This window comes from Paenibacillus sp. FSL F4-0087 (assembly GCF_038020215.1).
In the GTDB taxonomy this organism is placed as follows: Bacteria; Bacillota; Bacilli; order Paenibacillales; family Paenibacillaceae; genus Paenibacillus; species Paenibacillus taichungensis.
Genome location: NZ_JBBODJ010000001.1, coordinates 5017422 through 5478794, shown reverse-complemented (window position 1 = coordinate 5478794; position 461373 = coordinate 5017422). Strand labels below are relative to the sequence as shown.

Below are 461373 nucleotides of genomic sequence, written 5' to 3'. Positions count from 1 at the left end.
TGACCATCCGCCACAATTCCCCAGTGTTTACCTCTTGGAATAATAATGTTGTCTGATATAATTCCGATGTCCATGCCTTCTGCACCTGTACTGGTTTTCGCTTCTATGGCAGCAGTAGCACTTGGCCTTGAGATGGTGTCGATCAGGTTTCCCTGTATTACAAACAGATGGTTGCTTAAATCGTTGGGATTATATTGGGAGGGAAGGAAAGATACTGAAATAACAGACGTGATTTTGATATTCTTAAAGACATTGGAGGTTACAAAGGCACCTTCGAAACCGATAAGCCCAACACCAAATGCTGTTCCAATCAGGCTATTGCCATCTATGTGCAGATTTTTGGCTCCAGTCTCTCCTCCCTCATTGTTACAGGTAATCCCACCACCGACTGTAGGCATATGATTTACTTGTTGTCCGCCTGAAAAAGAAGCAAAATCCGAATCACTGGATAATACAGGCGTGTGTAGAAAGTTATCGATGATCGAAACATGCCATGTTCCCTTGACCAGGATGCCATCCCCAAGATAGCGATAACAGTCATTCTCACGAATCACCACAAAAACCAAATGACTCCGAACTGCAATCGGTTCCTCTCCCAAGTGATGAAGCTTATTGTTTCTTATGACGACATTTCGGGCGGGATTGTCTTGACTGCTGGAACCATTGACTCCAATCCCATCGGTAAATTTACTAATATCGTTATTTTGCAACAGTACATTGCTCGAATTCTCGATGTATAAACCTGTCTTGCTTTTACTCCAAGCTGCTTGAGTCGTACGAACCAAGGTCAAGCCACTTATCTCTACATGATTGCTTCCTTCGATTCTGATTCCCTGATCGGAGACCTCCAATATTGCGCCTGGCAACGCTTTGATGATAACAGACCTTCCACTAAACGTATAGAACCAGCCCGTCTTGACAACTTTATAGTGCCCTGGCGTAAATAATAAAACATCACCTTCTTGTGCTGAGTCAAAAAAAGCTTTAATCTGGGCTGTCTGATCGCTTCCATCTCCGGGAGCAAAACTCCTCACATTAATAAAACTGCCTGTCAGCGTGGATTGCACAGCGGCAATATTTCCCATGATCTGGCCAAACATTTCATTCATTTTGACGGCATTATATCCGTCGACACTGCTTAGAGCCTGCAAATTAGGATTGTAATCAGAGGTAAAATTAATGTAGTTGTTCATTTTAAATTCGCCTCCTCTTATGATCGTACAAAAAAGCCACAGTACAAATATACTGCGGCTCATTTGTGCAAAACTATTTCACAGATTCAAGCGTTATTCGGCGATAAATATCCATATACTCTTCAGCTGAGACGTTCCAGCTGTAGTCTCCGCTCATTGCATTTTTCACGATCTTTTTCCAGTGCTCGGGCTGACGGTAAAACTTCTCGGCGCGGCGAATGGTGTTCATCATGTCATGGGCGTTAAAACTGGTGAAAGAGAATCCATTCCCCTCACCGCTGAATTCATTGTATGCCTGCACCGTATCGTTCAGACCCCCTGTTTCCCGGACAAGTGGTACACTGCCATAACGGAGTGCAAGCAATTGGCTAATGCCACATGGCTCGAACCTCGATGGCATCAAGAACAGATCACTGCCGGCATAGAAGCGACGAGATAACCCATCATTGAAGGTAATCTGAGCAGACATTTTCAGCGGATAACGATTAGCTGCCTCACGGAACCAGTGCTCATAAGCCGGATCCCCGGTACCCAATACTGCGAATTGAATGTCGTCATAGTACAATAATTCATCCAGTACACGACATACCAAATCCAAACCTTTGGAATCCACTAGCCTTGTAACCATCACCATAAGTGGAGCATCCGGACGTACTGGCAATCCTAATTCCTTTTGCAGCTCGATCTTGTTCTCGATTTTCTTGGACAGGCTGGTTCTGTATTTAACCGCAATTTTATTGTCCGCTGCAGGGTTGTAACTCTTGGTATCAATACCGTTAACAATCCCACTGAAACGATCGCCCAAGGAACTGAGTAATCCATCCAGACCATAGCCATAGTAGGAGGTTTGTACTTCCTTGGCGTAGGTAGGGCTGACAGTTGTTACATGATCCGCAAAAACGACTCCTGCCTTCAGGAAATTGACATTGCCATAATATTCTGCCCCATCCACCGTGAAATACCGATCATCCAGCTCAAGCAGATCACTGAATAAATCATGTGGAAACACACCTTGATATAACAGGTTATGTATCGTAAAAACCGTTCTCATTTCACTGTAAAAAGGATCATGAGCATAGTGAGCTTCCAGTAGTAAAGGAATCATCCCGGCGTGCCAATCGTGACTGTGCAGCACATCCGGCTTAAACTCAATTTGCGGCAGCACCTCGAGAACAGCACGATTGAAGAAGGCAAAACGCTCCCCGTCATCCATATACCCATACACGCCATCCCGTCCAAAATAGTATTCATTGTCCACAAAGTAGACAGGAATCCCGTCATGGACAAGCATCTCTATTCCACAATACGGTCTGCGCCAACCAAGAGGAATATCTGTCGTAATGACAGGCTCCATTGCTTCTTTATACTCATCCGGAATGCCCTTATATTTGGGTAAAATGACACGAACATCTGCCCCACTCTTCTTTAATGCCTGTGGTAATGCGCCGATGACGTCAGCAAGGCCTCCTGTTTTGATAAATGGATGTACTTCAGCAGCAGCAAATAGAATATTCATGCCTTCGTCCTCCTTTTGGGTTTAACTGTAGTGCTTTCTGTGGTTTTACTGGTTCTAGTGGTACTGGCTTTTGCTCTAACGGATTGAACTTCAAGGGGCAATGCATCCGTTTTCCGACGTGTGTTCTTTTTTAAAATAACTACGCTTAGCGGTGGCAAAACAACTTCCAAACTATGTGGTTGCCCATGAAAAGGAATCTTTTCAGTAGTAAGCTGCATATCATTGATAATGCCTGATCCGCCGTAATCGGAATGATCACTGTTCAGAACTTCGGTATACATACCGGGACGCATGACACCAATCCGGTAACGCTCCCGCTTGACTGGCTGAAAGTTAATGAGCACAAGGAGTGTATCCGCAGGTTTTTTTCCTTTGCGCACATATGAAATGACACTTTGGTCCTGATCATCCGGAGTGATCCATTCATAACCGTCAAAGGAATGATCAAGCTCCCACAAAGCTTTTTCGCCCAAGTATAGCTCGGACAGATCCCGCTCAAACTTGTGGAGTTTACGGTGACTGTCGTAGTTCAGCAAAAACCAGTCCAGTTGATCTTCATCTTTCCATTCGATAAACTGGCCGAATTCTCCACCCATAAACAGCAGTTTTTTGCCTGGGAAAGTCATAAAGTACCCCATGAAGGCACGCATGCCGGCAAACTTCTGCTCGTATGTTCCTGGCATCTTGTCTAGGAGCGACTTTTTGCCATGAACGACCTCGTCATGAGACAGAGGAAGCACGTAATTTTCAGCAAAGGAGTATACGACCGGGAATGTCAGCAAATGATGTTTGGAAGGACGTTCGTGAAAATCGGATTCCATGTAATCAAGTGTATCGTTCATCCAACCCATGTTCCATTTGTAGTTGAAACCTAGCCCACCCTGATCTACTGGTGAAGTAACCATAGGCCATGCACTGGATTCTTCTGCCATCATCAGCGCATAGGGAAAGTACTTGAAGACTGTTTCATTCAACTGCTGCAAAAAAGCAACAGCTTCCTTGTTTTCCAGACCACCTTCGTTATTCGTTCGGTATTGTCCTGGCTGCTTTTCGAAATCCAACTTAAGCATACTGGTTACGGCGTCGACCCGAAGTCCGTCGAAATGGTACATCTCCATCCAGTACAACGCATTCGAGATCAAAAACGAACGAATTTCAGGTTTAGAGTAGTCAAAGCTAAGTGTGCCCCAACCTGGTCTCTCTGCTAACAATGGATCTGCATATTCATACAAGGGCGTTCCATCAAACAAACGCAAGCCATGAGCATCCTTGGCAAAATGCGCGGGGACCCAATCGAGCAATACGCCTATACCTGCCTGATGTAGCGTATCAATCAAATACATCAGATCTTTAGGATGCCCATAACGGCTGGTTGGCGCAAAGAATCCAGTGTTCTGATACCCCCACGAAAGGTCGTAAGGATGTTCACTCAGGGGCATCATCTCAACATGGGTATATTTCATCTCCAATAAATAAGGAACAAGCAATTCCGCAAGTTCACGATAACTGTAAAGAGTTCCGTCTTCTTTCCGTTTCCAGGTTCCAGCATGCATTTCATAAATATGTAGAGGTTTGTTATACACGCCTCGTTGTTTGCGTCTCCATGCGCCATCATTCCATTTGTAACCTTCAATGGAGCTGGTGACCGATGCCGTACGCGGACGAACTTCCGCCTGGAAAGCATAAGGGTCTGCTTTAAGCAATTCAGTACCATCTTCCGTTAATATACGGAATTTGTATAAAGTTCCTTCACTGATTTCCGGAATAAAACGACTCCAAAATCCAGAATCGGGTATCTTATATAAAGGTTCCTGTTCACCTTTCCAACCATTACGGTCTAAAGCCAGTCCAACTTCTGTGGCATTCGGAGCCCACACGGTAAAACGATATCCCTGACGATGATCTTCGATCGCAGGCTGTGCGCCCATTATTCGATAACTGTGATGAAGGTTTCCTTCATGAAACAAATAAATGTGCTCCGGTGAAATTTCCGGGTTTGTTAACGGTTGAATGGCCAAGAGATCACCTTCTTCTCCAGAAAATAGATATAACATTAACCATTACCCCATTCTAGCCAAGTTGAAAAGAAAAATGCGGTGTGTAAAAAAATGTTGTAATTTTTCAGGATTTTTACAGTATACATCGTTTCAATAGCTCCGCATTGCGTTTATGTATGTACTACACTGGACAAATATCTTGGGAGGGAAACGATTATGTTTAATAAAGATTGCATCGCTATGCTGTTGGCGGGAGGAGAAGGGAAGCGATTAGCCCCTTTAACCTCAAGTATCGCAAAACCCGCTGTACCGTTTGGCGGGCACTACCGGATTATCGATTTTCCTCTCAGCAACTGCGTAAACTCAGGCATCGACACCGTAGGTGTTCTGACGCAGTATCAAGCTGATTCATTACATGATCACATTGGTGGAGGAGAACCTTGGGGACATGGTACTTCAAGTGAGGCAGGAATTTCCTTACTTCCATCTTATCATACAGGAAATGACGAATACTTGGGAACCGCGGATGCTATTTATAAAAATATTGACTATATTGACCAACAAAACCCCGAAAATGTTCTAATTTTGTCGGGTGACCATATCTATCATATGAATTATCGTGAAATGCTGGAAGCTCATACCGCTAATGAAGCGGTAGCGACGATCTCCGTTATGGAAGTTCCATGGGAAGAAGCCCATCGCTTCGGCATTATGGCAGCGGATGAGAATCTGAGAGTTACCGAGTTTGCCGAGAAACCGGCCGAACCGAAAAGTAATCTGGCTTCCATGGGCATTTACATGTTCAAATGGGAATACCTGAAGCGCCACTTGCTCGAAGATGCCGCTAATCCGGAATCCAGCCATGACTTCGGTAAAGATGTGATTCCTCAAATGTTGAATGAGAACACCCCTCTCTTCGTATATAACTTCAATGGTTATTGGAAAGACGTGGGTACCGTGAAGAGTTTATGGGATGCGCACATGGATCTGCTTCATAACGATGAAGACTGGAGCCTGCAAAAAGAAGACTGGCCGATGTTTACTCGTGAGTGGAGAACTAAACCAAGTGCATACAAAGCACGTCAGACACGTGCTGAGCTCCTGCACTCCATGATCCATGAATCCTGCGCCATTGATGGCCGGGCTGAACGTTCTGTTATTTTCTGCGGAGCCGAAGTTGGTAAAGGTTCTGAGGTTAAAGACAGCGTGATCATGCCGAATGCACGGGTAGGCCGCGGTGTTCACATCGAACGCGCCATCATTGGTGAAGGTGCCATTATCAAAGATGGTGCCATTGTCAAAGGAACGGCGGATGAAATCGTGGTTGTCGGACCGAATGAGATTGTCTCCGCCAAACCGGCTGTGCGCACACAACCTGTACGCATGCTGAAAGATGTTTACGAAAAAAGCGGGCGTCTGCGCGCTGGTGAACTTTCTTCATAAGCATAAAGAAAAGGCGAGCCATAATATGGCTCGCCTTTTTGTTGCGTTTTTACTGCGTTAAATTCAAACGTTATTTCAAACCATACAATAAACGTTGCCTTAACTTTGCAATTTGGAATTACGTTTCTTTCTTATCGGTGTTTGTCTGCTGGGCCTGTGTCTCCTGCACTTCTTCAGAGTCACTGTTATGATTGGGAGCTTCACCTATCACAGCCTCTTCCTCAGGCAGTGCTGGCAAAGAAACGGTAACCGTGGTTCCCGACCCAAGCTCACTCTGAATCGTAATTGTACCTTCATGCAGTTCGACAAGTTCCTGCGTAATGGCAAGCCCTAGTCCTGTTCCCCCGTTTTGGTGATTTACTTGGAAGAAACGGTCACGTACTTTTATGAGGTGTTCTTCACTGATTCCGATACCAGTATCCTGAACAGCAGCTATGATCTGCCCCTTCTCTTCTTTAACCGAAAGGAAAATCCACGAATTTTCATGAGAAAATTTAATCGCATTGTCGACCAAATTAAGAAAGACTTGTTTTAGCCTATTGCCGTCACCAAATACGTTAAACGCACGCGACTCATCCGTATCCAGCTTGAGATGAACTTGCTTTTGCTCCGCTTTGGCCCAAACGTTTAACATCGTTTCCTGAACAATTTCTCGAATGCTGACCGAGCCTTTTACAAGCTTCATCTGATTTTGCTGCAATTTGGAGAAATCGAGCATTTCTTCAACAAGACCGATCAATCGCTCGGTTTCTTTGGAGATAATACTCATTCCAATTCTCGTCTCATCGGGATCGTACCCGCCTGAATCCAAGGTTTCGCTCCACCCTTTGATACTAGTCAGAGGTGTACGCAATTCATGCGAAATAGATGAAATAAAATCGTCTTTAATCTGGTTACTTCGTACAATCTCATGTGCCATGAAATTCAATGTAGATGCCAGTTCACCAAGCTCGTGCTTGTAATTCCCTTTAACTCTGACATCCAGACGTCCCCTGGCCATTTGAGCCGAAACGGCTGTAATATTATTGAGGGGTCGCACAATTGAATTCGCCATTCCGATACTGATAATTAAAACAATGACTAGTACAGCCACACCTACAGCAACGGCAAGCAGTCCCATAACCAGAAGTTTGGAATTAACCATATCCAGCGAGGTGAGATACCTCACAATATAAGTATTTTCGCCACCCAAATCTAGCTTGTGGGATACAGCCATGACTTGCTCACCCGTAAGGGGTTGTCTACCCACCCAACGGCCAATGCTTCCGTTCATGGCCTGTGATATATCACTCGTTTGAAGAACGGCATGCTCGGACTCAAAAGCAGTTGAACTAGCCAAGACTCGGCCATCCATATCAAGGATTTGCAGCTCAGTACTACCCAATTGTAAATTAGCGAGCAAATACGATAAATTATTAGCCTCATCCGTACGAGATAACGTTTCTTTAAAATCATTCGTCGAAGTAATCTGCTGATTAATCGTATTATAAATACTCTCGTAATAATACCTTTGTACTGCAATCAAAAATACGAATTCTACCAACAGCAGAGCCAGAAAAACTACAATGAAGTAATGTAGTACGATCTGCCGTGTAATGCCTTTTTTGATCATTGATCCCGGCCCTTCCATTTGTACCCGTGACCCCATACAGTCTGCAGGTATTCAGGTTCGGAAGGATTGTTCTCAATTTTCTGGCGCAAGCGGCGAATGTTTACGTCCACGATTTTGGGATCACCCATATACTCTTTGCCCCATACGTGATCCAGCAGTACATCTCGACTAAGCGGTGTGTTTTCTTTTTCTAGGAAAAATTGAATCAAAGAAAATTCGGTTGGTGTTAACTCAATTAATTCATTTTGTTTCTTAAATTGCTTGGAGATTAGATCCAGCGAGAACGGTCCTGATTGAAACGTTACCTTTGCAGCTGTCTCCCGGTGGACATTGACCCGGCGAAGCAAAGATTGTATACGGGCGATAAGCTCGGTTGGACTAAACGGCTTACTTACGTGATCGTCTGCTCCAACGGATAGCGCATATACCTTGTCCTGCTCCTGCACTTTGGCTGTAAGGAAAATAATACCCAGACGTTCATTCGTTTCACGAATACGACGACACACTTCAAACCCGTCAATTCCAGGAACCATAACATCCAGCAAAGCCAAGTCAATATCTGGTACGGATTGCAGAATGCGAAGCGCTTCATGTCCGTCTCCCGCTTCGAGCACTTCGAACCCGTTTCTCTTCAAATTAATAACAATAAAACTGCGGATGGATTCTTCATCCTCAAGAATAAGTACTTTACTCATTAAGTTCTTCCTTTCTGTTCAGATGCGACATATTGTCCAGTAATCCACCATCGTTATTCGCAGATTGCGCGCCACGATAAGCAATCACTCGATCATTCGATTTGGTAATTTCTTTCCACCCTTTACCTTTGTCCTGTTCCCATTGCGTAAGTGTGAAATATTTAATTTCACCCACCGTTTCATCCGTATCAATCATTTTGAAACGAATATATTTCCCCTTTTCCGATTTGGTATCTATAGTAACTTTTCCGTACCAATCCGTTTTCAGGTTAAGATGGAATGCATTGGCATCATCACGATACTGGAAGGATACAAAATCTTTGCCATCCTTACCATTCCATTGATAGAAAGTATAGAACCACATCCGAGCATCAAATACGTAATGTTCCCAGCCTCTGGGCGTTTCCTTCAATCCAAATTCAATAATACCATCATTATTAAAATCACCGCTTAAAATTTTGTCATCTCTATAGGTTTGGTCAGGGGAATTAAATGCGTACACTAATTTGTTGTCCTTTACATAAACAATCTGTGTAAAGGTACTTCGGTCATCCAATTCGGCATCCAATACGAAGCCGACTTTATCTTTGGCAATTTGACCACCAAGTGCACTATAAAATTCTTTTACTGTATAGTCCGTCTGTATACGGTCCACTTCCTTGAAGCTGCCATCATCATATTGATAAAGGGCAATGGAGGCAAATCCACTGGTATTGAGGGAAACGATAGCAAAATCATTTTTTTTGTCCCCGTTCAGATCCAAAGGATTCCCTTGTAAATCATCAATAATTAACTCATTATACGGTACTCCGCCCATCACCTGTTCAAGGGCCCCTCCTTTATAGGAATAGGCCATTAAAGCTTTCTGTGCTTCAAGGCTCACTCCCAGAACAATATCAGGATTGCCATCGTTCGTGATGTCCAGCAGTTTAAAGGATTGCAAGGTATTTCCCGGAACATCAAAAGTAAGTTTTTTCACCCAAGTATCACCCTGCTCTTCGAGAAGCATGCCATGAATCCGTACATTTTCGCTCGGAGTTTCGTAGAAAACAATGGCTTCTCGGGTTCCATCCCCATCCAAGTCTGCTACACGTATCATGCTTGTATTGTTCAAGTCTTTGGGCCGAATTAATTGGCTTTCAGGAGGTTGTTCTTTCTGTACAATTGTAAGAAGTCTCTCCTTGTCCATCGACATCATGGGTTGTTTCATTAAAAGCTTGGGATCACTCAGGACAGTGCATCCGCTAAGAACGGAGCCGAGTACAATCATAGCTGCTCCCCCCGCTAACAGGCGCCCCCACCGTGAATTAAGCAAATTCATCACTCTTTTCAATAGTTTAAATCATATTTTTTTCTTGCTGTGTCAACCGACGTCCACGTATATCAAAAGCAATCTTGCCTTCCGCAAGACCCCAGATGCGGGTCGCATGTTTCTCTGCCATCTCAATCGGCAATACTGCAATCACGGTAGCCCGTTCCTCTTCGCACAATTTGCGCAGCGTTTCCAGCACTGTATCTGCTGTATGAGGATCAAGTCCGATGACAGGCTCATCTGCCAAAACAACTTTGGCGCCATGCGCAAGCGCTCTGGCAATCGCGACACGCTGCTTCTCGCCACCACTGAGCTTCTCTGCCGTCTGGTGGGCTTTATCCAGCAATCCGAGCCCTTCCAGATAATCCATCGCACCCATATAATCATCGGAACGAACCATACCTGTTACCATTCTCCACAAAGGAGTTTGACCGGACCGACCGATCAATACATTTTTCAAAGCTGTACGTCTCGGATACAATTGCGGATTCTGTTCCAAGTATGCCCATTCCCGTTTAATTTTCCGTTTTCCGGACCAACCTTCTTTTATAATCTCGGCTCCGTCCACCGTAAATTGACCACTATCCCATTTTTCCATCATAGCAAGGCATTTAAGCAGCATACTTTTCCCACTGCCACTTGAACCCACTACTCCAATCATTTCTCCCTGTTGCATATCGAATCGTATATCCCGCAGAACCGGAACCCGGTCCGCTCCAACGGATTTGCTTAAACCCTCAACTCTGATCATCGCGATGTCTCCTCTTGTCCATGTTTTTCCCTACTACTAGTGTACTCGGAAATGGACATCAATTTCCATGCGAACACCAGCTTCTATTTTACCACAGATTCGAGCATAGGTTTACGACGAAATAATACACCTGCTGCACCAAAAAGAAGATACATGAATCCAAGCAAAATAAACATGCTTCCTGGTGAAATCCAGTTGATCACTTGGCCACCCAGATTCGGTCCAATGATGCTTCCAATTGTAAAATGAAATGAGGCCACCACGTTCGCTGCAGGCAGTAGCGCTTTTGGCAAAATATCGGCGGCATAGGCCAGGCCAAGCGAGAAAAATGAACCTACCAGACCTCCTGCTATGGTCAACAGCACAAGTGTCCACCAGAAATGTGTGCCCGCAACAGGAACCAGCATAAAGATGATACCTCCTGTAATACCAGCAAACATTAATGTTTGCTTACGTCCATAACGGTCACTCAATATGCCTAAAGGCAATTGCAGGAATAGACCACCTATTCCGACAAAAGGCAGTAATGACGATATCTGATTGGCATCCAAACCAATACGCAGGCCGTATACCGGAAAATTGCTGTTCATCCCGGCTTCCATGTACCCGTACAATAACGCAGGCAACAGCGCATACCATGCCCAGGCCAGACTTCGTCGGAAACGGCGTTCAGGCAGTTGTCCATGTTCGGCCTTTTCCGGCTTCGTATCGGGAAGCTTCATTAATACAAGGATAAGTACAGCAGCCATACATACGAATAATACCCAGAATGGAACGGCATCTCCAAACCCAAGTAGTTTGATTCCCAATGGGCCAATACTGAATCCTAAACCATAAGACATGCCGTATAAAGAGATGTAACGTCCGCGTTTTTCGGGTGCGGTCACCAGTAGCACCCATAATTGGGCAGAATAATGGAGTGCACTATCCCCGATTCCGACGACGAGACGCAATATGAACCAAATTTTGATATCCGGAAAATAAGGAAACAGAATGAGGGGAATCATGACAAATAACAGTCCGCCGATAATCAACTTTTTGAAACCAATAGCTCCCAGCAATCGTTCCGCCACCAAGGTCATGGCAAAAGAGCCAACGTACAGTGCGGCTGCATTCAAACCGTTTAAACCCGGTGAGACTCCCTTTTGCTCCAAAAAAATCGAGAGCACCGGTAATAAAAGGCCCTGACTGATCCCCGCCACAACAATAACGGTAATCAGAATGAGATAGTTAGATGTAGAATGTGATAATTTTGGGGTGGTTATAGATGACACAAAAATCATTCCTCCTGCAAGCATACAAAGAAAAATCGCCATCACTGACGACCTTTCAGATGTTATATCTATTCTATTGATCATGCATGGTTAAGCCAGGGGTTTTGCCCTGGACTTGAACATTATAGTGGACAACGCCCTGCAAAACAAGCCATAATAGTACTTAAGTCGCTGCGTACATTTAGATGTGACGGGAGGATTCTGCATCATATGGCTTATCATGTTAAAATCGATGTTTCACCGATATATGAAATGCTCAACAGCTTTTTGGTCTATGTAACGAAGAAGTGGATTCAACATCTGGATGTTGGCCCCGAATGGATCATTGAGGTGGAAGGCAAACTAAGTTCCAACGTTCGTGCAGCGCTCGCACCTGCTGCCACCTGGCCTTTTGATGACTTTGATGTATTATTTGCATGGGCGGCCTATCGGAACACTTCTAATGAGAATATTGATTTTCTGGATATGCTTGCTGGACTAACAGCCGAAGAGCTGTTCGCACGCGTATCTGTTCTGCTGCCCCATCTTACCATAGAAGAATCTACACGCATTCGGGATAGCTATGTACCACTTTTACGACTCTGGGATCAGCATTACTGCCAGAATATGAGTGAGGATTATCGTACCTGGCTTGAGGAAGACGCAGAAGAGAAACGCGTACTGCTTGATAAAATGGGCCCTGAACTCCTCATTGAATACGCTACTGCGGGTGTTCTGGTTGAACCGATGCCTGGACTGGATGAAGTTATCCTGTTTCCAACCGTCCACAATCGTCCTATTAATATGTACTGCTTCTATGAGGGCATGATGATCATGCAGTATCCTGTAGACGCACCCGAAGAGGATGAAGACCAACCACCAACCTGTCTGCTTCGTTTCACACATGCCCTGGCTGATCCGGAAAGACTCCGTCTGCTGCGTTACGTGTCAGGTGAACCGAAGTCTCTCTCTGAGATGTGTGAGGAGTTGGGTAAAGACGAGGATATGGTTAAAGATCAGGTTATGGCATTACGCATCGCCGGACTGCTACGAACCCATCTGCTCGGCAGTAATCGTAAAGAGAAATACAGTATTCGACCAGATGGCGTATCTGAATTGAATATGTTCCTGGAATCTTATATACGCATATAAAATATGAACAACTGTGCTGCTGGCTGCAAGGAGTGAATTGGATATGAAAATAATAAAACAACATATTTTGTTCGATCTAGATGATACACTCGTGTACTGCAATAAATATTTCAACCTGGTGCTTGGTGAATTCTTCGAGAACATGCAGGAGTGGTTTGACGGACACGCATTAACAGTTCAACAAATTAGGGAGAAACAGCTGGAGATTGATGTAACCGGGGTCAACAAACTGGGATTTGCAAGTCACCATTTCCCACAATCCCTTATTGATACCTACCGTTACTTCTCCCAGAAGTTCTCAAAACCCACCTCTCAACAAGAAGAGTCTTACCTCACCAAATTGGGGATGAGTGTATATGACCAAGAGGTTGAGCCTTATCCTCATATGGTCGAAACGCTGGAGAATCTTAAATCGGCTGGACATGCCCTCTACCTGTACACAGGTGGAGAAACCGTAATTCAGCAGCGGAAGATTGACCAGATGAAGCTTTCGGCTTATTTTGATGACCGGATCTACATTCGGCAACATAAGAACATTGAAGCGCTTGAAGGTATACTCTCTACTGGACCTTTTGAGCGTCGTGCAACGTGGATGATTGGAAACTCACTGCGTACAGACATCATGCCAGCAGTGACGGCCGGCATCCATAGCATATATATCAAACAGCCGAACGAATGGCAATACAACATGGTAGAGCTTCAACCTAATCCCGAGACATCGATGTATACCATCACGGCCCTGGAAGAGGTACCGAAGGTCATTCATGAAAATATACAACAGCAGCAACAAAAAAGGACCCTTGGATAAGGGTCCTTTTTTTTATTTTATTGTAATTGAATTTGACGCTGGCCCATCAGGCATCACATTCTTCTTACAGCCTTAACATCCAATTAACCTATGCATCCTGCTTTTCCGCAGATAGCTTGCCGGTTATCTTATCTTGCAAAATAATACGAGCCTTCACCGTACTTCCGTCTTTTCGTTTAAAAGCTAATACTTGAGTACTTCCCTTTTCAATCAACGCTTTTAACATCGTACTGGTGATTTTCTTACCGACGTACTCTTTCCATATGACAAACCCGCAGCCTTCTTTGAAACGTGTACAGCCATAGCCTTTCTTGCCTTCAATGATCTGACCGGTGCAACCCGGTGATGGACAAGATGCCAGCGTTTCTCGAACGCCCGATTGACTGGAAGTCGAAGATCGAGTTTGTGCTATCGCGTTCGCGACACTGCCAGTTCTGGATGAAGCTCCTGACGTTTGACGTGAAGTCTTCGAACCCGCACTGGTACTTGAGCCCGTACCTGATGTCTTGGCAGAAGTTGTCCTGGTGCTGGTTTTCTGGGTTTTGGCTCCCTTGCCTTTACCCCGCCCCCCACGTGTATCTTCCCCAAAAGCATCCGCTGGTGCCGGTGCCTGCACACGTACTTTATCAATAATGGACATCGTAAATTTTTTGACGTTCTCCATAAACTTGTCCTGGCCCGCTTCACCTTTGGAAATTTGGTACAATCTTCTTTCCCATTGGCCCGTCATTTCAGGCGAGGTTAACAGATCTACGCCTGCCTTACGGATCAACTCAATGGCTGTCCGGCCCTTCAACGTCAGTTGCATCTTTTTACCCTGCATCGTAATGTAACCCACGTTTTTGAGTCGTTCGATCGTTGCCGCACGTGTCGCAGGTGTCCCTAGTCCACTGTCTTTCATTGCATCACGTAACTCTTCATTCTCGATCTGTTTCCCTGCACTCTCCATTGCTTTTAGCAACGTTCCCTCAGTATAACTCTTGGGAGGCTGTGTCGCCTTCTCCTTGAATTCACTCTTGGTACATTGAACAGGCAATTCAGGTTGAACAGCAAATGCCTTGTCTGTCCATTCCTCTGCTTCCTCTTCTTCGTTGCTGTTTTTCTTTGTCTTTTTCTTGCCTGTCTGCTCCTGATCTGAAGACCCCAATACCACCTTCCACCCCAGTGACAGCAGTTCTTTCACAGATGTCTTGAACTGGTGTTTCTCAACGTCAGTGAGCACGGTATGCTGCTTATACTCTGCTGGCGGATAGAAATGAGATAAGAAACGCCTTACGATCAGATCATAGATATTCTGTTCATCCTTGGATAACGTACCCGGTCGTTTCAATGTAGGCAGAATCGCATGGTGATCCTCAACTCTGGACGGGTTACATACACCCTTGTTACCTTTATGAACAAGTTCAGGTTTCGCTCCTTGCGCCAGTTCACTATAGGGTCCATTTTTAAGCAGATTCAGCGTTTTGTGCATACCTTCAATATTCTGTTCTGTAACATAGTTTGAATTGGTCCGTGGATAAGAAATCACTTTATGTTTCTCGTAAAGCGCTTGAGCAATATCCAACGTTTTCTTCGCTCCATATCCATACTTCGCATTTGCTTCACGTTGCAAAAGGGTCAGATCATACAACCGGTATGGATACTCCTTGGTCTGTTTTGCTTCGTACTTGGTAATCTGTCCCGTTTTCCCCTTCACACTAGTCGCAATCGATTCAGCAATGGCGGGGTCGGTCAGCTTGTCCCCTTGACGTAATCCCCTGTACTCCACTCCTTCTTGACGAAACCATGCGGCTACTTCATAAAAAGTCTGGGACTGGAACGCTTCAATCTCGATTTCCCGATCATAGATCAAGGCCAGTACCGGAGTCTGCACCCTGCCTACAGAGAGCAAGGCATTATGTCTTGTAGTGAAAGCCCGGGACGCATTCATGCCAATCAGCCAATCCGCTTCACTACGAGCCCTGGCAGCATGGGTCAAATTCTCAAATTCCGAGGCATCTTTCAAACCGTCAAAACCACGTTTAATACTCTCAGCGGTCAGGTCCGATATCCACAGACGTTTGACAGGCTGACGCAGCTTCAACTGTTGTTGAATTAAGGCAAAAATATACTGTCCCTCTCGCCCTGCATCACAAGCATTAACAATGGCCGATGCCCTTTTCGCAAGTTCTCCGATCATTTTCAGTTGATCTTTCGTTCTGGGGTTGGGTACGATCTTAAACTGATCCGGAATGATCGGCAGGTCGCCGATATTCCAGCGCTTGTACTTTGAATCATAGGCATCCGGTTCAGCAAGTCCCAATAGATGACCAATCGCCCAGGTGATAATGTAATGTTCACCTTCCAAATAATTGCGATTGTTCTTGGCTCTTGGTTCTATGACGGCGGCAATGGTTCGGCCCATGTCGGGCTTTTCCGCAATAACCAGTGTCTTCATCCGTCCATCTCTCCTCCTTCACCGTCCAGATGACGGCAAAAAGGGGCCTTCCGCCCACGGAAGCCCCTTGCTTCTGAAACTTATTATATCAGATTTTGGTTGCGGGAGCATCCTCCCCATTAGATTTACCCTGCTGCCTGTTCATTCAAAGCCTGCTTCGCTCTACACTCTTTGCATACGCCCTGAAAATCAAGCCGATGGTCTGTAACGGCAAAGCCGTATTGACGCTCGATTTGTTGTTCAAGACGAAGCAAACCATCCTCCATAATCTCTTCTACAGTGCCACACTCTGTGCAAATCAAATGATGGTGGTGATGTGAACCATCCGTACTTCGCAGGTCGAAGCGCGCAGCACCGTCCCCAAAGTTAATCTTTTCTACGACCTGCAGGTCACTAAGCAGTTCAAGCGTACGATATACGGTAGCCAAGCCAATCTCCGGGAATTGTTCCTTGACCAGCAGAAATACTTCCTCTGCGCTAAAATGATCCTTCTCATGTTCAAGTAACACACGTACCGTAACTTCTCTTTGTTGTGTCAGCTTATAACCTTTTGCAACCAACTGTTTTTTAATGTCATCAATCTGTTCTGAAATGGATTTGTCCCGGTTACTTGCCATAAAGATTGCACCTCCGGATATTATAATTTCACAATTTGTGTAGTTTTCAAGTAAGTGTCATTATGCTTCTTATTTATAATCATTATAATGTAATAATAAATCTTTATGAGATAAAAAGCAATGCTATACCTCACAGTTGTCTAAAATAATTGTAGCTGAACGACTCATGTAATCATAAAAACAACAAAAAACTCCCGCTAATTGCGAGAGTTTTGTTGAATCAATTATATATTTTATTCAATAATTGCAAATCCATATCCATATGCGGCTCATTAACTCGTTATACGAGAACTGTAGCACCCATCAAGTATTTGTCCACTTCACGGGCAGCTTCACGGCCTTCATTAATTGCCCATACAACCAGACTTTGACCACGACGCATGTCACCTGCTGCAAATACTTTATCCACATTGGTATTGTATTTACCGTAACGTGCCTTAACGTTGGTACGACGGTCTGTTGCAAGACCAAGTTGTTCCACCAAAGTCTGTTCCGGTCCGTCAAAACCGATAGCAATCATGGCCATTTGAGCTGGGAAGACACGCTCTGTACCCGGAATCGGCTGATAGATTTTACGTCCTGTCTCATCTACAATACGCTCGATTTGAACGGTGTGAAGTTCTTTGAGATTCCCTTCATCATCACCCACAAATTTGGTCGTCATGATGGAGAATTCACGCGGATCGTCACCGAACAATGCTTTCGCTTCTTCCTGTGCATAATCGAGAGTATATACGTTCGGGAATTGCGGCCAAGGGTTATTAATACGATCCCTTTCCATAGGAGCCTGAGTATGTGTACCAAATTGTGTAATGCTCCGACAACCATGACGAAGTGATGTAGCTACACAGTCGGAACCTGTATCCCCGCCACCGATGACGATAACATCCTTGTCCTGTGCTGACAGGTAATTACCATCCTCCAGATTGGAGTCCAAGTAACTTTTGATGCTGCCATTCAGGAAATCCATGGCGTAATGTACGCCTTTCAAGTCACTGCCTTCAATGTTGAACTCACGTGGTTTGGTTGCACCGCCGCACAAAACAACCGCATCATAATCATCCACCAGTTGCTGCGCAGCAATATCTTTACCGATCTCCGTGTTAGTTACAAATTGAATGCCTTCTGCTTCCAACAAATCAACACGACGCTGAACGACGTTTTTGTCCAATTTCATCGTAGGAATACCATACATCAGCAGTCCGCCAACACGGTCGGAGCGCTCGTATACCGTCACCGAGTGACCTGCTTTGTTCAACTGAGCTGCCGTAGCCAGGCCTGCAGGACCTGAACCTACAACTGCTACACGTTTACCCGTACGTTTCTCTGGAGGCTGAGGAACCACCCATCCTTCTTCAAAACCCTTTTCAATAATCGCTTCTTCAATCGTTTTGATGGTTACAGGTTCACCGATAAGTCCCACTGTACATGATCCTTCACAAGGAGCAGGACAGACACGACCTGTAAACTCAGGGAAATTATTCGTTTTGTGCAGACGATCAAGTGCTTCTCTCCACAAACCACGATACACCAGATTATTCCATTCTGGAATCAGGTTATGCACAGGACAGCCCGATGTTCCGCCAGTCATATCTATACCTGTATGGCAATACGGGGTACCACAATCCATGCATCGTGCACCTTGTGTTCTGAGCTCTTCTTCAGCCATATGTTTATGAAACTCTTCCCAATCCTTAACCCGCTCCGCTGGTTGGCGGTCCGCAGGCAGCTGCCGTTTGTATTCCATAAATCCAGTAGGTGTAGACATCTTACGTTTTCCCCCATCCGTTCTTGTCTTAATCCCTTCATCTGCATGGTTCTATATGAAATGGATTACTCATGTTTGAGTTTTTGTATATTGTATCACAAAATCTTCTCGAAGATATTTCAATTATAGTAGCATTTTGCATGCTGAATATTAAATGGATTATCCGAATAATTATTTGTATTTTATACATCATATCGTCCAAGTCTACCCATGGTCAATACCCTTAAAATGGTTATTTCTGAGGTCTGACTATACCAAACCAGGCGTTTAATTAATGAAAAAACGACAGCAACGTTATTTAAATGTAAGGTAATTTATCATTGAAAACAACATTTTTTATTGTTTTAGGCTACCAAATCCGAACAATAACTGATTTTAGGGCTTTACAACGTTGAAACCCTACAATTTTTATACTTTTTTACTAAAGAGAGATTAGAGGCTATGTATTACAATCATTTTCTTCGTTAATTAAATGTTATATTCATGTCATCTTTATGTGATTTCGTATTTATTTCATTTTATTTTTAAAAGAAAAGACGCTGTTCACGAATATTTCGTAAATCAGCGCCCTTATATTTCGTTTATAGCGTAAGTTTGGGCTCTTTTACTTCATCTTATGTCCCTCTTACCGTTTTCGTTCGTAGAACTCAAACGTATACGCATAAACATTTTTTTCATCTTGCTCGCCTTCGATCTGTTCTGTTAGCTCCCACTCCGACCAATCCACTTCCGGGAAAAAGGTATCCCCTTCAAAATTCTCATGGATTTTGGTTACCACCAGACGATCTGCGAGCGGCAAAAACTCACGATAGACCTGAGAACCGCCAATGACGCAAAGCTCTTCACCTTTTGTAACTTCCAGACCCTCTTCAATCGTATGCACCACTTCAGCCTGATTCGCTTGATAGTTAAGATCTCTGGTTACAACAATATTCCGACGTTGCGGAAGCGGCTTGCCTCCAAAGGACTCCCATGTATTGCGTCCCATAATAATCGTTTTGTTTAACGTACGTTGCTTGAAAAAGGCCATATCTTTAGGCAAACGCCACGGAATGGAATTATTCAATCCAATGACGCCATTCTCGCCCATCGCCCATACAAGTTCAATGCTCAAGATTACACACTCCTTCAATCCGCATCTGTTTAGAGGTTGTTGAAAATCACGTTCTTATACAGCAATCGGGGCTTTAATTCCCGGATGATGCTGATAGTTCTCAAACTCAAAATCATCAATCGTATAATCAAAAATAGAATTCGGCTTGCGCTTGATAACCAACTTAGGCAGCGCGAATGGCTCACGCTCCAATTGAGTTTTTACTTGTTCCACATGGTTTGAGTAGATGTGTACATCCCCACCGGACCAAATAAACTCCCCTATTTCAAGATCACACTGCTGGGCAATCATATGTGTCAGCAGCGCATAGCTGGCAATGTTAAATGGCAGCCCGAGGAACGTATCTACAGAACGCATGGTAAGCATACACGATAGTTTACCCTCAGCCACGTAGAACTGAAACGCGAAATGACAAGGAGGCAATTTCATGTTGTTAATCTCCGCCACATTCCAGGCACTAACGAGGTGACGCCGCGAATCCGGATTATTTTTGATCGAATCAATAACGGCTGCAATCTGATCGATCTTCTCTCCGTTAGGTGCTTCCCAGGTACGCCATTGTGATCCATACACCGGACCTAGGTCGCCATTCTCATCTGCCCAATCGTCCCAGATCTTCACGCCGTTTTCCTTGAGATAAGATATATTCGTATCCCCGCTCAAAAACCACAACAACTCATGAATGACTGATTTCAGATGGATTCGTTTGGTGGTTACCAGCGGAAACCCTTCGGATAGGTCATATCGAAGTTGTCTGCCAAATACCGATTGTGTTCCAGTGCCAGTGCGATCTCCCTTATGCACGCCTGTATCCAGAATATCCTGTAATAAATCGAGATAGTTTTTCAAATTATATTCCCCCCGCACTTTTATTCATACTAAACTAAAGAATATTTACACTTACCACTCCGATGACAGAACAACCTTCTGATCGCTGTTATCCCCAGATTTTTTTGATTTCCTTTTTCAAAAGTATAAAATCCGGTGATAAAGGCGAAACGTATGCTTCCGATGCAGCTTTCCTTCAAAAAGCTTTTAGCTCCGCTTCTACAGATTTTTTCTGTTCTCTACGTTCTCGTGTAAAAGGTTAGTTTAACTAACTTAAATACTAAATATATAGACCGTGATTGGCTTGGAGCCACATCATAACTGATCATTACTACAGTGTACCACAATTGAGTTGTTGGATAAAATCAATTCACTAAAACTTTTGAGTGTGTAACTTTTCATCATATCATATACGCTCGTATGTTGAATTTCTCCGCTTTTGCTCAGAAAAAAGAGACGAACAACGCGTTAACGTCATTCGTCTCTTCTGATTTACGTATAATGCCGGACGAATCCGAAGCTTAGACGATATTAGCGGGAAATGATGTGGATCGGGTGACCCATAACCAGTTCCGCAGCTTCCATCACGATTTCGCCCAAAGTAGGGTGAGCGTGAATAGTCAGCGCCAAATCTTCCAGAGTAGCACCCATTTCAATTGCGAGACCAAGCTCAGCAATCAGGTTGGAAGCTTCCAGACCTACGATTTGGCAACCCAACACGAGGCCGCTTTCTTCGTCAGCAACGATTTTCACGAAGCCTTCAGCGTGGTTCAAAGATACAGCACGGCCATTACCCGCATATGGGAATTTGCCAGCTTTTACTTTGTAGCCTTTTTCTTTAGCTTCTTTCTCAGTGTAACCTACGCTGGAGCACTCAGGATCTGTGAACACAACTGCAGGCATACATTTGTAGTCAACTACAGATGGTTGTCCTGCGATCGCTTCAGCAGCCACTTTACCTTCATAAGAAGCTTTGTGGGCAAGTGCCAGACCGGATACGATATCACCGATTGCAAAGATGTGAGGAATGCTAGTACGGCCTTGGTGATCAACTTTAACGAATCCACGCTCGTCAACGTCTACGCCAATCAGGTCCAGACCAAGCTCTCCGTCTGTATTTGGACGACGTCCTACAGTAACCAGCAGGTAATCTGCAGTTACTTCTTTGGATTCACCATTTACGGAATATTTAACAGTTACATCTTTATCCGTTTGCTCAGCACTTTCAGCTTTTGCACCCGTTACGATTTCGATGCCTGTTTTCTTCATGTTTTTAGCTACGAGGCTAGTCATGTCTTTATCGAAACCTGGCAGTACAGTATCCAAACCTTCGATGATTGTTACTTTAGCACCGAATTTAGAGTACATTTGGCCAAGCTCAGCACCGATATAACCGCCACCGATAACGATCATGCTTTTTGGAACTTCAGGCAAGTTCAGAGCTTCTGTAGAAGACAGAATGCGTCCGCCAAACGGGAAAGGTTTCAACTCGATTGGACGGGAACCTGTTGCAATGATTGCATTTTTAAATTTGTAACGTGGTGACTCGTGATCGTTGAATACACGAGCTTCGTTTTCGTTGATGAACATGCACTCACCGTTGAAAACTTCAACTTTGTTGCCTTTGAGCAAACCAGCTACGCCGCCAGTCATTTTCTTAACAACGCCGTTTTTGAATTCTTGAGTTTTGCTGAAGTCCACTTTTACGTTCTCAGCAGAGATACCAAAAGCTTCGCCATGCAATGCAGACTCATATTGGTGTGCAGCCGAGATCAGGGCTTTGGATGGAATACATCCGCGGTTCAAACAAACGCCGCCCAGTTCGGATTTGTCTACGATCAATACGCTTTGGCCCAGTTGAGCAGCACGGATGGCAGCCACATAGCCACCAGGACCCGCACCAATTACTAATGTGTCGATATTGAGAGAAGCGTCGCCTACTACCATATCTTACACCTCCATAACAAGCAGCTCAGGGTTAGCGAGCAGCTGTTTAATGTAGTTCATAAAGTTTTGTGCTGTTGCGCCATCGATGATACGGTGGTCGAAGCTCAGGGAAAGAGCCATTACAGGTGCTGCAACTACTTCGCCATTTTTGATAACGGCTTTTTCGCTGATGCGTCCAGTTCCGAGAATTGCAACTTCTGGGAAGTTGATGATTGGAGTAAAGAACATACCGCCAGCAGAACCAATGTTACTGATGGAGATTGTGCTTCCTCTCATTTCGTTCGCGCTCAATTTGCCATCGCGACCACGAGCTGCCAGATCACGAATGGAATCAGCGATCATCCAGATGGATTTACGATCAGCATCTTTGATAACAGGAACGATCAAGCCGTTGTCTGTATCTGTAGCGATACCGATGTTGTAGTATTTTTTGTATACAATTTCATTAGCTTCTTCATCGATCATAGCGTTCAATGCTGGGAACTCACGGGAAGCTGCAACCAGAGCTTTAACGATGAATGGCAGATAAGTTACTTTTGTACCTTTTTTCTCAGCGATAGGTTTCATGCGAGTACGGAAAGCAACCAGTTCAGTTACGTCCACTTCGTCCATGATTGTAACGTGAGGTGCTGTGTAAGCTGATTTAACCATCGCATTGGAGATCGCTTTACGGATACCTTTGAATGGCACGCGCTCTTCTTCCACACGTTGATCAGCTGCAGCTGCTGCTGGTGCTGCGGATTTTTTCTCTTCTTGAGCCGGAGCTTCGGAAGATGCCACTGCGGAAGAACCGCCACCGTTTTTGAAGGATTCAACATCTTCTTTAGTAACTTTACCATTGTTGCCAGTACCGTTAACTTGAGCGATGTCTACGCCTTGTTCGCGAGCAAATTTACGCACGCTTGGTGTTGCCAGAACGTCTTTGGCAGGTACTGCCGGAACGCTGTTGTTTCCGCCTTCTTTAGCTGCATCCGAGCTGGAAGCTGCTGCTGAAGAACCGCTTGTGTCAGCTCCGCCTTGAGCTGCATCTTTTTCTTGATCGTCTGCAGGAGCGTCGTCTTGCTCAGGAAGCTCGCCTTCAGCATCGATGATTGCAACAACTTCGCCAACGTGGCAAACTTGGCCATCTTTTGCGAATACTTCTGTTACTGTGCCGTTAACCGGACAAGGTACTTCAACGACCGCTTTGTCATTCTGTACTTCCATGATGATGTCGTCGTCAGTTACTTTGTCACCGACTTTGATGTGCATCTTGATGATTTCGCCTTCGTGAAGGCCTTCGCCCAGTTCAGGGAATTTGTATTCAAATTTAGCCAACTGAAAAACCTCCTTGATTATGTCTCAATCCTGAAAACAACCCTTAACTCCAAGAAACAACCGTTACTGCTAGTGCAATAAACTGTTACTCAAGGGGCTAATGGCTGTTTACAGTGCAGCTTGCGCTGCGGTGTGGATCACCATACTGCGCCTTGCGGCATGTCAGATGATTAAATTAGAAATTTACGACTTTGTTAACCGCAGCAACGATACGTGCTGGGTTAGGAAGCCATGTATCTTCGATTTGTGCAAATGGATATACAGTATCCGGACCAGCTACACGCAGAACCGGTGCTTCCAAGTGCAGGATTGCTTTTTCATTGATTTGGGCAATGACTTCAGCTGCAACACCTGCGCTCTTTTGAGCTTCCTGTACAACAATTGCACGGTTTGTTTTCTTAATGGAAGCAACGATAGTATCGATGTCGATTGGGCTAACCGTACGAAGGTCGATAACTTCAACTTTGATTCCTTGTTTTTCGAGTTCTTCTGCTGCTTTCACAGAAGTGTGAACCATCATACCGTAAGTAACGATAGTTACATCAGAACCTTCACGAACAACGTTCGCTTTACCCAGCTCAACTGTGTAATCTTCTTCAGGTACTTCTGCACGGAATGCATGGTACAAGTTCAAGTGCTCCATGAAGAATACAGGGTCGTTATCGCGAATAGAAGCGATCATCAGACCTTTTGCATCGTAAGGGTTAGAAGGTACTACCACTTTAATACCCGGAGTTTGCGTAAGCAAACCTTCGAGGGAATCTGTGTGCAATTCTGCCGCTTTTACACCGCCACCGAATGGTGTACGGAATACGATTGGAGAATTATATTTACCGCCGGAGCGGAAACGCATACGAGCTGCTTGAACTACCATTTGGTCAAGGGCTTCGAAGATAAAACCAACGAATTGGATCTCGGCAACCGGACGGAAACCTTGAACACCCAAACCTACAGCCAGACCGCCAATAGCGGACTCAGCAAGTGGAGTATCAAATACACGCTCTTCGCCAAACTCTTTTTGCAGACCTTCCGTTACACGGAAAACGCCGCCTACATTACCTACGTCTTCACCGAAAAGCAGAACGTTAGGATCACGTTTCAACTCAACGCGAAGCGCATCACGGATTGCTTCTTTCATGTTCATTTGTGCCATTTGCTTCATTTCCTCCTTAAACATTGACAGTTCACATTTGAATTCATACATGTATACCGGGACACGGGAACCCATCCCGGATGTTTATGCTTTATCGGAAAAAACTTATTGGAAATCAGCTTTTTGCTCTTCCAAGTGCTTAGGCGTTTGTTCGAACATGCTGTCGATCAAGCCTGAAATCGTCATTTTCTCGGTTTTTTCCGCTTTTTTGATCTCTTCGTTCACTTTTGCTTTTGCTTCTTCTTTCACACGTGCTGTATCTTCTTCAGTCCAAAGACCTTTTTTCTCCAGATATTTAGCAAAACGTGCGATTGGATCTTTAGCATTCCATTCAGCCTCTTCTTCTTTTGTACGATATTTGGAAGCATCGTCAGAAAGGGAGTGAGGACGGAAACGGTAAGTTACTGCTTCGATCAGAGTTGCGCCTTCACCGTTACGACCACGTTCAGCAGCTTCCTGAACCGCTTTGATAACTGCGAAGATGTCCATACCATCAATTTTAACACCTTTGATACCTGCTGCTACCGCTTTGTGAGCGATGGACAGAGCTGCCGTTTGTTTGGCAAAAGGAGTTGTAATGGCATAACCATTGTTTTGTACGAAGAAAATAACAGGCAATTTGTAAACACCAGCGTAGTTCAGACCTTCGTAGAAGTCACCTTCTGAAGAACCACCATCACCTGTATACGTGATTACAACTTGTTTTTGTTTCTTCAATTTGTATCCCATAGCAATACCCATTGCGTGCAGGATTTGTGCACCAATGATGATTTGCGGCATCAATACATTAACGCCATCTGGGATTTGTCCACCATGTTGGTGTCCACGGGAGTACAGGAACGCTTGATAAAGAGGAAGTCCATGCCACACGAGTTGCGGAATGTCACGATAGCCAGGACATACAAAGTCTTCTTTTTCAATTGCAAATTCACTACCAACCATTGTAGCTTCTTGACCAGATACTGGAGCATAGAAACCAAGACGACCTTGACGGCCCAGGTTTACTGCACGGTCATCCCAAGTACGGGTAAATACCATGCGGTACATAATTTCTTTTAATTGATCGTCGGAAAGTTTAGGCATCATGTCTTTGTTAACGATTTCGCCATCAGGAGACAGCACGGACAGAGCTTCTACATCCTCCGTATATACTTCATAAGGAACCTTGCTCATTTTTTTCTTCACCTCAACAAAAAATTTGAATATCAAGTTCCGCTGTTATAATATTATTATACACCTGTTTCACTGCATACGTCAAAGATATCCGTATTTTTTTTATGTTTCCTTCCGGATTGTATGTATAACAGGGGCTTAATATTGGTATAACAGCATAATACATGTTTGCGTATTTGACCTATCCCCGCACAAGGTTAATCTTACCGTATTGCGCGGTCGAATGCAAAAATTAACCGAGAAAGGTGACGTTTTATGACGGATTCCCGCTATTTGAAACGCACGATTGTGAAGGAAGAGATTGAGAGCCGCTATCTGGGAGAGAAGCGCACACTACGAATTTATCTTCCCCCAGGCTATAACGAATTGTTATCCTACCCTGTCGTTTATTGTCAGGATGGTGAAGAATTCTTCAACTTTGGACGTATCGCCACCACTGCCAACCGCATCATTCTCGACGAGGGAGCCGAACCTTTCATTATAGTAGGAGTTCAGGTTGATGTGTCTGTAAGAACTCAGGAATACGCCCCTTTCGGCGATCGGTTCAAGGCGTATACCTCATGCTTCGCTGAAGAGATTATTCCCTATGTAGAAGAGAAATATCCTGTTCGCCGCTCTCCGCAGGAACGTATTCTTGCCGGCGACTCACTGGGTGGCAGCGTTTCGCTTCATCTTGCTCTACTCTATCCAGACCTGTTTACCCGTGTCATCAGTATGTCTGGAGCTTACTACTCCGCATCCCAGGAAATTTACGCTGCAGCTGAAGACTTGTCCTGGTTATCAATCTGGATGATTGTTGGTCTGCAGGAGACTGCCTTTGAGGCAGATACCGGCACGTATAATTTTGTTCAATTAAACCGGGATACACGGGATTTGCTTGAAAAACGAGGTGCACTCGTCTCCTATCAGGAGAAAGACGGGCATCACCAATGGGGATTCTGGCAGAACGAGCTGCCGGAAGCACTGCTTTATTTTCTTCAAGAAAATTAATTGAATTATTGAACAGGCGGCTGAAATGCCGCTTTTGTTTTACAATTTTATGATAACGCTTACACCAACACTCAAAAAAGAAGCAGGTTCTCTCCTGCTTGTCCGTTCCAGCTTCTTCTCTTGTATCAAACTTGTCATTTCAAGCAAATGTAAAAATTGTTATGTCAATGAATGTTCCTTTTCAATCCGATCCAGCAACACGTCACAACCTGCATCAACCAGCCTGTACACTTCTTCAAAATTCCCTGTATAATACGGGTCGGGTACTTCACGGAGCGTCTCGTCCGGCAGCAGATCCATCATCTTGATAATTTCCGCATCTTCACCACCTGTTACACTTCTTACGTTAGCTGCGTTGGAATCATCCATGCATATAATGTAATTAAAATGTGTGAAGTCCGCACTCGCAAATTGCCTTGCCGCCATATTGGCATAAGAAATTTGATATGAATCCAGCAATGATCGAGTCCCCTCATGAGGTGGTTTGCCAACATGCCAGTCTCCTGTACCTGCTGAGTCCACTGAAATCTGCTGATCAAGTCCTCTTTCACTCACTTTATGTCGGAGGACAGCCTCAGCCATTGGTGAGCGGCATATGTTACCCAAACATACAAACAAAACGTTAATCATGTTATTCCCCCTTACTCAAGGTGCGGTTAAGTGGCGTTGGTGCTATCTGAGGTTTCACACTCTCCGTCTGTACCAGAGAACGACGTGGCAGCTTCCATTTATAATGAACAGAACACATCCGGAAGAACACAACTGCAGCGAAACATATTAACAGTCCAACGTTCGTTGTGAACCATCCCATACCTATGGCAAAACCAGCTGTTATTGCCCACACCGCATAAATTTCATCGCGCAGTACCAATGGCTTCCTGCCTGCCAGTAGATCACGAATGATTCCTCCGCCTATACCGGTCATTACTGCGGCTACAATAACCGCACTAATGGGATGTCCCATATTGGCCGCGTACAATGCCCCTTGAATCGCAAATGCTGCAAGTCCAATCGCATCGAACAGCGCTTCTGTCCGCTTCCAGTGACCAATCCACTTAAGAGGTAGTACAAATGCAATCGCTACAGATATTAGGGCGAGCATAATCAGCATTCCCTGGCTCCATAACATCGTTACGGGTACACCAATGAGAACATTACGAATGACTCCGCCTCCAAATGCGGTTACGAGTCCCAGTACCAGTACGCCCAAAATATCATATTCCTCTTCCATCGCCACAAAAGCTCCGGACATTGCAAATGCAATGGTACCTATAATGCTGAATACTTCAAAAATGTGCAAGTCCAACCTGTTCAAACCTCACTTTTCAAGTCATCTCCATGTCGCTCTACCCATTGTATCCGCGCATGCCGAAATTGTGCAACCACATTTTGTGGATTATACTGGTTTTGTGAATGATTTTTGCATCATTCTAACACCTTAATTAGAAGTGAATTGTTTGTTTATTGATTAGGAAGGATGAAATAGAATGACTAAGAAACGAATTGTTATTTTCACAGGCGGAAACCTCTCTCCTCAATTTCTACAAGAAATCGGTAAGGATGACATCATTATCGCAGCCGATCGTGGGGCGTTATTCTTAATAGAAAACGGAATTCAGCCACATATCGCAGTAGGAGATTTCGATTCTATTACCGAGCAGGAACTGGAGCGTGTGCGAGATAACAGTGAACGGATAATCACCTGCGATCCTGTGCTTAAGGATTTGACGGATACCGAAATGGCATTTGAAACAGCACTCGATCTTGAGCCTACGGACATTCTTATGTTGGGCGCAACGGGCACACGCATGGATCATACGCTGGCTAACGTACATATTATGGTCCGTGCTATGCAGCATCATATTTCCTGTACTCTGCAGGATGAACACAATTATATGATGCTAACGACCTCCGAAGCTTTTGTGGAAGACCGTGGATATGAGTACATCTCCCTGCTCCCACTTACTAATGAAGTAACAGGTATTACACTGGAAGGTTTCATGTACCCGCTAGATCAAGCTACTATACGCATGGGACAGTCTTTGGGGATTAGCAACAAACTGCTTGGAAAGTCTGGCACCGTATCAATCGATAGTGGGTTATTACTCATTATTCAGAGCAAAGATTAACCTTCTGCCTATACTTATTACGTTTTTGTAACCAATGATTTAGATTAAAAATAAGCAAATAAAACAGCAAAGACCCTTGATATATCAAGGGTCTTTCTTATGTTTGTAGCATTTGAGGTTCGTCAATGATTAATTTTTTGACATTTTTAATGGTATTTTAATAAACAAACCCAAAACGTTGCGGCCCTAGGGAGGAGAAGGTTCCATCCAATTTCTAGGCTGTTACAAAGCTGTTATACTCGCTCTAGCAACTAAACGAAAACGAATTTTGGAGGTACTCACATGAAAACAAACATCTTTGTCCAAAAGGCCGTAACCGTCGGGTTGTGCGCTACACTAGGTTTTGGAGCTGTATTAATGACTAATGCACCTGTTGCACAGGCAGCAAGCGCTTCTGTATCCACAGGACAACAAATCGTGAACTATGGTAAAACCTTTACAGGAACTCCATATAAATTTGGTGCGTCAACTTCTACTACCAAAAATTTTGACTGCTCTTCATTTATGAAATACATCTTTAAAAAGTATGGTGTTGATTTGCCGCGTACATCCGTTAAGCAATCCAAAGAAGGCGTAGCTGTGTCCAAAGCAAATCTGCGAGTTGGAGATCTGGTCTTCTTCTCCAGCGGTAGTCGCTCCACAGGCTCCAATATTACTCACGTAGGCGTATATGCAGGCGACGGAAAAGTTCTGCACACGTACGGATCACCAGGTGTAACTCTCTCCGACTTGAACTCGGGGAACTGGAAGAAAACATATATTAAAGCTCGCCGCGTACTGTAGCTCATATTTTAGAAATAACGAAGCGAGTGGGGCCGGATCTAATGATCCGGTCCTTTTATATTTACCCAATGAAGTTCTCTGTACAAACAGGATTTATGTGGAAAACAGACTCTACAGTTCGTTGAGACGACCTCTTTTATTGGGTATGCAGCATATAACCCACTCCACGAACGGTATGAATTAATTTGACACTCCTCCCCTTATCCACCTTCACTCGTAAATGTTTGATATACACATCCACCACATTGGTATCCATTGCAAAATCATACCCCCATACTTCCCTTAAAATAATGCTCCGGGGACACGCCTCATTCACATGACGGGCCAAAAATTCCAGCAATTCGTATTCTTTCGGAGTCAATACCAGGTATTCGCCTGCACGACTTACACGGCGTGAACGCAGATTGACCTTGAGGTCATGAACTACAATGACTTCTTCATCTTCCTGTGAAACATGTGAGAATACACGTAAAAGATTCCGTATTCTGGCCATCATCACATTGCCGTGAATAGGTGCTTCCATCACATCATTAGCGCCGTAATCGAGCAATTCCACAATTAATTCAGGTGATATCTTGGGAGTTATTACAAGCAACGGAGATGTGACTCCTATGTGCACAAATGACTCTAGTCCATTTTTCAGGGCATCTTCATGACATCCTTCATTTATTAATATGATCATATTGAGTTTCGTGAGTGTTGGTTCAGAAAGACGGTTCAGATCTGTCCATTCCATTTGCTCGACCTGGTACCCTTCAGCACACAATATGCCTTGAATAAAAGAAACCAGATCGCCCCTGCCAACCAGTAATATGGATGTTTTCATTTTTTTCACCCGGCCTGTCTTATACGCTGCTACATTTGCTGGTTAAGACTACACTTAGTCTCCACATACATACTTGTGACCACTGTGCATCGCAGCATTGTTGTATGTTTATCATGCCGTAAAATGAAAAAGTCCATTCCCGGAAGGAACGGACTCGGAACAATCATTTGATTTTTTTCTAACCAAAGTACCGGTGAACCAGCGTACGCGCCTCTGCCGTGTCTTTTGTTCCATGAACTAGGACGCGACCATCCTGAAAAATGACCATCCTGTGCGCTCCCGTTGTAAATGAAACCAAAAACGGATTAGCCTCCACGTTGCCTTCATCCAGCTTGCCGAGACGATCAGCCGTATTCTGTAAATCCAGATTCATCCGCCGTGAAGGGCGAATCTGAACCGTATCCCTGCCACATAATACGTCTGTTTTCTCCAGATTTGAGGCAGAGAGGTACGGAAAGTTAGCCTTTACTCCGCAGGAAGGACAATCTTCTTTTCGGGCACCGTCGACGTTAATGGATATGTATTCATTTCTCCACACATCGAATGATAACAACTTGCGTCTCAATGCACCTGAATTACCACTGAGAAGCTTCATCGCTTCGGTAGTCTGATTAGCCGTAACCATCTGCACCGCCTGAGGGATAATGCCTGACGTATCACAGGTATCCCCACCTAACGGAACCTCACCCAACAAACAGTTTAAACAAGGCGTTTCTCCAGGCAGAAACGTGTAGGTAATTCCATAACTCCCCACACATCCCCCATAAATCCAGGGAATACGATACTTCTGTGACATATCATTTATTAATAGCCGGGTATCAAAATTATCTGTTGCATCCATGATCAAGTCTGCGTTTTGAACCAATTCCTCCAGTTCATCTACTCTGACGTCCATCACTTTGCCTACAACCTCAACAGTAGAATTAATGTCAGATAGACGATTCTTTGCTGCCATCGCTTTGGGCATTCGATGAATCGCGTCTTGCTCTATATATAATTGCTGTCGCTGTAGGTTGCTCCACTCCACATAGTCACGATCTGCAATGGTAATATGGCCAATTCCTGAACGTACCAGTGTTTCAGCAATGCCCGTACCAAGCGCGCCCGCTCCAACAATTAATACTTTACTGTTATTCAATCTATGCTGACCTTCCTTACCAATAGGTGCATACCGTTCCTGTCTGGAATAGCGGTCTCCCTGTTCAGAAGATTGTGTCTGATTAGTCATGTATGAACCATTCCTTCCGCCGGACTACTCGCTGCTGCATAGCGCTTAACGGGAATCATGCCTGCCTCATAAGCCAGTCTGCCTGCTTCAACCCCCATTCGCATTGCCTTCGCCATCTTCACGGGATCTCCGGATCCGGAGACAGCCGTATTTAACAATACACCGTCAGCTCCAAGCTCCATCGCATGAGCAGCATCTTTAGGTGCACGAAGTCCTGCATCCACAATAACAGGAACGACGGCTTGTTCAATAATAATCTCCAGGTTATAGGGATTAATAATCCCTCTCCCCGCCCCTATGGGTGAAGCTCCAGGCATAACAGCATGTACGCCGAGTAGCTGCAATCGCTTGGCCAGAATAACATCGTCCGAGATATAAGGCAGTACCGTAAAGCCCTTTTCAAGCAAGATTTCGCAAGCTTTATAGGTTTCAATTGGGTCAGGAAGCAAAGTGATTCCATCGCCGATAACTTCTACTTTTATCATATCACAAAGTCCTGACGCTCGAGCAAGTTCAGCGATTCGCACAGCTTCCTCTGCTGTTGAAGCACCGGCTGTATTGGGAAGCAGGGTATACCTTTTCAAATCCAGTGTGTCCAGAAAGTGCTGTTTGTTGCGATCTTCCAGATTCAATCGCCGAACTGCAAACGTTAAAACTTCCGTACCTGAGGCCTCAACCGCCTTGCCCTGCACCTCCAAGTCTGAAAATTTGCCTGTACCTAGCAGCAATCTAGATTCAAACGTATAATTTCCAATCCTCAACATAGCTCAACCGCCTCCCACAAAATGTACAATTTCAATTCGGTCTCCGTCTCTTAACGCTGTCGTTTCATGATATTCCCGCGTTAAAATTTGACGATTCAATTCAACCACGACGGTTTTCACTTGCAAATTAAATGAATGGAGCAATTTGTCTACACGATTCAAGCTATCTTCAATATACATGGTTTGTCCGTTGACAATGATGTTCACTGCAACATCTCCTTTCTGTTCAAACGTTCTGGACTAAGAGCTTGAATCCCAAGTTCTTCCGAGGTTTTGCCACAAATCAAGTCAGCCATGAGGCTGGCTGTAATTGCACTAAGCAATATTCCGTTACGATAATGTCCAAAAGCAGCGAATAAACCCGGAACACTTTCACAAGCCCCTACATACGGCAATCCATCCGGAGTCGAGGGACGAACACCAGCCCACGCTCGGATAAAATGCGCTTCCTTCATGCCAGGAACCCAATTTGTCGCAGCTGTAAGCAACTTCTGAATACCTTGGACCGAAACTTTCATGTCTGTTCTTCCTGGAAGGCTTGTTGCACCGAGCCATACTTCTCCATTGGCTTTGGGAACAATATATATATCCTCTGCATACACCGTTTTGTCAGGTCTGTAACCGACATGATGGGGTGAAAACTGCACCGCTGCAATCTCCCCTTTCACAGGCAAAACAGGCGATTTCAGACCCACTTGTCTCATCAATTCTTCACCATGTAACCCTGTAGCAATAATGACATTTCTCGATGTCATCGTTCCTATTGAAGTCTCAACCCCTTGCACACCGTTCATATCCGTATACAAACGGACATCCTGTACACCTTCCATCACCCTCGCACCCATGGCTTGAGCTGATCTGATATAAGCTTGTGTTAGATTGACGGGAAGAACCTCGCTCTCGGAAGGTCTGTAATATGCACCATACGTATCCCTGTTTAACCATGAAGCTTCCTGTTGGACAGCGACTCGATCCCACCAAATATGTTCTGTAGATAAGGTAGACGATCGATTATTTTTGTAACTGCTGACCTCACTGTATGAACGAAAAGGAGTAATAAAACCATGCTGTTGCAGCCCCATCTCCACTCCGCTAAGCGAACTGATTCGTTCCTTCTGCTCATGAAGCAAAGCTCTGCTCTTCTGTGCAAGCTTCGCCATTACAGCATGAGTGAATTCCTCACTGTCAGCAGCTAGCATCCCGGCAGCTGCACAGGAAGTTCCTCCAGCAATCCGCGCCCGCTCAACCAGAAGAACATCATGACCTCGGCTAGCAAGTTCACATGCAATGGCACAACCGATAACTCCTCCGCCTACAATAATGGTTTCTGCATGAAGCTTGCCTCGAACTTCCGCTCCAACTTTACTTCCCGATACTATTCCTGGATGATAGCCTGAACGATTCCTGCTTCGACTTCTTGCTTCCTCTCTCATGGTCTCATCTCCCTGGTTCAACATACCTCTCTGAATCCTCGATCGCCTGTCGCAATGAAGCCGCGGCCAGTTTCGGCTCATCGTTCGACCAAATCGTTGAAATCACAGCTGCTCCTCTGGCACCAGCAGTTCGAATGGCAGCAATTTTCTCAGGACTAATCCCGCCAATCGCGATCACCGGAATTGAAACATTGGAGCATACCTCAGCCAACGAACTAAGCCCTCTTGATTCGCAATTAGGTTTACTATTTGAAGCATAGACGTGCCCATAAAAAAGATAATCCGCTCCACGTTCTTCAGCAATTTTTGCTTCTTCCAGAGAATGAACCGATATGCCTACGCGGAGCCGATCGTCTCTCTTTAACTCATCCTTATCGTAACTGCGAATAACTGATTGACCCCAATGCACACCACCAAGCGACGTATGTTGGTACAGCTGATCTGAGCCATTTATAATGATTCGGCTAGATGGAACACCTTCTGTTTTTAGACTTTTCGCCCAATACATCTGTTGCTCAAGAGGAAGCTTTTTTTCCCGAATGTGGATATAATCGACCCACCGCCATATATCCTTAGCAATATTCAGAAAAGAGTCCATGTCTCCTGTATCTGGTGAAACCACATGCAGTTCGAATGATCTTGTAGTTACATGTTCGTGGAAGATTGCCGTCCCGTTCGCCCTCCTTTTGCATGATTTAAGCTAATACAAAACAAAAAAAGCCACTCCCGTAGGGAGTGGCCACGAATTTAGAATTCATGGATCAACTGAATGACTGTTCAATGCAATTACTTTATACATAACGCATAACAACTATAGAAATCATCCATAGTCGCAACGCTGTTACATAGAGTTGCATGATTTATCTTGCAGGCAATATCGCAAAGTCATCGATAAAGCTCTTTGTCATTAGTTGAAACGCGCCACTTCCCTACGCTGGTATGATCCAGATCAGGTACGAAGGGTCCGGAATCGCATTCTTCCATCTCAGCCGCATCGTGCGGCCCCCCTAGTGTTCATATGAAGCTGTAGCCTATGTTACCATAGACACCTTTTTTTGTCACCGTACATTTCCATTTATTACGTTATTGTTTTTCGGACCAAGCTTCAACATCCCACGTTTTGGTAACCCAACCTTCATAAAAATCAGGTTCATGGGATACGAGCAGTACGGTACCCTTGAATTCTTGCAAGGCACGTTTCAACTCTGCTTTAGCCGTTACATCCAAATGGTTTGTAGGCTCATCGAACAAAATCCAGTTACTTTCACGCATCAGAAGTTTACAGAGACGAACTTTGGCTTGTTCACCACCACTAAGCGCGTTAAGCGGGCGGGTGATATGCTCATTTTTCAATCCACAACGTGCGAGATGCCCCCGGACTTCATTCTGTGTCAGATGAGAAAATTCGTTCCACACATCTTCGATTGGAGTAATATTACCTGCACGTACTTCCTGTTCGAAATAGGCTGTTTCCAGATAATCACCCAAGAAAGTCTTACCGCTGATAGGTGGGATTTTCCCCAGAATAGTCTTGAGCAATGTGGATTTACCTACACCGTTACATCCAACAATGGCAATTTTCTCGCCACGCTCAATCGTCATCGTCATTTTAGGCAATAATGCATATGAATATCCAATTTCAAAATCAATACCCTCAAAGACGGTTTTACTACTCGCCCGGGCATCCTTGAATTTGAATGTGGGTTTAGCTGCTTCGTCTGGACGATCAATCCGTTCAATCTTGCCGAGCTGCTTCTCACGGCTCTTGGCACGACCGGAAGTAGAAGCGCGGGCTTTGTTCCGCTGAATGAAATCTTCCTGCTTCTTGATAAACTCCTGCTGTTTCTCATAAGCATCAATATGCTGCGCCTTATTCATGTCGGCCATTTCAAGGAATTTGTTATAGTTCGCTGCATAACGCGTCAACTTGGCAAATTCCAGATGATAAATAACATTAACGACCTCATTCATAAACTCCGTATCATGCGAAATCAGAATAAACGCATACGGGTAATCCTTCAGGTAACGCGTCAGCCATTCGATGTGTTCCACATCAAGATAGTTCGTCGGCTCATCTAGCAGAAGTGCAGTTGGTTTCTCCAGTAAGAGCTTGGCAAGCAATACCTTCGTACGTTGACCACCACTAAGCGCGGCCACGTCACGATCCAGCCCAATGGCGGACAAGCCCAGTCCATTTGCCATCTCTTCCACTTTCACATCAATCAGATAAAAATCACCTTGCTCCAATTGCTCCTGAATGTCACCCATTTCTTCCAGCAACAATTCGAGCTTGTCCGGATCGGCGTCTGCCATCTGATCCGTGATGGACATCATTTCCTTTTCCAACTCAAGCAAGGGCAGGAACGCATCCTTAAGCACATCACGAATCGTTTTTCCAGGCGTGAGCTTGGTATGCTGATCCAGATATCCATAACGAACTTTGGGGGTCCATTCAACCTTCCCTTCGTCCTTTAACAATTTCCCGGTAAGGATGTTCATCAGTGTGGACTTGCCTACACCATTTGCACCAACAAGGCCAACACGCTCTCCAGCAAGTAAACGAAAAGATACATTTTTAAATAACGTGCGGTCTCCAAAATTGTGACTCACGTTCTCTACTGACAATAAACTCATAAGATGAGGTTGCTCCTATCTATTGGACATTACTATCGTTCCGAAACCCTATTTTAGCACAGGTGTCGCCTTTTCTGAAAGTAATGTAAACATCTCACGCAACCTCGCTTTTATATTACAAACAAACTGCCTTTATTTTATGGAACAGTTATACTCAAAATAACCTTGCGCTGCCGCTTGTTTAGCATTTGTAAACACTTCTTCTGCTCTGTAGCCATTGTTACATGTGGAAGGATAGTAGTATTTAATTCCACTCACCGGATCCACTCCGCCAACGATCGCTGTTTTCTTCACCAGTCTGCCACCACCAATGGCATAATTGTTAATCTTTTGGTTACCTACAGGTATTCCCTGAATAAAAGCCATAAGCCCCGTGTCATTAATCGAATTGTACCAGTCTTCCTGAGAAATCAAAGGCATGGTAAAGGTATAGGAAACACCATTCCTTCTTGCAAACTCATTATGCCGGTTAATAACATCTGCCAAATCTTCCTGCACACTTGTCACGATACGACTTCGTCTGATCTGCTCAAACGTCTCGGCATTTTGAAGCAGAGGGATTTGTGTACTGGAGGCGAGTTCTTTCTGGAAACCTTCAACCCACATGCCCAAGCCTGCATCATAGGCATACACATACCCATCAAGTGTGAAGTTAATACTGTTACCATTTGAATCAGAATATGTATAGGGCTTTTTTGGACTCCAAACTTGCCGGATTGAATCTTCAAGATCACCAGTCATCTCATTTTCATTCGCCAAAATGTAGTAACCATCATAATCCAGCACGACCATTGCTGGAATGTAATTAAACATGGCCCGTATAGCAGCAGGATCATCCTGGATCCCCATATTTAGCGCCATTGTTTGGGTAAATGTAGTCAAGGCAAGCTCTTTATCCGCTTTTACAAATTTGGTCGAATCATACCCTGCTTCGTCATTTTGCTTCTCATTTTGATGCATCACGGCCCCTGCATCCAGTACAGCAGTCTGAAGTGCCATCTTATATCGATTGCTTAAATATTGAGCCTCCTGGGCATTGTCTGTATTGTGAGAAATAACCCAGAATATAGGTAAAAAGATAAGTACAAACACAATAGAAAGATCAGTAATCTTCATTAAGCACCATACCCCCATATGTGGTAAACACAGCTGCAGCTTGCGCAGACCCGTTTAACCACTCACGAATCAGCATGGCAGGTGTGCGATTGGTGTTTTTGACGGTTACTGTGAAGAAGTCCCCCATTGCCAGTGTATATCTGCGCCCAGGATCGTCTAAAGCCAGCACACCAGACGAAGGAAACAGCTTTGCTTTAATCTGGGCTGAATAATAGCCATCCTGCACGGTTTCATAAGTACCAGAAAATGTGCTCTGATCCATCGGATCTGAGTAATGAGGAACATATTTTTTGTGCAAATGTTCCATGGAAATCTCATAGGCATTCCCCGTTCGGGCCATCTGTTCTTCGAACTCTGCATACATGGCAGGGGAAATGTATCCCTTTGTTCTGACTGCATCAACAAAACGGGTAACCGTCTGAACAACGGTCATGCGTGCCATATCATCCTGTCGATCTGCAGTCTCTGCTGCCGGGTATACATAAAGCAAAATCGCTGCCAGCAAAACAGCAAGCAACTTGGATGCAGCATTAATCAAGGTGTACTGGCCTCCTTCCAAAATGCAATTTTCAGCAGTTCGCCAGTTTCACTTCTTATGAACTCAGGTCTATACGAAGCTGCAAGTTGCACAGGTATGGTTCCTCTTCTGTTTACAAGGGGATCAATGACATATGCAATCCCGTCCACCTGCACGCTGACCGTTGTCCCTGTCATTTGCCTCACAGTGTGTAACACTTCCGCACCGCTATAACGGATTGGCTCGCTTATACGTAGCGTGGTATTCAGCCGTCCTTCCATGTCTGTTGTCGTCTGCACCAAGTGATTCAAAGCGTCTGATAGAACCCGAACATTCTGCTGCCCGTACAGGCAGGCTGTCACAAATAGGACAACCGCCGTACAGAACAACATGAGCTGCTGTGTATTCTGGGACATGTTGAACCAACTCCTGTCAGGATTGCTGGAAAATAAGTCCTCTTACCACATTGGATTTGTCTTTTACGATAATTGCTTTGAATTTACCACTTGGATTGACATATTGATTGTCTTTTTCACTCATGGTCTGGTTGATAACACCCACTTTCTCGTCAGGTTTAATAACAGAACCATAATCTGCATTATTGAGATCCTGGGAGATGTTCAACTGATTACCGTACCATTGTCCTCCTTTATTTTTACCTGTAATAACTTGAATCCCGAACTGGTCTTTGTCCGCATATTTACGCAACGCGTTTGTAACTTGTGATCCGCTAATGGTAGTTCCGTCATACACCGTAAATGCAGCTTGGGACAGCTCGGTCTGGATATCTGCAAAATTGTTCTGTGCCGTTTTGGTCGCCTCCTGAGCCGAAATAAACAACAAAACTACAATTGTAATAAGGGCAATGGTCAGAAAGATGCCTGCTGCCACCTTTAAAGCGCTTGATGCATTGTTCATGATAAATCCTCCTATATCGTTTTTAATTTATTTCAGACTGTGACGTAATGGTCGTTACAGTTTCTGAATCTGTTCATAATACATGTTCATTTGCAGGAAACTCATACCTACCAGCGGAATGACCAGATAGAGGAAGATCAGGGCATACATTGGTGTAAACCCGATCATTCTTCCCCATGATGCTTTAACATCAATCATCTTGGTGTATTCCTGCTTCCTTTGTTCAAAATAAAATGCCATCATGCTTTCCAGATCATCAAATGCTTCTCGAATCGAAATTTTCCCAAGTGCAAGTTGCAGCTTATCAACCAGACGCTGAAATTCAGGCAGCCCTGCTTCTTCTTTCAATTGTTCAAGTGCATGCTCCGGGCCATGTTCAAAATGCAACAGACATTTTTGCAGTGGTCTTTTGAAAATAACAGCAAAGCGATTAAGCCATTCCAATATCTCCTCTACAGACATACGGTCCATCTCCCGCAAGATCGATATAACGGTCTGAAACTGATAGATCTCATGCCTCATGTCCATGCTTCTCATCTTGCGCTGGAACATCATGAGCCAGATCGGCATGTGATAACCCGCTATACCTATCATCATTGCAATAATTAACTCCCACCAGTGGAGATATTGCTTGTTGTAACCTTCCAGCTTCTGCAGGATGCGTGCAATAGTTTCAGTCTGTGCATCATGATCCAGTGGAACGGGATTCACGGACTGCAATGCGTTGGAGATCTCATCAAAAGTTGCTCCTCGCTTCATTTCGATGCGTTCGAGTACAGCTTGATCTAAGCTTGTCTTTTCTGTAGCCTGCTTCAACTCGGCCTCTCCCATCGCGCCAAACATCCGGTCATCTCTCACGGGATCATATAAGATATGATTTCGTTCAACCTGATGCAGCAACAAGACACAGCCAATGGTCAGGACAAAACAACTTGCAAATAACATCAGCCTTCGTATAGCCAGCCATTCATATTTCAGTTCCGAGCTACTTTCCCGCATCAGTCTTACGGTTTGACTATAATTGGTACTACCAGGTTTGGCCGCGAACAACATCGCCACCTTACGAACGAACGTCTGCTTGTATAGAAACTGATCCATTCTGGAGTGTTTGCGACCTGTCCGATAGCGGGTTTCATCATATTGCTGAAGTCTTTGCAAAAGCAGGTAGGAAAGTATGATAATGACGTAGATCGATATTTTGGTTACAAACCCGATTTTGCTGCGATAGAATTCATCCATAGTTGGAAAACTTCCTCTGGCCCAACGTTCAATTGGAGCTGTGAAAAGAACGGGAGCCAGAGCGATGAAATTCAACCCTTTTAACAAATAGTCCAATTTGTCCCGCCGCAAAATCTCCAAATGAATTTCCTGTGTCAGATTCCCCAGGCCTTTCAAGTAAATCGAACCCTGTGCTCTGTCTTTATCCCCGAACTCCATCACCATATATGAAATACCGGCGAAACCTTTAAGAAAGCGATTTGGCGCAATCTCGTAGTATCGTTCCAAAGCTTCGTTCGGATCTGGAGAAGTCAATGCTTCATAGATCAACAGCACTTGCTCGGCAGCCTCTCCTTTACCTGCTTCCGCCGCTTCATACAGTGCTTCCTCTACCATTCCATGCTGATGATACCGATGTCTCACGTCGGCAAACAGGTCCAGCATCTGTACCAACAGTCGTTTCTCCATACGATTCAGACACATATCCAGTACAAGGCTGTTTAGAACTACAGCACAGAGTACCGACAATATGACAAAGGCGATACCCGGTTGCATTAGGAAAAGGATTACACTGATACTCCCGTATCCTCCGAGGATCATTAAGACCACGCTCATCGTCATTCGTCTTAATGATGGTTCGTCGCCGACATGCCGGAATGAAATTCGTTTCTGTACTTGCAGAATATAGGAAGAGAGAAGCGGCACTTTCATGCCCCAGCGATAAGACTGTAACAGGAACGCTCCCCACCGCAGCGTACGATTTCCGTTTAGCTTAGCGATCCCGATAGATTTACCAGCATTGTCTCCTCCTCTGTGACGTAACAGGTTCAGTATAAGTAGCGTGATTATCAAGCCACCTGCACATATCCCCAGCACCAAGAGAAGAACAAACTTAACGGTCATAGGTATCACCCCAATGTTGCTTGATGAACTGTTCGAACCGCGCAGCGTCCTGCAGTGTCATCTGATCCCGCATATCCGTAATGCTTCCTATGGAGATTGGAGCTGTAGCGACGTAATTGCCATCCCTGTACTCGATCACATTGCGAAACGTAAATCCCGCTCGTTCCTCCACGCTATCCCCTTTATTCGCACGTGGCAGACACTCCGTAATTCGTTCGATATATCTTCGTCCCTCTGCGTCCTTTTTCATATGTACATCGAAATTAATGACACTTACTACCTGCTCCTCGGCAATATGTTCATGTTGGAACATACCTGTTTTGAGCAGTGAATTACGGAGGGAGAAAACCAGATCACGAAACGTTTTGGCATGATGGGTAAACAAGGTGAACAGACTGGCAACCTGGGACATCTGAATCATCCATGCGGCTACTTCGTCACTTGCCACCTCACCAAGAATATTTACAGTACCATCCGTCTTTTTCTGTAAGTCCAGTCCCTGTTGACCTGAGATGTGCTCCGTTTCCCGGAAACTTAGTATGTTACGCCGACTGTATATACGCCGAAGCTGTAGCTCGAAAGCCATCTCCTGTACACGCAGCGTATACGAAGCGTAAATATGCTTCACCATCGCCATAAGTAGAGTCGTCTTACCTGATCCCTGTGCTCCTGTTACAGCTGTGATTCGACTGCCTTTCATCAAATATTGCAGCAAGGTGATTGGCAGATCTGCGTTGTTACCAGTAATCAACTGTTCCAGTGAAGCATTGGGAATATCGAATTTCCGGACAAAGAATGCCCATGATTCGGCAAAGGGAGGACGTACAACAACGACACGTGATCCGTCCTTCATCTCGTTCACCTTGTATCCATTCGCCTCCGAAAGCTGTCCCGGATAGTTGTATTTATAAATATTTTGACATACCCTCTTTAGTTCACGGATACTGCCAAATGACAGGAAGGACAGGTGAATGGACTTACCTTTATAGAAAATCCAGACACTTTTCATACCACTAAGTGGTTCTTCGAGGGGAGCATCTTCAAGTCCATCCGCGAGCAGATCATTCCACGAAGCCGGCTGCCGTAGCCCCATATCCTGAAGGGCATCCAGCATGCCGCTCACACCACCACTAACGCCATCTATTCGTTGATCTCTTATTTCATCAACCACCGAGAAGCCTTTATAATGTTGGTAAATCCGTTGAACGATGATATCTGTTTTTTCTCTGAATCCAAGCTCTCTATACTCACACTCAAAAACATACCGGATGTCCTCCTCGGAGATATAGTAACTTCCTCCGTCGTCTGTACCCTCACTCAGCCTCAATCTGCCAAGATCATAAGTGTCAATCATGCGTGACAAGGCATCGACACCAAATTGCTGCCGGTATAGATAAAACACGATTTCGAATTGATCCTGGACCGTCAGTAACTCAGTGTCTCCGAAATAAATGACCTCATCGATATTTGACTTATTCAGTCCTATACTGCGAGTAAGCAGATCACCTATCAGATTTTTGACATACGTTTTGTCACTGATACTTCCTGATACACAACCTTTAAGCGCCTTGCGCATCTCGCCACGCTGATTGATTCTTCGGCGATATTCTTCTTCATGCAATCCTGCATCCGCAAGTTGACTATGACTAAGCTCATGAAGCGAGTTCTTTACTTTCTCCGTCAGCACTTCAATGGTGAAGGATTCACGCTCGGGAGCACGGTTATTTTTTTCACGATGAGAAGCTCTGTACTTGAACCAAACATACGCAAGGCATAACAGCAAAATTAAAATTAACCATAGGGTATTCCAGAGCATCAGAGGTCAGGCTCCCCTTTCCAGCCTCTTTAGTACGGTACGCATCCCTGCCCCGTCCATAATTAGGCGAGCAAGTTCAGCCATACTTGCGGCAAAGCTCCCTTTACGTATATCTTTATTGTTGCTTAGACCTTCCAATTGCAAATACGCGGCCGCATCACGACGATTGAAGGCATCCATAAATCCGGTGGTATACGGCAACACCGATATCGAGCCTTTGTATCGAAAACGCCGACGAATATTGGTAATGGTTGCGCGTGAATGTGGGTCATACTTATTCAGTACGACATGCAGCTTCTGATCACCCAGGCTTTCGGGTCTGATTTTTTCAAAAAAATACTCCAGATCCCTCATATTTTGATTCAGGTTCACCACAACATAGTCCGCTTGTTCCAGCAGAACCTGGTTACTGGTGCCTGCGCGGTCTGCATCCAGAAGAACCAGATCATAATATTCATTAGCTACGTGCAGCAGCCTTTTTAAAGTCTCCACATGCTCTTCTGTTGAACGTTCCAACCTATTAATTCTGCCAGTCAACAAATCCAAACGGTCTTTGAGGAGCGGCTTGGTATAATCCCTCAAATTATGCTTGTTCAAACTTCCGCTGATATGCAGCCGTTCCACAGCATCCCATCCCCCCTCCTCGAATGTAAATACAGATCCTGTGTCCTCTATTTCTTTAGGTGGGAGGGCAGCTTCCGTACTGCTCCCAACTGGACCTGTATTTACAAGCAAAATTCTTGTCCTATATTGAAGGGCCATCGCATAGGCGCCGATTAACGCGCTTGAGGTGCTGCCTGTTCCTGCAAAAGGACTCCAAAACGTAATGGTGCTCATGCTCTCATCCTTTCTGCTTCTTTAATGGCCCGGCGACTCTGGACATTTTCCCATCCGGTCAACTGTTCCACTAACCTGCATAGCGATTTTTTATAGTTCCGTGACAATGACCCCAGGCGAATACGGCGATGATGCTCGTTTTCCAGTTTCACTGCTGCAGTCAGTTCATCCCAAGGCAACATCAGCGATTCCCCTGTCCATACAAATGGACTACCTTCCAGATACGCCCACAAATATCGAGCTTCCAGTTTGCAATCAACGGCATTAATCAAAATGCGCTGAAATGGTAGTTCTGCGGGCAGGGACTGTTCTTCAAGCAAACGCTTGAGCCACCCTTTACCGCGTTCCAGATTGTAACGTTCATAGTCACTGACCCAGACACGAGTATCTGCCGTGAGCCATAGGTCACGTGATGCAAAGTGTGATGTTTCCATGTCGTAAAGGACGTAATCATAACTCTCTAATTTCTCGCCATTCGCTTCAAGATGACTCTCAACCGCTGTTGAAGTTACGAACTGACAAGCGATATCAAAACCTTCAAATTCTGTAATACGCAGAGATTGCTGACTTTCCCCAACGCCGTATCCATATTTCTGCTGTAATGTTCCATCAACAAGCAAGACACGTTTTCCGGACGACGCTAGTATTTTGCAAAGGTACAGCATCAGGTCATTCTTCTCGCATAACCCAGCAAAGATCCATGTTTGCATAGCTATCGAATCCCCTTTTAAGTTCTTTTATGCATTGTTACATGTATAAAAAATTATTTCCTCTCCGTCTTACTCCCCACCCGTCAGTAAACTTTTCTGCTCATCCGTACTTGAAGTTGATGCTGAAGAATCATTGCTGGCATTTCCAGTCGCTCCACCGCTACCTGAACCGTCATTCCAGATGACCCCATCAGTAGATGAAGAATTATTCGCTCCAGGGCGACTATTGTATGAAACGGACGACTGCGCAACGTCCTGCTCCACACCTTGGGATGGCGCTGAGATGGATGCGGCGAGTGAGCTTTCTAAAGAACTCCGTACCTGCCGTGCCAACTCCACCTCAGCACGCCGCACAAGATTAGGATCACTCTCCAGCAGTTTTAACACTTCATTATTGGCAGGGTATGTCGGGATTGCTGGTGTCTGGAACTGTGGTTCTACATAGGTTAGGGCATAGATTGAAGCTTTATGTAAATAGGCATCTACAATTGCACTTGAAAGGGACAGGATCTCCTCCTCCGTCATCGTAATCCATAGCGTAGCTGCATTTAATCTTTCAACTTTCTTTTTAGACAGGAGAATGTAGTCTTGACCCGTTGGAAACTGAATACGAATATCAATGATATCTCCCTTAGCAAGTGAAGACGGTAATAACACAACCTGTAGTTCACGATTTCTTAAATCGGGCGGTGCCGGGGTATCTTCATACACCATTTCAGTTGTAATGGCTGTTCCCTTTTTTAATTCTATTTTCGCCACTTGACCATCCATCTGCTTGGAGCTAGACCACAGATTCCTTGGTGCCTGTGCATCCGGAACGGCTATCAGTTTGATATCCTCGGGCAATATCGGCTCTCCTGCTTCAACATCCCGTATAGTTACCCATCCCTGTGCCCCCGAGTTCCATTGTTGCATCAATTCAGCTTCTTTTTGTTCGTAGGCTGATGAGTAACGGGCCTCCACTTCAGCCCTCGTATCACTCATAGTTTTGACATTGTAAATGACATATGCCCCAAACAATAAACCGATTGCTCCTGCTCCCGTCAATCCAGCGTAAATCAGTTGACGGCTTTGTTTTCTTAATTTAGACAAAAGAGGCTCTCCTTTCGCAATCTCTCCTAATCATGTACTCTTTTTCTTGCAAAGAATGAACGTTTCTTGGGAAGCTGCCCCATCATATGAGTCAGAATATGAGCAAAAACCTTATCCATCTGCGGTTCCCGATCAAAGGGATCGATATGTAAAGGCAGACCGTAGACACTGGAAGTATCCAACGTCTTGCGCATGCGCTGAACGGCATCAGCTGCTGCCAGTGGTAGGCAGTAGATCCATTTGTCTCTCGGGTATCGGTTGTGTGAACGGACAAAAGATCCAATCTCCGCTTGTCTCCATTCGGCACCGGAACCTATAACAATGGGTAAGTCAGCTCTGAGAAACTCTTCAAGCCGGTTCTGATCCTGACCACTGCCCAGATCCATCACAATGAACTGATAGCTGCCTCCTAATAAAGACAGGATGTCTGCACGTCCCGATTGTTTCCAGTAATGTACACCATCCACTGCAAACTGTCTGCCTGCTGGCACGGGTTTACCTGCATGCGCCACTTGTTGAATCCGTGCAAACGATTGGGAACGTGGTGACATCTCGATTATGGCCACTTTGAAGTTCTGCCGCTCCAGATAGTGACTGATGGCTATGGCCGTATGCGTAACCCCAACACCAGATGATGCCCCCGTCAAAGCGATTACTCTTGTCCCTCCGCTTATCGTCACCGTCGTTTCTGTACCAACAGACGCTATTCCCGGTCTGCGCAGCAGCTCCTTACGAACTTCATCAGCCGATTGAAAGCGTTCATTTGGATTCAGTCGCAACAATCTTCTCGCAACAGGAATATAGGTACGCGGAACATCGCTGCGAATGGAACTCTCTACTCCCTGAATCCATTCCGTATAAGTCCCACAAGTCATGAGATATAGCAGCAATGCTCCAAGCCCATAAAGGTCAGAACGCGCATCCGTCTGTCCTGAACCATATTGTTCTGGTGCAGCGAAGCCGGCCGTTCCCAATTTAACCGTATCATCGACTCTTTGTGCTTTATAACTCCGCGCTATACCAAAATCAATCAGTCTGACTTCATGTTCTGGTGTAATCATAATGTTGGATGGTTTCAAATCCCGGTAGATGACAGGTGGGTCCAGACTGTGCAAATAACTTAATACATCCAGTAGCTGAAGCACAAACTCAGTCATATGTTCAAGCGGAATCTTCCCACGACATTGCTTGAAATAGTCACCAAGTGTCAATCCCTCAATGTACTCCATCACAAGATAGGTATACCCGTGCTCATCAGGAACAAAAAAATCTACGATTTGCGGCAATCTGGGATGCCTCAGAGATGTAAGAAGAGCAGCTTCTGACTCCATACTGCCTTCGTATGGCATCGCCGTCACGCTTTCTTTGATCGCCCAGGTTTTGCCTGGCAACTTCAAATCCTCTGCTTCATATACATGGCTCATGCCACCTGAACCTAGAATGGACACAATACGATACCTTCCTCCCAGCAGGCTTCCACGCTCGAGCCTGGCCGGATGTCTCATATAGACTCCTCCTTGTGTGCATAACAAAAAAGGGAAAGCTTCACCGAAGCGGAACAGACCGGATATCCGGACTCTTCACTTCGGGATGCTTTCCCTCAACTTGTTATGGTTAATATTGGTATCATTATAGTATAGGCAATAAGGTATTGTAAAGCATAAAATTTAACGCCTTTAATATCTTAATACTTAATCATATATAGCGTGATTTCTTCACGGTTGTGAAACAACTGTTTGGAACGTTGAATCTGCATCCGGGAGCGCTCAAATGTATCGATGACTTCTTTAATCAACGCAAGCGGCTTCTTATGCAGCAACTTCACTGTCACAACTGCTGTTCCCCCTGATTGAAGGCTGTATAACAGATCCGATATAAGACGGCTCATCAGCTTTGGACTCCAGCTCATATCACATACGAGCAGATCGAATTCTCCTTCGCGGAAACGTACATCACCGGCATTTTTTTTCAAAAAGGTCAATTTGGGCGATTTCAGCAGGGTCGCATCCATCTTGGCCGGATCAACAGCAGTAACTTCAAGCCCTCGCTCTAGCAGGAAAGAGGTCCATCCACCTGGTGCAGCACCGATGTCCAAGGCTTTGTGGAAAGAAGTAAAGTCTATGCCAAATGTCTGCTCCGCTTCAAGCAATTTGAATTTGGCCCGAGAGATTTGGCCCTCTTCCTTCTGAAAACGAACTGCTCCGCCACTCCAGTCCGACAGATTTTGATCCGGTCTTGATACACCGGCATATAACGTATCATCCGAAACAAAGACAGATATAACATGATCCGCATCACGGACAACCCACTCACAACCAAGGTCATCCAGCTTCTCGGTCAAGAGCTGTTTCAATGAAGCAGCGTTCTCCTGCCAGAAGGCACTTTCCGTTTTTCGAACTTGTAATGCAACTTTAGTGCCCGTTAACTCTGTATGGTTCAACACAAATGAAATCAATTTTTCCATAGCTTGCGCTGATTCTTCCGTATTTTCCTGAAATTGAACAGGTTGAATATGACGTAAAAACGTCGGGCTTTCTTCCAAAAGCTTAATCGCTACCTCTTCTTCCGCAATTGGAAGACCGGCAAGCAGAATCTCACCTGGTACGAGTACCGTGCTCTTTACTGCCCCAAACGTACGGCGCAATTCCTCCTGAGCATAGGGCGCAAAGCCATGATTGGCTGTGCAGATAAAACGGGAGAAGTCTCCTTCACCCCAAGATGACTGTGTACTCAAAATGTGTTACCCTCCAGAACGTACGCGAATCCAGGGACGTCCATCTTCCCACTGGATATCAACCGGAACATCGTACGTATGCTTAATTGTATCTTGTGTTAAAACTTCATGTTTGGGCCCTGCCGCAGCAATACGTCCATCGCGGATCAAGGCCACATGTGTGAACAAAGGTACGATCTCTTCAACGTGATGAGTTACATAAACGACAGTGATATTACGCTTACGCAAAAGATCGATTTCGGCCAACATTTTCTCACGTTCATACAGATCTAGTCCGGCACAAGGCTCGTCCATAATCAACAATTTAGGATCTGCCATCAATGAACGAGCCAGCATTACTTTTTTGCGCTCCCCTTGAGAAAGGGTGCCGAGCGGATGATTAGCCAGTTTTGCAAACCCCATTTCATCAAGCAGGTTCAATGCTTTGGCCTTCACGTCATCCGGAATCGTTTGATAGAAACGCAAAAAAGCATAAGCTCCTGTTGCGACCACTTCCCACACCGGATCTCGTGGTGTCAGTTTCTCAATTAATGTCTGACTGATATAACCAATTTCTTTTCGAACTTCCCGCACGTCACATTGACCATACAGGTTGCCCAATACTTCAATGCGCCCCTGACTTGGAAACATATATCCATTCATCATTTCCAGCAGCGTTGTTTTACCTGAACCATTGCGCCCGAGAATCACCCAATGCTCGCCTTCTTTAACATGCAGATGGACGTCATCCAGAATCTGATTGTCTTCCCGTCTAAGAGAGACATGCTCCATCGAGATTACACTCATTTTAGCACCGCCTTTCGGATTTCCCCTAACAGATGCTCGACAGAGTTCATACGATAAACCATTCTGGGCACATCATGTTCTCCATCAAAAAGCATAACCGCAGGCACGCTCGAAATCTGAAACTGCTGTACAAGTTCCGGGATATCGTGAATATTCATCTCGGTCAAAATCCCTTCGGGCAGCAAATGTTCGGCGATCTCAAGCATTCGACGCGCTGCTGCGCAAGTTCCGCATAGCGGGGTATATATAAATACAGCCTGAGGCATGCCTTCCCACACACCACGCATTAACATTTTGGTCGTAATCGGCTTCATCAGCTTTCTTCTCCCGCAGCAACTCGCATCATAACCTCACCTGACATCGGACCATTATGGACGGTAACAGAGTCTGGTTTATTGCTGTACAACAATTCGTACATCTGACGTTTGCCATACATGCTGGACGTGTGCAAATAGATCTGACTTGGAAATAAACCTTCCCGGACGATCGAAGCAGCAACTTCACCGCCATTCGGCGAATCCGGACCCAATTCATAATCCAGGGATAGAATGTCCACGTCACCTTCTCTAAGCAGCATCAGGCACTCTTCTGCATTGGTAGCCAGAACAAACCCTTTCGGACATGCCCGGTAATCATCCAAAAAAACATGCATTACAATCGCTCCTCTCCCCATTTAAAGCCAGGAACGCATGAGCTCAATGTCTCCACGGTGTGTTCCATCTTCGCCTGATTCGGTCTCCAGCACAACTACCGCTTGCTGAAATTCAGGCGCACATAACAGTTCCTGCATCGCTTTTTTCCCTATATAACCCTGTCCAATCCGTGCATGTCTGTCCTTGCATGAACCGGAAGGATATTTCGAATCATTAAAATGAACAGCTGCAAGAGCATCCCAGTATCCCAGCAGTCTGCCTTTCTCCAGCATTGATGCCTCATTGCCTGTCGTCCACATGCCTGAAGCAAAAGCATGACATGTGTCAAAACAAAAAGCAATATGTTCAGGATACCGGCTTAGCTTACGAATCTGTATCAACTCTTCCATCGTGGTACCCATGGGACCATGATCTCCAGCCTGATTTTCAAGCAGAACCTTAGCCTGTCCATTCCAATCTGCTAAAGCGGTATCCAGACAGGATATGAGATTCTGATATCCTTCAAGTGGTTCATTGCTCTTGAGATGTCCAAAGTGAACTACAGTTCCTACTGAACCGCAGGCATCTGCAATATGCAGATCATTTTGTATCGAAGCGATGGTTGCATGAAAACCCGCCTCTCCTCGGGTTTTGCCCAAAGCCGGATTCGTGGGATAGGGTGAGTGGGCAATGGAAGATATCCCCTGCTTCTCACACCAGTCCCGACACTGTTCAGCATCTTTGAGGTCCAATTCTTTCAAGCCAAGGCTACGCGGGTTCTTCGGAAAATATTGAAATGCCGTAGCCCCCATCTCAGTTGCCCGCTTGGCTGCCTGTAGAAATCCACCTCTGGTGCTGACATGTGCCCCGATTCCGCTTTTAGGCCTCATGCTGGCAATCTGGACAGAAGAAAGCCTTCTTGCCCGTAATTTCCACGCGTGCTATCGTTCCCCCACAACGAGGGCAAGTTTCCCCTTCACGATCATACACTCGACACTGCTCGTCAAAACTTCCCGTCTTTGTATCTCCCTGCATCAACGGCATTTCCATATAACCGCCTTCCGAAGCAGCTTCCCGCAACACGGATTGCACAGAATGGTACAAACGTGCTGTGAGTTCAGGCGATGCAGCAATATTTTGCGTCTTGGAGCTTGGTCTCAGACCTGCTGCAAATGCAATCTCATCCGAATAACAATTTCCGATGCCTGCAATAATGTGTTGATTGACCAGTGTAGTTTTGAGTGTACCCCGACGTCCTTTCAATAGGGCAGCAAAACGTTCTGCATTCATGCGCCGATCAAGAGGTTCAGGTCCAAGATCAGACATAGCCTCTTCCGTCTCTTTGGAAGTAAGCAGATGCAGATATCCTAAACGGAGCCCAATAAAGAATAAAGTATATTCTCCAAATTGAATTTCCACTTGAGTGGAGCGATCAGGACGTTCAGCTTCCGTGCCCCAGAAAATCATTCCGCCCAGCATGAGATGTAGCACAAGCCGCTTACCATTAGCCAGATGAAAGATCAGATGTTTGGCCCGGCGCTCTACAAATATGATACGATTGCCTGTCAGTTCACGGGTGAACACATCAGGATCGGTATTAATCGACTTATCACGGTTAACCAACACACCTGTAATCGGCAAATCGAGTATTTTCTCGGACAGCAAGGTCCGGTAGTTTTCCATTTCCGGCAATTCCGGCATCGTACATCTACCCCTTCTTGGATGCTTGGCTTGTCGTCTGCGACAGCCACTCAATCAGTTTATGCAAATCTTCAAACACATGATCAGGACGAACCTTGGTCGCCTGGATGTGGCTATCCATATTGTCCCGTGTCGTTATTCCAGTCAGAACCAGTAGGGTCTCGCAGCCTGCAGCTGCTCCTGCGGCAATATCTGTACGCATATTGTCTCCGATTACAGCAACTTCATCAGACTTTAAGTTCAATCGGCTAATGGCAGACTTCATAATAATACTTGACGGTTTGCCAATGACAGTAGGATGAACTCCAGTTGCTGCTTCTATCGCTGCCCCAATCGTCCCCGCTCCGGGCGTAAGCCCATCATCAGAAGGTAGTTGCAAATCCGGATTGGTCATGACAGATTTAGAGCCGCCATTGATCCAGCGAAGCGCTTTAGTCAATTTATGATAGGAAAATTCACGATCAATTCCTTGTATAACGTATTCAGGTTCATCATCCGTTAGTGTAAGCCCTGCAGCTTCTATCGCTTGCAACAGCCCTTCTTCTCCGATACAAGCCACTTTCGCACCTGGAGACTCTTGGGCCACGTATTCCGCAGCCGCCACCGCAGAAGTACATACCTGTGATGCATCGGCAGGGATACCCATCCCGTTCAGATGATCTGCCACACCTTGCGGTGTACGCGAAGAATTATTAGTCACAAACAAATAAGGCATGCCTTGTTCATTTAATGTCTGAATAAGCTTATCGGCTCCTTCAATACGATGTCTGCCATGATAGAGCGTACCGTCCAGGTCGATCAGATAGGCCTTAATCATATACAGCACTTCCTTTCTTTATTCCATTAACATTTCATGTCATTAATCATTTGCCTCGAACTTCAATGCCACTCTATGTATACAGTACAAAAAAAATGGCTAGCTCGCATCTGCACGCAACACGTCGAACCGAATCGAACACGGACGTTTGGCCCCGCGCGTCTTCTGTACAAGCTTGTCATTTCCTGCGCTTTCCCGGAAAATAATTTGAATCATTTCCCTGCTCATATTGCCCATCCTACACGCTTTCCGGTCAGATTGCAAAAGGGACCTCGGGAGTAACTTCCCCTTAGTCCCGTGCAATTAACGGCTTGTTCTCCCGTCGTGTTTGGCTGTACTGTTTCGCGCATCCATCATTAGGATTCACTCTTACGGTGAACAACTGGAATAAGCTCGTGTTCAATCGCAAGTTTCGTATTCGGGAATATCGATTGCGCTTCCTCCAGTAGTGGCTGCAACTGATCCTCATCTTTGTAACGAGAGCTGAAATGGGTCATGATCAGCTGTCCTGCACCTGCCGCTCTCGCCGCCTCAGCCGCTTGCTTTGATGTACTATGATAGTACTCATGAGCCGTATCAGCTAAATCATGCAGAAACGTTGCTTCGTGTACAAGAACATCCGCATTTAGTGCAAGTGGCTGTACATTGTCACATGGGCGCGTATCGCCCAAGATGGTAATCACCATCCCTCGCTTGGGTGCACCCAACACATCTTCTGGACGAAGGAAGTCCCCATTGTCGAGGGTAATCGTTTCTCCCCGCTTCAAGCGACCAAATAGCGGCCCAGGCTTCAATCCATACTCAGCCAGTTTTGCAGGGTCCAGACTGCCTGGACGATCCTTTTCGGTAATCCGATACCCATAACTGTCGATACGATGTTCCAGCAACGCAGATTCCACAATGAAGCTCTCATCTTCGAAAAGCACTCCGCCTGTATGTTCTACAATGCTTAGATCATAGTTTAGACGTGATTGGCTCAGCTCCATGGTTGTCATGATCATTCGTTCAGTTCCTGGCGGACCATACACCGTTAGCGGTGTAGTACCACCCTGATATGCTCTGCTGGAGAGCAGACCTGGAAGTCCAAATACATGATCTCCATGTAAATGGGTGATAAATATTTTCTCCAATTTGCTTAATTTAAGCGGAGAACTTAAAATCTGATGCTGGGTTCCTTCCCCGCAGTCAAACAACCACAATGCTCTGCGCTCATCCAACATGCGCAGCCCTATGGAAGTTACATTCCGCTGAAGCGTAGGTACACCAGCGTTAGTTCCCAGGAAATATAGTTCCATCTGGATCGCACCTCTTTCTGCTGCCAGCAAAAAGCCTCCGACAATGCGGAGGGCTTTGCCTGACCTTTTACTTTTAAGCCTTATCCACGTTAAAATACTTCGCTTGCGGATGGCTGAATACCATCGCCGATACGGATGCTTCAGGTTCCATCATGAAACCTTCAGTCAACTCCACACCAATATCCTCAGGCTGTAATAACTTGAACAGTGGCCCTTGGTCTTCCAAATCGGGACAAGCCGGATATCCGAATGATACCCTGATTCCCTGATAGCGTGCTCCATGACGCTGCTTCATGGTCATCTGTGCTGGATCTGGGAATCCCCAGATATCTCTCATCATATGATGAACTCGCTCAGCTAATCCCTCTGCTACTTCAAGCGCTACGGATTGCAGAGCATGTGAGCGAAGATAATCACCTTGCTCCTTCCAAGCTGTCGATAACTCCCGTACACCGTGCCCAGCCGTTACGACCATGAAACCAACGTAATCCATTTGTCCGGATTCCACTGGCTTCAAGAAATCGGACAGGCAGAGGTATGGTTCAACTTTTTGACGAGGGAACGTGAATGTATGCAAGATATTACTTGTATTCTCCGGGTCATAGATGATAACGCTGTTACCGCTGGACTGAGCCGGGAAGAAACGATACATCGCATGCGCCTGAATAATCCCGTCACGAACAGCTTCCTGCATAATCTCATCCACTACCGCTTTCAGGTCAGTGGCTTTCTGATCACCCGAAGCAAGCAACTGCTCTACTGAGCCACGCAAACCAAGATGGTGACCTAGCAACATCTGCATGTTCACATACGGTAATATGTGTGATAGCGGATAGTTCCGCATCACATGTCGCTCCAGATCCGGTGGAACGAGAACCGGGTTGTCTATTGCGATATCCGAACGCTCTACCCGTGTAAGCTCGGGAAGTGAGGTAACGTTTTCTGCACCAGCTGCGTCCGCCTCTTTCTCAGCGTCCATCTCCAGCTGCATCACTTCGCGAGTGCTTGGGTTCATGAGCTTGTTAGCCAAATCCAGACCGTCCATCGCATCTTTTGCATATACAACCATGCCGTTATATTCCGGGCGTATACGATTCTTGGTGAATTTGCGTGTCAATGCTGCTCCACCAACCATAATAGGTACATCAATTCCTGCTGTACGTAAGTCCTGAGCGGTAAGAATCATCTGTTGTGCCGATTTTACCAACAGACCGGATAGACCGATCGCATCGACTTTCTCTTCTCTGTATGCCTCGATAATTCGCTCTGGTGGTACTTTTATACCCAAATTAATGATCCGGTAACCGTTATTGGAAAGGATGATCTCCACCAGGTTTTTGCCGATGTCATGCACATCGCCTTTGACCGTTGCTAGAATAATCTTTCCCTTAACTGACGTCTCATTCTTCTCCATGAACTGTTCCAAATAAGCTACCGAAGCCTTCATAACTTCCGCGCTCTGAAGCACTTCTGCTACGATCAGCTCATTATTGTTAAACAGCCGTCCTACTTCTTCCATGCCCCGCATCAACGGGCCATTGATTACTTCAAGGGCTGTATATTTGGCGAGTGCCTGCTCCAGATCGGGCAGCAAACCTTCTTTGCTTCCTTCAACAACATACGATGCGAGACGTTCTTCCAACGACAGGTTCGAAATCTTTTCTTTTTTCTCAACCTTTTTGTTACGGAACGCCGCAACGAAAGCAGCCAGTGTTTCGTCATTTGTATTATATAACAGCTCTTCTGAGAGTCTTCGCTCTTCTTCCGGGATGGATGCATAACGCTCCAGCTTCTCGGTGTTAACGATGGCATAATCGAGACCTGCTTTGGTACACTCATATAAAAATACAGAGTTCAGCACTTCACGCCCAGCTTCAGGCAATCCAAATGAAATGTTACTGATCCCCAGTATTGTATGACATTCAGGCATTGCTTCTTTAATGACACGAATACCTTCGATTGTTTCTTTGGCCGAACCGATATACTGTTCATCGCCCGTCCCTACTGGAAACACCAGGGTATCAAAAATCAGGTCTTCGGCTTTTAACCCGTATTTGTTCACCAGCAAATCGTAAGACCGCTTGGCTACCTCCAGCTTGTCCTCACGACTAATGGCCTGACCGCGTTCATCAATCGTTCCGACAACGACAGCACCGCCGTATTTATGCAAGAGCGGAGTGACCAGCTCGAACTTTTCCTCGCCGTCCTCAAGGTTAATGGAGTTAATTATCGCTTTACCCTGAGAGTATTGCAGTGCAAGGTCGATGACGGCTGCATCTGTCGTATCGATCATAAGTGGCACCTTTACTTTTTTGACAACAAGTTCAAGGAATTTTTCCATGTCTTCTGCTTCTTCACGGTCCGGGTCTTGAACACAAACGTCGACAACATGTGCCCCATTTTTCACCTGAGCCCGAGCAATTTCTGAAGCTTCTTCATATTTCCCTTCAACAATAAGACGCTTGAATTTCCGTGATCCAAGTACGTTCGTACGTTCCCCAACCATATAAGGGCGATTGTCCTGTTCAACGTAGACTGGATCTATTCCTGACAACGCTGGTGGATGTGTTCCGTTCATTTCTCTGGGAGGGTACTTGGCAAGTGTATCCCGCATTGCCCGAATATGTGCAGGTGTTGTTCCACAGCAGCCACCCGCGATGTTCAACCAGCCCTGTTCGGCAAAAGCACCGATCTTCTGAGCAAGCGAATCCGGCGATTCATGGTAATTACCGTTTTCATCCGGAAGACCTGCATTTGGATAACAACTTACCGCAACTGAAGCCATGCCGGAAAGAGAGCGAATATGGTCACGCATGAATTCCGGACCTGTAGCACAGTTTAGTCCCACTGAAATTGGGTTAAGGTGTTCTAAGGATATATAAAAAGACTCAATGTTCTGACCAGCGAGGGTTGTACCCATCGGTTCGATCGTTCCTGAGATCATCAGAGGAAGCTTGATACCACTTTGCTCGAATGCCTGTTGAATTCCAATGCTACCTGCTTTTACATTGAGCGTATCTTGTGAGGTTTCGAGCAGCAGCGCATCAACGCCTCCCTCAATTAAAGCAAGCGCTTGCTCAAAATAGCTGTCAATGAGCTCTTGAAAAGTAACTCCACCTGTTACTGACAGCGTTTTGGTTGTAGGTCCCATGGCACCTACCACATAACGTGGAGACTCCGGTGTCGAAAATCGATCCACGGCTGCTTTTGCAATTCTGGCTGCTTCGAGATTAATTTCACGTGCACGGTCCTGAATGTCATATTCAGCAAGTACAACAGATGTTGCACCAAACGTATTTGTTTCAATTAAGTCAGCACCGGCTTCCAGATATTCCTCATGAATACGCTGGATTAGCTCTGGACGTGTAAGTACAAGCATTTCATTACATCCATCCAGGTCTTCTCCGCCAAAATCTGCGCCTGTGAGATCAACTTGTTGAATCATGGTCCCCATTGCACCGTCGAGGATCAATATTCGTTGTTTTAATGCATCATGTAGGCTAAGCTTATCCAATATCGTCACCTCCGCAAAACGTTAAATCTTAGTTTAACAGAAACTAACTTAATGTGAAAGATCGGGTTTGATCAGTCCCCAGGCGGTTTTTATGAAGGTCGAAGGAATTTGTGAATCGACAAAAATAGCGGAATCCGATATAATAGCGATTAAACCAAGTGGAAAAGAGGGAAAGAACATGGCTGAAATTGTAATCCGAAATACGAACGAACGTATCACTGGAGACGAAAATGTTCGAAATTTCTTAAACAAATATGAAGTATTATTTGAAAAATGGGACGCTTCCAAATTAAACACGGATCTGCAAAACAACTTTGGACTCACCGATGAACAAAAAGAAGATGTACTAAAAACATATGACTATGAAATCAGAGACTTGGCTGCGCGTCGCGGGTACCAAATCTGGGATGTCATTACGCTGTCTGAACAAACACCAGATATTGAAGAGAAGCTTGCCAAATTCGAAGAGATTCATACTCATGCTGAAGATGAAATCCGAGCTATTGTAGCCGGCAAAGGAATCTTTGTCATCAAAGCTACAGATGATGTAGGTTACTTTAATGTAGAATTGTCTCCTGGAGACGTTATCTCAGTACCTGAGAACACCCCACACTTCTTCACTTTGATGGAAAACAAACAAATCATTGCCGTACGTCTGTTTATTGAAAAAGATGGCTGGATCGCAGATCCTTACCCGGATCCAACGTTTATCAAACAAGCATAATAAGCTAATTCTATTATTTGCTCAACAAACCCCTGTTCAATTCGAACAGGGGTTTCTGCATATTCAGATAGTATACAACATTAGATGTTCTATATAAAATAATGTGGATATTTTGCCTTCATCTTCTCTTGTTCAACAACAACTAGTCTGAGATGAGCTTCCATAACCTCAACAGCTCGCTCGGTTTCACGTTCCGTAATAAGTCGGTATATTTCTTTATGTTGTGAAATAATAACCTCTGCATCGGAATCTTCAGACAAACGTAATAAACGAAGCCGATTAAAGGGAATATTGAGCTGCTGTAGCATTTTCCAAGTTCTCATTTTTCCTGTGCCTTGAAACAATATTTGATGAAACTCTTCATCTAGTTCAAAAAGCCGATAGAAATTATTTTTCCCTATACATACTTCCTGCATGGCGATATTGGTTTCAAGTCTAAATCTGAACTCTTCGGGAAAAGAGGCACAAGCCAGAGTGACAATTTCCTTCTCCATCTTCTCTCTCATAAACCGGCCTTCTTCAACATGCTCCAGATTAATATGGGAGACAATGGTTCCACTCTGTGGAATGATATCCAGTAATTCTTCCTCGGCAAGCTTCATGAAAGCTTCACGTACTGGTGTTCTGCTTACTTGCAATTCATCCGCAATTTCCTTCTCGGAAATCTTGGTACCAGGCTCAAGTTCAAGGTGCAGAATTCGTTCCTTTATCAGATTGTATGAATAAGCCCGGGTCGAACCTCTAATCTTTTGATTAAGTGACATGCCTTAACCTCTTCCTCTCAGCCATATTCATCCATCTTAGCACAATTTGCCGTTCCACTAAAATTCCCTAAATGAAACGGCAATGGGCAAATTTCAGTTCAGAACTATTGTTGCTTGTTTTCTTTGTACTTCTTATATGTGTCATTGGAAAGCTGCATATACTGAGGCAAGCCTTGGCTCTCCAGCTCTTTTACAAATGCATCAAACTCAGAAAGTTTACGTTCTCCCAAAATGAATTTAAGCGTATTTTGATCAGAGAAATCTTTAAGCGGTGTGCTAAGCAGTGTCACCTGTTCACGATCGATATCCGAGTAAGGAATTGGAGGCTCCGCAGGAACCACTTCTTTGACATCTTTCATGTCTTGCTGGAATTTCAATTCTTCCTCACTAAACATGGAGTGCAACAAATCCGTCGTTCCTCCATAGGCAAACACACCACCGGAGAATCCATAATCGATGCGCAAGTCCTTTGTGCCTTTTGGATTCAATCCGTTATAGTTCACATCTTCGGCCAACTTACGAACGCCATCCTGTTTGGTGAAGGTTTCGCCTTCTACACCCCATTTGGCAAATTCTTGACCTTCATCACTATAGTATAACCAGTCAATAAATTGCATGGTTGCTTTGAAATTCTCGTTGTCTTTAATTTTCCCGGAAATCATGACACCGTTTTCAAGTCTGGAGCCGGACATCAATTGACCTTTAGGGCCACCAGGAACTGTAATTTTGGCGATGGAGAAATTTCCTTCTCCCAACGTTTTATTCATGTCATTACGATGAAGCACTACCGTTTGCGAGTTACCATTAATAATAAAGGATTTTCCAGAAACAAACTTTTGAATAGCCTGGTCATCGTCCTGGGTGAAGCTTTCTTTATCCAGCAGCCCCTCCGATACAAGCTTGTTAAAGTAAGTTAACATTTCCTTGTATTCCGGCGTAGTCGAAGTATATACAAATTCATCCTGATCTTCTTTATACGTTAAACCATTGCCAAATCCCCATCCAGCTTTCGTTCCAAAACTGGTAGCAGCAATATTCAATGTACTGTTAAATTGGAAACGATCTGAGAACGGAACGGAATCTGGATAGATTTCTTTTAGCTTTTTGGCTGCATCATACAATTCATCCCATGTCTTTGGAATGGCAATGTTATTTTTCTCAAAAATATCTGTTCTCACAATAAGGGTATAGTCCGGCCAAACCTCTTCATGTAAACCTGGGAGTACATAATATTTCCCATCCTCTTGTCGAAGACCCTCAAGTTCATCCTGAAGTCCCCATTTCTCAACCTTATCTTTGAAATTTGGCATCAAATCAACATAATCACTCACTGGCAAAATTGCACCAGAGGATACAAAAGCAGATTCTTCACCCGGATAGGTTTTCGGAATAACCAGTGGGGCATCTCCAGAGCTGATCAGAAGGGATCTTTTCTGGGAATAGTCACTCATCGGAACGATGGTAGGCTCCAGCGTGACTCCGGTTTTTTCCGTGATTTTTTGGAACAGGAGCCAATCCTTTTTATACGGGTATGCTGGCTGGTCACTGTACAGAATAGATAGATTAAATGGTTCAGCTGCTTTGAAGGTCTCCCCTACACCATAGGACTCCATGGCTCCCTTGGATTCTGGTTCGACTTTGTCTCCACCAGCTCCGCTGCTACATGCTGCCAGAACGACACTCATCATTGTTGCCAATACCATCTTGCCTACCAGCTTACGTGGTCTCTGTTTCATTCAATTCTCCCCCTGCATGTGATTTAGATTGGCCTTACAATCAAGATGTTGAACTATATTGGGCTAGGATTACTGTTTTACTGTTTAACAGATCCCAACATGATACCGGTTACAAAGTATCTTTGAACAAATGGATAAATCGTTAAAATAGGCAAAATGGTGAGTACCATCGTGACCGATTTGATGTTTGCAGAAATTTGAGTCAGATTATCCGCTGAAGCACCAGCCGAAGCACCGCCTGTTGCACCTGCAATCATGTTGCGCAAGTAGATCGTAACGGGAAACAGTTCCTTTTTGTCGAGATACAGGAAGGCAGGAAACCAGGAATTCCAATGTCCCACAGCGTAAAACAGAACCATCGTTGCCATGACCGCTTTACTCAGCGGTAGAATGATCCGCAACAAAATGCCATACGTATTCAAACCGTCAATAGCTGCCGCTTCCTCAAGCTCTTCAGGCATGTTTTCGAAAAATGATTTCATAATTAACATGTTATAAATGCTGATTGCCCCAGGCACAACCAATGCCCACATCGTGTTATTGAAGCCCAGAGAGTTAATCAGGACATAGTTAGGAATCAAGCCGCCACTGAAAAACATCGTGAATACGGCGAACATCGTCAAAAATTTTCGTCCCATTAATCTTTTCTTGGATAAGGCATAAGCGAAAATGGTCGTCATGAACATGGAAATTAATGTACCTACAACGGTATATATAATTGTGTTTTTGTAGTTGGTCCAGAACATGCTATCACGAGAGATGGTCTTGTAGGTTTCCACATTAAATCCTCTTGGGATAATGCTTACCTTGCCTGAATTGATATAAGCCTCGCTGCTGAAAGACTGGGCCACGACATTCAGAAACGGATAGAGCGTGATGAATACCACAAGCAGCAAAAAGATGGCATTGAAAACTTTAAATACTTTGTATGATTTTGATTCCAGCATATTGCTCCTCCTTTACCACAAGCTTCGTTGTGTCAGTCTGCGTGAAATGGCATTAACCGAGAATACCAGGATCAGTCCAATAATGGATTCGAACAAACCAATGGCGGTAGCATAGCTAAAATTGCTGGACTGCAAACCTACCCGGTACAGATAAGTAGAAATCACGTCAGATGTCTCGTAGATCAGCGGATTGTAAAGGAGCAAGATTTTCTCAAATCCAACCGCAAGGAAATTACCCATGTTCAAAATCAGCAATGTAACGATCGTTGGCAAAATGCCTGGTATGGTTATATGGAGGGTTTGCTTCCAACGGTTCGCACCATCGATCCGCGCAGCCTCATACAAAGAATCATCAATTGTTGTTAATGCAGCCAAATATAGAATGGCTCCCCACCCCATACCTTGCCAAACCTCAGAGGTGATATAGATTGTTCTGAACCATTCCGCACGTTGCATGAAAGGAATGCTGTCTCCAGTAAAGAATGATACCATTCCGTTAATAGAGCCATTAACTGCCGTTAATTGCAGAATCATTCCGGCAACGATAACGATGGACAAGAAGTGCGGAAGATACGATGCGGTCTGCACAAACTTTTTGAAACGTTTGCTTTTCACCTCATTCAGCAGCAATGCAAAAATGATCGGAACTGGGAAGGTGAAAAGTAACGCAAGTCCACCGAGCATAAGTGTGTTCCCAAATACTTTCCAAAAGGTTGGGTCTTGAATGAACATCTGAAAATACCTGAATCCAACCCACGTCTCTCCAAAAATACTGCCTCCCGGTACAAATCGTCTAAATGCGATTACGTTACCGAGCATGGGCCCATATTTGAAAATAATAAGATAGATAATTGGAAGAATTAACAGTGAGTACAGCTGCCAATCTTTGCGAAGCAGAGCTGTAATAGTTCTCAACCTGCTTTCTTTACGTAAAGATGTCATCGTTAGCGTGGTTTTAGCGGTTTCCGACTCCATATGTTATTTCACTCCGATCCTTAGCTTAATAAAATAAAAGCGTTTTCGATCAATGCTTATCATCTCTTCTTTTTGTAGAAGACAAGTAATCAGATGCACTTCACCCCCACCTGCAGAATAAACCAAACCAATGTAAGCGATATCAATTTTGAAAATCATTAGAGGGTCAAGATGCTTCCCCTCATTTTCGTACTAACCACTTCATGTTGCCTTTCCAGAACTAGATAGTTTACTTCGATTATGTAAAGCGCTTACAAAAGATGTGAAAATTATAGCGAATAACTCCCGTTTCCACTTCATTCAAGTAAGTCAACAGATATTCGCTGTATTCATTCGCATACTAGTCATACTAGTATGTTAGTTATATTCTAAATCAGTAGTTCTATAATTTCAATAACTTTTAGTAAAAAAAATTATATTTTGTTATTATGGTATAGTTCAAACTGTCCCAAAACAAAAAAACATTGTTAGGTTTTATGGATAAAATACATCTCACAAAACCTAACAATGTTTGAGTAGTGCACTAAAAATACGGTTTATGATGCACTTATTGAGAATTCAGCAATGATTCGTTCCAATTCGGATAAATGCTTGATTTGATGGTCAGGCACATACGATTCGGTGTTCTCTTTATTCTCGCGGTTAATCCAAACAGATTGAATACCTGCAGACAACGCTCCACGGATATCAGTTGTAAGCTTATCTCCAACCATCATACTTTCCTCAGGTTGAACTCCCAGCTTACTCAATGCGTGTTCGAAGATCGAAGGATCAGGTTTTCCTTTACCGAACGTACCCGAGATAATAATTTCATCGAAAAAAGGAGCCAATTCAGGAACGCCATCAAGTTTCTCTTGTTGTAAAGCAGGACAGCCGTTGGTTAAAAGCAAAAGCTTAAACTTCCCTTGCAGATGACTCAATGTTTCCATCGTTTCTTCATAGACATGGGGTCTTAATCTCCGCTCAGCCCCAAATTGTGAGGCAAGTCGTTCCGCCAGATCTTCACGATCAACACCCAATTTTAACAAGCCGCGACGCCATGACTCTTTACGATATGCGGGTGCAAGTTGCTCCAACTGGCGAAACTCCGGCTGATCGCCACCTGTGAAGTTAGCCCAAAGACCTTCAAACGGGTTAATCCCAATCATTTTGGTAAACGAAAAAGTTTCATAAGATTCATACAGATTACGTGCCTCATTACGAACAGCCTCTTCAAGGTCTTCGGGTTTAATACCCGTCTCTTGAGCTGCAATCAGGCAAGTCTCATGGAAGGCTTCTCGAACACTGCGCTCATCCCACAGTAAAGTATCATCTAGGTCGAACAAAATCGCTTTTAACGCCATTTCGGTCATCTTCCCCTTTATGCAATAATTACTTTTTCTCGTATGTTTCCACGGTGATCTGATGTGCTTTGGCGAATTTCAGAAGACGTTCAGTGATTGCATCGGTATCATAACGATTAAGTAGTTTGGTAAATACCCATCTCTTACCTCGTGCATTATGCTCAATTACAACCGTACCTGGCTCAATTCTGAATTTCACGATATCATCGACTCCAATTGAACGCTCGCGGTTCCCTTTTGTCGTCAAAATCCGATTACTTCCTATTTTGACATAAGGGCGACGGAGCATGAAGATGACTGCCAAAAATACGTACAGCAACATGGTCACCCAGTCCCAAGTGGTCATCGGAGCTTTGACAAGAAATGTACTCATAAAGAGGTACAGGAATGCTAGTCCGATCAGAAAAATAGGAAACAGAAGGCTGCGTCCTTTAAATACGTCCTCACCTGGTGTACCGGAAATCGGTTTACCGCTTTTTTTGCGTTGCTGATTCAACTGCTTAGAATTTTTCCGAACCGTTCTCTCGAACGAACGCGACATGAGAATCCCCCTTAGATGTTCTTTGTATCGGCTTACATAACTGCAAACCAACATTTCCCCCTATAATTTGCAACCTCTAGATAACAGGAAGAAACCTAAATATCATATTGATATCATTAGGTTTCCTTAATGTTTGAGTTTGCCTTGGTGGCCCTGATCGTTCTCATCATCTACAATTTCAATCGAATCCAGTTGCTGTCTGAAATTGCTTCGAATGTTATTCAAATAGATTTCTCTAAGCTTGGCACGCTCTGCAAGCTCTTCCTCTGTCAATCCAGTGGATTTTTGCTTACGGGCCAATTCATTAATACGTGCTACCAGACTATCTATATCCAAGCTTGTCCCCTCCAAAAATACAAAGTCTTATTAACTTTGACATGATAAGGGCAGCTTGTCAAGCTGACATGCATTAGTGCGTGTGGATATGCAGTCTTATTCTGTGATTTGAGGCAGTATTAAGACTTGCCCCACTTGTATTGAAGTTGACTGAAGTTGATTCACTTTCTTAATTGCTTCTATATATACACGTGTATCCATTGTTTCAGGTTTGTGATCTAATGATATACTCCATAGTGTATCTCCTTGTGAAACTGCCATCTTCCCTCCAGGCAATAAATCGTTCTCATTGCCAGCGAACACAGTGAGTACTGTACTGCATCCAACCAGTATAATTAAGCTTACGATTATTAATTTCAAGACCCAAGTTGGGACATTACCTTTTACAAAAACCTTCTTAAAATTCCTTATGTTAGTTTCAACCACTTCTGAACGCACCGGTTCGTAAATGCTTTGATAAGTAGAATATCTCATTAAATATCGACCTCCAAACGTTTGTTCCTATCCGTTGAAATCAATATAACACGAACACTTGTTTTGCACAATAACTTTTTAGAACAATTGTTCGCTTTTTTTTGTTGCATCCTACATTCCAATATCTTTCTTCTATTGAAAAGGGAACTGTCATTTGCAGTATTTGATTAGACCAAAAGAAAATTTTCATCTTAATTCGCAAAAAAACATTGATTTTATGGCATTTTATTTAGAACTTATGTTTGTACGAACGGAGGTTCTATGTTATAATTTTCCCAAACGTTACTAAAATGGGGTTGATACGGTATGTCGAAGATATCCAGCAGGCAACAGGCTATTCTGGAGTTTATACGCAATGAAGTCCGGTTGAAGGGGTATCCTCCTTCCGTACGCGAAATTGGTGAAGCCGTTGGATTGGCTTCCAGCTCTACAGTACATGGACATCTGGATCGTTTGGAGAAGAAAGGTCTGATTAGACGTGACCCAACCAAACCAAGAGCCATTGAACTTCTCAGCCAGGAAGAGTCAGAGCATTCACATCAGTTTGCTCACAGCGTTGCTCGCATTCCTGTCGTGGGTAAAGTTACTGCAGGGGTTCCGATCACAGCAACAGAAAATATCGAAGATTACTTCCCTCTTCCCACGCATTATGTAGGCGAACAGAAAGTATTCATGCTTTCTGTCGTAGGAGACAGTATGGTAGAAGCAGGCATTGTTAACGGAGACTATGTTATCGTACGTCAGCAGCAAACTGCAGATAACGGCGATATCGTAGTAGCCATGACTGAAGACGATGAAGCAACGGTAAAAACGTTCTACAAAGAGAAAGATCATATTCGTCTTCAACCGGAAAATTCGACTTTTGAACCGTTGCGTTTGAAACACGTTAGCATCCTGGGCAAAGTCATCGGCCTTTTCCGTGATATTCATTAATATGTATTCTAGTTTTACAGAAGTCTCACAATAAGATACTTAAAGAGGTTGTCCCGTTCAACGGGACAACCTCTTTTTTTCTTATACAATATATATTGTTCTACGTTAGTCGATTATTCGCTGCGTTTAAGAATGCTTTTATGATGAGAGAACACTTCAAAACTCTGTTGACCATGGTAAGAACCCATTCCACTTTCCCCTACGCCGCCAAACGGGAGATAATGTGATGTCATATGAGACAAGGTATCATTAATACAACCACCACCAAAAGAAACTTGATTCAGAACCTGATTCTGCAGATCCTCATCCTGAGTGAAGAGATATAATGCCAGTGGTTTTGGACGACGAACAATCTCATCTAGCATGGGATCGAGGTCGGTATACTTAAATACAGGAAGAATTGGACCAAAGATCTCTTCTTGCATCACTGGGGATTTCCAATCCAATTCCCCGAGAACTGTTGGTTCAATGAGCAGCTGATCACGCTCAGAACGCCCACCGATTATTGCCTTGCCATCTTGGAGCAAAACGGATAAACGATCAAAGTTACGTGCATTGACAATGTGCGGAAAATCAGCATTTTTCATCACGTCATCTCCAAATTTATCCTGAATTTCTGCAGCGATCAATTCAAGTAATTTGTCATGTACGTGCTCGTGTACAAGCAAATAATCCGGAGCAACACAGGTTTGCCCAGCATTCAGGAATTTACCGCGGACAATGCGCTGAGCCGCCAGCTTCAAATCCGCATCCTGATGAACAATGACCGGACTTTTACCGCCTAGTTCTAACGTAACTGGAGTCAAATGCTCAGCAGCTGCCTTCATAACAATACGACCAACACCTGTACTGCCTGTAAAGAAAATATAATCAAACTTTTCTTTCAACAATGCCGTACTCGTCTCAACTTCCCCTTCCATAACTGCCATGTACTCACTAGGAAATATCTCATGGATCAAATCATAAGTTAGACGTGACACGGCTGGGGTTAATTCTGACGGTTTTATAATGGCACAGTTACCCGCAGCAATGGCTCCAATTAGAGGGCCGAAAGCCAGCTGGAACGGATAGTTCCATGGTGCAATAATAAGAGCAACTCCATAAGGTTCAGGATAAATGAAGCTTGTGCCATCGGGTATAGCAGAATTTGTAGGTACAGGTTTTGGTGTAGCCCATTCCTTCAAATGTTCCAATGCAAAATCCAGTTCACCTAACACGATCCGAATCTCAGAGCCATAAGCCTCTGTTTCAGATTTATTTAGATCCGCACGAAGTGCGTCAAGAATACGTTGCTGATACTTCTCAATTCCCTGTCTCAATTGCTGAAGAGCACGAATTCGGTACTCAATAGACTTCGTTTGTCCTGTATAAAAAAATGTCCGCTGTGCGGCAACCAGTTGCTTCTCTTGTTCCATATTAACATCTCCAATTAATTGTTCAAAATTTAATTTTTAAAAACATAAATGAATTATAACGCAATTATATGAAACTATCAACATATAGATACTGTAAATACAGAGCAAACAATTTAAACATACTCTCGCTTCAACGATATGATCATATCTTAATTAACCATTCTATTTCTTATTGACTACATAAAAAGCCTCAACACTAATATGCCAAAACTTATGCTACGAATGCCAGCTTCCTCTTTACATTCTTATTCCCGTCCCCGTTTTAGTCAAACATAATGTATCCTTCCTTCCAAATGATGGGCACGTGTTCTGTCTATATTTTCTCTCACTGAATTTTTTCTTCATTATATATACTTTGAGGGAGGATCCACACTGACATCTCTTTATTAGAATAGGATTGACAAAAAAGGAGGTCATTGTTATAATCGCCCTCATATCTTAAGGAAGGATGATTCAGATGATTCGTCGTCTAAAAAAACTAAAGAATGTGGCTACCGCATCACGCTTCTAAGTTACTCAGAAATAAAACTTAGAAGCGAGGAAACTAAAATGAATATAAACCAATTTAATCACTGGTCTGAAATTAAGTATTTAAAGGATATTGTAACCAATCCATTAATCGAAGTCGGCGATTACTCTTATTACTCCGGTTATTATGATAACAATTCATCTTTTGAAGACGGATGTGTGAGATATTTATGGGGAGATGACAAATCCAGGAGCTTATTCAACCCCATTGAGGAATTTGGATGGCAAATAGATCGATTGATTATTGGTAATTATGTATGTATCGCAGCCGGTGTCGTTATTCTTATGGGAGGAAATAACAATCATCATGCGGAGTGGATCACTGTTTATCCGTTCGCTGATCAAATTAGCCATTCCTTCTCACCCAAGGGAGATACCATTATAGAAAGCGATGCATGGATCGGCATGAATGCAATGATTATGCCTGGTGTTACCATTGGTGAAGGTGCGATTGTTGCAGCAGGCTCAGTTGTAACAAAAGATGTCGCCCCTTACACGATAGTTGGTGGCAATCCTGCAAAAGAAGTTAGGAAGCGTTTCTCAGAAGAAGAAATCATGAAGTTAAAAGAAATGCGCTGGTTTGATTGGAAAAGAGAATCAATTGAAGCAGTCACTCACTTACTTTCTAGTTCTTCAATTAACGAGTTATATGAGCACTACTTATCAGAAATTAAGGACTGAGTTCCTATAGATATAAAGCTAGGTAGAATATTATTCTACCTAGCTTTTTTATATCTCCCGCCAAAAAAAAGAAAAACCCCTCAGCGCTAAAGCGCCAAGGGATTCAGCTATTAGTACAAAGTAATATATTGATCGCGTTCCCATTGGTGGACTTGTGTACGATACATGTCCCACTCAATTTCTTTCAGCTCGTAGAAGTGAGCCAGGGCGTGGTCGCCGAGAGCATCACAGATAACTTCGCTGCGGATCAATTCGTTCAATGCTTCTTTCAGGTCAGCCGGCAAGCTTGGAATGCCTTCTTCCACACGCTCTTCTTCTGACATGATGTAGATGTTACGGTCAATCGGAGCAGGTAAGGAAAGCTCACGTTTGATTCCGTCCAGACCTGCTTTCAATAAAACAGCCAAAGCCAAGTATGGGTTAGCAGCCGGATCCGGATTACGAACCTCAACACGTGTACTCAGACCACGGGAAGCTGGAATACGGATCATTGGGCTACGGTTACTGGCGGACCATGCTACATAACAAGGGGCTTCATAACCTGGTACAAGACGTTTGTATGAGTTCACAGTTGGGTTCGTAATTGCTGCAAACGCACGCGCATGCTTCAAAGTTCCAGCCATGAAGTGACGTGCAGTTTTGCTCAGACCCAGCTCGTCAGACTCGTCTACAAATGCGTTCACTTTGCCTTGGAACAAGGATTGGTTACAGTGCATACCAGAACCGTTCATACCAAACAGCGGTTTCGGCATAAAGGTAGCATGTAGACCATGCTGACGTGCAATCGTTTTAACAACGAGTTTGAACGTTTGAATCTGGTCTGCTGCTTTTAGAGCATCAGCATATTTAAAGTCGATCTCATGCTGACCTGGAGCTACCTCATGGTGGGAAGCTTCGATCTCAAAGCCCATTTCTTCAAGTGTGATAACGATGTCACGACGACAGTTTTCACCAAGATCGGTAGGCGCAAGGTCGAAATATCCACCTTGGTCATTCAGTTCGTTAGTCGGGTTTCCTTTTTCGTCTGTTTTGAACAAGAAGAACTCTGGTTCAGGACCAACGTTGAAGGAAGTGAATCCCATTTCTTCGGCTTCTTTCAGGTTTCGTTTCAAGATGCCACGCGGATCTCCTGGAAACGGATTACCATCCGGAAGATATACGTCGCAAATCAGTCGAGCAACACGGTTCTCGGCTACCCAAGGGAAAATGAGCCAAGAATCAAGATCAGGATAGAGGTACATATCAGATTCTTCGATACGCACGTAACCTTCAATGGAAGAACCATCAAACATCATTTTATTGTCCAGAGCCTTGGTTAGTTGGCTCACAGGAATTTCAACGTTTTTGATTGATCCAAGCAGATCGGTAAATTGCAAACGAATGAATCGTACATTTTCTTCTTTTGAGATGCGTAGTATGTCTTCTTTAGTAAAACTCACGATACCCTCTCCCTTTCTTCTCTGCGTATTTGGCTTGCCTGTTATATTTGTACATTAGAATATTGCACGGGTCAAGGAGTCCTCCTACCCAAAAGCAGGATTTCCCCTGACCTACGAGGTTATACGAACTTATTTTTTATTAAAGAATCGGGAAAGCTCTCCCTGGATGAGAGATACTTGTCCAGGTCTCTTACCTGACACCAGTTGTTGTTTAAGCAGACGATGCAGTTGGGAGTCCGACAGCTCTCTGCGTTTTACTTCCGTATCGGCTGTAATAACCGTTGCTTCTTCTGACTCTTTGGATACAGGATTCATCACTTGTTTAATGCCCGCGATGTTAACTCCTTTTTCAATCAGAGCCTTGATTTCCAGCAATCGTTCTACGTCATTAAAAGAGAACAAACGCTGATTACCTGACGTTCTCGCAGGAACAATCAAACTGTGCTGCTCATAATAACGAATCTGACGCGCGGACAGATCCGTAAGTTTCATTACAATACCTATCGGAAATAAGGCCATATTTCTGCGAATTTCGTCACCCATCATTCATCAACCTTCCAGTCATCTATTCTTCACTCTATTGTACATTTAGTTATTACTAAGTGTCAATGATGTGTTAGATAAACTCACAATAATTTACGTTCTTTCATCGTTTGTAATGCCATCAAAACGCCATATTTAACATGAGAGTATGTTAAACCACCCTGCATATAGCCAATATAAGGCTCACGGATAGGCGCATCTGCAGATAATTCAAGGCTTCCACCCTGTATAAACGTACCTGCCGCCATGATGACAGGATGCTCGTAACCCGGCATATCCCACGGTTCAGGAACAACATGGCTATCTACCGCAGCAGCCCGCTGTATTCCTTGTACAAAGGCAATTAAATGTTCGGCCGAACTGAATTGAACAGCCTGAATCAGATCTGTACGTATCTCGTTCCATGCCGGTTTGGTTACAAATCCAGATGCAGCAAACATCGCCGCAGCGAATGTGCTGCCTTTAATGGCCTGTCCCACAATTGTCGGAGCCATGTAAAGTCCTTGGTAGATGCCACGAGTTGTCCCCAACATCGCGCCAACTTCACCGCCAATTCCAGGAGCAGTCAAACGATAGGCAGCCAATTGTACGTACTTTTCCTTCCCGCATATGTATCCACCGGTTTCAGCCAGACCTCCACCGGGATTTTTAATCAGTGAACCTGCCATCAGATCTACCCCGATTTCAGTTGGTTCACGTTCCTCCGTGAATTCACCATAACAGTTATCCACAAATACGATGACATCTTCCTTGATCGCCTTTACACGTGCAACCATATCAGCGATTTCTTCAATACAGAAGGAAGATCTCCAATCATATCCTCTGGAGCGTTGAATACCAATGACTTTTGTCGCTGCATTGATACTTTTCTCTACTGCCGTCCAATCTACTCCTCCATCTTCTAACAAAGCCGTCTCTTGATAGCCAATGCCGAAATCCCGTAACGATCCTGTCCCATCACCAGGCTTGCCAATGACTTTATGCAATGTGTCATAGGGCTTACCCGTAATGTACAATAACTCGTCACCTGGACGGAGCACACCGAACAAAGCTGTAGCAATCGTATGTGTACCAGACGCAAAATGGGGACGCACCAGTGCCGCCTCTGCACCAAACACATCGGCATATACTTCATCAAGCACCTCACGCCCCCGATCGTTATACGCGTAACCCGTTGAACCCGCAAAGTGAAAATCGCTGACTTTTCTACGTTGAAAAGCATTGATTACTTTCCATTGGTTATGATCGGTGATCCGGTCAATCTGTTGCAATTGCCCCGCAATCTGACTTTCAACTTGTCGTTGAAGTTCAATAATCTCTGAATCAAAGCTTGCCATCTTACTTCATTCCCCTTCATAGCACGTATCTGACGTCAAACATCAATTATCGTGTCAACTTATCATACAAATATGTCATCGATGTTACAGTTGTATGAAATCTTCAAGTAAATAACCGAATTTCTCATATTCGCCTTTTTGCAGTTCCACTTCATAAATTACATCATTATCTTCAAATGTGGTCTCAACAACATCACCAATTTTGTAAAGTACAGATGTAAGATCCCCACGCTCAGCCGGAATACGGAAGCGTTTCGTGTCACCAGTCAGTTCAGCCTGGATAAGCTCCCGAATTTTCTGCAAGTCATCGGCATCCAGAGCGCTCACTTTGATATGCTCTTTATCCAAAGGGAGCATTTCAAGTTGCTCCGGTGTACAAGCATCCTTTTTGTTATACAATACCAATTGAGGCTTGTCCCCTGAACCCAGTTGCTGCAAAATGGTGTGTACCGTTTTCATCTGATCTTCACGCATTGCAGACGATGCATCGACCACATGTAATATAAGGTCCGCTTCATTCACTTCCTCCAGCGTTGCACGGAAAGCCGCAATCAGATCATGAGGAAGGTTCTGTATAAACCCAACCGTATCAGTGAGTACGATTTCTTTACCACTTGGCAGTTCCATCGTCCGAGAGGTTGGATCCAGTGTGGCAAACAGCTGGTCTTGAATATACACATCTGCCGCCGTTAATTGTTTAAGCAAGGTGGATTTACCCGCATTCGTATAACCTACAAGGGCTACCTGAACGATCCCTGTCTTTTTGCGACGCTCCCGGTGCAGCTTGCGATGACGTGTCACTTCTTCCAAATGACGCTTCAAGTCATCTATGCGGCCACGAATATGTCTACGATCCGTTTCCAGTTTACTTTCACCTGGACCCCGCGTTCCAATTCCTCCACCAAGTCTGGACAAATTCTTCCCGTGACCCGACAAACGTGGTAACAAATAGCTCAACTGAGCCAATTCAACCTGAATAATACCTTCTCTCGTGTTGGCGCGCTGCGCAAAGATATCCAAAATCAGCTGGGTACGATCAATAATTTTGAGATCCAACGCTTCTTCCAGGTTACGCACCTGAGCACCGGACAGCTCCTGGTCAAAAATAGCTGTTGTTGCTCCCATTTCCTCAGCCACTGCACGAAGTTCTTCCACTTTCCCCTTACCAATGAACCATTTGGTGTCCCGGGTTTTCAGGTTCTGTGACAATACACTCAGCACTTCCACGCCTGCCGTCTCCGCGAGTTTTACCAACTCCTCAAGGGAGTACTCCGGGTTAATACCTGAACGTTTGACCTCATCGGTAACCAGACTCACCAACACGGCGCGATCCTTCTTTACCATATCGGTATCATGTGTGCCATTTGTCATCGTGTATATTCACTCCTTCTATAACGTTTCCGCATATATTCTGTGCCACCATGGTTCCATGGCATGCTTTAAGCCGAACCGGTTAACCCGGCCGGCTGCTTTAAAAATTATATTATCGCTTACTTTTGATCAAACTTCAAATCCTCTGTGCGGATAGTCATCAGCTCCAGTTTTCCCGGATTCCCCTGGGTATACTGTTCCAATAGTCGAACTGCCTGATGGCGAATCGATCGTTCAATGGCATTTCGGACATATCGGGCGTTGCTAAACGCATGAAGAGACTCATTTTTTTCCTGAAGCAGATGCTGCTTTAGTTTGAGTATGGTCTGTGGCATGAGAATATAGTCACGTTCCTTGGCCATAATTTCGGAGATTTGAATCAATTGATCAATGCTATAGTCTGGAAATTCAACCTGGATCGGAAAACGGGAAGGTAATCCGGGATTCGTCTGTAGAAAAAAATCAATTTCTTCCGAGTAACCCGCCAAAATGAGGATAAATTGATTCTTATTATCTTCCATTGACTTTACAAGTGTATCGATCGCTTCCTTCCCAAAATCCTTCTCGCCCCCGCGAGCCAGACTGTACGCCTCGTCAATAAACAAAATTCCACCCAGTGCCTTCTTGACCAAGTCTCTGGTTTTCTGTGCCGTATGCCCAATATATTCTCCGACCAAGTCTGCACGTTCCACTTCAATCAAGTGACCCTTACTCAATACACCCATCTTCTGAAAAAGCTTCGCAACAATTCGTGCTACCGTTGTTTTTCCGGTTCCCGGATTGCCTTTGAAAATCATATGATACACGTGCGCCCCACTTATCAAACCAGCTTCGGTACGCATCTGGGCAATCTGTAAGAAAGCATAGATTTCAAATACTAAATCTTTGATATTTTCAAGTCCAACCAGTTGCTCTAACTCACCTTGAATTTCCTGAAAATGCGCATGTTTGGCTAAACCTTTTGCTGCTTGTATTGCTGTCTCTTCTTCTTTGACCAGCATCTGAGGTTCCTGGTTACGCAAAACAACATTAATTTGTCTGGATGGTCTGCCTCCCGGTTGCCCTCCTGCAGCCATGACCCGTCCGTTCATTCGCCATCACCTCTATTTTATCGGGCTGAACTCTCCTGATTATTAATGTATTCTATCAGGTGCTCTAATATTAGAAGTATGGCGAAGAATTATGGGACTTTTCCATGACTCAAATCTGAATATTTTTTCTGAACTCCCCATTTTCAAACAGGGTTTGTCTATGCTTCAGAGACAGTTGGAAATAGGGAAACACATGAGCATCAATAGCATGCAACAATTCCTTTGCTGTCCGGTTAGCCAGATCATAATCCCCAGTCGTAATGTGCTTACGAGAAAGAGCATCTTCAAGTTCATCCTCGTCCAGCAAAAATATTTCTCCATCCTTCAGGACAACGACATCCAGATACAGATCATCAAACCATGGAACACCCTGATCGGTTATGCCCTGGCTGCGGCATGTATCAATGTACCATTCAACAATCCGCTCCTGATCATCAAACATCGCCGTAACAACAAAATGCTCGCCTTTTGGATAATACTGCAACCAGGAATAACCTTTATCCGCAATGCAGAAGGTACTTCCTCCATAGGTTTTCCACAAAGGCTCTTTCAAATCTTGTATCGTATACAGCGTAATGTAACCCGTAAAAATTTTGGATTGAACGAACCGGCATGTAAATTGTCGGTTCGTAATCCGGCGCCAGTTCGCGCGGTCCCCGAATTTCCGTTTCATACGAACCCCTCTTTGCCGACCACAGGTCCGTGACCTGCTGATATTGGTGAACAGCGAATAACGTCCGCATTACCGATTCCACAAGCCCCTGAATCCGCTTTGCACAACGTATTACGAATAGTTACAGCTTACCATATTTAAGTTATACACTCAAAATCAAGCTTTGCCCCATCTATCGGAGAGCTTTGGTTCCACGCCGAACGCTACACAAACCAAAAAACCTGCTCCCCAACATCAGGGAGCAGGTTTTAGGCTGTAATTATTTAATGCGGCTTATTCTTGTTAACCGCCAGTTCCAGCTTGAGAATCAGTGGGTGTATCCGTTTCTCCAGTGTTACCGTTGTTTCCACTATCTGGCGGTGTGACCACTTCGCCTGGTGTCGTTACAGACCCATCATTGGAACCTTCCCCCGTACCTCCAGGTTCTGTTGTTCCCTGTCCCGGCGGTGTGTTTCCTTCTCCGGTCTGTCCGTTCCCTTGACCTGTCCCGCCATTGTTTCCATTTCCATTATTGCCGTTACCATTGTTACCATTGTTACCATTTTCATTTCCGTTGCCATTGTTACCTTCAGAACTTCCATTCCCCGACGAACCGTTGTCTGGATTTTCTGTTCCAGGCTGTTCTGTACCCGGCTCCGTCGTTCCTGGCTCCGTGCCCGTATCTGGCTGTTCCGGTTCCAATTCCTCCGCTTCAATCATAAGCGATATGGTATTGGAAGGATCCGTTTCCTGTCCGGAAGCCAGATCATATGCTGTTACATAATACTCATAAGTGAGACCAGGGAGCGCACTTAGATCCTGCGCACTGGTCGAACCAACTGCATCAATGAGGTGGGTGAACTGGCCCTCAGATGTTTCTTTTCTGTAAATCCGATACTGTGTCGAGGAATCCCCCGTTGAAGTCCAATTCAACGATACAGTTTGCGTAGATGGATCATAAGCTCCATTCAAACCACTCACTGAAAGCGTTGGTTGCTCTGGTTCTTTTTCCGGTGGAGGTGTCTGGGCACCTGCTGGAGCTTTGAAGTCCTTCACAGGAACTCCTTTCAACGCATCCCCCATAACTTTGGCAAAGAACGCCGCTGACAGCTTACTACTATTTTTGAGCATATGGTTTGCATCTGGATTGTCGTAACCCATCCATACTGCCGCAGTCCATTCTGGCGTGTATCCGACGAACCAAACATCACGGTTGGCACTGTTGCCGGAAATACCACTTTGAACGGTTCCCGTCTTACCAGCAACTGGTCGATCCAGACGTGCTGAACGACCTGTACCGTCATTCACGACATTTTGCAGCATCTTAGTCAGGGAATAAGCATTTTGCTCACTCATGACACGTGTTGTTTCCGATTTATCGTGTTTATAGGTCGTTTTCCCAGCGCTATCCTTAATTTCCTTAATGGAATACGCCTGCTGGTACTCACCCAGATTAGCGAATGCACTATAGGCTTGCGCCATTTCCAGCGTATTCGTACCCTTGCTAAGACCACCCAGCGCGATCGCCAGGTTTTTGTCTTCATCCGTAAGCTGGATACCTACGCTTTTGGCAAACTGAACACCTGTATTCACACCAATTTTGTTTAGGAGCCATACAGCCGGGATATTCTCCGATTTGGTAATGGCATCCGTCATGCTAATGGTAGAAGAATACCCATGCAAGTTACCCGGACAGTAATTGCCGAAGCATTGCTTTTCATTACTAAGAGCTGAGTTTGCATTGTAATTACCTGATTCAAGAGCCGGTGCATAAGTCACAATCGGTTTAAATGCCGATCCAGGTTGTCTGCGGCTCTGTGTTACCCGGCTATAGCCCTTTGTTTGATAATCCCGTCCGCCCATCAAGGCGACGAGACTGCCATTTTCATGGTTCATAATGACCATGGAGCCTTGAACTGGCTGATCGTCTTTACTTGACTCAAACAAACTATCATCCGAGAAAGCACTTTCCATGGCTGTTTGAGCCTGAGCATCCATCGTCGTGTAAATTTTGTACCCGCCGATATTCAGATCATCCTCCGTTTTACCAGTCACTTTTTCTGCTTCACGAAGAACATAGTCGATAAAGGCTTGATACTTTTGATCTTTCTCAGGCGGTGTATAGTCATAATCTACTGCTTTGGCTTCATCCATTTCCGCCTTGGTGATGTAACCTTGCTCATACATCAGCTGCAATACGACAGCACGACGTGCCTTGGAATCGTTGGGATTGCTCAGCGGGTTATAAGCTGAAGGCCCTTTAGGCATCGCTGCTAATGTGGCAATTTCCCATAATTCAAGATCATTTAAATTTTTCTTTCCAAAATAAAATTCAGACGCAGCCTTAATTCCATAACGCTGATGACCAAAGAAAATCCGGTTCAGATACATCGTCAGAATTTCGTCTTTTGAGTACTTACGCTCCAATGCCATCGCAATGGAAACCTCCGTTGCTTTCCGGAAGAATGTCTTGTCACGGGACAAGAACATATTTTTCGCAAGCTGCTGAGTCAGTGTACTACCACCCTCCACCATGGAGCGGGCCATGACGTCTTTAACTGCCGCCCGTCCGATGGACCAGATATCCACGCCCTGATGCTCGTAGAATCGTCTGTCCTCCGTAGCAACAAAAGCTTCCTTTACCAATTCCGGAATATCTTCTTCATTGACCGGCTCCAGCTTTTGAATGGACAACTCGCCCATTAACTGTCCGTTACGATCATATACTTTTGAAGTTTCATTGATTGTTGTTTTGTCCTTGTTGGCTTTGAGCAGATTTTCGCCACTCACCATAATAAATAAATATCCACCCAGTGCACAGAATATGGCGATTGCCATGGTGAAAAACAGTGTCCATCCAACGCGTTTACCCGTAATTTTTTTCTTTTTAGAGGTCTTTGGCTTCGCTTTTTTGGCTGACTTGTTATTACTGTTGCGATTGTTAGACCTCGACAACGGATCGTTTGGCATGTTACCTCCTGACTCCCTTTCAGTTGCATAATTTCTATTCGTCTGCTGGCTCAAACTCCTATAGAGCTTATTTTGCCCGGAATGAAAAGAACAACCCTTATTCAGGTTGCTCTGTTTCAATTCCTATACATGTAGACGAAATGGTTGATAAAAAGGTTTCGTAATTTTTTAAGCTTCGCCGCTATTATCTTGCTGCATCAGCGATACGCTGCGTTGCGGCGTGAACGTGGAGATGGCGTGCTTGTAGACCATTTGCTGGCGTCCGTCGCTGTCAATGACGATCGTAAAATTGTCAAATGCCTTGATCGTTCCGCGGATTTGAAAGCCATTAGTCAAATAGACTGTAGCTGGAATGTTTTCTTTCCGCAGTTGGTTCAAGAACGTATCTTGGATGTTGATGGACTTGTTCATTAGCCGTACCCCCATTGGTTCATTTGAATTCGTGTTATAAGTAATATTCAATATCGCTGAGTAGCTTTCGTGCTATTATATCATGAACGGATTCATATAATCCACAAAAACCCCTTGTCTGCTATTTTGCACCTATGCCTGAGCTTCGCTTGCAACTAGAAGACTTATCCATTATACACCGCTTGTCAGAATTGCAAAAGAGGGACAAATTCTACCTTTTCCCACGTTTCCCTTCTATTTTTCTGGATTTGTATACGGTTTCTCTTCTTCTTTGACTAACGTAATATTTTTCCGATTCTTCTTATCATTGATCAAGAGTTTCAGGTATGTATTGGTATTGATTAGAACAATAATTAACCAAATTAATGCGACAAGACCTCCAATGGCGAAACCAATTCCAATCAATCCTGAGAAAAAGAGATATAAACTTGCCACTCCGCTCGGTTCTGCATTCATAAAATCTTCCCCCTTCCACTTTAGCTTTGAATCAAAACAATTAGCCTGTCATGTGAATTCATTTTAATATTTATGTTATTTTTTTACAATCAATTTCTCTGCTTAAATCTGTATACACCACCGATTATTGCCTCTTTTAATGACGTCATTTCATATCAAAAAAGTAAAAACCTCTACCTTTTATTTCAAAAAGATAGAGGTTCTAAAGTCCTAATAGGTGACAAATCCCACCTTCTATATTCAGTCAAACTTACGTTTGATCATCTCACTTACATGGGCATAATTCCCTGCAAAATCTTCGGTATCCGTCATATCTACCCATTCAATATCTTTCATATGCCGGAACCAGGACAATTGCCGCTTGGCAAAACGACGCGTATCCCTTTTCAGCCACTCCACCGCAGCCTCCCAGCTTACTTCACCCTGAAGATAAGCCGCAATTTCCTTATAGCCGAGCCCCTGCATGGAAATATGTCCTCTCGCTACGCCTCGCTCCAGCAAAGACTTGACCTCATCTACCAAACCCTGCTCGATCATAAGATCAATTCGTTCTTCCACTCGGGCATACAGTTTCTGACGATCCATTGTCAAACCCACAATAAGTAGATCATATGGAGACTCTTTTGTCTGGGAAGCCAGCTGCTCGGATAACTTCTCACCTGTGAGGTGATAGATCTCCAGTGCACGAACAATTCGGCGTTGGTCATTCGGATGCAGTCGTTCTGCGCTAACCGGATCAATGACCCTCAGCTTATCATGTAACGCCTGCGGGCCATGTTGCTCTGCATAACGGAACTGTTCATCCCGGAACGCTTCATCTAAGCCGCTGTCCGAAAATTGAAAGCCGTAACATACCGATTCCACATACAGACCAGTACCACCAACAATAAAAGGCAACTTGTCACGCTCATGAATTTCCCCAATCAGACGTGTGCAGCTTTCCTGAAATTCCGCCACGGAATAGGGATATTCCGGTTCATGGATGTCGATGAGGTGATGGGGCACACCCTTCATTTCATCGCGAGTAATTTTGGCCGTTCCGATATCCATTTCGCGATATACTTGCATTGAATCCCCCGAAATTATCTCGCAATTGAACGCCTCTGCAAGCTCGATACTCATTCTTGTTTTGCCTACCGCTGTTGGTCCAACCAGCACAAGCAGCTTCGGTTTAACTTCCGCTTTCAACATTAATCACTCCGTACAGTGTTTTTGCATTGCCCCGGTCATGCACTTCAAAACCGAGTCTCGTAAACTCCGCGCTGCCGCGCTTCTCTTTCATAACTACCCGCTTGCGGGCAACTCTTTTCGCTTCAATAATACTCTGTTCATCCAGTGCACTTGGATTCGCATAATCTCGCAAAGGCTGAATGGCGCTTGAATCAAGCATTGGTTCACGGAACATCGGATCGAAATATACCGTGTCACAGCTTCGGTCTGGCAAGGAACGCAGCAAATCGAGATGATTTGCATGCCGCAGCTCAATGCGCCGGAAAGCTTCGTTTACCGCAGGCTTAATGCTCTCATATTGAGACATGCCTTCTACTAATAACGTATACAGTGGGAGGGAGCTTTCACAGGCGATGACACGACCACTTTTGCCTACAGCAACCGAGAATACCAGTGCATCGGTGCCCAATCCTGCTGTACAATCGATAACAGTATCCCCTTCAAGTATCGCCCCTGCGTCCAGCATCGGATCAGCTTCTCCATTTAACACACGTTTGGCCCGAACAAATCCCATACTGGGGTGAAACTCAAGCAGCGGTGAATCCGGACGAAACAAACGAACTTTACCCTGAAGCACAACTACAATTTCATCTATCCCATAATGTGCAGTCAGTGCAGGTAAAGACATTTTTTTGCGCGGTACATAGGTCCCTCCTGTTGTTTCCGCCAGGTTTCGTGCACGTTCCACAAGGTGGCCTGCTTCCTTTTCACCGGTTGTAATATACATAACTTCCTCCTAAGTAGCTACATGACCCGTTTGAACAATTTCTCCAGATCATAGGTTGAAAATGACACCACAATCGGTCTCCCGTGTGGACAAGTATATGGTTGACGGCAAGAACCTAGGCGCTGAATCAACACTTCCGCCTCCTGATCCGTCAATTTCTGATTGGCTTTAATGGAAGCTTTGCAAGAGCACATAATGGAGGCTGCTTCTCGCATTTTGGCAACATCAATACTACGTTCACTCAGCACCCATTCTGACATCTCTTCAATAATGTCTTTCTCATCCCCCTTAGGGAACCAGAACGGGTGAGAACGCACCCGGAAAGTCTGCCCACCGAAATGTTCCAAATAGACACCTGCCTGCTCGAACCAAGCCAGTCTTGTTTTGAGCTTTTCGGTCTCGGATGGTGTGAACTCCAATGTAATGGGCAACAACAACTCCTGCGAAGCCTGAGCCGGATTGCCAAACTGCTCGTAGTAATATTCATAATTCACCCGTTCATGGGCAGCATGCTGATCAATCAGATATAGACCATCTTGATTTTGTGCAATCAAGTACGTCCCGTGGTGCTGCCCAATCAGACTTAGCTCGGGAAACGCGGGCATGGAAACATCCGACTTAATGGCGGATGCCAGCCTTGCCGGGTCTGGTAAACTTGGAGCCTTCCAGTTCCGCTCTCCTTTTGCAGCCACTGCAGATGGATTATAAGATGAACGCCCTTCTCTAACCGGAGAATTCACCGAATTGGGACGATACGCAGAAGCCTGAGCCTGTGAAGTAGATAGCCCTTTATCTTCAGCTAAAGGTAAGGCATCTTGCGCAGCACGATCTGCGTTAGCACCGGTACCCCCACTCACAGCAGAAGCTTCATCGGTATTGGAGTTTTCATCAGGACTATAATTTTGCTTCAGGACATTTGATCCTAGGTCCCCACTCAACATCCCGAATGGGTCATAGGATGGGGGTATCTCGGGTGGGGCTTCAGGCAATGGCAGCGACTGACCCTCACCGTTTCCATCAGGAACTGATTGCACATTAGACGGAGCCACATCAGCCGGAGCATCCAGATCATCGTCCTCTGAAGTCGTTTTATCGAGGCCAGCATTTTTCCCTAGTGGACCCTGTTGCCCATACCCTGCAGATTCCGATTCGTCCTTTAAAGGACCTCTGGGGAACAGAAACTGTTCCTGAATAAAGGAACTGTTATCTCCACGTCTGATTTGCTGCTTGGTTACCTGAGGAATAAGCACTTCCTTCCGTAAGATTCCACGCAGTGTCGTTTCCACAAACTCGTACAGCTCCGCTTCCTTGCTAAAACGAACCTCCAACTTCGCCGGATGCACGTTCACATCGACCAGGGATGGATGCATTTCCAATTGCACCACGACAAGTGGGAATCGATTAATGGGCAGCAATGTATGATACGCCTTCAGAATAGCCTGATTGAGCCCGTAATTCCGAATAAAGCGTCCATTCACAATGGTTGACATGCCGCCACGATTGGCACGAGTCCATTCCGGCAAACTAATCAGCCCGCTCACACGATAGTCCAGACTCTCTCCCTGAATGGGGAGCATCGCTTTAGCGGCACTTGTACCGTAGATTGCTGCAACCACTTGCAGCAGATCCCCATTGCCCAGCGTCTGAAGCAGCGTATTTTCATTATGTCGCAGCGTGAACGAGATATTAGGATGAGACATCGCCATGCGATAGAGAACATCCGAGATATGTCCCAGCTCAGTCTGGATCGTTTTCATATATTTAAGTCTAGCCGGCGTATTGAAAAATAGTTCTTTTACCTCAAAGTCTGTGCCCTGGGGTGAGGTTTCATCCTCATGTGAGAGAAGTTTGCCGCCCTCAATCACGATTCGGCGTCCTCGCCCGTCATTTCCGCTGGCCGATAATACTTCCACTTTGGAGACAGCGGCAATACTCGCCAAGGCCTCTCCCCGGAATCCAAGACTTGTGATCTGGAACAGATCGCGGCCATGAGCTATTTTACTGGTTGCATGACGATAGAAGGCCTTTTCCATATCCTCCGGCTCGATACCGGAACCATTATCTTTGACCCGAATACGGAGCAGTCCCCCCTCTTCCACCGTAACATCAATTTTGGAGGCGCCTGCATCCACCGAGTTTTCGAGCAACTCTTTAACGACTGAAGCAGGCCGTTCGACCACCTCACCTGCCGCAATCTGGTTGGCAATATGTTCATCAAGCACATGAATTTTCGCCACAGGTTTTCCCCTCCCCTATACTCAGGATAATTGTTGTGCCTTTAATTTGAGATCATTCAGTATTTGCATCGCCTGAAGCGGCGTCATGTTCATTACATCAATATCCTTCATATTACGAATAAACTCACTGGCAGGCTTGTCAAGGGCAACAACCTCGGTTTTCGGAGTTACACTTGGCTCTTCATCCCCAAAGATGGACAGTTGAACCACATCCGCATGTTTGGAGACTGACTGCTGCTTGCCATTTAGTTTTTTGTCCTGTTGTTTCTGTACTGGAGCTTCAGTTGCAACAGCCAATTCAACAGTTTCCGCAGACTCACCTTCACGGATTAATGAGGAAGAATCTGTCGGCTGGAACTCCACGCGCTGATCATGGTCATCAAGTTGCTGCTTGTCCCTCCCGGCAAATTCACTTCCAACTGCAACCTGAGCCGCCGCATGTTCGAAACCGTGCAGCAAGCCATTCGCTCGTTCAATGATGCTGTCAGGCAGACCTGCAAGCCGCGCGCAATAGATTCCGTAGCTGCTGCTCGCAGCCCCGGCGATCAGTTTACGCAGGAAATTAACCTTGTCCCCGCTCTCCTGAACGGCCATGGAGTAATTCGCCAACTTGTCCAAACTCTCTTCCAAATGAGCAAGCTCATGGAAATGGGTTGATACCAGCGCTTTGCACCCAATGATATCGTGCACATATTCAATGACAGACTGGGCAATCGCCATCCCCTCACTAGTAGACGTCCCCCGGCCCAATTCATCAATAATAATCAGGCTGCGTGGTGTTGCTTTATCCGTCATGACCTGAATGTCGGCCATCTCCACCATAAACGTACTTTGTCCGCCGATGAGATCGTCTGCCGCACCAATCCGTGTGAAAATACGATCCATAATCGGTACTTCAGCTTGCCCGGCTGGCACGAAACAGCCGATCTGCGCCAGAATCGAAATCAGCGCTACCTGCCGCATATACGTACTTTTCCCTGCCATATTTGGGCCGGTAATCAGCAGAATGCGCGCCTCTTCCTTCTGCATTGCAGTATTGTTGGCAATGAAAGCTCCATCTCTCATCACTGCTTCAACTACCGGATGGCGCCCCTGTTCCACGACCAGATCGTAACCATCGGTCAATGTAGGACGTACGAAATTGCGCTCTGCACTGATAACGGCAAAGGATTGATACACATCAATTTCCGCCACCAGCTCAGCCAGCTTTTGCAGCCTGGCGATCTCCTGATTAAGCCGTTCCCGCAATTCCGCGAACAAGCCGTACTCAATATCAACCATCTTGTCCTGAGCTTCCAGAATCAGCGTCTCTTTTTCTTTCAGCTCCGGTGTAATATAACGCTCAGCATTGGCAAGGGTTTGTTTCCGCTCGTAACGGCCTTCTGGCAGAGAAGCCAGGTTCGACTTGGTAATTTCAATATAGTACCCAAACACTTTGTTGTAACCAATTTTCAGTGAGCGAATGCCGGTTGCTTCACGCTCTCTGGCTTCCAATTCAGCAATCCACTGCTTACCATTCACCGAGGCTTCCCGGAGCTCATCCAGCCGCTCGTGGTACCCTTCACGAATTAAGCCGCCATCACGCACGGACACCGGCGGCTCATCAACGATAGCCTGACCGATTGCATCTCGCAGATCACTACAATCATCCATAATGCCAGCAATGTGCTGAAGCGTCGTGGAAGGCGAACCTGCACAATACTGACGCAGTCCCGGAATTTTATCCAGTGACACCTTCAGTGCGTTCAGATCCCGGCCGTTGGCGTTACCGAAGGCAATTCGGCCCACTAAGCGTTCCAGATCATAGATGTCTTTGAGTTCTGCACGCAAATCTTCCCGCAATATAAACTGGTTATACAGCGTATCTACCGCTTCCAGACGTTCATTGATTTTGCCTTTTTGCAGCAAGGGTTTATCCACCCAACGACGCAGCATCCGGGCACCCATGGACGTCTCTGTGCGGTCTAATAGCCAGAGCAGCGAACCTTTTTTCGAACGTTCACGTACCGTTTCCACCAGTTCCAGGTTGCGCCGAGTAAAGGGGTCCAAAATCATAAAGTGATCCGGCTCATACGTTGAAACCTGTGTCAATTGGCCAAGTGAACGCTTCTGCGTCTCACTTAAATAGGAGAAAAGACGCGCTATACAAGCTTGACGTTCAGGCTCCAGACGTGCCCACACCGCTTCGCCGAATTGCTGACGCACCAAATCTTCCTTGCTCTTCGTCCATGGTGTGTATACCACAGGCCGACCAATTGGAGATGCCTGGGTAGCCACCGTATCCAGCAACGCAGCATCCCCCACCAGTTCCGAAGGTTCATAGATCCCGATCTCATCCTTGAGCCACTCTTGCGAGTATGGAACAGAAGTCACATAGAGCTCCCCTGTAGACAAGTCACAGGCAGCCAGTGCAAGTGTGTTCTGATTCCCTGTCAGGCAAACCATATAGTTGTTGGACTTGTCCCCCAAGGTCTTGCCTTCCATTACCGTTCCGGGTGTTATAACTCGTACAATTTCACGCCGCACCATGCCCTTGGTTACCGTTGGATCTTCCATCTGCTCGCAGATGGCTACTTTGTATCCTTTTTCAATCAAGCGCTGTATGTAATTGTCAGCCGAATGATAAGGCACACCGCACATCGGGATTTTATCTTCTCCCCCTCCTGCGCGTGCTGTTAATGTAATCTCTAGCTCACGGGAAGCATTGACCGCATCCTCAAAGAACATTTCATAGAAATCACCTAATCTAAAAAAAAGAAAAGCGTCCTGCGCTTCGGCCTTCACTTGCAAATATTGTTGAATCATTGGCGTATACTGAGCCATGAGTATCCTCCATCCGTTCCAATGTTATCAGGAAGAGAAGCTGCCCCGGAAGGAGCAATAAGGCGGTTAGGCACCTTAATCGTGCCACCGCCTCATGTTTCGGCATCTGCCGCTTCCCTCACAGGTTGCTGTTCCATTTCTTCCGTAACGATGATCAAAATCGACTTATTTCTCATTATACCAAAAAAGTGCCCACTCTTCATGAACCTGCTCGAATATTCCAGAGTTTACGTATATCCCGACTCTCGTCCCACGTCTTACCTTGTCTAAGCTGGCTAATTAATGGAGCAGCGTAACGCTCATAACGTTCATAACCGTCCATTTGCATCAGGTCATCCAACAGTGCCGGAATATGCACCTGCATCACCTCACGGTTGCCTTCATAAAAAGCAGTATGAATAACAGCCTTCGCCAATGGACGTTGATGCAATTGATGGTAACCTCTCGCGATAAGCCCAGCCAGAGCAACAACTCCTTTGGCAACGAGAGGAGATACCAGAAAACTGGGCAACGTGCGGTACTCGAATCCACCGTAAGACTTCAGTCGAAAATCACCCAATGCCCCATAACGTGGACGGCGGCCTGATCCTCGCGGATCCTGAAGAACGGCAAGCGGCAGCGCCAGATAATTGTCAAGCGCACGCAGCAGGTCCCCGTTTAATGTAACGCCACTGAAATGAACATGTCCGCCCAGTGGCAAGCCACGCTGGGGCATTCCCCCTGCCTGCCAGATCAGCGAGTGATCACTAATACTACGGGAAGCCGCCGCAAAGGCTCTCATCAGATGAGCCAACAACTCGCGCGGCTCAGAGCTGGGTGCAGGTCGTAGTTCGGCAACAGGATATATTCGTCGTCCATTAATCGTCACGGAATCACAGCCGGCTACACCTGTTCGTTCGAGAAATCTGGAGGCGGGCACAATTTTGGATTCTGGCATTTGCACAAGCAGGAACTCAGGGTCCATTCCAAGTATTGGGGCTGCATTAAGATGCCGCTCTTCATCCAGTTCGGACTGAAGCTGTTTCCAGCCTGCACGGTACATGGCAGAGAGATCCGTCATGCCCTTCCATGGCCTTGGGTCAATCGAGATGACAGCACAACCGCTCTTTCCTGACGCTTCCAGTCTTACAGCGCCGTGATCCAATCCAACCGTATACAATGCTTTGGTGGCAAGCCGTTCAATGCGTTTGAATAACGTTGATGCCGCTTCACGATCCAGCACACTTTCTTGCGCTCCCCCCATGCCACTGGTGTCCCTACGTTTGATGCGAATCGCTTGAAGACAGCATATCTCTACATCGTAACGTACACGTAGACCCAACTCCCGGTCACGTCTGCCCTGCGATGCCAGCACTTCAATCCCGGATCGTTTCAGGCGATCTGCCCGTTCACGAGGGAGCATGCGTTCATATCGGCGCACCGCCTCCTCGGCCTCATCTATCACATTCATTCTGTCCCACCTCCCGATACTCGCCCAAAATGAAAAAAAGAGGGCTTACGCCCTCTTCACTGCCGCTTGCGGCGCATATAATACCTTAAGTTTATGAATCCGGATCACTGAGCTTACAGCTCATCGTCAAGCAGGTCGGGATCGAGATCGTCATAATCTCCATCGCCACTGCCGTAGTCATAATCCTTGTCTTCGTAATCTCCACAGCCATCCGTGCACACTTTCACACATACTTTGGTCTCGGCGACCAGTTCAACAGCGAATTCCCGTTCTACCCGGATAATTACGCTGCCTCCACCTGCCGACACCGTGGCTTCCACACAGCTCGGTTCCTGCGTTGCATCCGCAGATACCTCTACAGTGGCGGCCCGGTGTTTCGGGTCCAGATAGGACAAAGGTACATGTTCTACATACGACACCGTTTCTTTGGCTACATCCGTCTGTGAATTTTTGTCATAGGAATACCAAATGTTGATATCGTAAGTACCAATAACTTCAATTCCGTCCCCCGCTGATACGGCTTCATATTGGTGGTTGATAATCCAAGCCCCCAAAATACTGGTCGGACCATGTGGCGGAGTCACGGTATGTGTTACGGTAGAGAACTTACGACCTTTGCCGCAGATCGCCTTCGTGATGATCTCTCTACATTGATGTTTATGACTCAATGACATCTTTAAACCTCCTCCATACAATCATTCTTTACAAGTGTATGCAGGGCATCCGTCTAGGGTGACAACTATTTTCTATTATTCATTTGTAGATTGGGACCGGTCCGATACTGGAGACGGTGCTTTGTCCTTCTTGGCTATTTTCAGATACAGCGCGAGTTCCCGGCACAGCTGGAGAATCGCGGAACGAATCTCGAATTCTTCCCTTGTATCCGGCAACTCCATTCGCTTGAATTCTTCTTGCACATCTGCGAGAAGTTTTTCTGTACGTCCGGTGTAAGATTCAGTGAGCACATCCTGACTGAGCTGGTCGAACAGCTCCGATACCATTTCCGCATGCGGCATCTTCTGATAGATCTGGGATACCAGATGCATCATATGCTGGATGGAATCCAATTGCGTTTTGCGCATATAAAAGTAAACACTCCATCCCTCGTTCGGGTGGATGACCTGATTTTCCAATGAACGTTTGGCCGCTTCAATGCCGCCTAGTACAGCCTTGTCGGCTTCAATGAGCTCTTTCCCTGCCCATACTTCGTTTGGATTGCGCAGCGTGGCTGCAAACTCCTGGAAGATAACCGAGAATAATTCATCAATTCTTTTGCGAATACGCAGCATCTGCGGGTCCGCAGCCGGCATATAGGCCAGATTGACAACCATCGCGGAACCGAGACCAATCAGCAGCAGCCCAATTTGGATCAAAACCACCTGTACGTCCATTTCGCCGCCGCTAAATACCCGGAACACCACGACAGAACCCGTCACAATGCCTTCCTTGAATCCGGCCCGAACGATAACCGGGAATGCAATCAGTATGTAAACCGCCAGCACCCAGTAATGGAAGCCAAGAAAGTGAAAAAGTACACTTGCAAATAAAAGCCCCACTACGGAAGCGAAAAATCTCGCAGATATGGTGCGAATACTTCTTTTTCGTGTCACATCAACGCCGAGTATGGCTAACAAGCCCGCCGATGTTGGTCCGGGCAAGCCGCACCAGTCCGCAATCAGCACGGCCATCAGCGCGGCTATTGCGGTTTTAATTACCCTAAAACCCATCTAACTCCCTCTCCTCTAAGCTGCAAAAATGGCAAAGCCAGCGAGCCATACCTATCCGGGTGAGCACTTGTCCACCAATGCCTGACAGCGTGTGTCGTCATATATCATATCCCTAGTATTACACATCCTGCCATAAACCATTTCTTATCTAATCAAAAGAATCATTCTGGAAGAACCGTATATCTATTTCGCTGCTACACTCATAAACGGCATCAACCGACATGCATATGCATGTCGGTCACAATAACGCGCCCCGGATGAGGGACGCTGGCAATTTGATTGATGCGACAAAAGCCTCTAGGCCCTCTTCTCCAATCGTCGCATTCATTCCGGACTGCGCGGAATATTCGTATTAGTATGGTACTTGATTTTACGGGTTCAGGCAACGTGACACCTCTTGTGAAATTGTATACATATCATGAGGCATTCTATTTTGCACACGCATGGTTCGCAAAATCACCTGCGTCCTGCCAGCAGCTTGCGTTCTACATATACAACGAGTTGGTACATCGCTGTAGCTACAGCCGCAATGATCAACAGGCTCGATAAAACAAGGGTAAAGTTGAACACTTGAAATCCATAGATGATCAGATAGCCCAATCCCTGCTTGGCGACCAGAAATTCACCCACGATCACACCGACCCAGGCCATGCCCACGTTTACTTTTAAGGTAGAGACAATGGCAGGAAAGGAAGCGGGTAATACCACTTTGCTGAAAATCTCGGAACGATCGCCACCAAACGTACGGATAACCTTAATATAGTTCTGATCTACTTCATTAAAACTGTTATACACGACGAGTGTAGTAATAATGACTGTAATGGATAACGTCGTCATGACAATAGCCGTAAATCCTGCACCAAACATGACGATAAAGATTGGACCCAGCGCTACTTTGGGCATGCTGTTGAACACAACCATATAGGGATCAAGCACTTTGGACAAAAAAGGAGACCACCAGATCAGAACCGCAAGCAGTGTTCCGACGAGTGTCCCCAGCAAAAAGCCGACTGCCGTTTCCCCAACGGTTACCCCAACATGCGCCCATAGTTCTCCACTGACGATGTCCTTCCAGATCTGATTGAAAATTTTGCTGGGATAACTGAACAAAAGCACATCAATCCAGCGCAGTCTTCCTGCCAGTTCCCACAGCAGAAACATAAACACCAGCATGGACAGCTGCACCGCCAGCACTTTATGTCGCCATCTGGCAACCTGCTGAATATGACTTTGGTGCAGCTGTCTCATCCAATCATCACGCATTTCCTGCTTCTGGTTCGTCTGATTCACCCGTTTTTCTCACCTCCTCCGGACTGATCCAGTTCACTCCATAACGCCTGAAACAGCTCATTGAACCCTGGCTGCTCCCTCGCGTGAAAAGGCTGTGCGTTCCGCAGATCTTCGGGAATGATAAACTCCTTCCGAATGCGACCCGGATTACGATCAAGCACAATGACGCGGTCACTGACGGCAATGGCTTCGGACAGATCATGGGTGACAAGCACCGAAGTTTTGCCGGATTTCTTCAATGTGTCTGAGACCAGATCCTCCAGCTGCAGCTTGGTTTGATAATCGAGTGCAGAAAAGGGTTCATCCAGCAACAGTATTCCCGGATCCGTAGCCAGTGTACGTACCAAAGCCACCCGTTGCCTCATCCCCCCGGATAGCTCTGAAGGATACTGGGCTTCGGTTCCAGCTAGACCCATACCTGCCAGCAGCTCACGTGTGCGCTCGCGACTCTCGTCATTGAGCCCACCTGTCAATTCAAGTCCGATCAGGACATTATCCAAAATGGTACGCCATGGAAACAGATAATCCTGTTGCAGCATATAGCCAATCTGGGCAGACGGACCTTCGATGCGTTTTCCTTTTACCTTGACCTCGCCTGCGGTTGGTGTGAGCAGCCCGGCGATGATCGACAGCAATGTCGTTTTACCACATCCGCTTGGGCCAACAAGACTAACGAATTCTCCCTGCTCGACCTGAAGATTCAAATTTTCAATAACCAGTGATGCTTCACGTTCGCTGACATAGACTTGCGAAATCCCTTCCAGTCTGATCACCGTTTCGGATTCAGGCATACATGCTCACGTCCTTTCCCGAATACCTGGTTACTTCGTTGTTGCTTGTTCTGCATAGGAATTATCGACAATCGTTGGAGAGTCCACACGTTGTTTCAGTTCTCCCGCTGCGCTCATGACGTCCAGCAAGTTATTCCATTCGTCCTCATCAATGATTGGATCGGTTGCATATGTGCCCTGTTCTTTGTAACGGTTCACACTGCTTACCAGAATGGCTGGATCGATATCTTTGAAATAAGGTTTGATGACTTCAGCGATCTCTTCAGCGGTATGGGAATCCACCCATGCTTGTGCTTTGTGCAAGCCGTTAGTGAACTTCTGAACGATGTCCTTGTTGTCGTTGATGTAACTTTGTTTAGTCATGAAGACCGTATAAGGCAGATGGCCACTTTCCGTTCCAAACGAGGCTACAACCTTGCCGCGACCCTCTTTCTCAAAGATGGAAGCCTGAGGTTCAAACAGTTGCACATAATCCCCCGTACCTGAAGCAAATGCAGAAGCGATGTTGGCAAAATCCACATTTTGAATTAATTCCAAATCATTCTGCGGATCAATGCCATGTTTTTTCAGTGTGAATTCACCTGCCATTTGAGGCATGCCGCCTTTTCTTTGTCCAAGGAATGTACTCTGTTTCAATTGATCCCAATTGAAGTCGCCTTCGGGATCGCGGGCAAACAGAAACGTTCCGTCCGTCTGTGTAAGCTGGGCAAAGTTAATGACCGGATCTTCTGCGCCTTGTTGATAGACATAAATAGACGTCTCAGCTCCGACCAACGCGATATCTACTGAGCCTGCAAGCAGTGCAGCCATCGTTTTGTCTCCACCAGCCGTCGTTTGAATGTCCACTTCAAGCCCCTGTTCCTCAAAAAAACCTTGGGCCACGGCCACATATTCAGGTGCGTAAAAAACAGAACGTGTGACCTCACCGATCGTAATTTTGGTTTCATCCTTATCTTTATTGCAGCTAGTGAGAGCCACGATGATAATGAGCAAAATGACGATGGCCCGGATGAACCAGGGCGTGTATTTCATGATATTTCCCTCCTTCACTGGTTTCAGCTGTTCTCTCTATTATTGATATGCTGATGCCCAGCAAAAGGTTAAGAACTTGCATGCAAAAGAAGAGCCGGGCAATGATGCCCCGCTCTTCAAAAATTGGATAATGATGTTATAGCTGTTTACAGCTTGTAAATCTCGGCATATTTCGCTTCCAGATAATCAGCCAAATAGTCCGGATTCAGCTCTTCACCCGTTACGGCCACAATCAGTTCAGAAGGTGTACGGCTTTTGCCGTAACGATAAATTTTGTCAGTCAACCATTCCTTAATGGGGATCAGGTTACCTTCAGCAATATGGGCATCGAACTCCGGCATTTCTTTGCGCAGTGTATGTAGAATCTGTGCAGCATACATATTGCCGAGCGAGTATGATGCAAAGTAACCAAAGTCACCACCCGACCAATGAACGTCCTGAAGCACACCCACACCATCATTTGGTGGCACAACGCCAAGATATTCCTTGTATTTTGCATTCCAGGTCTCCGGCAGGTCCTTGACTTCCAGACCTTCGTTAAACAGCAGTTTCTCAATTTCATAACGAATGATGATGTGCAGATTGTACGTCAGCTCATCAGCTTCAATCCGAATCAGAGAGCTTTCAACCCGGTTAATCGCCCGATAAAAGTCTTCCAGCTCAACCTCGTTTAATTGAGGGAAGTGCTGTTGCAAATCTTTATAATAACGCGTCCAGAATGGAAGACTGCGACCAATCATATTTTCCCAAAGACGCGACTGGGATTCGTGGATACCCATGGACGTTCCTTCCGCAAGAAGAGTACCAGCCAGGCTGTCGTCAATATTTTGCTCATACAGGGCGTGTCCGCCTTCGTGGAGTGAACTGAAGACTGCACTCGTCACATCATCCTGCAAATAATTCGTCGTGATCCGCACATCACCTGGATTCAGGCCCGTTGCGAACGGATGAACACTCTCATCAAGTCTTCCTGCTTCAAAGTCATAACCCATTTGTCCCAGAATAAACAGACTGAATTTCTCCTGTTGATCCTTGTCAAACAGCTGGTTCAGGAACTCCGTGTTCGGCTTGTTCGCCGAAGCATTAATCTTCTCTTGCAGCGGAACCAAACGGGCTTTAAGACGGGCAAATACCGCATCCACCTTTTCTACAGTCAGTTCCGGCTCATACATGTCCAGAAGGGTATCATAACGAGTATCTTTCACACCCCAGTAGTCAATGAACTCTTGTTTGAGCTTCACAATATCGGTGAGGTAGGGCGAAAAACCTGCAAAATCACTGTTATGCTTAGCATCTTCCCAAGCCGTCTCTGATTTGGCGGTAAGTACGGTATACGCTTGTACTTTTTCTGGTGGTACGGACTGACTGCGATTATATTCTTTCTGGCAATCTTCCACCTGACGACGGTCGATATCTTCCAGCTGTTCCAGTACGGCTGGATTTGTTAATGTATCCAGGTAGGATTTCATCTCGGCTGAGGTTTGCAGTTTGAATGCTTCGGTTGACAGCATTCCCAGTGTTTCCGAACGTGTCGGGACACCTTTTTTGGGCGCACCTGTGCGCAGATCCCAGTGAAGCAAACCAATGGCTTCATGATAACTCTTGATTTTGCGAGCGAGATTACGGAAGGATTCCAGCTGTTGCTGCGTGTGTTGTTCCATTGTTAACGTTCACCTCTTCAAAAAAATGTTGGTTTCCCTATTGATGATACTTTTTGCAATGCGTATAATCAACTTTTAACAGATGCAAATTGCATTATTCCTCCAATCCGAGGAATAATGCAATTTGCTGACCGTGGTATAATAAAAAACCAAAGGGCGTAGGACAAGCTGCATTTGATGCAAGTGGCCGTGCTCATCGTATTGGATAACAGGAGGCAATAGACATGAACAACATTCAAGAGATTCTGGCTTACAACAAATCATTTGTCGAGACTAAAGAATACGAAAAGTATACGGCAGGCAAGTTTCCAACCAAAAAGATGGTCATCATCACTTGTATGGACACTCGTCTGGTGGAAATGCTGCCCAAGGCCATGAACCTGAAGAACGGCGATGTGAAAATCATCAAAAACGCTGGCGCAATCATTTCTCAACCTTTCGGGTCTGTTATGCGTAGTGTTCTCGTCGCCATCTATGAGCTTGGTGCCGACGAAGTACTGGTTGTTGGACACACGGAATGCGGTATGGCTTCCCTACACGCAGAGACCATGATTGGACATATGGTTGAACGGGGTGTATCTGAGGAAGTCATGAGCACACTGGAGAACTCCGGCATACGTTTACAAAAGTGGCTACGCGGGTTTGACAGCGTTGAAGAAGGGGTAAAACATACTGTGGAAGTGATCAAGAAACATCCATTGCTTCCACCTACTGTACCCGTTCACGGCATGGTCATCGACTCCTACACAGGTGAACTTGATCTTGTCGCAGATGGGTATGGGCAATAGACATCTCTCTAAATGGTTTTGGGTGCGGACCTCAGGGTCCGCACTCTTTTTTTGTCTAAATTGAGGCAGTTGTTCTGTCAGGTTGTCAAACCATACAGTTTCAGTGTACACTTTTATGAAAGCGGTCAAAGAAAGCAATTTACATTGTTTTTGCTGGCCCAGCCCTAATATTAAGGAGACATGTGCATGAACATACTTTCCTACGGATTGCTCGGGCTTCTTACCCGCGAGGAGTCATCAGGTTATGATCTAATGCTGAAGATCCAGCCCCATTGGCAGGCTAAACACAGTCAGATCTATCCGCTCCTCTCCAAAATGGAAAACGATGAGCTTTTAGCCTCCCGCTGGGTGCAACAGTCTGACAAACCGGACAAAAAAATGTATGCAGTCACGGAAAAAGGTATTGAAAAACTGCTGGGATGGATGATCACTCCCGTTACCGCTCCGGTTACGCGTGACGAGTTCAATCTGCGTATTTTATGTGTCGGCATTGCGGAAGATGGAAGCATGAGACGCATTCTGAATGAGCGCAAAAACTGGTTTTTGGAACGCATCCGTTATTTCGAGGATTTGAAATCCCGTATACCTCAGGATAATTTGCGAGTAGGCAGTCGGGAATTCGGAAGTTACATTCTGGTACAAAAAGGGTTAATGAACGCGCAAACAGGCATCGAATGGTGTAACTGGGTAACCCAACTACTCGATGGTCAAGCGGCAATTCAGGACCCTTGTCCAAGTATTTCAGAAAATTAAACAAAATTTGAAACGTTCCTGTAAGTTGACCGTATTACTTGAGTAAGGCCCATTTTTGGGCGAATCAAACAAATTAATCGGGGGGTTACGATCTTTACAATGAAGAAAAAATTCGGAATTAAACATCTCATGATGGTTTTCATGGCCTTTACATTGTTGTTTGCAACAGTCGGAGTCGCGAATCCGGATTCTGCTGATGCTAGACGTGGTGGCGGTTTCAAATCAGGAACAAAAAGCTATACCAATACACCTAAGAAATCCGATTCCAACAGTAATGTGAGCAAATCTAATACGAATAACAACTCCAATGGAGCAGCTACAACGAACCGTGGCGGATTCTTCGGCGGTGGCGGTGGATTTATGAAAGGTATGATGCTGGGCGGTCTTGCTGGTATGATGTTCGGCGGATTGTTCGGTGGCATGGGCGCTCTGGGTAACATTCTTGGATTGCTCGTAAACGTAGCTGCAATCATGCTGATCGTGATGCTCGCGATGGCCCTGTTCAGAGCCATTACAAATCGCCGTAAACCAGCAGCAGATGGTCGTTATGACCGCCGTAATGATCGTGATGATGATGACCGTAACAGAAACGGACGGTACTAATCTCTATGGTTCTAAGCATGGATGAAATTGTAAACGCGATCTGTATTCACATGGCTGAACGCAAGGGTGTTCGCCCAACCGATGTCAATGTGGAACTGAGCTGGGAAGAAGATACGGGATATTCCGCAGAAGTCTGGATTCAAGGCCGCAGTCAGTATCTGGTCGAATCCAACATGATTGAAGCGATCCTGCGCTACCTGCACAGTGAATACGACATTCGGGCTTACCGTGAGAATGTAAGACTGGATCTGGATGAAGAGATCACAGCGATTGTGAATCAATAAATGAATAACTAATAAGCCATTTGCGGATGGAATATAAAAAGGACCGTCTCCATGATGTCATTGACATGATTGGAGACGGTCCTTTTTTTGTGTTCCTTGGGAAGATGAAACCTTTGTATCTACCTTCCCAAGATTCATACTGTAATCCTATGGCTACTTCAATTTCACCAGACTGTAGTTTTTCTTGCCTTTGCGGATAATGATGAATTTACCGCCGATTGCGTGCTCTGCAGAGACCGTGAACTCAAGCTCCGTCACTTTCTCACCATTCATGGAGATAGCCCCTTTGGTGACATCCTCACGCGCCTGACGTTTAGATGGCTCCAGGCCAAGATCCACGAGCCAGTCTACAATATTTTTTGCTTCACCATCGGTTTCGAAGGTCGGCATTTCTTTAAAGCCCTGCTCGATTTCCTCGGCTGTGAGGGAACGAATGTCTCCGCTGAAGAGTGCTGCGGTAATGCGTTTCGCCTGCTCCAACATATCGTCGCCGTGAACAAATTTCGTCATTTCTTCAGCGAGTGCCTTTTGTGCTTCACGCTTGTGCGGCTCCGTTTCTACCTTTTCAGCCAAAGCTTCAATCTCCTCTTTGCTGAGGAACGTGAAGTATTTCAGGTATTTGATGACATCACGGTCATCCGTGTTCGCCCAGAACTGGTAGAATTCGAATGGAGTCGTTTTATTCGCATCCAGCCAGATGGACCCTCCTGCGGATTTACCGAATTTCGTTCCGTCAGATTTAAGCATAAGTGGGATTGTCAGACCGTAAGCTTTTGCTTCTGGCCCTTCTTTTTTACGGATCAGGTCCAGACCACTTGTAATATTGCCCCATTGATCGGAACCGCCGATTTGCAGCTGTACATCCTCATGTTGGAACAGGTGCAGATAATCGAGCGATTGGAGAATCTGGTACGAAAACTCGGTAAATGAAATTCCGTCTTCCAGTCTGCTCGCAACTACATCTTTAGCCAGCATTGTGTTGAGGTTAAAGTTTTTACCGTAGTCACGCAAAAATTCAATCACATTGATTTTGTGTGTCCAGTCGTAGTTGTTGACCATACGCACCTGATTGTCACCATCCGTTACGAAAAGCTTTTTCATTTGTGCAGTCAGAGCGTCCACATTGGCCTGTACCTCTTCCAACGTTTGCAGGGAGCGTTCCGATTGACGACCACTTGGATCACCAATGGTTCCTGTTGCCCCACCAATTAGAATCACTGGACGGTGCCCAGCAAGTTGGAAACGTTTCAGCATCATGAACGGGATCAAATGTCCGATATGCATGCTGTCTCCTGTAGGGTCAACCCCGCAGTACAATGAAACCGACGTGGTCTCGGTCAGCTCACGCAGACCCTCCGCATCTGTCTGTTGATTAATGGCGTCGCGCCATTCCAGTTCATCAATAATATTCAAAACAAACAACCCCTTCTCTATGCATTGGTATTAGGCCATGATCTACGTTAATTCACAAGGAGCTAAGCCGGGCGAGGCTTTTTTGGACACAAAAAAATCGCCGCCTTGTCTTCAATAGACATAAGGGACGATTATCATAACCGTGGTACCACCCAACTTGCACAGACAACAACTCACACGCTGTCCATACCGCTTTCAGCAAAATATCGTTTGCCATTCCGCTTGGCATTACCCAAGTACTCCAGAGTGTAATTCGCAGCCCTTGTATGTATCAGGTTCCATCAACCCCTGACTTTCTGTAACAGGGACAAAGCCGCTACTGCGCTCTATCAACGTAATTCATGTATTCAATTTATAGCCAGTATAGCCGAACGTTAATATCATTGCAAGGCCAAGTATTTAATCTTTATATAGAGCAACAGATGAGTGCCTACGCCAAAGTTTATAAAGACATCATGTTCAACTTCCCGTGATAATATGCATATGCCTTTTCTGCAATCTGATCTTCATTGTTCCAAAATTGCTGATCCAGCGCATCAAGATGTTGCTCCTCCTCTATTGTTAGAAACTTAGGAATATCCCACAGTTCAGCAAGTCTTTCATCCTCTCCCAAATGCTTAATGCAGCCATATGCTGACTTTATGATGTCCATTACTTGAGTCGCACCAATCGTATGTAATGCCCGCAACGCATAAAGGTACGCCTCTTCGCCCCAGTTGCAGAAAAACTGAACAAAACCACCGTTAAAGACGTCCACCTCTAGCAGCCATAAAGCAGCAATTTCCTGTTCATTCGTTGTTAACGCAGCCCAGCCCTGAGCGGATTCATTCTTTTTCCCCACAAAGGTTAACGCATATTCATACCACACATCATTAATATCCTATTCACTCATGTCAATCACCTCTCTTTTCTTGGTTCCAGCCTCTCCAGATCTTGCCGTTTACCCGACTGATGCCAATACAAGTAAGGATCTCCAAGCTGTTGGAAAGCCTTCTCAACACTTTGGGTCAATTCTTGCATCACTGCGTTTGTGTAATTCAAATGTGTCTGTTTATTATCCACACCATATCGTTTCAGCAATTCCACATGCGCTGCCGTAAAAATGATATCCTCCAGCAGCCAGTAGATCACTTCTTCCGTCTGTTCCATTCTTTTTTCCAACATGACCATGCCACGCTCGTATATACGAACTATATATGCATCATTTTCACTCTCTACATATGGAACACCTTCCCCTTTAAAGCTCTCAAACAAGCGGTTAACATCGTTCTCTATCTGCTGCCTGCGGAAGGATGTCCGCTCAAGCAACTGAAAAAGAGTTCTTGCAATCTCTGGTTTGCTTAGTATGTTGGACATAAAATCTCCTTTTGACATGATAATGAAAAGGCTGCCAATGGCAGCCTCTTCATAACAAGTTTTCAATCAGGTCCCACAGAAAGTCCGGTAGGAGGTATCGCACTGCGTAGGCAGTTCCGCGTACTCAGCCTGTTCGGTAGAATGTTCAAACGGGTTGGAAAGAACAGCTAGAAGTTTCTCCATAACACTAAGATCTCCGTGATTCTCTGCTCGGTCCAGTGCTTCTTCCACCCGATGATTACGAGGAATCACCGCCGGGTTGTTAGACTTCATCAATTGCTGCGATTCTTCTTTCCCTTCTTGCTGTCTGCCTAATCTTGCCTGGCGACGCTCATTCCATTCTGCAAACTCTGAAGTGTCGAACAAGGGAGCTCCGTTGAGCGTATCAAAGGTTAGTGCGAGAAACGTATTCGTGTAATCTGCACTATGCTTCTCCATCAATTCAAGAAGATCTCTGATTAACACTTCATCCTCAGCCTCTTCATTAAACAAGCCCAGTTTGCTCCGCATTCCCGAGAGCCAGTGGTGATGATACAATTCGGAGAATTGTGCAATGGCATCCTGAGCAATTTGTACAGCCTGTTCTTCGTCCTCATGCAGCAGTGGCAGAAGCGTTTCGGCAAACCGAGCCAGATTCCAGCCGCCAATATACGGTTGATTTCCATATGCATACCGACCTTGCGTATCAATGGAGCTAAATACCGTCGCTGGATTGTAGGCATCCATAAACGCACACGGCCCATAATCGATGGTTTCACCACTGATGGCCATATTATCTGTATTCATTACGCCATGAATAAAACCAACCTGTTGCCACTTAGCGATAAGTGAAGCCTGTCGACGAATGACTTCCTGAAGTAACTGGAGATAGCGATTATCGGCTTCGGCAATATCGGGAAAATGCCGTTTCAGTGTATAGTCAGCCAATGCTCTGAGCTCATCAATCGATCCCCATCTGGCTGCGTATTGGAAGGTTGCTACACGTAAATGACTTGAAGCCACCCGAGTCAGGATTGCACCAGGTCGCTCTGTTTCGCGTGTAATGTTTTCTCCAGTAGATACAACCGCCAGACTTCGCGTTGTTGGAATACCCAGTGCATACATCGCTTCACTAATAATATATTCACGCAGCATTGGCCCAACAGCAGCACGTCCATCGCCTCCGCGAGAATATGGGGTTCTTCCCGAACCCTTCAGCTGGATATCCATTCGCTCGCCTTGTGGCGTGATCTGTTCTCCCAGCAGCAAAGCCCGTCCATCACCAAGCATGTTAAAATTGCCGAACTGATGACCTGCATAGGCCTGAGCCAGAGGCTCGGCACCTTCCGGAATCAGGTTACCTGCAAACACCTCCGCTCCTTCATCACTGTTGAGAGCCTCAACATTCAGCCCCAGGCTGGCCGCAAGCAATGTATTGAAGATGATCAATTTCGGTGTTTGAACAGGTGCCGCACCCTGATTTGTAAAAAAGGTCTGTGGCAAACGTCCATAACTATTGTCAAAGTGCCAGCCTTTTTTCAACGTTTCTTGTTGCATGGTGATCACAACTCCTTTTCTGTAACCAAGCGATATCAGGATATCTCTTCGTTTTATTTTAGCCTTGTGAACCAATGCTCATTTATGTAGTCGCATGGAAATTCAACGGGAAGAACATGTAGCATGTTCATGATGAAACTTTAGCATATTTATATCCCTTTTGCATTCATCCTGCTGTAACTTTAATACCCGAGGCACCGTTTAAGTTTCAAAGGGGGGATCAGATTGAGAAAATATATCTATGTGATTGGCTGTATGACACTTTTGTTCATGTGCCTTACCGGGTGTTCAGCGGACAACATACAATCAAAGGGAAATCAGGTTATCGTTCAACAACCGGTTGAGAACTCCAATCAATACACTCTGTATAGAAAAATTACCGATCCAGCACAGGTGCATGCCATTAGGAGCATCACCCGCTCCATTCGATCGAACCACATTATAGCGGATATGGTACGGCCTCCGGATTATAAATTCTTTTTTGAGAAAAAGAATACAACTTCCTCAGATAAAAGTGACATCTATAATCTCTGGATCAGTCCCCATCAGGATCAGGTTGAAATCATCATTGAAAGCAAGCCTACCTATGTTCAATTAACTAAGGAGAAATCTGCCAAGCTTTTCGAACTAATCACAGGTGAAAAGCTTCCGGGGTATGTTGAATAAAACCAAACCAGCCACTCGTACTCCACAGTTCAACCCAATATAAAAACCCAAGAGGTTTATTCGTAAGGGGGAGTCATTCCGATCATTCCACCTCAATGATTACCATCTTGGGTCTGTTCAATTTATTCAGATCGCATGCAAGTTAACAAGACAATCTTACGTATGTGCTTCTTGAGCCTGTACAGGCTGTACGGGCAGACTCTCCTTTTTAAATCCGAGGTTAAAGAAGATATTGAGCAGAATGGCGCATAGACTGCCTGTGATAATACCATCACCAACAATAATGCGGATACTTTGAGGCAGCTGGGCAAACAGATCAGGCACAGCCGTGACGCCAAGACCGAGTGAGACCGAACAAGCAACGATTAACAGATTGGATTGCTTGCTGAAATCCACATGTTGCAGCATTTTAATCCCAGATGAGACCACCATGCCGAACAGAACCACTGTTGCCCCGCCGAGTACCGCGCTGGGAATAATCGTTGCGAATGCCGCAACTTTGGGGATGAGTCCGAGAAAAACCAGAATACCTCCGGCTGCAACAACCACATTGGTCGTTTTCACTTTGGAGAGCTGAACCAAACCAACATTCTGGGCAAATGTGTTGTACGGAAAAGCATTGAAGATTCCACCAAGCACAAACGCTAGACCTTCTGCGCGATATCCTCGTGCCAGATCCTTTTCGTTGATTGGTTGATCACAAATTTTACTCAAAGCCATAAATACACCTGTTGATTCAATGATAACTACCGTACCTACAATGATCATTGTAATAATGGGGCCGATTTCGAAGGTTGGCCATCCAAAGTAAAAGGGCTGGGGCAAATGAAACCAGGAGGCCTCCTGAACAGAGCTGAAATTCACTTTTCCCATGAGGGCAGCGACGAGAGTACCCACAATAATACCGAGGAGAACTGCGAGGGATTTGACAAAGCCGCGAGCATATCGATTCAGCACCAGAATGAAGAGCAATACCCCGAATGAGAGAGCCAGATTGTCTAAGCTTCCGAAATTTTCGCTGTTTGCTCCGCCTGCCATGTTTTTGATACCTGTTGGAATCAACGCCAGACCAATAATGGTTACGACTGTTCCAATCACTACGGGAGGAAACAGTTTGACGATTTTACTAAAGAAGACAGCACATATAACGATGAATATTCCTGCTGCAATGATGGAACCGTAAATGGCTGGAATTCCATATTGTGATCCAATCGCAATCATCGGAGTCACAGCAACAAATGAGCTTCCAAGAACTGCTGGCAAGCCTATCCCCAAATACTTCCCTTTACGTGCTTGAAGCCATGTCGCGACACCACAGGTTAACAGGTCAATCGATACCAGGTACGCCAATTGTTCTGCAGTCAGGTTTAACGCCCTTCCCACAAGCAGCGGAACCAAAATGGCCCCGGCATACATCGCCAATACGTGCTGAATTCCCAGTGAAAAAATCCTCATTCTCTTGGTTTCTCTCATCCCTACCTGCCCCCTGTAATTTAGAATCACTTTACCGCTGCAAAAATCATGTTATGTTGATTCACATTATATAAACAATTGCTTCAAGTTCCATGATTCATGTTACGGAATTGTTACAAAACATAAATAGATTCAGTCTTTTTATGCGCATTATACAAAATTAACACATAACCCGATCTATTACATGTCAGTTAATATAACAACAAAGGTTGAATAACGTTGCACTCTTCATACTTCTTCGCTAAGGATAATTACACGTCACGATTTAGTAGTAAAGATTTCCTTTAGATCAATCTCTTGATCTCTGTTATGATGATTAACGGCAAATTTGAGAAATTCGGGAGGAACTTCCTAGATGAGACAAAATTTTAAAGGTATCACCCTATTTTACTTAAGCATGCTTTTAGTGTTACTAGCCTGTCCTTGGAATAAGGCCGCTGCTGCCGATTCCTACAAATCGTTGGACTTATACTATCCAACAGACATTGACGATCACTGGGCATACGATACCCTTGACAACTTCGTTAATGCTGATTTACTAAACGGGTATCCCCTAAGTACTGGCGAAGTGGCTCTCAAGCCCAATCATCCCATTACCCGTGCAGAATTTGTTTCTATTCTTGTACAGTCGGCAGGGCTACATAGCACTGCTCAAGGGAAAGCCTTTAATGATGTGAACGCAGGCAAATGGTATGCCGATGCGGTCCGGATCGCTAGTTCACTTGGCGTAGTTGGAGGCATATCCAGTACTGAATTTGGTCCAGATCTCCCTATCACCCGCGGAGATATTGCCGTTATGGTTGTACGGACTTTCTCCAGCTCCATCCAATCTGAAGGCTCTGCCAAAACCTTTAAGGATGTCCCCAACTATTACGCAGCCTCGGCCATTGCAAAAGCAAGCCAAACAGGGATCGTTTCGGGTATGACGACCACCACGTTTCAACCGTTTGCGAAAGCCACTCGCGCCCAATCGGTTGTCATGCTAGAGCGGGCTTTACGTTTGGAACAAACCCAGCTCCCTGATACAACTGAACTGATAACTCTGGCTTCCAACGCAACCGAACAGGAGATTACGGCGATGTCTGAACACAGCTACGATCAAGTTTCTGATATCTATGCTACATATTACACCGGTTATCAGCTCTCCTTTAATCTCACTTCACTTGATGATCTGACATCCGCTCTGGATGAGCAAACCCAGCTGGATATTGAATGGATCTCCAAACCTGTTTTCTCCATTGTGGAGCGCTCCAATCAATATGCCGTATTGGAAGCGAATGGCGGCAAAATTAAAACGAGCATCAATGCAGGTAAGGACCTAAACGAAGAAACCATTTCATTAGACGGGTTGTATAGGCTCAAGAAAATGGATGATAACACCTGGAAAATCTACGCGGTTTTACCTTATGAGGGATAACATCAGAAACACTGATATATAACAAAAAGCACTGAACCGGGTTCAGTGCTTTTTGTTATTTCAATAAACCATTAAACAGCTATTTCAGGCAAACAGTGATTCCAAGCCCCTCATCTTGAGGGGATCGGATAATCGACAACAATCACATTCTCCACCCACTCATTCAGGGAGGTTACAAATGCCTGATGAGCAGGATGTGGACCATAAGCACGCAGCGCTTCCTGATCTTCAAATGTCACTCTCAGGCCAAGTGTGAAGCCCTGAATATGATCGGTCTCCTCGGTTACATTAATGCCTGCGGTGAGATCCACAATTCCAGGAATCTGTTCCTGTAAGGCGAGTAATTGAGCTACCAATTCCTGCTGTTTGACCGTAGTAATTTTATCGTTCAATTTGAATACAACCAAGTGTTCATACATTACCTGCTCCTCCTCATTCCTGTAACAAGTTATTTAGCTTTTTAATACTCTGCGCTGAACATGATGCAGCAACTTTTGAAGCCAGAGCACATCACTCTGTATCGAGTGGTAGGCATGATCTCTCATCAAGAACAATGCATCTTTCAAATCCTCCTGAAGATCAATCTCCTGAGGTGTATGAGAATCAATGTATTCCAGCCTCTTATTCATTTTCTCAATAATATCCTCAATCAAGTAAGCAATCTTTTGATTATCCACCTTATCCAAATGGACCAACGCAGCGTATAAGGACTGTACGTTCGTAAACTTCTGGAACACCTTATATATGCTCTCTTCCAGGGACTGACGTCCTTTTTCGGTAATTCCATATGTCGTTTTGTCCGGTCGATTTTCAGTCTGGATTGTTTCTACCTTCTCGATAAGACCCTTCTTCAGCAACACTTCAAAATTATAATAAATGGTGCCCTCGGTAATCTTGGCATCCGTTTGATCCAGATGTTTACCAATTCGCTTCTTAATATCATAGGGATAATAATTCCCTTCACTTAGTGCACCGAGTATAAATATTTGAATCGACATTGTGACTGCCCCCATTCTGCTCTTCCAAGGGTACAGCTTCTTCCTGATCGCCTACCCTCATAACTTCTATTTTATATCATAACGGGCTGTTGTACAGGTTCTTGTACGGTATCAATTTGCTTGGCTTTTTTGAAATGATGAATAGCCGTATTGATAACAAAGGCTCCCAAGCCCACCAATGCCAGTCCAACCGCATATTCTACCGTCTTCCCTCCGCCGAAGAGAATATTATAATCCAGATGCGTTGAATAGAACATCGGTGTGATGTGACTCACGAATTTGAAATATCCTGGCATCATCTCCGGTGACATGGACGTCCCGTTTGCAATAGATTGGCTGAGTACAAATATCATATTGATCAGCATTCCGCCTTGACCGAGAAGCATGATAAAGATGCTGGTGAACTCAATTGACACAAACAGCTGTAAACTGTGTACCATCCACATTTTCAAGAATACTTCCACGCCATACCCCTGCACCATAAAATAAATGCCGATCCCTACGAGTGGAGCAAGGATGGAAACAAGCAGGTTTGTACCTCGCATGGCAAAGAATGCTCTCCATTTCCCCATCTGTCCTTGCAGTTGCTTCATTCCGCCAATGCTTTGCATCGCATAGATCATGGCTCCAACATAGAGCGCCATGGTGATGAACATCGGTGCCATCTGATTCTGCATGCCTGCTGGCTGCGGGTTGCTCAGAACAATGTCAGATGACACTTTGCCCATAGTGGATTCCACAATCTGTTTCGATTGCTCTGCAGGAACCTGCATACTGCTCAGCACACCCTCGAAGCTCTGTGCCTGAACCTGTGCACCCATCTGCGCGGTGATTTCAGCTGCAACATTTTTCATGGAGCTCGTGATTGTTGTTGGGTTCGATTCATTAATCAGGTACTGTAACTGAGCTTTACCATCCTGTTCAGACAGTTTCTCCGTAAAATCACCTGGTATACGTATGATCATATGAATATCCCGGTCTTCCAGCCCCGTCTTCGCCTGTTCTAATGATTCGTTGGTAACTACCTTAAATGGCAATTGTTCTTGCAACTTTTGTACAAATCCTGTACCGGACTGCTGGTCCTCGTTGACAATGGCAACCGTAAGATTCGTTACATTTTTGGGGATTGCGCTATACCCCGACATAAAAACGGTCAACATTACAATTTGATAAAAAACGATCATGAATATGCCTGCCTTGACTCCGCCGTGCTTCAGTATGTTCTTCACTCTCTACTCCACCTTGTTGTCTCAATTTAAACTACTTGAATTAAAGTACTCTTATTTGTTATATTTGTCAATGAGACCAACCAAGGAGGCGAAAAGAATGACGAAGAGCTCTATTATTTCTCTGTCAGAAATTACGAATTTCCAATCGAAAGAAGAAGAATTCAGTCCCTACCGTTGGTATCGCAGCATGTTGAATCAGGAACCCGTCATCTACAATGAAGAGACCGATTCCTGGCATGTATTCAGGTATGATCTTGTCAAAACCGTGCTTAATGATCACGAGCATTTCTCCAGTGTGAGAAAAAGATCAATTGTTAATGTGGGATATTCAAGCGAAGAAAAAGGTGCGGACAGCGAGCATCATATGCCGGACAAGCTGGATATTCACAATGTAGATCCGCCGGAACATCGCAAGCGGAGATCATTGCTGGCAAGTGCATTTACACCCAGAAGTCTCAAGCTCTGGGAACCAAGAATAGAGGCAGTGGCCGAAGAGCTGATCAGAGAATTTGAAGGTCAATCGGAAGTGGACATTGTTGAAGCTTATACGAGCATGTTTCCTGTCATTATCATGTCTGACCTGCTCGGCATCCCTTCCAAAGATCGTCATTTGTTCAAAGATTGGGTGGACACCATGTTTATGCCTACTACCGATGCCACTTTTGATCAAATTAACGAAATGAAAAAGATTGCCGGGGAGGAATACTTCAAGTACTTGTATCCCTTCGTTGTGTCCAAAAGATCCAATCTGGGAGAAGATATCATATCAGACCTGATCCAGGTTGAGCTCGATGGCGAGCACTTTACAGATGAAGAGATTGTGCGAACCACCATGTTTATTCTGGGCGCCGGCATAGAAACTACAAGCAACCTGCTGGCCAACTCGTTCTATGCCCTTCTATATGACCAACCGGAACTGTATGCCGAACTCAGGGATAACCTTGAGCTTGTCCCAGCCGCGGTAGAGGAAATGCTGAGATACAGGTTTCACATCAGCAAAATGGACCGTATGGTCAAAGAAGATAACGATCTGCTCGGAGTTAAACTGAAAAAGGGAGACGCTATCGTAGCGTGGATGAGTGCAGCCAATATGGATGAGAATATGTTCGAAGATCCGTTCACCTTGAATGTTCATCGTTCAAACAATAATAAACAGCTTGCGTTTGGTTTTGGTACTCACTTCTGTCTGGGGGCTCCTCTGGCCCGTCTAGAGGCCAAAATTGTACTGACCGCATTTCTAAAAACGTTCACCAGCATTGAACCTTTGCAAGGATTCAATCTGGAGGAAAACCTGATCCCTTCTGCGGCTGGACAATCTTTAACAAGTCTTCCGATGAAATTGTATAAGTAAATACATCTGACGTAAATTCATTTATAAATTGATAATCTTCACTATAAGTTCTATGGATACACTCAAAACAAAAAAGAGCAGATCCCATCTGCTCTTTCTCTCTACTCTTTTCTTTATAAATAACCTGTATCCTTCCATTCTACCGTTCGTTAATTCAACAAACCTGTCCCACTCATCATAAACGGCACCACTCGCTCGGCCAACTCAGCCGGGGATTCCTGCCTCTCCTCCAAATTCCAACGATACGCCACCCCATAGATAGACCAGCTCAGCATCGTTGCCAAATACGCCAATGTTTTGGGTGGCTCCGCACCATCTGTTTGACTCATGGCAAGCTCCAGAACAAGCTTCTCTAACTGAGCCTTAATGTTTTCCTCAAAGATTGGCGCTACGGATTCATATTTCTTGATACATTGGTTGCTTGAATCATGATAATTACATAACGAGATCACCAGTTGCTTTAGGGTCTCTTCTGTCATATGTGCCCCTACATTAATCTGTTTGAGCACATATTCTTGGAAAGCATAGGACAAAACGGATTCAAGCAGTTCATATTTGTCTGCAAAATGGGCATAAAATGTGGCCCGGTTAATCGTCGCCTTTTGCGTAATATCCTGAACCGTAATAGCTGAGAAATCCTTTTTATTCAAATGATAAAAAAACGCATCCTGAATTAATTGACGGGTTCGGATCACCCGTGGATCATTGGGATTTGGAGAAAACTCACCTGACATATACAAAGTACCCCTTTTAATCGATCTTGTAATCATACTTCTCAATGCTTCTATTATAGATAGCTACTGTTAGGTCAACAAGTAATCCAGGGTTAAACCGACATTATTATGGTGGCTTCGCTTAAGCAACACATTGGCTAAATCGTCGGTTGATGCAGCCTTTCTCCATTGATAATATTGCACTCGTACCCCGCTTGGAGGTGCACTATTATGGAGGTGTTTGACTTGAGTAGTCGTCAGCAGCAACAAGTTCAATTGACGGAAAATCTGTTTCAACCTTATACAATTCATCATTTAACATTGCAGTCTCGTATCGTTATGCCCGCTATGGGTCGGGCTTTCTCACCAGATGGTGTACCGGGCTCCGATGTAGCAGCTTATTATCGCAGACGTGCGGAAAATGGCGTCGGACTTATTATTACCGAAGGTGTAACTATTGACCATCCGGCGGCAACCAGCGAACCACGAGTGCCCCGTTTTCATGGCGAAGAAGCATTAAACGGCTGGGCAGAAGTCGTCAGACAAGTCCATGAAGCCGGGGGCAAGATTTTTCCACAGCTTTGGCATATGGGTATGGCTCGTCCAGCGGGATCACAGCCTTATCCGGAAGCTCCGTCCATTGGGCCGTCGGGTATTGATCTCGAGGGAAATCTGACGGGTGAACCGATGACAGACGAAGAAATCACCAACATCATTCAAGCTTTTGTTGACGCAGCAGTTCATGCCAAACGGCTTGGGTTTGACGGCATCGAACTTCAAGGAGCACATGGTTACCTGATTGACCAATTCTTCTGGGACAGAACAAATAAACGGACAGACCGCTATGGCGGCGATCTTATCAAGCGTACGCAATTCGCTACCGAACTTATTCAAGCGATTCGTGCTGCCGTGGGTCCTGATTACCCGATTGCCATTCGTTTGTCGCAGTGGAAAATGAGTGATTATTACGTCAAACCGCTGGACTCACCGGATAAGCTGGAGCTATTCCTGAATGTGCTGGTAGAGGCCGGCGTCGATATATTCCACTGCTCAACACGACGTTTCTGGGAGCCGGAATATGATGGTTCGGAACTTGGATTTGCCGGCTGGGTGAAAAAACTGACAGGCAAACCAACGATAGCCGTGGGCTCTGTCGGTCTGGATGATGAATTTACCAGTCTCTATACGGAAGGTAAAGGTGCAAGACACAAGGATTTGGATGATCTTCTTCATCGGTTGGAACAGGAGGAATTTGATCTAGTTGCCGTTGGACGCGCACTTCTCGCGGATCCGGCATGGGCTGTGAAGATCCGTGATGGCCGCGTGAATGAAATTCAGGCCTTTTCGCCAGAAGCGCTTGTTACGTTGCTATAAGATTAATTTAGGACCGAATTCATATGGTTATCCGTTGAATGAGCTATAATTGAACCAAAATACTCGTCATCCATTTAGTTAGGGACAGCGGGTATTTTGGTTTTTTTACATGTGTACACAAAACAGGCGAGCAATATCATCCAAGAAAGTCCCTTCTTTTCATATTATAATGACATTTAACTTACCAGAAAGAAGGTGCAGCAGGTGACTCGTGAAGTGCGAACCGTCGTGTTCGATACCGATCTACAACTCGAAGCCTATCAATTCGAAGGCATTATGCAGAAATTCCCCAATCATTTTCATGACTACTACGTCATTGGATTTATTGAGCAAGGCAATCGCCATCTTGTATGTAATAACGAAGAATATATGCTGAACACTGGAGACATGATTATTTTTAATCCGCATGATCCCCATGCCTGCGAACAGGTGGACGGCAGAACCCTGGATTATCGTTGCATCAACATTCAACCTGAGGTCATGCGCCAATATGTACAGGAAATTACTGGACAAGATTACTTGCCACGATTTACTTCCCCTGTATTCTATCAGAGCGAACATGTTACTTCCTTGTATGAGCTGCATCAGATGATTTTGGAAGAGCAAGCTGACTTTCACAAAGAAGAGCTGCTGCTCTTTCTGCTGGAACAGCTGATGAGAGAATATGCGGATGCCGAACCGCCTATTTCCACCCAGGACGTCACCATCGAGATTAGACGCGTATGCGAGTACATAGAGACTCATTATATGGAGAGCATTACGCTGAACCAGTTAGTCGAGTTAACAGGGCTGAGCAAATACCATCTGTTGCGTTTATTTACTCGTCAAAAAGGGATATCTCCCTACCGCTACCTAGAAACGATTCGCATCAATCAGGCCAAACGGCTATTGGAACAAGGCCAGCTCCCAATCGAGGTCGCCGCGCAGACAGGTTTCAGTGACCAGAGTCACTTTACGAATTTTTTCAAAAAGCTAATTGGCTTGACGCCCAAGCAATATAGACGCATCTTCAACCATGAAGTGGATTCAAAGCGTATAGCGGATGATCAGTCATGACAAGTCAGAACCAAATCTCCACTGGACATCTGCTGGCCTTACTTACGATCCTGATCTGGGGAACAACGTTTATCTCCACCAAGGTGCTGTTGATCGAATTCACCCCGGTGGAGATTCTGTTTTTCCGTTTCGTGATAGGCTATGTGGTGCTCTTCCTGATCTATCCGCGGTTGATGAGAATTACCTCAATTCGAGAAGAAATGCTGTTTATCGGTGCTGGATTATGCGGGGTTACGTTATATTTTCTCATTGAAAATATTGCACTAGTGTATACCTTCGCTTCCAATGTAGGTGTTATTGTTTCAATTGCCCCATTCTTTACCGCAGTCCTTGCACATTTCTACCTGGATGGAGAGAGATTGCACAAGCGGTTTATCGTGGGCTTCGTCATTGCCTTGTCTGGCATTATCCTGATTGGATTCAACGGCAGTTTCATCCTGCAACTGAATCCGCTGGGGGATCTGCTCGCTTTCGTGGCACCTGCTGTATGGGCGGTCTACTCTGTACTCATGCGCAAAATAGGTGAACTTCCCTATCACACTATCGGTGCTACACGCAAAGTATTCTTTTATGGACTATTATTCATGCTTCCGGCTTTGTTCCTATTCGAATTCCATTTCGATCTTGGGCGCTTCGCCAACATGACCAACCTCTCAAACCTTCTCTTTCTCGGGCTGGGTGCCTCTGCCTTATGTTTTGTAACCTGGAACCGGGCAGTGACTCTTCTGGGAGCCGTCAAAACAAGTGTGTACATTTATTTGGTGCCTGTCATTACTGTCGTCGCTTCTGCACTGATTCTACATGAGCGGATTACCTGGATAACGCTGCTCGGGGCTCTGTTAACGTTGGTCGGATCATTCATTTCAGAGAAAAAAGTACAAAGAAAAGACTACGGTAGTACGTTGCCGAAACTTCAATAGTGCAAGGTCCGTCTACCATAACTCAAAAAAGAGGCATTAATCCTGACGGATTAGTGCCTCTCTTCATTTTGCCAAGGACATTGCATCGATGCCTTTCTCTAATTCAACATGGATAGAAGTTTCTCCAACTCCTGCTTCTCCAGATGTCTCCATTGTCCACGTTCCAGTCCATCCAGCGTAACATTCATAATTCGGATGCGCTCCAGCTTGAGCACTCTGTAACCCAGGGCTTTGCACATTCTGCGAATTTGCAGATTAAGCCCTTGAGTCAAAATGATACGAAATACGTTCTCACTATGCTTATATACCTCACACGGCTTCGTCACCACATTCATAATCTCAACCCCCTGCGACATCGCTCGAACGAATTCGTCTGTCACTGGTTTGTCAACGGTCACTACGTATTCCTTGTCGTGATTATGCTCCGAACGCATCATCTTGTTCACAATATCTCCGTCATTGGTCAGAAAAATCAAACCCTCAGATGCCTTATCCAGCCTGCCAATCGCAAAGATACGCGAGGGATAATTCACATACTGAATGATGTTTCCCTCCACCTGTTCTGCTGCGGTGCAGACAATGCCGATGGGTTTATTCAGAGCAAGGTAAACAGGCTCGCGATCATTGAAAGGAATCTCCTGGCCATCAATGAGCACGATATCCTCGGGCTCCACGTCCGCACCTTTTTCACACACTTTACCATTAATCGTGATGCGCCCTGCTGCAATTAATCGGTTCGTTTCCCTGCGGGAGCAATATCCCGTTTCACTTATGTATTTGTTAATTCGCATGCTCCACCACTTCTCATCTGTAATATTGCCACTTGTTCATTAGCGAGCTTATGTTGTCAGTTCATCGGCTTCGTTCAATAGGGTAGTACCTTGTACTGATTTTCATCCCACATCATCTCACTTATAATGAAACGAAGCAAATGAATTGTTATACGGAGGTACATAGGAAACCCAAATTAAACTGAGAAAAGGAGTTAACCATGGACAAAAAGTGTATGAGAGTGCTTAAAAAGTTATATTTACACGCCAATGGTGATTATGACAGAGCACGAGAAGTAATGATCTATCAAACGGATACACTAACTGCAGCAGAACAGGAGCTACTGACTGCACAGGGCTGGGTGGCTAATGATCTCGAACTGATCCACCATGATGATATCCTTCAACAACTAATCGCTTTCCAGCAGCATGAACTTCTTTCCTGGTCGACGATTACTCAAGCATTTATTGCAGGTGTCGGGGGCAGTTATCCACGAGGCATATCTACGCTCGCAAGCTACCATATGATGATTCACTCGCAGATGCATGCTTATGAGGAAACTGAACAGTTCCTTGCTTGCCGAGTTTGCGGTTTCAGTCATAGCGATGAGGGCTGGGAGAATCTATCCAATATCCGTTACGCTCTTCACCAGGGTTATGATTACAGTGGGTCAAGCGTAGGTGCATACGCCGATCTAACAGAATTCATCAACTTACTTGAGAAGGAACCTATTAAACCGACTCCCGAGGATATCAACATATTCAATCAACTGCTTTATATGCTGGATCAGGCTGACGATGAAGAGTCTCCGGGAAAATTTGAGAAACGACTCACTGCGGAGAAATTGGTCAAAGGACACGCCGGAATTCGCAGAAGTATCCTTCAAGCGCTGTCCAGAGTAGGTGTGCTGCCTAATCAAGTTCTCTCCCTCAGTGCAGACCATTGGACCAACAACGAGCATATCCTGAACGGGGGATTGCTGCTTAACAATACCAAAGGCCGCTCTGATATGGAGATGCCTTGGGCGGGCTGGCAAGGTAAACTAGGCGTCGATTGGGACAAAGCACACAAGCTGTTTGGACACGCGATTCAATTCAAAGACTGAACAGTCCCCTGTCATATTTAATAATTATTGTTTGTATAAACAGCTTAATCCAGATAAAAAGGAGTTTCCCATGCACAAAGTTACCCAACTTTTAATTGACCCTGATCATCTGAACCAAAATACTGGTATATGGATTGGCGGAGAAATCGCATATGTTACAGATTGGCCGCTTAATCAGGAGAGTCAGCCCTTGTTGCATCTGTTCTCCATTGATTGCAATACACTTTTACAACAGCTGCATGTCCCTTCGTTGCCCCCTGGGAAGTATATTTCGGTCTTCTCCACCTATTCCGCTTCGGATTACTTTTTGGATCAGGTAACCTATACGGGGGATGAGCTGGAATGGAAGGAGAATATTCTCGCTGGATGTACATATGTATCCGTATCTTCAGAGCCACTAACTTCCGTATGTCCCATTCAATCCATTCCTTTATGCGGAGTAGGATTGACGGAAATAGAGATAGAGGAACAGGATTTCCCTGCCTTTTCATTTTTCTCTTCCATGCTACCAAACGGTGTGAACGGAATTAGCCATTTGTTAGAGGACTATCAATTCGTTTGTCAGATTTATTCCGGGGATTTCCCTGATCCCTATCAGGATATACTGGGACTTTCCGATGCAAACGGATATTTGTTATTACGAACTGGTTCTGCGTCTGCTCAGGCACCCTTGGAAGGAATTTTCTTTGTGCAGACTGCCTAGTGGGGACGATAGCTTAAGTTTATTCATAAGGATCTGATCATCAAAAAGTTTCCTGTCAATTACAGACAAGGAAACTTTTTTTGCTTCGACACGAAATCGTTTTAGGTTGAACATTGTGTGAGAAAGATCATTCATTCGCCAAAAGTTAACATTATTTTACAATAAAAAGCATGTACAATTGCATAATTATGGTATAAGTTATATACGAAAGAAACATTATTTACATAATATAAAATTTATATCCATCTCAGGGAGGGCAACACATGAGAAGAATTTTCGCTTTAAGCTGCGGATTTTATCTATTAATCGGCATAACCAGCGTTGTACTTGGTGCACTTCTACCCGTCTTATTGACACATTATGAGCGTGGTTATAGTGATGGCGGGTTTTTGTTGTTTTTGCAGTTCCTCGGTTTTCTTGTCGGGGTGCTCGTTGCTCCTTCCATGACTGCTCGCATCGGCAGAAAATCCATGTTAACCATCGCCCTGATCTGTATCGTTACTGCCTATGTTGTTCTCGGATTCTTGCCATCCTGGACAGTTGTTCTTCTTTTAACCATTATTGTCGGGTTTGGGTCTGGCATCATTGAACCCTCCGTTGGTGCGTTTACGATAGAATTTACGGAAAATCAGAAAGCAGTAGCAATGTCAAAGCTTGATGTGTATTTTGCCCTTGGAGCACTTCTCATTCCGGCAGTCGCTGCCTTATACATTTGGCTGGATCTTTGGCATCTTACGTTTTATACCGTTTCCGCGTTATCCCTTATTCTCATGCTGTTATGGGTGACCATGCCCACCTCCGCCGCTTCTTATCTGAAACAAGCTGGTGAAAATACCGTTGGACATGCAACGGGCAGATCCCAGTATTCCAGAAAACATCTGGGGCTGCTCACAATCTTCGTCGTCTTTTTCTTCGTTTACATGGGTCTGGAGTTAGGCCTAATGAACTTCTTGCCTTCCATTCTGGTCGAACGATTGCAGTTACAGGAATCTGTCGCTTCACTCAGCGTATCCATTCTATGGATTGCCATGATTATCGGTCGTCTTTTTTCCGGGAAAATTGCTGAAGCCGTCAACTACATGCCTTTCCTGATCTGGAGTACGGTAGGTACACTTCTGTTCGCCGTTGCCATGGTGTTCGTAACAGGCCAATGGGCAACATACCTGCTAATCTTCGGAACCGGATTGTTCATGTCAGGACTGTTCTGTATCGCACTGGTCTATGCCAACATTCTGATTCCCGGCATGACTGAGCGCACAACCAGCATCCTGATTGCCTCAGGCGGTATCGGTGGCGCCATCCTGCAGTATGTAACCGGATGGAGCATGAGTTCGTGGCCTGTAGTAAACACGATCTGGATTTTGGCCGGATTTTGTCTGATTCTACTCCTCACTCTCGTTCTCTCTCATCTCTGGAACGTAAGGAACAGCACCGTAAGTGGAACTCTCGCACATCAAAGTAAAGAGATTTAAACGTTGCTTCTTGAGAGGGGTGATGCCTGCGTAAACCAGAATTGTTGATCTTCGTTCAGGCTAGAACATTACATTTATGGAGGGAATCATATGCAAACCTTAACCAAAAACCGTTTCAGAACCGGACAAGGGATTAAGTTGATTGACGATGAAGGCGTTGAATATCTGGATGGCGTATCCGGTACATTCAATCTGTCACTGGGCTACAATCACCCGCATGTCGTGAGCAAAATTCAGGAACAAGTCGGCAATCTGACGCATATGTCTTCCTCCTTCACAGAACCGTATGTGGATGAAGTGCTCGATCATCTGATTGAATATGCTCCAAACGATATTAATGCGGGTTGGATGCGAGATATTACGGGCTCAACCGCCAATGAATGTGCCACCAAAATCGCACAGAAATACACTCAATCCACAGACATTATCAGCCTGTACCTATCCCATCATGGTCAGACCCAGTTTGCAACAGGGATTTCGGGAAATGCCTTCCGACGGAAACGGTTTCCAAATTCGGCTGTTCCCAACTCCGTTCATGTGCCTGCACCATACTGCTATCGTTGCCCATTCAAATCTTCAAGCGGAGACTGCGGATATCAATGCGTTGAAGCTATCTCCGATGCTATAGAATATGCGAGCTCCGGCTCAGTCGCCTGCATGATTATTGAACCGATTCTCGGCAATGGCGGCAATATCATTCCTCCTGCAGGTTATTTCAAGCGCCTGCGTAAACTGTGTGATGAGTACAATATCATTCTCATTGCCGACGAAGTACAGACGGGAATCGGACGCACCGGGTACATGTTCGCCAGCGAACTATTCGATATTCAACCTGACATGATTACCCTTGCCAAAGGTCTCGGCGGAATCGGTGTACCTGTTGCTGCGGTATTGATGCAGTCCCGATTGAATGTACTGGAAAAGCATGAACATTCCTTCACCTCTGGAAGCAATCTGATCTCCGTAACCGCTGCCAAATCTACCCTGGAGGTTGTATCCGAACCTGGATTCCTTGATGACGTGAAACGCAAAGGTGAAATCTTAGGCGGATTACTGCAAGATTTGGCCATGAAATATCCAAGCATCGGTGAAGCTCGCGGAGTCGGGCTGATGTGGGGATTGGAAATGGTGGGTGACAATAATGAACCGGATACGGATAAAACCAATGCCATTATCGACCGTGCCTTCACGGATGAGCATCTGATTTTAAGAGGATCACGTTACGGATTCGGGAACGTAGTAAAGGTCAGACCATCGCTTACCACAACAGAAGATGAGTTGGTTGAAATTGTAGAGCGACTCGATTCGGTGCTTGCAAGCGTCCATTAAAACATTTCAATGCCATTGCTCGAAGTGGTCGTTTCGGTTACGAATCGTTCTTCTGATCGCTGTTATCCCCGGATTTTATTTGATTTCCCTTTTCCGAGGGGAAAATCCGTTGATAGCATATGCTTCCGAAGCAGCTTTCTTCCAGAAAGCTTTTAGGCGAACGCTCCGCTTCTTCAGAATCGATTTCGTCCCCTTCACTACTTTCGTATCTTGTCAGAAACTGTTTTTAAAATGAATCGCTATAGTTACATTTCATATTATTATAAGGAGGTTTTAACATGTTAGCATTGGTATACAAATCGGCTTGGGATGTAGCGCTTGAGGAACGGCCTGTTCCGGAAATCGCGAGAGATAACCAGGTGTTGGTTCGAATCCGGGCAACGGGTGTATGCGGTACCGACCTCGGTATTGTCAGCGGTAAATATCATGCGGTTCCTTCCGTCATACTTGGTCACGAGTCTGCCGGGGAAGTCATTGCTGTGGGCACAGCTGTAACAACACTGCAACCGGGAGACCGGGTTGTCATCGATCCTACCTATTATTGCGGGCAATGCGACATGTGCAGAACAGGCAGACAAAATCACTGTACACATAAGTCGGTTACAGAGACCGGTGTGAGTGCTGATGGTACATTTACGGATTATTATGTAACAGAGGACCGCTTTTTGTATAAATTGAAGGACCATGTGAGCTATGAGGAAGCTACATTGACTGAACCGCTGAGCTGCATGCTTACAGGCATTAATCAGATCCAGCTGCTGCCGAATTTCAGAACAATTATCCTCGGCGCAGGGCCGATTGGTATTCTATACAGCTATGCCCTCGCTTCCAAAGGCGTCACTGGCTGTCTCGTCGATATCTCGGAAGAACGCTTGGCTATTGCAGGTTCGATTGCACCGGACCGTTGGGAGGTTCATTCATCCTTTGAAAATGCGATAGAATCACTGGCACCCACAACCAATCAGGTTGATATGATTGTGGATACGACAGGCGTCGTGGGTACACAAGTGCTTTCGCAACTCGCCAGCGGCGGTTATCTCATGCTGGTCGGTCTGAGAGATGGTAACACATCGTTCAATCCCAAGGAAGTTGTGGACCGCAGTCTAAAAATCATTGGCTCCATCGACTCCCTGGGAACTTTCGCAACAGCACACTACATGATAGAGCAACAGATTATCCCGGCGAAAAAAATTATCACCCACTCGTTCCCGTTGGAGGATTACGAAGAGGCATTCCGCACGCTTGGCTGCGATATTCAGGGGCGTACACTTCAAGCTTCTTCACATGCCATCAAAGTGGTGCTGCAATCCAGCGGTTCCAGTATCTAATGTAGCAAGTTAATCATGATTGAGATAAATTAGAGATAATTGCTTACAGAATCCTGGAGGAGGAATACAACATGGTAGCAAACAAGGAGTTTGACGGGCTGGGAGAGTCAAAGAATGACAGCATTCAGGCGGTCATTTTTGACATGGATGGCGTACTGATTGACAGCGAACCGATTTATTTCGAGATTGAACGCAGCTCTTTTGCCCATTTTGGCGCAAAAATGACGGAGGAAGAACATCACACCTATGTTGGAGTCACGCTGGAATCGATGTGGCGGCAAGTTTTGGACAAGCACCAGTTAACAGCTACCGTGGAAGAAGCCCTCGCATACCATCAACATAATGTGATGCAGACGATGCTGGCTCACCCGAAGCTGACAGCCATGCCTTCCGTAGAACGCTGGTTAAGCTGGCTGCATGAGCAGCACATTCCGATAGCCGTTGCTTCTTCATCTCCACGTGCACTGATCGATCTGATCATGGACAAGACCGGACTTGGAAAATACTTCGAGGTCCGAATGACAGGTGAGGAAGTCACGAATGGCAAACCGGCTCCGGATATATTCCTGACTACAGCCGAGATGATTGGAGCATCCCCATCGAACTGTCTTGTCATTGAGGATTCGCGCAATGGTGTTCAGGCCGCCAAAAGTGCAGGTATGCGCTGCATCGGATACCGCAATCCGGGATCAGGTGACCAGGACTTATCCAAAGCCGATTTTCAGATTTCCAGTTACGATGAGTTATGGACGCTGAAAGATACACTTCCGTTGGAAGGCCGATCGCCAAGCTTGTCGGAAATAAACTAACACGAAAAAAAACAACCCAAATGGCTTCAATTCCTTGGAATTGGAGCTATTTGGGTTTTGCTTGCTGCAAATTTAACGCGATAACACAAACTCGAATATCGTCTAGACCGAAATATCCAGACTTCCACCCAGATTGGGATGAGGAGCCGGAACCGACTTTAACATTTCTGTTAGTTGCTGACCTTGCTGCTCTGCCATGTCTTTCGACATGGACATGACTTGCAAGCTCGCCGACTGCGCTACTGAGACTTGACTCATAGCCATTGATAATGCTGCAATATCCATGTTCTGCACTCCTTTCGTTTTCTGGTCAATAGGCATACCTATTTTATATCGGTCAGATGGGAGGAAATATGTAATTCTCTCCTTCATGTTCAAAAGCTTAACATTCGCCCTCTTCCAATCCTTTCGAAGATGCTATAGCAAAACAAAACATCTATTAATACGTATATGTTAAAATCATGAAGGAGGGTTGCTTATGAACGGGAGAAAATTTGTTATTCTTTTTTCAGTCATTGCCGGAGTTTGTATCGGGTTATTTGGTGGATTTATCTATTGGGTCCTGTCAGGAGTCTAGAACATTTCTATGAAAAGAGTTCCTAACCTAAGTATTTCAATACCCCATCTGTTTCCTTGGCTCTCAGGGTGACTTTGGCTAATAACTGTTCCGGTTGCTGAAAATCCCCTTTGATCTCTTCCATCAATTCCTTTACCATCTCTTCCAGTTGCGCTAATGTTGTTTCTTTAGGTAAAATACGAGTTCTTGCGATCTCATGTTTACGAAAAGAATCATCATACGATGGAACTGTTTCCTGACCGAATGCACTAATTTCCAGCTCAACTTTTATTCCTTCCGACATTGGTTTCACCTCTTTACTCGTTTAAGACTGATTAGGACTCAATCAATCCATATTTCACAAAACTGTGGTACAAGCCATCTTCTTCAATAGTTCCAGTTATATCATCTGCAATGGCTTTGAGACCCGGCTTGGCATTACCCATCGCAATCCCTACAGCACAATACTCCAGCATCTCCGCATCATTCATGCCGTCCCCAATGGCGAGTGTATCTTCACGTGACATACCCAGATGCTCCAATAAATCTGCAATAGCAATGGCTTTATGAATGCCCGGAATCATCAGTTCACCGCTTCCTTCACCAAAGATAGGTACCGTGCACTGAATGACTTCGAATTTGCCTTCAAACTCCTGCTTGATTCGATCGAACGGAATCGTGGAGCTTTCCAGAAAACAAACTTTGTTTACGTCGTCCTTGTATAAATCGGCTTCACCATACGTCAGACCAGCAATAAACGGATGTGGCTTTTGTTCTTTTTTCGCTCTGGCATCGGGATCATTCTCTATATCACCATAGATGCGACGTTCCAGATGAGATTGAAGATTGGAGCTGGCGTACAAGGCCGAATTAGATTCGAGGTAGAAGTCAATCTGGTGTTCATTGAAAAATTCGACCATATGCCGTACATCTTCTGCCGTTACCCTTTTGTGATACAGCACATCTTGACCGAACTCAACATAGCCACCGCCGGCACCGATCAGACCGTCAAATCCTACTTCCCATATAGAATCGTAGATTTCCGCCTTGGATCGTCCTGTACATAAATAGAGCAGATGTCCATTTTCACGTGCCTGTTTGCACGCCTGTTGTGCGGACACCGGAATGTTGCCGTCATCATCTACCAATGTGCCATCAATATCTATAAAAACAATTTTTCGATTCGTTGTACTCATCTGCGTTTGCCCCCATCATGTATCTTGCCTGCGTTAAAGTATTCATTCTATTCCAGATACCTATTTCACTATACTTCCCCAGTCTAATTGTGAGGCTGAGTCAAAAAACATCTCCATAGGCTGATCCCTTTGCTTGCTCCCAAATTCGAGCCTGTATTAACACAAATTAGCATTTAAAATGGTCATTTACTTGCCAATTTGTCCATATGCACCGTCTGCCAATCATCGTTTTGCTCCATAACAACCACATATCCCTGACGTTTCCAGAAATCCACGGCTCCAGGCAAAAAGCGATGTGTATGCAAATACAACGTTGTGTAGTGCAGCTCCGCCACCACTTTCTCCAGTTCTCTTACGAGGAGTGAACCAATACCGTATCTGCGATATTTAGGATCCACATAACATTTCACAATTTCGGCGGCAGACTGTTCAGGATATCGTCCTTTCACAACTTCGATACGCCCATCATAAGGCAGGATGCCAATGGAACCCACAATCTCTTCTTCTTCGGTGACAGCAACCAGAAATACAGCATCGGCTGAATCCAGATAATGTTCTTTGAATTGCTCCAGATCTACAGGTAACTCCTCATGATCCAGCTTTGGAAATACTTCTTTGCGGACACGCATGGCAAAATCAATTGCATCATAGATTTGGTGCTCTTGAATAGCTATCACTTTCGGTACGGCCTGAAGCTGTGTCACAAAATCCACATTCCTTATCCTTAGATTCGAGCCCGTTTTCAGCTCCGTATACGAACCCAACTAACCGCAAGTTCGCTCTCTGCTTACAATTCTACCGATATAAGCTCTTCCTATCAATCTATCTAAACGACTAACCAAAATAGAAGAAAGCCCGCGCGATTTGATAGGGATCGCATACGATAAGGCGTGTCATCAATCAACTTCGAGGGGGAAGAACATATGTGGTTATCGCTTGGAATCTCTGCTGCAGCACTGCTGGCAATTGGGTTCATCTATCGTTATGTGGAAGATAAACTTGCAACCAAAAAGTTTCATCCCCACGCACCCAAGCAGCTGTTAATCAAGTTCAAGGAAGGTACGACAGCCGACGAGATGTACACTCTGCATAAAAAAGCAAAATGTAACGTAGCCGAAACGTATGAAGATCTGGGCTGGTATCGCATTGAATCAAGAAAGAAAATGCAGCGTATGTTAAAGCACTACAAGGACCATGTGCTCATCGAGCATGTTGAACCGAACTACTACCTTCAGGCATCGTTTACGCCAAATGACCCGTTTTTTCCTTACCAATACAACCTGCCAAAAATCAATGCTCCCGCTGCCTGGGACATTTCCCAGAGTAACAGCTCGGTCAAAATCGCGATCATTGACACTGGCGTGCAGTTAAACCACCCTGAGCTTGCTGGCAAGATCCTTCCCGGATACGATTACATTGATTATGATAATATTCCCGAAGATGGTAATGGGCACGGCACTCATGTAGCTGGAATTGCAGCTTCGATAACCAATAACGGAGTTGGCATTGCTGGTGTGGCACCGCTCGCTTCGATTGTCCCGCTACGTGTATTGGATAACAATGGACAAGGTACAACGGGTAACGTCGGAAACGGACTTGTTTACGCGGCCAACAACGGTATTCAAGTCGTTAACCTGAGTCTTGGTGGGCCAACGGGAGAAGCTTTTCTTCAGGCTGCCGTGCAGTATGCATGGGATCGGGGTGCTGTCATCATCGCGGCAGCAGGTAATGATAATACTTCGTATCCGATTGTACCTGCCTCTTATCCAAACGTCATTGCGGTAGCTTCAACCAATCCTTCCGACCTCAAATCCAATTTTTCAAACTATGGATCGTGGGTTGATATGGCTGCACCAGGTGATACGATTCTGTCCACATACCTGGGTGGCTCCTATGCCTATCTAAGCGGAACGTCCATGGCGGCTCCTCATGTAGCGGGAGTGGCTGCATTACTCGCTGCACGCGGGAAAACTAATGCGCAGATTCGTGATGCCCTATGCTTCGCATCCGATCCCGTATCCGGCTCTGGTGTGTACTGGACGTATGGGAGACTGAATGCCTATCAGAGTCTGCAAGTGCCATAACACAATTACATTCACTCGTAATGGCATGGATCATCGCCACTTCCATTTCTCACGAATAAAGAAATCAAAAAAACCATGGGACTTCTATCGAAGCTCCATGGTTTATTAATTTTATTTGGTTCTACACTTTTGCTGCCCATATTTCGATTTCAATTTTAATTTCGGGTAGACCCAACTCCGTAATATATCCAATTGTCATCGCAGGATAATCATGGCTGAATAATTGTCCCCACTCAGCGTATAAGAAATCCCAATCGATTTTCTCCGTCGCCCATACGTTAACTTTGATAATATGTTCAGCATCTAACTGCTCGGATTCGAGTACTGTTTTAATATTATTGAATGTATTCGTGACTTGCTCATTCAGACTGTCTGGAAAGTGTCCACTACGATCTGCTCCAATCTGACCCGACGTCACGAACAACTCTGCATTCCTCGGAATTCTTGTAATATGCGTATACTGTCCTACAGGAGCTGGCATATTAGCTGGATTTTTTCTAGTAATTTTGTCGGTTTTCATGTTGATTACCTCGTCATTCTTAAGATTTTTCTGCGATATTCCCTAGTTTTCTTCCTCATTTGGGCACACTTCTCCCTTGGAATAGATTCTAGAAAAAGACAGCAGTGGAGTATCCATATCCCGGAGATATAAACGCAAGTGATTTTTTCTTCATGATTGGATGCTCCTCCCTTCTTAAGTGACAAGATTCTCTTGATCTTTTCATTATATATGAAACAAATCATGAGTCAAATTCATCATTCATAAGCAAAGAGCAATCCTGTGTCAACGAGACTGCTCTTTGTGTATACGTAAGGGACTACACCTGGAGTTAAAAATATTGCGCCCCATTATTGGCAATAACCTCTTTGTACCAATGGAAACTTTTCTTTTTCACTCTGCGAAGTGTGCCGCTTCCGTCATTGTTCCGGTCTACATAAATGTAACCGTACCGTTTCTTCATCTCCCCAGTACCTGCGCTGACCAGATCAATCGGTCCCCAGCTCGTGTAACCCAGAAGCTCAACCCCATCCTGAATGGCTTCAGCCATCTCGGCAAAATGACGATTCAGATAATCAATACGGTAATCGTCTTCAACGGTGTCATTGTCGAGCAACACATCCGTTGCACCAAGTCCATTTTCCACAATAAACAATGGTTTGCCATAGCGGTCATACAGCTGGTTACAGGTAATTCGAAGACCTTTCGGATCAATCGTCCAGCCCCATTCGGAAGCTTGAAGATACGGATTCTTCACTGAGCCAAACACATTGCCTTCGGTCGAATCCTTCAAAATCTCCGGATCGGTACTTGTACAGCGGCTGGCGTAATAACTGAATCCGATATAGTCAACTGTATTCTGCATGAGAATATCTGCATCTTCCGGCTGCATATTAATCACGATCTCATGTTCTCTGAAGAAACGCTTCGTATACCCAGGATACGCTCCTTTGGACTGAACATCGATAAAGAAGAACGACTCCCGATCCTGCTCCATGGCTTTCCATACATCATCTGGATTGGAAGTGTACGGATAAACCATGCCTGCTGCCAGCATGCAACCAATCTGTGCACCTGGAATGATCTCGTGACAGGCTTTCACAGCCAAAGCACTAGCAACCAATTCATGATGCGCTGCCTGATAGAGAACCTGCTCTTTATTCTCACCTTCCTGAAGAACAATACCCGCTCCAATGTACGGAAGATGCAGCAGCATATTGATTTCATTAAACGTCATCCAATATTTGACCTTGTCCTTGTAACGATCGAACAATGTTTTTGCATAAGTCTCAAAGAAACCTATCATCTTACGGTTCTTCCATCCGCCATACGTTTCGACCAGTTGTACAGGGACATCAAAGTGACAGATTGTGACCACAGGCTCAATATTATATTTCAACAATTCGTCGAAGACATCATCGTAAAACTGCAATCCCGCCTCGTTCGGCTCAGCGTCATCGCCATTAGGGAAAATCCGCGCCCAGGCTACAGAGAGCCTCAAGCACTTGAATCCCATTTCCGCAAATAGTGCGATATCTTCTTTGTATCGATGATAAAAATCAATCGCTTCATGCGAAGGATAAAACTCTCCATCTTTGGGCTCATATGAATCGAGATTTCCCAAAGCAATAGGGAAGCGATTAGCCCCCGTGGGAATCAGGTCAACCGTAGTTAACCCTTTGCCACCTTCAAGATAGGCTCCCTCAAGCTGGTTCGCTGCCGTTGCTCCTCCCCAGAGAAATTTCTCCGGGAAGGCTGTTAATTTTTCATACATTCACGTCTACCTCCTATCCATAATGAACGTTCACTTAACCGAGCACTGTGAGCAATTTGTCTTTCTCTTTCACAGATGCATCCTTCGTACCTACTACATCCAGATAATTGGACGTGTTCGTAATAATAATCGGTGTAACTGTCTCATATCCGGCATCCTTGATCGCTTGCAGATCAAATTCCATGATCAGATCGCCCACATTAACGCGGTCGCCATCTTTTACATGAGCTGTGAAATGCTGACCTTTCAATTGCACGGTATCCTGTCCGATATGAATCAGCATCTCAACACCATCATCAGTGACAAGTCCAATGGCATGTTTGGTGCGATATACCGTTTGTACGACACCCGTGATTGGAGATACGACTCTGCCACTGGTTGGACGAATCGCAATCCCTTTACCCATATGCTCTCCTGCAAAGGTAACATCATTGATCTCTTTCAGTTCAACCACTTCACCAGCCATTGGGCTGAAAATTTCATATCTGTTGTTCGGGTTTGGGTCAAGTACAGGTGTTGGCGCTGGAACTGCATCTGCCTTGTCTTTGAAACCAACAACATACGTAAGGACAAAACCAAGGATGAATGCAACCGCTGTAGCTACAAGAGCCATGTAGAATCCGGAATCAACGCCTGTTTTTGAGTTGATGAAGGTCGGATAGCCGAATACGCCAAGTCCGCCAAACATGTACATTTTCGATCCGAATAACCCTAGAATTCCGCCTCCAATACCACCTGCGATACAGCTCATGATAAATGGCTTTTTCAGTGGAAGTGTCACACCATAGATGGCTGGCTCAGTTACACCAAAGATCCCCGAGATGAAAGCTGGAATACTTAATGATTTCAATTTGGCATTCTTGGTTTTTAACATAACAGCAAGTACCGCACCAATTTGGGCAAAGGAAGCAGCGAAAGACATTGCAACCACTGGGTCAGCTCCGGACGTACTCAGGTTAAGAAGCATAACTGGTACGAGTCCCCAGTGAAGACCAAACAATACAAACACTTGCCACAAACCACCAATGACCAAACCTGTAACGAGTGGGCTTAATTCATAGATGCCTGTTGCTCCTGCACCAATCAATTGACCTGCCCATGTGGATATTGGACCAATTACAAGGAATGTTGCAGGAACGATAACCAGCAGTGTGAAGAATGGAACCAGGAACGTACTAACCACTTTAGGAATAACATTTTTGAAGAATTTCTCTATTTTCACTGCAAAGAATGTAGCGATAATGATCGGAATAACCGATGATGAATAATTCATCAGGATTACAGGAATACCCAAGAACGTAATGTGAATTGGTGATTCAAATAATGTACCTGCGAACAACGTATACAGTGGATCACCCGCAGTCAAACCGGACAGCGTAGGATATACGAGTGTAGCTCCAATCGCCATACCGAGGAACGGTGAACCGCCAAATTTTTTGATGGCCGTATAACCAAGGAATACCGGGAAGAAGTAGAACAGACAATCGCCCGTTGCATTCAGCAGATGGTACGTACCTGATGTGTCCGCTATCCATCCGAAGGATAAAAACATGGCTGTAAAACCTTTGATCATCCCTGTTGCAGCCAGTAAGCCAAGCAGCGGCGTGAAGACACCAGAGATCATATCGATAAAACGACCGAACAAACTACCCTTGTTACCAGAACTATCCTGATCTTCAGGAACCTGTCCCTCAGCAGGCAGATTACCTGCCTTTACAACAGCTTTATATACATCCGGCACTTCATTGCCGATTACGACCTGATACTGTCCACCACTCTGCATGACGGTAATGACACCTGGCAGATTTTTAAGCTCTTCCGTTTTAGCAACGCTTTCATCTTTAAGTTTAAAGCGTAATCTCGTTACGCAATGGAATACACTGTTTACGTTTTTAGCTCCGCCTACACCAGACAAGATGTCTTTGGCCAGTTGATCGTAGTTCATAGTAATTCTCCCTCTCTAAGTAGACTCCCGATGCTTGTGAAACAAAGAAAACCTGAACTACTGAACATACACAACGCACCGGAAAATCCGGAAACAAGTCGTGATATTCAGCAATTCAGGTTTTGCCCTTAACGGTTGCAACCCTGTAAGGCTGTACACAGCGATATTCAGTTGTAGCATTAACAACTTCATCTTAAAGTAAGTTGCAACCCATCTTTACGGACCCAAAGTGGTCGGAAGTATCGGAATTGCCTGATTGAACAGTTACAATCCGATTGATGTATGCGCTTACTTTATGGATTCATAATATAATAACTTCTAACCTTTTGCAAGCGTTTTTTTAAGAATCTTTATTTTGTAATATCGTTACTCTGAAGTGGCATGCACTACGCGTTCAATATGAATGGTTAAATACATCATTTCTTCGTTAGTCAGTTGATACGTGTAGTTATTTTCAATGAATTTTCTAATCTTCTCCGAGCACTTGTGCGCTTCAGGGTACTTTTTCTGAATCATCTCAAATAACTCATCGTCGTTGTTGCTCTTATAATGCTTGCCTTTTACCAGCCGTTGGGCGAAAAACTTCAGATGAGTCACAAATCGATAATAATTCAACGAGTTCTCGTCAAAGTCCATTTTGAAATGATATTTGATGATCGTCAAAATCTCCTGCATGACCTGAGTCATGCTTCGGATGTTAGGCATCTCTTCGTTAAGTGCTGCATTTACAAAATGAAGTGCCATGAACCCCGCCTCATCTTCAGGCAAAAGTACACCAAACTGATCACAAATCATATTTAACGCTTCCAGCCCTACCTCATATTCGTCTTTGTAGAGCTGCTTGGTCTCCCACAGCAGTCCATTACGGATAGGCAGATTGTTACGATAACGTTCAATGGCAAAATGAATATGATCCGTCAGATGCAGATAGATGCTCTCGTTTAGCTTTTTCCCAAGCTTCAGCTTGGCATAGGCGATAATCTCTTCAGACACTTTCATGTATTCCAACGGTATGCTCGCGATTAATGCCTTGAAATTTTCCTGAATATTTTCATTCTGTAAAGTAAATATCTTATCAATATGCTGCTCCGACACCTCATCGCCGGCTCTCTTCTGAAAAGCAATTCCCCGGCCAATAACGATGACTTCGCGTTCGTCTTTAATCGCAACTACAGCATTATTGTTTAACACCTTCTCGATCTTCACTTTATCCACTCCAATATACAGAAAAAGGCAAACCGTGCCTTCCATGAGGTCACTGGCCTTGCCCATTTCACTTCAATGTTAACTATATTTGCGTTCATGGTATTACATTTTTCTACATTGTGCAACAAAAAAATCGATGATGTTTTATCCCTAACAAATCACTTCCTGAATGCATAAATGATACTGTATATTTGCTTTGTATTTTTTTCTGTTTGGAAGTAATCATTCTGTATCTATAAATCTTCCCAATATAAGCATTTCCTTAGCATGACGACTTATCCATGGAATTATACTTGTACCCAGAGCTCCAAATCCAGAATTTCAATACCTGTCTGTATCCAATCGGTATCAGAAAGCCTACTACTCGCCTGCCACTTCGACCATTAATAAACTGAGGTTTATAATTACATTCATGAGTGCATCCATATCATTGCAGACAAAAAGTGTTTGCACTTATTTACTATACTTTTGATTATATTCTTCTTAAAATCCTGTAGAATTCGGATCATAAATAAACAAAAAAGCCCTCCGTAGAGAAGGACTTAATGTGTCCGAATGATGAAAAATTGCATACAAAAAAATAATTATTTTTATTTCGTCACGCTTTTCGCGCGTTTTTGCAGACGTAAATATCATCCCATAACTCTCATCAATCAACGGCGTACCTTGCCAATCCTTATAAAGATATAAAATCTCGAATCCATTGGCACTCTATTTCTTCATTTTCGTGCAGTCATTTGATCATGATTTATTCTTTTTGCTTTCCTTCTCCAGCTCTGCTTCGATTCTTCGATTAATGATCTTCAACTGGTCCGAATTCAAGTGTTCGATATCCGTTAACTGTTTATCGATCTGGTACTCTTCCGCTTCGCCCTTGTGCATCAATCCTAGATGATGCTTAATGGATCGAATATCCTCGCGCATACTCATGGTCTGACGATAATTGTCTGCAACAAGTGCAAATATAATCGCGCCTGCCAGAATCGTACCATATGGCATCAGAAGACACAGAACAAATCCTACTATTAAAGCCAAAATCATATACATGCTTTTCCCCTCCACTTTAAATTACAGTTTGAATCGATCTTGGATTAGCTGTGCCACGTCTTTCGGGCTCTTGTCAGTGTTATTAATCCGAATATAATGCTCATGCGTAATTTCTCCAGGCTCGGAATTCAATCGATATTTCTCCATACTCGAAAGCAGATCCTGCTCTGACCATTCGACATTACGCTTCGTTGCTTTGTGCAGAAGCCGATGTGGACTCTTGTTACGCTCCAGTCGTTCCGTCGGTTCAGCCTCCAGTTCAACATAACATACCTCTGCACCTCTGGACTCAAACAACGCACTGACTTTGCGAATGTACTCCCAATCCTCTTTCATATCGAATGCCCACACAAATGTAAAAATCAAACCGGGCAGCTCACTCTTCGCTACTTCTTCAAAAATCTCCTGACGGAACAGATTAACAAGTCTCTTTCCTTGAGGTGTACCATAACTGAAATAAGGTGAAACCAGTTCAATCGTCATATGATTGTGAAACAATTTTAGATTGGTGATCTTCTCCAATTCCTGACCCACCGTCATTTTCCCCACAGCCTGTGGACCAAAAATAATGATGAACTTCATCCCATCACTCCTGACATCAGCGATATGTATACCATTACTTGAATTTTCTGGACATTAGTCCATAATAACGCCTATTGCACAAATAAAAAAGAGATTTCAAGCCATCCGCTGAATGTTCAGGGCTTGAAATCTCTTCTTCGGTTTTACTTTAAATCCATTGTTTCATAGTCTGCCCAACGTTAACGTCCGATCAGAACCCATCCCCACTTCATTCGTCGGAGTCCCATGGCAATAATCCATGAGAGCAAAATCGCCACTACATAAGACAGCATAATGCCAAGACTGAAGTGTGGGGCGAGTTCCACGGTGAGTTCTCTTCTCCAGAACAAGAGCACTAACGGATGTATTAAAAATACACCAAACGCCACCGTACCCAAAGAGTTCAGAATACGAGTTGTCCGATAAGATCCATTCTGTTTCCATGCACCCATCCGTTCACATAGGATCAACAAGAGTAAGCAGGCCGAGAGGGTAAACAGATTACGGAATAGAAATAGCAACGTATAGGTTAGCGCCGGAGTTGCGGCGAAAGCCGTTTTTATATAAGTATTACCGTAAATAAACACTGCTCCTCCGCTCAACAATGCAGCCATCAGCACATAACGGTACGAGAACAATTTCTTCAATGCCGCATCGAAGTTCAACCCAATCCAGGCACCGAATCCAATAACAATCAGGTAACTGGGCAGCAAACTTCCCATCCGTGAGAAATGAAACTGCAAATGTAGCGCGTAGAAAACAGCCTGCGCCGCAATAAAGAACAGCGGTAAATATCGATTAAATACACGATAACGTGTTAACGAAAGAAGCAGTGGAAAAACCACATAAAATTGCAAAATAATCAGAAAAAAATATAAATGCGTATGTGCAGTACCGGTTAACAATTGCCCCGAGAACTGCTTTACATGTGCCAGAGGCTCTTTGCCTGCTAGCCATTGTTTGACGATAAAATAAATGAGTGACCAGGCCAGATAAGGCACAAAAACATAAAATAATCGCTTTTTATAAAAAGCGGGCATCCAGCCCTGTTCCTTTATCTTGGAGCTGTAATTGTAGAACAACACCAATGAGGACAGAAACAAAAATGCAGGTACGGCGAATTGCAAAAAGCTGTTCCAAAAATAATAAAAGTTATGATCCAACGTGTGCTTGGGATAATGTGCAACTGCTGTTGAAGTCGCATGAATGGCGACCACTGCCATAATTGCAAAAGCACGATAGAGATCCAGATACTCAATACGCCGGGGCCGATTAACCGGTTGATTCATAATAAAACCTCACTTATGCCTGATAGGATGATAGTTTCCGGCCGCAATCCAGATTCTAACCTTTATTTTAATCAGCAGACGTGGGTATTACAATCATGATCTATATTATTTTTGTTAAATTACAACAATATTCAGCATCATTCGACATTAGCTAATTGCCTATCCAGAACCGCTCAACGATATTCCCGTCAGGCTCTACATAGTCTTGATCTTGGATACCCCCATTACGAAGAATAACTCTTCGGGATGCCTCATTATGCGCATCACATACGACTAATACTTTGGTAATTCCGAGATCTTTGGTAATTTCCAAGGAAAGCTTGAGGATCTCCGCACCGTATCCATTCTGTCGCTCACCTGGACGAACTCCATAACCAATATGCCCTCCGCTATGGAACAACTTCTCATTCAATTCATGTCGTATGTTTACGGCTCCAACAACTCGATCACTCTCCGTCACAAGCCAGTATGTACTGTCCCTGACCCAGCCTTCAGGGATATCGATGCCTTGTTCGCTACGTTCCAAAAAAGCTAACATCTCTTCAAAAGGATAGGGTTCTTTCGAAATGACCCACGGCACCATCGATTCTCCGCTTGCAACCCAGTCTTCATAAAATGCTACATACGCTTCTTTATATTGCGCTGAAGGTTTAACCAATCTAACTTTTTCTTTGCTCATTTTACGTACTTCCTCCTTACTCATAATTTCTCCATCCAAGTAAAAAAGAGAACCTGCGTGTGCAGATCCTCTACTCGGGTCCAGCTTTCGCTATTATATTAGTTCACGATCCTGCTTGCTTATTCCTCTAATGCACACTAGTTATACGGATTCCACCTGTTGTGCGTGCACTTCCTGATCTGCTTGAATTACCTTGTAAGTGAATTGATAGCTTCCTGATCCCAGAGCAATTCGTACATCTGATCCCTGCGTTTGAATTTCGTGAATGTCCGCTATTTGGTCCACCGCTTTTCCGTTCTCCAGAACTGTCTGTACATCTGCTCCAGGCAGAAGGACCGTGCCCGTCGTATTGGCAGGAATGGTCACACGAACCTCCATCTCGTTATTACCGCGGAGATACCAGTTGGATGTGACAGAACCGTACATGGTCTCGAAACTCGCTTCCACCCACTCCAGTCCTGGTCCTGGTTTGGGCTCGATGTGTACGATCCGGAACCCGGGCTGTTGCTCATCTGTGTTAATTCCGGCAACATAACGATATAACCACTCCCCTATGGCTCCATAAGCATAATGGTTGAATGAATTCATGTCTGCACTCCACAGACTGCCATCCTCCCTTATTCCGTCCCAATGCTCCCAAACCGTAGTTGCACCTTGTGTCACTTGATATAACCAGGATGGATAGTCTTCCTGAAAGAGTAGCGTATAGGCCAGATCATGATGTCCCGTATCACTCAATACCGGATTCAGATAAGGTGTTCCAACAAATCCGGTGGTCAAGTGGTTTCCAGCGTCCGCAACCAGTTTTCCCAACTGATCAATGGTACGTTTCCGAGCTGCTGAATCCAATAGGTCGAAATGCAAAGCAAGTACATGCGCGGTCTGAGTGGGAACTGCAAGTTTGCCCGCAGGTGTCACAAATTCATTTTGAAATGCAGCAACAATGTTGTCATGCAGATTATCATAATAAGTTACATCTTCCGCCTGCCCTAACACCTCAGCAGCCTTCCGTGTTAGAGAAACAGAATAGGCATAGAAAGCAGTTGCTACAAAATCCTTATCTGTAGCCCCAATATAGCTGTCCGGCTTGGAATCCAGCCCGAGCCAATCCCCGAAATGAAAGCCAGTATTCCACAAGTAAGGATTCTCTCCTTGAGCGTGAATGTAATTAATCCAGCGCTTCATGCTGTCATATTGCTCAGCCAACAGCCTGACATCCCCGTACATCTCGTAAATCGTCCATGGACAGATCACCGCGGCATCCCCCCAGGCAGCGGAAGAATGATTCGTATCCGCCCACCCGTCTGACGTCGAACTCCTCAAATCAGGAACGTAGAAAGGAATGCCTCCATCCTCTCCCTGATCCGCCTGCAGATCCCTCAGCCATTTGGTGAAAAAAGGCGCCGTGTTCATCAGGTATGAGGATGTTCGTATAAACATCTGCGCGTCTCCCGTCCAGCCCAGCCGCTCATCACGCTGCGGACAATCTGTCGGTACGTCAACGAAATTCCCTTTTTGCCCCCACAATATATTGTGATGAAGCTGATTCACGAGTGAACTGGAGCTTTTAAAATCACCGGTTCGCTCCATATTGGAATGCAGAACTACACCTGTGAAATCCTCAAGCCGAATCTCATCCGGGAATCCAATCAACTTCACATAACGGAATCCCTGAAATGTGAAACGTGGCTCGTACGTCTCTACTCCAGCGCCTTTTAGAGTATAGCGGATACACTGCGTTGCCCCACGCAGGTTGTCAGTGTAGAAATTACCCTGATGATCCAATATCTCGGCATGTAGCAACTCAACCGTATGCCCCGTTTCACCCTGAATGCTGAATCTCACCCAACCGACCATATTCTGTCCCATATCCAGCACACGCTCTCCCAGTGGAGTTGTAAGCAAAGCGATAGGTTTAATTTGCTCAATTGGCGTTACGGGAACGTTCTCTTGTGCAATAATAATCTCCTTCGAGTAATCCAGCACACGTACTGGCAACCATTGGACTGAGGATGAATCCTGCCATTCGGATTCCATACGTGCATCATACGTTTCGCCCATATAAATGTCCGAGCTTCGAATGGCGCTGGGGGAACTCTTCCAGTTTCGATCCGAAATAATATGTTCTTCTGAACCATCGGTATAATGAATATGAAGTTCCAGCAGCAAACCTGCGTTCGTACCGTATATCTTCTGCTTTTTCTCCCATCCCAAATGTCCTTTGTACCAGCCATCTCCCAGATAAGCACCGAGTATATTCTGTCCATTCTGAAGCTGATCGGTAACATCATAGACCTGATATTGCAACCGCTTACTATAACTGGTCCAGCCCGGGGTGAAGTATGCTTCGCCCACTCGCTGATTATTCAGATGAAGTTCGTACAATCCAAGTGCAGTCACATATATTCTGGCCGAAGCGACAGGCTTTTTCAGTTCAAACAAGGTACGCAGTCGTGGGCAAGACTCATCCTGCTTAGAGGAAGGATCGACTGTGATCCACTCCGCCTGCCAGGCATCTTCACTACTCATGAATCCCGTCTCAAAATACGCTATCTCCGACCAGTCCGATTCATCTCCTGCACGATCCCAGGCACGAATGCGATAATAGTAGCGGGTTCGTGCTTCGGGCACCCAGTGCTCCAGTTCAACATGAATGGATTGATCAGAGCTCTTTTTGCCGGAATCCCATTCAATTTGAGCCATATCTTCCGTCCGTGACAACTGAATTTGATAATCTGATTGTACACAATTTCTGAGATCGGAATGCAAATGCCAGCTTAATCTGGGTGACGTGATATCTAGTCCAATCGGATTTATTCTATACTCACAACGCAGATGACTTACAGTCAACATCAGAGAAACATCCCTTTCCATCGTGGTTTCCAAATCAAGGTTACGATATAATTATATCGATTCTATGATCGGAAATACCCGGCAATGAGGACAGTTTAACCCGGTAATCTGGTCATGCCAACCAAGGAGGCTATTCCGTGAATCCAACCGTACAACTGTTTAAGAGTGAATCCTTTTTCCAAAATAATCTGAAGCTGTTCGTGAACCGATGTTCCGAAGATTTTGTGGTTCCTTTTCACGCACACGAGTTTGTTGAGTATAGTTATGTGGCAGAAGGAAAGGGCTTTCATCACATTGGTGAAGATATTATTCCGGTACACAAAGGGATGTTATTTGTTATTCCGGTCGGCGTTCCTCATGTATTCCGCCCAGCTACCGCGAATGTATCAGAGCACCCACTCATTATTTATAACTGTCTGTTCAATTCCGAACTGATCCACACCTTGTCCATTATTATTCAGGAGCAGGAGATTCGAAACCATCTGACAGACCTGGAAAAGAATCGGGTTCCTTATGTATCCATCACAGATTACAGCCAGCGGATGGAAGAATTAATGGTAAAGCTGTATCGCGAATCTGCCGTTCCGGGAATTGGCTCTTCCACGATCCTGTATACACTTGTTAGCCAACTCGTCGTGACAACGTACAGACAGATTCATCAAGCTACCTGCAATGAGAAGGAAAATGGGACTGATATGGAACATATCCTTCATTACCTGGACCAACATGTTAACGAACGAATCCGTCTAAGCGAACTGGTGAATATTTCTGGTTGGAGCGAAAGACATCTTGGACGCATGTTCGTGACCCATACCGGGCGGACGTTTGGTGCTTATCTGCAACATTTGCGCATACAAAAAAGCTGTGAATTGCTGAAGAATTCACAACATAAAGTCAGTTTAATTGCTGAACTTGTAGGCTACCGTGATGTAGATTCATTTTACGCCGTCTTTAAACGAATTACGGGAGAAACCCCTCAAGGCTATCGCAGGAACTTCAGAGCAGAACCATTGAATTAAGTGTGTTCCTGTCTTCCGTTCCTTTCTTAAGGCTCATCTCTTTACAGGATCAAACTTAATCTCTTCATGTTCTCTTTCAAGCAGACGATCTACATAAGCCTTTGCACCTTTCCAAGAGGTCATCAACGGAAACTGATGTTGCTCCCGTTCATTTATATTCCATGGATGAGGGATACAGATGACTTTTTTTCCGTCATTCAGCGCGGGTATCAGGTTATGTGCCCCATCATCAATTAACAGATCGAAGTTAATCAAGTTCTTCCGTTTACATGTTATAAACTGTTCTGGAGATATATATGGCATATGCTTCTGGAGCCAATTCCACTTCTCTACAACCGTTTTGGGCTCAGCCGCTGTTAGGATCAGCAGGTCATAGGCTTGATGGAGCTTTTCCACCTCTTCTACTACATATTCATCGTAAATCTCCAGTTCCTCAAACAGCCCTGGCCGACCATAAAATACATCATGCGTACAATCCGGATGGCGCAGATGGGATGTATCCCAATGTATCATATCCTCATATCGCAGCGGATGGGTTGGGAAGTTGATGTTGTTATGATAGATGGCTCGCTTGACCAGATGACATATGGTATCATCCATATCTACAGCAATAATAGGTTTTTTCATCATTATCCCCTCCAATAGGATCACAGTATATCATCATCAATGTAACAGCGCTATCCTTTTTGAGCTCAAAATAAAAAGCGGCCCCTGCGCCGCAATAACTGCTGCGCAAGGACTGCCCCCGAAATCAACCCAAATCTTCGCCATTCGTAGCGATGACGTTCTGATACCAACCAAAGCTCTTTTTCTTATAGCGATTCAATGTGCCTTGTCCGTTGTCGTCCTGATCGACATAGATTACGCCATAACGCTTGGACATTTCCGAAGTGGACGCACTGATGATATCAATCGCACCCCAGTTGGTATAACCCATAAGGTCTACCCCATCCATGACTGCTTCTTTCATTTGTGTAATATGTTTTCTCAGATAATCGATCCGATAATCATCATTAATGGAACCGTCGTCCTCTACCGTATCCTTGGCACCAAGTCCGTTCTCCACGACAAATAACGGCAGTTGGTAACGGTCATACAGCTCTTTTAACGCCACACGAAGTCCGATCGGATCAAGCTGCCAGCCCCATTCTGTACGCTCCAGGTTCGGATTCTTGATCGTACTGTACAGGTTGCCGCCAGTTACTCCATATTCCTCCGGATTCACTGCGGATACCAGCGATGTGTAATAGCTGAACGAGATGAAATCAACCGTATGCTCTTTCATAATCGCTTCGTCTTCAGGTTCCATCGCAATGGAGATGCCATGCTCAGCCCAGTAACGAGCCATAAAGGTTGGATAACTGCCTCGCACTTGTACATCAGTATGAAGCAGGTTCAGTTGATTATCGATCTGAGCTTGCAGTACATCTTCCGGCTTCGACGTTGCTGGGTAGTGAATCATGCGCGCAAGCATACAGCCAATCTGGAAGTCCGGGTTAATCTGACGCGCCTTCTGCGTTACCAGACTGCTGGCAACAAACTGATGGTGAAGTGCTTGATAGGAAGCTTGCATCACGTTATCGACACGATCCTCAATGATGCCTCCACCCGTGAATGGCTCAATAATGGTTGTGTTGATCTCATTAAACGTCAACCAGTACTTCACCTTGTCTTTGTAGCGATTCATGACAGTCTCGGCGTATCTTACAAAATGTCCGATCACTTCCCGTCCTGCCCAGCCATTGTATTTCAATACCAATGACATTGGCATTTCATAGTGAGAGAGCGTCACGAGAGGTTCAATATTGTGCTTCCGCAATTCGTCGAATACTTCATCATAGAAACGTAATCCTTCTTCATTCGGCTCCGCATCATACCCGTTCGGGAAAATACGCGGCCAGTTGATGGAAAGACGGAATGTCTTAAAACCCAGCTCAGCGAATAACGCAATGTCCTCTTTGAAGCGGTGATAGAAATCAATACCGTAACGCTTCGGGTATCCCTTCGCGCTGTGGTGAGCCATCGCTTTCTCAACTGTTGCACTGGTCACGTGCATCAGTTCTCTAAGGTTGGTGTAATCCTTCTTCTCAAAATAAGGAACCATATCCGCAGTTGACCAGCCTTTGCCCCCTGCATCAAATCCACCTTCAGCCTGGTTGGCGGCAATTGCGCCGCCCCACAGAAAACCTTCTGGAAACCCTTGTCGATTGATCATGCGTATCTCTCCTCTTCTTATTGATGTCGTCTATTTCGTCTTAAGTTCGTCTTTAGAATTTAAATTTCAGCTTTCAATACTTCTTCACCTGTCGTAATTGCTCCCAATTTCACAGGCAGAACCTGCTTGTAATCTGCTGTATTCGTAACGACCATCGCCGTTGTAATGTCATATTCCTTGGCAATTTGATCAAGTTCAAACGTGAGTAGTTTGTCTCCAGCCTGTACACGTGCTCCCGTAGCGACATGGGCTTCAAAATACTGTCCGCGCAGTTTCACGGTGTTAATCCCCACATGGATCAGAAGCTCCATTCCGTTATCACTGCGGACCACGATCGCGTGTTTCGTTTTGAACACATTCATGATGGTACCTGTAACTGGTGACACCAGTTCACCCACCGTTGGAACAAATGCCACACCTTTACCCATCAATTCATCGCCAAACGTTGGATCATTAACTTCTTTGAGTGCGATCGCTTTACCCGTCATCGGTGCAAAGGCTACTGCATCACTTGTCGGTGTTGGAGCACCCATATCGTCCACGTTCACGGTTACAGCATTGCTGGACGGTGCTGCCGCTGGTGCCGCAGAAGCGCCTGGTGAGAATTGAGCCAACGCCTCGGCATCGCCCTCTTCTTCCTTGATCCCGAACACAGTAGACATAATTGCACCCACAACAAAGGCAAGAATCATACCGCCAAAGGAGTACCAGAAGGTTTGTCCGATCAGGGATGGCAGACCCGGAAGACCACCGTTACCTGCAAGCACATAAGCTTTGGCTCCAAAAGCAAGAGCGAATCCGCCACCCACGGCACTACCAATCATCGCAGCGGCAAACGGTTTTTTATATTTCATGTTCACGCCGTACATAGCTGGCTCGGTTACACCCATCAGAGCTGTAAAGCTGGTGGACAATGCAACGGTTTTGAGCTTTTTGTCTTTTGCACGGAAGAATACGCCCAACGTCGCTCCGGCCTGTCCCATATTGGAGATGAACGTCAGTGGCAAAAATTTATCGAAGCCTAATGTAGCAATATTGCTCAGGATGATCGGTACGAGCGCATAGTGCATACCTGTCATAATAATGAGCGCCATCGCGCCGCCCAGAACAATCCCTGCAATTAATCCGCCTTCGTTCAGCAGCCAGTTAATACCACCGGACAAGCCGCTACCTACAAATGTACCCAGTGGACCGATCGCAATCAGCGTTACCGGAACCATAACAAGCAAGGTAATCAGTGGCACAAGCAGCAACTTCAATGCTGCCGGAATAACGCGGTCAACCCATTTCTCAACATAAGACATCAGCCATATGGCAAGCAAAATCGGAATAACCGATGAGGCATAGCTGACAGCCGTTACCGGAATGCCAATAAACGCAACCGATTCACCGCTGGATAGCATTGCGCCCATATCGGGATACATCAGCGCAGTACTTAGCGCAATGGCAACAAACGGATTACTGCCGAATTTGCGAGCGGCACTAACCGCAATCAGCAATGGAAGGAAGTAGAATACGCCATCCCCAATGGCGGAAAGGATACGGTACGTGTCAGTACCTGCTGACATCCACTCCAGGGATACGAATAATGCAAGTAATCCTTTGAGCATACCCGCAGCTGTAATCGCTGGCAGCATTGGTGCGAAGACACCCGCAATCGTCTCAAAAATATTAAGAATTACATTTTTATTTTTTTCCGGTTTAGCTTGTTTATTTTCTGTACTTTGCTGTATTGCCGGATGTTCCTTCACCATAGCATCAAATACTTTGGACACGTCATTCCCGATAATCACCTGGAATTGATCTCCTGAGATATTTGTTCCCATGACTTTATCCAGTTTCTTAAGTGAGTTATTGTCCACTTTATCGTTATTTTTCAGATCAAATCTCAGTCGTGTGACGCAATGATACACCGAGTTGATATTGTTTGTTCCCCCAACGGCTTTGATGATTTCCTGTGCCGTTTCCTGATGTTTCATGATCATTTCCTCCTCATTTTTCCAATAAAAAATACCCGAACAAATAGCCACGTCTTCTACGTGTCATTCATTCGGGTATTGCCTGATTGAACAGTAACAAGCCCAATTGATATTTAGTTAGGTTCTGGTTCATGTGCTGATATTTCATTGGTCACGCTTCGGTTTCATTAACCGCTCCAGATGAAGGGTCAGATACAACTGTTCCGAATGCGTCATATCATACTGATAGTTCTTATGGATAAAAGTCTCAATCTTGCCGATACATTTAAAGGTTTCGGGATAGTTTTTCCGTACGACCTCGTATAAATACTCCTCCGCATCGTCATGTGACGAGTGAGTAATTACCCGTTGGCAGAAATACTTCAAATGAGTAATGAAACGGAAATAGTTGACGCTATCTTCATCCAATTCGACATTGAAGTGATATTTGATAATGTTCATGATCTCCTGAAGCAGCTGCATCAAATGAGTGACATCGTTCATGGAATCATTGACTTCCGCATTGATGAAATGCAGCGCTATGTTGCATATTTCATCCTTCGGAAACTCCACATCCAGTCTTTCCTTCAGCAGGGTGAGCGCTTCCCGGGCCACGTCGAACTCGGCCTTGTAGAAATGCTGCACTTCCCAGGAGAGCGGATTTCGTGTAATCATTCCCTTTTCCAGACGCTGGACAGCAAAATGAATGTGATCCGACAGTGAGACATAAATCCCGTCACTGATGGTTTTGTTCAATTGTGTACGTGCCAGTGTCACAATATCATCTGTCGCCTGCAGAATTTCAATCGGCACTTCCGTGACGATGGACTTGAACTTCTCATAGATCGATGCATCCTGAAGCCGGAATACTTTCTCAATCCGTTCTTCATCAATCTCATCGCCCGCCTTGAACTTAAACCCGATACCCCGGCCGAGGATCAGCAGTTCCTGATTTTTGTCATCCACGGTACTGACAATATTGTTATTAAATATCTGTTTAATAATCATGTTGGACCCACCTGTTTTTTTTGAGGATTAAAAAAGGGCAAAACCAAAATAGAAATAATAAAATCATTTCCATAGTGGTTTTGCCCGCATTACCGGTAACAAGCCTCGGATATAATCTATCATAACCTGAAAACGGTGTCAACCCAAAATGCTACCACTGTTATTTTACTTTGTCTTGCTTTCAACAAATATTTCCCTATAGTTCCACGAGTGAGGGTATGCTGTCTTAATATGTACATGTTGATACACAAACAAACTGGAGAAGTCTTCTACTCAAAATGGAATTTTTTTCTTTTCACGGTAACTCTCAGCCTTGAGCACAAATAGGAGCCCTTCTTCCGAAGGACTCACTGTTACTCATATCGCTAATCATTGCTGGAACGTCACATGAATCTGTACAATCTCCGAACGACTGCTAGTACGAATCGGAGGTCCCCAGAAGCCAAATCCCGAGGTGACGATCGAGTGCATGGACCCTTTTTGCAGATAACCCCAATCATTCTCGTAGATAGCCTTAGTAATAAACTGAGCGGGTGCGATCTGACCACGATGGGTGTGACCAGACACAACTAAATCTACATGGTTTTGCTCCGCAATATCCAAATCATAAGGCTGGTGATCCATCATGAGCACAGGTTTGCTTAAGTCGGTATCTTGCATCAATGTCGCTACTTCTGCCCGATCCTTCTCTGTTCGGTCTTTCCGTCCAATTAGCGTAATCTTATCGTCCAATGTAATTTTATCATCATACAGAACTTGCATATTACTCTTCTCCAGAGCAGCAATCAGATCCTCGATCGGACCATTATACTTGTCGTGATTGCCCAGTGAGGCGTAAACTCCATAAGGGGCCTGAATACCGCTGATAATATCCGCAATTCCACTCTTGAGGTACATATCCAGGTTGTCATCGATAATATCACCAGGATACAGTACCAAATCCGGCTTCAACGCGTTAATTTCTTCCACCATTCGTTTAGCGTGAGCAGGGCCGGACAGCAGGCCAAAGTGCATATCCGCAGCCATAACAATGTTAAGGCTGTCGACACCTTCCACTTTTTTATCAATCTGAATGCTGTATTGTCTTACGACTGGACTATAGGCGTTATAGATACCATAGCCCAACGTGGACAGCAACAGCACGAGAGTGACCACACCTGCCCATTTATGAGCGTAATGTCTTGGAATACGGGTTAGTCTAAGTAACCATAACGTTAGATGAACCACCGGCAGGATCAATAACAGCAGAGAAAAGATTGCAAGCCAGTATGAACCGATAACACTCAGGAAGGAAATACTTCCAAACAACCTTGCCAATATGAAAGAAATTGCAAGAAATACAAGCGCAACGATGTAAAACCAACGAAATCTCGCAGATACAACCGGCTTCATCCAGCTCCATCCGCTCCGTCCTATGTAAAACACTAATAAACCATACACAACCAAAAACAAGATGCCTGCAAGTACAAACATGCCTCTGTTAACCTCCACGTCAATAAGTTGATTGCTGAATTTTCTCTTAACCAAATTCCAGTCCATCTGAACAAGTATAACGTAGTTAAAGGGGTGAGGACATCTGTTTCCATTCCTCAGATGCGTACATTTTATTACAATTTGGAATACTTAAATTCCAATCATTATTTAGGCGATACGTCGACCCATAGCCTGTCATCTGAATAAAAAAAGCATTCCTGCGTCCGCTCATGACTGACTAACATCATGAACGAGCACAGGAATGCTGAATGATCTCGAATTACATATTACTCGTTAGTGTCCATCCATTGGAAGTGGAATGAACCTTCTTTGTCCACACGTTTGAATGTGTGAGCGCCAAAGTAGTCACGTTGCGCTTGCAACAGGTTCGCAGGCAAACGCTCAGTGCGGTAGCTGTCATAATAAGACAACGCGCTGGAGAATCCAGGAACCGGAATTCCTTGAGTTACCGCAGCTGCAACGACCTCACGCCATGCACCTTGGTAGGATTCAACAATGTTTTGGAAGTATGGGTCCAGAAGCAGGTTTTTCAGTTCTGCATCCTTATCATATGCTTCTTTGATGTTTTGCAGGAACTGCGAACGGATGATGCAGCCACCACGGAAGATCATAGCGATGTTGCCGTATTTCAGATCCCAGCCATACTCGTCTGAAGCTGCACGCATTTGGGCAAAGCCTTGTGCGTAGGATACGATTTTACTTGCAAACAGTGCTTTGCGAACATTTTCGATGAACGCTTTTTTGTCGCCAGAGAATGCTTCAGTTGCTGGTCCATTCAAGATTTTGCTTGCTGCCACACGTTCGTCTTTCATTGCAGACAGGAAGCGGGAGAATACGGATTCCGTAATCATGGACAATGGTACGCCGAGATCCAGTGCGCTTTGACTTGTCCATTTTCCTGTTCCTTTTTGTCCAGCTGCATCCAGAATGACATCAACCATTGGTTTGCCCGTTTCCGGATCATATTTGGAGAAGATGTCTGCCGTGATTTCAATCAGGTAGCTATCCAGCTCACCTTGGTTCCATTCAGAGAAAATTGCATGCAATTCTTCAACGGACACATTCAGCACGGATTTGAGCAAATGATATGCTTCTCCGATCAACTGCATATCCCCGTATTCGATACCATTGTGCACCATTTTCACATAGTGTCCGGCACCATCTGGTCCGATATATGTGCTGCAAGCATCGTCGCCTACTTTAGCGGAAATGGCTGTCAGAATGGGTTCAACAAGCTCATACGCACTTTCTTGTCCGCCTGGCATGATTGCCGGGCCTTTCAACGCCCCTTCTTCACCACCGGATACACCCGCACCAATGAAGCGGAAACCTTTGGCTTCCAGATCTTTGCTGCGGCGTTGGGTGTCAGGGAAGTATGCATTCCCTCCATCAATAATGATGTCGCCTTCGTCCAAGTGTGGCAGCAATTGTTCAATGGTAGCGTCCGTTGCTTTACCTGCTTGAACCATGATCAGGATTTTGCGTGGGGATTCCAGGGAAGCTACGAACTCTTCAATCGTGAATGCGCCTGTCAGGTTTTTGCCTTCGGCTTCTTTGAGAAGATCATTCGTTTTCTCCGGGGAACGGTTAAATACCGATACCGAGAATCCTTTGCTTTCAATATTAAGGGCAAGGTTTTTACCCATTACTGCAAGTCCGATGACACCGATCTGTTGTTTACTCATTATGTCCTCCCAATACTCTTTATATATAGTAGGTTAAAATTCGAGATCAACAATCTTTATTACTGAACTGTTTTTTTCCAGTCTGCTGCAAATTTGTCCATCCCTTGATCTGTCAGCGGGTGTTTGGAAATTTGTTCAATGACGGAGAATGGAACAGTAGCGATATGTGCTCCTGCCATTGCTACACGTGTAACGTGATCCGGATGTCTTACAGAAGCCGCAATAATCTGTGCATCCAGGTTATGTGTACGGAACAGCTCAGCAACTTTGGCAACCAATTGCACGCCATCTTCGGAGATGTCATCAAGACGTCCAAGGAACGGGGATACATATGTTGCACCGGCACGAGCAGCAAGCAGCGCCTGGTTCACTGTGAAGATCAACGTTACGTTGGTTTTCACACCTTTTTTAGTCAGGTAACGGCAAGCTTCCAGTCCTGCAAGTGTCATTGGCAGCTTGATTGTGATGTTTTTATCGTTGTTATTGATTTTGATCAGTTCGTCTGCTTGAGCTATCATCTCTTCAGCTGTGATTGCATCTGGTGTTACTTCTGCAGATACGGATTCAACTTCAGGTACCTCACGCAAAATTTCTTCAATGCGGTCTTCGAATTTCACGCCTTCTTTGGCTACCAGAGAAGGATTCGTTGTTACACCAGACAGGACTCCGATTTTGTATGCTTTTTTGATGTCTACCAAGTTTGCTGTATCGATGAAAAATTTCATATTCAATTACCTCCAAGGGATATGTTTTTTTGTTTTTTTATGTTACAGATTTGCATTAACAGCCAGAGGAACTTCAATATCATCTTCAGCCTGCTGATCGGCAGGTTGGTCAAACCACCAGTGGTGCCCTTCCGCAGCGAGCATCGCATCCGACTCTGCTGGTCCATAACTTCCAGCCGGATACAGATGAAGTGGGAGCAAATTCTCCTGGAATGCATCCAGAATAGGTTGTACCCAAGCCCAAGAAAGTTCTACTTCATCCCAATGGGCAAAGAACGTTGGATCACCATGCAATGCGTCATGAATCAAGTTCTCATAAGCCTCGGCCAGATCCTCACGATCTGGTGACAGATCGATATGAACAGGTTTGAACTCCCCTTTGTTTTGCGGGTCGCTCGCATTCAGCTGCAGCGTCATGCTCTGGTCAGGACTCATCTCAATCACAAGCAGGTTCGGTTTGGAACCGTTAACCACGTTAGCCTGTCCAGATGGTTCCTTGAATTCGATGACGATGCGAGTTGATTTTTCCTTCATTCGTTTACCGGTACGGATATAGAAAGGTACTCCGCGCCAGAAAAAGTCATCAATCTGCAATTTTGCAGCAATAAAAGTATCATTCATCGTATTCTCGGCAACACCCGGTTCAGCTGCATATCCGCTAACGGATTTGCCTTGAATGTTTCCTTCAGCATACTGTCCGCGAATGACACTTGCACCCACGTTTTGCTTTTGCAGTGGCTCGATCGATTCCATGATGTGTTTTTTCTTCAAACCGACTTTTTCCGTGGTGCTGTTATATGGAAGTTGGATCGCCATCATCATAAGCAATTGCAGCATATGATTCTGGAACATGTCACGCACGGCGCCTACATGATCATAATAGGATGCCCGTTCTTCCACACCAACAGTCTCATTAGCGGTGATCTGCACATTGGAGATATAACGGTTGTTCCACAATGCCTTCATGATCGGATTGCTTTGATGCAAGGTTTCAAGACGCTGCACCATCGGTTTGCCCAAATAGTGGTCAATCCGATAAATTTCTTCTTCCGTGAATGCTTCGCTTAACTTGCGATTCAAGTCACGAGCCGATTGTAGATCATGTCCAAATGGCTTTTCGATCACAAGGCGTTTCCAGCCTTCAGTTGATCCAAGTCCACTACCCTGAATGTTCTCTGCAATGGGTTCGAAGAATTCTGGGCCAACCGAAAGGTAGAACAGACGGTTGGATGGAATGCCAAGTTCAGCCTCTCTTTGTTCCACTAACTTTAACAGCTCTATATAATCTTCCTTATGGCTTATATTCAATACACTGTAACGGAAAGCCTGTACGAATGATTTTACAAGTTCAGGATCAGCAGGGCGTCTGGAAAATTCATTTAATGATTTTTCCACTTGTGCCTGAAAGAATTCATCAGACCATTCTCTGCGTCCCAAGCCAATCAGCGAGAAGGATGCCGGAAGTTTTTGCTCAATGTATAAATTATATAAGGCTGGATATATTTTTCTTTTGGCTAAATCGCCAGTCGCACCAAATAAAATAATGCTCGTTGGTTCCATCTCACTATTCTCCTTCCAAGTAACTCTGGTTTCTTTGCTGTAGTTACACTATAATACGTTTCATAGCCATACAAGTAATTAATATATTTCACAGGAGCTATAGACGATATCTATGACAACAAATTATGAACTATATAAGGTATTCTATTGGGCTGCCAAAACAGGCAGTTTGACCCAAGCCGCCAAAGCGCTATATATTACTCAACCAAGTGTCAGCCATGCCATCAAACAGTTGGAAGAAAGCTTTGGTCTCACGCTGTTTTACCGGAATTCCAAGGGAGTTGCGTTAACACAGGAAGGTGTAAGTTTGTATTCCTATATTGAACAATCCCAGATTTTGATCTCGCTGGCCGAGGAGAAAATGGCTGCATTGAAGAGTTTAGACAACGGAGAACTAAGGATTGGTGGCAGTGATTCGCTGTTCAAGCATTACATGCTGTCCTATCTGGAAGAATTTCATGTACTCTACCCCAACATCAAGCTGCATCTAAGTCATGGGACAACGCCGGAAGTTATCACGTTTTTGAAAGAAGGCAAAATTGATCTGGGTGTTGTGCGTATGCCTATCGTTGACCCACAACTTGAGGTCAGGGAAAGTATCCAGCTCAAAGACTGCTTTGTCGCGGGCGAACGTTATGCTCAACTTAAGGATAAAGTTATGACATTGGAAATGCTGCTGGAGCATCAGCTCATTCTTTTCTCCAGAAACAGCCGGGTTCGGATGGCAATTACGGAGCTGTTCAACAGCTATGGCTACACACTCAAACCTGAAATTGAGGTCGGCAGTGTGGATTTGTTAATCGAATTTGCACGGAGGGGGTTGGGCATATCGTATGTCACCCGTGAATTTATTTCCAAAGAGCTGGAAGAAGGCTCTCTCTTCGAAATTCAGCTGGATGTTGCTCTGCCCCCTTCACATGTGGGCATCATGACCAAGCGTAATATGCCAATTTCACTGGCAGCCAACCGGTTTATGGATCTCATTTTCAAGGCGGATTAAGATTCGTCGGTCTGCTGGTGTACAAAAAAAGTGCCTCGTCATCCCAAAAGGATGATGAAGCACTTTTTCTCATCTTAATTCAAGCTCTCTCAATCTGATCTCAATTCTCTCAGGAATCATAGCAAACAGTTGCTGCCAGGGCATGAATACACTCGGCTCAAGTACAAACTCCTCAAACTCCATAGAGGGAACAAACGCCTTGGTCTGCAGAAAACTCCGCACGCTGGCGTCAATTTCTTCATTGGTCTGGAAATAATCTTTGAACATCTCGTTTACGAGCAGACCATCACAACCCGCATTGGCGCCTGCTGCACTATACAAATCTGGCAACAGTTCAAACACCACAGGGATCGGAGAAAAAGCATGTTTGCCTGGCTGCGAGTATAAACACACATGGCGTCCAACCACATTAACTCGATCTTTCAGCAATCCCCGAAGTACTCTCCCATGGAAGCTGGCTTCACAGTCCACGACTTCACCGTCATGGCCCACATATATCCACACATGCTCCATTTCGTACAAATGCCCAATTTCATAATCCCACCAAATCGAAAATTCAATCACATATTGGACCGCCTCAACCGGAAAATGAATCTCCCGTTGAAATGACGGTGAAGGTCCTGATTGATTCAGAATGGAAACGCCTACAAAATCCGGGTAAAAGGGTTCATTTCGATCAAACATCAATACAGGTGCATAGCTCATCGCGGTTTCCAGCATTTCCTGCTCAGTCATGGTCATGGATCGTCCCTCCACATTCTTTGAGTGCTACTACTGTAACAAGCCAATGTTATGCCTATCTTAACAGAGAATCCGGAATGTGTTAATTGGAACAAAATTTAAGCCCGTAACCGGAAAATTTTCCGGTCACGGGCCTGAAATCGGTCATTTGATAGGAGAACGAAATAACGTTATCCCTTTGAATTTTTGGAAGATTTGGAAGCTTTGATCGCCTGATCGGAAACAGAATCCACACATCCAATCGGCGGTCCCAAAATCGCGTCATTTTTGATGGATGCCACTGCCGTCCTGTACGCCTCCTCATCAATACAGTATGCACGATGGGCAACTTCAGGCGGTGTTGCAGCCAGGAAGTCAGCCCCCAGCACAATGTCCGGTGTAGGTTGATCAAAAATCGTCAACAAGTGCACATCATCGGTCTCTGCCACAAACCAGTGAAACCATCCTTGAGGGAATATCGAAACCTGACCTGGCTTCAAGTGATAACTTATCCGCTCCCGCTTGAACGGATCGTAGACAGAGGTGGTAATTTCACCATTGATCAGAACGACCATCTCGGTCACATTTGTATGCCAGTGTGGCTGCACAATAATACCTTTGCTCATGTGTACATTGAAGAATCCATTTTTGATTGTAGGCAGCTGCGGTCCAAACAATTGGGTAATATAATTGCGCGAATCTCGCTGATAATTCAACACCGCTGTGGAATCGGCCGCCAGCTGAACATTCGGGGCTTGCAGAATCGGATTAGTCATACCGCTGTTTCCTCCTTATAGGCATACATCTCATTGTTGTACTGTATGCGCTAATTAGCGGAGATAATACCGAGGACACGGCTCCAATGTAATTTTTATCGAACCGTGTAACTTACATCCATTCATTAGGTGAAAATCATCCACTCTCAAGTAAAATACAAAAACACCCTTTTCCTGTTGAAAACAGGTCTGGGGCGTTAATTGTTTTATTTTATCTATAGGCTTGGCTTAAATTAAGCAAGACCTGGGTATCTTCCCCCTGCGGCAAATCCTTTGGGAGATATCCGTTCAATCTCAGCCCATTCATCATTGGTGAAAGAAACGTGCAAGGCACCAAGATTCTCATGAACTCTCTCCAAACTGCGAGTACCAGAAGATTTTCTCTTACTTTTATCTGTAAAACGGGCTCAAAGATAAAAGGCTGACTCCATGTAGGAATCAGCCTTTTATCCTTTTCGTATCCATTCTCAATCATTCTACGGTGCTTCAACAGTTGTTCCATAATACTCACAATCCGTCGATTGCTTCCGATATACCTTCGCCTTCGCCCCACATCCCGGACAACTCACCGAAACCTTCCATCGGGAATCAACAAAATGGTCATGGTGTCTATTATGTAATTTAGGAGATCCTCATCGTTGTTCCACAATACTCACAGTCCGAAGACAAATTCGGATAAACCTTTACCTTTGCCCCACACCCCGAACAATTCACAGATACAGGTTCTTGTGGTTCCTCGTATTCATGATTGTGGTACTCATCTTCATAATACCCTTCATCATCATATTCCTCTTCATTGTCATAATGGTAGTGATAATGATCAGCCTTGGGATGGAATTTAGGTCGACTACACATTTTAATTCCTGTAACAAGTACGATAACGCCAGGTATAAAAAGAATAATCGTACTAATAATAGCCATTTCGGTTCCCTGGGATATTAATAATATAGATAATAAGATGGTCAGAGATGAAAGTATAATGAATATAATTCCAAAAAATTTCTTCACAGCTTTTCCTCCTATGAATTTATGATTTGCTTGTCACGATCTGTTGATTCCGCTCTTTCAAACGGGACTTTAATCGGAATAGTTGTGAAGCAAGATGCTCGCTATTCACCAGTTCCCCTGCTTCGTAATGAGTTGAAAGCTCACTGTTTATCTTTTCAATATCCATCAAAATCTGGCGGTCATTATATTCAAGTGAATGTGGAGTGATCGGGTCACTATATTTTACAAGTTCTATTAATGTTTGAACGGTCTTCCTCTCTTCTTCCGCAGTCAGAACGGTATGGCGCTCCATCGTGTGAAGCAGCTGCTGCAACGCGTTCTCAATCAAATGTAGATTGACCAATTTCGTTTGCTCAACGGCTTCATTACGACGTGTACTTTTAATAAAGATCAAAATGATGCCACACAGAATGAGGGCGATAGCTAAAGTTACTGTATGTAACAAAACGAACCAGCGTAGACCATGATCTGCTAAACCTGTAAACAGAGAATATATCATTACACAAATCAGATACATCACCAACACGATGCCTAACGCTGTGTAACCAGGAACCAATTGTTTAAAGCGATCCATATGTAGCATGACATACCTAATATAAATCCAAATCGCCGTAATCGCGACATAAGTAGCCACAAGATTCATCCAGAAAGAAAACGATACAATGGCATGATTAAACACTGTAAAAGAAACGACTGAGGCTACAAGCATGCTGATCAGATAGATGGCATCCAAAATGAAAAGGTTGCTCCGTTTAATTATCACTATGCCTGCCCTCCATCTTGCAGATTGTTTCCGCAATCCAGACAGAACTTCTGACCGGGCTTCACTTCGTGTTGACATTGACTGCATTTCAAGGACAGACTGGAGCCGCAATTGCCGCAAAATTTAGTTTGGCCCGAATTGATATGATTGCACTTGGGACATGGGCTAGGCATCGGTTCGTGACACTGAACACATTCCAAAGCATTCTCCGCATTGTCTGCCCCGCAGGATGGGCATGCATGATATTTGTCACCACAATTAGGACAAAATTTGGTCCCTTTTTGCAAGGCATGTCCACAGTTGTTACAACCGGTCATTGCTGATTTTTCGGCAAGTGAATTGCCACATTTGCTGCAAAAAGAACTATGCTCCTGGTTCGGATGACTGCAATGTTTGCATATGCGTACAGCAGGTGTTTCCGTGGTAGCCATCACTTTGGACATCTGGGACATCTCGCTGCTGAATGATCCTCCCAGTCCAACACCCATCCCCATACCAAGCCCTGCACCCATTATATCCGATTGCATGCTTCCTTCATTTTTGGCTGCACCTTCAAGCGTATCGAATGAACGCTCCTGTTGATAGGTATACCCGATAATATCCATTTCAGCTTTGCGTGCCAACGCTTCTCTCAAACGAATGACCGAAGGGTCCTCTTCAGGCAGATTGACATTGTGGATATACAGGTTGATTAATTCAATACCAAATTCTTCGAAAGCAGATGCAATCGTATCAGCAAAATGTCGTGATATTTCTGCGATATAAGCATTGATTTCCAGTACACTTACTTTTCTATGTATTAGATAGGAAGACAGCATGGAGTTAATGTTCATAATAATTAGTCCGCGAAAGTAATTGACCATATTAGCCTGGTTAAATTCAGGCAGTGTTCCCACAAGTTTGACCAGAAATTTGCGAGAGTCTGCTATTTTTATTCCCATCTGTCCAAATGCTCTCACGGGAACGATAATATTATATTTTGGGTCCTGTACCTGAATTGGATTTGCTGTTCCCCATTTCACGTCTAGTGCGCTTACTTGGTTGACGTACCACACTTCTGCTGCAAAAGGTGATTTACCTCCGAACGGAAGGTTAACGAGCCGGTTTAAGATCGGGATATTCGCTGTACTTAGCGTATGTCTTCCTGGCCCGAACATATCAAGCGCTCTTCCATCCTTAAAGAGGATCGCCTGTTGGGATTGATTCACAATCAACTGGGTCCATGTTCCCAATTCATTCTCAGGATGTTTCCAAGCAAATACATCTGGTGAACCGTCATACTTGATTACGTCAATAATGGCCATTTCTCTTCCTCACTCCAGTAGTAGAATACTATAATTTCATTGAAACAATTGTACTAACAATCGATTTCTAACAATCTAAAGTTAAACTATTTTAAATCTTATTTATCTGCTAATCTTTCAACAAAAATGTTTTTTCATGTTTAGGCATTGCTATTTTACCATTTATAACCTCCTTTCGCACTAATTTAGTTCATATTTCATGAGATATTTTTCCTATAGATGAATGGTATAGACACTAAAAAACCTCCTGTATATCGACAATATACAGAGGTTCTTGTGATGGTGGAGTCCCTCTGGTTAATTCAGGAGATTATCCATATATGATGCGGGATTGGCCATGAACGCTTCGAATGTGGAGATCGTTCCAATCTCCTGATGTTCAATATCTGCGTAACCAATCATTTTTTTGCTTGGATTCCAGACGATTAGGATATGGGAGTACTGATCCACGTCAGAGGATATACGCAGCAGTTTCTTTCTGCCCATCTTCATTTCAACCGTATCGACCAGATGGAAGAATTCGATGTATCCCACGCCGGACGAATTGTCCGGCAAGTCGATTCTTCGCGGACCTTCCGTTAGAAAACGGATTAATGCATCAGGCAGCTTGTACGATTTGAGCACATGCAATTTATTGCTCAGATTGTGAAAGTCTTGAGGCTCATGAGCTTTCAAATACTCTGCCATTTCAGCATTCTTCTGACTGATCGCAATCGTATATGCCCGCTCCCCATCCTTCTCTTGAATAGTTACATCCGCTCCACGCTCTACCAGAAATTGAACCATCTTCATATTGTTGTTGCGAGCCGCTACCGTAAGCGGTGTAGCCTTGTATGGATACACCATATCGGACTCGTTGTAATTGATGTCCACGCCCTCGTCCAGCAAATACTGAACCATCTTCATATCGTGATTCGAAACGGCTTTTCGTAATGTTTTCCCACCATATTTTCGAATATCCAGTCCGAGGTCCTTCAGCACTGCGATGTTCTTTTTGTTACCGTAATAGGCTTCATCATACGCATTCGACTTCACCCTGCTCAAACCGTTCAATCTGGCACCCTTCTGATGCAAATATCGGATGATCTCTTCCCCGCCATATCTGACCGCCTTGAGGATTGCTGGATTATCCTTCACATTCAGGTTTACTCCGTTATCTACCAACAGCTTGACCACTGCCTGTTGATTGGTGATTAGAGCAATATCCAATGGCGTCAACGCTATGTATTTACTGAGCGTAATTTCTCTTTCGAGATCCATGCCCTGTTTAATAAATTCTTCTACACCAATAACATCTCCCTTGTAAATCGCTGTGGCGTGATCAGGCAACGTTTCAAACGTACCTTGATTTCCGATTTTGAACAAAAGGTGTTACCTCCCTCTGGTTAAATATCTCATGACTACTAGTCCTGTAATGCTCATTATTATTAGTATACCTGCTATCCTTTTCATTTGTACAAACCTCTACCAAAATCATGATTCCAGTCCTAAAGCCTTTCATACAAACCAACCCCGAAACATAAAGTTCCGGGGCCAATATCATCCTTTAAATTACACAATCAATCATGCGCTGAATTCTCTTCCCGGCCAACGCCGATATATGATCCTACGGTCGAAGCTAGTGCTCCACCTTCCACCAAAAGCGGGTTAAAGACACGTTCTGCCAAAAATCCTGCGAGACTATAGGATACAATAAAACCCAATTGGGATAGAATGCCGATGATTCCCCACACCCTGCCTTGTTTCTCTTTGGGTATGTTATTGCGAACCAATACATCTGCACTCATGTTGACAAAAGGCAGTGAGGCCAAAAACCTTATTTTAGGACAAATTTAGTCTGTTTTGACTTAGTCTCGTCTCACCCATACTGCCCGAACGTAAATGCTTCAGCGGCTGAGATGTGACTAAAACGCCAAAGCACACGGTTGCAAAAAATACAACGATGGCAAATATGAAGACAGGCGCAAACAATGTTATGCCCTAGTGCAACCATGTCATGGGAGGAGCTGCCCCCATGTATAGCAACATGACCAGAATGACTACAGCTGCGACTAGCCCATCGTTCAACGCATTCAATAACTGAATCAGTCTGTGGTCCAGTTCTTACTAATCCCTGAGTCTGAGATGAATGAATTGAGAACTTATTTATTCCTATGCTAAGATAATGATTCAAACCTTTTTCTAATGAATACTCAATTTATGGGGTAAGTCCCAAATAAGAAAGGACACTATGAATCCTTCATCCATACCATCCATGTTGCATCAAATCATCCCGCCGCTGGATCTGCGCAGTTGCTTAGTCAGTGTACGTGGCGAAATCATTTACGAGCACTACCGCAATCAAGAAGCAGCAACCCATATTGCCAAAATCAATTCCTGCACCAAAAGTGTGCTGTCCGCACTCATATGTATTGCGATAGATCACGGGTGGCTGCCCGAAGCTCCTACTCCAATCTCCACCTTTTTCCCGCAGTTGGTGTCAGACCCTGACTCCCGCAAACCGGAGATTACATTAGAGCAGTTATTAACGATGACGGCTGGATTCAACTGGGACGAATTCGGAGGACAGAATTCATTTCCTCGTATGACTCGTACGGATCACTGGGTGAACTTTGCGTTGGAGCAACGTTTAAGTCATGTGCCAGGTACATATATGGAATACAATTCGGGGGTATCACAAATATTGTCTGCCATCCTCATGCAAAGTACAGGAATGTCCGTAGCCGAGTTCGCGGAACGTTATCTATTTGGCCCTTTGGGAATACAACAGTATGAATGGGAAAGCGACCCACAGGGTGTACATACCGGAGGGTTCGGCTTAAAGATGTTGCCGGAGGATTTACTGAAATTCGGACAACTGTTTTTGCAACAAGGCATGTGGAACGGGCAGTCGCTGATTTCGAGTGATCTTGTTAGCCGCTCTACAAAACCTGCCATTTCGGTTACTCCACCCAATCATGGTAGTTACGCTTGGCATTGGTGGGTGGATGCTTATACCAACGAAACTTCAGAAGCTAAGGTTGCGGAACAGCCCACTTCCATACTCCACTATTATTACGCCCGTGGATTTGGTGGACAATTTGTATATATCGTCCCGTCCCTGGAACTCGTTGCCGTACTCACCAATGACAAAAGAAAGAAGGAAAAACCTCCGCTGGATGTGTTCCCCAAACGAATTGCACCCCAATTGGTGAAATTCTTATAGACCTTTTCTTTGAGTTGTGAATCAAACCAAATAACCCCATAGCTTACCCGGCATTCACCGGTAACTATAGGGTTATTCCATTACTTCGTACATCGATCCTCAGCCAAGTTCATCTCACCAAAGCCTCTTCCACAGCCATGGTTATGGGATACGGACCGGATTCTTTGTTGGAGAGGACAACAACTTGCAGGTTGTGATCTGGATATACGGAAGACATGAACGACACGCCAGGATCGAAACCCATCACATGATATTTAAATAACGCTTCCCCTCTCCGATTAATCCAGATCCCTTGCCCATAATAGGTTTCATCATCCTCATGGACATATGGCGTGATTAACTTTCCCGTCGTTTCTTCGCCCAACAGTTCATTACTGAATAACGCATTCCAGAAACGAATCATATCCGGCGCTGTTATATAAGCTCCACCATCAGCCCCACCCTTAACAGGAATGGAAAAAATGTTACTGGTCCAGGAGCCATCCTCCTGATCCATATATCCGATCGCAGTATTACGGGGAAGACGATCTGTCTCGAAGTAGCCCGAATCCGACATGCCGCACTTGTTAAAAATATTTTGCTCTACGTAGTCTGTAAACGACTGCCCCGTGTGCTCTTCAACAATGAGACCCAATACGATAAATGCCGCATTATTATAATGGAACCGTTCACCCGGGGCTGATTTCATGGGCTGATGCTGAAACATTGGCAGAAAATCATTCAACTGCCGCATCGAATAGACGGGTCGTTCCTTCCACAACTCAGCGAAATCCTCCATCACTTCTTCATCAAAATAGTCCGGGATGCCTGAAGTATGGGTTAACAGCTGATGAATTGTAACTCCTTGATCCCATAGAGGAAACTTAATGCTCAAGACATCTGCCAATCTGAAATCATACGATAATTTTCCTTGTTCAATCAATTGGCAAATACTCACTGCCGTAAAAATCTTGCATCCAGATGCAATGCCAAACCGTGTATGTGGCTGATTCAAACGTTCATCACTTCGATTGGCATATGCACGAGTCGTACTTAATAGGGTATGTCCGTTTTGTTTTATCAATACTACGCCCGAAAAATCAACGTTCTCCATCACTTCTGTTATTCTGCGTGTCAGATCCGTTATACGCTTCATCATCGTCCACCTAACTTTTTTCAATTCGATTTCCATGCTCAGATGCTGCTCAATCACGTTTTTGTTTCAATGTTAAGGAGTCCATTACCGCAAGCCTTGCAGATCAGCCGCTGAACTTCCAACCTCCGTCTTCCTATCACGGGAAGATCTCGTATTTATTAAATAGTATAACGTCGCGTAGATCGTAAGAATAAACGTGCCAAAGAACATACAGAAAGCCAGCGATGGACGACTTACACTTTCATGCATAAGTTCAACCAACGTCTCACGATTGGTTAACGCATCCCAGCTGTTCAAGCGATATACACGTCCAAGCAGAACACCGTAACTCCCCAGTGCACAACCCCCTAGCACAAAGATCCATGAAACCCATCGTCCCATTTTGTGATGGATCACTTCCTGAAGCTGATACATCGAAAGGAATCCTAGCAATAAACCCGTCCAAACGAACATCAAGACAACAATTAAGTCATACCAGTACTTGTAATCCAATCCATTGGCTCCGCCATAATAGCGGGAACTGCGTGCCGTCAGGTGAACAAGATCCGTTACAATGTAGGAAGAGTTCGGGAAGAACAATAACCAGAGCAGTCCGCTTGCAACGGCAAACCATGCTGCCCCTTTCCATTTAACATGGCTAAAACCATAAGCCATATAGGAGAATACAAAAGGAATCCAGCCCAGGAACAGGTTCCAGATAAGGAAGCGAAAATAGCGCTGATCCAGCCAATCCGCAGCCGCGTAATACAAACCCAGGGTCACCACTGTGACCACACTTAGAAAAATAAATACTTTAATATAATTCAGTTTTCTCAATGATATTTACCTCACTTGATCCTGAAATACATTCAGTTCCGAAAATATCGGATGATCTCTTCCTTGTTCTTTTCCACACGCAGATTTAGTCCGCGTTTATCCTTTAACCCATATTGCTGTAGTTCATGTCCCGGATCAAGCACCAACGGTTTCATTACTACATCTTCCAACAAGTTCATTGTCAGTTGATAGGTTTCACGCAGTTTATCCACCGGAATAATCGATTCATATCGCTTGATCAACTCAATCAGCCGTTCCGCATACACTAGACGCACCATACTGTCCGCACTCATCAGCTGTCTTGATGCGAATGCTGTGACTGCAGTAATAATCAGCGGATTTGCATGATATTTGGCAATTGACGTAAGCTCATCAACTGCGTCCCAGTTCATGATAGATAATCCAGCGGTTAACTGACCTATTCTTTCATCCATCCATGTCTGCTCCAGCTCTTGCGGCACATCCCATTGCTTATAGTCTGTATAAACACCACCACGATGCATCTGAATAGCGCTCCCATAATGTTTAACGAATATCCCTTTGGGAACACTCCAATCGGTTTCCATCCAACCACCACCATACCTGTCTCTATTTTCGCTTATAACCGGCACACAATACATAAATTTACTGTTGAAGACCATACTAGGATCATACCATTTCCCAAAGGAGAATCAAATTCACAATGAATCCAAATTCAATGCAGCCTCCAAACCGAATGCAACCTGCTAACAACGCAAATTCAGACTTCACATCCCACTTGAACCATGGCGGGCATGAAATGTTTGATATGCATGAAATTCTGTCAGGGGCCATCAACGTATTGGATCAATACATGATGTTTAGAACATTTGTACAAGACACTGAACTTCTCGGCATCCTTGATCGTCAATACAATTTCATGTTATCCCAATACAATCTGACTGCAGAATGTTTCTCCACTGGACACAAACCTCATCAGGAGACAGCAACTTACATGATCCCAAATATCGTTCCGCCTGTATATGGCCTCAAGCCGTCCGCACCGAAAAAGCCGAATCAATCCCTCACCGATGTCAAAGATGCTGGAATCAGCGGTCATATGCTGGGTTTGATCAAATCACACGCTTCTCTACTGGCCATGTCTGCGCCTGAAATTACAAACGGAGCCGTGCGGAGAGTCATCGCTTCCCAAGTGCAACACTTTATTGAGATGGCCTACGAAATTTTCATGTATCAAAATCAACACGCCTATTACCAAGTTCCGCAACTGAATGCAAATGATACCAAGCAGATGCTTCAGGCCTACGTCCCTGCAAATGGGGCCCCTCAGATGCCACAGAACAATAAACCACCTCTGCATTAATCTAAAATAAGCTTAATCAACAAAGAACAGCTTCTTCAACCCACTCAAGGTTGAAAGATGCTGTTCTTTGTTATTTCCAGAATCATCTCATGTTTGCAGCATATCTTGAATAACACATTTTATTTTCAAGGAATTCTACCTTGATTCGATTACCAAAAACTGGTTTAATCAGAATGTGGTCACAACTACTCATTATGTAACATGGGAGGTTTTTGAATGCGATTGAATCCAACGATTAAAATTGGTTTTCTAGCCATTACATTAAGCTTTACAACCATCTGTGCAACTCTTATAACATCTCAAACTACATTGGCTGCACCTGTCCCAGCTTCCAAAGCGGTATATCATCAATTTCAAATGTATTTAAAAAATGCAGTGAAATCCACGCCCAGTCTGGTTCAAGCACGTAAATATCTATTGAATCATATCGATGAAGTCGGCCCCTGGCAGGCCACCCTGATGACCCTTCAACTGGAGAATTTGCAAAAGATCAGACTGGCTGACTTGGATCAAAAAATGTATACGGAACCGTTTCAAAGCGTTCTCTATGAAGCCCATACCAACATAGGTTATGAACAAAAGCTTACATATAGCAGTCTGCTCAAAGTGATTAAAGAACCGGCGGTTCGCAAGCTCTTGCAGGAAGCCTCCGATCTGGGATTCAAACTGGAAACCAGTGAAGGTCTATACTATCCTATCATCAATTATGAGATGTACAAAAAGTTTCAGCCCTACGTGAAACCTGACATTGTTGCTTACATTGATATTATGGCTGCGGAATCCAACCAGCCCACAACTTCCGATGCGGCCTTTATCATAACCTGGGATGAACTCATCCAGCGTACTCTAGAGAAGGAAGCTTTTCTGAATAACTTTCCAAGCTCTAATCGTGCGTCAGCAGTCAAGAATTCACTGTACGTTGGTTACCTGTTTTATGGAAGTGATAACTCTCCTGCCTATGACTGGTACACGGAAGAAGAAATTCGTACTATCGATCCAGAAGTGAAAAAAGCATATGAAAAGGCTGTGGCAAATAGGGAGCGCAATACGAAGAGTGTACTTCTGGATACAGTGGAGAGGATAATGCATCTTCTCGATGAGAGTAACGACGAACTCACCCCAGAAATCAAAGAAATCACTGACCATGTTGAAAACCTATTTGCCAATGATTAATAAATATTAACCGGTCCAAAGTGGATGAATGTTAGTTTACAATAAAATTAGCTACAGTCTTAAAGCTAAAAAAGCGGCACTCCTCTTTACAGGGTGTGCCGCTTTAACATGCCTTGAGCCCTTCTTATATCATTTCAGAAAAGTATTATCTCGATACCGATGTAAGTTTGTCTGGATTCACAACGAGATAGAACCCCTCTATTCTTTCTCCAAGAGAGTCCAGTTCCAAACACAGAACTTCGGACAACTGTCCGTTTTCCAGTAACGCAAGGTGCTGCTCTCCGTTGATATATGTGGGCACCCACTCTCGTTCTCGCAATCGGGTAAGTACCCGGCGAGAGGTCAACAAAGCGAGTACACCTTTATGAACTCTCATCGTTCTCATGACCGTATGCACACGTCCACCGCCATCTGCCGTAAAAACGGGTTGTTCGGCAAGCAGCTCAAGCATCTCGGAGACATCATAATTTAGAAAAGCGGTTGTAAAACGAGCCAGCAATTGCTTTTTTGCAGCATAATTTGCAGAACTCTGTTCCATCGGCGGAAGTCTATCGGGAAGCTTGCGTCTGGCCCGACTAAAGATCTGACGGCAGTTGCTCTCTGATTTGCCCAACCAATCCGCTATTTCCGTATATTCATACTGGAAAGCCTCACGAAGTACAAAAACGGCACGCTCTATCGGGGAAAGCTGCTCCAGCATAACCAAATAAGCATAGGAGATCATCTCCTTCTGCTGCACGGTTTCTTCCGGAATGTTCCCCATTTCACCATAACTTATCGGCTCGGGAAGCCATTCTCCAACATAACTTTCCCTTTGATTACGGGCAGAGTTTAGCAGATTCAGACTCCGGTTTACGATTAGTTTAGCAATATAGGACTTGGCATTACGGATATCATCAAGAGACTTGCTCTGAAGCTCTGCAAAACAATCCTGCACAATATCTTCAGCCTCCACAACACTGCCAAGCATGCGGTAAGCAATGGAAAAGGCATAGGCCTTATAACGAATATACAATTCACCAACTTCCAGAGAAGACACTTCTGGCTCATTGGTGAGGGGATTGAATTTCATGAGAATGGCCTCCTCTGGCAGATGGTCGAATGTTTACTTAATTAAAGCAGCCTGGATACATCCCTGTTGTAATGGCAATCCGGTTCCAGCTATTAATCGTGTTGATCGCCATGATCAGATCCACAAGTTCAGCCTCACTGAAATGTTCTCTAACTTTTTCATACAATTCAAGTGGTACCCCTTGTTCGGAAATAAGTGTTACGGCCTCAGCCAGCTCCAGCATAACACGTTCTTTTTCCGTAAACAAAGGCATCTCGCGCCACACGCTCAGCAGCAAAATGTGATCGGCATAATCTCCAAGCTTCAACAGATCTTTGGCATGCATATCAAGACAGAACGCACAACCATTGATTTGGGATACACGGATTTTCAGCAGCTCATATAACGGTTTGTCTTCAAACTGACCTGAAATGTGCTGCTCCAATGCCATCATTGCTTTGAAAGCACCCTGGTTAGCCACTCTATAATTCACTCTTAAACTCATTGCATTCGCCTCCGTATTTTGGTCTACAACCTTAAGACAAATAAAGGCTCACATATGTGACACTTTTCTATAAAAAAAATTTTCAACATATTAGGGCAAAGAATATAGCTCGATCAATAATTAAGATAATTAATTTGCGTGGAGCTTGCCCGATATGAATATAGTTCACGTAAAGCGTTATGTATAAACAGAATTTTCCGTATTTATGTTAGCTGTTTGATGTATTGTTTGTGATTTTAAACAAATAATCCTTATACATATTGATACACGAAACAAAAGAGTAGTAACATACGGCTACAAAGTAAACTTTCCTGACATAAACAAATGAACGATTCATTATCCTAGCAAGGAGTGACTTCCATGATAACTTCCAATTCCAATCCTCAACTTACATTCGAACTGCCTCGCGGTTGTACGTTCTCCGCTGAAGACTGGCATGTATTATCTCAATATTGGTATCCGATTGCTCAGGCAAGCGAAGTGACAGATAAACCACTTGCCGCTCAATTGCTTGATGTCCGTTTGGTCCTGTATCGCAGCAACGATAAAGTTGTAGTCGCTAAGGATCTTTGTTTTCACCGTGGCGCTCCGCTCAGTAAAGGCTGGGTAGAAAATGGGGAAATCGTCTGTCCATATCATGGTTTCCGTTATAACTGTGAGGGTAAATGTACCGCCGTACCTGCACACCCCAGCTCCAAAATCTCCCCCAAACTGAAACTTATCGTATATCCTGCGGTTGAACGTTATGGCCTGATCTGGACTTCACTTGCGGGTACCGACGAGCAGATTCCTGCATTCCCGGGATGGGATGATCCAGATTATATTAATATCCTGCCCCCGAACTTTGATATCGCAGGTTCTGCTGGGCGTCAAATGGAAGGGTTTCTGGATGTATCCCATTTTGCCTACGTGCATACCGAGACGTTCGGGGACCGAAACAACACGGAAGTGCCCCAATACAAAGTAAAACGCGAAGGCAAAGAACTGCTTGCAGAATACTGGAGTTCTGTTAGCAACTATGGCAAAGGTCAAGATAATGTAGCACCCAAAGGTTTTCAGTGGCTGCGTGAATTCCGCGTATTTCCACCATTCGCCGCATCACTGACGGTTCACTTCCCGGAGAACGATAAGCTGAACATTCTGAACTGTGCCTCTCCCATCTCAGCACGTTTTACGCGGTTGTTCTGTCCGATTACCCGTAACTTTGACAAGGATGCTCCGATTGAAGATACCATTAAGTTTAACTTGCAAGTATTTGAGGAAGATCGGGAAATGGTGGAATCACAAAAGCCAGAGGATTTGCCACTGGATCTGCATGCAGAAGCGCATATTCCCGCAGACCGTACCTCTATCGCTTATCGTCAGTTATTGACAGAGCTTGGTTTGGGACGGAATTACACATCATAAAATAAATACAAATGAATACAAAAAGAAGCGTTCCTACGAACGCTTCTTTTGTATAGTTGCTACACTTTCACTCGTGACAATGTACTGGGTTTTACCCCATATAAATGCCTTATATCGGACACTTACCCTTGATTATTGGTGTTCACAGGAGGTTCTGTATAATACGGACAGCCTGGTTCGTGAATAATACGGGGATCAACCCATGTTCCCCAATATGGAAGGCGATTTACATACGGCTGTGCGTTAGGCTGACTATTTGGCTGCGGCATGTTTGTTGCCGGAGAAACTTGAGTAACACAGTCCACTGGCGGACCAACGATTACTTTTTTTTGAATTGGAGCAAGTGTTTCCTTCACCTTGTTCTCATCCAGACAATACGTATGGGCCAGAACACTCGCAGGTGTCAGTCGTAAAATATCCGAACCAAATATAGCTTCAGGAACCGGGGCATCGAAGATAGCCAGCAGATGGGTCTGATCTACCGTTGCAATTTCATAGTGCCACCAACCTTGCGGAACATTAGCTACTTGACCCGGAGTAATCGTAAAGTTCAGCAACTCATTAGTAAACGGGTTTATAAGGGAAACGACGGCGGAACCACTGATGCAATACACCAGCTCGGATGCATTCTGATGAATATGGGGTTCAACCACATTGCCTGTGCTAAGAAAAATGTCCAGTAAGGATACGTTACCCAAAGTGTTTAATTGATGAATGGAGAGAAAGTTAATATAGTTATTTACGTCTTTATGGAAGAAAGGATTCTGGTTCACGTCAAATGTAAATTGGGTGGTTGGTAAGGTATAGTCCATATAGGAAGTTGCCAAAATAAACGCCTGCCCTTCGCTCTCGGTTTAGGTGATAACCTATAACGCCAGCTTATGCTCTGGGCTTCTATGCGTGAGCCCATTTCTGCTGAAGGGTTATGATACAGCTACCAAATCTTATCCACCTTTACCCGTACCACGTTCTATTAAGCCCTCTGTGTCACTCCATTGCATCGCAGCATAGGCTAATATCATCAATCAAACACTGGAGGCATGCATCATGGCATACGGACCTGGTTCAGTTCCTATCCCGCCAACTGCGGGTTATCCTTACCCTTATTATCCACCGCCACCCTATCCATACCCCTACCCTTATCCATATCCCTATCCACCCATCGTGCCGTTTCCGCTGCCCTTTCCCATCGGACATATTGGAGGCCCAGGATGGCATGGCGGTTACCCGGGTGGTCCACACGGTCCATTCCCTGGAGGCGGCTATCCGGGCGGTCCACATGGCGGAGGACCCGGGGGCCCTGGTGGACCTGGCGGAGGTTTCCACGGCCATCGTTTCTTCCAATGGTAAAATAGCAATGCAGGAGCTGCTACCGGCAGCTCCTGTCTTTGTTCAACTTTCTTTTAAAACATCCAATGATGTCCTTCTTTCGAACAGCATCCTGCCTGCTCAATACTCAATCTCATTCATAATCTTCAGATTACGGTTGGACACTTCCAGCAAGTCAGTAAACGTCTCAGATACATAATAGACAAAGTCCGGATCATGCACATACATAATCACTTGCCCGTAGGTTCCTTTCTCTGTCGGATCAAAATCAAGCATCAAATACAGGGAGCCTCCCGCCATCGTTGCAAAAGGAATCCACGCTTTATGGAATAAGAAGGGCTTAATCTCCGGGTCCAGTTCGCTGATCTCTTCGTCAGAATAGTACTCGTCCAATTTCTCATCTACTTCACAGAAGTATTGTTTGGTTTCCCGAATTTCCTGCAATGACATCAGATAAAACGGATTACATTCCTCTGCCTCCGCATCACCCGGATACAAGATATGAAATGCATAACCACTGCCATCCTTCCGCTTATAGAAGGCACGAAAATCCTCCGGCAACCGGACGTCATACTCCGTTTCAAATGCATTTAGACTTTCCTCAGAGACACCCTCCCGATGCTGGTATTCCTCGTATAACTGCCGAATTTCATCATCATGGATTTTTTCGTTCAGGAGCTTATTCAACGCATCAAACAAATCATTCCATTTTGCATTAGCCTCAGGTGTCATACACCCCCCTCCCTTTTCAATTCTTTTCAACAACCCGTTCCCGCACATATTCCTGATATCCCCAGAACGCCTCTTCTTCCCCTCCGTCTTCGATCAGCACCATAACAGCGTAGGAAAACAGATCCAGCCAACGTTCCATCAACGCGACCTGTGCATCTGATATCAATCGATTACTACGCAACATTCCTTCAGGCTCGACGGCCCAAGCACGTCCAAGGTGGGTGATTCCCCACAGTGAAACCATAACTTCACGATCCAGGATAAATTGCTTTAGTTCAGGAGCTGCTTCTTCACGGTTCATATCAACCTCCACCTTACCCAATCTGTGATCTTCAATCACTGGTGTTCACCAACGTAAAGGTTCTTCTCCACGCCATAACACGTAGCGCTCAATTTCACGGAGGGTGCCTGTGCCTATGCCATACTCATCCATCTGATCAGAGTGCAGATCAAGAATATGCAGCATGCCCCCGAACGTACCCACTGCAAGCTTGGACTGGTCAGGAGAGCTCGCCAAGGAATAGATGGTGCTGCCTACAAAATGTCTCCACACTTCCTGCCCATCACCATTCACACAATATAAATATCCGTATGCGTCACCAAGCACCATGCCTGCACCCAACTCCACTGCAGCGTAAACACGGGCATTCTCATCCATTACAGGCCAATCTTCCTTACTCTCATTACCATCGATCGTTTCCAGCTGAACTTGTATTGTAGTACCGTTATAAAAGTGACAGGCATTAAACCATACCTCTGAGCTGTCTGCAGTGAATACCGCATAATGAGGATAGCTGGATTCAGGATAAAGGGAATACGTCTTATTTTGTTTGCGATCCAGAACCATATGGTTACTGACCTGGCTGCCGTAGGCAATCCAGCGACCGTCACGTGAGACTGCTGCATGGCCCATATCAATCTGTGTATCTTCCAACTCATATTCTTCGATCTCTGCCGGATCCGGGTGCAGCAGGGATACCTGATCTTGGTCTACCAGGTAGATTCCATAATTGGAGAAGATAAGAACGGATTTCCCATCATTGAATGGAATAAGTCCTTCAAGTGTGCGTTCCGGATGCTCACAGTCAGCAAGGGATTCAATGCGTGGCAAAGCCTTCTGAATACTGGATTGAATATCTTCCCAGCGATACACCGCAAGCTCGTGTCCTTCTAGTTGACGATCTGGTTGTCTGATGATACGAATACCTTCCGATCCGGCCAGCGCATAATCTACACCATCTGACGAACAACCTGCGAAGGTATACTGAGAGAATGGCAACCATCCGTTTGGATCAGCCGTATATACACAGCCATTCTCCGTGAAGGTGCCGGTTGTGAATACTATTGTTTCTGTGTTCAGATAACCTACCACCCGAACGGCCTGCATGGCAGATTGAAAATGTTCGTTCATTGGCCATGTTGCAGCAGGCAGTTCAAGCCGGAGCCGTTCCAAATCCCCTTGAAGATTGGCTTGCTTCACCATCTCCCACACCTTAGTGCTGATCTGCGTTCTGGCATCCTCCGCGAGCTCCGATTCATCCAGTTGTTCTCCTGCCATGCCTCTGCGTACAAATGCATTGACATCTTTTGCGTATCGTTTGCCTTCATTACGCCATGTTTCCGCAATTTCTTCGTTTATCCAACTCAATGATTATTCCTCCACTCCGCCTCTGTCCATAACTGTACAGTGATGTGCCAGCAAAAATTGATCCAGATCATGATCCGTTGCACCTTCCATCCCGTGCATTTCTTCATAGAAAAGCGCAATTTCCCTGCCGTTCGCATAATTAAAACGTAAATATCCACCCATGGAGACCCTAAAAAGCTTACATGTATACTCATTTTCCATCACTGCATCCCACTTGAATTTACTTTTACACAAATCGGCCAGTTTTTTCATGGAGCCTTCACGCTCAACGTTAACCAAGTGGTAGAACGTATGGTTTCGCAGCTCGTTCCACGGTTCAAAATACGCCGGGGTCAGCGGTTTGTCCTGATGGTAATATTCGCAATAGATCTGGTCCATTGTCTCTCCAAAGTCTGCTTCAGAGCATGTCCACAGAATAATATGCTCATCATGACGCGGGAGCCACAACAATCCCTTCACATCTGGATGAATCGCCAGGAAATCACCATCCACCGAACTGCCAATACTGATGCACTCCTGAAGCTGATCCTGAGTAACGGGTGTATCCTCCGTGTGCATCCAAAAATCATATTCAGCAAAAGGCTTCAGTACCTCCTGATCCGGCCGCTGCACATTCATCCAGCCCGTATACGTGCCTTCCCCGTATTGTTCCAGCCAGTGGCGATATGACGCAGGTAACGAGATGGAATGCCGTTCTTCAAAATGATCCAGTTCCTTAGCCGGTACGGGCTTCAACGCATGAGTTACTATATACATTCACGACATCTCCCTACGATCGTTTCGTTCAATTCACGATAGTTCATTCAATCGGTCAGCAATTCAACCAGGTAAAGGCTAAGCCAATTCTTCCTGCACAATTTCGGTTAGTACACCCTTGCGGTTGACAATGCTAATGGCAAATGCATCATAGCCGTCACGTTTCACCTGCTCAAAATCCATGCGCTCTCCCGTAATTAATTCGTAGGTTCCATCTTCATCTACATCTTCCCCGAACTCATCATCCCACGGCACGTTGTAAAAGGCAGATAGCTGTACTTCAAATATGTCTTCCCCTTCAACGTCCAGGTAGGGCCGTAACGGCCTGTTATTCAGGTCTTCCTCTGGATATGTCTCACACAACATCGCATCATAACCATGTTTGGCTGAATCGATGAGCAAGTAACGTTCCCCTGTTACGGTATGCTCTGCATATACAATGAGTGGTGTCGAATCATGCCAGGTTATCAGATCATCTTCGGTTAAGTCACCATAATAAAAGATATGGAACTTGTCATGTCCATCGCTCGTTTGCAACTTGCCTTTCCATTCGACTTCATGAATCTGAACATCCGAAATCTCCCGAACCAAACCTTCCAAATATGTAGGTCCTTTATGTACACCAAATAAATTCATCATCTCGCCTCCGCTTTATTCATTCGAATGGTTACGACTTTATGTTCTTCATCTACATCCAGCTTCACATCGATGTCTAACTTATCATGGAACAAAGCCGTAACGTTGATATAAGGATCACGAGCAGCTTCGCTGCCTCCATTACTAGAACGACTCATCCCCTGATGAATGATGGATTGGACCAGCTGTCCATCCCCTTTCCCAGTATTTTGATAAGTATAAATCACCTCTTTGTCCTTATTATAAAAATTCAACACCGTTGTAAAATCTTTGGCATTGGTATATTGCTTTTCGGATTTTACATATTCATTTTTTGTGGATTGATAGCTCACTTTACCCGCCAGATAGGGATTATCTTCACTGGGTCGAACATCAAACTCCTGATAAGCGATGTGAAAAAGGTATTGAATATGATTCATATCTACACGGTAATATAACTGCCTGTTGTCTTCCTCCTTGTCCATGGCAGCGAAACTGTTGATGAGCGGCCAGGCTTCATAGGATTTGCCATTCACGTCGACAGCAAGAGCATAATCAGAGAGTACCTTCTCTTTTTGAAACACACCATACGTCTGTAAAATGAAATAGGCTGGAATGAGTAATACGCCTATTATCACTGCAAATATCATAATCTTTAAACGGAATTTCATGATCATCCTCCTTTACGACTCGCGTTCTGCTGGTTTATCCAGTCTTATGCTGAAGTTTGGTCAATGTGCGGACAACCAGCTCCCTGTTCTTGGCGTTCTTAATATAAGCGGGAATGGAATGTGAAGCCGTTTTCACAGGTACATTTCCAGGTTTCACGCGCAAATCAGCCGAAATATATGAGATCAGATAGTTTAAATGCTCCCGATTAACAGCCCATACCACCTTACCTCTAACATAATCCAGAAAGTACAATTCCATATCAAACACAGGGTCGCGTCCATCCCGTAAATCGGGATAACACCCTTGAAATGCTGGCTTTTTATGTAATTCGACATGATTAATAGTCCCACAGTGCGGGCATTCGATATGTGACGATTTGTGAGTTATCTTTTTCTCATCCGTCACTTCAACATTGAACCAGCGCTCACACCGGAGGCAATTGTTCTTGGCATTGTACTGATATTCTGTCTCTTGAATTCCATGAGCATAACATTGCGAACATTTCCATGCTAGATGATCTTCTTCTAAGATAATAAAGGCGTGCCCGCTGCATTTTACATCTCACAACGACCTGCTCTCCCCGGCGAAGAACAGCGTAGAAGCTGTATTTATAAGCCCCTTCATCCTCGAAACGTTTCATTTTCAATCCCTGCCTTTCCCCTGCATGAAGATAATCGCTAAAAGCAATCACTCAGCATTTCCCAGTTGTTCTACCTAAAATTATATGTAAATCCAGTGATTAGCACAAGAAAACACAACGTAAAAAAGAGCACCTTATTCCAGATCATTATCTGAAAGGTACTCTTCTCCCCATTTAACTCAAGGAATCAAAGATCAAGTAAAAGCGATACTAGCAATCCCATCGAAGCGATAAAACCTACTACCGGCCCGCCTTCTTCGAACGCTTCCGGCATCATGGTGGAGCAGATCATTGCAATAATGCCTCCTCCGGCAAATGCCCCAATAGCCGCGGCCATCTCATCAGGAAGCTGCTCCAGGAACAGGTATCCTCCCAATGCTGCAAGTGCAGAGATGATCAGTACACCCAGCCACAAGAGAATAATCTTGGAGCGGGAGTATTTATTACGTTGAAGTCCAACCGTACTGGACAGACCCTCCGGAATATTACTCACAAAGATAGAAACAACCAACACCACACTGACACCGTTCCCGGCGAGTAGACTGGCCCCCAGCATGATTGATTCAGGAATAGCATCCATGACCGTCCCTGCAAAAATACCAAGTCCGCTCTGGCTGGAATCTCCCTTCCCGGCAATTTCCGAACGCTTGCGCCCTGCTCCCCCTTTACTGGAAATGAGCAAATCGAACAGCGTGTACACGACGGCCCCTGAGGTAAATCCAATGGCCGTCGGCACAATCCCCCCATCATTCAGAGCATCCCCAATTAATTCAAATGCAGCTGCACCAATCAGGGTCCCTGTACCAAAAGCCATGATCCAGCCAATAACTCGTTTCGGAATTTTCAGAAACAGCGCAGCAAGTGCTCCTATGACAACAGCTGAGGCGGAGATGCCGCCCCACATGAATGCAGTCCACATCCGGGATGACCCCTCTCATGTTCATATATGATCTATCACTCCATTAACCGGAGCATAGACAACAAAAACAGGGGACATGACCAGATTAATATAAAACCGCTAACTTTAAACCATCATTTTGCGTAGTGAAGATATATATCTTGAACGAATGACGAAGAAATAGAAGGTCTGTGCCAGCAGAAATGCACCAAACACGGTTAATACCGGAACAGTATAATTCGTAATACCGAATTCAGTCAGAAACGGCTTAACAACAACAAGCGTTTCAACAATTGAGATCAGGATTGGGAAGAAAAAGAGAACCGCGATCTGAATTGTGGATGATCGTTTCATCTCCTGAAAACTGAGACCCATTTTAGACAAGGAATGCACCATTTTCCCATCTGCCTCCAGATCCGTGTGCAGCCTGAAATAGAGAAAGCTGGCTGAGGAGATCGAGAAGATCAGTCCAATGAATATCCCCAAAAAGGTAAAGAGTGCCGTTGTCTGTCTGAATTCTTCGAAGTCAGCATATCGCGTCGTGAAAAAACCTGAAAAATCTTTATCATTAGAGTTATTTCTAATAATCTCATCCATGCCCTTCAGCCGATCACTTACCATCACTTCAGATGATTGCCGATCGGGCACCGATCCCCCCCATGAAGGGATATGATAAAGATATTTACCGGAAACAGCATCTTTGTCCAATTGTCCGGTAAGAGCTTTAAACTCTTCATCACTTACAATAACTAGGGCTGATGTATACAGAAGTCCATTGAATTCCGGTTCATTTTCAGTATATTTAATGTCGAGTGTAACAGGCCCTGAATTCATATCCAGCGTTAACTGATCGCCCTTGGCATAGGAACGAAATCTTTCTTCATGTCGAGGCTTCTCCACATTGCGTGAATCAATGAATATACTGGAATGAGCTGAGAGCGTATAGGTCGGTTTGTTCTGGATTGTGTTGAACTGGTTGAAATCACTTAGAGACATCACACTGATGCCGCTATCATCCGTACTTGTCCAAAAATATTCCAGATAAGCATTCTGATATTGAAGACCCGCAGCGTCAAGAACCTCATTGACGGGTGCCATGTTAGGTTCTTCCGATGCACTGTACACGTTATAACGAATCGGAAAATGATTGTCTCTAAATACTTGTCGATTCTGTTGATCCAGCGACAAAATGACCACTGCACTCATGGAAGCAATTGCAATAACCACCGTCACCATAAACAGCATGCGTGCGTTATCTTTTATTTTGTAACTCATCTCAGAAATCCATAGCAAGCGTGTACCATGCCACACCCGTTTGCGGTTACGTTTCAACAGACGAATACCCAGCACGGAAAGCTGCGAGTAAAAAAAATACGTACCTGCAATGCCTGTCACAGCAGCGATCAGAATACTCTCACTCGACAAACTACCGTAAAGCGCAAGGAATCCCGTAGCCAGAAACGCAAGCCCGAGAATAGAGAATATCCAAGATGCTTTAGGTTCCTTCTTGGGTTTGCTCGAACCCGTAAGCAGCTCCAAAGCTCGCTTATTCCCGATAAAGACCAATGTAAACAGGGAAATGCAAAAGAACAGTACTAAAAAAGCAATCACCGTAATCAACATGGCCTTCACAGGGAAATAAAAAGGCAGATCCTCCATACCGATAAATCGGGTGGTTAACATCAGGAACAGCTTGGATAATAACATGCCTCCACCTATTCCAGCCACAATGGACAGACATCCGATAAACATATTTTCCAGAATGACCAGCCTTCGAATCTGGCCCGGTTCCGCGCCCAAGATGGTTAGAATACCGAATTCCTTGTTCCGTGATTTCAGAAATGCACTAATGGAATACATAACAAAGAAGATCGCGAATACGTACACGATGACGGAGGCAACCTGCATTCCCGCTGCCGTAGTCTTGCCAATCGGCAATTTCTCAACAAACGGATGATAGATAAACATTGCATACGCGAAGAATATCATGACCATGAATGCACTACTTAGGAAAAAGGCGATGTACGCTCGCCCGTTTCGGCGAATGTTATTAAAGGCGAACTGAGGAAAGCTCATGCGAATTCCCTCCCCAGAAGGATAATGTATCAATAATCCGTTGAAAGAACGTCTGGCGGTTATCTCCACGATGCACTTCGGCTGCGAGCTTGCCATCCTTGATAAACACAATTCGATGGCAATAACTTGCGGCAAGTGGATCATGCGTGACCAGCATAATCGTTGTTTTCTCTTGCTGGTTGATCTGTTCAAGCGATTCCATTACCGCTTGAGATGAGGTGGAGTCCAATGCACCAGTCGGCTCATCGGCCAGTACAATGGATGGCATATTAATCATGGCCCTGGCAATGGCTGTACGCTGCCGCTGTCCACCCGAGATTTCATAAATGCGTTTATCCAGAATATGATCAATTCCAAGGTGAGTGGTAATCCGATTGAGTCTGCTCTCCATCTCCTTCAGCTTGACTTTGTCCAGCGTCAAGGGGAGTACTATATTTTCAGCAACGGTCAAGGTATCGAGCAGATTAAAATCCTGAAATACAAACCCGAGTTCCCTGCGTCGGAACATGGCAAGTTCTTTCTTTTTCATATCAAACGGATTCATGCCATTAATCAGCACCTTGCCTGAACTTGGTTCATCAATGGTCGAGACCATATTGAGCAACGTCGTTTTTCCACTTCCCGATGGTCCCATAATCCCTACAAATTCACCCTGCTTGATGGTCAGATGAATATCACTAAGGGCTTGAGTCTGCACTTTGCCCTGATACACTTTGTTTAGTGCCGAAACTTGTAACATTTCCATGGTGTTTCCCCTCCAACTAAACTATGCTTTCTTTTCATATCCTTATCCTAAACGACCTCCTACAACCCTGCTATCGATTTACCTTAAACTTTCCTTACACAGCGTTTAAGGTTATGTTCCCCCTTCTTCCTATTCCATAAAAAAAGCACTTCGCCCATAGGCAAAGCACTTCTATTTTCGATTCATCCAGCTGAATCGGACCAATGTTCCTTCATCCGGTTTGGAGAACAATTCAATCTGGTTACCCAAACGTGCACTGATCTCACGGACCAGATATAGTCCCATCCCTGTAGATTCATGATACTGTCTTCCCCGTTCTCCGGTGAAGTAAGGATTAAACACACGTTGAATATCTTCAGCCGATATGCCGATACCCTGATCCTGAATATCTAATACGATTCGTTCTTCCTTCATATAGGCAGTAATCATGACTTTTTTTCCTGATTTGCTATCTGAGTAATTGACGGCATTGGTCAAAATCTGGGTTAACATGAACCGCAGCCATTTGGAGTCACTATAAACTAGAAGTTCGTTGTCCATTTGGATAACCGGCGTAATTCCTCTGCGAATAAACAAACGTCGATTCTCAGCTACACTGCTTCGAACCACCTCGGGTAGAGACAAAAGCTCTACGCGAAAATCCCCTTCGAACTGTTCCAGACGTGAAGAATGAAGTACCATTTCCAACCCTTTGCGCATTTTATCCACCTCATCCTGTATACTGCCTGCAGTTTTATCATCATCCACATCTTCCAGGGTCAACTGAATAATGGACAAGGGTGTCTTCATCTGATGGACCCAACGATTCATGAATACAACCTGCTGCTCACTATGCATGCGCAATTGCCCCATCTCATGCTGACGGTTACGCTCCAGTTCATGCATCAATTCCTGTAAACAATTAGCCACAGGGGCATTACCAAGTGATTGGAAAGGCTCCTGTACCAGCCGTTGTGGCTGCTGGAGCACACGGTAATATGGATGAATCTGGAAATAACGTACGGTCAGATACACGAGCAATACCACTGTACTCAGAAACATGCCATAAAGTACAATCTTCATGGGGCGACCCTCACCTGAAAGCCAATATACACATGGGACAAGCAGCATCTGCAACAAATAAAATCCGATGAGGGGTAGCTGATCTCTTAAGAACAGTTTCATTGTCGGTCCTCTTGGACAGGTGACTCAAAATCAAGCAATCGGTAGCCCGCTCCGCGAACAGTTTCCAAAACCTCTTCAGCTCCCAGATCCTTCAGCTTGCGGCGAACACGAGTAATGTACACATTCAACGTATTATCATCAATAAAATGCTGATCTTCCCACATCAGTTCGAGCAAACGCTCACGGCCCACTACCCGGCCTGCCTTGGCCATCAGTGCCTCGACCAATACGGATTCCTTCTGTGTCAGCTCCACGGAACGACCATCGAACTCCAGTACATATCTTTCGGGGTACAGCAGCATAGAGCCATTTTTCACTTTCATTTCTGGTTGAACAGCTGCATACATCCCATATGCCCTACGCAGGTGACTACGAACTTTAGCAAGTACGACCTCATATTGAAAAGGCTTCGTAATATAATCATCCGCCCCATGCTCCAGCGCCATAACCTGATCCATGCCACTGTCACGAGCCGAAATAAATAGAATGGGACATATGGAATGCGAACGGATCTGTCTACACCAGTAGTAGCCATCAAATTGAGGCAGATTTACATCCATCAATACCAAATCCGGACCGAACTGCATGAATTCATCCAGAACATGACGGAAATCTGCCACAATCTGCACTTGAAAACCATTTCGGATCAGATATTCACCCAGCAATCCTGCGAGCTTCGCATCATCTTCAACCAGCAATATCGATTGCATCGTCAACCTTCTTTCCGTTCCCTGACATATCTTCTACATCTAGTTTACCATTCTAGTCAAAAACGGATTGGAAATAAAGGATCAGACCACCAAACGTCCACGTTTCTCTGCCAAGCCAATGGTCGCCTCCACTCCGGAATTAAATTCGAGAAAGTCCTGTTCTACCCCGTCACTGAAAATAACACCGTCCTCCGGCATCTGGGAGACAATCTGCAAAGGCTGTTTTGGATGAATCTGTCCAAACACGAGATTGGCTGCAGTCGTCCGGCTAGGGAAGGGTTCACGTACAGTAAAATACAGATAAGGCGCATCCCAGCCAAAGTGATTCATGTCGCTCATGCTCCCTTGTGCAGATGCTGTCGCGGCGATATGTGCTTCTGAATAACCTTTCCCTCTAGGGTTCGAGTTTGAATGAGAGCTTCTACTGTCTCTATCGGGGATGAACGCTTCACCCGATTGGATGTGCAGCCATGCTTCCGAGCCCACGACTCCAGCAGCACCTGCCAGCACACTTTTGAACCAGCCCGTCGATCCCATTCCCGTGGATACAATTACTCCGCTGGAGGATTGTTGTTCTACCGATGAACCCATGCGAACTTCATAACGAGCAGATACATGCGTCTTTCTACCAATGAACAGATCGTTGACGCCATAAAGATACTGCCCATCATTCAGCTCCACTTTGGCCAACGTCACTTCTTTCAGGGAGCGGCGTTTACGAATAACATCAGGAATTATGAAGCTCAGATCCTCTACCGTAAATGGCAGCAATACCCCGTCCCAACGCATGGGGTCAGGATTCACACCAATGAGCGGCTGCTCGGTTACATACTTGAGCGTATTGGCAACAAGTCCATCCTGTCCGATTACTACCACAATGTCCTGTGCTCCAAAAATAAAGTTGGGCACATGTTCCCGATCAATAGTCTGAACCCGGCCCAGTTGGCTGAGCTGCTGCTGGGCCTGCTTCACGGAATGATGATAACGTCTGTCCTCCTCCAGGTAATCACTGAAGTCTGCTCCCAGGCGTTCGATATAGAACTGGGCTTGTTGGACCGTGTTATAACGGACCACCAATTCTTCCAGCCTCGTTCTGCGTTTGACCAGAATCAACTTGTATTCGGTCATAGGTTCTCCTCCCGCAGTGTGTGCAGCTTCAGACTGGCTTGCCTTCCCAAGTCTCATCGTGCCCGACCTCCCTGCTGCTCTCTTGTCGGTGGATTCATCAATCCTTGCAGCAGATCAGGTGAAATGTTAAGCTGTCCAATTTTCCCGGCATTCTCAGCCAGCTCCTGGAATGCAAGGGCAATCAGTTTATCCGAGTTCATACCCATGTTAGCCATCGCCTGTAGCACGCTAGGTTCCACCTGTTGTAACGAGTTCATCACGGCAGCAATTTCATAGGCTTTGGCATCAGCTTCGGCATTCTGATTGGCAATCGTTAATTCTATAAGCTGTTGTTTCCGTTCCTCCATCGCCGTATTGAATTGAAGCTGTTCCTGTTCCATCTCATTCTGTTTCTGTTTCACTGAGCGCTCGGCATGTAATTGCGTTTCTCGAATCTGCTGTTTCTTCGTCTCAACGGCAATTTCCGTGTTTAGTTCGTTCTCCTTCACTTTCCGCTCCTGTTCAATGGATGCATTACGACGTACATACAGCGCTTCGTCGGCTTGGCGTAAAATCTCTTCCCGCGCTTGTGCTTCCAGTGCACGCATCGTCTCTTTATTAGGCAAAATAGCCAGAATGGATAAACTCATCAGTTCTACGCCCAATTTCTCCAGTTCCTCACTCTGCACCACTTCCCGTTTCATGCTGCTAGCCAGCCGTTCACTCGATTGAATGGCTTCCTTCAGGGGCATTTGCTCCAGATGTTTTTTGGTCAGAACTTTGGCGGTCGTAATTACACGTTGATCCAACTTGCCAGGATCGTCGGAGATATATCTGTTTTTGCGCAAATTGTACGTGTAGTTCAAGCTTTGGGTGATTTTCATATAATCAACGATACGATAACTCAGTTGACCCTGAACCGTAACTGTTTGATAATCGGCTGTTATTTCTTCGAACATAAAGGGCACATCCACCGAAGATACAGGCAGAACCACCACCGATGTCGTCGGCTCATAATAGTAGAAAGACAAACCTACACCTTGACGTTGCACCTGCCCATTCTTCACTTTCATTACGTACTCACTGGGTTGAAACTTCACGAATCGGAATCCAAACATCGCTCATTCCCCATTTCTTAATATTGTCGTTTTGATATTATCGAAATGATAACAAACAACTTCGATATTGTCAATATGACATTAACAACTTTTTTTTGCTTTTATATCAAAAAAAGACCTACCTTAGGCAGAAGCCTTAAAGCAGGTCGATTTTCTATAATTATAGTCAGTAATGACAACTCATTATGGGTTAAGTTATGCGAGGCGCTAGCCTATATTAGAAGTCATCACCTCGTTAAACAACGTTCATCATTTATTTGTTTTGTTCAGCGCTCTTCAAGATCAGATCAACAAACAAATCAATCTGGGCAGTAATGGCGATTGGATCATATCGATAGAATGTGTCAAAATCATTCTCGAAGAATCGGTGATTCTTCACCGCATCCAGCCCATTCCATACTTTGGACTGTTTGAATTCCTTCAGCGCTTCGCCTTTTTTCTCAGGATCGTACACCGTCATGAACATGTAATCAGTAGCATATTCAGGCAATACTTCGAGCGATAGCTGCACGGTCTGATTGTCTTTGCTCACTTTGCTAGGCATTTTCAGCTTCAAAGCATTGTATACAACTTGTCCGCCCCGGCCTGCGTTGTCGCCAAAGATCCATAGATCTCCTTTGTCCGTCAACTCGTATAATCCAGCGGTCGTATTTTCGTCCACGATGCCTTTCAGCTTCTCGCGTCCTGCTGCCGCCTTTTTCTCATAATCGGCAATGAACGCCTTCGCCTGATCAGGTTGACCAATCAAATCACCAAATAGCTCCACGGTCTTGTAGATATCTGTCGCTGTACCATATGGGATATGCACTGTTGGTGCGATTTTGGATAGTTCCTCGTAGTTATCATCATACATGACAACGATCAAGTCAGGCTGTAATTCCAGCGTCTTCTCCACGTTCACCGGATAACCCACATCTGTGGTGTCTTTCAGCTTGTCCTTAATGAACGGGTTATCAAAGGCACTTGGCTCTACACCAATTAAGTTACCGCCTACAGACAGAATCTCGCCCCCGTAGTAATCGGTCACGATGCGTTTCGGGTGTGCAGGAATGGTAACCGTCCCTTTATCCGTCTCATATTCACGTGTTTCACTTTCCGCTGATTCATTCTGAGCTGTATCGGTTCCAGTGGATTCCTGATTCTCAGTCGTCTGTCCTGAGCCGCTCCCCGTTTCATCCGTTGTCTTTTCTGCATTTCCGCAACCCGCAAGAACTAGCGTAAACACAATAAATAACGTGCAAATGGAAAGAATCGATTTGGATTTAAACATAAACATGATGCCCCCTATAATTCAACACTTTTATGATAATGGTAATCATTATCATTGGAATCATAGCAGAATTGATTACTAACTGTCTACCATTTTAATTGAAATCCATAAACATAGGGATCGAGTCAGAAAGACCCGATCCCTATATCATATAAACACTTAAAATTTATAAATCTGCTCCATCATTCTGGCTACAGCGACTGCACCCTGTGCACGATTAGCATGCAGTTTAGGCGCAAACGAGCCATCTGCCATTCCTTTAAGCAGGCCTTGCTCCTGCATCGCTGCAACAGCTTGTTTTGCATATTCAGCGATATCTGCGTTGTCATTAAATGTGGTGCTGTTGGTTGTTGTATCAACGGTTGTACTGGTGTTCTGCTTCATGACCTGTACCGCACGGTTTAACATTACCGCCATGTCCTCACGGGTAATACGTTCATTTGCTGCAAACGAACCGTCTGCTCGGCCTTGCACGATTCCCATCTCCAAACCAAGACGTACGGAATCTGAATACCACTGATCATTCTTCACATCCATTGGAGCTGAAGTGGATGTATCCGGCAAACGTGATTCGCCAATTCCCTTCATGATCATTTGCAGAAATTGTACACGTGTCAGTTCTGCTTGCGGACTGAATCGGGTATCTGTCATGCCTGAAATGATTCCTTTTCCATACAGATTCTGAATCTCTTTAATGGCCCAGGAGTAGGATTGCAAATCATTCAACGGCACCTGCACTTCAGTAATCACGAAACGGCCTGATTGAAGCGGCTTGAAAGCAAGACTTTGGGTCATTTCATCATATTGAGTAAAGGTTACCGGTTTCATTTCACCATTTGGCAAAAGGGATTGGATAGCCAGCACATTGTCTTCTGCATTTGAATTTTGCACATTAGACATCGCTATTTCAATGGATCTGTCAGTCCACTGTAACAGCTGTCCGTTTAACAAGAGATCCACGCTGACCACCACGTTGCGGTTACCGATGGCTTCCTGTTGCGCTTCAGACAGATTGGCTGTGGAGTCTTCGGTTAGAATGACATCCATTGTATCCCCATCTTCATTACGAGCATCCTTCAATAAATTTAACGGGATACGGACAGATGTCTGTTTCATGACGAGCTCCAGCGACTGTAATGCCTGAGTACGTGCCCATTCCTGAAGTTGATTTGCATTGAGCTGGAAGGTCACAGCCTTTGTATCCTTGGGAACATCTGCAATCAAGGTTAGCTTTTTGCTGCCTGCTCCCATTCCTTCAATCATTTGAGACAACTGTTTCATCTCAGGTTGAATCACATAGGTGCCCGCTCCGGTACTTGTCCCTTTGAATGTAATGGAACCACTTTCTCCTGGATTACCGGATTCGACAGGTGGCGTTACAGGAGGATTGCCGGAATTCTGGGATGATCCAGGCGTGGAAGGCTGTGCAGGTTGACCTGGCTGTGATGGCTGACCCGGGGTCAGCTCTTGCCGTACAAGCTGACTAACCGCCTCTTTCAATGCGTTATCCGCAGCACTGATTTCCTGTGCGCTGGCTTCTGCATCATCCATAAGCACATGAGCAAACGACAATGCCTGTGCAAACACATTCCAGCTTGCGGCCGTGTAATTACTTTGATGCAGCTTCGCAGCGGAATTCAATGTAGCCTCCAGGGCAGATTTGTCAGCCGGGAACATGCCATAAGCTTCAAAATCCATAAAGCCTACCCACTGAGAACCAGCGGTAATGGTCAGTTTAATATAACGTGCCTCCGTGCCTGCGGGCAGGATATGTCTTGGACTGGTGGATACAACCACATCACTTGTTGTATCCACGACTTTGACAAAGTTCTTGTTATCGTTGGATACTTCGATCTTGTATTTAATGCCTCCACTCCACATGGACATTTCCAGCTTACGGATCACAGCGGTCGCCCCCAGATCCACTTGCCACCAACTATCCACACTTTGGTCTGTTCCCCATGAAGTAGTGGGGTCACTGTCAATCGCTCCCCCAGGCGAGTTGTCTTTTCCACCACCAGTACCGGCACTGCTTGATGCGGTAGCTGTTTTACCTGTTGTTAATGCCTCCAGCAAAACAAGGTTGTTATGGGCTTTCTGAAGTATTGTCAGAGCCTCCTGCACTTCCGATTGTATGGCATCCTGCTTGTCTCTGACCGTGATTGCCGATAACAATGCCGCTTTCAGGTTTGCCCAGCTTCGCTGAGTATACGAAGATTCGGTCAGCTGCTGGATTTCACCGATAAACTGTGTCAGCTCCGTTTTGTCTACGTTGGACAACCCATGGATGGCTGCTTCCACTTGTTTTGCTGCTGTATTCACTTCGGTCTGGGTGGCTCTTGGATCTGTCATAACCTGTTCTGCACGAGTAAGAGCCTTGGTCAGAACAGCCCATGTTGCAGCAGACCAATCTGCTTGTTTATATGTTTTGGCTTCGGCAATGATTGCCTCGAGACCGTTCCGATTCGCCGCTATAACATCAAGCTGCTGCATAACCTCATGAAGAGCGGCAGTCGCAGCGTCCGTATCCTGTTGGGTTATACCACCAGATGTATAAGCCAATTTGTACGTATTCTCAGCTGCTGCAATGGCTGGAGCGAGTGTGGTCCAGCTTTCAGATGTAAAATCACTGGATTCCAGCGCCTTTGCACGTGTAATCGCTGCCGACAGCTCTTTCCGATCTGCGGGCAGATTGTCCAGGCCGCGTTTGTACACATCCAGCGATGGCAGGGCACGCCCTTCATACGAGTAACCGCCATTCGCCGGATATTCGTCATAATCGAACATGGCGTGATTCTCCCATGCGTCTCCCTCGGAAGCAATCCAGCCTACATTGGCCGCAATCCATGCAGGCTCCCAATAGAAGAACCCCGCTCCCTTCTGATTTGGAACTTGTGAGATCATGTCCATAATGCCTGCAATCGCATCATATTGTCCCTGCACAGTTGCCGGGAAGGTAGCACCTCCCACATTCAGCGTTTCCGGATTGCCAATAATATTGCCGTGAGCGTCCCCGTTTTTATACGAGAAAGGGTAGGACGTCTCAGCGATAATGACTTCTTTTCCATATTTCGCGGATACCTCATTCATCGTTTTGCGCACATCTGCGAATGTTCCGTGCCAGAATGGATAATAGGAAAGGCCGATAATATCGTACTCCAAATGACGTTTCTGCAATTCACCGAAGTACCAGTCAAATGTATCGGCTTTCCCCCCTTCAGCCAGGTGGATCATGATTTGAACCTGATCTCCGCCTTGGATACTTCGAACGCCATCCACTCCTCGCTGAAGTAAGGCAACGTTCTCATCAAAGTCGACATTACTCTTCAATCCATTTAACACGCCGCTATTGATTTCGTTACCGATCTGTACCATGTCGGGCATCGCGCCCACATCCTTCATCTCGCCTACCACTTCACGCGTGTAATCATATACAGCTGTCTTCAGTTCATCAAATGAAAGGTTTTCCCAGGCCTTCGGACGAAGCTGTTGACCGGGATGAGCCCATTCATCGGAATAATGGAAGTCGAGCAGGATCTTCATGCCTTTCTCTTTTACCCGCTGGGCCAGACGAATCACATCTTCTTTGTCGTTGTACCCATTGGATTTCTGTGGATCATTCCACAGTCGAAGCCGCACATAGTTCACGCCACGATCTTTGAGAATATCGAGCAGATCGCGTTCTGCTCCATTGCTGTCCAGATAATAACCTCCATTATCCTCAATGGCTGTTAACGTGGAAATATCCACCCCTCTGACAAAATCACTGCGATATCCTTCTACCGTAACGGTAGCTTCAGGTTGAATGGGAGCCCCATATACATCACCCGTAACGGTAAAGCTGCCTGCTGATGCATATTGTGAAGGGGCAACTTCCTCCCATGCCACCGGGACAAGGCCCGATTTCCCGTTCTGGTAATGTGCCGTGACTTTTGCTGGCAGAACAGGAGCAGTACGACTTACGGTAGACACGTTGACTGGATCATATTTCACGATGTCTGCCGGGTTCCGTACCTCTTCCTCTCCCCAGATTTGAAACTCGGAAATGCCAGGCCACCAGTCGGTACCAGCATAATAAGGAATCGTGACCTTCACATACTGAACCGCATCTGCCTGAAAATCCAGATTGACCTGTGATTCCGCTTTATCGTTGGCAGAGTGATCTGCCACAGATGTCCATGTATTTCCGTCCTCAGAAACTTCAACCAAAAACTTCACAACCTCGTTTTCATCCTTCCACTTTAGTTCCGCACCGGAAAGGTTGTATGAAGCCCCCAAGTTTACCGTCAGCCAATGCGGTTGATCTACTGAAGTAGGACTGTCCGCACTCCATTTTGTATTTCCATTGCCATCCACCGCTTTTTCTTTATAGCCCTCCCATTGTAGATCTTCTGAGCTGACCGTAACCGCCTTATTCAGCGCAACGTTTACTTTCGCCGCTGCCGCTGCGGGCCGAACTACCAGACCCAAATCACAGAACAACATCAGTAATACGAGACAGCCGCTTATGTATCTTTTGTGCACGCTTGATCTCCCCCTTATCATTTGTTTGGTCACCTTTGAACAATGAATGTTGTAAATCATTATCATTGTAAGCGCTTTACATCAAACGAGGACACGGTATTATGCCAAGGAAACAGCAGTTATTTTAACACATCGAATGGTAATTCCTTGCTCACTGTGGATCGATTCCCATTCCTAACAAAAAAAATCTGTCCCTCTGCCTGATTAGGCAGATTGGAACAGATTTTAGCCTTACTATATGCTTACTTGCTGAGCTTCAGCTCCAGTTGAACCTGAATGTCATTTTCAGTAGAAAGGACCACCGAATGTGGATTCTCCATACCAAAATCTTCAAAGGTAACCATCGTTGTGGCGGACAACAACACCTGATCATTTTCGTAAGCAGCTTTTACGTCAAACGTAACCTCTTTCTCAATCCCTTTTACCGTTAGGGTTCCGTTCATTTTAAAGTCTACGGTCTGCCCTGCCGGCCATTCCGTTGGTACACCTTCAAATGAGGTAGCCGTAAATGCAGCTTGTGGATGGGTGGAAACATCGAAGAAATCAGCTTCTTTCACATGTCCATCCCGCTGGCTATTGCCTGAATCAATGTCACTCATCTCGATCTGTCCATCCGCTTTCATCTGGGACGCATCGTCTACATTAAGAGTCAAGTTACCACTAACCTGCTCGTCCGCAAAATTGACCGTCTCCCGGGATGTCGTTACCGAAAAATATACTTTCGAACCTTCGCTGATGCTCCAGTCTCCATTCAATTGCTCTGCTCCCGCTGCAACGTTAGAAACGCTTGTACCGCTATCCGATCCGGCTTCCGTTGTGGAAGCTGCAGTGCTGGCAGGCAGCACCTGTTCAATCTCAACATTGTTGCCCAGGTAACTGTTCGCGAAATAGTACCCTCCGCCCCCAAGAATGACGATTGCTGCCGCTCCTGAGATCATCCATGTTTTTGTCTTCTTATTCATCTCTATTTCCTCCAATGGGTAACTGTATAAGTTGGTTATTTATCAGCATCTTACCAGCCCAATGTGTCAGGATGACGTCAAGAAATGATGTGCAACGCATTTTTTTCTGAAAATAATTGCCTCATTGGCATTGTGCTTCCGCTCATGTAAAATCAGTACACAAGCTTCTGAAGTGAAAGGAGACACCTTCTTGAAATCCATACTTATCGTCGAAGATGAACAAGCCATTGCCCGTGTGCTGGCTGCCTATCTTCGAAAAGCGGGATTCGACGTTCGTCATGCAGCGGATGGCCCCACCGCCCTAACTTTATTTGATTCGGATGTGCCTTCCTTGGTATTGCTGGATGTGATGCTGCCCGGAATGGACGGTTGGGATCTGCTACGAATCATCCGCCAAAAAAGTGCTTGTCCCGTCATCATGTTAACAGCACTGGATGATATTCAGGACCGTCTTAATGGGCTGAATGCCGGTGCTGACGATTATATGAGCAAACCCTTTGTGCCTGAGGAAGTGGTCGCCAGAGTCAATGCTGTGCTTCGCCGCAATCCACACTGGACAGCTGAAGGTGAAGGCAAACGTTATTTTGGTAATCTGGTCATTGATCTGGCTGCCAAACAGGTACTTTTGAACGGTGCCGAGGTTGCACTCACACCACGTGATTTGTCACTGCTCCTGTTTCTATCAGAATACCCCAACCGCACATTCACCCGGGACCATCTGATTGAACAGGTATGGGGCATGGATTATGACGGAAGTGACCGGGCTGTGGACCTGTCGATCAAACGGCTGCGTCAGGCGTTATCCCACTGGCTGCCTGAAACGGGAGAAATCCGGACTTTACGGGGAATGGGGTATCAATTTTGGATCGCCAACTAAAACGAAGTACAACCAAACGTAAAACATCCATTCTGTCCTACTGGACGCTTCGATATTTTCTAATCCTCTGCTTTGGTTTCACCATTATTGTTGCAGGGGCACTTTACTGGATCAGAACTACTTCCATTGAAAAAGGTCTCAAAACGGCCCAGCTGCTAGGGTTGGAAATTGCCGAAAAGGTAACGGGAGCGGAAAACAAACTGCATATTCCCCCGGATCTCGACAGGCTCGTAGACAAGCGAACCAAGCTTTTCAATACAGATAATTACTTTTGTATTATGGTGCTTGACAACAATAATCAATTGATCTACTCCAAACCAAAAATGACGCAGCAAGATGTATATAATCGGCTGTCTGATGACCTACGCGAACCAAGAAACAAAAAATTCGCCGGGGTGACGGTCAACGTCACAGATGACGATCAGACACTCGGTAAAGTGTGGGTCATGCAGTCCAAAAAGTCCATTGCATACAATCCGGAAACGATGCTTGTGGTAAGCATCCTGTTCGTGGCTTTAATTCTGTGTGGTTGGTTTACAATCTACCTCCTGTCCCGCAAGCTCTCCAGGCCTATTCGTCAAGTCGCCCATGCCGCAGAGCAGATTCGAAACGGAAACTATGAAGTCAATTTGGATCTGAACACACGAGAACGGGAGATGAATGAACTCGTTGAATCTTTTCGCGAGATGTCTATCCGTTTGCAGCAATTAGAGGAATGGCGTGCCCTGTCACTTGCTGGGGTAACCCATGAATTGAAAACACCGGTAACGTCCATTAAAGGACTCGTGATGGCTGTCCGGGACGATATTGTCAGTCCGGAGGAAGCGAAGGAATTCCTGGACATCGCACTCAAAGAATCGGAACGAATGGAGCGTATGGTCGCTGACCTGCTGGATTACAATGCGATGAGCGCTGGAAGTGTTGCTGTTCGTCGGGAACGCATAGATCTGAATTTGCTGGTGGGTGAAATTATGTATCAGTGGAAAATCGCTTATGAGGACAAGTCTCCCGAGATTGAATTGCACACACCTTCATGTACGCTTTATACCATCGGTGATGCCCTTCGCATTCAGCAGATTATTGTCAACCTGCTCAATAATGGACTGCAAGCAGCCGCTTCCGATCAAGCTGCCGTCTTTCATATCCGTTTGCGCGCTGAGGCGGACAACTTGTTTGTTGATGTGCAGGATAACGGTACGGGTATCACTAAAGAAGATCAACCCAAGATCTTCGAACGTTTCTACCGTGGTGAGATCAAAAAACGCCGTACCCGCGGGTTAGGTCTGGGACTAACCTATAGCCGCTTGCTTGCTCGAGCTCAGGAAGGGGATTTATCCCTGACCTCCAGCAGTCCTGAAGGCAGCCTTTTCACCTTAACTTTGCCACGATGGTCTGGTCCTGAAAAAACAGAGATAGAACCATCTTACCGCGCAACGGCTAACGCGTAGCAGGACACGATGTCTGCATCTTATAAACGGACTTTCTTCATCTGCCACAGAACCAAGAACAAACGCCCCATGTAAATTGCTGAAATATCGAATAGCCCGACATTCCTTCATAGGAACCGGGCTATTCATAATGTGACAGTGGTCGGTGATATTCATATACAAGCTAAGTGGTCAGTACTCGCGGCATATATTCTGCATACGCGTCATTAATGAATTGCTCATGTAATCGACTGCTGGCAATAATGGCTTTCCGCTTGGCTTTTAAAACAATCTGCTCCACATCCGCATAACTGCATCCTGTGAGGCGTTCACACATGAATTCTTCCAGTCGGCTCTCCTGCTCAAACTGCCCCATCAGCTTGTTAATATATAATCTACGGCTCGAGTCATCCGGCATCCCATAAGTCATTTTGGTATCAACTCGCCGCCATATCGCATGATCCAGCTGTGTCTCCAGATTTGTAGCGGCAACCAGAATGCTGTCTCCATCGAATTCATCAAGACACTGCAACAATGTATTGACGACACGAGCCATTTCTTTAACCTCATCATTACTTTCACGTGTACGACCTACGGCATCAAATTCATCTAGAAATAGCACACAGGGGTTAGCCCGTGCATATTGGAATAGTTTACGGACATTGCTTCCCGTCTCCCCAAGATGGCTATGAATAATGGCATCGAGTCTCACAAGAACCAGCGGAAGCTGAAGTCGGTGTGCAAGATGGAAAGCAGTTAGTGTTTTGCCTGTTCCCGGAGGACCAAACATCACCATTTTGTTCGGCATTGGCACATCATGTTCTGCAAACTGATCTTTCATGCCGAGAATGGTAATAAACTCCTCCACCACCCGTTCATTGTCTGCGGAGAATACAATATGTTTTGCCTTGCGCCCACACTCTTTCGGTGAATAAAAAGCGGCCATATCGATGCCTTTAGCTCGGGGTATCCGATTTATATGGTTGGTTTTGCTCATCGTTGATCGTTCTCCTTCTTCTATGTCTCAAGGGATCATCCAAATTAAATACTGTCGATTCAATCTCATTCATAAGTTAATGATCTTTTAATCGTAATTATTACTATTAAATCATAACATAATATGGCCTCTTTGCAAAGTTTATGTGACTTGTCCATCATTTTGCGTAAGGTCTCGTCCAATTTGTTGCAAGCGGCAGTAAAATTTGCTATTCTAAATGTGCATCGTTGTGTATAACGCAAAAAAGCCCTCTATTTACTGGAGAGAGCACAAAATTTTTCCAGATTTGCAAGCGGCAACTTGCCAATTCCGGATGTCATTTTTATACCAACGAATGTAATCCAATCAAAGTGAGGTTATCAATCATGGCAAAAGACGTATTATGTGAGGTTAATTCATGTCGTCACTGGGCTCAAGAAAACAAATGCAACGCATCTTCAATCTACATCGTGAGTCACAGTTCCAAAAAAGTAAGTGAATCCGCTGAAACGGATTGCAAAACATTTGAAGTAAAATAAAAATTCAAATTGTACAAGTTAAAGGAGCCCTCGCGGTTCCTTTTTCTTTTTCTATTGTAACAAGAATGATAATTATTATCAAGCTCTTTTCTACAAAATCTGAACTCCCTCTCTTCATGCACATTGGACTGCCTATTGACGTACACTACGAGAGCAGTCAAACTGCCCATGAACGAATAGATCATAGAGGTGAGTAACGATGCCCGTAAAAAGTGGCAAACAGTATATCGAACGGATCGATGCACAGACGGTCCCCTGCTGGTACAAAGGGGAGCTTGTTACTGGAAAACGTTCTGAACATTTTGCGTTTGCAGGTTTGATGGAAACACAAGCGAAGTTGTACGATCTTCAGTCTGATCCACATTTAATCGATACGATGACTTATGCATCTCCTGCTGACGGAAAACCAGTAGGGATGTCCTTTCTGCCTCCAACCAGTGTGGATGACTTGCGCAGACGCCGAGAAGCAATGAATATTTGGTCAGGGACTCACCATGGTTTTTTGGGACGATCACCCGATTATATGAACACAGCAATTATGGCCTTTTATACTGGGGCAGATATCCTTGAAGAAGTATCGCCACAATACGCCGAAAATCTGAGAAACTACTATGCCTACTGCCGGGATAATGATATCACCCTCTCCCATGCCTTTATCCAGCCCCATGCCAGTAAAATTTCGGGACAATTGGACGCGACCGAAGATGCCATTGCCGCCAAAGTGGTTGATCGCACTGAAGAAGGTCTGATCATTAATGGTGCATTCATGATGGCCACTCAGGCCGCCACGTCAGACGAAATCCTGGTTTATCCTTCCCCTTCACCGGCACCGTTCGACGAAGAAAATCCGTTTGCTTTTGCTTTTGCTGTACCAAATGACCTGCCTGGTATTAGTCTGATCTGCCGGGATACCTACGCCGCCGAGTCCAATTTCAACTATCCACTCAGTTCCAGATATGAAGAGATGGATAACATTGTAATCTTTGATCATGTGCTTGTTCCTCATGAACGGATATTCTTCGCCGGTAATGAGGAAATGTCTGGCCGACTCTTTAGCGGAAGCCATTTTCACATCCACGCAGGACATCAGGTCGTATGCCGGTATATCGCCAAAACGGAATTTGTTCTGGGCACCATTCAGTTACTCGCTGACACGCTCGACCAAGCTGCTGAAACGCATGTGATAGAGAAAACAGCCAGGGTGCTCGCCGGTCTTGAAACGTTAAAAGCACTGGCTCTGGCAGCAGAAGCCGGTGCTATGGAAGATGGACGGGGATTTATAATACCTGCCCCCAAACCGTTAATGGCAGCAAACCTTTTATTCCCCAAACTGTATCCAGAGATGATTGAAATTTTACAACTCTTAGGATCCAGCGGTGTAATTATGGTGCCACAGGAAGAAGAGTTCCACTCGAATATCGCACCTCACTTGGATACGTACCTTAGAGGAACCGATATGGTATCTCAGGAACGCACAGCGTTGTTTCGTCTGATCTGGGAGCTTGGAGCAGGATCATTCGGAGGCAGACAGACCCAGTTTGAACGGTTCTTTTTTGGCAACTCGATCACCGTCTCGAACCGGATGTATTCAGCAGTCTTTGCAGATCAATCGTATCGTCAACTCGTTCGTAATTTTATTGCCAAAACCGGCAAATAAATGAGGAATGACTGATTCCCTCGTTTAAACCAGATGGTCGTAGACCGTCATCAGTTCAGAGGCTGGTCTGCCTGCGTCGGTATCCCGAAGTGCAGACTGGTCTCCGTAACCGATGTGGAATACACCCAATACCTTTTCCTCACGAGTTAAACCCATCAAATTCATAAATACGGGATGCTGTTGATAATCATTGATCTTCCAGACGGCATTCAAACCTTGTTCCGCTGCCAGGATGCAAAAACGTTTGCTCCAGGCTTTTGCAGGCAATAAATTGTCCTCCCTGGCACTTGAAGGGGCGACAACAACCAGATGTGCCGGAATAGCTTCTGTATATTGATATGTAGCCCAGTCCCCGTAACGATCTGCCAAATGTGGTGGGTAACTCTGTCTGACCGCCTCCAGATACAGTTGACGTCCTTCATTCGCGAACAACATAAACCGCCAAGGCTCTGAACTTATCACATATAAAGATGGATCTGCTTCATCCAGCAACCGTCTTATAACCGACTGTGGTACAGGCAACGGGCTGAATTCACAAGTTCCTGTACGTTTCTTGCCGTTTACTGCATCTTGTCTCAAACCGGTAGACATGGATCATCCCTCCCTAATCTGCACGATATATCACAACATCCATTGTCTTGCTTACATCAACCAGTTTTTTTTGGGTTCAGTCTCACTTCTCCACCGATCGACCTCTTCATGAACTCTGGCTTTATCCCGAACCGTAAATTGGTCAGACTCCACCTTCTCTGTGCTCGGAATGCTGTCACGAATCAGTCGAATATAATCCATCGAACGGACAAGCGATTGACGTCCCGGGATATATCGAATCTTGCGCCCTTCAAGCAAACAATAGATTTCGATCATGCCTGGCAGCTTGCCAAATGCTTCCCAGCAGAACACACTCACCATATGCTGGAACGCCTCAACCACATTTGGATCATGGACAACCATATATTTTTGGATGAGCAGTGAATCCCAGCCCTCTGGCTGCCAGGCAGCCTGGAAGATCATGGACAGATGCATCGACAAGGTAGGAAGCTCCGTTCGCCATTGTTCAAATAGAATGGTCGGATGCTTCAGATCATCGTTCATCGCAATTGCAAGGGATAATTCATCCGTAATTTTGTTTTTTACATCCCAGTAATGAAGTACCGATTCAAATCCGGTTGCCTTTCTAGGCCACCACTTTTCGAGTAAATATTGTACAGGCACCTCTTTGCGCACTTCCAGGTCCATACTGTAAAAAGCATTAACTGCATGGCTGACTGCATATTGTACACGGTGTCTCCATTGCAGCGGTGAGCGCTGTTCAGCCTCCGGTTCCGGGCGGATGAACCGATGCGGGCTGCGCAACATCTCTTCCAATCTGTAATCTTCAAGCAGCCTTACCGGGGTGTCTGACATTCCCGGCTGAAGAGCCGCCTGAACATTATGTCTTAACATGAGTCCTTAGGACACCTGTAATCCGGCAGCAGCAAAACGTTTGCCAAAGTCACGGCACGTATCCTTCTCCTGCTCCATCGGACTGTATTCAATCTTCAGCATCTCTGGAGATACCTCCGCCCCACGTTCCACCAGCTTTGCTGCCGCAAGATCAACGGCTCCGCAGTACTGCTCGTAAGAAGTATCCCCGCTTCCGAACACTGCTGCCCGTTTGCCACTCAGATCTAGCTCATCCAGCTCTTCGTAAAAATCGAGGAATTCATCCGGCAGTTCACCGTCTCCCCACGTGTATACTCCAATGAGAAACCCGTCATAATCAAGTACATCAGCTGCATTGCAATCCGTTACGGACTTGAGATCCACTTCATGCCCACCTTGTTTAATTCCTTCGACGATCAGTTCCGCAATCTCTTCCGTATTTCCTGTCATACTTGCATAAGCCACTAACAATTTAGCCATCTATTTTTCCCTCACTTTTTATTGATCATGTCATACTGTTCCTGAAGAAGTAACATTTGAATTTATCAAAATCATATGTGATAATGATTATCATTGTCAAATTAAATTTTCAATCGGTTTCCATTTCAGTATATGGTGATGGACCAAATTCAACACCATATTAGGCACTGCACCCTTTCAGGCGCCTACCACAACTGGCGTACAGGCCCTTTTTTGTTGTACAATAGTATCCAAATGACTTTTGAAGGATGGATAAATCATTATGTACGTAGCAAAGAACTGGAAGGACTATGAAGTAATCGATACAGGAGGCGGCGAAAAGCTGGAGCGTTGGGGCGATGTGATTTTGCGTAGACCCGATCCACAGATCATTTGGCCCCTTGAAAAAGAAACCAATGAATGGCGCCAGGTTCACGGCCATTATCACCGCAGTTCTTCGGGCGGCGGCAGCTGGGATATGAAAAAACCGATCCCAGAACGCTGGACCATCGGATATGAGAACCTGAAATTTCATATTAAACCAACCAGCTTTAAGCATACCGGTCTGTTCCCTGAACAAGCGGCTAACTGGAGCTGGATGATGGATAAAATCGCAGGAGCAGGTCGTCCCATCTCTGTACTGAACCTGTTTGCATATACAGGCGGCGCAACAGTTGCTGCAGCTTATGCCGGAGCTTCAGTTGTTCACGTGGATGCGGCTAAAGGCATGGTACAGTGGGCCAAAGAAAATGTTCAATTATCCGGCCTCGCGGATCGTCCTGTTCGTTTCATTACAGATGATGTTTTCAAATTCGTACAGCGCGAACAACGTCGCGGCAATCGGTATGACGCGATTATTATGGACCCTCCTTCCTATGGCCGCGGCCCTAACGGAGAGACATGGAAGCTGGAAGAGAACCTCTATCCTTTCCTTAAATCCTGTATGGAAATTCTGTCCGATAACCCATTATTCATGCTGGTCAATTCCTACACAACCGGGATTTCGTCTACCGTTCTGCGCAACATGCTGACAATGACGATGTCTGCCCAATACGGCGGTCAAATTACAGCTGGTGAAATTGGTCTTCCAATTACCCGTAGTGGTCTGGATCTGCCATGCGGCATCTTAGGCCGCTGGGAGTCCTGATTATGTCCGAACATTCGCAAACAATGGGAGATATTCCGATTCTGTTTGAGGACAATCATCTGTTAGGCATCACGAAACCGGTCAATGTACCTACCCAGGAAGATGCATCAGGTGATCCGGATTTGCTTACACTGCTAAAACAGGATTTGAAAGAACGCTATAACAAACCTGGCAACGTCTATCTCGGATTAGTACATCGTCTTGACCGCCCCGTTGGTGGTGCCATGATTTTTGCCAAAACATCGAAGGCGGCTTCAAGATTATCCGAGACGGTTCGGGGACGTCATTTCCGCAAAATATATGCGGCTGTTGTACATGGCAAGCTGCCTGCACAGCAAGGAACGTTAAAACACACGCTGCTGAAAGATGCACGTACCAATACCGTTACCGTTGTGCCTAAAGGTACCGCCGGCGGTAAAGATGCTGTGTTGGATTACCGGGTCATCGGCGAAACCGACCGTTACAGTCTGGTCCACATCGAACTTCACACAGGCAGATCACATCAGATTCGGGTCCAAATGAAAGAGATTGGCTGCCCGCTGTTCGGAGATCAAAAGTACGGTGCAGGTGTGAATAAGCCTGGACAACAAATATCTCTCTGGTCTGCCATCGCTGCTTTTCCCCACCCGGTAACAAAGGAAGAAATTGTCCTGCAGTCCCTGCCTCCCCGTGAATTCCCATGGGCAGAGTGGCCGGCAGCTGTGTATGATAACGTATTTAAAGCAGAACATTAATTGATATTTAATATAATCATTCACAGGATCAGGTCAAATCTGACCGTAAACCGTGTCATCCAGATTCCTTATCTGAATGGCGCGGTTTTTTTACTCCAATGGAAAGGAAGACCTACTATGACACCTTTTACGAAACAGGTCGTCGCCATCATCGCAGCAATCCCGGAGGGAAAAGTCATGACGTATGGACAGATTGCTGCTCATGCAGGCAGCCCGAGAGCTGCCAGGCAGGTTGTACGCATTCTGCACTCCATGAGTCGGAAGGAGCGCCTTCCCTGGCACCGCGTCGTCAATGCCAAAGGTCTGATAGCCATTCCTGACGAGCATTCACGCCTCATGCAAGAAACGGAGCTCATTAGCGAAGGCGTTGAATTCCAGATGGATGGAAGCATCAACCTCAAACTCTTCGGTCATGATCCTGGTCCTACCTTCCTCCTTGATCTATCGACCGATCAAGAATAAAGTCAACACAAGGCATAAACAAAGAGAGTTCAAGCAGTGTGATCTGCCTGAACTCTCTTTTGTTTATATAAGACCTTTATTGAATAAATAATAACAGTAATCTAGCCTGATTTATGCTGTTGCATTCACTTTTTGTTGCTCAGTTGTTACAGGTTCTGTAGCCGGTTTTGTTTTACGGATAAAGAACGCCAGCAGCAAAGCAACTACAGTCATAGCAGTCGCTACAACAAACGCATAGTTTACGCCGTAGATTGTTGCATCTGCGGTAGCACGAAGCATTGCAGCCTTATCATCTGTAGCGATTTGGCCTGTAGCCAGAGTATCTGCCAGATGAGATTTCAGTTTACTACTCATAATCGTAACGAGAATGGCTGTACCAATTGCACCCGCAACCGTACGCAATGTGTTGGACATCGCTGTACCATGTGCATTCAGGCGCTGTGGAAGCTGATTCAGACCCGCTGTTTGAATTGGCATCATCAACATCGACATACCGAACATACGAGCTGTGTAGATAAACATCATGTAACTATAAGTAGTGTCAATCGACAGGCGGCTAAGCCCCCAAGTTGTAATAGCCGTAATTGCAAGGCCGGCAACAGACAACCAGCGTGCTCCGACTTTATCGAAGATGCGACCTGTGATTGGAGACATAATCCCCATCAAGATGGCGCCTGGCATCATCAGCAAACCAGATTCAATTGGTGAGAATCCACGAATATTTTGCAAGAAAATCGGAAGCAAAATCATACCTGCGAACATCGCCATTGTAACAAGCATGTTAATGATCGTTGTCAATGTATACATGTTGTATTTGAAAATACGGAACTCCAACAGCGGGTGATCGGTTGTCATCTGTCTAATTACGAACAGGATCAGGGATATGGCCCCTACGACCAGACAAGCAATTACAATTGCACTGCCCCATCCGTCTGTACCCGCATCACTGAAGCCGTACAACAAGCTACCAAAACCGAGTGTAGATAAAATAACACCTGGATAGTCCAATTTAGGTTTCGATTGACGTGTTACATTTTTGACAAACGCAATACCGATTGCAGTTGCAATAACGGAGAATGGCAAAATGATATAGAACAATAGTCTCCAGGAATAATGCTCAACCACATAGCCTGACAGTGTTGGTCCAATGGCTGGAGCGAGAATCATCGCGATCCCCATCGTACCCATGGCCTGACCACGTTTCTCAATCGGGAAGATCGTCAAGAATACAACTGTCATCAGAGGCATCAGAATTCCTGCACCGGCCGCTTGAATAACACGACCTACCATCAGAATACTAAAGTTCGGACTTAGACCGCAGACCAAGGTTCCTAATGTAAAGAGCGTCATAGCCGTAATGAAAATTTGACGTGTCGAAAATTTGGCGATCAGATACGCCGTAACCGGAATCAACACACCATTGACGAGCATATAACCCGTAGTCAGCCATTGGGCTTTATTCGCGCCGATGCCGAGGTCCTCCATAATTTTAGGAAGAGCTACGTTCATCAACGTTTGGTTCAGGAAGGCGACGAATGCACCGATTAACAATGCGGCCACAATCGGGCCTTTCTTAATATTGTCCATCGCTGAGGATGGCGCTGCTGCTGCAGTAGTACTCATTGGTTGTTCATCTCTCTTCCTTCTAACTTTTCAATCATTTGATTATGAATTCTTAGCAGGTGCTCAAGGTCTTCCTTCGGGATATCCAGAATAGGTGACACTCGCTCCATCCACAATTGGTGTGTTTCCTGCTGGGCCCGTTCCCCCTTGCCCGTAATCTGAAGCTTTACGGATCGACGGTCCGAGTCTGAACGGGTTCGAACAATGTACTCACCCTTGACCAGACGCTCCACCACAGCGCTCATGGAGCTGCTGCCCATATGACAGAGCTCAGCCACTTCATTGATACCGATCGAAGGGCGCTCTCTCAAAATGGATAACACCATAAATTGAATCGAAGTGAGCTCAATTTCCTTGTTTTCATTCCAGAATGCTCGGAAGAGCATTTGATTGACCTGCCTAAACGAATTAATAATGTAGAATACTTCATATGTGTCAGACATTAATTCACCCTTTTACTTATGGAATATAATATTTCGTACACGAAATATCAGGGGAACAATTACTTATTATAACAAAAATATTTACATAGTCAACTCTTTACATATAAATTTTTAGAGATTATTCTCAGGCATTCAAAGCAGGCAAAACTCTTTAAAATACACATCAATAAAAAATAACCATAGCCCTCCTGCATGTTCAGCAAGAGTTCCATGGTTACTATTATTTCTCCTGTCCATCGTCGTTAAGATGTGGACAAGGCATGCTCTTTTGTTTTTGGTGTCGTCATTTTGCCTAATAGATATACCAGCAACTGCTGGTTATGCATTGAAATATTGCTGAGAACGGAATTCATAAATTCATTGCGAATGGTAATTCCGCGCTCAGTCTCCATGCGTCCCTTATCAGATAGGGATACCCATACAATTCGTCGATCCTGATCATCCCGATCCCGGCGAATCAGTCCGTTTTTCTCCATACGATCCAACAACATCGTTACTGCTGCGGGTGTTGTAGCCAGAAAAGGAATCAGATCGGATGGTTTCATCTTCTCGTGATCCTCAAGAACCTCCAGTACGGCCAGCTGCGCCTCTGTTAACGAGGGTGCCAGCTCATGATCCATATGCAGCTTGTAGTCCTTGGTCAGCCTCGACCAGCACTTGGCAAAATCGGAATTATACATCTTGAATCGCTCCTCTCTGCAACCGGTTATCACTTCACCTGCTTAAGTTTTCGCCCTTCAAAGCCGCATTCCTGCTGCCTTTTTTCAATTTCCTAGCGATCGACCGTAATCGACGAAGGTTGTTAAACTTCGCATGGTGGTCCTCTTTTAATCCGCGTCTGAACAACAAAATAAGACTCTTCACATGACAGGTTTCCCTGCTCTGTAAAGAGTCTTTATTGAATCCTGATTAGGAGGAAGAAGCTGCCTGATTCTCTGTAAGATCCATGATAAGCTCCACAATTTCATCCTGTTTGTCCACATGCACAAGCAATTTACCAATATGTTTCCGTTCAGTAATAGGTACAGCTTCGGAAGAAATATGATGTGATTGACCTTCCTTGGTCATCACCGTTACATTTCGTTGTTCCCGACAATAGAACGCTCCAGCAATTCGGCTACCGTTCGGTTTCACCCGTTTGCCTTCCTTGAATTCAAATGTTGCCAGTCCCTTGCCGCCACGGCTCTGCAGAGCATAATCCAGCAGTAACGAGCGTTTGCCATAACCCAAGTCAGACAATATAGCAACCTCACCTTCATCGCCTTCCACCCACAGAACAGATACAACTTCATCCGTTTCTTTTAACTGAATACCACGTACGCCTCCAGATACACGCCCCATCGGATTTACTTCATCCTCACGGAAACGGATAGCCATGGCTTCTTTGGTGATCAGCATGATATCCTTGCCACCTGTACTTAGATGAACGGATAATACCTCATCATCTTTGCCGACTTTGCATGCGGCTACTGCGCCGGAACGCTTGGTGACGTATTCCTTCAGCTCGGTACGTTTAACCTGTCCTTTGCGGGTGACAAAGACCAGACTATGATCCGGCTCTTCGAAGGATTTAACAGCAAGCACACTTGAGATCCGATCGTCTTTTGCCAGCGGAATAACGTTGACGATCGCCGTCCCCGGGTCTTTCCACTTGAATTCCGGTACCTGATGCACAGGTAACAGGAAATACTGGCCTTTTTTCGTAAATACAAGCAAGTTCTCCAGCGTGTTAACTTCAAGGACCTGAGCGATATAATCGCCTTCCTTCACACCACTTGCGTTACGTTCCCCGCCAGATCGTGTGAATGACTGCATGCCTGTACGCTTGATGTATCCCTCTTTGGACAAAGTGACAAATACATCTTCCGCGTTCACCAGCACTTCCAGATTAACCTTGAGTTCTTCCACTTCGCCCTGAATAGCTGAGCGACGGTCAATTCCGTATTTCTCACGAATCTCCATCAGCTCTTTACGGATGACTCCGATCAGCTTGCGGTCACTATCCAGAATCGAGCGTAATTGCGCGATCTTCTTCATCAGTTCGCCGAGTTCCTTTTCCAGAGAAGTAATCTCCAGATTGGTCAATCGGTATAATTGCAAAGTCAGAATGGAATCCGCTTGACGCTCGGAGAAACCAAACATCCACATCAGGTTATTTTGAGCATCCTGACGGTTCTTCGAAGCTTTAATAGCCGCAATGACCTCATCAAGGATGTTAAGAGCTTTTACCAGACCTTCCAGGACATGTGCACGGTCTTCCGCCTTCTCCAGCTCAAAGCGGGTACGGAACGTCACAACTTCACGCTGATGGGCAATATAAGCCTCGAGGATTGATTTCAATCCCAATTGCTGAGGGGCTTTGTTTACAATCGCAACCATATTGAAGTTGTAAGTGACCTGCAAGTCGGTTTTCTTCAGCAAATAAGCCAAAATACCTTGTGCATCTGCTTCTTTTTTCAGCTCAACCACGATCCGCAGGCCTTCACGCCCACTTTCATCCCGTACTTCGGCAATTCCTTCAACCTTTTTCTCAAGCCGAATGTTCTCCATCGCTGTAACCAGACGGGATTTTACGACCTGATAAGGGATCTCGGTAATCACGATTTGCTGTTTGCCACCGCGCATATTCTCGATATCGGTTTTGGAGCGGAGATAAATCCGGCCTTTACCTGTACGGTAAGCATCCAGAATGCCGTCGCCGCCCATGATTAGCCCACCTGTCGGAAAATCCGGACCTTTCATAAACATCATGATCTCATCCAGTTCAATCGACGGCTTCTCCATCACAGCAATACAAGCATCAATGGTTTCACGCAAATTATGTGGAGGAATCTCCGTTGCAAAACCAGACGATATCCCACTTACACCATTGACCAGCAGGTTCGGATAACGAGATGGTAATACAACCGGTTCTTTGGCGGTATTATCAAAATTATCCTTAAACAGAACAGTCCGTTTCTCGATATCGCGAAGCATCTCCATTGCGATGGGCGACAAACGGGCCTCCGTATACCGCATGGCCGCTGCCGGGTCATCATCCTGTGACCCCCAGTTTCCATGACCGTCCACGAGCATATGCCCCATTTTCCATGGCTGTGCCATCCGTACCATACCATCATAGATGGAGGAATCCCCGTGAGGATGGTAATTACCCATAACATCCCCAACTGTTTTTGCGGACTTCCGATATGGTTTCTCCGGTGTATTACCTGAATCGTACATAGCGTAAAGAATACGCCGCTGCACCGGCTTCAATCCATCCCGTACATCGGGAATGGCCCGGTCCTGAATAATGTATTTGGAGTAGCGACCGAAACGGTCACCTACGACCTCTTCGAGAAAGGCCGGCATAAATTGTTCTGATAGACTCATTCCAAGCACCTTCTATTCTTCGTACTCTGTAAAGTCGACGTTCTCTACAATCCAGCGTTTGCGCGGATCAACCTTTTCACCCATGAGTGTAGATACACGACGTTCCGCTTTTGCTGCATCGACAATTTCTACTTTGAGCAATGCGCGTGTTTCAGGGTTCATCGTTGTCTCCCACAGTTGATCCGGGTTCATCTCGCCAAGTCCTTTATAACGTTGAAGCTCCACATTGTTTCCAAATTCTTTCATGTAATTCGCCAGCTCTTCATCAGTCCAGGCATAACGTACACTAGCCATTTTTCCTGATTTGCGTGTGAGTTTGTATAATGGCGGCTGAGCGATATATATTTTGCCTGCATCAATGAGCGGTTTCATATAGCGGTAGAAGAAAGTCAGCAACAATACCTGTATATGTGCGCCATCTGTGTCGGCATCTGTCATAATTATGATTTTGGAATAATTGCTGTCTTCAACTGCAAATTCGGTTCCAATACCTGCTCCAATGGCCGATGTAATGGCACGATATTCTTCATTTTTGAGGATATCAGCCAATTTCGCTTTTTCCGGATTGAGTGGTTTACCCTTAAGCGGGAGTATCGCCTGAATCTTGGAATCACGCCCCTGTTTGGCTGACCCCCCTGCGGAATCCCCTTCGACGATAAACAATTCATTCCGGGTAAAATCCTTGGATTGTGCCGGAGTCAGTTTGCCGTTCAGGTTGGAGCTTTCACTACGTTTTTTGCCGGTTCGCATCTCATCCCGAGCTTTTCGTGCAGCTTCTCTGGCTCTGGAAGCTTGAACCGCTTTGCGAATCAACGTTTGCGCAACCTGCGGGTTTTCTTCCAAAAACCGTTGGATATTCTCGGACACGACAGAATCTACTGCGCTACGCGCGGAAGCGCTACCGAGTTGATCCTTCGTTTGTCCTACGAATTCAACCTCCGACATTTTGACACTGATGACTGCCATCATACCTTCACGAAGATCATTACCTTCGAGGTTTTTATCTTTTTCCTTAATCATGCTGGTACGCCGTGCGTAGTCATTCATCACACGTGTATAAGCTGCTCTGAATCCGGTCTCATGTGTACCGCCGCCCCTAGTGGGAATCGAGTTCACGAACGACGCCAGCGTTTCAGTATAACCCGCGTTATACTGAATCGCTACTTCGACCTCAATGTCATCCTTCTCCGCATAGAAGTGAATGACATCATGCAGCACATCTTTATTTTCGTTAAGAAAAGCAACAAACTGGCTTGCTCCGCCTTCGTACATGTACTCATCCTGATTGCCTGACCGTTCGTCCTTGAGCACAATTCTCAGACCCGAATTCAGAAAAGCAATCTCCTGAAGACGTTCTGCCAGTGTATCATAATTAAATTGAATGCCGTTCTGGAACACCCGAATATCCGGTTTAAACGTAACTTTGGTTCCCGTTCGATTGGTATTGCCCAATACTTCGAGACCAGACACCGGTTCTCCGACATGCTCAACGCCTTTTTTGTCTTGCCAATACTCGAATCGTTGACGATGAATCTTGCCATCACGGAAAATCTCGACTTCAAGCCATTCGGACAATGCGTTTGTAACTGACGCACCTACACCGTGCAAACCGCCGGATTTTTTATATCCTGATCCACCGAACTTTCCGCCTGCGTGCAAAATCGTAAACACGACCTGGGGAGTAGGAATCCCTGTTTTATGTATACCTGTCGGAATTCCCCTTCCGTTATCCTGAACCGTAACAGAACCGTCCTTATGCAGCGTGATATCGATTTTGGAGCAGAATTTGGCGAGATGTTCGTCGACAGCGTTATCCACGATTTCCCATACCAAATGATGTAGACCCGAAGTACTGGTGCTGCCGATGTACATCCCCGGCCGTTTCCGTACCGCTACCAGTCCTTCAAGTACTTGAATGTCGTCCGCGTCGTAGCCTGAAGACCCTTGTCCTCCGCCTGTCGAACCTGCCGACATATCGATTTGCTCGACCATTCATGCTCCCCCTTCTTAACTTGCAACTAAAAAAATGCCTGAAATGCAAACAGATGTTTTCTTATCCTTGTCCATTTTAATTCAAGATATCCCGTTTCGTAAAGACAATGAATGACACAAAGAGTGAAGCAATGCCCCAAACACTAAGCACAATAAGGGAAAAACCTAAATTCATCCCTTCGATTGGTGGCAATCCGCCAGACAAATAATTCGGAAGTTCAAGGTTAACCATAAACAAATATTTGGCTGACTGCCAGGATGCAGCCATACTGGTGAGAATAGTTCCTGCTATGAGTGCTGCCATCATGATGACAATACTTGCTGCTGTACTTCGCACTAATACAGAGACCATGAAGGCAAGCATCGCCACAATGATACTGACAAACCAGATCAGCCCTGCCTGCATTAGCATATACAACCACTGGTCCACAGCATGGACTGCTGACATATCGACATCTGTACCCACAACCTTGAATCCGGTAAAGATCGGCATACCGAAACCTTTATATCCGAATACCGCTCCCGAGATGACATAACAGATAACGTACGCCGACACCACAATAATCGACACGAACATAATCAACGTGATGAGCTTACTCAGCAACACTTTCCAACGTTTGACGGGACGGGTCAGAAGCATTTTAATCGTACCTGTGGTGCGCTCACCAGATACCAGATCCGAAGCAATCGCCATAATGAGCAGTGGGATAAACAATCCAACGGCGTTATTCATGAATTCCCGCGTAAAAGTTACACCACCAGGCTCCTTCGGATTGATGTCATTCTCCAGATAGTATTGCATTTGCTGGATGTACACAGTCCTGTACTTTTTGTACTCTTCAGGTACCCGGTCACTGCCAAGCGAGTTCTGATTATCCGTAATGGCTTGTTGCAGTTCAAGCCGCCAGTCGCCGCCAAACTTGTCACGATTATTTTCCGCAGATTTCATCTGGGCATACGTAAACATCGGAACCAGGACCGCAAGTACGATAAAAATAATATAAAGACGTTTTTTCTTTACCATCTTGATCGTTTCGTTTCGGATCAGCGGCATGATGTTACTCAATGGATTCACCTTCTGTCATTTTTAAGAATAGCTGTTCCAGCGTAGGCTGAATCCGCTGCACTCCTTCAACCTGAATTCCGGCTTTCACCATTTGCTGGACTAGGGCCGGAATCCGATCTTCATGCATTTCAGCAACGACCGCATTCAGACCAAGCCCTGCAACAATGGTATCGTCCATAACATCAGCAGGCCGATCCACCAGCGAAATACCTGCATTCAACAGCATTTTTTTACCTTCCTCCAACGGAGTAACATGCCATATTGCCAATTTGGAATGGTCTTCAATCAGTTCATTGACGCCGCCAACTGCAAGCACTTGCCCGGCACTGATAATTGCCACCCTGTCACAAAGAAGCTGGATCTCGCTGAGCAAATGACTACTGACGAATACTGCCATGCCTTCGCTTGCAAGCTGTTTGATAAAGACACGAAGTTCCTTAATCCCTTTGGGATCAAGTCCGTTCGTTGGCTCATCCAGAATCAGCAGCCGTGGGCGACCAAGCAATGCCTGTGCAATGCCAAGTCGTTGACGCATCCCCAGAGAGTAGGTTCTTACTTTATCATGAATCCGCTGATCGAGGCGTACAATATCTACAACTTCCTGAATACGGTCATTATCCACCCCTGGTTGCATACGTGCAAAATGTTCAAGATTCTCCCATCCGGTCAAATACGTGTACACTTCCGGGTTTTCAACAATGGAACCCACATATTTCAGGGCCCGTTCAGGATCACGGTTGACATCATACCCACAAACTTGAATTTTACCTTCTGTCGGTTTAATCAGATCGACTAACATCCTAATGGTTGTTGTTTTCCCGGCACCATTAGGTCCCAGAAAACCAAAAATTTCGCCTGGTTTAACGTCAAAAGTAACATCCTTAATAATCCATTTGCGTCCAATCTTTTTCTTCAGATGCTGCACGGACAATACGGAATCAGTATGTTCTTGTGCCATTTATTTTCCGCTCCCTTCTGCTGGAGTCTCTGCCTGATATTCCTGTGCAATTCGAACCGCAATTTGCTCGTACCCTACTCCATTGGGATGGAAATGATCTGACGACAAATATTGTCCCAGATGATTTTCAAACAGATCAAATGTAGGCACAAGTGTCATTTTGTCCTCGTTGTTCAGAACCTTCATTGCAGCATCGTTCCATGCAGCTACAACCGCATTTCCTGGCTCTTTGAGTTCTTTTACATCCCCAAACGGATTGTATAACCCTATGTAGACAATCTGTGCATCAGGGTTAATTTCTTTCACTTTCTTCAAAATCTCCTGCAAACGCTTCGACGTCTCCGGTAATGCCGCAGCAAGTGTCTCTGCCGTTGGAGCGTCTTCTCCCTGTAGAACCTGTCCACCCTGGAACAGATCATTGGCTCCGATCGACAACAGAATAAAGTTGGACTGTTGTAAGACATAACGTACGCCCTGTTCATCTAGCTTGCTCAACAATGCGTCTGTTCTCAAACCATTCACACCCATATTGTTAAGCACTTGCACATCATATCCCTGATCTTTGAGCAAATTACCTGCCCGCCTTACAAAACCAAGTCCCTCATCATCCCCCGTACCTCTTGCCAGGGAATCACCGATTACAGCCATTCGAATTTTGCCATCTTTCACCACAGGTGTTGATTGCCCGCTATCCTTGGCAGGTGTCGTTGTCTGCTGTCCTGTGCCTAATTGGGCATCTCCCTCAGGAAAAATGACGTCTTTAATGGCGTATCCAAATCCAAATAACAGCAGTAATGTTGTCAATATAGATACAGTGCTAATGGTTCTCCAGATCCATGGCGCTGAATCAAGATTTCTTTTTTTCATTCATCACATCTCCGCTCATGTACACCTGGCTGGGTGCTTAAAATTTAAAATGATTTTACATTAAGATGACGCTTTTTCTAAATAACATAAATGTTCTGTCGTTAATTTGCAAATTTTGCCGCTGTATTAAGCAGAATTCAGTTTCAAATATGCTTTTACAAAAAAAAGCTATGTCACGCACAGCTTCGGGCTGTGATGACATAACCTTTTTTTGAACTAAAATCAAAATATTCTTCAATAAAATGAATTAGTTACCGATAAATTCTTGAGCCCAATATCCGTTGTAGAATCCAACACCAATTTTCGTAAAGTTTTTGCTTAGGATATTCGCACGGTGGCCTTCGCTATTCATCCAAGCTGTAACAACCTCTTGAGGTGTTTTTTGCCCTTTCGCGATATTCTCGCCAGCATAGCTGTAAGTTACTCCGAATTGTTTCATCATGTCAAACGGAGAACCATAGGTCGGTGATTGGTGATCAAAATAATTGTTGTTGCTCATATCTTTAACTTTGGCTACAGCCACTTTGTCCAAAAGAGCATCGGAAGCCAATGCGCCCAGGCCAGCTTTGGCACGTTCAGCGTTCACAAGTTTTACAACTTGAGCTGCAAAATCCGATTGTGTGCTCTCGCTACCACTGTTACCTGTATTACCTGTAGTCGTTCCAGTTCCAGTTCCAGTATTTGAAGGATCTTTGGCTGGAGTAGTTGCCGGTTTCTCTTCTTGAGTTGGCTTTGCAGGTGTTACCGGTTTTGCAGGTGTTGTTGGTTGAGCAGGTTTAGTTGTTTGATCAGGCTGTGTTGCAGGCTTCTCTACCGTTGTTTGCCCTTCGCCAGTGGATACAGTGTAACCATTATCTTTCAGCCACTGTTCAATGTACGCTTTTAAGCTATCCGTACTCGTAATTTTAAACGTTGTTGTTTTATATGATGCATCTGCAGCGGAAGCAGGGAGCATAACCCCTACGGCGAGTACGGCTGTCAGACTGCTGGTTACCACGGTTTTCATCCATTTCTTCTTCAAATTCATTCATCTCCTTAGGAATATTAGTTATGACAACTTTGTAATTAATACTCTAGGAGTATATCAAGTGAATAGTAGATTGTGAACCCATAAATTATGGAAAAGTAACTTTTTTGTCATTTTTACAAGCTGTTTCAAGTGGGTGTAGACGGTTTATAGTACATTGCACCCAATCCTGCAATCAGCTCTTAAAACGCTGGTATATCAACTAAAACTCTAACCATCAACCTTAAAATACGGCATAAAAAAATGGCATCCGGACAAAAAATCGCCGAATGCCACTTATCTTTTATTTATCATTCACCACACGAAAAACGTGAAGATCGCGATATAATAAAACTCTTTTTCTATAGAAGGACTTTACTGAAACGGTAGCCTCTCTTCTGGAAACCAATATGCTCGTAGAAAGAATAGGTTGTTGAAGTCACTTCACGGTTCGCTCCGGTGACAAACAATTGTTTCCCACCTTGCTGTCTGCCCCAATCCTCGGCACGAGCCATCAGACGACGGCCAATTCCGCCCCCACGATGTTCTTGCCCTACTATCAAGGACGTAATTTGTGCGGCAGGTTCTGGATAGGCATGACTTTGCACACATTGCAAGCCAATCACACCAATAATCTGTTCATCCACTTCGGCAACAAGCATGCATGCGTTTGGATTACTTTCCAAACATTCAATGCGCTCTTTCATGACATTGGCTGTTGTGGGATAGCTGACCTCTCGCATCAGTCCCGTTACCGCTTCAGCATCTCGCAGTTCACACTCTCGGATCATCAGTACAGGGGCCTCAACATTATTGGACATGATTTACCTCCACTTTCAGCATATTAGCGGCTTGTACCGCTGTTTTACGAGCTTCTTCCACATCTTGGCCGGCACTTAATGCTACGGCCATTCGGCGTCCCACTTTGGTCTCAGGTTTGCCAAATACACGAACCTGAGTACGAGGAAGCGCCAGTGCTTCTTCAATCCCGCCTACAGTAAAGTCAGATGTTTCATCATTAGCCTTCAGCGTTGCTGAAGCTCCGGGTGTCAATAAATGTACACCAGTGACCGGAAAACCAAGAATTGCACGCACATGCAGCGCAAACTCGGAACTATCTTGCGTTACCATAGTAACCATGCCTGTATCATGCGGACGTGGCGATACCTCGCTGAACACGACTCCATCTGATGTAAGGAATAATTCGACCCCGAACAGTCCATAACCACCGAGTTCATCCGTAACAGACTTGGCAATATGACAAGCTTGTTCCCATTGCTCCGGTGTCATCGCATGAGGCTGCCACGATTCGACATAATCCCCATCTTTCTGAATGTGACCAATCGGAGGACAAAATACAGTCCCTGAGACAGATCTAACAGTGAGCAGCGTAATTTCGCTGTCAAACTTCACAAAGCTTTCCACAATGACTCGTACGGATTTGCCACGTGCTCCCGAAAGAGCAATGTTCCAGCAATCCTCTACGTCATCCGATGTACGGCATACACTCTGCCCTTTACCGGAAGAACTCATTAATGGTTTGATGACACATGGTGTACCCAATTCACGAACAGCTTCCTGAAGTTGTTCCAAGTTGTCCGCAAAAAGATAGGCCGCTGTCGGAAGGTTCAATTGTTCTGCTGCCAGACGGCGGATGCCTTCGCGATCCATCGTTAAACGGGCAGCACGCGCCGTAGGAACGACACAAAATCCTTCTTCCTCAAGCTCGAGTAATGCTTCTGTTGCGATTGCTTCAATCTCAGGTACGATGTAATGAGGTTGTTCCTTTCGGACCAATTGTTTCAGAGCTTCGGCATTTAACATGTCGATGCAGTAAGACCGATGCGCTACCTGCATGGCAGGTGCGTTTTCGTAACGATCAACAGCGATCGTCTCTACTCCCAGTCGTTGGGCCTCAATAACGACCTCTTTTCCCAATTCTCCGCTGCCCAATAGCAGCATTTTTTTGGCTTGAGCCGAAAATGGAGCACCCCACATGTTCTTTCCAATCCTCCCAAAGAGAAATCTTCTATATCTATCTCTCTATTTTCGGGGTTTTGGTTAAAGAATGCAAGAGTGCTCCCTATTTTTCTTGTGAATTTTACAAGATTTTTTGTGTTTTTTCGATCAATTTTTACAAAAATCTGTATTGAGCTTCTATTAATCCATTATAAACTCCTTGTTTCTGGATAAGTTGCTCATGGTTTCCTTCTTCCTTGATTTCACCATGATCCAGCACGATAATGTTATCTGCATTTCGGATCGTCGAGAGACGGTGGGCAACCATAAAGGAAGTTCTTCCTTGCAGCAGCACTTTCAAAGCCTCCTGAATTTTGAGCTCCGTTTCGGTGTCGATGCTGGCAGTCGCTTCATCCAAAATCAAGATTCGAGGGTCAGCCAGCAAGGCACGGGCAAAGGATAACAATTGGCGTTGTCCCATGGATAATACATTCCCACGTTCTTCGACTTCCGTATCGTATCCACCCGGCAGCTTCATAATAAATTCATGGGCATTAACAGCCTTCGCAGCTTCTTCCACTTCTTCATTGGTTGCATCAAGCCGTCCAAAACGAATATTATCGCGAATGGTGCCAGAGAAGATAAACGTATCCTGCAACACAATACTGATCTGGCTGCGCAGACTTTCGACCGTTACATCTCTTACATCCTGACCATCAATGGTAAGACGTCCGCCTGAAATGTCATAGAATCGGCTGATCAGATTGATAATGGTACTTTTACCTGAACCCGTATGACCTACAAGCGCAATCGATTGTCCGGCAGCTGCAGCGAAACTGATTCCCTTCAGCGCCTGTCTGCCCTTCTCATATTCAAATACCACATTGTCGAATACAATATCTCCTTTAATAGAAGCAAGCGGCTTGGCTCCAGGTTTATCTGCAATACTTGGCTCCTCATCCATAAACTCGAAGATCCGTTCGGAGGAAGCCATGGCAACGAGCAATTGATTGTACATCTGTCCCAGACGGTTAATCGGGTCCCAGAAGTTGCCGACATAGTTGGCAAAAGCTACGAGCAATCCGATTGTCAGCTGCCCCTCTTGAATCAGATAAGCACCAAACCAGAAAAGGATTAACGTTCCGAAGCCGCCCGTAATTTCAATCAGAGGACCAAAGCCTTGGTTCATGGCCGATGCTCTATCCCATGATTTTTTGCTCGACAGATTCATGTTGTCAAAATACTTCATGTTTTCTTTTTCCTGCGTATAGGCCTGAGTCACACGAATCCCCTGAATGGATTCATTCAAATGGGAGTTGATGCGTGAGTTCTTCATGCGTACATCCTGCCAGGCACGGCGGATCAACACACGCAGTTTGGTCGAAATAATAAACATGAGTGGAACTGTAATAATGACCGCGAGGCCCAGTTTCCAGTTGATCAGCAGCAAAATGACGATAATACCGAGCAGCTGCACACAGTCAATCATGACATTGACCGCACCGTTGGTGAACAGGTCCTGCAGGGAGTTGATATCATTGGTGACACGCACCAATACCGAACCCGCAGGTCTTTTGTCAAAGAAGTTAAAGGACAACTTCTGGATATGTTTGAACAAATCCGAGCGAAGATCATAAATGACACGTTGCCCGATAATGTTCGTTAATTTGATTCGGTACGTATTAGCCGCCCATTGGATCAGGTATAACACAAGCACAGAACCAGCAATAATATAGAGCATCGTCAAGCTTGGCAACCCCGTTGCAGGTGCAATCGCTTTATCAATCGCCAAACTGATCAAAAATGGAACGGACAATTTCGTAATGGTACCCAAAATCATCATTAGGATAATGAGTGGCAAGAGTTGTCTTGCATAAGGTTTCATGTAAGAGAACAGACGTCCGAACTCACGCCAGTTAAACGGTTTTTCAATTATTTCGTCGTCCTGATATACAAAACGTTCATTCATTTTCTTGTCAGAGGTCTCTTTGACCTCGCGCCTATCGGCTACCGTTTCCGCACTCATGAATTCACCTGCTCCCCAGCCTCCCGCTTACCGCGGGCAATATAATCTGCGTATTGAATCTCATATACATCCCGGTAAGGCCCCGGCTCTTCAATGAGATCTTTATGTGTTCCACGTTGAACGACACGTCCTTCATCCAGTACCAAAATCTCATCTGCGTGACGCAGGGAAGAGATCCGATGCGCAATGATAAACGTCGTTCTTCCACGCATGACTTCCTGGAATCCGGATTGAATTTCATGTTCGGTCTCCATGTCGACTGCACTGGTTGCATCATCCAGAACGAGAATTTTCGGGTTTTTCAGGAGAGCTCTAGCAATTGCAATCCGCTGTTTTTGTCCTCCCGACAAGCCCATTCCCCGCTCCCCTACAACCGTATCGTATCCTTCAGGGAATTCCATGATGAACTCATGCGCTTTGGCCAGTTTGGCAGCACGGATAATTTCATCCATGGTTACATTTTTGAGTCCATATGAAATGTTGTTGCGAATGCTGGAAGAGAACAGGAACGTTTCCTGGAACACAGAAGCAATCTGACTCCGCAGGCTGCGAATTCCAATGTCCTTAATATTTTTGCCGTCCAGCTTGATAGTGCCCGAGTTCACGTTATATGCACGCATTAGGAGCTGAATAATAGTTGATTTACCCGAGCCTGTTCCTCCCAGGAAGCCAATGACGGAGCCTGGTGGCGCATCAAAGTTGATATCGGTCACTGCCGGCATTTTATTGCCGTAGGCAAAGGTAACGGATTCAAAGGTCACATGCCCTTTAACTTGATCAGCCTCTACAATGACCGGATCTTCTGTCTCTTGTACATCTACCGGCGTATTCAAAAGTTCCAACACCCGTTCACCCGATGCTTTGGATTGCGTATAGTTATTGATATGGAAACCAAGGTTCCACATTGGACCGATTATGTACCAGATCAAACTGAAAAAGGCAACGAGTTGACCGAGTGTTAACGATTTCTGAATAACCATGTTCCCACCAATGAGGAGCAGAAGAACTACGCTGACCGAAGCGAGAATCTCCATGATCGGAAAATATTGACTCCATAATGTTGCTGCATGAATCTGGTTCGTTTTGTAACGCTCATTACGAACGGAAAACTTCTCCACTTCGTGAGGTTCACGTGCAAATGACTTTACAGTACGCACACCTGTAATATTCTCCTGTACTGCTGTCGTCAGAGAGCTGAGTGCCAGCCGCATTTCTTGGAATGCAGGGTGAATTCGGGATTCGAATCTCAGCGCAACGAAGGCAAGCAGAGGAATACATATGAGCGTTAGCAAGGTAAGCTTCCAACTCATGGTCATCATCATGATTGCGCCGAATACGACCATCAGAACCATGTTGAGAATTTGAGCGAAGCCAAATCCGATAAAGTTACGGATCGCTTCGAGATCTCCCGTGAGGCGGGACATCAAATCTCCCGTTTTGGCCGTGTCGTAATACCGGAAGGATAAAAATTGAAGCTTTTCGTAACAAGCGTTACGAAGTCGGTACGCCAGGAAGTTCCCGAGACGCCCTCCAAAAAGACCGTGTAAAAACTGCATTCCCGCTTTCAGAATAACGACACCTAATACCGTTAAAGCAAGTTTGGGAACGTCTTCAAAATTGCGCGGAGTGATGACGTCATCAATCAGTATCCTTAGCAGGTTCGGATACACCAGTCCAAGCGCGGTCGCTATGGCGAGGCATAAGATCGATAAAAATAAATACGTGCGCTTCTCCCAGAAAAAAATCTGCAATTGCCTGAGAACATCCATGTCTCTCCTCCTCTTATATCGTTCAAAAACAGTATGAACATTTATGAAGTTTATCACCGTCCCCCATTCGCGGCAAAGCGAATAAGCGACCATATTCAGGCTACTTTCACCTTAATGCGTCATTAAGGAAGGTAGATACCCTCCTATCAATCAAATGTTTGAATATTCTCTTCCTTTCAGGTTGTTCGTACCAAAAAAGGCTCCCTGTATGCCTTTAGAGGCAGGGGCCTTTTTTGGTACAACGACAACATTTCAAAATATCACTGTATAACTCATTCCGCTTTCCAACCGTTTACATACAGACATGGATTTGAATACCTTTTATTCACGTTCAATCTGCCCCAGTTGTACAGACAGACTCTCCCATTCTTCGGCAGGAATTCCACTGGTCATTGTCTCATGTAGGGCACCAACGGCCTCCTCAAGTCTCTCTTCCAATTGACGGAATTGATGCTGCAAAGACTGACTAAGCTGGTTGTCATAGAACTGGACCAGCTTATTCTCCGCAGCAGGCAGAACATCGATCACCATCTGCTTAATAACGGGGTCAAGTGTCTCCTGCAGCCGCTGTCGTCCATCTCCTTCGAAAAACTGTTTCGGATTTCGGAAATAACTCAGATACGCTTTCCAACCCGAAGGTTCTTCCAAACGCACCTCTTCCAAAACAGGTGTACTCCAGCGTTCGTTCAGCGGCAACGACAGATCCATGCCTCCGGACAATCGTTTCAGTTCATCTACACATTCGGTCACTTGCTTGTGCAGCCAGGACTGACCTGCCTGTTCGAGTCTGAGTGTAGTGGCAAGCAGTTCCTGCTCCAGTTCGATGGCAATCATGCGCAACAGTTCTCGACCACAGGCAGCAAAGGCTGCTTTCAGATTCCCGCGATCCTCACGAAGAACGGATGGATGGAACGCTTCTGCCATGAACAGCCCAAAACGATAACCCAGGCGCTGCCGCACATGGAACAACAGTTCAGCCGTTTCCTGGGCCAGTTCTGCCTTCATGGACCGTTCCGCGAGCAAATGTACCCTCTGAAGGGACTGTTCCTGGATTGAGCCCAGCTCATCCCGACGTCGCTGTAGAACCTCTTCCCCCTGGGTCGCATCCTCGGCACGTGTCTTCAGTCGTTTGATCACCCGTGCGATCTCTTCAGAAGCCCCACCAACCGCAAGGTCCGCAAGCTCACTTCCTGCAAACCGGTTAAATTCTTCCTCGAACCGAATGAAGCCGGATTGCTCCAGCAATGTCGCATCGTTGCCTGTCTTGCCTTCCATTGCCTGCATGCTGGATACAGGAAATAAGCGTGGTGCCCGAATGCCATTACTGCGCAGCTGAGTACTCACATGGTCAAGAACCTGCTCCAACTCCTCTTCAGAGGAAGACAAATCACTCGCATTAACCACAAAGAACATCTGATCCATCGCTGAGCTGTCTTTCACGCGTCCCAATTGATTCAGGAACTGTCGGTCTCCCTGAGAGAAGGCATGATTGTAATACGTTACGAAAATGAGTGCATCCGCATTCTTCATATAATTGAAAGTGACACCCGTATGACGGGCATTCACGGAGTCAGCCCCAGGCGTATCGACAAGGACTATACCTTGTTCTGTTACATCACAACTGTAGTACAGGTCAATACTGTCGACAAAGCAAGACTTCTTCTCATTAGCGACAAAGTTACGATATCCGTTCAGATCCACCAGCACATCCTGGCCGAGTTGAGCTGCGGTATCCTCCCAGCCTGCTGCGGCTGCCTGCAAAAAGCTGTAATGCGGACGCCCTGCCGGATGCACATCCTGTGGTGAAAGGGCTTTGACCCGTTTTTGCCAGTCTGCCCCAGGCTCACCCAGTCCAAGCAAACGGAAGGAATACGCAAGATCCTCCTGGAAGGCGTCCGGGGTCTTCATCCGGACCCGGGCAGTTCCATGCTCCGCGCCACCGGACGGAGCCATGATGCGGTTAATTGCCGCTGTCGTTGGATGCGGCGAGACCGGTAACACAGCTTCGCCCAGCAACGCGTTGGCGAAGGAGGACTTGCCGGCGCTGAACGCTCCGAACAGCGCCAGCGTAAACGTGCCGCCCGCAAGCGAAGCCGCGCGTGCACGCAGATCCCGTACCGCCGACCCCATGGCGGGGTACGGCTCTACCAGCGCAGCGGCGGCTTCCAGCCGTGCCGCAGCTGCATCCAGGCGCCGGCGGCGCTGTGCGCCAGCCGCCGGCGGCCCAGGCACCGCCGTTTTGCGCGGTGGCGGTGCCCCTGGAGTCTGTGGCTGCGCAGCCACAGACTCTGCCGTGCCCGTGTAAGGGCCGGGTGCTTCACCCGGCTCGTGCGCGGGCACGGGCGGGCCCTGCACCTCCGGCAACAGCCCGGAGGTGAGGGGGCCCGCCGGAGGCAGCAGGCTGCGCAGCCCTGCTGCCTCGGCGTCGGCGGCGCGCTGTAGCGCCGTGTAGCGCGCCGCCGACGCGGATTGCGCCAGCAGCGCGGTGCGGCTGGCGTCCAGCGCCTGGAGAGCGGCTTCGCCCTGCGCGCCCAGCGCTTCAAGCAAGCGGTCGGCCAGCATCATGGCCGCCCTGCGGTAACGGGCCTCAATCTCGCCCCGTATATCCTTGCTGAATTGAAGCACATACTCGGGAGATACCTCTGCACTGGCGCTTCGTTTCATCTCCAGCAGTGCTTCATCTACCGCAGGCAGCTCCGCGTTCAGCGCCTGCTCCCACTCAGCACCCCACAGCTGATGTGCTTCACCCAACTGTCTAAGCATGGTACGAATATGCACCTCAACTTGTCCTGATGCCTGATCTTGCAAGAGTCTCACAAGCTCAGCAGCCCGACGCTGCTTCTCCTGCTCGGTCTTGCCACCAGAGAACAATAAGCCTACCCGGAAACCGGGTTTACGGCTCTCCAAATAAGCCGCCGCAGAGGTACGAATATCGGCCGGTGTCAGGTTCGCATTCGCCAGAAGGGGCTCCAGCTCTGCCCGAAACTTCTCCCGTTCACGTGATGGTTTGGAACGTAGTTCTGCTTCCTTTTGATCCAGGAGACCCAGTTCCCGTTCCAAGCGTTCAATACCTTCCTTGCCCCCAACTTCCTCCAAGAGCGCTGCCTCTTCCCCTTCGCGTTCCTCTGCCTGTCTTGTCAGATGCTGCTCGGTCACATGGCTCGCAGAGCTTGCAAGGCTATGCTTGATTAACCCTTCCTTCTCCTTCATCATATGTTCAATCAGTTGAGGAAGCTGCTTCCACTGGCTGTAACGATGCTCCTTGTCCCGAAGCGAAGTAAACAGCAGTCCATCATACCGAACTTCCCAGGCTGCAAAAATAGCTTCTACACCTTCAACATATTGGTCAAACGATAGCTCCCGGTCCCGATGTTTATCAATCTGGTTCACGATAAGAAACAACGGTTTGCCCCAATCGGATAGACTTTTGGCAAAAGAAAGGTTGCTTTCCGATTGCACATGGTTATAATCCATCACATAGAACACCACATCAGCAAGATGAAGTGCTGAATGTGTTGCTAGGCTGTGCCCCTGATCGGTCGAATCCACACCTGGCGTATCAAGTAATACCGCATCATTTTTCAGTAGGGGAATGTCATCCCATACTTCAATGGAGGTGTATGCCCCACCATTCTTGCAATACTCTTCCAATTGTTCTGGCGAAACCTCAAGAACTCCCGCTGAATTGTCAGCGCTTACGTTCGATGACGTATAAATAAGTGCTCTTGGCTCACCATTACGGATGGATACTACATTCGCACTTGTAGGTACAGGACTCGAAGGCAACACCCGCTTGCCACATAAACTATTAATCAGACTCGATTTACCTGCCGAGAAGTGTCCACAAAACGCAATCGTTAACTGTTTCATTTCCGCCTTACTGATCAAATCCGTTAAAGCCTGTACAGCTGTATGGTCCCCTGTCTGCTCCATCGCTTCTCGCAGTGGAAGCAGAGGTTTGGCCATCTCTACTGGGTAATCTGTTCTGGACATGACTGGCCTTCCCCCTGGCTCCTCTAATTTGACATCTGGTCCGATGTCTTTATCTTATAATTCATTTATTTTACCATTATCAAGTTTGAAATTGAACGGTTTGAATGCAAGATGACTGACATCGAAAATTACACATCGCAATTCTCCACATAAAAAAATAAAACCGATCCTGTCGGTTTTATCTGTGAAACGATTGTATTCCATAAGAAGCATGCTGCGTCCATGCCCAATTGGATCAACTTCAAAAGGATAACCCAGTGACATAGAAGCAGCATATCTTATTATTCCAAACCTCTTAAGAAACAGCATTCTCCATCGAAGGCAGCAAAATTTCAAATACTTGGCCATGCTGCAAAATCGTAATGTCACGACCTTTGTCTCTCATGACAACCACTTCTGGTTTCGTGGACATACGCTCGAGATAATGTTCAGGCACATCGCCAGAATGGCTTACAGTGATACCTTCTACTTCTTTTTCTTCGTTTTCAGCCATTTCCTGTTCAACGATTTGTTCAAAAATATCGGAGAAGGCCTCAAAATTGTCAGTGTACACGGAAATGCATTTCATGATTACTCATCCTCTTCTACTCATTAATTTATTTTTCGTTTTGGGGTTGTGACACGTTCCTTATCTTTCCTGATTTGGGACGTTTTCATACGCTTTTTACCTTCTCTGCATATGTCCAGTAATGGACAGACATGACATTGAGGGTTTTGTGCCTTGCAATGGTAGCGTCCAAAAAATATGAACCGATGATGAGTTAAAGTCCACTCATCCCGGGGTACGCGCTTCATCAGTTTTTTCTCGACTTCAAGTACGGAGTCATCCCAACCTGCCAGTGCCAGCCTTTTGGATACACGTTCAACATGCGTATCCACCGCAATTGCCGGGACTCCAAATGCATTGGATACAACGACATTTGCAGTTTTCCGCCCGACACCAGGTAGCGTCACAAGCTGATCATGTTCCTGCGGTACATCACCGCCATACTGCTCTATTAAAATTCGGCACATGTTCTGAATATGCTTGGCCTTGTTTCGGTACAAACCGATACGCCGGATATCCTGTTCCAGTTCTTCGAGAGGAACAGACAGATAATCCGCAGGACTGGTGTACTTTTTGAACAAGTCTGCGGTTACCTTGTTTACCGTTTCGTCGGTGCACTGGGCAGACAATAGGACGGCTACAGTCAATTCAAACGCATTGCTGTGATTTAATTCGCAATGTGCATCAGGAAACATCGCTTCCATTGTTTCGAGTATATGTCTTACAGTGGCTGCATTCATGAAGAGCTACCTCCCACAAAATGACTCCACACGGTGGAGCCTTACTTCGAAGCTTTTTTCGAGTACTTTGCGGGGACCCCAAAAATCTTGCAAAAAAAACGTCTTGATACGGGAAAGATCCCGCATCAAGACGGTCATTCTTTTGATCCTCGAAAAGAAACGATTACTGTTTTTGAATCTCCAGTACAACGTTGTTCAGGAGATACAATACAATATTATCATTATCTTTGAGAGATTGCACGCTTAAAGTGTTGTCACCCTGGTGAACAAATGCGCCTGTACCCAGTGCAAAACGATAATTTGTGTCAGATGTGGACTCGCGTTTAACCAAAATTTGGTTGCCTACTCCATCATAAGACCAGAACTGTTTGCTCATGACTGTCAACACTCTAAAACGGGTAGAATTATCCGTATCTTTCGTCATTTCAACACGATCACCTACAGTAAGACTGCCAAGTGTGGTTAACGTAGATCCCGATTTAACCACTTTTACAGAACCACTAACAGGAACCGTCTCACTTTGACCATTGAACAGTTTCAGTGTAACTGACGAAGCGTCAACAGATGTAACCTCCGCTAGCGTACGTTTAACGACTTGAACGGCTTTAGGCGTAGTTCCCTCAAATGTAACGTTAATCAGGTTTCCGGCTGTCAATTGAGAGACCGTAATGGTCTGACCACTTTCTCCTGTCAGAACCGCTTGATCGACATAGAACTGACTTGTCAGCGAATCCGATTTCACACGAACACGACCATTCGTCTCTACAGAAACTACTTCAAATTGAGCCACGGTGTTCAAAGCCACTTTCTGTACATAGTCCTGATTCGAACCCAGCGTAACTGTGACACTATCACCGATCTTCAGGTCACTCAGACTTGCTCCAGATTTGTTGTAAATCTCTATTGTTGGAACCGTAGAGTACGGCACCGTGATCGTCTGGTTTCCAGACAACAAACTGATTTTTCTACCCGCAGTATCAATACTGCTGATTGTGCCTTCGTATTTATAGATCACTTTAACGGATAACGCACGAGTTCCCACATACGTCAGATCCAATTTGCGACCATCATTCAACAAAGACTCCAATCCAGCAAGTGTAGGCTTCGATGTGTTGTAGTCCAGCTTCGTTTTGTCATCCAGCGTGAACACAAACGGTTTTTTATTGCCGTCCAGAACCGTCAAAACTTTTGTTTTACTGTTGTAGGATACAACGGAAACTCCGTTCATTGGCTCCATCTGACGTCCGATCACTTGAATGCGCGTCACACGGTCTTCAGAGTTTAGCGTAAGTTCAACCTGATCTCCATTAGTTGCGTCTGTAATCAGATCATTCAGCGTAGCATCCTGGATTCCGCTAATAACTACTTCCGGTTTTTCTGCAAGCAGCTTCGCTTCCAGCGATCCACCTTCACGTTTAAACGTCAGTGTCGATTGGTTTCCACCGATCTCCACCAGTGTACCGCGTAAAGACTGCTCTACACCTTGCGACAATTCAATTGTTTGCAGGATGCTGTCTTTCACCGTATACTTCACTGCACTTCCCGCTTTGAGCTCAGCCAAGGAAAGGATTCGGTCTTGATATCGAATGATCAGATTATCGTTATACGTGTATTGCTCTGTAGTTCCGGTTGCATTGGTAAGCTTAATCGTTTTGGCAGAAGTCGTGACTTCAGCAACGACACCACTATCATTTTTGTTGACAATACCGGACTTCACACGAATAACAACAGTCTTTTTGTCAGCCGAGAACGTCTCACGTTGTACTTCAATGGTGCTGTCTGCTGTAATATCAGACAGTTTGATTGCATTCCCGTTTTGATCGATAAATGCTGTTGCCTCATCATAGCCGTATGTTTCATAATTCTCGCCTACAAACAAGCCAATTTTATTACCTGACAATGAACGAGCAAATGTACCTTCAATGCTTTCTACCTGCGGTGTAGCATCGACCACTTCTACATATGAGGCTGTACCCGTAGTACCTACAATCTGAACTTTTGTATACAGCTTCACATCCGCAGACGATGCACGGGATTCACTGTCTTTTGTAAAGTAAGGCGTACTGCTGTTCACTGCGAAGTTAACAGCTTTTCCGTCCACAACCAGTGTGATCTGCCCATCTTTTAATCCAGTTACATAACCCGTGAATGTGTTCGCATACTTCGTATCCGTTAAGGTTTCGCCGCGACTAAAGAATGTAGCGAGTTGGGCACGAGTTACAGAACCGGTTGGATTAAATTTGTTGCCATCTACACCTTTGGCCAGATCCAAACTTACAGCCAGATTGATATACCCTTTGCCACTTTCGGAAATGCTATCATTATCAGCGAATCCGGTAGATTGATTGTTTTGGGCCTTCGCTTCAGCATCTTTGTTCAACGAACGGATCAGCAATTTTGTAATCCATTCACGTGATGCCTGTTTCTGCCCCCAGGATGTTTTGGACACATCCACTGTAGATTCTTCAGTTTTATCAATCAGTCCCAGTTGAAGCGCCAAAGCGACATATGGCTTGAAATAGTTTCCCACTTCCATATTTGTCGGTAATGCCGTAGCCGTGCTGTCGTTCAACTGGTCCTCCTTGTTCATAAAACGGATCGCCATCGTCACAGCTTCCTGCTGCGTTACCGCGTCTCCCGGACGGAACAGGCCGTTGTTACCGAGAAGAATGCCTTGATAGGCCAGTTTGTACACATGTTTCTCGGCCCAATATCCGACCTTGATATCACTGAACAAACCGGTTGGTGCAGCTGTATTGCTTACAGTTGCAGTCTGACCTTGCCCCGTATCTGTTGATTCTGCTGCCATGGCAGCTCCGCCGGCGCTAAGGGCCATCATGCCTGCAAGCACGGCTGAAACTACTTTTTTAGAGTGTGATGGATTGTTATATTTAAAAGTCACCTGTGATTCCCCTCTCTCATGTAAAACGGCCGATATTCCGCAGATTCACGGTAAAACAACATGCTGTACAACCTATTCGGATCGTGTCATTGGATGCTCAAGATCCACATGGCCCATCAAACTCTCGGATTGCTGGCCATCTACCAGCAAATCAAGTGATTTAACTTCATCAAATTGGAAAAACGTTTGCTTCAAAGCATCAATGGCAAACACTTCGCCACCTGCACCAAGACGTGCTGTATCCGGCATGTGAATATCCAGGGTAAGCGCACCGTCTTTGAACTGAACAGATTTCAATTCAATTTCTTTAGCCCAAAGCGGAACAAGCTTGTCGTCCTTGCTTTGTTGCAGCGCTGCAAATGCAGCCTTGTACTTGGCTTCATCAGAAGCATAAGAAATATCTGCGGATGCTTTGTGCAATTCCAACTCTTCCAGATCTGTGTAGTACACTTCAATGGTCTTCTTCTCATTACTTTCGGAACTTCCAGGTTTCTCTGAAGTAGTTCCACCCGATGGAGTCGTTGTACCCTCCGTATTAGTGCCTTCAGTGGTATCCGGTGTCGTTGTCGTTGTATCCTCCGGATCCACAGTTACAGGTTCAGTAATATCCGTCTCATTCTGATCCTCAGGCGCATTATTCTCTGTTCCCGCACCTTGAGTCTGATTTGGAGCTGGAGCAGCTGTTGGCTTGCTTCCACATCCAGCAGCAACTGTCATAACCGTTACCAGCAGCGCTGCAATCCATAATTTTTTGTTCATTCTAACTCCGCCTCCTGATCATAAGGGTTGAACCCTTATTTAATTCCCAGATACTCCTTGATCCCTGCAACAATCCCTTTGGCTACACTGTTCTGGAAACTTTCAGTGAACAATGCGGCTTCATCGCTCTTGTTGCTCAGGAAACCGGCTTCCAGCAAAACGGCCGGCATCGTTGTTTCACGGGTTACGTGGAGACTTGCCGTTTTTACTCCGCGGTCCTTCAGGCCAGATGATTGCAAGAGATACTTGTGCATCACCGTAGCCAATGCCTTGCTATTCGAACGGGTGTAATACGTTTCCACACCGTTTGCCGCTGCAGACCCGCTGTTCGCATGAATGGAAATAAAGATATCCGCCTTCAATTTTTCTGCGATCTTTACTCGTTCACTCAAAGCCAAAAATGTATCATCGCTGCGCGTCAGCACAACGTCAATGTTAGATTCTTTTTTCAGCAATGCTTCCACTTTCAGAGCCATTGCCAGATTGAAGTCTTTTTCCTTCTTGCCGGTTACACCGATGGCTCCCGGGTCCTGATTACCATGTCCAGCGTCTACAACAACAACTTTTTTGCCGTTGTTTCCAACAGGTGGTTGCGGTGTTGTAGTGCCTTCTTTGTTCAGATCAATCATAACCAGACCGGAGTCACTTTGCACGTCATAACCTTTGGCATTGCTCAGATCAATGACAAAACGAAGAGTAGAAGGACTATTGCTGTACAAGGAATAACGAATCTTCGACACATCCGGATATCCACTCACTACAAGCTGTCCATTCTGGTTGCTATCCAAAGCTTGTCCTTCACTAAAAGAGTCAGCGAATGCGGTATTTGGCAAGTCTATAACGATTCGATCCGGTCCTGTCATCGTGAAGACGTTCGGCTTCGTATTTCCGCTTGTTGCAATCAAAAAGCGGTTGTCACTGAAGCTGATGCCGTTCACCAGTACAAGACCTTCCTGATCCGATCCTCCACCATCATTACCAGAGTTCGGAGGAGTGGTTGTCCCGTTTCCGGAACCTGAATTCTGGGTAACTAATGTTACCGTCTTCGTTGTATTGTTCCAACCCACCTTAAGACCCATTTGCTCACCAATGAACCTTAAAGGCACAAGTGTGGTTCCATTTTTCACGAGTGGCGGGGCATCCAGGTTCACGTTACTGCCGTTCACCGTTGCCGTCTTCTGTCCAACAATCATCTGCATGGCAGTGTTGTCTTTGCTAATAGTCACGGTGCTTGTTGCCTGTTTCCAGTCCACACCATATCCCAGGCTCTCCGAAATAACCCGAATCGGAACCATCACACTGCTATTGATGATTTCCGCTTTGGCATCCGAAGGCTGCACAATTTCTTTCCCATCTAGGATAATGTGCGTATCTGCTGCTGCATGACTATAGCCCGGGAAAACGAGCCCAAAGACAAATAACAGTACCAAAAAACCGAACTTCTTCATCCTTCACCCCTACCATTCTCATATTTTTTTGCCGCATGTTGTGAACCTTCAGCTCCGACTGACCACTGAGGCATTACCAGACACCTATTAGACGCCTCGTACTCTCAAAAGTTGCGAATATATTCCAACATAACAGAAAAAAAACGTTGTCAAATCAAGCTTTTTCTACATTTTATTGTCTGAATTTTTCCTTAATTATCAATTATGCATCTCGAAACAACGGACTACCCTGACCTTCATATTTGCGCACAACCCACATTAAAGACCCAAATATTCTACAATTCCGTCTACGATGGCCTGTGCACATTTGTTCTGATAATCTTCAGTCAGCATCATTGCTTCATCAGCTGGATTACTTAGAAATCCAAGTTCAATCAGAACTGCGGGCATCGTTGTTTCACGGGTTACATGCAGACTTGCCGTTTTGACTCCCCGATCCTTAAATCCTGTAATCTGCAACACATGCTTGTGTAAAATGTCGGCCAAATCCTTGCTATCTTTACGACTGTACAACGTTTCAATTCCATTAGGAACAGGAGTTGTAAACTTGTTTCCATGGATCGACACAAAAATATCCGCCTGATTCAGTTGGGCGATATCTACACGCTGCTGCAGGGATAATTCGGTATCATCCTGCCTTGTAATCACCGTCTGAATCTCCGTATGTTGTTGCAGAAGTGCCTGAACTTTGAGTCCCACAGCCAAATTAAAGTCCTTCTCATAGGCGCCTGTCACACTGACGGCCCCCGACTGTCGTCCACCATGTCCTGGATCAATAATGACAACCTTTTTGCCATCATTGGTTGGAACAGCAGGCTGACTTGTTGGTTCTCCATTACTCGCCGCAAGGTCAACAAGCAACACGCTGTTCTCGCCCAGTGACCATTTGGCAGTCGCCACCTGACTCAGATCAAGGACCACACGCACCGTTGAAGGTGTTTGGCTGAACATTGCATATCGCACCTTGGATACCAGCGATGAATCCGTAACCAGAAGAGTTCCGCTACCATCCGGATTGGAAGCCTGTCCCTGGATGAACTCCTTAGCAAATGTGGTGCCGGGCAGATCGACGATGATACGATCAGGTCCACTGAGACTGGAAACCTTTGGTGTGATTTTCCCGTTCGTCGCCAAGATCAAACGATCCCCGCCGAAGCTAATACTTTGAAGCTCTGACAGACCTTTTGGTACAGGAGCTTCCACCGGGTCATTTTCACCTTCCATACCTGCTACAGGAGGAATACTTAATAGGCTTACTGTCTTGGTTCCATTGTCCCATCCCACCTGAAGACCCATGCCTTCACCGACAAAACGTAACGGAACCAGTGTAGTCCCCTGTTTAATTAGAGGCGGAGAATCGAGATTCACCCGATTTCCATTCACGGTGGCCGCATCTTCGCCTGCCGTCATCTGGATACTGCTGTTACCTTTGAGAATACGAACAGTCTGAGTGGCTTTCTCCCATTTCACCTGATAACCGAGGTTTTCAGAGACGATCCGAATGGGCACCATCACGGTTTTGCCAGTATTCTCGGCTGGAGCTCCCGACTGCTGGTTAATGGTCACACCGTCCAGCACAATCGAGGGAGACGAATCGGCATTTGCCATGACAGGAAATAAACACAGGAACAGAAAAACAAAGACTGTTGCCGACCATTTCTTCATACATCAACCACCATTCTGTTTGTCTTTTGAACCTTCGACCTGATTCGCTGTGATGCAACACTCGACTCTATCTACCCTTCCATAATCTACTAATCAGTTTATCAGATATTGTCACGTCATCCGGTTACAACGTTGTCATATTTAGTCGGAATATCCTATAACTCGAAAACATAATTGCATCATTGCCAAATGCAAAAAAACCTCCAATTCGATCCAAGGAACGGTGAAGTTCCCTGCACAATTGGAGGTTTGAAATACAAATTACAGATGAAAGATTAGACTGAGGCCGTTTGTCCAAACAGCTTTGCCGCATGACGCTGTTCATATGCAGCGATTTCATCATCATGTTGAAGAGTCAAACCGATATCGTCCAGCCCTTGCAACAAGAATTGACGACGATGCTCATCCAGATCAAAATCAATATGCAGTCCGTATGCATCTGTAATCGTTTTGTTTTCCAGATTCACATTCATCTCATAGCCTTCATGTGTCGCTGTACGCTGGAACAGATCCTCAACCTGCTCTTCCGACAGTTTAATCGGCAAGATCCCGTTCTTGAAACAGTTATTATAGAAGATATCCGCATAGGATGGTGCAATTACACAACGGAATCCGTAGTCCATAATTGCCCATGGTGCGTGCTCACGAGAAGATCCGCAACCAAAGTTTGCGCGTGAGATCAGAATGGATGCCCCTTCGTAGCGTGGTTTATTCATTTCAAAAGAAGGATTGTTGTTACCCTCTTCGTCAAAACGCCATTCGTAGAACAAAAATTGTCCAAATCCGGTCCGTTCGATCCGTTTTAAAAATTGTTTCGGAATGATTGCATCTGTATCTACATTGACCCGGTCTACCGGTGCAACGATGCCTTGCAGTGTTTTGAATTCTTCCATATCATTCGTTCTCCCTTCAATCCGTTCGTTGTTAGATAGCTGCTTCCGTTTTGAAATTCCAGTCACGTACGTCTACGAAGTGTCCCTTAACTGCTGCTGCTGCAGCCATTGCAGGAGATACGAGGTGAGTACGTCCTCCGCGTCCCTGACGTCCTTCAAAGTTACGGTTGGAAGTCGATGCACAACGTTGTCCTGGTTTCAATACATCCGGGTTCATTGCCAGACACATACTGCATCCAGCATCACGCCATTCAAATCCAGCCTCTGTGAAGACTTTATCCAGACCTTCTTTTTCCGCCTGAATTTTAACACGTCCCGAGCCTGGTACAACGATCGCTGTAACATTACTGGATACGGTGTGACCCTTGGCTACCTGTGCAGCAGCACGCAAATCTTCAATCCGTCCATTCGTGCATGAACCGATAAATACATAATCAACCGGAATTTCGGAGATTGGTGTTCCAGGTTCTAAGCCCATATATTCAAGCGCTTTTTCAGCGGCTTTACGTTCGTTTTCAGTTGGCAGTTCAGCCGGAACAGGAACTTTCGAAGAAATGTCGGTTCCCATACCTGGGCTAGTACCCCAAGTCACTTGCGGAATCAAGGATTCTACATCGATTTCAACCACATGGTCGAATTCAGCACCTTCGTCGGTTACAAGCTCTTTCCAGGCAGCAACCGCTTCATCGAATTGACCATCGGCAGGTACGTATTCACGTCCACGCAGATATTCAAATGTTGTTTCATCTGGAGCAATCATGCCCGCTCTTGCTCCACCTTCAATGGACATGTTGCAGACGGTCATGCGCTCTTCCATGCTCAGTTCACGGATCGATTCACCTGTATATTCAATAACATATCCAGTAGCAAAATCTGTACCGTATTTGGCGATGACTGCGAGAATCATATCCTTCGCCGTTACACCAGGGTTACGTTTGCCGACAAAACGAACTTCCATCGTTTTGGCTTTGGCTTGCTGCAAACATTGGGTTGCCATAACATGTTCTACTTCACTCGTTCCGATCCCGAATGCGAGTGCGCCAAATGCACCATGTGTGGACGTGTGGCTGTCACCACATACAATCGTTTTACCTGGATGAGTCAGGCCGAGCTCAGGACCCATAACGTGTACAACACCTTGATCAATGGTATCCAGGTCATACAGTTTTACGCCGAAGTCACGGCAGTTTTGTGAAAGTGTGTCGATTTGTTGTTTGGAGATTGGATCCGTAATGTTAAAACGATCTTTCGTTGGAACGTTGTGATCCATTGTTGCGAACGTCAACTCAGGGCGACGAACTTTACGACCACTCAGGCGCAGACCTTCAAACGCCTGTGGGGATGTTACTTCATGCACCAGATGCAGATCGATATACAAAATGCTTGGTTTGCCTTCTTCCTGATGAATCACGTGATTTTCCCAAATTTTCTCAAACATCGTTTTTTTACTCATCATTTTCACCTCATCATAAGTTCGGTCCTTGGAAGAGCCTCAGTAGTTCCTTTAAAAGTGAAGCTCTTGAATGACATAAATATATCACCCTGTCCTTCATTGTTCCAAGATATAATATCTATAGATGTAATAGGTTTAACCTATAATGAGGGAAAAGCAAATAAACCACTGCTCTATCCAGAGGTATCAATTGATAACAATTATCATTATCATATAAGTCTTATACTACGTTCCAGCTTCTTCGCTGTCAATGCTTTTTATGTTAAACAGAAAAACAGCCCTGATATCAGGGCTGCGATGACTAATTCTCACCAGCGCTAGACGTTCCGTCCACACACAGTACAAACGACATATGAATAACCGAATGAAATAAATGAGACAACGGATCTGCAGATTGAGGTCTTGAAAAAAAGTACGATCGCTACCTCCCGTATTCCCCACATCTATCCATTCATTGCATTCCTGCCTCTGCTGGAAGTGAATTACTTCTTATCCCCACTGCTTTAATAACGAAATTGTAGGCTTTGGCAGAATCTATGCCGTTTAAAGTATAGCTGTAACTTGTTTGACCGCTGACCGCCGGCACATACACGCTCCAATTCGTGCTTACTTTATCATTCTTCTCGTAAATCCGGTAACCTCGCACCGGCTCAGAGCTAGAAGCTGGCGCTTTCCACGAAAGAACTGCACGGTTCGCTGACTGTCTTACTGCGCTTGGATTTTCGACTATTCCGGGTTTGACGTCAGTCCGTTTAATACTGTAAGCATCATAGACGGCAAGAGGTTTATCTTTAACTGCTGTGTAGGATGTAACTTTCAGCACGTCTCTTGTAATGGAGACATCCATGAACATTTTCTTGTTGGGCTGATCGTTTTTTGCTGCAAAAAACGTGTCTGCACCTGGATTAAGAGCATAGAATTTTGAAGCGGCCGAGTTGCCCATTAGATACACGGTTCCTTTGGGATTCAGCACATTTCCATGCTCATCGGTAATGACATTTTTAATCAGAACGTTATTAAGCATTTGAAAAGATCTCATATACATATGGTCATGTCCCTCAAACACCATATCCACACCCAGCTCATCAAATACAGGAATCAGATATTTTCGGTAAAATTCTACCCGTTCGCTTTCTGCCGAAGCATTATCTCCTGAAGAATAATCTCCCTTATGCATAGAGACGAACTTCCACTTCTTGTCGGTCTTTGCCACCTGATTCCGCATCCATTCCAATTGCTTCGTGAACTGAATATCCGCTTTGTACGGCTTGACCTCCCCTTCGTACTGGGAATTGATTTGCATAAACAGGGCATCGCTGTATTCGAAAGCATATTAGCGTACCCTGCCGACATGTATAACGATAGAATACTAACATTCCGGTTAGTGAGATTACCTCATATACTCATTCGCCATTATGGATACCTTTTGAAAAATACCCATAATCGAGTAGGTGGGGGCGTCAAGCCCCTACCTCTCACAATTCTTGGGTTTATTTATGTAAAGCCCACTAGACTTATCTAATGGGCTTTCTCTGTGGATTCGCAAATAATAGTGATTTATAGAATTTGACCGCCCACCATCGTCCAGAGAACCTGAAATTCATCATCCAATAGGACCAGGTCGGCATCGAAACCAGAGGAAATTTCCCCCTTTTGTTGAAATCCAAGAATATTGGCCGGCGTAGTTGAAGCCATCTGTACGGCATCTATCAAGGGTATTCCGGTTTCGACAGTATAACGTAAGGCTTCATTCATGGTAACTGTACTGGAGGCCAGTGTTCCATCCTCTAGTCTTGCAATGCCACCCGAAACCGTGACATGATGGCCTCCAAATAGATAATTCCCATCGCCCATACCCATTGCTTGTAAAGCATCTGTGATCAAGACCATTCCTTCCGGTCCTTTCAGGTTATGAATCAGTCGAATAATAGCAGGATGCAGATGGACATTATCCACAATAGCTTGAAGACTTACATGTTTCTCTTCAAAAGCAGCCACGATTAGACCCGGATCTCGATGATGGATCGGCCGCATGCCATTAAAACAATGCGTCACATGACTCGCACCTGATGCAAAGGCTTGTTTGGCTTCCTCATATGTGGCATCCGAATGAGCGATCGCTATAACTACTCCCTGTTCTTTCAAAAAGGAAATCAAGTCCATTCCTCCCGGCAGCTCGGGAGCAATAGTAACCATCTTAATGAGTGACCCTGCTTCCTGGAAAATGATCTTCATTTCTTCTATGTTGGGATGCCGCAAATACTTTTCATTCTGCATTCCTTTTCGCTTCGGGTTCAGATACGGTCCCTCTAAGTGAATCCCTGCGATCTTTGCTCCCACTTCTTGTCCTATTACACGCTTGACACTACGAATCATTTCCAGAAGATCCTCCATCGTAGAACTAACAGATGTAGCCAGAAATGAGGTACACCCCGTTAAAGCACATTGGCGTGAAACTTCTTGAATACTCTCTTCAGTACCGTCCATCATATCAAAGCCGTTGGCACCGTGGATATGAACATCTATCATCCCAGGTACTAGCAAATGTCCTCTCCCATCAATCCGTTCATACTCTCCTTCTAGCGTAGGAAGATCACCTGTGTCTACCCTCATGATTTTCCCTTCAGAAATCCACACATTGGCTGATGGAACGATACGATTGCGAAGTGCCATTTGTACATTATGCAAAATATAATCCATAAAAATCCTCCTCTACCCGATGGTTATCAGTCTTGCTTTCGAACCTCTTCATTTTCTTCCTGACACTCAATAACAGTGATGTTCTTCTGATCCAGAACTTCTCTGATCTCACTCGGGAGTTCCAGATTTGTGACTAAAATATCAACGAAATCAAAGTCCAGCCGATGAATAGATTTGCCGTTAAATTTTGTGTGATCAGCTACTACGATAACCTGATCAGATCTTCTGGCCATTTCTTTCTTTACCCGGGCATCTTCTTCATATGGATAATAAAGTCCATCAGACCGGATCGCCGATGCTCCAATGAAGGCTTTATCAGCACGAATTTCACTTAGTTTATCGATAATTGAAGAACCATATAAAAAGCGGTGCTTTACATTCAAGTAACCACCGAGAATATAGATTTGAAGATCCTCTCGATTGGACAAGATCCCTACGTTATCAATCGAGTGCGTGACCACCGTACAATTTTTTGCGCTAATTTGTTCTGCTACAAATTGCACCGTGGTTGATACGTCTAAAATCACAGTCTCATGGTCTTGGATAAGTTTTGCCCCAAACTTCCCTATTTTTTTCTTACTCTCGGATTCATCAATCAAACGATCCTGATAAGACAGCATTTCTTTCTGTAACTCAGGTAACGATAGCCCCCCATGAGTTCGAATCACAACGCCTTCTTGTACTAATCTAACAATATCCCTTCGTGCAGTATCCCTTGATACTTCAAACAGCGTACATATATCTGTAACACTCATCGATTGGTGTTGTTTCAAGTATTCGAGTATTTTTAACAATCTTTCCTCTTGATACACAGTACATGCACCTCCTTTTAAGTAATTATAAGCATTATTTTTAATTTTATCAAGTTATTATAAGTAAATATTAAGTAAGTGCAAGTATTTATTCCTGACTTTTCAATAAAAAAGACGTTATCCAGATGAATTTACATCCGTTAACGTCTTCATAAGTTAAGATTTACTGCTAAGAAAAAATTAATGAAAGGATTTCGGAGCCATTTGCTAAACAAATTGACTTACACCAATCAGATACTTGTCATCAAAAAGCGCTCTAGGAAAGAAAATGGCTATCAGATTAGTACGCCATTTAGATGCAGCCGTGTTCTTTTTTAGCATGGAATGATCAGCATTAGGCAAAAAGGCTACCGATAATAGATTTGATTGAATATTCTGCCGATAAACAAGCTCTGTATTATTAACATCTACATTTAAGTTGTATCTGTCCAATTCGATCTTGAGTCCAATCGATTCCCAATAGGTTTTTTTAATGCTCGTTGCAGAATTGGACTTCACGCTTTTCACTCCCTTGGGACAGTTCTTTTTGTTATAGTTTTGCCTGTGTTGCATTAACTCTTTGTAAGCAGTTTAAGCGTTTCAGTTAAACTAATCATTTCTTATTTGTAGTGATATAATAATGGCATAACGAAAGGAATGACGTGTGGATATGGAATTCAGACAACTTCAATATACGCTGCAGATTGCAGCAGAACGGAATTTCTCCCGGGCAGCTGAGAAGCTGCACATTGCTCAGCCTTCTTTAAGTCAGCAGCTATCCAAACTTGAAAAGGAACTGGGCGTACTGTTATTTCAGCGTAATACCAGCACCGTGGAACTGACCCATGCAGGGGTGACTTTTGTAGAGCAGGCTCAGAAAATAATTGATGCAGTCGAGCTGCTAAGACAGGAAATGTCGGACATCTCCCAGCTGCGCAAAGGTAAAGTCGTTGTAGGCAGCATGCCAATCACTGGCTCCCACCTGCTTCCGCATGTGCTTCCCGCATTTCAGCAGGCCTATCCCGAGATTGAAGTAACCTTGCTGGAAGACTCCGGGCTGACGCTTGAAAAGTTGACGGCTAGTGGCAAGGCTGACTTAAGCCTGCTCTCGCTCCCATTGCAGGAGCCAAGCCTATCTTATGTAACGATTGGTGAAGAGCGAATTGACTTGGCGGTTCCCCCAAATCACCCTCTAGCACGCAGAGGAGATCCGGAGCATCCAGTTCCAGTACGGATGGAAGAGCTTCGAGATGAACCCTTTGTTGTGCTGAAGAAAGGACAAGGCTTCCGCAAACTTACATTTGATCTGTGTGAGGAAGCTGGGTTTGACCCCAATGTGGTATTTGAGAGTACAAATATTGAGACGGTGCAGTCACTAGTGGCTACAGGTATGGGGATTACACTGGTTCCGCGCTTTATTGCCCGTGCGCCCCGCAGTGAATTTGTTCCTGTTTACGTACCGCTAGCTGAGCCAACGCCCAGTCGTACCCTTGTAGTTGCATACCGCCAAGGACGGGTTCTCTCCAAAGCCGCGGAGGCATTCATTCATACGTTTCAACAAACCGTAGCCGAGCTCTCTCAAGGAGAATAATTGGACGGTCAGCGAAATAGCACGCCATACATGGCAACAAAATAAACAAAGGCTTGACCCATAAGGGCCAAGCCTTTGTTCTATACTCGTCTCCCGCATCCGCAGGATAAAGTTCTTACATGGTATTAGCAGTACATCATCGTTACAGTACAATGTTGCTAAATCATCATTGAATTGTTAACGTAAAAACGTACATATGGGAATTTCAAGTTTGGCGGTTTATTTTCGCAAATTACGTTCACTTGTCAGCCTGTTCTGTTGATTCACAAGGCGGCCTTCGTCCTGAACAGATTGTTCAGGTGGTGATAGCCCTCCTGCCCCATTCTCTAAGAATGGCCTCAAGTGATCTACCCTAGTGTTTTCCTGTTCCAGTCTCCTGAGCGTATCTTTCACATGGTTGTCCATTGATTGATCATCCTCCTTGGTGACGGGATAGTTATCATTACCCGCCTCCCGGATGAATAAACACTTTATTGGAAAATTACAGATTTTTATTTGCTGCCAAAATAAATGCCAGGTCTACGGTCTTCGAATACCGGAATACGGCCACGTACCTCATCCACAAGTGAAGGACGGATAATTCCGGTCACGATCTCTTCTCCTTCTCCACCTTCAGCCACAATTTCACCCCAAGGATCAATAATGAGGGAATGCCCGAAAAATTCGGTGTCTCCGCTTTTCCCTACGCGATTGCAGGCAATAACGTACATCTGATTCTCAATGGCCCTTGCTGTAAGCAGTGTGCGCCAATGATGCAAGCGCGGGTTCGGCCATTCAGCGGGGACAATTAATGCTTTGGCTCCGTTCAAGGCAAGTGTTCGAGCAAGCTCAGGGAAACGGATATCGTAACAGATTGAAGCTCCAGCGGTGAGGCCGTTCTCCAATTCGAATATTTCCGGTTCTGCACCAGGCTGCAAATACTTCTCTTCATCCATCAGGCGGAACAAATGCAATTTATCGTAACGTGTCACCTGATTTCCTTCACTATTATAGGCGTACATTGTATTGAAGATTTGGCCATCACGTTTCTCCGCAATGGAACCGCCAACGATGGAGATTCGATGTTTTTGGGCAAAAGTCGCGAGCCACTCTCTTGATTTCTGGCCCTCCGGGTCAGCAAGCTCATGAATTTGTTCCAAAGCATATCCCGTATTCCACATCTCGGGCAGCACAGCCAATCCCAAGTCGGGAACCTGTTCTACCGCTCTTTCGAGCAAAGACTGCATATGTTTATGGTTGGCCTCAGGGTCTCCGATCTGAATATCGCCCTGAATCAGGGCTACACGCATTTCCCCTTGTTGTTGTTCTGTCATAACCAGCACTCCTCTGAACCGTAATACCTGTAATCATAGCTTGATCATTCAAACATCTGCAACCTGTTTTCGTTCTGAACTCCTACATAATAACTCGGGCAACAAAGTTAACAAACGGTTGCTCGTCAGTGCATCGCCCAAATTCCATGTTGTTTCTTCCACTTCGTACACCTGCCCCTTCTGCACGGCTGTAAGTGCTCGCCAGTTTGGACTCTGCATCAACTTCTCTGTGGCCTGCATTGAAATAACGTCTTCAGGAAGCAAGACAAATATATGGTCACCGGCATACTGACGAATCGCTTCAGACGAAATTTCCTTATACGCTCTGCCCGCGACAAGCGCCTCCTTCACTTTCGTAACGGGTCTGAATCCCATCGGATGATACAAGAGTGAGGCCAGACCAATATTGCCCATGACAAATAATCGGGCACCCCGATGATAGGTGAATACGGACACCGTTTCCCCCGGTTCAATTGAAGCATGAATCTTCATCCACATCTTTTCCATACGTTGCTGATAGGAGGAGAGCCATTTTTCAGCTTCTGATTGCTTGCCAAACCAGCTTCCCACCCTACAAATTCGATCTTCCAGCGTTGCATGAGAGTTATATGCCAGTGTGGGTGCTATTCGGGAAAATTGTTCATATTGTTGTTCGTTAGTGCTATCGAAAATGATCAGGTCTGGTCTCATCCGGACTGCCTCTTCCACATTAACCGGGGCAACCGCATCATAGGCCTGATCTCCTAATAAACCAATGCCCAGCACTTGCAAATCTCCACCGGAATCACCATAAAACATAATTCGCTTGGGCTGTGACGGAATATTCACATCATGACCCAACCAATCCTGAACCAGTGTTTGTTGCTGAATAGATCGGTCATATTGACGAGGCGATAATCCGGTCATTTGACGAAAACGCCTGCTGAAATAATACTCATCCTTAAAACCCACCCGGGTTGCTATATCCCGAAGCGGTTCATCGGATTTGCGCAACCAATCCTTAGCATGTTTAATTCGTACATGGTTCACATAATTAAGCGGCCTGTGGCCTGTTAATTGTCTGAACAAGTTTGTATATTGCACGGGTCGGATATCTGCAAGACGGGCCAGTTTCGTTACTGTGATTTCTTCAGCGTAATGATCTTCTACATATTGAATTGTACTGTGTAGTCTGGATTCCATGCTCTGCTCTGTTTTTGGTGAAGTGTACCGGGTGATGATCATCTCCATCCATCTCTGAAACTGTGCATTCAAATGGCTATATTCGGCATCTGTTTGATAATCCCGAATGGCATACAATTGCTCCAACAGCCCACTTAACGGGGCATAAGGATAGCCATTCAATTGATTTCTATGTTCGAATACAGGGCGCGTATACTGTTCCGGATCTCCCGTCAACACATGAATAACATCAAATGATATCACCATATATTTCAATTTTAATCGGTTTCCATGTTCAATCTGGTACCCTTCACCCGGAGAAAGCGGGTAAACACATCCGGTGGTAAAAGGAAACTGTTCATATCCTATATATAAGCGACCTTCCCCTTCTTCGCAGATCAAAAATGTATGTTTATCACATGCCACTTCCAGCATCACCTGTTCTGGTTGTTCAATTCGTTGTTCCAGATGATCCAGCCGAAACATGAATGCTGAAAAATACAACCCTCTGGCATCGGCATTCAAAGCCTGCATGGTGGTTCACCTCGTTTTTTAAAATGAGAATGATTATCATTCTATCTGTATGAACTGATTATAAGCGAGCTTTTGTCATTAATCCAGATCTGGCTGTACTCAGCACAAAAAAGAGCATTCAACGAAATGTTGAAGGCTCTTTTTTAGTCGGCATTTTCGTTCTTAATCCAATACAATATTATGATGTATCTATCTATAAACGACTATTGAATCATCTGTTTCGGCAACTCTTTCAAAAGCCATTCTCTTGAAGTTGCGTCACTTGAAGCCTTGACCAGATCAAAGCGATATACTTTTCCTTCTTTTACAGCGGGCAGGTTCTTCCAAATCGGGCTATCCAGCAATTCTTTGGTGGACTGCTTCGCATCATCCGTTACTGGATCCAGTATAAATACGCGATCACCCGCTATTTCAGGCAGCTTTTCAGTAGAAATCTCAGCAAAGCCCATTCCTTCATCTAACACTTTCTGAATTTCCGCGGTTGGCTTCATCCCATCGGCTCCATATAATAACTGTGGCAATCCTGCTCCGGCCATTACAAACAGTCGATTACCAGGATACATGGTGAATACCGAAGCCGTTTCCCCTTCTTTCAGTCCATTCTCATGAAGCTGCTTCCACATCTCTTCCGTTGCTTGTTGATGTGCCGTGATCCAAGCTTCCGCTTCCGGCTTTTTGTTCAAAAGATCGCCAAGAATACGCATGCGGTCGTCCAATGACGCAAATGAATCAAAGGTAACCGTTGGCGCAACCTTCGAGATTTGATCATATTGTGCCTCATCGCTATTCGAGAAAATGATCAGATCAGGATTCAAGGTAAGCGCCTTTTCAACACTCAACGGGAAACCCACATCTTCCGCTTGGGCGACCTGATCATCATATACTGTTCCCTCCTGACGAAGAATACCTACAGGTACAACGCCCAGCGCTAGCAAGTCCCCTGTAACTTCACCATGATAAATTACACGCTTCGGCGTAACCGGAACCTCTACATCATGGCCTGTCCAGTCCTTGAACATCCGGGTTTCACCCTCACTGTTATCTGCGGATGCCGTCTGTTCCTGATTGGACTGATCTTCGTTTGTCTGTGTTTCATTGACCGTTTTGGAATCATCCGTTCCGGCAGACGGAGTTGAAGTCTGATTTCCACAAGCCAGCAGAAGAATGGATAACCATGTAACCGTCAATAATACTGCCGTATTTCGTATACCCTTTTTCATTTCTATTTCTCCCCCTAATAAGTGCTTCGTTCCTATTCACCAATGATATTGATTATCATTATCGAATATTATCATAAAACAGGATTTCCCCTAATCTCAATGGACAAAACAAAATATCTCATTTCAGTTTTGTACAAAAACTTAAATATTGGCTCCTCCCAAGTATTCATGAAGTGTTTTCCCCCTATACAGCTCGGGATTGACGTGATAAATTAATGAATACTATATTGCCATCTTTAATAACCGGAGTGATGTATAGCATGACTAATCAACCTCAATCATCGGGTCGTTCAGCCTTTACCATACCTACATCCGATGTAATGACACAGCTTCCTACACAATTTTTTGCTTCCCTAGTTCAAAATGTAAACCGAGAAATTGCAAGTGGTCACGACGTCATTAACTTGGGTCAGGGGAACCCGGATACACCTACACCACCCCACATTGTCAAAACATTGCAGGAGTCGGCTGAGAACCCGCTCTATCACAAATATTCGCCTTTTAGCGGGCATGCTTTCCTGAAGGAAGCCGTTGCGAAACGTTACAAGGAAGATTACAACGTGGACCTGGACCCCGAAACGGAAGTTGCGATTTTATTTGGCGGAAAAACGGGCTTGGTCCAGTTACCTCAGGTATTGCTCAATCCCGGCGACGTATGTCTTGTACCTGATCCAGGTTATCCGGATTATTGGTCTGGTGTGGCTCTGGCGAAAGCGCACATGTCTTTTATGCCACTGCTGGAGTCCAATGCATTCCTGCCTGATTATGAAGCAATCTCTACTGAGGATCGAGAAAAGGCCAAGCTGATGTTCCTGAACTATCCTAACAATCCAACCTCAGCAACTGCCCCTCTTTCCTTCTATGAAGATACGGTAGAGTTTGCCATTCAAAATAAAATCGTCGTAGCCAGTGACTTCGCCTATGGTGCAATTGGATTCGATGGACATCGTCCAGTGAGCTTTTTGCAGGCACCAGGTGCCAAAGAGGTGGGCATTGAGTTCTACACATTATCCAAAACATACAATATGGCGGGTTGGCGCGTCGGATTTGCTCTAGGTAATGCGGAGATCATCTCCAAAATCAATCTGCTGCAGGATCATATCTACGTGAGCCTCTTCGGAGGCATCCAGGCCGCTGCTGCGGCAGCACTGACATCTTCCCAGGAATGTGTGACTTCACTGGTTGCACGTTATGAATCACGTCGCGACGCTTTCTATGATGCACTCTCATCCATCGGCTGGCAGGCTCCTAAACCGGGAGGTTCCTTCTTTAGCTGGTTGCCTGTACCTGCAGGCTTTACTTCTGCTTCCTTTGCTGACGTATTACTGCGTGAAGCTAAGGTGGCCGTAGCACCGGGTATTGGTTTCGGTTCACATGGTGAGGGCTATGTGCGCGCAGGACTGCTAAGTGATGAAGATCGATTAAGGGAAGCAGCGGAGCGGATTGGCAAGTTGAATTTATTCAAGTAATTTACAGGTGCATAACCCCTTTGCATCTGCCAAGTTTCCATGGTATGTTATAAGGAAATATTGAACGAAACGTGATGACGGGACCAGTACGAGAGGATCAGCCGCGCCCAGAGAGTAAATTCCATCGGGCTGCAAGAATTTACCGCGGCTTCTCTCCGAAACCTACCCCTGAGCGGCCTGTGATGCACAGGACAGTGCCTTCTGTTACAGGGCATGAAGCCGGATGATCCAATCATCAATAAAGGTGGTACCGCGGAAGTAACGAACTTTCGTCCTTTTTAATTAAAAGGGCGGGAGTTTTTTTTGTACCCAACGGTCTGCTCCAGGGTCAATCATTAATATTGTTTAAGGAAGTGAAATTATGACCTCACGTATTGTAGTTAAGATCGGAAGCAGTTCGCTTACTACGGAAGAAGGCGGGCTAGATCGGAGTGCCATTACTTTTTTTGCTGGAGAAATTGCTGCCTTGGCCGAACAGGGCCACGAGGTTCTTCTGGTCACTTCGGGAGCGGTAGCTGCCGGATTCCGGGAGATTGGTTACCCCCAGCGTCCCAAGCAATTGCATGAAAAACAAGCTGCAGCGGCTGTTGGGCAAGCTTTGCTGATGCAGGCATATCAACAGGCTTTTGCAGCGCACCGCGTTACTACAGCACAAATTCTACTCACCCGTACCGACTTTCACAGCCGGAAACGTATGGGCAATGCAGGCATGACGGTAGAAGAACTGCTCAAACAGCGCGTCATTCCGATCTTTAATGAGAATGATACCGTATCTGTCGATGAATTGAAGTTCGGAGATAACGATCTCCTGTCTGCTCTGGTAGCGAATCTGGTCAAGGCACAGCATTTGGTCATTCTTACAGATACCAACGGTCTGTACACGGCTGATCCTCGAAAAGATCCATCTGCGTTTCGTTATGACCGTATCCCCGAAATTACGGCAGAAATTTACGCCTATGCTGGCGGTTCTGGATCATCCGTAGGTACCGGCGGCATGCGATCCAAGGTAGATGCAGCCAAAGTGGCAACGCGTGGAGGCGTACCTGTCTTTGTAGGAAGTGTGAAGGAACCTGGAGATATGCAAAGAGCGGTTGATGGCACCGGAAAAGGAACGTATTTCGAAACTCGCCTTGCCGCTCTCTCTCGCAAAAAACAATGGCTTGGCTTCATGTCTACTCCGCTCGGTACCGTCGTTGTGGATAATGGTGCCGAAGAAGCACTGGTTCATGGTGGTCATAGTCTCCTGCCTGTAGGTGTCAAACGTGTGCTGGGTACCTTCCATGCCGGAGATGTTGTAGAGGTGCTGGGTATGGATGACACTTTGCTCGGTCGTGGTATCGTCAATTATGATGATGACCAGCTACGGCTCATCGCAGGACTGCCAAGTGGCGAAGTGATGAAGCAGTTGAACAGCATCCATCGACTTGAGGTTATCCATCGAGACGAGTGGATTACGTTAAAATAGAACACCTATAATCCTACCGAGTTTACTACTCAGGATCATATGATACAGCTATTAAATATTCTTTTGTTTCCACTTTATATATGGGAGGAATTTATGATGAGTGAAGTCAGGGAAAAAGCGAGCAAGGCCCAAGCCGTGGTTCCGCAGCTGAATCGACTGAGCACAGAACAAAAAAATAACGCCCTGCTGGTCATGGCGGACGCATTAATTGCCCAAGCGGATTCCATTATTGCAGCAAACGCTGACGATCTGGAACGTGGCAGACATCAAGGTACGCCAGAATCGATGCTGGATCGCCTCGCTTTGAATAAGGAGCGTATCGCCGGTATTGCTGAAGGACTGCGTCAGATCGTGGAGTTGCAGGACCCTGTGGGCGAAGTGCTGGAGACTTTCACTCGTCCGAACGGATTGCATGTTGAAAAATTGAGAGTGCCCATCGGTCTAATCGGCATCATTTACGAGGCACGTCCAAATGTTACAGTAGATGCTGCCGGACTTTGCCTCAAAACAGGTAACGCTGTACTGCTACGAGGCGGCTCCTCGGCCCTCTCCTCCAATCGCAAAATTGTGGAGGTACTCCATCAGGCACTGGCAACAACAGATATGCCAGCTGATGCATTGCAGCTTGTTGAGGATGCAGACCGTTCCTCCGTGGACGAAATGCTCAAGTTAAATGGACTGCTCGATGTCATCATCCCACGCGGCGGTGCTTCACTGATCCGCAATGTGGTCGCCAATGCAACAGTGCCTGTGATCGAAACCGGTGCAGGTATCTGTCATACTTATGTGGATGAATCTGCTGATCCAGTCATGGCAGCGGAGATTGCCGTTAATGCCAAGGCACAGCGTCCATCCGTATGCAACTCCATGGAAACCTTGTTGCTGCACGCTGTATACGCGGAGGAGCATCTGCCGGCTCTGGCTGAACAACTCCGTGAGGCGAATGTCCTGTTGAAGGGTTGTGACACGGTCCGCCGTCTCGTTCCCTCTGCCCTTTCTGTGACGGAAGAAGATTATGCTACAGAGTACAATGATTATATTTTAAATATTCGTGTAGTTCAGAACCTGGATGAAGCGATGGAGCATATCGCCCGTTATGGCACAAAGCATTCAGAGTGTATCGTCACCAAGGATACCAGCAATGCAGAACGTTTTTTACATGATGTCGATGCGGCTGCTGTATACCATAATGCTTCTACTCGTTTCACAGACGGATTTGAATTCGGTTATGGAGCCGAAATTGGGATCAGTACCCAGAAGCTGCATGCTCGTGGACCTATGGGTCTGCCTGCATTAACGTCAACCAAATACCGTATCACTGGAAATGGACAAATCCGGCAATAATATCGCAGCTACAGTTATATAGGAGGAACGATAAATATGAGTCAAGAACAACAGACGTTATTACAACAGAAGATTACATTTCACGGAGCAGGTGCGATGGCTGAAGCCATCGTGCGCGGATTAATTTCCCGCCTTGTCGTTCGTCCTCAGGATATTACGATGCTGAACCGAAGCAACCAGAAACGTCAGGAGGAGCTCAGCACCCGTTATGCCGTACATACCGGAACTGCTGCACAATCGCTGGATCATCTCGCTGCTTCTCCGGTTATTGTACTCTGCATGAAGCCAAAGGATGCTGCCGCAGCGCTGCGTGAACTTGGGCCGCTCCTGTCGCCGGATCAATTAATCGTTTCGGTTATTGCCGGATTATCGATCCGTACGATGCAATCCCTACTGGGACGTAAACAACCGATCGCCCGCACCATGCCGAATACGTCCAGTACAATCGGGCTCGGCGCAACCGGACTTGCCTTTTCCGAAGAGATTACGGATGAACAGCGCAGTACAGTCATGACGATGTTCGAAGCTGTTGGAATCGTGACCATCGTGCCTGAAGATAAACTCGAAGTGCTCACAGGTATTTCCGGAAGTGGTCCGGCTTATGTATACTATTTGATGGAGGCCATGATTGCCGCAGGTATTCGTGGCGGACTATCCAGCCAACAATCCCGCGATCTGACTGTTCAGACCGTGCTGGGTGCTTCACGCATGGTACAACAGACTGGCTTAGAGCCAATGAAACTCCGTAGTGATGTGACCTCCCCGGGAGGTGCAACTCAGGCAGCACTAAAAACGCTGGATGAGGGAGATTTCTTTGAAAATGTAATCGCAGCCGTCAACCGCTGTGCAGAGCGCTCACGGGAGATGGGAGCTGCTTTGGAAGGAGATTTAAAATGAATAATATGTGCACAGCCACATATCGTCTGCATGATGATCGTGCAGACTTCCGCAAGAAAGCTGAGTCCATTGCTGTCGGCATGACCGTTGGCAGTTGGACTGAATTGCCTCAGGCCAAGCGTGAGGCGATGCAGAAACATCTGGGTGAGGTCATCAGCGTTGAGGTGCATGAAGCTGAGGACATGGCCCCAGGTGAGCGTTACGCTGATATTACCATCGGTTATCCGGATGTAAATTTCAGCCGTGACATTCCTGCCCTACTCGTGACGGTCTTTGGCAAAATTTCAATGGACGGACGCATCAAACTGACACGGCTTGGATTCTCGGACGGGTTCCTCAGCGCATTCCCCGGTCCCAAGTTTGGACTGAATGGTGTTCGTGATCTGTTAGGTGTACATGATCGTCCGTTGTTAATGAGTATCTTTAAATCAGTCATTGGACTGGATGCTGAAGAACTGAGGGAACAGTTTATTCGCCAAGCTCTTGGTGGAGTAGACTTGATCAAAGATGATGAAATTCTGTTTGAGAACAAACTGACTCCGATTGAGAAAAGAGTCGAGGTCTGCATGAAAGCTGCGGAACAGGTACGCAAGGAGACGGGTAAGAAACTTCTTTATGCCGCAAATTTAACTGGACCTACCTCACGCCTGAAACAACAGGCTGAACGCGCGATAGGGGCAGGAGCAAATGCGCTGTTGTTCAATGTCTTGTCTTACGGATATGACGTGCTGCACGAACTAAGCAGTGATCCGGACATCAACGTACCAATCATGGCTCACCCTGCGCTTGCAGGTGCACTGTATTCTTCACCACACTATGGAATCTCAGCTTCCGTCCTGCTGGGGCAGCTGATGCGACTTGCCGGAGCGGATCTGGTGCTCTTCCCTTCCCCTTACGGATCGGTGACGATGCCGAAGGAAGAGAATATGGCCATTACAGAACAATTGCTTTCACCTGAGCTTCCGGTCAGAACCAGCATGCCTGTGCCTTCGGCTGGTATACATCCAGGGCTTGTACCGCTTATTCTGCGTGACTTCGGCACTGATGTCATCGTTAATGCCGGCGGAGGTATCCATGGACATCCCATGGGCACTGAGGCAGGCGGACGGGCATTCTTGCAGGCTATCGAGGCAGCCCAACGTTCCATTCCACTGGCAGAATATGCAGTCGAACATCCCGAGCTGAAAAGTGCACTGGATCTGTGGGGTGGCGAACGATGAGAAGTGATAAAAAAACAGTTATTTTCTGTGATTTTGATGGCACGATCACCCTTTCGGACAATATCGTAGCGATTATGAAACATTTTAAACCCGAAGGTATTGAAGCGATTATGAAAGACACGATTGAACAGCGAATTTCGCTCCGCGAAGGTGTGGGAGCGATGTTCGCTCTGTTGACTTCTTCGCAGAAAGATGAGATTGTGGAATTTGTCCTTGGACAGGCCGGCATCCGAGAAGGTTTCAGCGAATTTCTTGCATATGTTAGGGACGAGGGCATTGAATTCAATGTCACCAGTGGCGGAATGGACTTTTTTATTGAGCCTTTGCTCGCTCCATTCGATATTCCACAGGATCACGTTTATTGCAACGGGGCAGATTTCACAGATGAATTCATACGTATTGAATGGCCTAATCCATGTCAGCCTCCTTGTGAGAATGGCTGCGGCATGTGTAAAACGACGGTTATTCGTACATTCCCGGAAGAACAATATAATCGTATCCTCATTGGAGACAGTCTAACGGATTTTGAAGGTGCCAAAATCGCTGATCTTGTCTACTCCCGTTCTATTCTGACGGATAAGTGTATAGAGCTGGGTGTGGACCATGTCCCATTCACAACCTTCTACGATATTATGGAAGATATGAAACAGAAGCAAACACAAGGAGTGCTGTAAAAATGGGTTTTGAAAAGATTACATTGGAACATAAACGCCAGGTCCTCGAAGAGCTGGCTGATATCAAAGCGCTGTTTGCCAGCCGTAACTGGTTCCCTGGTACAAGTGGCAACCTCTCGATGCGTGTGGGCGACTTCGACCCGGAGCAATTCTACTTTGCAGTTACTGCATCAGGCAAAGACAAATCTCTCCGTACACCGGAAGACTTTCTGTTTGTGGACAAGCATGGTAAAGCCATTGAGACCACAACCCTGAAACCGAGCGCTGAAACGTTAATTCACTGCGAAATCTATCGTTTAACCGGCTGCGGCGCGGTGTTCCACGTGCATACCGTATTTAACAACCTGATCAGTGAATTCTTTGGAGCAGACGGGCACGTACCGATTCAAGGCATCGAATTGATCAAGGCTTTCAACATCTGGGAAGAAAATGCGGAGATTCGTGTACCGGTTCTACCTAACTTTGCAGATATTCCATCTATCGCTGAATTGGTGCCAGGTGTACTTGATGCCAACGTACCGGGAATTTTACTGCGTAACCACGGTATTTATGCCTGGGGCAAAGATGCTTTTGAAGCCAAACGTCATTTGGAAGCGTTCGAGTTCCTATTTGAAGTGATGTACCGTCAGCTTCTGTTAAAGGGTGCTACGAAATAGCAATCATTTATTCGAAATCAAAGCTGCACAACCAAAACACGCCAAGGCTGATATACATAGGCCTTGGCGTGTTTTTTATGTTTGGGGAATTTCTTGTTTTCTATGATTTCTTTGTTCCCATTCAGAAAAAATCTGTAAAGTTCTACAATCGATCATCCCGATCCTTGAATAAAAAGAGACTGTCTGCTCCCTCATCATTTCGATGAGCCGCACTAGGGATACCCGTCCCCCTCTGCTTGCCAAACAACAGCTTCAGACCGCCAAAAATGAGCAGCAAGGACACAATGACGGTGTTCACATACGAACGAATCTCGTACGTCATAAATGCATCCGGGAACATCTCATTCAGCTGTGGAATGACCAAACGGATAAACAGATAGTACAATCCCAACGCAGCAATTCCGAATCCAATCAGGCGCTGGTGACGAGCCCAATCCTTGAAAATGGGTTGATCTGTCAACGGTTCGCGGCCATACCGGCTTGAACACTGAAGTCCGTCAAAGAAGCTGTAGAACCAGATCAACGGAATCATGAACAGGAACACCGATAAATGAAGCAGGTCCAGAACGTAGATACTGCCGAGAAACAGGAACATGAGTTGCATGCCTCTTTTTTGCAGTCCAAGATACAGATGGCCCGCACCCGGGAAGGCTGACAACAGGGTTGCCAGCACTTTGCTTCTCCGTCCAGAAGCCCTGCCCATCTCCAGCTCCTCGAACAACGTACGATCCTGCAATACCTCACCAGCCTGCTTGCGATGCACGTGCTGGACGGCATCAAACATGCAGTATACCCAAATGACAGGCAGAATGAGCAAGAACATCAGAAATACGGATTCATTCGTAATGGAAGCTACAAAAACCATCATGGCAAATGAACCGAAGAACGCGATCAGGAATGATAAACCGCGATGTAACAGTCCGAGATGAAGATGTCCCAGACCTGGAACAAAAGAAAGCAAAATCGTAAAAAATCGTTCGCTTTCACTGCCTTTTTGATACATGGGTTGACCGTAAGCCCCTTCGGGGCCACCATACTCACTACCCTGATGCTGATGTATTCCCTCCATGTCCATCTCCATCTGTCCCAGATGACCTTCCTGACCAGTGTATGCTCCCTGATATGCCGCCCCCTGATGCGGTCCACTGTAATGTGCGCCATATCCATGGTATCGGGCATCATTAGGCGATGGGGCACGCAGCAGAACGATAATCATATCCAGCATGCTGACACACCAGAAGAATATGGTCCCCAAAGCCCCAAGAATCATTAATTCCCGCTCACTCACCAGAATTGCCAGCATAAACGAACCAACAGCTGTCCCAAAAAAGAGTAATGGATAGATTACAGCTCTGGCAGGTCGACCCCAATAGAGAAAACCCAAACCCGGAATCAGGTTTAATAAGAATGCAAGTAATTTGTTACGATCTGATTGCACAGTCTTCATCCTTTCTTTTCAGGCAATGCGAATAAATTTAATTTATGGTCCAGGCTTGAAGTGATCCAGCCATGAAGTAGCTGCCTCCGTCCATTTTTCCGTAAATGAACCTCTGTGATCACCATCCTGGAACTTATGATAAGGCGCAACCTTGTCAAATAGCCCTGAGGAGAGGAAGATTAACGTCAGACAAGCCGCTACAGCATAATGAAACACTTTGTGATCCAGCCAGAGACGTCTTCGTCCGGAACGCGATTTGCGCTTTGGCTTGGAGGATTGCATTTCCGTAATTTGATTCATGACTGAATCGGCGAAGCCTACCGGGTCCTTCAGTTGTGGCAGCTCCCGATGAATGCCGAGTGCTTCGAGATAGTTGTCCATTGCTGCCGGAACGTCCATAAGCACCTGTTCCATCATACTTGCCTGGTTTGCAGTCATTCGGCCTTCAATATAATCAGTCCATTCCTGGACGGTATACATTCTTTTATTTCTCACGCCACTCATCCTCCTTCCAATGATTTCGAATCCACTGCCGGGCACGATACAGACGGGACTCCACGGTTTTCACTGCCACCTGTGCATCACGGGCAATCTGCTCATAATTTTTTTCGCTTAAGTAATACGCAGTTATAATGTCCCTGTGCTGGGCAGGCAGCTGATTGATACGCTCGCGCAACTTCTCCTGACGCTCTTCACGTACAAGGCGGGCAAGAACATCTTCTTCACGACCGGGCATGTTTATTATTTTTTCTTCTCCGCCCAGATCCTCAGCGCTTCGTCTGCCCAGCTTGCGTTTGGCATCAATTGCTTTGTGAAAGGCAATTCGGGTTAACCACGTTTTGAAACCTTCGGATCGGTAATCGGGGAGAGATTTAACCATCTGAATGAACGCCTCCTGCGCTGCATCCTGTGCATCCTGATCGTTCCGCAATACGGAGTAGGCCACATGGTATACATGCTGGCTGTACTTTTCGATCAACAAGCGCATCTGGGATGTATCGCCTTGACGGATTTGTTCGATTAAGCGCGCTTCATCAATAACTCTCCCCTCCTCTCCACTACAATAGACGACAACTTGTTTGTTGACCCCTGCGTATTCATTCATTTTTTTATAAAAAGGTTTTACATTGCCTGAAAAGTCAGTCCTACCGGGAACTTAATGCATCTTACTTAACATCTCTATAATCTAAAAAAAACAGGCACAGAATAAATTCTGGCCTGTTTTTGATTTATTCTGAATGAAGTTGTTGCCTAATCTAACATTGGTGTTAACGTCCTCCGTTACGAAACCGCTGCGTATATGCCTTGGCGTCCTGCACATTCTTCACGCGGTTACGACTCCATTCAAGCAGGATTCGATCTATATAGCGGAAATGCACTTTACCAGCAAACACCGCTTCCTTCAATGCCATGAGAATCAGTTCCTCCTGATAGCGATCCTGATCCAACCAGCTGGATATAGTCTCGCATTCCATCGGGGAAAGCGGGCGGCCAAATTCTTTTTCAAAAATAGAGAACATATTTCGTTCTTCCTCTTCTTTTTGAACACTGTTCGAATCCGGGCGCAATGCATTACTGTCCAGCTGCTGCTTACGAGCAACGGCCATATCCTCTGCTGTACAACCTGCAAGCTTGGCATATAATCCATGAAGATCATACCGTTCATATTGAATGTCACGCTCTTCATCCCGATGCTCGTCAATGTGAATGTACCCGTCTCTCATAAGACGTTGTAGCATTCTGGCGATGCCTTCAGGAGCAAGACCCATACGGGTTGCAAGCTCTTCAAGCGTTGGGAACTCATTGAATTCGACTTGCCGGAATCCAAACAATTGAATCAGCAGAAGCACCTCTGCATCACTTAACCCCAGCTGATGATAATAGCGCAATAAAGCATATGGGAGCTGCGCTGTCCCTGATGCCATACCGTAAGCTGCTCCATTCAACCAGGCTTTGGAGCCGGTTTCTTCCATGGACTCGCGGTTAAGCATTAAGGGTACAGACGATAGAGCATACGTGGGAATGCAATTGTTTCACGTACGTGATCCAATCCACAGATCCATGCTACCGTCCGCTCCAATCCCAGACCGAAGCCGGAGTGAGGAACCGATCCGTATTTACGTAAGTCCAGATACCACTGATATGCCTCTTCCGACAATTGATGCTCATCAAAGCGCTGCTGCATCAGTTCCGGATCATCAATACGCTGGGAACCGCCAATGATCTCTCCGTATCCTTCGGGTGCGATCATATCTGCACAGAGGACCACTTCAGGACGATTTGGATCAGGTTTCATGTAGAATGCCTTGATTCCAGCCGGATAATGGGTAATAAAGACCGGTGTTTCGTATTTCTCGGCAATCGCCGTTTCGTGTGGAGCACCAAAGTCTTCTCCCCAAGGAATATCGAAGCCTTGTCCATTCAGGAATTCAATCGCTTCATCATACGTAATCCGCGGGAATGGAGCTACAATTTTTTCAAGCTTGGATACATCACGTCCAATGGACTCCAGTTCAGCACGGCAGTTTTTCAGAACCGTTTGAACTACGTGTGCAATAAACTTCTCTTGCACTCGCAGGCTTTCCTCATGATCCACAAAAGCCATTTCCGGCTCAATCATCCAGAACTCGATCAGGTGACGACGTGTTTTGGATTTTTCGGCACGGAACGTAGGACCGAAGGAGTACACTTTGCCCAGCGCCATTGCTGCAGCTTCCATATACAACTGTCCACTTTGTGTCAGATAGGCATCTTCATCAAAGTATTTGATGTGGAACAAGTTCGTCGTTCCTTCAGCAGATGAAGGTGTAAGAATCGGAGGATCAACCTGTGTGAATCCGTTACCATCAAAGAACTGCTGAACAGCGCGGATGATCTCCGCACGAATAAGCATAATCGCACGTTGTTTTGTCGAACGCAGCCACAGATGGCGATGATCCATCAGGAAGTCTACCCCATGCTCTTTTGGAGTAATTGGATAGTTTTCAGTCAGATGGATAATTTCCACACCAGTAACCGTCATCTCATAACCGGATGCACTACGTGGTTCTTCACGGATAATTCCTGTTACATACAATGAACTTTCTTGAGTCAAGCTCTTTGCAGCATTCCAGATATCTTCGCTGACTTCACTCTTAACCACTACCCCTTGAATATATCCGGTTCCATCACGCAGTTGCAAAAATTGAATTTTGCCGCTGGAACGTTTGTTGTTAATCCAGGCGCCGATCTTAACAGTCTCGCCCACATGCTCACTCACATTACGAATTACACAATCCGTACTCATGCACATATCTCTCCTTGGAATCCTGAATTTGAAAATGCAGCGGGCAGGCATATGCCTGTCCCCTGCACTTCCTTGTCATGCTATATTCACTTTACAATTAGATTACAGAGAATTCAATACGATTCGGTGTGTATCTCTTGCAATCACCAATTCTTCGTTCGTAGGAACTACGAGAACGTCTACTTTGGAATTCGCTGTTGTGATGCGACGTGGTTCTCCAGAGCGAATTGCATTCAGCGCTTCATCCAGCTCAACACCCAGATACGTGAGTTGCTCACATACTTTTTGGCGAAGAACAACGGAGTTTTCACCTACACCAGCCGTAAATACGATCACGTCTACACCGTTCATTGCTGCTGCATAAGAACCGATGTATTTGCGCAAACGATATTCGTACATCTCAAATGCAAGCGTGGAGTTAGCATCGCCAGCCTCCATACCTTCCGTGATTTCACGCATGTCGCTACTAATACCGGAGATTGCAAGAAGTCCACTATGCTTATTCAACATGGAGTTTACTTCGCTCACGCTCAGTTCTTCCTTGTTCATAACATAAGGTACAATGGCCGGATCCAGGTCACCACTACGTGTTCCCATCATTAATCCTTCGAGTGGAGTCATACCCATGGACGTGTCCACTGATACGCCGCCTTGTACAGCCGTTACGCTACCACCATTACCAACATGGCATGTGATGATCTTCAGATCTTCCAATGGACGATCCAGATATTCAGCTGCTGCCTTGCTTACGTAATCATGGGAAGTACCATGTGCTCCATAACGACGCACTTTATACTTTTTGTAAAGCACACGTGGAATGGCATACAGATATGCTTTTTCAGGCATCGTTTGATGGAAAGCCGTATCAAAGACCATTACCTGTGGTACCCCTGGCATATTGGATTCAGCCGCACGAATCCCCATCATTGCTGCAGGGTTATGCAGTGGAGCCAGATCGAACAGACGGCGGATTTCTGCTTTGGAAGCATCATCAACCAATGCTGATTCCTTAAATGCTTCACCACCGTGAACCACACGATGTCCAACAGCCTGAATTTCATCAACGGAACCAAGCACACCGTTTTCTTTGTCTGTCAGGATGTCAATAACTTTACGAATCGCTGTAGTATGTTCTAGAATTTCGCTAACTTCCGTAACATCCTCGCGGCCGGTTGGTTTATGAGTCAGAATGGAAGAATCCATCCCGATCCGCTCTACCAGACCTTTTGCCAATACGGATTCATCCGTCATGTTATACAATTGATATTTGAGCGAGGAACTCCCCGCATTAATTACGAGTACTTTCACAGCCGGTCACCATCCTTGTCGTACTTGAAGAATCCTTCGCCTGTTTTGACACCCAGGTGTCCTGCACGTACCATTTTCTTCAGGACTGTGGAAGGACGATATTTCAATTCACCGAATTCACGGAACATTCTTTCGAGTGCAGCTTCTACAGAATCCAATCCGAAACGGTCTGCCATCTCAAGCGGTCCGTGCTGGAAATTGTATCCGATACGCATAGCGTCATCAATATCTTCAGCGGAAGCGACACCTTCCTGCAGTACATGCAGCGCTTCGTTGATCAAAAGACAGATCAATCTGGACGTAACAAATCCAGGTGATTCATAGATCATAACGCCTTTTTTGTCCGCTACTTCTTCTACAAAACGTCTAGTTTCTGCAAAAGTGGAATCGGATGTTTTCAGACCACGAATAATTTCTACAAGATCAACCCGGGAAACCGGGTGAATAAAGTGCATACCAATAACACGCTCTGGGTATTTGGTTGAGCTTGCAAGCTCAGTCAAACTCAGCGTGGATGTATTACTTGCAAGAATTACGTTGCTTGGGCAAACTTGGTCAAGTTGACTGAATACCGCTTTTTTCGCTTCCAGATCTTCAGAAATAGTCTCAATGACCATATCGCAAGTTCCGAGTTCAGCCAGATGAGCAACTTTGGTAATACGGGAGAGAATCAATTTCTTCTCAGCCTTCGTAATAGCCCATTTCTCCAGTTGTTTATCGAGGTTAGTCTCAATCATGTTATATGCATGATCCAGCTTCTCCGTTGTGTGTTCCACCAGAAGCACATCAAGTCCTTTGGCTGCAAGCATCTGGGAAATACCTTGCCCCATCGTGCCGCCGCCGACAACTCCTATCTTTTTGAAAAACATGGTTCTGCTCCATCCTTTCGGTTCTCTATTTCTCTATTGTACCCTGTTCGCCGAAAATTACAAATTTCGACCCAACATATAATAATATCTTAGCACGACTGAAATGTAAAAAAAAATAACCGACATAAATAAATTATGCCGGTAGAAGGGCGCTGTCACGAAATTGACAACGAAATTGATCGCCAGACAATACTTCTTCCCTGAGCAACGTATCGAGGGAATTGTCGAAAATTGTCCGCTGTTCTTCAAGCAATCGTTTGGTCTGTTCCATCAGGTCTTGCAGGATCAATTTGTTCTCCCGCATGAGCTCTTCCGTTGTGACCATATCCATGTTAACAATACCCAACGTTGTGAGCCCGGAAGCCATCATCGTCTGTACCACATTCGTTGCTTGTTCAAAGTCATTGCGTGATCCAGTACTGCGTCCACCATAATACATTTCCTCCGCTGCTGCACCTCCGAGGGCAATCATGATTTGCTCTTCAAGGAAGCGCTTCGTGTACAGAAATTGCTCTTGTTGCGGGTTATGACGTACATATCCCAGGGCCTGTCCACGAGGGCTGAGTGCAACCTGACTCACACTGCCAGGACGAACCAGTTCAGCCATGATGGCATGTCCCAATTCATGAATAGCCACTCTTTTCTTCTCTTCTACGCTGGATTCGCGGTCTGTCTTCTCACCCATCATTACTTTATCAATCGCAAGGGACAGATGACGCTGTTCAATGTTGGGTAGCCCGTCCCTCATAGCGTAAATTGCAGCTTCATTCATCACGCTTTCCAGCTGTGCTCCAGAGAAACCATAGGATTCTTCTGCTGTCTTCTCAAGACTTACCCCTTCCAAAAGAGGTTTATTGACTGCATGCAGCTCCAGTATGTGTTTTCTGCCTTTCTTATCCGGCAAGTCTACCTGTATATGACGGTCAAAGCGTCCTGGACGTGTCAACGCGCTGTCCAGCATCTCTTTTCGGTTCGTAGCGGCGATCACAAGGATGCGCGGTGTGTCGGAAGAGTATATGCCATCCATCTCCGTCAACAGCTGATTCAGCGTCTGATCATATTCACGCTGTTGTCCGCCTTCCCGTTTTCCACCGATCACATCAATTTCATCGATAAATATAATGGCATTTTCCTTATTTTCTTTAGCAGCACGTGTTCTTGCATCACGGAATAAATCCCGTATTCTGCCTGCACCTACACCAACATACATCTCAACAAACTCACTGCCTGAAGCAGCAACAAAAACAGAATCGGTATAATGAGCAGCAGCTTTGGCCATCAAGGTTTTACCTGTTCCTGGAGGGCCAGTAAGCAGGATACCTTTCAAAGGACGAATACCAAACTTCTGAATTTCTTCATGTCGAATGAGAAAATCAAGCGCTTCCCGCAGTTCCTGCTTGGCACTCTCTTGACCCCCGATTTCTTCAAAAGTCAGCTTGGATGGTCCTTTTTTCTTGCGTTTACGTTCCTGACCTGCGCCCACCGTAATTCCGCCACGCATTTGCATCATAAGCAGCAGAGCACCCACAAGCATTGCAGCGATCAGAATGGGAATCATGTTTACACCGATAAAAGCAAGAAAGATAATTAATACGGGTACAAATCCAATGGCAATTTCTTTCGTCCATTTAGGCATTAGGCCACACTCCTATCTGACCGGGCACACGCGGCAGAATGATAAACTTGCTGGCATCTCCATCTCTGAGACTGACATATACATTATTGTCATCCATGGCTGTATTTACCTTGATCCCATTTGTAGCCATTTTAGACAAGGTCGGTGTAATCTCGGTGTATTGCTTGTTTTCCATCGCTTGAGCTACGGTAAACATCGCGCTTCCCCACCAGCTCTCCAGCGCTTCGTTGGAATGATCCACGACATCCAACTTCAACGAACGAGTGCCAATCAAGGTCTGTCCTTCTTTGTGAATATATTGTACCAACCTGCCCAGATCAACATCCGGCTGCAGATCGAGTTTCAACTGTACATCATTGCGGTTAATAGTTAATTGAACATCATTAACTCCATCGTACTGGGTAACCATCTTTTCAATTGGGCTTTGCACAGCCACATGACGATACACAAACCAACCTCCAAACAACACAACGGCTGAAATGACGGCAGTCAGAGCAATAGGCAATACTTTTATTTTCAAGTGAGTTACCCCTCCTAAATTTTGGCCCATCCTATAACTTGTAGGCAAGAATATAAATATGTGTACGTAATGTCCTGTGATGTGCCTAACAGGATTTATTTGTGTATGATGTATCCTTGAATACATATTTGAGTATATCACATCGTATATACAATATCTAAGGCGAAAATATGAATAAATTATTAATTTTAACTATTCAAATCCAAAATGATCAACAAAGTACGCCAAAGAACCGGACCAGTCGGGTTTCCGTCTGCCGGTTCTTTAATGTATTCTCTTCAGACGTTAGTACGTCTGCTAATTCTAGCTGTTCGGTATCGTATAGACCAGGTCCACCTGTTCCCCGTTGCTGAAGCGGTAAAACCGATAATAGTTGTGCGTATCATCGTTGTAATACACTTGCCATACATAGATTCCATTCACAACGCCTGGCATGATTCGTTTGATCTCCCCGCCCGGAACTTCAGAGCTGAACCGATTTCGAATCTGAGCCTCATTCATGCCGTTCTTTAACAGTTCCCCGTGTACCGCATTCGTTCCCGTCACCGGTTTGTTATTCTCATCAAACTTCACCCACACCATGACATCCTGGTTATCCTTATTTTTGCCGATCAGGGTCCAGTATATGTTGTCTCCGCCGTCTTTCTGTCCCCAAACATACTTACGCAGCTCTTCGTGGGACGTAATCCCCAGCTGTTCCTGGGCCGCCTGTATGGCCAACGCCTCTTCCTTGCGCTGATCCTGGGTAACATAGACATAATAACGCTGAAGTCCAAACAGAATCAGAACCAGGAGCAGCAGCGAAATCCATATCCACTTCTTTTTTTTCTTCAAAAGCCGAACTTCCTTTCCCTATGACGATGCTGTCCTTGTAATTATCGGGCAAGCAAACTGTCAAATGCCAGCTGAGACTCACGCAGAATGCGCTCTTCATCCATCGTAAGACATTCGCCATGTTTAACCACTTGTTTACCATCCACCCACACATGCTCCACATCTTTGGCCGATGCCGAGTAGACTGTATGGGAAATCAGATCCGTATGCGGATAGAAATGGGCTTGTTCGATGTTCAACGCGAAGAAGTCAGCCTTCATGCCAACTTGCAGAGCGCCTGTATTATTCAGGAATATGGATTTGGCACCATATGAAGTTCCAAGCAGAAGCGCTTCCCCTGCCGGCACTGCAGTAGGGTCACCAGATACACCTTTATGAATCAACGCAGCCAATCTCATCTCTTCGAACATATCCAGGTTATTGTTACTTGCTGGTCCGTCTGTTCCCAGGGACACAGTCACGCCTGCTTTCAACAGATCAGGTACTCGTGCAACACCCGAAGCCAATTTCAGGTTACTACCTGGATTGTGGGAAACTGCTACATCATGCTTTGCGAGAATCTCGATCTCTTCATCATTCAGATGTACCGCATGTGCAACCAGTGATGGACGGGAGAAAAATCCTAGTTTCTCCAGATGTGCAACCGGACGAAGTCCGTAATCAGCCACGTTCTGTTCCACTTCACGAAGCGTTTCAGACATATGCGTATGCAAAGGCAGATTCAGGTCATGAGCAACCTGTACCAGCTTCTCTATGTAATCCGGAGGGCAAGTGTAAGGGGCATGTGGAGAGATTACAGTTGTAATTCTTCCGTCTGCTTGTCCATTCCATTGACGGGCAAATGCTGCGGACTCTTCGAGCTTGCGCAGTTGTTCTTCTTCTGAGCAAAGTCCGATTACCCCACGTGCCAGAGCAGCCCGAACGCCGGATTGTTCCACCACTTTCGCCACCTGATCCATATGATCATACATATCCAGGAAAGCTGTTGTTCCGCCTTTCAACATTTCAAGAACAGATAGTGATGTGCCCCAATATACGTCTTCAGACGTCATTTTGGCTTCCATTGGCCACATTTTCTCCTGCAACCATACTTGTAACGCCAGATCGTCTCCATGGCCTCTCAGAAGCGACATGGCCGCGTGACCATGCGTATTGATCAGACCCGGCAAGAAGAACAGTCCTTTCCCGTCCACCTTTGTCAGACTTTCGTCTCCTTCCGGCAATGTCTCACCAATATGCACAATCTTGTCATTCTCAACAACCATAAAACCTTGAACCACTTTCCAATTCGTACCCTCACACACGGCAAATTTGCCGTTGTGAATTACCCATCTATTTGTCGTCATCTTCCTCGTCGTCCTTTCCATTCTCCAAGTAATAAGCCAGACTAAGCAAATCCGTCGTAAAATCGGCATGATGAATACGAATATGCGGCGGAGTCTTCAGAATCGTTGGTGCAAAATTCAGAATCGCTTCAATTCCTGACTCAATCAGTTGATCTGCAACATTTTGGGCTTCCGTATCGGGAACCGTGATAATACCTATACGAATGTTGTCTTTTTTGACCGAATCCGTTAATTCATTCATTGGTTGCACCGTCAAACTATTGATTTGACTCCCAATCTTCGGACCGTAGGCATCAAATACAGCGACGATCTTCATGTTGTCTTTGAGATAGGCATTGTAATTAGACAAGGCATGTCCCAAATTACCTGCTCCGACAAGAGCTACATTGATCTGCTGGTCTATTTTTAAAATATGGCGGATTTTCTCAATGAGATATGAAACGTCATACCCGATCCCTTTACGACCAAAGTCACCGAAGTAAGCCAGGTCTTTACGAATCTGGGCAGGATTCAAATCCAGCCTCAGTCCCAGTTCTTGTGAAGAGACCGTATTGACTTCGCGCTGATGCAGTTCATTCAAATAACGCAAGTAAACAGGCAATCTACGCACCACGGCTTCCGAAATTTTATCTGATTTCATTCATTGCTCCCCCTTACAAAGGCCACGATAGATAGATGAAAAAGCTGAGCACCCTGTCTAAAACGAGCAAAAAGATTACTGAGTTAAACAGGATGCTCGTTGTTATATAATGGATAATTGCTTTTATTGCTTTTATTCCTTTAATTGCTTTACTCGCATATCCACGAAACAAAAATCATATTACTTAATTTTACCGCCAACCACTGGCGTCTTGCAATAATGGAAGCTACAGAGCGTATCTGTTATTGTTGCTCTTCGGTCGGTCTCTCGAGCCATTCCGAAATACGAGGAACCATCTGCTCGGTGAGCATGTGCTCCATTTTAGGACCAGGTAATGAATATAAAAAGTACTTGCCATAATACGCTTCAATAACGCGTGTATCGTATACAATTACAATGCCTCTGTCTTTGCCTGTACGAACCAGTCTGCCAAATCCCTGTTTGAAACGGATGACGGCTTGTGGCACGGACAGCTTCATAAACGGGTTTTTCTTCTGCTGCTGCAAAAGCTCGCTCTTCGCTTCGACTAATGGATGATTCGGTGGCTGGAACGGCAGTCTGACAATCGCGAGACAAGTCAGAGCCTCTCCTGGAATGTCCACCCCTTCCCAGAAGCTGCTTGTGCCAAGAAGCACCGTTGCTTTCGCATCTTGGAAGCGGCGTGTAAGCTTGGAACGGCTGCCACTGTCCACCCCTTGCCCAAGCAAAGAGATATCATTGCCTGACAAGGCCTCCTTAAGTGGGTCATAGACCTGGCGCAGCATGCGATAGGAGGTGAACAACACCATCATACGTCCACGAGTGGCAATAGCCGTTTCCGCGAGGGAGTGCACGAGCATATCCACAAAGTGGGCATCGCCTACACTGCCCTTCACGCTTGGGAAATCACGCGGAATGACGAGCAGCGCCTGTTCTCGATAATTGAACGGTGACGGCAACATGGACGTTAACAAACGGTTATTCTCGGCAGCTTCCTGCAAACCCAGCTGTTCGATCATGAATTGAAATGACTTGTCAACGGAGAGCGTAGCCGATGTAAGCACAACGCTTTTCTTTTTATCAAAGAACATATCCTTCAATTGTGCACTGACATCGACAGGAACAGCATAGAGCTGAAGTGATTTACTGCGGAACTGGCCGCTGGCCTCCATCCAGTACACGGTGTTGGCATCATCCATCCGCATGAAGAAACGCAGATTATCCTTAATCGTTGCCAAGTCCTTGAGCAGACCTGAGATATCCGTAATCAGACTATCGGACTGATAATCATCCTGATCTTCTTTCACTTCAAGCAGCAGCTTGTCACCTTTACGAATCAAATCACCTAGAGTGACATAGATTTGGTTTTCAGCATCCTGCAATTCCTGCCATTTAGCTGGTTTTTGTGAAGGCTTCAGTCTAAGAGAGAATTGTCCTGTCTCGCCTGGAGAAGCATCGCTGCGTTCAGGCAGCAGGCCAAACAATGTATCACTTAGTCGATCCCACATCTCTTTGACTTCGACCGCAAGCGGGAACATCTGATCAATCATGGAGCCCCACTGTACCGAATTTTCGTGACCCGATAATTGAGAACGAAGCATCGGCAGTTGGCCATTACGGCTATCTTTAAACAGTCGGGTCAGAGTATGAACCAACGTGAAATATTTCATATGAAGACCCAGATGCTTACCTGCTACGTCCTCCAAATGATGTGCTTCATCGATGACGAGACTTTCGTAGGCCGGCAGTAGCTGATGTGCTGCTTTGACATCCGTAAATAATTTCGAGTGATTGGTAATGACGATATCAGACAGCCCGGCTTCATGTTTGGCCCGGTGATAGAAACATTTGCGGAACCAAGGACAGGAACGTCCAAGACAAGACTCAGACTCACTCTGTACTGTCTCCCAGAAGTCTCCTCCGCGCCCGCTTAGATTAAGCTCCTCGTCGTCTCCAGTCTCCGTCTGAGTAAGCCAGACAATCATCTGAGCCGCTGTAAAATAATCCTCTTTCGGTGTAGCGAATTCACGTTTATTGATTTTGTGCTCAAACTTACGCAGACACAGATAGTGCCCACGTCCTTTGAACACTGCTGCCTTGAACGGGAACGGAACTACCTGGGTCAGCATAGGAATATCCCGCTCTCTCAATTGCTCCTGCAGGTTGATGGTATGTGTGCTGACCATGACTTTCTGTTCCTGTTTCACACTTTCATAGATGGCAGGCAGCAAATACCCAAGTGATTTACCTGTACCTGTTCCAGCTTCAATCAAGAGATGTTTCTCTTCATCCAAAGCTTGTCGTACACTGCTGAACATCTGAGTTTGCGCCTCACGCTCCTCATAATGGTCCAGCGTCTCCTTCAGGTTATCTCTAACCTGATCCATGAACTGCTCAAAACTTACGCCTTCCAGCGGATTACCTTCTCGCTCATCGCGTGGTGAGCCTATATCGGTCCAGTCACTCACGTTCAGGGCGAGCTGGCGGTAATACGTATGACCATCCAGATCCTGAATCGGCTCTGCTTCCTTCTCAGTACGCATTCCATCAAAGAACCAACCCAAGTCACTGTCTTCCGGCGCAAACAGGTCACTGAGGCGCTGAATCGTGATCAGAGGCAGTGCACGCAGCTCATCGAGGCACTTCAGTAATACAAAAGCTGTTGCGAGAGCATCACTGTCTGCCTGATGAGGGCGGTCATGCTGAAATCCGAATTCCGAAGACACATAACCGAGTTGATAAGACCCCAGTGACGGAAAAGTGATCTTCAGGAAATCAATCGTATCCAGAATCCGTCCGGTAAATGGCAGATAACCGCATCGATCGAGTGCATTTTGAAGAAAATGAAAATCAAAAGCAACGTTGTGTCCAACAAGAACAACATCGTCAAGCAGCGGAACCATCTCCATCATCATCTCTTCCAATGAGGGAGCATTCGCCACATCTTCATCAGTAATACCGGTTAACCCCGTAATAAACGGAGGAATCGGTACACCTGGGTTCACATAAGAACTATATATTTGAGTTATGCTGTAGTCATGATCTATGATGGCAAGTCCGGCCTGTATTATCTCACCGTCGGACTGCGTGCCGGTTGTTTCGAAATCCAATACGGCAAATTTCATTGCAATGTACGGTCCCTTCCATTCCAGTCTATGTTACAGCATAGCAAAAAAAAGGGCATTTGAAAATTAACTGACAAAAAAGCGGTGTCCCCGCCGCTATGCCAGAGGAGGGAACACCGTCTTTATGCCGCCGAATTGGCCTTAATTTAAGGCAGTCAGCTGATTTGCATATTGCAGTTTTCCGCTGTTTAATCGACATGCTTCCATGTTATACAGCGGTTCGGTCAACGATGGGTCATACTGAAGCGCCTGCGCAAATAATGAACATGCACCTTCAGGATTCGCGAGCTTGGCCTCGATACAGCCCAGGACGTTACATACTAGCCCCTTCAATCTCGGCGAACCGTTCAGATGCATGATCCGCTGCAAGTGTATTCCGGCTTCCTCGGTTTGTTCCAGGTTGAGATAAGCAAGAGCCAGGTAAAAACGAGTCAATGCACTTTCCGGATAGTCGGTCACAACCCTAGAAAATTGCATAATCGCCTGCGGGTACATTTGCAGTTTGAAATATCCCTGACCGCGACTGAAACACTCCAGATGCAGTTCTGGCAGTGCGGTAACAGCTTCCTGTTCAGGTTCGAGGGAAGCAGGCTTATCCAGTTCCCTTTCCCTCACCTGGCTCATTTTTTCTTCAAACATCAGCCACTCATCAATCATCCCGTCACTCATCCGCTTCAGCAAATTCCACTTTTGCAGCAATTCTTGTTTGCTTAGGCCTTCAGCAGAAGGGTAGCGCTTGATAATTTCATCTAACATGTCGTTCATTTCTGCGAAAACATGCTGGAACATCGATGCATCCCCACCCTTGAAAAAATGGATTAGTGCAGTGACCTGTACTCATTTTTTGTAGAATGGGTCGATTTCATTCCCCTTACCAGTCGATTACATAATCGTCGCATGAACTTCGTGCTTCATCGTTTGCACAGGTTTATTCTGTCCATCCACAAATACAACGGTAGGCTTGTGATTATTTGCCTCTTCTTGAGACATCATTGCATATGAAATGATTATCACGGTATCCCCAGGCTGTACCAGACGAGCTGCTGCTCCGTTCAAGCAGATCACTCCACTTCCACGCGGACCTGGAATGACATAGGTTTCCAGACGTGCACCATTGTTATTATTCACAATTTGCACTTTCTCATTTTCCATTAGATCGGAAGTTTCCATTAGATCTTCATCTATGGTAATGCTACCCACATAGTTCAGGTTTGCTTCCGTAACGGTTGCCCGGTGAATTTTGGATTTCATTAGTGTTCTAAACATGGGACAGTACCTCCGATTTTTGCAGCCTTATATTGTCAATCAATCTTGTTTTGCCGAATTTTACTGCAAGTGCGATCAACAGATCGTCACGACCATGAACTTTTTCCTGATCAGCAAGTGGCTCCAGGCTTGGAAAAGCCTGAATTTCAGCATAATCAATCACAGCCATTGGTGAACGTTCAATGTTCTGACGCAATATACTGCGGATATCCGCTGCTGTCATCGCCGTCCCTGCATCTACAGCTTCCTGTGCCTCTCGTAGTGCCTTGGACAGTACAAGAGCTTCCTGACGCTGTTCTGAGCTGAGGTACACGTTGCGCGAACTAAGCGCCAAGCCATCACTCTCACGAACGATAGGACAAGGCACAATCTCAACTGCCATGTTCAAATCGTTAACCATCTGCTGGATCACAGCTACCTGCTGTGCGTCCTTCATGCCAAAAAATGCACGCTGTGGTTGTACAATGTTAAAAAGCTTCGACACGACTGTAGTCACTCCGTCAAAATGCCCTGGACGTGATGCACCGCATAAGCGATCCGTTAGACGAGAAACCGATACAGTCGTTTGTGTAGGCTGTGGATACATCTCTTCAACAGAGGGAATAAATACGATATCTACCCCTTTTGCTCGTGCAGTTTCCACATCTCTGGCTTCGTCCCTTGGGTAACTGTCAAAGTCTTCATTCGGACCAAATTGAATTGGATTTACAAATATGCTCAAAACCACGATATCACTCTGTTCTTTAGCCGCTTGCATCAAACTTGCATGGCCTTCATGAAGAAATCCCATCGTAGGCACGAGTCCTACAATGGACTCTCTGGACTGAATCGACTGACGTTTCAAGCTCAGTTCTTGTCTTAATTCTGCGATTGTCCGTATCACTTTCATGCGTTTGTCTCCACCTTTTCTTTACGATGTCCGTATAGTTGATCCAGAACGCCGTCAGCGGCGGTAAATACATGTTCTTCTGCCGGGAATGAGCGATCCTTGACTTCTTTCACATAGGACTCAATGCTATTGCGAATCAATGTACCTACGTCTCCATACGATTTAACAAAGCGTTTTGGCGTGTATGGGGAAGCATACTGAACCACATCATGGAATACCAGTACCTGACCATCACACCCTCTACCTGCGCCAATACCAATTGTGGGAATAGAAAGTTCTTCCGAGATCGCTCTTGCCACTTCTTCCGTAACCAGTTCGAGTACAATGCCGAAGGCTCCCGCAGCTTCAAGCGCCTTGGCTTCGTCCATCAGCCGTTTGGCATCAGCAGCATCCTTGCCCTGAATACGATAACCGCCAATTTGATTCACGGATTGTGGGGTAAGCCCGATATGTCCAAGTACAGGTACACCGGCTTGCACAACCGCTTTTACCGTATCTGCAATTTCGAGACCGCCCTCCATCTTGACCGCTTGTGCATGACCTTCCTGCATCAGGCGACGAACCCCTTTGAGCGTCTCGTCCAAGCTGCCATGATACGTCATGAAGGGCATATCAGCCACGATAAACGTATTTCCCGCTCCACGTACTACAGAGCGTGTATGGTACACCATATCGTCGATCGTAACAGGCAAGGTCGAGTTAAAACCCAATACCACGTTTCCCAGTGAATCACCAACCAGAATGAGATCGATACCCGCTTCCTCGGCCAATTGGGCTGTCGGATAATCGTAAGCTGTAATCATGCTAAGCGGCACGCCGTCCTGCTTATATTTTTTCATTTTCACAATATTCAATGCATGTTTGTTTGCCATTTTCGTCATGGCTCCTCTCATCTTTTCAATTTAAACGCAACAAAAAAACCTTTTAGTTTCCACTAAAAAGTCCCGAAAAGTCAAAAAAGAGTCACTTGCGATCGTCCCTTCTGTCTCGGTCCTCTTCGGCTCAGAGCAGAATCCAACAACTCACTTTACTACTATTCCTGCCTTGTCACTGTAACATTTTAAAAGCAGAACAAAGCATACTATTGCCGGAGTGCAATTCGGTCTGCATTAGCCGATATCGCCTCACGAACACAGTATACCAAAGTTCTGCCCAAAGTTCACGTCTTATGTTCATTTTAACGGTGTAAATTCGACAAATTGTTTAATTTATCAATGAAACTTCACCGGAGTATACCGATACACGCTCACCGTTTTTCTTCTCCAAAATCAATGCACCAGAAGGATCAAGCCCTATGGCTGTACCTTCGATGATACCCTGCGGATTAGCCACCTTAATTTCACGGTTCATGGATACGGACAAAGCTTCCCAGAGCGAAGAGATCACACCGAACCCTTCCTTTTGATACAAAAAATACAAACGCTCCAACTCCGAGAGAATGGCCGCTGCAAGTTTGGTTCGGTCTATCGTTTGTCCGGTCTCCATCTTAAGTGAAGTAGCAATTGATATCAGATCCTCGGGATAATCCTTGGGATCGAAGTTCACATCTACGCCTATGCCTGCGATACAGTACCGTAATTCGTGGTCTTCAACGGTTGATTCAAGCAGAATCCCGCATACCTTGCGACCATCAATTAAAAGATCATTAGGCCATTTGATACCGGCATCAGCGCCTGTATACGATCTAATCGCACGACACACCGCCACACCCGTTAATAATGTAAGCTGTGGTGTATTTTGCAGTGCAAGCTCCGGACGCATTAGAACACTCATCCAGATGCCTCTTCCCGGTGGTGAGAACCATTTACGTCCAAAGCGGCCTCGTCCACCCGTCTGTTCTTCTGCCAGCACCACTGTCCCTTCACCCTGCCCCTGTTCAGCCATGTGCTGAACATCACCTTGGGTGGACAATGTGGAATTCAGAATGATTGCCTTCCGACCAAACACTGTCGTTTCCAGTGCCAGTTGAAGCGCTGTGGCATCGATACTGTCCGGTTTCGTGACCAAGCGATACCCTTTGCGAGATACGGCTTCAAACTCATAACCCATGTCACGCAGTTTGTTTACGTGCTTCCACACGGCCGTTCGGCTAATGGAAAGGTTGCGACTGATCTCTTCACCAGACACAAACTCTCCTTCTGCATTTAGTAACATATGTAACAGTTCCTCATGCTTTGTCATCTGCAGCCACCCGCTTTACTTCGTTGGTCAGCATGTCATGCTGATTCGCTATATTTCCGATCGCAGTCTCTCTTAAGAGATGTTTCATCAGTTGTCCAAGCCATGGTCCACCCTTACGTCCAAGCAGCTGTAGGATGTTCTCACCTGTAATTTGCAAATCTTTCAGTTCGTGCACCTTCATGGATTGGCTCCATGCAGCGCCGTGGGATTGTATTACCACGATCTGCTCTTCGTGTAGGACCTCTTGATCTCGCCAACCTGATGGAAGCAGTGGTTGAATAATGAGCCAGTCCTCTACTGCCTGACGTCCGCAAGACAGCACAGTTACGATCCATTCTGATCGCAGTGTCTCTTCATCCTTTTGCTCCTGTATGACTTTCTGGATCAACTCTTCGACCTGCAGAACTCCATTAATGCGGGAACGATCTTCATTAGAAAACGTCCATTTTCGAAGCAAAGCATCTGCTTCATCCTTGGTATAATGGCCTGCAATCAGTATCATGGACCAGCGCAACAAAACGTTCTCTTCCATTAATTGTTCCATATTAGACATGAGGGCTTTATTAAATCGTTCCCTGTGGATTGGTGCCTTCACATGCTCCAGTGCCTGACTGCGAAACAGCAATTCCAGACCGCGCAGCGGATGGGGGCCTGCCATCATTTTCACCATTTCGGTACGTACTCTCTCCATGGCGATATGTTGGAGCAGATCCTTTTGATGAACAAGCCCTTTCCAGGTGTTGTAGGCAATTTTGAAATCAAATACCGAAGCAAAACGAACACAGCGAAGCATCCGCAGCGCATCTTCACCAAACCGTTCTGTCGCCGATCCTACACATCTGACCCGTCCATCCTGGATATCCGATTGTCCACCGAAAGGATCAACGATATTTCCGTCTTGATCCATAGCGAGAGCATTCATAGTAAAGTCACGCCGCTGCAAATCTTCTTTGACATCCTGCACAAATTGAACGGCAGCGGGTCTTCGATTATCCTTATATTCAGATTCAGTGCGGAACGTTGTAACTTCAAAGTAAAAACCTCCTGAACGTACAGTAACCGTTCCATGCTGGAGGCCCGTAGGAATGCAATCCGCAAACAGTTCCATGACTTGCTCAGGAGAAGCGGACGTGGTGATATCCATATCATCCACGCTACGTTCCAGCAGTTCATCACGCACACAACCACCGACCCAATAAGCTTCGTATCCTTTTTCATTTAATGTTCGCAGCACCTGTTCACTTTGTCTTGCCATTTCATGATCTACCTGTGTCCATTGAACCACTTACTCTCACCCCATAACTACGTGTTGCTTGGTGTGGCTTACACAGATATATTTCCAAGATGGAACAATCCTATCTGACAATCAGCCACAAACCGGCTTCAGATTCGGAACTTCACGTCCCAGCACCCGGTAGTATATTTGTTCATATTCATGCCGAATAGCATCGTTACAGAAATCATGGTGTGCCCGTTTCAGGCACGCTTCTCTAAAGTCCGCTGTCAAACGGTCGTCTGTCAACAAACGAATCGTGTTCTCCGCCATCGATTGCGTGTCACCGATTGGAGACAAAAATCCGGTCTTGCCGTGCAATACCAATTCAGGGATCCCCCCTGCTATTGAACCAATGGTAGGTACACCACAAGCCATGGCTTCGAGTGCCACCAGACCAAAGCTTTCCTTCTCCGACGGCAGCATAAGCACATCAGCCATTGAAATGACTTGAGCAATATCATCCTGCTTGCCTAGAAAATGGACCTTGTCATTCAGTCCAAGCTCATTAATCTTCCATTGAATCTTCGGCAAATCCGGTCCTTCTCCAACAAATAACAGTTTGGCTGGTACTTGCTCCTGTACTTGACGGAACACTTCCACCACATCCTGTGTTCTCTTCACTGGACGGAAGTTGGAAATATGCATCAGTATTTTTTCGTGAGGTGCTGCGAAGTCTCTACGCAGACTTGCTGCATCACGTGGATAATAAATTCTTTTATCAATAAAGTTATAGGTCAGATCGATTGGACGCCTAATATCCAGCAAATCAACCGTTTCACGAATTAAATCCTGGGATACGGCCGTAACCGCATCACTCTCGTTGATGGCAAGTCGAATCAGATCCTTCAGCGACTCATCCTGCGCCAGTACGGTAATATCTGTTCCGTGTAACGTTGTGACCACCTTTAAATCCTCACCAACCATTTGTTTTGCCAAGAAGGCACACACCGCATGGGGCACTGCATAATGTACATGCAGCAGATCCAGCTGCTGTGCTTTGGCTACTTGCGCCATTTTCGTGGCCAATGACAGGTCATACGGTGGATAACGGAAGACGTAATAATCGTTGACCTCAACTTCATGATAAAAAATATTTTTCTGAAATTTACCCAGTCTAAACGGGATACTATTGGCAATAAAGTGAACCTGGTGACCCTGTTCGGCAAGCAATTTGCCCAGCTCCGTTGCGACAACGCCAGACCCTCCGAGGGACGGATAACAGGTAATACCAATTTTTAGCTTTTGATCCATCCGGTGGACGCTCCTTTAATCTCCCGCGTGTGCAGGTTGATGTAATGCAACGGAAATGCAATTGATAAATGATTTATACGAGCAAGTTCGATCGTTTTATGACTTGGCTGCTTGGCCAAATTGATGAACTACATAAGGTGTAATGCTAGCGAACCCTTCTGCAAAAGGAATGAGGCTCCGCTGTCCGAGCAAAGAATCCCGGGCTTTCACACGTTCAATATATCCTTGAGTCAATGGAGTGGCAACTGAGCCTTCTCCCAATTCGAACTGGGAACGATAACTTAGCAATGAATTTTCCTTCTGCTCATAGTGTTCCGTAATATCCACAATCAAATCCGTTGGTCCGATATCGTTAATGAAGTAAAAATACAATTCTTTCACTTGAACTGCGGGCATGTCCGGCTTATAGTTTCTAAGCTTGGCATTAAAGACAGCCTCCTGCACCAGCTTGCTGCACATTACATGATCTGGGTGACGATCCTCCCAATATGGCGCAAACACGATTCGAGGGGCATGACGCCGTATCTCGGCAGTCACAGCTTCGATGTGTTCAGGAGTAATATACAGCCCCCGATCAGGCAAACCGAGATTGCTTCGACACGAAAGACCGAGGACGCGGGAGGCTTGCTCCGCTTCCTCGGCTCTGCGCTCTACCGTCCCGTTGGAAGACATCTCCGCTCGGGTCAGATCACACACGCCTACTTTCAGTCCAGCTGCAGTATGTTTGGCAATCGTCCCTGCCATCCCAATCTCTGCATCATCCGCGTGTGCACCAAATATGAGAATGTCCAAACTCATTGAGCATCACCCGAATTCAATCCACCCTCAGGCTTGTATTTATGTACAAGCTCTCTCCAGCCAAAATCACCGCGATCGAGCGCTTTGACGAGAATTTCTGCAGTTGCAATATTCGTAGCAAGCGGAATCCCCTGTACATCGCACAGACGCAGCAAAGCGTTAATATCTGGTTCATGAGGTTGTGCCATCAATGGATCACGCAGGAAAATAATCAAATCCATCTCATTTTGTGCAACCAAGGCTCCGATCTGTTGATCTCCGCCCAGTGGACCGGATTCAAACCGATGGATTTGTAGTGAGGTTCCTTCCATAATACGAAGACCTGTTGTACCTGTCGAGTATAATTGATGGTCTGTAAATACGTTTTCGTAGGCTGTCACGAAGTTAACCATCTCTTCTTTTTTGCGATCATGGGCAATAAATGCAATTTTCAACATGACAATCTCCTTTTAGTGTGTGTTCAAAAAGTCAGGTTTTCAGCAACAAGAAGGTTGGATGAAGCTAGGGACTGAGTAGCGGAGCTACACGTTTTCGGAGAAAACGGCTTCGGAAGCATGTGCTTGCGAACCTACGTGAGCAACGGAAGGCCTGGCTTCATTCAAGATTCGATGTCGTATACGCTTCTCGAGTGACCTCGTGATCAAAAGTTGACTTTTTGAACTACCTCTTTTAGTCGATAAAGTGATCAAATCCGTAGATAAGTCCTGTATATTCCATAACCTTCTGTACACCAATCTTAACACCAGGCATATAACCTGCACGCTCATAGGAATCATGACGGATTTTGAGGGATTGGCCAAAGTCTCCAAATACCACTTCCTGCTGGGCGAATACCCCCGGCAACCGGACACTATGAATTCGGAATCCATTATAATATCCACCACGCGATCCTTCGATCGTCTCTTCTTCATTCGGATTACCCTGACGAAGTTCCTCGCGGTTTGCTGCAATTAGCTCGGCTGTTTTGATTGCTGTACCCGAAGGAGCATCCAGCTTCTGATCCCCGTGATATTCGATGATCTCCACATTCGGCATATGTTTGGCAGCCTGTGCGGCAAATCTCATCATCAGAATAGCACCGATTGAGAAGTTCGGGGCAATCAACCCTCCAATGCCTTTGTCCTGACACTGCTTGTCCAGCTGTTCGATCTGTTCCGGCGTAAAGCCGGTAACACCCATAACAGGTCTGACCCCATGCCGGATCGCAATCTCTGTATGAGCAAAGGCATATTGAGGGACTGTAAAGTCCACCATAACCTGTGGTTTATTCTCTGCAAAAGCCATCTCAATATCATCGGTCAGAAGCACCCCACATTCGGGTAGACCGACAAGTGTTCCGGCGTCCGTGCCTACTCCGGAGCGGTTGACCGCTGCGGCGAGCTCCAGTTCAGGATCTTGAAGCACCAGTTTCACTACTTCACGGCCCATCCGGCCAGCTGCTCCGATTACGGCAACTCTTATTACTTCACTCATCTTGACTGCATCTCCTCACTATATTGGTTCGATTGGTTAAATCCATTCAAAAGATCTCCATCCCGCTTTGAAACGGCATCTTATTGAATGGATTTCATACGCTGCTTAATTTCCTGTAACAATAGATGCAGTTGATCATTCTGCGGGTCCAGCAACAATGCGTCACGAACGGAACGGGTTGCAAGGTCGAACTCATTCAGATCACTGTAAGCAAGAGCAAGCATGATATGCGCTTCCACATATAACGGGTCAAGTTTTACTGCCTGTTTCAGCAGATCGGCCGCCTGCACATATCGTTCATGCGTTCCGTTTCCGGCCTGTTCAAGCAGCACCTTTGCCTGAAGGCTTATCTGTTTGGCTTCCAGGGTCTGCAAATGCAAAACATACTCCTCTATCCCTTGTGACAGTTCAACAGCCTTACGGGCATATTCAAGCGCTGGAACAAGGTGTTGACTACGAGCATGTGTAATGGAACAACGATAATAGAGCTCCGCATGTTCCGGGTAAGCATTAATGGCAGATTCAAACCAACGAATCGCCTGCTCAAAATCATTTTGCAAAATACAGCGGTAAGCATGCTGCATATACTCTTCCGGTTTCATCATCCAAGCTGTCCCTCCCCCATTGAGGTGATGGTACAGCATATGTAATCTACGCCTAATCGGTGTTTTTTGGCGTCCACCGATTTGCATCGCGTGTGTTAAATTTATGCATGACTTTGTCGTGCGCCTCTGCCAGATCGATCCCGAGAGAGTTAGCAAAACAAATCGTGATAAATAAAATGTCCCCGAGCTCAAGCTCAATGGAATTGTCTGCTTCGGAAGATTTTTTCGGTTTTTCACCGAACTCGTGATTCACTTCCCTTGCAAGCTCTCCCACCTCTTCAGACATACGGGCGAGCATGGCCAGCGGGCTGAAGTATCCTTCTTTGAACTGGGAAATATACAGATCAACCTCACGCTGCATTTCTGCAATGCTTTTCTCCATGAGAACGGATTCTCCTTTTGAAATTGTGTCGTATTTGTTCCTAATATATCAGTTATTTAGATTCACTTCCACCATCATAAACGACAAATCATTTTTAAAGAATCAATAAACAGGTATACTAAGATGGGAATGATTGCTTTCTCATTCTAATTTGTAAAACGGAGAGGGAACTTATGAGCACTTCCAAAACCTGGGTTCAATTCAAATTGATTCTCCCCATCCTATTGGGTACGGCATTGTATGCCTTTGGACTTCTGTACTTCATCATCCCCAACCAGCTCATGGAAGGCGGCGTAACCGGGATTACGGTCCTGCTAAATTATGCATTCAACATCTCTCCTTCGCTTACAACCTTGGTCGTTAATATTCCACTCTTTCTAGTGGGGCTCAAGATTTTGGGCGGCAGACAGATGATTTATACAGGCGTGGGTATAGGAGCGCTTACGGTGTTCCTCTGGTTATTTGAAAAAATGATTGATCTTGGCTGGATTGAACCGCTGCATACCGAGAATGACCTTTTACTTGCGGCGCTTTACGCTGGGGTTACATTGGGAGCAGGCCTTGGAATCGTTTTCCGCTGGGGCGGAACGACAGGTGGTTCTGACATCATAGCCCGCATTCTTAATCGAAAATATGGCTGGAGTATGGGACGAGTACTATTAGGTATCGATTTCATCATTATTGGTATCTCCCTCGTCTACATTCCCAAAGAAAAAATACTGTATACCCTTGTGGCTGTATTTATCGCCTCTAAAGTAATCGACTTCATTCAGGAAGGGGCTTATTCGGCCCGCGCATTTATGATCATCAGTGATCATGCACCTGAGATTGCAAATTTGATTACCCGTGATATGGATCGCGGCGTAACGCTCATTCCAGCCATTGGTGCGTATTCGAAACAAGCCAAACATGTTGCTTACTGTGTCATCTCCAGGCAGGAATTCAGACGTTTGCAGACGATTGTGCGTTCGGTTGATCCTAGAGCATTTGTTATTATTAGCGATGTGCATGACGTACATGGAGAAGGGTTTAAGGAAAGCTGAACTTTATACTTGTACAAAAGAAAACCTCTATCTTCAAGAGAAGCGCCACCAGCTGGCCTTCCTTGTAGACAGAGGTCTTTGTCATATCATGATGACAGTAATGGCTCAACGACGAAACGGAAAAATGCCTTGCTGCTGTGCCCGATATTTACGGTAACCCGCATAACTTAGTGCTGCTATGATTATGGAAGTAATCAGCAATCCGGCCGCCCTGCGATTGGGCCCCTGAACAAACGGTACAAAGGCACTTTCGTCCTTTTCTCGACCAAACAACTGGTTCACCAACTCTTCACCATGGGCTACCATACTCTTTAATTGTGCGGTGTCAATCTGCTTGGCCGCAGTCAGACCTTTGGTATGAGACAACCAGGCATCCAGTTGGGCGATCTCGTAAGGTTCACGGCGGATCATCGCCGCAGGTCGAATCGTCTCGTAATGCTCCTCCAGCAAGGCGTAGCGGCTTGCTATTATCGTCGAACTTAACTGCTGGTCTGCCGCGGTTGACAGCGCATCAATATCATTTTTTACGATTTTATAATACTGGAGCCATAGGGGTTTGGCCGGGTTAGCGAGACTATCTGCCGCAAGTCGAAGTTTGGCAGAAGCCTGCTGCAAAGACGCATCATCACTTTTCACCCTGACCGCAGCTTCTTTTACTTCAACAATGGTCTCGGATAGGGCATGAATGCCTTCTACAGTAGTCTGACCCTCAAAGGATATATGCTCCAGACCTTTACTGATTCGCAAAATACTGCCTCTAACCTCTTCAATATCATTCTCCAAGGCATGTCGATACAGCAGGGCCGCTTCTTCATTTAATTGCTCAATTGAATTTTTGGCTGATACTTGCTGATCTGTATTTCCGTTCGCATCTGTACTTTCCGCTGATACGCTGTATGACAAGTTCGTCCAGAACAGTAGAGTCATGAACGACACCACCATAAATCCAGTTTTGATCCTGAACGTTCTCTTCATGGACATCCCTCCCACCATCAATGTATGGCAGGGAAGAGTTCCTTAGAACAAGCTTACATGATGAAATCAGGCCCGTTTGGCCTGTCTCAAGGCAAGCCACGCACAGAGAATGCTCACTAGCGTCAGTCCCACGGTGAAATTGCGTACACCATCCAGATGATCCATCAGCGATGCGGGCAGCCAAGGGAAGATGTCATAGGTATAATCCATTGTATCGTTTAGCAGTGTCCACAAGGCAGCAACCACCAAAGCACCCCAACGGAACCCAAAGAACCTCACATACAGCAATGCCTCGATAGCCATGGCGCTATGCGACGCAATCAACATCCAATCCTGCCAGTTCTGTGCGCCCCCCTGCATCCAGCCTGCAAAAATGATGGAGACTGCCCATACGCCGTATTTTACCGAAGTAACCACAGCAAGCGCCTGTATGACATGTCCAATCCGATTCAGAAGCCTCGATTTCGGCTTGTACAAAATCCACAATAAGGATAGTGTAAAAAACAGACTCGCTGTCGGACTGTCCGGCACAAACACAATTTGCCATAGTGGTTGCTGTGCCAGCGTATATTCCAATTGATCCCCGTACCATATGTATCCATATACTGTTCCTAATGCGTTACACCAAAAAAGAAGCCACAGGAAGTAACGGTTTGTTAGAAATTCCCGGCTCCAAAAGTACGATAAAGCCACATGCTCTGCCCCTTCCATTATGTGTATTCTGCGTTCCAAAAGATGATGTTGCGAAAAACGCCTCAAAAAAACCTGACCGCATAAACGATCAGGTTTCATTGCTTATTTCGATTTTACTGTTCTGCCTTCTGTTTCGCAAGCCATTCCGCCAAGTGATTGATGTCATCATCTGTCAAACCTTGGGCGATGGCTTGATCATACATTGCGGGCATTGAGTTATATCCTTCTTTGATAATGGTCAGAATTTCTTCCTGGCTGTGTTTGTCGCCCACACCCCGAAGCGAAGGCCCTCCTGCTCCCTTCATATCAGCCGCATGACATCCGATACATCCGGCCTTTTTGAAGGTTTCCATCGCAGGGTCATCCTTCTCAACAATCGCCACTTCTTCTTTTTGACCTGCCGCATTCGACGTAGGAAGACCCTGCGCGTGTTTCTCACGCGCTTCTTCTTCACGCTGAATATGTTCCGGCTTTTGGCCGCTTGCTTCCAACTCATGCGCGTAGTGTGTCCATGCAACATTGGTCAGGTAGAAAACGGCCATCACCGATAGAATCATAAGTGATGATGCAATCGGACGTTTGTAGAAACGCCGCTCCTTGCCTGTATCCAGAAAAGGGGCCAGTAACAAAGCACCGAAAGCAACTCCGCTGACTCCAAGTACCCCGAGCAGGACATAATCACCTGAGGCATATGGGTATTTCAAATACTGATACAGAAAAAGGAAGTACCAGTCCGGCATCGGGATAACCGATGCACTTGGATTGGCCGGATAGCCCAGTGGTGCAGGTTCCGAAATCGTTAATACCAGAATACCAACCAGTACAACGACACCAACCATCCATTCCTTCAGCAAGAAGTTAGGAATAAAAGCCTCTGATTTGCCGGGATACGCCGTGTAATCCGGTGGAGTTATAAACCCCGCTCCTTTACGGACGCGTGAGTCCCCGACGAAGATAATCTTTTCCTGGTCATCTGACTTGTGTCCGTGAGCCATGTCGATTCCTCCCTTCTCAGATTATAGTGGTCCCGAAATGCCCTGTCTGCGGATCATAATAAAGTGACCGACCAGAAGCACCAGAAGCACAGCCGGAAGGAAGAAGACGTGCAGGGCAAAGAATCGTGTTAACGTCTGCGCACCTACAATAGTTCCGCCTTGCAGGAATTCCTTAATGATCGGTCCCAGCCAAGGAACCGTATTCGCAATCTCCAGAGTAACCTTGGTTGCAAAGTAGGCTTTGTTATCCCAAGGCAACAGGTAACCGGTAAGCCCCAGACCCAGCATGACAAAAAAGATCAGCATGCCGACAACCCAGTTCATCTCGCGTGGTGCTTTGTAAGAGCCGGTAAAGAACACACGCATCGTATGTAAGAACATCATAACGATAACCAAGCTGGCTCCCCAATGGTGCATCCCGCGTACAATTTGGCCGAAGGCTACTTTAGTCTGCAAATACTCAACACTGGCGTAAGCATTAATAATATCAGGCACATAATACATGGTCAGGAACATCCCTGACAAAATTTGAATAACAGTGATAAAGAACGTCAATCCACCAAAGCAGTACACGAATGCGGAAAAGTGATGAGCCGGGTTTACGTGCTCTGGAACTTCATGATCCGCAACGTCCCTCCAAATTGGCGTGATATCGAGACGCTCGTCAATCCAGTCATAGACATTTTTAAACATCTGCGTTCACGCCTCCTATTTGACTCGGGTGTTCGGAATAATGTCGCCCAGATAAACCCAACCCTGATCTTCTTTAACCACATACTCATCAAGCGGCTTCGGGGCTACGGCAAGGTTCTTGCCTTCCTTGTTATAATGCGCGCCATGGCACGGACAATGATATTCGTCAGGATATTGCTTATCACTGTTCCAACCTACGGTACATCCCAAATGTTTACAAATGGGTGAAAGCGCATAGATTTTGCCCTGCTCATCTTTCCTGATCCAGGCGATTAACGAAGCATTGCTCAAATACCAACCGTCTTGCTGTTTCAATTCAAACGTAAATTCTTGAGGTTCATTCGTAATTTTGCTGATTTCCGCTACTTTGACAGAGGTGCCTTCTCCCTTGTGCTGCAAAATCGGGTCCACCGCAAAACGGACCATGGGGAGTATTGCACCGGCGGCCATGTAGGCTGTAGCTCCACCAAGCGTGTACGTCAAAAACTGCCTGCGTGACATTTCCATGCGGCTTGGCAATTTCATCGAAGCTTCGTGCTGGTCATGCTCACTGCTCATACTGTCTCCAACCCCCTTTTTCAGCCAACTCTCTCAATCGTTTTCATTATCAGAAATTCCACGACTTACTAGAACATACATAATCATATAGTAGCCCTAGAACACCGTCAAGAATTTGTCACACATTTTTAAGGTTCATTTGTAAGCGTTATTAAAAAAATGTTGGTAAATTGTCACATTTGTCACAGGTAGGTCACCTTTTCCATAACTCACGGATTTTTTCCCCGACAAAACGCGAAATCCCTTCTTCTCCAACCTCTTGAATTAAAGTAGAACGACTTAATACCAAATCTGCAGAGGTAATTTGGGTATGTTCCAACTCGCCATCAGATGACATTATAACCACATATTTGAAACCGGAGGATTTGAGCTGTTCGGATAAGGTATTTAATGCCATTGACATATCTGGACACGCATAATGGAATGCAGGGTAAGTCATGATACGTCCTTTAAAAGGAATCTCCACCAGATCCAAAAAATCTCTAAGTCGCTCCAACGCCTCAGTTGCTTCAACCGGGGACTGCTTGCCCGTCAGGGCTGTATATGGAATAAGGCATGTATCCAGATAGAGTTGCAGTTCCGCCCAGCTGTCTTGAGTCATCTCACTGAATTTCAATTCCCTAATTCCCCTCTCTATCCATTTTATTCCCATATTATATATGAGCGTATATTATAAATCCAGAGATTCATACTTTTTCCGCATAAGAATGATGAAGAATACAAAAAAGAAATGCGTGTTTCACGCATTTCCTGTCGTATATATTATTTTACATGCTCATCAGTTTATGGCCTTTAGTTCATCCGTCAGATTCCGGAAAGCTACTTCGTCTCCGGTAGCCAATGCCTTATCGATTTCCATATACAGCTTCTCGCTGCGCTGTTTACGAAGCGCGTCGTCCCACACCATCTCAGCAGCCAGCCCCAACATGACTTCATACGTAACTTTCATTTTATCCAATAGGATGCACCTCCAAAACGGATTTAAGAGCTCCTATATTCCTTTCCTTTGGCAACATAACCTAGTGTAGTTCTGGACATCCGCTCAAGATCTGCGTCAGTCAACTCACGTATCACTTTGGCTGGTGTGCCCAAAGCAAGGGTATAGGGCGGTATTTTAGTATTTTCAGTTACAACAGAACCGGCCCCGATCAGCGTATATTCACCAATTTCGGCTCCATTGAGAAGGATAGCGCCCATACCAATCAGCGAACCTGTTCCGATACGACATCCATGGATAATCGCAGAATGCCCTACCGATACATCGTCGTCCAAAATCAAAGGTTGATCTGTGTTGACGTGCCCAACAGCATTATCCTGTATATTACAGCGCCGTCCAATCACAATGGGTGCCAGATCGGCGCGCAGCACAGCATTGAACCAGATCGTAGATTCTTCACCCATTGTCAGATCACCTATAAGTTTGGCGCCTTCAGCCATATAGACCGAAGGGTGTAACTGGGGTTGCATACCTTTGTATGGAATTATCATTAGTATCACTCCTTAATTTGGGAGTGATTTTAGCAACTTGTCCTTCACTTGTCAAACATAACGGGACTAATATCCCCGGACAGCGAGCGACAGGATGACGCAAGCCGTGAACCCCATGCTGTCATTTGTACTGTTCGCCCATCTGCATGTTCTCCAATGCGAAGCATGCCTAGGTGCAGCATCATTTTGAGTATCCTGTTGTCATAAATCGTCTCGGCAGTGTCATAATAGAACGGCTGAATGTAGGGACCAATCTGGCGGAACAAAGACTCTGCTGTGGACCAGCCAGCTGCACATTCCCCTGTCCAGTACACTATGGAGGACAGATTGGGAATAGCACCTTTATAAAGTCTTAACCAAAACCGAAATAGCTGTATCATCTCGGCTGTTTTCTCCGCACCCAGCTTGTCTTCACCAGAAGGTGACAATTTCAGCGTGCCCTGCTCCTCACGGACCAGACGATGATGAAAAGCATAGTCGTAGATGAACGCAAATCGGTCGGGGTAGTCTTTGAACGAACGACCATAACCGAATCTCCATCCTGCCTTACCCACCAGCGCCTCACTCACATGCAAATGCTCCATGATCTGCTGTTGAGAACGACGATACATCATGCCTTCTGCGTTCAGTGCTATTTCATGCTGCTGGACAAATTGCAGAAACAGTTTCAGATCATCTGCGAGTAGATGGTATTCATCCCTGTAAACGGGCGGCTCGCTCGTCTGTGCAATGCCTGCTTTCAGGTGAGTGGATAACACATCACGAAATCTCATTTGCAAATCCTTAGGTACCTGATACAGGTATCTGGTCTGCTGAGTTGTGCCATTGAATAACCATCCACTCTTCGTGAAGCTTACGATAAGATCACGTGGACTGGCTCCAGCCTCGCTATCTTTTTTATCCATCGATTGACGAGCAATGGCGACAAGTTCCTCCATACCGAAGTATTGGCGGGTATCAAACAGCAAGTTGTTCAAAAACCGTAGATCTACCTGGTTTAGTTCCCTAACCTGCTGCTCAAAAAAAGGTCTGCTGCCCAATGTAGTGAGAATACTCTGGATGAGTTCATGTTTGGAATTGGGCTTACACTCGCACTGGTAATAGTCTGCTATTCGATTAAGCTGGCCGATATCGGCAAAAGTAAGCATATCCGCTAGATTCATGGGTCCATCGCCTCGCCCTTGACTACTTTTTGGCTGTTGATTCGGGGCCTGGAGTAGTTTGGTTTTGTAAACATCGTTGACGGAATTCCCATGATCTAAACCTCTTTTTTGCAAATCTTTTATGTTTTAACCATACTATGCCCGAAGTTGCCTGCTCAGAAGAAGAATGAGAGGTTCAAAATCATATAGAAATTGAACTAGAGAATATTTACACTTGCCACTCCAATGACAGAACAACCTTCTGATCGCTGTTATCCCCAATTTTTTTGGATTCCCTTTTTTCGAAGGGGAAAATCTGGGGACAAAGGCGCAGCGTATGCTTCCGACGCAGCTTTCTTTCAGAAAGCTTTTAGCTCCGCTTCCTCAGGTTAATTCTGTCCTCTCCGTTCTTGTGTAAATGTTTATTTCAATCTCTATAGAATGCCAGTTACACATTGCTATAACGCAAAAAAACAACCTGAGTTAATTACTCAGGTTGTTTTGCCAGATCTAATGAAAGGTGTCGTGTACAGTTATAAAGCAATGGACTCCAATCGTCACGTTCCTTCTCCAGGATCGTAAGCGATAGGTTTCCAATTCGTTCCGTATAGCGGTCTTTATACAAAGCTGATAGCAAACTGGCTAAAAAAGCGCCATGGGAGACAATCAGCACATTTTGGTCCTGATGAGCCTCCCATAAATCCTCCAGAAAGCCCAATGCACGTGTCTGAATATCAGCAATCTGTTCCTGTCCCAAATCAAGCGTCTCCCAGGAAGCGCCCCAGCGAGCCACACGCTCTTCGGATGTCAGACCTTCAATTTGACCAAAGGCACGCTCTTTCAAGCGTGCATCCGGCTCAAGCAAAGGAACATTCAATAGCCCGGAGATAATCTCTCCCGTCTCCTGAGCTCTGGACAGCCCGCTCGTAATGATATGGTCCCAGCGATACTCTTCGGTAAGCAAACGTCTACCCAGACGCTCAGCTTGCTCACGACCTTCCGCATTCAGAGGTATGTCTGTCTGTCCCTGAATACGCCCTGCTGCATTCCAGTCGGTTAGACCGTGACGAATAAGCCCAATGCGCATCTCATCCCTCATTTCTCTATACGGTGAACGAAAGCTTTACCTAAGCACGTGCACCTTGTTTGCGTTTGTTTGTTGAACGATGCATCCGCCCAAGAGAGAACAGAGCCATACCTATTGCAAGCAGCGACAACGCCATCCAGTACTGTGGATACGCTGGGCCCATGCTCACAACGAAGGGCTCAATAATACTCCCTCTATCTGCTCCCGTCATGTTGTACTTGTACAATCCGGAGGAAGAAGGCTCACTGCCCGCTACTCCTGTCTCCAAAATACCCGTAGAGACCACGCTGGTCTGCTCAGCTTCTGATACGTCCGGCTTAAACATCGCCATGTACAGAAAGCTGCATAAGAAAATTGCCAGGAACGCAGCAATCCACAAAGACATATGCTTGCGGATCACAGCAGAGAAACGATTAACCTTTGCCTCTTCCGGCAGTAGCCATGGAGACTCCGCATAGATCCGGTCCATAACATTACGGTTCACTTTCTCTGCTTGTTGTTCTGTCACTGGGACCGGTATGCTGTGCAGCAGAATTTGAGCTTCTTCCCAAACCTCAAATTGCTGCGAGCAATCTTCACAACCAGCGAGATGAGCATGAAATGCAATTCGCTGAGGATGAGCTTCCGGCAAGTCCCAGACCAGTGCAAACAGTTCCTGGGCTTCATTGCAATTCATCTGTTCTTCATCCCTTCATATGGCTCGTAGACCGGTTCGAAGAAATAAGGTTCCAATTGAGTTTTTACGCTTGACCTTGCTCTGAACAATAACGATTTTACAGAACTGACGCTCTGCCCAAGAATATTTGCAATCTCCTGGTAATCTAGTTGATCATACTCACGGAGTATAATGGCAGAACGCTGCTTCTCCGGTAAATTGTTAATTGCATCCCTAACCAGCATCACCCGCTCACTGCGCAATACAGCATGCTCTGGCGCATTCTCAGAAGGAGCAACAGGTACAATACCGCTCTCTTCAAGTGGAACACTCCCACTACGCTGTTTGCGAAGCTCACTCAGTACCGTATTTCTCGCAATGGTATATAACCAGGTTGAGAATGAGGCATCCACCTCTCGGAATGAGTGCAGACTGCGGAACGCCTTATAGAAAGTCTCAGAACAGAGATCTTCCGCAAGCAGCTCCATATTAGAACTTTTCAACATATGATATACGAAAGCCAGTATTTTACGCTGATAACGACTCATCAGCTCGGAATATAACTCCAGGTTACCTTCCTTGATCTCTCGAATCAACTGGGAATCCGTCATTTGAGTGCGACCCCTCCTCGCCCATCCATGTGCTTCTCCCCGTTCGACTCTATCCATGTATTACCGAACAGGCACAAAAAAGTTGCGGTTTTCACCGCATAAAACAGCGTTCAGCGCCAAAACAGGCCTTCCCGCCAAATTCCCCTATGTAATGGCAATTTCCCCAACGTTTCTACATTAACAGTATTTATTGTACAACGGTCTGCATCATCCTGGCAAATCCATGGCTTCCGTTGAAGCCCGACCAGTCATTATTATGCAGCCATTTTCTCGTCCATGACTTCAATTTGATCCCTTTTGTGAAGCCACTCATATATTGGACGAACGAAGGCCTCAAAAAGTTTGTGTGAATTAAGAAATAATTTTAAAATTTCAGCAGAATTTCGTCATAACATATTTTTAGCAATTGCACCATTAAACCTTATTTCCGATCATCGAGCAATAGACAAAATGCATTTCCAACTCACTTTATGCAAGGATTATATTTCCTTAATTTACGAATGTTATAATTAACTTAAACAATTTTACTCAAAGTGTTGACAAAATGAAAACGGATACATATAATAAAAGTACAGTATGGTTTCTCTCCACTCCTATCCAATAACTGTATTGCTCCACGTGAGCAATGGCCGCTTATGTAAGCGGTCTTTTTTTTGTCCTTTTTTAGAACATGTCCTGTAACAGCCGATTATCAACATAAAAAAGAGGGCTTTCGCCCCCTTCCAATAACCTAAACCCACACTTGATACCCCAGGGAATCCAGCAACGTTTTGGCACGTTCCATTTCTTCTTCTTGCCGGAACGACAAACGCATAATGCCCGGCACATCGACCCGGTTCTCAATAATCTCCATGTTGCTTAAGTTAATATCATTCGCCCCAAGCTCGGTGGCAATCTTGCCGATCATCCCCGGTGCATCCTGTACGTCCGTATATAGATCAAACAACGACGAGATCATGCCTTTCCGTCGTTCTGGCAGCACACTGCGGAACTCGCGTGCCTGACGAAACGCCTCCTCAATGCCCTCACCATTTTGTTGCTCCAGCATATCGGTGAAAGCCGTCATTTGGCCGTTCCAGTCCTTCAACAAGCCCAGCAGCACCTCACGGTTGCTCAGCAGAATATCTCTCCATACAATGGCATCACTGGAGGCAATCCGAGTAATATCACGGAAACCGCCTGCAGCCAGCATTTTATACAAAGGGTTCGACTCATTATATTCACGCACCTGGTTCACCAGCGCAACTGCAATAACATGTGGCAAATGACTGATCGCTCCAACTATGTCATCGTGCAGCAGCGGCTCTACACGAACAATCTGTGCACGTGTGTACGCAAGAAGATCAGATAATCTGTCATAAGCTTCCTCAGGTACTTGTTCTGAAGGGGTCAAGACATAGTATGCATTCTCAAATAATACAGACGAGGCTGCATCCACACCTGCACGCTCAGATCCGGCCATCGGATGACCGCCAATAAAGTATGCATCACTCATGCGGACATGCTCAGCACAAGCTGCGATGGATGCCTTTGTGCTTCCTACGTCCGTAATGATACATCCCTTTTTCAAGGGAAGCTTGGCCAATTGTCCAAAATAGGATTCGAGCAGCCCAACAGGTACGCACAAAAAAATAAAGTCGGCATCCTGTACCGCTTCCTCCAGAGAGAGCGTAGCATCATCCACTACACCACTCGCTATGTACTTGTCCTTCAGTTCAGGCAGGTGGGCATAGCCCATCACCGTTACACCAGGCTTGCCTTTGAAGCAAAGCGCCAGTGAACCGCCGATGAGCCCTACACCGATCATTGCAATTTTTAGTTTCATGGGTCCTCACTCTTTTCATCGCCAGATTTAAGGGCGTGCTACCGCCTTCTCAGCCAGCGTGTTCTTCAGTGCCGTGACAAACGCACGGTTCTGTTCTGATGTTCCGACGGACACACGAATGTATGTTGGATATACATGGAATCCAGGACGAACGATAATGCCTTGTTTCAAAAGCGACTGGAATGCCGTTGCAGATGGCATGTCCAGATCAACCATGATGAAGTTACCCTGCGAAGGGAAAAACGGCAGTTCTAACCGTGTGAATTCATTTTGTAAATACGCTCGTTCTACTGCATTACGCTCCGCACATTCTTGGACAAAAGCCTGATCCTCAAGTGCAGCTTTCGCCGCAGCCTGACCGAATCGTGAAGTATTAAACGGTTCACGCACACGGTTGATCAGATCGATTACTTCTGGGCGTGCAATACCGTATCCAATACGCAATGAAGCCAATCCATAGATTTTGGAGAATGTCCGCAAAATAACCAGGTTAGGATAACGCTCAATCATAGGAACACTTTGTGGATACGCCTCATCTGTTACAAATTCATAGTAAGCTTCATCCAGCACAACCATCACATGAGAAGGTACACGATCCATAAATGCCGTCAATTCCTGCTCAGAGATAATTGTACCGGTTGGATTATTGGGGTTACACACCCAGATTGCTTTCGTCTTATCATTGATTTGCGCCAGCATGGAAGTCAGGTCATGAGTTCCATCTTTGAGCGGTACTTCAATGCTGATAGCACCTTCGATGTCAGCGTTACTTTTGTATACAGAGAACGTCTGGTCAGCCATGATGTTCTCGTCTCCCGGGAGAAAGAATGCACGAGTGATCAACGCAATGATCTCATCCGATCCACAACCAAAGATTAGATTATCCCGTTCCACTCCCAGATGCTTCGCCAGCACTTCAGTCAGTTCCGTGGAACTTCCATCCGGATATATGCTTACATTGACTAGCTCTCTGGTGATTGCTTCAAGCGCAGCAGGAGAACTCCCATATGGATTTTCGTTGGAGGCCAGCTTGATCACTTGCTCCAAACCCAGTTCACGTTTCACTTCTTCAATCGGTTTGCCCGGTTTATATACAGGCAGATTGACAATCTGGGACTTCGGTTTCAACCCGACCGCCTCCTGTTATTGAAATAGTTATGGACATGCCTCAGCCTGTGCTAAGCATGCCCTGGGGATGTAACATCATTGAATCCCTATCCTTTTAATTGTGCCACAAAGTTGCGAATTTGCAACAGTCCCGCCTGACGCGTATCCGGATTTCCAAGAAGAGGTATAGCTTCTTCCACCTGACGAACGATAGCACTACCAACAACAACACCATCACAGATGCGGGAGAAACGAGTTACCTGCTCGTGACTGGAAATGCCGAAGCCAACAGCGACCGGAAGATCTGTCAGGCTCTTTACAGTTTCAATGAAGCTCTCTACTCCATCGAAAAAGGAAGCTCTCTCTCCCGTGACACCCAGAGAAGAGACACAATAGATGAAACCACGTGCTCCCGTAACAATACGCTCGATTCTCGCGTTGGACGTAGGGGCTACGAGCGGAACCAAATGCACACCTGCAGCATCCGCACGGCGTCGCATATCCTCCGCTTCCTCAATCGGAAGATCCGGGATGATCATGCCACTGATCTCATGTTTGATCAACTCGTCAAAAAATACATCCAGTCCTGTCTGTAACACCGGATTATAGTAGGTGAACAATACAAAAGGTAGTTTCACACCCGCAGCACGCGCTCTTGCTGCTGTCTCCATACAAGTCCGAATTGTGATCTGACTTTTCAATGCACGCTCGGAAGCACGCTGGATTACCGGTCCATCTGCGAGCGGATCAGAATAGGGAACACCGAGTTCCAAAATGTCCGCTCCAGCCTGTTCCAGTTCCTTAATGATCTCCACCGTGGTGTCCACATCTGGATCTCCAACCGTAAGAAATGGAATAAGTGCTGTCCGGTTCTGTTCTTTCAATTGTTGGAAGGTCTGGTCCATCAGGTTCATGCCAAGTCCCCTCCTGTGTATTTCATAATGGATTCAACGTCTTTGTCACCACGACCGGAAAGACAGATCACAACGATATCATCAGCGCTGAGTTCAGGCGCAAGCTTGACGACCTGCGCAACAGCATGGGCTGACTCCAAAGCGGGAATAATGCCTTCTGTTCGGCTTAGCAACTGCAAGGCATCCAATGCCTCCTGGTCCGTAATCGGAACATATTGGGCACGTTTAATATCTTTGAGATAAGAATGCTCAGGACCAACACCCGGATAATCAAGTCCCGCTGAAATGGAATGGGCTGGCTGAACCTGTCCATATTCATCTTGCAGCAGATAACTCATCGAACCCTGGAATACACCATGTGTCCCTTTGCTCATCGTAGCCGCATGGAACTCGGTGTCCACCCCTTTACCTGCGGCTTCAACTCCAACAAGCTTCACATCCTGATCGCCAATAAACGGATAGAACATACCGATTGCATTACTTCCGCCGCCTACAGCTGCAACAATCACATCCGGCAACCGTCCTTCAATCTCCTGAATCTGGCGCCGTGTCTCATCACCGATCACTCGCTGGAAGTTACGTACCATCATTGGGTACGGATGAGGACCGACTACGGATCCAAGCACGTAGAAGGTATCTTCCACATTACTAACCCAGTAGCGAAGCGCCTCATTACCCGCATCTTTCAATGTACGCGTGCCAGATGTCACCGGAATGACTTCTGCTCCAAGCAGCTTCATCCGAAATACGTTCAATTGTTGTCGCTGCGTATCTTCTTCACCCATAAACACTTTACATTCAAGCCCCAGCAATGCAGCAACTGTTGCCGTGGCAACGCCATGCTGTCCTGCACCTGTTTCGGCAATGACTTTCTTTTTCCCCATCCGTTTAGCCAGCAATCCCTGTCCAATAGCGTTATTGATCTTATGCGCTCCTGTATGGTTCAGGTCTTCACGTTTCAGATAAATTTTGGGTCCACCCAAGCGGCGGGACAATTGTTCTGCATGGTATAAAGGCGTTTCCCGACCAGAATACTCGCTTAACAGATAATTCAGTTCCTTGTTGAATTCCTCATCTTCGGAGAAGTGGCTATACGCTCCCTCCAGTTCGATCAGAGCGTTCATTAGTGTCTCAGGTACAAAGCGGCCTCCGAAGGGACCGAAACGCCCGTGTTGATCCGGCAATTGATGTGTCATGCCTGCTTCACCCTTTCTACAAATGCTGTTATTTTCGCAATATCCTTCACACCTTCGGACTCTACGCCGCTGGATACATCGACGCCGTCCGGTGCATATGTCTGTATCAGTTGTTGCACATTATCCGGCTGTAAACCTCCTGCCACGAACAACGCGATTCCATGTTTTCTTGCCCACTCGGCGTAGAATGGAATTCGTTCCCAGGCAAAGGTTTTACCGGAACCCCCTCCATAGAGCGGGTCAAACGTATCGAGCAATATGGCGTCCACCACATTTTTATATGGATCAAGTGCCAGTAAGGCGGTATCGTCAGCTAATGAACCTGTTTCATCTTTTGGAAAAGAGAAAGCCTTGAACACTTCGATACCGAAGCGCTGTTTCACCTGTTCACAAAATTCCGGCGATTCCTGTCCGTGCAGCTGAATAACATCCAGGCGTGAAATCTGCATGATGCTTTCCAGCTCTTCGAGCGTGGGATTCACGAAAACACCCGCCAGCTTCGGCCGATCGAACATCGTCCAGTCCAAGAGAACCGTTCTTAGCTCCGCACCCTGTTCAGGTGTAATACGGCGACGGGATGGGGCAAAAACAACACCAACGTAATCCACAGGCAAGTTTATCATCGATTTTAGCACTTCAACGTCCTGAAGTCCACATATTTTTACAGCCGCTGCCGGCTGGTTTCGCAGATCCACGTCTCTGCTGCTTGTGCCGTCATGATTGAATGCATTCATGCTTTTGGTCCCATCAGTTCATATACCGCAGCCTCAACATTGTCTTTGCGCATCAGATGCTCCCCAACAAGGATACCATGCACACCTGCCTCAATAAGAGATTCCAATGGCTGAGGACCGTCAATTCCACTTTCACTGATTAATGTTACACCCTCCGGAATCAAATTCATCAAATCCAATGTGGTGTTCAGACTCGTTTCGAACGTTTTCAGATTGCGGTTGTTGATGCCCACAAGTGTTGCCTGAGGAATATCAAGTACTTGCTCCAGTTCAGCACGATCATGGACTTCAATTAATGCATCAAGACCCAGACTTTTGGCAAATGTCAGATATTGACGCATTTGTTCGGGTGTCAGAATGCTCGCAATCAGCAAAACGGCATCCGCGCCAAGCAGCCTTGCCTCGGCAATCTGTCGTTCATCTATAATAAAATCCTTGCGCAGTAACGGTATGTTCACAGCTTCATGAATGGCCTGCAAGTATTCGCTATTTCCCTGGAAATAAGAAACGTCGGTCAATACGGATATACAATCTGCTCCAGCCCGTTCGTATGCGGAAGCAATTTCTACTGGATGGAAATCAGGACGAATCAGTCCTTTGGATGGAGAAGCTTTCTTCACTTCGGCAATGAGACCCAGCTTACGGTTACGTCTCTCTGATAAAGCACGTTCGAATCCACGAGTATTGGGTAATGCCTCTATCTTTTTCAGCGCATCGTCCATCTGAAATGTTTGTGCGAGAACTTCAACTTCTTTATGTTTGGTTGCTACGATTCGATCAAGATACATGACTGTACGCCTCCGTTGTATGAATTAACTGTTCCAGCTTCCCAGCAGCCTTGCCAGAGTCTACAGCTTCTTTCGCCATCAACACACCTTCTGCAATGGTATTCGCTAGACCGGATACATAGATGCACGCCCCGGCATTCAACAGAACGACATCACGGTATGCGCTCCGTTCTCCCTGGAAGATCCTTTTAATAATTTCGGCGTTCTGAGCCGCATCTCCTCCAAGAACCGATTCCAGCGGATGTAACGATAATCCCATATCACGTGGATCAATGTCATACGTATGCACTTCACCAGTACGCAGTTCGGATACTTGTGTAGGTGCAGAGATGCTGATTTCATCCAGTCCATCATGACTCGCTACGACCAAAGCTCTTTTCAGCCCTAGACGATTCAGCACTTCAGCGATCATCGGTGTCCGGCTGCGGTCGTATAAACCAAGCAATTGTCGATCCGCTCCCGCAGGATTGGTTAGAGGTCCGAGCATGTTAAAGATCGTACGCACACCCAGCTCTTTTCTTGGCGCAGCAGCATGTTTCATAGAAGGGTGGTACACCTGAGCAAAACAAAAACAGATTCCGATCTCATCGAGACATTGTCTCGCCTGCTCTCCGTCCAGATGAATATTCACGCCCAATGCTTCAAGTACATCCGCACTGCCCGCTTTACCTGAGGCAGAGCGATTACCATGCTTCGCCACCCGGACAGAAACTGCTGAAGCAATGATGGCCGATGCCGTTGAAATGTTGAACTTATGAATACCTGAACCACCTGTTCCACAGGTGTCCAGCAGTCCATTGCCGTCGGTTAGGATCCGTCCGCCCTGTCCACGCATGGCTTCGGCAAACCCCGTGATTTCATCCACCGTTTCCCCCTTCATCCGCAAGCCCATAAGCAAACCTCCGATTTGAGCCGGAGTGGCCTCACCTCTCATGATGGAGTACATTAAGTCGCGCGCTTCTGCCTGCTCCAGATGGCTTCCCTCCAAAATTTTGGCAAGGCCATTCTTCATCCCTTCCGCATGACTATCTTTAGTTACAAATCGCTCTGATTCTTCATTCATGACTGGGTTCATATTCATTTCCGGTCTCTCCTCTCTCAGTTTTGTGCAGCCGTGGCTGGGGTAACAAAATAATCGGCGTTGGCAAGTTTCAAGGTGTGATCCTTCTCTTTGGCAGGAAACATCGCTTCTGCTGTGCGAATCGCTTTCAGCAGCGCTTTGGCTTTATTTACTGTTTCTTCATATTCATTCTCAGGCACCGAATCCCATACGATTCCGGCTCCAGCCTGCACATAAGCTTTTCCTTTTTTGAAAATAATCGTTCGAATTGTAATACAGGAGTCCATGTTTCCTGAGAAACCAAGATAACCGATAGCACCTGCATAAGCACCCCGCGCTTCTTTTTCCAGTTCCGCGATAATCTCCATCGCACGCAGCTTCGGCGCACCGGATACCGTCCCCGCTGGCAAACATGAAAGAAATGCATCAAAGAAATCCTTGTCTTCTCTAAGCTCACCTGTAACGTTGGACACCATGTGCATGACGTGGGAATATCGTTCAATCTCCATGAACATGTCACATTTCACACTTCCGAAGTTAGACACACGTCCCAGATCATTACGCCCCAGATCGACAAGCATCAGATGTTCCGCACGTTCCTTCTCATCCTGCAACAGATCTGCCGCTAATGCACGATCTTCTGCTTCCGTAGCTCCTCTTGGACGAGTCCCAGCAATCGGCCGTGTCTCTACGCGGTTTCCATCCACTTTTACCAACGCTTCCGGTGAAGTCCCTACAATAATTTCATCGTCCATCTTCAGATAATACATGTAGGGTGATGGATTCAACGTCCGAAGCACGCGATATACATGCAGCGGAGAAACTTCGGTATCTATATGGAAACGTTGGGATAATACCACTTGAAAAATATCTCCTGCCCGAATGTACTCTTTGGCTTGCTCTACATTTCCGATAAACTGTTCCTTCGTGAGATTGGATCGAATATCCCCCAGTTCCACGTCTCCTGGAATGGAACGCGGATTCAGGTTTTCCCCTGGTCCTTGCTGCTGCAAGCGTTCAGCCGCCTGTTCCAGCTTCTCAGAAGTTAAAGCATAAGCTTGACGGATATCATCATCCGTTGCACCGTCTTTCACATGTACATTGCCCACAAGCAGCATCTGCTGCTTCACATGGTCAAACACAATAATCTGGTCACAGAACATGAAGCGAATATCATCCATTTTCAGATCATCCAGCGCGTGGGCCGGAAGCTTCTCATAATATTGCAACAGATCGTATCCAAAGAAACCAATGGCCCCGCCTGTAAATGGCGGTAGTTCATCATCTTTCGGACTGCGATACTTACGCAATAGCGCTTTGAGCTCTTCAATCGGCTTGCCTGGCAGTTCTCGAATCTGTCCCGCTTCTTCTACCACGATCCGCCCTTTTTTGGCCGAGATCATCAGGAACGGATCTGTACCGATGAAGGAATATCTCGCCCATTGAATTCCACCCTCCACACTTTCCAGCAAAAATGCCCGGTCGTTGTCAGCATAACGGCGGAAAATCCGAATCGGGGTCTCCATGTCTGCCAGAATCCGTTTGACTACCGGAATCAGATTATATTCATTCGACATTTTCAGTACTTGATTAACGTTTGGCGTTATCATCAGATCACGTCCTTTCAGATTTATATAAGTTCAACTAAAGAGGTTTACACTGAGCACTCCGATGACAGAACACCCTTCAGATTGCTGTTATCCCCAGATTTTTTGATTCCCCTTCTAAAGGGGAAATCCGGTGATAAAGGCGAACGCTCCGCTTCTTCAGGTTATTTCTGTCCTCTCCGTTTTTGTGTATAAAAGTTTAGTTGAATCTATAAGGGTAGAAGAAAAAGTAATATATACAACAAAAAAACCTCTACCATCAGGTAGAGGTTTGGTTATAAGCTGTTTCAACAGGTTGGTGCTTCATAAATAACAAGTCCCTATACATTCATCCTTACCGAATTATCACACAGGCTGTTGTATCGATGTAATATCAATCCATCAAATACAAGGAAATGTACCGGCATACACTAATTCTCACCCATAGCACTCATTCTTTCATGAAATGCAAGAGGATATCGGTCGTGTTATACCTAAACAAAACGATGTCGCTAGACACGTTTGCATTCCTTCATCCTGTTTCTAATAATTCCGTAGCTCGACGTACCGCGAATCAGTTGACCGGCTTCTGTTGCTCCGGTTACCACCCGCTGGACTCTGCTATATACTCCACTCATCTCAGCTGCTCTCAGCTCAATCTCTACTCTACTCAACTGGTTCTCACTATACATCATTCCGAATGATTTGACAACCACTCTAATCTTACGAATTGGAAGGTGCCGCCAAATCGGGACGCAGAGACTGTGCACCGTTAAGATACACATGGTTGATTTCATTCTGACCTTTTGCAGTGTTAACATGTACCATAAAACGGATGCACTGTGGCAAGGCGCCTGCAACCGGAACTTCTAATGCACACATCAAAGGTACAAGCTCCCAGCCATCCAACTGGCGAATTGCCTTTGCTGGGAAAGCTGCATCTAGATCTCCAGTCATCGTAATCCAGACACTGCAAATATCTTCGGGTTGGATCTCGTTACGATCCACGATTTCCTGCAAAAGTACAGCCGTTTCTTTCAAAATATGTTCTTCGTTATTATGCGTGACCGTAGTAGCCCCGCGAATTCCCCGAGTAACCATCGCTTTTAATCTCCCTTCTTGAGCAGTTCAATGACTTCGCGTACTGCCGTAACCGATACATCCTTTACAATTCTGGCAGCGCCGATCCGGTCAGGAATAATGAAGACCATATGGCCCTCACGGAACTTTTTGTCGTGCATCATTGCATCCATTAATGCATCTGTATCCAAATGTTTTGGCATCGTCACCGGAAGGCGCAATGAACGCAACATGCGAACTGTATCGTCATAGAGTCCTGCTGGAGCTCCCAACTTCTCGCCGAGCAATGCGGAGCCCGCCATACCAATCGAGATGGCTTCACCATGCAGAAATTCGCCGTAACCGGCAATCGCTTCAATAGCATGACCAATCGTATGACCCAGGTTTAACAATGCACGTTCTCCATTTTCACGTTCGTCACGTGACACAATCTCTGCTTTAATACCACAGCCTCGTTCCAAGCCATATCCCAGAGCCTCTGGATCAAGAGCAAGCAGCTCATCTGCATGTTCCTCACACCAGTATGCAAAAGCTTCATCCCGAATCAGTCCGTGCTTCAGCATCTCTGACAAACCAGCCGAGACATCGCGTGGCGGTAAGGTTTGAAGAGTATCCACATCATAGAGTACCAGCTCTGGCTGATGAAATGCACCGATCATATTTTTAGCCAGCGGATGATTGACAGCTACCTTGCCGCCAACACTGCTGTCATGCGCAAGGATCGTCGTAGGCACCTGTACAAACTTGATTCCACGCATATATGTAGCAGCAACAAAACCAGCCAGATCCCCTACTACACCCCCGCCTAGAGCAACAATCGCCGAACTGCGATCTAGTTTGCCTTCGATGGCGACAGTCATCATATCCTGATATACCGAAAGGGATTTCGATGTTTCACCCGATGGAACAATTGCGGAGACGACTGTAAAACCAGCCGTACTCAGCGTTTTTTCCAGATTGGACAAGTATTTGGGTGCCACATGTTCATCAGTAATAATGAGTAAGGGGCTTTTTTTGGTTAAGCCATATTGCTCAAAATATTGAGGTGCTTGAGCCAACAGGCCGCTGCCAATTAGGATTGGATAAGAGCGTTCCTCCAACTGCACCGTCAGCTGGCGCATCTTAGTAATTCTCCAGTTGATTATTGTAGTTAGCAAAGTTAGCGCGAATTTCCTCCATGGAGTCTCCGCCAAATTTCTCAAGGAAAGCTTTTGCAATTTCCCAGGCTACCACATGCTCCATTACGACGCTAGCTGCCGGAACAGCACATGCATCAGAACGCTCAACCTGGGCTGTAAATGCTTCTTTTGTATCGATATCCACACTTTGAAGCGGTTTGTACAACGTAGGAATAGGTTTCATAACCCCACGTACCACAACTGGCATACCGTTAGTCATTCCGCCCTCGAATCCGCCCAAACGGTTGGTAGCTCGGTGATAACCACGCTCTTCACTATGCACGATTTCATCATGCACCTGAGAACCACGAATCGTTCCAGCTTCGAACCCAATACCAATTTCCACACCCTTGAATGCGTTAATGGACATTACACCCTGAGCAATCCGTGCATCCAGTTTACGGTCATACTGCACGTGACTACCAAGCCCTACAGGTACACCTTCAACGATACATTCCACGATTCCACCGATGGAGTCGCCTTCCTGCTTGATCTGATCAATGTAGGCTTCCATCTTTTTCTCGGTTTCAGCATCGGTTACACGTACGGAAGAAGCTTCTGTCACTTCGATCAGTTCATCGATCGGCAGATCTTGATAAGGAGCTTCAATTTCTCCGATACGCAACACACGTCCAGCTACTTTGATTCCGAATTCAGCAAGGAATTGACGTGCAATAGCACCACATGCTACACGCACCGTTGTTTCACGGGCACTGGAACGCTCCAGTACATTACGCAAATCTTTCAGGTTATATTTGAGCCCACCATTCAAATCAGCATGTCCCGGACGTGGACGATGAACGCGACGTTTCTCTTCGTCACTGCCTTCAATCGGCTCAATATTCATAATATTCTGCCAGTGTTTCCAGTCATTATTTTGAACAACCAATGCTACAGGAGCACCTGTTGTATATCCGTGACGGATACCACCAACGAAATTGGCCTGATCCTTCTCAATTTGCATGCGACGTCCACGGCCATATCCTTTCTGGCGGCGGTGAAGCTGAAAATTCAGTTCTTCAAAGTCAATATTCAGATTGCTTGGCAATCCTTCAATAATTGCGGTTAATTGGGGTCCGTGCGTCTCCCCTGCGGTTAAATAGCGTAAACTCATAATACGTTCCCCCTTTAAACTGTTAAACTTCACATTGCTAAAATCCCATAATTTCTTTGCTTATTATAGTATAGCTGACCGGCTTTGACAAGAAAACTGGTCGTTTCTTGTCCTAAACTGGATTGGACTCGAATGGTGATTGATTGAGATGTCGACGACTGTGAGAAGTATCCATTCATTCATTATGCAAATAACCGCCTGGACACATATACATGTGCACGCCAGACGGTTATGAAATAATTAAAATTATTTTTTGCGATAAAAGAATGTTTCCGCTGTCTCCAGACCATACTGTCCCGGGGAAAAAATCTGTTCCGTACTGCCCACGAACAAAATACCACCTGGACGCAAACTTGTTGCAAACTTGTGATACAACAGGTTTTTGGCTTCTTCGGTAAAATAGATCATGACATTACGGCACACAATCAGATCATATCCTTCGTCAAAACGATCCAGTAACAGATTTTGCTTCATGAACTTAACTGAACTTTTCAGTTGTTCATCAATACGGTACACCAAGCCATCCTGCTTGAAGTATCGATTGGCTGTTTCCTTCGGAACATCTTTAAGCGAGCGTTCCATATAACGCCCTTCCTTGGCTTTAGCGAGAGCACCTTCATCCAAGTCACTTGCCGTAATGGAGCTTCCCTTAAGAATGCCCATCGTGTCCAGAATCATCGCTAGCGTGTACGGTTCTTCGCCTGTAGAACAAGCGGCACTCCACACTTTAACGCCACGCTTCGGACCTAGTAACTCAGGCAGGATTTCATCCCGCAGTACTTCCCAGCGATTAGGGTTACGCCAAAATTCCGAGACGTTAATGGTCATGCGATCCAGAAACTCATAAAACAAGGACTTGTCCTTTTGCATGGCATCAAAAAAGATAGAAAACGTATGAAATCCGTTTTTGTTACGAAGTGTGGTCAGCCGTCTTTTCATCTGGCCTTCCTTGTATTGAGCAAGATCAATGCCTGTGCTCTCTTTGATTTTCCGAATAAATCCGGCGTAATCCGGGTCTAGTAGTTGTTCCTGCTCCAGCATCGTATCACCCTTCTGGCTAAAAAATTACAACCAGGCTGCGATGCTCTTGTCGTACGTTACCAGCTCATCCGGAGTAAAGAAGTTTGCTGCTTCACGAGTGGCGCTTTCCGGTGAATCCGCCCCATGAATCAGATTATGCGGTGTGTGGCTGGCGAAATCTCCGCGAATTGTACCCGGAGCCGCTTCCTTCACATTGGTTTTCCCGATTACGATGCGCGCAAGTGCCACGATGTCGTCACCTTCCCAGACCATAGCAAATACAGGTCCAGATGTGATAAAACGAACCAGATCATCGAAGAACGGTTTCCCCTCATGTTCAGCATAATGGCGTTTGGCCTGATCTTCAGACATCTGTACCAGCTTGCCTGCCACCAACTTAAACCCTTTGTCTTCCAGACGGCTAACGATACGCCCTATCAATCCACGCTGCACACCATCCGGCTTCACCATCAAAAATGTACGATCCATAGGCTCACTCCTCACTCACGGTTCAAAGTTATTTCATTATGTAAACGCAATCCCTTTGATTGTAACATACATGTCCAAATCCTCCCAATGAGGAAAATCACATGAATGTTATTTTTGAGTAAGAGACAGCTACACGAGGAACTGCATTCATGAAAAGATGCCCGTCCATAGCAGTCTAATGTTCAAACATATTAATGCGTACGTTTGACCACAAAATGAGCGATATCACGCAAGTTTTTGGTGGTCTTGATGTTAGGTAGTTGATCCAGAGCATCGAGCGCTTTCTTCATATATCGGTCAGCCAGGGCTTCTGCTTTAGCAATTCCTTGACTTTGGCGAATCATGCCAATTGCATCGGATGCACTCGCCCGTCCCTCCTCGTGCTGAACGCGGGTTATCTCCTCCAGCAATGGTTCACGCAAATTAGGTTCCTGCAATGCATAAAGTACAGGCAGCGTGATATTTCCCTGCTTCATATCACTCCCTGGAGGCTTGCCCAATTGCTTCTCGGTACCAACCAGATCAAGTACATCATCTTGTATCTGGAACGCCATACCCACGTTGTAACCATAGGTGTACAGCAACGAAGATACATGTTCCGGCGCACGAGTAGCAAGCGCCCCCAGCTGGCAGCTGACAGCAATAAGAAGCGCCGTTTTGCGACGAATTCGTAAGAGATAGTTACGTACACTTTGTCCCGTATTGAAAAAGTCCCGAATTTGCTCCATTTCACCAATGGACATCTGCACCATCGCTTTGGCCAGAATACGGTGTATCGCCGGATCGGATAGGCCCGCAGTCATCTCAAGCGCCTTGCCGTAAATGTAATCTCCGGTGTACATGGCAATCCGATTATCCCATTTGGACTTCACCGTTGGTTTACCTCTTCGTGTCGCGGCATTATCAATAACATCATCGTGAACCAGTGAAGCCGAATGAATTAGTTCCAACGGAACCGCTACCAGCTTCAGACGTTCAATATCGTATGTACCAAATTTCCCACCGAGTAACACAAATACCGGACGCAAACGCTTACCCCCTGCCTTGAGCAGGTGAAGTGACGTTTCACTTAGCAGCTTCTGTTCTCCCTGAACACTGCGATACAACTCTTTTTCAATGTAGTCCATGTCTTTTTTTAACAACCCGAAAATATCCAATAGTTTCATTCGTTCACCCGTGTCAGCGTATTGTCAGTCCATAAATCCATGCTTACCTTCCCCTCCAGCAAGTCGGGCCTGCAGGCATAACGAAAAACCAGGGCTTGCCTTTCCTGCTTGTGTTCTTCTGAGACGTACTACTCTTCTTCGAATGTCAAGGCCGACATCCGGGAATTAAACTCTGCGACTTGTTCTGAAACATAAGTACAGAAGTTGCCGGAGCATGGGTCAAGGCTGTGGTTCCATCCAAAGGTCACCATCAGCGCTCACCAATACCCCGGGATTGGGGGACAACAAATTGCCCCTGCAATTCGGTCAGCAGATTCTAAATTGCAGGAAGCTAAGAAGTTATCCCCGTTCATCCGGTTCTCCCCATCTGGTAAACAGTTGATGCGGGATGCGCAGACTATCAAGCACTTTACCCACCAGAAATAGAATCAACTCGTCCATCGTTTGGGGTTTGTAATAAAAAGCAGGCATGGCTGGTATCATTCGGACACCAAGCCGTGAGAGCTTCAGCATGTTTTCCAGATGGATTGCATGCAGTGGCGTCTCACGTGGCACCAAAATCAGCGTTCTTCCCTCTTTCATCATGACATCTGCAGCCCGGGACATTAGATTGTCCGACGAACCTTGTGCAATGGATGAAAGAGTACCCATGGAGCACGGCATTATAATCATGCCTTCTGCCAAGAAAGAACCACTTGCGATGGAGGCACCAATATCACTAACGGGATGATAGATCAGGGAACCCGCACGGCCGCCGAATTTTTCTTCCAGCACACGGTCCCGATTCGTAACATCCCAGTCCATTTCTTCTTTTAATACACGCCACCCGGCATTGGAGATCACCAGATGCACGGTGTATTCAAGATCAAGCAGCGTTTCAATTAATCTGATGCCATATATACTTCCACTGGCCCCGGTAATTCCGACAACTAGTCGTTTATTGTCCGGCTGCTGCATCTTTATTTCACCGCCAGATCAATTAAAGTAAATGTAAATACAACCAGACTTAGCACACTGTTCATTGTAAAGAATGCGGTCTGCACGCGGCTCATGTCATTTGGCGATACAATATAGTGTTCATAGAAGAGGATACCATAAGTAATTAGCATTCCGGCACCATACCACCAGCTCAGATCAGTCAACAATAACAAAGCAAGAAAACCGATTGCGGTAATCACGTGGAAGAACTTTGCGATCTGCAATGATTTGTTAAGACCAAAACGGGAAGGTATGGAATGAAGACCCTCGCCCTGATCAAAATCCAGATCCTGACATGCATAGATGATATCGAACCCTGCAGTCCAGAACACAATCGTAACGTACAGTACAATCGCTGTCCAATCCATCGTACCCGTTACCGCTACCCAGCCCCCCAGTGGAGCCAGACCAATGGTCATACCGAGCACTATGTGGCACAACCAGGTGAAACGTTTGGTATATGAATACAATACCAGCATAAATACAGCTATCGGCAACAGCTGCATGGATAACACGTTAAGGTTGGATGAAGCCCAGAACAAGAGCACAAATGATACTATGATAAAAATAACGACCTCACCGTTTTTCAACAAACCGGCAGGAATTGCTCTCATTGCGGTACGTGGATTTTTCTTGTCTATGGCTTGGTCAATCATGCGGTTTAAGCCAAAAGCAGCACTTCTTGCACCAATCATAGCCAGTAATACCCACATTATCTGCATCCAGGTCGGGAATGTATCATTCACTACCATAGAACCGAGAATGGCCCCCATAAATGCAAAAGGTAACGCGAAAAGCGTATGTTCAATCTTAATCATTTCTAAAAAGATGCGAATTTTCCTAAACATGCTGATTCTCCTTGGTTCCAATATGCAATGCCGCAATACCTCCGGTCAGAGGATAGGCCTGCACTTGCTTTAATCCGGTTTCTGCAAAAATGTCGGCCAGTTCCTTCCTCCCTGGAAAAAGTGCCAGTGAGTCCGGCAGCCATTTATACTGCTCATAACGTTTGGCAAACAATTTGGCAATGTTCGGTAATAGTTGTTCGAAATAAAAATAATAAATAGCTTTAAATGGTTGCCATGTCGGCTTAGACAACTCCAGACAAACTACCATGCCTCCCGGTTTCACTACACGCTTCATCTCTGACAGAACCTGTCTGAGATCCGGTACATTGCGAAGTCCAAATCCAATGGTGACATAATCAAACGAATTGTCTTCAAAGGGAAGTGACATCGCATTGCCTTGAACCAGCGTGATCTGTTTCTGACGGTTTACAGCATCAACTTTGGTCTGCCCAACTTCCAGCATATTGCTGCTAAAATCAAGTCCATGCATGTGACCCGTTTCACTTGCTTGGGCCATGGCAAGTGTCCAGTCACACGTGCCGCAGCACAAATCGAGACCGGTATCGCCTTTGGACATATTCATTTTCTTCATGGTAAATTTACGCCAAGCTTTGTGCCTGCGGAAACTCAGAATATCATTCATGACGTCATATTTACCAGCTATACTCTGAAAAACAGAATGGACAAATTCTTCTTTAGGTTTGGTCTCTCCGCTCCCCATTCGTCTGTCTCCCCCTCAATCTTCCCTAACTGCCGCATGTGAAGGCTGCAAATACGTCAGGTAAGGCTCCAGGATTGCATTAATCTCATGCAGGCCCAGTTGATCTTCCTCGTCTTGCAGCAACAGTTGTATACGGTGTGTACACTCACGAAGCTTGTCCAGCAAAAACTCGCCGATCCGATACTTCAGCACCATACCGCTCCATGCTCTTGTATCCGGCTCGGGCTGACGCAGCATTTTTCGCTCATCGTCATTACCGTACTCGTAAATATGCCAGAAAGCATAACTGTGATAAAACCTCTGTTCGTCATTCAACCGACGCAGCTCTTCCATAATTGCCTCGCAGTAGCTGAATTCGGCCAACAGGTCGTTCCATAGCGATACTTCGTTATCACGGATCATGCCTGTAAAAGAAAGAAACAGCTGCATCTTCAGCTGTACTGTTTCACGCAAGTATTCTTCAGCCGAAACGAGAAGCTTTTTCATCCGTTCATACAGCGTCATCTTGCGTGCATTCACTTCGGATACAGCACCACTAAGTTTACCGATCATTTCAATTTTACCTGCATGGGCAAGTAACTGATAGAAACGACTACTGAAATAATCTCCGGCAAGCACGTTCAGCTGGCGTGAACGCATCTCCAGTTCTCTACGCTCTCCGGATATCGTATCGATTCGATCATGCGTATCCATGGCCAACTGAACGAGCGAGGTTGCGAGAGCGTATAGCTCATCATGCACCTTTTCGTCTGTGCGGCCCACAAATACCTGCAGCAGACGAGCCCGGCTATCCGGAAATGATGGGATTTCCGTATGTTGTCGAATCATGTCGTAATCCGTATATTTCTTTGCTAGTTGGGGTACGCGATATGAATTCATTCTCAGCCTCCGAGCCTTTACATTGTTAAACCATTTCTGCACTACAATCTTATATATTATAGCATATGTTTATCGGGCACGCACTGAATCATGCTATTCTATTACCCCTGACTTGACATTTCGAATTGCTTCTTCCAAAGTTCGGTCTCCATCATGTGAAACCAGTCCTTTAATTCGTCCGAGAGGATCGGACTATTCCAGTCTCGAAGCGTTTCGATTGCATACATTGGCCATTCCCCACGCCGAAAATCGGCAGCGAGCAACAAATGTCTTTTGTGAAGCCATTCATCTTCTGCCATAACACGCAGCATCACCTGTTCCACGTTATCCAGACTTCGAAATCCTAGATCTGCCACAGCAGCCATATTACCATAGATTTCGGTGTAACTTGTGCTGGTTCCGGTAACCTTTAGATCAAGTGTCAAAATGGATTGTTTCCACTCCACCCTGGCAATGGGTGTCGATAATTTCATGGTGCTCAGCACGTCCACCAGATTGTCTTCTGTTAGCTGGACGGGATGCTGCGCCGCAGAAACGGGTTGTACGTTTTCACCGCCCAAGGTACGCATATGTAAGGTTTGTATGGCAACAAGCAGAAGGACCGCCGCAACCGTTGCCAGCAGTGAAGCAGTCACGATCATCCGCGGTTTCATAAATGCCTCCCTGCCCTTACCTATTAGTGTAGTCTGTCCGGTAAAGGCTCATACCTCATTGTACAATGAAAAAAAGCAGGCTATGCCTGCAATTTTCATTATTCCGACTGAATCTGTCCATGCTTCGTAATCAGCGTGGCTTTTCCACGGATTTTAATGGCGGAAGTATGATTGGTAAACTGGGCAAACATGACTTCTCCCTTATCCAGCTTCTCCGTATGGTGGAAGCGGGTATCCTGACCTCGGGTTAAGCCGATCACCTGAACACCGTTCTCCTCCGCCTTAATTACGATATAATCACTGCCGGTTGGATGATCCATCACGCACATCCCCTCTCCTAGTTCAATAGCGTTAATGATGATAAATATTGTTTCATTTGTCAACCAGCCCTTATGTGGATGGAGCGCAATAATCTTTTACTCCCAGGTCATACTACAAGAGATCCTGCCACAGAAAGGAGAGTTTATATGAAGTACATTCCCGCAGCACTAACAGACGAGCATATTCACCAGTTAAAAGAAACCGAACAGCATATGTCCGCAGCAGCTGGAGAAGAGCTTATTCTGATTGCCTATGCACAGCAACCGGATGATCCGGAATCGCAAGATGGCAGGAAGAAAAATAATTAAAGGACAAAAGAAAAGGCCGTGAACAAGTCACGGTCTTTTTGTCGACATATGGAATATGTAGAAATCTTATTTAATTCCGTCTTTGAGCGCTTTACCTGGTTTGAATGCAGGAATTTTGCTCGCAGGAATTTCGATTTCTTCACCTGTTTGCGGGTTGCGTCCTTTACGTGCAGAGCGCTCGCGAACTTCGAAGTTCCCAAAACCAACCAATTGTACTTTGTCTCCGCTTTGAAGAGCCTCAGAGATTGCTTCAAATACGGCATCAACCGCTTTCGTTACATCCTTTTTGGACAATTCAGTAGCTTCGGACACGTGTGTAATCAAGTCTGATTTGTTCATTTGTTTTTTCACCTCCTGAATCAATGTCCTGAATGTTATACTGTGTTTCCGTTTTATAGCGAAATATACGTTCATACACAAAAAATCTACGTACATCTTGAGCGTGATGAACAGAAATCTCGGCCTGCGGTCAACAGTCATTTCTGGCAGAATGTCGCCTGAAACAAAGGTTGTTTCAGACGCCGAACAAATTTTATACTAATACAGACAGCACACAATTTCAAGTGCGGTTGCGGTTTAACACGTAAAATGTAACCGCCAGGGCAAGCACGAGCACCCCACCTTTTACAATATCATGCGTGAAATATTGAACATTCATCATAGTCAGACCGTTCACCAGAACACCAATCAGAACCGAACCGATGAATGTTCCGATCACGTTTGGTTTACCTGCACCAAATACGGAGAATCCGACAAACACAGCAGCCACGGATTCCATTAACAACGGTGATCCCGCATCGATTTGCCCTGAACCTACTTTGGATGCATAGATAATACCGCCGATTGCAGCAAACACTCCAGCAGCTACATAAGCGAGTGTACGCACCTTTTTCACCTTGATACCGGATAGGCGTGCCGCTTCTTCATTGCCCCCCGTAACGTACATCTGGCGCCCATACTTCGTATAGGTCAAAAAGATATGCACACCGATAACCGCAATGAGCAGCAGGATGACCGAAATCGGCATTCCCAGCCATTTTCCCTGCCCAAGCTGCAGAAATGTGGGGTCCATCTCTCCGGCAGCCTTGCTTCCGTCAGGAAACTGCATATGGTTATAGATCGTGTATCCTTGAGCATACGTTTTATGAATTCCACCGATAATGTACATCGTGGCAAGTGTAGCGAGCAGATCCGGGATACGCAGTTTCACAATGAGCAAGGAATTAAGCCAACCAATCACAGCCCCAATAATTAGTGGGACGATAATGACAACTGCCAGCGGCTGCTGATACCAAATCATCAATGAAGCAGTAACGACAGTAGTTAACGAGACGGTAGCCCCCACCGAGAGGTCAAATCCATCAACAATGAGAGATAAGGTAACACCAATCGCCACAAATGTCACGATAGAGATTGAACCCAAAATATCGGTCAAGTTACTATATGTGAAGAAATAAGGCAATTTAATACCGAAAAATGCTATAACACCAATAATAACGATAATTGCGCCATAACGGAACGCAAAATCCAATGATTTATCTTTCATGCTCCCACCTCTTGTCCACCGCTTGCATAGTATAGCAGCTGTTCTTGGTTAGTCTCGCCCCGTTTGAATTCCTTTACGATAGTTCCTTCACACATGACTGCAATTCGATCACCAATGCCCAATCCTTCATCCAGTTCACACGTGAAATAGATAACAGCTTTACCCGCCAAAGCCAGTTCGTTAATGATGCGAAAGATGTCACTTTTGGCGCCGATATCCACACCTTTTGTCGGCTCATCAAAGATAAAAACGTCTGCGTCCGCATTCAGCCATTTGCCAATGGCCACCTTTTGCTGATTGCCACCGCTTAAATACTTCACTTCCTGCCGCACTGACGATGTTTTGATACCGAGCTGCTGCACCAAAGATTCCGCATTCTCACGCTCTCGCTTTCGACTTACAAAGCCCAATTTACTAAGACGTCCAAGCAATGGCAGGCTCAAATTCCGTTCTACGTTTTCCTCAATTAAAATCCCCTGTTTCCGCCGTTCCTCAGGCACGGAGACAATGCCCTGAGCCGCAGCATCAGCTGGTTGGGAAAGACGAATTTCACGATTGTTAAGCCGAATCTCTCCACTCTCCAGCCGATCTGCACCAATCAACAAGCGGGAACATTCCGTTTTCCCCGCACCTACAAGCCCTACCACAGCAAGCACTTCGCCTCGACGAACAGACAGGTCCACGCCCTTGACCCGGACTCCACGCCGAAGTCCTCTTGCTTCCATCAGCACTTCACCTACCGGGGCTTCTGTCTTGGGGAACTCTTCCTCAAACGGTTTTCCGAGCATCTGCGTCACCAGATCATTGATGGTAAGCTCTTTTGCCTCACCCGTGAACACATGTTGTCCATCTCTCATAACGGTAACGCGGTCACAGTGACTTGTAACTTCAGGAATACGGTGCGTAATAAAAATACATGCCACTCCGCGTTCTTTCAATAAATGAACGATTCGAAAAAAAGCATCCGTTTCTTCCTGGCTCAGCGGTGCAGTTGGTTCATCAAAAATAATGACCTTGGCATCCTGAATCAGGATACGTGCGAGCAGAATCATCTGCTTCTCCGCGAGTGTCAGGTCGGCTACTTTTTTGTGAACCGATATAGCCGCTCCTAATTGCTGCAAAGCTTCAGCCGCACGCTGTTGCAGTTTCCGCGGGCTTTTCCACCAACCTCCACTCGGCGACGCCAATTGATCCAGCATAATGTTCTCGGCAGCTGTCAATTGGGGAACTAGCGCAGCATCCACTTCCTGGTACACACAGTGAATTCCACTCGCTTTAGCATCTCCTGGTGAATTCAGATGAATTGTTTGCCCACTTAATTGAATGGTGCCCTGATCCAGTTGATAGGCACCAGATAGAATTTTCATCAATGTGCTCTTGCCGGCACCATTCGCACCAAGCAGCGCATGAATTTCCCCGCCTTTCACGGAGAACTCCACGTCTTTCAGTGCAGGAATACCTGCAAACTGCTTGTAGATATGTTTCATTTGAAGCAGAATCGGTGCAGTACTCATGACGCCAACCTCCAATCGCTCCCTACGGGAGTATCACTTTTCTCATGTAGTTTTTTCATCATGGTTGGAAAAAGCGCGCCTTGTGGCGCGCCTCCGTTACGCTGTTTTATTTAGCAGTAACTCCGTATTCCGACATCCAATCCTTGATTCCCTGTGTACTTCCTCCCCAGCCCTCAACATACTCGGACAGCTCTGAAGTGGAGATTTGTTTGTCTGGCAGCGCATCACGCTGTACATAAACCGGGTTGAGAACCACTTGATCCTCTGTCTCATCCCCATTCAGCTTCTGGTACGCATAACGAACCTGAACACGTCCAATGTCTGTTGGATCAACCGCTGCGGAAGCTACCCAAGGATTTTTCGGATCCTGGATCATCTGCAAATCTTCATCACTCATGTCAATACCATATACCTTGATCTCATCACGTCCTGCTTGCTGAATGGCACGTGCTGCACCTTTAGCGAACTCATCCCAAGCAGTCCATACCGCCGTGATTTCACCTTTTGGATATTGTTTCAAAATCGCTTCCATTTTGGCTTGCGTATCCAGCGCTGGATTCTGTGCTGAACCAAACGTTGCAATCTCCTTAATGTCCGGGTTCTCTTTCAGGAACTTGCCATAAGCAATTTGACGACGTTCCATTGGTGCAAAACCGGCTACCCATACTTTCACGATATTGCCTTGTCCGTTAATATCTTTTTTCATTTGCTCCAGCGTAAGCTCAGCCATCTTCTGATCATCCTGGGACAACACTGTTGCTCCCGGAACGCTAATGTCTGCATCGAACACAACAACCGGAATGTTTTGTTCTACTGCCTTTTTCACGCCCGGCGTCAGCAAGGAATCCCCATGATCCGTTAGAATGGCATCGAATTTCTGGTTAATTGCGCTATCGAGCAACGATACCATTTTGGCTTTATCATTATCAGCGACAAACGTAGTCAGTTGTCCACCGAATTTTTCGATTTCTTCTTTAACCCCTTGCACATATTGCTGTGAGAACGTACCTGTGTTAAATTCCATAATCAGTGCAATTCGTTTTCCACTGAGTGGGCCTGTTACTGCTTCGGTTTGAGGCTTGTCCTCTGCTGCGCCGGAAGCTGTAGTTGAAGCAGGTTCTTTTTTAATTCCGCAAGCGGACAGCGCCAATGTAAATACAAGCAGCACACTCAACCATACCCATTTTGTGTTTTTCCCTCTCATCTCTTTCTCCCCCTGTTCACACTCTCTGTGATCTCGATCACAATAGTTGAATATTAATATAACGGCTAATCCCTAGTATGTAAATGGGTTTTAGTAATTTAAAGCTAAAACTCGCTAAGTTTTTATCCGAAACTAAAGTATCTTATCCAGTTCATCCAGAATCATGTAAATTAAACAAGAAAAAGACCGCGAGGGGTACCCCTACGGCCTTTTGGACTTACAGAATTATAGCGATTAATCCACCGGAACCTTCGTTAATAATACGTCCCAGCGTCTCTTGCAATTTATATCGTGCGTTGTCTGGCATCATCGCAATTTTACCCTGAATGCCTTCTCTCACGATGGAATGCAGTGAACGACCGAACATATCTGAATCCCATACCTTGATCGGATCGTTCTCGAAGTCCTGCATCAAGTATCTCACCAGTTCCTCACTCTGTTTTTCCGTTCCGATAATCGGTGCAAACTCCGATTCCACATCGACCCGGATCATGTGAATGGATGGTGCGGTTGCTTTCAGGCGGACGCCGAATTTGGTGCCTTGCCGGATGAGTTCTGGTTCATCCAGTGCCATCTCGGCGAGGGATGGAGCCGCGATGCCGTAGCCAGTCGTTTTGACCATCTCCAGCGCCTCAGCGAAGCGATCATACTCCCTCTTCGCATGGGAGAATTCCTGCATCAATTGCAGCAGATGATCTTTACCACGAATTTCAATACCAACAACTTCCACGAGGATCTGATCATATAGTTCATCCGGTGCATACAGATCGATTTCTGCCACACCTTGCCCCATGTTCATACCACTCAGACCGGCTCGGTCGATGAATTCGTATTCCATGAACTGAGCAACTACCCGATCCACGTCACGCAATCTGCGGATATCCTTAACCGTATCGCGAACGGAATTTTCATAGTTGCTGCGTAGCCAGTGATTTTCATTCAGCACCATTACCCAGCTCGGCAAATTCACATTCACTTCATGTACAGGGAACTCATACAGCACTTCGCGAAGTACACCTGTCACATCATCTTCGGTCATTGTAGCTGCACTGAGTGTCATAACCGGAATGTCATACTTGGCAGCAAGCTCACTTCGCAACTGCAGCGCTTCTTCACTGCGAGGGCGAGTGGAGTTGATCACCAGTACAAACGGTTTGCCTACTTCCTTCAGTTCGGCTATAACGCGTTCCTCTGATTCCACATAGGAACTCCGGGCAATCTCAGCGATTGTGCCATCTGTTGTGACCACCACACCCAATGTGGAATGCTCCTGAATGACTTTGCGTGTACCAATTTCGGCAGCTTCCTGGAAAGGAATCGGTTCTTCGAACCAAGGTGTGGAGATCATGCGTGGTCCATTCTCATCCTCGTATCCCTTGGCTCCTTCCACTGCGTAACCTACACAATCCACAAGGCGCACATTGACATCTAGTCCCTCGGCGACCTTGATTTGAACCGCGTTATTCGGTACGAATTTTGGCTCCGTAGTCATGATTGTTTTGCCAGCTGCGCTCTGTGGCAGTTCATCCACTGCCCTCCCGCGGTCTGCCTCATTTGTGATGTTTGGCAGTACAATCGTTTCCATGAAACGTTTGATAAATGTTGATTTACCTGTCCGGACTGCGCCGACAACCCCGAGATAGATATCCCCTCCGGTCCGCTCGGCAATGTCCTTAAAAATGTCCACTTTCTCCAATGAAATCCCCTCCCTAAATTACTCCGAAGGAAAAATGCTAAAGAGCATCCGCTTCGTTTTTTCAATCAGAAGACTGAAATCCCTGCAACGGTAGAGCCGCCTTTGTGAGTGCCCGGAAGTCGTCCGCCGCCGAACGTTGCATTCTGATGAAACCGGCGAAAGCGGCGTTAACTCGTACATGCAATTGGACTAGTATCATCTTATGTATCCGTATGCAGCATTATGACGCGTATTTTTTGTTTTTTTCTCAAGGTAGTTGCCTTAAGAAAATCGCCCCGCTCTCGGACTGCGCGTCTTTATTTCAATCTACTTTATGAGCGTGCCGAAGCTTTTATGCCGGTTCGTTGATTTGGTTTTCGTGGTACCGTTCAAGCCGTGCAGAAGGTATACTGTGAGGGTAAGGCATTTTTTAGCAGAGAAGAGCAGAGATAATGAGATGAGAAAGGTGAGATGAGCATGGCACAGATCAAAGTATATGGACTAGGTGAGCACCTGAATCCATTGAAAGCACAGCTTTCACAAGTTATACACTCCGTTATGGTGGATGTTGTGGGATTACCGGAGAACAAGAAGTTTCAACGTTACTTTCCCATGGAAACGGATGATTTTCTTTTTCCCTCTGATCGTTCAGCAGCATATACCATTATTGAAATTAGCATGTTCGAAGGCCGCACAGATCAAGTCAAGAAAGAACTCATTCAGCAATTATTCACACGAATGAATGAACAGTTGAAGTTATCACCTAATGATGTGGAGATCACCATATTTGAAACACCGCGTAGTCATTGGGGTATTCGGGGATTACCCGGCGATGAACTTGACTTGAGTTATAAAGTGGAGGTCTGAACAACGTAATCTGAATATAGTTTATGGTCCTTATGATGTGAACTATAAACCAACATACAAGAAAGAGATATTCCGTGATGCGGAATATCTCTTTTTTTACCTTAAGGATAATCATTGATTGCATGCATTCGAATCGAATTAACGTTCATTATTACTTTTTTGCAACCGGGGTATTATTCTGCCAGGTATAGGCGACCGATTTTACAGGGACAAAGTAAGAATGCTCCAGCAAGAATTCACGCATATCTTCCACTTTTGTTGGAGCATTATCTGACTTCTCTACAGCCTGCATAATGTCAAAAGCATAATCCACATAGACATTGCCCTCGTCATCCATCATGAAAGGCAGTTCCTGACCCGAATATACACTATTCAGTGTAACCGCTGGGGCACCTGCCTGTGCGGCTTGTTCCATATCTACAGCGTATAGATTCGGATACAATTCTTCCCCACTTGGCAGTTGATTGTTATGTACGGACTTGTACTGGTTGACCATTCGCTGAACATCATTTACTTTCTGTACGGTTTGAAGATCCATGACTTTGACTGTCGGGTTCACTTCTTCATCCTGAATGAGAAAGTAAGCGCTCCCACCACTTTCAAACGCAGTGCCGGGTATTTCATCCAGATACCCCTGCTGTTTCAGCTTGGACAGATCCACTCTAAATTTTTCATATTTCGGTGTTTCTATATCTGCATTGACCATGGGCAAAATCCCCTGATCCTGTTGGAATGCTTCTACCGCAGTTTGAATACGGCTTACGCTTTCCCTATAAGCTATTTTGGGATCAGGATTACTCTGGGATTGATACATACACCCCGTTGCTGTAAAAGCAAACAATAGGAACAAGAGTAGACAGGACATCTTCTGCAAATGACGCCTCTGCCCTCTTGGTTTCGCGACCTTCGCCATATTCTCGTTCATCCGTATCCTCCTTGAAATCGTTCCACTCAGGTATTCTTAGAACCAATCGTCCTCTTCCTGCTGTTGACGCTCCAATTGTTTACGAATCGCTGCCTTCAGCGGGTCCTCCGGAACATGAACCATCACCGATCCCCGCACCTTTGCCTGACATGACAACCGAGTACCTGCATCCAGCAGCGAACCTAGCTTACGCTTCTCCGCATCTGTTGGTGGATGAAGCGCTGCAAGATGTTCCGAATCTACTTTCACCTTACACATGAGACAGGCTGCCTTTCCATCGCATCGCGTTGCAATTTTCACCCCTGCACGACGTGCAGCATTTAGCAGTGTTACACCCGGCTTTAGCCGAATCGTTTTATTTTGCGGTAAAAATGTAATATTGTAATCCATCATTCTTCCTCCCAACCTATTGAGGCCATTCGAAGCCAACAAGCTCTTCCACTTCTGCTCTGAATCGGCTTGTCCATATATTTTGCTTCCCCAATAAAGTCATTAGAGGTTGATGTGATTCGGGCATCTGCTGGATCTGTCTTGCAATGGGTTCATAACGATCAGCACGGCCTCTCATTAGATTGAACAACAGTTCATGAGCAAGCGGCATTAAACGCAATGTGTAAGAACCCACTTTGGCTTCAGGTGCATACTTGGCCAATATATGCTCAATTTCAATGCGGTACCAACTTTTACGTGACCACACTTCGAAACCACCAACCAGTTCCAACGCACAAGTCCCTACCTGATAATGACTGAGCAGCGAGGCATAAGGTCCAGTTTTATCTACGACAGGCTCGTCCAGCACCATTCCAGGCGCAGATTTATGAAGCAACTTCGCGGCGGTGATGTCAGCGTAAACATCAATATCTCTGGGAGCCTGCTGTAATTCCACCTGTTGGAGCAACAACCCACAGCTTCCTCCAAGCAGCCACGTATAAGGCTCTGCATCCCAAGCTTTCGCCGTTTCCAGCAAAGCCGCTTGTAATTCTGGATAGCGCTCTATCCGATCCTCCGTTTCATGCGACCTCATCGGCTCACCTTCCCTTCATCCGTTTTCGTTGTGTCAGTTCTTATGATGTGTTTATGCGGATGTTATCTCTCAGGCGAGAAAGATCAGGTCAGAGAAGCTATTCCGCCGAAGAAGCCAATCAGCATAATGAGAAAAGCAATTAAAGAAAGAATCCCCCGTACAATACCTTTCGTTTTGGATCGAGCAAACGTAATCAGGAATACAGATAGTCCCATAATAAGGATTGCGACCAATGAAAGCCACATCTTGTCCATCGCGTTCATAATCCAGAGTTCTCCCCTTCAGTCCGTTATTCATCACTGACACTGTGACAATTGCAACTATTATAACACGAAACATTGCTCAGCTTTCCAAAAAAAAAGACAAAAAGCAAGCCGGCAGATGCCGACTCGTCTTTTTGTCTTGCCTGATCGCCTGCACGCAGGCGCGATCTATTATTTTTTTATCATCATTTTCATTAATGATTCCATACTGTTTGGGTTTAATCCGCTTTTTTTGACGGCACTCACGATATCCTGAACTGTATCCTCAGATACTGGCACTTTTGCCATGGCGGATACTTGCTTGATCAGTTGGCGCAATTGAGCTTCATTCTGCATGGTGGACGGTTTTACTGTACTCGCCAATTTCTTGACGGCACCTTCCGTAATCGATTTCCCTGTTTTTTTGTTGATCGCTTTCAGCGCTTCCTTGGAAATGTTGTTAGCCATTCGTCTCCCCTCCTCCGGCAATACTCATGTGTATAATATGAGTGCACCGCAAAAAAGGTGAAGAAGCTTCTCATTTCGGGAAAGCTGCCTACGCTACCATCAGGAATGCCACTGCTCCCATGTTTCAAGCGTCATGACTTCCATTTCGGTCTTGGGATCACGTCCCATCAAAGCTTCAACCGCATCCCGCGGCTGTCTCTCTTGAAAAAGAACGTGATAAAGCTGATCTGCAATCGGCATTTGCACACCGTATTTCTGAGAAATAAAGTGGGCGGCCTGCGTGGTCCGAATACCTTCCACAACCATGCCCATGGAATTCAAAACATCGTCCAGCTTCTGTCCTTTGCCCAGCAAGGAGCCAGCTCTCCAATTACGGCTGTGCTGACTGGTCGCAGTCACGACCAAATCGCCGATCCCTGCGAGTCCAGAAAACGTGAGCGGATTCGCTCCCATCTCCACACCGATGCGTGTGATTTCGGCAAGCCCGCGTGTTAACAACGCTGCTTTGGCATTGTCACCAAAGTTAAGCCCGTCTGACATACCAGCTCCTAGCGCGATAATATTTTTAAACGCTCCCGCCAGTTCTACACCGATCATATCTCGATTCGTGTACACACGGAAATAAGCATTCATAAATAAACCTTGAGCCGCCTCGGCAGAAGCTTTATCCAGTGATGCCACAACAACCGTCGTTGGGCAACGCTTAACCACTTCTTCCGCATGGCTTGGACCAGAAAGTACAACGACACGGCCTTCTTCACATTCGAGTTCTTCCGAAATGACCGTGGACATACGTTTCAGACTTTCTGTCTCAAAACCCTTGGTTGCATGAATGACTAACATTTCCGGTTTGTAATAGGCCTTAAGCTGATGTGCAACCGAACGCATCGCCGATGATGGAGCAACAATTAACACAGCAGAAGCCCCTTCAACTGCCGTCGCCATATCCGTGGTTGCCTGAATACGAGGTGACAGCTCTGCATCAGGAAGGAAGCGTTGGTTTGTATGTTTATTATTGATCTCTGCGGCCTGGTCTTCACCACGTGTCCACATGATCACATCCAGTTGATTGGCAGCCAATACACTGGCAAGTGCAGTACCCCAACTGCCAGCAACCAGAACAGCAACTTTTTTAGACAACGCGTTTTCCCCCTCCAGGGTTTTTCGATCCCAATTTATTTTCCTGTCCTTTGGCGAGCTTCGCAATATTGGTACGATGTCTCCAGAACGCAAACAGACAAATAATCAGACTTCCCCAGAAGATACTCATCGAATATCCGGGTAACACAAGGATGAAGAGCGGTGTCAAAGCTACAAAAATAAGGGAACCCAATGAAACATATCGTGTCAATACGATGGACAGGATCGCAAATACCCCGGCGCATAGCGCAGGAATAAGTGCAAGAGTCACGAGTACACCAATCGCTGTCGCAATTCCTTTTCCTCCACGGAAACGGAAGTACAGCGGCCAGTTATGTCCTGCAATGGCAGCTATACCACTAAGTGCAGGAATCCAATCGGAACCATTGCTGAACCAAACCCCAATCCAAACGGCCGCAATACCTTTGAGTACATCCAACAGCAGTACCAGAATTGCTGGTCCTTTACCCAATATCCGCAAAGTATTGGTAGCCCCTGCATTTCCGCTTCCGTGTTGACGGATATCGATCCCCCGTAGTGCTTTTGCAAGGAGGACACTAAAGCTGATTGAACCGAGCAGATAGCTCAGTACAATCGCTGCGATTTGTAAAATCACAAACTTCTCCCCTAACCTTCGTCGGACTTCCTCCGAGTAAATATGCGAATTGGCGTCCCTTCAAAATCAAACGCTGCACGAATTTTATTCTCCAGGTAACGTTCATAAGAAAAGTGCATCAATTCCGGATCGTTCACAAAAATAACCATGGTCGGAGGTTTAACTGCAACCTGAGTCACATAGTTGATTCTCATTCTGCGTCCTTTATCTGTTGGTGGCGGATTAATCGCCACTGCATCAGACACTACATCGTTAAGCAGATGCGTCTGAACACGCATCGAGTGCTGCTGGGCCACACGCTGCACCACAGGCAACAATTTTTGTAAGCGTTGTTTTGTCTTGGCTGACAAAAATACAACCGGAGCGTAAGTCATAAACAGGAAATGATCCCGAATTTTTTTCTCAAACTCATTCATTGTTTTATCAGACTTCTCTACAACGTCCCATTTGTTCACAACAAACATGGAGGCTTTGCCTGCTTCAAATGCATAACCTGCAATATGCTTGTCCTGCTCGATAATGCCTTCTTCACCATTAATTACAATCAGAACAACATCTGCACGCTCAATGGCACGCATCGCACGCATCACGCTGTATTTCTCCGTGGTCTCATAGACTTTACCACGTTTACGCATACCTGCTGTATCAATCAGCACATAGCGCTGACCGTCTTTTTCAAACGGTGTATCGATCGCATCCCGCGTCGTACCAGCAACATCACTGACAATAACACGTTCTTCGCCCAAAATGGCATTCACCAATGAAGATTTACCCACGTTAGGACGTCCGATCAGAGCTACACGAATGACATCGTCATCGTAAGTCTCTTCCTCAAGTTCAGGCAATTTCTCAACGATGGCATCCAGCAAATCACCTACACCTGTACCATGACTTCCCGATACTCCGATTGGATCACCAAATCCAAATCCATAAAACTCATAAATGAGCTCACTGCGCCCGATATTATCCACTTTGTTAACGGCTACAACGATAGGCTTACCTGAGCGGTACAACATCTCTGCGACTTCTTCATCAGATTGCGTAATCCCTGCTTTTGCATCACACATGAATACAATAACATCCGCTTCTTCAATGGCGAGCTCTGCCTGCATCCGGATTGATTTTAAAATGACGTCCTCGCCGTCGATTTCGATACCACCTGTATCGATAATGCTAAATGGTTTACCGTTCCATTCGCCGATTCCGTAGATACGGTCACGGGTAATGCCCGGCTTGTCTTCCACAATGGCCAATCTGTCGCCGATGATCCGATTAAAAATGGTGGATTTGCCCACATTCGGTCGCCCGACAATTGCCACAACGGGTCTTGCCATACATTCCACTCCTCCTGTCCATACTTACGATAATCATCATAGCAAAAAACGCCTGTCTTGGCTAACGTTTCATGCCGTTATACTCGCAATAAAAACAATCGGCGAACCCGCTGGGGCTCGCCGATCTTGCTTTTATTGTTCAGCAAAATATGCAGTATATAACTAAGAACCATGCATGTATAACTTATTTGAATTTGCTGAGTTTGTCACCGAAGCGCTCGCCGAGCGTGATGCTCAGACCTTGATTGCTCAAGGAAACGTTCGGGTTGTTGATTTCTTCACGTGGAGCATTGTTTCTTGCAGGTCTTTCTGATTTTGGCGCTTGAGCAGGAGCTTCTTCAGTTTCCTTGATGCTCAGGCTTACACGTTGCTCAGAAGGATTCATGTCCAAGATTTTAACTTGAACTTCTTGTCCTTCTTTCAACACTTCGTGCGGAGTGCCAATATGTTTGTGGGAGATTTGCGAGATATGCACAAGTCCCTCAACACCAGGAGCGATTTCAACAAAAGCACCGAAGTCAACCAGACGTTTTACAACACCTGTTACGATATCGCTAGAGTTGAATTTGTCGCCAGCTGTTTCCCAAGGACCTGGTTGAACAGCTTTCATGCTCAGGCTGATTTTACCTTTTTCAGGATCAACTTTCAGCACTTTTACGTTTACTTTATCGCCTTCAGACAGAACGTCCGATGGTTTGTCAACGTGTGTCCAAGCCAGCTCGGATACGTGAACCAATCCGTCTACTCCGCCAACATCAACGAAAGCACCGAATTGAGTCAAACGTTGTACCGTACCTTCGATAACTTGACCTTCTTGCAAACCAGCCATAACCGTAGCTTTGTTTGCTTCGAATTCTTGCTCAAGTACGTCTTTTTGGGAAAGGATCACTTTGTTATTCTCACGGTCGATCTCTTTCACTTTAACACGCAATGTGCGCCCTTTGTAATCGCTGAAATCTTCAACGAAATGGCGCTCTACCATGGAAGCCGGGATAAATCCGCGTACGCCCACGTCTGCTACCAGCCCGCCTTTAACAACGTCAGCTACAACAACTTCGAATACGTCTTGGTCTTCAAAATGCTTTTGCAATTGATCCCAAGCGTTTTCGCTGTCGATTGCACGTTTGGACAGAACGAGTTTTTCTTTCTCGTCGTCGATGCTAAGTACTTTAGCTTCAACTTCTTGTCCAACTTCAACTGCATCAGACGCGCTGTCTACGTGTAGGGAAGACAGTTCACGAATTGGAATTACACCGTCATATTTATATCCAATGCTCACATAGGCTTGGTTATCTTCCAATTTGACGATGGTTCCTTTTACGGTATCTCCTTTTTTCAAGGAAACGAATTGATCCAACTCATCTTGGGTTGCTTCTTGATTTTTCATTTCTTCCGACATGTCAAATACCCTCCTCAATTCAAAAACCCCATTATATTCAAACCTGCCTGTAGCAGAGTTCAAAACACTTTCAGAACTAAATGCATAGCTTAGCTTCCCACAAAAAAATGGAAACATGCACTCAGTTGTTCGACGTCACCTTACTCACTTGCTCGGTACGCCCGTTTGCACCATTTCATTAATTTTGGACATAATCTTCTCCGTCGCTCTTTCCAGCGCATCGCCGGAAGGATCTTCCTTGAACTCGTCCAAATTCACCGGTGCTCCATAAACAACTTTCATCTTACGAAAAACCTTGTAGTTACCGATAATAGCAGTAGGAATAACTGTAGCACCACTTCGGAGAGCGAAGCTCGCTGCCCCTTTTTTGCCGATGCCTCCATCATTGTGTCGGCTTCCCGAAGGGAAAATGCCAAGCACTTCACCACCACGCAAAATGTTGAGTGAGGTCTTGATGGATTCCTTGCTGACGCCTCCACGTTTAACAGGGAAAGCGCCTACGGCTTTGATAATTCGGCCAAAGACCGGAATATCAAACAATTCGCTTTTGGCCATGAAGCGCACCTGACGACGAATCTTGATACCAACCGTTGGAGGATCAAAGTTACTGATATGATTGGAACATAAAAGTACGCCGCCTTCTTTCGGGATGTTCTCCCGTCCAACTGCCTCCAGGCGGAAAAGAATGGTGTAAATGATCCGCAGTAATGTGCTGCAAAATGTGTAAATCATAGACCGATCTCTCCTCTGACCATTGTGCAATAAGACACGATTTTGTCAACCACTTCATGGATGCTCATCTCGGTTGTATCGAGCACTGTAGCGTCCTCAGCACAACGAAGCGGGGAAATCTCCCGACTTTCATCCAGTTTGTCACGGGTGGCAATGTCTCGCTCAAGTTGCTGCAACGTCAGTCCTTCTGAGGGGTCCAGTTCTTTGAAGCGGCGAAGTGCACGCTCTTCCACACTGGCAGTCATGAAGATTTTCACTTCCGCGTCGGGCAGTACTGTCGTTCCGATATCGCGTCCATCCATGACGACGCCCTTGCGCAAAGCCATTTGCCGCTGTGTATCCACCAATTGCGTACGCAGCCCCTCGATTTGCGCATATCGGGACACGATTCCCGTCACTTCACGGGAGCGGATTTCCGAGGTTACATCTTCCCCATTACAGAACACTTTCTGTCCGTCGGGATCCGGTTGTAAATCAATGACCAGCTTTTGGGTTTCCTGAAGCACCTCTGGCACATCTTCCGGTGAAATACCTTTTCGAAGCATATGCAAGGTTACCGCACGGTACATCGCGCCAGTATCGACGTATATATACGCGAGCGCCTCTGCAACCAATCGGGCCACCGTGCTTTTCCCGGCACCGGCAGGTCCGTCAATTGCGACGTTCATTTTCCCGTTCTCTGATGTGTTCTGGCTTGCCAACGGGGCATTCCTCCTCAAACGATAAGCCTCAATAAAAAAACAGGCATTGCCTGCATCGTCAAAATTATACCACACTATACACATGGATGCAAAAACAGACAAATCCTTAATGCTATTGTTCGTGTACCGTTTGCATCTGAATTGGTGTTCCTTCCAGACGATCAATGGAGGTCATATTCTTTTTCATATTAGGCACAAGAAGTAATAATTGATAAAACACAAGCAGAATAAGAAGAGCTGTAATCAGCTTCAGAGCCCTTCTTTCCATTCGCTTGGATAAAACATAATATAGGCGCTCGTATCTGCGGGATGCATGGCGATTGTTCACAAGCCGAACCTCCGTTTTTCCATTACAGTGCCCAGCATTGTCCATTGCTATACCAGACAATTATCCTCTTATTTCGATCGATAATCCAGTTGCCGTTCAAAACAAAACTTGATGATCTTCTGCCTTTCCGAATCCGTAATCTGCACAAACTTTAACATGCATAGCTGTCTGCCTGTTTCCAGTGTTTTGATACGTACCACTTCAGCTTCAAAATTAGCATGTTCAATTGCTGCATTCCGATAAGGAATAAGCAACCAGCATTTCAGCTTCTGCCCTTCCGCAATAGCAAAATTGGGTTCTCCATAAATGGACAATCCCCCGCCGCCAATATCTTCAGTCAAGCCCACTGCACGGGTCAAATCTTCACCCTGGATGGCCATTTCAAGGTTTGCATGAACACGCAGAAAACTGCGACGCTGGATTTTGGTAATGTCGTCCGGCAACGGCTTGCGAATTCGTACTAGCCGTACTACATCTTCCTCAAATCCGGTCACATACGTGTTGAAATAATGACGAACCCCGTCTTCCGTAATATAAGAAATGGACAATTCTTCACCAAAAAACAACCGTTTCAACCGGCTGCTTCCCTGCTGCATCGGAACTTCGATCAGAAAACTATTGTCATCCACATCAGCTATACGTGATTTATATTCTTTGCTTTCCTCTTTTTCATCTGCAGAGGCAATCTGGATGTATAAAACTTCATTTATTTTGGGAAACAAGCTGTTCACCGCCACCTTAGCTTTTTATCTTCGTAATCGTATGTACAAGGACTATTATACCATGACCTTTCTCATAGTGGACAACAAAAAACAGACCACTGCGTGGCCTGTTCAGTTATCTATTTGCAATTCAACTGCCTACCGGTTTATTGATGTTATGTGGTCTCATTCACCGGTTTGATTTCCTCAACGGCTTCTTCCATACCTGTATCAGCGTTGATGTAAATTTTATATTTTGCACCATTGATGCGTCCACCGAATTCGTAACACAGAACTTCTTTGCTGTAATCATTCTTAATGAGTGATTTACGAGCATAGCTCTCCTTGAATTCCGGATTCAGTTTTTTGCGGGCCTGTTCAACCGTGAGTGTGGCTTTTGGAATCTCCCGCTTTTTCTGATGTTCATATACAAAATCACTTGCCTGGAAGCCTGTAACATCCCCATTATCAAGGCCAACCCTAACAGACATTTTTTCAGGATAAATCAGTGTATCGCCTTGTTTGCGAACATAGGTCAGGTTACCGAGATTGCCAAACTCGTCATAATTGACTGCCTTCATATCTTTGTAACCCTTATTGGAAAGGAAATGATCTGCTTTGGCCATAGCTTCCTTACGTGTGACTTTCTTTGTTCCGATTGGACGAGTGTCACTGTAAGAGATGAGCAGACCGCCATTACGCGTGAAGTCCATACTCAATTTACTGTCTTTGGATTGATCAATCGTAGCTGTGTACGATTCCCAGTCTGTACCCTTACCATTCTCTTGTATTTGAATCTTGCCGTGTTCGGCATTGGAAAACTTTGCAGCTTTAGTTTGGATCTGCTCCTTGGTCATCGGTAAGCCATCCAGCTTTTTCACCGAACGTTTGGCATAAATGCTGGAGACTGAAGGACCCCAGTCAAGTTCAGGGTATTCCTGTACCTTTTTGTTGACTGTCCGGAATCCATCCACGATGGTGTTGTCCATCGTTTGCTCTTCGGTTGCCATAGCCGACTCGGCATCCATCCAGCGTAAACGGTCAGAAATGACTTTTTGCTGTACATCCTGCAGATTTTTAGTGATCTCGGATGAATTCGCATACAGCTTTTTCAAGTTGCCCATTTCTTTTTCACTTAAAGGTTCATTGGTCAGATCACGCATGGACGCCTGATAAGCAAAGTTAGAGATGCGGGAGAGAAACTCCTCCGTCTCACTGAATGGCAACATTGTAAGCGGCAATTGGTTAATCTCATTCTGCGCTTCACTGGTAAGTCGCCATACGTTCATCAGACCTTTACGATGCATCCCTTGGGACGTAGCATGAACTGCCAGTGTATTCCCAATCTCGGAGTGCAATTTGTCCATATGAAAAGATAAATCGTGAAAGGCACGTTGATATTGATTCTCTGCCTTGATCAGAATGGCATTTTTCTCCTGGTTCTCTTGGTAACCCCATACGAGAGCACCGATTAACAGAACTGCAAATATCGGAAACATAACTGAACTTAAACGTTTATACATCGGTAGAGTCTCCTTTCTTCTAAGCCACTACCTCTATTGTGGATCGAAGAAAGACCTCTTATGCATGCGATTTCCAGTCTGTCCAATGACGGGCTTATCACGCGTGGTCTCAAACGTTCTGTTTAATTCAATTGTACCCAGGTTGTGCCGCCATCTTCCTCAATTTCGAACTGATCGCGATTATCACACAAACACTGTTTAAAACCAGTCTCAATTCTTCCTCGTTCCTTCTTGCCTCGCAGCGTAAAACGTTCTCCACATTGCTTGCATCTGATTTTAATTTTGATTCTCATCACGCTTATCCCCGTTTCTATTTGTCTTTCCCCGGGAATTTTTATTTTATTGCAACAAAAAACACACCGGGGCATCAGGCGCAGGTTGCGCTCCATGTCCACCAGTGTGTCCGTATTTTTATAATTTAATCTCTTCCTCACGCTTCACAAAACGAAAAGGAGAACGATTGTTGGCCCTTGTAATCTTGCCCATCGCACCGTACCATAGACCCGCCATCAGTGGCGCAATGAACCATAACCAATGATTCACCATCGTATTCATAATGACATCGTAAAGCGCATGCCAGAAGAACGGTAAAACGAGTGAGAGCATAAGAAACCAACGTTTTTTCTTACCATCCGAGAACTTGGCCCGCCCCATGTAATAACCCATAATTACTGCAAACATGGCGTGACCCGATACAGGAAGCAATGCACGAATGAACATAGCTGAGACGGAAGCATTCCCCGCAAAGGCATACAACACATTCTCAACTGTAGCAAATCCGAGTGAAACAGCAACGGAGTATAGAATCCCATCATAAGGCTCGTCAAATTCGGTATGGTTATAAATAATATGGTATATCACAAACCATTTGACGAACTCTTCAACACCACCTGAAATCAGGATAGCTTCAACATAAGGATTATCTCCAAGCCAGATCATCATGCCACGCTGAATAATCATCACAGGCAATACCATCAGAATCCCCATGAGAAAGACTCGAAATACCATGTGAAGAGGTTCAGAGTCATAACGGTCTTTCAGATAAAAGTATGTTAACAAGGCGAGACCCGGAGCTACTGCTGCTGCTAAAACCGAAAACAAAAGCACCGAAATTCCCTCCTCTGACTAAAGACGCGATTACAACGAGAGCTTACTCCTGACGCTTGAAGTGGGTGCAAATAACCTCAACCGCTTGTTCAGGCATAACAACCTTTCCGTACTCTTCCATGACGGCAGGGGTAACGGAAGATCCTTCACCGAATTCAGCAAGCAAGGCAATCAATGCTGCATGTTTAGTGGAATCCAAGTCATCCGGTTCAAAATGCAAAAACCATTTGTCTTTATAGGAATAAAGTCTTCCAGCATCCGTTACGTGCTGATGCAACATATGTGCAGCCTCAACCAACACTTCAAAATCTTTGAATGCATAGACGATGGAATCGCTTTGCTCAAGTGTAACTTCCATCTCATATACTTCTTCAGGCAAATCATCCTCATTACCTGAACCATATTGTTGCGGATCATATTTCCCCCGGGTGACAATGACAACCATCCCTTGAGCGGGAAGTGCGAATACTTCGACAGCAAGTGGACCTGTAGCATCAAATCCAAGTTCGGAATAGGCCTGGTCCATCATTTCAGTGAACAGTTCATGAACTTTAGGTATTTCCTGCCACATATCTTCTTTTTGTATTCCGCGCTCGCTCAGATCGTCAAAGGTCAGGAAAATCCGTATCTTATCGTGACTTAATCGTTCTATTTTCATACAGGATCTCCCCTTTATAAGCAAGTCTTATAACAGATTATGAAGCACAAAACAATATGTGCTGAAAATAAATCTATGTAGTTATGTTATCATTTTATACCTGCAAATGCACGAAGTAAAATCGACAAAAAAAGAATCATTCCACATCAAAACAGGACTGTGGATGATTCTAATGGGAGGTTTGTGTTTATAAACCCGGTACTGTTGTGTTTGTTTGAGTTAAAATTTGCTCAACTTCTTGTTTAACATCCGGATTGGTGCGAATAAAATCTTTGAGCATGTTCATGTTCTCTTCTTTTTCTTGCGGAGTTATCGGATTTGCACTTTTTTTATGCGTGCTTTTGTGGGCATCTCCGCTCTGTTCGTTTGGCTTGGAGCTGAAACCGTCCATGCCCGGGAATGTCATCTCCATCATTTTGTGTTTGGCCTGATTCATCATGTTGCGGGATGAACCGGAAGACAGCATTGACATCTTACCTTTGGACAGCCAAGAACTGGCTGCTACGCCAATTACAACACCCCAGAAAAAGGATGACGCCTTCATTACACCAACCTCCTTTTAATGTTAAAATCACAACTAGTGTTTGCGGGAGTGCCTCATCTCATTCCGCATAAATACAGGAAAGCGAGTTGAAAGCATGATTAGACACACCATCGCCTTAATTATGATCGCTTGCATGCTGTTGTCAGCTTGTGGAACCAAAGTCGAAACAACACCTGAATCCACGAAGCCCACTGATGATTCGGTTACTTCAACGCAGGAGCAGCAGAATGAGCCAACTTCCACTGGCACAAGCGAAAAGCAAACCACGGATTCCCCGTCCTCAACGGACTCGGACTCGAATACGGATCAAGCATCACCAAGTAATGACGAAACATCTTTGACAGAAAAAGAAGGAACTGATAATGCTCCCGATTCACAAGTAGCCGAAGTTAATATTGAAAAAACGTATCACATGAACGCCAATTACTACATCAAACCCAACGATAAGACGAGCGAAAGCAAGGTTGTATTATTGACATTTGATGATGGGCCCAAAGAAGAAAAAATGATTAATGGATTAATCGACACATTGGATAAACATAGTGCGAAAGCAATATTTTTTGTTAACGGATACCGAGTGAAAAGTCATCCCGAGTTGCTCGAGATTATTCATAAACGTGGGCAAGTAATAGGAAATCATGCGTGGGATCATGAAGACCTGAAAAAAATGTCCACCACAGCAGCAGCCAAACAGGTAACCGATGTGCAAAAGATTGTGAAAGATACGATTGGCGTGGAACCTCAGTTTTTCCGCCCGCCGTTCGGTTCTGGAAATGATGCACTAAAGGCCACAGTCAAGAAAAACGGCATGTTATACATGACATGGTCCAATGGTTCACTGGATTGGGATAAGAGCACCAAAAACAAACCGGAGAAAGTTATCCAGAATGTACTGGATCAATTAAATCCCGGCAGTAATATTTTGATGCATGAGTTGCCATGGACGGTTGAAGCGTTGGATGAGTTGTTAACCAAACTTGAACAGAAAGGCTACACTTTTGTCGACCCTCGCTCCATCGAACTCGAAGCCCGCTGAGCTTCGATTATTTGCCCAGCATTCGGCTTAATATCATTAATTGATGAACCAAAACTCACACGAAGGAACTGAAAAGTTATAACAAACAGCCTTGGTCCTATGCGGATCAAGGCTGTTTGTTTGAGACCATTCGCAAAGTAATAATATGCATTTCTGCGGGACAACAAAGTCTGAACGGCAAATGATTGGTTCCGTATCCTTTGCTAACCAGCAATTTGCCTTCTTGCTCGGTGTCATTACCATCCTTTTTTAGAGAGAACCACCCACTAGATACGGAGCGGTATGCTTTGTTAAGAAAGACGGGGCCAAAGCCTGGAAATACTAATTGCCCACCGTGAGTGTGACCACTCAATATCAGATCAACAGGTCCATTCAAGTGAAGAGCCTCTAAGGGATCATGCACGATGGCAATCTTGCAATCTTTGGTGTCCAATTCTGCAAGCAGCGAATCGCCTCGCCGTGAACGATAATCAACTCCGACCAGGCAGAGTTTGCTTTTGCCTTTACGAAGGTAAGTGGTAGAATCCTGTAAGAGTTGAACACCCGTATCTCGGAATATACGTTCGAGATGCACAGTTCCTGCTCTTTTGTCATGGTTCCCATACACTGTAAAAACAGGGGCAATATAAGATAACAAGCTCATATTATGTCTGACGAGTGGCCATGAAATTCCTTTTTCCGCCACATCTCCCCCAATGATAACCCAGTCCACCTGATTGCGAAGATGTTCCAGATCATTCTTTTTCAGCTTGCGTTTATGGATATCAGATAAATACAGGATTTTGCTGCCATCAAAAGAAGAGGGCAAATTCGGAACTTCAACCTCTTCTGAAACGATGTGATGAAGATGCGCCTCACGCCACATATGAACCAGCAAAGCAATCCCGGCCAAAATAACGGCAACGAACCAGGCCAGTATTACCATGGCCATGGAAGGAAAGTATCCAATGAAGGCGCTCCTTTTATCCCCCACCAAACCAGACTGATTGTAAGCAAAACAAATATAAAAATGAGCGAATTAACAAATCGTTTACTGAGGCGCAAACGACGAGACGGATGAAGTTCAGTCCGCGTAGGAAGTGTGCCCGCTTCGGAAACGGATTCTTCTGATGGTTTTTCTGCTTTGTTGGCACGCGCTGGCGCCCGCCGGGGAAGTACCGGACTTTCCAGCGATGATGTATAAGACTTACGTTGTGATCTTGGTATGGAGACTGAGGTAATTGGTGTGAGTCCTCCCACCTCTGAGGCAGCAGCTGGTTCAACAACCAGATTAACTTGAGAAACTTCAGGACGCTCAGATGTCTCTGTCTTATCCGAGTGACGATGGCGCTGACTACCGTATGTCTTCATTCTACTTAATTGCTGATTCATGATTCCCTCCGAAAACGTATCGCTAATCCAGACACCAAATCAATAATAAAATGACATAATATAGGCGCCCATAATGTGCCGGATTGCATATAAATCCAACCCAATCCATAGCTCGAAACAAATACCCAACCAGTCGGAATCCAGTGCCGCAAATAGCGTATATGGATGACCGCAAATAAAATACTTGTCCAGTAAGGACCTATCGCATGTTGAATGGCTCCACGAAATAATAATTCCTCACAAACAGCAACGATAGCTGCTATGCATACAATGTGCCAGATTGGACGCTTGCGAAACAGCATCTCGTTAATTCCACCATCGTCCATGCTTTCTTGAGGAATAACATAAGAAAGAACCAAGTCCATAACAAGCATAATGCCAGCAAGACCAAGTCCCCACCATATAAACTGGTAACTGTCTGGCCACGCAAGCACATCAAAAAGATTTCTCTTCTGCAATAAAATCCATACAACCCCAATGATCAAAGTTAACCCTTGTGTAAAGTATAGATTGATCAGAAGCAAACGCTCGGTAAGCTGCTGTGGTTCAGCCTTCTGAATCTTGAACTTGGGAAACTTTAATTTTTTCATCGCCTATGTCTGTCCTCTTGACTTATATTTGATGGATAACAATTTCGTTGTCCAATCGGATAGTATACTAAATGATAGCCAAAAAACCAAATAGGTTCAAGGCCTGCCCCAAGTCCCGGTTTTTCAACAGAGTTTTATCCAATGAATTAGTTCATTAATGTGTTAAAATCCGATTCACAAAACAGCTTGTAATCGAGCTATATCAATCGATTAATGAGATCAATTTTTATCATCTGTACGCCTTCTCCCCCACTGAAGAAAATTACATTAGCAAATCGAATTAAAACATTTAAGCCTATTGACATGCTCATGTCAGCCATGATACATTATGAAAAAATTAGTCACGTTAAACACGATGATGGAAAAAAGACGTTGCTTTGTCTTACAGAGAGCCGATGGATGGTGTAAATCGGTGGCAGGCAGATGATCTTGAGCGCTCCTGAGTTATTGCATTGAAATTGGAGTAGGTGCAATCGGTTTAGACCCGTTATCCTCTTCGGTCTTCATTGACCGCTAAGACTGTCGTTGTGAAACGGCGGTGAATTAGGGTGGTACCACGACAACTCTCGTCCCTTATTGCGCAAGCAGTATGTGGATTGAGAGTTTTTTGATTTATTTTAGAGTATAGACGTGGGAATCGCCCTATTTGCTACACCCTCCCCCTCTACTGCGACACCGCGTTGTTGGAAGGAAGAGTTTCAATGGTTTTAAGGAATGCCTCTTTCGTGAGGCGAGACCTTGACGATATAGATACACATACCTAAGGAGGAAGAAACCATGTACAAAGTGTTAGTGTCGGACCCCATTAGTGATCTGGGTATCCAGCAACTGGTGGATGCAAATGATGTTGTAGTTGAGAAGAAAACAGGTCTTAGCGAAGATGAGCTTATTGCAATTATCGGCGATTATGATGCCCTTCTAGTTCGAAGTCAGACTCGTGTAACGGATCGTATTATGACGGCTGGTACAAACCTCAAAGTCATCGGACGTGCTGGCGTAGGTGTAGATAACATTGATTTGGAAGCTGCTACCCAACGCGGTATCATTGTTATTAACGCCCCTGACGGTAACACGATTACGACATGTGAGCATACATTTGCCATGATGATGGCACTGGCACGACATATTCCTCAGGCATATGCCAAAACCATTCAAGGTACTTGGGATCGTAAAACCTTCCTGGGTGTGGAGTTAAGAAATAAAACGCTGGGTGTGCTCGGTATGGGACGAATCGGTAGCGAAGTAGCTAAACGTGCAAAAGCATTCGGAATGGATATTCTGGCTTACGACCCGTTCCTCACTCAAGATCGCGCAGAGAAACTTCAGGTTAAGCTGGCTAGTGTAGATGACATCATTCGCAATGCCGACTTCATGACCGTTCACACACCATTAACACCTGAGACACGCCATATGATTTCCCGCCCTCAATTCGAAGTGATGAAAAAAGGGATGCGTATTATCAACTGTGCCCGTGGCGGAGTTGTTGATGAAATGGCACTTGTAGAAGCAATTGATGAAGGTATCGTTGCTGGTGCAGCATTCGACGTATTCGAGAGTGAACCACCAGCAGCTGACCATCCGTTCCTGAATCACCCTAGCATTATTGTGACGCCTCATCTTGGTGCATCGACAGTCGAAGCACAAGAAAATGTAGCGATCGACGTATCCGAGCAAGTCCTGCATATTCTGCGCAATGAACCGTTCAAAAACGCAGTTAACATGCCTGCTGTAGCTCCAACTGTAATGAACAAACTGCAGCCGTACTTTAAACTGGGTGAAACACTGGGCAGCTTTGCAGCTCAGATTACTCAAAATGCAGTTCAGGAAATCCGGATTGACTACGCTGGAGATCTGTCGGAAGTGGATACTTCGCCTTTGACTCGTTACATTGTAAAAGGTATTCTCGCAAGGCATTTAGGCGGTGAAGCCAATATTGTCAACTCCATGCATTTGGCTAAAGTGCGGGATCTCAATGTAGTGGTTAGCCAAACTTCGGCGACGAAAGGATTTACTAATCTGATTACCGTCACACTTGTGACGAATCAGGATGCTGAGGAGCGTCGTGTTGCGGGCACACTGCTTGCAGGTTATGGAGAGCGTATCGTGCGTCTGGACAAATTCCCAGTGGATATTGCTCCAGAAAGTCACCAAGTTCTGATTTCTCATAATGATAAACCGGGTATTATCGGACGTGTTGGAACTTTGCTTGGAGAGAACGAAGTTAACATCGCCTCCATGCAGGTCGGACGTAAAATCATCGGTGGGGCGGCTATCATGATTCTGACTGTAGATAAAGAAGTTCCAAAAGATGTACTTGTGCAACTTGCAGCTCTTCAGGAAATCAATACTGCCGTTGAAATCGTTCTGAATTAATTATTGTCGGACTATTCACTTATAAGATAAAAAAAGAGGCGAACCCTTATTGGGTTCGCCTCTTTTTATAAACTCAAACTTCTTTTTTTAAAGCGTAATTCATGCATTAACTTAATTGAATAATGTTTAATGTAGCTCCTGGTGGAGAGAGGACAGCGGTACCAACAAGACCAAATAGTTGGAACTGTATTGTAGATCCGGCAGTTACCGTCACAATAAAGTCAGACTGTAACTGACTCAGGGAAAGCAATGGTGAAACTACACTCGCTGGAATTGCTGCCCCGTTAAGTAATATACGGGATTGAATAGCAAGTGCGGCTGTCAGATTTATTTTGTAAGAGATATAGTAACGCCCTGCATTGGCAAGAGTGAAAGTATCATTCGCTCCATTGATGGTTATACCAGTGCCTATATTTTGGTTGTTTGGTAATGGTATTAGTGTTCCACCCAAAATGACAACGATGGTTCCATTTGTGTTTTCACCAAAAGCTGAATTAGATGTTACAGAGGTTCCTGTGGCTCCGGTTGCACCCGTCGCTCCTGTACCCCCGGTGGCCCCAGTTGCTCCTGTGACGCTCACTCCAGTAGCACCTGTTATTCCAGTCGATCCAGTAGCACCCGTAACGCCTGTAGCTCCGGTGCTTCCAGTTACACTGGCTCCTGTAGCTCCGGTAGCCCCTGTTCCCCCAGTAACTCCGGTGACTCCAGTAGCGCCCGTGCCTCCGGTTACACTAGCCCCGGTTGCTCCTGTTGCGCCAGTGACACCAATCCCTGTTGCACCCGTTAAGCCCGTGTCCCCGGTGGTTCCGGTTATCCCTGTCTCTCCGGTGACTCCTGTTATTCCGGTTGCTCCTGTCGATCCAGTGACACCGACTCCCGTGGCTCCGGTTACTCCTATAGCCCCAGTGGTTCCGGTTGTCCCTGTCTCTCCCGTAACTCCGTTTATTCCGGTTGCTCCTGTTGCACCAGTGACTCCGATTCCTGTTGCACCAGTTAAGCCTGTAACCCCGGTGGCCCCGGTTAATCCCGTCGCTCCAGTGACTCCTGTTATTCCGGTTGCTCCTGTCGATCCAGTGACACCGACTCCTGTCGCTCCGGTTATTCCTGTAGCCCCAGTGGTTCCGGTTACCCCTGTCTCTCCTGTTATTCCGTTTCCTCCTGTTGCGCCAGTGATTCCGATTCCTGTTGCACCCGTTAAACCTGTAACCCCGGTGGCCCCGGTTAATCCCGTTGCTCCGGTGACTCCCGTTACACTAACACCGGTAGCACCCGTTACTCCCGCAGCCCCTGTATTGCCGGTAACCCCAGTCGCTCCGGTTACTCCCGTATCTCCCGTGACTCCAGTACTTCCCGTTACACTGACACCTGTGGCTCCAGTTACTCCCGCAGCCCCTGTATTGCCGGTAACCCCAGTCGCCCCGGTTACACCTGTATCTCCCGTGGCTCCAGTACTTCCCGTTACACTGACACCTGTGGCTCCAGTTACTCCCGCAGCCCCTGTATCGCCGGTAACTCCAGTCGCCCCGGTTACACCTGTATCTCCCGTGGCTCCAGTACTTCCCGTTACACTGACACCTGTGGCTCCAGTTACTCCCGCAGCCCCTGTATTGCCGATAACCCCAGTCGCCCCGGTTACACCTGTATCTCCCGTGGCTCCAGTACTTCCCGTTACACTGACACCTGTGGCTCCAGTTACTCCCGCAACCCCTGTATCGCCGGTAACTCCAGTCGCCCCGGTTACACCTGTATCTCCCGTGGCTCCAGTACTTCCCGTTACACCTACTCCAGTTGCACCTGTCGCACCAGTTGCCCCAGCACCAGCCAGCAACGTATAATCCGGGGATGTTCCCGGCGTTCCAGTTGGCGATGCCACATTTGCAATATATGTGCTGCCATCAATCGTTACAACTTGACCCGCTGGATACGTTGGTGCAACTGCTGGGTCGAATGGAACGACGCCTGTCAGACCTGCACCGGTGGCTCCCGTTACACCGACTCCTGTTGCACCTGTCGCACCCGTGGCTCCCGCACCAGCCAGCAACGTGTAATCCGGGGACGTTCCTGGTGTTCCAGTTGGCGATGCGACATTCGCAATATACGTGCTGCCATCAAACGTTACGACTTGACCCGCTGGATACGTTGGTGCTACTGCTGGGTCGAATGGAACGACGCCTGTCAGACCTGCACCGGTGGCTCCCGTTACACCCGTATCTCCGGTTGCGCCCGATACACCGACTCCTGTTGCACCTGTCGCACCCGTGGCTCCCGCACCAGCCAGCAACGTGTAATCCGGGGACGTTCCTGGGGTGCCTGTTGGCGATGCGACATTCGCAATATACGTGCTGCCATCAAACGTTACGACTTGACCCGCTGGATACGTTGGTGCTACTGCTGGATCAAACGGTACAATCCCGTTCAGACCTACTCCAGTCGCTCCTGTTACACCCGTGGGCCCCGTTGGTCCTGCGCCTGCAAGCAATGTATAATCCGGGGATGTTCCCGGCGTTCCCGTTGGCGATGCCACATTTGCAATATACGTGCTGCCGTTAAATGTTACGACCTGACCCGCTGGATACGTTGGTGCTACTGCTGGATCAAACGGAACTACTCCATTCAAGCCCACTCCTGTTGCTCCCGTTGCACCAGTAACACCCGCACCTGCAAGCAAAGTGTAGTCTGGTGATGTTCCCGGCGTCCCGGTTGGCGATGCAACATTGGCAATGTACGTACTGCCGTCAAACGTAACCACCTGTCCTGCCGGATACGTTGGCGCTACCGCCGGATCAAACGGTACAATCCCACTCAATCCTACTCCAGTCGCTCCCGTTACACCCGTAGCCCCTGTTGGTCCTGCGCCTGCAATCAACGTATAATCCGGTGATGTTCCCGGCGTTCCCGTTGGCGATGCGACATTTGTAATATACGTACTGCCGTCGAAAGTTACAACTTGACCCGCTGGATACGTTGGTGCTACTGCTGGGTCAAACGGAACTGCTCCATTCAAGCCCACTCCTGTTGCTCCGGTTGCACCGGTGGCTCCTGCGCCAGCAAGCAATGTGTAGTCTGGTGATGTACCTGGAGTTCCAGTTGGTGAAGCTACATTAGTAATATAGGTACTACCGTCAAACGTCACTATTTGACCCGCTGGATACGTTGGTGCTACTGCCGGATCAAACGGTAATATTCCACTTAAACCTAAGCCAGTGGCTCCCGTTGCCCCTGTAGGTCCTGCTCCCGCCAAGAGTGTATAGTCCGTTGAAGTACCGGGAGTTCCTGTTGGCGATGCCACATTTGTAATGTAGGTGCTGCCCTCAAATGTTACGACATGACCCGCTGGATACGTTGGTGCTACCGCTGGATCAAATGGAACAGAACCACCGAGTCCCACACCCGTTGCCCCGGTGGCTCCAGTAGCTCCGGCCGCTGCTAGCAAAGTATAATCCGGTGAACTACCCGGTGTTCCCGTTGGCGATGCCACACTAGTAATATAGGTACTACCGCCAAATGTTACAATTTGTCCTGCCGGATAACCTGGTGCTACCGCTGGATCAAATGGAACAGAGCCCGTTAAACCTGCCCCTGTTGCTCCAGTCATTCCTCCTGACAAAAACAACGTGTAGTCTGGAGAACTTCCAGGTATACCGGTGGGACCATTTACGTTAACTACATAAAGACTACCGTTATACGAAACTACTTGACCTTGCACATAGCCAGGTGCCTGAGCTGGGTCAAAAACGGATATATCATCCAGTCCAACTCCAGGCGCCCCCTGGGGACCTGGTACGCCTTGAGGCCCTAGAGGTCCTACCGGACCTACTGGTCCAACTGTTCCTCCTGACCCGGTCGGACCTGGCAGTCCAGGAACACCCGGAACCCCTGGAACTCCCGGAACTCCCGGGGGACCTGGAGGACCTGGAGTTCCTGATGTTCCAAATGAACTGGTAGCACGAGTCAATGATACGGATATGGAACGAATCAAACCAACCAATTTATCTTTTTCCGCAGGCGGAACTTCCAGAAGCAACGTTACACTTAATACATCATCGAGTAAATTTTGCAAGTTTCCAGCTAGATTAATAACGGCTACAGGCACAACTTCAGAGCCTGCAATGGTTAGTTCCAGAACGGATTGTAACTCCGCTTTCACCCCAGCTCGAAAACCAGAGGTATTAACAAAGTTGAGCAAACTCCGTAAACTGTTTTGCAACGCGAGAGTATTAGACGCTGTAGGCTGACTGACAGATGCAGGAATAGTCACTGCTAGTGCTTTCAAAATGGACTCAAACTGCTCCACTTCACTCGATGTTATTGGAATAAACGGTGATCCCGCTCGAAACGATCTTCCTTCTAAGAAAGCTTTAATATTCACCCTTTTTCTATCATCGGACATGCCTAATCCACTCCTCCTTTAACATCTTCGCTCTTCAAGCTTATGTTTCATAAGAGGTAAACTTATCTTGGACACATATTTTGACGCAAAAAAATGAACATACTGTTCCACGTTGAACAAGATTAAACGGTACTGTTCAACAAAAAAAGCACCCTCAGCATGAGGGTGCTTCCGCACTTTTTGTATGAAATCGGGCTATTTCGATGAATCCACCGGAAATTGTAAAATAAACTCTGTACCTTCGCCAAGTACGCTATTAACGATAATGGTACCGTGATGCGCATCTACAATGTTTTTAACAATTGCGAGCCCCAGTCCTGTACCGACACTTTCACCCCGAACACGAGCCTTATCTGCTTTGTAGAATCGTTCAAAGATGAATGGCAGATCGGAAGACGGAATGCCTACACCTTCATCGTTTACAGTCACTTTAGCTACAGGTGTCCGGACATCAGTTAACAGCTCTGCCGATATGACAACATTTTTGCCTGAGGGAGTATGCCGAAACGCATTATCCAGCAAATTGGTAAACACCTGTTCAAGTCGATCCTCATCCGCCTGATGAAGTTCAATGGAAGACTGTTTGCACTCAAACCTAAGATGGATATCCTGTTCTTTGGAACGTACCGAGAACTTTCTGTATACTCGTTCCAATAGTTCAACCAAATCCACTTCCTTCACGGCCATATCCGTATGACCCGCTTCCATTCGCGCAAGATCAAGCAGATCCTTAACCAACCTGCCCATACGCAAAGACTCATCATGAATCACTTGAATTAATTCTTCACTTTCTTCTGGGGAAGCCGCCATCCCATCCAAAAGAGCTTCACTGTACCCTTGCATCATGGATAGCGGAGTACGTATTTCGTGAGAGACGTTGGCGACAAAATCACGACGCATCTTCTCCAGTCGTACTTCCTCCGTCACGTCACGAAGCACAGCTACTGCGCCTCGAACGACACTATCCGCGTACAAAGGTGCCATCTGAACAGACCAGACTCCCTGCTGCACATGCACGTTAGAGTTCTGATCGCCGCCCTGCTCCATCACCTTTTTGAACAAAGGAACGAGTGGTTCCGGTACCTCTCGCGAAGAACTCACAGCATTCTCCGAGTCCTGTCTCTCGCCCATCTGTGCCCAGTCCAAATCACACCAAGCCTGCATGATTTTCTCGCCGGGGGGGTTTGTCAAAATAACCTTTCCCTCACCATCGAATGTCACTACGGCATCGGTCATGCTTCGGAGCACGCTCGCCAGATGTTCTTTCTCATGGTTAAGGTTGCGAATGTTATCTTCCAGCTGTGCAGCCATATGATTAAATGTATTACCCAATTCTCCAATCTCATCGCTCGTTACAAGGGAGAGACGTGTACCGTAGTTTCCTTTTCGAATCGCATTGGCTGCTTGAATTAACTGCTGCATCGGCTGCGTAATTTTCGTAAAAAGAAACAGCGCAAAAAAGGTCGTCAAACTGAAACCGATAATACAAACATATGTGAACAAACGTTTGATATCTCTCGACTCAGACTCCGCAAAATTCGTATCAATATACGGCAGCAAAAAAAGACCCAATGCTATGAGTACACAGCCCACAAGGCAAATAATCGTAATCCATAACTTCCCGACCAGCGATCTCCAGAAACTAAAACTACTTCGGTACTTCCAGTTTATAACCCACACCCCACACCGTCGTAATCATCGCCGCTGACTCTGGCGAAACTTTGTTTAACTTCTCGCGAAGACGCTTCACATGCGTATCCACAGTACGAAGATCACCAAAGAATTCATAATTCCATACATCCTTCAGCAGCTCTTCTCTGGAGAAAACTTTATCTGGAGATGTCGCCAGATAATGCAACAGTTCATATTCTTTCGGTGTTAGACTGATCTCTTCCCCACCTGCGGTTACGCGGTGAGCATCATGTTCGATGACCAAATGAGGAAATACGATATTGTTGCTTGAATTACTTTCCTTAGACAGATAAGCTGTCGCAGAAGAACGACGCAAAATCGCCTTCACCCGGTAAATCACTTCACGTGGACTGAACGGCTTAACGACATAATCATCTGCTCCAACTTCAAAGCCCTGAACGCGGTTAATTTCTTCGCCTTTTGCAGTAAGCATCAAAACAGGGGTTGATTTTACCTGACGCAAACGGGTACATACTTCAACGCCGTCCATGCCCGGTAACATCACATCAAGCAAAATCAGACCATAGTCACCTGCAGTTGCTTTTCGCAACGCAGTTTCCCCATCCTCTGCTTCATCGATTTCATAACCTTCTTTTTCGAGATACATTTTCAAAAGCCGTCGGATTCTTTCCTCGTCATCCACGACTAGTATACGGTTCTCATGTTCAGCCATTCCACTCCAGCCCCTTTGCAATAACTCCTCATCACTTCTATTATGTTCGATCTGGCGAACAATATTTGAATGCCCCATTGAACGTAGGGGCTTACGTATGTGTTTCATGGATTTCTCTCGGGAACTTTACGAAACTACCTCTCCTAGTCTGCCCCAGCGTATGAATGCAACCCGGCGATGATCAAATTCACACCAACGAGCGTAAACATAACGACCAAAAATCCAAGTACTGCAAGCCAGGCAGACTTGCGGCCCTGCCAGCCTCTGGACAAACGCAAATGCAGGTACACACTATAATATAACCATGTTATCAGTGCCCACACCTCTTTGGGGTCCCATCCCCAGAAACGGCTCCAGGCAATCTGAGCCCAGATCATAGCAAAAATTAATGCTCCCAATGTAAATATCGGGAATCCGATAGCAATTGCGCGGTAACTAATCTCATCAAGATCGTCGGCATCAATGCCATCCAGCATTGGTTGCAGAGCTTGTCCAAGCGGTCTTCTTACAATTAAACGAATAAGTCCATATAAGATCAGCCCTACAATCAAAGACCAGACTACCGTATTCAGTTTACGTCCAGCATTAACTCCGTTCATCCAGGAAGGTGTCTCAAGCAAAGGTTCCTTCATGCCAAGAAACGGTTTTATGCTCTCCACTTCGCTATTATAAGGTGCAAATATAGGAGGCATGCGATAAATCACTTTCTCTATTGTACTATTTTCCTGTACCTCTGTGTCAATGCTCGTGGTTTTCTGAACAAAAACCGCTTCATATCCGGATGCACGGAAAGCAAATACCGACCCGATAAACCCAACCACAACGACGATAGTGATTAATGTAAACTCAACCCATCCTCGCTGGCGTCTGGATGACTTATCCTTGCCACTGAAATCCACTGTGCGTAACAAGTACATGAATCCTGCAGCAAAGCCTACGGCGAAGAATGCCTCGCCAAGTGCAGCCAACGTCACGTGGATCTTGAGCCATATCGATTGCAAAGCAGGGATCAGCGGCTGTACTTCCTGAGGAAATACGGCTGCATATGCCATAATAATGATGGTTAGTGGCAATGCAAATAGTCCTAGCAACGATTTTCGATAAATTGCGTAAACTACAATAAATGCCACCATAATCATCATGGATAGAAAACTCATAAATTCATACATATTACTTACGGGTATATGGCCTGCTCCAGCCCATCGTGTACCAAAGAAGATGAGATGTGCAGCTAGTGCAACCGTTGATGCAATAAAGGCTCGCTTGCCCCATCGTTCTACATGAGCTTGCGGGTCACGATTACTCCATTTCTTGCCCATGACGGCAACGCCATATAACATAAATGCAGCACAATATAGAAAAAAAGATACGATAAATGCGTCGCTGCTGAAATCCAATAAACTCATGTTTGGTTCCCCCCGTTATCCAACGACTTCTCATCCACTTCCACATTCATATGTTTTAACACAGCTGCAACCTCGCGCCTAAATCCAAACCAGTTTTTGTTCGTATGGCCACCTAGGGTGAGTTGTCCATCATCAATCCGAATCCAAATACGTCGGTGGTGCCAGTAAAAGCCCATAACCAGACCCAACATAACGATGCCTGCCCCAACCCATACGAAAGGCATGGCCTTATCAATACGGATATTGAGGTAACTCACGGACTGAATGATGTCCACCTTATCCATGCTATCGACCTCTAGCTGCAAAGGAATTTCTCCTCCATTCAGCTGTTTGTTAATTGCGTCCTGTTGAAAACGCTGTTTATCGATCTGCTTCGCAAAATACAAGTACTGCATGCCTTCTGCGGGTAAATTGGGTCCCTTGATGTTAAATAGAAAGGCAGGCGCATTAGGTGAAGGGGACTTTGATTTGGGCTCTCCATTTTCATCCAGCCCAAAATCCATATATTTTTCTTTCACAGTCAGACTATAGGGTCCAGCTTCAAACGTTCGCTGCGTATCCACCATAGCAATTTGGATTGCTCCGTACTTCTCACCCGTCTGGGCATTGACCAGATCAGGCGTTACCGAACGAATCGTTGGTGTCAAATCATAATCAAACTGATATGCTTTCAATCCGTGGTAATTCAGTGGATGGTTCACTCGAACATCATGTCGGTCCACCTCGGTCAATTGAGGTTTTTTCGAAGGATCCGAGCAATCTGCCGTACATTCGTACAACACCACTTTGGTTTCAAACAGTTTTGGAACGGTTTTGTTCAAATTTTTGAACTGTTCTGGAACCTCATCTTCACTGTAAAACTCAACATTAAACTGTTCATTCTTCAAATACATGGAGGTATTCGGTATTTTCTTGATCTCACCTTCGGGAAAAGCAACATGCTCATCCAGATTCAGCCCGGGAAGCCCTCGGGCAAGTACTGCCAGTAGAAAGATAATCAAGCCGATGTGGATAACATAAGGTCCCCAGCGACTGAATCGCTGTTTCTCAGCCAGCAATGCACTACCCTCGGTATGCACACGATAACCTTTCTTTTTAAGCGGCGTAACCGCTTTCTTAATCCAGTCTTCTGATGCCTCTTCTATGGAGCCTTGGTACACCAGTCGCTGGCGTGTAAGAAACTGCATGTGTTTGCGTATTTTCTGTTTATTCAGCGCTTTGTATAGTGGAAGTACCCGGTCTAGACTGCATATGACCAATGAAGCACCGATCAGCACCAGTAGCAAAATAAACCACCAGGATTCGTATGTATGGGACAGACCCAGCAGATAATAGATATGACCCAACTGACCGTATGTGTCCTTGTAATATACGGATGGATCAATATTCAGAAATGTACTTTCTTGCGGATAAATCGTGCCTAGCATGGAACCTACAAGTGTAAACACAATCATGTAAACAGCAATTTTGACCGATGAGAAAAAGTTCCATATGCGGTCAATAATTTTGGGATTCGTACGCTGCGAACGACGCGCCATGCCATCATAACGCATTTCCAATACTTCATCCGATTTGACCTCAGCCTCCAGCAGCGGCTTGCCGCATGCTTCACACAGCACAGTGCCCACCGGATTCTGGTGTCCGCACTCACACTTCGTATTTTGGAACACGACTAGACCTCCTGTCAGGGCTGTTTCGCCAGTTGTGAAATTTGAGCGTCAAGTGTGTTCAAATCAAGTTGACCGATATGAATGGTGGAGATTTTACCCGTGTCGGAGACAAAAAATGTCGTTGGCATCGGAGATATACCGAAATCCCGGATCGAGTTTTTGTCACGGTCGAGCATAATCGGAAACGTAACGCCCACCTGCCGAACAAAATTTTCCACGGTCATCTGGTCTTCCCCAACATTGATTCCAACAAATTGGACACCCTGGTCCTTCCATTTGTCCGCTTGCGCTTGTAGCGCAGGCATCTCTTTGACACAAGGCTCACACCAAGTCCCCCAGAAGTTGATCACCATGGCTTTGCCTTTGTATTCCTCAGACGTATGAACTTGTCCATCCAGGCCCAGCAATTCAAAAGAAGGAGCTTTGTCTCCTTCTTTTGGCTTGCCATTCGAGCCGGATACCGATGTAGTAATCGCATATCCGCCCAACACCAGGATCAATAACAAAATGACGATTTGCACCGCTCTTCTTGATTTCCCCATGTGCTGCTCCCCTTTTAAGTCAGCTTTTTGCATAATTTGATTCTAAACGCTCCCGGGTACAAGAATTAGACGAATAACACCATTTCGATCTAACTCTTGCTGATTGAAAGTCGCTCCAGGGATTTATGCAAAAAGCTTGAGTGACTAGCATTCGCATATAACGGTCTTGGACACCTGTGAACATCCTATGAACAATTATAGCGAATTTCGTCACAAATCTGCGGCGCTTTTATGAAAATTATGTGTCCTCACATTACCTTTTTTTCATTTTTTTGGCGGGTTCTGATTTTGCGAGCGTAATCAGGTTGTTGACTTCTTCTTTGGTTAGATTACGTGTGAGTCCGCGTTTCAGGTTTTGAAGCAAAATACCACCAAACGAAATCCGTTTCAGACGTGTTACCGGATGGTTAATCGCTTCGAACATACGTCTAACCTGACGGTTCCGCCCTTCGTAAATCGTAATAGAGATAACAGATTCATTTGCTGCGGTATCCACATCTTTGTACTCAATCTCTGCCGGAGCTGTCATACCGTCGTCCAGCATAATGCCTGTCTTTAATTTCTCCAGAGCCGAACCATGTGGAACACCTTTAACGGTTGCATGATACGTTTTGGGTACGTGATGCTTCGGATGCGTCAACAAATGCGCAAACTCGCCATCATTGGTCAGAATGAGCAATCCTTCTGTGTCATAATCCAGACGACCCACTGGGTATACCCGTTCCTTGACACCTTTAAGATAGTCGGATACAATTTTCCGACCTTCAGGGTCTGAAGCACTTGTGATAACACCCTTCGGTTTGTTCAACATCATGTACACTTTCTTTTCACTGCGGATCGGTTTACCATTAACCGTAATCATATCCTCTTCGGGGTTCGCTTTCGTACCCAGTTCGGTTACGACCTCCCCGTTAACTTCTACTTTGCCGGACAGGATCAGTTCCTCGCTCTTGCGGCGGGATGCAATGCCTGCCTGTGCGATAATTTTTTGTAATCTTTCCATGTTTGTCATGTCACCTCACACTAATGATACCCATCAAGGCCGGAAATCACAAGGATAATCCATCGATTTTGTTAACGCAGGGGTTGTAAACACCTTTAGAGCTGCATTTAGCTATGTATTTAGACCAAAAAAGCTCACCCTCTCACTGCCTGTATGCGACAGGAGCGTTAAGGTGAGCCGTTCACTTTTAATCGTATGTAACCACTGCAATAAGCAAAAGGTTAATTGGCTACTTTACCTGCAACAACGACCTGTTTTTTCGCAGGGGTTGCACTTTCTTTAATAAAGGATTGCAACGTTTTGGAAGTAATATAATAAGTACGTCCTCCGTATACAAAGGTCATCATGCCAATAACCCGATTGTTCTGGTCCAGAACAGGGCCACCTGAATTGCCTTGTGCCACAGATTTTACGATACTGCCAATGCCCTTCTTGCCTGGAACGTCCGAATCTTGTGAATTAAATACTCGGCTCTTGGCAATTGTATTATAAGTTGAAGGGAAATCTTCGTCCAACAGCACAAGTTCCCCGGCAGAATTTTTAGGAAATCCGATGGTATAGACAATTTGATTATCTTTGGCATTTGCAAACGTCACCGGTTGTGCGTCGATTTCTTTGTCCAGCTTCAGCAATGCCATATCTGTCACCGGATCTGTTTTAATGATTTTGGCTTTAACCGGCTTGTCCAGATGACCTGGGCTTGCTACAGTAAGTGTGCCTTCGTCCCCATCAGACAGTTCAGCATAATCCTGAACGACATGATAGTTGGTTAGCACCTCATCCTTGGAGATCAGTATAGATGTGCCTACATCATAATATACTGAATCGGGTTCATCCTGCTTGACCAGACGTACGTTCACAACTGGAAAAGAATCCGCTGTAACGGCCAACTGAGCACGTAGTTGTTTATCGAAGTAACCCGTAAAATGAATCGTATTAACGGCTTGAGCCGCAGCCAACCCCGTCTGTCCTGCAAGCAACGCAATGGCAAGCATGCCTGACATTCCAAAGCGGAGCATTCGTTTCCAACTCTTTTGCATGATTCTCACTCTCCTCCGCTATCATTCTAGCATAATTCGTATATCGGAAGGAGAGGGCATATTTTTAACCAAATACAATCAAACAAATGACCAAGGCTGCAATGAAACCAACTACATCGGAAAACAACCCAACTTTGAGCGCATAGCGACCATTACGTATGCCTACCGCTCCAAAATAAACAGTCAATACATATAGGGTTGTATCCGTACTGCCTTGAATCGTGGAAGCCATGCGGCCAATCATCGAGTCGGGGCCATAGGTTTTAATTAGGTCAGTTGTAAAGGCAAGCGAGCCTGTCCCAGTCAAAGGACGCAAAATACCGAGTGGCAATACTTCTCCCGGAACCCCCATCCAGGACACAAGTGGTGCGAATAGGCTGATCACATAATCCAATGCACCAGAAGCACGGAATACACTGATCGCTACCATCATACCTACCAGATGGGGAATAATGCTAATTGCCGTAGAGAAGCCGTCTTTGGCCCCATCAACAAAGGATTCGTAGACCGGGACCTTTTTGGTAAACGCATATAATGGAACAAACGCGATGATAACCGGAATGGCCCAGACGGAAATCCAGTTGATGAAGGTTAACAACGTTGCTCATCCTTTCATACCGGGATTGTCACTTTTATGTACACGCGGCGGCCTGTGAAGTGCCCTGTTTCGGTACCAGCGATCGGCTACGATGGCTGCAAATGTCGCAATAATGGTTGCCATTAGCGTGGTGCCTACAATTTCCGTGGCATTCGCAGAATGATAATTAAGCCGAATGGCTATCAGGGTTGTTGGAATAATGGTGATACTCGCTGTATTCAGAGCCAGCAGCGTGCACATGGCAGGGGAAGCCGTTTGTTTATCCGGATTCAGCTCTTGCAGTTGCTGCATGGCTTTGATCCCCATTGGGGTTGCCGCATTGCCTAAGCCGAGCAGATTGGCACTCATGTTGGATAAAATGTAGCCCATGGCTGGATGATTCCGTGGAACATCCGGGAACAAGAAGCCAACAACCGGACCCAGCAGCTTTGCGATTCGTCCCAAGAGCCCTGCATCCTCAGCCATTTTCATCATCCCCATCCAGAACACGAGCACACTGATCAGCCCAAAGCATACCGTGACTCCGGTTGCTGCTCCATCAAAAGCTGCCTGCGTAACGACTTCAATTTTGCCCTGTGCGGCTGCAAAAGCAAATCCGGTTACGATCATGAGAAGCCAGATTAAATTGATCAAAAGATAACCCTCCCCTCATTATGGAGATAACAAATGACTTAATACTGCACGCCATGCGGAAGCCCAGGTAGAAATTTCACCGATCCCCCCCAGAGTTGCATCCTCTGTCTTTGGCTCTGGCGGAATATAACTTCCTTTGCGATACACAGGAATTGAACCCACAAGTTTCCCGTCAAGCTGCATATCAATTCGGCCGGCCAGTCCAAAAGTGGGATCAGTCGTTTTTGCATCTCCCTCTGTACTCTCTTGGACACGGTTATCGAGTAAAATCAGCTTTTTCGTCAATGAGGATGTCTCACTCTTCGCCAGAGGATAGGTGAACCCGCGGCCAGTGACCACATCCGTGTTTTGTACAGGCTGTTCTTTTTTTGCAATTTCCACCAAAGGGAAGTTTTCAAAACCGAAATCCAGCATACGTGCATGGTCATTCCAGTCGTCACCATCGTTCAGGGTTACCGCAGCAAGTTGTTGTCCATTGCGAGTAGCAGAGCTGACCAGACAACGGAATGCTTTTTTGGTATATCCGGTCTTTACGCCATCGGCTCCTTCGTACAATCGCAGCATTTTATTTTTGTTTTGCCAGGAATACTCCCAGCTCTCATTCGGATTTGGGGCCGATTTGTTCTCCGTAGCTACAATTCGTTTGAATACCGGATTCTTGAGCGCATACGCGGTTAAACGTGCCAGATCATTGGCGGTGGAGTAATGACCATCTGCGTCAAGTCCATGGGGATTCATAAAATGGGAATGGGTTAGACCAATTTGCTCTGCCTTTTTGTTCATTAAAAGAACGAAACCTTCTTCAGATCCACCGACATGTTCAGCAATCGCCGAGGCCGCATCGTTGCCCGATCGAAGCATCAGCCCATACAGCATGTTTTCCAGTGTCATTTCTTCACCCAGCTTGAGATAGATGGATGACCCTTCTTTGGCAAAAGCCGAAGAAGTTACCTTTACTTTGTCATCCAGTTTACCGTGTTCAATCGCAACAATTGCTGTCATGATTTTGGTCAAGCTGGCAATTCTGAGTTCCTTATCCCCGTCCTTGCTGTACAATATTCGGCCCGACGTAACATCAATGAGAGCAGCGCTTTGCGCATGATTTGAGGGGCCAGGTATGGTTCCCTGGGCTTCAGCAAGTCCAATTGAGGGAAACAGAAACAAGGGTACAAGCATGCATGCCATAAATTTCATTAATTTTCGCATCGATTCATTCCTCCGGGTCACTTGGAATCTTGTACTAGCTTATGACAGGACAACCCGAAGTATGTCCCAGTGTTAGCAAACAGCAAAAATCCCTCTCGCACATGCTGCGGAAGGGATCTCAACCGAATCATTAATTAGCTGTACGTAGAAGGATCAGGTGTGACAGGAATGCCAGACGCTGTCGGTTGTGTTGTATTACGATTGCGGAACATGTCCTGAATTCTATCCATCACATACGGTGTGGAATCAATCAATTTCTCAAACAGATGTGTTGAGTTATCAAGCGGAACGATGTGAACGCCTTGTTTGCCAACTACCAGGAATGCGATTGGACGAATGGATACGCCGCCCCCGCTTCCGCCTCCAAATGGTGAGGCAACCGATGCGGAGCTGGCATGTTCAGTCGTACTACCGCTGCTTCCGCCACTTCCACCTTTGCTGCTTCCATCACTTACATGAAAATCACTGCCACCCGCAGCAAATCCGAATCCTACTTTACTGATCGGCAAAATCACAGTACCATCAGGTGTTTCGACCGCATCGCCCACGATTGTATTGACATCCACCATGGCCTTGATATTTTCCATTGCGGTTTCCATTAAGCCTTGAATTGGATGATCTGACATTTAAATTCCCTCCAGTTTCAATTTAAGCTAGGTTTGATCTAACCATATCATCCCCAAACTTGAAGGGACTTATGTAAGCCAGCCTTTTAACTAAACCTCAATACTTCAAACCGCTGACTCGGCAAAATATAACCCGGCAGTTGCAATTAAACTGTGGAAAATTTCAGCATAATTGGGGACAATACATACATTCATATTTGCGATTTACTGTGTTGTTTCTTCATCTTGCGTCTGCGTCGTTGCTCTTTTAAGAGTCTGAACCACATCCGCCATCCTCCCTCTACTTGAAGCACTCGGGTTAACAATGTAAGTCCTGCGATCATGACTGCTGTAATCCGGATCTTTAGTTTCCAATCCAGCTCGGTTTGGAACTCCATCTCGTCTTCCCACACCGGCACAACTTGTAACTGTGGCGTTTGTTCAAAACGGATTTGATAAGAGAGGTATCCAATGATGATCGACTTGATGCTCCACACCCAACCTATGAGAACAGCCGTATATGCTGCATCGCCGACGCCAATGCGAGTGGACCAGGACAAATGAGTCATATGTACACGAGTGAGCGTTTGCTTGATCCAGAGCTTTAATGCTTCCGTTGCCCTGAGCATGATTTTTACGTCCTTAGCCCATTTTTTGACTTTACGTTTGTTAACACGCTCGCTGCTCTGGGCTTCTCCCCTTGAATGATTCATTCGCTGCTCCGTTTTCACCAGAAAACCTTCCTTCATATTACGAAAGACAATACTAGGAATTTCATAGTTAATACGCACAATGCCATATAGCAGACGAACCGTAATCTTGGCATAATCATCGTGATTGTGTTTCCTAAATGTAAAATGCACATGAACATACGAGATGAGGACTGCGACAAGAAGCAGTGCGATCAACAAGCCGATTCCTCCAAGCCAAATCCACACAGGCCTTACCTCCAAGCCCTCAATTCTTTTCACGTCTAGTATGACACTCTATATAGGAAAAAATTCACGTCTGACCTGAAAATTCCATTTAATCTTTGAACGCTACCTTACACTCCATTCCACATACCACGCCAAAAAAACCGGCAACCCAAAAGGGCACCGGTTTTGAATCGATCCAGACTGCAAAGTTATGAATTTAAAGGATCATCTTCGTTATTAATATCGTTTGAATTTGCATCATCTTCGAGATTTGTACTATCCAGGTCCAGGTCAACATGCTGCACATCCAATTTTTCAAAAAGCAGCTGTGTTTCTTCCTCCAGGTTCTCGGAATCTTCAAACAACCCTGGCTCCGGCAGATCTTTGAGCGAAGCCAAACCAAAGTAGTCCAGGAAGGACTTGGTAGTGCCATATAAAATTGGGCGTCCAATGGCCTCAGCCCGTCCCACTTCCTGAATGAGATCCTTGTTCACAAGGGTATGAATAGCACGTTCGGATTTAACGCCACGGATCTCCTCAATCTCTACCCGCGTGATAGGCTGACGGTACGCCACAATAGCGAGCGTCTCCAAAGCTGCCTGGGATAGAGACGTACGTGCAGGTGAATAAGCCAATTTCTCAAAATAAGCCGCATGTTCCGGCAAGGTACCCAGTTGAACTACCCCTGCAATTTTAAGAATTTGTACGCCTCGTCCCTGCTTGGCAAATTCAGCGATCATTTCCTCAATCGCATCCGACACCAGTTCGGTTCGCTGATCCACGATTTCGGAGATTTGTTTGATGCTCAGACCTTCTTCTCCGGACAAAAACAGCAGGCCTTCAATAATCGATTTCAATTTCGGAAAATCCATGATTCTTTGTTTCCCCTCTCCACTCCATAACGATATCCTCAAACATCCGCTCCTGATAACAGACAATCTGCTTCATCTTCATCAGCTCCAGCACCGCCAAAAAAGTTACGACAATCTCATGCCTGTAAATTTGATTATCCAGCAGCTTGGAGAATAACAGTCTACCTCCCGGTCCCATACTTTCCAAAGCCCCGATAACATCCCGAATACGATCCTTAACCGAGATTTCATCCCGCTGGATCCGAGTTACGGTTGTCCGCTTCTCCGCCTTGCGTAGCGCCTTCTGAAAGGCTGCAATCAGATCCGAGGTATGCAAACCCTCGACCGGATTCGATTGCGCTTCTACAGGCATATAAGGCCGCAAATCCTCGGGTTCTTTGGAGAAAATAAGGCTGCGTTCCCACTCCCGTTCGTGCAAGTGACGCGCAATTCCCTTGTATTTGCGATATTCAATCAGACGCGCAATCAGTTCTGCACGTGGATCATAATCTTCATCTTCCATATATGCATAATCCTCAAAGTCCTCGATTACCGGTGGTTTGGGCAGTAATAGTTTGCTCTTGATCGACAGAAGAGTTGCCGCCATTACCAGAAATTCACTCGTAATATCCAGCTCCAGCTCCTGCATCGAATGCAGATACGCCATATATTGATCGGTAATATCGCTGATGGGAATATCCTGGATATGAATCTCTGCCTTATCGATCAGATGAAGCAGCAGATCCAAAGGCCCTTCAAAAGTCTCCAGTTTGTATGTAACTACCGTCACTAGACGAATCCTCCCGCCAGAAAAATAAAAACCCCCGCTAAGCCGCCGAATCCGGTCTCCCGTTTTCGTCTGCGCAGAGCAGGGCACTATATTAAATAAGCACTATTTTAGCTGTTTCGTCAAGTTCGCCATTTCAATAGCGGCAGTAGCTGAATCCCAGCCTTTGTTTCCTGCCTTTGTTCCAGCGCGCTCAATGGCTTGTTCAATATTCTCTGTTGTAACCAGGCCGAAGATTGTAGGTACGCCTGTTTTCAGGTTAATTGCGGCTACACCCTTAGCCATCTCATTGCACACATAATCATAATGTGTTGTTGAACCACGGATAACCGTCCCTAAGGTAATGACTGCATCGTATTTGCCACTTTCAGCCATTTTTTGTGCAATCAACGGGATTTCAAAGGCTCCTGGAACCCAAGCTACATCCACTTCATCATCTTGTACACCGTGACGTTTGAAAGCATCCAGTGCTCCGCTGAGCAATTTGCTTGTAATGAACTCGTTAAAACGCCCTACGACTACTCCATATTTTAATCCTTCTGATACCAAATGTCCTTCAAAAAAGTGTGGCATTCAAGTCATCTCCCTAATTGTATTATATGATGTACGCAGCTGATTTTTGGAAACTAGTTCACCCTGTTTAACCTCAGAAAAGCTACTCAGTTTTTTTCTTCATTCTGCTCGATATCGTCGAACTTTAGCATATGGCCGAGTTTCGCCTGCTTCGTGTGCAAGTAGACCGTATTATCCTCGTTCTCTTCCATCTGAATGGCAACTCGTTCCACCACTTCAAGTCCGTACCCTTCAAGCCCTTTAATTTTGCGTGGATTGTTGGTTAACAAACGAATTTGACGAACACCAAGATCCTTAAGAATTTGGGCTCCAATACCGTAATCTCGAAGATCGGCAGCAAACCCAAGCTTCAGATTGGCATCCACGGTATCCAAACCTTCCTCTTGCAGTTTGTAGGCTTTGAGTTTGTTGATCAGTCCAATGCCTCGTCCTTCCTGTCTCATATAGAGCAGAACGCCATTGCCTTCGTCATGAATTTGTTTCAATGCTGCATCGAATTGTGGACCACAGTCGCATCGATGAGAATGGAATACATCCCCTGTGAGACATTCGGAGTGTACGCGAACCAATACAGGTTTCGATCCGTCAATTTCGCCTTTAACCAAAGCGACGTGCTCCTTGTTGTCCACCGCATTGGTGTAGGCCACCGCCTGGAATTCACCAAAGTCTGTTGGCATACGTACAGCTACTTCTCGTTTAACCAACTGCTCCTTCTCATTCCGGTACCGAATCATGTCCTGAATGCTGATCAGCTTCAGATCATGCTTGCGGGCGATCTCCTGCAGATCCGGAAGTCTGGCCATCGTGCCATCTTCCTTGATCACTTCACAGATTACACCTGCCGGATAGGAACCGCACATAATGGCGAGGTCTACAGCCGCTTCCGTATGTCCCGCGCGTCTTAGCACTCCGCCGTCTTTGGCGATGAGTGGGAACATATGGCCCGGCTTGCGGAAATCTCCGCTTTTCGCTTCGGGATTAATCAGCCCCTTGACTGTAATGGAGCGTTCATGAGCCGAGATGCCCGTTGTGGTATCTTTATGATCTACAGAGACGGTAAAGGCCGTCCCATGAAAGTCCGTATTTTGCTGGACCATAGGTTTCAGGTTGAGTTCATCGGCACGTTGCTGCGTAATGGGAACACACACCAGACCTCTGCCTTCGGTAATCATGAAATTGATGACTTCAGGTGTAGCCTTTTCCGCCAAAGCGATAAAGTCGCCTTCATTCTCCCGATCCTCATCATCCACCACAATAACTGGTTTACCCTGCATGAGATCGTAGATGGCTTCCTCAATAGAATTCAGAATGGATTTCTCTGACATAGGTCCCCCTCCAGTTTCTATTTCAATTTATATTTGTAGTTAATCAATTACGATTTGTTAAGCAAATCCGTGATTAGCGAGGAAATCCTCACTGATACTTCTCGGCTTACCCGCACCTGTCTCCTGATGTCCCTTTCCATAGTGCAGTAGATGATCCACATATTTGCCCAAAATATCACATTCAATATTGATGGTATCACCCGTCTTTTTCACATTTAATACGGTCTCACCAATGGTGTGTGGAATAATGGATACAGTGAATGCACTCTGTGAAGTATGCACAACGGTCAGACTAATTCCGTCCAGGGTTACAGACCCTTTGGGTATCAGATATTTGAACAGCTGCGTATCATCAGGTTTGATCTCGAAAACAATTGCATTCTGGTCACGTGTAATGCCTCCAATGACCCCAGTGCCATCGACATGGCCCTGAACGATATGCCCGCCAAAACGACCACCTGACAGCATGGCTCGCTCCAGATTAACTTTGCTCCCTGATTGCAATTGACTAAGATTGGTATTTCGATATGTCTCGGGCATTACATCGGCAGTAAATCCGCCACCCTCCAGGGTTGTCGCAGTTAAGCATACCCCGTTCACAGCTACACTATCGCCAATCTTCAAGTCGTTCATGATGGCGGAAGCTCCGATATTCAGGACCATCGCTTCGCCTTTCCGACCTATACGCCGGATCTGACCGACTTCTTCCACCAAACCGGTAAACATGCTACCGCCTCCTTTATTTATTTCGTAATCGTTAATTCATTTATTCAGGCCAAACCGGAATTCCGCCAATGCTAATATTATCTCCAACTTGCTCAATTTCCAGCTGATGCAATTGAATTGCCTGACTCATGCGCTCTACACCCTCGAAGCGGAAACTGCCTGGTGTTTCGTATCCTCCAACAATTTTCGGAGCAATGAACATGAGCAGTCGATCTACCAACCGTGCTTCCAGCATGGCGCCATTCAGAGTGCCCCCGCCTTCAAGCAGAATCGAACCAATTTCACGCTCACCAAGCTTGCTGAGTGCACTCAACAGATCAACACGTGGTCCTGGACCACAACGTATAATCTCCACCCCATAGGCTTCCAGCCGCTCAGCCGCTTCAGGGCTCGCCTCATCCGTTGTAAGCACCCAAGTTGGTGCAAGGCCATCCTTGACCATTTTGGCTCCTACAGGCAGACGCAGCTTGGAATCGACCACAATTCGTACCGGGCTGATCCCTTCCACTTGCAAGCGAGTCGTGAGTTCGGGATTGTCTGCAATGACCGTTTCCACACCAACCATAATCCCTTGATGGCGATGACGAAGCGCGTGAACAATCTCGCGAGCTGACTCGTTAGAGATCCATTTGCTGTCACCGCTACGCGTAGCGATTTTGCCATCCAGAGTAGAGGCCGTCTTCAAAGTTACAAAGGGGAGACCTGTTGTAATGTATTTGATGAATTTCTCGTTCATCCGTCTTCCGCGCTCACGCAGCACTCCAACTTCAACTTCGATCCCTTGTTGACGCAGCATGCTGATCCCTCTGCCGGAGACTTGCGGATTCGGATCTTCGCAGCATACGACGACACGTTTCACTTTCTCATGAATGAGACGTTCACTGCATGGTGGAGTCTTGCCATAATGGCTACAGGGTTCAAGCGTAACGTATACTGTACTGCCTTCAGCATCACTGCCCGCCATGTTCAGCGCATGAACCTCTGCATGACCCGTTCCCCGTTTGAGATGACTTCCGAGGCCCACGATACGTCCTTCTTTTACAACGACACAACCGACTACCGGATTGATTCCGGTCTGTCCTTGTGCCCGTTCTGCCATATCCAGTGCCAGCGCCATATAAAATTCATCATTAATCATTTCCAAGTCCGTTCACCCCACGGTTAAAATCTTAAGTTATAGACCTCCCTTCCAACAGAGAGGCATGTTCCATATCCAATAAAAAATCCCCGTCGAACAAACCGTTCGATGGGGATGATGAGAGACATGTGTCACCAGCAGTACTATTGATACATCGCCAACAACACATCGCCCAAAACTTCATTTCAGGCAAGTGAAAGCAGACACATACCTTAATGAACTTCAATTACAGGTAAAGAGCTTCTATGATGTGGCATATGTATGAAGATTTCCGGAAGTAACCGGATTTCTCCCTGCACAGGAAATGAATTCGTCAAAAACTGTACAGCAACACTCCTGCGGAATGCGGCCCCTAAAGACTGCACCCTCTCCTTCTCCCATCCAGACTATACTGTCGGTTCTGGAATTACACCAGATCAGCCATCTGCCACAGGCAGACGGGTCACGGACTTTGCATCAATGCTGGATAGATATCCTCACATACTGCATCACCGCCGGTAGGGAATTGCACCCTGCCCTGAAGGATTCGTTGCGTTATTAATTGGATGTTAGCACTTTAACGTCAAAAAATCAATTGTTTTTTGTTCCTTTTTGTCACATACTAACTTTTAATAAGCTTAAGTGTAAACAAAAACCGCTTCGCTAATTGCGAAACGGTTTACATACAGTTATTGATTAAGCTTCTACTACTTCAACAGTTTCCATTTTGTCGCGACCTTCGAAAGCGTCTACGAACTCCATACCTTTGGTTACTTTACCAAATACAGTATGTTGTCCATCCAAATGTGGTTGCGGTTGGTAGCAGATGTAGAACTGACTTCCGCCTGTGTTACGGCCTGCATGTGCCATAGCCAATGTTCCACGCTCATGTTTGTTCGGGTTGATTTCACAGTTGATTGTGTAACCTGGGCCGCCTGCACCGGAACCGTTAGGGCATCCGCCTTGAGCTACAAAGCCCGGAATAACACGGTGGAATACAAGACCGTTGTAGAAACCGGAGTTAGCCAGTTTCTCAAAGTTTGCTACTGTGTTTGGAGCTTCTTGATCGAACAAATCGATTACAACTTCTCCGCCGTTTGCCATTTTGATTTTCGCTTGTTTCGCCATATGTAAATGACTCCTTTCGTATTGACCATCGTTAATGGTGCCAGAACGCATGACCCTGGGCCAAGCTTTATAGCACTTTTCTTAGTGTACACCGAAAATGGATTGATCGCAAAATAATCAGCAAGATTTTTTCAAAATCCGGCCCTCAAGATGCAAAAGAAGACAAAAAAGAGTGTCCTTTTTTGTCTTCTTCATATAGAACTCCGCTATTTGAACTTAAATTAACGGGTAACTGGCTGTTTTGCAATACGCTCAGGTACCAGATCATTCTGGATGATGTCCTGATACGTCTCACGGCGTACGACAACATCCCCTTGACCGTCTTTGACAAATACAACTGCCGGACGACGAATCCGGTTATAGTTGCTTGCCATGGAGTAGTTGTAAGCACCGGTGCAAGCTACTGCGAGCAGATCGCCGCTTTGCACTTTGGGCAGGTCCAAATCCCAGATCAGCATATCACCGCTCTCACAACATTTACCAGCAACAGATACCGTTTCCTGAGCTGCCTCATTTGCACGGTTTGCCAATACAGCTTCATATTTGGACTCATACAGAGCTGGACGTGGATTGTCTGTCATTCCACCATCCACAGCTACGTATTTACGAACCCCTGGAATATCTTTGCTTGTTCCAACCGTGTAGAGTGTTGTTCCGGCTTCACCTACGATGCTGCGGCCTGGTTCAACCCAGATCTCAGGCACGGCATAGCCGATTTGAGCAAAATGATTTTTTACCGCATCCGTGATCGCTTTCACGTATTGTGAAACTTCAAGCGGTGTATCTCCATCAATATAGCGGATACCGAAGCCACCACCCAGATTAACCACTTTGAATGCCACGTTAAGACGCTCATACACAGCTGCTGCAAACTCAGCAACGCGTTGAACTGCCATTTGGAAACCTTCAACTTCGAAAATTTGTGATCCGATGTGTGAATGCACACCGAGTAAAACTAAGTTCGACTGTTTGGAAGCCAATTCAATGGCTTCAAATGCGGTTCCGTTTCCGATATCGAATCCAAATTTGGAATCCGTTTGTCCTGTCGAAATATATTCATGCGTATGCGCTTCAACACCAGGCGTCACACGCAGCAAAATGTTAACTTTGCGATTTTTGTCTGCGGCTACAGCTTGCAACAAATGCAGTTCATTGAAGTTATCTACAACGAAGCAGCCAATTTCTGCATCAAGCGCCATTTCGATCTCTTCCAATGTTTTGTTGTTGCCGTGGAAGTGAATACGCTCTGCCGGGAAACCGGCTTGTAGTGCCGTGAACAATTCACCATCGGATACTACATCTAAGGAAAGTCCTTCTTCCGCAGCAAGGGCACACATGGCCATTACGCAGAATGCTTTACTTGCATAAGCAACTTGGAAACCCAGGCCTGAAGCACGGAACGCTTCCATGTACTCTCTGCAACGCTCACGAACTAATTGCTCGTCCACAACATACAGGGGAGTTCCAAATTGTTCTTTCATGACGGTAGTATCGACTCCGCCAATTTCCAGATGTCCCTGTGCATTTATTTTACTTGTACCATGTAAATACATATCTGCATTCCTCACTTTTTATATACTGGAACAGCTGTTATTCCAATGATTTTACACCAGTATATCAAATTAGTGAATGAGAAGAATGGATTTTTCGGCAGATCATTTGTGTTTTTTACTTTTTTGCAATTCCCCGTCCGGATCACTGTCCATTTTGGTATTGTCACGCGTTTTGTTGATCGAAGGACGTTTTTTATTCTCCAACAGTGGCAAACGAAATAAAAAGTTACCCAAAGCCTTTGCATTAAACGGTATGAATGGCCAGAGATACGAAGAGTTGTAGGAGCGATGCAAGGTGAGCGCCACAATAATGAACGTCGTCCCGACAACGAAGCCGGGAACCTTGAATATCGCCACAGCAACGAGCAAAAACAACCTGACCAACCGATTCGCCAAACCAAGCTCATAACTGGGTGTTGCAAACATACCAATGGCGGCAATCGCCATGTAAAGTACAACTTCATTCACAAAATAACCTGTTTTCACGGCGATATCTCCGACCAAAATGGCCGCAATCAAACCCATGGCCGAAGCGAGTGGCGTCGGGGTATGAACTGCTGCCATCCGCAATAAATCCACCCCGAATTCAATAAGCAGGAACTGCAGAATCAGCGGAAGCTGTGCATTCTCGTGAGGGCCGATGAACTCCATTCCTGCTGGCTTAATGGCAGGGTCAATAACCATCAGCAACCACAACGGCAACAGGAAAAGTGAAATCAGAATACCTCCAAATCGTACCCAACGCAGATAGGTTCCCATAAAGGCGGTCTGTCTGTTCTCTTCCGCATGCTCACATAGGTCAAAAAAGGTCGTGGGCAGAATCATCACACTGGGTGAAGTATCTACAAATACAACCACCCGTCCGTCCATCAGATGGGAAGCTGTCACATCCGGTCGTTCCGAATACCGAACCAACGGATACGGGTGCCAACCCTTGTTAATAATCGCTTCTTCAAGCTGCTTATCGGCAGCAGGGATACCGTCGATATTTACTCGTTTGATTTTTTCACGAACGGAATCTACCTGAACCTTGTCCACGATATCATCAATATACACAACACAGACATCCGTTTGCGATCTGCGTCCGACCTGCATAATTTCAAACTTTAATCCAGGGTCCCGTATTCTTCGGCGTACTAACGCCACGTTGGTCAGAAGTGTCTCTGTAAACCCGTCTCTAGAACCACGGACCACTCTCTCCAGCGAAGGTTCCTCTGGTGAGCGTACCGGATAGCTGCGGGTATCCATAACAATAACGGAACGATCCCCTTCGACGAACATGGCACTCATGCCTGTGAGGACCTTGTTAATGACAGCACTCATTTTCTCCACTCGCTCAACTTGAATATGAGGAATGTAGCATTCGAAATACGACTTCAGTGCATGTCCAGACACTTGCTCCGGTGTAAGATACGTTAATCTTTTTAACACTTCGAGCAAAATTTCATCCTTCGCAAATCCAGTCAGCAGCAGTAATCCAACGTGTTTGCCGCCCAAGACCATTTCCCTCATATTCACATCAAAGGACTCCCCAAGTCCCAACACTTGTTGAAGCGTATATCTGTTATCACTCATGCGAGGGGAAATATCGTCGTTTTCCTGCCAATATTCTACTGATTCCTCGATACTGTCAGACATTTCATTTTGCTTCTTTTTTTCGTAAGCCTTCTTTTCTTCTTCCTCCTGAATCTCATAAGGAGATTTATGCATCATCTCTTCGGATGTTGCTTCGCTGGAGTTATGCCCGTCGTTGTCTGATCTTACGTCCATTTCCCATCCTCCTTAGGCCAAACGTTTCAACGCTGGTATACAAAAAAGTCAAACAGGGAGCCTGTCATCTTCCCCAAAATCATGGCAAGCAGCAATCCAAATAGATACGATTTCATGCCCAGTCGTTTCGCCAGCACTGGCAGTACATTCAACACTTCTGTGAGTGCCGCAGCAAGCAGACCGATGAACACACCGCAAAACAGTCCGATGATCGGGCTCAGCAACACCGCTCCATGCACCTTCCAGTGCCAAAAATCCGCAACGGTACCGAGCAGCGAACCTCCGATCAAGGCCCCTTCATACCAATGGGTTTTGTCATAGGTTCGCGTAAGCTGAGCTAGTCTTGGGATCATATCAAGCACGAGAATAAGCGCAATCACACCACTTCCGACCGCGATCCCCCCCGCAATACCCAGCACAATGCTGATTGCTCCGTTAAGAACGCTCATCCGCATTCATCTCCCTGCGTTCCTCTTCATGCATACGTTCGGTTTCTTCAATCACCACATACTTGTCTACATTTTGCTGATATAGGAACATTTCCACCTCCAAAGGGGTAGGTTCTTCATTCCACTTTTTCTTGAATAAATGATTAAAGAACACGGCCATGCCAAATCCTATCCCGATTGAATACGCCACCTGAAACAGATACGGATGCTCATCCCGGCGGCCTGTAATCATCTCTACAATTCGAATCTGAACTTCCTGCATGTTTACGTCAGCATGAAAATTCATAATGGTCAACGCTGATCCAAAGAAAAGCAGCAGCCACACCAGGATAAACAGGGATTTGGAAGGTTTGCCACTTCCCGCAACTACCTCAACAAGCGTATGACCCGATCCGATCAATTCAACGGTGACATCTGGTAAGGCCCGACGGATCTGAGGGATGATCTGCAATATATCAATGAGGATCAGATTGCCATCCTCCGGTCCGGGGCGCAGCAATTCAAGTTCAAGCAGCCTTCCTTCCTTTTCTTCGGGAGAGGTGAGTAAGTGAGCTACATCTCCAAGCTTTACACTTCGGCCCCTTTGGATACGAATACGGCTGCGCAATCGAACATAGACCGTTGGAGTGGGTGTCAGGGACATCCGGAACACTCCTTTACTGCGTAATTTAGGTTAGTATTTGAAGAATGTGCAAATTTATTACATTCTGGTTGGAAAAAGGTTTTGTAGACACTGAGGGCGCTTCGGGATGGATCGGCCATCGGTCGCTGTTGCTCTCAGGTTAGTAAGAGAACTACACGCAGGCACTCCAGCTGCAGACCAACCTTCCGATCGCTGTTGTCTCCAAATTTTCTTGATTGATTTCTACTAGTGTAGAAATTCGGAGACAAAGGCGAACGCTTCGCTTCTTCAGGTTTAATCTGCCGCCTGCGTTGCTTGTGTGTATCCTTAGACGAACCCTCACGCTTCGCTCCTTTGTCCGATTCCATCCCTCCGCTGCATGGGTCCCTTTTTTCCAAAGGACTGAAATAAATATGCTGGAAGGCTGTAGTAAGAGAAATAATAGATGGTGAATTTAGACTTTATTTTTTCACAATCCTTTTGTTAAACAAACAAAAAAAAGCCGCTATTATAGCGACTTACTGAGAAGAGAAGATTTTATAAGATCTTATGAATTGTCTGGTAAGAAACTTGGGGGATCAGGTATCTTTGGGGAAATAACGCATGTACAAAAACAATAGCCATGATTATCAGCAGCGCGGATAACAATACCTTCATTTTCACTGCTCAATAACCCTCCTTATTCCTCAACTCCATTTCTCTTCTGAACTTTAACGGGGTGATTTGCATGATTTTGCGAAACTGATTAATAAAATAGCTTGTGCTATTAAATCCAACTTCATAAGCAATTTCGGTTATACTGCGTTCCTGGAGTTGCAACAGCTCCACGCTCTTTTGGATGCGATAATCGATTACATACTGCATAGGGGTTGTCTTCAGCATTTGCTTGAAATAACGGCAGGTTTCCGAGCGACTTAACTGACCCGCCCTCGCAATATCCTCCAATTTGATTGGTTCAGCGGAGTGCAGGTGAATCCATTCAACCATGTCCTTCATTCGCCTGCTTCTAATGATTTCGGATGGATCATATTCCAGCGCGTATCCGCTTGTAATCAGATGTTTCCATATCGTTAAAAGGCTTGAAGCCACATTCATTTCGTAAAATGGAGCCTGCTCATCCAGGTCCTTTTTAACATGCCGAATGGCGTTCAGGACTTGGGCTCCCCAGGGAACTTCCCTTTTGATATGAAGATAAGGTAAATTGGTTGCTGAGATATAAGGATGAACGTACTTCAAATATAACTCGGATGGTACAACAAATTGCGGAGAGACATTTAGACAAAGATAAATACAATTATCCTTCTCCCCCCGTTCTTCCGCCATGTGCATACAACCACTGTTGATAAACAGCCCGTCGCCTTGTGGCACAACGATCTTTTGATCATTTACATAAAAAAGAGCTTCGCCCTGGACAACCAAAACAAACTGCAATTCATCATGCCAGTGCAAAGGAATATGCCCGTGAACATTGCGTACAATTGTGGTTTCATAACACGCAACAGGCAGAGTAACTGTACGATGCTCCGTTAGTTCCCTCCCGTTTTGATCAATCCTGAATTCTACTTTAAGCATATTTTCTCATCTCAATATAATGATATTTATCTGTGCGATATTGATATTATTATAGCCTATTACGTTTTAATATAGCACTATTCTTATATTTAAGGTGAGGACGTTATTCATGAAAATATCTATTCAAAGATCCAGAAAATCAGGCCTCTTCTTCGTTCTTACAGGAGCGATATGCTGGGGCATTGGTGGAACGGTTTCACAAAAACTGTTTCAACAATACGGAATCGAAGTCAACTGGTTTGTAACGGTACGACTGCTGATTGCGGGTATACTGCTGCTGACGGTTCAATCCTTTACTACAAGGCGCTCGCAAATTTTCGATATGTGGAAGCAGAAAAAAACAGCCTTGCAGCTAATCACTTTCGGATTATTCGGGATGCTCGCTGTTCAATATACGTACATGGCGTCTATTCAACATGGCAACTCCGCAGTGGCGACATTACTTCAATATCTGTCACCAGTCATGATCATGGTCTATATGATCTGGAGAAAACAGGCTACTCTGACCAGAAAGGATGTTATATCAGCGATTCTGGCTCTGAGCGGGTGTTTTCTTCTACTGACTAATGGTTCTCTCTCCCAATTGTCTGTGCCTTTACCCGCAGTTTTGTGGGGATTGTTATCCGGAGTTGCCGCTGCCTTCTATACCATCTACGCCGTGAAACTGATTGAAAAGTTTGATTCACTCGTCGTAGTCGGCTGGGCAATGATTATCGGAGGGGCTGCACTAAGTCTCATCCACCCACCATGGAAAATGGACTTTGCCAGCTTGCGTTTGGAAACCTACGGATATTTGGCCTTTACCATTATTTTAGGGACAATGATTGCATTCTGGTTCTATATCGAAAGTTTAAAAAGCCTGACAGCCAAAGAAACAAGTTTAATGGGAAGTGCGGAGCCTCTTGCCGCCGTTGGCACCACTGTTATTTGGTTACATGAGCCTTTTGGTTTATTTCAATGGCTGGGAACCGCATGTATCATTGGATTGATATTATTGTTGCAGTCGAATCGTCCCAAACCCATCCAGGCTAACGACAAATAACCTTCTTCGCATATTAACGCGCGATAGAAGGTTGTTAGTTGTCGTATATTGGTGTTTTAACACCAATATTTTTGCCTGCAATCCAAAATCACTGTGCGATCTGGTCGCGGATGGATTGAAGTATTTTTTTCTCCAGCCGCGACACCTGCACCTGGGATATACCCAGCCTACTGGCGACCTCGGACTGGGTCTGATCGCGGTAATACCGGAGGTATACAATCAGCCGTTCCCGTTCACTGAGACCGCCAATTGCTTCGTTTAGCGCCAGTTTGTCAAACCACCGTTCCTGAGACTCGTCGGCAATCTGGTCCATTAATGTAATCGGATCGCCGTCATTCTCAAAAACCGTCTCATGTATAGAGGTAGGCGGTTTGTTCGCTTCCTGCGCAAAAACAACTTCCTCCGGGGTTACCCCCAGCTCTTCAGCCACTTCCTTGATCGTGGGCAGACGGTCCAGGTTTTTGGACAACTCATCCCTTTTCTTGCGGACTTTATTCGCCATCTCCTTCAATGAACGACTGACCTTAAGGGTGCCGTCGTCCCGCAGGAAGCGCTGAATTTCTCCGATAATCATCGGGACAGCATAGGTGGAGAATTTTACATCATAACTGAGATCGAATTTATCCACCGATTTGAGCAGCCCGATACAACCAATCTGGAACAGATCTTCCGGCTCATATCCCCTGTTCATAAAACGTTGTACGACGGACCAGACGAGTCTGATGTTGCAGTTCACCAGCGTATCCCGTGCGACATGGTCACCCGACTGACTGAGCGCAATCAGCCGTTTGACCTCGGCATCGTCCAAATAGGTCTGTGAAGACTGTTTCACTTCAGCATCCATAAGACCATCAACCCCTAATTATACAATGCTTTCTTGGATTCAATCCTTTTCTTCATCTTGATGGAGGTGCCTCTGCCGGGCTCACTGCTGACTTCGAATTCATCCATGAAGTTTTCCATAATGGTGAAGCCCATGCCCGAGCGCTCAAGTTCGGGTTTGGACGTATACAACGGCTGTTTGGCCAGTTCAAGATCTTCGATGCCTTCACCGCGGTCTTCCACAATGATGGTGATCATGTCATCGCGAATCTCGGCTTGAATGGACACGACACCTTCCGGATTGTTGTTATAACCGTGGATGATGCTGTTCGTTACGGCTTCCGAAATGACTGTCTTCAGATCGCTAAGCTCGTCCATCGTAGGATCAAGCTGGGAGATGAAGGCAGCAACCGTCACCCGTGCGAACGATTCGTTCTCCGACTTGGCCGCGAATTGCAGATTCATGAAATTTGTCCCCGTTCCTTCATTCATGAGACGACCTCCAGACCCGAGAGAGCAGTTCCCTCATTTTCGTAAATCGGCATAATCTTGAACAAACCCGACATTTCCAGCAAACGATACACTGGCGGATTGACATCACAGACAACCATCTTGCCGCCTTTATTCTTAATGAGCTTGTATCTTCCCAAAATGACACCCAGACCCGAACTGTCCATAAATTGCAGATCTTTCAGGCTGAGTACCAGATGCTCGCATTGTCTGCGCTGGATGGCTTCATCCATCTGCATCCGTACCATGTCAGCTGTATGGTGATCCAGCTCCCCGGATAATCGCACAATCAGAATCCCGCGGTGATGTTCCATTTCCACATGCAAGTTCACGTTTGCTCACTCTCCTCCCTGTCTTGAACAAGGATTTCTACGTTCCCGAAGGCTTTTCCTGCCCCCCGACAAAACTAGAAGAAAACCCCTATTTAACTACAAAATATGTTCAAAGGATGTACGCAACCTGCATAAATCGCCGTTTAATCGAACAGATTGGAGGTTGTGCGTTTGAACAGCTTCCACCAGCCAGCCTTGTCCACATCCTGCGGAGCCTGAATGTCGAATTCCTTGATAACTTCATTGCCCTGGTAGACGACTAGTTTACCTACACTCTGACCTGCTTTGACCGGAGCTTTTACTTCTTTGGCCATCAGCAATTCATGACGGATCTCATCCGATTTTGCACCTTTACGCATCAGCACACTATAATTTTGTGTTGCATTCAGCGGCACTTCAGCAACTTCACCTTTTTCAATTTTCAGACTGCCCAGCAGGTCCCCTGACTTGTACAGAGGTTTCATCGTGTATTGCCCAAAAGCATAGTCAAACATCGAGGACACTTCGCTGTTGCGTGTTTTGGTATTGGGTTCGCCCAGCACCACGGAAACGACACGCAGACCATCCTTCATCGCTGTAGCCGAGAGACAAAACTTGGCTTCGGAAGTATATCCTGTTTTCAACCCATCCGCACCGGAGTAGAAACGAACTAACTTGTTCGTATTCACCAGCCAGAATGGCTTCTCGCTATCTTTACGAAGGTAGTCCTGATATGCACCAGTATATTTCGTAATTCCGGGATGCTTCAGCAGTTCACGGCTCATGACCGCAATGTCATGCGCGGAAGAATAATGATTATCTACCGGAAGGCCGTTACAGTTGGCAAAATGAGTATCCTTCATGCCGAGCTCCTTTGCCCGTTCATTCATCAGTTGTACAAAGGCTTCCTCTGAGCCAGCAATTTTCTCAGCCATTGCTACAGAAGCATCATTACCAGAGGCCATAGCAATCCCTTTTAACATATCGTCGACCGACATCTCTTCCCCAGGTTCCAGAAAAATCTGTGATCCACCCATGGATGCAGCATATTCACTCGTTCTCACTTTATCCGTCAGCTTCAACTTGCCAGAATCGACCGCTTCAATGGTGAGCAGCATGGTCATAATCTTCGTAATGCTCGCCGGAGGCAGCTGATCATGACTGTTTTTCTCAAAAATGACCGTGCCCGTATCTGCATCCATCAAAATGGCGGAGCGTGCCGACGGGGCCAAATCTGTTCCCCCCGCTGCTTTGGGAGTTTCTTCAGCCAGCGCGGTTGATGCCATCAGGGACAGCAGGATACAAAGGGTCATGAACGATGCCATTATTCGTTTCTTCACTAAGGTTACCTCCTCAAATGACTTGCTTACTGCATGTTCCATGCATGCATGTACTGCTAATCATTGTCGGCCCGATTGAAGTAAATTATTCCATGTAAAGAATGATTTCCCGAACTTTTTATGTAATCCATGTGAAACACCAAAAAACGAGCCTGAACTACTGGATGAGTGAACAGCCGTTAAGGAAATAAAAAAGGCAACCTGCCCCAATGAATCACATTAGGGTAGATCGCCTTTTCTTAATGGTCAGTTACATTTGTGGAATAACAGCCAGCACAAGGGCCAGGAACGATTCACGAACACGTTCTGTCGTCTCCATAACCTCATCATGCGACAACGGCTGGTCCAGAATGCCGGCAGCCATGTTGCTGATACAAGAAATACCGAGCACTTCCAGGCCGGCGTGGCGTGCTACGATAACCTCAGAAACGGTAGACATGCCAACAGCATCCGCACCCAACGTACGCAGCATCACGATCTCAGCTGGTGTCTCGTAGTTTGGACCAAGCATTCCTGCGTATACCCCTTCACGTACATCAAAACCTTGTGACGCGGCCGTATCCTTCGCGAGCGCACGCAGACGGCGGCTGTACGCTTCGGACAGATCTGGGAAACGCACACCCAGCGCGGAGTCATTCGGTCCGATTAATGGATTCTTGCCTGTGAGATTCAGATGATCCGAGATCAGCATCAGGTCACCAGCCTCATAAGAGGTATTCACTCCACCTGCAGCGTTCGTTACGAGCAAGGAAGTTACACCCAGTTCTTTCATAACACGCACCGGGAAGGCAGTAAGTTCCGGGCCATATCCTTCGTACATGTGGAAACGACCTTTCATCATGACGACCGGACGGCCTTTGATGGTTCCTACCAGCAATTCACCTTCATGTCCCTCTACTGTGGACACCGGAAAATGCGGAATATCCTGATAGGCGATGCTGACGCCATCTTCAATCAATTCTGCTAAAATGCCAAGTCCTGAACCTAAAATCAAACCGACTTCCGGTTTAATGGAACTTTTGCTTTGGATGTAAGATGCCGCTTCCAAAATCATCTGTTGGTTTAATGCTGTCATAAGATGTTCCCCCTTGAGTTGAAACGATCCGTCTGTATCCGCAAATGGCATCAATCAAAACTACACGCTGAAATGATGCATTCGCTTATGTATAACGGCGTTTAAATGTGTTCAATTTATTTTATCCTAAATCAGACTATTGTTCCGCTTTTTTTTGCAGATTTATATCCAAGTAGAAACTATTTTGCCCGCGGATGATGAGATTCATAAATCTCTTTCATCGTTTTGCGGCCATGATGTCCATATTGTTGCCCAGGCTGCTCCACATGACCGAGCATGTCCTGCACCGCGCGGGTATCTGCCCCACTGGCAATCAGGTGAGCGGCAAAGGAATGACGCAGCGTATGTGGTGTAATTTCACCCGAGATTCCCGCATCCATCGCTGCTTTTTTGAGCAGCTTCCAGAAGCCCTGCCGGGTTAATCTTCTACCGGATACGTTGACAAAGAGAGCCTGCTCGTCCGTATCATTTTTAATTAGCAGGTTGCGGTACTCGTTCACATAAACACTTGCCCACTCTGCTGCAGGCGCACCTATTGGCAAAATTCGTTCTTTACCGGCACCTCCACAGCGGATAAAGCGCATGCCTGGCTGTACGTCCCGCACATCCAGTGCAATCAGTTCAGATACACGAATGCCTGTCGCATACAATAGCTCCAGCATGGCCCGGTCACGCACCCCTTGCGGTGAACGGGTATCGGGGGATGCGAGCAGCAATTCGATCTCTTGGATGGTTAACACCTGCGGTGGTGTCTTGTCTGCTTTTGGAGCCTCCACATCAAACGTAGGGTCCTGTAATATGTCACCACGCCGCATCAAAAAATGAAAATAGGAGCGCAGGGATACGACGCTGCGGGCAATGGTTGCATTCGCACGTCCTGCCTGTTTCTGCTGACCTACAAACAGGATAACATGCGTCCGGCGCACCTGCTCCGCTTCCCGGATACCGTATTCTTTATCCGCAAATTCGATGAACTTGTCCACGTCCCGAAGATACGATTCCAGCGTGCTGCTCGACATCCCTTTATCCTCTTCCAAGTATAAGGCATAGGCGTGTATCGTCTGCTTCATGCACAACGCTCCTCATCTGACAGGACTGCCACACGGGCAACCTGCTTCCGTATTTGCATCCCTGGCTGTCCAGCTACTCTCCGTACCAATAAAATAAACGGAGACGCTCTGCCATTGTAGGACGTCCTTCCCCGTTACTTGGCCAAACCGTTTCCTGAAATACTTTAACCGCATTTCCTGTTGGCATCTGATATTGGTCCACAGGTGAGATCCATCCGTTGAACAAATCCAGGACATGATAGAACAGATAAACTAATGCAGCAAAAAATACGATAAATCGAATAAAACGGAGTCCTCTCCGCAGCGATATAATCATGGGTTGTACCCCTTTCTGGTTCGAATCCGACTCGTCTAGAATCAGGGTATGTTACCGAACACAAGAATATGACATTCAGGGTAAACCTCACATCACACGCTGGACCAAAAAAGCTCTCCCGTCAAAACCGCCGGTGAGAGCTTGAAGATATGCTATGTTATTCTTCGTCTTTGGGCTTCTGGTCATTTTTAGCTTTGCAACGGTAACAAATCCCATGGAAATCCAATCGGTGATCTACTACCGAAAAGTTAAATTCCCGCTCCAGTCGCTCTTCAAGCGGTCCAAGCCAGTCTTCACGTATTTCATCCATACTTCCGCATTGAACACAGATTAAGTGATGATGGTGATGCTTGGATGTATCTCCGCGTAGATCATAACGCGCTACACCGTCGCCGAAGTTGATTTTCTCTACAACATGCAGCTCACTCAGCAGTTCGAGGGTACGGTACACGGTTGCGAGACCGATTTCGGGAGCCTTTTCTTTCACGAGCATGAATACGTCTTCTGCGCTCAGATGATCTTCTTCATTCTCAAGAAGTACTCTTAAGGTGGCTTCCCGCTGGGGCGTTAATTTATATCCTTGGGACTGTAGTTGCTGCTTAATTTTATCGATCCGTGCTTCCATTTTCTCCCTCCCCCTAGGAAATCACTGCACACTGCAACTTAACCCACTTCTTTCATTATAGGGGGAGTACATAATTAAAGTCAACATTTTACACTATCACGCGCAAAGCTAAGCTGGTAGTAGCATCGGTGTGACCCAGCGCATCATCGCAGGTGTAACCCATGTTTCAAATGACGCAACCCCTAGCAGCAGTGCTGCCATAACGAGAGTTAACACCATATATGAAGCAAAAGGCTTCTGACGACCTGGCGTCCGCTGCATTAGAACACGGTTCCGAATAATGTATAAGGAAAAGGTCATGGCCGACACACTGCAAATGAGCAGTACCGGAATCACGAATAAATTATGAGGCGCAACGGAAACCAGGGCAAACAACAGCCCTTTCCATGAATACTGTCCGACAAGGTAACCCACTGTAAAACCAATGAGCACTCCTTTCAGAAAATCCAGAACCAATATGCCCGGCAGGCCGATGACCGATAAACCCAGAATGAAGATCAGGCCAACCCACTTTAGATGAAGCATGGCAATGTCCCAATAGGTTCCGGTCTCAATCACCTGTCCGCTGTGCTGTACCGTCATGAAAAAGTTACCGAGGTATCCCTCCAAATCCTGGCGTTGTTCAAGGGATAGGGCATTAACCATCAGGGCGCCAAAAATGACACCCACCAGAAACAAGACAGCCACGAATACATATAAAGAGGTTTGGCCTTTGAATGTGAAGTAGGCAGAACGCATACAGGTACGAGTCCCCTTTCCGGTTATCATGCTGCAAGGATGTCGAGTGAAATCCTCATAGTCATTCTTATGAACCGGAATGCACACGTATGACTTCTTGTCCAGATTCCAATTTCTTCTTCATGACAAAATGCCATTCCCATACCAATGATGCTAACTTCACTTTATGACCCTACCGCAAACTTCTCTACTCTGAACTTTCCTTGCTGGACACCTTTCCGTAAGTGCCCCCACCACCAGATGACAATTCCAGTTGACCATTCCGCGCAGCAACGATAAGACCTGCAAGAACTGGCCCAACGACCTCTGCAAGTTCATCCTCGCTTGTGCGATGTAATACGTTCATTTCCGTACCAAAGCGGTCCAGCAGCTGGCGCAGTTTGGCTTTTCCCAAACCCGGGATAAATTCCAAAGGTACCTGATAGTGATAAGCAGGTCGGTTTGCTGGAACATGCGGACTCTCCCGATCAGCGATTGCCATTATACGATCGAGTACACCCTGCACAAGCTTCAAACTACCACAATATGGACAACGTTCCGCCGACATCGCATGCTCGTCCATAATGCTTCCGCAGGATGCACAATAGGTACGATGGTATTTGCCGAGTCTTGGATTCAAACCGTAATTGGCTGTAATGTTTCTACCTGCTTGTCCTTTAAGTGCCATACTAAATTCGTCAAAGGAAGGCTTTGCGAGTTGCAACTCATTGTACTCTCGTCCAATCTTGCCCAGAGAATGAGCATCCGAGTTGGTCAGAAAGGGGACCTGATCCAGTTCCCGAATATAACCGGCCATGGATGAATCAGAGCTTAGCCCGAGCTCAACGGCATCGATCAGACTCGTATCCAGCACATCAGCCATACGAGGGGCTGTGCTGCCATATACGCCTTTATGCGGGGTAAACGCATGCGCTGGCACAATAAGCCCACCACGCGCCTTTATCTCGGTCTGCATCTCAAGCGCGGGTACATATACCCGCTGTGAACTCAGGTTTACATTTTTCATATAACGTTTCATCCAGTCCGTGAAGGACTTCATGGTTTTCAGATCACGGAAGTAAGCCAGCATATGGAACTCCCGCATCCCCGGCTCGCGCAGCTCTATTTCTGTACCCAGCAGGATGGTTGTGTCCTGATACGCAATGCCCCCTCCCTCAAGCTCGGACATCGTGCCGTTCTCAAGCAACTGTTCGATGTCCATCTGTACAACCGGAGAGTGACAATCAATGACACCGAGTAGATGAATTCCTTTGCGATCCGAGGCTTCTCTAGCAATGTTCTCGAAGGTCAGATCACGGCTGCCACTGATTTTAACAGCTTCTCCGCGCGAAGTTCGTCCAATGTGAATATGGAGGTCTGCATAACAAGTCTCCCACCCTGCAGACGCTACCTGTTGCTCATTCATCATTAAAACCGTCCTGTTGTTCTGTAAAGATCCCATGCATACACAGCCATCATCGTTTTGGCATCACTGATCCGATTCTGATCCATCAACTGATAAGCCTCTTCAATTGTAATCTCGGATACTTCAAGAAATTCATCTTCGTCTAAAGCCATGTCCCCTGCTTCGAGCTCCTCCGCGATATACAAATGGATGATCTCATCCGCAAATCCTGGCGAAGTGTAAAATGAACGCAGATGCCGCAGTGATTTGGCTACATAACCGGTTTCTTCGCGCAATTCACGCGCTGCTGCCACTTCAGGTTCTTCTCCTGGGTCCAGTTTGCCTGCCGGAATCTCGACTTCGGTACGTCCCATGGCTTGACGATACTGATCAACGACGAGCATACGATCTCCATTCAGCGCGAGGACAGCCACTGCTCCAGGATGACGGATGATCTCACGGGTAGCAGTCTGACCGTTAGGCAGCTTGACTGTGTCGACTTGAAGGGAAATGACTTTGCCCTCGAAGATGGGCTTTGTCGATATGGTCTCTTCGTCAAGTTTTGGATTGGCAGGATGCTTATGATTGGTTGGGTTCATCTGTTCTTCAACTCCACTTCTTCGAATTTTGATTTTCTTTATACGTATAAACCTCTGTTTTTTGGCATATGGTGAGCTTATAGAGATTTCAAACAAATATAGCAAATCAGGGGGACAACCAATGAACAGTTATTTAACACCGCAATCCGTACACGTGGTCGGACAAGCCAGACAAGTCCAGCTCATACTCAGACAATGGGTGCGTGAGTGGGGTCCAGATGCCAAATTAATCGATATGCTCGCTGGACGTAAATGATACTGTTCTTGGTCTGCAATACCCATGAAATATAACATGGTTTTGCCAAAAAGTCCGAACTCGGTTTGTACCGGATTCGGACTTTTCAGTTGAAGCATGGGGGAGTTTCACCCTCAGTCTTTTTGGATTACTTTTTACTTGCAGCCGTTTCCTGAATAATAGCCACAACCACTTCAGATAGTTTCACAATATCCTCAGCGCGGATGCGTTCTTTCGTCGTATGGATGTCCTCATAGCCTACAGCCAGGTTGACCGTAGGTATGTTGAACCCATTGAAGATGTTGGCATCACTGCCACCACCGGATGCAAACGTGCTCGTCTCCAGCCCCAGGCTCCGAATGGCACGCTGTGCAAGCTGAACAACCTCGTGTTCATCATGGAAGCCAAATGCAGGATACAGGATCTCACTGCGGAATTCAGCGGTTGCACCATATTTGCGGCATGTCGTTTCCAAAGCTTCACGCATCTGGGCCACTTGAAGTTCTACCTTCTCCTGCACAATACTGCGGGCCTCAGCCTCAATCTGCACAAAATCGCAGACGACATTCAGTGCTGATCCACCCTGGAATTTGCCGATGTTCGCCGTAGTCTCATCATCAATTCGTCCCAGCTTCATCGCTGCAATTGCTTTGGCCGCCACTTGAATGGCACTGATGCCGTCTTCCGGATTCACACCCGCATGTGCGGATTTCCCATAGATCTTCATCTGAATTTCCGCTCTGGCCGGAGCAGCCACACAGATTGTACCCACGGCTCCGTTGGAATCCAGGGCATAACCGAACTCGGCTTCAATATCCTTCGGATTCATTGCACGTGCACCAACCAGCCCCGACTCTTCACCTACGGTAATCACAAATTGAATTTTTCCATGGGGAAGGTTGTTCTCTTGAATAGCTCGAATCGCTTCAAACAAGGCGGCAATCCCCGCCTTGTCATCTGCACCCAGAATTGTCGTGCCATCACTGCGAATCCAACCGTCTTCACCCAGCTCAGGTTTAATTCCTTGTCCAGGCGTTACCGTATCCATATGACATGTGAAAAAGATTGGTGCTGCTTCTTCAGTATTCTCGGCTTCCCAGGTAACCACGAGATTACCAGCGCCATGTCCAGTTTTCTCCATGGTGTCGTCCTCATATACACTGAGGCCCAGCTGAGTAAACTGTTCTTTTAACACTTTTGATATATTTTGTTCATGGGTTGTTTCACTATCAATCTGCACCAGTTCCATAAAATGATCAATAACACGCTGCTGTTTTATCATAGGACTTTCCTACCTTTCTTCTATACGGTACAATACAATTACTATGGTCTGTTTATTTATTTGTTGAAAGGAGTTCTCTCATCATGCAAAAAAAGAAATGGTTCCGCATCATTATCTATCTCATGCTGCTCGCCATGATTGGGTCCACCCTTTTCATTGCGCTCGAACCTTTATTGTTCGGATAGAAACCTGAAGCCTTTTAACTGTCTGATTTACAGACGGGGAAGGGCTTCTTTTTCTGTAATCCAGGTAATCTCATACGGGAAAATCCGATTAAAATATGGAACGATATCGTGCGCAACCTGTTCTACAGTGTAGGTCTTGGCTGTAATATCCTCCAACGAGGTCACACCATACTGCTCAATCCCGCAAGGAACAATACCCTGAAAGCCTGCGTGCTGAATGCCCGAGGTGATATTAAAAGCAAATCCGTGACTCGTCACGAAGCCGCGCCGATGTTTACACCGATTGAACTTTACACCGATGGCGGCAATTTTTAAATCTCCAATCCATACACCTGTGTAAGAGTCTTTACGTCCCGCTTCAATACCCTGATCAGCCAAATAATCAATAATCATCTGCTCCAGACAACGTAAATAGCCATGCAAATCCAAGGCTTCATCCCGCCCAAGAACAAGTAACGGGTAACCTACCAACTGGCCAGGGCCATGATAAGTAATATCACCGCCACGGTCAATTTGAAACAAGGAGATGCCTTGCTCCCGCAGTTCGTCTTCACTGAGAAGCAGGTGCTCCGGGTGATTCTGTGAACCGATCGTATACGTCGGCGGATGCTGGAGCAACAGCATCTGTTCCGCTCCTTCTCCCTCATCCAGTTGCTGCACAATCGCTTTCTGGCGGTTCCAAGCCTCTTCATAATCAAGCATCGGTATGTACATAACATCCAGCGGCTTGCTCATGATTCCCCCACACCCTTCTGTTTCAATGTTCATTGTATAATGATGAGCATTCTATTGAAGAAAACGGGAAAAGTGCACGGCCATTGGCACATACACTTTCCCATTATCCATCTATTCAGCGCTTGGCATCATTTGTAACTCATTGAAATGATGCACTTGCTCTCTCTTAATACACGTTCGATTCCATGGTGTATCCTTCAAGATTCTCTTTTACACGTTGCAGGAACCGTCCGCTAATGACTCCATCCAGAATACGATGGTCCAGGGAGAGACAAAGGTTCGCCATGGAACGGACAGCAATCATGTCATTAATGACCACAGGTTTCTTGACGATCGACTCAAAGGTAAGAATCGCTGCCTGCGGGTAGTTAATGATAGGTTGTGACAGAATAGACCCAAATGATCCGGTATTGTTAACCGTGAAGGTTCCGCCCTGCATATGGTCCAGCTTCAACGTGCCTTCACGAGTTTTGCGTGCCAGCTCATCAATTTCACGAGCTAGGCCAGCGATGTTGCGCTGATCAGCATGTTTAATTACAGGTGTAAGTACAGAGTCTTCTGTACCCACTGCCATCGACAGGTTGATATCCCGTTTGACAATAATTTTGTCAACAGCCCAGACGGAGTTCATGATTGGGTAGTCTTTAATGGCATTGACGACACCCTTCATCATGAAGGACAGATACGTCAGGTTAATACCTTCTTTGCGCTTGAACTCATCCTTGAGTTTGTTGCGCAGCATCACCAGATTCGTCACATCCACTTCAATCATCGTCCACGCATGAGGAATTTCCGATACGCTTTGACGCATATTACGAGCAATGGCATTACGAACTGGAGTAACGTCGATGAAGTATTCGGATCTTCCCTGTCCGCCACCCTCTACTTCGATTTGCGGAATTTTCGGACTTTCGGTCAGATGTATACCGGAATGTCTCACAGGAACGCCTGCGTCGGCTGCTGGAACTGTTTCTCCGGCAGATGCGCCCAAGTCTGCATTCCCCCGATTCAATCCGCTGAAAGGAGAACCTGAAGGTGCTGCTGAAGAGACCTGCTGTCCTGCTACAGTAGAAGACTGTGCAGACGTTGCGCCCGCGTTTCCACCCTGTGCAATGACAGCCAGTACATCCTTACGTGTAATCCGTCCACCTGCTCCGGTGCCCTGAATACTCTGCAAGTTCAGACCATGTTCAGCTGCAAGGGATTGAACCGCAGGAGAATAGCGGTTACGCATCGGCTGATTGGGATCATGACCTGTTGTACTCGCTGCACCAGCAGCAGGTACGTAGTTCGCACTTTGTTGTGCATGAACATGATCACCATTCTGTTGCTGCGAAGCTTGGGTTACTTGTTCTGCTGCTTCCGCATCAGAAGCAGCTACCTGCATGCGGCAGATGGCTTCGCCAACCGCAATGGTCGTACCTTCCTCGACCAACAAATCACCCATAATTCCATCAACGGTTGATGGAATCTCTGCATTGACTTTATCCGTAATTACTTCACAGATCGGTTCGTATTGTTCAACCCGGTCACCCGGTTTTTTCAACCATTTGGCAATGGTAGCCGAGACCAGCGATTCCGCCAGCTGCGGCATAATGACCTCGATCCATTTCATACTCATTGGTTATATCACTCCAAACTTTGCTTTTAAACTATCTCACTACACGACTTAATACTCGGCGAGTGTACGCATCGCTTCCTTGGCTTTATCCTTGCTCAGCATATAGAATTTCTCCAATGTTGGGCTAATCGGCATTGCCGGTACATCTGGTCCGCAGAGACGCTGAATCGGCGCATCCAGCTCGAACAGACATTCTTCACTGATGATAGCCGCAACTTCCGCTCCTACACCACCAGTTTTATTATCTTCATGCACAATCAGCACTTTGCCAGTCAGACGAGCGGATGCAATGATGGCTTCGCGATCAAGTGGCTGCAATGTGCGCAGATCCAGTACATGGGCAGTAATGCCTTCCTCACGCTCCAGCTCTTCGGCAGCCTGCATGACAAAATGAAGTGGCTGGCTATAACCGATAACTGTAATATCTGCTCCTTCGCGAAGCACGTTGGCTTTACCAATTGGAACGATGTAATCATCTTCCGGCACATCTTCCTTGATCAGCTTGTAGCATTTTTTATTTTCAAAAAAGAGAACCGGGTCCGGGTCGCGAATAGCTGCTTTGAGCAGTCCCTTCGCATCGTATGCCGAGTATGGAGCTATAATTTTCAGACCTGGTGTGCCAAAAAAGATCGATTCCGGACATTGGGAGTGATACAGCCCACCAAAAATACCGCCGCCAATCGGCGCACGAATAACAATCGGGCAACTCCAGTCATTGTTGGAGCGATAGCGAATTTTGGCCGCTTCACTAATAATCTGATTTGTTGCAGGCAGCATGAAATCCGAATATTGCATCTCGGCAATAGGTTTCATACCGTACATCGCAGCACCAATAGCTACACCTGCAATCGCTGATTCGGACAACGGTGTGTCCATGACACGCATTTCGCCGAACTGATCCTGCAACCCTTTGGTTGTAGTGAACACACCGCCTTTAACCCCGACATCTTCACCAAGGATAAAGACATTTTCATCCCGCTCCATCTCTTCTTTCATCGCGAGACGGATTGCATCAATATATTCCATAACCGCCATACTTACCGTCCCCCTTCTTCGCTGTCCGCATAAACGTGCGTCAGAGTGTCCTCAGGTTTCGGATATGGCGCGTTGTCTGCGTATTCAGTCGCTTCTTTCATTTCCAGCGCAAGCTGGGAAGCCAGATCCGCATCCCGGGCTTCGTCCCAGATGCCGCAATCGATCAGATAGTTCTTCATGCGAAGCACGCCGTCCTTCTTCCAATTCTCTTCAACCTCTTCCTTGGTCCGGTATGCCAGATCATTGTCGGAAGTGGAGTGTGGAGACAAACGATACATCATCGCTTCAATAAGTGTAGGTCCTTCACCAGCGATTGCGCGGCGACGAGCTTCTTTGACTGCACCATATACTTCCAGCGCATCGTTTCCGTCTACACGCAGTCCCGGGAACCCGTAACCTAGTGCACGATCCGATATTTTCCCACTCAGCTGCTTGTGAATTGGCACCGAGATGGCATACTGATTGTTCTCACACATAATGATCACAGGAAGTTTATGAACACCTGCGAAATTGGCACCTTCGTGGAAATCTCCTTGGTTGCTTGACCCTTCGCCAAAAGTTACAAAAGAAACGAACTCTTGCTTCTTCATTTTGGCAGCCAATGCAAACCCTACAGCGTGCGGAACCTGTGTCGTAACTGGACTGGAGCCCGTTACAATCCGCAGCTTTTTGTGACCGAAGTGACCCGGCATTTGCCGTCCGCCACTATTCGGATCTTCCGCCTTCGCAAAAGCAGACAGCATCAGCTCACGTGGAGTCATGCCAACCGCCAGTACAAAGCCATAATCGCGGTAATACGGTAAATAATAATCGTGATCCCGGTCCAGACCGAATGCAGCGCCTACTTGCGCAGCTTCCTGTCCTACACCGGATACGTGAAAGTTAATTTTGCCGGCCCGCTGTAAGAGCAAGCAACGCTCGTCAAACTTGCGTGCGAGCAGCATGTATTTGTACATATCCAATACTTCACCATCGCTAAGTCCCAGCTGTTCATGCCGATGGACCGCGTCTGCAGTACCTTTTGAACTCATATGAGGTACCTCCTTTTAATCAGAGCCTATGCCCGTCTTACTACCCGATCTTATAACCTGGTACTAAGACTTGGCTTAACCTTATTATAATCCCATTTACCCAAAAAAGGAAAGGACCTTTCTCATAAGCCTGTCCGGCTTACATTCCAATCGATTTTCCGTCTACTGCCAACATGGCTTCACCCATGATTTCCGATAAAGTAGGGTGAGGATGGATCGTCTGTCCCACTTCCCAAGGTGTGGCATCCAGCATTTGAGCCAAAGAGGCTTCAGCGATCAGTTCCGTCACATGGGTACCGATCATATGTACTCCCAATATATCATTCGTCTTAGCATCCGCGATTACCTTCACGAATCCATCCCGACTTCCATAAACCAAAGATTTTCCAATCGCCTGGAACGGGAACTTGCCTGTCTTCACTTCATAACCACGCTCTTTGGCCTCGCGCTCCGTGAATCCGATACTCGCTGCTTCCGGACGAGTATAGACACAGCGCGGGATTCGATGTGATTCGACGGCATGTACCGTTTCACCCGCCAGATGATTCACTGCCAAAATGCCTTCATGACTCGCTGCATGTGCTAGCTGTAATCCGCCGATGACATCGCCGATTGCATAAATATGTCCCTCACCCGTTTGAAGATGTTGATTCACGGCAATAAATCCGCGTTCGAGTTTGATATCTGTATTTTCGAGTCCGATATTTTCGACATTGGCCTGGCGACCAACCGACACCAGCATCTTGTCCGCTTTCAGGGTCTCTTGCTTCTCGTCCCCCAGCTTGACATCAATCTGAATACCGTCTTTCTGTATGCTATATGTCTCTGTCAGAACGCTAGCGCCTGTTAGGAAGCGAACACCGCGTTTCCCAAGCAATCTCTGCATTTCCTTGGCTACATCTTCATCCTCTGCTGGCAATACATGAGCAGCAGCTTCAACAACTGTAATTTCGACGCCAAAATCATTCAGCATGGAGGCCCATTCGAGGCCAATTACGCCACCACCAACAATGATCAGAGATGCTGGTAATTCATCCATTCGCAAAGCCTCATCACTGCTCATGATGTATCGGCCGTCTGGCTCAAGACCTGGCAGTACCCGTGGGCGAGACCCGGTAGCAATAATGAGGTTGGTTGGCACAACCGTATCCATCTCGCCATCTTCAAACTCGACAGCCACAGCACCGCTCTGAGGGGAGAAAATGGAAGGTCCGATTACGCGCCCTTTGGCGTGTACGACCTGAATTTTATTTTTTTTCATTAAATACTGCACACCTTGATGAAGCTGCTCCACAATTGCATCCTTGCGCGCCTGAACCTTCGGAAATACAAGTGTTGCTCCAGCAGTTTCAATCCCATACATTTCGCTCTCTTGTATCTCAGCGTACACTTCCGCACTTCGCAGCAACGCCTTGCTCGGAATACAGCCACGATGCAGACAGGTGCCCCCTAGCTTATCCTTCTCGATAATAACAACCTGTTTTCCTAACTGTGCGGCACGGATGGCAGCAACGTACCCTCCCGTTCCTCCTCCAAGAATGGCAACATCACATGTAATTGGCATCTTTAATGTTCTCCTCTATCCATATAATTTCAATACAATTTCAATATATTTGTAAGATGATGATTCAAATGATTCTCTTTCTCATAGACGTTATCTATATTCCATTGTACTCCCCTTGAGCAGTCAACTCAAAATTTGACCCTGAAACGCATGGACAGCTTCTGAAAACCAAGCTATGATGGAATCAGGTATGACCTGTAAGCGCAACCTTTATTTTACGTCAACCTCAGGCAGAAGGAGTTTAATGGTGATGAATACTAGACTGATCTTTGCACGATTCGTGGCGATTATTGTTCTGGTCATTCCCGGGTTAATGGCAATGAAGGGTTTTCTAATGATGAAGGACGCCCTTTTCCTGTATTATGCCGAGCATGGGAACGAGCAGATCTCACCAGGTTTTCAATGGCTCTCCTTTGGTGGAGGACTTGTCCTGTTCGCCGCAGGCATGAGTTTTCTGGGAGGCTGGATTCTGTTCCGTGACCGCAAGCGTAATTATGTAGGACCCCGTTTTCGTTCAAAAAACACACCATCAGCCGACAAAGCAGAGACGCCCGGTACGACTTCCTGAGTCCGGGCTTTTTGTCATTTCTTCTGGCTCCGCAACATTTCAACATCCCAACCTTACATCTGCCTTTATATGCGTTACTTGATCAGGTATAATGCTTATTTATTCAAACAGGTATTTTGCATAAATTCAGAGTTAGTATCTTGAATATGCACAATGCCCACTCTTCCATAGACAGGATGGATCAACATGGTCTCGTTTATCATTACACTAAAAAGATTGCTTAAAGGCATTTTCCATGCCTTCAAGGACCAGAAGTTCCTGGCTCTGTTTGTATTAACTGCGGCGACACTTCTCTCGGGCACGTTATTCTATACTCGTGTTGAAGGTCTGCACTGGATTGATGCCCTCTACTTCTGCGCAGTAACTCTAACAACGGTGGGACATCCGGATTTTGTACCATCGACCGGATTCGGCAAGGCATTTACGGTCATCTATATGTTTGCAGGTATCGGCCTCACCTTCGCCATGATTGCCAGAATTACAGCAGGTATTCTATTTCCCCGCAAATTGCAGACAGAAGAGAACCCGGAGTAATCTCCGGGTTATTCGTATAATGCATCCCGCAGCTTGGTAGACATGCGCGACTCTTTGGAAGAGGACTTCAGAATCGTTCTGCGCAACGTCAGATTACTGGCTTGCAGCCGCTCCGCTTCAGCGAACAAGTCTGCAAACAACGCCTGCGTAGCTTCGTCAAGGACTGACTGCCCTTTTAAACGTTCATATCGCTCTTGTAATTCGGATAATGCTTCACTCATCGTTAACCCCTCTTTTCAATCGCTCCTGGCTTATGCACTACACTGCCGTAACCAACAGCTTAACAATCCATATAGTAACACAAAGCTGCTTAGATTAGTTCTGGCTCTTACTAAAGATTTTGTGGTACTCTGTAATGGTCGCTTTTTTTTGTTGAATCCCGCATGTGAGAGGAGTAGCAGAACTGTGCAAACAGGACGAATTACCGTAATTACAGGACCTATGTTTAGTGAAAAATCCGGTGAACTCATTCGCCGTTGTCAGAAATTAATTCAATTTGGCCGTAAAAAGGTCGTTGCTTACAAACCTGCCGAAGATGATCGGTTTGCCCAAGACGAGATCGTTAGCCGTATCGGCTATCGTCTGCCTGCCCATTCCATTCCCCGGCAATTGACCCCGGAATCCGTAGAAATGATCCTGACTCAGACCAAAGATGCTGATGTTGTTGCATTTGATGAAGTGCAATTTTTCAGCAGTGCCATCATGGAACTGGTCTCCGAGCTAGCCTACTGTGGCAAACATGTCATTGTGGATGGACTGAATATGGATTACCGTGGCAAGGAATTCGGATATGTAGGCGGTTTGCTCGCCATGGCTGATGACATTGAGAAACTGTCGGCATTCTGTGCCGTATGCGGAAGCCCGGATGCGGCTTTCACCCAGCGTATCGTTAATGGAGAGCCTGTAACGCTTGGACCAGTCGTCATGATTGGCGATTCAGAAGCTTATGAGCCGCGCTGTCGCTGCTGCTTCATTCCTCCTCACAAAGTTGAATGCTGAGCTGATTCAGTTATTCAATATTCAATCTATAGGTTCTGAACGGCGGTATCTGCTGCTACAGGTTTCCTGAGATTTCAAAAAAAGCCCCTGTGGGCTTTTTTTATTATAACTCCTTTTTACCAGCATGCCCTTAATATACTTCTCCATATCTCGGTCACGCGCTCTTTCTGTGCACACAAAAAAGCACCGCCTCACAGCGATGCTTTCCATTCGTCATCTCCCTCTAGTCCCGGGAAACAAAATATTTGTTGGTCATGTAGTAGGCGTCGCCACGCGACGTTTCTACCATTCCTTTTTTGGCATCCAAAAATACAATCTCTTTGCACTTGGTGCAATACCATTTGGTGCGCTTATATGGAGATTCCGTAACATATGCCGTGCCACATTTACAATCAATCTTCATTAATAACTCGGTTGATTTATATGCGCTGGACAAGCGTTCCATGTTATCCTGCTGCTGTGTAGGCATAATTGTCTGCTGATAATCCGATAAATGATTCTGAACTTTAAAATCTGCTACCAATCCTGCATTCAATCCAAAAAACTCCTTGCCGATTTCGGTCACGAAGCGCTTCTCATTTCTGTAGCAATCCAGCCACTCAATAATCTGCTTATTTGACAGTGGAACCGTACCCTTGATACCGCTGTTTAAGGTGTAGGTCATGATGTATAAAGTATCGTCTTGTCTACCTGAGTACATTAGAATCCTCCTTCGAATACATTTGCTAATGTACTACAAAAACGCTCATAAATCAAAGCAATGTTATTTCCTGAGCGTATCTCTTCCTTATTAAATGGGTAACATTCCTCGATGTTCCGCCACTGATTTACAAGAACTGCATACACCTGCAACATTTCCCTGGGAAGTCGCATAATGCACGATGGACTTCACTTTTTTACTACAGATGGAACAATATTGCCTCCTTTCCTTCCTAGGAGTGTAATCGGATAGGTTTACTACGTTTGAGTTTGATTTGAACCTGCGTACAAAGTTCAGCCATTTCATCTCTTTCTCTCTCTTCCTTGTTTGCCTTCTAAGGGGTAAATTGCTTATGCTTGGGCAAAAATTGATCCTGCATTGGTTATGTATACGATTCCAAGTTGTGCATGCCTATCTCATAATCTATTCGACGTTTTGAGCCTTTTTCCTGTTTTTGATCTCTACACATACAAAAAAAACCGACAGAACCTGCCTCAAACCTCTTGTAGGAGAAAGGAACTTCCGTCGGTTAACTTGCCTTATTTATAAAACGTTCCAAGAACCTCCAGCTCAGGTGAGCGCTCAATTCGAAACGGATAGATATATCCCAGATTCAACTTCACAAACTTTCGACTCCACAGATCAAGTCCAGTTGTAAATTGGTACGCCTGATATATAAACTTGGAACAATAGTTTCGTTCAATGCTGCGCAGATTTGTCTGCAATCGGTAAAATTTCACCTGCTTGTAATGATCCTGTACCCACTGCGCTGCCTTCACACCAGCCTGATTGAAATGGGAACGAAACACAATGAAACGATCTCCCTCATAAAAGCGGGTGATGTACCAATCCAAGGAATCAGCAAACACAGGTCCATAAGGGTGTACGTGATACACTTTACCGTCGAGTCCAATAATCCCCATATGCCCAGCGTAATAAGTTGATTCTGAACTTGGCGTATATAAAATATCTCCCGGCTCCAGCTTCATCTGGCCTAAAGCGGTAATGGGCAAATCCTGATGCAGTCTTCTGGCCGCTGAACGTGCGCGCCGGCCCTCCACCAATAGTCGATGCATTTTTCCAGCAACAGCGAGATAGACTTCCGACCATTTGATCCGTTTTTTCTCAGGGCCTTTGAACCACCGATGAATAAATGTGGATATACGTTGAGATTCTTTTTTCATATTGTGCACTCCACTCTAATCTGTTTGACGTTTCTTGATGTTTCTCCTCACTTCTAAGGCTCATTATAGACAGTTGATGATGCATGTTCAATTCCGGTGCCTGTTCTATGTTGTGCAATTCGAGGAGGTTCATACCGAAAATGGAAACAAAAAAAAGCAGTTCCGGCATTAGCCAGAACTACTTCGTTTGATTTGAACAATTGGAGTTGAATTATATGAAGAGATTCTATTCTTCCACAACACCAAGTGCTTTATTTTTCTCCTTGAAACGGCTGTTATGGGAAGACACATAGGCAACTTTATCCGCCTCAGGATCCATATACAGTTTTGCACTGTTTACCGCGAGGGCAGCATCCGTAAATGTACCAGCAATCAGATACAGTTTACTTCCGTAATCTACAAAGTCTCCTGCAGCGAAGACGCCTGGAATATTTGTTTGCAGCTTCTCTGTTGTAGTGACATGCCATTCACCAAGATCAAGTCCCCAATCCCGGATCGGGCCAAAATCACTCTTCATGCCGTGGTTAACGATAATCGCATCCACATCAAGGACTTCACTCTCACCTGTCTCAACATGGGATATCGTCACCTGTTCGATGATCTCCCCACTTTGACTATGTAGGGTATCAACGGCGTATGGTGTACGAATATCTACTGAGGATTCTCTCATCCGTAGTACATTGCGCTCCAATCCACCAAAGCGGTCGCGACGATGCACTACCGTCACTTGTTCTGCCAGTGCTTCAAGCTCATTGGCCCAATCTACAGCGGAGTCACCCCCACCAGAGATCAGTACCCGTTTGCCACGGAAAGGCTCCAGCTCCTGTACTGTATAGTGAAGATTGGTAACCTCATAACGGTCAGCGCCTTCAAGCTCCAGCTTCGCCATTTTATATATACCATACCCGATCGCCAATATGACGGTACGTGTCCAGTGTTGTTCTCCTGTACTCGATGTCAGCAGAATCGTGCCATCAGGCTGACGCTCGAATCCTTCAATTTGCTGTTCAAACACAATCGTTGGCTCAAATGTTCTCGCCTGTTCTTCCAGCTGTTTAATCAAATTTTCACACAGAATTGGAGTGACGCCGCCAACGTCCCAGATCATTTTCTCTGGATAAAAGAGCATGCGACCACCCAATCTATCCCGCGCCTCAATCAACTTGGTCTTCATATCACGCATCCCGCTGTAAAATGCAGAATACATGCCGGCAGGCCCCCCGCCGATAATTGTTACATCATATAATTCCAAATGCTGATCCATGTAGTTACCTCCATCAGTTCGGTCCAAAGCACTCGACTATTTGATATCGATTCTCATTATCACTCTTTTCCTAGTCTAATGGGAAACTTATCAAATTACAATGGCTAAAATTCAAACATTTCTTATACAAAACTACTATCGGTTATTTATTTGTTGATTACTTAACTTTGGAAGCTGCCAATAGATGCTCGACAACGAAATCGATTTGCTTGTTGATAGAATAGATATCCGAGTAATAGAAGAAATCAAAGTCAATTTCGATTAGACGGCCTTCTTTGATAGCGGGTATGCTATTCCAGATTGGGTTATCGTTAAGGTTATCTGCGCCTTCATATACTGAACGAAATACGTAGTCTCCCATATATTCAGGAAGAACTTCCATGGACAAGGTCGAACCTGCCGCGTCGGAAACGACGTCAATTTTTTTCTGGACCGCTTCAGGTGCTTTCATTTCCAAGTACTCGTATATAGCCTGAGATCCTCGGCCGTACTGCTTACTTTCTACAATGACCATCTCTTTCAGTCCACCCTCGACGATGGAGGCCGTTTTGTCCAGTATGCCTGCATCAGCAAGTGTTTTCTTGCTCTCTTCAACTTTACTGTTAAGATTGTCGATTAAAACGTCTGCTTCCTGTTCTTTGCCGAAAATGCTAGCGATACTCTGAAGTCTTTCTTCCGTTGTCATTTTCTCATATGGGACATACACCGTTGGTGCAATATCTTTTAATAGCGTGTAAGTCTCTTCTGAGGGAACAATGATCAAATCCGGGTCCAGATCAATGACAGCCTCAGGGTTTGGTTCAAACCAGGTGCCCAGTGAATTTACACCTTCAAGCTCATTCTTATATGCAGCCCCATCAAAAACGTCAGACGTCGCAATAGGCTTAATTCCTAGCGCTACAACATCTCCTTGAAGATAAAGTACAACCACCCGTTTAGGATTTGCCGGAACAACAACATCACCTTTAACCGTGGAGATCGTGCGTGTTCCATTTTCATTGTTCGTTTGATTACCTGATTCTGATGATGAAGATGTGGCTGTGCTCGTAGATGAATTCGTATTCGTTCCTTCACCCGTAGCTGCTGTTGTTGCAGTGCCAGCGGAGCATGCCGATAAAAGCATTGTGATGCTTAAAAGTGCAACCAAAATCATGCTGGAGCTTGCTTTTCTTCTTTTCATTGATGTAGACCCTCCGTCTATATATTGATAATGATTCTCATAATCAATATATCCTCGCTTCCATCTCCAGCCAATGGACGATTCGGAGAATTGTAATGGATGATCCTCTGCCAGGGTCTGGTCTCTTATTTTCCGCTGATAGAGTGTGGGAGATAGGCCCACATGTTTTTTGAAAATGCGGCTGAAATAATACACATCCGTGTATCCCACTTCTGCCGCGATTTCGCGCAGGGTTGCATCGGATCGCACAAGCAGATTCTTGGCCTTGGTCAGTCTCGTTTGAATGAGATAATCAATCGGGCTGTGTCCTGTCTTTCGTTTAAACTGCATAGATAAATGACGGGAGCTGTAGTTGAATTGTTCAGCCAAAAAATCCAAAGTCACCTGTTCCCTATAATGTTGCTGAATGTAGCGAAGTGATTGCTCAATAGGGTCTGGAAGCACTGTCCTGACCTCCTGCTCTGCCAATTGAAACAACAGCTCATGAATGAATTGGTAGAACAAACTTTTCACTTGCAGCAAGTCCAATCTGCTCGCCTGATCCCATGCTTTCTCCAGTTCACCAAAATAGCGTAATATAGCAAGAGGATTGCTCGGCGTAAACCCATATTGCAAAGAGAACGGAGCAACCTGAACCTGAGGAGGTTGTGATAACCTCCATGTTTTACGATGAGTTGGGAACGCAAGGAATGCTCTGTAGAACAGCAAATAATATTCAAACTTTTCGCTCACCCGAATATCCAGTGATGACCCTTTACCACTATGCAGAATACAGAATCGCTGTGCTTCGTGTGTTTTCCCATCCAATATAAGTTGTGCTGCACCCCGAATGCTGTATATAAAAGCGTTTGCCGGAAGCAAATAGGATTCCTGTATCTCCCCTGCCTCCATGACGATCCGGCGTATATCCAGAATTTTAACAGCCGCGTGATTCCAGCTATGCATCTGTTCGTTTAATTGCATCGATTACTCTCCAATCCTAGTCTCACCAGGAATAAAGACCTTGTACAAGATCATTATTCTGCAAACCATCCTTAACCGAAGCGTTATAGTGGTTCACTATTATCCCTCATTATAGATGATAATAATTTTCATTATCAACTGTATTTTGACCAGGATTCAATTTCACCAACCAATGATCCGAAAGATTTACTTTTGATCCGCTGTCTTCGTGAACCAAGCTGCCAATTCCTCGGTCTGATCCAACGTTGCAATAGGGTCAAAGTACCATGAACGATCCGGACTCCAGATAAACACACGATTATTCTTTACGGCATCAAGTGAACTCCATACTGGCTTAGATTTCAATTCCTCTACAGTCAGGTTCTCTGCCGTAAGAATAATGTAATCACCGGCAAATTCGGGTATGGATTCGGACGAAACTTCAACAAGCTGATCTTTCATTAATATCTCCTTTTTGTCTGCTGGAGGATTCAATCCGAGAGCACTGTATACAGCCTGACCTCCACGCCCAAAATTATCACCAAAAGCTAATGGTGCTTTATCGTAAAATTGCATAACTGATACTTCTGCATCTGATTCGATTGCTTCACTGACACGCTTCTTGGCGTCCGCAATTCGTCCGTCGTAATCGGCCAACCATGACTCGGCCTCTTTTTCTTTGTTCAATGCTTTACCGAAATAAGCGATCTCTTCATGGGTATTTTTCAACTCACCATAAGGAACAACAAGCGTAGGCGCAATTTTACTAAAAGAATCAAACAAATCAGGATCACCTGTGACAATCAGGTCTGGTTGAAGTTCCAATACCTTTTCAAGAGAAATGGTTTCGTATTCACCAATATTTTCTACACCCTCAAGAGATTTGGTAAAATAGGGGTTTTTCAAGTTCATTTCCGGTGTACCGACTGGCTTGATTCCCAAAGCAATCAGACTTCCCAAATATAAATCAACTACAATTCGCTTGGGTTCAGCCGGGACCGTGATATCTCCTTTAACCGTCGAGATGACCCGAGGCTCGGAATTGTTCGATTGGCTATCTGCCGTTACTGTGCTGGTGGCACTCGAAGCCCCTTTGCTTCCCGCATTTTCTCCCCCAGAATTACTAGTTGCCCCTGTCGAGCAGGCACTCAACAGTAAAGTGAGACTTAATAAAATACTAAGCAGCATTCCCGTTCTTGTCTGTCTATTCATGTACAATGACCCTCCGTGTTTATATTGATAATGATTATCATCATCGTTATAAACATACCTTCCAGCTCTTCCACTGGAAATGTCATTTCGAGCCAAGGTCGATGTCAGATCAGGCCACTTTAGGGGACCGGATGTTTTCTCCTTGAACTGAAGTGGAGAAAGGCCTGTATGTTTTTTGAACATACGTCCCAGATAATATCCGTCCGGATAACCGATACCTGCTGCAATCTCATCTAATGTAGCGTCGGTGTACAGCAGCATCTCCTTGGCCTTGAACAAACGGAACTGAATCAAATAGTCAATTGGGCTATAACCCGTGGCCTGCTTGAACTTGCGGGACAGACTTCTGGGACTGCTGCCGACCTTCTCAGCCAAAACATGCAACGTCAATGACTCCGCATAAGAGGATTCCACAATTTCAATGACTTTACTGACCTGATCCGTAACGGAATAGCGAGTTGCAGCATGAGGAATTTGTGCTGATACCTTCTCTACAAAAGGGTAAAACAGGCTCTTTGCCTGAAAATGATGTATGGGGTTCTTTTGATTCCAAAACGTGTGTATCTGTTTTACTTGCTCATACAGCACAACTGGTGAATTGGGGGCAAAACCATAGGTTAACTGAAATGGATTCATGCGCTCCATCATGTTGCCCAAATCGGTTCTTCCTCCACTTGGCAGACTTACTTTGTACATAAGGTAAAACAGATTCAGTCCGGATTGTCCAGCTTCAATATGCAGTACGCTTCCCTTTCCACCATGAAGAACATAAAAACGACTTACTTCATGCTTCTGGTCGTTTATGGTTACATAGGCTTTACCCTGGATGGTGAATACAAACGTGCTCGCAGGAAATTTATATGTTAGCTCCTCAGTTGGCCCCAACTCCATATAACGTATATCCGCAATACTCACAGCAGCATAGTTCCAGAGTATGTAATAATTATTCCACATTTCATTAACCCAACTCCGTCTAAATAGATTGACTAAACAGTCCTTCACTTATTGATAACCATTATCAATTATTATTAGCAAGTAAGCAACAAAGAAGTGAAAGTGAACTTATTAGCAAGCGTGTCTTCATTTGCTTCTTGTAACATCCGATATATGTAAGTAGATCCACGATATAACGAAGAAGGGGAAAAGACCATGAATTCAATTTCACCTGCATCCAAAAGCAGCTTCACCTCAGGGAGCCAAGTCTCCAGTAGAGATAAGGAAATTCAGGGACTTATGAAACAAAAAATTAGGCTTAATGAAGAATTGCAATCCGTCAAATCTAATGATCAGTTGGACTCCAAAATTAAGGCGGAACGAGTTAAATCTATAACGAGTTTCATCCAACAGGTCGATAATCAAATCGCTCAAATCAAAAGCGAGGAGATTCAAGAAAAAAATAAATTGAAGCAGTCTGAGCAACCTAAAAAACAGGAGCCGCAACCGTCTGAGCTCTCTGGCGAAAATCAGGCTCCGGCAATGGGTCATCTAATCAAACATAGCCAGACTTATGATCAGTTAGGCAAACTGGTAGGTTTGCGTGATCGCATGCACGGGTCCATTCAAACACTAGAAGGGGAAACCCGCTTCGACCGGATCGTTCTCGATAATGACGCTGGAAACGATATGGGCAAGTCGATGATGCTGGAGAACGCTGAACAAACTGTTTTTCAAATGAAGCGTGAGATGGTTCAAGAGATTGATTCTCAAATCCGAAAGGTTGATCAGTCCATCGGGGAAAAATTAAAAGAAATCAACCAACCGGTACCAACAGAAGCTATCCATTCTACTCCACAATCTCCTGCAAATGAAGATAAGGAAGTAAATAAAGAAAATAAGGCTGAAAACAAATCGAAGATTTCCAACGGCACGCAGAATGATAAAGAACCAGGAAAAATTCAAGAGACGCAATCAAATGCATCCCCTGCCCCATCCTATACATTGCTGGACATTCGGGTTTAATAGCTTACATAATAAATAACTATTCTCCAATAACAAAACCGTTATTTACAGGTCTCTTCTACCTGTAAATAACGGTTTTTTCCGTATCTAATGTGTTTCCTGACATTACTGGTTATACGACCTCCTCATTTGCACAAATAATGCCGCCATTCACCGATTTACATACTTTTTTAACCCGCGTCGCCTCACTCACAATTTGATCAATGTTTTCATACTGTTGTCTGTGGTTCGTGACCACAGCGATCGACACCGAAACAAGCGGTATAGGTCGGTTCAGTCCAGAACGCCCTTCGCCCAAAACATATTGATTATCCAAGTCCTCCTGATTGTAAAACGTACCCTTGATCTGCTCAAAACCTGTGATCAAACGTGTCTAAATTCATGATGATTTAATATCACAATAAAATCGTCTCCACCGATATGGCCAAGAAAAGCCTCAGGAAAAACAAAAAGTTTCCGGAGCAGATTAGCAGTAGCTTGAATGAGCTGATCCCCCATTTTGAACCCATAGCTATCATTGTAGGATTTAAAGTGATCCAAATCTATGTATAGAACACTAAAATAATCAAGCTGAAGTAACTGATACAATCGTTCATCTATAATTCGGTTACCTGGAAGACCTGTCAAGGGATTCATAAAAATAGCCATCTCGGCACGAACATCAGCCACAGCGAGCAGCAGACGTCGGATACTAACTGCTCCAAACAAAACGCCTTCAGCTGTTATAAGCACTAGATCGTATAACTCTTCTTCAGATCGATTCATAGCCAGAACACTTACATCCGTAATCTGTTCAGCGTAATCGACGACCAGTGCCCGGGCGTTCATAACCAGTTCCACCGGGCGTCCCATATACAAATTATAGCCATACTGTGTACCAATCTGCTGGAAGAAACGAGCTCGCATCATTAATGACACTCCTTGTTCTCCCATAACCGCTACACCTTCCAGATTGGGATTGGATTTAAAAAGATGGTAGACGATATCACATTTTGTTTCAGGCGTTACTATAGGAATCGTATCGGCTATCTCACCTATTTGCGTTAATATAACATTCGCCTCCTTTGTACATAGCCATACCATCTACTTTTAAATCTTTAATTATCCCCTATGGAAAAGATAATGGAGATGGCCTTAATACTGTGTCAGGCCTTCCAAGTGCGTAACCCTGACCGTATTCGATACCTTCATGTCGCAAAAATTGAATTTCCTCGTAACGCTCGATGCCTTCAGCGATGATACTCGTCCCCGAGTCGACAGCAAATTGTTTAAGAATTCTTACAATGTGCTGCTGATCCGAAAGTGTGTCCACTCGACTAATCAGTGCTCTGTCCAATTTAATAAAATCTGGTTGATGGGAGGACGGTTTAATATTTCGTATCCAAGACAGCTCACATTCTGCAGATTCAAGATTGGCTGAAAATATGTAGCAAGCATTTTATTACGCATAATTTTTTGAAGTCCGGTGAATTGCCTGTAACTAAGCATAGATTGTTGAGGGGATTTATTTAATATTTCAAAGAATTGTATGGTTCATTTATGTATTTACTAAAAAAAGTCGTTCTCTTCATATAATTCATCTTTTTACCTATAATGATGATCTTGTCAGTGGTCACATCGTACCACTTTCTAGCTGAGAAAGCGTTAACTGCAAGTAAAAGTTTGTAAAAAATTTCACCATTTCAAATATATATCTGAGAAAGATTCATTCCAATCGCTCCTTTTTTTATAAAGGATGCTTCATTATTCTAAAAATGATTTACATATTTTTCGCGCAAAAAACACCACGTTTTATTGGTCTTGAAAGACTCAACAAAAACGTGGTGTTCTTTATGTGTAAATAAGTTTAATTTATTTGTTTAGATGATCACTAATCCTGATCCTTTCAGGATACCTTATGCTCAATTCTCAGCTTGTCAGCAACCATCGCGATGAATTCCGAGTTCGTCGGTTTCGACTTACTGATATTGATCGTATAGCCAAACAGATGGCTGATGCTGTCGATGTTGCCACGTGTCCAAGCCACTTCAATGGCATGACGGATGGCACGTTCGACGCGAGACGGCGTTGTTTTGAACTTTTCGGCAATCGCTGGGTACAGCGTTTTCGTGATAGCACCCAAAATTTCGATATTGTTATACACCATTGTGATGGCTTCGCGTAGATACTGATATCCTTTAATATGCGCAGGAACGCCGATTTCATGTATGATGGACGTAATGCTTGCATCCAAATTTTTGTGTTTACCCATCGGCACCACGTTGGACTTGTTCATAAACATCGATGAACCGCCACCACCACCTGTGGAGATCGTGGTTTGCGTGCCAACCAGTTGACGTACACGATTCGCGAGCACTTCCATGTCAAACGGTTTCAGGATGTAATAAGAAGCTCCGAGTTGCACGGCACGCTGCGTGATATTCTCTTGTCCGAAAGCCGTAAGCATAATGACTTTGGGCTGTGGAGACAAATTCAAGTTGCGCAGACGCTCCAGTACACCCAGTCCATCCAGGTGAGGCATAATAATATCCAGAATGAGTACATCCGGTACATCGCGAGTCTGCTCCAGCAACTGCAGCACTTCTTCTCCATTGTAAGCAATTCCGGTTACTTCCATATCTTCCTGTTCGGATATATATTCGGCAAGCAAATTCGTAAATTCACGATTATCATCGGCCAGCAATACCTCAATTTTTTGCAAAACGGTATCCTCCTTTAATTTAAACATCGTTTCGTACATTTCCTTACAGGTTAAATTTTCGACATAGGAGAGGAAATTCCTTCTGTCGAAAATTATTTTTCTTTATTTTTTTTTCTCATTGCTATATAATAAATAATTTATTTCATTATCCGATATTATATGTTTGCATTCGACAAAAAAACCTTAAGGAGGTTAACCCGCCTTAAGGTTTTTTGCATGTTCCTTTTTCATCATGACTCCTGCATCTTGTAACATCCACTCAATGAAGCAGCCATAACCTGATTTCGGATCATTGACGAACACATGCGTCACAGCTCCAATCAGTTTTCCGTTTTGAACAATGGGGCTGCCACTCATGCCTTGTACAATGCCCCCGGTCTTATCCAGCAGCTTGGGATCTGTGATACGAAGCACCAGACCTTTGGTCGCCGGTTCGGATTGGTCTGCTACGTGAACAATATCAATTGAGAAACGCTCAACCTGCTGACCTTCAACAACTGTGAGAATTTCTGCCGGACCTTCTTTTACTTCATGAGAGAAAGCAACAGGAATCCCTTTTGAATACAAACTATGTTCAGGATTTCCGGACATTTTACCAAAGATACCAAAAGCCGTATTACGTTCAATATTGCCCAAAATTTTGCTTTCTTTCAGGAAATGAGCTCGTTTTTCACCCGGATCACCGGATTCACTCTTAGAGATTGACGTTACATTGGACTGAACAATCTGACCACTACCGACAACGATGGAGGTCTGCGTGTTCATATCCGTAATGACATGTCCCAGAGCGCCATATACGCCTTGATCCGGAGCGTAGAAGGTTAATGTTCCTACACCTGCGGCGGAGTCACGAATGTACAACCCAAGCCTCCAGGCTTTGTCTTCAGCGTCATAAGCAGGTGTCAAACGGGTTTTGACCGTTTCTTTACCGCGTTTTAAAACGACATCAATTCCTTTTTTGCTCTTGCCAGCAAGCTCAACTGCTTCAGCTACACCCGATACACCATCAAGGCGTTTACCGTCCATATGGGTAATCAGATCTCCAAGCTTAATGCCTGCTGATTCTCCAGGGGATACACGTTCATCTTGTCCAGAACGAACCAGATGGTGCCCTACAACGAGAATGCCTGCGGATTTTACTTTGACGCCAATGGTTTGTCCCCCTGGTACTACACGCAAATCCGGAATCACGTTTACGTTAACCGTTTTTACCGGAATTTTGCCCCACAACTTCAACGTTAATTTGGCACGTCCCGTTTGTTGGGGATGAAGATGCAAAGGTTGTTGCTTCGTTACGTGAACCGCAGTTTCCTTTCCATCAAAACCGACGATGTCAGGACGATCCACGACAGCGCTTGAAGCAGCCGGTACAGCGAGATGAACGTCTGCCTGCCTGCCTGCAAATACCTGGAGTTCATCAGGCAATGAAGCATAACTTTGCACAGGCTGAATGGCCTGGCTAATCACACATAGAAAGAAGGCAAATAAAAGACCTAGCAATTTCTTCCTGAGGGGGGAATTCAATGGCTGTCACACTCCCTTTGCTTCTTTCGCTTGACGAAAGGTGGTCGCCAATTGCGTACCTATAAGATAACCTCGCCCCCAGGCTTTTATTACTGTCAATCATTACGCCAGCCGCTCGTTTCACCCTTTTTTGGCTTCCGCCAAATTCAGCATTTCCTGTGCATGATGCAGCGTTTTTTCTGTAATTTCCACACCGCCCAGCATACGTGCCAATTCCTTCACTCTGCCTTCGTCTGACAGCGATTCCACTTGTGTCATCGTGCGTCCGTCGTACACATGCTTTTCGATGAGATACTGATGATCCGCCATACAAGCGACCTGTGGCAAGTGAGTAATAGAGAAAACTTGGCAAGTAGAAGACAGACGATATAATTTCTCCGCAATGGATTGTGCTGCTCTTCCGCTCACACCTGTATCCACCTCATCAAAGATTAAAACTGGAATCCGGTCATGACGTGCGAAAATACTCTTCATCGCGAGCATCATTCGGGACAACTCACCACCGGAAGCAATCTTACCGAGCGGACGTAAAGGCTCACCTGGATTCGGAGAAATCAAGAATTCCGCATTATCTGCACCTTGACGCGTTAGACGAATACGACGCCCATTCCACTCAATCCCTTTTGCGTCTTCAAAAGGCGTAATCTGAACTCGTAACGTCGTTCTCTCCATCTGCAGATCCTTCAGCTCACTCTCCACCTGCGCTGCAAGTTCCTCGGCACATTGTTTACGAACACGGCTAAGTTCCTCGGCAGACTCCATGACTAATTTGAGCAATTTGTCACGTTCATTACGCAGCTTCTCCAGACGTTCATCCTTGTTCTCCAGCTGATCGGTTTCATGGCTAATCTGTTCATAATAATTCAAAATAAGTTCCACACTGTCGCCGTATTTCCGTCTGAGGCCAGAAATCAGATTCAGTCGCTGTTCCACTTCTTCCAATCTACCCGGGTTAAATTCAATTTTCTCCCGATAATCACGCAACTGAAACGTCGCGTCTTCCAACTGATAAAATGCAGACTGCAGCTGTTCAACTATAGGCTGTAGCCCTTTGCTGTCATATCCCGATATATCTTCAATCCGTGACAATGCAATACTTACTGCTTCTAACCCACGTTGACCGCTAAGCAGATCATATGCGCCAGCAACACTGTCCATCATTTTCTCACTATGGGATAGTTTGACCCGTTCTTCTCCGAGTAATTCATCCTCGCCCTGTGTTAGAGAAGCAGCTGCAATCTCTTCAAGTTGAAACCGGTACATGTCCAGCAATTGATACGCACGTTGACTTGACTCCTGAAGTGCACGTAGTTCTTTTTCCGCAGTAATAAACTTACTGTAGCGTTCCTGATATTCCGTTTTGACTGGACCGATGATTGCTGCCCCGTATGTATCCAGAAGCCCCAGATGGCTTTCTGCGCGCAACAAACTTTGATGTTCATGCTGTCCGTGAATATTAATTAATTTTTCTCCGACTTCACGGAGCATCGTCAAATTGACCAATTGGCCATTAATACGAGATGTACTTTTACCTTGAGTATTCAGTTCACGGCGAATCACCAGATGCTCCTCCGGCTCACAATGGATGCCAAGCTTCTCCAGCGTTTCCCATACCGGATGGCTTGGCTCCATTTCAAACAGAGCCTCCATCTCGGCCTTCTCACATCCATAGCGGATCAGATCGGCAGAGCTTCGTCCACCAGCAATTAGACCCAAGGCATCAATAATGATTGACTTACCCGCTCCCGTTTCACCAGACAATACATGGAAGCCCGGGTGGAAAACAACATCAACTTCTTCTACAACAGCCAGATTACGAATCGATAATGTAACTAACATCTGCAAAAACACCTCCGGATGACTCACTCAGAAATTATGTTTTTGAACCATTATATTCTAAGAAATATAACCCATAATCCGCTCGATTACGGTCACGCTGTTACTTTCCGTCCGGCAGATGATGAGTATGGTATCATCTCCACAGATGGTTCCCATCACTTCCGTCCACTCAATATTATCGAGCAAGGCAGCAATGGAATTAGCTGTGCCAGGCAAACATTTCATCACGACCAGATTGTTTGTATGATCGATGTGTAAGAAGTTGTCCACGAGGGCACGTTTCAGTTTCTGAATCGGATTATATCGTTGGTCTGTAGGCAGTGAATATTTATATCGTCCATCATCCATGGGGATCTTGATTAAAAGAAGCTCCTTAATATCCCGTGATACAGTGGCTTGAGTCACCTGAAATCCGGATTTACGCAATGCTTCAACCAGATCATCCTGGGTTTCAATTTCGTTTTGACTAATGATTTCACGTATCTTAATGTGTCGTTGTCCTTTCATACATGCCTCCAGTTAAAATAGTTCAATGTATTACATAAAACGGCTAATTCTTATTTCCTTAAAGTTTGTCATCCTGCAATTCGTCATTCGTTATATAAACAACTCTCAGGTTTCATAAATACCCTTAGTCCAGATCATCTCCATCGTACACGTCTTCCTGATAATCCATGAGCCTGATTACCTTGATATTCGATTCCTCCATGTCCACATACAGCAACCCTTCACAACCGGGATATAACAATAAATAATACAGGAAGCGATCTCGCAGGGAGGGTCCAGTAAGTTCAAGAGGTTGCCTGCGACGGGACGTCTTCACCAGATATCTCTCATCATCCCGCTCTGCTACATAATCAATGAAAAGCCTGCTGTAATAAACGGATTCATCCGCTTCAAAGGCTAAAGGGATTTTCATTTTACCTCCGATGACTTCATATCCTTCCGCTTCAAGCAGATCCACTGCCGGTGAATCCTGAATTTCTAAATTCAGTTGCATACCCGACAAGCTTACTGGAATCGGACGATTAACCCAATTCCGAAAGCCAAAGAACAGCCATAAAATCAAGCAGACAGCAAGTACACCAATAACAATTGTGTCATATTGCCCATCCATCATCGCTCACCTCGAAGACATATTCGAGATTCGACAACCGATTTCCTTTTAGAATGTCACCTTTCCAGCGAAAAGAAACTCATCTTATGATGAGTTTCCTGTAAATGTATGGGCAGCTTCCATTGCAACTTGATCTGCAAGTGCATCAAGTGAAGCCTCAACGTTCTCTTGTTGTGTTGCCTCTGGTTCTTCCAGACGCCAGTGAGCGAGAAATTCAATATTTCCTTCTCCGCCTGTGATCGGCGAGAATGTTAAACCTTTTAGCTTTAATCCAAGCTCATTGGCGAAACGAAGCATCGTCTGCAAAACGTCCTTGTGAACCTTAGTATCACGAACGACGCCGGACTTGCCGACTTTCTCACGGCCTGCTTCGAACTGAGGTTTAATTAACGCCACAATGTCTGCCGGTTGCTTTAGAAGTGCCAGCAGCGGCGGCAAAATAATTCTAAGCGAAATAAAGGATACATCGATACTGGCAAAATTCGGCACAGGTCCATGTAGATCTTCGGGAGTCACATAACGGAAATTGGTTCTTTCCATTACAGTAACCCGTTCATCGTTACGGAGTGACCAATCTAGCTGGTTATAACCTACATCAATGGCATATACATGAGAGGCACCATGTTGTAAGGCACAATCGGTAAATCCACCTGTGGATGAACCGATATCGAGCATCACAAGTCCATTCATATCGAGATCGAAGTGACGGATCGCTTTTTCAAGCTTTAATCCGCCTCTACCGACATAGGGATGTACTGAACCCTTTACTTTAAGTTCGGCTTCCCGTGGAATCTTCATGCCCGCTTTTTCAATCCGCTCATTGTTTGCATATACCAGTCCAGCCATGATTGCAGCTTTTGCCTTCTCACGACTTTCGTAATATCCTTGCTCAACCAGCAGAACATCAATTCGTTCTTTCGGGAGTGACATGTCTTTCTCCTATCATGTAGTAATCCTGATTAATCAATAATGTGCTCCAGTTCCTCTGATTGTTCCATTCTATGAAGGGAACCGAGTTCTGGACATACCATATGAAGATTGGGCTGCCATACTACGCAGCTCTGAGCTCACATTCTCAACCGTGAGTCCCACTTCAGCTCTTTGATCCTCAATACTGCCATGTTCAATGAATCGATCCGGAATGCCCATCAGTTGCACATGAACATCGTGTAGCCCTTGTTCTGCATAAAACTCCAGAACTGCACTGCCCATACTGCCTGCTTGTGATGCTTCTTCAAGCACAATTAACTTCGTGCCTCGAACTGCCAGATCACGCAGCATCTGCTCATCAAGCGGCTTAAGGAAGCGGGCGTTAATTACGCCAACCGTAATGCCTTCTCTTTTAACCGTCTCTGCAGCTTCTTCAGCAAGCTGTACCATTGATCCTGAAGCGACGATAGCATAACCTTCAGATGGACGAAGCTGTTCCCATGTACCGATTGGAATCGGAATGAGTTCATCATCAAGAGGCACGCCTACAACATTGTTTCGTGGATAACGATAAGCAATTGGACCTTCATTATATTCAAGCGCCGTCTTCATCATATGGCGCAGTTCATTCTCATCCTTAGGCATCATCAGAACGATATTCGGAATATGACGCATAAACGCCACATCGTACACACCTTGATGCGTTTCACCATCTGGACCGACAAATCCGGCACGGTCAATGGCGAACATGACATTGGCGTTATGACGACAAATATCATGTACAATCTGATCATACGCACGTTGCATAAACGTCGAATAGACGGCAAAAACAGGTTTTAAGCCTTCCATTGCCAGTGCTGCACACATGGTTGCTGCATGTTGTTCGGCAATACCCACATCAATCATGCGATCAGGGAATTCCTTACTGAAAGGAATGAGACCTGAACCTGTTGGCATGGCTGGTGTTACCGCTACAATTCGTTTATCCTGCTTGGCAAGATCAATCAACGTTTTACCAAACACTTCCGTGTACATCGGTTTTCCTACAGCTTTAAGCACTTGACCTGATTCAATTTTGTACGGAGAAATTCCGTGCCATTTGTGTGAATCCGCCTCAGCTGGCTGATAGCCTTTACCTTTGGTTGTCAGCACATGAACCATTACAGGTCCATCCACATTATCCGCCTGTTTGAACGTTTCAATCAATTTCGGAATGTCGTGTCCATCAATGGGGCCTAAATAGGTAAAGCCCAACTCTTCGAACAAAACTCCTGGAACCATCATGTATTTGACACTATCTTTAATCCAGCTCGCCGATTTGGCCAAACGATCCCCGATGGCAGGAATTTTCTTGAGCATTCCTTCCACGTCATCCTTGGCTTTCAAATAATGGCGATCGGAACGAATTTTGCTCAAATATTTATGCATAGCCCCGACATTCGGAGCAATGGACATTTCATTATCATTGAGGATAACCATCAGTTTTTTCTGCTCATGACCGATGTGATTGAGAGCTTCAAAGGCCATACCACCTGTAAGCGCTCCATCCCCGATCATCGCGATCACCTGATTGTCTTCACCCTTGAGATCACGGGCAAGCGCCATACCCATCGCAGCAGATAATGATGTACTGCTGTGGCCCGCTTCCCATACATCATGTTCACTCTCGTTACGTTTAACAAATCCGCATAGGCCATTATGCTGACGCAGTGTATCGAAGCGATCCATTCGCCCCGTTAGCACCTTGTGTACGTATGCCTGATGCCCTACATCAAAGATCATTTTGTCCACTGGACTGTTATAGCAGTAATGCAGGGCTACCGTGAGCTCAACCACTCCTAAGTTGGGTGCGAGATGGCCCCCTGTAACGGACAGCTTCTCAATCAGAAACTGCCGGATCTCTGCCGACAAAAGAACGAGATCATCCTGAGACATCGACTTTAGATCACTGGGTTGTTTAATTTGTGGAAGCAGCACGAGAATCTCCCCGCTTTCCTAGATTGTTTGATTTGGTGTAATCCATATATACACAGTTTATTAAATGACATTAAAACATTATAACATAAAAGAACAAGAATCATAATTTACGGCACCATACTCCAGATAACGAGCATTTTCGCCAGCAAGGTTCGTATGATCTTCCTCAATATGTATTTCTATCTCCAGTTGGAACAGACCCTCTTCATGAAACCCAGAAAAAGCACATTAAATTGATTACACGATTCTGGGTGATTTGAAACAGTGACGCTCAACCAAAACTAATGATCTCGACTCATCAGATAATCTGCGATCTCCATCAGTCTGGAAGGGTCTGGTAACTCCGCTCTGCCGAGTGCATCTTTCGCAGATTGCGTCAGGGACTTCACCTCTTGAAGAGAGGCATCCATACCAATAAAATAAGGGTAAGTAACCTTTTGCTGATTCACATCACTTTGCGTTTTCTTGCCCATTTTCTGCTCGTCACCCGTCAAATCCAGAATATCATCCTGAATCTGGAAAGCTAGCCCCAGGTCTCTACCAAATACACGCAGCGCCTCCAACTGTCCTTCTGTCGCACCACCAATACGAGCGCCGGCAATGAGGGAAAACACAATTAAATCTCCAGTCTTGTGCAGATGAATGTATTGCAATTGGGCAAGATCTGTCATGCCCTGCTCGCCTTCCATATCAGCCACTTGTCCGCCAACCATACCTCTTGCTCCAGCCAGTTCGGACAACTCCTCCACAATGGACAACAATGCATCTGCAGACACACCGCTGCGACGACCAGACTGAACGATACTATAAAAAGCATGCGTTAACAGTGCATCGCCAGCCAATATTGCTGTCGCTTCACCAAATACTTTGTGGTTCGTTAATTTTCCCCTGCGATAGTCGTCATTATCCATGGCAGGCAAGTCATCGTGGATCAACGAATACGTATGAACCATCTCCACGGCGCAGGCTACCGGCAATGCAGCTGTACGCTGTGCACCGAAGGCTTCCGCCGCAGCAACGACCAGAAGTGGACGAAGGCGTTTGCCCCCGGCCATAAGTGAATACTGCATCGCGTCAACCAGTGACTGAGGTACATCCCAGTGCACAGGAAGAGTCTGCTTCAACTCTCCCGTCACTTCAGCTGTAACTTCCTCAAGATACGTTTCAAACGAAGGACGATTACTCATTGACTTCACCGCTTTCGTCGACGGCAGCGCCGAACGGTTTTTTGCGAAGTTCCCCATCCTCTTCTACGATCATCTCGATCTTACGTTCCACTTGTTCCAGCTTCAAACCACAAAGTTGGGAAAGTTTCATTCCGCGCTGAAACAAATCGATGGCCTGTTCCAGTGGAACATCACCATGCTCAAGCTGACCTACGATGTCTTCCAATGCCGCCATTGCCTCTTCAAAATTCAATTCCGGTTCATTCGCCATGGGTATTGTCGTCCTCCTTCATTCCCCAAACCTGACAGTCCAGCTGTCCGTCTGTTAATTTAATCTTTATCGAATCTCCAGGTTGTACATCCTTCATCGATTTGATCAATCGTTGTTCCTGTTCGTCATAGACAAGGCTGTATCCACGTGACATTACTTTGAGCGGGCTAAGCGCATCGAGATGACGTACAGATGATTTCCACTGCTGCTGCTTCGCTCTCGTAATAGATCGGATTGCAATCTCCAGCTGACGCCGAGCTGATGCATTCTCACGTCTTGCTGCGTTCACCTGTTCACGAGGATTGAACCGTTGTAGCGCTGCACGCAAACGCTCCTGTTTCTCAGTTGTCCATTTCATACGTGTATCTACAGTTCGCAGAAGACGCTGCTGCAGCATATCCAGTCGCTCCGTATGCTGCATTAAGGTACGTCTAGGATGCACAAGCACAGGCGATCGTTGCAATCTGGCCAGTCGCTCCCGATTATGAACAGCACGCTGACGTAAACTGTGCTGCAGCTGACGCTGACGCTGAGCGATCTGATCAAGCAACTCAGCTCGATTGGGTACTGCCAGTTCAGCAGCAGCCGTAGGCGTTGCCGCACGTAAATCAGCAGCAAAATCGGCAATTGTAAAATCCGTTTCATGCCCAACCGCTGAAATCACAGGAATGGCCGAACCCACAATCGCTCTTGCCACGATCTCCTCATTAAAAGCCCATAACTCCTCCAGTGATCCGCCACCTCTTCCGACAATCAGCACATCGGCTTCGCCCATTCGGTTCAGGTTGTTGATGGCCTTCACAATGGAAGGAGCCGCACCTTTACCTTGAACGAGTACTGGATACAGAATCACTTGGGCAGAAGGATATCTGCGTTGCAATGTAATCATGATATCCCTTACCGCTGCACCTGTAGGTGAAGTAACCACACCAATCGTCTGTGGAAAACGGGGAATCTGTCTTTTCCGTGATGTAGAGAACAGTCCCTCGTCCTCCAGCTTTTTTTTCAGCTGCTCATAGGCCAAGTACAGACTTCCAATACCGTCCGGTTGCATGTGTGTAGCGTAGAACTGATATTGTCCATCCCGCTCATACACCGAGACATTACCACGAGCTATAACCCTTGCACCCTCCTTCGGTACAAAGGGCAATCGTTGATTGTGGGAAGCAAACATAATGGACTTAATTCGGCTGTCCTTGTCCTTCAATGTAAAATACATATGACCGCTGGAGTGATGTGTAAAATTGGAGATCTCTCCGCGCAGCCATACATCCGACAGTACCTGATCTGATTCCAGTTTCATCCGGATGTATCGGTTCAGATCTTTGATGGAGTAGATCTTTTGATCTGCCACAGATTCAACCTACGCCAATCCGTGAGCGCGTTTGGCAGCGATCAGTGTATTTTGCATCAACATGGTAATCGTCATTGGACCAACGCCACCAGGAACGGGTGTAATTGGACCAGATACCGTCTTCACGCTTTCGAAATCCACATCCCCTGCCAGTTTGCCGTTATCTAGACGGTTCATCCCAACATCAATTACAACGGCACCCGGTTTGACGAAATCGGCATCCACAAAGTTTGCACGTCCGATAGCAACCACAAGAATGTCTGCCTGACGCGTGATCTCTTTCATGTTCGCTGTACGAGAATGACACATCGTTACCGTTGCGTTCTCACGTTGTAGCAGCAAGGATACCGGTTTACCGACAATATTGCTGCGTCCGATAACTACGGCATGTTTGCCTGACATTTCAAGACCGGTACGCTTGATCAGCTCAATTACGCCCGCAGGGGTACATGGCAATAAACTATCGTCTCCAATGACGAGGTTCCCCACATTAACTGGATGGAATCCGTCCACATCCTTGTCCACGGCGATTGCATCAATCACCGCTTTCTCTTCGATATGTTTCGGCAATGGGAGCTGAACCAAAATACCGTTAATGGATTCCTGTTTGTTCAGCTTGTCCACCAGCGCGAGCAGATCCTCTTGGGACGTGCTTGCATCCAAACGATGAACTTCGGAATAGAAACCGAGGTCATGACATGCTTTTTCTTTGTTACGCACATATACTTGGGATGCCGGATCTTCACCGACGAGCACAACAGCCAGACCAGGTACTACCCCCTGTTCGCTAAGCTGTTTCACTTCTGTTGTCATGCTTGCGCGCATTTCTTGGGATACTTCTTTTCCGTTAATAATAGATGCTGTCACTGTACTCTCTCTCCCTTATGTGAACATATTTTTAGAGGTTGTTCAAAAAGTCCGCTTTTGATTACGAAGGATGCCTATCGGCATCATCAGCATCGAATATGAAATTCAGCCGAAATGTCCGTTGCTCACGTAGTTTCCCCTACGCTCCGCTACTTCATTTCTAGCTTCATCCCATCTTCTCGGTACTGAAAATCGGTCTTTTTGAACACGCACTGTAGTTAATTGTAACTTAAGACAGTTTTGCTTTGATGGTGCTGACTTCCTGAATCATGCGCCCAAGTACGCCGTTAACGAACTTACCCGATTCATCTGTACCAAAATATTTGGACAATTCAATCGCTTCATTGACGGATACTTTTGCCGGAATATCATCACGGAACACCATTTCATACGTGGAAAGCCGTAAAATCTGGCGGTCTACACGTGACAGACGGCTAATCTGCCAGCCTTTCAAATAATCGACCAATAATCCGTCAATCGCTTCTTTATTGTTCCATGCGCCCTGTACCATTTCGGTCACGTAGGTACGCATTACATCTGCATCATGAATAACCACTTCGGTTTCATTGTCTTCAGCGGCTTCATTAATCAGCATATTCACGGCTTCAGCTGCGCCCACTTCATTCATTTCCATCTGATACAGACTTTGTACTGCAATTTCCCTTGCCAAACGTCTTTTCATGTCCTGCCTCCTGCAGCGCTCCCTGTGGAGCGTCATCATGCTTATTTTAAAATATAAAATCTTTGATGGAATCAGAGATCTTATTATATTGTTATCCCTTTTCACAAAAAAACCTGCAATCGTTTCCTCCAAAAAACGGGCAACCTAAACTACAGCTCTATTTTCGGAAGAAACATATTGCAGGGTTCAGGTGGCTCACTTAAAGGGACGCCAGCGATCGCCAAGCCATTGCCCCCATTCCCTCCAGGGAATGAACGAGCCCAGCTTCGAGTCGCTTCGTCTGCCTAACGTATAACCGATGAACACCAAGAGTGCAAAGAACAACATATCCCAAAAACCGATCCATACATAAAGAAATCCAAAAAAGATGCCGCCGACAATTCCGGTAATTCGGCCTCTGTGACTATCCCAAATCTCTCTCCACAGCATCAGTGAAACTCACCTCATTCCACTCGACTCTTGTAGTTAGGCGACTGGGTAACGTTGGCAATATACACGGTGACAAAAGAAACCGGGATACCCGTAATCTCCTGTACATGATCATGAATTGCCTTCTGCAGATCGGCTGTCAGCGTCGGTATTGGCGTCTCGCCATCCACTACTGCACGGATCATAATCTCCAGTCCGGATTCAACCACACGAATACGAGCTTTGACATCACGTACTCCCCGGAATCGGGAAGTCGCTTTCAGACAGAGATTTTCAATCGTTTCCATCGAAATCTGCACATCACCATACTCAGTACGCTGATCTACAGACGGCAATGAAGCACGATCACGCCGAACCGAGATGTAGAAAAATCGCAAACTCAGGATAAACAAAATCGCTGCTGCAACAACTGCTGCAATAATGACGTTTTGTTCCTGCTGGTAATTCAATTCGTAAGGCAGCACACCACTGATAAGAAGTATGACTGCTGCCGATATTGCTCCAACGCTTATGCTGTATATAAACAACAGAAGCCGATCCAGTATTTTAGCCACGAACTGCACAGCCTCCCTTGCTCACTAACATGGCTTAACCTGCCCTCTGGCAAAAAGATGATCCTCAGGTGTAAGTTTCCGCTTTTTATGAAGACCTGTCCAAGACGGGATAACCCCCGGCAGTGATGCCGGGGGAATCTGTCTTCTTTTATTTTACGCGCTGACTGTTCAGGTCGATTTCTTCCACTTTCTCGGTGCTCTTGAACTGAACATCATGAATGTGCACATTAACTTCATTCACATTCAATCCTGTCATGTTCTCGATGGAGCGTTTCACGTTCTGTTGAATTTCGGTAGCCACCTGTGGCAGACGGTAACCATATTCAATAATTACGGAAACATCCACGGCAGCTTCACGCTGACCTACTTCAACCTTAACGCCTTTGGAAAGGTTTTTGCGACCAAGCAATTCAGCAAATCCACCAGCGAATCCGCCGCTCATGCCTGCAACACCTTTGACTTCAACTGTAGCCAGTCCAGCGATCACTTCAATAACTTCAGGTGCGATCTGGATTTCACCGATATCCGTTCGTTCAAATTCTGTCGGCAGTGTACTCATAACTGTTCAACACACCTTTCGCGAAATAAGTTTGCGGCCATCCGTCAGGGCGCTGGTACTCAGGCCAATCTGGCCTTCAGAACCCTTCCGGTCCGGCTTTACCGGAACTCCTGCAACCTTCATCCGCGTATGCGCGGCGGCTTATCCTCTGCAGGAGACATGCGCTCTTATTATTACATACTATATCATTTGGGCTACATTATGACAAACAAGCCCAATATACCTTTTAAATCTCATTTTCCTCAAGAAATTTGATATCAAAGTCACCCCGAACAAACGTTGGATGATCCAGCAATTTCTGATGAAAAGGAATCGTTGTGGAGATGCCTTCAATCGCGAACTCAGCCAATGCACGCTTCATCTTCGCGATGGCCTCTTCCCGGTTTGCTCCCCATACGATCAATTTAGCGATCATGGAGTCGTAATAAGGAGAGATCGTGTATCCCGGATAAGCTGCACTATCTACACGTACACCCGGTCCTCCTGGTGCAAGGTAGAAACCAATTTTGCCTGGTGACGGCATAAAGTTGCGGTCCGGATCTTCTGCGTTAATACGGCACTCAATGGACCAGCCATTGATCACAACATCTTGCTGACGGAAAGAAAGTGGATTGCCTTCAGCTACCGAGATCATTTCGCGGATCAGATCCACTCCTGTAACCATCTCTGTTACAGGATGTTCGACCTGAATACGTGTATTCATTTCCATGAAATAGAATTCACCGTTAGGGCTGAGCAAGAACTCAAGTGTACCTGCTCCCGAGTAATCCACGGCAAGCGCTGCCCGTACTGCGGCTTCTCCCATCAGTGTACGCACATCTTCGGAGATGATTGGACAAGGTGCTTCTTCCACCAGCTTTTGACGTCGACGCTGAACGGAACAATCACGCTCACCCAGATGCACTGCATTTCCATGTTTGTCTGCAATGATCTGAATCTCCACGTGCTTCATGCCTGTCAGGAATTTCTCCAAATATACTCCGGCATTACCGAAAGCTTTCTGTGCTTCCTGCTGGGCAGCTGTTATTTGCTTGATCAGTGTTTCTTCATCTTCAGCAATACGAATCCCTTTACCTCCACCACCAGCGGTAGCTTTGATAATGACAGGATATCCAATATCTCTTGCAATCATAATGGCTTCATTCATATTTTCAACCAAACCGTCGGACCCCGGAATGACAGGTACACCTGCATCCTTCATCGTTTGTTTGGCAACAGCCTTATCACCCATTTTAGTAATGGCTTCCGGAGATGGGCCGATGAACGTAATATTGCAGGAACCACAGATTTCTGCAAAATCAGCGTTCTCTGCCAGGAATCCGTAGCCTGGGTGGATCGCATCACATTCCGTCAGTGTAGCTACACTCATCAGGTTTGTGAAGTTTAGATAACTGTCTTTCGAAAGTGTAGGCCCGATACAATACGCTTCATCTGCAAGACGAACATGCAGGGAGTCTTTATCCGCTTCCGAATAGACTGCTACCGTCGAAATGCCGATTTCACGACAGGCACGAATAATACGTACCGCAATTTCGCCACGGTTCGCAATCAGTATTTTTTGAAATTTCATTTCGTTATTGTCCTCCTTCGAAGCTCATGCAGTTGACGTTATGCGGCTGTAACCGTTATTCCGGTTTTACCAGGAACAGGGGTTGTCCATACTCAACCAGCTGTCCGTTCTCAACCAGCACTTCAACGATTTCTCCCTTGATATCTGCATCAAGCTCGTTCATCAGCTTCATCGCCTCAATGATACATACCGTTGTTTTCTCAACAACTTTATCACCAGCGCTTACAAAAGGACCTGCTTCCGGCGAGGAAGCTCTGTAAAAAGTACCTACCATCGGAGATACAATTTTATGTAAATGACTTGTAGTATCGACTTGCGGAGCAGCCTCAGCTACAACTGCAGCCGGTTGCACCTGTGGTGCAGCAATCATTTGCGGTTGAATAGCAGTTGCCTGAACATACTCGGTTTTACCCGGTTTGCGAATCGACAACCGTGATCCTTCATTTTCAATTTCCAACTCTTGAACGGAACTTTCATCTACCAGTTTGATCAGCTCTTTGATCTCACTCAATTTAAACATTTCCATTATTCACTCCTTCGGCATCATGCCAGTCTCACTAGGACGGTCATATGGCTTTATGTATTATATCATAATCATTAAAAATGGAAAGAGCCCGAGATCTAATCCAGCTCTCGGGGCTACTTTTCCATATTTTAGATTACTGTTCTGTCACGTATTGCACGCTGATTTTATTTTGGGATACAGCCAGTTCTTTCATAACCAGATCCACAATGGAAACCGCTTGTTTTACATCCAGTTTGTCACTGAGAACAACGACTTTATACTTATCGGCATCCTCTTGAACGATGGCATTGGCAAACTGCTGCGACAAGGTTTCTTCAATACCATTGATTTTGGCTTCTTTTTCTTCCAGCGTACGAAGCTGCTCTGTTGCTTTGGCATTTTCTTCTGGTGTTTTGCTCAGATCACCCGCAACGGTCATAAGTTCTTCATACTTTCGATTGTTGCTCTCCTCACGCTGCCACTGGTAGTTCTGGAACTGGCTACTCGCAGACGCCGCGGTATTCTGTTCTTCCATCTCCTTGAGAACGTCCTCATCGGTTTTCGTTGCACTGCTGTCTGTTCCAGAACTTGCATCAGGAGTGGTTGCAGCGCCTTTGTCGGTCCCTTTCTCGCTGTCTTTACCTGCTTCACCTTGTTTCTCACCGGATTCCGCAGCCGGTGATTTCTCGGTGTCTCCAGCTTCTTTACCATCTACAACCGCAGGATTATCCACAGATTCAGTTGCCGTTTGATCTCCTTCAGTCCCTGTAACTTCGCCGCCATTCACCACTTCATTCACAACCAGACCTTCTGTCGGATCAAGGATTCCAGCCGTTTCCTTCGCTTCTCCCTGTTTCATACCATCCACCTGCGTGCTCTCAGCTACAGGTGTATTAACCGGACCGGAATCTTCAGTGAACAGGTAATAGGCGGACAAAATGACCATCAGACTCAGCATGGATACGAGCCATACCGTTTGACGTTTATTATTCATTAGAACTTCCTCCTCGAATTGGCTTCATTCTTATGACATCAAATCTTGTGTTTCATGGTTTCGGACTAATCCTGCTTACGCGGAACAACCGAAATCCGGTAGGCCGCAACATTCAGTCCTTTTTCCACAGCATCTGTAATCAGGTCCTTCACAACCTTATTCTCTGCACCTCTGGCAACGACAAGCACGCCCCGGATCTGCGGTTTGAGCTTTTTCGTGACAATCGGTGTCTGATCCCCTGATATTTCATACGTAATAATCTCGCCATCCCGGGTATACTGCGTCATATGTCGCTTGCCCCCGCTTGCATCCGTTTCTTCGGTGAGCTGCTGCGAATCCTTCACATTACGCTGTACAACAAGCTCCTCTGTAGAATCAACGGTAACCATCACATCAACAGTTCCCACACCTACGATATTTTCCAGCACACCCTTGATCTTGTCCTCAAATGCGACCTCTATCGCCTGAAATGGATTCTGATCCGTCGGATCCGTCTGTATGGATGCCATGGATGTAGCCGGATCAGGAGGCTCACGACCGATATTTTCAGAATCAATCTTTTTGACATTGACGAAAGAGTTGAACAGCATAATTCCGACTCCGATCAAACCAAGGATAATCAGCCAGCGAAAGGTTTGACTGCGCCGTTGCCCACCTTCTCCTCCGCCGAACCAGCTTTCCATCTTTTTGAGCCATTGCCTCATCGGATACCCTCCTTCTTACAGCGTCGAAGCGCTCTTATTTTCTTTCACCTGTACTTTATTTGCATCAATATCCCACTTCTCTGTCAACAACGTAATAATTTGTACCGCTCGTTCAGATCGGGAGGATGTCTGTCCTTGCTGAGTGTTTGTCTCTGCCTGCTCACCCGACACAGGTGTAGAGTCTGCTACCTGTCCATTTTGGGGTTCGCCAGAGTTACCGTTACCCATGTTACTTTCACTTTTGCTACCGCTGTTCACCTCGATCTGTACATCAGGCACCTCAATCTGACCAATCTCGATTGGCTCCTGAACTGGAGGAGATTCAGTGGTTTGGGATTCCGGGTCAGAGTCGAATATCGGTTTTGTCGTTGCCGTTGCTTCCTGTTGAGCTGTATTGGAGTTGACTTTCCCAGCTGCTGTCTCCCCTGACATCTCCACCAAAACATACTGGATCACCGGAAGTTCCACCGAAGAGGCCAAATCCGTCTCCAGCTTGCTTGTATCCATGGCGAGCTTTACCTCAACAGACTGCACTCGCTCCCCGGTTGTTTCTTCAATTTGCCCTTTCATTACGTTAGCCAGCTCTTTGGCTGTCCATTGCAGCGATTGTTCCTGTTCATTGGTTTGCAGCCGCCTGCCCTGAGCCAAAATCTGTTCAAGTGTTGCATTTCCATCAGATGGCGAATCCATGGCGGTCATCGCTCGCTTAAACTCGCCAACCGGATCACTTTTCAAAAGCTTCGTTATGGGCGATAACAGGGTCAGCAGGATAAGAAGGCTCAGCACAAGCTTGACATAGCGTTCCATGGATCGGTTGGGCAACAGCATATCCACGAAAGTCGCCAACAGAACGATCATGATCAATTCCCGGAGCCAGCTGCTCAGCCACCCCATCCTTCCAGCCCCTTTCTATCGAGCATGCCTCATCTCATCATGACGGTCAGATTGCCTGCGGTTAGCAGGATCGTGATTGCCAGAAAAAACATCAGTCCGACTGCTGCCAGTGCTGCAAATACGTAAAGCATGCTTTTGCCTATCGCCTGCAGACATCCTACAATTGGCGTATCCCCCAGCGGTTGCATGATCGCGCCAGTTATGTTGTAGATCAGGGCTAACGTCAGAATTTTAAGTGCAGGAAACGCACATAGAAACAAGATGATGATGACACCCGTTAGTCCGATTGCATTTTTCACCAGCAGTGACGCTGTGATAACCGTGTCCGTTGCATCCGCAAACGTTCTACCGACAATGGGGACAAAGTTGCCTGCGATGTACTTCGCCGCTTTCAGACTGACACCATCTGCCACGGAGCCCGATGCTCCCTGCACTGAAATTACGCCCAGGAACATCGTAAGCAGTATACCCAGCAGAGCCACACTAATGTTCCGTAAGAGATCTGCCAGCTGTGTAAGCTTGTACTTGTCGGACAAGGAACTGACGAGATGTAATACGGCTGAGAAAAAGAGTAGCGGGAACACCAGCAGGTGGATCAATGTACCGACCAGATGAATCATGAAAATGATCAGCGGATGGGTAACAGAAACGGTAATGACATTCCCCATTGAAGCCAGCAGCGTAAACAACAGCGGCACCATGGCCATCATAAAGTTGATCATGCTGGCTATGGCATCCTTGGCGTATCCAATCGCCACACTGAAGCTGTTTATGGCGATGATAATAATGACCATGTAACAGATGGAGTAAGCGATTTTGCTAATGTTATTTTTCTCAAAAGCAGTCTGCAATGTCTCCAGAATCATGCTCAGCACACTTAGCATCACAATCGTGACCAGGAGTTTGCCGTTATATAAAATCTCATGCAGCATGAAGGTTCCAATTGCTATAAACACCGACTTCAGGCTGAACCCTTCATTGCCGGGCATTAACATATCCATAAAGGAAGGTGTTTTTCCTTCCGGGAAAAAACCGCCGTATTGTTGCATGAGTTGGTCCCAATATTTTTCTACCTGATCCTTGGGAAGCTGGTCAGCCTGCTGCTGCATCCACTCTCCCGAGGGAGAACCTGCGAATACCTGTCCCATGATCGCAAACAGAAAACACAGCGTCAGCACGAAGGTAAGGCGCCACTGCGGCTTATGATGCATCATTTTCATATGAAGTCCGCACGCCTCCCTCTACACCGGCATCAGCTTCATGACGGTTTCGATAATAATGCTGATGATCGGTATCGCGAGTACAAGGATCAGCACCTTGCCAGCAAGTTCAATTTTGGAAGCAATGCTCTCCTGGCCTGCATCCCTGACAATCTGTGCTCCGAATTCAGCAATGTACGCTATGCCTATAATTTTCAGTACAGTTTTCAGATAAATGCTCTCCATGCCTGAATTTTCAGCAAGCCGTTTCAACACCTCGATTACCGCGCCAATCTTGCCAATCAGCAGCATGAAGATCACGATGCCGGTTGCAGCCGCAATCAGAAAAGCGAACATCGGCTTCTGTTCTTTGATAACTAGAATGAGCACCGTTGCGATGAGCGCCAGACCTACAACTTGGATTATTTCCACAGGTCACCACCATCCCGGCTTCATGACCGTTTTCATTGAAAAAGAAATATCGATTTGATCTCTTGCAGCAGGCTGTCCAGCATACGGACCACCATGAACAATACAACGACAAATCCGATCACGGTCACCCAGTGAGCCATATCTTCCTTTCCCATTTGTTTCAGCACCGTATGAATCATCGCAATGATGATTCCGATGCCCGCAATTTGAAAGATTGCGTTCACTTCTAAATTCATGACCTTGGCACCTCACTATCCCGGCTATTTCAGAAGATCAGAATGACGATTAACGCTCCGACAAGCATCCCGAGACTGCGGCACATTCGTTCATATTTCATTTGATCGGCTTGGGCACGGGATTCCTCATGCATAAGTTGCTGAATGGCTAACGAGATGTGCTTGGTCTGATCCTGACGATCGCTGGTGCCAAGGCTGAAGCTCAATTGCAGCATGACTTCCCGCTCGTCCGCCTTCATGGCTGATCTCCCCCACGCCTCTGCTATACCAGACTGAAGACTCTCACGAGCAGTGTGTCCATGAGGTGGTTCCATCTGTTTGGCTGCGTGGAGAAACAGCGTCCGAACAGGCTCTTTTGTCTGGGCTCCCATTTTCCCCATGGCATCAGGTAACGGGGTCAGCCCGTAGTTAATCTCTGTCATCAACCGCTGGAGAGCAGCGATTAATTCTCGCAGTTGTCTTGGCCTCAAGGCATACTGCCTTGCCTTGTAGAATCCCGCGAGGGTACTGGCCAGCAGAATGATAACGGCACCGAGCATGTTAACCAAAGGCCTCACCTCCCACTTCCGCCTGCTGGAGACCACGCATTTTGCCATCGGCCAATCGAAAGGTCATGCCCCGGCTCGTCCGTTGCAGCTGTACATAGCGTTGGAACATCTGCTCGACGATCAGGGTTCTCAGTGCAGGTCTGGAAGAAAGCTCGGCCAGATCACGACCATGCGCAGTAGCGATGACAGATACGCCTGCATGGAGTGCTTCCATGACCGCCTCCGCATCTTCCGGTCGGCCTATCTCGTCCACGATCAGGACATCGGGAGACATGGAGCGAAGCATCATCATCATGCCCTCAGCCTTTGGACATCCGTCCATGACATCGGTGCGAGGTCCTACGTCAAATCCGGGTACGCCCTTATAACTTCCAGCGATTTCGGACCGCTCATCAACGATGCCAACCTTTAGACGTGGACGTATGCCCTGAACAAGTTCATTGACACCCGTAAGTTTAGTACCACTGCTAATCTGTCTTGCCAGATCCCGCAGTAATGTGGTCTTGCCTTGCTGCGGAGGTGAAAGAATTAAGGTGTGCATGACCTGTCCACTTTTCATGTCCAGCAGATACGGTAGAATCCGATCAGCGACTCCGTGAATCTCTCGGGCCACCCTGACATTAAATCCATTGATGTCGCGCAGGTATTCGACCCGGCCTCCACTTAACACCGTCCGGCCAGCCAGTCCGATTCTGTGCCCGCCAGGAATGGTGATGAACCCTTTACGCAGCTCCTCTTCCAATGTATAAAGCGAATGATTGCTGATCAGATCCAGCAGCCTGTGTGTTACCTCTTTTAAGGGAATATAGGCTTCATCAGGCTTCGAAGTCGGACTGCCCTGGGGTGTGAGGAAGTGATAGGTGTCTCCTGCATTGATTTCCAGTGGTCTTCCTTCACGGATACGTACTTCCTCCACTTTATCTAATAAAGCGGGCGGCATTCTTCCCAGAATGGTTCGAATCGGTTCCGGAAAGAGATCCTTCCAGTTCACCATCATGAATAGGCCCCTCCAACCTTGAATTCAGTTTTATTGCGTTCCTGGTGCTTGTTCATATCTCAAGTTTATGTGTGTACATTGAATTTATGACGCTGAAATCTATCATTTTCTTCAAAATAGGGAGGAGAGTTAAAAATCATAGATCAGCCTACTGTTCCAGTTCTAGGCACCTGTCTAGATCCAAGTGCATATAGTGCTTGCAGACAGGTGATAAACATTCCGGGATAAAAAAGGACAGAACCAAATATCCCCAAATATAGAAAGGAGTTGTGGGGAGTGCGAGTCGATGTAGTAGGCAATGTGAATGAAGTTCGAAAAATGGATATTGCAGGACGATGTGTGGTCGTTATCGATGTGTTGCGAACAACCAGTACTATTGTTACGGCACTGGCATACGATGCAGCCGACATCATTGCTGTAGAAACAGTTCCTCAAGCGAAACAATTGAACTTGAAAGATGCCATTCGTGGCGGGGAGCGTTTTGATAAAAAAATTACAGGATTCGAGGTGGGCAATTCCCCCTATGAATATATGACTCCGAATATTGCGGGTAAAACCATTATTCTGACTACAACAGATGGTACGCGTGCCCTGATCAAGGCCTCCAAGGCTAGACATGTGTTTGCAGGCTCATTTCTCAATGTGAAAGCGGTGGCGGCTGTTCTGTGCGAGCTGCGTAGGGATATCTTATTGTTATGCGCCGGGGATCAGGATGAGTTCGCGCTGGAAGATGGTTTATGTGCAGGCAGCATTATCGAGGAGTTGTACCGACAATCTCCTTTTCCCATTATGCTGAACGATTTGGGGCTGGCTCTTCATCAGGCTGCTACTCATGCCGAGGACAAATTACCCGATCTGATTAGAGTATCCGCTGGTGGCCGAAGGTTGGAGAGGTTAGGGAGGGTGCATGACGTAACGTATTGTACCCAATTGAACTTGCTGGACTGCGTTCCAGAGATGGGTGAAGGGAACCGAATGCAACCATTCAGAGGAACGCGTAAGGAACCGCTGTTTAAGTTACTGTGAACAATCTAAAAAGGTGTACTGCGATCCCGAATGGGAATACACAGTACACCTTTGGTGTTTCTTTGCAATTTTCGCTTTTTATCTACGAACTTGCGGTCCGCCAATTACGGCTTGCTCAGCTGTATCTAAATCATACGCTGTATGCAGTGCCTTGATTACGTCATGAAGCTTCTCTCCATCAATTACACAAGATACCTTGATTTCGGAAGTGCTGACCATCTTAATGCTAACGCCTTCGCCCGAGATGACTTTAAACATCTTCGCAGCAACACCAGGATGGCTAACCATGCCTGCACCAACGATCGAGACTTTAACCAGGTTTTCTTCAGAAGTAACTTCACGGTAAGGCAGGCGGCTATGAAGAGCTTCAATGACACGCAGTGCGTTCTCCCGGTCAGATAGCGCAACAGAGAACGAGAAGTCTGCTTTACCGTCCATCACACCGCTCTGAACGATAATGTCGACATCCAGCTGTTCTGATGCAAGGGCACCAAATACTTCAGCAAGAACTCCTGGTACGTCTGGTACACCCAGAATACTGATGCGAGCCACATTTTTGTCATAGGCAATTCCACTAACTACCACACCTTGTTCCATTGTTGCTTCCTCCTTCACAACCGTTCCTTCATTATGGTTAAAGCTGGATCTTACAATCAAAGGCACACCGGAATGCTTCGCGTATTCAACTGCACGCGGATGCAATACCGCTGCTCCCAGGTTGGCCAGTTCCAGCATCTCGTCGTACGAAATTTCCTTAAGCTTGCGTGCAACCTTCACGATACGCGGATCGGTGGAATAGATACCGTCTACATCCGTGTAAATCTCACAAGCGTCAGCCTTGATGGCTGCTGCCAAAGCTACTGCTGTTGTATCCGATCCGCCACGGCCTAGCGTCGTAATCTCGCCGTCTTCCGTCATTCCCTGGAAGCCTGCAACGATTACAATGTTGCCTTCTGCCAACGCCTGGTTCACCCGTTCCGGATGAATATCGTTAATCCGTGCCTTGCCGTGTACCGGCTCTGTTCGGAATCCCGCTTGCCAGCCTGTAAATGAAATGGCTTTGCGTCCCAGCGCCTGAATCGCCATAGATAACAATGAAATCGAGATCTGTTCTCCCGTAGTCAAAAGCATATCCATCTCACGTGCAGGCAGTTCACTGTTCAGCTGTTTCGCCTGATCAATCAAATCATCCGTGGTATCCCCCATGGCCGAAACCACGACTACACACTGATGTCCTTCATCCGCTTTTTCTACAACACGTCCGGCTACACGCTTCATGCGCTCTGTATCTCCGACCGAGCTGCCCCCAAATTTCATGACGTACAATGACAACGCAAATCCACTCCCTACCTTGTGCAGTATGCATAATTGATGTCCATCGTCATTATTCTCTCCGAAAAATGACTTTAACCCAGTATATTACGAAAGCGTCTGATAGGCTAATCTTTTTTCGAAAAAACCCTTTGCCACAGAAACGGCAAAGGGTTGAATTAACGCTTTATTTAGCTTACACCATGTGAACGTTACGCGCGGGAAGAGTATTTACCTTCACGAGTATCGATCAGCAGAACATCGCCTTCGTTGATGAACAATGGCACTTGTACATTCAAGCCTGTTTCAACTTTAGCGTTTTTAGTAGCGCCCTGTGCTGTGTTACCTTTAACGCTTGGCTCTGTCTCGATAACTTTCAACTCTACACTTGTAGGCAAGTCAATTCCGAGGATTTCACCTTGGTAGCTAACGATTTTTACGTTCATGTTTTCTTTGAGGAAGTTCAATTCCCACTCCAATTGGTCACTTGTGAGTGTGAACTGATCATATGTTTCGTTGTCCATGAACGTGTGCTCTGTACCACTTGCATACAAGTAGGATACGCCACGGTTTTCGATGATGGCACGACCAATGGTTTCACCTGCACGGAATGTTTTCTCAACGGTGTTACCATTGCGCAAGTTTTTCAGTTTGGAACGTACGAAGGCAGCGCCTTTACCTGGTTTAACATGTTGGAAATCAAGTACGGTATAGATGTCGTTGTCTACTTGTACGGTCAAGCCTGTTTTAAAATCGTTTACTGAAATCACAAAAAATCCCTCCTGATATGGTTGAAAAGTAGGTGATATAAGACGATGGGTTAATTTAAAGGTGGGTTCATTCTGAATTGATGATCATGTGCGATGTGACCGTTACGGGTTCGGATCGTTCTTCCGATCGCTGTTGTCTCCTCATTTTCCCGATTAGACTTTAATAAGGTTTAAAATGAGGAGACAAAGGCGAGCGCTTCGCTTCTTCAGAATCGATTCCGCCCCCTTCACTACTTTTGCAATGGTCCATAACAATCAGCAATAACCTGTACCTATAAATTAAAAATCGTCTTATATCACCGTTGGCTGTAATTTAGCCAATAACGGTGAACTTCTTGTCCGAATTCGTCAAAATGTGAATACCTGTCTCGGTAATCACCACGTCATCCTCGATACGCACGCCGCCAAGGCCGTCAATGTAGATACCCGGTTCAACGGTTACCACCATGCCCGGTTTCAATACATCGTCGCTAAGCTTGGACAAACGAGGAGCCTCATGGACTTCCATACCCAGACCGTGGCCCGTGCTGTGTCCGAATTGCTCTCCGTATCCGTGCCCTGCAATGATATTACGTGCCAATGCATCTGCTTCCCGTCCGGTCATGCCCGGTTTCAGGTTCGCCAGCGTATGTAACTGGGCTTCCAGTACGATATCGTAAATTTTACGCAGTTCAGGTACAGGTGTGCCCGTTGCGATGGTACGTGTCAGATCTGAACAGTATCCATCCAAAAGCGCACCAAAGTCAAATGTAATTAACTCATTTTGTCCGATGACTTTGCCACTTGCTACACCGTGAGGCATAGCAGAACGTTCACCCGAAGCCACAATGGTGTCGAATGAAGAGGAGGTTGCTCCATGTTTGCGCATGAAAAACTCCATCTCCAAATCCACTTCACGTTCAGTCATACCCGGTTTTGCGAATTGCAAAACGTGACTGAATGTTGCATCTGCCAGATCCGCAGCTCTTTGCATTACAGCGATCTCATCTTCGTCCTTGAACATGCGAAGTTGCTCCACTATACCGGATACAGCTTTCAATTCAATGGACTGAAGCGCTTGGGCATAAGCAGTATGCGTGCCATAAGTGACATGATCCTGCTCAAAGCCAACCTGTTTGATGTTCGCCGATGCAAGCAATTCGCGTACGGATTCCAACGGTTTTGGACCATGTTCCACAACGGTAAATCCTTTGGCTTGTTGCGGCGCCTGTGTCATGTAACGGAAATCGGTAAGCAGATAAGCTTCCTGTTCCGTAATCAGTACATATCCTGCTGAACCTGTAAAACCCGTCATATAACGACGGTTAATCGGATTTGTAATCAGCATAGCCGTGAGTTCATGTTCATGCATGGCCTCACGCAACTTATTTACTCGTTTGTTTTCCATCGGTAACCCTTCTTTCTCTCACATTCCCGGGTCCCCGGCTCAGGTTTGTTTGTCCAGATGACGCACGAGAGCCAGCAGCCCCAGTTCGTAGCTTACTTCGCCAAATCCGGCAATTTGCCCGATTGTTTCTGCAGCAATAACTGAATGATGTCTGAACGCTTCGCGTGCATGAATGTTGGATAGATGTACTTCTACTGTAGGAACTTTTACGGCATTGATGGCATCACGCACAGCATAGCTGTAATGGGTCAGCGCTCCGGCATTTAGCATGATTCCGTCTGCATCGCCCATCGCTGCATGAATTCGATCAATGATGTCCCCTTCGTGATTGGATTGATAAAAAGCGATGGAGACGCCCAGCTCCTCCGCCTGTCTGCGAATTTTGTCCTCAATATCCTTCAGACTAAGCGTTCCATAGATGCCGGGTTCACGTACTCCGAGCATGTTCAGGTTCGGGCCATTGATTACAACAATCCGTTTCATAGCTGCTCCACCCTTTCTGCAAATAACCATCTGCTATTTTAACACAGCCATTGCCGGATTGAGAAGCTTTTTTGCGGCTATGCTCCCGCTTGCTCTGGCTCACGTTTTCGTTCATCCGTGAACTCCATGGCTACGGTGTAGCCAATAAACAGTCCCCATAACAAAAAGAAACAAAATTCTGTAATGATTGAATCCCAGGTTAACCGGTTTAAAGGCTTCACCATATCCAGTTTGGGACCTACCAGAACAAAGATAATGAGCCACCAAAAAATTCCGTAACCCATGCCTGGAAGCGGCCCTTTCCATTTTTTCAAAGTGAACGTGTAAATCAGGGAGGTGAGAACGGAAAAGACAATAAAAAACAGCCACCCAGTCAAATGCCCTGCTGCAGTATAGATAAAATTGTGCTTGAAAAACGGTTCAGCCAAAAATCCCAGTGGCACAGTCGTAAAATGAAGCAGATAGAATAACCAATGCAAACCTCCCCAGATAAAACCTGCGAAAAAACCTAGCTCCACTGCAAAAGGGAAGGGCTTGGTGAAATAATGTGCCTGCCCTTGACGCTGGGTAGGACGTCTACCCCGGTCCTTTTGCTCTCCTTTGTCAGCACGCTGATTTTCCTTATGGGATGTTTGTTCGCTCGTGTGCTCTGTCATCGATATTCTCCTTCACGTTCAGTTTGCAAAACTGTGAATAAATCTCCATTTTCGTCCTAACTCTACCGGGTAGTATGTACAAATCAGGACAAAGTTAACAACATCGACCCTGTATCGACTCGTAAACTAGAAATTGCTCTCAAAATTCGATACAATAGGGTTATAAAACTGCCTTCGACCATGAAGGCCTAGAACAGAATAGGAAGGTGAATAATTTGCCTCAACAATCCAAGCCTGTCAGCTACGGGGGGCAAGCTGTCATTGAGGGCGTAATGTTTGGCGGTAAACATGTCAACGTTACAGCTGTGCGAAGAAAAGACGGCGAAATTACGTATCTGGAAGTTCCCAAGCAAGACAAGTCCTGGGTCATGAAATTGCGGCGGATTCCACTACTGCGCGGGATTGTCAGCATTATAGATTCGAGCGTCAAAGGAAGCAAACATCTCAATTATTCTGCTGACGCATATGCTGATGATGAACTGGAACCTGAAGAAAAAGCAAAGCAAAAAGAAAAAGAAGGCTCAGGTTGGAGCCTTAGCATGATTATCGGCGTTACTGCAGTAGCTATCCTTTCGTTCCTCTTTGGTAAAATTGTGCTTACATTGTTGCCGGTTGTCATTGAAAATTTTCTATTTAAAAATGCATTCGACAATCAGTTTTTGCATAATTTACTGGAAGGCGGAATTAAGCTGATTCTGTTGCTTGCCTATCTGTGGCTGATTTCTCAGACACCAATGATTAAACGTCTGTTCCAATACCATGGTGCTGAACATAAAGTCATTAGTGCTCATGAAGCCGGAGAAGAGCTTACACCAGAGAATGTGCAGAAGTATAGCCGTCTGCATTATCGTTGCGGAAGCAGTTTTATTATGTTAACTGTCATTATCGGCATATTTTTGTACTCGCTCTTCACATACGATAACCTTTGGGAACGTATGGGACAGCGGTTGCTGTTGTTGCCAGTAGTACTCGGTATTTCATTCGAATTGTTGAAGATGACCAACTCGGTTCGTGACATCCCTGTACTTCGTTATCTCGGATATCCAGGGCTGTGGCTGCAATTGCTGACAACCAAAGAGCCAACGAATGAACAGGTAGAAGTATCCATCGCTTCGTTTAACCGTATGCGTGAATTGGATGCCAAACTCGCAAACGTTTCGGCCACGTCGGAAGTTCCTGTTGCAACACTTGATCCTGTGAAAGGGTGAATGATATGAAGAAGCAGGCAATCATATTTTGGACGTTCATCGCACTCGCTGCTATTGGAATCTTGGCTAGGCTGGGAAGTGGAGGTATATCCCAAATTATCATCCCCCTCGTCGTGTTCGGAGTTGTGTTCCTGCTCTATAAATATCCGCCCCGCCGTTGGGCACGCAAGACATCATCACCAAAGATTAAACCCTCGGCTAAAACCATGGCTAAAGTTAACGCACAGTCTGGTGCCCGAAAAAGTAGCGGTGCTTCCAAAAAACGCAAGGATTATCCTTTCCAAGTCATTCAGGGACAAAAGGGTAAAAGTGATGAAGACGTTCCCAAGTATCATTAAAACGCTAATACAGACGAAACACACAGAAAAGCAATTCTCCAAACATGCGGAGAATTGCTTTTTCATTTTTATACAGGAGTCAGCGGTGGTATGTCCGTCTGTTTCTTTCTAAGCTCTCGTCTCTGTTTGTCCAGCTGTTCACCATATATCTTGGTATTCCACCCACTGAAAAATTCAGTACCAGCGGTAACACCAGATTGATATAAAGCTGTACTGTCTTGTACAGAAAGGTGAAATTCAGTCGGTTTAATTCCAAGGGTAGGAATTTTTACAGTACGGAATCGATTAACCTGTTCGATATATCGCTCATCATGAGCAGTAAGCATCGTTTCAACCAATGCCTGAAGCATACTTAGAGGCCCTCTGATTCTGGCTGGCTCTCCTTCGGTTTTGCCAACCATCTTAAAACCGACTACAGGGATGATGTCTCCTCCACGTTCTGTACGCTCTCCATCAAACAGCCAGAGCGGAAAATTGCTCAGTAATGCGCCATCCACGATGTAAACAAACTGGTCCGCAAAACGTAAACCTTTGGATAGAATCGGGGATCTGCGAATGGCAACCGGGTCGAAGAAATAGGGAATACTGCAGCTCATGCGTACGGCCTTGGCTACTTCCAGTTTCGAAGGATCAATCCCGAATCGTTTGATATCGTCTGGAAGCACCAAAATGGTGCCATTGGAAATGTCGGATGCAATGATTAGCAATTTACCTGGAGGCAGATCAGCAAACGTCCTAACCCCCTTTTTTTTCAGCATATCCCGAATCCAGCATTCCAGCGCTTCACCAGAATATAGTCCTTTCTTCAAAAACAGCCTTGCGGCGGGCCCGATCCACTTCGTATCAAAAATGGGAGAACGTCGCAGCAACGAAGCAAACGGTGTATTCTCGATAATGCCTTTCATCTCTTCCGCCGAATAGCCAGCCGCCAACAAAGCAGCTACGATGGAACCCGATGACGTGCCCGCTACGCGATTGAACTCAACACCGTGATCCTCTGCACCCTTTACGGCGCCAGCAAGTGAAATTCCCTTTACGCCGCCACCTTCAAATACTCCGTTAATCAACACAATAAAACCCCCGTTCTCCAGGCAGTCCATGCTACTACTGCCACTGTATGAGAACAGGGGTTGGTCATATTACGTTAAAATGTTTTACAGTCCATAATAGGCTTTTAATTTGGCGATTAAGCCGAGCGGGTTTTTCGTCAGGTACTGTGAGCTGAAGAAAATATCCCCTTTCACCGTATCATATTTCTCATTATATATAAGCTGATCAATGATTTCTTGGGATGTCTGCCACCCGATTTCTGGTGTACCAAGCTTATAAGGAGAGTGACCAATATACAATTTCACATCGGTATTTGCCACTTCATTGGCCCACCAGTCAACCACCTTGTCATATCTGGCAGCACTTAGTGTCATGCTCCAGTACACTTGGGGTGCAACATAGTCAATCCACTCCTGCTTGATCCAAGTCCGCACATCCGCATTCATGCTGTCATAAGCGGTTACTCCGGCTTTTGTATCAGAACCTGTCATATCAACCGATTTGTTACGCCATACACCAAATGGGCTAATGCCGTATTCAACGCCAGCTTTCACCTTGTGAATGCTCTCTCCGAGCTGCTTGACGAATTGATTGATATTGTCCCGGCGCCATTCTGCGCGGTCACTCGTATTCAATGTGTTGTATGCTTTGAAAGCCGCATCATCATTAAACGTTACATTGGAAGGATAGAAATAATCATCCAAATGTACGCCATCAACATCATACTGGTTAACCACTTCCATGATGGAATCAATAATATGCTGTCTCGCTTCCGGTATGCCTGGATTAATATACAGCTTGCCTGATGCGTTAACAATCCAGTCCGGGTGAAGTTTGGATACATGATTGGCAGCAAGCCCAGTTGTCGTTGCCGAGTTGGTAGCCCGGAACGGGTTGAACCAAGCATGGAACTCAAGGCCACGTTTATGAGCTTCCTCGATCATAAATGCAAGTGGATCATACCCAGGATCTTTCCCCTGTGTGCCTGTCAGTACACTATTCCACGGTACAAGACCTGATGGATAGATCGCATCCCCATTGGCTCGTACTTGAACAAATACAGCATTGATCCCCATATCCTTCAACGTATCAAGCTGCTGAATGAACTCCAACTTTTGTTTTTCTACATTTCCTTTGGCACTAGATGAAGGCCAGTCTCCGTTTACAGTCGAGATCCAGGCTCCTCGCATCTCATCTGTATTTGGCGTAGTTCCCGTGCCTCCAGGCTCTGCTGGTGTCACTGGAGTAGGATTGGGAGCATTGCCTGTGGCCAGATTAATCGTCTGCTCAGACTGGTTCCAGGTGACCTGAATTCCCAAGTTCTCACTGACGAATCGAATCGGTACCATAACGCGGCCTTGCTTCAGTTCTACCGATGCATCAAGATCAACCACAGCACTATCCACCGTTGCCTGCTGGCGTCCACTCGTCATCGTAATGACTGAATCGGATTTCTTGATCGTAACTGTGCGGGTAGCCTGTGACCAAAGCACAGATGCACCCAGTCCTTCGCTAATAACACGCAAGGGAACCATCGTTACATTTACTTTGGGCAAAATGTAAGGTGAAACATCAGACTCCAAACGCTGTCCATCCAAATAAATAACAATTTCCTTTTGACTAGCTGCCTGCGCCGTCAGTCCTGACGTTTGTAAACCCAGAACAAAAATGAGCAGCAGGATTAATCCTTTACGAAGCTTCATCAGTGCAATCCTCCAAAATAATTATAAATTCGCGGCAAATTCTGCTAGTTTAATAGACGCTCCTAATGATTGTTAAGTTGCGAATAATCGCCAAATTTTGGTCAGAAAAATGCAAAAGGACGCTCCCTACCGTTTTAGCGGCAGGTGCATCCTCTGATTTTGAATGGATATTCATTGTAATTTTTCAGTTAAGTCTGGCTTAAAAACTTAAGATTCTGTATTGCTCATGACATCCTGAATACTTTTGAGATCACGCAGTCGAGTCTCATCCTGGCGGAAATATTCAACCAAAGATTCGATGCAGGTAATGGAATCCCAGCTCAAATGGTGTTCTATCCCTTCAACATCCTGGTAAATATTTTCTTCTTGGACACCAATCGTCGTCAAAAATTGTTCAAGCAGATGATGGCGCTCCATCAACCGTTTGCCCATCTTTTTACCTTTTGGCGTAAGCACCAGCCCGCGGTACTTCTCATAGATCAGGTACTCGTCTTTGTCCAGCTTTTGGATCATCTTCGTCACCGATGAAGGATGTACTTCCAAACCTTCAGCTATATCAGACACACGAGCATAGCCCTTTTCATCAATTAATTTGTATATACGCTCCAAATAATCTTCCATACTGGGCGTTGGCATCTGCTTCCCTCTCTTCTCTCTGACCTGCAATATTCTTGCCTGGTCACTATCTTATAATGATACATGTTATCAATACGCATTGGCAAGTCCTGCACAATTCATTCACTATTTACAGTCCATAAAACACTTTTCGGGCTTGAATTCCTTCACCATTACGCAAGTATTGGCAAGGGTGACTTATCTCTAAACGAGGCAAACTAAGCAGGTTCCGTATTGAAAGGAGTGATTTCGTGAGTACAAGTGTAGCGCAGCCACCCGTTCGCAAAGCAAAAGGCACTAAACCCTTTATTCCCGATTTGGTGTATTTTGAACCCGGTGCGCTGGAATATGAAAAAGGTAAACGAATTATGGAATGGGTTACCTCTAGAGATATCCCATATCAGATGACGACATCCCATAATCGAATTACCAATCTCCCTGGTGAAACGGAACAGGAAAAATACCGAATGGCCAAGCGCACCCTTGTCGTCGGCGTGCGTAAAACACTCAAGTTTGACCAATCGAAGCCTTCGGCGGAATATGCCATTCCCATCTCCACAGGTTGTATGGGCCACTGTCATTATTGTTATCTTCAAACGACACTTGGGGCCAAACCCTATGTCCGTGTCTATGTAAACACCGAAGAAATCATTGAGGCTGCCAAGGGATACATTGAGGAACGTGCACCTGAACTTACCCGTTTTGAAGCAGCCTGTACATCTGATCCCGTAGGTCTGGAGCATATTACAGGAAATCTCGGTGACCTAATTCGTTTTATGGCAGATGAGGAACACGGGCGACTTCGCTTTGTAACCAAATATCATCATGTTGATCCTTTATTAAACATCAAGCATAACGGACACACTCGAATCCGTTTCAGTGTGAATTCGGATTATGTGATCAAAAATTTTGAGCCAGCCACCTCACGATTTGAAGAGCGAATTGAAGCCGCAGGCAAAATTGCTCATGCCGGATATCCGCTCGGATTCATTATTGCCCCAATTATGTGGTACGACGGGTGGGAAGAAGGATATAGCGAGCTTTTACAAAAACTTGCCGATACACTTCCCGAAGAAGCAACCAAGGATCTAACTTTTGAGATGATCCAACACCGTTTTACCAAAACGGCAAAAGCCACCATTGAGAAGCGATACCCCAAAACCAAGCTGGAGATGGATATCGAAAAGCGGAAAATGAAATGGGGCCGCTGGGGCCAGTACAAATATGTGTATAAAGATGATCAGCAGGATGCCCTGCGTGAGTTTATTACTGAACGCATTTTTGAACATTTCCCACTGGCCAACATTGATTACTTCACTTAAGCGTAGAGCTGATACCTAATATTAAAGAGCCATTGATTAAAAAAGCAGGTTACATGAGCCCAGAATCATTCTGGTTTCCATGTAGCCTGCTTTGTTCTTATTTAAAATAACCCTTGAGTAAAATAATAAAAAGCGTCGTTACTCTGTGCTAGATAATCATCCAGTCTGGTGTAATTTGCTGTAGCCAAATCGTAATTTTCGTCATCTGATCCGTGAACAACAACACTCCAAGGAACAACATTAATGCGCCTCCAGCTTTCATCATAATATTGGAATAACGCAAGATCAAGCGTGTAGAACCGATGAAAAAGGCCAAAATGAAGAACGGTAACGCAAATCCAGCCGTGTAACCCGTAATTAAAGCCAACCAGGTTGTTGGTTCGCTCGCAGCCATCGCGATGATAGCAGTCAGTATCGGCCCAATACAAGGCGACCACCCTGCCGAGAAACCAATGCCAAAAATAAATGAGCCTAAGTACCCCGCTGGTTTCCATTTCATATCCATTTTGCGCTCTTTCATTAGAAACTGAGGTTTGAACAAACCAAGCAAAAATAAACCCATTAACATGATTAAGATCGCGGATAATTGACGAATGAGATCTCGGTTATCATTGAAAAATTGGCCAAACAATCCGGCTCCCAGTCCGAGCGAATAAAACACAGCTGAGAAGCCCAAAATAAACGCCAGCGTATGAGTCAATGTCTTGAAGCGAACTTCACGCTGATTGCGCTCATCCTTCAACCGTTGTACCGTCATCCCCGTAATGTAGGAAAGATACGATGGATACAGCGGTAGACAGCATGGCGATACAAACGAAGCTAATCCTGCTACAAAAGCCAGCCACACATTAACATCAGGCATGAAGCGGATATCTCCCTTCCCTGGGGGCTCACTTGCTCTCGTTCAGACTCAGGCTCGGAACCCTTTTTTTCCAATCATCGTAAGAATCAGCATCATGATAAGCAAAAGTACAATCGTTGCTCCTGGTGCAAGGTTCCAGATCCCGGCCACAACCAGTCCAATGACCACAGCAATTTCGCCAATGACCACGGACAATATAATCGCCGATTTGAAACTTCGTGCCATCAGCAAGCTTACAGCTACCGGAATGGTCAGCAGTGCGGATACCAGCAATGCGCCCACGATTTTGATCGCCGTACTAATGACAAGGGCTGTCATCACGGTAATCAGCATGTTAAGCAATTTCACAGGCAATCCGGTTACCGCTGCGGCATCCTCTTCAAAGCTGAGCAGGAAAAACTCCTTATGTAACAGTGCTACAACGATGACCACGATCAACGTAACCACACCGACCAGCTTCAAATCTGTGGAGTCTAGTGTATAAATACTGCCGAACAGATAACTCATAACATCTGTATTATAACCTTTGCCCAGCGTGAAGAACAATGAAGCCAGCGCTACCCCACCGGACATGATAATCGCGATCGATAACTCGGCATAACTTTTGTACGCCTTGCGCAGTTTCTCGATCGCAAAGGATGCGAGCACGGCGAAAATAAGCCCCACCGCAATCGGATACACTTCAATCAGGAATCCGAGTGCAACCCCGGCTATAGTCACATGAGACAGGGTATCCCCGATCATGGATAGACGCCGCAGCACCAGAAACAATCCGATCAACGGTGCGGTGATGCCAATTAACAATCCCCCCGCAAGCGCCCGCTGAAAAAAATCACTCATTAAAATTTCCAAAACACACACGACTCCTTCGGCCTTGCTCTAATCTGGTTGCGTACTCGCGTCTAACGTACCTGGGTGGTGGTATGCTGCAAATTAGTCTCGGCGCAGTCTTCCACCTCATGGGAATGACGGACATGGAAATGTATCTTTCCGTTTGTCACCGCTGCTTTGGAACCGAGATAACTCTCCATCCGGTCCATATCATGTGATACCATCAGGAATGTCATCCGGTGGTGTTCATGCATATGGGTAATCAATTCGAAAAAACTGGCCTGGGATTCAGCGTCGATACCCACCGTCGGTTCATCCAGAATCAAGAGGTCAGGGTGATTAATAAGCGCCCGTGCCAAAAACACTCGCTGTTGCTGTCCGCCTGACAGTTGTCCAATCCGTTTGTTCGCCAAATCCTCAATCCGCATCACCTGCATAGCATCTGTGCACTGCTGCTGACATTTACGCGACATTCGGCGGAACATATTCTTATTGTTGTACAAGCCAGACATCACAACTTCCCTTACCGTCGCAGGAAACAATGGGTTAAACGCATTTTTTTGCGGAACATAACCAATCCGTTCCCAATCCTTAAATCGGCGGATCGACTGTCCGAATAGCTTGATATCTCCCTCGGCTGGAGGCAAAAGTCCAACCAACATCCGCAGCAATGTCGTTTTGCCCGCCCCGTTTGAACCGATAATTCCGACAAAATCCCTTTCCTGGACCATAAAATCGAGATTTTCAATTACTCGCTGGTCACCGTAGGAAAATGATAGTTTCTCGATCTCTATGATTGGATCATGACACAATGGCATGATTTGCTGCATGGCAAAGCCGCCCTTCATTATATATAAGGATTGCAATCGAATCCTTCAGTCTATCTTATTTTAATGCGATCAGCAGATTTTGCAAATTTTTCTCCATCAGAGTGAAATAATCATCCCCGTTGGTAGCCTGTTCTTTGGTTAAACCTTCTACCGGATTCAGGACCATGGTCTCTACACCCGCTTCATTGGCAAGAGTTTTCGCCAGTTTGTCAGATACCAACTCTTCGAAGAAAATGTATTTAATCCCTTCATCCTTCACCAACTTGGCCAACTTCACAATATCTTGTCCTGTAGGCTCCGCATCGGGAGAAAGTCCCATAATGGCATGCTGGGTCAACCCATAGTCACGTGCAAGGTACCCAAAGGCTTGGTGTGATACGACAATTTCCTTGTTGGGTACTTTAGACAATTCATCCGTAAAGTGCTGATCCAGTGTTTCCAGCTTGGTCCGCAGCTCTTCGTAACGTTGTTCATATCCTTCTTTATGTGCAGGGTCTACTTCAACCAGGCTGTTTTTGATATTTTCAGCCATTACCATTGCCGATTTTGGACTTACCCACGTATGAGGGTCCACATGATGGTCTGCGATATCCTCTGCGTTAGCTTCATCAGCATGTTCGTCGCTATGTTCATCCACCTGTTCTTCACCATGACCGTGTCCATCATCACCTTCAGCAGTCAATAGAGTAACCCCTTCACTTACTGCAACTGACTTCACCTTGGTATCGCTATTCAGTGACTTCAGGAAGTTGGGGACCCATCCTTCCAGACCTGCACCATTGTATAGAAACAACTCGGCTTTGGATGTATTCACAATATCTTGGCTCTTCGGCGTCCAGTCATGTGGTTCAACACCTGTGGGCAGCAAATTAATGACATTTGCATCTTCCCCGCCAATAGTGGAAGTAAACGCATAGACAGGATAGAAACTCGTGATCACATTCACTTTGCCTTCCACCAGCTTGGCACTATCCGAATTATTCTGACCGCATGCCGACAATATGAGCAAACTAAGAACAAGCAGACCGCTGAGCAACAATTTCATATGCATTCTTCTACCTGTCACTTGAGTCCGGTTTAACTGGTCTAGATTTCTTCCATTATAAAGTTTCACTAGTATTCACTCCGCATCTCTTAATCGTAAACATTACTGAAAGAATTATAGGTAACCTGCTCGAACTTGTCAAGCCGCTTTGTCCTATCCATTCTTTCCTTGAGCACGGAGTTCATAACAGTATATGCTTGTTTTCTTCCTATCAGATCCGATTTCATCCCAAAATAAAAAGTGACCCGATTCTCATCGAGCCACCTTCTATTACAACTATATAAATCAAAACCTTGTTGCACCCTCAAAGTATTATTTTACTTGTGCACCATTAGGCATATTATCCGGTACCGTTGCCAGAGTAAGCTGGTCGCCATGAGATGCGGCCAGGATCATGCCCTGGGACAGTTCACCGCGCAATTTCACAGGCTTGAGGTTCGTCACACAGATGACTTTGCGTCCAACCATATCTTCAGGTGAATAAAACTTCGCGATTCCCGATACAACCTGACGTTGCTCATAGCCAAGATCCAGCTGCAACTTCAGCAATTTATCGGCTTTCTTGACCGGTTCACAAGCAATTACTTGAGCGACACGCAGTTCCACTTTGGCGAAATCGTCAATACTGATCTCTTCTTTACCTTCTGGTGCTGTGACGGGTTGAGCGGCTTCAGAAGAGCCTCCACCATCAGCTTGAGCTGCCTCAGGCTGCGCTTCAGCTTTTTTGCTTCCAGTCATCGCTTCAGCAATATAAGCAATCTCCTGTTCAGAGTCCAGACGTGGGAAGATCGGGTCACCCTTCTGCAATGCGTTGCCAGCTGGAATAACACCCCATTGCTTCGCTGTATCCCAAGCCGTCAGTTCACCTTCCTGAATGCCGAGTTGTTCCCAAATCTTGCGCGGAGCACGTGTCAGGAACGGCTGCAAGAGGATAGAAGCAATCCGCAAGCTTTCAATCAGATGCGACATTACCGATGCCAGTTCATTGCGTTTTGCTTCATCACGAGCCAGAGCCCAAGGCTGAGTCTCGTCAATGTATTTGTTACTGCGGCTAACAAACTGACTGATCGCTGTCAACGCTACGGAAAATTGCAAGTTTTCCATAGCCTGCTCCACTTTCTCCACAGCAGCAAGACCCGCTTCTTCAAGAGATGCATCAAATTCGGTCACACCAGAAGTAAACTCAGGCGCTTTGCCTTCGAAATATTTGTCCACCATGGCTACCGTACGGTTCAACAGGTTTCCAAGGTCATTGGCCAGGTCGGAGTTCACACGTTCTACAAAGCTTTCTGGAGTAAATGTACCATCTGAACCAAATGGAACTTCACGAAGCAGGTAATAACGCAGTGCATCCAGACCATAACGGTCAATCAGAGTTACCGGATCAACGACATTGCCTTTTGATTTTGACATTTTGCCGTCTTTCATCAACAGCCAACCGTGTGCGAATACTTTCTTCGGTAAAGGTAGGTCCAATGCCATCAGCATAATGGGCCAGTAAATCGTATGGAAACGAACAATTTCTTTCCCTACCAGATGCACGTCCGCAGGCCAGAATTTGTTGTAAAGCGATTCGTCGGATGAACCATAGCCCAGAGCTGTAATGTAGTTGGACAACGCATCAATCCATACGTATACAACGTGTTTCGGATCACCTTTAACTTTGACGCCCCATTCGAAAGTTGTCCGGGATACGGCCAAATCTTCCAGACCTGGCTTGATGAAGTTGTTGATCATTTCATTTTTGCGGGACTCCGGCTGAATAAAACCCGGATTCTCTTCATAATATCTCAGCAAACGATCCGCATACTTGCTCATCCGGAAGAAGTAGGATTCTTCTTTTACCAGCTCCACCGGATGTCCGCTATCTGGACTTTTGGCCGAGATAATTTCGCCTTTGTCATTCTTCTCCACATCAACCAGTTGGGTTTCCGTGTAATACGTCTCATCCGGGATACTGTACCAACCTTCGTACTCACCCTTGTAGATATCCCCTTGTTTCAGCAAACGGTCAAAGATATCCTGTACCACTGTTTTGTGGCGCTCCTCCGTCGTACGAATGAAGTCGTCATTGGAAATATCCAGTTTGTTCCACAGTTCCTTGATGCCAACCACGATGTCGTCTACAAAAGCCTGCGGTGACTGTCCTTTCTCCTGTGCCTTGCGTTCAATCTTCTGTCCGTGCTCATCGGTTCCTGTTAAATAACGAACTGCATAGCCACGCAGACGTTTGTAACGAACCATAGCGTCACCCGCTACAGTCGTGTAAGCGTGCCCGATATGCAGTTTGTCACTCGGATAATAAATCGGTGTTGTCAGATAAAATGTTTTTTGATCAGCCATAGATGACTTCTCCTCCTTCATATAGTCGTGCTTTTTCATTGCATTTGCCTAAAAAAGAACACAAAAAACTCCCGTCCCTGTATGGGACGAGAGTTGCTCTCACGTGTTACCACCCAAATTCCCCGTGCTTTTCACAAACCACAGGCTCTGCCGGTCCTTCGACCGCCCATTAACGCTGGATCACGCCTCAGCCTTACGACAGCCGTTTTAATCAACGTCTGCACGCTCGAAAGAGGTTCCTCCGGGACCATATTCCATCCTCCTCCCAGACCGGTTCTCAGCTCATCCGGCTCTCTGCACTGGGGGTGTGTCTGTACTTATCCCTTCACTGGAAATCATATAGAACTACTGAAAACCAAACTTTTGGATCAGATATACATACCAAAAATATACTGAAATACTGCCTCCTTTGTCAAGTGGACAGCAATCTTGATTCAACTCAAACCGGTAAAATCGACCATTGGATTGTTAATCCGATACCATAACAGTCTTTTCAGCCTTGGGCGGCACCAGATCCACTCCGCCTGGATGAAATGGATGGCATTTCGCAATACGCTTTGCCGCAAGAAGCGATCCTTTGAACGCACCGTGCACCTCAATCGCCTCCATCGCGTAAGCCGAACAAGTAGGATAGAAACGACATGTCGGCGGCTTCAAAGGAGAGATATAGCTACGATACACCCGAATGGGAGCCTGAACCAGTCTGCGGGATAACTTCATCGTCAGTGCTTCCCGTGAGTGTGCTGATGACCAGATGACACTTTGGCTGGCACATGTTCAGCACAGTCCTTACAGTACCCGAAAACTTCAAATTTATGATCGACAACCTGGAATTGCTCAGGCGCATCTGCAAGCTGCATTGGGCAAAAAACGATTGGATATGTCTTTTGGCATTTCAAACAAATCATATGGTGGTGATGGTGATCCTCGCTGCAATGTGCTCTGAACTTCACCCCATCTTCAAAGATGACCTGCTCCAGCACACCCAATTCTTGCATGACACGCAAATTCCGGTACACCGTGTCAAAACTCAGTCCGCTGTAAGTCTTACCCATATATTCATAGACGTCCTTGGGTGTCAAATACCCAGGGGATTCGGCAAATAACCGGGCCAGTGTCTTCCGCTGATCCGTAATGCGGAGCCCCTGCGAGGACATGGTAGTAATAATCTGTTCTGTCGACAGCATGATCTAAAGCACCTCCTGTCATTTGAGCATTCTGCATAACCCCCAAAGAGCGAGACTTCAATTCCAGCAATACTTAGATCGGAATGGTTTTATTCGTCTAGGTATTGTACCCGTTAGCCTGTGGAATCAAATTATGCAAATGCTGATACTTATGCTTGATTTATATACTACTAATAATGCCTTAAATGAAGTTCATAGTCAACGAAAGCGCTTGTATACCGCTAATTACAAGCGTGACTAAAAAAGAGCTGCCCCCGGTCATTTGCATGACTTGGGGACAACTCGTTCTTCTGACGGTTCAGATGATCAATCCTTCGGGCGACTTTGGGGGTGACAGGATAATACCATATAACTTCACACCAAACCGTCCGTCCTAGGTAACAGGTGAAACAATTACTTCTCTGTCGGAAGCGGTGTGAACAGCAGGTTAACCGGCAAATTGCTTCCTGGTGCAGCCGAGAACACAATTGTTACAGCTTCGCCGTACGAACCTGTGCGGTAGAGTACACTTTGTTCATTTGGTGCACTTAACGATTTGCTGCCATTCGAAATCTGCACAACCTGACCATTAACAAGTGCTACACCCGAGTATCTACCACCACGAGGGTTGAATGAGATCAGCGTGCGCGGAGCCACATTGTTCAGTGTAATTTTGTAAAGTACGCCGAAGTTACCCGCGTTAGAAGCTTCCGTATAGGCCATAGGGTCTGTGCCGACCAGATTCGGATCACTTGCATTATCCCCAAGTGGCAGACGAGCGGGCTTCGAACCTACTTCTTGGTCATACGTGATGACACGTGTTGCATTCGGGTACGTACCACGGTTGTGCACACCGTCACGATCCAGAACAGGCAGTGTGGACCATACAGCCATCGGATCTTTATTTTCTTCGATCATGATAATGTTGTAATCCAGCCTGTAGTCGCTGAAAACATCAGAATACAGTGAAATTACTTGCCCTTGCTTCATAGGAAGAGCATTGAGCTCAGTAAGAATCAATTTGCTCTCGCCTGGCTGCAGCACAACATTCAATTTTCCAGTGCCATCTTGCATGGACTGGAACCAACGCTCAATCGATAACCTTCCGGCTACTGTTGCGAATGGTGAAGGACCAGCGAAGCCCATATTTTGCTGCTCTAATGTTGCTGCGTACATATTATTATTCGTAGCAACAACGTACATTTTCACGTTTTTACCGGTGTTATTTACATGGTGAATCATGAAACGGGTCTGACCGATTGAAGACTCTTTGTACACAATCCCTTCCGAATTAACGGTTTCCGGACTGTTACTACGAATCAGAACACTTTGCTCATCGTAATAAGTGTACGGAACTTTCTCCATGGCAGGAACTTCACTGCCGTTGAAGCTGAACTTATCACCTACCGGCGTGAACAACTGATTAAAATCAGAGATAGTATACAGAGTTTCATTTGTGATATTGACATTCTTGGTATAGCTGTTACTAGCACCATGTTTGTCCGTAACGGTAATTGTTACTGTTTTTGGACCCGGAACAAAGAATGCCAGAGCATTGTTTTCCCATTCAGTTTTTACAATAGCATTTTCATCATCAGTGCTCTGATCAATGTACGTGATCTTTTCACCCATTTTGTATTCTTCCTTGTCTGTCGTAAACATCGCTACAGGGGGAAGATTCGGTTTCTGAACTTGAATCGTAACAGAGTACGAATCACTCCATTGTCCGCTCGAATCCTGGACAGCATACGTTACCGTATATGTACCTGGTTGGTCAAACGAATCCTGACGGCCAGTCCAGCGCTCGTCTACGATGTCAAATCCCTTTGGAGAGCTGGATTTAGTGTTGTATGTCACCGTATCTCCTACAAAAATTTCTTTTTGTACTGTGAAGCTGGCTACCGGTTTGGTATTCAGGTTCAGTACAACAGTCTTGGCAGACTGATTGACTTTATAAGTTATATTAAGTGCCTGAGTAATCGACGTCAGTGGCACCATGAACGTATTTTTTTGTTGATAGGCAGGGCCTTTCATCGTTCTGGATTCACCGTTAACAGTGTAAATGCTACTATTTGTTTTGAAGCGAAGCTCATCTTCGCCACTAATAATAATGGTTTCTTTGGTTGTATTGTCATATTTCACTTCATAACCAACCCGATCAACCAGTGCGCGGATCGCTACATAAGATACTCCATTTTTAACAGCCATCGGCTGTCCGGCAAGATATGTTTTGCCGTCTTGCACCATTTTGTTGCTGTTCATATAAAGTGTCAGATCTCCGCCTTTACTTCCGGCTACAGATTGACCGCTTGTAGATGGTTGCTCAACCTCAACTGGAGCTGTCGGAACTGTTGTTTCCTCTTCCGCATCCTCTCCATCAGCAGGGTCTGTAACAGGGTCAATCGGAGTAACATCTGTACCGGTAGGTTCATTCGTCACCGGGTTTGTTCCTTCGACTTCATTGTTATCAGGCTGTTTTGTATCTGACCCAGACTTTACATCCGATTCCGAGATTGTTTGTTCTTTCTTCACAACCTCCACGGATTTTACATTGGCTGTATTTGTTGTTGTTGTATCACTTTGATCGGCTGCTAGTGCATTCGCTGGAATCGCTGCAAACGCTTGGAATACAGCTAAAGCGGTAAGTATGGATAATTTCTTCTTCAAATTCATTCTTTGTCTTTGGCTCCTTCTGCTCCCATTTTATAAATATCCCCCTCAAAAAGTCATACTATTAGACGCTTAGTACCGGGAAAAGTTGCTAAAAATATTTGATAAGAATTGTAAACATTTAATAGAGCGAAAATACTATGAAAATAGTTATCTATCACACCTTCGACTTGGAGTGAAATCTGTATTAAAACCGGCCGCATTTTCCAATAAAAAAATCCCTCAAGACATGGTTGAATAAGCACCATGCCACAGAGAGATTTAGAGATATAGAGTTTTCGAATTTGCTAACGCAAACTGACGGGCAAGCGTCCTGTTGGCTGCAATTCACCTGTTAAAACGAGGGACAATGCGCGAACCACTGCAGGAGTGTTCTCGTACGTACATACATAACTTCCCGGCGTCGGAATCTCCAATAGATCGTATGGATTACGCAGAGCGACTACAATCAGGGAATGCTTCTCACTAAGTTTTTGAACCAAATGATGTTGCCCTTTCGGAAGAAGGCCTGCGGAAGTGTAAGTACATACGATGATTTGATCTTCCTCCGACACATTCTTGAGTATCTCGTCCGCTTCATCATAAGAAGGCTGTGTCGTTATTTTGTGCTCCCGAACTCCGGCTCTCAGCTGCGATAACGCCACGCCAAGCGAATCTGTATGAGACCATGGTTCATCCACTTCTGTGCGTTGCACAACCTCCGGCCAGATGACATACACATTCTTTTCAGGGTTTAAGGGAAGCAATCCATCATTCTGAACTACAGTAATACTATTGGAGGCAATCTCATCCAACCTGGATTCGATGGAAGCCAGCGACCTTGATGATTCATCTTTCTCTTTTGTTGAGAACGTGATCCCATCCTCATCAGATCCATCCGATACAGTATCATCCTCTTCCATGGAGACAAACGTATGCTCCCACTGACCACAACGCGCTGCCTTCCATGAAATAATACGTTCCAATGCCTGGTTAATGGTAGCTTCTTCAATTCGCCCAGTGCGAACGGCTTCCACAACGGCTTCCACAGCAGAGACTTGATCTTGCAGTGTGTGACTGACCAGAATTAGATCAGCACCTGCCTCCACGGCACGAATGGCTGCTTCGGCCACACCATATGGCTTGGATATCGCATGCATTTCCAGACAGTCTGTAATAATAATGCCGTCAAAGCCCATTTCTTCGCGTAACAGCCCCGTCAACACTTTACGGGACAATGTAGCTGGAATCGGCTCCGGTTCAATCGCCGGGAAGACGACGTGAGCAGTCATGATGGCATCCACTCCGGCCTCAATAGCGCGATGGAACGGCAGAAGTTCCACCTCATTCAGCCTGTTACGTTCATGAGGTACAGTGACCATACCGAGATGTGAATCCACCGCTGTATCTCCATGTCCAGGGAAATGTTTGGCTGTTGCAGCAACGCATTGGGATTGATATCCTTTGATGGCTACTGCACCGTGAGAAGCTACGCTCTCCGCATTCTCGCCATAGGAGCGCACCCCGATGACCGGATTAAGAACGTTATTATTCACATCCAACACTGGAGCGAGGTTCATATCGATACCGATGCTTTTTAACTCTTGACCTAGAATCTGTGCGCATTCAAGGGTATAGTCCGGATTCCCCGTCGCTCCAAGCGCCATGTTTCCAGGTACCTGGGTCACTCCCTCTTTGTCAATCCGGGCCACCATCCCACCCTCTTGATCCACGGAGATCATCAGAGGTAAATCTCCGGCTTCAGCTGCGATCGCTTGCAAGTCGGCAGACAGTCGTTTTAACTGGTCTACGCTTTCCACATTCCGCCTGAAATAAATGACGCCTCCAACATGATAATCACGGATCAGTTGATTGATCTGTTCATCAGCATGCTGTCCATGGAATCCACACATAAACATCTGTCCTACCCGCTGTTCCAACGAAAGCTGATCGATCGAATTCATACGCATGCTTTCCTCCCCATTATGAACCTGCTCTTTGGTTTGACCTGAATTCTGATGGTTTCATGTGAAAATGTTTATGGAACACCTTGGAGAAATATCGCCGTTCCTTATACCCCGTCGCTTCTCCAATGGCTGTAATACTCCATTCCGTTGTACTCAATAATAAGGCCGCACTCTCCATTCGCTTATGGGTCATATATTCAACAAAGGTTACACCCATCTGATTTTTGAACAGCTGGCAAAAGTAGCCCGGACTGATGCCCAGCCAATCAGCTACCTCATCAATGCCCAGATCACATTCCAATCTGGCGTTCATATACTCGCACGCAGAACTGATCAGCTCAGACACAGAGGGGCGAGGTACACTTTTCTTATCATGACAAACATAAGCAAGTGCCTCCGCCAGTTCGATTAATTCCTTGATGGAGGTTGCTGAATGCAATGCGCTCCAGAAGTGCATTTCGTCCTGTTCAGCCATGACATGTACTTCGCGCAATTCACGAAGCATATGTACCAGCAGAAAACGCAGACTATTTTCGGCTACGCCATCCAGCGTACTTTTATGCTCGCTCATCTGATGTTTGAGCCTCACTAGCAGGTCTATCAATCCTTGTTTATTTCCCTGTCTGATCCAGCGGGTGATCAAGTCCAAATCCTCTTTTGTAATCCACATTGTTGTCCTGCTGGAAGGTTCTTTGGATGACATGATAGAGTGCTCAGCAGATTCTTGTTCCTGCGCATCGCTGCGCTGATTAGAATCATTCATGATTAGTAATCGCTGACAGTGCCGGTATCGCTCAGCCATCTGATCATTCAGTTTCACAGGCATAACATCCTGAATGATCCTTGTCTTCATGCCTGAACCTATCTCAAATGTCGTATCTAGTTCCAACTGGACCTGTTGAGCCAGTGCATCTGCTCGCAGTCTCCATTCATCTGACGCCTCCACCAACATGCACCATTCTCCCTTACGGGCCGAAATCAGCAGAGTTCCTTCACAAATCCGGTCTGTAATCTCCCTAAGTTTGGAACGGACCATTCCATGCCAGCTTTGGTGCCGAGCCCCAGACCATCCGATCGAATGTTTAAAATAACCTGACACATCGATAAGTAGCAGGATATATCGTAACGAAGATGCCTGTGGTTCGGAGGAAGAAGGAGGGGAAGAATATAATGAATCTTCCTCTTTTCGCATCAGGTCAATGATATGTTTGTGCCTTACCCATACTTCCATCTCCGATTTGCGGTGGCGTTCAGCCTCCACTTCCAACCGTTTCTTCTGAATCTGACTAGCAAGCTCACGCAATTTCTGTTCCAGATCCAGGTAATCGATTGGTTTGCATATGTATTCATGGACATTGTAACGAATGGCCGTACGAGCATACTCAAACTGCTGATATCCTGTCAGCAAAATAATCTCGCAAGTTTCACCTTGTTCCCGCAATATTTGAATTAGTTCCAGACCATCCATAGAGGGCATGCGAATATCACATAACATGATGTCAGGGTGACATTCAGCAACTTTATCCAGTGCTTCGGACCCGCTTCTGGCCGTACCCACAATTTCAATGCCCATGTCTTCCCATGGCAAGATAAAACTCAAATTCTCCAAAATCGGCAGCTCATCGTCAACCAACAACGCGGTTAGATTCATTCATCTTCCCCCTGCTCATATTGTGGAATAATACATTGAATGATAGTGCCATGTCCCGGAGAGGAACATATAAACACCCCGTATCCGGCCCCATATTGAATCCTTATCCGATCTGCAACACTTCTTAAACCCAGCCCTCGACGCTCTGCCATTGAAGACAGCTGCTTCGTTCCCTCAGCCATGATGTATTCAGGCGGGTCTTCTGCCATGTATTCGAATCGAGCCAACATTTCCTGGGGAATACCGATACCATTATCCTCAACTCGCAGCACCAAGTTATTCCTTTCCACAAATGCACTGATCCGAAGTACACCCTGATATTCGATTCCCTCGAACCCATGCTGAATACTATTTTCCACAAGAGGTTGGAGGGTTAGCTTGAGTATAGATGAGGTGTACAGATGAGATGGAATGTCAATCTCGTACCGGAACAAATCACTAAACCTGTAATGCTGGATCTCAAGATAACTCTGCAAGTGCCTTAACTCCTCACTAAGCGAGATCTCCTCCTGATCCTGAATACTGATCCGCAGCATATTGCCAAGACGTGTCACCATTTCACTTACTTTACGCCCTTCTCCCCTCATGGCTAGTCCGTTAATGGATTCCAGCGTGTTAAATAGAAAATGAGGTTTGATCTGGGCTTGAAGCACGCGTAGTTCTGCCTTGGCCTTCTGTTCCTGCTCTGCACGAACACGTCGGAACAGACCGCCGATGCGATCCAGCAATTCGTTGAACCCTTGGGCAAGCAGCTGCATCTCGTCAAAGCCACTTCCTTCGACCCGGGCATTAAAGTCCCCGTCATCTACACGCCTCATGAATCGTACGAGTACCGCAATATTGCCGGTAATCCGGTTCATGAAGAACACATTGAAAACCATTGCAGCAAGCAGGCACAGCAGAATGATAATAATCGACCAGCCAGCAAACACATTCGTCTCTGCCGATAATGCTTCCCATGAAGTGACACTGACCAGACTCCAGTTATAGTTTTTCAGATGATATTGTGAAATGATGCTTTCACTGCCATCGAACACTGCTCTGGTGCTGCTGAACCCTGGTCCGTAAATTCCAGAACGCACACCCAGATTCTCCATCTTCTCTCCGCTGTAGCGTCCGGAAGGATCGTATACGATCAGACCCTCTTCATTGATGAGCAGGAACGAAGTATCCTGTGCAGGATCACTTATCTGCAGATGGCGGAAGATGCGGTCCATCTCCCCTTTTTTAATCTGAACGACAAGGACCCCAATATTCTGAAAATAACTGAGTTCCTTGACCAACCGAATCTGAGTAAAGACAGGCTCTACGCCCGTCAGTTCAGGATATTCCAGAGGGGCCAGCCATTTGGGCACGCCGTTGAGTTCCTGGATTTCTTTGAATATTGGATGAACCTTAAATTGTTGGAAAGGAAGCGCTTGAAAATTTTCTTTCGTAAATATAGAAACGATCTGGTTATCCTGAGACGAACGCGGACGCAAATCATACAAGAAGGCATAACTAATAAACGGGTAGTTGTATAAAAGGGAACGGAAATTACGCTGGCTGGCATTCAGCGACAATTGATTACCGATTCCAAGGTCCTGTTTGCTAGGATCTTTGGCGTTCAAAGCCATCTGGAATACCGATGTGGCAATGCCGTTGTCCGTGACATTGTTGATCTGCTGAAAAACATTCTCGATATTATAGCTGATCGCCTGGAGTGCATATTCAGACTGCTGATTGTATTTTTTCTCAATCGTATGTGATGTGACCAAGAACATGCCGATTCCAAGCGTGCACATCGGTACAATGATGAGCAACAGAAATGCCATGGCCAGCTTCATCCGCAAGTTCATTTCCCGTTCTCCCTATATAACGCATCGTTAATTAACCTTTAACACTACCTGCCGTTACGCCTTCAATGATTTTCTCCTGCAATATGGCGTAGATTACAACAACCGGTACAACACTGTATACAATGCCTGCTGACATCTGGGCATAATTCATTTGATACTGATCACGAAACTGGACCATGCCGACAGGCAATGTACGCAGTTTATCGGTGGATAAGAAATAGTTGGCGAGTAAAAATTCGTTCCAGTTGCCGAGGAAATTCACGATAAACACCGTAACAATGGCTGGAACTGTAAGGGGTATCACTATTCTAGCAAAGATACCCGGAGCCCTCAACCCATCCATAACCGCGGCTTCCTCAATTTCTCCAGGGAGTGACCGCATAAAAGCAGCCAAAATAATAATTGTGAACGGAATTGCATTCGCAACATAAGGAATGATCAGCGCCAAATGAGTATCCAAAATGCCGAGCTTGCGGACAAGCAAATAAATTGGCAGCATGAGCGCATTATTTGGAATCAGCATGCCCGCCAGAATGAGACTGTACAGTAACATGCTCCATTTGCGGTGTCTCATCCGCGTTATAGCAAAAGCAAACATAGCACCAAGCACAATGGTTCCGACTGAGGACAAGACCGAAATATACATGCTGTTCCAGAAATACGTTCCAATCTTGGCATTTACCCAAGCCTCAACGTAGTTATTAAACACCCAAGTGGAAGGCAGACCGAACGGATTCAGTGCAATTTCGTTGTTATCCTGCTTAAATGAAGAAAAAATTACGAATAAAAAGGGAAACAGAATCGCAAGTAGATACAACATTAACAAAACATGAGGTATACTGCCTTTTATGTTTTTTACCATCAATATTCCACCCTTTCGTTGCGTCTCGCCACCAGCAACTGATATACCGCGGTGAGCACAAGCGTCAGAGCAAAGATCAGAACAGCAATCGTATTGCCATAACCGTATTTGAAATTGGTAATCGCATATTTGATCATATACGTAGCAAGCACTTCGGTAGAGCCTGCGGGTCCACCTTTGGTCATAACCAGAACAATATCTGCTGCCTTCATCGCCCCGGCAATGGATAACATGATGACGACGGAAATAATAGGTCTGATAAGTGGCAATGTAATTTTGAAAGCTCTTTGTACGGCTGTTGCTCCATCAATGGCTGCCGCTTCATCCAGATCCTTGGGAATAGCCAGAATGGCCGCCAAAACCATGACAATATAAAATCCCGTCCACTGCCACGCATTGGTTACGAGAATGGATATCATTGCGAATCGGTTATCGGACAACCAATAGACCGGCGAGATTCCTACCGTTTCAAGTAATTGATTCAACAGGCCGATGTTAGGTTCGTAGATGAATCCCCACAGAATACCGATGACTGCCGTTGACATAATGGACGGCAAAAAGACGGCTGTTTTGTATAATCCCTTCAATCTCTTCACGTTTGCAATGAGCAGGGAAAACAACACAATGAGAGGCACCTGGATCAAAACCGAAAATGCGATAAAGAAACCGTTATTGCGCGTAGAAATCCAAAAACGTTCATCTGTCAATGCTTTTGCATAGTTGGACAGTCCCACAAAACGCGGCTCTGCGGATACACCGTTCCAACTGGTCAGACTGTAATAGAGTGAACTGCCGATAGGATACAGGAAAAACATGATAAACAAGATCAGTGCCGGCAACACAAACAACGTATAGATCAGCGGGCTGCGGAGTGAAGTATTCATGATCTACCTCCTTCAGTGACTTCAACTTCTTATGCTCGTATATAGAGCAGATTCCTCAGCAGTATAATTCTCCAGATAGGACCAAGGGTTTTACCCCGGCAGTGTTCCAACCGGGGTAAACCAGCATGGTGTTAGCAGGTACTCTTCTTCGCTTAAAGATCGTTTATTCTACTGAAGCATTAGCCTCTTCCTGAACCTTCTGCAATTCTTCAGCCATTTTCTCTGGTGTCGTTTGTCCACCAACCAGCTTCTGAATTTGCAAGTTACTGATCTCTGTCGTTACATCGGCTTGAACGAGTGCATCGAAAGCCGGGAATGAAGTCTGCGATGCATTCAGAACAGCTACGATTTCTTTCATCAAATCGTCAGTGATGCTGTCTGTCAGCACTTTTTCATCCAATTTCATTGCTGGTAACACACCGTCTTCTACGAGTCCACGAACTTGCATATCTTCGTTGTAGAAGTTTTTGATAAAGGCTTTAACAGCCGCAAGCTTCTGAGGATCATCCGCAACCGCTGCGGAGAAGCCGTATCCGTTATTGACGTCACGCATCAGGGCTGTTTGATCTCCTGCACCGTTCTCTACTGGAGGCATATTGAAGAAACCAACCTTGCCAATGAGTGACTCACCGCTCTGTCCTTCCTTGAATACAGACGATTTCCATGTACCGTCGTACATCAGAATCGCTTCACCACTCGTAAATTGAGTTGTATATTCTGCATACTCAAAGCCAAGCTCGCCTTTTTTGAAGTAACCTTTATCCACCCATTCCTTATGCTTCGCGAATCCTGCGACAACGCCTGGATCAGTCCACTTGGCTTCGCCTGTAGCAAACTTCGCCGTAATATCAGGTCCAGCGTAACGGGACCACAGATGGTTTGTTAACATGAGTGGAACCCAGCCTGCTTTGGAAGCAGAAGCAAGTGGCACTTTGCCATCAGCCTTGATCTCAGCGAGCATATTATCCAGCTCAGCCATTGTTGAAGGCGCTTTCCAACCTTTTTGCGTAAAGTACTCTTTATTGTAGAAGAATCCTTCACCCGATCCGCCAATAGGCAGTCCGTACACTTTGCCTTCATAGGTAAATGGTTCAAGTGATGAGAATTGGTCCTGAATGCCCAGTTCTTGCAAGATCGGCGTGAGATCTAACAACATGCCTTCCTTGGCATATACTTTGGAGTCCGGACTACCGAACAATTCGAAGATATCCGGCGGATTGCCTGCTGCCATCTCACCACGAAGCTTCTCCTTACGGTTTACATCGGATTCAACTCCGTCCAGTGTAAAGGTCAGGTTAGGTACTTCGCTCTCCACTTTGGCCACAACGTCCTGCAGAATGGCCAGCCTTTTTTGTTTGTCGGCACCCACCTGAGTGTGACGGAGAAGCATCTCAACCGGTTCCTTGCTTGGCTCCGCAGGCGTATCGCCTGCTCCCTGTTGTGGTTCGTTAGTTGAGCTCGAACAACCTGCCAATGTCCATGATGCGATAAGCAATAATGAAAGCAGTAATGTCATTCCTTTTTTCATTCGTATGACCCCCCTCAAGATATTGAGCATTTGGCTTTACACTCTGATTATAAAAAGTTGTAGCTTACATCGTAAGGATGACAATTCATCAATAGAGGGATAAAATCCTTCACTGGACAAATAATCTTGCATTTACAATTGATAACAGTAAAAAAACAGCCCCTGCGAAACATGTTCGCAAAGACTGCTTGGTTGGTAGATCTGTATATAAATATTTACTTATTGGAACAAGCCACGCCAGCTGTTTCCGTACGACCTTGTTCAATCAAACGATACGCTCGTTCTACTTCCTCATCACTCGGAGAAGGAACACCGTCAAGCGGATAGGCTTTCCCCAGCGCCTGCCATTTGTAAATACCCATCTGATGATAAGGCAGGATTTCGAACTTCTCGACTCCATTTAGCGTTCCAATAAACCGCCCCAGATTAAGCAAGTCTTCTTCCTCATTGTGAATCCCTGGCACATACACGTGGCGAATCCACATTTTTCGTCCATTGTCCGATAACCATTGTGCGGTGCGCAATGTTCTCTCGTTGGATTTACCTGTCAGCTTGATATGTTTCTCATCATTAATGTGCTTCAGATCCAACAAAACCAGGTCCGTGTTATCTAACAAATCATGAATCCGATCCGGTTCATTGAAACCGTTGCTGTCCAGCGTAGTATGCAATCCCCAGCGGCGTTTCGCTTCTTTGAAAACTTCGGCTACAAAATGAGCCTGTAATGTTGGCTCCCCGCCGGATACCGTAAGTCCTCCGCCGGAACTGCGATAGTAGGACAGGTATGGCTCGATTTCAGCCAGTACCTCCTCCACACTCATTTCCCTGCCACCATCCAGTGCCCATGTATCCGGATTGTGACAATACTGGCATTTGAGCAGACATCCCTGCATAAAAAGCACGAAGCGGATGCCTGGGCCGTCAACCGTCCCGAAAGTTTCGAGTGAATGAATATGTCCATTAACCATGCTGCCTCTTCCTTTCTGTATCGCATCCGCTGTGCGTTTAATATGGAGGTTCTACTCCTATCTCCTATGAACTGTTAAGTTAAGCCCGTGTTACATCGAACCGTGGAAGGTCCGGTTAATGACATCGAGTTGTTGCTCACGTGTCAGTTTGATGAAGTTAACCGCGTAACCGGATACCCGTACAGTCAACTGCGGATAGTTTTCCGGGTGATCCATCGCGTCAATCAACTGCTGGCGATCAAATACGTTCACGTTCAGATGGTGTGCCCCTTGACCAAAATAACCGTCCATCATGGCAACCAGATTGGATTTACGTGTGTCTGACTCTTTTCCGAGTGCTTTAGGCACGATGGAGAATGTGTTAGAGATCCCGTCAAGGCTGTGTTCGTACGGCAGTTTGGCTACTGAGCCAAGGGATGCCAGTGCACCTTTTTTATCCCGACCATGCATTGGGTTCGCCCCTGGAGCAAACGGTTCGCCTGCTTTACGGCCATCAGGTGTTGTACCTGTTTTTTTGCCATACACTACGTTCGAGGTGATCGTCAGTACAGACTGTGTTGGGATCGCATTACGATACGCTTTGTGTTTGCGAATCATGCCCATGAAGCTTTCCACCAGTTCAACTGCAATGCTATCGACACTGTCTTCATTGTTACCGTAACAAGGGAAGTCGCCTTCAATTTCAAAATCAATTGCGATGCCTTGTTCGTTGCGGATCGGTTTGACTTTCGCATACTTGATGGCACTCAGAGAGTCTGCTGCAACCGAGAGACCAGCAATACCACAAGCCATCGTACGTACAATGTCACGGTCATGTAGGGCCATTTCAATACGCTCATAGCTGTATTTGTCATGCATGTAATGAATGACGTTGAGTGAGTTCATATACAGTTTGGCGAGCCATTCCATCATCGGTTTGAAACGTTTCATAACTTCATTGTACTCCAGCACTTCGCTTGTGATCGCCGGATATTCAGGTCCAACTTGTGCTCCCGATTTCTCATCACGACCGCCGTTGATTGCATACAGCAATGCTTTTGCCAGGTTCGCACGAGCGCCGAAGAACTGCATTTGTTTCCCGATTTTCATCGCAGATACGCAGCAAGCAATACCATAATCGTCTCCGTAGATCGGACGCATCAGATCATCATTTTCATACTGGATGGAGCTCGTTTCGATGGATACTTTCGTACAGTATTGTTTGAAAGCCTCCGGAAGCTTTGTGGACCAAAGTACAGTCAGGTTCGGCTCAGGTGCAGGGCCAAGGTTGTTCAGGGTGTGCAGGAAACGGAAGCTGTTTTTCGTAACACGGGTTTCTCCATTTACGGACATGCCACCGATGGATTCAGTTACCCATGTTGGGTCTCCACTGAACAATTCATTATAATCTGGCGTACGCAGGAATTTGACGATCCGCAGTTTCATAACAAAATGGTCAACCAGTTCTTGAGCCTGTTCTTCAGTTAGCAAGCCTTCTTGCAAATCACGTTCAATGTAAATATCCAGGAACGAAGAAACACGTCCGAGCGACATTGCCGCACCATTTTGCTCTTTGATCGCAGCCAGGTAACCGAAGTAGAGCCATTGGAACGCTTCTTTTGCGGTTGTAGCTGGCAAGGAAATATCGAAACCATGCATTTCACCCAGTTGTTTCAATTCTTGCAATGCACGAATCTGCTCAGACAGTTCTTCACGCAGGCGAATGACATCTTCATCAATCACATCGACTTCAAGTGCATTCAGCTCACCTTTTTTATTTCGAATCAGGAAGTCCACGCCATACAGAGCTACCCGGCGATAGTCACCGATGATCCGGCCACGGCCGTAAGCATCAGGCAGACCGGTAATAATCCCTGCTTTACGTGCTGCACGCATTTCGGATGTATAAGCATCAAATACGCCCTGATTATGTGTTTTGCGGATGTTCGTAAATATATCAATGACGCCTTGAGGCATTTCAAAACCATAAGCTTCACAAGCATCAATCATCATGCGAATTCCACCGAATGGCTGAATGGAACGTTTGAATGGAGCATCCGTTTGAACACCAACAATCTGCTCTTTGGATTTATCCAGATAACCTGGTTGGTGAGAAACAATCGTTGCTGGCGTGTTTACGTCAACATCGAGTACCCCGCCATTATCGCGCTCTTTTTTGGTCAGATCGGATACGATATCCCATAACTCTTTTGTATTCTGAGTTGCACCTGCAAGAAATGCTTCGTCGCCATAGTAAGGTGATAAGTTGCGTACTAGAAAATCATTCACATCTACGGATTTCGTCCATGTTCCTTTGGTAAAGTTTCTCCAGCCTGTTTGTTGTTTGACATCTTTTTCGATCACCGACATAGTAATCCCTCCACAAATTTGGATTTCCGGACACATGACAGGATGCTTCACTCGTATCATCTGTGCCCAGAGCCGCGATTAATGTGATATTTTTCACATGTAAGCCGGAACATGTTCTCTCTACTTGGGAACCGGAACCGCGGATGAATGTTTTTCTTACATTTTCAGTATACGACTTCGTTCTTTCATCATCTGTGATTTTTATCACAAAGTTTGTGACCATCCTCACTCCACCTGTGCTGTGTCATGGTGAACCCTGCAAATTCACACTTAGCCACTGCGCGGACAGAACAACTTCTGATCAATTTTCAAACCCGAATTTTATTGATTCTATTTTTTAAGGATAAAATACGGGGATAAAGGCGAGCGCTATCGCTTCTTCAGGTTTTTTCTCTCCTCTCCGTTATCGTGTACATTTATGATTCAAACTATATAGCATAGAAGGATGAAATCGTGCTTGAAAGAGAACGCTTCGCTTCTTCAGTTCTTTCTTCCCTCTTCGTTATGGTGTGAATACCTAGTTCAAAAAGTAACATCACCGATTCCGTGTAATCTCTTTTAAAAAAGACAACTGCAAAGATTACGTTATACCTTTTTTTACAGGAAAGACGGCAATCGGGGCTCCCCTTACGGGGAACCCTGACTATATGCCTGGATCATGCTGTTGATTTAGTTGTTATTCAAACTTGCCGTAGAAAGCATTGCGGTACACATCTGCCAGTTCAGTCACCAGCGGCAGTTTTGGATTGGCTGTTGTACATTGGTCCTCGAATGCGCGGTCTGCCAGATAATCGACATGTGCCTCAAAGTCTTTGGCATCGAATCCGATTTCCTGGAACGACTCTTCAATACCCAATGTTTTGTTCAGTTTGCGGATGGCATTGATGAGGCTGGTCACCCCTTCTTCTGTCGTACGTGCAGGCAATCCCAGAATGCGGGCAATTTCGGCATAACGCTCATCTGCCACAAAGTGCGAATATTTCGGGAACGATGCAAACTTCGTCGGTTTTTTCGCATTGTAGCGGATGACGTGCGGCATCAGGATCGCATTGGTACGTCCATGTGCAGTGTGGTACTGACCGCCCCATTTGTGCGCCAAGCTGTGGTTAATGCCCAGGAATGCGTTGGCAAAAGCCATACCGGCAATCGTCGAAGCGTTATGCATTTTCTCACGAGCCAATTTGTCACCTTGCAGCGCCGATTGCTCTAGGTATTGGAATACCAGTTGAATCGCTTTGATCGCGAGTCCATCCGTGTAATCATTCGCCATAACGGAGACATACGCTTCGATCGCATGCGTCAGTACGTCCATACCTGTGTCTGCGACAGCCGTTTTAGGCAGAGTGTATACAAACTCAGGATCCACGATCGCCACGTCTGGTGTCAACTCGTAGTCTGCCAGCGGATATTTGGTATTTCCTTGATTTTTATCTGTAATAACCGCGAACGATGTTACTTCCGAACCTGTGCCCGAAGTTGTCGGGATTGCTACGAATTTCGCTTTCACGCCGAGACGTGGATATTTGTAGATCCGTTTGCGGATATCCATGAATTTTTGCTTCAAGTCGTTAAAGTCTGTGTCAGGATATTCATAGAACAGCCACATCGCTTTGGCAGCATCCATCGGTGAGCCCCCACCGAGTGCGATAATGCAGTCTGGCTGGAAGCGACGCATCATTTCCGTACCGCGGTCTACCGTTGTTGTGGATGGATCGGGTTCGACATCAGAGAACACTTCAATGGCTACTGGCATTTGACGTTGACGCAGATAGTGCTCTACTTTTTCCACATAACCGAGTTTGACCATCATCGCATCCGTAATAATGGCTACGCGTGTGATGTCCGGCATTTTGGCAAGATACTGTGTTGCACCTTTTTCGAAGTAGACTTTGTTCGGCACTTTGAACCACTGCATATTCACGGTACGGCGAGCCACCCTTTTCACGTTGATTAAGTTCACAGCGGTTACGTTGGAAGAAGTCGAGTTACGTCCATACGATCCGCAGCCCAACGTCAGTGACGGCATGTTGGTGTTGTAGATGTCACCGATGGCACCGTGTGTGGATGGCGAATTCACGATAATCCGTCCGGTTTGCAGACGATCTGCGAATTTGCCAATGACTTCTTCGTTCGTCGAATGAATAACAGAGGAGTGACCCATGCCGCCAAAAGCAACCACTTCTGCTGCACGCTCAATCCCTTCAGCTGCCGTTTTCACTTTGTAACAAGCCAGTACCGGGCTTAGTTTTTCAGCCGACAACGGGAATTTTGTACCTACCCCTTCAATCTCGGCTACGAGAATTTTGGTGTTAGCAGGGACCTCGATACCGCACATTTGCGCAATGCTGACTGCAGATTGACCAACTATCGCCGGGTTCACCGCACATTTCTCAGCATTAATCGCACCTGCGGTCAGTTTCGCAGCCTCATCCTTGTTGACGAAGTAACAGCCGTTCGCGATCATTTTCTTTTTCACCTGATCGAAGATCGGTTCTTCGATGATGACTGCTTGCTCGGAAGCACAAATCATGCCGTTATCAAACGATTTGGACAAAATCAGATCCGTTACCGCTTGATTGATATCTGCGCTTTTCTCAATAAAGCAAGGCACGTTCCCTGGCCCTACGCCCAGTGCCGGTTTACCACAGCTGTATGCCGCCCGTACCATGCCTGATCCGCCTGTTGCCAGAATGAGCGCCACATCGTTATGATTCATCAGCGCGTTTGTACGATCCATGGAAGGATCATCTATCCACTGGATACAATCCGCTGGAGCACCATGCTTCACTGCAGCATCTCGCAAAATTTTGGCAGCTTCCCGGCTACAGTTCTGTGCAGATGGGTGGAAACCGAAGATGATCGGGTTACGCGTTTTGATGGAAATCAGTGCTTTGAACATTGTGGTGGATGTCGGATTCGTTACCGGGGTAATCCCCATGATAATGCCGACAGGCTCCGCAATTTTCTGGAAACTTTCGTACTCATTATCTTCAATAACCCCTACTGTTTTGTCATATTTGATGCTATGATATACATACTCTGTTGCAAATATATTTTTGGTGATTTTATCCTCATACACACCCCGGCCTGTTTCTTCCACGGCCATCTTGGCGAGCATCATATGTTTGTCGAGACCTGCCAGCGCCATCGCTTGCACGATGCGGTCAATCTGTTTCTGATCCATGGACATGAATGCTGCATGTGCTTTATTCGCTTTGTCAATTAACGTTTGAATATACTGACCTGCTGTCGGTTCTTTTACTGGGGCGACTTCGTTCTTTACAGCCATCTCCCTCATCCTCCTAAAGGTTCGTATTGGTTTGTCTCTCTTCTTTACATTCACATCGTATCATGGGGAAAGAGTTAATTATGTGATTTTTTTCACAAAGTATAACAAATTTAATTTAAGTTTTTTAGTGTCCCTCACTTAGCCATTTACACTTCCTATTTAAACTATAGGGCTGTCAGATTCATCCTCCCCTTCAGAAAGTGAATTTAATCACAATGTTTGAAATTTCGCCATTTTTGCCCCCTTTCCACGCCCCTCAAACGGCAAGATAAGGTATATACTGAACTTAAAAATTGAACCACCGCAATTTGTACCGTCCTTTCCGGCCGAGAGATGACCTTGATCAGGACGGCAACGGTTTGCGGCGAACCACGGGGGCCAGTCCAAGCTGCAGAAGGCCGTCCGATGGACACAAAGGGGAGATAGACTTATGAGAGAACAACTGAGTGTACTGGAAAAACGCGGAAATACCAACTGTTTCTCGGAAGCGAATTTCAACCATCTGCTCGTAACGATGAAGGACAGAACCTATCCGGAAGGAACCCATCTGTATTGGGAAGGAGATGTCTCTGACAAACTTTATTATATGAAACGGGGCCGTGCTCAGATCACCAAATCCACGGATGAAGGCAAGGAACTGATTATGTACATGTATCAATCCGGTGATATGATTGGGCAGGCTGATCCGTTCTTCGGATCGAAACACAGCTTTTCGGCGGAAGTGCTGGAGGATAGTGAGATCGGTGTACTGGAGCATAAAGACCTGGAGATGCTGATCTGCCAACACTGTGACTTTGCGATCGACTTTATGAAATGGATGGGTATCCATCACCGGTTAACCCAAACCAAATTCCGTGATCTGATGTTATATGGGAAACCAGGTGCACTCTGCTCCACGCTAATTCGATTGTCCAATTCCTACGGCGAACCCCATGGAGAGCATGTCATGATTCATAAAAAAATAACGCACACGGATCTGTCCAATATGATTGGAGCGACCCGTGAAAGTGTCAACCGCATGTTAAGCGATCTGCGTAAAAAAGACGCCATTGAATACGACAACGGCATGATTGTCATCAAGGATCTGCACATGCTCCAGGGCATCTGTCACTGTGAATTGTGTCCTAACGAGATTTGCCGAATTTGATTTGACGCTTTCCCCATCTTGTAAACATTTGATACGCAAATGAAAAAAGCCCATCTTCTATAACGAAGATTGGGCTTTTGTTATACTTAAGATACAGTAGTCAACTCAAGCTTTACTGCATCACGTGGATTCAATTTCATGTCCAAACCGTTTTCCATCAGTTCCTTATCATTCACCATGATCATCCAGCGTTGGTTCATCCGGGGAATTACATTTTCAACGGAAACGACGAACTTGTTGTTTTCCGACATTCTTACAATCCCACTGGACTTCAATACATCACGCACAGTACATTCCTGAACATACACCCCGGCATATTGACGATTGAGATTTGGCATAATATTTCCACCGCTCACCTTGAGTAATGTTGTTTGGTAAACAACATCGTCTCCCCCACTGTCAGCGGCTTTTACATATATGATCACTTCATCTTTGACATGAAGCTCCATGTCCCAATTTTCCGGGTCAATATCCTTGCCATTCAGTTTGACTGCCCAGCTAAGTGAGGAGTCCAGAGAAACTTCCCCCACGGATTGGATCCGCTTTCCATCTGCTGTAAAATCGACAAGCCCACTGTTCAACAGTGCTTTCTTGAGCGTCAGACCTTCACTAAAATCTCTCTTAATGGACTTCGTTGCGTCAGGCAAAAAAGTGCTGCCATCCACTGCCACAGTGATCGTATTCTGCGATTCGGTCTCTTTGACGATTGGCTGTTCGGAAGGCTGTGTCTCACTACAACCGGCTAATATAACCAGAATAAGCAGACATATACCTATGTAACCGGGGATTCTCTTCTTCATGTAGGTAACACCACCCTGCGTAAAATCATTCACCCTGTTGTCCATAACCTCTATTATGGCACAAAATTCATGCAAAAAAAGTGTCAATGCCGTTACTTTTCATCCAGTAGCGTCCATAACTGGTTTGTACAGCACAAAGAGCCTGCAAGCAGGCCCTTTGGCTCCTAATTATCTTTAAGGTCTATTGAATAGCATGGTTACTGGACACAAGCCTGCATGTAGGTACGGCCCCCGTCTCCATCCTTCAGATACGGATTGAGCCCAAAGAACTGTTCCTCCGACACATAAACACCTGTCAGCAAACGCCCTTCAAGTAATCCACCGTCCACCTGTACACAGAACGAAGGTGCATCCACATATTCCTGATAGAACGGAATCTGACCATATGAATGGTGTACCTTGGATACCTTGCCCTGCTCATGCAGCGGCCGTTCGGAGAAATAGGTAGGTACAATATAACGGGCAATCACATCCAGCTCCTGTACAGTGTAGAAGGTGTCATCACCCAGCCAAGGCGCGAACAGGCGGATCTTCTCATATTGTGACCATACAATCGCCTGAATCAGCATCTCCGCTTGAACAAAACGACCTTCGCCCACATCCAGATACACACGTTCTTCATGAAAGTTGGCTTCAGTCTGTGCTCCGATGGAATCGGGTTGTCTCAGTTCACATCCGATACATTTCCAGCCTCTTGCTGTCTGAATCCATTTTTGCAGTACCGCCGGAGCCATTACCTGACCATTGCTATTCGTGGAATGAGTCTTCTCTCCTGCAACATCATCCTTAACCGACGCGGAATATGAAGTTCGTTTAAATAGCTCCGCAGCTTTTTTGTAGATTAGATGTACCTGGATGGATGCGCTCTCAAGTTCTGCAATATCTTGCTTGCCGTAGCGTACTTCACGGGATAAGCTTTCTTCTCTCATGACAATTGGCCTCCTCGCTCCGGCCGCCTGCGGCCATTTTATTTACAATTATACTACAACTCGCGACAACATGTGCAGGACCGTGAAGACAAAAACTCCTGATTTCCACTGGAAACCAAGAGCCTTTATCCCAACAGTTCACTTAGTTTGAGCCGGGGAAGCTGTTACTACTCAACCCACTGCTCTGCCCAGTCTTGAATTTGATTCATAACAGGCTGTAGCGCCTTGCCTTTCTCTGTCAGTTCATATTCAATACGAACTGGCGTCTCCGGATAGACATGACGGATCAGAATTCCTTCGCTTTCCAGATCTTTCATCCGTTCTGACAACATCTTATCACTCATGGATGGTATCAGGTTGGAGATATCCTTGAATCGCTTCGAACCACTCATCAACGTTTGAATAATCAGACCGTTCCAGCGCTTACCCAGAAAAGAAAACGCCGTCTCAAAGCGCGGACACATCCGCAAATCTTGGCCTTCCACATTAATCACCTCTTTAGAGATCACTCAACTTACGTTTAGTTAGTATATTTCATAATAACATATTTAAGTCTCAAAGAAAACGTCTGCCGCTAAAAAGTTAATATTTTAAAGGCATAACTCAACTTCGATGATACAACTCAGTATACATCACATGGGACAACGGAACCATGGGAAAATATCGTCTAACTCCCATGTAGCTATCTTACCCAAAAAGAACCCCGCTGCCACAGTCATACATGACTTGGAGAAGGGTTCTCTGGTATATCGTTTATTTTATGCGTTCACACAGCCAATTTGCAGCTTAAACCAGCACGTTACCAAGTGATCTTACAGGTTCGCTGAAGCCAAATTCCGGCTTAACGTTGCGCGTAGGATATGCCCACTTCACTCCATTGCTGATCACTTTTAAAATTTCCGGATTATAGAAGGTCGGATAAGTTTCATGACCTGGACGGAAATAGAAGATTTTACCTGAACCGCGGAGGAATGTACATCCGCTCCGGAATACCTCTCCACCTTGGAAATTGCTTACAAACACCAGTTCATCCGGTACTGGAATATCGAAGAATTCCCCGTACATTTCTTCTTTTTCCAGAATTATCTTGCTGTTGATGCCCTCTGCAATCGGATGGGACGGATTCACACACCAGATAATCTCCTGCTCATTGGCTTCACGCCATTTCAGGTCACAACTTGTGCCCATCAGCGCTTTGAATGGCTTGGAGAAGTGACCGGAGTGCAGCACAATCAACCCCATACCATCAAGGACCCGCTGTGCAACCTTCTGTGTAATCTCGTCGCTCACACGATCATGCGCCATATGTCCCCACCATATAAGCACATCTGTAGAATTCAGCACCTCATCACTTAATCCATGTTCAGGCTGATCCAGTGTTGCAGTCCGAATGGCAAAGCCTTCGCCTCCCAGTCCGTTTGCCAAAGCCATATGCAAACCGTCCGGGTAGACTTCCCTTACTTCATCGTGAATTTTCTCATGGACAAATTCATTCCAAATGGTGACGTTAATCATATTCAATTTCCCCCTAGTGTAACTCTAAACCCACCACATATCTCCCAGCGGCTCTTCAATCAATACTTGTTGGAGATTTTGCACAGCTTTAGAGAATCCTTCTTCTACCGACATCAAACCATCTTCGTGTTCAATACTTACGACATAATCATATCCAACCAGACGCAGAGCGCTAATAATATCAGCCCAAGTCTTGTTATCGTGACCATAACCGACCGAGCGGAATTGCCAAGCACGATCAAGCATGTTTGTATAATCCTGCATATCTGTTACACCATATTTGTTCACGTTAATTGGATCAATAGTTGTATCTTTCGCATGGAAGTGATGAATCGCGCCTTCACGTCCCAGAATGTGGATTGCTTGCACCGGATCAATACCTTGCCACCACATGTGGCTTGGGTCCAAGTTAGCGCCAATCACTTCGCCTGCTGCTTCACGCAATCTCAGCAAGGTAGCTGGTGTATGCACCGAGAATCCACCGTGCAGTTCCAGTCCCACTTTCACATTGTGATCTGCAGCGAACTTGCCCCACTCTGTCCAGTAAGGGATAACTTTGTTGTCCCATTGCCATTTAAGAACTTCCTGGAAGTCATTCGGCCATGGTGCAACAGGCCAGTTCGGATATTTGGCATCCTCATGGTCTCCGGGACAACCGGAGAATGTGTTTACAACAGGCACTTCCAGTTTCTCAGCCAGTTCTACCGTCTTAACGAAATCATCGTGGAATCCTTTTGCAATATCCTTTTGTGGATGAAGCGGGTTACCGTGACAGCTCAATGCGCTGATAGTCAGGCCACGGGATTCTACTGCATTTTTGAAGTTTTTCAATGCTGTCGGATTGCTCAGAAGCTCATCCGGTTTACAATGTGCATTACCTGGATGTCCACCTGTTCCGATTTCTACTGCTTTCAAGCCCTTGGATGCAACATAGTCGAGTGCATCCTCCAATTTACGTCCTCCGAATAGTACCAAAAATACGCCGAGTTTCAAGTGCGATTCCTCCCTAGATTAAATATCATATTATTTGCTGGTTTTATGAACCATGAACTGCCTAAAATACCGTTCAGATCACATGATTGTATCGTTATTGTGGAAAATCAAGAGCTATTCTATCCTGAAATTAAACGTAAGAATACTGGTTATTTCATTGGAAATGATATCTGGTCGGTTTAGTCGAAATAAACCGCTTTGCCTGTCTGAGCAGACTCGTAGATCGCTTCAAGGATCTGAGTAACCACGATGGCTTGTTCAGGTTTTACAACTGGATCTTTGTCTTCAATGATCGCTTCAAGCCACATTCTAGCTTCACGATCCGCTTCATTTTCTGCACTACCAGAATAAAAAGCAACTCCACCTGCATCCAGATCTACCTTAGTTTCAAACAGACGGCTGCGTTTCTCGCCATTGATACGCAGACCATCCTTCATATCCGCGCCACCTTCTGTTCCGCAAAGCAGTGATTTGGCTTCGCCGAACTCAGCAACATTCAGTGCCCAGCTGGACTCGATAATAATTGTAGCCCCATTCTCCATCGTCACAAAGCCGAATGCAGAATCCTCTACCTTGAATTGTTCCGGGTCCCACGGACCAAAAGCATTGGCCGCATTCTCACGTTGACCCAGCTTGTGGAACGTTGAGCCCATTACACTCTTCGGTTTGTAATTATCCATCAACCAAAGAGTCAGGTCCAGCGCATGTGTACCGATATCAATCAACGGTCCTCCACCCTGCTTTTCCTCATCAAGAAACACACCCCAGGTAGGTACAGCACGGCGGCGAAGTGCAATTGCCTTGCCGAAATAAATATCGCCCAGCTCGCCTTCTTCACACATTTGTTTCAGGTATTGGCTATCATTGCGGAATCGGTTCTGATACGCAATGGACAACTTTTTGCCTGTACGTTGTGCGGCTTCCAGCATAGCCTGCGCTTGTGCAGACGTCTTCGCCATTGGCTTTTCACACATTACATGTTTGCCCGCCTCAAGAGAAGCGACCGTGATCACGGAGTGGGAGTCGTTTGGTGTACACACGTGTACCACATCAATGCTTTCATCCTTCAGCATCTCGTTATAATCCGTATATACTTTGGCTCCCTCAGCACCGAATTCAGCTGCTGCCTCCTCCGCACGTTCTTTCACAATGTCGCAGAAAGCGACCATACGGCCCTGAGATTGTTTGGACAGGCTGGGCATATGTTTACCTTTGGCGATTCCGCCACAACCTACGATGGCGATATTAAGTACTTTAGACATGAACAAGTCCTCCATTAGCGGCATATTTTCTAATCCAGTTCATACTGCTCTCGATGCTTTGCAGTGGAGGATTCTGACATACATCCTGCTCCACAACAAGCCACTCGGCTCCCGCCTGATCTGACGCTGTAGCTACAGCACCCAAATCTACCTCACCTTGGCCGAATTCCACAGTCAGGACTTGACCTTCTGAACGGCGCATGTCTTTCCAGTGGACCAGTGGCAGACGTCCCGCATACTTCGCGATGACTTCCGTTGGCGGGTATCCTGCGGCGTGAGCCCAACACGAATCCAACTCCACTTGCAGATGGGAAGCGGTTACGGTATCATACATCGCGTATAACGCCGGCTGCCCCTCAACCTGCTCTGTAAATTCAAAATCATGATTGTGATACATTAACACCATATCCTGCGCTGCACATTTCTCACCAATATCATTCAGGGAAGCAAATACGTTATCCCACTGCCTTTGTTCTTCCGACAGATAAGGGACAATCAGGTTTTTGTTTCCGATGGCTTTGTGATAAGCGATCACGCCATCAAGATCCTCAAGCAGACTATTGTACTGAACATGGGTTCCCACAATCTCCAGACCGAATTCATCCAGAATGGCCCTTACTTCTTCCGGGCTGTGCCCGTAAAAGTTATGGAACTCTACGCCTTGATATCCAAGCTCTGCAACCTTAGCGAGTGTACCTTTGAAATCGCGTTCCAGTTCATCACGTACCGTATATAGCTGTAATCCAACCTTCAACATTTACCGGTTCACCTCATCCGAGATCAATTAGTGTGACTGTACAGCCTCTGACTGATTTTCATCTGTATTGTTTTTTGCTCCTGCTTGATAAGTGCTCTCCATTTGGATGTGTTTGCCCTCAAGCGAGGAGCGCTGGAACGCATGCATAGCTTCAAGCACATGGTAGGCGAGCTTACCGCTGGCCTTGTGTTCGCGTCCGGCTCGAATGGATTCAACCATTTCGGTAACGCCGATTCCGCGCTCGTTCTGTCTGCTTTCAAAAGCAGGCGTCACAGTCTCCCATGTGTCCTGACCGAATCTGCGCAGCTTCACTTCCCCGTTAAAAAAGTTGGGATCCGGTATGCTCATCGTACCTTCGGTACCGTAGATTTCAATCCGTGGCAAATCCGAAGCACCCCGGATATCGAAGCTAGTGATCAATGTTGCAATGGCACCTTCCTCAAAATCAATCGTTCCTGCCAAGTGTGTTGGCGTCTGTACCTCAAGAGGTGTACCTTCCTTCGGCCCGGAACCAATAACGCGATCTGTGATCTGTACACCTGCTGAGGAACTGATTCTGCGAATCGGTCCAAGAAGGGTGATCAGCGCGGTCAAATAGTAAGGCCCCATATCGAACATCGGTCCGCCACCAGCGACATAAAAGAACTCCGGATTCGGATGCCAAGCTTCCGGCCCTCCACCCATGAAGAATGAAGTTGCCGCAATCGGTTTACCGATCAGTCCTTCTTCAATAGCCTTGCGGGCAGTCTGAATGCCTGATCCAAGGAATGTATCCGGTGCTGAACCAACGTACAATCCTTTTTCCTCAGCCAGTTCAATTACTTTGCGACCATCCTCAAGAGAAATTGCCAACGGTTTCTCGGCATACACATGTTTGCCTGCTTCAAGCACAGCCAGATCAGTCATGGCATGACTGCCAGGAACCGTGAGGTTTAGCACAAGCTCAATTTCGTTATCTTGCAGCAACTCATCTACATTGTAAACGTTTGCGATATTGAATTCATCAGCTCGTTCTTGTGCCCGTTCACGGATCAAATCCGCAACAGCCACCACTTCAATGAGAGGATTATCTTTAAAATTCTCAAGATAAATGGCGCTAATGTTACCGCAACCAATAATGCCCGCTTTCATTTTCTCCACAGTGATGTTCATCTCCTTATGAATGGTGAGAACCTGTAAATTTGCATATTTGTAATTGAAGGTTTTACGCTTAAGTGTTGCACTTGAATTTAATACTATGGTATTCCGTTTCGGCTTCAATTAAAATGAATAATATGATCGAAACATGAACTATCTGGTCATAATTTTCAAATTGCAAGGAGTATGCCAATGCCGACTGATTATTCCTGCCAGGTTCTTACAGCAGGCTTCTCGTTTCATCGCAAACCTTATATAGGCTTGCACCCTGAGGGAGTAAAGAATTACTTGTTGAGGCTCCAGACGGACGGACGTTGTCGAGCCCGTGTAGACGGCGAGATGTCGCTTGTTGATGCGGGTGATCTGCTTCTGTTTAGTCCAGATGAGCCCTATGAACTGAGAATAGACAAAGAGCAAAATCCGATGGGCGAACGACTTGTGGAGAGTGGTGATTACCATATTTTCTTCAATGGAGAATGGGTGGATGAGTGGTGGAAACATCACAAGAGGCCGAACCGGATCAAGGTGCAGCTAACCGAAAGCCTGCTTACCCTGTTTCGTCAGCTCGTACTGGAGCAGCGCCGTATTTCCAATCCTTACCCAGAAATCGCCAGTTATTATATGCGAATTCTTTGTCTTGAAGTGGATCGTATGCTCTCGGAGCATCCGACGATTACTAATACCAACTATGTGGCATATGAGATTAAAAGTTACATCGAGGAAAACGCTTCTTCTCTATTCAAGCTTGAAGATATAGCTACCCATATTGGAATCAGTGTATCAAGGGGAGTTCATCTCTTCAAAGAAGCGTTTGGTAAAAGTATTATGCAATATACACTGGATGTACGACTGAACATGGCCAGGGAACGGATCATTTTTAGTCCAATGACACTCGAACATGTAGCCGAATCTTCCGGCTTTAACAATTATACGTATTTCCACCGGGTATTCCGCTCCCGGTTCGGCATGTCGCCCAAAGAATTCCGCGTCATTCACCGGGAACAGATGTAATCGCTTCATTAATACGTATACGTATTATTCGTAACCGAAACTTATTTGCGCTTGGCAATCACCTCGGATACAACCATAGCCAGATCTTCATTGCCAAACATGGATAACACGCCCAATACAGTGTCGTCCGGAATGTCACCGGCTTCCTCCTTGGATACAACTAGCTTCAGCACCTGCTGCAAACGCTCGTTGCTCAGTTGTTCCGGGTAGGCTTGCTGGTACATCTCTTCCGGATCCAGTCCATGATTGACACACCACTGGGCAAATACCAGAATCATCATTTCCTCTTCCTGTTTATACGTCTCAATTACAGCTTCCTCAATCTGTTTGTTGCGTTCTTTTTCATATTCATCCATGGTATTATACTTCCTCCAATATCGTTTAATGAATCATTGGTGCGGAAGGCTTCATTCACACTCCCGCACGACCTTCTTCAAGATTAACCGCGAATAAGCTGTTCGGCCAGGTCATGACTGTCCATGACATGACTTGCACTGATGGCACAGTCATCCGGGGTTTCAAGATTTGCCAAGAATTGATCAATTGCTCCTGTGAATCCTCTTCGGGTCAAAATACTTTCCCAGCTGCCAAAGGTTTCCTTGCGTTCCTGTGCACCACGTTCCTCATACTTCGCTATTTCCATGTTCAGCACTTCTACCGATCTTCCCCCGCCATACAGCTCAATCTTCTCCAGATCCGCTCCTGCTTGGCGTACCATATCGAATCTGCCAAATGCCGTTCTGCCCAGCTTGGCTGAACCAGCCGCATGCAACAGTCGGTCCAGATCATTTTTACGTATCCACTGATGGAGCAGCTGCACATTGTGATCCGAATACCATAACATCAGGTCAAGGATATGAATCAGATCATCATAGATGGTTTCTGCAGCGGGACGATCCTGAATTCCTGTCCGATGTTTAGTAACTGTCAGCGATTCAAAACCCTGTCCAGCCTGCATCCATTCCTTCGCATTTTGATACAACGGTGCAAATCTCCGGTTAAAACCTACCGCCAAAAGAAGACCCTGTGCTTCAGCAAATGCGGTCATTTCTTCCGACTCCCGTAACGTATAGGACAGCGGTTTGTCCACGTATACTGCCAGCCCGCGCTCCAAACATTGCATAACGATGTCAAAATGAGCTTCTGTCGCTGTATGTACAAACACCGCATCCAGATCCCAGGACAACAATTCTTTTATGTCCGTTGTTCCATTGTTCAATCTATAGGTATACTGTATTTCCTTCACCGGCTCGGGAGAACGGTTCATAATCCCCGTAATTTCCACGTTAGCGTGGGCAGTCAACAGCGGCAAATATACTTTACGTGCAATATCCCCGAGTCCGATGATCGCAGCACGGGTTCGCTTGGTTGTTTCCATTATGATCATTCCACCTTCAGATGAGTTCTATATTTCTACGTCCTATAGTGTAACCCTTCAGACAGCAACATGCCAGTGATTGCAGCTAGAACCGGTACGAATTGTCCATCCTTTGGTTGAACGTGGTAAACTTTAGAGAGATAGCAATACGGATTGGGATACGGTAAGACCTTCCTGGTCTGAAAGGAGCGTTTGGGATTTTGCGAAAATGGTTATGGCTCCTCTTATATGTTTTAGTTGCCGGAGTCACGTTTATTTACAGATATGAACTACTGGCCTGGACCGATCTGCATCAGTCCATACCACTTTTACTCGCCATGGCGACGTTGTTTGCTCTTGTACCCGTAATTCCGTACAAAATCGTCATTATTGCCTTTGGCTACAGTTACGGCACTGCAACAGCAGCCTGGATATGCTGGCTTGGAACCACATTTGCTGCACTGCTGGTATACACCGGAGCAAGAACGATATTCCGAAATCAGGCCAGAACCTATCTCGAACGCATTCGGGGTTTAAATCGATTTACAACGTGGATGGAGGCTCATCCCTTCATGGGTATCATGTCTATGCGACTGTTGCCCATCGTGCCGCAAATGGCGGTTAATATCTATGCGGGCATTACCTACACCCCATTCTGGGTGTTCATGGTTGCGACAGCGATTGGCAAATTGCCTGCGATTTTTGTTTTTGCCTATGCGGGTGCACAAGCAGAATCATCAATCTGGGTGAGCCTGTTAATCCTTGCCGGTTATCTCGTGTTCATGACGATAATATTACTTTGGTTTCGCTTACGCTCTCGTAAAAAAGTCTAAGTCGGAACAGTCAGAAACATTTCAGACTCATCCTCTTTACGATCCTGCTTGGTTGGCTTGCCAATTCGGGATATAATAGAAGAGTAAGCCAAAATATCATTCTTCATCAGAAATGGAGTGACTATAGCATGGAACAACATACTAGTGAAAAAGCAACTTTTGCAGGCGGGTGCTTCTGGTGTATGGTATCCCCCTTCGAGGAACTACCCGGTATTCATAAGATTGTATCGGGATATACAGGAGGACATACGGAGAACCCAACATATGAGGAGGTCTGCTCGGAAACGACAGGTCACGTAGAGGCCGTTCAAATTACATTCGACCCTGCCATCTTCCCATATGAGAAACTCATTGAATTGTTCTGGCAACAGATCGACCCAACAGATACGGGTGGACAATTCCATGACCGTGGATCATCTTATCAGACAGCCATCTTCTATCATAGTGAAGAACAACGCCAGATCGCAGAAGCTTCCAAAGCAGCTTTGGCACAAAGCGGACGTTTTGACAAACCAATCTTCACACCGATTTTGCCAGCGAAAACGTTCTATGAAGCAGAGGAGCATCACCAAGGTTACCATCACAAAAACCCTGCGCACTACAAACGGTACCGTAAAGGTTCTGGACGTGAAGACTTTATCGAACGCAACTGGTCCGGCAAAGTGGATAAAGACGGCCTGAAGGAGCGTCTGACGCCGCTGCAATATGAAGTTACCCAAAACAACGCAACCGAACCAGCGTTCCATAACGAGTTCTGGGATCACCACGGTGACGGAATTTACGTCGACATCGTATCCGGTGAGCCATTGTTCAGTTCCACCGACAAATACGATTCAGGCTGCGGCTGGCCAAGCTTCACCCGTCCACTACGTGACTACAATGTGAAGGAAAAAACGGATCTCAGCCACTTCATGATTCGTACCGAAGTGAGAAGTCGTGAAGGGGATTCCCATCTGGGTCACCTGTTCAATGACGGCCCTGCCGAAGCTGGTGGAATGCGTTATTGCATCAATTCCGCAGCCCTTCGTTTTGTACCCAAAGAAGATCTTGAAAAAGAAGGATATGCCGAATACGCCGTACTTTTTAATTAAGTAATGGTTCATTGAAGTACGTATTTACGTATTTAAGAAGCGCTAGCGAATCGATCGCATCTTAAGAGGACAATTCACTTGGTATGCTAATTTTAACGAATTTCAGTCACGTTATTCCGGTGAAATTGCGGAACAGCCTGAGACAGCACATGTAAAGCGATGAAATAATGTCTCTACGACTCGTTAAACCGCAGACTTGAGGGAACTGGAGCTATTAACTTGTGCTCCGTTCGTTAGACATTAAGTAAGACTAAAAAAGGGACTTCCCGTCATCTTCATGACGCATGGGAAGTCCCCTTTTTATTTCTCTTTTTTTGTATATAGATTGGAATTAGCTTACATCATACTCACAATCCAGCCGATCCAGTAGGCAAATGGAATCAATAACAACTGAGCCAACAATGTGCCAAATAAACGGGATACAAGCATACAGCCATAGATCTGATTCATTCGATCCAGCCGGATTTCACCACGCAGAGATTTGTCACTGAGCAACGAAATGCGAGGATCAATCAGAATGGTTAACAGAATAGTTGCTACTCCATTAATGAGTCCTGTGGATTGCGAAGCAGCTACAGCCTGCCCCGGATAAAGATACGCAGCGTACAGACTGGACAGAACTCCAGTCGTATAGATCGCTGTCACCGCTATGTTCAACGTCATTAGACGTCTGGGCATTCCATTGTGTACCAATAGCTTTGCCATTTTCCATGATGGCGGAGTAATGTAATACATCGCATTTTTGAACTTGCTGCGCTTCAGCAGACCTCGAACCATGGAAGGAATCGATCCTGCCGCCTCAAAATGAACGACCATTCGGGAAGCGAGCTTGACCATCGTTGGAAAACTTAGAATAGCCAGGGCTGTCCCTACCGTAGCCGCACCCATTAGCCAGTGCAGCTGTGCTGCAAAGTGTGGGTTACCTCCATTCGTCGCAGTATCCACGAGATTACCTACCATCGGCCCTTGGGCCATATTGGAGGTACGCGACACCAGCAGCAAAATTCCGGACAGGGACAAGGCCAGCGCGATTCTGCGAGTACGTAATCCCCCAAGGCGCAGCGCATAGGACAGACTGTCAGCGGCATGAATAAGCATCGTAAACAACATAGGAATGGCTAGGCTCAAACTAAACATATGTAAATCTCCTTATCTTTTTCTAATGAGCTTCTATTGTAATTTCAAGTATGGAAGCATTATACTCCTCATCCACATAAAAGTATAGAAAAGGGCAGAGAAGCTAAACAGTAGAATGCACCAAAACTACAGCGTATGCTTCAAGGTTCTCCACAATAATCGTTTATTCATCCGGGTACAGGGTAATATACAAATAACTTATATTGTACAGGAGGGAATCAATATGCCGTGGAACAAACAGGATTATCCCGTTTCCATGAAAAATCTGGAGCCTCGTGTCAGACATAAGGCCATTGAAATTGCCAATGCACTGCTGGATGACGGTTATGAGGAAGGACGCTCCATTGCGATCGCTACTGCCAAAGCGGAAGAATGGGATGAGAACCATCCCACATCGAAGCATTCGAAGCAGGGTACGAAACAACCTTCATCAGACAGCAAATCAGAACATGGAAAATCTTCATCTCCACGCCGTCATTCCGAACCTGTCACTTCTTCCAAAAGCCATGATAATATTCATGTGGTTCCTACCGACTCTGGCTGGGCCATCAAGGAAGAAGGTCAATCCAAATCTCTGGCTACGTTCCGAACCAAAGCCGAAGCTGTGGATGCTGCCAAAGAAAAGAGTGAAAAACAGAACATTCGGGCTATTATCCATAATGAAGATGGACAAATTGCCTCTTCCATTAAGCCTTAAGTGAATCTGTTCTAAAATAGGATATATCGTGAATGTATTACGTTAATTTTTTTAGGCAAGCAAAAAAGCCCTTTCGCCGCTAATGGAATGATTCCCATCAAGCATGCAAAAGGGCTTTGTGTGTGGTATGAGGCAAGCCCACCTTATTCAAACAACTTTCATTTCGAATAGGGTGGTCGTTACGTTTAATGCGAAACCCCTCTAGCCACTGGAACTCGTTGTGAAGCACCGCTGACTACTTTGGCTGCAGTCGACACGGGCAGTTTCACAGCTGAGGTCGTAACCGTCCGGCGAGCCGGGAAACTGACCATGTACGTAATCACTTTACTGGCAATCCATACGGCCAGAATGGTATATAAAGTTTCTTTTACCGGTAGAAAGAAAAGCGACAATCCGAGTACAAACGCATCGCTGACAAAGAAAACCGTTCCCAGCTTCCAGCCCTTCCAACGGCTAATGAGCACCGCCAGAATGTCATCTCCACCTGTCGCTCCTCCGAATCGTAGCACCATGCCAGCTCCCACGCCGGTAATAACACCGGACAGGACTGCCGGAATCCACAGATTACCATGAAACGGAATGACCAGGGTAGAGTACCGCTCAAACCCGTCATAGAACAATGAGAATGCGGCCACACCCAGCAGCGCCTGAATCATGAATTTCCAGCCCTTGAGGAACCAGGCCAGAATCATGACTGGAATATCCAGCAGTAGCATGCCGATTGCAGGTGATAAGCCTGTCGCGTACTTTCCAAGCAGGGCCAGACCGACAAATCCGCCCTCCGATAAATGATTCTGAAAATTAATGTGATAGTAGGCAAATGCCAAAATAAATGTTCCGAGCAGCATAATGGCGAACTTTCCCGCCTCTGTCTTAACTTGTTGTAAGGTTAACGATGTTCTCTTCATTCAGGTTCCCTCGCAGTTTGTAAAGGTTGGTTTGCACCGACCGTACCCTGCAAAAGGCAAGCCTGGAAGAAATCATCGTATTTGTCCTTCGAATATTATTCATTCCAATCCCCTCTTTCGCAGAGTCAGCCGTTTTTTTCTTTACGGTGGTGTACTCTACAAGGGGCGCTAAGTGTAAGAGAGATCGTAACGTTTCCAGATCGTCCTTGGGGAGATTATCCTTCGGGAACTCATGGTATCCTGATCCTTTCTGTCTGTTGGTGGTTAGCTATGCTTGGTTAAACGAATTGAAATATTACACTATTCACAAAGTCGAACGTCTGATATCACACTTAACCCACTTCGATTGCAGAACCCTCTTTCGATCGCTGTTATCCACGAATTTTTCTGATCCCATATTTCAAAGGGGAAAATTCGTTGATAAAGGCGAGCGCTTCGCTTCTACAGACTGGTTCTGCACTCTTCGTTCCTGTGTGAATGTAAGTTCAACATGATTCAAAACGTGTAATCGTTCATTCTGCTTAAACACCAAAGCTAACTTGCTTGTTCTTCTATTATATAACACCGATGTGATTGGGTCGAAACAGCAGACCCTTCAAATATGCGCAAAAAGCACACTCTGGCCTGCATAAGCCGTCAAACAGCCACACCAGGACAAGCTTCTCTAACTAATGGTGCTACCTGCTCCTTCATTCTATGACTGAAGCTTCCAAATATAACTATCCAGTCACCCAACTGTGACAATTTGGGTCCATTTTTTATTTTTCCGCGGATTTTAAAGGAATCATTTCCCTCTTGCACATACACTATAGCAAATGTAATCGGCTTATCTTGGTCCAGCTAAACGTTTCCAGACTTACTCTGCTGTTTATGGTATAATATAACAATTGATTCCCACTACCCGTTTAAGCGAGGCGGATTAATGAAAACGTTAAAGCCAAGAGTCTTTATTGGCTGCTCGCTGGAAGCGAAGCCGATTGCAGCCGCAGTACACGAAAACTTGCGTTTCTCGGCCGAAGTTACCCCTTGGTACTCCGGAGTTTTTAATCCAAGCAGTTATACCATGGACGATTTGGAAACAGAAGTGCGTACGACTGACTTTGCCATTTTTATTTTTCATCCGGATGATATATCGAAAATTCGCGGGAAGTACTATGCCTCTGTCCGTGATAATACAATGCTGGAAATGGGTTTGTTTATGGGTCGGCTAGGACGAAAGCGTATTTTTTTCATTCTCCCTGAAGATATTACGGACATCAAAGACGCTTCCAAGATCGAAGGTTTACGCATGCCTACAGACCTCCTGGGATTAAATCCACTGGTTTATGAAATTCGTTCAGACGGGAAATGGGCGCCAGCCGTCTCGGTGGCCTGTTCCAAAATCGCAAACAGCATCGAAGAACAGGGACGATGGAGCGATCCCGAAGTGGAAAAAATCATCGAGAAACATAAAAGGTCTGAGGGCGAAGCCCGATTACAGTTGCTCAAGCTACTGCGATTCTTCAGGGAGTTACTGCGTACCCGCAAAGCAGATTCGGTGATGTTGGAGCGAATGAGCGATGCACTTCGAAGTGCATTTGTATCCCTTCCTCCATTTGCCGTGCGTGGAACTGCCATATACCGTACAGATGACAGTGGTCATATTGAACAATTATGTGGTAATGTTGGGGAACCGGGGAGAAAATATAACTTGTCCGCCAACGACGACAAACAGCCTGATGATCCGAAGCGAATTCTGGTTATTGATTCTTACCGGGAGAACAAAATCAAGATCAATCTCTACGACGACTACCTTGAGAAAGAGTATCTGCTATGCTATCCTGTAGCCAAGAGGTATGTAATCACAGTCCATATTATTGGACATATTGAAGCGGATGAGGCGATATTTCAGCAGATGGATTTGGAGAATCGTCATCTGTTCAACGCCATCAACGATTTGTTAGGAGGCGAACCGGAATGAAACCGGAAACGAAAAAAATAAGCAAGCGCTGGGGCAGCGAGAAAAAGGTACGCCTCAGTTCTGCGCCCGAATCATCACGACCGGTTCCGGAACCCAAGGAAGAAGATCGTTTCCACAAACCGGCCGTACCGCTGACTACGATTGGCCCTTCACTGAAGGGTAAAGAAAGACCTTACAAAGTGATTCTGGAAAAAGAGGCTCTTTATGAGAAGCCTCAGTATCTGGCTTAACCGCTTTATGCTCATATACAACTCTGCCGTCTGGTTCGGCAGATCATCTCTGGCCCCGCCGCCCAAGGCAGGGGCTTTTTTGTTGCAACACCTTGGCAATTCTTCATAACCTTCCCCAATCAACGAACCAAAAGCTCTTCATCTCTTCCTCTGATGCATTAAGTCGTTTTCTTATGCCCTTAGGTTTCCTGCAAAACCCAAATATTATACCTTATTTTGGAGATGGCCTGTCCCTATTTCACCGCCTACAACCTCAACATCAATCGCATACGGACTACTTCCAATATTTCTCGGTTGTATTATGTATCATCATTGCATATATTGATTATAATATAAGAACATACGTTCTGTAAATAAGAACATGTCCGAATTCAAGGTTAAGGAAGTGAAAGTATGTCATCATCCCCTTCCGCCCCATCCCCTGCGGATGAAGACCACCGATTGATTAAAAGCATGGTTGTACGCACCCTGCTGCTGGATGTGCTTGAACGGGATATTCGCACACTGGATACGTTGCAGCTCAAAATGCCAGAGGTGTACATTCTGTCTCTAACCCGCATTCAAAATGATGTACTTAAGGAAATGCTGACGCTTCGCAAACAGATGAGAACTCGTGGCGTTAAGGTTCTGGAGGAGAAACGGCAAGTTGATGGAATCGAAACCCAGTATCTGTGCAGAGGATATTTGCAGCGATTCTATATGCTATGGACGTTCGCACGGAATGAAGTCAAAAAAGAGCTTAGTCGGCATTTGGATATGGACTTGACCCAGCCGTTATAGCTGATTCATCTGCTTAATGTACCCGTCATCGCTTGAATTCACAATTCTTAGTCCACTTAGTTCGCTTACTCCTCAGAATCCTCACCCTTCTGCCTAATCGAAACAGGTTGACCCCGGAAGGCTGCGTTCATTAAGATGGAATAGACTTGTCTGTACATTCCGTTCAGACTTGTAATGAAAATGGATTCCTATAAGCAACAAACCTGCCTGCCATTAACGGCGGACAGACTTGTTCATTGGAATTGCTTTCAACGTCTTATCAATCAAGGAGTTGTACTTCATGGACTTGAATTCGCATTTAATTAAAAATCAAAAACCCGCACATACAGGCATTGCCGCAGATGTTACCGAACTGATCGGCCAGACACCTGCCGTTAAACTGAACAGACTTACAGGTAGCGATTCCGCTGACGTATACGTCAAGCTGGAATATTTCAACCCCAGCGGCAGCGTCAAAGACCGTGCCGCCTATAACCTGATCGTTCAGGCTGAACGGGCAGGGCTGCTGCTTCCAGGCGCAACCATTATCGAACCAACCAGCGGCAATACCGGCATCGGTCTGGCGATGAATGCTGCTGCCAAAGGATATAAGGCCATTCTGATCATGCCGGACAACATGTCCAAGGAACGCATCAATATCCTGAAAGCCTATGGTGCAGATGTCGTACTTACCCCTGCTGCGGAACGAATGCCTGGTGCGATTCGTAAGGCCAAAGAACTGCAGGCCGACATTCCAGGAAGTTTCATTCCCCAGCAATTCGAGAACCAGGCGAACCCGAACATCCACCGGATCACCACGGCTCCCGAAATTTTGCAGCAGATGGAAGGCAAGCTGGACGCCTTTATCGCAACGGCGGGAACAGGCGGTACCATCACCGGAACGGGAGAAGAACTGCGCAAGCAGCTGCCGGATATTCGTATCTATGCGGTAGAGCCAAAAGGTTCTCCGGTGCTGTCCGGGGGCGAGCCCGGACCCCACAAGCTCGTCGGTACAAGTCCGGGGTTTATTCCGGACATTCTGAATACCGACGTGTGGGATGCCATTATCCAGGTGTCCGATGAGGATGCACTGGATACGATGCGGCAGCTTGCTGCCCGGGAAGGGCTGCTGCTCGGCCCTTCCTCTGGCGCTTCGGTGTGGGCCTCCCTTCGCATCGCGAAGGAACTGGGGCCGGGACACCGGGTGCTCTGCATTGCGCCCGATACCGGGGAACGGTATTTGAGCATGGGTATTTTTTAACAAAGAAAACTCTTGCACAAGTCAAAGGCTCCCCTCCAAAATGAGCGCTTGATCACAGCCGGACGTTGAATCCGTAGCGTACAAGTACTTATTCTGGAACGGGAGCCAGTTAAATTAAATATTCTAAATATGAATGTGAACTAGTGAGTCAGGGTTGTCCATTCTACACCTTCGGGAAGCAGAGCCGCAATGCGGTCTTTGGCTTCCTTTTTGCTGTACAACGATTCATCGAGAATCGCGGCGGTACCCGAATCACTGCTGGTCCGAATCAAACGTCCCAGACCTTGCTTCACGCGCAGCAACATGTATGGAAGATCGATCTCTTCATAAGGTGCAGCTGACGCTGTACGTTTTGCATTAAATACAGGGTCCTGTGGTGGATACGGGAGCGACCAGATCATGACATTGGATAATGACGGTCCTGGAACGTCCAGACCTTCCCACAGATTGACGGAGCATAGCACACTTTCCTCATCCTCCTGGAAAGCGGCAATCAGGTCACTAATTTCCCGATCTCCCTCATACATAAAACGTAACCCTTGAGCCTCAGGGACATGAACAATGTCCTGCTTGAATGCACGCAGTTCTTCCATCGTACGGAATAGAATCAGGGCACGACCCCCACTCTCCTGAAGCAGCGTCACGGCGTCACGCAACCGATTTTCGTTTTCCGGGTGACCAGGTACAGTTTCATCTGTAATCTTCATCTGCATTTTGTCCGCGTAGTCATATGGGGAAGCCACGGAGAACGATACAAAATCATCAATGCC

441 protein-coding genes, 2 riboswitches and 2 other annotated features (2 of these 445 running past the window's edge) are annotated in these 461373 nt (G+C 45.8%); of the genes, 73 read left to right on the top strand and 368 right to left on the bottom strand.

Translation table 11 applies throughout. The annotated features are described in order from the left end of the window. The 3 genes from MHB84_RS25230 to glgB all read right to left on the bottom strand — a co-directional run. Nucleotides 1-1193 carry the 5' portion of a NosD domain-containing protein gene (locus tag MHB84_RS25230; protein WP_076289140.1) on the bottom strand. Its footprint begins 514 nt before the window's first position, so 1193 of the gene's 1707 nt are visible here — the first part of the coding sequence; the start codon lies at nucleotides 1191-1193; its stop codon lies beyond the left edge, outside the window. A 73-nt stretch (nucleotides 1194-1266) separates the two neighbouring features. Further along, entirely contained in the window at nucleotides 1267-2709 is a 1443-nt protein-coding gene (gene glgA, locus MHB84_RS25225; protein WP_076289139.1) for a glycogen synthase GlgA, read from the bottom strand. Beyond that, complete coding sequence (gene glgB, locus MHB84_RS25220; protein WP_076289138.1) at nucleotides 2706-4763, bottom strand: 1,4-alpha-glucan branching protein GlgB; 2058 nt, start codon at nucleotides 4761-4763, stop codon at nucleotides 2706-2708. The genes glgA and glgB overlap by 4 nt, the downstream gene beginning before the upstream one ends. 159 nt (nucleotides 4764-4922) lie before the next feature. Between glgB and MHB84_RS25215 the strand changes: the two genes are divergently transcribed. Further along, the gene (locus MHB84_RS25215) at nucleotides 4923-6149 is read left to right on the top strand and encodes a glucose-1-phosphate adenylyltransferase (protein ID WP_076289137.1); all 1227 of its coding nucleotides are present in this window, start codon (nucleotides 4923-4925) and stop codon (nucleotides 6147-6149) included. 118 nt (nucleotides 6150-6267) lie between these two features. Here MHB84_RS25215 and MHB84_RS25210 read toward each other — a convergent pair whose 3' ends face one another. The 5 genes from MHB84_RS25210 to MHB84_RS25190 form a co-directional block, all read right to left on the bottom strand. Beyond that, nucleotides 6268-7761 (bottom strand): sensor histidine kinase, encoded by a 1494-nt coding sequence (locus tag MHB84_RS25210; RefSeq protein ID WP_076289136.1) that lies wholly within the window; start codon nucleotides 7759-7761, stop codon nucleotides 6268-6270. Next, entirely contained in the window at nucleotides 7758-8456 is a 699-nt protein-coding gene (locus MHB84_RS25205; protein ID WP_063562821.1) for a response regulator transcription factor, read from the bottom strand. Before MHB84_RS25205 ends, MHB84_RS25210 begins: the two co-directional genes overlap by 4 nt. Then, nucleotides 8449-9726: a hypothetical protein gene (locus tag MHB84_RS25200; RefSeq protein WP_076289135.1), complete on the bottom strand. Its 1278-nt coding sequence runs from the start codon at nucleotides 9724-9726 to the stop codon at nucleotides 8449-8451. The genes MHB84_RS25205 and MHB84_RS25200 overlap by 8 nt, the downstream gene beginning before the upstream one ends. Before the next feature lie 67 nt (nucleotides 9727-9793). Then, a complete protein-coding gene (locus MHB84_RS25195) occupies nucleotides 9794-10519 on the bottom strand; it encodes a phosphonate ABC transporter ATP-binding protein (RefSeq protein ID WP_076289134.1) in 726 nt (241 codons plus the stop codon). Between the two features lie 83 nt (nucleotides 10520-10602). Beyond that, nucleotides 10603-11802, bottom strand: coding sequence for an MFS transporter (locus MHB84_RS25190; RefSeq protein WP_076289133.1), 1200 nt, complete (start codon nucleotides 11800-11802; stop codon nucleotides 10603-10605). 201 nt (nucleotides 11803-12003) lie between these two features. On the opposite strand from MHB84_RS25190, the gene MHB84_RS25185 reads away from it, so the two are divergent. Continuing rightward, complete coding sequence (locus tag MHB84_RS25185) at nucleotides 12004-12924, top strand: helix-turn-helix domain-containing protein (RefSeq protein WP_076289132.1); 921 nt, start codon at nucleotides 12004-12006, stop codon at nucleotides 12922-12924. A 43-nt stretch (nucleotides 12925-12967) separates the two neighbouring features. Next, nucleotides 12968-13732 (top strand): HAD family hydrolase, encoded by a 765-nt coding sequence (locus MHB84_RS25180; RefSeq protein ID WP_076289131.1) that lies wholly within the window; start codon nucleotides 12968-12970, stop codon nucleotides 13730-13732. A gap of 88 nt (nucleotides 13733-13820) precedes the next feature. Here the strand turns inward: MHB84_RS25180 and MHB84_RS25175 are convergent, their stop codons facing one another. The 9 genes from MHB84_RS25175 to pdhA form a co-directional block, all read right to left on the bottom strand. Then, nucleotides 13821-16169, bottom strand: a complete 2349-nt coding sequence (locus tag MHB84_RS25175; RefSeq protein WP_076289130.1) for a type IA DNA topoisomerase — start codon at nucleotides 16167-16169, stop codon at nucleotides 13821-13823. 125 nt (nucleotides 16170-16294) lie between these two features. Further along, nucleotides 16295-16762 carry a ferric iron uptake transcriptional regulator gene (gene fur, locus MHB84_RS25170; RefSeq protein ID WP_024633997.1) on the bottom strand — a complete coding sequence of 156 codons (468 nt, stop codon included), beginning with the start codon at nucleotides 16760-16762 and terminating at the stop codon, nucleotides 16295-16297. A 304-nt stretch (nucleotides 16763-17066) separates the two neighbouring features. Beyond that, nucleotides 17067-18554, bottom strand: coding sequence for a glutamate synthase subunit beta (locus MHB84_RS25165; RefSeq protein WP_024633996.1), 1488 nt, complete (start codon nucleotides 18552-18554; stop codon nucleotides 17067-17069). 625 nt (nucleotides 18555-19179) lie between these two features. Continuing rightward, the gene (locus tag MHB84_RS25160) at nucleotides 19180-19668 is read right to left on the bottom strand and encodes a dihydrofolate reductase (protein WP_076289129.1); all 489 of its coding nucleotides are present in this window, start codon (nucleotides 19666-19668) and stop codon (nucleotides 19180-19182) included. Nucleotides 19669-19722: 54 nt separating this feature from the next. Beyond that, nucleotides 19723-20517, bottom strand: a complete 795-nt coding sequence (gene thyA, locus MHB84_RS25155; RefSeq protein WP_076289128.1) for a thymidylate synthase — start codon at nucleotides 20515-20517, stop codon at nucleotides 19723-19725. Nucleotides 20518-21027: 510 nt separating this feature from the next. After that, a complete protein-coding gene (gene lpdA / locus MHB84_RS25150) occupies nucleotides 21028-22443 on the bottom strand; it encodes a dihydrolipoyl dehydrogenase (protein WP_024630356.1) in 1416 nt (471 codons plus the stop codon). A 3-nt stretch (nucleotides 22444-22446) separates the two neighbouring features. Continuing rightward, nucleotides 22447-23760, bottom strand: a complete 1314-nt coding sequence (locus MHB84_RS25145; RefSeq protein ID WP_072733282.1) for a dihydrolipoamide acetyltransferase family protein — start codon at nucleotides 23758-23760, stop codon at nucleotides 22447-22449. A gap of 175 nt (nucleotides 23761-23935) precedes the next feature. Then, nucleotides 23936-24913, bottom strand: a complete 978-nt coding sequence (locus MHB84_RS25140) for an alpha-ketoacid dehydrogenase subunit beta (RefSeq protein ID WP_072733283.1) — start codon at nucleotides 24911-24913, stop codon at nucleotides 23936-23938. A gap of 105 nt (nucleotides 24914-25018) precedes the next feature. After that, nucleotides 25019-26086: a pyruvate dehydrogenase (acetyl-transferring) E1 component subunit alpha gene (pdhA, locus tag MHB84_RS25135; protein ID WP_053780908.1), complete on the bottom strand. Its 1068-nt coding sequence runs from the start codon at nucleotides 26084-26086 to the stop codon at nucleotides 25019-25021. A 255-nt stretch (nucleotides 26087-26341) separates the two neighbouring features. Here pdhA and MHB84_RS25130 point away from each other — a divergent pair, with 255 nt between their 5' ends. Further along, a complete protein-coding gene (locus MHB84_RS25130; RefSeq protein ID WP_076289127.1) occupies nucleotides 26342-27076 on the top strand; it encodes an alpha/beta hydrolase in 735 nt (244 codons plus the stop codon). Between the two features lie 159 nt (nucleotides 27077-27235). Here MHB84_RS25130 and MHB84_RS25125 read toward each other — a convergent pair whose 3' ends face one another. Together MHB84_RS25125 and MHB84_RS25120 are read right to left on the bottom strand one after the other, a co-directional pair. After that, on the bottom strand, nucleotides 27236-27706 hold the full coding sequence (locus MHB84_RS25125) for a low molecular weight protein-tyrosine-phosphatase (RefSeq protein ID WP_076289126.1): 471 nt from the start codon (nucleotides 27704-27706) through the stop codon (nucleotides 27236-27238). Between the two features lies 1 nt (nucleotide 27707). Then, on the bottom strand, nucleotides 27708-28376 hold the full coding sequence (locus MHB84_RS25120) for a trimeric intracellular cation channel family protein (protein ID WP_076289350.1): 669 nt from the start codon (nucleotides 28374-28376) through the stop codon (nucleotides 27708-27710). A gap of 187 nt (nucleotides 28377-28563) precedes the next feature. On the opposite strand from MHB84_RS25120, the gene MHB84_RS25115 reads away from it, so the two are divergent. Both MHB84_RS25115 and MHB84_RS25110 read left to right on the top strand, forming a co-directional pair. Next, entirely contained in the window at nucleotides 28564-29205 is a 642-nt protein-coding gene (locus MHB84_RS25115; protein WP_076289125.1) for a thiamine diphosphokinase, read from the top strand. A 282-nt stretch (nucleotides 29206-29487) separates the two neighbouring features. Further along, nucleotides 29488-29988: a C40 family peptidase gene (locus tag MHB84_RS25110; protein ID WP_076289124.1), complete on the top strand. Its 501-nt coding sequence runs from the start codon at nucleotides 29488-29490 to the stop codon at nucleotides 29986-29988. A gap of 136 nt (nucleotides 29989-30124) precedes the next feature. Here MHB84_RS25110 and MHB84_RS25105 read toward each other — a convergent pair whose 3' ends face one another. From MHB84_RS25105 to metH, 27 genes are all read right to left on the bottom strand, one after another. After that, nucleotides 30125-30814, bottom strand: coding sequence for a winged helix-turn-helix domain-containing protein (locus MHB84_RS25105; RefSeq protein WP_076289123.1), 690 nt, complete (start codon nucleotides 30812-30814; stop codon nucleotides 30125-30127). Nucleotides 30815-30992: 178 nt separating this feature from the next. Beyond that, nucleotides 30993-32042 (bottom strand): ThiF family adenylyltransferase, encoded by a 1050-nt coding sequence (locus MHB84_RS25100; protein WP_076289122.1) that lies wholly within the window; start codon nucleotides 32040-32042, stop codon nucleotides 30993-30995. Next, nucleotides 32039-32806: a thiazole synthase gene (locus MHB84_RS25095; protein ID WP_076289121.1), complete on the bottom strand. Its 768-nt coding sequence runs from the start codon at nucleotides 32804-32806 to the stop codon at nucleotides 32039-32041. Before MHB84_RS25095 ends, MHB84_RS25100 begins: the two co-directional genes overlap by 4 nt. A gap of 3 nt (nucleotides 32807-32809) precedes the next feature. Beyond that, a complete protein-coding gene (gene thiS, locus MHB84_RS25090; protein WP_076289120.1) occupies nucleotides 32810-33013 on the bottom strand; it encodes a sulfur carrier protein ThiS in 204 nt (67 codons plus the stop codon). Next, the gene (gene thiO, locus MHB84_RS25085; RefSeq protein ID WP_179087159.1) at nucleotides 33010-34239 is read right to left on the bottom strand and encodes a glycine oxidase ThiO; all 1230 of its coding nucleotides are present in this window, start codon (nucleotides 34237-34239) and stop codon (nucleotides 33010-33012) included. Before thiO ends, thiS begins: the two co-directional genes overlap by 4 nt. A gap of 4 nt (nucleotides 34240-34243) precedes the next feature. Then, a complete protein-coding gene (locus tag MHB84_RS25080; protein ID WP_083678891.1) occupies nucleotides 34244-34837 on the bottom strand; it encodes a thiamine phosphate synthase in 594 nt (197 codons plus the stop codon). 311 nt (nucleotides 34838-35148) lie between these two features. After that, nucleotides 35149-35258: riboswitch (TPP riboswitch) on the bottom strand. A 64-nt stretch (nucleotides 35259-35322) separates the two neighbouring features. Continuing rightward, nucleotides 35323-36873, bottom strand: a complete 1551-nt coding sequence (locus tag MHB84_RS25075) for an ABC-F family ATP-binding cassette domain-containing protein (protein ID WP_076289118.1) — start codon at nucleotides 36871-36873, stop codon at nucleotides 35323-35325. A 132-nt stretch (nucleotides 36874-37005) separates the two neighbouring features. After that, the gene (locus tag MHB84_RS25070) at nucleotides 37006-37989 is read right to left on the bottom strand and encodes a hypothetical protein (protein ID WP_076289117.1); all 984 of its coding nucleotides are present in this window, start codon (nucleotides 37987-37989) and stop codon (nucleotides 37006-37008) included. Then, nucleotides 37976-38527: a hypothetical protein gene (locus MHB84_RS25065; RefSeq protein WP_076289116.1), complete on the bottom strand. Its 552-nt coding sequence runs from the start codon at nucleotides 38525-38527 to the stop codon at nucleotides 37976-37978. Before MHB84_RS25065 ends, MHB84_RS25070 begins: the two co-directional genes overlap by 14 nt. Further along, nucleotides 38524-38922 (bottom strand): hypothetical protein, encoded by a 399-nt coding sequence (locus MHB84_RS25060; RefSeq protein ID WP_076289115.1) that lies wholly within the window; start codon nucleotides 38920-38922, stop codon nucleotides 38524-38526. Before MHB84_RS25060 ends, MHB84_RS25065 begins: the two co-directional genes overlap by 4 nt. A 16-nt stretch (nucleotides 38923-38938) precedes the next feature. Next, nucleotides 38939-39424 carry an ABC transporter permease gene (locus MHB84_RS25055; protein ID WP_076289114.1) on the bottom strand — a complete coding sequence of 162 codons (486 nt, stop codon included), beginning with the start codon at nucleotides 39422-39424 and terminating at the stop codon, nucleotides 38939-38941. Nucleotides 39425-39478: 54 nt separating this feature from the next. Next, a complete protein-coding gene (locus MHB84_RS25050) occupies nucleotides 39479-41545 on the bottom strand; it encodes a hypothetical protein (RefSeq protein ID WP_076289113.1) in 2067 nt (688 codons plus the stop codon). Beyond that, complete coding sequence (locus MHB84_RS25045) at nucleotides 41535-43361, bottom strand: ATPase, T2SS/T4P/T4SS family (protein ID WP_076289112.1); 1827 nt, start codon at nucleotides 43359-43361, stop codon at nucleotides 41535-41537. The genes MHB84_RS25050 and MHB84_RS25045 overlap by 11 nt, the downstream gene beginning before the upstream one ends. Nucleotides 43362-43367: 6 nt before the next feature. Further along, nucleotides 43368-44198 (bottom strand): AAA family ATPase, encoded by an 831-nt coding sequence (locus MHB84_RS25040; protein ID WP_076289111.1) that lies wholly within the window; start codon nucleotides 44196-44198, stop codon nucleotides 43368-43370. Then, nucleotides 44195-44908: a hypothetical protein gene (locus tag MHB84_RS25035; RefSeq protein WP_076289110.1), complete on the bottom strand. Its 714-nt coding sequence runs from the start codon at nucleotides 44906-44908 to the stop codon at nucleotides 44195-44197. The genes MHB84_RS25040 and MHB84_RS25035 overlap by 4 nt, the downstream gene beginning before the upstream one ends. Nucleotides 44909-44977: 69 nt before the next feature. Next, on the bottom strand, nucleotides 44978-46000 hold the full coding sequence (locus MHB84_RS25030) for an SAF domain-containing protein (protein WP_076289109.1): 1023 nt from the start codon (nucleotides 45998-46000) through the stop codon (nucleotides 44978-44980). A gap of 26 nt (nucleotides 46001-46026) precedes the next feature. Then, nucleotides 46027-47505 carry a serine/threonine protein kinase gene (locus tag MHB84_RS25025; protein WP_076289108.1) on the bottom strand — a complete coding sequence of 493 codons (1479 nt, stop codon included), beginning with the start codon at nucleotides 47503-47505 and terminating at the stop codon, nucleotides 46027-46029. A 179-nt stretch (nucleotides 47506-47684) separates the two neighbouring features. Continuing rightward, nucleotides 47685-48734: an SAM-dependent methyltransferase gene (locus tag MHB84_RS25020; RefSeq protein WP_076289107.1), complete on the bottom strand. Its 1050-nt coding sequence runs from the start codon at nucleotides 48732-48734 to the stop codon at nucleotides 47685-47687. A gap of 6 nt (nucleotides 48735-48740) precedes the next feature. After that, a complete protein-coding gene (locus MHB84_RS25015; protein ID WP_076289106.1) occupies nucleotides 48741-49520 on the bottom strand; it encodes an ABC transporter ATP-binding protein in 780 nt (259 codons plus the stop codon). Continuing rightward, the gene (locus MHB84_RS25010; protein ID WP_053780884.1) at nucleotides 49517-49834 is read right to left on the bottom strand and encodes a thioredoxin family protein; all 318 of its coding nucleotides are present in this window, start codon (nucleotides 49832-49834) and stop codon (nucleotides 49517-49519) included. The genes MHB84_RS25015 and MHB84_RS25010 overlap by 4 nt, the downstream gene beginning before the upstream one ends. Next, nucleotides 49834-50172: a cyclic-phosphate processing receiver domain-containing protein gene (locus MHB84_RS25005; protein WP_076289105.1), complete on the bottom strand. Its 339-nt coding sequence runs from the start codon at nucleotides 50170-50172 to the stop codon at nucleotides 49834-49836. The genes MHB84_RS25010 and MHB84_RS25005 overlap by 1 nt, the downstream gene beginning before the upstream one ends. 21 nt (nucleotides 50173-50193) lie before the next feature. Continuing rightward, a complete protein-coding gene (locus tag MHB84_RS25000; protein WP_076289104.1) occupies nucleotides 50194-51042 on the bottom strand; it encodes a deoxyribonuclease IV in 849 nt (282 codons plus the stop codon). After that, the gene (locus tag MHB84_RS24995) at nucleotides 51032-51853 is read right to left on the bottom strand and encodes an Fpg/Nei family DNA glycosylase (RefSeq protein WP_076289103.1); all 822 of its coding nucleotides are present in this window, start codon (nucleotides 51851-51853) and stop codon (nucleotides 51032-51034) included. The genes MHB84_RS25000 and MHB84_RS24995 overlap by 11 nt, the downstream gene beginning before the upstream one ends. Before the next feature lie 7 nt (nucleotides 51854-51860). Beyond that, nucleotides 51861-52670 (bottom strand): TIGR01457 family HAD-type hydrolase, encoded by an 810-nt coding sequence (locus MHB84_RS24990; RefSeq protein ID WP_076289102.1) that lies wholly within the window; start codon nucleotides 52668-52670, stop codon nucleotides 51861-51863. 99 nt (nucleotides 52671-52769) lie between these two features. Beyond that, nucleotides 52770-52898 carry a hypothetical protein gene (locus MHB84_RS24985; protein ID WP_256716804.1) on the bottom strand — a complete coding sequence of 43 codons (129 nt, stop codon included), beginning with the start codon at nucleotides 52896-52898 and terminating at the stop codon, nucleotides 52770-52772. A 128-nt stretch (nucleotides 52899-53026) separates the two neighbouring features. Then, a complete protein-coding gene (gene rnz, locus MHB84_RS24980; protein ID WP_076289348.1) occupies nucleotides 53027-53965 on the bottom strand; it encodes a ribonuclease Z in 939 nt (312 codons plus the stop codon). Between the two features lie 73 nt (nucleotides 53966-54038). After that, nucleotides 54039-57479 carry a methionine synthase gene (metH, locus tag MHB84_RS24975; protein ID WP_076289101.1) on the bottom strand — a complete coding sequence of 1147 codons (3441 nt, stop codon included), beginning with the start codon at nucleotides 57477-57479 and terminating at the stop codon, nucleotides 54039-54041. 178 nt (nucleotides 57480-57657) lie between these two features. On the opposite strand from metH, the gene MHB84_RS24970 reads away from it, so the two are divergent. Beyond that, nucleotides 57658-58203, top strand: a complete 546-nt coding sequence (locus MHB84_RS24970) for a cupin domain-containing protein (protein ID WP_076289100.1) — start codon at nucleotides 57658-57660, stop codon at nucleotides 58201-58203. A gap of 89 nt (nucleotides 58204-58292) precedes the next feature. Here MHB84_RS24970 and MHB84_RS24965 read toward each other — a convergent pair whose 3' ends face one another. The 8 genes from MHB84_RS24965 to MHB84_RS24930 all read right to left on the bottom strand — a co-directional run bounded on the left by MHB84_RS24965 (nucleotide 58293) and on the right by MHB84_RS24930 (nucleotide 65319). Next, nucleotides 58293-58967: a GntR family transcriptional regulator gene (locus MHB84_RS24965; RefSeq protein WP_076289099.1), complete on the bottom strand. Its 675-nt coding sequence runs from the start codon at nucleotides 58965-58967 to the stop codon at nucleotides 58293-58295. 104 nt (nucleotides 58968-59071) lie between these two features. Then, the gene (locus MHB84_RS24960; RefSeq protein ID WP_076289098.1) at nucleotides 59072-60703 is read right to left on the bottom strand and encodes an ABC transporter substrate-binding protein; all 1632 of its coding nucleotides are present in this window, start codon (nucleotides 60701-60703) and stop codon (nucleotides 59072-59074) included. 77 nt (nucleotides 60704-60780) lie between these two features. Beyond that, nucleotides 60781-61650 carry a carbohydrate ABC transporter permease gene (locus MHB84_RS24955; RefSeq protein WP_024630394.1) on the bottom strand — a complete coding sequence of 290 codons (870 nt, stop codon included), beginning with the start codon at nucleotides 61648-61650 and terminating at the stop codon, nucleotides 60781-60783. Nucleotides 61651-61662: 12 nt separating this feature from the next. After that, complete coding sequence (locus MHB84_RS24950) at nucleotides 61663-62625, bottom strand: ABC transporter permease (protein WP_076289097.1); 963 nt, start codon at nucleotides 62623-62625, stop codon at nucleotides 61663-61665. Nucleotides 62626-63161: 536 nt separating this feature from the next. Then, nucleotides 63162-63968, bottom strand: a complete 807-nt coding sequence (locus MHB84_RS24945; RefSeq protein WP_076289096.1) for an HAD family hydrolase — start codon at nucleotides 63966-63968, stop codon at nucleotides 63162-63164. A gap of 28 nt (nucleotides 63969-63996) precedes the next feature. After that, nucleotides 63997-64509: a hypothetical protein gene (locus MHB84_RS24940; RefSeq protein ID WP_076289095.1), complete on the bottom strand. Its 513-nt coding sequence runs from the start codon at nucleotides 64507-64509 to the stop codon at nucleotides 63997-63999. A 126-nt stretch (nucleotides 64510-64635) separates the two neighbouring features. After that, on the bottom strand, nucleotides 64636-64845 hold the full coding sequence (locus tag MHB84_RS24935) for a DUF896 domain-containing protein (RefSeq protein ID WP_062325454.1): 210 nt from the start codon (nucleotides 64843-64845) through the stop codon (nucleotides 64636-64638). A gap of 96 nt (nucleotides 64846-64941) precedes the next feature. After that, nucleotides 64942-65319 (bottom strand): LysM peptidoglycan-binding domain-containing protein, encoded by a 378-nt coding sequence (locus MHB84_RS24930; protein WP_076289094.1) that lies wholly within the window; start codon nucleotides 65317-65319, stop codon nucleotides 64942-64944. Nucleotides 65320-65625: 306 nt separating this feature from the next. On the opposite strand from MHB84_RS24930, the gene lexA reads away from it, so the two are divergent. Continuing rightward, nucleotides 65626-66252 (top strand): transcriptional repressor LexA, encoded by a 627-nt coding sequence (gene lexA / locus MHB84_RS24925; RefSeq protein WP_024630400.1) that lies wholly within the window; start codon nucleotides 65626-65628, stop codon nucleotides 66250-66252. A 113-nt stretch (nucleotides 66253-66365) separates the two neighbouring features. Here the strand turns inward: lexA and MHB84_RS24920 are convergent, their stop codons facing one another. Next, the gene (locus tag MHB84_RS24920; RefSeq protein ID WP_076289093.1) at nucleotides 66366-67667 is read right to left on the bottom strand and encodes an aldehyde dehydrogenase; all 1302 of its coding nucleotides are present in this window, start codon (nucleotides 67665-67667) and stop codon (nucleotides 66366-66368) included. A 549-nt stretch (nucleotides 67668-68216) separates the two neighbouring features. On the opposite strand from MHB84_RS24920, the gene MHB84_RS24915 reads away from it, so the two are divergent. Then, on the top strand, nucleotides 68217-68876 hold the full coding sequence (locus tag MHB84_RS24915; RefSeq protein ID WP_076289092.1) for a CatB-related O-acetyltransferase: 660 nt from the start codon (nucleotides 68217-68219) through the stop codon (nucleotides 68874-68876). Nucleotides 68877-68986: 110 nt separating this feature from the next. Here MHB84_RS24915 and glnA read toward each other — a convergent pair whose 3' ends face one another. The 20 genes from glnA to MHB84_RS24815 form a co-directional block, all read right to left on the bottom strand. Beyond that, entirely contained in the window at nucleotides 68987-70315 is a 1329-nt protein-coding gene (gene glnA / locus MHB84_RS24910; RefSeq protein WP_076289091.1) for a type I glutamate--ammonia ligase, read from the bottom strand. A gap of 129 nt (nucleotides 70316-70444) precedes the next feature. Continuing rightward, nucleotides 70445-70858, bottom strand: coding sequence for a MerR family transcriptional regulator (locus MHB84_RS24905; protein WP_063563200.1), 414 nt, complete (start codon nucleotides 70856-70858; stop codon nucleotides 70445-70447). A gap of 83 nt (nucleotides 70859-70941) precedes the next feature. Beyond that, nucleotides 70942-72195, bottom strand: a complete 1254-nt coding sequence (locus MHB84_RS24900; protein ID WP_076289090.1) for a methionine gamma-lyase family protein — start codon at nucleotides 72193-72195, stop codon at nucleotides 70942-70944. Nucleotides 72196-72279: 84 nt separating this feature from the next. Further along, on the bottom strand, nucleotides 72280-73566 hold the full coding sequence (hflX, locus tag MHB84_RS24895) for a GTPase HflX (protein ID WP_076289089.1): 1287 nt from the start codon (nucleotides 73564-73566) through the stop codon (nucleotides 72280-72282). 119 nt (nucleotides 73567-73685) lie between these two features. Next, nucleotides 73686-74657: an AAA family ATPase gene (locus MHB84_RS24890; protein WP_076289088.1), complete on the bottom strand. Its 972-nt coding sequence runs from the start codon at nucleotides 74655-74657 to the stop codon at nucleotides 73686-73688. Nucleotides 74658-74766: 109 nt separating this feature from the next. Beyond that, nucleotides 74767-75330 carry a DUF402 domain-containing protein gene (locus tag MHB84_RS24885; protein ID WP_076289087.1) on the bottom strand — a complete coding sequence of 188 codons (564 nt, stop codon included), beginning with the start codon at nucleotides 75328-75330 and terminating at the stop codon, nucleotides 74767-74769. A 282-nt stretch (nucleotides 75331-75612) separates the two neighbouring features. Continuing rightward, nucleotides 75613-78279: a penicillin-binding protein 1A gene (locus tag MHB84_RS24880; protein WP_076289086.1), complete on the bottom strand. Its 2667-nt coding sequence runs from the start codon at nucleotides 78277-78279 to the stop codon at nucleotides 75613-75615. 168 nt (nucleotides 78280-78447) lie between these two features. Then, nucleotides 78448-78690 carry an RNA chaperone Hfq gene (hfq, locus tag MHB84_RS24875; protein WP_017687918.1) on the bottom strand — a complete coding sequence of 81 codons (243 nt, stop codon included), beginning with the start codon at nucleotides 78688-78690 and terminating at the stop codon, nucleotides 78448-78450. Nucleotides 78691-78924: 234 nt separating this feature from the next. Further along, nucleotides 78925-79146 (bottom strand): hypothetical protein, encoded by a 222-nt coding sequence (locus tag MHB84_RS24870; protein ID WP_076289085.1) that lies wholly within the window; start codon nucleotides 79144-79146, stop codon nucleotides 78925-78927. A gap of 240 nt (nucleotides 79147-79386) precedes the next feature. Next, nucleotides 79387-80334 (bottom strand): tRNA (adenosine(37)-N6)-dimethylallyltransferase MiaA, encoded by a 948-nt coding sequence (miaA, locus tag MHB84_RS24865; protein ID WP_445322112.1) that lies wholly within the window; start codon nucleotides 80332-80334, stop codon nucleotides 79387-79389. Next, nucleotides 80318-81103 carry a class I SAM-dependent methyltransferase gene (locus MHB84_RS24860; protein WP_076289083.1) on the bottom strand — a complete coding sequence of 262 codons (786 nt, stop codon included), beginning with the start codon at nucleotides 81101-81103 and terminating at the stop codon, nucleotides 80318-80320. Before MHB84_RS24860 ends, miaA begins: the two co-directional genes overlap by 17 nt. A gap of 17 nt (nucleotides 81104-81120) precedes the next feature. Next, a complete protein-coding gene (gene mutL / locus MHB84_RS24855) occupies nucleotides 81121-83340 on the bottom strand; it encodes a DNA mismatch repair endonuclease MutL (protein ID WP_076289082.1) in 2220 nt (739 codons plus the stop codon). A gap of 21 nt (nucleotides 83341-83361) precedes the next feature. Continuing rightward, nucleotides 83362-86163, bottom strand: a complete 2802-nt coding sequence (gene mutS / locus MHB84_RS24850) for a DNA mismatch repair protein MutS (RefSeq protein WP_076289081.1) — start codon at nucleotides 86161-86163, stop codon at nucleotides 83362-83364. Between the two features lie 199 nt (nucleotides 86164-86362). Beyond that, nucleotides 86363-87613: a putative amidoligase domain-containing protein gene (locus MHB84_RS24845; RefSeq protein WP_256716803.1), complete on the bottom strand. Its 1251-nt coding sequence runs from the start codon at nucleotides 87611-87613 to the stop codon at nucleotides 86363-86365. Nucleotides 87614-87726: 113 nt separating this feature from the next. Further along, complete coding sequence (locus tag MHB84_RS24840; RefSeq protein WP_076289080.1) at nucleotides 87727-88287, bottom strand: outer spore coat protein CotE; 561 nt, start codon at nucleotides 88285-88287, stop codon at nucleotides 87727-87729. A gap of 75 nt (nucleotides 88288-88362) precedes the next feature. Further along, on the bottom strand, nucleotides 88363-89340 hold the full coding sequence (locus tag MHB84_RS24835; protein WP_076289079.1) for an aromatic acid exporter family protein: 978 nt from the start codon (nucleotides 89338-89340) through the stop codon (nucleotides 88363-88365). Between the two features lie 456 nt (nucleotides 89341-89796). Further along, nucleotides 89797-90588: an ABC transporter permease gene (locus tag MHB84_RS24830; RefSeq protein WP_371121628.1), complete on the bottom strand. Its 792-nt coding sequence runs from the start codon at nucleotides 90586-90588 to the stop codon at nucleotides 89797-89799. 38 nt (nucleotides 90589-90626) lie between these two features. Further along, nucleotides 90627-91421: an ABC transporter ATP-binding protein gene (locus MHB84_RS24825; protein WP_076289078.1), complete on the bottom strand. Its 795-nt coding sequence runs from the start codon at nucleotides 91419-91421 to the stop codon at nucleotides 90627-90629. Nucleotides 91422-91451: 30 nt separating this feature from the next. Then, nucleotides 91452-92453: an ABC transporter substrate-binding protein gene (locus tag MHB84_RS24820; RefSeq protein WP_076289077.1), complete on the bottom strand. Its 1002-nt coding sequence runs from the start codon at nucleotides 92451-92453 to the stop codon at nucleotides 91452-91454. Nucleotides 92454-92599: 146 nt separating this feature from the next. Beyond that, the gene (locus MHB84_RS24815; RefSeq protein WP_076289076.1) at nucleotides 92600-94114 is read right to left on the bottom strand and encodes a carboxypeptidase M32; all 1515 of its coding nucleotides are present in this window, start codon (nucleotides 94112-94114) and stop codon (nucleotides 92600-92602) included. A gap of 224 nt (nucleotides 94115-94338) precedes the next feature. Between MHB84_RS24815 and MHB84_RS24810 the strand changes: the two genes are divergently transcribed. From MHB84_RS24810 to MHB84_RS24795, 4 genes are all read left to right on the top strand, one after another. Continuing rightward, nucleotides 94339-94902 (top strand): beta-class carbonic anhydrase, encoded by a 564-nt coding sequence (locus MHB84_RS24810; RefSeq protein WP_063563089.1) that lies wholly within the window; start codon nucleotides 94339-94341, stop codon nucleotides 94900-94902. Nucleotides 94903-95088: 186 nt separating this feature from the next. After that, nucleotides 95089-95655, top strand: coding sequence for a PadR family transcriptional regulator (locus MHB84_RS24805; protein ID WP_076289075.1), 567 nt, complete (start codon nucleotides 95089-95091; stop codon nucleotides 95653-95655). Between the two features lie 99 nt (nucleotides 95656-95754). After that, the gene (locus tag MHB84_RS24800) at nucleotides 95755-96258 is read left to right on the top strand and encodes a hypothetical protein (RefSeq protein ID WP_076289074.1); all 504 of its coding nucleotides are present in this window, start codon (nucleotides 95755-95757) and stop codon (nucleotides 96256-96258) included. A gap of 5 nt (nucleotides 96259-96263) precedes the next feature. Further along, complete coding sequence (locus MHB84_RS24795; protein WP_024630486.1) at nucleotides 96264-96542, top strand: YxcD family protein; 279 nt, start codon at nucleotides 96264-96266, stop codon at nucleotides 96540-96542. A gap of 153 nt (nucleotides 96543-96695) precedes the next feature. Here MHB84_RS24795 and tyrS read toward each other — a convergent pair whose 3' ends face one another. The 4 genes from tyrS to MHB84_RS24775 form a co-directional block, all read right to left on the bottom strand. Further along, nucleotides 96696-97955: a tyrosine--tRNA ligase gene (tyrS, locus tag MHB84_RS24790; RefSeq protein ID WP_076289073.1), complete on the bottom strand. Its 1260-nt coding sequence runs from the start codon at nucleotides 97953-97955 to the stop codon at nucleotides 96696-96698. A gap of 120 nt (nucleotides 97956-98075) precedes the next feature. Then, nucleotides 98076-98297, bottom strand: a binding site (T-box leader). A gap of 100 nt (nucleotides 98298-98397) precedes the next feature. Continuing rightward, on the bottom strand, nucleotides 98398-98823 hold the full coding sequence (locus MHB84_RS24785; RefSeq protein WP_256716802.1) for a DMP19 family protein: 426 nt from the start codon (nucleotides 98821-98823) through the stop codon (nucleotides 98398-98400). A gap of 29 nt (nucleotides 98824-98852) precedes the next feature. Beyond that, nucleotides 98853-99329, bottom strand: a complete 477-nt coding sequence (locus tag MHB84_RS24780) for an Imm63 family immunity protein (protein WP_143764675.1) — start codon at nucleotides 99327-99329, stop codon at nucleotides 98853-98855. 48 nt (nucleotides 99330-99377) lie between these two features. Further along, nucleotides 99378-100847 (bottom strand): protein adenylyltransferase SelO, encoded by a 1470-nt coding sequence (locus MHB84_RS24775; RefSeq protein ID WP_076289071.1) that lies wholly within the window; start codon nucleotides 100845-100847, stop codon nucleotides 99378-99380. Between the two features lie 225 nt (nucleotides 100848-101072). Between MHB84_RS24775 and MHB84_RS24770 the strand changes: the two genes are divergently transcribed. Next, entirely contained in the window at nucleotides 101073-101513 is a 441-nt protein-coding gene (locus MHB84_RS24770; protein WP_076289070.1) for a hypothetical protein, read from the top strand. A gap of 156 nt (nucleotides 101514-101669) precedes the next feature. Here MHB84_RS24770 and MHB84_RS24765 read toward each other — a convergent pair whose 3' ends face one another. Next, complete coding sequence (locus MHB84_RS24765) at nucleotides 101670-102986, bottom strand: nucleobase:cation symporter-2 family protein (protein WP_076289069.1); 1317 nt, start codon at nucleotides 102984-102986, stop codon at nucleotides 101670-101672. Nucleotides 102987-103341: 355 nt separating this feature from the next. Between MHB84_RS24765 and MHB84_RS24760 the strand changes: the two genes are divergently transcribed. Continuing rightward, complete coding sequence (locus MHB84_RS24760) at nucleotides 103342-104403, top strand: S-layer homology domain-containing protein (RefSeq protein ID WP_076289068.1); 1062 nt, start codon at nucleotides 103342-103344, stop codon at nucleotides 104401-104403. Nucleotides 104404-104513: 110 nt separating this feature from the next. Here MHB84_RS24760 and MHB84_RS24755 read toward each other — a convergent pair whose 3' ends face one another. From MHB84_RS24755 to MHB84_RS24745, 3 genes are all read right to left on the bottom strand, one after another. Beyond that, nucleotides 104514-104822 carry a Dabb family protein gene (locus tag MHB84_RS24755; RefSeq protein ID WP_076289067.1) on the bottom strand — a complete coding sequence of 103 codons (309 nt, stop codon included), beginning with the start codon at nucleotides 104820-104822 and terminating at the stop codon, nucleotides 104514-104516. A gap of 33 nt (nucleotides 104823-104855) precedes the next feature. Beyond that, on the bottom strand, nucleotides 104856-105401 hold the full coding sequence (locus MHB84_RS24750; protein WP_076289066.1) for a PadR family transcriptional regulator: 546 nt from the start codon (nucleotides 105399-105401) through the stop codon (nucleotides 104856-104858). A 71-nt stretch (nucleotides 105402-105472) separates the two neighbouring features. Further along, a complete protein-coding gene (locus MHB84_RS24745) occupies nucleotides 105473-106630 on the bottom strand; it encodes a YhgE/Pip domain-containing protein (protein WP_076289065.1) in 1158 nt (385 codons plus the stop codon). A 97-nt stretch (nucleotides 106631-106727) separates the two neighbouring features. Here MHB84_RS24745 and MHB84_RS24740 point away from each other — a divergent pair, with 97 nt between their 5' ends. Then, nucleotides 106728-107981: a cytochrome P450 gene (locus tag MHB84_RS24740; RefSeq protein ID WP_076289064.1), complete on the top strand. Its 1254-nt coding sequence runs from the start codon at nucleotides 106728-106730 to the stop codon at nucleotides 107979-107981. A 149-nt stretch (nucleotides 107982-108130) separates the two neighbouring features. Here the strand turns inward: MHB84_RS24740 and MHB84_RS24735 are convergent, their stop codons facing one another. Then, nucleotides 108131-108715 (bottom strand): TetR/AcrR family transcriptional regulator, encoded by a 585-nt coding sequence (locus MHB84_RS24735; RefSeq protein WP_076289063.1) that lies wholly within the window; start codon nucleotides 108713-108715, stop codon nucleotides 108131-108133. Between the two features lie 225 nt (nucleotides 108716-108940). Between MHB84_RS24735 and MHB84_RS24730 the strand changes: the two genes are divergently transcribed. The 3 genes from MHB84_RS24730 to MHB84_RS24720 all read left to right on the top strand — a co-directional run bounded on the left by MHB84_RS24730 (nucleotide 108941) and on the right by MHB84_RS24720 (nucleotide 112044). Beyond that, a complete protein-coding gene (locus MHB84_RS24730; RefSeq protein ID WP_256716801.1) occupies nucleotides 108941-110068 on the top strand; it encodes an NADH:flavin oxidoreductase in 1128 nt (375 codons plus the stop codon). Nucleotides 110069-110272: 204 nt separating this feature from the next. Next, nucleotides 110273-111124, top strand: coding sequence for a helix-turn-helix domain-containing protein (locus MHB84_RS24725; protein WP_076289061.1), 852 nt, complete (start codon nucleotides 110273-110275; stop codon nucleotides 111122-111124). Next, the gene (locus MHB84_RS24720; protein WP_076289060.1) at nucleotides 111121-112044 is read left to right on the top strand and encodes a DMT family transporter; all 924 of its coding nucleotides are present in this window, start codon (nucleotides 111121-111123) and stop codon (nucleotides 112042-112044) included. Before MHB84_RS24725 ends, MHB84_RS24720 begins: the two co-directional genes overlap by 4 nt. Before the next feature lie 98 nt (nucleotides 112045-112142). On the opposite strand, the gene MHB84_RS24715 is transcribed toward MHB84_RS24720, so the two are convergent. Then, entirely contained in the window at nucleotides 112143-112835 is a 693-nt protein-coding gene (locus MHB84_RS24715; protein WP_076289059.1) for a pseudouridine synthase, read from the bottom strand. Nucleotides 112836-113050: 215 nt separating this feature from the next. Between MHB84_RS24715 and MHB84_RS24710 the strand changes: the two genes are divergently transcribed. The 6 genes from MHB84_RS24710 (at nucleotide 113051) to MHB84_RS24685 (ending at nucleotide 119561) form a co-directional block, all read left to right on the top strand. Next, nucleotides 113051-113920, top strand: coding sequence for a hypothetical protein (locus tag MHB84_RS24710; RefSeq protein WP_341143071.1), 870 nt, complete (start codon nucleotides 113051-113053; stop codon nucleotides 113918-113920). Between the two features lie 70 nt (nucleotides 113921-113990). Then, complete coding sequence (locus MHB84_RS24705) at nucleotides 113991-114623, top strand: hypothetical protein (RefSeq protein WP_076289057.1); 633 nt, start codon at nucleotides 113991-113993, stop codon at nucleotides 114621-114623. Between the two features lie 263 nt (nucleotides 114624-114886). After that, complete coding sequence (locus tag MHB84_RS24700; RefSeq protein ID WP_076289056.1) at nucleotides 114887-116095, top strand: MFS transporter; 1209 nt, start codon at nucleotides 114887-114889, stop codon at nucleotides 116093-116095. Between the two features lie 90 nt (nucleotides 116096-116185). After that, nucleotides 116186-117424, top strand: coding sequence for an aspartate aminotransferase family protein (locus MHB84_RS24695; RefSeq protein WP_076289055.1), 1239 nt, complete (start codon nucleotides 116186-116188; stop codon nucleotides 117422-117424). A gap of 278 nt (nucleotides 117425-117702) precedes the next feature. Beyond that, nucleotides 117703-118752, top strand: a complete 1050-nt coding sequence (locus MHB84_RS24690) for a zinc-dependent alcohol dehydrogenase (RefSeq protein ID WP_076289054.1) — start codon at nucleotides 117703-117705, stop codon at nucleotides 118750-118752. Nucleotides 118753-118823: 71 nt separating this feature from the next. Continuing rightward, nucleotides 118824-119561, top strand: coding sequence for an HAD family hydrolase (locus tag MHB84_RS24685; protein ID WP_076289053.1), 738 nt, complete (start codon nucleotides 118824-118826; stop codon nucleotides 119559-119561). A 102-nt stretch (nucleotides 119562-119663) separates the two neighbouring features. On the opposite strand, the gene MHB84_RS24680 is transcribed toward MHB84_RS24685, so the two are convergent. The 4 genes from MHB84_RS24680 to MHB84_RS24665 form a co-directional block, all read right to left on the bottom strand. Then, complete coding sequence (locus tag MHB84_RS24680) at nucleotides 119664-119846, bottom strand: YjfB family protein (RefSeq protein ID WP_024630505.1); 183 nt, start codon at nucleotides 119844-119846, stop codon at nucleotides 119664-119666. A gap of 314 nt (nucleotides 119847-120160) precedes the next feature. After that, nucleotides 120161-120421, bottom strand: a complete 261-nt coding sequence (locus tag MHB84_RS24675; protein WP_083678887.1) for a hypothetical protein — start codon at nucleotides 120419-120421, stop codon at nucleotides 120161-120163. Between the two features lie 31 nt (nucleotides 120422-120452). Beyond that, a complete protein-coding gene (locus MHB84_RS24670) occupies nucleotides 120453-121313 on the bottom strand; it encodes a Cof-type HAD-IIB family hydrolase (RefSeq protein WP_076289052.1) in 861 nt (286 codons plus the stop codon). Between the two features lie 182 nt (nucleotides 121314-121495). Further along, nucleotides 121496-122017 carry a GNAT family N-acetyltransferase gene (locus tag MHB84_RS24665; RefSeq protein WP_083678905.1) on the bottom strand — a complete coding sequence of 174 codons (522 nt, stop codon included), beginning with the start codon at nucleotides 122015-122017 and terminating at the stop codon, nucleotides 121496-121498. Nucleotides 122018-122236: 219 nt separating this feature from the next. Between MHB84_RS24665 and MHB84_RS24660 the strand changes: the two genes are divergently transcribed. Further along, nucleotides 122237-123397, top strand: a complete 1161-nt coding sequence (locus MHB84_RS24660; protein WP_076289051.1) for a S8 family peptidase — start codon at nucleotides 122237-122239, stop codon at nucleotides 123395-123397. A 121-nt stretch (nucleotides 123398-123518) separates the two neighbouring features. Here MHB84_RS24660 and MHB84_RS24655 read toward each other — a convergent pair whose 3' ends face one another. From MHB84_RS24655 to MHB84_RS24615, 9 genes are all read right to left on the bottom strand, one after another. Further along, nucleotides 123519-123917: a RidA family protein gene (locus MHB84_RS24655; protein ID WP_076289050.1), complete on the bottom strand. Its 399-nt coding sequence runs from the start codon at nucleotides 123915-123917 to the stop codon at nucleotides 123519-123521. 310 nt (nucleotides 123918-124227) lie between these two features. After that, the gene (locus MHB84_RS24650) at nucleotides 124228-125670 is read right to left on the bottom strand and encodes a 6-phospho-beta-glucosidase (protein WP_076289049.1); all 1443 of its coding nucleotides are present in this window, start codon (nucleotides 125668-125670) and stop codon (nucleotides 124228-124230) included. 34 nt (nucleotides 125671-125704) lie between these two features. After that, nucleotides 125705-127615 carry a beta-glucoside-specific PTS transporter subunit IIABC gene (locus tag MHB84_RS24645; RefSeq protein ID WP_076289048.1) on the bottom strand — a complete coding sequence of 637 codons (1911 nt, stop codon included), beginning with the start codon at nucleotides 127613-127615 and terminating at the stop codon, nucleotides 125705-125707. Nucleotides 127616-127981: 366 nt separating this feature from the next. Next, nucleotides 127982-128821 carry a BglG family transcription antiterminator LicT gene (licT, locus tag MHB84_RS24640; protein ID WP_063563219.1) on the bottom strand — a complete coding sequence of 280 codons (840 nt, stop codon included), beginning with the start codon at nucleotides 128819-128821 and terminating at the stop codon, nucleotides 127982-127984. A gap of 741 nt (nucleotides 128822-129562) precedes the next feature. Next, on the bottom strand, nucleotides 129563-129868 hold the full coding sequence (locus tag MHB84_RS24635) for a hypothetical protein (protein WP_076289047.1): 306 nt from the start codon (nucleotides 129866-129868) through the stop codon (nucleotides 129563-129565). Nucleotides 129869-129889: 21 nt separating this feature from the next. After that, a complete protein-coding gene (locus MHB84_RS24630) occupies nucleotides 129890-130450 on the bottom strand; it encodes an AAA family ATPase (RefSeq protein WP_076289046.1) in 561 nt (186 codons plus the stop codon). Between the two features lie 179 nt (nucleotides 130451-130629). Further along, the gene (locus MHB84_RS24625; protein ID WP_076289045.1) at nucleotides 130630-131718 is read right to left on the bottom strand and encodes an acyltransferase; all 1089 of its coding nucleotides are present in this window, start codon (nucleotides 131716-131718) and stop codon (nucleotides 130630-130632) included. Between the two features lie 151 nt (nucleotides 131719-131869). Further along, entirely contained in the window at nucleotides 131870-132397 is a 528-nt protein-coding gene (locus MHB84_RS24620; RefSeq protein ID WP_076289044.1) for a GNAT family N-acetyltransferase, read from the bottom strand. 141 nt (nucleotides 132398-132538) lie between these two features. Continuing rightward, nucleotides 132539-135250 carry an alpha-L-rhamnosidase gene (locus MHB84_RS24615; RefSeq protein WP_076289043.1) on the bottom strand — a complete coding sequence of 904 codons (2712 nt, stop codon included), beginning with the start codon at nucleotides 135248-135250 and terminating at the stop codon, nucleotides 132539-132541. 137 nt (nucleotides 135251-135387) lie between these two features. Here MHB84_RS24615 and MHB84_RS24610 point away from each other — a divergent pair, with 137 nt between their 5' ends. Continuing rightward, nucleotides 135388-136269, top strand: a complete 882-nt coding sequence (locus MHB84_RS24610) for an AraC family transcriptional regulator (protein ID WP_076289042.1) — start codon at nucleotides 135388-135390, stop codon at nucleotides 136267-136269. Nucleotides 136270-136302: 33 nt separating this feature from the next. Here MHB84_RS24610 and MHB84_RS24605 read toward each other — a convergent pair whose 3' ends face one another. From MHB84_RS24605 to zwf, 8 genes are all read right to left on the bottom strand, one after another. After that, nucleotides 136303-136896 carry a 5' nucleotidase, NT5C type gene (locus MHB84_RS24605; RefSeq protein ID WP_076289041.1) on the bottom strand — a complete coding sequence of 198 codons (594 nt, stop codon included), beginning with the start codon at nucleotides 136894-136896 and terminating at the stop codon, nucleotides 136303-136305. Between the two features lie 124 nt (nucleotides 136897-137020). After that, nucleotides 137021-138484, bottom strand: coding sequence for a glycoside hydrolase family 1 protein (locus MHB84_RS24600; RefSeq protein WP_076289040.1), 1464 nt, complete (start codon nucleotides 138482-138484; stop codon nucleotides 137021-137023). Between the two features lie 59 nt (nucleotides 138485-138543). After that, a complete protein-coding gene (locus tag MHB84_RS24595) occupies nucleotides 138544-140463 on the bottom strand; it encodes a beta-glucoside-specific PTS transporter subunit IIABC (protein WP_076289039.1) in 1920 nt (639 codons plus the stop codon). 144 nt (nucleotides 140464-140607) lie between these two features. Further along, complete coding sequence (gene licT / locus MHB84_RS24590) at nucleotides 140608-141450, bottom strand: BglG family transcription antiterminator LicT (RefSeq protein WP_062328359.1); 843 nt, start codon at nucleotides 141448-141450, stop codon at nucleotides 140608-140610. Between the two features lie 369 nt (nucleotides 141451-141819). Further along, on the bottom strand, nucleotides 141820-142923 hold the full coding sequence (locus MHB84_RS24585) for a metallophosphoesterase (protein WP_076289038.1): 1104 nt from the start codon (nucleotides 142921-142923) through the stop codon (nucleotides 141820-141822). Between the two features lie 287 nt (nucleotides 142924-143210). Further along, complete coding sequence (gene gndA / locus MHB84_RS24580; protein ID WP_076289037.1) at nucleotides 143211-144629, bottom strand: NADP-dependent phosphogluconate dehydrogenase; 1419 nt, start codon at nucleotides 144627-144629, stop codon at nucleotides 143211-143213. A gap of 59 nt (nucleotides 144630-144688) precedes the next feature. Next, nucleotides 144689-145354 carry a fructose-6-phosphate aldolase gene (gene fsa, locus MHB84_RS24575; protein ID WP_024630525.1) on the bottom strand — a complete coding sequence of 222 codons (666 nt, stop codon included), beginning with the start codon at nucleotides 145352-145354 and terminating at the stop codon, nucleotides 144689-144691. Nucleotides 145355-145396: 42 nt separating this feature from the next. Then, complete coding sequence (gene zwf, locus MHB84_RS24570) at nucleotides 145397-146914, bottom strand: glucose-6-phosphate dehydrogenase (protein WP_076289036.1); 1518 nt, start codon at nucleotides 146912-146914, stop codon at nucleotides 145397-145399. 112 nt (nucleotides 146915-147026) lie between these two features. On the opposite strand from zwf, the gene MHB84_RS24565 reads away from it, so the two are divergent. Then, nucleotides 147027-147914, top strand: a complete 888-nt coding sequence (locus tag MHB84_RS24565) for a LysR family transcriptional regulator (protein WP_063563125.1) — start codon at nucleotides 147027-147029, stop codon at nucleotides 147912-147914. Between the two features lie 69 nt (nucleotides 147915-147983). On the opposite strand, the gene MHB84_RS24560 is transcribed toward MHB84_RS24565, so the two are convergent. The 7 genes from MHB84_RS24560 to MHB84_RS24530 all read right to left on the bottom strand — a co-directional run bounded on the left by MHB84_RS24560 (nucleotide 147984) and on the right by MHB84_RS24530 (nucleotide 154272). Next, the gene (locus MHB84_RS24560) at nucleotides 147984-148655 is read right to left on the bottom strand and encodes a hypothetical protein (protein WP_076289035.1); all 672 of its coding nucleotides are present in this window, start codon (nucleotides 148653-148655) and stop codon (nucleotides 147984-147986) included. A 170-nt stretch (nucleotides 148656-148825) separates the two neighbouring features. Beyond that, complete coding sequence (locus MHB84_RS24555) at nucleotides 148826-149410, bottom strand: cupin domain-containing protein (RefSeq protein WP_063563127.1); 585 nt, start codon at nucleotides 149408-149410, stop codon at nucleotides 148826-148828. A 621-nt stretch (nucleotides 149411-150031) separates the two neighbouring features. After that, the gene (locus MHB84_RS24550; protein ID WP_076289034.1) at nucleotides 150032-150418 is read right to left on the bottom strand and encodes a hypothetical protein; all 387 of its coding nucleotides are present in this window, start codon (nucleotides 150416-150418) and stop codon (nucleotides 150032-150034) included. 19 nt (nucleotides 150419-150437) lie between these two features. Next, nucleotides 150438-151181, bottom strand: coding sequence for a hypothetical protein (locus MHB84_RS24545; protein ID WP_076289033.1), 744 nt, complete (start codon nucleotides 151179-151181; stop codon nucleotides 150438-150440). Next, nucleotides 151181-152485, bottom strand: a complete 1305-nt coding sequence (locus MHB84_RS24540; RefSeq protein ID WP_076289032.1) for an SPFH domain-containing protein — start codon at nucleotides 152483-152485, stop codon at nucleotides 151181-151183. The genes MHB84_RS24545 and MHB84_RS24540 overlap by 1 nt, the downstream gene beginning before the upstream one ends. A 297-nt stretch (nucleotides 152486-152782) precedes the next feature. Then, nucleotides 152783-153850, bottom strand: coding sequence for an ankyrin repeat domain-containing protein (locus MHB84_RS24535; RefSeq protein WP_076289031.1), 1068 nt, complete (start codon nucleotides 153848-153850; stop codon nucleotides 152783-152785). Between the two features lie 194 nt (nucleotides 153851-154044). Then, a complete protein-coding gene (locus MHB84_RS24530; RefSeq protein ID WP_310853489.1) occupies nucleotides 154045-154272 on the bottom strand; it encodes a hypothetical protein in 228 nt (75 codons plus the stop codon). A 443-nt stretch (nucleotides 154273-154715) separates the two neighbouring features. Here MHB84_RS24530 and MHB84_RS24525 point away from each other — a divergent pair, with 443 nt between their 5' ends. Further along, complete coding sequence (locus MHB84_RS24525; protein ID WP_076289030.1) at nucleotides 154716-155690, top strand: serine hydrolase domain-containing protein; 975 nt, start codon at nucleotides 154716-154718, stop codon at nucleotides 155688-155690. Nucleotides 155691-155799: 109 nt separating this feature from the next. Here MHB84_RS24525 and MHB84_RS24520 read toward each other — a convergent pair whose 3' ends face one another. From MHB84_RS24520 to MHB84_RS24510, 3 genes are all read right to left on the bottom strand, one after another. After that, nucleotides 155800-156828 (bottom strand): serine hydrolase domain-containing protein, encoded by a 1029-nt coding sequence (locus MHB84_RS24520; protein WP_076289029.1) that lies wholly within the window; start codon nucleotides 156826-156828, stop codon nucleotides 155800-155802. An 81-nt stretch (nucleotides 156829-156909) separates the two neighbouring features. Then, a complete protein-coding gene (locus MHB84_RS24515; RefSeq protein WP_076289028.1) occupies nucleotides 156910-157641 on the bottom strand; it encodes a DUF1361 domain-containing protein in 732 nt (243 codons plus the stop codon). Between the two features lie 32 nt (nucleotides 157642-157673). Continuing rightward, entirely contained in the window at nucleotides 157674-158207 is a 534-nt protein-coding gene (locus MHB84_RS24510) for a hypothetical protein (protein ID WP_076289027.1), read from the bottom strand. Between the two features lie 149 nt (nucleotides 158208-158356). Here MHB84_RS24510 and MHB84_RS24505 point away from each other — a divergent pair, with 149 nt between their 5' ends. Then, entirely contained in the window at nucleotides 158357-158983 is a 627-nt protein-coding gene (locus MHB84_RS24505) for a spore coat protein (RefSeq protein WP_256716815.1), read from the top strand. Nucleotides 158984-159199: 216 nt separating this feature from the next. After that, complete coding sequence (locus MHB84_RS24500; RefSeq protein WP_083678886.1) at nucleotides 159200-160156, top strand: hypothetical protein; 957 nt, start codon at nucleotides 159200-159202, stop codon at nucleotides 160154-160156. A 145-nt stretch (nucleotides 160157-160301) separates the two neighbouring features. Here MHB84_RS24500 and MHB84_RS24495 read toward each other — a convergent pair whose 3' ends face one another. Continuing rightward, nucleotides 160302-161228, bottom strand: coding sequence for a sigma-70 family RNA polymerase sigma factor (locus tag MHB84_RS24495; protein ID WP_076289026.1), 927 nt, complete (start codon nucleotides 161226-161228; stop codon nucleotides 160302-160304). Nucleotides 161229-161265: 37 nt separating this feature from the next. Then, the gene (locus tag MHB84_RS24490; RefSeq protein WP_076289025.1) at nucleotides 161266-161712 is read right to left on the bottom strand and encodes a carboxymuconolactone decarboxylase family protein; all 447 of its coding nucleotides are present in this window, start codon (nucleotides 161710-161712) and stop codon (nucleotides 161266-161268) included. Between the two features lie 360 nt (nucleotides 161713-162072). On the opposite strand from MHB84_RS24490, the gene MHB84_RS24485 reads away from it, so the two are divergent. After that, nucleotides 162073-163119, top strand: coding sequence for an aromatic ring-hydroxylating oxygenase subunit alpha (locus MHB84_RS24485; RefSeq protein WP_076289024.1), 1047 nt, complete (start codon nucleotides 162073-162075; stop codon nucleotides 163117-163119). A gap of 122 nt (nucleotides 163120-163241) precedes the next feature. Here MHB84_RS24485 and MHB84_RS24480 read toward each other — a convergent pair whose 3' ends face one another. Further along, complete coding sequence (locus MHB84_RS24480; protein ID WP_076289023.1) at nucleotides 163242-163946, bottom strand: cupin domain-containing protein; 705 nt, start codon at nucleotides 163944-163946, stop codon at nucleotides 163242-163244. Nucleotides 163947-164166: 220 nt separating this feature from the next. On the opposite strand from MHB84_RS24480, the gene MHB84_RS24475 reads away from it, so the two are divergent. After that, entirely contained in the window at nucleotides 164167-164469 is a 303-nt protein-coding gene (locus tag MHB84_RS24475) for a hypothetical protein (RefSeq protein WP_076289022.1), read from the top strand. Nucleotides 164470-164568: 99 nt separating this feature from the next. Here the strand turns inward: MHB84_RS24475 and MHB84_RS24470 are convergent, their stop codons facing one another. The 17 genes from MHB84_RS24470 to MHB84_RS24390 all read right to left on the bottom strand — a co-directional run bounded on the left by MHB84_RS24470 (nucleotide 164569) and on the right by MHB84_RS24390 (nucleotide 184085). Next, complete coding sequence (locus MHB84_RS24470) at nucleotides 164569-165180, bottom strand: SMI1/KNR4 family protein (protein WP_076289021.1); 612 nt, start codon at nucleotides 165178-165180, stop codon at nucleotides 164569-164571. Nucleotides 165181-165196: 16 nt separating this feature from the next. Then, complete coding sequence (locus tag MHB84_RS24465; RefSeq protein ID WP_076289020.1) at nucleotides 165197-165481, bottom strand: hypothetical protein; 285 nt, start codon at nucleotides 165479-165481, stop codon at nucleotides 165197-165199. Nucleotides 165482-165526: 45 nt separating this feature from the next. Further along, nucleotides 165527-166828, bottom strand: a complete 1302-nt coding sequence (locus tag MHB84_RS24460) for a hypothetical protein (RefSeq protein ID WP_076289019.1) — start codon at nucleotides 166826-166828, stop codon at nucleotides 165527-165529. 3 nt (nucleotides 166829-166831) lie between these two features. Further along, entirely contained in the window at nucleotides 166832-167584 is a 753-nt protein-coding gene (locus MHB84_RS24455) for an SMI1/KNR4 family protein (protein WP_076289018.1), read from the bottom strand. A gap of 78 nt (nucleotides 167585-167662) precedes the next feature. Then, complete coding sequence (locus MHB84_RS24450; protein WP_143764673.1) at nucleotides 167663-168220, bottom strand: hypothetical protein; 558 nt, start codon at nucleotides 168218-168220, stop codon at nucleotides 167663-167665. Further along, the gene (locus tag MHB84_RS24445) at nucleotides 168220-168870 is read right to left on the bottom strand and encodes a hypothetical protein (RefSeq protein WP_076289016.1); all 651 of its coding nucleotides are present in this window, start codon (nucleotides 168868-168870) and stop codon (nucleotides 168220-168222) included. The genes MHB84_RS24450 and MHB84_RS24445 overlap by 1 nt, the downstream gene beginning before the upstream one ends. A 34-nt stretch (nucleotides 168871-168904) precedes the next feature. Continuing rightward, nucleotides 168905-169129, bottom strand: a complete 225-nt coding sequence (locus MHB84_RS24440; RefSeq protein WP_341143070.1) for a hypothetical protein — start codon at nucleotides 169127-169129, stop codon at nucleotides 168905-168907. A gap of 569 nt (nucleotides 169130-169698) precedes the next feature. Further along, on the bottom strand, nucleotides 169699-170430 hold the full coding sequence (locus MHB84_RS24435; RefSeq protein WP_076289015.1) for a ZIP family metal transporter: 732 nt from the start codon (nucleotides 170428-170430) through the stop codon (nucleotides 169699-169701). 105 nt (nucleotides 170431-170535) lie between these two features. Next, complete coding sequence (locus MHB84_RS24430) at nucleotides 170536-172485, bottom strand: ABC transporter permease (protein WP_076289014.1); 1950 nt, start codon at nucleotides 172483-172485, stop codon at nucleotides 170536-170538. Beyond that, nucleotides 172460-173230: an ABC transporter ATP-binding protein gene (locus MHB84_RS24425; protein WP_076289013.1), complete on the bottom strand. Its 771-nt coding sequence runs from the start codon at nucleotides 173228-173230 to the stop codon at nucleotides 172460-172462. The genes MHB84_RS24430 and MHB84_RS24425 overlap by 26 nt, the downstream gene beginning before the upstream one ends. A gap of 171 nt (nucleotides 173231-173401) precedes the next feature. After that, on the bottom strand, nucleotides 173402-174394 hold the full coding sequence (locus tag MHB84_RS24420) for a sensor histidine kinase (RefSeq protein ID WP_076289012.1): 993 nt from the start codon (nucleotides 174392-174394) through the stop codon (nucleotides 173402-173404). Continuing rightward, a complete protein-coding gene (locus MHB84_RS24415) occupies nucleotides 174391-175104 on the bottom strand; it encodes a response regulator transcription factor (RefSeq protein WP_076289011.1) in 714 nt (237 codons plus the stop codon). Before MHB84_RS24415 ends, MHB84_RS24420 begins: the two co-directional genes overlap by 4 nt. A gap of 81 nt (nucleotides 175105-175185) precedes the next feature. Continuing rightward, complete coding sequence (locus tag MHB84_RS24410; RefSeq protein WP_179087158.1) at nucleotides 175186-176289, bottom strand: sugar kinase; 1104 nt, start codon at nucleotides 176287-176289, stop codon at nucleotides 175186-175188. After that, complete coding sequence (locus MHB84_RS24405) at nucleotides 176286-177329, bottom strand: SPFH domain-containing protein (protein WP_076289010.1); 1044 nt, start codon at nucleotides 177327-177329, stop codon at nucleotides 176286-176288. Before MHB84_RS24405 ends, MHB84_RS24410 begins: the two co-directional genes overlap by 4 nt. 253 nt (nucleotides 177330-177582) lie before the next feature. After that, nucleotides 177583-178599, bottom strand: a complete 1017-nt coding sequence (locus MHB84_RS24400; protein ID WP_076289009.1) for an iron-hydroxamate ABC transporter substrate-binding protein — start codon at nucleotides 178597-178599, stop codon at nucleotides 177583-177585. A 159-nt stretch (nucleotides 178600-178758) separates the two neighbouring features. Continuing rightward, entirely contained in the window at nucleotides 178759-183123 is a 4365-nt protein-coding gene (locus MHB84_RS24395) for a glycosyl hydrolase 53 family protein (protein ID WP_076289008.1), read from the bottom strand. 242 nt (nucleotides 183124-183365) lie between these two features. Beyond that, complete coding sequence (locus tag MHB84_RS24390) at nucleotides 183366-184085, bottom strand: YceI family protein (protein WP_076289007.1); 720 nt, start codon at nucleotides 184083-184085, stop codon at nucleotides 183366-183368. Between the two features lie 190 nt (nucleotides 184086-184275). Between MHB84_RS24390 and MHB84_RS24385 the strand changes: the two genes are divergently transcribed. Both MHB84_RS24385 and MHB84_RS24380 read left to right on the top strand, forming a co-directional pair. Beyond that, the gene (locus tag MHB84_RS24385; RefSeq protein WP_076289006.1) at nucleotides 184276-184962 is read left to right on the top strand and encodes a response regulator transcription factor; all 687 of its coding nucleotides are present in this window, start codon (nucleotides 184276-184278) and stop codon (nucleotides 184960-184962) included. Next, nucleotides 184947-186410, top strand: coding sequence for a HAMP domain-containing sensor histidine kinase (locus MHB84_RS24380; RefSeq protein ID WP_076289005.1), 1464 nt, complete (start codon nucleotides 184947-184949; stop codon nucleotides 186408-186410). The genes MHB84_RS24385 and MHB84_RS24380 overlap by 16 nt, the downstream gene beginning before the upstream one ends. 163 nt (nucleotides 186411-186573) lie before the next feature. On the opposite strand, the gene MHB84_RS24375 is transcribed toward MHB84_RS24380, so the two are convergent. Continuing rightward, nucleotides 186574-187386, bottom strand: coding sequence for an AAA family ATPase (locus tag MHB84_RS24375; protein ID WP_076289004.1), 813 nt, complete (start codon nucleotides 187384-187386; stop codon nucleotides 186574-186576). Between the two features lie 365 nt (nucleotides 187387-187751). Here MHB84_RS24375 and MHB84_RS24370 point away from each other — a divergent pair, with 365 nt between their 5' ends. Beyond that, nucleotides 187752-187904: a DUF1540 domain-containing protein gene (locus MHB84_RS24370; RefSeq protein ID WP_072733378.1), complete on the top strand. Its 153-nt coding sequence runs from the start codon at nucleotides 187752-187754 to the stop codon at nucleotides 187902-187904. Between the two features lie 199 nt (nucleotides 187905-188103). Further along, a complete protein-coding gene (locus MHB84_RS24365) occupies nucleotides 188104-189561 on the top strand; it encodes a 4-hydroxyphenylacetate 3-hydroxylase family protein (RefSeq protein ID WP_076289003.1) in 1458 nt (485 codons plus the stop codon). A gap of 24 nt (nucleotides 189562-189585) precedes the next feature. Here the strand turns inward: MHB84_RS24365 and MHB84_RS24360 are convergent, their stop codons facing one another. The 3 genes from MHB84_RS24360 to MHB84_RS24350 are packed head-to-tail and all read right to left on the bottom strand — an operon-like array spanning nucleotide 189586 to nucleotide 191466. Further along, on the bottom strand, nucleotides 189586-190152 hold the full coding sequence (locus tag MHB84_RS24360) for a nitroreductase family protein (protein WP_076289002.1): 567 nt from the start codon (nucleotides 190150-190152) through the stop codon (nucleotides 189586-189588). A gap of 51 nt (nucleotides 190153-190203) precedes the next feature. Next, nucleotides 190204-191007 (bottom strand): hypothetical protein, encoded by an 804-nt coding sequence (locus tag MHB84_RS24355; RefSeq protein WP_076289001.1) that lies wholly within the window; start codon nucleotides 191005-191007, stop codon nucleotides 190204-190206. Nucleotides 191008-191013: 6 nt separating this feature from the next. Then, nucleotides 191014-191466: a flavodoxin gene (locus MHB84_RS24350; protein WP_064636952.1), complete on the bottom strand. Its 453-nt coding sequence runs from the start codon at nucleotides 191464-191466 to the stop codon at nucleotides 191014-191016. A gap of 262 nt (nucleotides 191467-191728) precedes the next feature. On the opposite strand from MHB84_RS24350, the gene MHB84_RS24345 reads away from it, so the two are divergent. The 3 genes from MHB84_RS24345 (at nucleotide 191729) to MHB84_RS24335 (ending at nucleotide 193788) form a co-directional block, all read left to right on the top strand. Then, entirely contained in the window at nucleotides 191729-192592 is an 864-nt protein-coding gene (locus tag MHB84_RS24345; protein WP_024630567.1) for a class I SAM-dependent methyltransferase, read from the top strand. A gap of 2 nt (nucleotides 192593-192594) precedes the next feature. Next, the gene (locus MHB84_RS24340) at nucleotides 192595-193326 is read left to right on the top strand and encodes an RluA family pseudouridine synthase (RefSeq protein WP_076289000.1); all 732 of its coding nucleotides are present in this window, start codon (nucleotides 192595-192597) and stop codon (nucleotides 193324-193326) included. A gap of 117 nt (nucleotides 193327-193443) precedes the next feature. Beyond that, nucleotides 193444-193788 (top strand): MGMT family protein, encoded by a 345-nt coding sequence (locus MHB84_RS24335; RefSeq protein ID WP_076288999.1) that lies wholly within the window; start codon nucleotides 193444-193446, stop codon nucleotides 193786-193788. Nucleotides 193789-193899: 111 nt separating this feature from the next. Here MHB84_RS24335 and MHB84_RS24330 read toward each other — a convergent pair whose 3' ends face one another. The 26 genes from MHB84_RS24330 to MHB84_RS24205 form a co-directional block, all read right to left on the bottom strand. Continuing rightward, nucleotides 193900-195411, bottom strand: coding sequence for a DHA2 family efflux MFS transporter permease subunit (locus MHB84_RS24330; protein WP_076288998.1), 1512 nt, complete (start codon nucleotides 195409-195411; stop codon nucleotides 193900-193902). Next, nucleotides 195408-195854, bottom strand: a complete 447-nt coding sequence (locus MHB84_RS24325; RefSeq protein ID WP_076288997.1) for a MarR family winged helix-turn-helix transcriptional regulator — start codon at nucleotides 195852-195854, stop codon at nucleotides 195408-195410. The genes MHB84_RS24330 and MHB84_RS24325 overlap by 4 nt, the downstream gene beginning before the upstream one ends. Before the next feature lie 242 nt (nucleotides 195855-196096). Further along, on the bottom strand, nucleotides 196097-196534 hold the full coding sequence (locus MHB84_RS24320) for a MarR family winged helix-turn-helix transcriptional regulator (RefSeq protein ID WP_063563171.1): 438 nt from the start codon (nucleotides 196532-196534) through the stop codon (nucleotides 196097-196099). Between the two features lie 229 nt (nucleotides 196535-196763). Further along, nucleotides 196764-199226: a DNA gyrase subunit A gene (gyrA, locus tag MHB84_RS24315; protein ID WP_076288996.1), complete on the bottom strand. Its 2463-nt coding sequence runs from the start codon at nucleotides 199224-199226 to the stop codon at nucleotides 196764-196766. Between the two features lie 12 nt (nucleotides 199227-199238). Next, nucleotides 199239-201218 (bottom strand): DNA topoisomerase IV subunit B, encoded by a 1980-nt coding sequence (gene parE, locus MHB84_RS24310; RefSeq protein ID WP_076288995.1) that lies wholly within the window; start codon nucleotides 201216-201218, stop codon nucleotides 199239-199241. Nucleotides 201219-201294: 76 nt separating this feature from the next. Further along, on the bottom strand, nucleotides 201295-202284 hold the full coding sequence (locus MHB84_RS24305) for an ABC transporter permease (RefSeq protein ID WP_063563174.1): 990 nt from the start codon (nucleotides 202282-202284) through the stop codon (nucleotides 201295-201297). Beyond that, complete coding sequence (locus MHB84_RS24300) at nucleotides 202277-203242, bottom strand: ABC transporter ATP-binding protein (protein ID WP_076288994.1); 966 nt, start codon at nucleotides 203240-203242, stop codon at nucleotides 202277-202279. The genes MHB84_RS24305 and MHB84_RS24300 overlap by 8 nt, the downstream gene beginning before the upstream one ends. Next, entirely contained in the window at nucleotides 203243-204109 is an 867-nt protein-coding gene (locus MHB84_RS24295) for a GDSL-type esterase/lipase family protein (protein WP_076288993.1), read from the bottom strand. Between the two features lie 247 nt (nucleotides 204110-204356). Beyond that, nucleotides 204357-205130: a CAP domain-containing protein gene (locus tag MHB84_RS24290; RefSeq protein ID WP_083678882.1), complete on the bottom strand. Its 774-nt coding sequence runs from the start codon at nucleotides 205128-205130 to the stop codon at nucleotides 204357-204359. Between the two features lie 347 nt (nucleotides 205131-205477). Next, nucleotides 205478-205936, bottom strand: coding sequence for a GNAT family N-acetyltransferase (locus tag MHB84_RS24285; protein ID WP_062328403.1), 459 nt, complete (start codon nucleotides 205934-205936; stop codon nucleotides 205478-205480). Beyond that, nucleotides 205926-207113 (bottom strand): formate-dependent phosphoribosylglycinamide formyltransferase, encoded by a 1188-nt coding sequence (gene purT, locus MHB84_RS24280; protein ID WP_076288992.1) that lies wholly within the window; start codon nucleotides 207111-207113, stop codon nucleotides 205926-205928. Before purT ends, MHB84_RS24285 begins: the two co-directional genes overlap by 11 nt. Before the next feature lie 136 nt (nucleotides 207114-207249). After that, nucleotides 207250-209100, bottom strand: a complete 1851-nt coding sequence (locus tag MHB84_RS24275) for an ABC transporter ATP-binding protein (RefSeq protein WP_076288991.1) — start codon at nucleotides 209098-209100, stop codon at nucleotides 207250-207252. Continuing rightward, complete coding sequence (locus tag MHB84_RS24270) at nucleotides 209097-210869, bottom strand: ABC transporter ATP-binding protein (RefSeq protein WP_076288990.1); 1773 nt, start codon at nucleotides 210867-210869, stop codon at nucleotides 209097-209099. The genes MHB84_RS24275 and MHB84_RS24270 overlap by 4 nt, the downstream gene beginning before the upstream one ends. 321 nt (nucleotides 210870-211190) lie before the next feature. Continuing rightward, entirely contained in the window at nucleotides 211191-214862 is a 3672-nt protein-coding gene (locus tag MHB84_RS24265) for a dynamin family protein (protein WP_076288989.1), read from the bottom strand. A 295-nt stretch (nucleotides 214863-215157) separates the two neighbouring features. Continuing rightward, nucleotides 215158-215430, bottom strand: coding sequence for a hypothetical protein (locus tag MHB84_RS24260; RefSeq protein ID WP_024630585.1), 273 nt, complete (start codon nucleotides 215428-215430; stop codon nucleotides 215158-215160). Nucleotides 215431-215453: 23 nt separating this feature from the next. Beyond that, nucleotides 215454-216149 carry an endonuclease III gene (gene nth / locus MHB84_RS24255; protein ID WP_076288987.1) on the bottom strand — a complete coding sequence of 232 codons (696 nt, stop codon included), beginning with the start codon at nucleotides 216147-216149 and terminating at the stop codon, nucleotides 215454-215456. A 163-nt stretch (nucleotides 216150-216312) separates the two neighbouring features. Continuing rightward, nucleotides 216313-219051 (bottom strand): S-layer homology domain-containing protein, encoded by a 2739-nt coding sequence (locus MHB84_RS24250; protein WP_076288986.1) that lies wholly within the window; start codon nucleotides 219049-219051, stop codon nucleotides 216313-216315. A gap of 72 nt (nucleotides 219052-219123) precedes the next feature. Beyond that, nucleotides 219124-219810: a GerMN domain-containing protein gene (locus MHB84_RS24245; protein WP_076288985.1), complete on the bottom strand. Its 687-nt coding sequence runs from the start codon at nucleotides 219808-219810 to the stop codon at nucleotides 219124-219126. Nucleotides 219811-219845: 35 nt separating this feature from the next. Then, entirely contained in the window at nucleotides 219846-221258 is a 1413-nt protein-coding gene (locus MHB84_RS24240; RefSeq protein WP_076288984.1) for an N-acetylmuramoyl-L-alanine amidase family protein, read from the bottom strand. A 258-nt stretch (nucleotides 221259-221516) separates the two neighbouring features. Next, the gene (locus tag MHB84_RS24235; protein WP_076288983.1) at nucleotides 221517-222923 is read right to left on the bottom strand and encodes an N-acetylmuramoyl-L-alanine amidase family protein; all 1407 of its coding nucleotides are present in this window, start codon (nucleotides 222921-222923) and stop codon (nucleotides 221517-221519) included. Nucleotides 222924-223198: 275 nt separating this feature from the next. Next, entirely contained in the window at nucleotides 223199-223816 is a 618-nt protein-coding gene (leuD, locus tag MHB84_RS24230; RefSeq protein ID WP_076288982.1) for a 3-isopropylmalate dehydratase small subunit, read from the bottom strand. Nucleotides 223817-223847: 31 nt separating this feature from the next. Next, the gene (leuC, locus tag MHB84_RS24225) at nucleotides 223848-225269 is read right to left on the bottom strand and encodes a 3-isopropylmalate dehydratase large subunit (protein ID WP_076288981.1); all 1422 of its coding nucleotides are present in this window, start codon (nucleotides 225267-225269) and stop codon (nucleotides 223848-223850) included. 451 nt (nucleotides 225270-225720) lie between these two features. After that, entirely contained in the window at nucleotides 225721-226572 is an 852-nt protein-coding gene (locus MHB84_RS24220) for a fibronectin type III domain-containing protein (protein ID WP_256716798.1), read from the bottom strand. 254 nt (nucleotides 226573-226826) lie between these two features. Next, nucleotides 226827-227969, bottom strand: coding sequence for an N-acetylglucosamine-6-phosphate deacetylase (nagA, locus tag MHB84_RS24215; protein ID WP_072733395.1), 1143 nt, complete (start codon nucleotides 227967-227969; stop codon nucleotides 226827-226829). A gap of 26 nt (nucleotides 227970-227995) precedes the next feature. Beyond that, nucleotides 227996-228781: a DeoR/GlpR family DNA-binding transcription regulator gene (locus MHB84_RS24210; RefSeq protein ID WP_076288980.1), complete on the bottom strand. Its 786-nt coding sequence runs from the start codon at nucleotides 228779-228781 to the stop codon at nucleotides 227996-227998. A 207-nt stretch (nucleotides 228782-228988) separates the two neighbouring features. Continuing rightward, complete coding sequence (locus tag MHB84_RS24205; protein ID WP_076288979.1) at nucleotides 228989-229279, bottom strand: hypothetical protein; 291 nt, start codon at nucleotides 229277-229279, stop codon at nucleotides 228989-228991. Nucleotides 229280-229430: 151 nt separating this feature from the next. Between MHB84_RS24205 and MHB84_RS24200 the strand changes: the two genes are divergently transcribed. Further along, nucleotides 229431-230351, top strand: a complete 921-nt coding sequence (locus MHB84_RS24200) for a LysR family transcriptional regulator (protein ID WP_064636917.1) — start codon at nucleotides 229431-229433, stop codon at nucleotides 230349-230351. 219 nt (nucleotides 230352-230570) lie between these two features. On the opposite strand, the gene MHB84_RS24195 is transcribed toward MHB84_RS24200, so the two are convergent. The 4 genes from MHB84_RS24195 to MHB84_RS24180 form a co-directional block, all read right to left on the bottom strand. Then, nucleotides 230571-230756 carry a hypothetical protein gene (locus MHB84_RS24195; RefSeq protein WP_024630602.1) on the bottom strand — a complete coding sequence of 62 codons (186 nt, stop codon included), beginning with the start codon at nucleotides 230754-230756 and terminating at the stop codon, nucleotides 230571-230573. Nucleotides 230757-230842: 86 nt separating this feature from the next. Beyond that, nucleotides 230843-231664, bottom strand: coding sequence for a carbon-nitrogen family hydrolase (locus MHB84_RS24190; protein WP_076288978.1), 822 nt, complete (start codon nucleotides 231662-231664; stop codon nucleotides 230843-230845). Between the two features lie 48 nt (nucleotides 231665-231712). Beyond that, complete coding sequence (locus tag MHB84_RS24185) at nucleotides 231713-233359, bottom strand: AraC family transcriptional regulator (RefSeq protein WP_076288977.1); 1647 nt, start codon at nucleotides 233357-233359, stop codon at nucleotides 231713-231715. Nucleotides 233360-233562: 203 nt separating this feature from the next. Beyond that, nucleotides 233563-234579 carry an ABC transporter substrate-binding protein gene (locus MHB84_RS24180; protein ID WP_076288976.1) on the bottom strand — a complete coding sequence of 339 codons (1017 nt, stop codon included), beginning with the start codon at nucleotides 234577-234579 and terminating at the stop codon, nucleotides 233563-233565. Between the two features lie 260 nt (nucleotides 234580-234839). Between MHB84_RS24180 and MHB84_RS24175 the strand changes: the two genes are divergently transcribed. The 7 genes from MHB84_RS24175 (at nucleotide 234840) to MHB84_RS24145 (ending at nucleotide 242304) form a co-directional block, all read left to right on the top strand. Further along, nucleotides 234840-236048 carry a pyridoxal phosphate-dependent aminotransferase gene (locus MHB84_RS24175; protein ID WP_076288975.1) on the top strand — a complete coding sequence of 403 codons (1209 nt, stop codon included), beginning with the start codon at nucleotides 234840-234842 and terminating at the stop codon, nucleotides 236046-236048. 361 nt (nucleotides 236049-236409) lie between these two features. Further along, nucleotides 236410-237513, top strand: coding sequence for a glutamate 5-kinase (gene proB, locus MHB84_RS24170; protein ID WP_076288974.1), 1104 nt, complete (start codon nucleotides 236410-236412; stop codon nucleotides 237511-237513). Between the two features lie 96 nt (nucleotides 237514-237609). Continuing rightward, nucleotides 237610-238857 carry a glutamate-5-semialdehyde dehydrogenase gene (locus MHB84_RS24165; RefSeq protein WP_076288973.1) on the top strand — a complete coding sequence of 416 codons (1248 nt, stop codon included), beginning with the start codon at nucleotides 237610-237612 and terminating at the stop codon, nucleotides 238855-238857. 36 nt (nucleotides 238858-238893) lie between these two features. Continuing rightward, nucleotides 238894-239754, top strand: a complete 861-nt coding sequence (gene proC, locus MHB84_RS24160; protein WP_076288972.1) for a pyrroline-5-carboxylate reductase — start codon at nucleotides 238894-238896, stop codon at nucleotides 239752-239754. Next, entirely contained in the window at nucleotides 239751-240974 is a 1224-nt protein-coding gene (locus MHB84_RS24155) for a 2,3-diketo-5-methylthiopentyl-1-phosphate enolase (RefSeq protein ID WP_076288971.1), read from the top strand. Before proC ends, MHB84_RS24155 begins: the two co-directional genes overlap by 4 nt. Further along, complete coding sequence (locus MHB84_RS24150) at nucleotides 240971-241648, top strand: 2-hydroxy-3-keto-5-methylthiopentenyl-1-phosphate phosphatase (protein WP_076288970.1); 678 nt, start codon at nucleotides 240971-240973, stop codon at nucleotides 241646-241648. Before MHB84_RS24155 ends, MHB84_RS24150 begins: the two co-directional genes overlap by 4 nt. A 2-nt stretch (nucleotides 241649-241650) precedes the next feature. Further along, complete coding sequence (locus tag MHB84_RS24145; protein ID WP_036607600.1) at nucleotides 241651-242304, top strand: methylthioribulose 1-phosphate dehydratase; 654 nt, start codon at nucleotides 241651-241653, stop codon at nucleotides 242302-242304. Nucleotides 242305-242446: 142 nt separating this feature from the next. Here MHB84_RS24145 and MHB84_RS24140 read toward each other — a convergent pair whose 3' ends face one another. The 25 genes from MHB84_RS24140 to MHB84_RS24020 all read right to left on the bottom strand — a co-directional run bounded on the left by MHB84_RS24140 (nucleotide 242447) and on the right by MHB84_RS24020 (nucleotide 267406). Further along, nucleotides 242447-243742, bottom strand: coding sequence for a multi-tm2 domain protein (locus MHB84_RS24140; protein WP_076288969.1), 1296 nt, complete (start codon nucleotides 243740-243742; stop codon nucleotides 242447-242449). Nucleotides 243743-243784: 42 nt separating this feature from the next. Then, nucleotides 243785-244237 carry a hypothetical protein gene (locus MHB84_RS24135; protein ID WP_076288968.1) on the bottom strand — a complete coding sequence of 151 codons (453 nt, stop codon included), beginning with the start codon at nucleotides 244235-244237 and terminating at the stop codon, nucleotides 243785-243787. Further along, nucleotides 244227-244847, bottom strand: coding sequence for an RNA polymerase sigma factor (locus MHB84_RS24130; protein ID WP_076288967.1), 621 nt, complete (start codon nucleotides 244845-244847; stop codon nucleotides 244227-244229). The genes MHB84_RS24135 and MHB84_RS24130 overlap by 11 nt, the downstream gene beginning before the upstream one ends. Before the next feature lie 163 nt (nucleotides 244848-245010). Beyond that, on the bottom strand, nucleotides 245011-245715 hold the full coding sequence (locus MHB84_RS24125; RefSeq protein WP_053780724.1) for a DnaD domain-containing protein: 705 nt from the start codon (nucleotides 245713-245715) through the stop codon (nucleotides 245011-245013). Nucleotides 245716-245732: 17 nt separating this feature from the next. Next, nucleotides 245733-247028 carry an asparagine--tRNA ligase gene (gene asnS, locus MHB84_RS24120; protein WP_076288966.1) on the bottom strand — a complete coding sequence of 432 codons (1296 nt, stop codon included), beginning with the start codon at nucleotides 247026-247028 and terminating at the stop codon, nucleotides 245733-245735. A gap of 102 nt (nucleotides 247029-247130) precedes the next feature. Continuing rightward, the gene (locus tag MHB84_RS24115; RefSeq protein ID WP_076288965.1) at nucleotides 247131-248336 is read right to left on the bottom strand and encodes an acetate/propionate family kinase; all 1206 of its coding nucleotides are present in this window, start codon (nucleotides 248334-248336) and stop codon (nucleotides 247131-247133) included. Continuing rightward, nucleotides 248333-249205, bottom strand: coding sequence for a 3-hydroxyacyl-CoA dehydrogenase family protein (locus MHB84_RS24110; protein ID WP_063566802.1), 873 nt, complete (start codon nucleotides 249203-249205; stop codon nucleotides 248333-248335). Before MHB84_RS24110 ends, MHB84_RS24115 begins: the two co-directional genes overlap by 4 nt. A 133-nt stretch (nucleotides 249206-249338) precedes the next feature. Next, a complete protein-coding gene (locus tag MHB84_RS24105; RefSeq protein WP_076288964.1) occupies nucleotides 249339-250841 on the bottom strand; it encodes an AAA family ATPase in 1503 nt (500 codons plus the stop codon). Next, the gene (locus tag MHB84_RS24100) at nucleotides 250834-251361 is read right to left on the bottom strand and encodes a hypothetical protein (protein ID WP_063566800.1); all 528 of its coding nucleotides are present in this window, start codon (nucleotides 251359-251361) and stop codon (nucleotides 250834-250836) included. Before MHB84_RS24100 ends, MHB84_RS24105 begins: the two co-directional genes overlap by 8 nt. 303 nt (nucleotides 251362-251664) lie before the next feature. Next, nucleotides 251665-252195 carry a cell wall elongation regulator TseB-like domain-containing protein gene (locus MHB84_RS24095; protein ID WP_076288963.1) on the bottom strand — a complete coding sequence of 177 codons (531 nt, stop codon included), beginning with the start codon at nucleotides 252193-252195 and terminating at the stop codon, nucleotides 251665-251667. Between the two features lie 41 nt (nucleotides 252196-252236). Beyond that, complete coding sequence (locus tag MHB84_RS24090) at nucleotides 252237-253541, bottom strand: amidohydrolase (protein WP_076288962.1); 1305 nt, start codon at nucleotides 253539-253541, stop codon at nucleotides 252237-252239. Then, nucleotides 253528-254181, bottom strand: a complete 654-nt coding sequence (locus MHB84_RS24085; RefSeq protein WP_053780717.1) for a redox-sensing transcriptional repressor Rex — start codon at nucleotides 254179-254181, stop codon at nucleotides 253528-253530. The genes MHB84_RS24090 and MHB84_RS24085 overlap by 14 nt, the downstream gene beginning before the upstream one ends. 242 nt (nucleotides 254182-254423) lie before the next feature. Continuing rightward, nucleotides 254424-257285, bottom strand: a complete 2862-nt coding sequence (gene dinG / locus MHB84_RS24080; RefSeq protein ID WP_076288961.1) for an ATP-dependent DNA helicase DinG — start codon at nucleotides 257283-257285, stop codon at nucleotides 254424-254426. 141 nt (nucleotides 257286-257426) lie between these two features. Next, the gene (locus MHB84_RS24075) at nucleotides 257427-258050 is read right to left on the bottom strand and encodes a tetratricopeptide repeat protein (RefSeq protein WP_341143069.1); all 624 of its coding nucleotides are present in this window, start codon (nucleotides 258048-258050) and stop codon (nucleotides 257427-257429) included. A gap of 117 nt (nucleotides 258051-258167) precedes the next feature. Beyond that, on the bottom strand, nucleotides 258168-258551 hold the full coding sequence (gene panD / locus MHB84_RS24070) for an aspartate 1-decarboxylase (protein WP_024630626.1): 384 nt from the start codon (nucleotides 258549-258551) through the stop codon (nucleotides 258168-258170). Next, the gene (gene panC, locus MHB84_RS24065; protein ID WP_076288959.1) at nucleotides 258544-259440 is read right to left on the bottom strand and encodes a pantoate--beta-alanine ligase; all 897 of its coding nucleotides are present in this window, start codon (nucleotides 259438-259440) and stop codon (nucleotides 258544-258546) included. Before panC ends, panD begins: the two co-directional genes overlap by 8 nt. Next, the gene (gene panB, locus MHB84_RS24060) at nucleotides 259437-260312 is read right to left on the bottom strand and encodes a 3-methyl-2-oxobutanoate hydroxymethyltransferase (protein ID WP_076288958.1); all 876 of its coding nucleotides are present in this window, start codon (nucleotides 260310-260312) and stop codon (nucleotides 259437-259439) included. Before panB ends, panC begins: the two co-directional genes overlap by 4 nt. 331 nt (nucleotides 260313-260643) lie before the next feature. Beyond that, nucleotides 260644-261621, bottom strand: a complete 978-nt coding sequence (locus tag MHB84_RS24055) for a biotin--[acetyl-CoA-carboxylase] ligase (RefSeq protein WP_076288957.1) — start codon at nucleotides 261619-261621, stop codon at nucleotides 260644-260646. Next, on the bottom strand, nucleotides 261608-262906 hold the full coding sequence (locus MHB84_RS24050; protein ID WP_256716796.1) for a CCA tRNA nucleotidyltransferase: 1299 nt from the start codon (nucleotides 262904-262906) through the stop codon (nucleotides 261608-261610). Before MHB84_RS24050 ends, MHB84_RS24055 begins: the two co-directional genes overlap by 14 nt. A gap of 81 nt (nucleotides 262907-262987) precedes the next feature. After that, the gene (gene bshA / locus MHB84_RS24045) at nucleotides 262988-264148 is read right to left on the bottom strand and encodes an N-acetyl-alpha-D-glucosaminyl L-malate synthase BshA (protein WP_076288956.1); all 1161 of its coding nucleotides are present in this window, start codon (nucleotides 264146-264148) and stop codon (nucleotides 262988-262990) included. Nucleotides 264149-264244: 96 nt separating this feature from the next. Continuing rightward, a complete protein-coding gene (gene bshB1 / locus MHB84_RS24040) occupies nucleotides 264245-264946 on the bottom strand; it encodes a bacillithiol biosynthesis deacetylase BshB1 (RefSeq protein WP_076288955.1) in 702 nt (233 codons plus the stop codon). After that, entirely contained in the window at nucleotides 264943-265383 is a 441-nt protein-coding gene (mgsA, locus tag MHB84_RS24035; RefSeq protein ID WP_024630633.1) for a methylglyoxal synthase, read from the bottom strand. Before mgsA ends, bshB1 begins: the two co-directional genes overlap by 4 nt. 232 nt (nucleotides 265384-265615) lie before the next feature. Further along, nucleotides 265616-266419: a 4-hydroxy-tetrahydrodipicolinate reductase gene (dapB, locus tag MHB84_RS24030; RefSeq protein WP_076288954.1), complete on the bottom strand. Its 804-nt coding sequence runs from the start codon at nucleotides 266417-266419 to the stop codon at nucleotides 265616-265618. Between the two features lie 80 nt (nucleotides 266420-266499). Then, nucleotides 266500-267024 carry a tetratricopeptide repeat protein gene (locus MHB84_RS24025; protein ID WP_256716795.1) on the bottom strand — a complete coding sequence of 175 codons (525 nt, stop codon included), beginning with the start codon at nucleotides 267022-267024 and terminating at the stop codon, nucleotides 266500-266502. Nucleotides 267025-267076: 52 nt separating this feature from the next. Next, nucleotides 267077-267406 (bottom strand): nucleotide pyrophosphohydrolase, encoded by a 330-nt coding sequence (locus tag MHB84_RS24020; RefSeq protein WP_024630636.1) that lies wholly within the window; start codon nucleotides 267404-267406, stop codon nucleotides 267077-267079. Nucleotides 267407-267579: 173 nt separating this feature from the next. Here MHB84_RS24020 and MHB84_RS24015 point away from each other — a divergent pair, with 173 nt between their 5' ends. Further along, nucleotides 267580-268449, top strand: a complete 870-nt coding sequence (locus MHB84_RS24015) for a YitT family protein (protein ID WP_076288953.1) — start codon at nucleotides 267580-267582, stop codon at nucleotides 268447-268449. Between the two features lie 105 nt (nucleotides 268450-268554). On the opposite strand, the gene MHB84_RS24010 is transcribed toward MHB84_RS24015, so the two are convergent. From MHB84_RS24010 to mtrB, 33 genes are all read right to left on the bottom strand, one after another. After that, the gene (locus MHB84_RS24010) at nucleotides 268555-269424 is read right to left on the bottom strand and encodes a sporulation protein YpjB (RefSeq protein WP_076288952.1); all 870 of its coding nucleotides are present in this window, start codon (nucleotides 269422-269424) and stop codon (nucleotides 268555-268557) included. Nucleotides 269425-269490: 66 nt separating this feature from the next. Next, a complete protein-coding gene (locus MHB84_RS24005; protein ID WP_076289338.1) occupies nucleotides 269491-270117 on the bottom strand; it encodes a DUF1405 domain-containing protein in 627 nt (208 codons plus the stop codon). Between the two features lie 113 nt (nucleotides 270118-270230). Next, the gene (locus tag MHB84_RS24000) at nucleotides 270231-271112 is read right to left on the bottom strand and encodes a menaquinol-cytochrome c reductase cytochrome b/c subunit (RefSeq protein ID WP_076288951.1); all 882 of its coding nucleotides are present in this window, start codon (nucleotides 271110-271112) and stop codon (nucleotides 270231-270233) included. A gap of 21 nt (nucleotides 271113-271133) precedes the next feature. Next, the gene (gene qcrB / locus MHB84_RS23995; protein WP_017687726.1) at nucleotides 271134-271805 is read right to left on the bottom strand and encodes a menaquinol-cytochrome c reductase cytochrome b subunit; all 672 of its coding nucleotides are present in this window, start codon (nucleotides 271803-271805) and stop codon (nucleotides 271134-271136) included. Between the two features lie 15 nt (nucleotides 271806-271820). Beyond that, nucleotides 271821-272363, bottom strand: a complete 543-nt coding sequence (locus MHB84_RS23990) for a QcrA and Rieske domain-containing protein (protein ID WP_076288950.1) — start codon at nucleotides 272361-272363, stop codon at nucleotides 271821-271823. Nucleotides 272364-272556: 193 nt separating this feature from the next. Next, a complete protein-coding gene (locus tag MHB84_RS23985) occupies nucleotides 272557-272979 on the bottom strand; it encodes a DUF2487 family protein (protein ID WP_076288949.1) in 423 nt (140 codons plus the stop codon). Nucleotides 272980-273141: 162 nt separating this feature from the next. Further along, nucleotides 273142-273321 (bottom strand): IDEAL domain-containing protein, encoded by a 180-nt coding sequence (locus MHB84_RS23980; RefSeq protein WP_024630643.1) that lies wholly within the window; start codon nucleotides 273319-273321, stop codon nucleotides 273142-273144. Nucleotides 273322-273344: 23 nt separating this feature from the next. Continuing rightward, a complete protein-coding gene (locus tag MHB84_RS23975) occupies nucleotides 273345-273851 on the bottom strand; it encodes a gamma carbonic anhydrase family protein (protein ID WP_063566783.1) in 507 nt (168 codons plus the stop codon). Nucleotides 273852-273895: 44 nt separating this feature from the next. After that, a complete protein-coding gene (locus MHB84_RS23970; protein ID WP_076288948.1) occupies nucleotides 273896-275014 on the bottom strand; it encodes a hypothetical protein in 1119 nt (372 codons plus the stop codon). Between the two features lie 466 nt (nucleotides 275015-275480). Then, entirely contained in the window at nucleotides 275481-276080 is a 600-nt protein-coding gene (locus MHB84_RS23965; protein ID WP_076288947.1) for a histidine phosphatase family protein, read from the bottom strand. Nucleotides 276081-276120: 40 nt separating this feature from the next. Beyond that, nucleotides 276121-276756 (bottom strand): anti-sigma factor family protein, encoded by a 636-nt coding sequence (locus MHB84_RS23960; RefSeq protein ID WP_076288946.1) that lies wholly within the window; start codon nucleotides 276754-276756, stop codon nucleotides 276121-276123. Further along, entirely contained in the window at nucleotides 276753-277346 is a 594-nt protein-coding gene (locus tag MHB84_RS23955) for an RNA polymerase sigma factor (RefSeq protein WP_053780698.1), read from the bottom strand. Before MHB84_RS23955 ends, MHB84_RS23960 begins: the two co-directional genes overlap by 4 nt. Nucleotides 277347-278076: 730 nt before the next feature. Further along, on the bottom strand, nucleotides 278077-279171 hold the full coding sequence (locus MHB84_RS23950; protein ID WP_076288945.1) for a prephenate dehydrogenase: 1095 nt from the start codon (nucleotides 279169-279171) through the stop codon (nucleotides 278077-278079). 27 nt (nucleotides 279172-279198) lie between these two features. Next, nucleotides 279199-280299, bottom strand: coding sequence for a histidinol-phosphate transaminase (gene hisC / locus MHB84_RS23945; RefSeq protein ID WP_076288944.1), 1101 nt, complete (start codon nucleotides 280297-280299; stop codon nucleotides 279199-279201). 86 nt (nucleotides 280300-280385) lie between these two features. After that, entirely contained in the window at nucleotides 280386-281192 is an 807-nt protein-coding gene (gene trpA, locus MHB84_RS23940) for a tryptophan synthase subunit alpha (RefSeq protein ID WP_076288943.1), read from the bottom strand. After that, the gene (trpB, locus tag MHB84_RS23935; protein WP_076288942.1) at nucleotides 281189-282388 is read right to left on the bottom strand and encodes a tryptophan synthase subunit beta; all 1200 of its coding nucleotides are present in this window, start codon (nucleotides 282386-282388) and stop codon (nucleotides 281189-281191) included. Before trpB ends, trpA begins: the two co-directional genes overlap by 4 nt. Continuing rightward, nucleotides 282385-283122 (bottom strand): phosphoribosylanthranilate isomerase, encoded by a 738-nt coding sequence (locus MHB84_RS23930; protein WP_076288941.1) that lies wholly within the window; start codon nucleotides 283120-283122, stop codon nucleotides 282385-282387. The genes trpB and MHB84_RS23930 overlap by 4 nt, the downstream gene beginning before the upstream one ends. Further along, on the bottom strand, nucleotides 283119-283910 hold the full coding sequence (gene trpC / locus MHB84_RS23925; RefSeq protein ID WP_076288940.1) for an indole-3-glycerol phosphate synthase TrpC: 792 nt from the start codon (nucleotides 283908-283910) through the stop codon (nucleotides 283119-283121). The genes MHB84_RS23930 and trpC overlap by 4 nt, the downstream gene beginning before the upstream one ends. Beyond that, complete coding sequence (trpD, locus tag MHB84_RS23920; protein ID WP_445322138.1) at nucleotides 283900-284922, bottom strand: anthranilate phosphoribosyltransferase; 1023 nt, start codon at nucleotides 284920-284922, stop codon at nucleotides 283900-283902. The genes trpC and trpD overlap by 11 nt, the downstream gene beginning before the upstream one ends. Before the next feature lie 86 nt (nucleotides 284923-285008). After that, nucleotides 285009-286580, bottom strand: coding sequence for an anthranilate synthase component I (trpE, locus tag MHB84_RS23915; RefSeq protein WP_063566774.1), 1572 nt, complete (start codon nucleotides 286578-286580; stop codon nucleotides 285009-285011). A gap of 488 nt (nucleotides 286581-287068) precedes the next feature. Then, nucleotides 287069-287230: a hypothetical protein gene (locus MHB84_RS23910; protein ID WP_167434661.1), complete on the bottom strand. Its 162-nt coding sequence runs from the start codon at nucleotides 287228-287230 to the stop codon at nucleotides 287069-287071. Between the two features lie 49 nt (nucleotides 287231-287279). Continuing rightward, nucleotides 287280-287657: a chorismate mutase gene (aroH, locus tag MHB84_RS23905; protein ID WP_063566773.1), complete on the bottom strand. Its 378-nt coding sequence runs from the start codon at nucleotides 287655-287657 to the stop codon at nucleotides 287280-287282. Nucleotides 287658-287662: 5 nt separating this feature from the next. Then, nucleotides 287663-288757, bottom strand: coding sequence for a 3-dehydroquinate synthase (gene aroB, locus MHB84_RS23900; protein WP_076288939.1), 1095 nt, complete (start codon nucleotides 288755-288757; stop codon nucleotides 287663-287665). A 1-nt stretch (nucleotide 288758) separates the two neighbouring features. Next, nucleotides 288759-289928, bottom strand: coding sequence for a chorismate synthase (gene aroC / locus MHB84_RS23895; protein ID WP_063566771.1), 1170 nt, complete (start codon nucleotides 289926-289928; stop codon nucleotides 288759-288761). 246 nt (nucleotides 289929-290174) lie between these two features. Then, entirely contained in the window at nucleotides 290175-290969 is a 795-nt protein-coding gene (locus tag MHB84_RS23890; RefSeq protein ID WP_076288938.1) for a CheR family methyltransferase, read from the bottom strand. A gap of 24 nt (nucleotides 290970-290993) precedes the next feature. Continuing rightward, nucleotides 290994-291437: a nucleoside-diphosphate kinase gene (gene ndk / locus MHB84_RS23885; protein ID WP_063566769.1), complete on the bottom strand. Its 444-nt coding sequence runs from the start codon at nucleotides 291435-291437 to the stop codon at nucleotides 290994-290996. A gap of 191 nt (nucleotides 291438-291628) precedes the next feature. After that, nucleotides 291629-292603, bottom strand: a complete 975-nt coding sequence (locus MHB84_RS23880; protein WP_053780687.1) for a polyprenyl synthetase family protein — start codon at nucleotides 292601-292603, stop codon at nucleotides 291629-291631. Nucleotides 292604-292942: 339 nt separating this feature from the next. Then, the gene (locus MHB84_RS23875) at nucleotides 292943-293560 is read right to left on the bottom strand and encodes a UbiX family flavin prenyltransferase (protein ID WP_063566767.1); all 618 of its coding nucleotides are present in this window, start codon (nucleotides 293558-293560) and stop codon (nucleotides 292943-292945) included. Between the two features lie 2 nt (nucleotides 293561-293562). Continuing rightward, complete coding sequence (locus MHB84_RS23870) at nucleotides 293563-294429, bottom strand: UbiA-like polyprenyltransferase (protein WP_076288937.1); 867 nt, start codon at nucleotides 294427-294429, stop codon at nucleotides 293563-293565. After that, nucleotides 294422-295150 (bottom strand): demethylmenaquinone methyltransferase, encoded by a 729-nt coding sequence (locus MHB84_RS23865; RefSeq protein WP_076288936.1) that lies wholly within the window; start codon nucleotides 295148-295150, stop codon nucleotides 294422-294424. Before MHB84_RS23865 ends, MHB84_RS23870 begins: the two co-directional genes overlap by 8 nt. A 15-nt stretch (nucleotides 295151-295165) precedes the next feature. Continuing rightward, the gene (locus MHB84_RS23860; protein ID WP_076288935.1) at nucleotides 295166-296029 is read right to left on the bottom strand and encodes a heptaprenyl diphosphate synthase component 1; all 864 of its coding nucleotides are present in this window, start codon (nucleotides 296027-296029) and stop codon (nucleotides 295166-295168) included. Nucleotides 296030-296130: 101 nt separating this feature from the next. Further along, nucleotides 296131-296682, bottom strand: a complete 552-nt coding sequence (locus MHB84_RS23855) for a hypothetical protein (RefSeq protein WP_076288934.1) — start codon at nucleotides 296680-296682, stop codon at nucleotides 296131-296133. A gap of 98 nt (nucleotides 296683-296780) precedes the next feature. Continuing rightward, complete coding sequence (gene mtrB / locus MHB84_RS23850; RefSeq protein ID WP_024630669.1) at nucleotides 296781-297002, bottom strand: trp RNA-binding attenuation protein MtrB; 222 nt, start codon at nucleotides 297000-297002, stop codon at nucleotides 296781-296783. A gap of 147 nt (nucleotides 297003-297149) precedes the next feature. Between mtrB and MHB84_RS23845 the strand changes: the two genes are divergently transcribed. Beyond that, nucleotides 297150-297311: a hypothetical protein gene (locus MHB84_RS23845; RefSeq protein WP_175382481.1), complete on the top strand. Its 162-nt coding sequence runs from the start codon at nucleotides 297150-297152 to the stop codon at nucleotides 297309-297311. A gap of 66 nt (nucleotides 297312-297377) precedes the next feature. Here MHB84_RS23845 and MHB84_RS23840 read toward each other — a convergent pair whose 3' ends face one another. The 5 genes from MHB84_RS23840 to spoIVA all read right to left on the bottom strand — a co-directional run bounded on the left by MHB84_RS23840 (nucleotide 297378) and on the right by spoIVA (nucleotide 303271). After that, nucleotides 297378-297650 (bottom strand): HU family DNA-binding protein, encoded by a 273-nt coding sequence (locus MHB84_RS23840; protein ID WP_024630670.1) that lies wholly within the window; start codon nucleotides 297648-297650, stop codon nucleotides 297378-297380. Nucleotides 297651-297870: 220 nt separating this feature from the next. After that, nucleotides 297871-298857: an ABC transporter permease gene (locus tag MHB84_RS23835; protein WP_063566763.1), complete on the bottom strand. Its 987-nt coding sequence runs from the start codon at nucleotides 298855-298857 to the stop codon at nucleotides 297871-297873. Next, a complete protein-coding gene (locus MHB84_RS23830) occupies nucleotides 298854-300371 on the bottom strand; it encodes a sugar ABC transporter ATP-binding protein (protein WP_076288933.1) in 1518 nt (505 codons plus the stop codon). The genes MHB84_RS23835 and MHB84_RS23830 overlap by 4 nt, the downstream gene beginning before the upstream one ends. A gap of 106 nt (nucleotides 300372-300477) precedes the next feature. Next, nucleotides 300478-301575 carry a sugar ABC transporter substrate-binding protein gene (locus tag MHB84_RS23825; protein ID WP_076288932.1) on the bottom strand — a complete coding sequence of 366 codons (1098 nt, stop codon included), beginning with the start codon at nucleotides 301573-301575 and terminating at the stop codon, nucleotides 300478-300480. 217 nt (nucleotides 301576-301792) lie between these two features. Then, a complete protein-coding gene (spoIVA, locus tag MHB84_RS23820) occupies nucleotides 301793-303271 on the bottom strand; it encodes a stage IV sporulation protein A (protein WP_076288931.1) in 1479 nt (492 codons plus the stop codon). Between the two features lie 456 nt (nucleotides 303272-303727). Here spoIVA and MHB84_RS23815 point away from each other — a divergent pair, with 456 nt between their 5' ends. Next, nucleotides 303728-304117 (top strand): tautomerase family protein, encoded by a 390-nt coding sequence (locus MHB84_RS23815; protein WP_076289336.1) that lies wholly within the window; start codon nucleotides 303728-303730, stop codon nucleotides 304115-304117. A 151-nt stretch (nucleotides 304118-304268) separates the two neighbouring features. On the opposite strand, the gene MHB84_RS23810 is transcribed toward MHB84_RS23815, so the two are convergent. The 18 genes from MHB84_RS23810 to MHB84_RS23725 all read right to left on the bottom strand — a co-directional run bounded on the left by MHB84_RS23810 (nucleotide 304269) and on the right by MHB84_RS23725 (nucleotide 317559). After that, nucleotides 304269-305042 (bottom strand): hypothetical protein, encoded by a 774-nt coding sequence (locus MHB84_RS23810; RefSeq protein WP_076288930.1) that lies wholly within the window; start codon nucleotides 305040-305042, stop codon nucleotides 304269-304271. A 36-nt stretch (nucleotides 305043-305078) separates the two neighbouring features. Next, complete coding sequence (locus tag MHB84_RS23805; RefSeq protein ID WP_076288929.1) at nucleotides 305079-305432, bottom strand: 2Fe-2S iron-sulfur cluster-binding protein; 354 nt, start codon at nucleotides 305430-305432, stop codon at nucleotides 305079-305081. Between the two features lie 16 nt (nucleotides 305433-305448). Further along, nucleotides 305449-306066, bottom strand: coding sequence for a hypothetical protein (locus MHB84_RS23800; protein ID WP_076288928.1), 618 nt, complete (start codon nucleotides 306064-306066; stop codon nucleotides 305449-305451). An 83-nt stretch (nucleotides 306067-306149) separates the two neighbouring features. Continuing rightward, the gene (locus tag MHB84_RS23795; protein WP_053780676.1) at nucleotides 306150-306329 is read right to left on the bottom strand and encodes a DUF2768 family protein; all 180 of its coding nucleotides are present in this window, start codon (nucleotides 306327-306329) and stop codon (nucleotides 306150-306152) included. A gap of 171 nt (nucleotides 306330-306500) precedes the next feature. Continuing rightward, nucleotides 306501-306776, bottom strand: a complete 276-nt coding sequence (locus MHB84_RS23790; RefSeq protein ID WP_076288927.1) for a stage VI sporulation protein F — start codon at nucleotides 306774-306776, stop codon at nucleotides 306501-306503. 99 nt (nucleotides 306777-306875) lie between these two features. Continuing rightward, a complete protein-coding gene (locus tag MHB84_RS23785) occupies nucleotides 306876-307916 on the bottom strand; it encodes an NAD(P)H-dependent glycerol-3-phosphate dehydrogenase (RefSeq protein ID WP_076288926.1) in 1041 nt (346 codons plus the stop codon). Then, the gene (plsY, locus tag MHB84_RS23780) at nucleotides 307909-308532 is read right to left on the bottom strand and encodes a glycerol-3-phosphate 1-O-acyltransferase PlsY (RefSeq protein WP_076288925.1); all 624 of its coding nucleotides are present in this window, start codon (nucleotides 308530-308532) and stop codon (nucleotides 307909-307911) included. Before plsY ends, MHB84_RS23785 begins: the two co-directional genes overlap by 8 nt. An 11-nt stretch (nucleotides 308533-308543) precedes the next feature. Further along, nucleotides 308544-309866 (bottom strand): ribosome biogenesis GTPase Der, encoded by a 1323-nt coding sequence (gene der / locus MHB84_RS23775; protein ID WP_024630683.1) that lies wholly within the window; start codon nucleotides 309864-309866, stop codon nucleotides 308544-308546. Between the two features lie 184 nt (nucleotides 309867-310050). Then, entirely contained in the window at nucleotides 310051-311265 is a 1215-nt protein-coding gene (rpsA, locus tag MHB84_RS23770) for a 30S ribosomal protein S1 (protein WP_076288924.1), read from the bottom strand. Between the two features lie 144 nt (nucleotides 311266-311409). Beyond that, nucleotides 311410-311997: a lysophospholipid acyltransferase family protein gene (locus MHB84_RS23765; RefSeq protein ID WP_063566752.1), complete on the bottom strand. Its 588-nt coding sequence runs from the start codon at nucleotides 311995-311997 to the stop codon at nucleotides 311410-311412. Further along, nucleotides 311994-312698 (bottom strand): (d)CMP kinase, encoded by a 705-nt coding sequence (gene cmk, locus MHB84_RS23760; protein WP_063566751.1) that lies wholly within the window; start codon nucleotides 312696-312698, stop codon nucleotides 311994-311996. Before cmk ends, MHB84_RS23765 begins: the two co-directional genes overlap by 4 nt. Before the next feature lie 112 nt (nucleotides 312699-312810). Further along, on the bottom strand, nucleotides 312811-313026 hold the full coding sequence (locus MHB84_RS23755) for a hypothetical protein (protein ID WP_076288923.1): 216 nt from the start codon (nucleotides 313024-313026) through the stop codon (nucleotides 312811-312813). A 68-nt stretch (nucleotides 313027-313094) separates the two neighbouring features. Then, entirely contained in the window at nucleotides 313095-313748 is a 654-nt protein-coding gene (locus MHB84_RS23750) for a flagellar brake protein (RefSeq protein ID WP_076288922.1), read from the bottom strand. 155 nt (nucleotides 313749-313903) lie between these two features. Next, complete coding sequence (gene ypeB, locus MHB84_RS23745) at nucleotides 313904-315250, bottom strand: germination protein YpeB (protein WP_076288921.1); 1347 nt, start codon at nucleotides 315248-315250, stop codon at nucleotides 313904-313906. 122 nt (nucleotides 315251-315372) lie between these two features. Then, the gene (locus MHB84_RS23740; RefSeq protein WP_167666101.1) at nucleotides 315373-315543 is read right to left on the bottom strand and encodes a hypothetical protein; all 171 of its coding nucleotides are present in this window, start codon (nucleotides 315541-315543) and stop codon (nucleotides 315373-315375) included. A gap of 118 nt (nucleotides 315544-315661) precedes the next feature. After that, a complete protein-coding gene (gene prsW / locus MHB84_RS23735; protein WP_076288920.1) occupies nucleotides 315662-316357 on the bottom strand; it encodes a glutamic-type intramembrane protease PrsW in 696 nt (231 codons plus the stop codon). A 43-nt stretch (nucleotides 316358-316400) separates the two neighbouring features. Then, nucleotides 316401-317015: a genetic competence negative regulator gene (locus MHB84_RS23730; protein WP_076288919.1), complete on the bottom strand. Its 615-nt coding sequence runs from the start codon at nucleotides 317013-317015 to the stop codon at nucleotides 316401-316403. A 187-nt stretch (nucleotides 317016-317202) separates the two neighbouring features. Further along, nucleotides 317203-317559 carry a hypothetical protein gene (locus MHB84_RS23725; protein ID WP_076288918.1) on the bottom strand — a complete coding sequence of 119 codons (357 nt, stop codon included), beginning with the start codon at nucleotides 317557-317559 and terminating at the stop codon, nucleotides 317203-317205. A gap of 94 nt (nucleotides 317560-317653) precedes the next feature. On the opposite strand from MHB84_RS23725, the gene MHB84_RS23720 reads away from it, so the two are divergent. Next, nucleotides 317654-318595, top strand: coding sequence for a polysaccharide deacetylase family protein (locus MHB84_RS23720; protein ID WP_076288917.1), 942 nt, complete (start codon nucleotides 317654-317656; stop codon nucleotides 318593-318595). A gap of 106 nt (nucleotides 318596-318701) precedes the next feature. Here the strand turns inward: MHB84_RS23720 and MHB84_RS23715 are convergent, their stop codons facing one another. Genes MHB84_RS23715 through MHB84_RS23705 form a run of 3 tightly spaced genes read right to left on the bottom strand, consistent with a single transcriptional unit; the run spans nucleotide 318702 to nucleotide 320556 of the window. After that, nucleotides 318702-319526, bottom strand: coding sequence for a metallophosphoesterase (locus MHB84_RS23715; RefSeq protein WP_083678879.1), 825 nt, complete (start codon nucleotides 319524-319526; stop codon nucleotides 318702-318704). Further along, nucleotides 319514-319945: a hypothetical protein gene (locus tag MHB84_RS23710; RefSeq protein WP_143764667.1), complete on the bottom strand. Its 432-nt coding sequence runs from the start codon at nucleotides 319943-319945 to the stop codon at nucleotides 319514-319516. The genes MHB84_RS23715 and MHB84_RS23710 overlap by 13 nt, the downstream gene beginning before the upstream one ends. Nucleotides 319946-319962: 17 nt before the next feature. Then, the gene (locus tag MHB84_RS23705) at nucleotides 319963-320556 is read right to left on the bottom strand and encodes a CPBP family intramembrane glutamic endopeptidase (RefSeq protein ID WP_076288915.1); all 594 of its coding nucleotides are present in this window, start codon (nucleotides 320554-320556) and stop codon (nucleotides 319963-319965) included. Nucleotides 320557-320902: 346 nt separating this feature from the next. Next, nucleotides 320903-321133, top strand: a binding site (T-box leader). Nucleotides 321134-321333: 200 nt separating this feature from the next. Here MHB84_RS23705 and serA point away from each other — a divergent pair. Further along, complete coding sequence (serA, locus tag MHB84_RS23700; protein WP_076288914.1) at nucleotides 321334-322929, top strand: phosphoglycerate dehydrogenase; 1596 nt, start codon at nucleotides 321334-321336, stop codon at nucleotides 322927-322929. 106 nt (nucleotides 322930-323035) lie between these two features. On the opposite strand, the gene MHB84_RS23695 is transcribed toward serA, so the two are convergent. The 25 genes from MHB84_RS23695 to MHB84_RS23575 all read right to left on the bottom strand — a co-directional run bounded on the left by MHB84_RS23695 (nucleotide 323036) and on the right by MHB84_RS23575 (nucleotide 351777). Then, nucleotides 323036-327319 (bottom strand): BclA C-terminal domain-containing protein, encoded by a 4284-nt coding sequence (locus tag MHB84_RS23695; RefSeq protein ID WP_341143068.1) that lies wholly within the window; start codon nucleotides 327317-327319, stop codon nucleotides 323036-323038. A 195-nt stretch (nucleotides 327320-327514) separates the two neighbouring features. Then, nucleotides 327515-328912, bottom strand: coding sequence for an ATP-binding protein (locus MHB84_RS23690; RefSeq protein WP_179087235.1), 1398 nt, complete (start codon nucleotides 328910-328912; stop codon nucleotides 327515-327517). Nucleotides 328913-328967: 55 nt separating this feature from the next. Further along, complete coding sequence (locus MHB84_RS23685) at nucleotides 328968-329684, bottom strand: response regulator transcription factor (protein WP_017687664.1); 717 nt, start codon at nucleotides 329682-329684, stop codon at nucleotides 328968-328970. Nucleotides 329685-329827: 143 nt separating this feature from the next. Beyond that, nucleotides 329828-331090 carry a cytochrome c biogenesis protein CcsA gene (gene ccsA, locus MHB84_RS23680; RefSeq protein ID WP_076291923.1) on the bottom strand — a complete coding sequence of 421 codons (1263 nt, stop codon included), beginning with the start codon at nucleotides 331088-331090 and terminating at the stop codon, nucleotides 329828-329830. Further along, the gene (gene resB, locus MHB84_RS23675; protein ID WP_076291922.1) at nucleotides 331087-332760 is read right to left on the bottom strand and encodes a cytochrome c biogenesis protein ResB; all 1674 of its coding nucleotides are present in this window, start codon (nucleotides 332758-332760) and stop codon (nucleotides 331087-331089) included. Before resB ends, ccsA begins: the two co-directional genes overlap by 4 nt. Before the next feature lie 14 nt (nucleotides 332761-332774). After that, nucleotides 332775-333302 carry a redoxin domain-containing protein gene (locus MHB84_RS23670; protein WP_076291921.1) on the bottom strand — a complete coding sequence of 176 codons (528 nt, stop codon included), beginning with the start codon at nucleotides 333300-333302 and terminating at the stop codon, nucleotides 332775-332777. A gap of 253 nt (nucleotides 333303-333555) precedes the next feature. Further along, nucleotides 333556-334305: a pseudouridine synthase gene (locus tag MHB84_RS23665; RefSeq protein ID WP_063568319.1), complete on the bottom strand. Its 750-nt coding sequence runs from the start codon at nucleotides 334303-334305 to the stop codon at nucleotides 333556-333558. Nucleotides 334306-334526: 221 nt separating this feature from the next. Then, nucleotides 334527-335345, bottom strand: coding sequence for a S1 family peptidase (locus MHB84_RS23660; protein WP_064636817.1), 819 nt, complete (start codon nucleotides 335343-335345; stop codon nucleotides 334527-334529). A gap of 64 nt (nucleotides 335346-335409) precedes the next feature. Continuing rightward, nucleotides 335410-335943: a spore maturation protein gene (locus MHB84_RS23655; protein WP_062324415.1), complete on the bottom strand. Its 534-nt coding sequence runs from the start codon at nucleotides 335941-335943 to the stop codon at nucleotides 335410-335412. A gap of 6 nt (nucleotides 335944-335949) precedes the next feature. Then, a complete protein-coding gene (locus tag MHB84_RS23650; protein WP_063568316.1) occupies nucleotides 335950-336576 on the bottom strand; it encodes a nucleoside recognition domain-containing protein in 627 nt (208 codons plus the stop codon). An 18-nt stretch (nucleotides 336577-336594) separates the two neighbouring features. Then, nucleotides 336595-337782, bottom strand: coding sequence for a D-alanyl-D-alanine carboxypeptidase family protein (locus MHB84_RS23645; protein ID WP_076291920.1), 1188 nt, complete (start codon nucleotides 337780-337782; stop codon nucleotides 336595-336597). Between the two features lie 134 nt (nucleotides 337783-337916). Further along, nucleotides 337917-338408, bottom strand: a complete 492-nt coding sequence (ytfJ, locus tag MHB84_RS23640) for a GerW family sporulation protein (protein WP_076291919.1) — start codon at nucleotides 338406-338408, stop codon at nucleotides 337917-337919. Nucleotides 338409-338599: 191 nt separating this feature from the next. Next, nucleotides 338600-339325: a DUF2953 domain-containing protein gene (locus tag MHB84_RS23635; protein WP_083679128.1), complete on the bottom strand. Its 726-nt coding sequence runs from the start codon at nucleotides 339323-339325 to the stop codon at nucleotides 338600-338602. Nucleotides 339326-339513: 188 nt separating this feature from the next. Then, complete coding sequence (scpB, locus tag MHB84_RS23630) at nucleotides 339514-340176, bottom strand: SMC-Scp complex subunit ScpB (RefSeq protein ID WP_076291917.1); 663 nt, start codon at nucleotides 340174-340176, stop codon at nucleotides 339514-339516. After that, complete coding sequence (locus MHB84_RS23625) at nucleotides 340145-340945, bottom strand: segregation and condensation protein A (RefSeq protein WP_024630942.1); 801 nt, start codon at nucleotides 340943-340945, stop codon at nucleotides 340145-340147. The genes scpB and MHB84_RS23625 overlap by 32 nt, the downstream gene beginning before the upstream one ends. 102 nt (nucleotides 340946-341047) lie before the next feature. Further along, a complete protein-coding gene (gene ribH / locus MHB84_RS23620) occupies nucleotides 341048-341515 on the bottom strand; it encodes a 6,7-dimethyl-8-ribityllumazine synthase (RefSeq protein ID WP_063565743.1) in 468 nt (155 codons plus the stop codon). 86 nt (nucleotides 341516-341601) lie between these two features. Continuing rightward, on the bottom strand, nucleotides 341602-342840 hold the full coding sequence (locus tag MHB84_RS23615) for a bifunctional 3,4-dihydroxy-2-butanone-4-phosphate synthase/GTP cyclohydrolase II (RefSeq protein WP_076291916.1): 1239 nt from the start codon (nucleotides 342838-342840) through the stop codon (nucleotides 341602-341604). Between the two features lie 57 nt (nucleotides 342841-342897). After that, on the bottom strand, nucleotides 342898-343566 hold the full coding sequence (ribE, locus tag MHB84_RS23610) for a riboflavin synthase (RefSeq protein ID WP_076291915.1): 669 nt from the start codon (nucleotides 343564-343566) through the stop codon (nucleotides 342898-342900). Nucleotides 343567-343606: 40 nt separating this feature from the next. Next, a complete protein-coding gene (gene ribD, locus MHB84_RS23605; RefSeq protein WP_076291914.1) occupies nucleotides 343607-344710 on the bottom strand; it encodes a bifunctional diaminohydroxyphosphoribosylaminopyrimidine deaminase/5-amino-6-(5-phosphoribosylamino)uracil reductase RibD in 1104 nt (367 codons plus the stop codon). A 359-nt stretch (nucleotides 344711-345069) separates the two neighbouring features. Further along, nucleotides 345070-345233, bottom strand: a riboswitch (FMN riboswitch). 146 nt (nucleotides 345234-345379) lie between these two features. Then, nucleotides 345380-345811, bottom strand: coding sequence for a peptidylprolyl isomerase (locus MHB84_RS23600; RefSeq protein ID WP_024630947.1), 432 nt, complete (start codon nucleotides 345809-345811; stop codon nucleotides 345380-345382). 221 nt (nucleotides 345812-346032) lie between these two features. Further along, entirely contained in the window at nucleotides 346033-347364 is a 1332-nt protein-coding gene (gene lysA / locus MHB84_RS23595; protein ID WP_076291913.1) for a diaminopimelate decarboxylase, read from the bottom strand. Between the two features lie 102 nt (nucleotides 347365-347466). Next, nucleotides 347467-349077: a spore germination protein gene (locus MHB84_RS23590; protein ID WP_099858268.1), complete on the bottom strand. Its 1611-nt coding sequence runs from the start codon at nucleotides 349075-349077 to the stop codon at nucleotides 347467-347469. Between the two features lie 83 nt (nucleotides 349078-349160). Continuing rightward, nucleotides 349161-349589, bottom strand: a complete 429-nt coding sequence (locus tag MHB84_RS23585) for a stage V sporulation protein AB (protein ID WP_076291911.1) — start codon at nucleotides 349587-349589, stop codon at nucleotides 349161-349163. After that, nucleotides 349570-350226, bottom strand: coding sequence for a stage V sporulation protein AA (locus tag MHB84_RS23580; RefSeq protein WP_076291910.1), 657 nt, complete (start codon nucleotides 350224-350226; stop codon nucleotides 349570-349572). The genes MHB84_RS23585 and MHB84_RS23580 overlap by 20 nt, the downstream gene beginning before the upstream one ends. 645 nt (nucleotides 350227-350871) lie before the next feature. Next, a complete protein-coding gene (locus MHB84_RS23575; protein WP_076291909.1) occupies nucleotides 350872-351777 on the bottom strand; it encodes an AraC family transcriptional regulator in 906 nt (301 codons plus the stop codon). A 109-nt stretch (nucleotides 351778-351886) separates the two neighbouring features. On the opposite strand from MHB84_RS23575, the gene MHB84_RS23570 reads away from it, so the two are divergent. Continuing rightward, entirely contained in the window at nucleotides 351887-352819 is a 933-nt protein-coding gene (locus MHB84_RS23570) for an EamA family transporter (protein ID WP_076291908.1), read from the top strand. An 88-nt stretch (nucleotides 352820-352907) separates the two neighbouring features. Here the strand turns inward: MHB84_RS23570 and sigF are convergent, their stop codons facing one another. The 11 genes from sigF to MHB84_RS23515 form a co-directional block, all read right to left on the bottom strand. Further along, nucleotides 352908-353663, bottom strand: coding sequence for an RNA polymerase sporulation sigma factor SigF (sigF, locus tag MHB84_RS23565; protein WP_076291907.1), 756 nt, complete (start codon nucleotides 353661-353663; stop codon nucleotides 352908-352910). Nucleotides 353664-353677: 14 nt separating this feature from the next. Continuing rightward, complete coding sequence (gene spoIIAB, locus MHB84_RS23560; RefSeq protein ID WP_062324397.1) at nucleotides 353678-354133, bottom strand: anti-sigma F factor; 456 nt, start codon at nucleotides 354131-354133, stop codon at nucleotides 353678-353680. After that, a complete protein-coding gene (spoIIAA, locus tag MHB84_RS23555) occupies nucleotides 354130-354483 on the bottom strand; it encodes an anti-sigma F factor antagonist (RefSeq protein WP_036663380.1) in 354 nt (117 codons plus the stop codon). The genes spoIIAB and spoIIAA overlap by 4 nt, the downstream gene beginning before the upstream one ends. Before the next feature lie 143 nt (nucleotides 354484-354626). After that, nucleotides 354627-355748 (bottom strand): D-alanyl-D-alanine carboxypeptidase family protein, encoded by a 1122-nt coding sequence (locus MHB84_RS23550; protein WP_246318228.1) that lies wholly within the window; start codon nucleotides 355746-355748, stop codon nucleotides 354627-354629. 304 nt (nucleotides 355749-356052) lie between these two features. After that, complete coding sequence (locus tag MHB84_RS23545) at nucleotides 356053-356877, bottom strand: purine-nucleoside phosphorylase (RefSeq protein ID WP_076291905.1); 825 nt, start codon at nucleotides 356875-356877, stop codon at nucleotides 356053-356055. Nucleotides 356878-357056: 179 nt separating this feature from the next. Next, a complete protein-coding gene (locus MHB84_RS23540; protein ID WP_076291904.1) occupies nucleotides 357057-357947 on the bottom strand; it encodes a tyrosine recombinase in 891 nt (296 codons plus the stop codon). 73 nt (nucleotides 357948-358020) lie between these two features. Further along, nucleotides 358021-358263 carry a DUF4227 family protein gene (locus tag MHB84_RS23535; RefSeq protein WP_024630960.1) on the bottom strand — a complete coding sequence of 81 codons (243 nt, stop codon included), beginning with the start codon at nucleotides 358261-358263 and terminating at the stop codon, nucleotides 358021-358023. 157 nt (nucleotides 358264-358420) lie between these two features. Next, a complete protein-coding gene (gene fur, locus MHB84_RS23530; protein WP_063565729.1) occupies nucleotides 358421-358888 on the bottom strand; it encodes a ferric iron uptake transcriptional regulator in 468 nt (155 codons plus the stop codon). Nucleotides 358889-358996: 108 nt separating this feature from the next. Beyond that, nucleotides 358997-359626 (bottom strand): stage II sporulation protein M, encoded by a 630-nt coding sequence (gene spoIIM, locus MHB84_RS23525; RefSeq protein WP_076291903.1) that lies wholly within the window; start codon nucleotides 359624-359626, stop codon nucleotides 358997-358999. Between the two features lie 187 nt (nucleotides 359627-359813). Continuing rightward, complete coding sequence (locus MHB84_RS23520; protein ID WP_076291902.1) at nucleotides 359814-361034, bottom strand: endonuclease Q family protein; 1221 nt, start codon at nucleotides 361032-361034, stop codon at nucleotides 359814-359816. Next, entirely contained in the window at nucleotides 361034-361609 is a 576-nt protein-coding gene (locus MHB84_RS23515; protein ID WP_076291901.1) for an NUDIX domain-containing protein, read from the bottom strand. The genes MHB84_RS23520 and MHB84_RS23515 overlap by 1 nt, the downstream gene beginning before the upstream one ends. 121 nt (nucleotides 361610-361730) lie before the next feature. On the opposite strand from MHB84_RS23515, the gene MHB84_RS23510 reads away from it, so the two are divergent. After that, nucleotides 361731-361865 (top strand): Z-ring formation inhibitor MciZ, encoded by a 135-nt coding sequence (locus MHB84_RS23510; RefSeq protein ID WP_143764840.1) that lies wholly within the window; start codon nucleotides 361731-361733, stop codon nucleotides 361863-361865. 127 nt (nucleotides 361866-361992) lie between these two features. Here the strand turns inward: MHB84_RS23510 and MHB84_RS23505 are convergent, their stop codons facing one another. Beyond that, complete coding sequence (locus MHB84_RS23505; RefSeq protein ID WP_076291900.1) at nucleotides 361993-363126, bottom strand: tripeptidase T; 1134 nt, start codon at nucleotides 363124-363126, stop codon at nucleotides 361993-361995. An 83-nt stretch (nucleotides 363127-363209) separates the two neighbouring features. Here MHB84_RS23505 and prli42 point away from each other — a divergent pair, with 83 nt between their 5' ends. Then, nucleotides 363210-363311, top strand: a complete 102-nt coding sequence (prli42, locus tag MHB84_RS23500; RefSeq protein WP_090810668.1) for a stressosome-associated protein Prli42 — start codon at nucleotides 363210-363212, stop codon at nucleotides 363309-363311. Nucleotides 363312-363338: 27 nt separating this feature from the next. Here prli42 and lipB read toward each other — a convergent pair whose 3' ends face one another. From lipB to lpdA (MHB84_RS23475), 5 genes are all read right to left on the bottom strand, one after another. Next, nucleotides 363339-364046 (bottom strand): lipoyl(octanoyl) transferase LipB, encoded by a 708-nt coding sequence (lipB, locus tag MHB84_RS23495; protein WP_076291899.1) that lies wholly within the window; start codon nucleotides 364044-364046, stop codon nucleotides 363339-363341. Nucleotides 364047-364212: 166 nt separating this feature from the next. Next, on the bottom strand, nucleotides 364213-365667 hold the full coding sequence (locus MHB84_RS23490; RefSeq protein ID WP_076291898.1) for a dihydrolipoamide acetyltransferase family protein: 1455 nt from the start codon (nucleotides 365665-365667) through the stop codon (nucleotides 364213-364215). A gap of 48 nt (nucleotides 365668-365715) precedes the next feature. Then, nucleotides 365716-366702 (bottom strand): alpha-ketoacid dehydrogenase subunit beta, encoded by a 987-nt coding sequence (locus MHB84_RS23485; RefSeq protein ID WP_024630968.1) that lies wholly within the window; start codon nucleotides 366700-366702, stop codon nucleotides 365716-365718. A gap of 2 nt (nucleotides 366703-366704) precedes the next feature. Next, nucleotides 366705-367733 (bottom strand): thiamine pyrophosphate-dependent dehydrogenase E1 component subunit alpha, encoded by a 1029-nt coding sequence (locus tag MHB84_RS23480; protein ID WP_063565722.1) that lies wholly within the window; start codon nucleotides 367731-367733, stop codon nucleotides 366705-366707. Nucleotides 367734-367872: 139 nt separating this feature from the next. Continuing rightward, complete coding sequence (gene lpdA, locus MHB84_RS23475) at nucleotides 367873-369297, bottom strand: dihydrolipoyl dehydrogenase (RefSeq protein ID WP_076291897.1); 1425 nt, start codon at nucleotides 369295-369297, stop codon at nucleotides 367873-367875. Between the two features lie 244 nt (nucleotides 369298-369541). Between lpdA (MHB84_RS23475) and MHB84_RS23470 the strand changes: the two genes are divergently transcribed. Then, a complete protein-coding gene (locus MHB84_RS23470; protein ID WP_076291896.1) occupies nucleotides 369542-369865 on the top strand; it encodes a DUF2627 domain-containing protein in 324 nt (107 codons plus the stop codon). A gap of 186 nt (nucleotides 369866-370051) precedes the next feature. Next, nucleotides 370052-370399 (top strand): potassium channel family protein, encoded by a 348-nt coding sequence (locus MHB84_RS23465; RefSeq protein WP_024630972.1) that lies wholly within the window; start codon nucleotides 370052-370054, stop codon nucleotides 370397-370399. Between the two features lie 8 nt (nucleotides 370400-370407). Here MHB84_RS23465 and MHB84_RS23460 read toward each other — a convergent pair whose 3' ends face one another. Next, nucleotides 370408-370620, bottom strand: a complete 213-nt coding sequence (locus tag MHB84_RS23460; RefSeq protein WP_076291895.1) for a hypothetical protein — start codon at nucleotides 370618-370620, stop codon at nucleotides 370408-370410. Between the two features lie 184 nt (nucleotides 370621-370804). On the opposite strand from MHB84_RS23460, the gene MHB84_RS23455 reads away from it, so the two are divergent. Then, nucleotides 370805-371398 (top strand): thymidine kinase, encoded by a 594-nt coding sequence (locus tag MHB84_RS23455; protein ID WP_024630974.1) that lies wholly within the window; start codon nucleotides 370805-370807, stop codon nucleotides 371396-371398. Nucleotides 371399-371621: 223 nt separating this feature from the next. Here the strand turns inward: MHB84_RS23455 and MHB84_RS23450 are convergent, their stop codons facing one another. From MHB84_RS23450 to MHB84_RS23430, 5 genes are all read right to left on the bottom strand, one after another. Next, complete coding sequence (locus tag MHB84_RS23450) at nucleotides 371622-372098, bottom strand: hypothetical protein (RefSeq protein ID WP_024630975.1); 477 nt, start codon at nucleotides 372096-372098, stop codon at nucleotides 371622-371624. Between the two features lie 539 nt (nucleotides 372099-372637). After that, on the bottom strand, nucleotides 372638-373282 hold the full coding sequence (locus MHB84_RS23445) for a hypothetical protein (RefSeq protein WP_076291894.1): 645 nt from the start codon (nucleotides 373280-373282) through the stop codon (nucleotides 372638-372640). 226 nt (nucleotides 373283-373508) lie between these two features. Beyond that, nucleotides 373509-374546, bottom strand: coding sequence for an NAD(P)/FAD-dependent oxidoreductase (locus tag MHB84_RS23440; protein ID WP_076291893.1), 1038 nt, complete (start codon nucleotides 374544-374546; stop codon nucleotides 373509-373511). A 157-nt stretch (nucleotides 374547-374703) separates the two neighbouring features. Continuing rightward, the gene (locus tag MHB84_RS23435; RefSeq protein WP_076291892.1) at nucleotides 374704-376689 is read right to left on the bottom strand and encodes an AraC family transcriptional regulator; all 1986 of its coding nucleotides are present in this window, start codon (nucleotides 376687-376689) and stop codon (nucleotides 374704-374706) included. A 186-nt stretch (nucleotides 376690-376875) separates the two neighbouring features. Further along, entirely contained in the window at nucleotides 376876-378834 is a 1959-nt protein-coding gene (locus tag MHB84_RS23430; protein WP_076291891.1) for an AraC family transcriptional regulator, read from the bottom strand. A 279-nt stretch (nucleotides 378835-379113) separates the two neighbouring features. Between MHB84_RS23430 and MHB84_RS23425 the strand changes: the two genes are divergently transcribed. Continuing rightward, nucleotides 379114-379839 carry a hypothetical protein gene (locus MHB84_RS23425; protein WP_341143067.1) on the top strand — a complete coding sequence of 242 codons (726 nt, stop codon included), beginning with the start codon at nucleotides 379114-379116 and terminating at the stop codon, nucleotides 379837-379839. 112 nt (nucleotides 379840-379951) lie between these two features. Here MHB84_RS23425 and MHB84_RS23420 read toward each other — a convergent pair whose 3' ends face one another. The 28 genes from MHB84_RS23420 to spoIIIAA all read right to left on the bottom strand — a co-directional run bounded on the left by MHB84_RS23420 (nucleotide 379952) and on the right by spoIIIAA (nucleotide 403888). Beyond that, nucleotides 379952-380206 (bottom strand): hypothetical protein, encoded by a 255-nt coding sequence (locus tag MHB84_RS23420; protein ID WP_256716938.1) that lies wholly within the window; start codon nucleotides 380204-380206, stop codon nucleotides 379952-379954. Beyond that, complete coding sequence (locus MHB84_RS23415; protein ID WP_256716937.1) at nucleotides 380203-380748, bottom strand: diguanylate cyclase domain-containing protein; 546 nt, start codon at nucleotides 380746-380748, stop codon at nucleotides 380203-380205. The genes MHB84_RS23420 and MHB84_RS23415 overlap by 4 nt, the downstream gene beginning before the upstream one ends. A gap of 199 nt (nucleotides 380749-380947) precedes the next feature. Beyond that, nucleotides 380948-381151 carry an EAL domain-containing protein gene (locus tag MHB84_RS23410; protein WP_256716941.1) on the bottom strand — a complete coding sequence of 68 codons (204 nt, stop codon included), beginning with the start codon at nucleotides 381149-381151 and terminating at the stop codon, nucleotides 380948-380950. 573 nt (nucleotides 381152-381724) lie between these two features. Further along, nucleotides 381725-382540 carry a sporulation transcription factor Spo0A gene (spo0A, locus tag MHB84_RS23405; protein ID WP_076291888.1) on the bottom strand — a complete coding sequence of 272 codons (816 nt, stop codon included), beginning with the start codon at nucleotides 382538-382540 and terminating at the stop codon, nucleotides 381725-381727. Nucleotides 382541-382732: 192 nt separating this feature from the next. Continuing rightward, nucleotides 382733-384064: a SpoIVB peptidase gene (gene spoIVB, locus MHB84_RS23400; RefSeq protein ID WP_076291887.1), complete on the bottom strand. Its 1332-nt coding sequence runs from the start codon at nucleotides 384062-384064 to the stop codon at nucleotides 382733-382735. A 120-nt stretch (nucleotides 384065-384184) separates the two neighbouring features. After that, entirely contained in the window at nucleotides 384185-385903 is a 1719-nt protein-coding gene (gene recN / locus MHB84_RS23395) for a DNA repair protein RecN (RefSeq protein WP_076291886.1), read from the bottom strand. 57 nt (nucleotides 385904-385960) lie between these two features. Further along, nucleotides 385961-386410 carry a transcriptional regulator AhrC/ArgR gene (gene ahrC, locus MHB84_RS23390; protein ID WP_063565708.1) on the bottom strand — a complete coding sequence of 150 codons (450 nt, stop codon included), beginning with the start codon at nucleotides 386408-386410 and terminating at the stop codon, nucleotides 385961-385963. A gap of 124 nt (nucleotides 386411-386534) precedes the next feature. Then, nucleotides 386535-387020: a hypothetical protein gene (locus MHB84_RS23385; RefSeq protein ID WP_076291885.1), complete on the bottom strand. Its 486-nt coding sequence runs from the start codon at nucleotides 387018-387020 to the stop codon at nucleotides 386535-386537. Nucleotides 387021-387104: 84 nt separating this feature from the next. Beyond that, complete coding sequence (locus MHB84_RS23380) at nucleotides 387105-387950, bottom strand: TlyA family RNA methyltransferase (RefSeq protein WP_076291884.1); 846 nt, start codon at nucleotides 387948-387950, stop codon at nucleotides 387105-387107. Between the two features lie 69 nt (nucleotides 387951-388019). Then, entirely contained in the window at nucleotides 388020-389927 is a 1908-nt protein-coding gene (gene dxs, locus MHB84_RS23375; protein WP_076291883.1) for a 1-deoxy-D-xylulose-5-phosphate synthase, read from the bottom strand. A gap of 281 nt (nucleotides 389928-390208) precedes the next feature. Continuing rightward, complete coding sequence (locus MHB84_RS23370) at nucleotides 390209-391114, bottom strand: polyprenyl synthetase family protein (protein WP_076291882.1); 906 nt, start codon at nucleotides 391112-391114, stop codon at nucleotides 390209-390211. Beyond that, entirely contained in the window at nucleotides 391107-391364 is a 258-nt protein-coding gene (xseB, locus tag MHB84_RS23365) for an exodeoxyribonuclease VII small subunit (protein WP_063565703.1), read from the bottom strand. Before xseB ends, MHB84_RS23370 begins: the two co-directional genes overlap by 8 nt. Continuing rightward, nucleotides 391354-392718 carry an exodeoxyribonuclease VII large subunit gene (gene xseA / locus MHB84_RS23360; RefSeq protein ID WP_076291881.1) on the bottom strand — a complete coding sequence of 455 codons (1365 nt, stop codon included), beginning with the start codon at nucleotides 392716-392718 and terminating at the stop codon, nucleotides 391354-391356. The genes xseB and xseA overlap by 11 nt, the downstream gene beginning before the upstream one ends. 9 nt (nucleotides 392719-392727) lie before the next feature. Next, a complete protein-coding gene (gene folD, locus MHB84_RS23355) occupies nucleotides 392728-393585 on the bottom strand; it encodes a bifunctional methylenetetrahydrofolate dehydrogenase/methenyltetrahydrofolate cyclohydrolase FolD (RefSeq protein ID WP_076291880.1) in 858 nt (285 codons plus the stop codon). A 229-nt stretch (nucleotides 393586-393814) separates the two neighbouring features. Beyond that, nucleotides 393815-394267, bottom strand: coding sequence for a transcription antitermination factor NusB (gene nusB, locus MHB84_RS23350; RefSeq protein ID WP_063565701.1), 453 nt, complete (start codon nucleotides 394265-394267; stop codon nucleotides 393815-393817). Nucleotides 394268-394462: 195 nt separating this feature from the next. Further along, entirely contained in the window at nucleotides 394463-394696 is a 234-nt protein-coding gene (locus MHB84_RS23345; protein WP_053784412.1) for a DUF2273 domain-containing protein, read from the bottom strand. Nucleotides 394697-394710: 14 nt separating this feature from the next. After that, a complete protein-coding gene (gene amaP, locus MHB84_RS23340) occupies nucleotides 394711-395250 on the bottom strand; it encodes an alkaline shock response membrane anchor protein AmaP (protein ID WP_076291879.1) in 540 nt (179 codons plus the stop codon). Nucleotides 395251-395398: 148 nt separating this feature from the next. Continuing rightward, nucleotides 395399-395809: an Asp23/Gls24 family envelope stress response protein gene (locus MHB84_RS23335; protein WP_024630996.1), complete on the bottom strand. Its 411-nt coding sequence runs from the start codon at nucleotides 395807-395809 to the stop codon at nucleotides 395399-395401. Nucleotides 395810-396035: 226 nt separating this feature from the next. Further along, a complete protein-coding gene (gene accC / locus MHB84_RS23330; RefSeq protein ID WP_076291878.1) occupies nucleotides 396036-397379 on the bottom strand; it encodes an acetyl-CoA carboxylase biotin carboxylase subunit in 1344 nt (447 codons plus the stop codon). Between the two features lie 55 nt (nucleotides 397380-397434). Then, on the bottom strand, nucleotides 397435-397899 hold the full coding sequence (gene accB / locus MHB84_RS23325; protein WP_076291928.1) for an acetyl-CoA carboxylase biotin carboxyl carrier protein: 465 nt from the start codon (nucleotides 397897-397899) through the stop codon (nucleotides 397435-397437). Between the two features lie 139 nt (nucleotides 397900-398038). Continuing rightward, the gene (locus tag MHB84_RS23320; RefSeq protein WP_076291877.1) at nucleotides 398039-398878 is read right to left on the bottom strand and encodes a SpoIIIAH-like family protein; all 840 of its coding nucleotides are present in this window, start codon (nucleotides 398876-398878) and stop codon (nucleotides 398039-398041) included. A gap of 65 nt (nucleotides 398879-398943) precedes the next feature. After that, the gene (gene spoIIIAG, locus MHB84_RS23315; protein ID WP_076291876.1) at nucleotides 398944-399582 is read right to left on the bottom strand and encodes a stage III sporulation protein AG; all 639 of its coding nucleotides are present in this window, start codon (nucleotides 399580-399582) and stop codon (nucleotides 398944-398946) included. Between the two features lie 15 nt (nucleotides 399583-399597). Then, entirely contained in the window at nucleotides 399598-400476 is an 879-nt protein-coding gene (spoIIIAF, locus tag MHB84_RS23310) for a stage III sporulation protein AF (RefSeq protein ID WP_076291875.1), read from the bottom strand. Nucleotides 400477-400505: 29 nt separating this feature from the next. Next, nucleotides 400506-401696 (bottom strand): stage III sporulation protein AE, encoded by a 1191-nt coding sequence (gene spoIIIAE / locus MHB84_RS23305; RefSeq protein ID WP_076291874.1) that lies wholly within the window; start codon nucleotides 401694-401696, stop codon nucleotides 400506-400508. Nucleotides 401697-401717: 21 nt separating this feature from the next. Next, on the bottom strand, nucleotides 401718-402107 hold the full coding sequence (gene spoIIIAD, locus MHB84_RS23300) for a stage III sporulation protein AD (RefSeq protein WP_017687586.1): 390 nt from the start codon (nucleotides 402105-402107) through the stop codon (nucleotides 401718-401720). A 32-nt stretch (nucleotides 402108-402139) separates the two neighbouring features. After that, complete coding sequence (gene spoIIIAC / locus MHB84_RS23295; RefSeq protein ID WP_017687585.1) at nucleotides 402140-402343, bottom strand: stage III sporulation protein AC; 204 nt, start codon at nucleotides 402341-402343, stop codon at nucleotides 402140-402142. Nucleotides 402344-402372: 29 nt separating this feature from the next. Continuing rightward, on the bottom strand, nucleotides 402373-402891 hold the full coding sequence (gene spoIIIAB, locus MHB84_RS23290; RefSeq protein WP_076291873.1) for a stage III sporulation protein SpoIIIAB: 519 nt from the start codon (nucleotides 402889-402891) through the stop codon (nucleotides 402373-402375). Next, the gene (spoIIIAA, locus tag MHB84_RS23285) at nucleotides 402884-403888 is read right to left on the bottom strand and encodes a stage III sporulation protein AA (RefSeq protein ID WP_076291872.1); all 1005 of its coding nucleotides are present in this window, start codon (nucleotides 403886-403888) and stop codon (nucleotides 402884-402886) included. Before spoIIIAA ends, spoIIIAB begins: the two co-directional genes overlap by 8 nt. 276 nt (nucleotides 403889-404164) lie before the next feature. On the opposite strand from spoIIIAA, the gene MHB84_RS23280 reads away from it, so the two are divergent. Then, entirely contained in the window at nucleotides 404165-404914 is a 750-nt protein-coding gene (locus tag MHB84_RS23280; protein ID WP_076291871.1) for a 2-phosphosulfolactate phosphatase, read from the top strand. A gap of 78 nt (nucleotides 404915-404992) precedes the next feature. Here the strand turns inward: MHB84_RS23280 and MHB84_RS23275 are convergent, their stop codons facing one another. The 5 genes from MHB84_RS23275 to MHB84_RS23255 all read right to left on the bottom strand — a co-directional run bounded on the left by MHB84_RS23275 (nucleotide 404993) and on the right by MHB84_RS23255 (nucleotide 409521). Further along, nucleotides 404993-406246: an aspartate kinase gene (locus MHB84_RS23275; RefSeq protein ID WP_076291870.1), complete on the bottom strand. Its 1254-nt coding sequence runs from the start codon at nucleotides 406244-406246 to the stop codon at nucleotides 404993-404995. Between the two features lie 191 nt (nucleotides 406247-406437). Further along, entirely contained in the window at nucleotides 406438-406995 is a 558-nt protein-coding gene (efp, locus tag MHB84_RS23270) for an elongation factor P (RefSeq protein ID WP_024631007.1), read from the bottom strand. 313 nt (nucleotides 406996-407308) lie between these two features. After that, nucleotides 407309-408382 carry a M24 family metallopeptidase gene (locus MHB84_RS23265; protein WP_076291869.1) on the bottom strand — a complete coding sequence of 358 codons (1074 nt, stop codon included), beginning with the start codon at nucleotides 408380-408382 and terminating at the stop codon, nucleotides 407309-407311. Nucleotides 408383-408421: 39 nt separating this feature from the next. Beyond that, nucleotides 408422-408865, bottom strand: coding sequence for a type II 3-dehydroquinate dehydratase (aroQ, locus tag MHB84_RS23260; RefSeq protein WP_076291868.1), 444 nt, complete (start codon nucleotides 408863-408865; stop codon nucleotides 408422-408424). 77 nt (nucleotides 408866-408942) lie between these two features. Continuing rightward, nucleotides 408943-409521, bottom strand: coding sequence for a YqhR family membrane protein (locus tag MHB84_RS23255; protein ID WP_076291867.1), 579 nt, complete (start codon nucleotides 409519-409521; stop codon nucleotides 408943-408945). Nucleotides 409522-409736: 215 nt separating this feature from the next. Here MHB84_RS23255 and MHB84_RS23250 point away from each other — a divergent pair, with 215 nt between their 5' ends. Both MHB84_RS23250 and MHB84_RS23245 read left to right on the top strand, forming a co-directional pair. Next, nucleotides 409737-410729: a DUF1385 domain-containing protein gene (locus MHB84_RS23250; protein ID WP_063565687.1), complete on the top strand. Its 993-nt coding sequence runs from the start codon at nucleotides 409737-409739 to the stop codon at nucleotides 410727-410729. Between the two features lie 5 nt (nucleotides 410730-410734). Beyond that, a complete protein-coding gene (locus tag MHB84_RS23245; protein WP_076291866.1) occupies nucleotides 410735-411067 on the top strand; it encodes a hypothetical protein in 333 nt (110 codons plus the stop codon). Nucleotides 411068-411135: 68 nt separating this feature from the next. Here MHB84_RS23245 and MHB84_RS23240 read toward each other — a convergent pair whose 3' ends face one another. The 3 genes from MHB84_RS23240 to mntR all read right to left on the bottom strand — a co-directional run bounded on the left by MHB84_RS23240 (nucleotide 411136) and on the right by mntR (nucleotide 414456). After that, entirely contained in the window at nucleotides 411136-412137 is a 1002-nt protein-coding gene (locus MHB84_RS23240) for a patatin-like phospholipase family protein (RefSeq protein WP_076291865.1), read from the bottom strand. An 84-nt stretch (nucleotides 412138-412221) separates the two neighbouring features. Then, nucleotides 412222-413820 (bottom strand): family 10 glycosylhydrolase, encoded by a 1599-nt coding sequence (locus tag MHB84_RS23235; RefSeq protein WP_076291864.1) that lies wholly within the window; start codon nucleotides 413818-413820, stop codon nucleotides 412222-412224. 207 nt (nucleotides 413821-414027) lie between these two features. Continuing rightward, nucleotides 414028-414456, bottom strand: coding sequence for a transcriptional regulator MntR (mntR, locus tag MHB84_RS23230; protein ID WP_076291863.1), 429 nt, complete (start codon nucleotides 414454-414456; stop codon nucleotides 414028-414030). 230 nt (nucleotides 414457-414686) lie between these two features. Between mntR and splB the strand changes: the two genes are divergently transcribed. Then, nucleotides 414687-415757 carry a spore photoproduct lyase gene (gene splB / locus MHB84_RS23225; RefSeq protein WP_076291862.1) on the top strand — a complete coding sequence of 357 codons (1071 nt, stop codon included), beginning with the start codon at nucleotides 414687-414689 and terminating at the stop codon, nucleotides 415755-415757. A gap of 148 nt (nucleotides 415758-415905) precedes the next feature. Here the strand turns inward: splB and MHB84_RS23220 are convergent, their stop codons facing one another. From MHB84_RS23220 to adhE, 17 genes are all read right to left on the bottom strand, one after another. Continuing rightward, the gene (locus MHB84_RS23220; protein WP_076291861.1) at nucleotides 415906-416619 is read right to left on the bottom strand and encodes a cytochrome c biogenesis CcdA family protein; all 714 of its coding nucleotides are present in this window, start codon (nucleotides 416617-416619) and stop codon (nucleotides 415906-415908) included. A gap of 48 nt (nucleotides 416620-416667) precedes the next feature. Next, on the bottom strand, nucleotides 416668-417471 hold the full coding sequence (locus MHB84_RS23215) for a metal ABC transporter permease (protein ID WP_024631018.1): 804 nt from the start codon (nucleotides 417469-417471) through the stop codon (nucleotides 416668-416670). A 50-nt stretch (nucleotides 417472-417521) separates the two neighbouring features. Further along, nucleotides 417522-418298, bottom strand: a complete 777-nt coding sequence (locus MHB84_RS23210) for a metal ABC transporter ATP-binding protein (protein WP_246318198.1) — start codon at nucleotides 418296-418298, stop codon at nucleotides 417522-417524. A 37-nt stretch (nucleotides 418299-418335) separates the two neighbouring features. Further along, nucleotides 418336-419325: a metal ABC transporter solute-binding protein, Zn/Mn family gene (locus MHB84_RS23205; protein ID WP_256716936.1), complete on the bottom strand. Its 990-nt coding sequence runs from the start codon at nucleotides 419323-419325 to the stop codon at nucleotides 418336-418338. A 312-nt stretch (nucleotides 419326-419637) separates the two neighbouring features. Further along, a complete protein-coding gene (gene metG, locus MHB84_RS23200; RefSeq protein WP_256716935.1) occupies nucleotides 419638-421707 on the bottom strand; it encodes a methionine--tRNA ligase in 2070 nt (689 codons plus the stop codon). Between the two features lie 429 nt (nucleotides 421708-422136). Then, nucleotides 422137-422388, bottom strand: coding sequence for a membrane protein insertion efficiency factor YidD (gene yidD, locus MHB84_RS23195; RefSeq protein WP_076291858.1), 252 nt, complete (start codon nucleotides 422386-422388; stop codon nucleotides 422137-422139). 2 nt (nucleotides 422389-422390) lie between these two features. Further along, a complete protein-coding gene (locus MHB84_RS23190; RefSeq protein WP_063565677.1) occupies nucleotides 422391-422855 on the bottom strand; it encodes a Fur family transcriptional regulator in 465 nt (154 codons plus the stop codon). Nucleotides 422856-423248: 393 nt separating this feature from the next. Next, a complete protein-coding gene (locus MHB84_RS23185) occupies nucleotides 423249-425507 on the bottom strand; it encodes a stalk domain-containing protein (protein ID WP_076291857.1) in 2259 nt (752 codons plus the stop codon). A 284-nt stretch (nucleotides 425508-425791) separates the two neighbouring features. After that, nucleotides 425792-427453 carry a beta-N-acetylhexosaminidase gene (nagZ, locus tag MHB84_RS23180; RefSeq protein WP_076291856.1) on the bottom strand — a complete coding sequence of 554 codons (1662 nt, stop codon included), beginning with the start codon at nucleotides 427451-427453 and terminating at the stop codon, nucleotides 425792-425794. A 13-nt stretch (nucleotides 427454-427466) separates the two neighbouring features. Further along, nucleotides 427467-429101 (bottom strand): response regulator, encoded by a 1635-nt coding sequence (locus MHB84_RS23175; protein ID WP_076291855.1) that lies wholly within the window; start codon nucleotides 429099-429101, stop codon nucleotides 427467-427469. Further along, nucleotides 429098-430939, bottom strand: a complete 1842-nt coding sequence (locus MHB84_RS23170) for a cache domain-containing sensor histidine kinase (RefSeq protein WP_076291854.1) — start codon at nucleotides 430937-430939, stop codon at nucleotides 429098-429100. Before MHB84_RS23170 ends, MHB84_RS23175 begins: the two co-directional genes overlap by 4 nt. Nucleotides 430940-430970: 31 nt before the next feature. Continuing rightward, nucleotides 430971-431801 carry a carbohydrate ABC transporter permease gene (locus MHB84_RS23165; protein WP_063565672.1) on the bottom strand — a complete coding sequence of 277 codons (831 nt, stop codon included), beginning with the start codon at nucleotides 431799-431801 and terminating at the stop codon, nucleotides 430971-430973. Beyond that, nucleotides 431801-432685, bottom strand: a complete 885-nt coding sequence (locus MHB84_RS23160) for a carbohydrate ABC transporter permease (RefSeq protein ID WP_076291853.1) — start codon at nucleotides 432683-432685, stop codon at nucleotides 431801-431803. Before MHB84_RS23160 ends, MHB84_RS23165 begins: the two co-directional genes overlap by 1 nt. 163 nt (nucleotides 432686-432848) lie before the next feature. Beyond that, nucleotides 432849-434213: an extracellular solute-binding protein gene (locus tag MHB84_RS23155; RefSeq protein ID WP_076291852.1), complete on the bottom strand. Its 1365-nt coding sequence runs from the start codon at nucleotides 434211-434213 to the stop codon at nucleotides 432849-432851. A gap of 215 nt (nucleotides 434214-434428) precedes the next feature. Then, nucleotides 434429-435181, bottom strand: a complete 753-nt coding sequence (gene pflA / locus MHB84_RS23150; RefSeq protein WP_076291851.1) for a pyruvate formate-lyase-activating protein — start codon at nucleotides 435179-435181, stop codon at nucleotides 434429-434431. A gap of 90 nt (nucleotides 435182-435271) precedes the next feature. Then, nucleotides 435272-437530: a formate C-acetyltransferase gene (pflB, locus tag MHB84_RS23145; RefSeq protein ID WP_076291850.1), complete on the bottom strand. Its 2259-nt coding sequence runs from the start codon at nucleotides 437528-437530 to the stop codon at nucleotides 435272-435274. A 676-nt stretch (nucleotides 437531-438206) separates the two neighbouring features. Continuing rightward, the gene (gene adhE / locus MHB84_RS23140) at nucleotides 438207-440819 is read right to left on the bottom strand and encodes a bifunctional acetaldehyde-CoA/alcohol dehydrogenase (RefSeq protein WP_076291849.1); all 2613 of its coding nucleotides are present in this window, start codon (nucleotides 440817-440819) and stop codon (nucleotides 438207-438209) included. A gap of 430 nt (nucleotides 440820-441249) precedes the next feature. Between adhE and MHB84_RS23135 the strand changes: the two genes are divergently transcribed. Next, entirely contained in the window at nucleotides 441250-441966 is a 717-nt protein-coding gene (locus tag MHB84_RS23135) for a Crp/Fnr family transcriptional regulator (RefSeq protein ID WP_076291848.1), read from the top strand. Nucleotides 441967-442052: 86 nt separating this feature from the next. Here the strand turns inward: MHB84_RS23135 and MHB84_RS23130 are convergent, their stop codons facing one another. The 8 genes from MHB84_RS23130 to MHB84_RS23095 all read right to left on the bottom strand — a co-directional run bounded on the left by MHB84_RS23130 (nucleotide 442053) and on the right by MHB84_RS23095 (nucleotide 449362). Continuing rightward, the gene (locus MHB84_RS23130; RefSeq protein ID WP_063565665.1) at nucleotides 442053-442766 is read right to left on the bottom strand and encodes a hypothetical protein; all 714 of its coding nucleotides are present in this window, start codon (nucleotides 442764-442766) and stop codon (nucleotides 442053-442055) included. A 197-nt stretch (nucleotides 442767-442963) separates the two neighbouring features. After that, the gene (locus tag MHB84_RS23125) at nucleotides 442964-443695 is read right to left on the bottom strand and encodes a hypothetical protein (RefSeq protein WP_076291847.1); all 732 of its coding nucleotides are present in this window, start codon (nucleotides 443693-443695) and stop codon (nucleotides 442964-442966) included. A gap of 167 nt (nucleotides 443696-443862) precedes the next feature. Beyond that, nucleotides 443863-444159, bottom strand: a complete 297-nt coding sequence (locus tag MHB84_RS23120; protein ID WP_148661829.1) for a winged helix-turn-helix transcriptional regulator — start codon at nucleotides 444157-444159, stop codon at nucleotides 443863-443865. Nucleotides 444160-444481: 322 nt separating this feature from the next. After that, entirely contained in the window at nucleotides 444482-445210 is a 729-nt protein-coding gene (locus tag MHB84_RS23115; protein ID WP_076291846.1) for a ThuA domain-containing protein, read from the bottom strand. A gap of 24 nt (nucleotides 445211-445234) precedes the next feature. Continuing rightward, on the bottom strand, nucleotides 445235-446203 hold the full coding sequence (locus MHB84_RS23110) for a sugar phosphate isomerase/epimerase family protein (RefSeq protein ID WP_024631039.1): 969 nt from the start codon (nucleotides 446201-446203) through the stop codon (nucleotides 445235-445237). Nucleotides 446204-446382: 179 nt separating this feature from the next. Continuing rightward, complete coding sequence (locus MHB84_RS23105) at nucleotides 446383-447465, bottom strand: Gfo/Idh/MocA family protein (RefSeq protein WP_076291845.1); 1083 nt, start codon at nucleotides 447463-447465, stop codon at nucleotides 446383-446385. After that, on the bottom strand, nucleotides 447458-448222 hold the full coding sequence (locus MHB84_RS23100; protein WP_076291844.1) for a sugar phosphate isomerase/epimerase family protein: 765 nt from the start codon (nucleotides 448220-448222) through the stop codon (nucleotides 447458-447460). The genes MHB84_RS23105 and MHB84_RS23100 overlap by 8 nt, the downstream gene beginning before the upstream one ends. Before the next feature lie 27 nt (nucleotides 448223-448249). Beyond that, entirely contained in the window at nucleotides 448250-449362 is a 1113-nt protein-coding gene (locus tag MHB84_RS23095) for a Gfo/Idh/MocA family protein (RefSeq protein WP_076291843.1), read from the bottom strand. 189 nt (nucleotides 449363-449551) lie between these two features. Here MHB84_RS23095 and MHB84_RS23090 point away from each other — a divergent pair, with 189 nt between their 5' ends. Beyond that, nucleotides 449552-450370, top strand: coding sequence for an AraC family transcriptional regulator (locus MHB84_RS23090; protein WP_076291842.1), 819 nt, complete (start codon nucleotides 449552-449554; stop codon nucleotides 450368-450370). Nucleotides 450371-450411: 41 nt separating this feature from the next. On the opposite strand, the gene MHB84_RS23085 is transcribed toward MHB84_RS23090, so the two are convergent. Both MHB84_RS23085 and MHB84_RS23080 read right to left on the bottom strand, forming a co-directional pair. Further along, the gene (locus tag MHB84_RS23085; protein WP_076291841.1) at nucleotides 450412-450726 is read right to left on the bottom strand and encodes a hypothetical protein; all 315 of its coding nucleotides are present in this window, start codon (nucleotides 450724-450726) and stop codon (nucleotides 450412-450414) included. Between the two features lie 83 nt (nucleotides 450727-450809). Further along, nucleotides 450810-451748 carry a Gfo/Idh/MocA family protein gene (locus MHB84_RS23080; protein ID WP_076291840.1) on the bottom strand — a complete coding sequence of 313 codons (939 nt, stop codon included), beginning with the start codon at nucleotides 451746-451748 and terminating at the stop codon, nucleotides 450810-450812. 200 nt (nucleotides 451749-451948) lie between these two features. Between MHB84_RS23080 and MHB84_RS23075 the strand changes: the two genes are divergently transcribed. Both MHB84_RS23075 and msrA read left to right on the top strand, forming a co-directional pair. Then, nucleotides 451949-452560, top strand: coding sequence for a TVP38/TMEM64 family protein (locus tag MHB84_RS23075; RefSeq protein ID WP_076291839.1), 612 nt, complete (start codon nucleotides 451949-451951; stop codon nucleotides 452558-452560). 128 nt (nucleotides 452561-452688) lie between these two features. Continuing rightward, on the top strand, nucleotides 452689-453651 hold the full coding sequence (gene msrA / locus MHB84_RS23070; protein WP_076291838.1) for a peptide-methionine (S)-S-oxide reductase MsrA: 963 nt from the start codon (nucleotides 452689-452691) through the stop codon (nucleotides 453649-453651). A 336-nt stretch (nucleotides 453652-453987) separates the two neighbouring features. On the opposite strand, the gene MHB84_RS23065 is transcribed toward msrA, so the two are convergent. Then, entirely contained in the window at nucleotides 453988-454788 is an 801-nt protein-coding gene (locus tag MHB84_RS23065) for a lipid II flippase Amj family protein (RefSeq protein ID WP_076291837.1), read from the bottom strand. A gap of 223 nt (nucleotides 454789-455011) precedes the next feature. On the opposite strand from MHB84_RS23065, the gene MHB84_RS23060 reads away from it, so the two are divergent. Further along, nucleotides 455012-455485, top strand: a complete 474-nt coding sequence (locus MHB84_RS23060; protein ID WP_076291836.1) for a DUF2188 domain-containing protein — start codon at nucleotides 455012-455014, stop codon at nucleotides 455483-455485. A gap of 185 nt (nucleotides 455486-455670) precedes the next feature. Here MHB84_RS23060 and MHB84_RS23055 read toward each other — a convergent pair whose 3' ends face one another. Next, on the bottom strand, nucleotides 455671-456393 hold the full coding sequence (locus MHB84_RS23055) for a YitT family protein (protein ID WP_076291835.1): 723 nt from the start codon (nucleotides 456391-456393) through the stop codon (nucleotides 455671-455673). A gap of 922 nt (nucleotides 456394-457315) precedes the next feature. Here MHB84_RS23055 and MHB84_RS23050 point away from each other — a divergent pair. The 4 genes from MHB84_RS23050 to cysK all read left to right on the top strand — a co-directional run bounded on the left by MHB84_RS23050 (nucleotide 457316) and on the right by cysK (nucleotide 460603). Next, the gene (locus MHB84_RS23050; protein WP_076291834.1) at nucleotides 457316-458353 is read left to right on the top strand and encodes a nucleotide-binding protein; all 1038 of its coding nucleotides are present in this window, start codon (nucleotides 457316-457318) and stop codon (nucleotides 458351-458353) included. Next, the gene (locus MHB84_RS23045) at nucleotides 458350-458583 is read left to right on the top strand and encodes a hypothetical protein (protein WP_064636670.1); all 234 of its coding nucleotides are present in this window, start codon (nucleotides 458350-458352) and stop codon (nucleotides 458581-458583) included. The genes MHB84_RS23050 and MHB84_RS23045 overlap by 4 nt, the downstream gene beginning before the upstream one ends. A gap of 393 nt (nucleotides 458584-458976) precedes the next feature. After that, nucleotides 458977-459363, top strand: a complete 387-nt coding sequence (locus tag MHB84_RS23040; protein ID WP_064636668.1) for a hypothetical protein — start codon at nucleotides 458977-458979, stop codon at nucleotides 459361-459363. A 280-nt stretch (nucleotides 459364-459643) separates the two neighbouring features. Further along, the gene (gene cysK / locus MHB84_RS23035; protein WP_218642266.1) at nucleotides 459644-460603 is read left to right on the top strand and encodes a cysteine synthase A; all 960 of its coding nucleotides are present in this window, start codon (nucleotides 459644-459646) and stop codon (nucleotides 460601-460603) included. Nucleotides 460604-460743: 140 nt separating this feature from the next. On the opposite strand, the gene MHB84_RS23030 is transcribed toward cysK, so the two are convergent. Beyond that, on the bottom strand, nucleotides 460744-461373 hold the end of the coding sequence (locus MHB84_RS23030) for an ATP-dependent DNA helicase (RefSeq protein WP_076291833.1). Its footprint extends 1353 nt past the window's final position; only the last 630 of its 1983 coding nucleotides appear in the window; its start codon lies off the right edge, out of view — the gene reads right to left on this strand; its stop codon occupies nucleotides 460744-460746.

What these genes read in the sequence shown, in the direction of transcription:
- MHB84_RS24860 (WP_076289083.1), bottom strand. Translation starts at nt 81,103, where the DNA reads ATGTATATTACAACCGGTGAAAAGGAAGCAGGCCACCTTGTGGAACGT.
- spoIIIAE (WP_076291874.1), bottom strand. Translation starts at nt 401,696, where the DNA reads ATGAAAATGATGCATCATAAGCCGCAGTGGCGCCTTACCTTCGTGCTG.
- MHB84_RS24780 (WP_143764675.1), bottom strand. Translation starts at nt 99,329, where the DNA reads ATGTCAAAAGGAGATTTTATGTCCAACATACTAAGCAAACCAGAGATT.
- MHB84_RS23175 (WP_076291855.1), bottom strand. Translation starts at nt 429,101, where the DNA reads ATGAATCTAACCGCGTTGTTGGTTGACGATGAGCTGCCGATTTTGGAG.
- dapB (WP_076288954.1), bottom strand. Translation starts at nt 266,419, where the DNA reads ATGAGTGAAGTAATAAGAGTTGCCGTAATCGGAGCAGCTGGCCGGATG.
- MHB84_RS24110 (WP_063566802.1), bottom strand. Translation starts at nt 249,205, where the DNA reads ATGTTTTTCAAAAAGATAGGAGTTGTCGGCGGCGGCACGATGGGGCAA.
- MHB84_RS25200 (WP_076289135.1), bottom strand. Translation starts at nt 9,726, where the DNA reads ATGATTGTACTCGGCTCCGTTCTTAGCGGATGCACTGTCCTGAGTGAT.
- MHB84_RS24235 (WP_076288983.1), bottom strand. Translation starts at nt 222,923, where the DNA reads ATGAAGAAATGGTCGGCAACAGTCTTTGTTTTTCTGTTCCTGTGTTTA.
- MHB84_RS23210 (WP_246318198.1), bottom strand. Translation starts at nt 418,298, where the DNA reads ATGAAGGGCGGCTTTGCCATGCAGCAAATCATGCCATTGTGTCATGAT.
- pflA (WP_076291851.1), bottom strand. Translation starts at nt 435,181, where the DNA reads ATGGTTAATGGACATATTCATTCACTCGAAACTTTCGGGACGGTTGAC.
- rpsA (WP_076288924.1), bottom strand. Translation starts at nt 311,265, where the DNA reads ATGTCGGAAGAAATGAAAAATCAAGAAGCAACCCAAGATGAGTTGGAT.
- MHB84_RS24710 (WP_341143071.1), top strand. Translation starts at nt 113,051, where the DNA reads ATGAGAGTGCTTAAAAAGTTATATTTACACGCCAATGGTGATTATGAC.
- sigF (WP_076291907.1), bottom strand. Translation starts at nt 353,663, where the DNA reads ATGGATGCTGAAGTGAAACAGTCTTCACAGACCTATTTGGACGATGCC.
- MHB84_RS24155 (WP_076288971.1), top strand. Translation starts at nt 239,751, where the DNA reads ATGAATAATATGTGCACAGCCACATATCGTCTGCATGATGATCGTGCA.
- ahrC (WP_063565708.1), bottom strand. Translation starts at nt 386,410, where the DNA reads ATGAAAGGACAACGACACATTAAGATACGTGAAATCATTAGTCAAAAC.
- MHB84_RS24000 (WP_076288951.1), bottom strand. Translation starts at nt 271,112, where the DNA reads ATGGCTCACGGACACAAGTCAGATGACCAGGAAAAGATTATCTTCGTC.
- MHB84_RS24400 (WP_076289009.1), bottom strand. Translation starts at nt 178,599, where the DNA reads ATGTTTAAATCCAAATCGATTCTTTCCATTTGCACGTTATTTATTGTG.
- mtrB (WP_024630669.1), bottom strand. Translation starts at nt 297,002, where the DNA reads ATGGATCATCCAACCGGCAGTGATTATATCGTAATTAAGGCGGAGGAG.
- MHB84_RS23835 (WP_063566763.1), bottom strand. Translation starts at nt 298,857, where the DNA reads ATGAAAGATAAATCATTGGATTTTGCGTTCCGTTATGGCGCAATTATC.
- MHB84_RS23050 (WP_076291834.1), top strand. Translation starts at nt 457,316, where the DNA reads ATGAAAACGTTAAAGCCAAGAGTCTTTATTGGCTGCTCGCTGGAAGCG.
- MHB84_RS24900 (WP_076289090.1), bottom strand. Translation starts at nt 72,195, where the DNA reads ATGGCAAGCTTTGATTCAGAGATTATTGAACTTCAACGACAAGTTGAA.
- MHB84_RS23540 (WP_076291904.1), bottom strand. Translation starts at nt 357,947, where the DNA reads ATGAAGCAGACGATACACGCCTATGCCTTATACTTGGAAGAGGATAAA.
- MHB84_RS24565 (WP_063563125.1), top strand. Translation starts at nt 147,027, where the DNA reads ATGACAACAAATTATGAACTATATAAGGTATTCTATTGGGCTGCCAAA.
- MHB84_RS23810 (WP_076288930.1), bottom strand. Translation starts at nt 305,042, where the DNA reads ATGAACGAGAATATGGCGAAGGTCGCGAAACCAAGAGGGCAGAGGCGT.
- MHB84_RS24490 (WP_076289025.1), bottom strand. Translation starts at nt 161,712, where the DNA reads ATGAGTTTAAGAGTGAATTATAGAGTGGCTAACCAGGGTGCTTTCAAA.
- mutS (WP_076289081.1), bottom strand. Translation starts at nt 86,163, where the DNA reads ATGGCTCAGTATACGCCAATGATTCAACAATATTTGCAAGTGAAGGCC.
- MHB84_RS24390 (WP_076289007.1), bottom strand. Translation starts at nt 184,085, where the DNA reads ATGAATAAGAAGACAAAAACATGGATGATCTCAGGAGCGGCAGCAATC.
- MHB84_RS23470 (WP_076291896.1), top strand. Translation starts at nt 369,542, where the DNA reads ATGGTGATGAATACTAGACTGATCTTTGCACGATTCGTGGCGATTATT.
- MHB84_RS24470 (WP_076289021.1), bottom strand. Translation starts at nt 165,180, where the DNA reads ATGACACCTGAGGCTAATGCAAAATGGAATGATTTGTTTGATGCGTTG.
- metG (WP_256716935.1), bottom strand. Translation starts at nt 421,707, where the DNA reads ATGAAAAAGCACGACTATATGAAGGAGGAGAAGTCATCTATGGCTGAT.
- MHB84_RS25100 (WP_076289122.1), bottom strand. Translation starts at nt 32,042, where the DNA reads ATGACTAATCAGACACAATCTTCTGAACAGGGAGACCGCTATTCCAGA.
- MHB84_RS24150 (WP_076288970.1), top strand. Translation starts at nt 240,971, where the DNA reads ATGAGAAGTGATAAAAAAACAGTTATTTTCTGTGATTTTGATGGCACG.
- MHB84_RS23040 (WP_064636668.1), top strand. Translation starts at nt 458,977, where the DNA reads ATGTCATCATCCCCTTCCGCCCCATCCCCTGCGGATGAAGACCACCGA.
- panD (WP_024630626.1), bottom strand. Translation starts at nt 258,551, where the DNA reads ATGTTTAGAACACTAATGAAATCCAAAATTCACCGGGCAACCGTTACG.
- MHB84_RS25165 (WP_024633996.1), bottom strand. Translation starts at nt 18,554, where the DNA reads ATGTCTACACCTACTGGATTTATGGAATACAAACGGCAGCTGCCTGCG.
- MHB84_RS23710 (WP_143764667.1), bottom strand. Translation starts at nt 319,945, where the DNA reads ATGAAGACATACGGTAGTCAGCGCCATCGTCACTCGGATAAGACAGAG.
- MHB84_RS25000 (WP_076289104.1), bottom strand. Translation starts at nt 51,042, where the DNA reads ATGAGGCCTAAAAGCGGAATCGGGGCACATGTCAGCACCAGAGGTGGA.
- MHB84_RS23185 (WP_076291857.1), bottom strand. Translation starts at nt 425,507, where the DNA reads ATGAATTTGAAGAAGAAATTATCCATACTTACCGCTTTAGCTGTATTC.
- MHB84_RS23705 (WP_076288915.1), bottom strand. Translation starts at nt 320,556, where the DNA reads ATGAAAAAATTAAAGTTTCCCAAGTTCAAGATTCAGAAGGCTGAACCA.
- panB (WP_076288958.1), bottom strand. Translation starts at nt 260,312, where the DNA reads ATGGCAAACAAACATGCATTGAATATTGTGAAAATGAAAAAATATAAG.
- mgsA (WP_024630633.1), bottom strand. Translation starts at nt 265,383, where the DNA reads ATGTTGAAAATTGCATTTATTGCCCATGATCGCAAAAAAGAAGAGATG.
- MHB84_RS23155 (WP_076291852.1), bottom strand. Translation starts at nt 434,213, where the DNA reads ATGAAAAAAGGAATGACATTACTGCTTTCATTATTGCTTATCGCATCA.
- MHB84_RS23875 (WP_063566767.1), bottom strand. Translation starts at nt 293,560, where the DNA reads ATGCAGCAGCCGGACAATAAACGACTAGTTGTCGGAATTACCGGGGCC.
- MHB84_RS25050 (WP_076289113.1), bottom strand. Translation starts at nt 41,545, where the DNA reads ATGACCGTTAAGTTTGTTCTTCTCTTGGTGCTGGGGATATGTGCAGGT.
- nagZ (WP_076291856.1), bottom strand. Translation starts at nt 427,453, where the DNA reads ATGCGTATGAATTCGATCGATCAGCTTTCGTTGGAACAGCGGGTAGGA.
- MHB84_RS24705 (WP_076289057.1), top strand. Translation starts at nt 113,991, where the DNA reads ATGCACAAAGTTACCCAACTTTTAATTGACCCTGATCATCTGAACCAA.
- MHB84_RS23600 (WP_024630947.1), bottom strand. Translation starts at nt 345,811, where the DNA reads ATGGCGAAACAAGCGAAAATCAAAATGGCAAACGGCGGAGAAGTTGTA.
- MHB84_RS25010 (WP_053780884.1), bottom strand. Translation starts at nt 49,834, where the DNA reads ATGAAGCCGATTACGACCAAAATGTTAATGCGTGGTGTGTGGGAAGGC.
- xseB (WP_063565703.1), bottom strand. Translation starts at nt 391,364, where the DNA reads ATGGCGAATGAACCGGAATTGAATTTTGAAGAGGCAATGGCGGCATTG.
- MHB84_RS23720 (WP_076288917.1), top strand. Translation starts at nt 317,654, where the DNA reads ATGATTAGACACACCATCGCCTTAATTATGATCGCTTGCATGCTGTTG.
- MHB84_RS24525 (WP_076289030.1), top strand. Translation starts at nt 154,716, where the DNA reads ATGAATCCTTCATCCATACCATCCATGTTGCATCAAATCATCCCGCCG.
- MHB84_RS23060 (WP_076291836.1), top strand. Translation starts at nt 455,012, where the DNA reads ATGCCGTGGAACAAACAGGATTATCCCGTTTCCATGAAAAATCTGGAG.
- MHB84_RS24765 (WP_076289069.1), bottom strand. Translation starts at nt 102,986, where the DNA reads ATGAGAGAAACCAAGAGAATGAGGATTTTTTCACTGGGAATTCAGCAC.
- MHB84_RS24220 (WP_256716798.1), bottom strand. Translation starts at nt 226,572, where the DNA reads ATGCAAATCAATTCCCAGTACGAAGGGGAGGTCAAGCCGTACAAAGCG.
- MHB84_RS24915 (WP_076289092.1), top strand. Translation starts at nt 68,217, where the DNA reads ATGAATATAAACCAATTTAATCACTGGTCTGAAATTAAGTATTTAAAG.
- MHB84_RS23335 (WP_024630996.1), bottom strand. Translation starts at nt 395,809, where the DNA reads ATGAGTACACTGCCGACAGAATTTGAACGAACGGATATCGGTGAAATC.
- MHB84_RS24445 (WP_076289016.1), bottom strand. Translation starts at nt 168,870, where the DNA reads ATGAAATTCCGTTTAAAGATTATGATATTTGCAGTGATAATAGGCGTA.
- MHB84_RS24340 (WP_076289000.1), top strand. Translation starts at nt 192,595, where the DNA reads ATGTCCGAACATTCGCAAACAATGGGAGATATTCCGATTCTGTTTGAG.
- MHB84_RS24530 (WP_310853489.1), bottom strand. Translation starts at nt 154,272, where the DNA reads ATGAGTGCAGATGTATTGGTTCGCAATAACATACCCAAAGAGAAACAA.
- MHB84_RS23460 (WP_076291895.1), bottom strand. Translation starts at nt 370,620, where the DNA reads ATGAGTGAAGCATTATCCGAATTACAAGAGCGATATGAACGTTTAAAA.
- aroC (WP_063566771.1), bottom strand. Translation starts at nt 289,928, where the DNA reads ATGAGTTTACGCTATTTAACCGCAGGGGAGACGCACGGACCCCAATTA.
- MHB84_RS24240 (WP_076288984.1), bottom strand. Translation starts at nt 221,258, where the DNA reads ATGAAGAAGTTCGGTTTTTTGGTACTGTTATTTGTCTTTGGGCTCGTT.
- MHB84_RS24760 (WP_076289068.1), top strand. Translation starts at nt 103,342, where the DNA reads ATGAGACAAAATTTTAAAGGTATCACCCTATTTTACTTAAGCATGCTT.
- MHB84_RS25215 (WP_076289137.1), top strand. Translation starts at nt 4,923, where the DNA reads ATGTTTAATAAAGATTGCATCGCTATGCTGTTGGCGGGAGGAGAAGGG.
- MHB84_RS23370 (WP_076291882.1), bottom strand. Translation starts at nt 391,114, where the DNA reads ATGAGTAATCGTCCTTCGTTTGAAACGTATCTTGAGGAAGTTACAGCT.
- lexA (WP_024630400.1), top strand. Translation starts at nt 65,626, where the DNA reads ATGTCGAAGATATCCAGCAGGCAACAGGCTATTCTGGAGTTTATACGC.
- MHB84_RS24455 (WP_076289018.1), bottom strand. Translation starts at nt 167,584, where the DNA reads ATGTATATAGTAACTCATGCGTTGAAGCCCGTACCGGCTAAGGAACTG.
- MHB84_RS24675 (WP_083678887.1), bottom strand. Translation starts at nt 120,421, where the DNA reads ATGTCGGAAGGAATAAAAGTTGAGCTGGAAATTAGTGCATTCGGTCAG.
- MHB84_RS23510 (WP_143764840.1), top strand. Translation starts at nt 361,731, where the DNA reads ATGAACAGTTATTTAACACCGCAATCCGTACACGTGGTCGGACAAGCC.
- MHB84_RS23205 (WP_256716936.1), bottom strand. Translation starts at nt 419,325, where the DNA reads ATGAAATTGTTGCTCAGCGGTCTGCTTGTTCTTAGTTTGCTCATATTG.
- ndk (WP_063566769.1), bottom strand. Translation starts at nt 291,437, where the DNA reads ATGGATCGTACATTTTTGATGGTGAAGCCGGATGGTGTGCAGCGTGGA.
- MHB84_RS23515 (WP_076291901.1), bottom strand. Translation starts at nt 361,609, where the DNA reads ATGAACCCAACCAATCATAAGCATCCTGCCAATCCAAAACTTGACGAA.
- MHB84_RS25055 (WP_076289114.1), bottom strand. Translation starts at nt 39,424, where the DNA reads ATGAACAATGCATCAAGCGCTTTAAAGGTGGCAGCAGGCATCTTTCTG.
- MHB84_RS24365 (WP_076289003.1), top strand. Translation starts at nt 188,104, where the DNA reads ATGCCCGTAAAAAGTGGCAAACAGTATATCGAACGGATCGATGCACAG.
- mntR (WP_076291863.1), bottom strand. Translation starts at nt 414,456, where the DNA reads ATGCCAACGCCCAGTATGGAAGATTATTTGGAGCGTATATACAAATTA.
- MHB84_RS23730 (WP_076288919.1), bottom strand. Translation starts at nt 317,015, where the DNA reads ATGAAAATAGAACGATTAAGTCACGATAAGATACGGATTTTCCTGACC.
- MHB84_RS24105 (WP_076288964.1), bottom strand. Translation starts at nt 250,841, where the DNA reads ATGCCTAAATGGACGAAAGAAATTGCCATTGGATTTGTACCCGTATTA.
- MHB84_RS24450 (WP_143764673.1), bottom strand. Translation starts at nt 168,220, where the DNA reads ATGAATTTATTTGGTGTACATAAAGGACCTACATATTTGGAAGGTTTG.
- MHB84_RS23740 (WP_167666101.1), bottom strand. Translation starts at nt 315,543, where the DNA reads ATGAGAATCAAAATTAAAATCAGATGCAAGCAATGTGGAGAACGTTTT.
- MHB84_RS23845 (WP_175382481.1), top strand. Translation starts at nt 297,150, where the DNA reads ATGAAGTACATTCCCGCAGCACTAACAGACGAGCATATTCACCAGTTA.
- MHB84_RS23805 (WP_076288929.1), bottom strand. Translation starts at nt 305,432, where the DNA reads ATGGATTACAATATTACATTTTTACCGCAAAATAAAACGATTCGGCTA.
- MHB84_RS24485 (WP_076289024.1), top strand. Translation starts at nt 162,073, where the DNA reads ATGATAACTTCCAATTCCAATCCTCAACTTACATTCGAACTGCCTCGC.
- MHB84_RS25040 (WP_076289111.1), bottom strand. Translation starts at nt 44,198, where the DNA reads ATGAGCACCATTACGTTTTGGAGTCCTTTTGCAGGAACAGGCAGCACC.
- MHB84_RS24810 (WP_063563089.1), top strand. Translation starts at nt 94,339, where the DNA reads ATGAACAACATTCAAGAGATTCTGGCTTACAACAAATCATTTGTCGAG.
- MHB84_RS24695 (WP_076289055.1), top strand. Translation starts at nt 116,186, where the DNA reads ATGCAAACCTTAACCAAAAACCGTTTCAGAACCGGACAAGGGATTAAG.
- MHB84_RS24360 (WP_076289002.1), bottom strand. Translation starts at nt 190,152, where the DNA reads ATGTCTACCGGTTTGAGACAAGATGCAGTAAACGGCAAGAAACGTACA.
- MHB84_RS24370 (WP_072733378.1), top strand. Translation starts at nt 187,752, where the DNA reads ATGGCAAAAGACGTATTATGTGAGGTTAATTCATGTCGTCACTGGGCT.
- accC (WP_076291878.1), bottom strand. Translation starts at nt 397,379, where the DNA reads ATGAAATTTCAAAAAATACTGATTGCGAACCGTGGCGAAATTGCGGTA.
- MHB84_RS24655 (WP_076289050.1), bottom strand. Translation starts at nt 123,917, where the DNA reads ATGAAAACCGACAAAATTACTAGAAAAAATCCAGCTAATATGCCAGCT.
- MHB84_RS25130 (WP_076289127.1), top strand. Translation starts at nt 26,342, where the DNA reads ATGACGGATTCCCGCTATTTGAAACGCACGATTGTGAAGGAAGAGATT.
- MHB84_RS23505 (WP_076291900.1), bottom strand. Translation starts at nt 363,126, where the DNA reads ATGATAAAACAGCAGCGTGTTATTGATCATTTTATGGAACTGGTGCAG.
- spoIIIAA (WP_076291872.1), bottom strand. Translation starts at nt 403,888, where the DNA reads ATGATGGTGAACTGGAAGGATCTCTTTCCGGAACCGATTCGAACCATT.
- MHB84_RS24555 (WP_063563127.1), bottom strand. Translation starts at nt 149,410, where the DNA reads ATGACTAATCCGATTCTGCAAGCCCCGAATGTTCAGCTGGCGGCCGAT.
- yidD (WP_076291858.1), bottom strand. Translation starts at nt 422,388, where the DNA reads ATGAAGTTATCCCGCAGACTGGTTCAGGCTCCCATTCGGGTGTATCGT.
- MHB84_RS24495 (WP_076289026.1), bottom strand. Translation starts at nt 161,228, where the DNA reads ATGAAATTCAATCCCCTCACCAATGAGCCAGAAGTGTCTTCTCTGGAA.
- MHB84_RS24500 (WP_083678886.1), top strand. Translation starts at nt 159,200, where the DNA reads ATGCGATTGAATCCAACGATTAAAATTGGTTTTCTAGCCATTACATTA.
- MHB84_RS24430 (WP_076289014.1), bottom strand. Translation starts at nt 172,485, where the DNA reads ATGAGCTTTCCTCAGTTCGCCTTTAATAACATTCGCCGAAACGGGCGA.
- zwf (WP_076289036.1), bottom strand. Translation starts at nt 146,914, where the DNA reads ATGGAACCAACGAGCATTATTTTATTTGGTGCGACTGGCGATTTAGCC.
- MHB84_RS24870 (WP_076289085.1), bottom strand. Translation starts at nt 79,146, where the DNA reads ATGAATGCAGAACCGAGCGGAGTGGCAAGTTTATATCTCTTTTTCTCA.
- prli42 (WP_090810668.1), top strand. Translation starts at nt 363,210, where the DNA reads ATGCAAAAAAAGAAATGGTTCCGCATCATTATCTATCTCATGCTGCTC.
- MHB84_RS24830 (WP_371121628.1), bottom strand. Translation starts at nt 90,588, where the DNA reads ATGAGACAGCTGCACCAAAGTCATATTCAGCAGGTTGCCAGATGGCGA.
- MHB84_RS25035 (WP_076289110.1), bottom strand. Translation starts at nt 44,908, where the DNA reads ATGCAAACATGGATCTTTGCTGGGTTATGCGAGAAGAATGACCTGATG.
- MHB84_RS23855 (WP_076288934.1), bottom strand. Translation starts at nt 296,682, where the DNA reads ATGAAACCGCGGATGATCGTGACTGCTTCACTGCTGGCAACGGTTGCG.
- MHB84_RS24945 (WP_076289096.1), bottom strand. Translation starts at nt 63,968, where the DNA reads ATGGCGTTAAAAGCGATTTTGTTCGACCTAGATGATACTTTACTGTGG.
- MHB84_RS23665 (WP_063568319.1), bottom strand. Translation starts at nt 334,305, where the DNA reads ATGGAAAGATTACAAAAAATTATCGCACAGGCAGGCATTGCATCCCGC.
- MHB84_RS25045 (WP_076289112.1), bottom strand. Translation starts at nt 43,361, where the DNA reads ATGCTCTGGAATACCCTATGGTTAATTTTAATTTTGCTGTTATGCCTT.
- MHB84_RS23970 (WP_076288948.1), bottom strand. Translation starts at nt 275,014, where the DNA reads ATGAATCTAGCGGATATGCTTACTTTTGCCGATATCGGCCAGCTTAAT.
- spoIIM (WP_076291903.1), bottom strand. Translation starts at nt 359,626, where the DNA reads ATGCGTTCTGCCTACTTCACATTCAAAGGCCAAACCTCTTTATATGTA.
- MHB84_RS24970 (WP_076289100.1), top strand. Translation starts at nt 57,658, where the DNA reads ATGGCTGAAATTGTAATCCGAAATACGAACGAACGTATCACTGGAGAC.
- MHB84_RS24245 (WP_076288985.1), bottom strand. Translation starts at nt 219,810, where the DNA reads ATGAACAAAAAATTATGGATTGCAGCGCTGCTGGTAACGGTTATGACA.
- scpB (WP_076291917.1), bottom strand. Translation starts at nt 340,176, where the DNA reads ATGGATTTTCCGAAATTGAAATCGATTATTGAAGGCCTGCTGTTTTTG.
- MHB84_RS25080 (WP_083678891.1), bottom strand. Translation starts at nt 34,837, where the DNA reads ATGGACTCTTTTCTGAATATTGCTAAGGATATATGGCGGTGGGTCGAT.
- MHB84_RS24560 (WP_076289035.1), bottom strand. Translation starts at nt 148,655, where the DNA reads ATGACCATGACTGAGCAGGAAATGCTGGAAACCGCGATGAGCTATGCA.
- bshB1 (WP_076288955.1), bottom strand. Translation starts at nt 264,946, where the DNA reads ATGAGTTTGGACATTCTCATATTTGGTGCACACGCGGATGATGCAGAG.
- MHB84_RS25175 (WP_076289130.1), bottom strand. Translation starts at nt 16,169, where the DNA reads ATGAAGACACTGGTTATTGCGGAAAAGCCCGACATGGGCCGAACCATT.
- MHB84_RS24540 (WP_076289032.1), bottom strand. Translation starts at nt 152,485, where the DNA reads ATGGCCATTATTGACGTAATCAAGTATGACGGTTCACCAGATGTATTT.
- MHB84_RS25095 (WP_076289121.1), bottom strand. Translation starts at nt 32,806, where the DNA reads ATGTTGAGGATTGGAAATTATACGTTTGAATCTAGATTGCTGCTAGGT.
- MHB84_RS23440 (WP_076291893.1), bottom strand. Translation starts at nt 374,546, where the DNA reads ATGGATCAGCATTTGGAATTATATGATGTAACAATTATCGGCGGGGGG.
- trpB (WP_076288942.1), bottom strand. Translation starts at nt 282,388, where the DNA reads ATGACACATCAATTGCCGGATCAACACGGGCGTTTCGGTCCCTTCGGA.
- MHB84_RS23485 (WP_024630968.1), bottom strand. Translation starts at nt 366,702, where the DNA reads ATGGCGGTTATGGAATATATTGATGCAATCCGTCTCGCGATGAAAGAA.
- MHB84_RS25060 (WP_076289115.1), bottom strand. Translation starts at nt 38,922, where the DNA reads ATGTCCCAGAATACACAGCAGCTCATGTTGTTCTGTACGGCGGTTGTC.
- spoIIIAC (WP_017687585.1), bottom strand. Translation starts at nt 402,343, where the DNA reads ATGAATTTAGAAGTGAACGCAATCTTTCAAATTGCGGGCATCGGAATC.
- MHB84_RS24265 (WP_076288989.1), bottom strand. Translation starts at nt 214,862, where the DNA reads ATGTCCAGAACAGATTACCCAGTAGAGATGGCCAAACCTCTGCTTCCA.
- nusB (WP_063565701.1), bottom strand. Translation starts at nt 394,267, where the DNA reads ATGAAAAGACGTTTGGCAAGGGAAATTGCAGTACAAAGTCTGTATCAG.
- nagA (WP_072733395.1), bottom strand. Translation starts at nt 227,969, where the DNA reads ATGGATTATATTTTGCATAATGTACAAATGGCACTTCGCAATCGTATC.
- MHB84_RS25105 (WP_076289123.1), bottom strand. Translation starts at nt 30,814, where the DNA reads ATGAAAACATCCATATTACTGGTTGGCAGGGGCGATCTGGTTTCTTTT.
- trpD (WP_445322138.1), bottom strand. Translation starts at nt 284,922, where the DNA reads ATGAAGAATGGCCTTGCCAAAATTTTGGAGGGAAGCCATCTGGAGCAG.
- MHB84_RS24960 (WP_076289098.1), bottom strand. Translation starts at nt 60,703, where the DNA reads ATGAAACAGAGACCACGTAAGCTGGTAGGCAAGATGGTATTGGCAACA.
- MHB84_RS23105 (WP_076291845.1), bottom strand. Translation starts at nt 447,465, where the DNA reads ATGTCTAAAGTACTTAATATCGCCATCGTAGGTTGTGGCGGAATCGCC.
- MHB84_RS24010 (WP_076288952.1), bottom strand. Translation starts at nt 269,424, where the DNA reads ATGAAGAGAACGTTCAGGATCAAAACTGGATTTATGGTGGTGTCGTTC.
- MHB84_RS24260 (WP_024630585.1), bottom strand. Translation starts at nt 215,430, where the DNA reads ATGAAATGCATTTCCGTGTACACTGACAATTTTGAGGCCTTCTCCGAT.
- MHB84_RS23590 (WP_099858268.1), bottom strand. Translation starts at nt 349,077, where the DNA reads ATGATGCATAAATCTCCTTATGAGATTCAGGAGGAAGAAGAAAAGAAG.
- MHB84_RS25110 (WP_076289124.1), top strand. Translation starts at nt 29,488, where the DNA reads ATGAAAACAAACATCTTTGTCCAAAAGGCCGTAACCGTCGGGTTGTGC.
- MHB84_RS23120 (WP_148661829.1), bottom strand. Translation starts at nt 444,159, where the DNA reads ATGTGTCCGCGCTTTGAGACGGCGTTTTCTTTTCTGGGTAAGCGCTGG.
- MHB84_RS23955 (WP_053780698.1), bottom strand. Translation starts at nt 277,346, where the DNA reads ATGACGGATTCCCAGTTGATTCGAGAGATCAAGGAAGGTAACCTGGAG.
- MHB84_RS24955 (WP_024630394.1), bottom strand. Translation starts at nt 61,650, where the DNA reads ATGCTGGAATCAAAATCATACAAAGTATTTAAAGTTTTCAATGCCATC.
- MHB84_RS24735 (WP_076289063.1), bottom strand. Translation starts at nt 108,715, where the DNA reads ATGTCAGGTGAGTTTTCTCCAAATCCCAATGATCCACGGGTGATCCGA.
- nth (WP_076288987.1), bottom strand. Translation starts at nt 216,149, where the DNA reads ATGAATGCAGCCACTGTAAGACATATACTCGAAACAATGGAAGCGATG.
- MHB84_RS24700 (WP_076289056.1), top strand. Translation starts at nt 114,887, where the DNA reads ATGAGAAGAATTTTCGCTTTAAGCTGCGGATTTTATCTATTAATCGGC.
- MHB84_RS24985 (WP_256716804.1), bottom strand. Translation starts at nt 52,898, where the DNA reads ATGAGCAGGGAAATGATTCAAATTATTTTCCGGGAAAGCGCAGGAAAT.
- MHB84_RS23860 (WP_076288935.1), bottom strand. Translation starts at nt 296,029, where the DNA reads ATGAATTCATATCGCGTACCCCAACTAGCAAAGAAATATACGGATTAC.
- MHB84_RS23385 (WP_076291885.1), bottom strand. Translation starts at nt 387,020, where the DNA reads ATGGATGGGCAATATGACACAATTGTTATTGGTGTACTTGCTGTCTGC.
- der (WP_024630683.1), bottom strand. Translation starts at nt 309,866, where the DNA reads ATGGCAAGACCCGTTGTGGCAATTGTCGGGCGACCGAATGTGGGCAAA.
- MHB84_RS23445 (WP_076291894.1), bottom strand. Translation starts at nt 373,282, where the DNA reads ATGAAAAAAGAATCTCAACGTATATCCACATTTATTCATCGGTGGTTC.
- leuD (WP_076288982.1), bottom strand. Translation starts at nt 223,816, where the DNA reads ATGGAAGAATTCAAAACACTGCAAGGCATCGTTGCACCGGTAGACCGG.
- MHB84_RS23670 (WP_076291921.1), bottom strand. Translation starts at nt 333,302, where the DNA reads ATGGGGAAATCAAGAAGAGCGGTGCAAATCGTCATTTTGTTATTGATC.
- MHB84_RS24055 (WP_076288957.1), bottom strand. Translation starts at nt 261,621, where the DNA reads ATGACAAAGCATGAGGAACTGTTACATATGTTACTAAATGCAGAAGGA.
- MHB84_RS23380 (WP_076291884.1), bottom strand. Translation starts at nt 387,950, where the DNA reads ATGTCACTCCCGAAAGAACGAATTGATGTTCTGCTGGTTGAGCAAGGA.
- MHB84_RS23965 (WP_076288947.1), bottom strand. Translation starts at nt 276,080, where the DNA reads ATGCGCATTGGGCTTATTCGTCACGGTCTAACCGACTGGAATGCAGCA.
- MHB84_RS23435 (WP_076291892.1), bottom strand. Translation starts at nt 376,689, where the DNA reads ATGCAATTAAACGAACAGATGCATAGCTGGAATCACGCGGCTGTTAAA.
- MHB84_RS24510 (WP_076289027.1), bottom strand. Translation starts at nt 158,207, where the DNA reads ATGGAAACCGATTGGAGTGTTCCCAAAGGGATATTCGTTAAACATTAT.
- hflX (WP_076289089.1), bottom strand. Translation starts at nt 73,566, where the DNA reads ATGACAAATGGCACACATGATACCGATATGGTAAAGAAGGATCGCGCC.
- MHB84_RS24090 (WP_076288962.1), bottom strand. Translation starts at nt 253,541, where the DNA reads ATGACGACAAATAGATGGGTAATTCACAACGGCAAATTTGCCGTGTGT.
- MHB84_RS24645 (WP_076289048.1), bottom strand. Translation starts at nt 127,615, where the DNA reads ATGAACTACGATCAACTGGCCAAAGACATCTTGTCTGGTGTAGGCGGA.
- MHB84_RS24740 (WP_076289064.1), top strand. Translation starts at nt 106,728, where the DNA reads ATGACGAAGAGCTCTATTATTTCTCTGTCAGAAATTACGAATTTCCAA.
- MHB84_RS25025 (WP_076289108.1), bottom strand. Translation starts at nt 47,505, where the DNA reads ATGAGACATCCGGCCAGGCTCGAGCGTGGAAGCCTGCTGGGAGGAAGG.
- MHB84_RS23080 (WP_076291840.1), bottom strand. Translation starts at nt 451,748, where the DNA reads ATGGAAACAACCAAGCGAACCCGTGCTGCGATCATCGGACTCGGGGAT.
- spoIIAB (WP_062324397.1), bottom strand. Translation starts at nt 354,133, where the DNA reads ATGAATGAAGGAACGGGGACAAATTTCATGAATCTGCAATTCGCGGCC.
- MHB84_RS23545 (WP_076291905.1), bottom strand. Translation starts at nt 356,877, where the DNA reads ATGACAGCATTAAACCAACAGATGATTTTGGAAGCGGCATCTTACATC.
- MHB84_RS25180 (WP_076289131.1), top strand. Translation starts at nt 12,968, where the DNA reads ATGAAAATAATAAAACAACATATTTTGTTCGATCTAGATGATACACTC.
- msrA (WP_076291838.1), top strand. Translation starts at nt 452,689, where the DNA reads ATGGAACAACATACTAGTGAAAAAGCAACTTTTGCAGGCGGGTGCTTC.
- MHB84_RS24025 (WP_256716795.1), bottom strand. Translation starts at nt 267,024, where the DNA reads ATGATGAAACCGGAAGAGTATATGCAGCATGCTTACCGCTGTATTTTG.
- MHB84_RS23870 (WP_076288937.1), bottom strand. Translation starts at nt 294,429, where the DNA reads ATGTTTAGGAAAATTCGCATCTTTTTAGAAATGATTAAGATTGAACAT.
- MHB84_RS24425 (WP_076289013.1), bottom strand. Translation starts at nt 173,230, where the DNA reads ATGGAAATGTTACAAGTTTCGGCACTAAACAAAGTGTATCAGGGCAAA.
- gyrA (WP_076288996.1), bottom strand. Translation starts at nt 199,226, where the DNA reads ATGAGTCTATCAGAACAATTTATGCCGGCCTTTCTCGAAGAGGTCGTA.
- MHB84_RS24670 (WP_076289052.1), bottom strand. Translation starts at nt 121,313, where the DNA reads ATGAGTACAACGAATCGAAAAATTGTTTTTATAGATATTGATGGCACA.
- MHB84_RS24415 (WP_076289011.1), bottom strand. Translation starts at nt 175,104, where the DNA reads ATGCAATCGATATTGCTGGTTGAAGATGATGCGAAGCTCGCAGGATTG.
- MHB84_RS23765 (WP_063566752.1), bottom strand. Translation starts at nt 311,997, where the DNA reads ATGATTTACACATTTTGCAGCACATTACTGCGGATCATTTACACCATT.
- MHB84_RS23570 (WP_076291908.1), top strand. Translation starts at nt 351,887, where the DNA reads ATGAAAATATCTATTCAAAGATCCAGAAAATCAGGCCTCTTCTTCGTT.
- MHB84_RS23085 (WP_076291841.1), bottom strand. Translation starts at nt 450,726, where the DNA reads ATGGATGAATATGAAAAAGAACGCAACAAACAGATTGAGGAAGCTGTA.
- MHB84_RS24295 (WP_076288993.1), bottom strand. Translation starts at nt 204,109, where the DNA reads ATGAAAAAAAGAAATCTTGATTCAGCGCCATGGATCTGGAGAACCATT.
- MHB84_RS23585 (WP_076291911.1), bottom strand. Translation starts at nt 349,589, where the DNA reads ATGCGGATGAGCGTTCTTAACGGAGCAATCAGCATTGTGCTGGGTATT.
- MHB84_RS24300 (WP_076288994.1), bottom strand. Translation starts at nt 203,242, where the DNA reads ATGGCACAAGAACATACTGATTCCGTATTGTCCGTGCAGCATCTGAAG.
- MHB84_RS23065 (WP_076291837.1), bottom strand. Translation starts at nt 454,788, where the DNA reads ATGTTTAGTTTGAGCCTAGCCATTCCTATGTTGTTTACGATGCTTATT.
- MHB84_RS23550 (WP_246318228.1), bottom strand. Translation starts at nt 355,748, where the DNA reads ATGGCATCAACCGCGCTGGCTGAAGAAACTCCCAAAGCAGCGGGGGGA.
- lysA (WP_076291913.1), bottom strand. Translation starts at nt 347,364, where the DNA reads ATGTATTTACATGGTACAAGTAAAATAAATGCACAGGGACATCTGGAA.
- spoIIIAG (WP_076291876.1), bottom strand. Translation starts at nt 399,582, where the DNA reads ATGAGGCAATGGCTCAAAAAGATGGAAAGCTGGTTCGGCGGAGGAGAA.
- MHB84_RS24085 (WP_053780717.1), bottom strand. Translation starts at nt 254,181, where the DNA reads ATGAAATCAGATAAAATTTCGGAAGCCGTGGTGCGTAGATTGCCTGTT.
- MHB84_RS24145 (WP_036607600.1), top strand. Translation starts at nt 241,651, where the DNA reads ATGGGTTTTGAAAAGATTACATTGGAACATAAACGCCAGGTCCTCGAA.
- MHB84_RS25075 (WP_076289118.1), bottom strand. Translation starts at nt 36,873, where the DNA reads ATGAGTTTATTGTCAGTAGAGAACGTGAGTCACAATTTTGGAGACCGC.
- gndA (WP_076289037.1), bottom strand. Translation starts at nt 144,629, where the DNA reads ATGAGTAAACAACAGATCGGTGTCATCGGACTTGCAGTAATGGGTAAA.
- MHB84_RS25205 (WP_063562821.1), bottom strand. Translation starts at nt 8,456, where the DNA reads ATGAGTAAAGTACTTATTCTTGAGGATGAAGAATCCATCCGCAGTTTT.
- MHB84_RS23165 (WP_063565672.1), bottom strand. Translation starts at nt 431,801, where the DNA reads ATGGTAAAAAACATAAAAGGCAGTATACCTCATGTTTTGTTAATGTTG.
- MHB84_RS23345 (WP_053784412.1), bottom strand. Translation starts at nt 394,696, where the DNA reads ATGCTGTGGAGAGAGATTTGGGATAGTCACAGAGGCCGAATTACCGGA.
- MHB84_RS24825 (WP_076289078.1), bottom strand. Translation starts at nt 91,421, where the DNA reads ATGCCTGAATCCGAAACGGTGATCAGACTGGAAGGGATTTCGCAAGTC.
- trpA (WP_076288943.1), bottom strand. Translation starts at nt 281,192, where the DNA reads ATGAACCTGATGGACCAGACCTTCCAACAATTGAAAGAACAGAACCGG.
- MHB84_RS24885 (WP_076289087.1), bottom strand. Translation starts at nt 75,330, where the DNA reads ATGAAACGGAAATTCGGGGACCGCGCGAACTGGCGCCGGATTACGAAC.
- MHB84_RS24075 (WP_341143069.1), bottom strand. Translation starts at nt 258,050, where the DNA reads ATGAACGACATGTTAGATGAAATTATCAAGCGCTACCCTTCTGCTGAA.
- parE (WP_076288995.1), bottom strand. Translation starts at nt 201,218, where the DNA reads ATGGTCGAGCAAATCGATATGTCGGCAGGTTCGACAGGCGGAGGACAA.
- aroH (WP_063566773.1), bottom strand. Translation starts at nt 287,657, where the DNA reads ATGGTTACTCGGGGAATTCGCGGGGCTACTACGGTCACGCATAATAAC.
- MHB84_RS24800 (WP_076289074.1), top strand. Translation starts at nt 95,755, where the DNA reads ATGAAGAAAAAATTCGGAATTAAACATCTCATGATGGTTTTCATGGCC.
- MHB84_RS24615 (WP_076289043.1), bottom strand. Translation starts at nt 135,250, where the DNA reads ATGTTGACTGTAAGTCATCTGCGTTGTGAGTATAGAATAAATCCGATT.
- MHB84_RS25190 (WP_076289133.1), bottom strand. Translation starts at nt 11,802, where the DNA reads ATGATTTTTGTGTCATCTATAACCACCCCAAAATTATCACATTCTACA.
- MHB84_RS23830 (WP_076288933.1), bottom strand. Translation starts at nt 300,371, where the DNA reads ATGAGTACTGCACCGATTCTGCTTCAAATGAAACATATCTACAAGCAG.
- MHB84_RS24950 (WP_076289097.1), bottom strand. Translation starts at nt 62,625, where the DNA reads ATGGAGTCGGAAACCGCTAAAACCACGCTAACGATGACATCTTTACGT.
- MHB84_RS23265 (WP_076291869.1), bottom strand. Translation starts at nt 408,382, where the DNA reads ATGGAAAACAAACGAGTAAATAAGTTGCGTGAGGCCATGCATGAACAT.
- MHB84_RS24930 (WP_076289094.1), bottom strand. Translation starts at nt 65,319, where the DNA reads ATGAGATATTCTACTTATCAAAGCATTTACGAACCGGTGCGTTCAGAA.
- MHB84_RS24680 (WP_024630505.1), bottom strand. Translation starts at nt 119,846, where the DNA reads ATGGATATTGCAGCATTATCAATGGCTATGAGTCAAGTCTCAGTAGCG.
- MHB84_RS23535 (WP_024630960.1), bottom strand. Translation starts at nt 358,263, where the DNA reads ATGATTATATCGCTGCGGAGAGGACTCCGTTTTATTCGATTTATCGTA.
- MHB84_RS23790 (WP_076288927.1), bottom strand. Translation starts at nt 306,776, where the DNA reads ATGGCTAACAACATTTCCAAGGAAGCGCTGAAAGCGATCAACAAAAAA.
- MHB84_RS24375 (WP_076289004.1), bottom strand. Translation starts at nt 187,386, where the DNA reads ATGAGCAAAACCAACCATATAAATCGGATACCCCGAGCTAAAGGCATC.
- MHB84_RS23160 (WP_076291853.1), bottom strand. Translation starts at nt 432,685, where the DNA reads ATGAATACTTCACTCCGCAGCCCGCTGATCTATACGTTGTTTGTGTTG.
- MHB84_RS24325 (WP_076288997.1), bottom strand. Translation starts at nt 195,854, where the DNA reads ATGTCTGACACATATGAAGTATTCTACATTATTAATTCGTTTAGGCAG.
- MHB84_RS24330 (WP_076288998.1), bottom strand. Translation starts at nt 195,411, where the DNA reads ATGAGTACTACTGCAGCAGCAGCGCCATCCTCAGCGATGGACAATATT.
- MHB84_RS25195 (WP_076289134.1), bottom strand. Translation starts at nt 10,519, where the DNA reads ATGATCAGAGTTGAGGGTTTAAGCAAATCCGTTGGAGCGGACCGGGTT.
- MHB84_RS23480 (WP_063565722.1), bottom strand. Translation starts at nt 367,733, where the DNA reads ATGAGTTCAAAAGGTACTGCAGACGCGGTCCATCGGCATGAACAGCTG.
- lpdA (WP_076291897.1), bottom strand. Translation starts at nt 369,297, where the DNA reads ATGCCAATTACATGTGATGTTGCCATTCTTGGAGGAGGAACGGGAGGG.
- MHB84_RS24350 (WP_064636952.1), bottom strand. Translation starts at nt 191,466, where the DNA reads ATGGCTAAATTGTTAGTGGCTTATGCAAGTATGACAGGAAATACGGAA.
- ytfJ (WP_076291919.1), bottom strand. Translation starts at nt 338,408, where the DNA reads ATGTCAGATCATCCAATTCAAGGCTTAATGGAAACCGCAATGGAAAAT.
- serA (WP_076288914.1), top strand. Translation starts at nt 321,334, where the DNA reads ATGTACAAAGTGTTAGTGTCGGACCCCATTAGTGATCTGGGTATCCAG.
- MHB84_RS25140 (WP_072733283.1), bottom strand. Translation starts at nt 24,913, where the DNA reads ATGGCACAAATGAACATGAAAGAAGCAATCCGTGATGCGCTTCGCGTT.
- MHB84_RS23795 (WP_053780676.1), bottom strand. Translation starts at nt 306,329, where the DNA reads ATGAACGCGATGGACAAGATGTGGCTTTCATTGGTCGCAATCCTTATT.
- MHB84_RS24275 (WP_076288991.1), bottom strand. Translation starts at nt 209,100, where the DNA reads ATGAGTGCGGAAACGGTAGCCGATAGGCGCGAGGTCAAAGAGACCTCT.
- pdhA (WP_053780908.1), bottom strand. Translation starts at nt 26,086, where the DNA reads ATGAGCAAGGTTCCTTATGAAGTATATACGGAGGATGTAGAAGCTCTG.
- MHB84_RS24420 (WP_076289012.1), bottom strand. Translation starts at nt 174,394, where the DNA reads ATGAAACTGTTCTTAAGAGATCAGCTACCCCTCATCGGATTTTATTTG.
- MHB84_RS24195 (WP_024630602.1), bottom strand. Translation starts at nt 230,756, where the DNA reads ATGGACAACCATGTGAAAGATACGCTCAGGAGACTGGAACAGGAAAAC.
- MHB84_RS23190 (WP_063565677.1), bottom strand. Translation starts at nt 422,855, where the DNA reads ATGCTGTCGACAGAACAGATTATTACTACCATGTCCTCGCAGGGGCTC.
- thiO (WP_179087159.1), bottom strand. Translation starts at nt 34,239, where the DNA reads ATGAGAGAGGAAGCAAGAAGTCGAAGCAGGAATCGTTCAGGCTATCAT.
- asnS (WP_076288966.1), bottom strand. Translation starts at nt 247,028, where the DNA reads ATGAGTACGGATTGTGTAATTCGTAATGTGAGTGAGCATGTGGGCGAG.
- MHB84_RS23685 (WP_017687664.1), bottom strand. Translation starts at nt 329,684, where the DNA reads ATGGCTGAACATGAGAACCGTATACTAGTCGTGGATGACGAGGAAAGA.
- MHB84_RS23815 (WP_076289336.1), top strand. Translation starts at nt 303,728, where the DNA reads ATGGCACAGATCAAAGTATATGGACTAGGTGAGCACCTGAATCCATTG.
- MHB84_RS24130 (WP_076288967.1), bottom strand. Translation starts at nt 244,847, where the DNA reads ATGAATGAATACGCAGGGGTCAACAAACAAGTTGTCGTCTATTGTAGT.
- MHB84_RS23170 (WP_076291854.1), bottom strand. Translation starts at nt 430,939, where the DNA reads ATGAACTTGCGGATGAAGCTGGCCATGGCATTTCTGTTGCTCATCATT.
- MHB84_RS23490 (WP_076291898.1), bottom strand. Translation starts at nt 365,667, where the DNA reads ATGAGTATGAAATGGATCGAGGTCATTATGCCGCAGCTGGCGGAATCG.
- MHB84_RS24475 (WP_076289022.1), top strand. Translation starts at nt 164,167, where the DNA reads ATGGCATACGGACCTGGTTCAGTTCCTATCCCGCCAACTGCGGGTTAT.
- MHB84_RS23990 (WP_076288950.1), bottom strand. Translation starts at nt 272,363, where the DNA reads ATGAGCAGTGAGCATGACCAGCACGAAGCTTCGATGAAATTGCCAAGC.
- glgB (WP_076289138.1), bottom strand. Translation starts at nt 4,763, where the DNA reads ATGTTATATCTATTTTCTGGAGAAGAAGGTGATCTCTTGGCCATTCAA.
- MHB84_RS23645 (WP_076291920.1), bottom strand. Translation starts at nt 337,782, where the DNA reads ATGCGAAAATTAATGAAATTTATGGCATGCATGCTTGTACCCTTGTTT.
- dinG (WP_076288961.1), bottom strand. Translation starts at nt 257,285, where the DNA reads ATGAAATTTGCCGTATTGGATTTCGAAACAACCGGCACGCAGTCCGAC.
- MHB84_RS24880 (WP_076289086.1), bottom strand. Translation starts at nt 78,279, where the DNA reads ATGCCAAACGATCCGTTGTCGAGGTCTAACAATCGCAACAGTAATAAC.
- licT (WP_062328359.1), bottom strand. Translation starts at nt 141,450, where the DNA reads ATGATTATTAAACAGATATTTAATAACAATATTGTCAGTACCGTGGAT.
- MHB84_RS23100 (WP_076291844.1), bottom strand. Translation starts at nt 448,222, where the DNA reads ATGTTGAAGGTTGGATTACAGCTATATACGGTACGTGATGAACTGGAA.
- MHB84_RS24820 (WP_076289077.1), bottom strand. Translation starts at nt 92,453, where the DNA reads ATGAAATACACGCCCTGGTTCATCCGGGCCATCGTCATTTTGCTCATT.
- MHB84_RS24190 (WP_076288978.1), bottom strand. Translation starts at nt 231,664, where the DNA reads ATGACAGAACAACAACAAGGGGAAATGCGTGTAGCCCTGATTCAGGGC.
- MHB84_RS23320 (WP_076291877.1), bottom strand. Translation starts at nt 398,878, where the DNA reads ATGAATAATAAACGTCAAACGGTATGGCTCGTATCCATGCTGAGTCTG.
- MHB84_RS24625 (WP_076289045.1), bottom strand. Translation starts at nt 131,718, where the DNA reads ATGAATCAACCGGTTAATCGGCCCCGGCGTATTGAGTATCTGGATCTC.
- MHB84_RS23725 (WP_076288918.1), bottom strand. Translation starts at nt 317,559, where the DNA reads ATGAAGGCGTCATCCTTTTTCTGGGGTGTTGTAATTGGCGTAGCAGCC.
- MHB84_RS24440 (WP_341143070.1), bottom strand. Translation starts at nt 169,129, where the DNA reads ATGGAATTGTACTTTCTGGATTATGTTAGAGGTAAGGTGGTATGGGCT.
- MHB84_RS24940 (WP_076289095.1), bottom strand. Translation starts at nt 64,509, where the DNA reads ATGTCGCGTTCGTTCGAGAGAACGGTTCGGAAAAATTCTAAGCAGTTG.
- MHB84_RS23865 (WP_076288936.1), bottom strand. Translation starts at nt 295,150, where the DNA reads ATGGGGAGCGGAGAGACCAAACCTAAAGAAGAATTTGTCCATTCTGTT.
- ccsA (WP_076291923.1), bottom strand. Translation starts at nt 331,090, where the DNA reads ATGAGTTTATTGGATTTCAGCAGCGACGCATTTATCGTATCTTTTTTT.
- MHB84_RS24635 (WP_076289047.1), bottom strand. Translation starts at nt 129,868, where the DNA reads ATGTATATGATTTTGGCTTTAATAGTAGGATTTGTTCTGTGTCTTCTG.
- MHB84_RS25070 (WP_076289117.1), bottom strand. Translation starts at nt 37,989, where the DNA reads ATGAAGATTACTGATCTTTCTATTGTGTTTGTACTTATCTTTTTACCT.
- adhE (WP_076291849.1), bottom strand. Translation starts at nt 440,819, where the DNA reads ATGGCTGTAAAGAACGAAGTCGCCCCAGTAAAAGAACCGACAGCAGGT.
- MHB84_RS23045 (WP_064636670.1), top strand. Translation starts at nt 458,350, where the DNA reads ATGAAACCGGAAACGAAAAAAATAAGCAAGCGCTGGGGCAGCGAGAAA.
- MHB84_RS23115 (WP_076291846.1), bottom strand. Translation starts at nt 445,210, where the DNA reads ATGATTAACGTCACCATTTGGAATGAATTTGTCCATGAGAAAATTCAC.
- MHB84_RS24835 (WP_076289079.1), bottom strand. Translation starts at nt 89,340, where the DNA reads ATGGGTTTTAGGGTAATTAAAACCGCAATAGCCGCGCTGATGGCCGTG.
- trpE (WP_063566774.1), bottom strand. Translation starts at nt 286,580, where the DNA reads ATGATAACGCCAAACGTTAATCAAGTACTGAAAATGTCGAATGAATAT.
- recN (WP_076291886.1), bottom strand. Translation starts at nt 385,903, where the DNA reads ATGTTAGTTACATTATCGATTCGTAATCTGGCTGTTGTAGAAGAAGTT.
- MHB84_RS24650 (WP_076289049.1), bottom strand. Translation starts at nt 125,670, where the DNA reads ATGTATGAAAAATTAACAGCCTTCCCGGAGAAATTTCTCTGGGGAGGA.
- MHB84_RS24620 (WP_076289044.1), bottom strand. Translation starts at nt 132,397, where the DNA reads ATGAGCAAAGAAAAAGTTAGATTGGTTAAACCTTCAGCGCAATATAAA.
- MHB84_RS24165 (WP_076288973.1), top strand. Translation starts at nt 237,610, where the DNA reads ATGAGTGAAGTCAGGGAAAAAGCGAGCAAGGCCCAAGCCGTGGTTCCG.
- MHB84_RS23465 (WP_024630972.1), top strand. Translation starts at nt 370,052, where the DNA reads ATGGTCTCGTTTATCATTACACTAAAAAGATTGCTTAAAGGCATTTTC.
- MHB84_RS23575 (WP_076291909.1), bottom strand. Translation starts at nt 351,777, where the DNA reads ATGCTTAAAGTAGAATTCAGGATTGATCAAAACGGGAGGGAACTAACG.
- MHB84_RS23660 (WP_064636817.1), bottom strand. Translation starts at nt 335,345, where the DNA reads ATGCAAAAGAGTTGGAAACGAATGCTCCGCTTTGGAATGTCAGGCATG.
- MHB84_RS23135 (WP_076291848.1), top strand. Translation starts at nt 441,250, where the DNA reads ATGAGAGAACAACTGAGTGTACTGGAAAAACGCGGAAATACCAACTGT.
- ribE (WP_076291915.1), bottom strand. Translation starts at nt 343,566, where the DNA reads ATGTTTACCGGTTTGGTGGAAGAAGTCGGTCAGATCCGGCGTATAGGT.
- MHB84_RS23695 (WP_341143068.1), bottom strand. Translation starts at nt 327,319, where the DNA reads ATGTCCGATGATAGAAAAAGGGTGAATATTAAAGCTTTCTTAGAAGGA.
- proC (WP_076288972.1), top strand. Translation starts at nt 238,894, where the DNA reads ATGAGTCAAGAACAACAGACGTTATTACAACAGAAGATTACATTTCAC.
- aroQ (WP_076291868.1), bottom strand. Translation starts at nt 408,865, where the DNA reads ATGAAACGGATTGTTGTAATCAATGGCCCGAACCTGAACATGCTCGGA.
- MHB84_RS24355 (WP_076289001.1), bottom strand. Translation starts at nt 191,007, where the DNA reads ATGTTAAGACATAATGTTCAGGCGGCTCTTCAGCCGGGAATGTCAGAC.
- MHB84_RS23415 (WP_256716937.1), bottom strand. Translation starts at nt 380,748, where the DNA reads ATGATGCGAGCTCGTTTCTTCCAGCAGATTGGTACACAGTATGGCTAT.
- MHB84_RS24690 (WP_076289054.1), top strand. Translation starts at nt 117,703, where the DNA reads ATGTTAGCATTGGTATACAAATCGGCTTGGGATGTAGCGCTTGAGGAA.
- MHB84_RS24605 (WP_076289041.1), bottom strand. Translation starts at nt 136,896, where the DNA reads ATGAAAAAACCTATTATTGCTGTAGATATGGATGATACCATATGTCAT.
- MHB84_RS24585 (WP_076289038.1), bottom strand. Translation starts at nt 142,923, where the DNA reads ATGTTTGTACTTGCAGGCATCTTGTTTTTGGTTGTGTATGGTTTATTA.
- glgA (WP_076289139.1), bottom strand. Translation starts at nt 2,709, where the DNA reads ATGAATATTCTATTTGCTGCTGCTGAAGTACATCCATTTATCAAAACA.
- MHB84_RS24270 (WP_076288990.1), bottom strand. Translation starts at nt 210,869, where the DNA reads ATGGATGTTCTCAGGCAATTGCAGATTTTTTTCTGGGAGAAGCGCACG.
- MHB84_RS24020 (WP_024630636.1), bottom strand. Translation starts at nt 267,406, where the DNA reads ATGGAGAAAAGCATTGCAGAAATGCAGCGTGAGGTTGATCTGTATATT.
- lpdA (WP_024630356.1), bottom strand. Translation starts at nt 22,443, where the DNA reads ATGGTAGTAGGCGACGCTTCTCTCAATATCGACACATTAGTAATTGGT.
- MHB84_RS23520 (WP_076291902.1), bottom strand. Translation starts at nt 361,034, where the DNA reads ATGATGAATGAGCAACAGGTAGCGTCTGCAGGGTGGGAGACTTGTTAT.
- MHB84_RS23235 (WP_076291864.1), bottom strand. Translation starts at nt 413,820, where the DNA reads ATGAAGCTTCGTAAAGGATTAATCCTGCTGCTCATTTTTGTTCTGGGT.
- MHB84_RS24125 (WP_053780724.1), bottom strand. Translation starts at nt 245,715, where the DNA reads ATGGAAGAAACCGGCTCCAAAGCCTGGTTGAATGGAGCAGCTTACGGT.
- MHB84_RS24845 (WP_256716803.1), bottom strand. Translation starts at nt 87,613, where the DNA reads ATGAATGTGATAGATGAGGCCGAGGAGGCGGTGCGCCGATATGAACGC.
- MHB84_RS23125 (WP_076291847.1), bottom strand. Translation starts at nt 443,695, where the DNA reads ATGAGAGAAGAAAGCTTATCCCGTGAAGTACGCTACGGCAAGCAAGAT.
- MHB84_RS24520 (WP_076289029.1), bottom strand. Translation starts at nt 156,828, where the DNA reads ATGATGAAGCGTATAACGGATCTGACACGCAGAATAACAGAAGTGATG.
- MHB84_RS23430 (WP_076291891.1), bottom strand. Translation starts at nt 378,834, where the DNA reads ATGTGGAATAATTATTACATACTCTGGAACTATGCTGCTGTGAGTATT.
- MHB84_RS23960 (WP_076288946.1), bottom strand. Translation starts at nt 276,756, where the DNA reads ATGAATTGCAATGAAGCCCAGGAACTGTTTGCACTGGTCTGGGACTTG.
- MHB84_RS23930 (WP_076288941.1), bottom strand. Translation starts at nt 283,122, where the DNA reads ATGAATGCATTCAATCATGACGGCACAAGCAGCAGAGACGTGGATCTG.
- MHB84_RS23055 (WP_076291835.1), bottom strand. Translation starts at nt 456,393, where the DNA reads ATGAAGAGAACATCGTTAACCTTACAACAAGTTAAGACAGAGGCGGGA.
- MHB84_RS24965 (WP_076289099.1), bottom strand. Translation starts at nt 58,967, where the DNA reads ATGTCACTTAATCAAAAGATTAGAGGTTCGACCCGGGCTTATTCATAC.
- purT (WP_076288992.1), bottom strand. Translation starts at nt 207,113, where the DNA reads ATGTGGGGTGCTCCATTTTCGGCTCAAGCCAAAAAAATGCTGCTATTG.
- MHB84_RS25005 (WP_076289105.1), bottom strand. Translation starts at nt 50,172, where the DNA reads ATGCATGTTTTTTTGGATGATTACCGGGCATGTCCGAAAGGGTTTGTT.
- MHB84_RS24180 (WP_076288976.1), bottom strand. Translation starts at nt 234,579, where the DNA reads ATGAAAAAGGGTATACGAAATACGGCAGTATTATTGACGGTTACATGG.
- MHB84_RS24285 (WP_062328403.1), bottom strand. Translation starts at nt 205,936, where the DNA reads ATGTCCAATAATGTTGAGGCCCCTGTACTGATGATCCGAGAGTGTGAA.
- qcrB (WP_017687726.1), bottom strand. Translation starts at nt 271,805, where the DNA reads ATGTTTAAAAATGTCTATGACTGGATTGACGAGCGTCTCGATATCACG.
- MHB84_RS24465 (WP_076289020.1), bottom strand. Translation starts at nt 165,481, where the DNA reads ATGAACCGTGAAGAAGCAGCTCCTGAACTAAAGCAATTTATCCTGGAT.
- MHB84_RS24815 (WP_076289076.1), bottom strand. Translation starts at nt 94,114, where the DNA reads ATGGAACAACACACGCAGCAACAGCTGGAATCCTTCCGTAATCTCGCT.
- MHB84_RS23090 (WP_076291842.1), top strand. Translation starts at nt 449,552, where the DNA reads ATGCCGACTGATTATTCCTGCCAGGTTCTTACAGCAGGCTTCTCGTTT.
- MHB84_RS24805 (WP_076289075.1), top strand. Translation starts at nt 95,089, where the DNA reads ATGAACATACTTTCCTACGGATTGCTCGGGCTTCTTACCCGCGAGGAG.
- MHB84_RS25125 (WP_076289126.1), bottom strand. Translation starts at nt 27,706, where the DNA reads ATGATTAACGTTTTGTTTGTATGTTTGGGTAACATATGCCGCTCACCA.
- MHB84_RS24595 (WP_076289039.1), bottom strand. Translation starts at nt 140,463, where the DNA reads ATGAAACATCAGGAAACGGCACAGGAAATCATCAAAGCCGTTGGGGGA.
- MHB84_RS23950 (WP_076288945.1), bottom strand. Translation starts at nt 279,171, where the DNA reads ATGAAACTAAAAATTGCAATGATCGGTGTAGGGCTCATCGGCGGTTCA.
- MHB84_RS24410 (WP_179087158.1), bottom strand. Translation starts at nt 176,289, where the DNA reads ATGAGACTTGGGAAGGCAAGCCAGTCTGAAGCTGCACACACTGCGGGA.
- MHB84_RS23580 (WP_076291910.1), bottom strand. Translation starts at nt 350,226, where the DNA reads ATGTCCCTGACACCCACTCCAACGGTCTATGTTCGATTGCGCAGCCGT.
- MHB84_RS23130 (WP_063565665.1), bottom strand. Translation starts at nt 442,766, where the DNA reads ATGAAGAAGAGAATCCCCGGTTACATAGGTATATGTCTGCTTATTCTG.
- fsa (WP_024630525.1), bottom strand. Translation starts at nt 145,354, where the DNA reads ATGAAATTTTTCATCGATACAGCAAACTTGGTAGACATCAAAAAAGCA.
- lipB (WP_076291899.1), bottom strand. Translation starts at nt 364,046, where the DNA reads ATGAGCAAGCCGCTGGATGTTATGTACATACCGATGCTTGATTATGAA.
- MHB84_RS25185 (WP_076289132.1), top strand. Translation starts at nt 12,004, where the DNA reads ATGGCTTATCATGTTAAAATCGATGTTTCACCGATATATGAAATGCTC.
- MHB84_RS23615 (WP_076291916.1), bottom strand. Translation starts at nt 342,840, where the DNA reads ATGTCAGAGAAATCCATTCTGAATTCTATTGAGGAAGCCATCTACGAT.
- MHB84_RS24200 (WP_064636917.1), top strand. Translation starts at nt 229,431, where the DNA reads ATGGAATTCAGACAACTTCAATATACGCTGCAGATTGCAGCAGAACGG.
- MHB84_RS23715 (WP_083678879.1), bottom strand. Translation starts at nt 319,526, where the DNA reads ATGGCCATGGTAATACTGGCCTGGTTCGTTGCCGTTATTTTGGCCGGG.
- ribH (WP_063565743.1), bottom strand. Translation starts at nt 341,515, where the DNA reads ATGCCACACTTTTTTGAAGGACATTTGGTATCAGAAGGATTAAAATAT.
- MHB84_RS24660 (WP_076289051.1), top strand. Translation starts at nt 122,237, where the DNA reads ATGTGGTTATCGCTTGGAATCTCTGCTGCAGCACTGCTGGCAATTGGG.
- MHB84_RS24755 (WP_076289067.1), bottom strand. Translation starts at nt 104,822, where the DNA reads ATGTATGAACACTTGGTTGTATTCAAATTGAACGATAAAATTACTACG.
- MHB84_RS24335 (WP_076288999.1), top strand. Translation starts at nt 193,444, where the DNA reads ATGACACCTTTTACGAAACAGGTCGTCGCCATCATCGCAGCAATCCCG.
- MHB84_RS24995 (WP_076289103.1), bottom strand. Translation starts at nt 51,853, where the DNA reads ATGCCGGAATTGCCGGAAATGGAAAACTACCGGACCTTGCTGTCCGAG.
- proB (WP_076288974.1), top strand. Translation starts at nt 236,410, where the DNA reads ATGACCTCACGTATTGTAGTTAAGATCGGAAGCAGTTCGCTTACTACG.
- MHB84_RS23245 (WP_076291866.1), top strand. Translation starts at nt 410,735, where the DNA reads ATGAAGAAGCAGGCAATCATATTTTGGACGTTCATCGCACTCGCTGCT.
- MHB84_RS24905 (WP_063563200.1), bottom strand. Translation starts at nt 70,858, where the DNA reads ATGGGTGACGAAATTCGCAGAAATATGGCCTTATTTCCGATAGGTATT.
- MHB84_RS25210 (WP_076289136.1), bottom strand. Translation starts at nt 7,761, where the DNA reads ATGATCAAAAAAGGCATTACACGGCAGATCGTACTACATTACTTCATT.
- MHB84_RS24320 (WP_063563171.1), bottom strand. Translation starts at nt 196,534, where the DNA reads ATGTATAATTCCGATTTTGCCAAGTGCTGGTCGAGGCTGACCAAGGAC.
- MHB84_RS23825 (WP_076288932.1), bottom strand. Translation starts at nt 301,575, where the DNA reads ATGAGAGGGAAAAACACAAAATGGGTATGGTTGAGTGTGCTGCTTGTA.
- aroB (WP_076288939.1), bottom strand. Translation starts at nt 288,757, where the DNA reads ATGCGCCAGCTGACGGTGCAGTTGGAGGAACGCTCTTATCCAATCCTA.
- MHB84_RS23220 (WP_076291861.1), bottom strand. Translation starts at nt 416,619, where the DNA reads ATGCCTGATGTTAATGTGTGGCTGGCTTTTGTAGCAGGATTAGCTTCG.
- MHB84_RS24840 (WP_076289080.1), bottom strand. Translation starts at nt 88,287, where the DNA reads ATGTCATTGAGTCATAAACATCAATGTAGAGAGATCATCACGAAGGCG.
- MHB84_RS24630 (WP_076289046.1), bottom strand. Translation starts at nt 130,450, where the DNA reads ATGAAGTTCATCATTATTTTTGGTCCACAGGCTGTGGGGAAAATGACG.
- MHB84_RS24345 (WP_024630567.1), top strand. Translation starts at nt 191,729, where the DNA reads ATGTACGTAGCAAAGAACTGGAAGGACTATGAAGTAATCGATACAGGA.
- MHB84_RS23450 (WP_024630975.1), bottom strand. Translation starts at nt 372,098, where the DNA reads ATGTACTCAGGTAGACAAGACGATACTTTATACATCATGACCTACACC.
- MHB84_RS24775 (WP_076289071.1), bottom strand. Translation starts at nt 100,847, where the DNA reads ATGCAACAAGAAACGTTGAAAAAAGGCTGGCACTTTGACAATAGTTAT.
- MHB84_RS23255 (WP_076291867.1), bottom strand. Translation starts at nt 409,521, where the DNA reads ATGACAGAGCACACGAGCGAACAAACATCCCATAAGGAAAATCAGCGT.
- MHB84_RS24990 (WP_076289102.1), bottom strand. Translation starts at nt 52,670, where the DNA reads ATGATTAAGGCCTATCTGATCGACCTGGACGGTACGCTCTATCATGGC.
- MHB84_RS24175 (WP_076288975.1), top strand. Translation starts at nt 234,840, where the DNA reads ATGACTAATCAACCTCAATCATCGGGTCGTTCAGCCTTTACCATACCT.
- MHB84_RS24405 (WP_076289010.1), bottom strand. Translation starts at nt 177,329, where the DNA reads ATGTTTGGATTCCGATTCGTGAAGTTTCAACCCAGTGAGTACGTAATG.
- MHB84_RS24185 (WP_076288977.1), bottom strand. Translation starts at nt 233,359, where the DNA reads ATGCAGGCTTTGAATGCCGATGCCAGAGGGTTGTATTTTTCAGCATTC.
- ypeB (WP_076288921.1), bottom strand. Translation starts at nt 315,250, where the DNA reads ATGTATAAACGTTTAAGTTCAGTTATGTTTCCGATATTTGCAGTTCTG.
- hfq (WP_017687918.1), bottom strand. Translation starts at nt 78,690, where the DNA reads ATGAACAAGTCCATCAACATCCAAGATACGTTCTTGAACCAACTGCGG.
- fur (WP_063565729.1), bottom strand. Translation starts at nt 358,888, where the DNA reads ATGGAAGCACGGATCGATAAAATTAAGCAGCAACTACAGTCCCAAGGA.
- MHB84_RS23975 (WP_063566783.1), bottom strand. Translation starts at nt 273,851, where the DNA reads ATGATAATTCCATACAAAGGTATGCAACCCCAGTTACACCCTTCGGTC.
- accB (WP_076291928.1), bottom strand. Translation starts at nt 397,899, where the DNA reads ATGTTTAAATTGAGTGAGATCAAAGAGCTGATCAAACTGGTAGATGAA.
- MHB84_RS23425 (WP_341143067.1), top strand. Translation starts at nt 379,114, where the DNA reads ATGAAACAAAAAATTAGGCTTAATGAAGAATTGCAATCCGTCAAATCT.
- spoIIIAF (WP_076291875.1), bottom strand. Translation starts at nt 400,476, where the DNA reads ATGGGGTGGCTGAGCAGCTGGCTCCGGGAATTGATCATGATCGTTCTG.
- MHB84_RS23840 (WP_024630670.1), bottom strand. Translation starts at nt 297,650, where the DNA reads ATGAACAAATCAGACTTGATTACACACGTGTCCGAAGCTACTGAATTG.
- MHB84_RS24890 (WP_076289088.1), bottom strand. Translation starts at nt 74,657, where the DNA reads ATGAACGGACGGGTCATGGCTGCAGGAGGGCAACCGGGAGGCAGACCA.
- trpC (WP_076288940.1), bottom strand. Translation starts at nt 283,910, where the DNA reads ATGTATCTTGATCGAATCGTAGCAACCAAACATAAAGAAGTTGAAGTT.
- pflB (WP_076291850.1), bottom strand. Translation starts at nt 437,530, where the DNA reads ATGTCGGTGATCGAAAAAGATGTCAAACAACAAACAGGCTGGAGAAAC.
- MHB84_RS24015 (WP_076288953.1), top strand. Translation starts at nt 267,580, where the DNA reads ATGAGCACTTCCAAAACCTGGGTTCAATTCAAATTGATTCTCCCCATC.
- cysK (WP_218642266.1), top strand. Translation starts at nt 459,644, where the DNA reads ATGGACTTGAATTCGCATTTAATTAAAAATCAAAAACCCGCACATACA.
- MHB84_RS24795 (WP_024630486.1), top strand. Translation starts at nt 96,264, where the DNA reads ATGGTTCTAAGCATGGATGAAATTGTAAACGCGATCTGTATTCACATG.
- panC (WP_076288959.1), bottom strand. Translation starts at nt 259,440, where the DNA reads ATGAAAGTGATACGGACAATCGCAGAATTAAGACAAGAACTGAGCTTG.
- MHB84_RS25015 (WP_076289106.1), bottom strand. Translation starts at nt 49,520, where the DNA reads ATGAGTGTAATCTCGATGGAGCATGTCTCTCTTAGACGGGAAGACAAT.
- MHB84_RS23800 (WP_076288928.1), bottom strand. Translation starts at nt 306,066, where the DNA reads ATGAGGTCGCATGAAACGGAGGATCGGATAGAGCGCTATCCAGAATTA.
- leuC (WP_076288981.1), bottom strand. Translation starts at nt 225,269, where the DNA reads ATGAGTAAAAAAACGATGTTTGAGAAAATTTGGGAAAATCACGTGATT.
- MHB84_RS24720 (WP_076289060.1), top strand. Translation starts at nt 111,121, where the DNA reads ATGACAAGTCAGAACCAAATCTCCACTGGACATCTGCTGGCCTTACTT.
- MHB84_RS25115 (WP_076289125.1), top strand. Translation starts at nt 28,564, where the DNA reads ATGACTAAGAAACGAATTGTTATTTTCACAGGCGGAAACCTCTCTCCT.
- bshA (WP_076288956.1), bottom strand. Translation starts at nt 264,148, where the DNA reads ATGGATCAAAAGCTAAAAATTGGTATTACCTGTTATCCGTCCCTCGGA.
- rnz (WP_076289348.1), bottom strand. Translation starts at nt 53,965, where the DNA reads ATGGAACTATATTTCCTGGGAACTAACGCTGGTGTACCTACGCTTCAG.
- MHB84_RS24920 (WP_076289093.1), bottom strand. Translation starts at nt 67,667, where the DNA reads ATGGAACAAGAGAAGCAACTGGTTGCCGCACAGCGGACATTTTTTTAT.
- MHB84_RS24435 (WP_076289015.1), bottom strand. Translation starts at nt 170,430, where the DNA reads ATGTGGACTGCATTCATGTGGGGCGGCATCTCCGCCTCAGCTGTTGTC.
- MHB84_RS23880 (WP_053780687.1), bottom strand. Translation starts at nt 292,603, where the DNA reads ATGAAACTATTGGATATTTTCGGGTTGTTAAAAAAAGACATGGACTAC.
- MHB84_RS24505 (WP_256716815.1), top strand. Translation starts at nt 158,357, where the DNA reads ATGCAACCTGCTAACAACGCAAATTCAGACTTCACATCCCACTTGAAC.
- MHB84_RS24750 (WP_076289066.1), bottom strand. Translation starts at nt 105,401, where the DNA reads ATGTCGATTCAAATATTTATACTCGGTGCACTAAGTGAAGGGAATTAT.
- MHB84_RS24715 (WP_076289059.1), bottom strand. Translation starts at nt 112,835, where the DNA reads ATGCGAATTAACAAATACATAAGTGAAACGGGATATTGCTCCCGCAGG.
- MHB84_RS24600 (WP_076289040.1), bottom strand. Translation starts at nt 138,484, where the DNA reads ATGATCAATCGACAAGGGTTTCCAGAAGGTTTTCTGTGGGGCGGCGCA.
- MHB84_RS24685 (WP_076289053.1), top strand. Translation starts at nt 118,824, where the DNA reads ATGGTAGCAAACAAGGAGTTTGACGGGCTGGGAGAGTCAAAGAATGAC.
- MHB84_RS23890 (WP_076288938.1), bottom strand. Translation starts at nt 290,969, where the DNA reads ATGCTGGAGCAGGAACAACTACTAGACCCGGATTACGCCGGATTTATT.